The 448,011-nt window shown below is 70.2% G+C and carries 434 protein-coding genes, 3 tRNA genes, 6 pseudogenes and 1 riboswitch (1 of these 444 only partly in view); of the genes and pseudogenes, 249 read left to right on the top strand and 194 right to left on the bottom strand.

Annotated features, from left to right (window positions below; all coding sequences use genetic code 11):
- Positions 1-489 precede the first annotated feature (489 nt).
- The 4 genes from A4R43_RS26855 to A4R43_RS26840 all read left to right on the top strand — a co-directional run bounded on the left by A4R43_RS26855 (position 490) and on the right by A4R43_RS26840 (position 3,483).
- On the top strand, positions 490-1,155 hold the full coding sequence (locus A4R43_RS26855; protein WP_113694849.1) for a C39 family peptidase: 666 nt from the start codon (positions 490-492) through the stop codon (positions 1,153-1,155).
- Between the two features lie 199 nt (positions 1,156-1,354).
- On the top strand, positions 1,355-2,002 hold the full coding sequence (locus A4R43_RS26850) for a C39 family peptidase (protein ID WP_113697901.1): 648 nt from the start codon (positions 1,355-1,357) through the stop codon (positions 2,000-2,002).
- Between the two features lie 128 nt (positions 2,003-2,130).
- A complete protein-coding gene (locus A4R43_RS26845) occupies positions 2,131-3,210 on the top strand; it encodes a WD40/YVTN/BNR-like repeat-containing protein (protein ID WP_113694848.1) in 1,080 nt (359 codons plus the stop codon).
- The gene (locus tag A4R43_RS26840) at positions 3,211-3,483 is read left to right on the top strand and encodes a ubiquitin-like small modifier protein 1 (protein ID WP_236808300.1); all 273 of its coding nucleotides are present in this window, start codon (positions 3,211-3,213) and stop codon (positions 3,481-3,483) included.
- A gap of 45 nt (positions 3,484-3,528) precedes the next feature.
- On the opposite strand, the gene otsB is transcribed toward A4R43_RS26840, so the two are convergent.
- The 3 genes from otsB to A4R43_RS26825 all read right to left on the bottom strand — a co-directional run bounded on the left by otsB (position 3,529) and on the right by A4R43_RS26825 (position 9,158).
- Complete coding sequence (gene otsB / locus A4R43_RS26835; RefSeq protein ID WP_162788607.1) at positions 3,529-6,057, bottom strand: trehalose-phosphatase; 2,529 nt, start codon at positions 6,055-6,057, stop codon at positions 3,529-3,531.
- Positions 6,058-6,102: 45 nt separating this feature from the next.
- Entirely contained in the window at positions 6,103-7,539 is a 1,437-nt protein-coding gene (locus A4R43_RS26830; RefSeq protein WP_113694846.1) for an alpha,alpha-trehalose-phosphate synthase (UDP-forming), read from the bottom strand.
- Positions 7,540-7,634: 95 nt separating this feature from the next.
- Positions 7,635-9,158: a threonine/serine exporter family protein gene (locus A4R43_RS26825; protein ID WP_113694845.1), complete on the bottom strand. Its 1,524-nt coding sequence runs from the start codon at positions 9,156-9,158 to the stop codon at positions 7,635-7,637.
- Between the two features lie 162 nt (positions 9,159-9,320).
- Between A4R43_RS26825 and A4R43_RS26820 the strand changes: the two genes are divergently transcribed.
- Together A4R43_RS26820 and A4R43_RS26815 are read left to right on the top strand one after the other, a co-directional pair.
- Positions 9,321-10,406: a carboxylate-amine ligase gene (locus tag A4R43_RS26820; protein WP_113694844.1), complete on the top strand. Its 1,086-nt coding sequence runs from the start codon at positions 9,321-9,323 to the stop codon at positions 10,404-10,406.
- Positions 10,407-10,429: 23 nt separating this feature from the next.
- A tRNA-Thr gene (locus A4R43_RS26815) sits at positions 10,430-10,502 on the top strand.
- A gap of 250 nt (positions 10,503-10,752) precedes the next feature.
- Here A4R43_RS26815 and A4R43_RS26810 read toward each other — a convergent pair.
- Both A4R43_RS26810 and A4R43_RS26805 read right to left on the bottom strand, forming a co-directional pair.
- The gene (locus A4R43_RS26810) at positions 10,753-11,637 is read right to left on the bottom strand and encodes an arylamine N-acetyltransferase family protein (RefSeq protein WP_335645104.1); all 885 of its coding nucleotides are present in this window, start codon (positions 11,635-11,637) and stop codon (positions 10,753-10,755) included.
- Positions 11,638-11,698: 61 nt separating this feature from the next.
- Positions 11,699-12,517: a PhzF family phenazine biosynthesis protein gene (locus A4R43_RS26805; RefSeq protein ID WP_113694842.1), complete on the bottom strand. Its 819-nt coding sequence runs from the start codon at positions 12,515-12,517 to the stop codon at positions 11,699-11,701.
- A 70-nt stretch (positions 12,518-12,587) separates the two neighbouring features.
- Here A4R43_RS26805 and A4R43_RS26800 point away from each other — a divergent pair, with 70 nt between their 5' ends.
- Genes A4R43_RS26800 through A4R43_RS26785 form a run of 4 tightly spaced genes read left to right on the top strand, consistent with a single transcriptional unit; the run spans position 12,588 to position 16,695 of the window.
- Entirely contained in the window at positions 12,588-13,448 is an 861-nt protein-coding gene (locus A4R43_RS26800; RefSeq protein WP_113694841.1) for a LysR family transcriptional regulator, read from the top strand.
- A gap of 37 nt (positions 13,449-13,485) precedes the next feature.
- Positions 13,486-14,028 (top strand): PadR family transcriptional regulator, encoded by a 543-nt coding sequence (locus tag A4R43_RS26795; protein WP_113694840.1) that lies wholly within the window; start codon positions 13,486-13,488, stop codon positions 14,026-14,028.
- Positions 14,025-16,028 carry an NADPH-dependent 2,4-dienoyl-CoA reductase gene (locus A4R43_RS26790; RefSeq protein ID WP_113694839.1) on the top strand — a complete coding sequence of 668 codons (2,004 nt, stop codon included), beginning with the start codon at positions 14,025-14,027 and terminating at the stop codon, positions 16,026-16,028. The genes A4R43_RS26795 and A4R43_RS26790 overlap by 4 nt, the downstream gene beginning before the upstream one ends.
- Positions 16,029-16,083: 55 nt before the next feature.
- Complete coding sequence (locus A4R43_RS26785; protein WP_113694838.1) at positions 16,084-16,695, top strand: HNH endonuclease family protein; 612 nt, start codon at positions 16,084-16,086, stop codon at positions 16,693-16,695.
- Here the strand turns inward: A4R43_RS26785 and A4R43_RS26780 are convergent.
- Together A4R43_RS26780 and A4R43_RS26775 are read right to left on the bottom strand one after the other, a co-directional pair.
- On the bottom strand, positions 16,646-17,443 hold the full coding sequence (locus tag A4R43_RS26780; RefSeq protein WP_113694837.1) for an EI24 domain-containing protein: 798 nt from the start codon (positions 17,441-17,443) through the stop codon (positions 16,646-16,648). The genes A4R43_RS26785 and A4R43_RS26780 overlap by 50 nt on opposite strands.
- 109 nt (positions 17,444-17,552) lie before the next feature.
- Positions 17,553-18,548: a helix-turn-helix domain-containing protein gene (locus A4R43_RS26775; protein WP_113694836.1), complete on the bottom strand. Its 996-nt coding sequence runs from the start codon at positions 18,546-18,548 to the stop codon at positions 17,553-17,555.
- Between the two features lie 374 nt (positions 18,549-18,922).
- Here A4R43_RS26775 and A4R43_RS26770 point away from each other — a divergent pair, with 374 nt between their 5' ends.
- On the top strand, positions 18,923-19,582 hold the full coding sequence (locus tag A4R43_RS26770) for a response regulator transcription factor (protein ID WP_113694835.1): 660 nt from the start codon (positions 18,923-18,925) through the stop codon (positions 19,580-19,582).
- A gap of 9 nt (positions 19,583-19,591) precedes the next feature.
- Here the strand turns inward: A4R43_RS26770 and A4R43_RS26765 are convergent, their stop codons facing one another.
- On the bottom strand, positions 19,592-20,500 hold the full coding sequence (locus tag A4R43_RS26765; RefSeq protein WP_162788606.1) for an AraC family transcriptional regulator: 909 nt from the start codon (positions 20,498-20,500) through the stop codon (positions 19,592-19,594).
- Positions 20,501-20,720: 220 nt separating this feature from the next.
- On the bottom strand, positions 20,721-21,359 hold the full coding sequence (locus tag A4R43_RS26760) for an HNH endonuclease family protein (protein ID WP_236808299.1): 639 nt from the start codon (positions 21,357-21,359) through the stop codon (positions 20,721-20,723).
- 191 nt (positions 21,360-21,550) lie between these two features.
- Between A4R43_RS26760 and A4R43_RS26755 the strand changes: the two genes are divergently transcribed.
- Complete coding sequence (locus A4R43_RS26755; protein ID WP_236808297.1) at positions 21,551-22,078, top strand: P-loop nucleotide/nucleoside kinase family protein; 528 nt, start codon at positions 21,551-21,553, stop codon at positions 22,076-22,078.
- Positions 22,079-22,134: 56 nt separating this feature from the next.
- Here the strand turns inward: A4R43_RS26755 and A4R43_RS26750 are convergent, their stop codons facing one another.
- The gene (locus A4R43_RS26750; protein ID WP_113694831.1) at positions 22,135-22,689 is read right to left on the bottom strand and encodes a sigma-70 family RNA polymerase sigma factor; all 555 of its coding nucleotides are present in this window, start codon (positions 22,687-22,689) and stop codon (positions 22,135-22,137) included.
- A gap of 90 nt (positions 22,690-22,779) precedes the next feature.
- Between A4R43_RS26750 and A4R43_RS44510 the strand changes: the two genes are divergently transcribed.
- Positions 22,780-23,490, top strand: coding sequence for a zf-HC2 domain-containing protein (locus tag A4R43_RS44510; protein WP_113694830.1), 711 nt, complete (start codon positions 22,780-22,782; stop codon positions 23,488-23,490).
- 11 nt (positions 23,491-23,501) lie between these two features.
- On the opposite strand, the gene A4R43_RS26740 is transcribed toward A4R43_RS44510, so the two are convergent.
- Complete coding sequence (locus A4R43_RS26740) at positions 23,502-23,909, bottom strand: CoA-binding protein (protein ID WP_113694829.1); 408 nt, start codon at positions 23,907-23,909, stop codon at positions 23,502-23,504.
- 159 nt (positions 23,910-24,068) lie between these two features.
- On the opposite strand from A4R43_RS26740, the gene A4R43_RS42925 reads away from it, so the two are divergent.
- On the top strand, positions 24,069-24,239 hold the full coding sequence (locus A4R43_RS42925) for a hypothetical protein (protein ID WP_162788605.1): 171 nt from the start codon (positions 24,069-24,071) through the stop codon (positions 24,237-24,239).
- Here A4R43_RS42925 and A4R43_RS26735 read toward each other — a convergent pair.
- Genes A4R43_RS26735 through paaI form a run of 6 tightly spaced genes read right to left on the bottom strand, consistent with a single transcriptional unit; the run spans position 24,236 to position 29,123 of the window.
- Positions 24,236-24,637, bottom strand: coding sequence for a hypothetical protein (locus A4R43_RS26735; protein ID WP_236808296.1), 402 nt, complete (start codon positions 24,635-24,637; stop codon positions 24,236-24,238). The genes A4R43_RS42925 and A4R43_RS26735 overlap by 4 nt on opposite strands.
- A complete protein-coding gene (locus A4R43_RS26730; RefSeq protein ID WP_113694827.1) occupies positions 24,630-24,995 on the bottom strand; it encodes a hypothetical protein in 366 nt (121 codons plus the stop codon). The genes A4R43_RS26735 and A4R43_RS26730 overlap by 8 nt, the downstream gene beginning before the upstream one ends.
- Before the next feature lie 22 nt (positions 24,996-25,017).
- On the bottom strand, positions 25,018-26,877 hold the full coding sequence (locus A4R43_RS26725) for a Na+/H+ antiporter (RefSeq protein ID WP_113694826.1): 1,860 nt from the start codon (positions 26,875-26,877) through the stop codon (positions 25,018-25,020).
- A gap of 7 nt (positions 26,878-26,884) precedes the next feature.
- Entirely contained in the window at positions 26,885-27,484 is a 600-nt protein-coding gene (locus A4R43_RS26720; RefSeq protein ID WP_113694825.1) for a TetR/AcrR family transcriptional regulator, read from the bottom strand.
- On the bottom strand, positions 27,481-28,743 hold the full coding sequence (gene paaK, locus A4R43_RS26715; protein WP_113694824.1) for a phenylacetate--CoA ligase PaaK: 1,263 nt from the start codon (positions 28,741-28,743) through the stop codon (positions 27,481-27,483). The genes A4R43_RS26720 and paaK overlap by 4 nt, the downstream gene beginning before the upstream one ends.
- Positions 28,740-29,123, bottom strand: a complete 384-nt coding sequence (gene paaI / locus A4R43_RS26710) for a hydroxyphenylacetyl-CoA thioesterase PaaI (RefSeq protein ID WP_113694823.1) — start codon at positions 29,121-29,123, stop codon at positions 28,740-28,742. The genes paaK and paaI overlap by 4 nt, the downstream gene beginning before the upstream one ends.
- Positions 29,124-29,229: 106 nt before the next feature.
- Between paaI and A4R43_RS26705 the strand changes: the two genes are divergently transcribed.
- The 8 genes from A4R43_RS26705 (at position 29,230) to paaE (ending at position 37,048) form a co-directional block, all read left to right on the top strand.
- A complete protein-coding gene (locus A4R43_RS26705) occupies positions 29,230-30,072 on the top strand; it encodes a 3-hydroxyacyl-CoA dehydrogenase family protein (RefSeq protein WP_257791779.1) in 843 nt (280 codons plus the stop codon).
- Between the two features lie 5 nt (positions 30,073-30,077).
- Entirely contained in the window at positions 30,078-31,295 is a 1,218-nt protein-coding gene (locus A4R43_RS26700) for a cytochrome P450 (protein ID WP_205215090.1), read from the top strand.
- A gap of 76 nt (positions 31,296-31,371) precedes the next feature.
- Positions 31,372-33,405, top strand: coding sequence for a phenylacetic acid degradation bifunctional protein PaaZ (paaZ, locus tag A4R43_RS26695; protein WP_113694821.1), 2,034 nt, complete (start codon positions 31,372-31,374; stop codon positions 33,403-33,405).
- Entirely contained in the window at positions 33,402-34,352 is a 951-nt protein-coding gene (gene paaA, locus A4R43_RS26690) for a 1,2-phenylacetyl-CoA epoxidase subunit PaaA (RefSeq protein ID WP_113694820.1), read from the top strand. Before paaZ ends, paaA begins: the two co-directional genes overlap by 4 nt.
- Positions 34,349-34,633 carry a 1,2-phenylacetyl-CoA epoxidase subunit PaaB gene (gene paaB, locus A4R43_RS26685; RefSeq protein WP_113694819.1) on the top strand — a complete coding sequence of 95 codons (285 nt, stop codon included), beginning with the start codon at positions 34,349-34,351 and terminating at the stop codon, positions 34,631-34,633. The genes paaA and paaB overlap by 4 nt, the downstream gene beginning before the upstream one ends.
- A gap of 7 nt (positions 34,634-34,640) precedes the next feature.
- Positions 34,641-35,471, top strand: coding sequence for a 1,2-phenylacetyl-CoA epoxidase subunit PaaC (gene paaC, locus A4R43_RS26680; protein ID WP_113694818.1), 831 nt, complete (start codon positions 34,641-34,643; stop codon positions 35,469-35,471).
- Between the two features lie 5 nt (positions 35,472-35,476).
- The gene (gene paaD / locus A4R43_RS26675; protein WP_113697897.1) at positions 35,477-35,968 is read left to right on the top strand and encodes a 1,2-phenylacetyl-CoA epoxidase subunit PaaD; all 492 of its coding nucleotides are present in this window, start codon (positions 35,477-35,479) and stop codon (positions 35,966-35,968) included.
- Between the two features lie 9 nt (positions 35,969-35,977).
- The gene (paaE, locus tag A4R43_RS26670; protein WP_113697898.1) at positions 35,978-37,048 is read left to right on the top strand and encodes a 1,2-phenylacetyl-CoA epoxidase subunit PaaE; all 1,071 of its coding nucleotides are present in this window, start codon (positions 35,978-35,980) and stop codon (positions 37,046-37,048) included.
- Here the strand turns inward: paaE and A4R43_RS26665 are convergent.
- On the bottom strand, positions 37,025-38,545 hold the full coding sequence (locus tag A4R43_RS26665; protein ID WP_113694817.1) for an MFS transporter: 1,521 nt from the start codon (positions 38,543-38,545) through the stop codon (positions 37,025-37,027). The genes paaE and A4R43_RS26665 overlap by 24 nt on opposite strands.
- A 163-nt stretch (positions 38,546-38,708) precedes the next feature.
- On the opposite strand from A4R43_RS26665, the gene A4R43_RS26660 reads away from it, so the two are divergent.
- The 3 genes from A4R43_RS26660 to A4R43_RS26650 are packed head-to-tail and all read left to right on the top strand — an operon-like array spanning position 38,709 to position 41,199.
- Positions 38,709-39,521 carry a TetR/AcrR family transcriptional regulator gene (locus A4R43_RS26660; protein WP_162788604.1) on the top strand — a complete coding sequence of 271 codons (813 nt, stop codon included), beginning with the start codon at positions 38,709-38,711 and terminating at the stop codon, positions 39,519-39,521.
- 36 nt (positions 39,522-39,557) lie between these two features.
- Positions 39,558-40,475 carry an ROK family protein gene (locus A4R43_RS26655; RefSeq protein WP_113694815.1) on the top strand — a complete coding sequence of 306 codons (918 nt, stop codon included), beginning with the start codon at positions 39,558-39,560 and terminating at the stop codon, positions 40,473-40,475.
- Complete coding sequence (locus A4R43_RS26650) at positions 40,453-41,199, top strand: class II fructose-bisphosphate aldolase (protein ID WP_113694814.1); 747 nt, start codon at positions 40,453-40,455, stop codon at positions 41,197-41,199. Before A4R43_RS26655 ends, A4R43_RS26650 begins: the two co-directional genes overlap by 23 nt.
- A 393-nt stretch (positions 41,200-41,592) precedes the next feature.
- Here A4R43_RS26650 and ilvD (A4R43_RS26640) read toward each other — a convergent pair whose 3' ends face one another.
- On the bottom strand, positions 41,593-43,257 hold the full coding sequence (gene ilvD, locus A4R43_RS26640; RefSeq protein WP_113694813.1) for a dihydroxy-acid dehydratase: 1,665 nt from the start codon (positions 43,255-43,257) through the stop codon (positions 41,593-41,595).
- Positions 43,258-43,441: 184 nt separating this feature from the next.
- Here ilvD (A4R43_RS26640) and A4R43_RS26635 point away from each other — a divergent pair, with 184 nt between their 5' ends.
- The 5 genes from A4R43_RS26635 to A4R43_RS26615 all read left to right on the top strand — a co-directional run bounded on the left by A4R43_RS26635 (position 43,442) and on the right by A4R43_RS26615 (position 46,995).
- Positions 43,442-43,765: an ArsR/SmtB family transcription factor gene (locus tag A4R43_RS26635; RefSeq protein WP_113694812.1), complete on the top strand. Its 324-nt coding sequence runs from the start codon at positions 43,442-43,444 to the stop codon at positions 43,763-43,765.
- Positions 43,762-44,616, top strand: coding sequence for an SRPBCC family protein (locus A4R43_RS26630; protein ID WP_113694811.1), 855 nt, complete (start codon positions 43,762-43,764; stop codon positions 44,614-44,616). The genes A4R43_RS26635 and A4R43_RS26630 overlap by 4 nt, the downstream gene beginning before the upstream one ends.
- A gap of 36 nt (positions 44,617-44,652) precedes the next feature.
- Positions 44,653-45,624 carry an ATP-binding cassette domain-containing protein gene (locus tag A4R43_RS26625; protein ID WP_113694810.1) on the top strand — a complete coding sequence of 324 codons (972 nt, stop codon included), beginning with the start codon at positions 44,653-44,655 and terminating at the stop codon, positions 45,622-45,624.
- On the top strand, positions 45,621-46,466 hold the full coding sequence (locus A4R43_RS26620; RefSeq protein WP_113694809.1) for an ABC transporter permease: 846 nt from the start codon (positions 45,621-45,623) through the stop codon (positions 46,464-46,466). The genes A4R43_RS26625 and A4R43_RS26620 overlap by 4 nt, the downstream gene beginning before the upstream one ends.
- A gap of 91 nt (positions 46,467-46,557) precedes the next feature.
- Positions 46,558-46,995, top strand: a complete 438-nt coding sequence (locus A4R43_RS26615; RefSeq protein WP_113694808.1) for a hypothetical protein — start codon at positions 46,558-46,560, stop codon at positions 46,993-46,995.
- 7 nt (positions 46,996-47,002) lie between these two features.
- On the opposite strand, the gene A4R43_RS26610 is transcribed toward A4R43_RS26615, so the two are convergent.
- Positions 47,003-47,461, bottom strand: a complete 459-nt coding sequence (locus A4R43_RS26610) for a MarR family winged helix-turn-helix transcriptional regulator (protein WP_113694807.1) — start codon at positions 47,459-47,461, stop codon at positions 47,003-47,005.
- A gap of 98 nt (positions 47,462-47,559) precedes the next feature.
- Between A4R43_RS26610 and A4R43_RS26605 the strand changes: the two genes are divergently transcribed.
- The 11 genes and pseudogenes from A4R43_RS26605 to A4R43_RS44820 form a co-directional block, all read left to right on the top strand.
- Positions 47,560-48,525: a ring-cleaving dioxygenase gene (locus A4R43_RS26605; RefSeq protein WP_113694806.1), complete on the top strand. Its 966-nt coding sequence runs from the start codon at positions 47,560-47,562 to the stop codon at positions 48,523-48,525.
- A complete protein-coding gene (locus tag A4R43_RS26600; RefSeq protein ID WP_113694805.1) occupies positions 48,522-49,133 on the top strand; it encodes an alpha/beta hydrolase in 612 nt (203 codons plus the stop codon). Before A4R43_RS26605 ends, A4R43_RS26600 begins: the two co-directional genes overlap by 4 nt.
- Positions 49,134-49,212: 79 nt before the next feature.
- A complete protein-coding gene (locus tag A4R43_RS26595; protein WP_236808295.1) occupies positions 49,213-49,989 on the top strand; it encodes an Abi-alpha family protein in 777 nt (258 codons plus the stop codon).
- 37 nt (positions 49,990-50,026) lie between these two features.
- The gene (locus A4R43_RS26590) at positions 50,027-51,262 is read left to right on the top strand and encodes a DUF445 domain-containing protein (protein WP_113694803.1); all 1,236 of its coding nucleotides are present in this window, start codon (positions 50,027-50,029) and stop codon (positions 51,260-51,262) included.
- Between the two features lie 12 nt (positions 51,263-51,274).
- A complete protein-coding gene (locus A4R43_RS26585) occupies positions 51,275-51,811 on the top strand; it encodes a DinB family protein (RefSeq protein WP_162788603.1) in 537 nt (178 codons plus the stop codon).
- A gap of 280 nt (positions 51,812-52,091) precedes the next feature.
- Complete coding sequence (gene ectA / locus A4R43_RS26580; RefSeq protein ID WP_113694801.1) at positions 52,092-52,592, top strand: diaminobutyrate acetyltransferase; 501 nt, start codon at positions 52,092-52,094, stop codon at positions 52,590-52,592.
- A 54-nt stretch (positions 52,593-52,646) separates the two neighbouring features.
- Positions 52,647-53,900, top strand: coding sequence for a diaminobutyrate--2-oxoglutarate transaminase (gene ectB / locus A4R43_RS26575; RefSeq protein ID WP_113697896.1), 1,254 nt, complete (start codon positions 52,647-52,649; stop codon positions 53,898-53,900).
- Between the two features lie 20 nt (positions 53,901-53,920).
- A complete protein-coding gene (locus A4R43_RS26570; protein WP_113694800.1) occupies positions 53,921-54,313 on the top strand; it encodes an ectoine synthase in 393 nt (130 codons plus the stop codon).
- 43 nt (positions 54,314-54,356) lie between these two features.
- The gene (gene thpD, locus A4R43_RS26565) at positions 54,357-55,253 is read left to right on the top strand and encodes an ectoine hydroxylase (protein ID WP_418190752.1); all 897 of its coding nucleotides are present in this window, start codon (positions 54,357-54,359) and stop codon (positions 55,251-55,253) included.
- 296 nt (positions 55,254-55,549) lie between these two features.
- Positions 55,550-58,351 carry an AfsR/SARP family transcriptional regulator gene (locus A4R43_RS26560; protein ID WP_236808294.1) on the top strand — a complete coding sequence of 934 codons (2,802 nt, stop codon included), beginning with the start codon at positions 55,550-55,552 and terminating at the stop codon, positions 58,349-58,351.
- A 309-nt stretch (positions 58,352-58,660) separates the two neighbouring features.
- Positions 58,661-58,852, top strand: a pseudogene (locus tag A4R43_RS44820) (nSTAND1 domain-containing NTPase); the annotation flags it as partial.
- A gap of 132 nt (positions 58,853-58,984) precedes the next feature.
- On the opposite strand, the gene A4R43_RS26555 reads toward A4R43_RS44820, so the two are convergent.
- The 8 genes from A4R43_RS26555 to A4R43_RS26520 form a co-directional block, all read right to left on the bottom strand.
- The gene (locus A4R43_RS26555; RefSeq protein ID WP_113694797.1) at positions 58,985-59,863 is read right to left on the bottom strand and encodes a hypothetical protein; all 879 of its coding nucleotides are present in this window, start codon (positions 59,861-59,863) and stop codon (positions 58,985-58,987) included.
- A complete protein-coding gene (locus A4R43_RS26550; RefSeq protein ID WP_113694796.1) occupies positions 59,857-60,363 on the bottom strand; it encodes a DUF6932 family protein in 507 nt (168 codons plus the stop codon). Before A4R43_RS26550 ends, A4R43_RS26555 begins: the two co-directional genes overlap by 7 nt.
- Before the next feature lie 27 nt (positions 60,364-60,390).
- On the bottom strand, positions 60,391-60,981 hold the full coding sequence (locus tag A4R43_RS26545; protein WP_113694795.1) for a hypothetical protein: 591 nt from the start codon (positions 60,979-60,981) through the stop codon (positions 60,391-60,393).
- A 12-nt stretch (positions 60,982-60,993) separates the two neighbouring features.
- A complete protein-coding gene (locus A4R43_RS26540; protein ID WP_113694794.1) occupies positions 60,994-61,518 on the bottom strand; it encodes an OmpA family protein in 525 nt (174 codons plus the stop codon).
- 40 nt (positions 61,519-61,558) lie between these two features.
- Entirely contained in the window at positions 61,559-62,275 is a 717-nt protein-coding gene (locus A4R43_RS26535) for an ESX secretion-associated protein EspG (protein WP_113694793.1), read from the bottom strand.
- Positions 62,272-63,531 (bottom strand): PPE domain-containing protein, encoded by a 1,260-nt coding sequence (locus tag A4R43_RS26530; RefSeq protein WP_113694792.1) that lies wholly within the window; start codon positions 63,529-63,531, stop codon positions 62,272-62,274. The genes A4R43_RS26535 and A4R43_RS26530 overlap by 4 nt, the downstream gene beginning before the upstream one ends.
- Positions 63,531-63,938 (bottom strand): hypothetical protein, encoded by a 408-nt coding sequence (locus tag A4R43_RS26525; RefSeq protein WP_113694791.1) that lies wholly within the window; start codon positions 63,936-63,938, stop codon positions 63,531-63,533. The genes A4R43_RS26530 and A4R43_RS26525 overlap by 1 nt, the downstream gene beginning before the upstream one ends.
- A gap of 74 nt (positions 63,939-64,012) precedes the next feature.
- Positions 64,013-64,813 carry an SGNH/GDSL hydrolase family protein gene (locus tag A4R43_RS26520; RefSeq protein WP_113694790.1) on the bottom strand — a complete coding sequence of 267 codons (801 nt, stop codon included), beginning with the start codon at positions 64,811-64,813 and terminating at the stop codon, positions 64,013-64,015.
- A 255-nt stretch (positions 64,814-65,068) separates the two neighbouring features.
- On the opposite strand from A4R43_RS26520, the gene A4R43_RS26515 reads away from it, so the two are divergent.
- Positions 65,069-65,746, top strand: coding sequence for a DUF3159 domain-containing protein (locus tag A4R43_RS26515; RefSeq protein WP_205215089.1), 678 nt, complete (start codon positions 65,069-65,071; stop codon positions 65,744-65,746).
- Positions 65,747-65,835: 89 nt separating this feature from the next.
- Here A4R43_RS26515 and A4R43_RS26510 read toward each other — a convergent pair whose 3' ends face one another.
- Both A4R43_RS26510 and A4R43_RS26505 read right to left on the bottom strand, forming a co-directional pair.
- Complete coding sequence (locus A4R43_RS26510) at positions 65,836-66,825, bottom strand: N-acetylglucosamine kinase (RefSeq protein WP_113694788.1); 990 nt, start codon at positions 66,823-66,825, stop codon at positions 65,836-65,838.
- 160 nt (positions 66,826-66,985) lie between these two features.
- On the bottom strand, positions 66,986-68,035 hold the full coding sequence (locus A4R43_RS26505) for an SIS domain-containing protein (protein ID WP_162788602.1): 1,050 nt from the start codon (positions 68,033-68,035) through the stop codon (positions 66,986-66,988).
- 107 nt (positions 68,036-68,142) lie between these two features.
- Between A4R43_RS26505 and A4R43_RS26500 the strand changes: the two genes are divergently transcribed.
- Both A4R43_RS26500 and A4R43_RS26495 read left to right on the top strand, forming a co-directional pair.
- On the top strand, positions 68,143-68,901 hold the full coding sequence (locus A4R43_RS26500) for a GntR family transcriptional regulator (protein ID WP_113697895.1): 759 nt from the start codon (positions 68,143-68,145) through the stop codon (positions 68,899-68,901).
- 74 nt (positions 68,902-68,975) lie between these two features.
- The gene (locus A4R43_RS26495) at positions 68,976-70,406 is read left to right on the top strand and encodes an MFS transporter (RefSeq protein WP_236809275.1); all 1,431 of its coding nucleotides are present in this window, start codon (positions 68,976-68,978) and stop codon (positions 70,404-70,406) included.
- On the opposite strand, the gene A4R43_RS26490 is transcribed toward A4R43_RS26495, so the two are convergent.
- A complete protein-coding gene (locus tag A4R43_RS26490; protein ID WP_113694786.1) occupies positions 70,392-71,342 on the bottom strand; it encodes a threonine ammonia-lyase in 951 nt (316 codons plus the stop codon). The two genes, A4R43_RS26495 and A4R43_RS26490, sit on opposite strands and share 15 nt — an antisense overlap.
- Positions 71,343-71,496: 154 nt before the next feature.
- Between A4R43_RS26490 and A4R43_RS26485 the strand changes: the two are divergent.
- A pseudogene (locus A4R43_RS26485) lies at positions 71,497-71,716 on the top strand (hypothetical protein); the annotation flags it as partial.
- A 50-nt stretch (positions 71,717-71,766) separates the two neighbouring features.
- Positions 71,767-72,450 (top strand): dihydrolipoyllysine-residue succinyltransferase component of 2-oxoglutarate dehydrogenase complex, encoded by a 684-nt coding sequence (locus A4R43_RS44815; protein ID WP_418190856.1) that lies wholly within the window; start codon positions 71,767-71,769, stop codon positions 72,448-72,450.
- A 78-nt stretch (positions 72,451-72,528) separates the two neighbouring features.
- On the opposite strand, the gene thiE is transcribed toward A4R43_RS44815, so the two are convergent.
- Positions 72,529-73,194, bottom strand: a complete 666-nt coding sequence (gene thiE / locus A4R43_RS26480; protein ID WP_113694785.1) for a thiamine phosphate synthase — start codon at positions 73,192-73,194, stop codon at positions 72,529-72,531.
- Between the two features lie 32 nt (positions 73,195-73,226).
- Positions 73,227-73,332: riboswitch (TPP riboswitch) on the top strand.
- Between thiE and thiO the strand changes: the two genes are divergently transcribed.
- The 4 genes from thiO to A4R43_RS26460 all read left to right on the top strand — a co-directional run bounded on the left by thiO (position 73,326) and on the right by A4R43_RS26460 (position 75,952).
- Positions 73,326-74,414 carry a glycine oxidase ThiO gene (gene thiO, locus A4R43_RS26475; protein ID WP_113694784.1) on the top strand — a complete coding sequence of 363 codons (1,089 nt, stop codon included), beginning with the start codon at positions 73,326-73,328 and terminating at the stop codon, positions 74,412-74,414. Its footprint overlaps the riboswitch before it by 7 nt.
- On the top strand, positions 74,414-74,614 hold the full coding sequence (gene thiS, locus A4R43_RS26470) for a sulfur carrier protein ThiS (RefSeq protein WP_113694783.1): 201 nt from the start codon (positions 74,414-74,416) through the stop codon (positions 74,612-74,614). Before thiO ends, thiS begins: the two co-directional genes overlap by 1 nt.
- Position 74,615: 1 nt before the next feature.
- Positions 74,616-75,380 (top strand): thiazole synthase, encoded by a 765-nt coding sequence (gene thiG, locus A4R43_RS26465; RefSeq protein WP_113694782.1) that lies wholly within the window; start codon positions 74,616-74,618, stop codon positions 75,378-75,380.
- Between the two features lie 134 nt (positions 75,381-75,514).
- Entirely contained in the window at positions 75,515-75,952 is a 438-nt protein-coding gene (locus tag A4R43_RS26460) for a MarR family winged helix-turn-helix transcriptional regulator (protein WP_113694781.1), read from the top strand.
- Here the strand turns inward: A4R43_RS26460 and A4R43_RS26455 are convergent.
- Both A4R43_RS26455 and thiD (A4R43_RS26450) read right to left on the bottom strand, forming a co-directional pair.
- Complete coding sequence (locus A4R43_RS26455; RefSeq protein ID WP_113694780.1) at positions 75,949-76,752, bottom strand: ion transporter; 804 nt, start codon at positions 76,750-76,752, stop codon at positions 75,949-75,951. The two genes, A4R43_RS26460 and A4R43_RS26455, sit on opposite strands and share 4 nt — an antisense overlap.
- Entirely contained in the window at positions 76,749-77,585 is an 837-nt protein-coding gene (thiD, locus tag A4R43_RS26450; RefSeq protein WP_113694779.1) for a bifunctional hydroxymethylpyrimidine kinase/phosphomethylpyrimidine kinase, read from the bottom strand. The genes A4R43_RS26455 and thiD (A4R43_RS26450) overlap by 4 nt, the downstream gene beginning before the upstream one ends.
- A gap of 96 nt (positions 77,586-77,681) precedes the next feature.
- On the opposite strand from thiD (A4R43_RS26450), the gene A4R43_RS42920 reads away from it, so the two are divergent.
- On the top strand, positions 77,682-78,143 hold the full coding sequence (locus tag A4R43_RS42920; protein ID WP_162788601.1) for a MarR family winged helix-turn-helix transcriptional regulator: 462 nt from the start codon (positions 77,682-77,684) through the stop codon (positions 78,141-78,143).
- Between the two features lie 225 nt (positions 78,144-78,368).
- Here the strand turns inward: A4R43_RS42920 and thiD (A4R43_RS26440) are convergent, their stop codons facing one another.
- The 3 genes from thiD (A4R43_RS26440) to A4R43_RS26430 all read right to left on the bottom strand — a co-directional run bounded on the left by thiD (A4R43_RS26440) (position 78,369) and on the right by A4R43_RS26430 (position 81,620).
- Entirely contained in the window at positions 78,369-79,190 is an 822-nt protein-coding gene (thiD, locus tag A4R43_RS26440; RefSeq protein WP_113694777.1) for a bifunctional hydroxymethylpyrimidine kinase/phosphomethylpyrimidine kinase, read from the bottom strand.
- Entirely contained in the window at positions 79,187-80,833 is a 1,647-nt protein-coding gene (gene thiC / locus A4R43_RS26435; protein ID WP_162788600.1) for a phosphomethylpyrimidine synthase ThiC, read from the bottom strand. Before thiC ends, thiD (A4R43_RS26440) begins: the two co-directional genes overlap by 4 nt.
- Positions 80,834-81,008: 175 nt before the next feature.
- On the bottom strand, positions 81,009-81,620 hold the full coding sequence (locus A4R43_RS26430; RefSeq protein WP_113694775.1) for a LysE family translocator: 612 nt from the start codon (positions 81,618-81,620) through the stop codon (positions 81,009-81,011).
- A gap of 136 nt (positions 81,621-81,756) precedes the next feature.
- On the opposite strand from A4R43_RS26430, the gene A4R43_RS26425 reads away from it, so the two are divergent.
- The gene (locus A4R43_RS26425; protein WP_113694774.1) at positions 81,757-83,916 is read left to right on the top strand and encodes a glycoside hydrolase family 15 protein; all 2,160 of its coding nucleotides are present in this window, start codon (positions 81,757-81,759) and stop codon (positions 83,914-83,916) included.
- A 4-nt stretch (positions 83,917-83,920) separates the two neighbouring features.
- Here A4R43_RS26425 and A4R43_RS26420 read toward each other — a convergent pair whose 3' ends face one another.
- Complete coding sequence (locus A4R43_RS26420; protein WP_113694773.1) at positions 83,921-84,490, bottom strand: peptide deformylase; 570 nt, start codon at positions 84,488-84,490, stop codon at positions 83,921-83,923.
- Positions 84,491-84,634: 144 nt separating this feature from the next.
- Between A4R43_RS26420 and A4R43_RS26415 the strand changes: the two genes are divergently transcribed.
- Positions 84,635-84,946, top strand: a complete 312-nt coding sequence (locus A4R43_RS26415; protein ID WP_113697893.1) for a DUF3263 domain-containing protein — start codon at positions 84,635-84,637, stop codon at positions 84,944-84,946.
- Positions 84,943-85,602 (top strand): LytR C-terminal domain-containing protein, encoded by a 660-nt coding sequence (locus A4R43_RS26410; RefSeq protein ID WP_113694772.1) that lies wholly within the window; start codon positions 84,943-84,945, stop codon positions 85,600-85,602. Before A4R43_RS26415 ends, A4R43_RS26410 begins: the two co-directional genes overlap by 4 nt.
- A 348-nt stretch (positions 85,603-85,950) precedes the next feature.
- Here the strand turns inward: A4R43_RS26410 and A4R43_RS26405 are convergent, their stop codons facing one another.
- From A4R43_RS26405 to moeA, 4 genes are all read right to left on the bottom strand, one after another.
- On the bottom strand, positions 85,951-88,227 hold the full coding sequence (locus tag A4R43_RS26405) for an AAA family ATPase (protein ID WP_113694771.1): 2,277 nt from the start codon (positions 88,225-88,227) through the stop codon (positions 85,951-85,953).
- A 31-nt stretch (positions 88,228-88,258) separates the two neighbouring features.
- The gene (pssA, locus tag A4R43_RS26400; RefSeq protein WP_113694770.1) at positions 88,259-89,218 is read right to left on the bottom strand and encodes a CDP-diacylglycerol--serine O-phosphatidyltransferase; all 960 of its coding nucleotides are present in this window, start codon (positions 89,216-89,218) and stop codon (positions 88,259-88,261) included.
- A 9-nt stretch (positions 89,219-89,227) separates the two neighbouring features.
- Positions 89,228-89,929 (bottom strand): phosphatidylserine decarboxylase, encoded by a 702-nt coding sequence (locus A4R43_RS26395; protein WP_113694769.1) that lies wholly within the window; start codon positions 89,927-89,929, stop codon positions 89,228-89,230.
- Positions 89,930-90,149: 220 nt separating this feature from the next.
- Complete coding sequence (gene moeA / locus A4R43_RS26390; RefSeq protein WP_113694768.1) at positions 90,150-91,364, bottom strand: molybdopterin molybdotransferase MoeA; 1,215 nt, start codon at positions 91,362-91,364, stop codon at positions 90,150-90,152.
- Positions 91,365-91,439: 75 nt separating this feature from the next.
- Between moeA and A4R43_RS26385 the strand changes: the two genes are divergently transcribed.
- The 5 genes from A4R43_RS26385 (at position 91,440) to groL (ending at position 96,495) form a co-directional block, all read left to right on the top strand.
- Positions 91,440-92,117 (top strand): TIGR00266 family protein, encoded by a 678-nt coding sequence (locus tag A4R43_RS26385; protein ID WP_113694767.1) that lies wholly within the window; start codon positions 91,440-91,442, stop codon positions 92,115-92,117.
- 12 nt (positions 92,118-92,129) lie between these two features.
- Positions 92,130-92,723, top strand: coding sequence for an AIM24 family protein (locus tag A4R43_RS26380; protein ID WP_113694766.1), 594 nt, complete (start codon positions 92,130-92,132; stop codon positions 92,721-92,723).
- Between the two features lie 105 nt (positions 92,724-92,828).
- Positions 92,829-93,035 (top strand): cold-shock protein, encoded by a 207-nt coding sequence (locus A4R43_RS26375; protein WP_113694765.1) that lies wholly within the window; start codon positions 92,829-92,831, stop codon positions 93,033-93,035.
- A 78-nt stretch (positions 93,036-93,113) separates the two neighbouring features.
- Positions 93,114-94,634 (top strand): serine/threonine-protein kinase, encoded by a 1,521-nt coding sequence (locus A4R43_RS26370; RefSeq protein WP_205215088.1) that lies wholly within the window; start codon positions 93,114-93,116, stop codon positions 94,632-94,634.
- Positions 94,635-94,866: 232 nt separating this feature from the next.
- Positions 94,867-96,495: a chaperonin GroEL gene (groL, locus tag A4R43_RS26365; protein WP_113694763.1), complete on the top strand. Its 1,629-nt coding sequence runs from the start codon at positions 94,867-94,869 to the stop codon at positions 96,493-96,495.
- A 155-nt stretch (positions 96,496-96,650) separates the two neighbouring features.
- On the opposite strand, the gene A4R43_RS26360 is transcribed toward groL, so the two are convergent.
- Entirely contained in the window at positions 96,651-97,478 is an 828-nt protein-coding gene (locus tag A4R43_RS26360) for a transposase family protein (RefSeq protein ID WP_113694762.1), read from the bottom strand.
- 540 nt (positions 97,479-98,018) lie between these two features.
- Positions 98,019-98,237 (bottom strand): PspC domain-containing protein, encoded by a 219-nt coding sequence (locus A4R43_RS26355; RefSeq protein ID WP_113694761.1) that lies wholly within the window; start codon positions 98,235-98,237, stop codon positions 98,019-98,021.
- A 95-nt stretch (positions 98,238-98,332) separates the two neighbouring features.
- Here A4R43_RS26355 and A4R43_RS26350 point away from each other — a divergent pair, with 95 nt between their 5' ends.
- On the top strand, positions 98,333-99,127 hold the full coding sequence (locus A4R43_RS26350; protein ID WP_113694760.1) for a transporter substrate-binding domain-containing protein: 795 nt from the start codon (positions 98,333-98,335) through the stop codon (positions 99,125-99,127).
- On the opposite strand, the gene A4R43_RS26345 is transcribed toward A4R43_RS26350, so the two are convergent.
- On the bottom strand, positions 99,094-100,065 hold the full coding sequence (locus tag A4R43_RS26345; RefSeq protein ID WP_113697892.1) for an o-succinylbenzoate synthase: 972 nt from the start codon (positions 100,063-100,065) through the stop codon (positions 99,094-99,096). The two genes, A4R43_RS26350 and A4R43_RS26345, sit on opposite strands and share 34 nt — an antisense overlap.
- Between A4R43_RS26345 and A4R43_RS26340 the strand changes: the two genes are divergently transcribed.
- Positions 100,064-102,874 carry an AfsR/SARP family transcriptional regulator gene (locus A4R43_RS26340; RefSeq protein WP_236808293.1) on the top strand — a complete coding sequence of 937 codons (2,811 nt, stop codon included), beginning with the start codon at positions 100,064-100,066 and terminating at the stop codon, positions 102,872-102,874. The genes A4R43_RS26345 and A4R43_RS26340 overlap by 2 nt on opposite strands.
- A gap of 147 nt (positions 102,875-103,021) precedes the next feature.
- Positions 103,022-103,993: a zinc-dependent alcohol dehydrogenase gene (locus A4R43_RS26335; RefSeq protein ID WP_113694758.1), complete on the top strand. Its 972-nt coding sequence runs from the start codon at positions 103,022-103,024 to the stop codon at positions 103,991-103,993.
- Here A4R43_RS26335 and A4R43_RS26330 read toward each other — a convergent pair.
- Genes A4R43_RS26330 through A4R43_RS26320 form a run of 3 tightly spaced genes read right to left on the bottom strand, consistent with a single transcriptional unit; the run spans position 103,981 to position 106,808 of the window.
- Complete coding sequence (locus A4R43_RS26330) at positions 103,981-104,256, bottom strand: helix-turn-helix domain-containing protein (protein WP_113694757.1); 276 nt, start codon at positions 104,254-104,256, stop codon at positions 103,981-103,983. The genes A4R43_RS26335 and A4R43_RS26330 overlap by 13 nt on opposite strands.
- Positions 104,257-104,298: 42 nt before the next feature.
- Entirely contained in the window at positions 104,299-105,126 is an 828-nt protein-coding gene (locus A4R43_RS26325; protein ID WP_236808292.1) for a DUF72 domain-containing protein, read from the bottom strand.
- Between the two features lie 35 nt (positions 105,127-105,161).
- The gene (locus A4R43_RS26320) at positions 105,162-106,808 is read right to left on the bottom strand and encodes a DNA repair helicase XPB (RefSeq protein WP_113694756.1); all 1,647 of its coding nucleotides are present in this window, start codon (positions 106,806-106,808) and stop codon (positions 105,162-105,164) included.
- A 70-nt stretch (positions 106,809-106,878) separates the two neighbouring features.
- On the opposite strand from A4R43_RS26320, the gene A4R43_RS26315 reads away from it, so the two are divergent.
- On the top strand, positions 106,879-107,517 hold the full coding sequence (locus A4R43_RS26315) for a TetR/AcrR family transcriptional regulator (RefSeq protein ID WP_113697890.1): 639 nt from the start codon (positions 106,879-106,881) through the stop codon (positions 107,515-107,517).
- Here the strand turns inward: A4R43_RS26315 and A4R43_RS26310 are convergent.
- The gene (locus A4R43_RS26310) at positions 107,514-108,485 is read right to left on the bottom strand and encodes an ABC transporter substrate-binding protein (RefSeq protein WP_113694755.1); all 972 of its coding nucleotides are present in this window, start codon (positions 108,483-108,485) and stop codon (positions 107,514-107,516) included. The two genes, A4R43_RS26315 and A4R43_RS26310, sit on opposite strands and share 4 nt — an antisense overlap.
- A 185-nt stretch (positions 108,486-108,670) precedes the next feature.
- Between A4R43_RS26310 and A4R43_RS26305 the strand changes: the two genes are divergently transcribed.
- Both A4R43_RS26305 and A4R43_RS26300 read left to right on the top strand, forming a co-directional pair.
- On the top strand, positions 108,671-111,739 hold the full coding sequence (locus A4R43_RS26305) for a sensor histidine kinase (RefSeq protein ID WP_113694754.1): 3,069 nt from the start codon (positions 108,671-108,673) through the stop codon (positions 111,737-111,739).
- On the top strand, positions 111,736-112,404 hold the full coding sequence (locus A4R43_RS26300; RefSeq protein ID WP_113694753.1) for a copper homeostasis protein CutC: 669 nt from the start codon (positions 111,736-111,738) through the stop codon (positions 112,402-112,404). Before A4R43_RS26305 ends, A4R43_RS26300 begins: the two co-directional genes overlap by 4 nt.
- On the opposite strand, the gene A4R43_RS26295 is transcribed toward A4R43_RS26300, so the two are convergent.
- The 4 genes from A4R43_RS26295 to A4R43_RS26280 form a co-directional block, all read right to left on the bottom strand.
- Positions 112,390-113,562, bottom strand: a complete 1,173-nt coding sequence (locus tag A4R43_RS26295) for an MFS transporter (protein ID WP_113694752.1) — start codon at positions 113,560-113,562, stop codon at positions 112,390-112,392. The genes A4R43_RS26300 and A4R43_RS26295 overlap by 15 nt on opposite strands.
- Before the next feature lie 243 nt (positions 113,563-113,805).
- Positions 113,806-114,633, bottom strand: coding sequence for an amino acid ABC transporter permease (locus A4R43_RS26290; protein WP_113694751.1), 828 nt, complete (start codon positions 114,631-114,633; stop codon positions 113,806-113,808).
- The gene (locus tag A4R43_RS26285; RefSeq protein WP_113694750.1) at positions 114,630-115,274 is read right to left on the bottom strand and encodes an amino acid ABC transporter permease; all 645 of its coding nucleotides are present in this window, start codon (positions 115,272-115,274) and stop codon (positions 114,630-114,632) included. Before A4R43_RS26285 ends, A4R43_RS26290 begins: the two co-directional genes overlap by 4 nt.
- A gap of 67 nt (positions 115,275-115,341) precedes the next feature.
- Positions 115,342-116,271, bottom strand: a complete 930-nt coding sequence (locus tag A4R43_RS26280) for a glutamate ABC transporter substrate-binding protein (protein WP_113694749.1) — start codon at positions 116,269-116,271, stop codon at positions 115,342-115,344.
- A 757-nt stretch (positions 116,272-117,028) separates the two neighbouring features.
- Between A4R43_RS26280 and A4R43_RS26275 the strand changes: the two genes are divergently transcribed.
- The 6 genes from A4R43_RS26275 to A4R43_RS26250 all read left to right on the top strand — a co-directional run bounded on the left by A4R43_RS26275 (position 117,029) and on the right by A4R43_RS26250 (position 123,229).
- A complete protein-coding gene (locus A4R43_RS26275) occupies positions 117,029-119,989 on the top strand; it encodes a sensor histidine kinase (RefSeq protein ID WP_236808289.1) in 2,961 nt (986 codons plus the stop codon).
- A 2-nt stretch (positions 119,990-119,991) separates the two neighbouring features.
- Positions 119,992-120,471, top strand: coding sequence for a roadblock/LC7 domain-containing protein (locus tag A4R43_RS26270; protein ID WP_162788599.1), 480 nt, complete (start codon positions 119,992-119,994; stop codon positions 120,469-120,471).
- A 33-nt stretch (positions 120,472-120,504) separates the two neighbouring features.
- Positions 120,505-121,296, top strand: coding sequence for a DUF742 domain-containing protein (locus A4R43_RS26265; RefSeq protein ID WP_113694747.1), 792 nt, complete (start codon positions 120,505-120,507; stop codon positions 121,294-121,296).
- A complete protein-coding gene (locus A4R43_RS26260) occupies positions 121,277-121,885 on the top strand; it encodes a GTP-binding protein (protein WP_113694746.1) in 609 nt (202 codons plus the stop codon). Before A4R43_RS26265 ends, A4R43_RS26260 begins: the two co-directional genes overlap by 20 nt.
- Positions 121,886-121,991: 106 nt before the next feature.
- Positions 121,992-122,408: a roadblock/LC7 domain-containing protein gene (locus tag A4R43_RS26255; RefSeq protein ID WP_113694745.1), complete on the top strand. Its 417-nt coding sequence runs from the start codon at positions 121,992-121,994 to the stop codon at positions 122,406-122,408.
- A 41-nt stretch (positions 122,409-122,449) separates the two neighbouring features.
- Positions 122,450-123,229, top strand: coding sequence for a DUF742 domain-containing protein (locus A4R43_RS26250; RefSeq protein WP_236808287.1), 780 nt, complete (start codon positions 122,450-122,452; stop codon positions 123,227-123,229).
- Here A4R43_RS26250 and A4R43_RS26245 read toward each other — a convergent pair.
- Positions 123,226-125,469, bottom strand: coding sequence for a helicase-associated domain-containing protein (locus A4R43_RS26245; RefSeq protein WP_113694743.1), 2,244 nt, complete (start codon positions 125,467-125,469; stop codon positions 123,226-123,228). The genes A4R43_RS26250 and A4R43_RS26245 overlap by 4 nt on opposite strands.
- 71 nt (positions 125,470-125,540) lie before the next feature.
- Between A4R43_RS26245 and A4R43_RS26240 the strand changes: the two genes are divergently transcribed.
- The 5 genes from A4R43_RS26240 to A4R43_RS26220 all read left to right on the top strand — a co-directional run bounded on the left by A4R43_RS26240 (position 125,541) and on the right by A4R43_RS26220 (position 130,120).
- Positions 125,541-125,738 carry a hypothetical protein gene (locus A4R43_RS26240; protein ID WP_113694742.1) on the top strand — a complete coding sequence of 66 codons (198 nt, stop codon included), beginning with the start codon at positions 125,541-125,543 and terminating at the stop codon, positions 125,736-125,738.
- Between the two features lie 99 nt (positions 125,739-125,837).
- Positions 125,838-127,220 carry an NAD-dependent malic enzyme gene (locus A4R43_RS26235; RefSeq protein ID WP_113694741.1) on the top strand — a complete coding sequence of 461 codons (1,383 nt, stop codon included), beginning with the start codon at positions 125,838-125,840 and terminating at the stop codon, positions 127,218-127,220.
- 163 nt (positions 127,221-127,383) lie between these two features.
- Positions 127,384-128,574 carry a DDE-type integrase/transposase/recombinase gene (locus A4R43_RS26230; RefSeq protein ID WP_113691471.1) on the top strand — a complete coding sequence of 397 codons (1,191 nt, stop codon included), beginning with the start codon at positions 127,384-127,386 and terminating at the stop codon, positions 128,572-128,574.
- A gap of 158 nt (positions 128,575-128,732) precedes the next feature.
- Complete coding sequence (gene moaC, locus A4R43_RS26225) at positions 128,733-129,209, top strand: cyclic pyranopterin monophosphate synthase MoaC (protein ID WP_113694740.1); 477 nt, start codon at positions 128,733-128,735, stop codon at positions 129,207-129,209.
- A complete protein-coding gene (locus A4R43_RS26220; protein ID WP_113694739.1) occupies positions 129,206-130,120 on the top strand; it encodes a molybdenum cofactor biosynthesis protein MoaE in 915 nt (304 codons plus the stop codon). Before moaC ends, A4R43_RS26220 begins: the two co-directional genes overlap by 4 nt.
- Positions 130,121-130,437: 317 nt before the next feature.
- Here the strand turns inward: A4R43_RS26220 and A4R43_RS26215 are convergent, their stop codons facing one another.
- The 4 genes from A4R43_RS26215 to moaA form a co-directional block, all read right to left on the bottom strand.
- Positions 130,438-131,085, bottom strand: a complete 648-nt coding sequence (locus tag A4R43_RS26215) for a LysM peptidoglycan-binding domain-containing protein (RefSeq protein WP_113694738.1) — start codon at positions 131,083-131,085, stop codon at positions 130,438-130,440.
- A 378-nt stretch (positions 131,086-131,463) separates the two neighbouring features.
- Complete coding sequence (locus tag A4R43_RS26210; RefSeq protein WP_205215087.1) at positions 131,464-132,294, bottom strand: phosphatidylinositol-specific phospholipase C/glycerophosphodiester phosphodiesterase family protein; 831 nt, start codon at positions 132,292-132,294, stop codon at positions 131,464-131,466.
- Positions 132,295-132,340: 46 nt separating this feature from the next.
- Entirely contained in the window at positions 132,341-132,601 is a 261-nt protein-coding gene (locus A4R43_RS26205; RefSeq protein ID WP_113694737.1) for a MoaD/ThiS family protein, read from the bottom strand.
- Positions 132,601-133,665, bottom strand: a complete 1,065-nt coding sequence (gene moaA / locus A4R43_RS26200) for a GTP 3',8-cyclase MoaA (RefSeq protein WP_113694736.1) — start codon at positions 133,663-133,665, stop codon at positions 132,601-132,603. The genes A4R43_RS26205 and moaA overlap by 1 nt, the downstream gene beginning before the upstream one ends.
- Positions 133,666-133,768: 103 nt before the next feature.
- Here moaA and A4R43_RS26195 point away from each other — a divergent pair, with 103 nt between their 5' ends.
- The 4 genes from A4R43_RS26195 (at position 133,769) to A4R43_RS26180 (ending at position 137,043) form a co-directional block, all read left to right on the top strand.
- On the top strand, positions 133,769-134,167 hold the full coding sequence (locus A4R43_RS26195) for a TOBE domain-containing protein (RefSeq protein WP_113694735.1): 399 nt from the start codon (positions 133,769-133,771) through the stop codon (positions 134,165-134,167).
- A gap of 13 nt (positions 134,168-134,180) precedes the next feature.
- A complete protein-coding gene (locus A4R43_RS26190; RefSeq protein WP_205215086.1) occupies positions 134,181-134,978 on the top strand; it encodes an HAD-IIA family hydrolase in 798 nt (265 codons plus the stop codon).
- Positions 134,979-135,014: 36 nt separating this feature from the next.
- Positions 135,015-135,833 (top strand): metallophosphoesterase, encoded by an 819-nt coding sequence (locus tag A4R43_RS26185; protein ID WP_113694734.1) that lies wholly within the window; start codon positions 135,015-135,017, stop codon positions 135,831-135,833.
- Positions 135,834-136,122: 289 nt separating this feature from the next.
- The gene (locus A4R43_RS26180; protein ID WP_113694733.1) at positions 136,123-137,043 is read left to right on the top strand and encodes a TauD/TfdA dioxygenase family protein; all 921 of its coding nucleotides are present in this window, start codon (positions 136,123-136,125) and stop codon (positions 137,041-137,043) included.
- An 84-nt stretch (positions 137,044-137,127) separates the two neighbouring features.
- Here the strand turns inward: A4R43_RS26180 and A4R43_RS26175 are convergent, their stop codons facing one another.
- Positions 137,128-137,610, bottom strand: a complete 483-nt coding sequence (locus A4R43_RS26175; RefSeq protein WP_113694732.1) for a hypothetical protein — start codon at positions 137,608-137,610, stop codon at positions 137,128-137,130.
- A gap of 148 nt (positions 137,611-137,758) precedes the next feature.
- Here A4R43_RS26175 and A4R43_RS26170 point away from each other — a divergent pair, with 148 nt between their 5' ends.
- Entirely contained in the window at positions 137,759-138,319 is a 561-nt protein-coding gene (locus A4R43_RS26170) for a snapalysin family zinc-dependent metalloprotease (protein ID WP_113694731.1), read from the top strand.
- Positions 138,320-138,348: 29 nt separating this feature from the next.
- Here A4R43_RS26170 and A4R43_RS26165 read toward each other — a convergent pair whose 3' ends face one another.
- Both A4R43_RS26165 and A4R43_RS26160 read right to left on the bottom strand, forming a co-directional pair.
- Entirely contained in the window at positions 138,349-138,723 is a 375-nt protein-coding gene (locus A4R43_RS26165; protein WP_113694730.1) for a YccF domain-containing protein, read from the bottom strand.
- Positions 138,724-138,749: 26 nt separating this feature from the next.
- Complete coding sequence (locus A4R43_RS26160) at positions 138,750-139,511, bottom strand: PhzF family phenazine biosynthesis protein (RefSeq protein WP_113694729.1); 762 nt, start codon at positions 139,509-139,511, stop codon at positions 138,750-138,752.
- Positions 139,512-139,563: 52 nt separating this feature from the next.
- Between A4R43_RS26160 and A4R43_RS26155 the strand changes: the two genes are divergently transcribed.
- Positions 139,564-141,207, top strand: coding sequence for an AMP-binding protein (locus A4R43_RS26155; protein WP_113694728.1), 1,644 nt, complete (start codon positions 139,564-139,566; stop codon positions 141,205-141,207).
- Positions 141,208-141,275: 68 nt separating this feature from the next.
- Here the strand turns inward: A4R43_RS26155 and A4R43_RS26150 are convergent, their stop codons facing one another.
- Both A4R43_RS26150 and A4R43_RS26145 read right to left on the bottom strand, forming a co-directional pair.
- Complete coding sequence (locus A4R43_RS26150; protein ID WP_113694727.1) at positions 141,276-142,238, bottom strand: R2-like ligand-binding oxidase; 963 nt, start codon at positions 142,236-142,238, stop codon at positions 141,276-141,278.
- Positions 142,239-142,250: 12 nt separating this feature from the next.
- Positions 142,251-142,856, bottom strand: a complete 606-nt coding sequence (locus A4R43_RS26145) for a TetR/AcrR family transcriptional regulator (RefSeq protein ID WP_236808285.1) — start codon at positions 142,854-142,856, stop codon at positions 142,251-142,253.
- An 82-nt stretch (positions 142,857-142,938) separates the two neighbouring features.
- Between A4R43_RS26145 and A4R43_RS26140 the strand changes: the two genes are divergently transcribed.
- Positions 142,939-143,553: an HAD family hydrolase gene (locus A4R43_RS26140; RefSeq protein ID WP_113694725.1), complete on the top strand. Its 615-nt coding sequence runs from the start codon at positions 142,939-142,941 to the stop codon at positions 143,551-143,553.
- Here A4R43_RS26140 and A4R43_RS26135 read toward each other — a convergent pair.
- A complete protein-coding gene (locus A4R43_RS26135) occupies positions 143,537-143,764 on the bottom strand; it encodes a hypothetical protein (RefSeq protein WP_113694724.1) in 228 nt (75 codons plus the stop codon). The two genes, A4R43_RS26140 and A4R43_RS26135, sit on opposite strands and share 17 nt — an antisense overlap.
- 166 nt (positions 143,765-143,930) lie before the next feature.
- Between A4R43_RS26135 and A4R43_RS26130 the strand changes: the two genes are divergently transcribed.
- Positions 143,931-144,317, top strand: coding sequence for a cold-shock protein (locus tag A4R43_RS26130; protein WP_113694723.1), 387 nt, complete (start codon positions 143,931-143,933; stop codon positions 144,315-144,317).
- Positions 144,318-144,482: 165 nt separating this feature from the next.
- Here A4R43_RS26130 and A4R43_RS26125 read toward each other — a convergent pair whose 3' ends face one another.
- Genes A4R43_RS26125 through A4R43_RS26115 form a run of 3 tightly spaced genes read right to left on the bottom strand, consistent with a single transcriptional unit; the run spans position 144,483 to position 148,002 of the window.
- Positions 144,483-144,980, bottom strand: a complete 498-nt coding sequence (locus tag A4R43_RS26125; protein WP_113694722.1) for a DUF2771 family protein — start codon at positions 144,978-144,980, stop codon at positions 144,483-144,485.
- Positions 144,981-144,990: 10 nt separating this feature from the next.
- Complete coding sequence (locus A4R43_RS26120) at positions 144,991-147,189, bottom strand: MFS transporter (RefSeq protein WP_236808283.1); 2,199 nt, start codon at positions 147,187-147,189, stop codon at positions 144,991-144,993.
- A gap of 42 nt (positions 147,190-147,231) precedes the next feature.
- Complete coding sequence (locus tag A4R43_RS26115; RefSeq protein WP_418190751.1) at positions 147,232-148,002, bottom strand: glutaminyl-peptide cyclotransferase; 771 nt, start codon at positions 148,000-148,002, stop codon at positions 147,232-147,234.
- 41 nt (positions 148,003-148,043) lie between these two features.
- Here A4R43_RS26115 and A4R43_RS26110 point away from each other — a divergent pair, with 41 nt between their 5' ends.
- Both A4R43_RS26110 and A4R43_RS26105 read left to right on the top strand, forming a co-directional pair.
- Positions 148,044-148,835 carry a DUF3027 domain-containing protein gene (locus tag A4R43_RS26110; RefSeq protein WP_113697884.1) on the top strand — a complete coding sequence of 264 codons (792 nt, stop codon included), beginning with the start codon at positions 148,044-148,046 and terminating at the stop codon, positions 148,833-148,835.
- Positions 148,819-151,581 (top strand): sacsin N-terminal ATP-binding-like domain-containing protein, encoded by a 2,763-nt coding sequence (locus A4R43_RS26105; protein ID WP_113694721.1) that lies wholly within the window; start codon positions 148,819-148,821, stop codon positions 151,579-151,581. The genes A4R43_RS26110 and A4R43_RS26105 overlap by 17 nt, the downstream gene beginning before the upstream one ends.
- Positions 151,582-151,660: 79 nt before the next feature.
- Here A4R43_RS26105 and A4R43_RS26100 read toward each other — a convergent pair whose 3' ends face one another.
- Positions 151,661-152,833 carry an FAD-dependent oxidoreductase gene (locus A4R43_RS26100; protein ID WP_205215085.1) on the bottom strand — a complete coding sequence of 391 codons (1,173 nt, stop codon included), beginning with the start codon at positions 152,831-152,833 and terminating at the stop codon, positions 151,661-151,663.
- Positions 152,834-152,864: 31 nt separating this feature from the next.
- Here A4R43_RS26100 and A4R43_RS26095 point away from each other — a divergent pair, with 31 nt between their 5' ends.
- A complete protein-coding gene (locus tag A4R43_RS26095) occupies positions 152,865-153,902 on the top strand; it encodes a helix-turn-helix transcriptional regulator (RefSeq protein ID WP_113694720.1) in 1,038 nt (345 codons plus the stop codon).
- Here the strand turns inward: A4R43_RS26095 and A4R43_RS26090 are convergent.
- Positions 153,841-154,128 (bottom strand): DUF2530 domain-containing protein, encoded by a 288-nt coding sequence (locus A4R43_RS26090; protein WP_236808281.1) that lies wholly within the window; start codon positions 154,126-154,128, stop codon positions 153,841-153,843. The genes A4R43_RS26095 and A4R43_RS26090 overlap by 62 nt on opposite strands.
- 53 nt (positions 154,129-154,181) lie before the next feature.
- Between A4R43_RS26090 and A4R43_RS26085 the strand changes: the two genes are divergently transcribed.
- The 4 genes from A4R43_RS26085 to A4R43_RS26070 all read left to right on the top strand — a co-directional run bounded on the left by A4R43_RS26085 (position 154,182) and on the right by A4R43_RS26070 (position 158,064).
- Positions 154,182-155,624, top strand: a complete 1,443-nt coding sequence (locus tag A4R43_RS26085; protein ID WP_113694718.1) for an NCS2 family permease — start codon at positions 154,182-154,184, stop codon at positions 155,622-155,624.
- Positions 155,625-155,687: 63 nt separating this feature from the next.
- Entirely contained in the window at positions 155,688-156,119 is a 432-nt protein-coding gene (locus A4R43_RS26080) for a MarR family winged helix-turn-helix transcriptional regulator (protein WP_113694717.1), read from the top strand.
- A 122-nt stretch (positions 156,120-156,241) separates the two neighbouring features.
- Positions 156,242-157,480: an MFS transporter gene (locus tag A4R43_RS26075; RefSeq protein ID WP_236809271.1), complete on the top strand. Its 1,239-nt coding sequence runs from the start codon at positions 156,242-156,244 to the stop codon at positions 157,478-157,480.
- A 56-nt stretch (positions 157,481-157,536) separates the two neighbouring features.
- A complete protein-coding gene (locus A4R43_RS26070) occupies positions 157,537-158,064 on the top strand; it encodes a hypothetical protein (RefSeq protein WP_113694716.1) in 528 nt (175 codons plus the stop codon).
- A 195-nt stretch (positions 158,065-158,259) separates the two neighbouring features.
- On the opposite strand, the gene A4R43_RS26065 is transcribed toward A4R43_RS26070, so the two are convergent.
- The 5 genes from A4R43_RS26065 to A4R43_RS26045 all read right to left on the bottom strand — a co-directional run bounded on the left by A4R43_RS26065 (position 158,260) and on the right by A4R43_RS26045 (position 162,935).
- Positions 158,260-159,009: an arylamine N-acetyltransferase family protein gene (locus A4R43_RS26065; RefSeq protein WP_113694715.1), complete on the bottom strand. Its 750-nt coding sequence runs from the start codon at positions 159,007-159,009 to the stop codon at positions 158,260-158,262.
- 100 nt (positions 159,010-159,109) lie between these two features.
- Positions 159,110-159,733: a superoxide dismutase gene (locus A4R43_RS26060; RefSeq protein WP_113694714.1), complete on the bottom strand. Its 624-nt coding sequence runs from the start codon at positions 159,731-159,733 to the stop codon at positions 159,110-159,112.
- A gap of 183 nt (positions 159,734-159,916) precedes the next feature.
- Positions 159,917-160,588, bottom strand: a complete 672-nt coding sequence (locus A4R43_RS26055) for a biliverdin-producing heme oxygenase (protein WP_113694713.1) — start codon at positions 160,586-160,588, stop codon at positions 159,917-159,919.
- A 72-nt stretch (positions 160,589-160,660) separates the two neighbouring features.
- Entirely contained in the window at positions 160,661-161,263 is a 603-nt protein-coding gene (locus tag A4R43_RS26050) for a TetR/AcrR family transcriptional regulator (protein WP_113694712.1), read from the bottom strand.
- Positions 161,264-161,438: 175 nt separating this feature from the next.
- A complete protein-coding gene (locus tag A4R43_RS26045; RefSeq protein WP_113694711.1) occupies positions 161,439-162,935 on the bottom strand; it encodes a glutamate-cysteine ligase family protein in 1,497 nt (498 codons plus the stop codon).
- A gap of 195 nt (positions 162,936-163,130) precedes the next feature.
- Here A4R43_RS26045 and A4R43_RS26040 point away from each other — a divergent pair, with 195 nt between their 5' ends.
- Positions 163,131-163,958, top strand: a complete 828-nt coding sequence (locus tag A4R43_RS26040) for a TrmH family RNA methyltransferase (protein WP_205215084.1) — start codon at positions 163,131-163,133, stop codon at positions 163,956-163,958.
- Positions 163,959-163,997: 39 nt separating this feature from the next.
- On the top strand, positions 163,998-164,564 hold the full coding sequence (locus tag A4R43_RS26035; RefSeq protein WP_113694709.1) for a DUF2537 domain-containing protein: 567 nt from the start codon (positions 163,998-164,000) through the stop codon (positions 164,562-164,564).
- A gap of 206 nt (positions 164,565-164,770) precedes the next feature.
- On the opposite strand, the gene A4R43_RS44465 is transcribed toward A4R43_RS26035, so the two are convergent.
- The gene (locus A4R43_RS44465; RefSeq protein ID WP_257791778.1) at positions 164,771-164,902 is read right to left on the bottom strand and encodes a hypothetical protein; all 132 of its coding nucleotides are present in this window, start codon (positions 164,900-164,902) and stop codon (positions 164,771-164,773) included.
- A gap of 18 nt (positions 164,903-164,920) precedes the next feature.
- Here A4R43_RS44465 and A4R43_RS26030 point away from each other — a divergent pair, with 18 nt between their 5' ends.
- Entirely contained in the window at positions 164,921-165,256 is a 336-nt protein-coding gene (locus A4R43_RS26030) for an MmcQ/YjbR family DNA-binding protein (protein ID WP_418190750.1), read from the top strand.
- 67 nt (positions 165,257-165,323) lie between these two features.
- Here the strand turns inward: A4R43_RS26030 and sepH are convergent, their stop codons facing one another.
- From sepH to A4R43_RS26015, 3 genes are all read right to left on the bottom strand, one after another.
- The gene (sepH, locus tag A4R43_RS26025; protein WP_113697881.1) at positions 165,324-166,196 is read right to left on the bottom strand and encodes a septation protein SepH; all 873 of its coding nucleotides are present in this window, start codon (positions 166,194-166,196) and stop codon (positions 165,324-165,326) included.
- Between the two features lie 215 nt (positions 166,197-166,411).
- Positions 166,412-167,566 (bottom strand): sensor histidine kinase, encoded by a 1,155-nt coding sequence (locus A4R43_RS26020; protein WP_113694708.1) that lies wholly within the window; start codon positions 167,564-167,566, stop codon positions 166,412-166,414.
- Positions 167,563-168,222, bottom strand: coding sequence for a response regulator transcription factor (locus A4R43_RS26015; RefSeq protein ID WP_113694707.1), 660 nt, complete (start codon positions 168,220-168,222; stop codon positions 167,563-167,565). The genes A4R43_RS26020 and A4R43_RS26015 overlap by 4 nt, the downstream gene beginning before the upstream one ends.
- 172 nt (positions 168,223-168,394) lie before the next feature.
- Between A4R43_RS26015 and A4R43_RS26010 the strand changes: the two genes are divergently transcribed.
- From A4R43_RS26010 to serC, 8 genes are all read left to right on the top strand, one after another.
- On the top strand, positions 168,395-168,928 hold the full coding sequence (locus A4R43_RS26010) for a hypothetical protein (RefSeq protein WP_113694706.1): 534 nt from the start codon (positions 168,395-168,397) through the stop codon (positions 168,926-168,928).
- Between the two features lie 2 nt (positions 168,929-168,930).
- The gene (locus tag A4R43_RS26005; protein WP_418190749.1) at positions 168,931-170,034 is read left to right on the top strand and encodes a peptidoglycan-binding protein; all 1,104 of its coding nucleotides are present in this window, start codon (positions 168,931-168,933) and stop codon (positions 170,032-170,034) included.
- Entirely contained in the window at positions 170,031-170,723 is a 693-nt protein-coding gene (locus tag A4R43_RS26000; RefSeq protein ID WP_113694704.1) for an ABC transporter ATP-binding protein, read from the top strand. Before A4R43_RS26005 ends, A4R43_RS26000 begins: the two co-directional genes overlap by 4 nt.
- 59 nt (positions 170,724-170,782) lie before the next feature.
- Positions 170,783-171,910: an ABC transporter permease gene (locus A4R43_RS25995; protein WP_113697880.1), complete on the top strand. Its 1,128-nt coding sequence runs from the start codon at positions 170,783-170,785 to the stop codon at positions 171,908-171,910.
- Between the two features lie 96 nt (positions 171,911-172,006).
- Positions 172,007-173,491 carry an amidohydrolase family protein gene (locus A4R43_RS25990; RefSeq protein WP_113694703.1) on the top strand — a complete coding sequence of 495 codons (1,485 nt, stop codon included), beginning with the start codon at positions 172,007-172,009 and terminating at the stop codon, positions 173,489-173,491.
- A 24-nt stretch (positions 173,492-173,515) separates the two neighbouring features.
- Positions 173,516-174,682, top strand: coding sequence for a glycosyltransferase 87 family protein (locus tag A4R43_RS25985; RefSeq protein ID WP_236808279.1), 1,167 nt, complete (start codon positions 173,516-173,518; stop codon positions 174,680-174,682).
- A gap of 5 nt (positions 174,683-174,687) precedes the next feature.
- Positions 174,688-176,040 (top strand): serine hydrolase domain-containing protein, encoded by a 1,353-nt coding sequence (locus A4R43_RS25980; protein WP_113697878.1) that lies wholly within the window; start codon positions 174,688-174,690, stop codon positions 176,038-176,040.
- A 12-nt stretch (positions 176,041-176,052) separates the two neighbouring features.
- Complete coding sequence (gene serC, locus A4R43_RS25975; RefSeq protein WP_113694702.1) at positions 176,053-177,180, top strand: phosphoserine transaminase; 1,128 nt, start codon at positions 176,053-176,055, stop codon at positions 177,178-177,180.
- A gap of 4 nt (positions 177,181-177,184) precedes the next feature.
- Here serC and A4R43_RS25970 read toward each other — a convergent pair whose 3' ends face one another.
- The 5 genes from A4R43_RS25970 to A4R43_RS25950 form a co-directional block, all read right to left on the bottom strand.
- Entirely contained in the window at positions 177,185-177,811 is a 627-nt protein-coding gene (locus tag A4R43_RS25970) for a response regulator transcription factor (RefSeq protein ID WP_113694701.1), read from the bottom strand.
- Positions 177,808-179,004 (bottom strand): sensor histidine kinase, encoded by a 1,197-nt coding sequence (locus tag A4R43_RS25965; protein ID WP_236808277.1) that lies wholly within the window; start codon positions 179,002-179,004, stop codon positions 177,808-177,810. The genes A4R43_RS25970 and A4R43_RS25965 overlap by 4 nt, the downstream gene beginning before the upstream one ends.
- A complete protein-coding gene (locus A4R43_RS25960; protein WP_113694700.1) occupies positions 178,965-179,780 on the bottom strand; it encodes an ABC transporter permease in 816 nt (271 codons plus the stop codon). The genes A4R43_RS25965 and A4R43_RS25960 overlap by 40 nt, the downstream gene beginning before the upstream one ends.
- Complete coding sequence (locus tag A4R43_RS25955) at positions 179,777-180,616, bottom strand: ABC transporter ATP-binding protein (protein WP_113694699.1); 840 nt, start codon at positions 180,614-180,616, stop codon at positions 179,777-179,779. Before A4R43_RS25955 ends, A4R43_RS25960 begins: the two co-directional genes overlap by 4 nt.
- 86 nt (positions 180,617-180,702) lie before the next feature.
- Positions 180,703-181,302, bottom strand: a complete 600-nt coding sequence (locus A4R43_RS25950; protein WP_113694698.1) for a TetR/AcrR family transcriptional regulator — start codon at positions 181,300-181,302, stop codon at positions 180,703-180,705.
- A gap of 64 nt (positions 181,303-181,366) precedes the next feature.
- On the opposite strand from A4R43_RS25950, the gene A4R43_RS25945 reads away from it, so the two are divergent.
- From A4R43_RS25945 to A4R43_RS25935, 3 genes are read left to right on the top strand one after another with little or no spacing between them, the layout of a single operon-like run.
- Positions 181,367-182,881: an MFS transporter gene (locus A4R43_RS25945; protein WP_113694697.1), complete on the top strand. Its 1,515-nt coding sequence runs from the start codon at positions 181,367-181,369 to the stop codon at positions 182,879-182,881.
- Positions 182,882-182,910: 29 nt separating this feature from the next.
- Positions 182,911-184,623 (top strand): SDR family oxidoreductase, encoded by a 1,713-nt coding sequence (locus tag A4R43_RS25940; RefSeq protein ID WP_236808276.1) that lies wholly within the window; start codon positions 182,911-182,913, stop codon positions 184,621-184,623.
- A gap of 17 nt (positions 184,624-184,640) precedes the next feature.
- Positions 184,641-185,261: a TetR/AcrR family transcriptional regulator gene (locus tag A4R43_RS25935; protein ID WP_113694695.1), complete on the top strand. Its 621-nt coding sequence runs from the start codon at positions 184,641-184,643 to the stop codon at positions 185,259-185,261.
- Between the two features lie 76 nt (positions 185,262-185,337).
- Here A4R43_RS25935 and A4R43_RS25930 read toward each other — a convergent pair whose 3' ends face one another.
- Positions 185,338-186,486 carry a citrate synthase 2 gene (locus A4R43_RS25930; protein ID WP_113694694.1) on the bottom strand — a complete coding sequence of 383 codons (1,149 nt, stop codon included), beginning with the start codon at positions 186,484-186,486 and terminating at the stop codon, positions 185,338-185,340.
- A gap of 244 nt (positions 186,487-186,730) precedes the next feature.
- Here A4R43_RS25930 and A4R43_RS25925 point away from each other — a divergent pair, with 244 nt between their 5' ends.
- Genes A4R43_RS25925 through A4R43_RS25900 form a run of 6 tightly spaced genes read left to right on the top strand, consistent with a single transcriptional unit; the run spans position 186,731 to position 191,132 of the window.
- Positions 186,731-187,033, top strand: a complete 303-nt coding sequence (locus tag A4R43_RS25925) for an urease subunit gamma (protein ID WP_113694693.1) — start codon at positions 186,731-186,733, stop codon at positions 187,031-187,033.
- Between the two features lie 12 nt (positions 187,034-187,045).
- A complete protein-coding gene (locus tag A4R43_RS25920) occupies positions 187,046-187,339 on the top strand; it encodes an urease subunit beta (protein WP_113694692.1) in 294 nt (97 codons plus the stop codon).
- A gap of 2 nt (positions 187,340-187,341) precedes the next feature.
- Entirely contained in the window at positions 187,342-189,060 is a 1,719-nt protein-coding gene (locus A4R43_RS25915; RefSeq protein WP_113694691.1) for an urease subunit alpha, read from the top strand.
- Complete coding sequence (locus A4R43_RS25910) at positions 189,060-189,725, top strand: urease accessory protein UreF (RefSeq protein WP_113694690.1); 666 nt, start codon at positions 189,060-189,062, stop codon at positions 189,723-189,725. The genes A4R43_RS25915 and A4R43_RS25910 overlap by 1 nt, the downstream gene beginning before the upstream one ends.
- Positions 189,715-190,425, top strand: a complete 711-nt coding sequence (gene ureG / locus A4R43_RS25905) for an urease accessory protein UreG (protein ID WP_113694689.1) — start codon at positions 189,715-189,717, stop codon at positions 190,423-190,425. The genes A4R43_RS25910 and ureG overlap by 11 nt, the downstream gene beginning before the upstream one ends.
- A complete protein-coding gene (locus A4R43_RS25900) occupies positions 190,422-191,132 on the top strand; it encodes an urease accessory protein UreD (RefSeq protein ID WP_113694688.1) in 711 nt (236 codons plus the stop codon). The genes ureG and A4R43_RS25900 overlap by 4 nt, the downstream gene beginning before the upstream one ends.
- On the opposite strand, the gene A4R43_RS25895 is transcribed toward A4R43_RS25900, so the two are convergent.
- Positions 191,119-191,736 (bottom strand): TetR/AcrR family transcriptional regulator, encoded by a 618-nt coding sequence (locus A4R43_RS25895; protein WP_113694687.1) that lies wholly within the window; start codon positions 191,734-191,736, stop codon positions 191,119-191,121. The genes A4R43_RS25900 and A4R43_RS25895 overlap by 14 nt on opposite strands.
- 167 nt (positions 191,737-191,903) lie before the next feature.
- On the opposite strand from A4R43_RS25895, the gene A4R43_RS25890 reads away from it, so the two are divergent.
- Complete coding sequence (locus A4R43_RS25890) at positions 191,904-193,094, top strand: lipase family protein (protein WP_113694686.1); 1,191 nt, start codon at positions 191,904-191,906, stop codon at positions 193,092-193,094.
- Positions 193,095-193,466: 372 nt separating this feature from the next.
- On the opposite strand, the gene A4R43_RS25885 is transcribed toward A4R43_RS25890, so the two are convergent.
- Positions 193,467-195,134, bottom strand: coding sequence for a purine-cytosine permease family protein (locus A4R43_RS25885; RefSeq protein ID WP_113694685.1), 1,668 nt, complete (start codon positions 195,132-195,134; stop codon positions 193,467-193,469).
- A 197-nt stretch (positions 195,135-195,331) separates the two neighbouring features.
- Here A4R43_RS25885 and pdxH point away from each other — a divergent pair, with 197 nt between their 5' ends.
- The 3 genes from pdxH (at position 195,332) to A4R43_RS25870 (ending at position 198,805) form a co-directional block, all read left to right on the top strand.
- Positions 195,332-196,021: a pyridoxamine 5'-phosphate oxidase gene (gene pdxH / locus A4R43_RS25880; RefSeq protein WP_113694684.1), complete on the top strand. Its 690-nt coding sequence runs from the start codon at positions 195,332-195,334 to the stop codon at positions 196,019-196,021.
- Between the two features lie 109 nt (positions 196,022-196,130).
- Positions 196,131-197,357, top strand: a complete 1,227-nt coding sequence (locus tag A4R43_RS25875; protein WP_113694683.1) for an MFS transporter — start codon at positions 196,131-196,133, stop codon at positions 197,355-197,357.
- Positions 197,358-197,416: 59 nt separating this feature from the next.
- Positions 197,417-198,805, top strand: a complete 1,389-nt coding sequence (locus A4R43_RS25870) for an APC family permease (protein ID WP_113694682.1) — start codon at positions 197,417-197,419, stop codon at positions 198,803-198,805.
- A 56-nt stretch (positions 198,806-198,861) separates the two neighbouring features.
- On the opposite strand, the gene A4R43_RS25865 is transcribed toward A4R43_RS25870, so the two are convergent.
- Entirely contained in the window at positions 198,862-199,686 is an 825-nt protein-coding gene (locus A4R43_RS25865) for an MBL fold metallo-hydrolase (protein WP_113694681.1), read from the bottom strand.
- A 55-nt stretch (positions 199,687-199,741) separates the two neighbouring features.
- Between A4R43_RS25865 and A4R43_RS25860 the strand changes: the two genes are divergently transcribed.
- Both A4R43_RS25860 and A4R43_RS25855 read left to right on the top strand, forming a co-directional pair.
- A complete protein-coding gene (locus A4R43_RS25860) occupies positions 199,742-200,647 on the top strand; it encodes an aldose 1-epimerase family protein (RefSeq protein ID WP_113694680.1) in 906 nt (301 codons plus the stop codon).
- Between the two features lie 25 nt (positions 200,648-200,672).
- Positions 200,673-201,887 carry an amidohydrolase gene (locus A4R43_RS25855; RefSeq protein WP_113694679.1) on the top strand — a complete coding sequence of 405 codons (1,215 nt, stop codon included), beginning with the start codon at positions 200,673-200,675 and terminating at the stop codon, positions 201,885-201,887.
- Here the strand turns inward: A4R43_RS25855 and A4R43_RS25850 are convergent.
- Positions 201,872-202,471, bottom strand: a complete 600-nt coding sequence (locus A4R43_RS25850; protein WP_113694678.1) for a Uma2 family endonuclease — start codon at positions 202,469-202,471, stop codon at positions 201,872-201,874. The two genes, A4R43_RS25855 and A4R43_RS25850, sit on opposite strands and share 16 nt — an antisense overlap.
- Before the next feature lie 88 nt (positions 202,472-202,559).
- Complete coding sequence (locus A4R43_RS25845) at positions 202,560-203,708, bottom strand: acyl-CoA dehydrogenase family protein (protein WP_113694677.1); 1,149 nt, start codon at positions 203,706-203,708, stop codon at positions 202,560-202,562.
- A gap of 75 nt (positions 203,709-203,783) precedes the next feature.
- On the opposite strand from A4R43_RS25845, the gene A4R43_RS25840 reads away from it, so the two are divergent.
- The 4 genes from A4R43_RS25840 to A4R43_RS25825 all read left to right on the top strand — a co-directional run bounded on the left by A4R43_RS25840 (position 203,784) and on the right by A4R43_RS25825 (position 208,400).
- On the top strand, positions 203,784-204,386 hold the full coding sequence (locus A4R43_RS25840) for a TetR/AcrR family transcriptional regulator (protein ID WP_113694676.1): 603 nt from the start codon (positions 203,784-203,786) through the stop codon (positions 204,384-204,386).
- 10 nt (positions 204,387-204,396) lie between these two features.
- The gene (locus A4R43_RS25835; RefSeq protein WP_113697876.1) at positions 204,397-205,329 is read left to right on the top strand and encodes a carbohydrate kinase family protein; all 933 of its coding nucleotides are present in this window, start codon (positions 204,397-204,399) and stop codon (positions 205,327-205,329) included.
- 217 nt (positions 205,330-205,546) lie between these two features.
- Complete coding sequence (locus A4R43_RS25830; protein ID WP_113694675.1) at positions 205,547-206,860, top strand: citrate synthase; 1,314 nt, start codon at positions 205,547-205,549, stop codon at positions 206,858-206,860.
- A gap of 181 nt (positions 206,861-207,041) precedes the next feature.
- Complete coding sequence (locus tag A4R43_RS25825) at positions 207,042-208,400, top strand: cryptochrome/photolyase family protein (protein ID WP_113694674.1); 1,359 nt, start codon at positions 207,042-207,044, stop codon at positions 208,398-208,400.
- On the opposite strand, the gene A4R43_RS25820 is transcribed toward A4R43_RS25825, so the two are convergent.
- The 6 genes from A4R43_RS25820 to A4R43_RS25795 all read right to left on the bottom strand — a co-directional run bounded on the left by A4R43_RS25820 (position 208,390) and on the right by A4R43_RS25795 (position 213,980).
- Positions 208,390-209,589 (bottom strand): ABC transporter permease, encoded by a 1,200-nt coding sequence (locus A4R43_RS25820; protein WP_113694673.1) that lies wholly within the window; start codon positions 209,587-209,589, stop codon positions 208,390-208,392. The genes A4R43_RS25825 and A4R43_RS25820 overlap by 11 nt on opposite strands.
- A complete protein-coding gene (locus tag A4R43_RS25815; protein WP_113694672.1) occupies positions 209,586-210,503 on the bottom strand; it encodes an ABC transporter ATP-binding protein in 918 nt (305 codons plus the stop codon). The genes A4R43_RS25820 and A4R43_RS25815 overlap by 4 nt, the downstream gene beginning before the upstream one ends.
- Positions 210,496-211,056 (bottom strand): MFS transporter, encoded by a 561-nt coding sequence (locus tag A4R43_RS25810; protein WP_113694671.1) that lies wholly within the window; start codon positions 211,054-211,056, stop codon positions 210,496-210,498. Before A4R43_RS25810 ends, A4R43_RS25815 begins: the two co-directional genes overlap by 8 nt.
- A complete protein-coding gene (locus A4R43_RS25805) occupies positions 211,053-211,322 on the bottom strand; it encodes a helix-turn-helix transcriptional regulator (RefSeq protein WP_113694670.1) in 270 nt (89 codons plus the stop codon). Before A4R43_RS25805 ends, A4R43_RS25810 begins: the two co-directional genes overlap by 4 nt.
- A 481-nt stretch (positions 211,323-211,803) precedes the next feature.
- Positions 211,804-213,339, bottom strand: a complete 1,536-nt coding sequence (locus tag A4R43_RS25800) for a glycerol-3-phosphate dehydrogenase/oxidase (RefSeq protein WP_113694669.1) — start codon at positions 213,337-213,339, stop codon at positions 211,804-211,806.
- A complete protein-coding gene (locus A4R43_RS25795; RefSeq protein ID WP_113694668.1) occupies positions 213,336-213,980 on the bottom strand; it encodes a TetR/AcrR family transcriptional regulator in 645 nt (214 codons plus the stop codon). The genes A4R43_RS25800 and A4R43_RS25795 overlap by 4 nt, the downstream gene beginning before the upstream one ends.
- A 16-nt stretch (positions 213,981-213,996) precedes the next feature.
- On the opposite strand from A4R43_RS25795, the gene A4R43_RS25790 reads away from it, so the two are divergent.
- Positions 213,997-215,619: an FAD-binding oxidoreductase gene (locus A4R43_RS25790; protein WP_113694667.1), complete on the top strand. Its 1,623-nt coding sequence runs from the start codon at positions 213,997-213,999 to the stop codon at positions 215,617-215,619.
- Between the two features lie 72 nt (positions 215,620-215,691).
- On the opposite strand, the gene A4R43_RS25785 is transcribed toward A4R43_RS25790, so the two are convergent.
- From A4R43_RS25785 to A4R43_RS25755, 7 genes are all read right to left on the bottom strand, one after another.
- Positions 215,692-216,636, bottom strand: coding sequence for a DUF2382 domain-containing protein (locus A4R43_RS25785; protein WP_113694666.1), 945 nt, complete (start codon positions 216,634-216,636; stop codon positions 215,692-215,694).
- A 163-nt stretch (positions 216,637-216,799) separates the two neighbouring features.
- Positions 216,800-217,345, bottom strand: a complete 546-nt coding sequence (locus A4R43_RS25780; protein WP_236808274.1) for a gamma-glutamylcyclotransferase — start codon at positions 217,343-217,345, stop codon at positions 216,800-216,802.
- 68 nt (positions 217,346-217,413) lie between these two features.
- Positions 217,414-218,508 (bottom strand): S-(hydroxymethyl)mycothiol dehydrogenase, encoded by a 1,095-nt coding sequence (locus A4R43_RS25775; protein ID WP_113694664.1) that lies wholly within the window; start codon positions 218,506-218,508, stop codon positions 217,414-217,416.
- Positions 218,509-218,585: 77 nt separating this feature from the next.
- Positions 218,586-219,839 carry a peptidase C39 family protein gene (locus tag A4R43_RS25770; protein WP_113694663.1) on the bottom strand — a complete coding sequence of 418 codons (1,254 nt, stop codon included), beginning with the start codon at positions 219,837-219,839 and terminating at the stop codon, positions 218,586-218,588.
- Positions 219,840-219,931: 92 nt separating this feature from the next.
- On the bottom strand, positions 219,932-220,315 hold the full coding sequence (locus A4R43_RS25765) for a PaaI family thioesterase (RefSeq protein ID WP_236808273.1): 384 nt from the start codon (positions 220,313-220,315) through the stop codon (positions 219,932-219,934).
- 162 nt (positions 220,316-220,477) lie between these two features.
- Positions 220,478-222,202 (bottom strand): TIGR03767 family metallophosphoesterase, encoded by a 1,725-nt coding sequence (locus A4R43_RS25760; protein ID WP_113694662.1) that lies wholly within the window; start codon positions 222,200-222,202, stop codon positions 220,478-220,480.
- Positions 222,203-222,323: 121 nt separating this feature from the next.
- The gene (locus tag A4R43_RS25755) at positions 222,324-223,952 is read right to left on the bottom strand and encodes a long-chain fatty acid--CoA ligase (protein WP_113694661.1); all 1,629 of its coding nucleotides are present in this window, start codon (positions 223,950-223,952) and stop codon (positions 222,324-222,326) included.
- A 510-nt stretch (positions 223,953-224,462) separates the two neighbouring features.
- Here A4R43_RS25755 and mihF point away from each other — a divergent pair.
- Both mihF and A4R43_RS25745 read left to right on the top strand, forming a co-directional pair.
- Positions 224,463-224,774: an integration host factor, actinobacterial type gene (mihF, locus tag A4R43_RS25750; RefSeq protein ID WP_113694660.1), complete on the top strand. Its 312-nt coding sequence runs from the start codon at positions 224,463-224,465 to the stop codon at positions 224,772-224,774.
- Between the two features lie 175 nt (positions 224,775-224,949).
- A complete protein-coding gene (locus A4R43_RS25745) occupies positions 224,950-226,104 on the top strand; it encodes an isochorismate synthase (RefSeq protein WP_113694659.1) in 1,155 nt (384 codons plus the stop codon).
- 513 nt (positions 226,105-226,617) lie between these two features.
- On the opposite strand, the gene A4R43_RS25740 is transcribed toward A4R43_RS25745, so the two are convergent.
- On the bottom strand, positions 226,618-227,511 hold the full coding sequence (locus A4R43_RS25740) for a TetR/AcrR family transcriptional regulator C-terminal domain-containing protein (RefSeq protein WP_113694658.1): 894 nt from the start codon (positions 227,509-227,511) through the stop codon (positions 226,618-226,620).
- A gap of 111 nt (positions 227,512-227,622) precedes the next feature.
- On the opposite strand from A4R43_RS25740, the gene A4R43_RS25735 reads away from it, so the two are divergent.
- Positions 227,623-228,747 carry a C45 family autoproteolytic acyltransferase/hydolase gene (locus A4R43_RS25735; RefSeq protein ID WP_113694657.1) on the top strand — a complete coding sequence of 375 codons (1,125 nt, stop codon included), beginning with the start codon at positions 227,623-227,625 and terminating at the stop codon, positions 228,745-228,747.
- Positions 228,748-228,750: 3 nt separating this feature from the next.
- Here A4R43_RS25735 and A4R43_RS25730 read toward each other — a convergent pair whose 3' ends face one another.
- The 3 genes from A4R43_RS25730 to A4R43_RS25720 all read right to left on the bottom strand — a co-directional run bounded on the left by A4R43_RS25730 (position 228,751) and on the right by A4R43_RS25720 (position 231,285).
- Positions 228,751-229,176 (bottom strand): peptidoglycan-binding domain-containing protein, encoded by a 426-nt coding sequence (locus A4R43_RS25730; protein ID WP_113694656.1) that lies wholly within the window; start codon positions 229,174-229,176, stop codon positions 228,751-228,753.
- Positions 229,177-229,258: 82 nt separating this feature from the next.
- A complete protein-coding gene (locus A4R43_RS25725) occupies positions 229,259-229,945 on the bottom strand; it encodes a 4'-phosphopantetheinyl transferase family protein (protein WP_113694655.1) in 687 nt (228 codons plus the stop codon).
- On the bottom strand, positions 229,942-231,285 hold the full coding sequence (locus A4R43_RS25720) for a cation:dicarboxylate symporter family transporter (protein ID WP_113694654.1): 1,344 nt from the start codon (positions 231,283-231,285) through the stop codon (positions 229,942-229,944). Before A4R43_RS25720 ends, A4R43_RS25725 begins: the two co-directional genes overlap by 4 nt.
- A gap of 128 nt (positions 231,286-231,413) precedes the next feature.
- On the opposite strand from A4R43_RS25720, the gene A4R43_RS25715 reads away from it, so the two are divergent.
- Both A4R43_RS25715 and A4R43_RS25710 read left to right on the top strand, forming a co-directional pair.
- On the top strand, positions 231,414-232,583 hold the full coding sequence (locus A4R43_RS25715; protein ID WP_113694653.1) for an acyl-CoA dehydrogenase family protein: 1,170 nt from the start codon (positions 231,414-231,416) through the stop codon (positions 232,581-232,583).
- Positions 232,580-233,668, top strand: coding sequence for a zinc-binding dehydrogenase (locus A4R43_RS25710; RefSeq protein ID WP_113694652.1), 1,089 nt, complete (start codon positions 232,580-232,582; stop codon positions 233,666-233,668). The genes A4R43_RS25715 and A4R43_RS25710 overlap by 4 nt, the downstream gene beginning before the upstream one ends.
- 23 nt (positions 233,669-233,691) lie before the next feature.
- Here A4R43_RS25710 and A4R43_RS25705 read toward each other — a convergent pair whose 3' ends face one another.
- The 4 genes from A4R43_RS25705 to A4R43_RS25690 are packed head-to-tail and all read right to left on the bottom strand — an operon-like array spanning position 233,692 to position 236,975.
- Positions 233,692-234,015: a hypothetical protein gene (locus tag A4R43_RS25705; protein WP_113694651.1), complete on the bottom strand. Its 324-nt coding sequence runs from the start codon at positions 234,013-234,015 to the stop codon at positions 233,692-233,694.
- Positions 234,008-234,697, bottom strand: coding sequence for a TetR/AcrR family transcriptional regulator (locus A4R43_RS25700; RefSeq protein ID WP_113697874.1), 690 nt, complete (start codon positions 234,695-234,697; stop codon positions 234,008-234,010). Before A4R43_RS25700 ends, A4R43_RS25705 begins: the two co-directional genes overlap by 8 nt.
- Entirely contained in the window at positions 234,694-236,232 is a 1,539-nt protein-coding gene (locus A4R43_RS25695) for an ATP-dependent acyl-CoA ligase (RefSeq protein ID WP_113694650.1), read from the bottom strand. Before A4R43_RS25695 ends, A4R43_RS25700 begins: the two co-directional genes overlap by 4 nt.
- A complete protein-coding gene (locus A4R43_RS25690; protein ID WP_113694649.1) occupies positions 236,229-236,975 on the bottom strand; it encodes an enoyl-CoA hydratase/isomerase family protein in 747 nt (248 codons plus the stop codon). The genes A4R43_RS25695 and A4R43_RS25690 overlap by 4 nt, the downstream gene beginning before the upstream one ends.
- 45 nt (positions 236,976-237,020) lie before the next feature.
- Here A4R43_RS25690 and A4R43_RS25685 point away from each other — a divergent pair, with 45 nt between their 5' ends.
- From A4R43_RS25685 to A4R43_RS25670, 4 genes are all read left to right on the top strand, one after another.
- Positions 237,021-238,607, top strand: a complete 1,587-nt coding sequence (locus A4R43_RS25685; RefSeq protein WP_113694648.1) for an amidohydrolase — start codon at positions 237,021-237,023, stop codon at positions 238,605-238,607.
- Positions 238,607-239,056 carry a GNAT family N-acetyltransferase gene (locus A4R43_RS25680; protein ID WP_113694647.1) on the top strand — a complete coding sequence of 150 codons (450 nt, stop codon included), beginning with the start codon at positions 238,607-238,609 and terminating at the stop codon, positions 239,054-239,056. The genes A4R43_RS25685 and A4R43_RS25680 overlap by 1 nt, the downstream gene beginning before the upstream one ends.
- Positions 239,057-239,066: 10 nt before the next feature.
- Positions 239,067-239,756, top strand: a complete 690-nt coding sequence (locus A4R43_RS25675; RefSeq protein ID WP_113694646.1) for a metal-dependent transcriptional regulator — start codon at positions 239,067-239,069, stop codon at positions 239,754-239,756.
- A gap of 140 nt (positions 239,757-239,896) precedes the next feature.
- On the top strand, positions 239,897-240,235 hold the full coding sequence (locus A4R43_RS25670; RefSeq protein ID WP_113694645.1) for a transcriptional regulator: 339 nt from the start codon (positions 239,897-239,899) through the stop codon (positions 240,233-240,235).
- Here A4R43_RS25670 and A4R43_RS25665 read toward each other — a convergent pair.
- Positions 240,153-241,532, bottom strand: a complete 1,380-nt coding sequence (locus A4R43_RS25665; RefSeq protein ID WP_113694644.1) for an amino acid permease — start codon at positions 241,530-241,532, stop codon at positions 240,153-240,155. The genes A4R43_RS25670 and A4R43_RS25665 overlap by 83 nt on opposite strands.
- An 82-nt stretch (positions 241,533-241,614) precedes the next feature.
- Here A4R43_RS25665 and A4R43_RS25660 point away from each other — a divergent pair, with 82 nt between their 5' ends.
- The gene (locus tag A4R43_RS25660) at positions 241,615-242,655 is read left to right on the top strand and encodes a zinc-dependent alcohol dehydrogenase family protein (RefSeq protein WP_113694643.1); all 1,041 of its coding nucleotides are present in this window, start codon (positions 241,615-241,617) and stop codon (positions 242,653-242,655) included.
- 18 nt (positions 242,656-242,673) lie between these two features.
- On the opposite strand, the gene A4R43_RS43430 is transcribed toward A4R43_RS25660, so the two are convergent.
- Positions 242,674-243,177, bottom strand: a complete 504-nt coding sequence (locus A4R43_RS43430) for a CGNR zinc finger domain-containing protein (RefSeq protein ID WP_113694642.1) — start codon at positions 243,175-243,177, stop codon at positions 242,674-242,676.
- Positions 243,178-243,260: 83 nt separating this feature from the next.
- Here A4R43_RS43430 and A4R43_RS25650 point away from each other — a divergent pair, with 83 nt between their 5' ends.
- Both A4R43_RS25650 and A4R43_RS25645 read left to right on the top strand, forming a co-directional pair.
- Positions 243,261-244,469 carry an MFS transporter gene (locus tag A4R43_RS25650; protein ID WP_113694641.1) on the top strand — a complete coding sequence of 403 codons (1,209 nt, stop codon included), beginning with the start codon at positions 243,261-243,263 and terminating at the stop codon, positions 244,467-244,469.
- Between the two features lie 70 nt (positions 244,470-244,539).
- The gene (locus A4R43_RS25645; RefSeq protein ID WP_205215082.1) at positions 244,540-246,588 is read left to right on the top strand and encodes an MMPL family transporter; all 2,049 of its coding nucleotides are present in this window, start codon (positions 244,540-244,542) and stop codon (positions 246,586-246,588) included.
- Here the strand turns inward: A4R43_RS25645 and A4R43_RS25640 are convergent.
- Both A4R43_RS25640 and A4R43_RS25635 read right to left on the bottom strand, forming a co-directional pair.
- Positions 246,563-247,531 (bottom strand): sensor histidine kinase, encoded by a 969-nt coding sequence (locus tag A4R43_RS25640; protein WP_113694640.1) that lies wholly within the window; start codon positions 247,529-247,531, stop codon positions 246,563-246,565. The two genes, A4R43_RS25645 and A4R43_RS25640, sit on opposite strands and share 26 nt — an antisense overlap.
- The gene (locus A4R43_RS25635; RefSeq protein WP_113694639.1) at positions 247,528-248,193 is read right to left on the bottom strand and encodes a response regulator transcription factor; all 666 of its coding nucleotides are present in this window, start codon (positions 248,191-248,193) and stop codon (positions 247,528-247,530) included. Before A4R43_RS25635 ends, A4R43_RS25640 begins: the two co-directional genes overlap by 4 nt.
- Positions 248,194-248,215: 22 nt before the next feature.
- Between A4R43_RS25635 and A4R43_RS25630 the strand changes: the two genes are divergently transcribed.
- The 3 genes from A4R43_RS25630 (at position 248,216) to A4R43_RS25620 (ending at position 251,394) form a co-directional block, all read left to right on the top strand.
- Positions 248,216-249,223 carry a Gfo/Idh/MocA family protein gene (locus A4R43_RS25630; protein WP_113694638.1) on the top strand — a complete coding sequence of 336 codons (1,008 nt, stop codon included), beginning with the start codon at positions 248,216-248,218 and terminating at the stop codon, positions 249,221-249,223.
- 61 nt (positions 249,224-249,284) lie between these two features.
- Complete coding sequence (locus tag A4R43_RS25625; RefSeq protein ID WP_113694637.1) at positions 249,285-250,019, top strand: DUF2786 domain-containing protein; 735 nt, start codon at positions 249,285-249,287, stop codon at positions 250,017-250,019.
- Between the two features lie 184 nt (positions 250,020-250,203).
- Positions 250,204-251,394 carry a DDE-type integrase/transposase/recombinase gene (locus tag A4R43_RS25620; RefSeq protein WP_113691471.1) on the top strand — a complete coding sequence of 397 codons (1,191 nt, stop codon included), beginning with the start codon at positions 250,204-250,206 and terminating at the stop codon, positions 251,392-251,394.
- Between the two features lie 224 nt (positions 251,395-251,618).
- Here the strand turns inward: A4R43_RS25620 and A4R43_RS25615 are convergent, their stop codons facing one another.
- Entirely contained in the window at positions 251,619-252,380 is a 762-nt protein-coding gene (locus tag A4R43_RS25615) for an SDR family oxidoreductase (RefSeq protein WP_113694636.1), read from the bottom strand.
- On the bottom strand, positions 252,377-253,207 hold the full coding sequence (locus A4R43_RS25610; RefSeq protein ID WP_113694635.1) for an alpha/beta fold hydrolase: 831 nt from the start codon (positions 253,205-253,207) through the stop codon (positions 252,377-252,379). The genes A4R43_RS25615 and A4R43_RS25610 overlap by 4 nt, the downstream gene beginning before the upstream one ends.
- Positions 253,208-253,308: 101 nt before the next feature.
- Between A4R43_RS25610 and A4R43_RS25605 the strand changes: the two genes are divergently transcribed.
- Entirely contained in the window at positions 253,309-254,646 is a 1,338-nt protein-coding gene (locus A4R43_RS25605; RefSeq protein ID WP_113694634.1) for an aminotransferase-like domain-containing protein, read from the top strand.
- 43 nt (positions 254,647-254,689) lie between these two features.
- Positions 254,690-255,667, top strand: coding sequence for an ABC transporter substrate-binding protein (locus A4R43_RS25600; protein WP_113694633.1), 978 nt, complete (start codon positions 254,690-254,692; stop codon positions 255,665-255,667).
- Here the strand turns inward: A4R43_RS25600 and A4R43_RS25595 are convergent.
- Together A4R43_RS25595 and A4R43_RS25590 are read right to left on the bottom strand one after the other, a co-directional pair.
- Positions 255,632-256,171 (bottom strand): DUF4865 family protein, encoded by a 540-nt coding sequence (locus A4R43_RS25595; RefSeq protein WP_113694632.1) that lies wholly within the window; start codon positions 256,169-256,171, stop codon positions 255,632-255,634. The two genes, A4R43_RS25600 and A4R43_RS25595, sit on opposite strands and share 36 nt — an antisense overlap.
- Positions 256,171-256,728, bottom strand: coding sequence for a TetR/AcrR family transcriptional regulator (locus A4R43_RS25590; RefSeq protein WP_113694631.1), 558 nt, complete (start codon positions 256,726-256,728; stop codon positions 256,171-256,173). The genes A4R43_RS25595 and A4R43_RS25590 overlap by 1 nt, the downstream gene beginning before the upstream one ends.
- A gap of 113 nt (positions 256,729-256,841) precedes the next feature.
- Here A4R43_RS25590 and A4R43_RS25585 point away from each other — a divergent pair, with 113 nt between their 5' ends.
- The 4 genes from A4R43_RS25585 (at position 256,842) to A4R43_RS25570 (ending at position 259,522) form a co-directional block, all read left to right on the top strand.
- Positions 256,842-257,438 carry a cysteine hydrolase family protein gene (locus tag A4R43_RS25585; RefSeq protein WP_205215081.1) on the top strand — a complete coding sequence of 199 codons (597 nt, stop codon included), beginning with the start codon at positions 256,842-256,844 and terminating at the stop codon, positions 257,436-257,438.
- Positions 257,435-258,340, top strand: coding sequence for a GlxA family transcriptional regulator (locus A4R43_RS25580; protein ID WP_113694630.1), 906 nt, complete (start codon positions 257,435-257,437; stop codon positions 258,338-258,340). Before A4R43_RS25585 ends, A4R43_RS25580 begins: the two co-directional genes overlap by 4 nt.
- A 77-nt stretch (positions 258,341-258,417) precedes the next feature.
- A complete protein-coding gene (locus A4R43_RS25575) occupies positions 258,418-259,131 on the top strand; it encodes a VOC family protein (RefSeq protein ID WP_113694629.1) in 714 nt (237 codons plus the stop codon).
- Between the two features lie 112 nt (positions 259,132-259,243).
- On the top strand, positions 259,244-259,522 hold the full coding sequence (locus A4R43_RS25570) for an HPr family phosphocarrier protein (protein WP_113694628.1): 279 nt from the start codon (positions 259,244-259,246) through the stop codon (positions 259,520-259,522).
- 17 nt (positions 259,523-259,539) lie between these two features.
- Here A4R43_RS25570 and A4R43_RS25565 read toward each other — a convergent pair whose 3' ends face one another.
- A complete protein-coding gene (locus tag A4R43_RS25565; protein ID WP_236809205.1) occupies positions 259,540-260,997 on the bottom strand; it encodes an NF041680 family putative transposase in 1,458 nt (485 codons plus the stop codon).
- Positions 260,998-261,681: 684 nt separating this feature from the next.
- Complete coding sequence (locus A4R43_RS25560) at positions 261,682-262,566, bottom strand: alpha/beta fold hydrolase (RefSeq protein WP_113694627.1); 885 nt, start codon at positions 262,564-262,566, stop codon at positions 261,682-261,684.
- Positions 262,567-262,694: 128 nt separating this feature from the next.
- On the opposite strand from A4R43_RS25560, the gene A4R43_RS25555 reads away from it, so the two are divergent.
- The gene (locus tag A4R43_RS25555; protein WP_113694626.1) at positions 262,695-263,120 is read left to right on the top strand and encodes a YciI family protein; all 426 of its coding nucleotides are present in this window, start codon (positions 262,695-262,697) and stop codon (positions 263,118-263,120) included.
- Here A4R43_RS25555 and A4R43_RS25550 read toward each other — a convergent pair.
- The 3 genes from A4R43_RS25550 to A4R43_RS44185 all read right to left on the bottom strand — a co-directional run bounded on the left by A4R43_RS25550 (position 263,117) and on the right by A4R43_RS44185 (position 265,315).
- Complete coding sequence (locus A4R43_RS25550) at positions 263,117-264,040, bottom strand: NADP-dependent oxidoreductase (protein ID WP_113694625.1); 924 nt, start codon at positions 264,038-264,040, stop codon at positions 263,117-263,119. The genes A4R43_RS25555 and A4R43_RS25550 overlap by 4 nt on opposite strands.
- 15 nt (positions 264,041-264,055) lie before the next feature.
- Positions 264,056-264,958 carry a zinc-binding dehydrogenase gene (locus A4R43_RS25545; RefSeq protein WP_236808272.1) on the bottom strand — a complete coding sequence of 301 codons (903 nt, stop codon included), beginning with the start codon at positions 264,956-264,958 and terminating at the stop codon, positions 264,056-264,058.
- 81 nt (positions 264,959-265,039) lie between these two features.
- Positions 265,040-265,315, bottom strand: coding sequence for a hypothetical protein (locus A4R43_RS44185; RefSeq protein ID WP_236808270.1), 276 nt, complete (start codon positions 265,313-265,315; stop codon positions 265,040-265,042).
- Between the two features lies 1 nt (position 265,316).
- Here A4R43_RS44185 and A4R43_RS44180 point away from each other — a divergent pair, with 1 nt between their 5' ends.
- Positions 265,317-265,463 (top strand): hypothetical protein, encoded by a 147-nt coding sequence (locus tag A4R43_RS44180; RefSeq protein ID WP_236808269.1) that lies wholly within the window; start codon positions 265,317-265,319, stop codon positions 265,461-265,463.
- A gap of 721 nt (positions 265,464-266,184) precedes the next feature.
- On the opposite strand, the gene A4R43_RS25535 is transcribed toward A4R43_RS44180, so the two are convergent.
- On the bottom strand, positions 266,185-267,342 hold the full coding sequence (locus A4R43_RS25535) for a helix-turn-helix domain-containing protein (protein WP_236808268.1): 1,158 nt from the start codon (positions 267,340-267,342) through the stop codon (positions 266,185-266,187).
- Between the two features lie 184 nt (positions 267,343-267,526).
- Between A4R43_RS25535 and A4R43_RS25530 the strand changes: the two genes are divergently transcribed.
- The 10 genes from A4R43_RS25530 (at position 267,527) to A4R43_RS25490 (ending at position 274,703) form a co-directional block, all read left to right on the top strand.
- Positions 267,527-267,778, top strand: a complete 252-nt coding sequence (locus A4R43_RS25530) for a hypothetical protein (protein WP_236808267.1) — start codon at positions 267,527-267,529, stop codon at positions 267,776-267,778.
- A 33-nt stretch (positions 267,779-267,811) separates the two neighbouring features.
- Complete coding sequence (locus tag A4R43_RS25525; protein ID WP_113694622.1) at positions 267,812-268,282, top strand: hypothetical protein; 471 nt, start codon at positions 267,812-267,814, stop codon at positions 268,280-268,282.
- A 32-nt stretch (positions 268,283-268,314) separates the two neighbouring features.
- Positions 268,315-268,698: a hypothetical protein gene (locus tag A4R43_RS42910; protein ID WP_162788598.1), complete on the top strand. Its 384-nt coding sequence runs from the start codon at positions 268,315-268,317 to the stop codon at positions 268,696-268,698.
- On the top strand, positions 268,695-269,012 hold the full coding sequence (locus A4R43_RS25520) for a helix-turn-helix domain-containing protein (protein ID WP_113694621.1): 318 nt from the start codon (positions 268,695-268,697) through the stop codon (positions 269,010-269,012). Before A4R43_RS42910 ends, A4R43_RS25520 begins: the two co-directional genes overlap by 4 nt.
- Positions 269,009-269,236: a helix-turn-helix domain-containing protein gene (locus tag A4R43_RS44175; RefSeq protein WP_113694620.1), complete on the top strand. Its 228-nt coding sequence runs from the start codon at positions 269,009-269,011 to the stop codon at positions 269,234-269,236. Before A4R43_RS25520 ends, A4R43_RS44175 begins: the two co-directional genes overlap by 4 nt.
- 3 nt (positions 269,237-269,239) lie before the next feature.
- On the top strand, positions 269,240-269,491 hold the full coding sequence (locus A4R43_RS44810) for a helix-turn-helix domain-containing protein (RefSeq protein WP_113694619.1): 252 nt from the start codon (positions 269,240-269,242) through the stop codon (positions 269,489-269,491).
- A gap of 250 nt (positions 269,492-269,741) precedes the next feature.
- Complete coding sequence (locus A4R43_RS25505) at positions 269,742-271,304, top strand: FtsK/SpoIIIE domain-containing protein (protein WP_113694618.1); 1,563 nt, start codon at positions 269,742-269,744, stop codon at positions 271,302-271,304.
- A gap of 32 nt (positions 271,305-271,336) precedes the next feature.
- Positions 271,337-273,085 carry a replication initiator gene (locus A4R43_RS25500; protein ID WP_418190855.1) on the top strand — a complete coding sequence of 583 codons (1,749 nt, stop codon included), beginning with the start codon at positions 271,337-271,339 and terminating at the stop codon, positions 273,083-273,085.
- A 23-nt stretch (positions 273,086-273,108) separates the two neighbouring features.
- A complete protein-coding gene (locus tag A4R43_RS25495; RefSeq protein ID WP_113694617.1) occupies positions 273,109-273,318 on the top strand; it encodes a helix-turn-helix transcriptional regulator in 210 nt (69 codons plus the stop codon).
- A 29-nt stretch (positions 273,319-273,347) separates the two neighbouring features.
- The gene (locus A4R43_RS25490) at positions 273,348-274,703 is read left to right on the top strand and encodes a tyrosine-type recombinase/integrase (RefSeq protein WP_236808265.1); all 1,356 of its coding nucleotides are present in this window, start codon (positions 273,348-273,350) and stop codon (positions 274,701-274,703) included.
- Here A4R43_RS25490 and A4R43_RS25485 read toward each other — a convergent pair.
- Positions 274,660-275,457 (bottom strand): epoxide hydrolase family protein, encoded by a 798-nt coding sequence (locus A4R43_RS25485; RefSeq protein ID WP_113694615.1) that lies wholly within the window; start codon positions 275,455-275,457, stop codon positions 274,660-274,662. The genes A4R43_RS25490 and A4R43_RS25485 overlap by 44 nt on opposite strands.
- Before the next feature lie 91 nt (positions 275,458-275,548).
- On the opposite strand from A4R43_RS25485, the gene A4R43_RS25480 reads away from it, so the two are divergent.
- A complete protein-coding gene (locus A4R43_RS25480) occupies positions 275,549-276,184 on the top strand; it encodes a TetR/AcrR family transcriptional regulator (protein ID WP_113694614.1) in 636 nt (211 codons plus the stop codon).
- Here A4R43_RS25480 and A4R43_RS25475 read toward each other — a convergent pair.
- Positions 276,181-277,476, bottom strand: a complete 1,296-nt coding sequence (locus A4R43_RS25475) for a Fic family protein (RefSeq protein WP_113694613.1) — start codon at positions 277,474-277,476, stop codon at positions 276,181-276,183. The two genes, A4R43_RS25480 and A4R43_RS25475, sit on opposite strands and share 4 nt — an antisense overlap.
- 184 nt (positions 277,477-277,660) lie before the next feature.
- Between A4R43_RS25475 and A4R43_RS25470 the strand changes: the two genes are divergently transcribed.
- Positions 277,661-278,260: an NAD(P)-dependent oxidoreductase gene (locus A4R43_RS25470; protein WP_113694612.1), complete on the top strand. Its 600-nt coding sequence runs from the start codon at positions 277,661-277,663 to the stop codon at positions 278,258-278,260.
- Here A4R43_RS25470 and A4R43_RS25465 read toward each other — a convergent pair.
- Positions 278,254-279,456 carry a sensor histidine kinase gene (locus A4R43_RS25465; protein ID WP_236808264.1) on the bottom strand — a complete coding sequence of 401 codons (1,203 nt, stop codon included), beginning with the start codon at positions 279,454-279,456 and terminating at the stop codon, positions 278,254-278,256. The genes A4R43_RS25470 and A4R43_RS25465 overlap by 7 nt on opposite strands.
- Positions 279,453-280,109: a response regulator transcription factor gene (locus A4R43_RS25460; protein WP_113694610.1), complete on the bottom strand. Its 657-nt coding sequence runs from the start codon at positions 280,107-280,109 to the stop codon at positions 279,453-279,455. The genes A4R43_RS25465 and A4R43_RS25460 overlap by 4 nt, the downstream gene beginning before the upstream one ends.
- A gap of 114 nt (positions 280,110-280,223) precedes the next feature.
- Here A4R43_RS25460 and A4R43_RS25455 point away from each other — a divergent pair, with 114 nt between their 5' ends.
- The 7 genes from A4R43_RS25455 to A4R43_RS44165 all read left to right on the top strand — a co-directional run bounded on the left by A4R43_RS25455 (position 280,224) and on the right by A4R43_RS44165 (position 286,736).
- Positions 280,224-280,730 (top strand): hypothetical protein, encoded by a 507-nt coding sequence (locus tag A4R43_RS25455; RefSeq protein WP_113694609.1) that lies wholly within the window; start codon positions 280,224-280,226, stop codon positions 280,728-280,730.
- Positions 280,730-281,788 carry an efflux RND transporter periplasmic adaptor subunit gene (locus A4R43_RS25450; RefSeq protein ID WP_113694608.1) on the top strand — a complete coding sequence of 353 codons (1,059 nt, stop codon included), beginning with the start codon at positions 280,730-280,732 and terminating at the stop codon, positions 281,786-281,788. Before A4R43_RS25455 ends, A4R43_RS25450 begins: the two co-directional genes overlap by 1 nt.
- A complete protein-coding gene (locus A4R43_RS25445; RefSeq protein ID WP_113694607.1) occupies positions 281,785-282,438 on the top strand; it encodes an ABC transporter ATP-binding protein in 654 nt (217 codons plus the stop codon). Before A4R43_RS25450 ends, A4R43_RS25445 begins: the two co-directional genes overlap by 4 nt.
- Positions 282,438-283,634, top strand: a complete 1,197-nt coding sequence (locus A4R43_RS25440) for an ABC transporter permease (protein ID WP_113694606.1) — start codon at positions 282,438-282,440, stop codon at positions 283,632-283,634. The genes A4R43_RS25445 and A4R43_RS25440 overlap by 1 nt, the downstream gene beginning before the upstream one ends.
- A 270-nt stretch (positions 283,635-283,904) precedes the next feature.
- A complete protein-coding gene (locus tag A4R43_RS25435) occupies positions 283,905-285,026 on the top strand; it encodes a sensor histidine kinase (RefSeq protein WP_113694605.1) in 1,122 nt (373 codons plus the stop codon).
- On the top strand, positions 285,019-286,098 hold the full coding sequence (locus A4R43_RS44170; protein ID WP_113694604.1) for a hypothetical protein: 1,080 nt from the start codon (positions 285,019-285,021) through the stop codon (positions 286,096-286,098). The genes A4R43_RS25435 and A4R43_RS44170 overlap by 8 nt, the downstream gene beginning before the upstream one ends.
- The gene (locus A4R43_RS44165) at positions 286,083-286,736 is read left to right on the top strand and encodes a response regulator transcription factor (RefSeq protein ID WP_236808263.1); all 654 of its coding nucleotides are present in this window, start codon (positions 286,083-286,085) and stop codon (positions 286,734-286,736) included. Before A4R43_RS44170 ends, A4R43_RS44165 begins: the two co-directional genes overlap by 16 nt.
- A 3-nt stretch (positions 286,737-286,739) precedes the next feature.
- Here the strand turns inward: A4R43_RS44165 and A4R43_RS25420 are convergent, their stop codons facing one another.
- The 3 genes from A4R43_RS25420 to A4R43_RS25410 all read right to left on the bottom strand — a co-directional run bounded on the left by A4R43_RS25420 (position 286,740) and on the right by A4R43_RS25410 (position 289,393).
- The gene (locus tag A4R43_RS25420) at positions 286,740-287,045 is read right to left on the bottom strand and encodes a winged helix-turn-helix domain-containing protein (protein ID WP_113694603.1); all 306 of its coding nucleotides are present in this window, start codon (positions 287,043-287,045) and stop codon (positions 286,740-286,742) included.
- Positions 287,042-287,509, bottom strand: a complete 468-nt coding sequence (locus A4R43_RS25415) for a hypothetical protein (RefSeq protein ID WP_113694602.1) — start codon at positions 287,507-287,509, stop codon at positions 287,042-287,044. The genes A4R43_RS25420 and A4R43_RS25415 overlap by 4 nt, the downstream gene beginning before the upstream one ends.
- Positions 287,510-288,256: 747 nt before the next feature.
- Complete coding sequence (locus tag A4R43_RS25410; RefSeq protein WP_113694601.1) at positions 288,257-289,393, bottom strand: epoxide hydrolase family protein; 1,137 nt, start codon at positions 289,391-289,393, stop codon at positions 288,257-288,259.
- Positions 289,394-289,449: 56 nt separating this feature from the next.
- On the opposite strand from A4R43_RS25410, the gene A4R43_RS25405 reads away from it, so the two are divergent.
- The 6 genes from A4R43_RS25405 (at position 289,450) to A4R43_RS25380 (ending at position 297,412) form a co-directional block, all read left to right on the top strand.
- Positions 289,450-290,643, top strand: a complete 1,194-nt coding sequence (locus A4R43_RS25405) for an alpha/beta fold hydrolase (RefSeq protein WP_113694600.1) — start codon at positions 289,450-289,452, stop codon at positions 290,641-290,643.
- Positions 290,640-291,383 (top strand): AraC family transcriptional regulator, encoded by a 744-nt coding sequence (locus tag A4R43_RS25400; protein ID WP_113694599.1) that lies wholly within the window; start codon positions 290,640-290,642, stop codon positions 291,381-291,383. The genes A4R43_RS25405 and A4R43_RS25400 overlap by 4 nt, the downstream gene beginning before the upstream one ends.
- A gap of 112 nt (positions 291,384-291,495) precedes the next feature.
- Positions 291,496-292,086 carry a TIR domain-containing protein gene (locus A4R43_RS25395; RefSeq protein WP_113694598.1) on the top strand — a complete coding sequence of 197 codons (591 nt, stop codon included), beginning with the start codon at positions 291,496-291,498 and terminating at the stop codon, positions 292,084-292,086.
- An 8-nt stretch (positions 292,087-292,094) separates the two neighbouring features.
- A complete protein-coding gene (locus tag A4R43_RS25390; RefSeq protein ID WP_236808262.1) occupies positions 292,095-293,723 on the top strand; it encodes a tyrosine-protein kinase family protein in 1,629 nt (542 codons plus the stop codon).
- Between the two features lie 12 nt (positions 293,724-293,735).
- On the top strand, positions 293,736-294,341 hold the full coding sequence (locus tag A4R43_RS25385) for a hypothetical protein (RefSeq protein WP_113694596.1): 606 nt from the start codon (positions 293,736-293,738) through the stop codon (positions 294,339-294,341).
- A gap of 233 nt (positions 294,342-294,574) precedes the next feature.
- Positions 294,575-297,412, top strand: coding sequence for an ATP-binding protein (locus A4R43_RS25380; protein ID WP_335645102.1), 2,838 nt, complete (start codon positions 294,575-294,577; stop codon positions 297,410-297,412).
- Positions 297,413-297,461: 49 nt separating this feature from the next.
- Here the strand turns inward: A4R43_RS25380 and A4R43_RS25375 are convergent, their stop codons facing one another.
- Positions 297,462-298,358 carry a hypothetical protein gene (locus A4R43_RS25375; protein ID WP_113694594.1) on the bottom strand — a complete coding sequence of 299 codons (897 nt, stop codon included), beginning with the start codon at positions 298,356-298,358 and terminating at the stop codon, positions 297,462-297,464.
- A 242-nt stretch (positions 298,359-298,600) separates the two neighbouring features.
- Here A4R43_RS25375 and A4R43_RS42905 point away from each other — a divergent pair, with 242 nt between their 5' ends.
- Together A4R43_RS42905 and A4R43_RS25370 are read left to right on the top strand one after the other, a co-directional pair.
- Positions 298,601-298,771: a hypothetical protein gene (locus tag A4R43_RS42905; protein ID WP_162788597.1), complete on the top strand. Its 171-nt coding sequence runs from the start codon at positions 298,601-298,603 to the stop codon at positions 298,769-298,771.
- 108 nt (positions 298,772-298,879) lie between these two features.
- Positions 298,880-300,073, top strand: a complete 1,194-nt coding sequence (locus A4R43_RS25370) for a helix-turn-helix domain-containing protein (RefSeq protein WP_113694593.1) — start codon at positions 298,880-298,882, stop codon at positions 300,071-300,073.
- Between the two features lie 2 nt (positions 300,074-300,075).
- Here A4R43_RS25370 and A4R43_RS25365 read toward each other — a convergent pair whose 3' ends face one another.
- Entirely contained in the window at positions 300,076-303,015 is a 2,940-nt protein-coding gene (locus tag A4R43_RS25365; protein WP_113694592.1) for an AfsR/SARP family transcriptional regulator, read from the bottom strand.
- 158 nt (positions 303,016-303,173) lie between these two features.
- Between A4R43_RS25365 and A4R43_RS25360 the strand changes: the two genes are divergently transcribed.
- Positions 303,174-303,824 carry a vWA domain-containing protein gene (locus tag A4R43_RS25360; RefSeq protein ID WP_113694591.1) on the top strand — a complete coding sequence of 217 codons (651 nt, stop codon included), beginning with the start codon at positions 303,174-303,176 and terminating at the stop codon, positions 303,822-303,824.
- Positions 303,821-304,726 carry a hypothetical protein gene (locus A4R43_RS25355; protein ID WP_113694590.1) on the top strand — a complete coding sequence of 302 codons (906 nt, stop codon included), beginning with the start codon at positions 303,821-303,823 and terminating at the stop codon, positions 304,724-304,726. Before A4R43_RS25360 ends, A4R43_RS25355 begins: the two co-directional genes overlap by 4 nt.
- Before the next feature lie 193 nt (positions 304,727-304,919).
- On the opposite strand, the gene A4R43_RS25350 is transcribed toward A4R43_RS25355, so the two are convergent.
- Positions 304,920-304,992 (bottom strand) — tRNA-Arg (locus A4R43_RS25350).
- Between the two features lie 223 nt (positions 304,993-305,215).
- Here A4R43_RS25350 and A4R43_RS25345 point away from each other — a divergent pair.
- The 7 genes from A4R43_RS25345 (at position 305,216) to A4R43_RS25315 (ending at position 311,987) form a co-directional block, all read left to right on the top strand.
- Positions 305,216-305,866: a response regulator gene (locus A4R43_RS25345; protein WP_113694589.1), complete on the top strand. Its 651-nt coding sequence runs from the start codon at positions 305,216-305,218 to the stop codon at positions 305,864-305,866.
- A 4-nt stretch (positions 305,867-305,870) separates the two neighbouring features.
- A complete protein-coding gene (locus tag A4R43_RS25340) occupies positions 305,871-306,491 on the top strand; it encodes a trimeric intracellular cation channel family protein (RefSeq protein ID WP_113694588.1) in 621 nt (206 codons plus the stop codon).
- A gap of 51 nt (positions 306,492-306,542) precedes the next feature.
- Positions 306,543-307,235, top strand: coding sequence for a response regulator transcription factor (locus A4R43_RS25335; RefSeq protein ID WP_113694587.1), 693 nt, complete (start codon positions 306,543-306,545; stop codon positions 307,233-307,235).
- Positions 307,236-307,297: 62 nt separating this feature from the next.
- Positions 307,298-308,662 carry a sensor histidine kinase gene (locus A4R43_RS25330; RefSeq protein ID WP_113694586.1) on the top strand — a complete coding sequence of 455 codons (1,365 nt, stop codon included), beginning with the start codon at positions 307,298-307,300 and terminating at the stop codon, positions 308,660-308,662.
- A gap of 80 nt (positions 308,663-308,742) precedes the next feature.
- Positions 308,743-309,531 (top strand): DeoR/GlpR family DNA-binding transcription regulator, encoded by a 789-nt coding sequence (locus A4R43_RS25325; RefSeq protein WP_113694585.1) that lies wholly within the window; start codon positions 308,743-308,745, stop codon positions 309,529-309,531.
- Positions 309,528-310,613 carry a galactose-1-phosphate uridylyltransferase gene (gene galT, locus A4R43_RS25320; RefSeq protein WP_113694584.1) on the top strand — a complete coding sequence of 362 codons (1,086 nt, stop codon included), beginning with the start codon at positions 309,528-309,530 and terminating at the stop codon, positions 310,611-310,613. Before A4R43_RS25325 ends, galT begins: the two co-directional genes overlap by 4 nt.
- A gap of 66 nt (positions 310,614-310,679) precedes the next feature.
- The gene (locus A4R43_RS25315) at positions 310,680-311,987 is read left to right on the top strand and encodes a S1C family serine protease (protein WP_113694583.1); all 1,308 of its coding nucleotides are present in this window, start codon (positions 310,680-310,682) and stop codon (positions 311,985-311,987) included.
- 72 nt (positions 311,988-312,059) lie between these two features.
- Here the strand turns inward: A4R43_RS25315 and A4R43_RS25310 are convergent, their stop codons facing one another.
- The 6 genes from A4R43_RS25310 to A4R43_RS25285 are packed head-to-tail and all read right to left on the bottom strand — an operon-like array spanning position 312,060 to position 315,627.
- Positions 312,060-312,443: a hypothetical protein gene (locus A4R43_RS25310; RefSeq protein ID WP_113694582.1), complete on the bottom strand. Its 384-nt coding sequence runs from the start codon at positions 312,441-312,443 to the stop codon at positions 312,060-312,062.
- Entirely contained in the window at positions 312,440-313,534 is a 1,095-nt protein-coding gene (locus tag A4R43_RS25305) for a molybdopterin-dependent oxidoreductase (RefSeq protein WP_113694581.1), read from the bottom strand. The genes A4R43_RS25310 and A4R43_RS25305 overlap by 4 nt, the downstream gene beginning before the upstream one ends.
- On the bottom strand, positions 313,531-313,698 hold the full coding sequence (locus A4R43_RS25300) for a hypothetical protein (RefSeq protein ID WP_162788596.1): 168 nt from the start codon (positions 313,696-313,698) through the stop codon (positions 313,531-313,533). The genes A4R43_RS25305 and A4R43_RS25300 overlap by 4 nt, the downstream gene beginning before the upstream one ends.
- 32 nt (positions 313,699-313,730) lie before the next feature.
- Positions 313,731-314,333 carry a methyltransferase domain-containing protein gene (locus A4R43_RS25295; protein WP_113697868.1) on the bottom strand — a complete coding sequence of 201 codons (603 nt, stop codon included), beginning with the start codon at positions 314,331-314,333 and terminating at the stop codon, positions 313,731-313,733.
- The gene (locus A4R43_RS25290; RefSeq protein ID WP_113694579.1) at positions 314,330-314,983 is read right to left on the bottom strand and encodes a TIGR04282 family arsenosugar biosynthesis glycosyltransferase; all 654 of its coding nucleotides are present in this window, start codon (positions 314,981-314,983) and stop codon (positions 314,330-314,332) included. The genes A4R43_RS25295 and A4R43_RS25290 overlap by 4 nt, the downstream gene beginning before the upstream one ends.
- Positions 314,980-315,627, bottom strand: coding sequence for a glycosyltransferase family 2 protein (locus A4R43_RS25285; RefSeq protein ID WP_113697867.1), 648 nt, complete (start codon positions 315,625-315,627; stop codon positions 314,980-314,982). The genes A4R43_RS25290 and A4R43_RS25285 overlap by 4 nt, the downstream gene beginning before the upstream one ends.
- Before the next feature lie 143 nt (positions 315,628-315,770).
- Between A4R43_RS25285 and A4R43_RS25280 the strand changes: the two genes are divergently transcribed.
- Genes A4R43_RS25280 through A4R43_RS25270 form a run of 3 tightly spaced genes read left to right on the top strand, consistent with a single transcriptional unit; the run spans position 315,771 to position 318,834 of the window.
- On the top strand, positions 315,771-317,084 hold the full coding sequence (locus A4R43_RS25280; protein ID WP_113697866.1) for a hypothetical protein: 1,314 nt from the start codon (positions 315,771-315,773) through the stop codon (positions 317,082-317,084).
- 8 nt (positions 317,085-317,092) lie between these two features.
- Positions 317,093-317,800, top strand: coding sequence for a response regulator transcription factor (locus A4R43_RS25275; protein ID WP_113694578.1), 708 nt, complete (start codon positions 317,093-317,095; stop codon positions 317,798-317,800).
- Complete coding sequence (locus A4R43_RS25270) at positions 317,797-318,834, top strand: sensor histidine kinase (RefSeq protein WP_113694577.1); 1,038 nt, start codon at positions 317,797-317,799, stop codon at positions 318,832-318,834. Before A4R43_RS25275 ends, A4R43_RS25270 begins: the two co-directional genes overlap by 4 nt.
- On the opposite strand, the gene A4R43_RS25265 is transcribed toward A4R43_RS25270, so the two are convergent.
- Together A4R43_RS25265 and A4R43_RS25260 are read right to left on the bottom strand one after the other, a co-directional pair.
- Positions 318,831-320,108, bottom strand: a complete 1,278-nt coding sequence (locus A4R43_RS25265; RefSeq protein ID WP_113694576.1) for a cytochrome P450 — start codon at positions 320,106-320,108, stop codon at positions 318,831-318,833. The two genes, A4R43_RS25270 and A4R43_RS25265, sit on opposite strands and share 4 nt — an antisense overlap.
- A gap of 11 nt (positions 320,109-320,119) precedes the next feature.
- Entirely contained in the window at positions 320,120-321,157 is a 1,038-nt protein-coding gene (locus A4R43_RS25260; protein ID WP_162788595.1) for an NAD-dependent epimerase/dehydratase family protein, read from the bottom strand.
- Positions 321,158-321,285: 128 nt separating this feature from the next.
- On the opposite strand from A4R43_RS25260, the gene A4R43_RS25255 reads away from it, so the two are divergent.
- Complete coding sequence (locus A4R43_RS25255) at positions 321,286-321,786, top strand: MogA/MoaB family molybdenum cofactor biosynthesis protein (protein WP_113694574.1); 501 nt, start codon at positions 321,286-321,288, stop codon at positions 321,784-321,786.
- Positions 321,786-321,938 carry a hypothetical protein gene (locus tag A4R43_RS43420; RefSeq protein WP_205215080.1) on the top strand — a complete coding sequence of 51 codons (153 nt, stop codon included), beginning with the start codon at positions 321,786-321,788 and terminating at the stop codon, positions 321,936-321,938. The genes A4R43_RS25255 and A4R43_RS43420 overlap by 1 nt, the downstream gene beginning before the upstream one ends.
- 2,316 nt (positions 321,939-324,254) lie before the next feature.
- Here the strand turns inward: A4R43_RS43420 and mscL are convergent.
- The 4 genes from mscL to A4R43_RS25235 all read right to left on the bottom strand — a co-directional run bounded on the left by mscL (position 324,255) and on the right by A4R43_RS25235 (position 326,513).
- On the bottom strand, positions 324,255-324,683 hold the full coding sequence (mscL, locus tag A4R43_RS25250; RefSeq protein WP_113694573.1) for a large-conductance mechanosensitive channel protein MscL: 429 nt from the start codon (positions 324,681-324,683) through the stop codon (positions 324,255-324,257).
- A gap of 34 nt (positions 324,684-324,717) precedes the next feature.
- The gene (locus A4R43_RS25245) at positions 324,718-325,338 is read right to left on the bottom strand and encodes an SAF domain-containing protein (protein WP_236808260.1); all 621 of its coding nucleotides are present in this window, start codon (positions 325,336-325,338) and stop codon (positions 324,718-324,720) included.
- Positions 325,339-325,472: 134 nt separating this feature from the next.
- On the bottom strand, positions 325,473-325,817 hold the full coding sequence (locus A4R43_RS25240) for an FmdB family zinc ribbon protein (RefSeq protein ID WP_113694572.1): 345 nt from the start codon (positions 325,815-325,817) through the stop codon (positions 325,473-325,475).
- Between the two features lie 90 nt (positions 325,818-325,907).
- On the bottom strand, positions 325,908-326,513 hold the full coding sequence (locus tag A4R43_RS25235) for a 5-formyltetrahydrofolate cyclo-ligase (RefSeq protein WP_113694571.1): 606 nt from the start codon (positions 326,511-326,513) through the stop codon (positions 325,908-325,910).
- Positions 326,514-326,537: 24 nt separating this feature from the next.
- Here A4R43_RS25235 and A4R43_RS25230 point away from each other — a divergent pair, with 24 nt between their 5' ends.
- From A4R43_RS25230 to A4R43_RS25210, 5 genes are all read left to right on the top strand, one after another.
- Positions 326,538-327,443 carry a UTP--glucose-1-phosphate uridylyltransferase gene (locus A4R43_RS25230; protein ID WP_113694570.1) on the top strand — a complete coding sequence of 302 codons (906 nt, stop codon included), beginning with the start codon at positions 326,538-326,540 and terminating at the stop codon, positions 327,441-327,443.
- Positions 327,440-328,747, top strand: coding sequence for a molybdotransferase-like divisome protein Glp (glp, locus tag A4R43_RS25225; RefSeq protein WP_236808259.1), 1,308 nt, complete (start codon positions 327,440-327,442; stop codon positions 328,745-328,747). Before A4R43_RS25230 ends, glp begins: the two co-directional genes overlap by 4 nt.
- A gap of 4 nt (positions 328,748-328,751) precedes the next feature.
- Positions 328,752-329,408 (top strand): GNAT family N-acetyltransferase, encoded by a 657-nt coding sequence (locus tag A4R43_RS25220; protein ID WP_113694569.1) that lies wholly within the window; start codon positions 328,752-328,754, stop codon positions 329,406-329,408.
- Positions 329,409-329,558: 150 nt separating this feature from the next.
- Complete coding sequence (gene sepX, locus A4R43_RS25215) at positions 329,559-330,395, top strand: divisome protein SepX/GlpR (RefSeq protein ID WP_113694568.1); 837 nt, start codon at positions 329,559-329,561, stop codon at positions 330,393-330,395.
- 52 nt (positions 330,396-330,447) lie between these two features.
- Positions 330,448-330,520 (top strand) — tRNA-Ala (locus tag A4R43_RS25210).
- 685 nt (positions 330,521-331,205) lie between these two features.
- On the opposite strand, the pseudogene A4R43_RS44160 reads toward A4R43_RS25210, so the two are convergent.
- The 5 genes and pseudogenes from A4R43_RS44160 to A4R43_RS25190 form a co-directional block, all read right to left on the bottom strand.
- Positions 331,206-332,300, bottom strand: a pseudogene (locus A4R43_RS44160) (recombinase family protein); the annotation flags it as partial.
- The gene (locus A4R43_RS42900; RefSeq protein WP_147263895.1) at positions 332,297-332,557 is read right to left on the bottom strand and encodes a recombinase family protein; all 261 of its coding nucleotides are present in this window, start codon (positions 332,555-332,557) and stop codon (positions 332,297-332,299) included. The pseudogene A4R43_RS44160 and the gene A4R43_RS42900, both read right to left, overlap by 4 nt.
- Positions 332,558-333,206: 649 nt before the next feature.
- The gene (locus tag A4R43_RS25200) at positions 333,207-333,947 is read right to left on the bottom strand and encodes a recombinase family protein (RefSeq protein ID WP_113694567.1); all 741 of its coding nucleotides are present in this window, start codon (positions 333,945-333,947) and stop codon (positions 333,207-333,209) included.
- 25 nt (positions 333,948-333,972) lie between these two features.
- Positions 333,973-334,869 (bottom strand): deazapurine DNA modification protein DpdA family protein, encoded by an 897-nt coding sequence (locus A4R43_RS25195; RefSeq protein ID WP_113643329.1) that lies wholly within the window; start codon positions 334,867-334,869, stop codon positions 333,973-333,975.
- Positions 334,866-335,414: a VUT family protein gene (locus tag A4R43_RS25190; protein WP_113694566.1), complete on the bottom strand. Its 549-nt coding sequence runs from the start codon at positions 335,412-335,414 to the stop codon at positions 334,866-334,868. The genes A4R43_RS25195 and A4R43_RS25190 overlap by 4 nt, the downstream gene beginning before the upstream one ends.
- Positions 335,415-335,515: 101 nt before the next feature.
- Here A4R43_RS25190 and A4R43_RS42895 point away from each other — a divergent pair, with 101 nt between their 5' ends.
- Genes A4R43_RS42895 through A4R43_RS25180 form a run of 3 tightly spaced genes read left to right on the top strand, consistent with a single transcriptional unit; the run spans position 335,516 to position 336,901 of the window.
- Complete coding sequence (locus tag A4R43_RS42895) at positions 335,516-335,848, top strand: hypothetical protein (RefSeq protein WP_162788594.1); 333 nt, start codon at positions 335,516-335,518, stop codon at positions 335,846-335,848.
- Between the two features lie 3 nt (positions 335,849-335,851).
- Positions 335,852-336,631, top strand: coding sequence for a hypothetical protein (locus tag A4R43_RS25185; protein ID WP_162788593.1), 780 nt, complete (start codon positions 335,852-335,854; stop codon positions 336,629-336,631).
- 42 nt (positions 336,632-336,673) lie between these two features.
- On the top strand, positions 336,674-336,901 hold the full coding sequence (locus A4R43_RS25180) for a hypothetical protein (protein WP_113694564.1): 228 nt from the start codon (positions 336,674-336,676) through the stop codon (positions 336,899-336,901).
- Positions 336,902-336,912: 11 nt separating this feature from the next.
- Here A4R43_RS25180 and A4R43_RS25175 read toward each other — a convergent pair whose 3' ends face one another.
- The 7 genes and pseudogenes from A4R43_RS25175 to A4R43_RS25150 all read right to left on the bottom strand — a co-directional run bounded on the left by A4R43_RS25175 (position 336,913) and on the right by A4R43_RS25150 (position 344,513).
- Positions 336,913-339,132 carry a tyrosine-type recombinase/integrase gene (locus tag A4R43_RS25175; protein WP_113694563.1) on the bottom strand — a complete coding sequence of 740 codons (2,220 nt, stop codon included), beginning with the start codon at positions 339,130-339,132 and terminating at the stop codon, positions 336,913-336,915.
- Complete coding sequence (locus A4R43_RS25170; protein WP_236808258.1) at positions 339,126-340,565, bottom strand: tyrosine-type recombinase/integrase; 1,440 nt, start codon at positions 340,563-340,565, stop codon at positions 339,126-339,128. The genes A4R43_RS25175 and A4R43_RS25170 overlap by 7 nt, the downstream gene beginning before the upstream one ends.
- 221 nt (positions 340,566-340,786) lie before the next feature.
- Positions 340,787-341,119, bottom strand: coding sequence for a hypothetical protein (locus A4R43_RS44155; protein ID WP_233520253.1), 333 nt, complete (start codon positions 341,117-341,119; stop codon positions 340,787-340,789).
- Between the two features lie 35 nt (positions 341,120-341,154).
- Positions 341,155-341,520, bottom strand: coding sequence for a hypothetical protein (locus A4R43_RS44150; protein ID WP_210971102.1), 366 nt, complete (start codon positions 341,518-341,520; stop codon positions 341,155-341,157).
- 166 nt (positions 341,521-341,686) lie between these two features.
- A pseudogene (locus A4R43_RS44145) lies at positions 341,687-342,247 on the bottom strand (DNA cytosine methyltransferase); the annotation flags it as partial.
- Positions 342,244-343,440 (bottom strand): TRM11 family SAM-dependent methyltransferase, encoded by a 1,197-nt coding sequence (locus A4R43_RS25155; RefSeq protein ID WP_113694561.1) that lies wholly within the window; start codon positions 343,438-343,440, stop codon positions 342,244-342,246. The gene A4R43_RS25155 and the pseudogene A4R43_RS44145, both read right to left, overlap by 4 nt.
- Positions 343,437-344,513, bottom strand: a complete 1,077-nt coding sequence (locus A4R43_RS25150; RefSeq protein ID WP_113643324.1) for a hypothetical protein — start codon at positions 344,511-344,513, stop codon at positions 343,437-343,439. The genes A4R43_RS25155 and A4R43_RS25150 overlap by 4 nt, the downstream gene beginning before the upstream one ends.
- Positions 344,514-345,063: 550 nt before the next feature.
- On the opposite strand from A4R43_RS25150, the gene A4R43_RS25145 reads away from it, so the two are divergent.
- The 6 genes and pseudogenes from A4R43_RS25145 to A4R43_RS25120 form a co-directional block, all read left to right on the top strand.
- Complete coding sequence (locus tag A4R43_RS25145; RefSeq protein WP_113694560.1) at positions 345,064-346,119, top strand: hypothetical protein; 1,056 nt, start codon at positions 345,064-345,066, stop codon at positions 346,117-346,119.
- 155 nt (positions 346,120-346,274) lie between these two features.
- On the top strand, positions 346,275-346,640 hold the full coding sequence (locus A4R43_RS25140) for a pilin (RefSeq protein ID WP_113694559.1): 366 nt from the start codon (positions 346,275-346,277) through the stop codon (positions 346,638-346,640).
- Between the two features lie 195 nt (positions 346,641-346,835).
- Positions 346,836-348,896: a TrbL/VirB6 family protein gene (locus tag A4R43_RS25135; protein WP_236808256.1), complete on the top strand. Its 2,061-nt coding sequence runs from the start codon at positions 346,836-346,838 to the stop codon at positions 348,894-348,896.
- Positions 348,897-348,928: 32 nt separating this feature from the next.
- Entirely contained in the window at positions 348,929-350,161 is a 1,233-nt protein-coding gene (locus tag A4R43_RS25130; protein WP_418190854.1) for a PrgI family protein, read from the top strand.
- Entirely contained in the window at positions 350,161-352,113 is a 1,953-nt protein-coding gene (locus A4R43_RS25125) for a VirB4 family type IV secretion system protein (RefSeq protein ID WP_113694556.1), read from the top strand. Before A4R43_RS25130 ends, A4R43_RS25125 begins: the two co-directional genes overlap by 1 nt.
- Positions 352,114-352,169: 56 nt before the next feature.
- Positions 352,170-353,756: pseudogene (locus tag A4R43_RS25120) on the top strand (DUF8128 domain-containing protein); the annotation flags it as partial.
- Here A4R43_RS25120 and A4R43_RS25115 read toward each other — a convergent pair.
- From A4R43_RS25115 to A4R43_RS25100, 4 genes are all read right to left on the bottom strand, one after another.
- A complete protein-coding gene (locus A4R43_RS25115; RefSeq protein WP_236809269.1) occupies positions 353,641-354,270 on the bottom strand; it encodes an IS256 family transposase in 630 nt (209 codons plus the stop codon). The pseudogene A4R43_RS25120 and the gene A4R43_RS25115 overlap by 116 nt on opposite strands.
- A 187-nt stretch (positions 354,271-354,457) precedes the next feature.
- Complete coding sequence (locus A4R43_RS25110) at positions 354,458-355,303, bottom strand: hypothetical protein (RefSeq protein ID WP_091679423.1); 846 nt, start codon at positions 355,301-355,303, stop codon at positions 354,458-354,460.
- Positions 355,304-355,783: 480 nt separating this feature from the next.
- On the bottom strand, positions 355,784-356,656 hold the full coding sequence (locus A4R43_RS25105) for a recombinase family protein (RefSeq protein WP_091679426.1): 873 nt from the start codon (positions 356,654-356,656) through the stop codon (positions 355,784-355,786).
- 55 nt (positions 356,657-356,711) lie between these two features.
- Positions 356,712-357,917, bottom strand: a complete 1,206-nt coding sequence (locus A4R43_RS25100; RefSeq protein WP_091679428.1) for an IS110 family RNA-guided transposase — start codon at positions 357,915-357,917, stop codon at positions 356,712-356,714.
- A gap of 448 nt (positions 357,918-358,365) precedes the next feature.
- On the opposite strand from A4R43_RS25100, the gene A4R43_RS25095 reads away from it, so the two are divergent.
- Positions 358,366-359,412 carry a DUF4241 domain-containing protein gene (locus A4R43_RS25095; protein WP_113694554.1) on the top strand — a complete coding sequence of 349 codons (1,047 nt, stop codon included), beginning with the start codon at positions 358,366-358,368 and terminating at the stop codon, positions 359,410-359,412.
- Positions 359,413-359,441: 29 nt separating this feature from the next.
- Here A4R43_RS25095 and A4R43_RS25090 read toward each other — a convergent pair whose 3' ends face one another.
- The 12 genes from A4R43_RS25090 to A4R43_RS25035 all read right to left on the bottom strand — a co-directional run bounded on the left by A4R43_RS25090 (position 359,442) and on the right by A4R43_RS25035 (position 376,200).
- Positions 359,442-362,540: a Tn3 family transposase gene (locus tag A4R43_RS25090; protein ID WP_113694553.1), complete on the bottom strand. Its 3,099-nt coding sequence runs from the start codon at positions 362,538-362,540 to the stop codon at positions 359,442-359,444.
- Positions 362,541-362,695: 155 nt separating this feature from the next.
- Positions 362,696-363,628 (bottom strand): hypothetical protein, encoded by a 933-nt coding sequence (locus tag A4R43_RS42890; RefSeq protein WP_162788592.1) that lies wholly within the window; start codon positions 363,626-363,628, stop codon positions 362,696-362,698.
- A 338-nt stretch (positions 363,629-363,966) separates the two neighbouring features.
- Positions 363,967-364,350, bottom strand: coding sequence for a helix-turn-helix domain-containing protein (locus A4R43_RS25085; RefSeq protein WP_005456801.1), 384 nt, complete (start codon positions 364,348-364,350; stop codon positions 363,967-363,969).
- A 362-nt stretch (positions 364,351-364,712) separates the two neighbouring features.
- Positions 364,713-365,564 carry a phosphoadenosine phosphosulfate reductase domain-containing protein gene (locus tag A4R43_RS25075; protein ID WP_083844754.1) on the bottom strand — a complete coding sequence of 284 codons (852 nt, stop codon included), beginning with the start codon at positions 365,562-365,564 and terminating at the stop codon, positions 364,713-364,715.
- Positions 365,565-365,660: 96 nt separating this feature from the next.
- On the bottom strand, positions 365,661-366,341 hold the full coding sequence (gene bioD, locus A4R43_RS25070) for an ATP-dependent dethiobiotin synthetase BioD (RefSeq protein WP_005456800.1): 681 nt from the start codon (positions 366,339-366,341) through the stop codon (positions 365,661-365,663).
- A gap of 97 nt (positions 366,342-366,438) precedes the next feature.
- Positions 366,439-367,224 (bottom strand): enoyl-ACP reductase FabI, encoded by a 786-nt coding sequence (gene fabI / locus A4R43_RS25065; RefSeq protein WP_005456799.1) that lies wholly within the window; start codon positions 367,222-367,224, stop codon positions 366,439-366,441.
- A 239-nt stretch (positions 367,225-367,463) separates the two neighbouring features.
- Entirely contained in the window at positions 367,464-369,146 is a 1,683-nt protein-coding gene (gene ilvD / locus A4R43_RS25060) for a dihydroxy-acid dehydratase (protein ID WP_005456798.1), read from the bottom strand.
- A 35-nt stretch (positions 369,147-369,181) separates the two neighbouring features.
- Positions 369,182-370,627 carry an NADP-dependent isocitrate dehydrogenase gene (locus tag A4R43_RS25055; RefSeq protein WP_005456797.1) on the bottom strand — a complete coding sequence of 482 codons (1,446 nt, stop codon included), beginning with the start codon at positions 370,625-370,627 and terminating at the stop codon, positions 369,182-369,184.
- 46 nt (positions 370,628-370,673) lie between these two features.
- The gene (locus A4R43_RS25050; protein ID WP_162788591.1) at positions 370,674-371,285 is read right to left on the bottom strand and encodes a hypothetical protein; all 612 of its coding nucleotides are present in this window, start codon (positions 371,283-371,285) and stop codon (positions 370,674-370,676) included.
- Positions 371,286-371,376: 91 nt separating this feature from the next.
- Positions 371,377-374,007, bottom strand: coding sequence for a DUF2309 domain-containing protein (locus tag A4R43_RS25045; RefSeq protein WP_005456785.1), 2,631 nt, complete (start codon positions 374,005-374,007; stop codon positions 371,377-371,379).
- A 154-nt stretch (positions 374,008-374,161) separates the two neighbouring features.
- The gene (locus A4R43_RS25040; protein ID WP_236808254.1) at positions 374,162-375,664 is read right to left on the bottom strand and encodes a proton-conducting transporter transmembrane domain-containing protein; all 1,503 of its coding nucleotides are present in this window, start codon (positions 375,662-375,664) and stop codon (positions 374,162-374,164) included.
- Between the two features lie 77 nt (positions 375,665-375,741).
- On the bottom strand, positions 375,742-376,200 hold the full coding sequence (locus A4R43_RS25035) for a hypothetical protein (RefSeq protein ID WP_005456782.1): 459 nt from the start codon (positions 376,198-376,200) through the stop codon (positions 375,742-375,744).
- Between the two features lie 126 nt (positions 376,201-376,326).
- Here A4R43_RS25035 and A4R43_RS25030 point away from each other — a divergent pair, with 126 nt between their 5' ends.
- From A4R43_RS25030 to A4R43_RS25020, 3 genes are all read left to right on the top strand, one after another.
- Positions 376,327-376,626: a helix-turn-helix transcriptional regulator gene (locus tag A4R43_RS25030; protein ID WP_005456781.1), complete on the top strand. Its 300-nt coding sequence runs from the start codon at positions 376,327-376,329 to the stop codon at positions 376,624-376,626.
- Positions 376,626-377,495, top strand: a complete 870-nt coding sequence (locus A4R43_RS25025) for a DUF6671 family protein (RefSeq protein WP_005456780.1) — start codon at positions 376,626-376,628, stop codon at positions 377,493-377,495. Before A4R43_RS25030 ends, A4R43_RS25025 begins: the two co-directional genes overlap by 1 nt.
- Positions 377,496-377,567: 72 nt before the next feature.
- Positions 377,568-378,956, top strand: coding sequence for a UDP-N-acetylmuramoyl-tripeptide--D-alanyl-D-alanine ligase (locus A4R43_RS25020; RefSeq protein ID WP_005456779.1), 1,389 nt, complete (start codon positions 377,568-377,570; stop codon positions 378,954-378,956).
- Here A4R43_RS25020 and A4R43_RS25015 read toward each other — a convergent pair.
- Positions 378,861-379,994, bottom strand: a complete 1,134-nt coding sequence (locus A4R43_RS25015; RefSeq protein WP_236808252.1) for an L-threonylcarbamoyladenylate synthase — start codon at positions 379,992-379,994, stop codon at positions 378,861-378,863. The two genes, A4R43_RS25020 and A4R43_RS25015, sit on opposite strands and share 96 nt — an antisense overlap.
- A 134-nt stretch (positions 379,995-380,128) precedes the next feature.
- Entirely contained in the window at positions 380,129-381,445 is a 1,317-nt protein-coding gene (locus A4R43_RS25010; protein ID WP_005456777.1) for a bifunctional folylpolyglutamate synthase/dihydrofolate synthase, read from the bottom strand.
- 214 nt (positions 381,446-381,659) lie between these two features.
- Here A4R43_RS25010 and A4R43_RS25005 point away from each other — a divergent pair, with 214 nt between their 5' ends.
- Entirely contained in the window at positions 381,660-382,670 is a 1,011-nt protein-coding gene (locus A4R43_RS25005; RefSeq protein ID WP_225950578.1) for a TerC/Alx family metal homeostasis membrane protein, read from the top strand.
- A 409-nt stretch (positions 382,671-383,079) separates the two neighbouring features.
- Here the strand turns inward: A4R43_RS25005 and A4R43_RS25000 are convergent, their stop codons facing one another.
- Together A4R43_RS25000 and A4R43_RS24995 are read right to left on the bottom strand one after the other, a co-directional pair.
- On the bottom strand, positions 383,080-383,559 hold the full coding sequence (locus tag A4R43_RS25000; RefSeq protein WP_177242873.1) for a helix-turn-helix transcriptional regulator: 480 nt from the start codon (positions 383,557-383,559) through the stop codon (positions 383,080-383,082).
- Positions 383,560-383,647: 88 nt separating this feature from the next.
- Positions 383,648-384,145, bottom strand: coding sequence for a hypothetical protein (locus tag A4R43_RS24995; RefSeq protein ID WP_005456773.1), 498 nt, complete (start codon positions 384,143-384,145; stop codon positions 383,648-383,650).
- A gap of 269 nt (positions 384,146-384,414) precedes the next feature.
- Here A4R43_RS24995 and A4R43_RS24990 point away from each other — a divergent pair, with 269 nt between their 5' ends.
- On the top strand, positions 384,415-385,464 hold the full coding sequence (locus A4R43_RS24990; protein WP_005456772.1) for a TerC family protein: 1,050 nt from the start codon (positions 384,415-384,417) through the stop codon (positions 385,462-385,464).
- 100 nt (positions 385,465-385,564) lie between these two features.
- Complete coding sequence (locus A4R43_RS42885; protein WP_005456771.1) at positions 385,565-385,972, top strand: bacteriophage spanin2 family protein; 408 nt, start codon at positions 385,565-385,567, stop codon at positions 385,970-385,972.
- Between the two features lie 514 nt (positions 385,973-386,486).
- On the opposite strand, the gene A4R43_RS24980 is transcribed toward A4R43_RS42885, so the two are convergent.
- Genes A4R43_RS24980 through A4R43_RS24970 form a run of 3 tightly spaced genes read right to left on the bottom strand, consistent with a single transcriptional unit; the run spans position 386,487 to position 388,652 of the window.
- Complete coding sequence (locus A4R43_RS24980) at positions 386,487-387,002, bottom strand: NUDIX hydrolase (protein ID WP_113694550.1); 516 nt, start codon at positions 387,000-387,002, stop codon at positions 386,487-386,489.
- Positions 386,995-387,369, bottom strand: coding sequence for a hypothetical protein (locus tag A4R43_RS24975; RefSeq protein WP_233520190.1), 375 nt, complete (start codon positions 387,367-387,369; stop codon positions 386,995-386,997). The genes A4R43_RS24980 and A4R43_RS24975 overlap by 8 nt, the downstream gene beginning before the upstream one ends.
- Entirely contained in the window at positions 387,369-388,652 is a 1,284-nt protein-coding gene (locus tag A4R43_RS24970) for a helix-turn-helix domain-containing protein (protein WP_112276300.1), read from the bottom strand. Before A4R43_RS24970 ends, A4R43_RS24975 begins: the two co-directional genes overlap by 1 nt.
- Positions 388,653-389,102: 450 nt before the next feature.
- Between A4R43_RS24970 and A4R43_RS24965 the strand changes: the two genes are divergently transcribed.
- The 6 genes from A4R43_RS24965 (at position 389,103) to A4R43_RS24940 (ending at position 397,710) form a co-directional block, all read left to right on the top strand.
- Positions 389,103-389,288 carry an FxLD family lanthipeptide gene (locus A4R43_RS24965; RefSeq protein WP_009151814.1) on the top strand — a complete coding sequence of 62 codons (186 nt, stop codon included), beginning with the start codon at positions 389,103-389,105 and terminating at the stop codon, positions 389,286-389,288.
- An 81-nt stretch (positions 389,289-389,369) separates the two neighbouring features.
- Positions 389,370-392,483, top strand: a complete 3,114-nt coding sequence (locus A4R43_RS24960; protein ID WP_186361385.1) for a lantibiotic dehydratase — start codon at positions 389,370-389,372, stop codon at positions 392,481-392,483.
- On the top strand, positions 392,480-393,730 hold the full coding sequence (locus A4R43_RS24955; protein ID WP_113694549.1) for a lanthionine synthetase C family protein: 1,251 nt from the start codon (positions 392,480-392,482) through the stop codon (positions 393,728-393,730). The genes A4R43_RS24960 and A4R43_RS24955 overlap by 4 nt, the downstream gene beginning before the upstream one ends.
- 45 nt (positions 393,731-393,775) lie before the next feature.
- Positions 393,776-395,869: a methyltransferase, FxLD system gene (gene fxlM, locus A4R43_RS24950; protein ID WP_113694548.1), complete on the top strand. Its 2,094-nt coding sequence runs from the start codon at positions 393,776-393,778 to the stop codon at positions 395,867-395,869.
- Positions 395,870-395,955: 86 nt separating this feature from the next.
- Positions 395,956-396,999: a hypothetical protein gene (locus tag A4R43_RS24945; RefSeq protein ID WP_236808250.1), complete on the top strand. Its 1,044-nt coding sequence runs from the start codon at positions 395,956-395,958 to the stop codon at positions 396,997-396,999.
- 159 nt (positions 397,000-397,158) lie between these two features.
- A complete protein-coding gene (locus tag A4R43_RS24940; RefSeq protein WP_205215079.1) occupies positions 397,159-397,710 on the top strand; it encodes a methyltransferase domain-containing protein in 552 nt (183 codons plus the stop codon).
- A 134-nt stretch (positions 397,711-397,844) separates the two neighbouring features.
- Here the strand turns inward: A4R43_RS24940 and A4R43_RS24935 are convergent, their stop codons facing one another.
- The 6 genes from A4R43_RS24935 to A4R43_RS24910 form a co-directional block, all read right to left on the bottom strand.
- A complete protein-coding gene (locus A4R43_RS24935; RefSeq protein ID WP_075849313.1) occupies positions 397,845-398,450 on the bottom strand; it encodes a copper resistance CopC family protein in 606 nt (201 codons plus the stop codon).
- Positions 398,447-398,878, bottom strand: a complete 432-nt coding sequence (locus A4R43_RS24930; protein ID WP_112276286.1) for a chromate resistance protein ChrB domain-containing protein — start codon at positions 398,876-398,878, stop codon at positions 398,447-398,449. The genes A4R43_RS24935 and A4R43_RS24930 overlap by 4 nt, the downstream gene beginning before the upstream one ends.
- Complete coding sequence (locus A4R43_RS24925) at positions 398,875-399,333, bottom strand: Chromate resistance protein ChrB (protein WP_091679585.1); 459 nt, start codon at positions 399,331-399,333, stop codon at positions 398,875-398,877. Before A4R43_RS24925 ends, A4R43_RS24930 begins: the two co-directional genes overlap by 4 nt.
- Positions 399,334-399,416: 83 nt before the next feature.
- On the bottom strand, positions 399,417-399,629 hold the full coding sequence (locus A4R43_RS24920) for a DUF378 domain-containing protein (protein WP_091679556.1): 213 nt from the start codon (positions 399,627-399,629) through the stop codon (positions 399,417-399,419).
- A gap of 98 nt (positions 399,630-399,727) precedes the next feature.
- Positions 399,728-400,702 (bottom strand): DUF1259 domain-containing protein, encoded by a 975-nt coding sequence (locus tag A4R43_RS24915; RefSeq protein ID WP_083666521.1) that lies wholly within the window; start codon positions 400,700-400,702, stop codon positions 399,728-399,730.
- Positions 400,703-400,761: 59 nt separating this feature from the next.
- Entirely contained in the window at positions 400,762-401,094 is a 333-nt protein-coding gene (locus A4R43_RS24910; protein ID WP_075849307.1) for a PepSY domain-containing protein, read from the bottom strand.
- Positions 401,095-401,282: 188 nt separating this feature from the next.
- Here A4R43_RS24910 and A4R43_RS24905 point away from each other — a divergent pair, with 188 nt between their 5' ends.
- From A4R43_RS24905 to A4R43_RS24880, 7 genes are all read left to right on the top strand, one after another.
- Positions 401,283-401,981: a response regulator transcription factor gene (locus A4R43_RS24905; RefSeq protein ID WP_205215529.1), complete on the top strand. Its 699-nt coding sequence runs from the start codon at positions 401,283-401,285 to the stop codon at positions 401,979-401,981.
- On the top strand, positions 401,978-403,375 hold the full coding sequence (locus tag A4R43_RS24900) for a sensor histidine kinase (RefSeq protein ID WP_113694547.1): 1,398 nt from the start codon (positions 401,978-401,980) through the stop codon (positions 403,373-403,375). The genes A4R43_RS24905 and A4R43_RS24900 overlap by 4 nt, the downstream gene beginning before the upstream one ends.
- Positions 403,372-404,049: an ABC transporter ATP-binding protein gene (locus A4R43_RS24895; protein WP_075849301.1), complete on the top strand. Its 678-nt coding sequence runs from the start codon at positions 403,372-403,374 to the stop codon at positions 404,047-404,049. Before A4R43_RS24900 ends, A4R43_RS24895 begins: the two co-directional genes overlap by 4 nt.
- Positions 404,049-404,828, top strand: a complete 780-nt coding sequence (locus A4R43_RS24890) for an ABC transporter permease (RefSeq protein WP_112276288.1) — start codon at positions 404,049-404,051, stop codon at positions 404,826-404,828. The genes A4R43_RS24895 and A4R43_RS24890 overlap by 1 nt, the downstream gene beginning before the upstream one ends.
- 117 nt (positions 404,829-404,945) lie before the next feature.
- On the top strand, positions 404,946-406,313 hold the full coding sequence (chrA, locus tag A4R43_RS24885) for a chromate efflux transporter (RefSeq protein ID WP_075849299.1): 1,368 nt from the start codon (positions 404,946-404,948) through the stop codon (positions 406,311-406,313).
- Between the two features lie 91 nt (positions 406,314-406,404).
- Positions 406,405-406,665 carry a hypothetical protein gene (locus A4R43_RS42880; RefSeq protein ID WP_075849297.1) on the top strand — a complete coding sequence of 87 codons (261 nt, stop codon included), beginning with the start codon at positions 406,405-406,407 and terminating at the stop codon, positions 406,663-406,665.
- 222 nt (positions 406,666-406,887) lie between these two features.
- A complete protein-coding gene (locus tag A4R43_RS24880; protein WP_075849295.1) occupies positions 406,888-407,532 on the top strand; it encodes an HAD family hydrolase in 645 nt (214 codons plus the stop codon).
- A 19-nt stretch (positions 407,533-407,551) separates the two neighbouring features.
- On the opposite strand, the gene A4R43_RS24875 is transcribed toward A4R43_RS24880, so the two are convergent.
- The gene (locus A4R43_RS24875) at positions 407,552-408,820 is read right to left on the bottom strand and encodes a helix-turn-helix domain-containing protein (protein ID WP_162788590.1); all 1,269 of its coding nucleotides are present in this window, start codon (positions 408,818-408,820) and stop codon (positions 407,552-407,554) included.
- Positions 408,821-409,262: 442 nt separating this feature from the next.
- Here A4R43_RS24875 and A4R43_RS24870 point away from each other — a divergent pair, with 442 nt between their 5' ends.
- From A4R43_RS24870 to A4R43_RS24850, 5 genes are all read left to right on the top strand, one after another.
- Entirely contained in the window at positions 409,263-409,748 is a 486-nt protein-coding gene (locus A4R43_RS24870) for a 6-carboxytetrahydropterin synthase (RefSeq protein WP_113694545.1), read from the top strand.
- A complete protein-coding gene (locus A4R43_RS24865) occupies positions 409,745-410,287 on the top strand; it encodes an NUDIX hydrolase (RefSeq protein ID WP_113694544.1) in 543 nt (180 codons plus the stop codon). The genes A4R43_RS24870 and A4R43_RS24865 overlap by 4 nt, the downstream gene beginning before the upstream one ends.
- A gap of 73 nt (positions 410,288-410,360) precedes the next feature.
- The gene (locus A4R43_RS24860) at positions 410,361-411,236 is read left to right on the top strand and encodes an inositol monophosphatase family protein (RefSeq protein ID WP_113694543.1); all 876 of its coding nucleotides are present in this window, start codon (positions 410,361-410,363) and stop codon (positions 411,234-411,236) included.
- Between the two features lie 28 nt (positions 411,237-411,264).
- Complete coding sequence (locus A4R43_RS24855) at positions 411,265-411,543, top strand: hypothetical protein (protein WP_113694542.1); 279 nt, start codon at positions 411,265-411,267, stop codon at positions 411,541-411,543.
- Positions 411,540-412,805 (top strand): hypothetical protein, encoded by a 1,266-nt coding sequence (locus tag A4R43_RS24850; RefSeq protein WP_162788588.1) that lies wholly within the window; start codon positions 411,540-411,542, stop codon positions 412,803-412,805. Before A4R43_RS24855 ends, A4R43_RS24850 begins: the two co-directional genes overlap by 4 nt.
- Positions 412,806-412,928: 123 nt before the next feature.
- Here the strand turns inward: A4R43_RS24850 and A4R43_RS24845 are convergent, their stop codons facing one another.
- The 4 genes from A4R43_RS24845 to A4R43_RS24830 all read right to left on the bottom strand — a co-directional run bounded on the left by A4R43_RS24845 (position 412,929) and on the right by A4R43_RS24830 (position 416,591).
- Entirely contained in the window at positions 412,929-413,327 is a 399-nt protein-coding gene (locus A4R43_RS24845) for an RNA polymerase-binding protein RbpA (RefSeq protein ID WP_075848243.1), read from the bottom strand.
- A 67-nt stretch (positions 413,328-413,394) separates the two neighbouring features.
- Positions 413,395-413,616, bottom strand: coding sequence for a helix-turn-helix domain-containing protein (locus A4R43_RS24840; RefSeq protein ID WP_113694540.1), 222 nt, complete (start codon positions 413,614-413,616; stop codon positions 413,395-413,397).
- 21 nt (positions 413,617-413,637) lie between these two features.
- The gene (locus A4R43_RS24835) at positions 413,638-415,758 is read right to left on the bottom strand and encodes a hypothetical protein (protein WP_113694539.1); all 2,121 of its coding nucleotides are present in this window, start codon (positions 415,756-415,758) and stop codon (positions 413,638-413,640) included.
- Entirely contained in the window at positions 415,755-416,591 is an 837-nt protein-coding gene (locus A4R43_RS24830; RefSeq protein ID WP_162788587.1) for an SAM-dependent methyltransferase, read from the bottom strand. The genes A4R43_RS24835 and A4R43_RS24830 overlap by 4 nt, the downstream gene beginning before the upstream one ends.
- A gap of 273 nt (positions 416,592-416,864) precedes the next feature.
- On the opposite strand from A4R43_RS24830, the gene A4R43_RS24825 reads away from it, so the two are divergent.
- The 6 genes from A4R43_RS24825 (at position 416,865) to A4R43_RS24800 (ending at position 424,686) form a co-directional block, all read left to right on the top strand.
- On the top strand, positions 416,865-417,791 hold the full coding sequence (locus tag A4R43_RS24825) for a hypothetical protein (RefSeq protein ID WP_162788586.1): 927 nt from the start codon (positions 416,865-416,867) through the stop codon (positions 417,789-417,791).
- Between the two features lie 17 nt (positions 417,792-417,808).
- Complete coding sequence (locus A4R43_RS24820) at positions 417,809-418,576, top strand: hypothetical protein (protein ID WP_113694536.1); 768 nt, start codon at positions 417,809-417,811, stop codon at positions 418,574-418,576.
- A 236-nt stretch (positions 418,577-418,812) separates the two neighbouring features.
- Entirely contained in the window at positions 418,813-420,333 is a 1,521-nt protein-coding gene (locus A4R43_RS24815) for a tyrosine-type recombinase/integrase (protein WP_113694535.1), read from the top strand.
- Positions 420,334-420,671: 338 nt separating this feature from the next.
- Positions 420,672-422,219: a hypothetical protein gene (locus A4R43_RS24810; RefSeq protein WP_113694534.1), complete on the top strand. Its 1,548-nt coding sequence runs from the start codon at positions 420,672-420,674 to the stop codon at positions 422,217-422,219.
- Complete coding sequence (locus A4R43_RS24805; protein WP_162788585.1) at positions 422,216-424,303, top strand: hypothetical protein; 2,088 nt, start codon at positions 422,216-422,218, stop codon at positions 424,301-424,303. Before A4R43_RS24810 ends, A4R43_RS24805 begins: the two co-directional genes overlap by 4 nt.
- The gene (locus A4R43_RS24800; RefSeq protein ID WP_113694532.1) at positions 424,300-424,686 is read left to right on the top strand and encodes a hypothetical protein; all 387 of its coding nucleotides are present in this window, start codon (positions 424,300-424,302) and stop codon (positions 424,684-424,686) included. The genes A4R43_RS24805 and A4R43_RS24800 overlap by 4 nt, the downstream gene beginning before the upstream one ends.
- 109 nt (positions 424,687-424,795) lie before the next feature.
- On the opposite strand, the gene A4R43_RS24795 is transcribed toward A4R43_RS24800, so the two are convergent.
- Entirely contained in the window at positions 424,796-425,461 is a 666-nt protein-coding gene (locus A4R43_RS24795) for a CBS domain-containing protein (RefSeq protein WP_113694531.1), read from the bottom strand.
- Between the two features lie 227 nt (positions 425,462-425,688).
- Here A4R43_RS24795 and A4R43_RS24790 point away from each other — a divergent pair.
- The 7 genes and pseudogenes from A4R43_RS24790 to A4R43_RS24760 all read left to right on the top strand — a co-directional run.
- Positions 425,689-426,009, top strand: a pseudogene (locus A4R43_RS24790) (ArsR/SmtB family transcription factor); the annotation flags it as partial.
- Positions 426,010-426,186: 177 nt separating this feature from the next.
- Positions 426,187-426,711 (top strand): NADH-quinone oxidoreductase subunit B family protein, encoded by a 525-nt coding sequence (locus A4R43_RS24785; protein ID WP_335645099.1) that lies wholly within the window; start codon positions 426,187-426,189, stop codon positions 426,709-426,711.
- 44 nt (positions 426,712-426,755) lie between these two features.
- Positions 426,756-428,756 carry a proton-conducting transporter transmembrane domain-containing protein gene (locus tag A4R43_RS24780; RefSeq protein ID WP_236808247.1) on the top strand — a complete coding sequence of 667 codons (2,001 nt, stop codon included), beginning with the start codon at positions 426,756-426,758 and terminating at the stop codon, positions 428,754-428,756.
- Positions 428,757-428,758: 2 nt separating this feature from the next.
- Entirely contained in the window at positions 428,759-429,700 is a 942-nt protein-coding gene (locus A4R43_RS24775) for a respiratory chain complex I subunit 1 family protein (RefSeq protein ID WP_236808245.1), read from the top strand.
- 10 nt (positions 429,701-429,710) lie between these two features.
- Positions 429,711-430,373: a hypothetical protein gene (locus A4R43_RS24770; RefSeq protein WP_113694528.1), complete on the top strand. Its 663-nt coding sequence runs from the start codon at positions 429,711-429,713 to the stop codon at positions 430,371-430,373.
- Positions 430,373-431,875, top strand: a complete 1,503-nt coding sequence (locus A4R43_RS24765; protein WP_113694527.1) for a proton-conducting transporter transmembrane domain-containing protein — start codon at positions 430,373-430,375, stop codon at positions 431,873-431,875. The genes A4R43_RS24770 and A4R43_RS24765 overlap by 1 nt, the downstream gene beginning before the upstream one ends.
- Positions 431,876-431,964: 89 nt before the next feature.
- Positions 431,965-433,575, top strand: a complete 1,611-nt coding sequence (locus A4R43_RS24760; protein ID WP_236808243.1) for a hydrogenase large subunit — start codon at positions 431,965-431,967, stop codon at positions 433,573-433,575.
- Positions 433,576-433,649: 74 nt separating this feature from the next.
- On the opposite strand, the gene A4R43_RS24755 is transcribed toward A4R43_RS24760, so the two are convergent.
- Positions 433,650-434,030: a DUF5313 family protein gene (locus A4R43_RS24755; RefSeq protein WP_236808241.1), complete on the bottom strand. Its 381-nt coding sequence runs from the start codon at positions 434,028-434,030 to the stop codon at positions 433,650-433,652.
- 420 nt (positions 434,031-434,450) lie between these two features.
- Here A4R43_RS24755 and A4R43_RS24750 point away from each other — a divergent pair, with 420 nt between their 5' ends.
- The 11 genes from A4R43_RS24750 to A4R43_RS24700 form a co-directional block, all read left to right on the top strand.
- Entirely contained in the window at positions 434,451-434,657 is a 207-nt protein-coding gene (locus A4R43_RS24750; RefSeq protein ID WP_113694525.1) for a hypothetical protein, read from the top strand.
- 11 nt (positions 434,658-434,668) lie between these two features.
- Positions 434,669-435,025, top strand: coding sequence for an ArsR/SmtB family transcription factor (locus tag A4R43_RS24745; protein ID WP_335645098.1), 357 nt, complete (start codon positions 434,669-434,671; stop codon positions 435,023-435,025).
- Entirely contained in the window at positions 435,022-435,918 is an 897-nt protein-coding gene (locus A4R43_RS24740) for a hypothetical protein (RefSeq protein WP_113694523.1), read from the top strand. The genes A4R43_RS24745 and A4R43_RS24740 overlap by 4 nt, the downstream gene beginning before the upstream one ends.
- Before the next feature lie 35 nt (positions 435,919-435,953).
- Positions 435,954-437,813 (top strand): phosphoenolpyruvate carboxykinase (GTP), encoded by a 1,860-nt coding sequence (locus tag A4R43_RS24735; protein ID WP_113697860.1) that lies wholly within the window; start codon positions 435,954-435,956, stop codon positions 437,811-437,813.
- Between the two features lie 117 nt (positions 437,814-437,930).
- A complete protein-coding gene (locus A4R43_RS24730; protein WP_113694522.1) occupies positions 437,931-438,116 on the top strand; it encodes a hypothetical protein in 186 nt (61 codons plus the stop codon).
- A gap of 796 nt (positions 438,117-438,912) precedes the next feature.
- Entirely contained in the window at positions 438,913-439,896 is a 984-nt protein-coding gene (locus tag A4R43_RS42875; protein WP_162788584.1) for a hypothetical protein, read from the top strand.
- Entirely contained in the window at positions 439,881-443,396 is a 3,516-nt protein-coding gene (locus A4R43_RS24720; protein ID WP_113694520.1) for a DEAD/DEAH box helicase, read from the top strand. Before A4R43_RS42875 ends, A4R43_RS24720 begins: the two co-directional genes overlap by 16 nt.
- Positions 443,397-443,698: 302 nt before the next feature.
- Positions 443,699-445,711, top strand: coding sequence for a KAP family P-loop NTPase fold protein (locus A4R43_RS24715; protein WP_113694519.1), 2,013 nt, complete (start codon positions 443,699-443,701; stop codon positions 445,709-445,711).
- 125 nt (positions 445,712-445,836) lie between these two features.
- Positions 445,837-446,448, top strand: a complete 612-nt coding sequence (locus A4R43_RS24710; protein WP_205215076.1) for a hypothetical protein — start codon at positions 445,837-445,839, stop codon at positions 446,446-446,448.
- Positions 446,445-447,815: a Qat anti-phage system QueC-like protein QatC gene (gene qatC, locus A4R43_RS24705; protein WP_113694517.1), complete on the top strand. Its 1,371-nt coding sequence runs from the start codon at positions 446,445-446,447 to the stop codon at positions 447,813-447,815. Before A4R43_RS24710 ends, qatC begins: the two co-directional genes overlap by 4 nt.
- Positions 447,812-448,011, top strand: partial view of a TatD family hydrolase gene (locus A4R43_RS24700; RefSeq protein ID WP_205215075.1) — the start only. The gene runs 556 nt beyond the window's last position; the window shows 200 of its 756 coding nt (coding positions 1-200); its start codon is at positions 447,812-447,814; the stop codon falls past the right edge of the window. The genes qatC and A4R43_RS24700 overlap by 4 nt, the downstream gene beginning before the upstream one ends.

Below are 448,011 nucleotides of genomic sequence, written 5' to 3'. Positions count from 1 at the left end.
CTCGTTGCCCGCTGCTCGTTGCCCGCTGCTCGCTGCCCGCTGCTCGCTGCCCGCGATCGCCGCCCGCAGCCCGCTGCTCGCTGCTCGTCGCCCGCTGCTCGTCGCCCGTCGCCCGTCGCCCGTCGCCCGTTGCTCGTTGCCCGCGATCGCGCCGCTTGTCCTGTGCTCCTGCTCGCGCCCGGGCAGTCCACCTGGTCTGGCGTTTCTGCTCGCCCCGGTGGCGCGGCTTTGGCTCGGCGTTCCTGCTCGCGTCGCGGTGGCCCACTGGGCGCCGCGTTCCGGCCCGCGCGGCTCTCTCGGGGCGCCGCTCGTCTCGCGCGACCGCGGCGCTTGGCTCGGCGCTGCTGCTCGTGCGGCCTCGCGGGTGGTCCCGCGGCACGGGTGTTTCGGTTCTGACTGAAACCCCTTGTGCCGGGTTGCCCGCTTTCTCCAGTATCTCGGCTATTCGACGGAAAATAACCGACGAAGTAACTGGGGAAGGAGTAACCAGTGCAGCGCAGAGGTTTCCTCCGGGCGGTGGCCGGGGTTGCCGCGGCCGGGGCGCTCGTCCTGCCGGGGGCGGCGGTCGCCGCGAGCCCCGCGCCGGTCGCGCCAGCCGGGGTCCAGGCCGCCGAGGCCCAGCCAGCCGGGGTCCAGCCAGCTGGTGCCAAATCGCTCAACATCCAGTACCAGGTTCAGGAAACCGGGTACTGGTGCGGGCCGGCGGCGGCGCGGATCGCGATGTCCGCGCGCACGGGCAACCTGCCGTCGCAGGGTGACCTGGCCGCGCAGATGGGCACCACCGAGAACGGCACCGACCACATCAGCCAGATCGCGAACGCGCTCAACGCCAATCTCGGCACCACCTGGTACGAGGTCAAGGAGATGCCGAACGACCCGCCGACGCAGGCCCAGAAGGACCTGCTCTGGCAGGACATCGTCACCGACATCGACAACGGCTACGCCGTGGTGGCCAACATCGTCGCCCCGCCCGACAACCACCCGCCGGGCTATCCGAACGAGACGATCTACCACTACTTCACCGTGATCGGCTACAACAGCGACAACATGACCGTGCACATCGCGGACTCGGCCAACTTCGGCGGCAACCAGATCTACTGGCTGTCCTTCGACCAGCTGGCCTCACTGATCCCGCCGAAGGGGTACGCGGCCTGATCACCCGCTTCGCGGCGCTCCCGGGAAAAACCTCAAATTCCCCGGGGGCGCCGCGTCCTGCCTCGAACAATTGTCGCCACCGACTTTGGTCGGCGGCCGAACGGGTGAAACCGGCGACAGGAGTCACCATTTTCCGGACTATTTCCCTCGTGTGACGGAAACCAACCGCCAGCGCACTGGGGAAGGAAACTCCGAAATGATGAGACGCCAGCTGCTCGCCGTGTTCGCCGCCGTGGTCGCGGGAATCACCGCCGCGCCCGCGCTCGCCACCGCCGCGCCCGCGGCACCGGCCACCCGTCCGGCCGAAACCGCCGAGATCGACATTTCCGAACTGCCCGCCGTCGTCGAGCTCAACGTGCGCCACGAATGGCAGCAGACCGGCTACTGGTGCGGCCCGGCGGCGACCAGGATGGCGCTGTCCGCGCGCATGGCCAACCCGCCGTCGCAGGCCAGCCTGGCCCAGCAGCTCCCGACGCACACCGGCGGCACCGACCACATCGGCCAGGTCACCAGGGTGCTCAACAACAATCTCGGCACCGGCTGGTACGAGACCAAACAGATGCCGAACGACCCGCCGACCCAGGCGCAGCGCGATCTGCTCTGGCGGGACGTGGTGCTCGACATCAACAACAATTACCCGATCGTGGCGAACATCGTCGCCCCGGCGAACAACCACCCGCCCGGTTACCCCAACTACACCATTTACCACTACTTCACCGTGATCGGCTACAACAGCGACAACATGACGGTGAAGATCGCCGACTCGGCCGGTTTCAGCCAGGGCGTCTATTGGCTCACCTTCAACCAGCTGGCCACTCTCATTCCGCCAAAGGGGTATTCCGCGTAAATCCGTTTCAGCCTCGGCTGAAACAGCTGGACGGGTGCCGCGGTCAGCTGCGCGACCGCGGCGCCCGATTTTGTCGGTGGTGCCGCGTAAGCTCCCGCTGTGATCCGTACCACAGAGGGAGGCATCTGATGGAAGCGCTGCTCGCGATCGGCACGCGCAAGGGGCTCTGGCTGGCGAGAAGTTCGAACGGACGGGCCGACTGGCAGGTCACCGGGCCGCACCTGCCGATGACCGACATCTACGCGCTGGCGATCGACCAGCGCGCCGGCTCGCCGCGCCTGCTCGCGGGCGTGACCAGTGAGCACTGGGGCCCGGGGGTGGCCACCAGCGACGACCTCGGCGTCACCTGGCAGGAGCCGGAGCAGGCGCCCATCTCCTTCCCGGAGGACACCGGCGCCGCGCTGGAGCGGGTCTGGCAGCTCACGCCCGCGCCGGAGCCGGACGTGGTCTACGCCGGGGTGGAGCCGTCGGCGTTGTTCCGCTCGGCCGACGGCGGCCGGTCCTTCGAGCTGGTCCGCGGCCTCTGGGAGCACCCCCATCGTCCACAGTGGACGCCCGGCTTCGGCGGCATGGCGATCCACACCGTGCTGCCGCACCCGACCGAGCCGGAGCACGTCACGGTGGCGATGTCCACCGGCGGCGTCTACGACACCACCGACGGCGGCAAGACCTGGGCGCCGGCCAACCGCGGCATCCACGTCAAGTTCCTGCCGGAGGAGTACCCGGAGTTCGGCCAGTGCGTGCACAAGGTGGCGCGGCACCCGGCGCGGCCGGACACGCTGTACGCGCAGAACCACCACGGCGTGTACCGCAGCGACGACCACGCGAAGAGCTGGCAGTCGATCGCCGACGGCCTGCCGTCCGACTTCGGCTTCCCGATGGTGGTGCACCCGCACAAGCCGGAGGTGATCTACAACTTCCCGCTGCAGGCCGACGAGCACCGCTTCCCGCCGGACGGGCGCTGCCGCGTCTACCGCAGCGAGGACGGCGGCGGCAGCTGGACGGCGTTGTCCGGTGGCCTGCCGGACAACGGCTTCTACTCGGCGGTGCTGCGGGACGCGATGTGCGTGGACGACGCCGACCCGGCCGGGGTGTACTTCGGCTCGCGCTCGGGTGAGGTGTGGGCCAGCGCCGACGAGGGCGAGCACTGGCAGCGCGTGGTCGAGCACCTGCCGGACGTGCTCTGCGTGCGGGCCGCGGTGATCTAGGTGGCGAAGGTCCACCTGCCGTCGATGCTGCGGCCGATCGCCGGCGACCAGACCGTGCTGGAGGTCGAGGGCGCCACCATCGCGGCGGCCCTGGACGAGCTGCGGGACAGGTATCCCGCGCTGGAACGGCGGCTGCGTGACGAGTCGGGCGCGCTGCGGCGGTACGTCAACTTCTACGTCGACGGCGAGGAATGCCGCCGTCTCGCCGGTGCGGACACCCCGCTCGCCGCCCGCACCGAGCTGATGATCATCCCGTCGGTGGCGGGCGGCTGAGGCACGCGTGCCGGGAGGGCGAGCCCTCCCGGCACCTCGGAAGACCTACTTGGCCAGCAGGTTCGCGCAGCGGATGAGGCCGATGTGCGAGTACGCCTGCGGGTGGTTGCCCAGCGAGCGCTCGGCGATCGGGTCGTACTGCTCGGGCAGCAGCCCGGTCGGGCCCGCGGCGTCGACCAACTGCTCGAACAGCTCCTCCGCCTCGGTGCGGCGGCCGGTCATCAGGTAGGCCTCGATCAGCCAGGCCGCGCAGATGTGGAAGCCGCCTTCGCTGCCGGGCAGGCCGTCGTCGCGGTGGTAGCGGTAGACCGTCGAGCCGCTGCGCAGCTCGGCCTCGATGGCGGTCACGGTCGACTGGAACCGCTGGTCGCTCGGGTCGATGAGGCCGGTCAGCCCGACAAAAAGCGAGGCCGCGTCCAGGTCGGTGCCGTCGTAGGCGGTGGTGAACGCCTGCACCTCGTCGTTCCAGCCGTGCTCCAGCACGTCGGCGGCGATGGTGTCGCGCAGCTCCGGCCAGCCAACCGGGATCTCCCGGTCGTAGATCTCGCCCAGCTTGATCGCGCGGTCGATGGTCACCCAGCCCATCACCCGGGAGTACACGCGGTGCCGAGGCACGTGGCGTTCCTCCCAGATGCCGTGGTCCGGCTCGTTCCAGCGCCGCGTGACCGCCTCGGCCATCGCCCGCACCATCTGCCAGTCCTGGTCGCGCAGCTCACCGCGGGCCTCGGCCAGGGTGACCACCAGCTCCACCACCGGCCCGAACACGTCCAGCTGCACCTGGTGGTTCGCCAGGTTGCCGACGCGCACCGGCCGCGAGCCCGCGTACCCCGGCAGCGACTCGATCACCGCTTCGGCGCCGATCACGCTGCCGGACAGGGTGTACAGCGGGTGGAGCCGCTCCGGCCCGGCCAGCGTGGCGAGCACGCCGTGCAACCAGCGCAGGTACCCGTCGGCCTCGTCCAGGGAGCCGAGCGTGACCAGCTCACGCACGGTCATCGCGGCGTCGCGGATCCAGCAGTAGCGGTAGTCCCAGTTCCGGACCCCGCCGATCTCCTCGGGCAGCGAGGTGGTGGCCGCCGCGAGCACCCCGCCGGTGTCGGTGTTGCACAGCCCGCGCAGGGTCAGCGCCGAGCGCGACACCAGTTCCGGCTGCACGGTGGGCACCTTCAGGGTGGCGGCCCAGTCGCTCCAGTACGCCCCCGCCCGCGCGCGGCGGTCCATTTCGGACAGTTCATGCGGGCCGAGATCCGTTGTGCCGCAACGCAGTTCCAGGACCACCGGGCGTTCCGGCTTCGGTTCGACCAGTGCCACCGCGGTGTCGTGCATGCCGTCGGAGTTGATTTCCCAGCGCACACCGGGCGCCCGCAGCACGATCGGCTCCGAGGTGCCCAGCACCCGCAGCCCGTCCTCCTCGGTGACCAGCTTCACCGGCACGCCACCGAATTCGGGGCGCGGCGCGAAAACCACCTGCGCGGCGGCCTCACCGGAAATCACCCGGACGATGTCCGTGCGGTGCGGCGGGCTGTCCGGCTCGAGGTAGTCCGTGACCAGCAGGCGCGACCAGCGCGTCTCCACGGTCATCGTGTTCGGCAGGTAGCGCTGGCCCAGCGGCAGGCCGTTGCGGTGCGGCTTGATCGAGAAGTGCCCGGCACCGGGACCGCCGAGCAGGTCGGCGAACACCGCGGGCGCGTCCGGGCCGGGGTGGCACAGCCAGGTCAGCTTGGCGTCCGGGGTGAGCAGCGCGACCGAGCGCTCGCTGGCCAGCATGGAGATCCGCTCGATCGGCGGGGCCTGCTCGCCGTAGAGCCAGTGGCGCCGCTCCTCGAGCAGGAACGCGAGCACGGTCGCCACGTCGACGGTGTCCGGAACCCGGTACGCGGCAAGGCTTTCCCCGTCGCCGACCTTGACCCCCAGGTCGGGGCCGGACAGCCGCGCGAAGGCCTTCTCGTCGGTGACGTCGTCGCCGAGGAACACCGCGGCGGTGGCGTTCACCTGGTGGCGCAGGGTGTCCAGGGCCCGGCCCTTGTCGGTCTGCACCACGGCCAGCTCGACCACCTCCTTGCCGTCGGTGGTGGTCACCCCCGGCCAGGTGCAAGGTCCATTGTGGACATCGGCGAGCACGCGGCGGCCCGCGTCGTACTCGGCGCGGCGCACGTGCACGGCGATGCTGGCCGGCTTCACTTCTAGGGAAACCCCTGGAACATCGAGCACGAGCTGCTCCAGCTCGGCTTCGAGCCTGCGGTGCAGTTCGCGGGCCTTCGCGTCGAGCGCGTGCACAAAACCGATGTCGAACTCCGAGCCGTGGCTGCCCACCAGGTGGACCTCGGCGGGCAGGCGGGAGAGCGTGGCGAGATCACGCAGCGCGCGGCCGGAGATGACCGCGGTGGTGGTTTCGTGCAGGCCGGCTAACGATCGCAGGGCACCGACCGATTCGGGAAGTGGGCGGGCCTCGTCCGGGTTGGACGTGATCGGAGCCAGCGTGCCGTCGTAGTCGCAGGCGACCAGCAAGCGCGGCGTCCGCGCGATCTGCACGATCGCACGCCGCAGCTCGGCGGGCAGGGCCTCGGCGGTCAACACTCCTCCTAGGAGCAAGTACGTGGGGTATGGGAGTTCGGGTTCTCAGGCGGAGGGCTCGGACCCGAGTGCTTCCAGGAACGAGCGCGCCCAGCGGTCGACGTCGTGGGTGAGGACCTGACGTCGAAGCGCGCGCATTCTCCGTCTTCCCTCGGCCGGGTCGAGCGTAATGGCAGCCGCCAAAGCGCTCTTAACCCCGTCGAGATCATGCGGGTTGACCAGGAAGGCACTGCTCAACTCGGCTGCCGCCCCGGCGAATTCGGAGAGCACCAGCGTGCCCCCGAGGTCGTGGCGGCAGGCCACGTACTCCTTGCAGACCAGGTTCATGCCGTCACGCAACGGGGTCACCACCATCACGTCGGCAGCGGAGAAGAAGGCGGCCAGCTCCGTTCGGTCAACGGACTGGTGCAGGTAGTGCACGACCGGGTGACCCACCCTGGCGAACTCGCCGTTGATCCGGCCGACCATCTGCTCGATCTCACCGCGCATGCGCTGGTAGTGCTCCACGCGCTCCCGGCTGGGCGTGGCGAGCTGGATGAACGCCACGTCCTCCGGCTTGACGCGGTCCTCCTGCAGCAGCTCGTGGAAGGCCTGCAGCCGCAGGTCGATGCCCTTGGTGTAGTCGAGCCGGTCCACCCCGAGCAGCACGGTCTTGGGATTGCCCAGGTCGGCGCGGATCTGCGCGGCCCGCTCGGCCACCTTCTTCGTGCGCGCCAGGTTGTCCAGCCCGGCGGCGTCGATGGAGATCGGGAAGGCGCCAACGCGCACGGTCCGGTCGCCGACCTGGACCACACCGGGCCGCGACCGCACGCCGACCGCGCCCCGGCTGGGCTCGAGGCCGATCAGCTGGCGCGCCAGCCACAGGAAGTTCTGGGCACCACCCGGCCGGTGGAACCCGACCAGGTCGGCGCCGATCAGCCCGCGCACGATCTCCGCGCGCCACGGCAGCTGCATGAACAGCTCCACCGGCGGGAACGGGATGTGCAGGAAGAAGCCGATCCGCAGGTCGGGGCGCAGTTCCCGGAGCATGCTCGGGACCAGCTGCAGCTGGTAGTCCTGCACCCAGACCACCGCGCCCTCGCCGGCCACCTTCGCGCTGGCCTCGGCGAACCGGCGGTTGACCTTGACGTAGCTGTCCCACCACGATCGGTCGAACACCGGACGGGCGACCACGTCGTGGTAGAGCGGCCACAGCGTGGCGTTCGAGAAGCCCTCGTAGTAGTCGGCCACCTCGTCGGAGCTGAGGGTGACCGGGTGCAGCACCAAGCCGTCGTCGGAGAACTCGTCGACCTCGACGTCGGGCACGCCGGGCCAGCCGACCCAGGCGCCCTTGCGGGAGCGGAGGAACGGCTCGAGCGCGGAGACGAGCCCGCCGGGGCTCGCCGTCCAGCGCTGGGTCCCGTCGGCGGAGCGATCGAGGTCCACCGGCAACCGGTTGGCCACCACGACAAAATCGGCGGCCGTGCTGACAGGCTCGGTCATGCCCGCAGACTATCGCGACCGGCGCGGCCCGGACCGGGTGAGAACGTGAGACTTGTCCCGCCCGATCACCCGGCTCGCGGTTCCGGTCGCGCGGGTTACTCCACTCGCCCGGTCTTCGGCCGCAGCGGGCCCGCCATCCGCGGCCCGGCCAGCTTGCGCTCCAGCCTGCCGAGCCCGGTGCGCACCGGCTGCGCGAAGTACTCGCCGAGCACCACGCCCGCGGCCAGCGCCAGCCCGACCGCCACCGCGGTCATCAGCGTGCCCAGCTCACCGCCCGGCGAGACGCCCATCTCGTACAGCCCGCGGTAGGTGGACAGCCCCGGCAGCAGCGGGGTGATCCCGGAGACCGCGATGACCAGCGGCGTTTCCTTCAACCGCCGGGCCAGCACACCACCGGAGAAGCCGACCAGCGTGGCGGCGACCGCGGAGGCGGTGATCTGGTCCGCGCCGAACAGGCCGAGCACACCGAAGCCGACGCTGCCGACCGCACCGGCCGCGGCGGCGATCAGCAGCGAACGCGGCCGGGCGTAGCTGGCCAGCGCGAAGCACAGCGCCGCGCCCGCACCGGCGACCACCATGATCGGCAGGTCGAGCGCGGTGCTGTTGTACACCGCCGGCGGCGGGGTCTTCTGCACGATGGCGAACAGCGGCGCGGTGTTCAGCGCGAGCACCACGCCGGTGATCAGCCCGGCGGACATCATCGCCACCTCGGTGGTGCGCCCGGCGGCGGTGACGTTGTAGCCGGTGATCGCGTCCTGCACCGCGGACACCGTGCTCAGCCCGGACAGCAACACGGTGATCGCCGCGGCCACCACGATCGTGGGTCGCTCGATCGGGAGCCAGTTGGTGTTCACCACCAGCACCGCGGCCAGCGTGGCGATGAACCCGCCGGCCACCTGCTGGAAGAAGAACGGCAGCGCGAACCGGTTGAGCACCCGGCCGACCCGGTCGATCACCGAGCTGATCACGAAGGCGATCAGCGCGGTGGCCCAGTCCCCGCCGATCAGCAGGGAGATGAACGCGGCCATGCCGCCCCAGGCCAGGGTGGAGATCCAGCGCGGGTACGGGTGCGGCCGGTTGGTGATCAGCTCCAGTTCGGTGTAGGCGTCCTCGGCGCTGACGCGGCCGCGGGTGATGCGCTGCACCAGCCGCTCGGTGTCGGTGAGGCGGCTGTAGTCGAGGCCGCGGGCGCGCACCACGCGCAGCGCGGTGACCGGGGAGCGCTCGGAACCGCGGTGGCAGGTCACCGTGATCGAGGTGAAGATGACGTCGACCTCGCAGTGCGGGAGGCCGAGCGCCGAGGTCAGCGCGAGAATGGTGGCGGTGACGTCGGAGGCACCCGCGCCGCTGGCCATCTGCACCTCGCCGATGCGCAGGGCCAGGTCGAGCACGAAGTTGACGGTGGAGTCGTCGGGCAGCGCCGGCCCGATCGCGTTCTCCTGCGCGGCCGCCGGCTGCTCGCCGGTGTCCGCCTCGAGGATCTGCCAGGCGCGGCTGCGCGGCTCCGAACCGCGTTCGCGGCGCCTGCTCGTCTTGCGCGGCCTCTTGTCCGCCGGCGCTTCGAGGATCTGCCAACCGCGCTTGCGATCGGCTGCCCGGCCACGCTGGTTGATCTTCATCTACCCGTCCACCTCCCTGGTCATTCCCGGGGACCATCGACGCTCGAGGTCCGACCGTTGCATGATCGGAACAGTGGCGTCCACCACGTTCTGCCCGTTGGTTACAGATCACCCGATCCGGGTATTCGGCGGCGGGCACGCGAGGGCGTGAAGGAGCGGCGGATGACCCCGGACGACGACGAACTGACCTTCGGCGTCGAAGAGGAGTTCTTCCTGGTGGACGCCGCGGGAGAGCTGGTGCCGCGGGGTCCGGAGGTGGTCGACGGGACCACCGAGCGCGACGGGGAACTGCAGCGCGAACTGATCAGCTCGCAGGTGGAGACGGCGACCCCGGTGTGCCGGACCTCGGCCGCGCTGCTCGACGGCCTGACCAGCCTGCGGGACGACCTGGCGCGCGGCGCGGCCGCACGCGGGCTGCGCCTGCTGGCGAGCGGCACGCCGGTGCTGCCGGGCAGCGGCCACGAGATCACCCGGAAGCCGCGGTACCACCGGATGGCCGAGCAGTTCGGCGCGATCGCGCGGTCGAGCGCCACCTGCGGGTGCCACGTGCACGTCGGGGTGGCCGACCGGGAGACCGCGGTCCGGGTCAGCAACCACACCAGGGCGTGGCTGCCGGTGCTGCTGGCAATCACCGCGAACTCGCCGATCGACGGCGGCACGGTCACCGGGTACCGCAGCTGGCGGCACGTGCTGTGGTCGCGCTGGCCGTCGGCGGGGCCGCCGCCGATGTTCGTGTCGCTGGAGCACTACGAGAACAGCGTGGCCGCGATGCTCCGCAGCGGGGCGATGATGGACCGGGCGATGCTGTACTGGGACGTCCGGCTCTCCGACAAGCAGCCGACGCTCGAGTTCCGGATCGGTGACGTGGCGGCGTCGGCGGAGGAGGCCACGCTCGCCGCGGTGCTGATCCGGGGGCTGGTGAGGCTGGCGCTGCGGGACGTGGCGGCGGATCGCGCGCCGGTCAGCACGCCCGACGAGGTCCTGCGCGCGAACCTGTGGCGGGCCGCGCGGGACGGCCTCGGCGGTTCGTGCCTGCACCCCGAGAGCGGGGAGTTGGTGCCAATTTGGACGGTCGTGGACGAACTGGTGGCGAACCTGCGGGAGCCGCTGGGCGCCAGCGGGGACCTGGACTTCGCTTTGGACGTATTGTCGCGGCTGCGGTCCACCGGCGGCGGAGCGGACCGGCAGCTGGCCGCGTACCGCAGGCGGGAGCGCCTGACCGACGTCGTGGACGAGCAGTGCGTGTGACATCTATATACTCCGGAGCACAGGCCGACATAGCTCAGTTGGTAGAGCAGCTGTCTTGTAAACAGCAGGTCAGGGGTTCGAGTCCCCTTGTCGGCTCGCGTGTTGTCTGCCGCGCCTTCGGCGCGGCGGCGAGGTCGCTTTTGAGCCGATCACTGGGGCTGGGCGACGCCATGCCGCTGGGCGGCCTGACGCCGCCCAGCCCCAGTGACCGGCGCGACCTCGCATGGGGGTGGGGCATGCCGGGGAAGGCGTGAGCTGCTGGTTGCGGCTGGGCTGGGCACGGCGGTTGTCGGGTGGTCTGGGGTCAAGGTGCGCGATTTGCCGCGTGGAGCCGGGTCGAGTCGGGTCAGGGTAGGGCGGCTTGCAGGGTGGTCAGTTCCGCGTCCGTCAGGTCGATGCCCAGTGCGTGCAGGGTGGGCTTCAGCTCGGCCGGGGTGATGGTGCGGGTCGTCTCGGGGGCGGTGGCGTGTTCGGTGGTGAGTTCGGTGCCGACCAGGCGGGTGGTGAGCCGGTCGCCGCGGGCCATGGCGACCAGCTGGCCGCTGAACGGCGACTTCGGGTGCGTCGAGACGTAGTGGTTCGCCACCTCGTAGTCGACGGGGTACTGCGGCAGGTCGTCCGTGGCGTGCACCGGCGTCCAGCCGTCCGCGTCCCGGCGCCAGAGAATCCACAGTGGACCATCGCGGGTGATGCGGTGCGGCCAGCCGTTCTGGTCCTGCTCGTGGCCGTCGACCAGGGGCATCGGCGTGACCAGCCCGGTCCCGAAGCCGACGTCGGCCAGGTGGTCGATGCCGGCCACCCGCACCAGCACGACCATGTGGGTGCGGGCGGACGGCCGGTCGGGCCGCACCCGCGCCATCCGGCGGCGCACCTCGAAGCCGAGCAGTTCCAGCGCCGCGGCGAAGAGCAGACCGTGCTCGAAGCAGTAGCCGCCGCGTCGCCGGTGGACCAGCTTGTCGGCGATCACCTTCAACCCGAGGCCGGGATGCGGCCCGAGGAGCACGTCGATGTTCTCGAACGGGATGGATCGCACGTGGGCCTCGTGCAACGACCGCAACGCCGCCGCCGACGGCGCGACACGGGCGTGCCCGATCCGCGCCAGGTAGGCGTCGAGGTCCAGATCTCCCAACTGCCATTCGCTCATCGCGCTTCTCCTCGCAGTAGCCAGCGGGTAACCGGGACGCGGAACGCACACCCACCACGTGTCGTCCGCGTTCTCGGTGCTGTGCATGGGATCGATGCTGCACCCTCGACCACACTGGAGGTCCAGTCCGCGGCCCGGGCGACCCTCTTCACCGAGCTTCGGGCAGTGGTACGGCGGTGCCGCTGACCGCGATGCCGCCGGTGGCCGGGATGTCCACCAGCAACCGGCTCGGGCGGCCCATGTCTTCCCCTTGGTGGATGGTGATCCGCCCGGTCACGCCCAGCTCCCGCAGGTAGGCCCCGAAAGCCGCCGCGGCGGCGCCGGTGGCTGGGTCCTCGTAGACACCACCCGGCGGGAACGGGTCCCTGGCGTGGAAGCCGTCCGGGCCCTGCCAGACCAGTTGCACGGTGGTCCAGTCCTCCCGCGACATCAGCGCGCCCAGGGCTTCGAAGTCGTAGTCCAGGTCAGCCAGGCGTTCCCGCGAAGACACCGCGAGCACCAGGTGGTGGTTCCCGGCGAAGGCGACGCGCGGCGGCAGTGCCGGGTCCAGGTCGGCCGCAGACCAGCGCAGGGCCGACAGGACCTCGTCGACCAGGGACGGAGCCGCGTCGCGCACCGACGGGGTGACGCTGGTGAGCGTCGCCAGCAGCCGGCCGTCCTCCTTCTTGGTCTGGACCACGACCTCACCCGCCATGGTCTTCAGCGCCAGCGTGCCAGCACCGAACCGGCCGGCGTGCGCGACGGCGGTGGCGATGGTGGCGTGCCCGCAGAACGCGACCTCCGCCAGCGGGCTGAAGTAGCGGATGCGGCTGCCTTCGAAAAGGAACGCAGTCTCCGAGTACCCGAGGTCGGCCGCGATCTTCAGCATCTGCCCGTCGTCCAGGCCGTCGGCGTCCAGCACCACGCCCGCCGGGTTGCCGCCTTCGCCGTCGACGTCGAAGGCCGTGTATCGCTCGATGTTGGTCATACACACAGCTTGGGCCTCGTCTGCCATCATGTCCAACGATGACTTTCGATGTCTGCGATCGGAGATCTCGATGGACACCCGACTCCTGCGCAGCTTTCTCGCGGTGGTCAGGACCGGCAACATCACCACCGCCGCCGGTGAGCTGGCCTTCGCCCAGTCCACGGTCACCGCGCACGTCCAGGCGCTGGAGCGGCTGACCGGCACCCGGCTGCTCGAGCGGCACGCCGCCGGGGTCACGCCGACGCACGCCGGCGGCAGGCTCGCCGAGCACGCCCGGCAACTGCTCGACCTCGAAGACCGCATGCTCGCCGAACTCACCGAACAGCGGCCCGCCGGTCCGGTGCGGTTGTACGCGCCCGAGTCGGTCTGCGCCTACCGGCTGCCGCCCGTGCTGCGTGAGATCACCCGCCGGCTGCCCGAGGTCCGGCTGACGCTCGTGCCCGCGCCGACCCGCACGGCCGTCCGGGCGCTCGGCGAGCGGCAGGCCGATCTCGCGCTCGCGATGGAACCCGTCATCCGCTACTCCACAGTGGACAGTGTGGATCTCGGGCGGCAACGGCTTTCGCTGGTCGCGCCGCCGGACACGCCGTTGCCCCGCACGCGGGCGATCACGCCTGCCGAGCTGACCGAAGCGGGCGTGCTGCTGCTCGAACGCGGCTGCGGTTACAACGACGAACTCGCCGAGATGGTCGCCGACGCCCCGCCGCGTTACGGCGGCGTCGAGGTGGTCAAGCGCTGTGTGGAGGCGGGTCTCGGGCTCGCGCTGCTGCCCACGGTCACCGTCGCGCCGGAACTCGACGCCGGGCGCCTGGTCGAACTGCGGCCGCCACCGATCGCGCGCTACCACCTGTGGCTGCTGCGGCGCCGTGACCAGTGGGCGTCACCGGCCGTCGAGGCGGTGGCCGAGTTGCTCACCTCACTATGCACCTAGTTGCATTGCACCTAGGTGCATATTAGCCTCCGGAACCATGGCGCTCGAGCACGCGATCCTGGTTTCGCTGACCGAGCGGGACGGCTCCGGGTACGAGCTGGCCCGCCGGTTCGACCGGTCCATCGGCTTCTTCTGGGGCGCCACCCACCAGCAGATCTACCGGGTGCTCAAGCGCATGACCGAGGCGGGCTGGCTGTCGAACGAGCTGGTCCCGCAGGACGGCAGGCCGGACAAGAAGGTCTACCGCGTCAGCGAGCAGGGCCGCGCCGAGCTGCGGCGATGGCTTGCCGAGCCGGGTGAGCCCGCCATCCTGCGCGACGAGCTGGCGGTCAAGGTCCGCGGCGCCAGCCTCGGCGACAGCGCGGCCGTGCTGGCCGAAGTGCGCCGCCACCGCGACCGGCACGCCGAGCGCCTCGACGTCTACCGCGAGATCGAGAAACGCGATTTCCCCAACCCGGACGGCCTCACCGGGCAGGACCTCCACCAGTACCTGGTGCTGCGCGGGGGCGTGCGGGCCGAGCAGTCGTTCGTCGAATGGTGCGACGAGGTCGCCGAAGCGCTGGACAGGGAGAACCGATGAGCGAGTACCCGAACCTGCTGTCCCCGCTCGACCTCGGGTTCACCACCCTGCGCAACCGCGTGGTGATGGGCTCGATGCACACCGGGCTCGAAGACCGCGCGCGGGACGCCGGCAAGCTCGCCGAGTACTTCGCCGAGCGCGCCCGCGGCGGCGTCGGCCTGATGATCACCGGTGGTTACGCGCCGAACCGCGAGGGCTGGCTGCTGCCGTTCGCGTCCAAGATGACCACTCACGCCGAGGCACGCCGGCACCGCCGGATCACCGGCGCCGTGCACGAGGCGGGTGGCAAGATCGCGCTGCAGATCCTGCACGCGGGCCGCTACGCCTACCACCCGCTGAGCGTTTCGGCGTCGGCGATCAAGGCGCCGATCAACCCGTTCCGCCCGCGTGCGCTCTCCGATCGCGGGATCCGGCGGCAGATCGACGACTTCGCCCGCTGTGCCGCGCTGGCCCGCGAAGCCGGGTACGACGGCGTCGAGATCATGGGCTCCGAGGGTTACTTCATCAACCAGTTCCTCGCGCCGCGCACGAACAAGCGCACCGACCGCTGGGGCGGCAGCGCGGAGAACCGGCGCCGGATCGCGGTGGAGATCGTGCGCCGCGTGCGAGCCGCCGTCGGGCCCGACTTCATCATCGTCTACCGGCTGTCCATGGCGGAATTCGTCGAGGACGGGCAGACCTGGGACGAGATCGTCGCGCTGGGCAAGGAGGTCGAGGCGGCCGGGGCGACCATCATCAACACCGGCATCGGCTGGCACGAGGCCCGCGTGCCGACCATCGTCACCTCCGTGCCCCGCGCCGCGTTCACCGAGATCACCGCGAAGTTCAAGCCGCACGTGGACATCCCGGTGGTCACCTCGAACCGGATCAACATGCCGCAGGTGGCCGAGGAGGTGCTCGCGCGCGGTGGCGCGGACCTGGTGTCGATGGCGCGCCCGCTGCTCGCCGATCCGGAGTGGGTGCGCAAGGCCGAAGCCGGGCTGAGCGACGAGATCAACACCTGCATCGCCTGCAACCAGGCCTGCCTGGACCACGCGTTCGTGCACAAGAAGGTCTCGTGCATGGTCAATCCTCGGGCCGGGCGGGAGACCGAGCTGGTGCTGTCGCCCGCGCGGCGGAGCAAGCACGTGGCGGTGGTCGGCGCCGGTCCGGCCGGCCTGTCGGCCGCGGTCAACCTGGGGCAGCGCGGGCACCGCGTGGAGCTTTTTGAGGCGGACGACGAGATCGGCGGGCAGTTCGGCATCGCGCGGCGCATTCCCGGCAAGGAGGAGTTCGCCGAGACCATCCGGTACTACCACCGCCAGCTGGAACTGGCCGGGGTCAAGCTGCACCTGGGCACGCGTGCCACCGCCGCCGAGCTGACCGGGTTCGACGAGGTGGTGCTGGCCACCGGGGTGACCCCGCGCATGCCGGCCATTCCCGGTATCGACCACCCGAAGGTACTGTCCTATGTGGACGTCGTACGGCACGGGAAACCGGTGGGGGACAAGGTCGCCGTGATCGGCGCCGGGGGCATCGGGGTGGACGTGAGCGAGTTCCTCACGCACGCCTCCTCACCCGCGCTGGACCTGGCCGAGTGGCGTGCGGAATGGGGTGTCGCCGAGGGCGGCGGCCTCGCCGAAGCACGCCCGGAACCCTCCCCGCGCAAGGTGTACCTGTTGCAGCGCAAGGCCGAACGCATCGGCAAGGGGCTCGGCAAGACCAGCGGCTGGGTGCACCGGGCGGCGTTGAAGGCCAAGGGCGTCGAGCAGCTGCCCGGGGTCAACTACGAGCGGATCGACGACGAGGGGCTGCACATCACCTTCGGCCCCAAGCGCGAGCGGCCGCGGGCGCTCGACGTGGACACCGTGGTGATCTGCGCCGGCCAGGAACCGGTGCGGGAGCTGGCCGGGCAGCTCGACGGCCTCCCGGTGCACCTGATCGGCGGGGCCGACGTGGCCGCCGAGCTGGACGCCAAGCGGGCGATCGAGCAGGGCACCCGGCTCGCCGCGCGGATCTGAGCCCGGCGCGTCGATCCCGCCGTGACGGGGCGTCCGGCCGCATACTCCTGCCGTGATGAGGTCGCGGTGGGTGTTGCTGGTGTTGGTGTTCTTCGTTCCGGCGTGTGCCGCTCCGGTGCGGACCGAGCCGGCGCAGCCGTCCGGTGACGCGGCGCAGCTGCTCGGCCAGCTGGTGGTCGCCGAGCGCGGCAGCATGGCCGGGTACGACCGCGAGCAGTACCCGCACTGGTCGGCGCACGAGAACAACTGCAACACCCGTGAGCTGGTGCTCAAGCGCGACGGCACGGACGTGCGGACGGGCTCCGACTGCGCGCCCAGTTCCGGCACCTGGACCAGCCCGTACGACTGGGAAACCTGGACCAAAGCGTCCGATGTGGACATCGACCACGTGGTACCGCTGGGGCACAGCTGGGTCAGCGGGGCGCGGTCGTGGACGAAGGAGCGGCGCGAGCAGTTCGCCAACGACCTGGAGCGCCCGCAGCTGATCACCGTCACCGACAACGTCAACCAGCAGAAGAGCGACAAGGCGCCCGACGAGTGGAAGCCGCCGCTGGTGTCCTACTGGTGCGCCTACGCCGGGGACTGGATCGAGGTCAAGCACCACTACGGGCTGACGGTCACCGAACGGGAGAAGACGGCGCTGTCGGAGATGCTGAACCGGTGCTGAACTCGCGGGCGCGGTGCGCGAGCAGGGTGCCGCCCGCCATCGCCGCGGGCAGCACCACGATGCCCGCCAGCGGGATCAGGCAGAGCAGGTAGGCGGGCGTCGCGAAGCCGAGCGTCATCGCGCGCCTGCCGGCGAGCGTCCGGCGGCGGACCTTGAGGTTCAGCCCGCGGCGGGTGAACGGGATCGCGGTCAGCTCCAGCGCCAGCAGCCAGGCCCCGACCAGCGCGGCGAGCACCGGTACCACGGTCTGGCCGAGCACCGGGATGAAGCCGGCCACGAACAGCGGGATGCCGAACACCACGGCCAGCAGCACCAGCAGCACGGTGTCGCGCAGGCCGATCCAGGCGGACCGGCCCCAGCCCACCTGCTGCGTGCCGGGCACGCCGCCGAGTTCGCGGTCTTCGACGTGCTCGGCGATCGCCTCGTAGAACGGGCCGCCGATGATCAGCGTCAACCCGGAGAACAGCAGCAGTGAGATCGCCACCGCGGCGACCACGATGGACACCCCGGCGGCCACGCGGAGCACGGTCTGCCAGGTCTGGGACCAGTCGTCGGCGAACGGGGTGGCCCAGGTGATCAGGTCGTCCGCGTTCAGCGCGAGCGCGAGAATGCCGCCGAAGAGCAGGAGGCTGGTCAGCAGTGCCGGTATCGCACCGAGCAGGAACAGCCTGCCGCTGCTGAAGATCAGGCCGAAGCCCCTGGCCAGCAGACCGGCACCGGTCCCGAAGTCACGTAGCGTTTTGCCCACCGGCGCGAGCTTAGTCGTTGCGCCGGGCCCGGTGGCGGGTGTCACGAATGTGGCTTTCGAGACGTTCTGCGTCTCGAAAGCCACATTCGTGACACTCACCAGGCTGGTGCTAGTCGCCCGTGAGCTTGCGGCGGCGGTATTCGCCGGGTGGCAGGCCGGTGGCGTCCCGGAACAGGCGCGTGAAGTGCGCCGCGTTGACGAAGCCGCAGCGGGCGGCGACCTGCGCGATCGGCTCCTCGCGGTGCGCCGGGTCGGCCAGCAGCTCCCGCGCGCGGTCCATCCGCGCCTGCCGGATGAACTCGGCGATGCCGCCGCCCTCGCCGGTGTCCTCGAACAGCTGGTACAGCCGCCGCCGCGAGACCGCGTGCGCGCTGGCGACCGAGGTCACCGACAGCCCCGGGTCGGCCAGGTGCCGCAGGATGAACCGCTCGACCTCCAGCCGCCGGGTGGACCCGCTGCGCGAAGCGCCGGGCCGCCGCGGGCCGACCGAGCGCAGCAGCAGCTCGGCCAGCCCGGTCAGGTAGTGGTCGAACCCGGCCGCGTCGATCTCGTCGTCCGGTTCCTCGGCGGGGTGCTCCGGCAGCGTGTTGACCACCAGCCTGGTGAGCACCTTGCCGATCGGCAGCGGCCGGAACAGCAGCTCGTCGACCAGCCGGTGGGGCAGGTGCACCGCGGCCGCGTCCACCCGGAGCGCCCACCACTCGGACGGTCCATTGTGGACGACCGAGTGGGCGGCCGAGGAGGTGCTCACCATCAGCTGCCCGGCGGGCACGGTCAGCCGCCGCCCGTCCACCAGCACGGTCCGCTCGGCGGTGCGGCACAACGACAGCAGCAGCCACTCGCCGTCCTCGTCGTCCGGGTTGATGTGCCAGATGCAGCGGTCGAGGTCGTAGTCACCGGAGCCGATCGCCGCGCCCAGGCCGGCCCGCACCCTCATCCGAGCCGAACTGGGCTTGAGCCCCCACAGCACCCCCTCCACCTTGGCGCGCCCGATCAGCAGGGACGCGATCCGCTCGACGTCACCCTCCGCCGGTCCCTTGGCGGAGTTGAACTCGAGTGCGTAGACCGCGCTGATCGGGGCACCGTCAGCAGAGGGGTGCGTCATCTCCCACCTCCCTACCCCATGGCCATTATGCGGCCCGCGCCGGCGTAACCGGCCGCTGTGGACGGATGGGCAAACACTTTGTACCCCTGGGCAAAAGGTCCGCTGGACTGCGCAAACCCGCAATAGCGCCGCACAACTGGGCAACGTAATCCGATAACGGCTGTCTACAGTGGCAGGAACTCGCCGGGGAAAATTCTTTCTCCGCGCCGCCGCCGAGGAGGATTCAGATGTCGTACGTCACCGAGAGGCAACCGGCGGACAGAAGCGGGGACCACGGCCACAATGGCGCCCCGGGGGTGCGGCGATCGCTGCAAATACGCCCTTTTCCGGTCTTCGACGAGCGGCAGGCCCCGCGAATTGAGGTGCCAGCGGCGGTGGTGGTCAGCCCCGTTCCGCTGATCCGCGAGGGAATGGCACGGGCGCTGGAGCAGGTTTTCGGCCGGGTTGTTGTGCATTCCGCTACCGATCTGGAAGGCGCCACCCGTTTGGCCCAGCGCGTTGGTGACGGACTGTTCTGGGTGCACGAGAAGGCCTATCCGCACCTGGGCTTCGTGCAGGTCTTCGCCCGGCGCCGGTCCACCCGCGGCATCGTGGTGATGCTCGACCCCGGCGGCGACCGGCCGGTTCCGGTGCGGGTCAGCGAGGCCGTCCGGGCCGGAGCCACGGTGGTGCTGGACAGCGCGAGCCCGGCCGAGGTGCTGGCCACCGGCCTGCGGCGGGCCGTGCACGGCCAGAGTTACCTCTCGCCGCGGCTGCGTCCCGGCTTCACCGCCGCCACTTCGGCGCCCGCCGCGCGCCCGCACGTCAGCCCGCTCACCGTGCGCGAGTCGCAGCTGCTGCGGTTGATGGCGGAGGGATTGGACAACCGCACCATCGGCGAGACGCTGAACATTTCCGTGGAAACCGTGCGCACCCACGTGAAGTCCATCTTGAAGAAGCTCGCCGCGCGAAACCGGTGCGACGCGGTCGGACGCGCATTCCGCCTCGGGATCGTCGAGCCGGACGCGCTGCCGCCGGTGCGGTTCTCCGCGTGATAAGCCCGCTTACCCGGCGCGGAATTCACTCGGCTTCGCGCCGAAGGTCCGGGTGAAGACGCGGCTGAAATGGGCGTGGCTGGTGAATCCGGCCTGCCGGGCGATCGCACCGATGGTTTCGTTCGTCCGGCTCGGGTCGGCCAGCATTTCCTTCGCCAGGACGAGGCGGCGGCGCCGGACGTAACCGGCGACCCCGTCCTCGTCCTCGAAGATCTGGTAGAGCGCGCTGCGGGAGATGTGGTGGGCGGCGGCGATCGAATCCACGTCGAGCCGCGGGTCGTCCAGCCGTTGCTGGATGTACTCGCGGATCTGCTGCTTGCGGGCCTGGCGCGGTTCGGGCGCGGCGGTCATCCCGAGCAGCGAGCGCACCACCAGGTCGGCCAGTCCGGTCAGGTAGTTCTCCGAGCCGAGCACGTCGAGGTCACCGGATTCGGCGAGGCTGTCGGCGGCGGTGGTGAGCAGGGTGCGCAGCGCGGGCGGGAGCGGCGTCGGCCGTCTGCGCAGCCGGTCCAGCTCGCGGCGGGAGACGGTGAGGCGGTCCGCCGCCACCCACATCGCGGTGGCCAGCCCGCGGGCGCGGCTGACCGCGCGCAGCGGGCCGGGCGCGGAGATCAGCAGCTCGCCGGGCGCGTGCATGATCTCCTGGCCGCCGGTGGTGATCCACCACGGCGAGTGCTCCAGCACGTAGAAGCCGACGAAGTCCGCGGACTCCTCGATGGACACCCGCACCGGCGGCAGGTCGGCCTGGGTGATCTTGCTGGTGGGCGAGCTGACCAGGGTGAGCCGCGCGGCGTGGTCGGCCTGGTCCGGCGAAGCGGGCTCGATGGTGGCCAGCCCGGCGGTGAACAACTGCACCGAGGCTTCGAACTCGGCCCAGGCCACGCCCTCGGGTGCCGAGGACAGGCGGCACCGGTGCATCGACTTTCCGTACCACCTGTGCATCCGGCACCTCCACCCGTGCTGCGGGATCAACGAAGTCCCGTGCCAGGCGCGCCCCCGAGCGCGTCTGGTCCGGTACGTTTGGGACGCCCGGACCAGCCGCTCATCACGCGAGTTTCATGTGACGAACATCACAGTAGCTCTGTTTCGGCTCCGCCGAAACGCGGGAGGTCGCTGAGTGGCGACCTCCCGGTATCGCCTACGAGCTGCAGGTGTTCAACATGGACTGGAGCGCGCTCTTTTCCGCGGACTGCGCGCGCAGGCCCCAGTAGTGCTTGGACCGGATCCACATCTTCGCGTAGGTGCAGCGGTACGAGGACACCGAAGGCTGCCACGAAGCCGGGTCCTGGTCGCCCTTGGCCTGGTTGACGTTGTCGGTGACGGCGATCAGCTGCGGCCGCGTGAGGTCGTTCGCGAACTGCTGGCGCTTGCTCGTGGTCCACGAGCTGGCCCCGGAGCGCCACGCCTCGGCCAGCGGCACGATGTGGTCGATGTCCACATCGGCCGCGTTGCTCCAGGTGGCGCCGTCGTACGGGCTGTACCAGCTGCCCGAGACCGCGGCGCAGGACGAGTCCTGGACCACGTTCCGGCCGTCCCGCTTGAGCACCGTTTCCCGCGTGTTGCAGCTGCCGGACACGGTGGACCAGTGCGGGAACAGGTCGCGCGAGTAACCCGAAAGGCTGCCTTCGGCGGCGACGGTCAGCGAGTTCAGCTCCGACTGCGCGGTGGACTTGCTCGGGATGTTCGGCGGGGTGGCACCGGCCGGGGTGGTGATCGTCACGGTGAGGGTGCTGGCGAACAACACGGCCGCGACGGCGGAAACGGTCCAGCGAGGCACAGGAACCTCCAGGTGGGGACGGTAATGGGCCCTGTGACGGTGACCGATCCGCATTGCACCTCGGTCGCCGGTGCGTAACCGGTTCACGACGCTTGGTGGAAACTTTCCGCGTGGACGGAGACGGGCGTACGGAACGATCCGGGCAGGCGGCTCGTTGCCCGCGCATGTGCCGGGCGAAGGTGGAACTGCCGGTGCCGGTTCGCGGGCTGGTGGTGGTCGCCGGCATTCCCGGGGCCGGCAAGAGCACGCTGCTGGCCCGCGCGGAGAACGAGGCGGGGGCCGCGCTGCTCGACTCCGACCAGGTCCGCGCCTGGTTCAGCGCGGTGCTGCCGTCGTGGGTGCGCTACCGCTGGTACCGGCCGCTGGTGCACCTCGGGCACCGCTCGCGGATCTTCCTGTTCGCCCTGCGCCGCGGCCGCGGGGTGGTGGCCCACGAGCCAGCCACCAGGGCGACCACGCGTGCGCTGCTGATCGTGATGGCCGTGCTCGCCGGGCGCAGCCGCCACCTGCTGTGGGTGCACACCACCCCGGGTGAGGCCGCAGCCGGTCAGCGGGCGCGCGGGCGGGTGCTGGCCGAAAGCTCGTTCATCCGGCACGTGCGGCGGGCGGCGAGGGTGGAACGCGGGCTGGCGGACGGGCGCCCGCCGCGTGGCTGGCACACCGTGCAGGTGCTGGAACGGCCGCCGCTGGACACCCCGGTGGTGTTGTGCACACCCTGATCGGGAGTTGTCCACAGGGGTTGTCCACATGTGGGTGAACGCAACATCACCCCGGGTCACCAGCCGGTGGTCGCCGATCGACGGCCGCCGTCACCCTGGGCCAGCGCCGCGGTGAGCTCGTCCCTGGCGCGGAACACCCTGGACCGGATGGTGCCGACCGCGCACTCGCAGATCTCGGCCGCCTCGGCGTAGGACAGCCCGCTGATCTGGGTGAGCACGAACGCCTCGCGCCGGTCCTCGTCCAGCTTGCCGATCAGCTGCTGGAGCACCACCAGCCTGCCGTGGTCCGGCGTGTTCACCGTCTCGGCCGCGGTGTCCTCGAGCGGCGTGGTGCGCGGGCGGCGGCGGTTTCCGCGCAGGTGGTCGGCGGCGACCCGCTTCGCGATGGCCAGCAGCCACATCCGCGCGGGGGAGCGGCCGGCGAACCGCGGCAGCGCGGCGAAGGCACGCAGATAGGTCTCCTGCACCAGGTCCTCGGCCGAGCCGGGATCGGACAGGTAGCTCAGCAGGCGGTGCAGCTGGTGGCGGGTGGCGGCGACGAACTGCTCGGCGGCGCGCCGGTCGCCGCCCGCCGCGCGGAACGCGTGGCGGGTGATCTCGTCGTCATCCACAAGGGATCACCCTATGCGGTGGGGTAACCGTTTTGCCAACACTCGCCGGGATGCGGGAACTTTCCCGGACCGGCCGACGACTGAACAGCCATGGAGTGTTCGACCGTTCGCGAGGGGATTTCGGCGACGCTGGACGGTGAGGACCCTGGCGTGCCGGTGGCCGAGCTGGAGGCGCACGTCGAGGGCTGCGCCGACTGCGCCGCCTGGCAGGAGGCGGCGGCGGGGATCACCAGGCTGGCCCGGCTGGCGCCGGTGGGGGAGCCGCCGGTGGTGCCGGACCGGGTGTACGCCAGGGTGGCCGCGAAACCGGGCGTGGACCGGCTGCGGTGGGCGCTGGTGCTGGTCGCCGTGTGCCAGTTCTCGGTGGTGGTTTCGCAGCTGCTGATGCCGATGCCGGGCATCACCGGCGCCGCGCACGGCGGTCACCTGCAGCACGAGACCGCCGCGTTCAACTTCGCCATCGCGGTCGGGCTGCTGTTCGTGGCCGCGCGGCCGTACCGCGCGCGGACGCAGCTGCCGCTGCTGCTCAGCTTCGCCGGGGTGCTGGTGTTTCTGTCCATTGTGGACGTTCTGGGCGGGCAGGTCGGCTGGTACCGGCTGAGCGGGCACGTGCCGCTGCTGCTCGGCGTGCTGTGCACCATCCTGCTCGGCTTCGGCCGGTGGCGGGCGCCGGAACCGGGCAGCCACGTGCACGAGGACGCCGACACGTTCGTCGCCAGCGCGGACGCCGAGCCGTCCCGCCCGAAGCGCCGCCCCCGCACCGACCGCCACCAGCCACCGGCGGCGAAGCGGGTCGCCTAGCCGGGGCGGCGCTAGTTCTTCCGGGCGCCGGAGAGGGCGCGGACCACGGCCATGCACTGGTCCTCGACGTAGTCCAGCCCGCCCTCTTCGGCGATCCGGCGTGCTTCGGGCGAGACGATGTCCTGCTGCAGCCACAGCGCCTTGGCGCCGACGGCCACCGCCTGCCGGGCGATCTCCGGTGCCTCGGCGGCCGGGCGGAACACGTTCACGATGTCGATCGGCTCGGGGATCTCGGCCAGCTTGCGGTAGGCGGGCTCGCCGAGCAGGGTGTCCGCGCTCGGGTGCACCCCGAGCACGCGGAACCCGGCGGCTTGCATCGCGGCGGGCACCGAATGCGCGGCCTTTTCCGGGTTCGTGCTCAGCCCGACCACGGCGATGGTGCGGTGCTCGGCGAGCAGCCGCTCGGCCAGTTCGATCATGGTTTGCCTCCGGTGGGTTCCTGTCCGGTTCAACCGCCTGGCCGCGCCGCCGATTCCCGGCCCCGAAACGACCGCGCGCGAACGGGCGTCCCGGGCGTAAAATCGGCGCGGCTAAGGAGGCGTCATGAGGACGGTCACCTGGGAAGAGGGACGGCGGTCATGACGGGCGGAGCCCGGCGGTTCGGCCGCCGGTGCCGGCATGACTTCGAGGTCGCGGAAACGCACCACCACGAGGTGGGCCAGCAGCCGCGGCCGCAGCAGAGCACCGCCGAGCAGCCGAGAACCACCGACACCGACCAGCGGAACCCCGGCCGCGAGAACCAGCGCTAGCGGGCGCGGGTCCGGCGGATCCAGAGCAGCCCGAGCACGGGCAGCACCAGCGGGATGAACAGGTAGCCCTTCCCGTAGGCGGACCACACCGTGGCGTGCGGGAAGGCGGCCGGGTCGACCAGGCTGAACGTGCCGATCGCCAGCACCCCGGCCAGCTCGAACAGGCACGACGCGGTGGCCACCCGGCGCCCGCCGCGGTTGCCCCTGGCCAGGCCGAAGGTGGCCAGGATGTACACCACCGCGGCCACCGCCGAAAGCGAGTAGGCCAGCGGGGCCTCGTCGAACCTGGTGGCGATCTGCACGGCCGAGCGCGAGGTCGCGCCGATGGCGAAGATCGCGTACACCGCCACCAGCACCCGGCCGGGCCCGGTGCTGGTGGTGGGCTTGGTCTCAGGCACCACGCAACTCCCAGATCTGCTGCATCCGCACGATCATCACCGGCAGCACCAGGCAGGCCACGAGCAGCACACCGGTGCCCCACCGGGTGCGCTCGGCCATCGACCACAGCACCGCGATCGGCAGGATCACCAGGATGCCGGCCAGATAGGCGATGAACTCCGGGCCGTTGACCGGCCGGTCGGTGTTCGCGAAGTTGACGATCCCGGCGACGGACTGCACCAGCAGTCCCAGTTCGAGCACCGCGAGGGCGCCGTAGAGCGGCCGGTTCGGCGGGCGGTTGCGCAGCACGTGCACCAGCACCCACACCGCACCCACGAGGGTGGCGATGATGAGCGCGGTCGCGAGGCCATTGATCATGATTTCACCGCGTCCAGCCTAGCTAGCCCAGGTTCGCGTCGACGAAGCACCAGCGCCAACTCTCGCCGGGCTCGAAGCTGCGCATGACCGGGTGCCGCGTGTCGTGGAAGTGGGCGCTCGCGTGCTTGCCGGGTGACGAGTCGCAGCAGCCGACGTGACCGCACGCCAGGCACAGGCGCAGGTGCACCCACGAAGAGCCGTCGCGCAGGCACTCGGCGCAGCCGTCCGGGGTTTCCGGCTCGGTGTCCGCGGGTGCCTTCGCCAGGTGCTTGCAGCTGCCCGCGGTGGCGGCGGGGGTGCTCAGCTCGCGCTCGTCGTCGAGGTCGACGTCCTCCGGCTCGGTGAGCATGGACTCCTCGATGTCGAGCGCTTCGAGCACGCGCCGCAGTACATCGTCGTCCACCCGTCCGGACGAGCGCGCTTCGAGCAGCACCCGGCGCTCGGCCTCCAGCATTTCGCGGCGCAGGCGGGTGTAGACGTCACTCGGTGTCTCGGTCAGCTCGCTCTGGCGGCCGAGCTGCTCCCACGCCGAATCCGAGCGGTGGCTCAGCCGGTCGCGCAGCCGCTCGACCACCTCCGGCGGGTCCTCCTCGCGGCGCACCCGGTCCAGCTCGTCGAGCGCGGCGCGGGTCATGTCGTGCAGCAGCGCCGCCTCCTGGAGCGCGTCCTCGGCGGGATCGGGCGGCGGCAGGCCGAGCCACCGGACCAGCCTCGGCAGGGTCATGCCCTGGAGCAGCAGCGTGCCGGCCACCACCACAAACGCGGCGAGCACCAGCACCGGCCGGTGCGGGGTGTCGGCGGGCAGCACGAACGCGGCGGCCAGGGTGACCACACCCCGCATGCCAGCCCAGGAAATCACCGCCGAGTACGACCACGGCCAGGCTTTTCCCCGCAGAAGCCGGCGGATGGTGCCGATGCCGAACATCCAGGCGATCCGGGTCAGCACGGTGGCCGCGAGCACCGCCGCGCACACCCCGGCCAGCGCGCCGATGCCCAGCTCGGAGCGGCCCGCCTCGTCCAGGATGCGCCGCAGTTGCAGCCCGATCAGCAGGAAGACCAGGTTCTCCAGCAGGAACTGCACGGTCCGCCAGTTCAGCCGGTTCGCCAGCCGCGACGAGCCCGACAGCATGCGTGGCTCGTGGTTGCCCATCATCAGCCCGGCGATCACCACGGCCAGCACGCCGGAGCCGTGGACCTCCTCGGCGGCCAGGTACGCGGCGAACGGGACCACCAGCGAGGTCGCGGTGTCCAGCACGGGGTCTTCCATCCGCGCCCGCAGCAGGTAGGCGATCTTCCCGGCGACCAGGCCGACCAGCACGCCACCACCGGCCGCGAGCAGGAAGTCGCCGCCGACCTCGAGCAGGGACACCGAACCGGCGATGGCGGCGATCGCGGTGCGCAGCGCGACCAGCGCCGACGCGTCGTTGAGCAGGCTTTCGCCCTCGAGGATGCGCACGATCCGGCGTGGCATGCCGACCCGGCGCGCGACGGCCGTGGCGGCGACCGCGTCCGGCGGCGCGACCACCGCGCCCAGCGCCAGCCCGGCGGCCAGCGGCAGCCCGGGAATGACCAGCCAGGTGACCAGGCCGACGCCGATCGTGGTGAACGCCACCAGCCCGACCGACAGCAGCCCGATCGGCCCGCGGTTGCGCCGGATGTCGACCAGCGACGTGCGGATCGCGGTGGCGTAGAGCAGCGGGGGCAGCAGCCCGAGCAGCACCACTTCGGGATGCAGTTCGTACTCGGGCACCCCGGGCACGAAGGACGCGCCGACCCCGGCGAGCACCAGGCACAGCGGCTCGGACCAGTCGAACCGGCGCGCGATCGCGGTCACCACGAGCACGGCCACGATGAGCCCGACGAGCTGGGCGGCTATCTCCACCCGGACATCATCCCCGGCGCAGGCCGGAGAAAGCGATCTTGCAGATGGCGTCCGCGAGTTCGTCACCCGACGCGCCACCACGCGGCCGGTACCACTCGATCAGCGAGTTCACCATGCCGAACAGCAGCCTGCTGGTCACCGCCGGATCGACGTCCGGGCGCACGTCACCCTCGGCCTCGGCGGCCTTCACCAGATCGGTGACGATCCGGTCGAACTCGCGGCGGCGGGCCAGCGCGGCGCGCTCCACCTTCGTGTTGCCGCGGACCCGGAGCAGCAGCGTGACGAACGGCAGCCGCTCGACCAGCACCGCGACGCTGCCGCGCACCAGCCGTTCCAACCGGTCGATCGCGGGGCCGTCACCGTCGGCCACCTCGTCGGCGACCGCGAACAGCCCGTCGAGCGCGCGATCCACGGCCAGCCGGAGCATCTCCTCCTTGCTCGGCACGTGGTGGTAGATCGCCGACTTGGTGATGCCCAGCTTCTTGGACAGGTCCTCCATGCTGGTGCCGTCGTAACCGCGCTCGTTGAACAGCTTCACCGCCACGGTGAGCAGCGACTCCAGGTCGTAGCCCGGCCTGCCCCGGCGGCCCGGTTTGGCCGTGGTCATGCCCGCTCTCGCCGGTCGAGCACACGCCGCATCTTGCCCATCGAACGCTCCAGGGTGTCCGGGTCGACCACCGACACGTCGACGGTGACGCCCACGCTGTCCTTCACCTCGCGCACCAGCTCGGCGGCCGCCGCGGCGCGCTGCTCGGCGGTAGCCCCCTCCCGCGCCTCCACGTGCACGGTGAGGTGGTCCATCCGTTCCGGCCGGGTGAGCACCAGCTGGAAGTGCGGGGCCAGCGCCTCGGCACGCAGCACGATCTCCTCGATCTGGGTGGGGAACAGGTTGACCCCGCGCAGGATGATCATGTCATCGGTGCGCCCGGTGACCTTCTCCATCCGCCGGAACTCCGGCCGCGCGGTGCCCGGCAGCAGCCGCGTGAGGTCCCGCGTGCGGTACCGGATGATCGGCAGCGCCTCCTTGGTCAGCGAAGTGAACAGCAGTTCACCGCGTTCGCCCTCACCGAGCACGGTCTCGTCGACCGGGTCGATCACCTCGGGGTAGAAGTGGTCCTCCCAGATGTGCAGCCCGTCCTTGGTCTCCACGCACTCCTGCGCGACGCCGGGGCCCATCACCTCGGACAGCCCGTAGATGTCCACGGCGTCGATGTTCATCCGCTCTTCGATCTCCGCGCGCATCTGCTCGGTCCACGGCTCGGCGCCGAAGATGCCGATCTTGAGCGAGGTGGACCGCGGGTCGACGCCCTGCCGTTCGAACTCGTCGAGCAGGGTGAGCAGGTAGGTCGGGGTGACCATGATGATCTCGGGGCGGAAGTCGGTGATCAGCTGCACCTGGCGCGCGGTCATGCCGCCGGACGCCGGGATCACCGTGCAGCCGAGCTTCTCCGCGCCGTAGTGCGCGCCGAGCCCGCCGGTGAACAGGCCGTAGCCGTAGGCCACGTGCACCTTGTGGCCCGGACGGCCGCCGGCGGCCTCGATCGAGCGCGCCATCACGGTGGCCCAGGTGTCGAGGTCGCGCTCGGTGTAGCCGACCACGGTGGGCTTGCCGGTGGTGCCGCTGGAGGCGTGGATGCGGCGGACCTGGTCCTGCGGCACGGCGAACATGCCGAACGGGTAGTTCTCCCGCAGGTCGTGCTTGGTGGTGCAGGGGAACTTCGCCAGGTCGGCCAGCGATCGGCAGTCCGACGGCTTCACCCCGGCCTCGTCGAACTTCCTGGTGTAGAGCGGCACGTTGCGGTAGGCGTGCTCGAGTGTCCACTGCAGACGTTCCAGCTGGACGGCCTGGAGCTCGGATGCTTTCACGACTTGTCCTTCTGTCCGATCACGCGGCTGCGGCCGCGGAACTCCGCGATCACCGCGCCGTCCGCCCGGCACACGGTCACGTCGTAGATCCCGTTGCGCCCGTAGCGCGTGCGCTCGGTCGCGGTCGCGGTGAGTTCGTCACCGAGCCGGGCCGAGGCCACGAAGTTGATCTCCGCGCCCGCCGCCACGGTCACCGGGCCGTGGCTGTTGCAGGCGCAGGCGAAAGTGGTGTCGGCGAGCAGGAAGAGGTAGCCGCCGTGGGCGATGTCGTGCCCGTTCACCATCGCCGAGGTGACCTTCATCCGCGCGACGGCGGTGCCGCCGGCGGCCTCGACGAGTTCGATGCCCAGCGCCCTGGACGCCTCATCGGCCTCGAACATGCGGTGTGCGGCTGTGGGATCCATCGGCTCCCTACTCTTGCTAACTGACCGAATGGACGGTTAATAATGTTTCCGGCCGGAATCGGTGTCAAGTGCGGAGGTGCGCGTGGAGGCGATCGGGGTCATCGGCGGTGGCCGGATGGGGGCGGGGATCGCGCAGGTCTTCGCCGCGGCCGGGACGCGGGTGCACGTCGTGGAGGGCGACGCGGCGGCGGCCGACGCCGCGTATGAACGCGTGTTCACCGGACTGCGCGGGGCGGCCGAACGCGGCAAGCTCGACGGCACGCCGGAGCGGGTGATGGAGCGGGTGAGCGTCGGCTCGGCGATCTCCGGGCTGCCGTCGGACGCCGCGCTGGTGGTCGAGGCCGTGCCGGAGACGATCAAGCTGAAACTGGACGTGCTGACCGCCGCGGAGCAGGCCGTCGGCCCGGACACCGTGCTCGCCACCAACACCAGCTCGCTGTCCATCACCGAGCTCGCCGCCGCGCTGACCAGGCCGGACCGGTTCATCGGCATGCACTTCTTCAACCCGGTGCCCGCGTCGAAGCTGGTCGAGGTGGTGCTCGGGCCGGAGACCGCCGCCGCCGTGCGCGACCAGGTGCTCAACTGGGTCGGGCTGCTCGGCAAGAACGAGGTGGTCGTGCGCGACTCACCGGGCTTCGCCACCAGCAGGCTCGGCGTGATGCTCGGCCTCGAAGCCATCCGCATGCTGGAGGAGGGCGTGGCCGACGCCGAGTCGATCGACCGCGCGATGGAGCTGGGCTACCGGCACCCGATGGGCCCGCTGCGGTCCACCGACCTGGTCGGCCTGGACGTGCGGCTGGCCATCGCCGAATACTTGGCGAGCACGCTCGGCGACCGCTTCGAGCCGCCGCGGCTTCTGCGGGAAAAAGTCGCCAGGGGCGAACTGGGCCGCAAGACGGGCAAGGGTTTCCACGACTGGAGCTGACGGCCATGCCGGACGTGTTCGATCCGACGGTTTTCGCCGCGGGCCTGCCGCACGAAGCCTTCCGCGAGCTGCGTGACACCGCGCCGGTCGCCTGGCAGGAGGAGCCGGAGGTGCTCGGCTGGCCAGCCGGTCCCGGCTACTGGGCGGTCACCAGGCACGCCGACGTCAAGCACGTGCTGCGCACGCCGGAGGTCTTCTCGTCCTGGCTCGGGGCCACGCAGATCCGCGATCCCGAGCCGGACGACCTGGCGTTCATCCGCCGGATGATCCTGAACATGGACGCGCCGGAGCACAACCGGCTGCGCAAGGTGGTCGCCGCGGTGTTCACCCGCAGGCGGCTCGAACGCTCGGCCGAGCGGATCGCCGAACGCGCGCGGAAGCTGATCGGCGCGGTCGCCGGGAACGGCGAGTGCGACCTGCCGGTCGACGTGACCGACGACTTCCCGCTGCTCAACCTGGCCGACCTGCTCGGCGTGCCCGCCGAGGACCGCGAACTGCTGCTGCACTGGACGAACCGGGTGATCGGCTACCAGGACCCCGAGCACGCCGAGGTGGTGCTCGGCGAGGACGGCAAGCCGCTGAACCCGCGGTCGCCGGCGATGCTGGCGGACATGTTCGCCTACGCGCGGCAGCTCGCCGAGCGCAAGCGCGCCGAACCCGGCGATGACCTGATGACCGCGCTCGTCCGCGCCGATCTCGACGGCGCCGAGCTGGACATGTTCTTCTTCCTGGTGGTCATCGCGGGCAACGACACCGTGCGCAGCGCACTGCCCGGCGGGGTGCTCGCGCTGGTCGAGCACCCCGGGCAGTACGCGCGCCTGCGGGCGCACCCCGAGCTGCTGCCGAGCGCGATCGAGGAGATGCTGCGCTGGCACCCGCCCGTGCTCAGCTTCCGGCGGACCGCCACCCGCGACGTCGAACTCGCCGGTCAGCGCATTCGCGAGGGCGACAAGGTGGTGGTCTACCACGCGTCGGCGCATTTTGACGAACGCGCGTTCACGAACCCGTTCGACTTCGACATCACCCGCGAGCCGAACGACCACCTGGCCTTCGGGCAGGGGCCGCACCTGTGCCTCGGCGCGCACTTCGGCCGCCTGCAGATGAGGATCTTCTTCACCGAGTTCCTGCGTGCGCTGCCGCAGGTCGAACTGGGCGGGGAGGTCCGGCATCTGACGTCGAACTTCATCAACGGGGTGCTCCACCTGCCGCTGCGCTGGGGCTGAGCGCTGGTGTTCACCGGCGCGGCCGGTTACAGTACTTACTGAACGTACGGTTGGTAATTCCGGGAGGTCGGACTCGATGGCAGTGCTCCGCAGCTACGTCTCGGGTGCTTGGCACACGCCGGACGCGGAAGGCGTCCCGCTGCACGACGCGGTCACCGGGGACGAGGTGGCCCGGATTTCCTCCGCCGGGGTGGACATGGGCGCGGCGCTGGAGCACGGGCGCCGGGTCGGCGGCCCCGCCCTGCGTGAGCTGACCTTCCACCAGCGCGCGGCGATCCTGAAGTCGCTCGGCCTGTACCTGCGCGAGCACCGCGACGAGCTGTACGCGTTGTCCGCGCGCACCGGCGCCACGCTCGGCGACTCGAAGTTCGACGTGGACGGCGGCATGGGCGTGCTGCTCAGCTACGCCAGCAAGGCCAAGCGCGAGCTGCCGAACGACACGGTCTACGTGGACGGCGCGGTCGAGCCGCTGAGCAAGGGCGGCACCTTCGTCGCGCAGCACATCGCCACCCCGCTGCGGGGGGTCGCGGTGCAGATCAACGCGTTCAACTTCCCGGTGTGGGGGCCGCTGGAGAAGTTCGCGCCCGCCTTCATCGCCGGGGTGCCGAGCCTGGTCAAGCCGGCCAGCCAGACCGCCTACCTGACCGCGCGGCTGGTCGAGCTGATCGTCGAGTCCGGGCTGCTGCCCGAGGGCGCGCTGCAGTTCGTCGCGGGCAGTGCCGGTGACCTGCTCGACCACGTCACCGGGCAGGACCTGGTGTCGTTCACCGGTTCCGCGTCCACCGCGCAGCACCTGCGCGCGCACCCGGCGGTGGTGCGGAACTCGGTCCGGTTCAACGCCGAGGCCGACTCGCTGAACCTGTCCGTGCTCGGCCCCGACGCCAAGCCGGGCACCACCGAATTCGATCTCTACGTCAAGCAACTGGTCACCGAGATGACGGTCAAGGCGGGGCAGAAGTGCACCGCGATCCGGCGCGCGTTCGTGCCCGCCGAGCTGATCGACGACGTCGCGCAGGCCGCGAGCGAGCGGCTGGCGAAGGTCACCATCGGCAACCCCACCAGCGAAGGCGTGCGGATGGGCGCGCTGGCCAGCCTGGAGCAGCGCGAGGAAGTCCGGCGCTCGCTGAAGTCCCTGCTCGACGCCGGTCGCGTCGTCTTCGGCGACCCCGAGCGCGTTGACGTGGTGGACGCGGACCCCGAGCGCGGCGCGTTCATCTCGCCGGTGCTGCTGCGCGCCGACGACCCGGACCGCGCCGAACCGCACGAGGTCGAGGCGTTCGGCCCGGTGTCCACGCTGATCCCGTTCACCTCGGTGGACCAGCTGGTCGGCCTCGCCGCCCGCGGCCAGGGCAGCCTGGCCGGTTCGGTGGTCACCGGTGACGCGGCCTTCGCCCGCGAGGTGGTCATCGGGGTCGCGCCGTGGCACGGCAGGTTGCTGGTGCTCGACGCCGACGACGCGAAGGAGTCCACCGGGCACGGCTCGCCGATGCCGCAGCTGGTGCACGGCGGCCCGGGTCGCGCGGGTGGCGGCGAGGAGATGGGCGGCATGCGCGGTGTGCTGCACCACATGCAGCGCACCGCCGTGCAGGGCAGCCCGAAGGTGCTGGCCGCGGTGACCGGCCGGTGGGTCGACGGCGCCGACCGGACCACCGCCGAGGTGCACCCGTTCCGGAAGTCCTTGGCGGAGCTGAAGATCGGCGACTCGGTGACCGCCGGCCCGCGCACGGTGACGCTGGCGGACATCGAGCACTTCGCTGAGTTCACCGGCGACACCTTCTACGCGCACATGGACGAGGAAGCCGCGGCGGCCAACCCGTTCTTCGGCGGGCGGGTGGCGCACGGCTACCTGATCGTGTCGTTCGCGGCCGGGCTTTTCGTTTCCCCCGAACCGGGTCCGGTGCTGGCCAACTACGGCCTGGAAAACCTGCGTTTCCTCACCCCGGTGTTCCCCGGTGACGCGCTCACCGTGACGCTGACCGCCAAGCAGATCACCCCACGCGAAAATGCCGAATACGGCGAAGTGCGGTGGGATGCGGAGGTGACCAAACAGGACGGTACGTCGGTCGCCAGGTACGACGTGCTCACGCTGGTGGAGAAGGAGGCGAAATGACCGCCGTCGCCGAACTGTCCGAAGAGGACCTGCAGGCCCACTTCGAGCACACCATCGAGCGCGACCAGCGGATCGAGCCGCGCGACTGGATGCCAGACGGCTACCGGAAGACGATGATCCGCCAGATCGCCCAGCACGCGCACTCCGAGATCATCGGCATGCAGCCGGAGGGCGACTGGATCACGCGCGCGCCCTCGCTGCGGCGCAAGGCGATCCTGCTGGCCAAGGTGCAGGACGAGGCCGGGCACGGGCTGTACCTGTACTCGGCGTCGACCACGCTGGGCGCCGACCGCGCCGAGCTGACCGACAAGCTGATCAACGGCAGGCAGAAGTACTCCTCGATCTTCAACTACCCGACGCTGACCTTCGCCGACGTCGGCGTGATCGGCTGGCTGGTGGACGGCGCGGCGATCTGCAACCAGGTCCCGTTGTGCCGCAGTTCCTACGGCCCGTACGCGCGGGCGATGATCCGGATCTGCAAGGAGGAGTCCTTCCACCAGCGGCAGGGCTACGAACTGCTGATGACCATGATGCGCGGCACCGAGGCGCAGCGCGAAATGGTGCAGGACGCGGTGAACCGCTGGTGGTGGCCGTCGCTGATGATGTTCGGCCCGCCGGACGCCGAGTCGCCGAACACCGCGCAGTCGATGGCGTGGAAGATCAAGCGCCACACCAACGACGAACTGCGGCAGCGGTTCGTGGACATGTCGGTGCCGCAGGCCGAGGCGCTCGGGGTCACCTTCCCGGACCCCGATCTCCAGTGGAACGCCGAGCGCGGGCACTACGACTTCGGCGAGATCGACTGGTCCGAGCTCAAGCGCGTGATCTCGGGTGACGGCCCGTGCAACGCCGAGCGGATCGCGCGCCGCCGCAAGGCGCAGGAGGACGGCGCCTGGGTGCGCGAGGCAGCCGCCGCGCACGCGGCGAAGAAGGGGGCGACGGCATGAAGCACGACTGGCCGCTGTACGAGGTGTTTGTCCGTGGCAAGCGCGGGCTGAACCACGTGCACGTGGGCTCGCTGCACGCCGCGGACGACGAGATGGCCGTGCGGCACGCCCGCGACCTGTACACCCGGCGCAACGAAGGCGTGAGCATCTGGGTGGTCAAGGCCGCCGACATCACCGCGTCCAGCCCGGACGAGAAGGACCCGTTCTTCGCGCCCAGCGGCGACAAGGTGTACCGGCACCCCACCTTTTACGACATCCCCGACAACGTTCCCCACATGTGAGTGCCTGATGTCCTTTGACAACGCCTACGAAGCGCTCACCGAGGGCGCCGACGACTCCCGCTGGGCGTTCGGCACCGGCTTCGACGACCCGCTCGCCGGCATCGACACCACCGTTCCGTCCGATGTGGACGCCGGGGAACTGGCGGCGCGGTGCCTCGCACTCGGTGACGACGCGCTGATCATGTCGCACCGGCTGCAGGAGTGGTGCACCAACGCGCCCGAGCTGGAGGACGAGGTCGCGCTCGCGAACATCGGGCTCGACCTGCTCGGGCAGGCGCGGCTGCTGCTGGCGCGGGCGGGCAAGGCCGACGGCAGCGGTCGCGGTGAGGACGAGCTGGCCTTCCTGCGTGACAGCCACGAATTCCGCAACGTCCGGCTGGTCGAACTGGCCAATGGGGACTTCGCGTTCTCGATCGCCAGGCTGCTGGTGTTCAGCACCTGGCGGCTGGCCCTGTGCCAGCGGCTGACCTCGTCGGCGGACCAGGTGCTCGCGGCGATCGCGGCCAAGGCGGTCAAGGAACTGACCTACCACCGCGACTACGCGGCACAGTGGACGGTCCGGCTCGGGGACGGAACCGAGCTGTCGCACCAGAAGATGCAGTCCGGTTTGGACGCGGTGTGGCCGTACGTGGCGGAGTTGTTCGCCGGTACCGATTCCGGGCTGCGCGGGGAGTTCGACGACGTGCTCGCGCAGGTGCTTTCCGCCGCCACGCTGCGACTTCCGGACAGCCCGGCCGCCGAGGGTGGCGGGCGCGAAGGCTCGCACACCGCGGAACTGGAGTCGCTGCTCGCCGAAATGCAGAGCGTGGCGCGTGCGCACCCCGGAGCGAAGTGGTGATCACCATGCTGGACGCGCGTTCCGTGGCCGAAACCGTCACTGATCCCGAACTGCCGATGGTGACGCTGGCCGAGCTGGGCGTGCTGCGTGAGGTGTCCGAAGAGGACGGACGGGTGACGGTGGCGATCACGCCGACCTACACCGGCTGCCCGGCCATGGACACCATGCGCGACGACCTCGAACACGCCTTGCGCCGCGCCGGATACCGCGAGGTCGAGGTGCGCACCGTGCTGCACCCGGCGTGGACCACCGACTGGATCAGCGAATCCGGGCGTCGCAAGCTCGCCGAAGCGGGCATCGCGCCGCCGGGTGCCGCGCCGAAGCGGACCTCCGGCCCGATCCCGCTCACGCTGAGCGCACCGCGGACGCGGACCGCCTGCCCGCACTGCGGTTCCGCCGACACCGAGCGGCTGTCGGAGTTCAGCGGCACCGCGTGCAAGGCGCTGAACCGCTGCCGCAGCTGTGCCGAGCCCTTCGAGCACTTCAAGGAGATCTGAGTGACGACGATGAAGACCCGCCGGCGCTCGGAGTTCCACTCGCTGCGGGTGGCCGGGGTGGAGCGCCTGTGCGCCGACGCCGTGGCGGTCACCTTCGACGTGCCGGCGGAACTGGCGGCGGACTACGAATTCCGGCCGGGGCAGTCGCTCACGCTGCGGCGGATGGTCGGCGACCGGGAGGAACGGCGGTCGTACTCGATCTGCGCGCCGGCGGGCGCGCGGCCGCGGATCGGCGTGCGCGAGGTGCCGGGCGGGCTGTTCTCCAGCTGGCTGGTGCACGAGGTGGTGCCGGGCGACCGGATCGAGGTGCTGCCGCCGACCGGGAACTTCACCCCCGACCTGGACCAGGCCGCGCACCACGTGCTGATCGCGGCCGGTTCCGGCATCACGCCGATCCTGTCCATCGTGGCCTCGGTGCTGGCGGATCCGAACTCCTCGGCGACCTTGCTCTACGGCAACCGCCGCAGCGACACCGTGATGTTCGCCGACGAGCTGGCCGACCTGAAGGACCGCTACCGCGAGCGGCTGGAACTGGTGCACGTGCTGTCCAGGGAGCCACGCGAAGCGGAGTTGTTCAGCGGACGCCTGGACGGCGAGAAGCTGAGCGCGTTGATCGACCGGCTGATGGACGCCGAGCGGGTGGACCACTGGTGGCTTTGCGGTCCGTACGGCATGGTCACCGACGCGCAGGACGTGCTGGAGCGCCGGGGTGTGCCGCGTGCGCGGGTGCACCAGGAACTGTTCTATGTGGACGATATGCCGCCCGCGCCGGTCCGCCACCCCGACGCGAGCATCGAGGGCCCGAGCAGCGAGGTGACCATCGTGCTGGACGGCCGGGCCACCACCGTGCCGCTGTCCCGCGAGGAGTCCATCCTGGACGGTGCGCAGCGGCTGCGGCCGGACCTGCCGTTCGCCTGCAAGGGCGGGGTGTGCGGCACCTGCCGGGCCAAGGTGACCGACGGGAAGGCCGACATGCGGCGCAACTTCGCCCTCGAAGCGTCCGAAGTGGACGCGGGCTTCGTGCTCACCTGCCAGACCTTCCCGGCGGCCGACGCGTTAACTGTGGACTTCGACTCGTGAGGACAGGTTGACCTGGCGCAGCAGCAGCGCGACCAGCGCGCCGCCGGCCAGCAGGACTCCGGCGCCGATCAGCATGGTCACGGTCATGCCGTCGGTGAACGCTTCGTAGGCACCACGCAGGAAACCGGGCGCCACTTCGGGCGGCAGGTGGGCGGCCACCGCCACCGCGCCGCCGAGCGTGTCGTGCGCGGCCGCGGCGGCCTCGGCCGGCAGCCCGGCCGGAATCTCCACATTGGACCGGTAGACCGCGGCGCCGATGGTGCCGAGCACCGCCATGCCCAGTGCCCCGCCGAATTCGGTGCTGGTCTCCGACAGCGCCGACGCCGCGCCCGCGCGTTCCGGCGGGGCGGTGGCCAGCACCACCTCGGTCGCCAGCACCGTCACGATGCCCATGCCGAGCGTCATCAGCCCGCCACCGGCGAGCAGCAGCGGCAGCCCGCTGTCCGGAGTGGAGAAGCTGAACACGACGTACCCCGAAGCACCGATCGCCAGCCCGCCACCGATCAGCGAGGCCGGGCGGACCTTGGTGGCCAGCGTGCTGCCGAGCGCCAGCCCGATGAACATGCCCACCATCGTCGGCAGTGTCCACAGTGCTGCTTCGAGCGGGCTGAAACCGAGCACCGACTGAAGGTACTGGGTGCTGAAGTAGGCCAGGCCCATCATCGCGAACTGGGTCACCGTGGTGGTGCCGATAGCGGTGCTGAACCGGCGGCCGGCGAACAGCCGGAGGTCGATCATCGGATCGTCCTGGGAGCGTTGCCGCTGCACAAAAACCACGCCGATGACCAGTCCGGCGGCCAGTGACGCGACTGGCTGCCAGCCACCCGTGCCCGCCGCGAGCTCCTTGATGCCGTAGATGATCGGCAGCACCGTGGCCAGCGACAGCGCCGCGCCGAGCAGGTCGAAGCGGCCGGGGCGCGGGTCGGTGAACTCGGGCAGCACCAGCGGCGCGAGCACCAGCAGCAGCACCATCACCGGCACGTTGATCAGGAACACCGAACCCCACCAGAAGTGCTCCAGCAGCAGGCCACCGGCGATCGGGCCGACCATCACGCCACCGGCGAAACCGCCGGTCCAGATGCCGATCGCGGCCCGGCGCTGGTCCGGATCGGTGAACATGTTCCTGATCAGGGCCAAAGTGGACGGTGCCAGGGTGGCACCGGCGACACCGAGCAGGGCACGCGCGGCGATCAGGAGTTCAGGGCTGGGGGCGAAGGCGGCGGCCACCGAGGCCAGGCCGAACAACGCGGCGCCGAACAACAGCAGGCGCCGCCTGCCGATCCGGTCGCCCAGCGAGCCCATCGTGATCAGCAGCCCGGCCAGCAGGAAGCCGTAGATGTCGATGATCCACAGCAGCTGGGTGCTGGTCGGGGTGAGGTCCTCGCTGAGGAACGGGATCGCGTAGAGCAGCACGCTCATGTCCATCGACACGAGCAGGCAGGCGAGCACGAGTACGGCGAGGCCGAACCAGTCCTTGCGGCTGGCTTTGGCGGTCATGGCAGGGTCCCCTCGGGAATACGGTGTACGCGGAGATTCTGCGTACAAGATACGCACGCTCGAATCCGGGCCACAAGGGGCATTTGCGCAGGTCAAAACGTCACGCGGCTGTTTTCGTCACGCCGTGTGGTATCTTTTCGTCACGAGAACGGGGTGTGCGGAAATGAGCTGTGTGGAATGTGGGGCCGCGCTCGAGGTGCCCTCGCGCGGCCGTCGCCCGCGGTACTGCTCGCGGTCCTGCCAGGCCAAGGCGTACCGCGCGCGGGTGGCCGCCGGGGCGACGGTGACCAGGGCCGCGACCGCGGATCCGGAGCGCTCGCTGACGGTGGACGCGATCGTGCAGGCGGCGATCGACGTGGCCGACGCGGAAGGCGCCGGTGCGCTGTCGATGCGCCGGATCGCGGCCGAACTCGGCGCGGGCACGATGTCGCTGTACCGGTACGTGCCCGGCAAGGAAGAACTGCTCGTGCTGATGGTCGAAGAGGTGATCGCCCGGCAGTCGGCGCGCACCCCGGAGCTGACCGGCTGGCGGGAGCGGATGACCGCGGTCGCGCGCAACGACTGGGAGCTGTACCAGAAGTACCCGTGGGTGCTGCCGTTCGTCACCAGCCCGCGAACCGTGTTGCTGCAGAACATGTCCGAAGAGGTGGAGTGGTCCCTGGCCTCCTTCGAGGGGTTCGACCTGACGCCGGTGGAGAAGTTCCAGCTGGTGATGACCGTGACGAACTACACCAGCGGGGTCGGCCTGCTGATGGCGAACGACCGTGAGCAGCGGCTGAATTCGGGTGTCGAACTCGCCGACTGGTGGGAGGGCCCCGGCCGGGAGATCGCGAGCGAGGTGGTGGTCAGCGAACGCCACCCCCAGCTCAGCGCGTTGATGGCGGCGCAGCCCGGGATCGCCGATTTCGACCAGGCCTTCGAATTCGGTCTCGCCAGGGTGCTCGACGGCATCGAGCTCCTGCTCGACGGCCGTTGATCAGGGCGGTCGGCGAGGTCGGGCAGAATCAGCCGCATGGATTCTGCGGTGGTGGCACTGGACATCGGCGGGACGGCGATCAAAGCCGCGCTGCTCGACCGCGAGCTGACCGAGCTGAAGGTGCTGCGGCAGCCGACCGCGCGGGCGCTCGGCGGGCACACCACCGCGGCGGCGGTCGCCGAGCAGGTGGTGGCGCTGACCGGGGAACTGACCGGCGGCGGCAGGCCGGCCGGGGTCGGGGTGGTGGTGCCGGGCATCGTCGACGGCGGGGTGGCGCACTATTCGTCGAACCTGGGCTGGCGGGAGGTGCCGTTCGCGGCGATCCTGGCCGAACGGCTCGGCGTGCCGGTTGCCTTCGACCACGACGTGCGCGCGGGCGGGCTGGCCGAAGCCACCGTCGGTGCCGCGCGCGGGGTGGCCAATTCGGCTTTCCTGCCGGTGGGCACGGGCATCGCGGTGGCGATCATGATCGACGGGAAGCCGTACGCGTCGGGTGGTTACGCCGGGGAGATCGGGCACGCCGACGTCGGGCACGGGCTGCCGTGCCCGTGTGGTGCGGTCGGCTGCCTGGAGGCGGTCGCGTCGGCTTCGGCGATCGGGCGGCGTTATGCCGAACGGACCGGGCGCGCCGACGAGGGCGCGCGGGTGGTGGTCGACGCGGCGCGAGCCGGTGACCCGGACGCGCGCGCGATCTTCGACGAGGCGGTGGACGCGCTCGCACGCGGGCTGCGGTTGCTCACCACGGTGCTCGCGCCGGAGGTGGTGGTGCTCGGCGGCGGGTTGTTCGGCGCGGGGGAGTTCCTGGTCGAACCGGTGCGCCGCGCGCTGGGGGAGTACCTCACTTTCCAGCGGGCGCCCGAACTGCGGATGGCCGAACTCGGGGATCGCGCCGGTTGCCTCGGCGCGGGGCTGCTCGCCTGGCAGGTGACGGATGCCGCTGGTATCGGCGCGTGAAATCCTGCGGCCGGGGCGGGTCGCGTTCGACGTCATCCAGCTGGAGCAGCTGAGCGCGGTGATCGACGGGGCGCAGGCGGTGCGCTCGCCGGTGCTGCTGCAGATCAGCCGGGCCGCGGTGCGGTACCACGGCGCGCTGGCGCCGATCGCGGCCGCCGCGCTGGCCGCGGCGAAGTCGGCGACCGTGCCGGTGGCGCTGCACTTCGACCACGTGGACTCGCTTTCGCGGATGACCGAGGTGGTCGAACTGGGCTTCGGCTCGGTGCTGTTCCGAGTGTCCACTTCGGACTTGCTGGTGACGCGCGAGGTGGTGGACTACTGCCACCGCAACGGGGTCTGGGTGGAAGCCGGGCTGGGCGGCCGGGTGGACCCGGTGAACGCGGGCGAATTCGCCGCGGCCACCGGCGTGGACACGCTCGCCGTCGGCGCGCGGGACGGGCTGCCGGACCTCGGCCTGATCTCGCGGCTGCGCCAGCGGACCGGGGTACCGCTGGCACTGGCCGACTGCCCGGTCGCCACGGACGGCGAGCTGGCCGCCGCCGTCCGCGCGGGCGTCCTGCGCCTGACCTGCACCGACCTGGTGCGGCGGGTGTTCGCGGACGGGGTGATGGAATACCGGCACCGGAACCCGTCGGTGCACGACCCGTGCGCGTACCTGGCGGCGGGCCGGGACCGGCTGGCCGCCGAAGTCAGCCGAATCCTGGAACTCCACGGCGGGTCCTGATGTCACGAATGTGGCTTTCGAGACGTCTGGCGTCTCGAAAGTGGCTTTCGTGACACCGGCGAGAACACGAATGTGGCTTTCGTGTCGCGGGACGGACACGAATGTGGCTTTCGGAGCGGAATCCGCCCCCAAAGCCACATTCGTGTTCTCGAAGCCGAGCCGCCGCGCCGCCGAGCCGCCGAGCCGCCGCGCCGCCGAGCCGCCGAGCCGCCGAGCCGCCGCGCCGCCGCGCCGCCGCGCCACCGCGCCACCGCGCCGCCGCGCCACCGCGCCGCGGTGTCGCCGCTCCGCCCGTTGCCCGCCGACCTGCCGCCGCGGCCTGCCACTGCAATGAATGTGGCTTTCATTGCGCCAGACGCTAAGAAAGCCACATTCATTGCACGCCACCGCGCCCTAGAAGCAGACGGCGCCTTGCGCGGCTGAGCCCACCAGGCGCGCGTACTTCCCCAGCACTCCGGTCCGACGGCTCTCCGGCGGCGTCCAGCCTTCCCGCCGCCGCGCCAGTTCGGCCGGGTCGATCATCACGTCCAGCGTGCGCGTGGTCAGGTCCAGCACGATCGGGTCCCCGTCGGCGACAAAGGCGATCGGTCCGCCGTGCGCGGCCTCCGGCGCCACGTGCCCGACGCACAATCCCGTGGTACCACCGGAAAACCGGCCGTCGGTCAGCAGTAGGACGTCCTTGCCGAGGCCGGCGCCCTTGATCGCGCCGGTCACCGCCAGCATCTCGCGCATGCCCGGCCCGCCACGCGGGCCCTCGTACCGGATCACCACCACGTCACCCGGCTGCAACGACGGCAGCGCGTCCATCGCGGCCTGCTCACCGTCGAAAACCCTTGCCGTGCCTTCGAAACGCGTCGAGTCGAAGCCCGCGCTCTTCACCACCGCACCTTCCGGCGCGAGGCTGCCGTGGAGAATGGTCAGCCCGCCGGTCGGGTGGATCGGGTCGGACAGCTTGCGCACCACCTCGCCGTCCAGCTCCGGCGGCGCCAGCTCGGCCAGGTTCTCCGCCATCGTCTTCCCGGTGACGGTCAGGCAGTCGCCGTGCAGCAGGCCCGCGTCCAGCAGCGCCTTCATCACCACCGGCACGCCACCCACCCGGTCCACCGCGGTCATCACGTGCCGCCCGAACGGTTTCACGTCGGCCAGGTGCGGCACCCGGTCGCCGATGCGGGTGAAGTCGTCCAGTGTCAGCTCGACCTCGGCCTCGTGCGCGGTGGCCAGCAGGTGCAGCACCGCGTTGGTCGACCCGCCGAGCGCCATCACCACGGCGATCGCGTTCTCGAAGGCCTCCTTGGTCAGGATCTGCCGCGCGGTGATGCCCGCGGCGAGCAGACCGACCACGGCTTCGCCGCTTTCGCGCGCGAACCGGTCGCGGCGGCGGTCCACCGACGGCGGGCTGGCCGAACCGGGCAGCGACATGCCCAGCGCTTCCGCCGCGCACGCCATCGTGTTCGCGGTGTACATGCCACCGCACGCGCCTTCGCCGGGGCAGATCGCGCGTTCGATCTTGTCGACTTCTTCCCGCGAAATCAGCCCGCGCGCACACGCGCCGACCGCCTCGAAGGCGTCGATGATGGTGACCTCGCGGCCGTCCACCGTGCCGGGCAGGATCGAGCCCGCGTAGAGGAACACCGCCGCCACGTCGAGCCGCGCGGCGGCCATCAGCATGCCGGGCAGGCTCTTGTCGCACCCGGCCAGCAGCACCGCGCCGTCCAGCCGCTCGGCCTGCATCACCGTCTCCACCGAGTCGGCGATCACCTCGCGCGACACCAGCGAGAAGTGCATTCCCTCGTGCCCCATGGAAATGCCGTCGGACACCGAGATGGTGCCGAACTCCATCGGGAACCCGCCGCCGGCGTGCACGCCCTGCTTGCTCGCCTGCGCCAGCCGTTGCAGCGAGAGGTTGCACGGGGTGATCTCGTTCCACGACGACGCGATGCCGATCTGCGGTTTCGCGAAGTCCTCGTCTCCCATGCCGACGGCGCGCAGCATGCCGCGCGCGGCCGCCCGTTCCATTCCGTCGGTGACGTCCCGGCTGCGTGGTTTCAGATCGGCCATCGGCCCATTCTGTCCGTCGTGGATGCGGTTCGCGAGTCCGTGTGTGCGGAACCGGGCATCGGGTACCCGCTCGCCAGGTTGGGTGTGTGCCCGGGCGCTTACTCGGCCGAGGTCCCGCAGGTTGTGCAGTTCAGCTTGCGGGGCCGCTTGACACCTTAAATGCCTCAGGGGCTATATTGCCGAGGTGGCAACTACGTTCGAAGTGCTGGCGGAACCCCGCCGCCGCGAGATCCTCGACCTGCTCCGCGCCGGCGAACGCCCGGTCGGCGAACTGGTCGACCGGCTGACGCTCACCCAGCCCACGGTGTCGAAGCACCTGAAGGTGCTGCGCGAAGCCGGTCTCGTCGAGGTGCGCCAGGACGCGCAGCGCCGGTGGTACCGGCTGTGCCCGGAGCCGCTGGCCGAAATCGACGCCTGGCTCGCGCCGTACCGCGCGCTGTGGAACGCGCGACTGGACGCGCTCGAACGCCATCTCGACACCATGCCCGACGAGGAGGACCCGTCATGACGCCAGCCGAGCTGAGCACCGTCGATGGCAAGCCGGTACTGCGGTTCGAGCGCACGCTCCGGCATTCGCCCGCAAAAGTCTGGCGGGCGATCACCGAGCCGAAGGAGCTGGCGAACTGGTTCCCGGCGCTGATCTCCGCCGAGCCGAAAGCCGGGGCGAAGATGGAATTCACCTTTCCCGGTGAGGACGAGGTGAGTTACGGCGAGGTCCTCGAATACGACTCACCCAAGGTGTACGCGTTCCGCTGGAACTCCGACGTGCTGCGGTTCGAGCTTTTGCCCGCGGAAGACGGTTGCGTGCTGGTGTTCACGCACACCGTCGACGCGGGCGCGCGCTTCACCGTGGCGCGCAACGCGGCGGGCTGGGACGTCTGCCTCGCCGCGCTCGTGGCGCAGCTCGACGGGCGGACCGAGGAACCGCTCGACCACCGTCCGCTCATGCTGTCCTACCTGCGCGAATACCAGCTGGCCCGCGGCGAGACCACCGAGGACGGGGTGCGTTTCGTGCTCGACGTGGTGTGGCACCCGTTCGAGACCGTGTGGGCCGCGCTCACCGGGGGCAAACCGGTTGAAATCGGGCAGGAGCCGCCGCTACCGTGCACCATCGGCCCGGTGCCGGCCGGGCGGGTCACCGCGGTGGACGCGCCGCGCGGCCTGACCTACCGGTGGACGCACGACGGGGAGCCCGCCGGGCTGGTGCGCTGGCGGCTGGTCCACGACCCGGAACTCGCCACCTACGTGGAGCTGACCCAGACAATTCCGGCGAAATTGTCGGGGGTGCGCGCTACCGTGCTCGGCGCCTGGCAGGAGCGGCTCGAGCAGCTGTTCGCCGACCTGCTGCGTGGAACTTGACGAGCTTTTCCCGAAGACCTACCCGATGGGGGTGCCATGGATTTGGCGATCGAGGCCAGTGGCCTGGTGAAGACGTTCGGCAAAACGAGAGCGGTGGACGGGGTCGACCTGGCCGTACCGGAGGGCCGGGTCTACGGCTTCCTCGGGCCCAACGGCGCGGGCAAAACCACGACCATCCGCATGCTCGCCACGCTGCTCAAGCCGGACGGCGGTTCGGCGCGGGTGTTCGGGCACGACCTGGCCACCGAGGCGGACGCGGTCCGCCAGCGGGTCAGCCTGACCGGCCAGTTCGCCTCGGTCGACGAGGACCTGTCCGGCATGGAGAACCTGGTGCTGCTGGCCAGGCTGCTCGGCTTCTCGCGGCCCGCGGCCAAGCGGCGGGCGACCGAGCTGCTGGAGGCGTTCGGGCTGGAGGAAGCCGCCGAACGCCTGGTGAAGACGTACTCCGGCGGCATGCGGCGGCGGATCGACATCGCCGCGAGCATCGTCATCGCGCCGGACCTGATGTTCCTCGACGAGCCCACCACCGGGCTCGACCCGCGCAGCCGCAACCAGGTCTGGGACATCGTGCGCGCGCTGGTCGCGGGCGGCACCACGGTCCTGCTCACCACGCAGTACCTGGAGGAGGCCGACCAGCTGGCCGACCGGATCGCGGTGATCGACCGCGGCAAGATCATCGCCGAAGGCACTTCCGGCCAGCTCAAGGCCTCGGTCGGCACGGGCGCGCTGCACGTCCGCGTGGCCGAGCCGGAAATGCGCGAGGAAGCGGCCCGGGTGCTCGGGCGCGTGCTCGACGTGCCGGTCGAGCACGATTCCGATCCGGTGGCGCTGACCGTGCGCGTGCCGGAGCCGGACAAGGTGGCCGCGGCGCTGGCCGAGCTGCCAGCCGCCGGGGTCAAGGTGGCCGCCTACTCGCTCGGGCAGCCGAGCCTGGACGAGGTGTTCCTGGCGCTGACCGGGCACACCGCCGAAGAAGCCGAGGAAGAGCTCGAGGGGAGCGTGGCATGACCACCACATCCGCGCAGGCGACGTCCAGTCAGGTGGTCGACGACGGGCTGCTCAAGGCACTGGCGACGCGGGAGCGGCCGCCGAAGCCGAACGCGCTGACCACCTCGTTCACCTTCGGCTGGCGCGCGCTGCTGAAGATCAAGCACGTGCCGGACCAGCTGTTCGACGTGACCGCGTTCCCGATCATGATGACGCTGATGTTCACCTACCTGTTCGGCGGTGCGCTGGCCGGGTCCACCGAGAACTACCTGCAGTTCTTCCTGCCGGGCATCCTGGTGCAGAGCGTCGTGATGATCACCATGTACACCGGGGTCGGCATCAACGAGGACATCTCGAAGGGCATCTTCGACCGGTTCCGCTCGCTGCCGATCTGGCGGCCGTCGGTGATCGTCGGCGCGTTGTTCGGCGACGCCGTGCGGTACCTGCTCGGCGCGACGATCACCATCCTGCTCGGGCTGCTGCTCGGGTTCCGGCCGGACGGCGGGTTCACCGGCGTGGTCGCCGGGGTGGCGATGCTGCTGGTGTTCTCGTTCAGCCTGTCGTGGGTGTGGACGATGTTCGGGCTGAAGCTGTCCACGTCGAAGTCGGTGATGGGCTGGAGCATGATGGTGCTGATGCCGCTGACCTTCGGCAGCAACATCTACGTCGATCCGGCCACCATGCCGTCCTGGCTGCGCGCGGTGGTCGAGGTGAACCCGGTGACGCACCTGGTCAGCTCGGTGCGCGGGCTGATGCACGGCTCGGTCGCCGGTTCGGACCTGCTGTGGGTGTTCGGTTCGTGCGCGGTGCTGATCGCCGTGTTCGGCCCGATCACCATGCGCCTCTACGGTCGTCAGCGCTGATTCCTGGCGGAGGCCCCCGGGCTCTTGTCCGGGGGCCTTTTCCGGCCTACCCTCGGCGCTAGAGCGATCTATCAAATCTGGGGAGGCGGTCATGGACGACCGGCACGAGCGGGGGTTCCGGATTCTGCGGTGGGTGCTGCTGGGCAGCCTGCTCACCACGGGCCTGCACTACGCGCACAACACCATCCGGGCGGAGGACTACCCGCCGGTCGAAGGCCTGAGCCTGCTCGCGACGCGCTTCCTGGTGGGCGGCGGCTGGTTCCTCTTCGCGGCCTTCGCGGTGCTCGCCTTTGTGGCTTATCGACGCCGTCGCTACTGGGCAGCGAACGCGTACCTGCTGGTGTTCTCGCTGTCGGGGCTGGCGAGCCTGGGGCACTTCTTCTTCGGGGTGCCGGCCATTCCCGCGTTCTGGTTCGCCACGATCTTCACGGACGTGCTGTCTTCGCTGGTCATCTGGGCTTTCGTGGGCTGGGTGGCGGCAACCATCCGCACCACGCACGCCGCCCGAGCCGAAGCCCTCGGCGCCTGAGGCGAGGTCAGGAGTTCGCTGAGCGCAGTGTGCGCATGGCGTCGGCCAGGGCGGTGGAGGCTTCCGTGCCGAGCGGCGCCAGCACGATCTTCCGCAGGATCTCGGCGCACGCCCGCCGCGCTTCCAGCGCGACCGAAAGCCCGTGCTCGGTGAGCACCGCGTAGGTGACCCGCCGGTCGTCCGGGGAAGGGACGCGGCAGATCAGGTCCGCGGCCACCAGGCGGTCCGCCACCTTCGTGAAACCACCGCTGGACAGCGCGGCCTCACCGGCCAGGCGCGTCATCGGCATGCGGTTCTCCGGCGACCGCACCAGCCGCAGCAGGATGTCGAACGAGGCGGGCGCCAGGCCGAACCGGTCGGCGATCTCGCCCATCAGCTTGTTCTGCGTGGCCAGGTAGCCCTCGATCACCAGGCCCCACCAGGTCACGATCTCGTCGTCGTCGGTACACGGATCCGGTCGCGTCACGCCGCCAGTGTACCCCAGACCTCTCGCTGGAATATATCTTGCGCGGAAGAGGTTTTCGGGTTAGCTTGAGTTCACCCCCGCTTCCGTCAGGAGTAGCGATGTCCATCAAGACCAGCGGCCTCCACCACGTCACCGCCATCGGCGGCGACCCCCAGCGCAACGCCGACTTCTACCTCCGCACCCTCGGCCTCCGCCTGGTGAAAACCACGGTCAACTTCGACGACCCCGGCACCTACCACCTCTACTACGGCGACCAGTCCGGCAAGCCCGGCACGCTGATGACCTTCTTCCCGTGGCGCGACGCGCCCAGCGGCAGGCACGGCACCGGCCAGGCGACCACCACCTCCTTCTCCGTGCCGGAGAATTCGATCGGCTGGTGGAAGCAGCACCTCGAGGCCACCGGCCTGGACACCGGCCGGGTGACCAACCGGGACAACGAGGACACGCTCACCTTCACCGACCCCGACGGCCTCAAGCTCGCGCTGGTCGCGCACCCGCAGGGCGATCCGCGCGACCCGTGGGACACCCCGCTGGTGCCCGCCGAGCACGCCATCCGCGGCCTGCACTCGGTGACCCTTTCAGTGTCCAAAGAGGACGCGACCGCGGAGATGCTGACCGACGGCATCGGGCTGGACTTCAGCGAGCAGGACGGCAACCGGTTCCGCTTCGCCGCCGGTGACGGTGGGCCCGGCGCGCTGGTCGACGTGCTGGTCACGCCGGACGCGCCACGCGGCCTGGTCGCTTCCGGCACCGTGCACCACGTGGCGTGGCGGGTGCCCGACGAGCAGACCCAGGTCGCCTGGCGCGAGGAACTGGTCGACCGCGGCGTGAACGTCACCTCGATCCTCGACCGCCAGTACTTCCGCTCGATCTACTTCCGCGAGCCCGGCGGCACGCTGCTGGAGATGGCCACCGACGAGCCCGGCTTCGCGATCGACGAGCCGCTGCTGGAACTGGGTCGCTCGCTGAAGCTGCCGCCGTGGCTGGAGCCGACCCGCGAGCAGATCGAAGCCTCGCTGCCGAAGCTCGAACTGCCCGCCGAGAACAACCTGGAGCGGAAATGACCGACCTCCAGTTCGAGCACAAGTTCGTCGAAGGCGATCCGTCGGCCCCCGTGCTGCTCCTGCTGCACGGCACCGGCGGCGGGCCGGACGACCTGGTCGGCCTGGCCGGCGAGCTGAACCCGAAGGCGACGCTGCTCGCCCCGGCCGGACCGGTTTCCGAGCACGGCGCCGCGCGGTGGTTCCGCCGCCTGCGTGAGGGCGTGTTCGACACCCAGGACGTCATCTTCCGCGCGAACCAGCTCGCCGACTTCGTGCTCGAAGCACGGCAGCTGTACGACCTCGGTGACCGGCGGCTGGTCGCGGTCGGCTTCTCGAACGGCGCCAACATCGCCGCCGCGACCACCCTGCTGCGCCCGGACGCGGTGACCGAGGCGATCCTGTTCGCCGCGATGTCGCCGGTGCCGGAGCCGCCGGAGCGCGAGCTGCGGCGCACCCGCGTTTTCCTGTCCAACGGCGAGCGCGACCCGATGGCGCCGCTGGCCTCGACCGAGCAGTACGTGGACTTCCTGCGGGAACGGTCGGCCGAGGTCACCGAGCACCGGCACGCGGGCGGCCACCAGATCACGCTCGAGGGCCTGGCCGCCGCGAAGGCCTGGCTCGTGGTGTGATGGAGGCAACGGACGTCCGTTCGGCCCAGCGAACCTACTGAAAAGTAGTATTCCGGGCGTCAAGGAGGGGAGTGGCGCCGTGGGAGCTCCGGAGAACTTCGCCGAGCGGGCGGGCAAGCTGGCCAGCATCGCCGCCCGCGCGGGTTACTCGCTCGGCAAGCGGCTGCCCGGCGCGGACGCGGCCGAGCGCGGCCTGCGCTCGCTGGAACGGCTCGCGCTGACCGAGCTGCGGCGCCGCCTCGAAGAGGTCGACGACCCGTACCTGGCCGCGCTGAGCGCCGCGTCGGCGATGAACGTCGGCGGCAACGGGCGGCACGTCCAGCCGTTGAACGGCGAGATCCGCGGCACCGTGGTGGTGATGCCGTCCTCGGAGAGCGTCGAGCCGCTGCGCGCGGCGATGGCCGAGCTGCTGAACCGATCCATCGGATTCGGCCGCGAGCGCGCCCGCGAATACCTGTACGCGATCATCCTGCGCCAGCTCACGCCGGACGAAGCACGCATTCTCTCCGCGTTGTCCGACGGGGCGCCGTTCCCGCTGATCGACGTCACCGAGCGCAACGGGCTCGGCGGCGCGGGCCGGGTGGTGTTGCGCAACGCGTCCACCGTGGGCAAGGCGGCCGGGGTGACCCTGCTCGACCAGGTGCCCGCCTACGTCACCCGGCTGATCGGTCTCGGCCTGGCCGAACCGGACGAGGAAGTGCCGGAACTCGAGACCCAGTACGAAATCCTGCTCACCGACGACGCGGTCCGGGCCGCGGAGAACTCGGTCAAACGGGTGAAGTTCGTTCGCCGGACCGTGCACATCTCGCGGTTGGGCAAGGAATTCTGGGCGGCCTGCGACCCCGCGCGAAGCTGATCATTGTCCCAGGTGGACCCCCGTGTGATCATGAGCCATGAGCGGCATCATCGACGACTTCGCGCGGAACTGGCCGCTCTACTGCTCCATCCCGCTGATCGCCGCGCTGATCGGCTACACCACCAAGCTGGTGGCCATCCGGATGATGTTCCAGCCGGTGGAATTCGTTGGCATCAAACCATTCCTGGGCTGGCAGGGGGTGGTGCCGAAGCGGGCCGCGCGGATGGCTGGCATCGCCTGCGACACGATGACCCAGCAGCTGATCAAGCCGGGTGACGTGCTCAACCGGCTCGACCCGGAGCGCATCGCCAAGGAGATCGAGAAGCCGCTGCTGGCCGGGGTCGAGGAGATCGTGCGGGTGGTGGCCGCCGAATACCAGCCCGGGCTGTGGGAATCGCTGCCGACGCGCGTGCAGCGAATGGTGATCACGCGGGTGCAGGCGGAGGCGCCGCGCATGGTCGCCTCGATCATGGACGGGGTCAAGCAGGACGTGGACAGCGTCTTCGACCTCAAGGACATGGTGGTCACCAGCCTGGTCAAGGACAAGCGGCTGCTGAACCGGATCTTCCAGGAGGCGGGCGACAAGGAGTTCAAGTTCATCGCCCGCTCCGGCATCGTCTTCGGCGGGCTGATCGGGGTGATCCAGATGGGCGCCTGGATCCTGTTCAAGGCGCCGCTGATCATGCCGCTGTTCGGCCTGTTCACCGGCTGGTTCACCGACTGGCTGGCGCTGAAGATGATCTTCCGGCCGCAGCAGCCGAAGCGCTACCTCGGGCTGTTCGAGTGGCAGGGCCTGTTCCTCAAGCGCCGCGCCGAGGTGTCCGAGGCCTACGGCGCGCTGATCGCCAAGGAGATCATCACCCCGCACAACGTGATCGAGGCGGTGCTGCGCGGGCCCGCGTCGGACAAGGTGCTCGCGCTGGTCCAGCGCCAGGTGGACGCCGAGCTGGCCAAGCACACCAGCCTGGCCAGGCCGCTGGTGGTGATGGCGGTGGGCAGCAAGCGCTACCAGGCGATGAAGCTGCGGATCTCCGAGCTGATCATGGCGCGGCTGCCGGAGACGATGACCTACGTCGAGGACTACGCCGAAGACGCGATGGACATCCGGAACCTGCTGGTGACCAAGATGAAACAGCTGTCGCCCGCCGAGTTCGAGGGCCTGCTCCGGCCCGCCTTCCAGCAGGACGAATGGATCCTGATCGCCACCGGCGCGCTGCTCGGCTTCGCCGTGGGTGAGGCGCAGGTCCTGCTGCTGGAACACTTCGCCGCCTGATACCTTTTCCGCGTGTCGAACTCGAGTTCGAAGGAAATGGCGGATCCGGTCGAGCGGGCGTGGCCGGAAACCCGGGCCGACGACGAGCTGACCCTGCTCTGGGGCTTCCTCGACTTCCTGCGGGCCACGGCGGTCAACAAGGTGGCCGGGCTGAGCCGGGCCGAGGCCGCGGGCACGCCGTTCCCGGCGTCGCCGGAGATGAACGCGCTCGGGGTGATCCGGCACCTGACCGCGGTCGAGCGGTGGTGGCTGACCATCGTCGGCGGCGGCAGCGAGCTGCCCGATCTCTGGGGCGACACCGGCGACCACGACTTCCTCTTCCGCCTCGGCAAGGAGCACTCGCCGGCCGAGCTGGTGGCGGCCTACCAGGAGGAATGGCGGATCTCGCGTGCCGCCCTGGCCGGGTTGTCGGCCGATGACCCGGTGCGACGGCCGGGCGAGGACAAGACCGTTCGATGGGTGCTCACCCACCTGGTGCAGGAGACCGCGAGGCACGTCGGGCACCTCGACGTGCTGCGTGAGTTCGCCGACGGCCAGGTCGGCGAATAGGTGGCTCCCGCTGGGAAAAGTACCGGAGTACCCAGCGTATGCTTAGGCCAAACGTGCTCTTTGAGTCGCATCTCGTGAGCGTGGCCACTACCGTGTCCGAAGTGAAACCGCTTCGTCACGAAGCGGTGGCGGTCGGCTGCGGCATTGTAGTCCACCGATTGCGGCAAACCTACGTTACTGTTGCCATAGTCACAGGGTTTTCTGTGTCTGCGCTGGTAGGCCAGTTGCACTAGTTCGTCCGGGCTGAGTCGGCTTTGCGATTCTGTTAAGTTCGTTTGACATGTCCGGAAAGCACTTGATCGAATCCCCGACCAAGGCGGATGGCGCCGAACTCTGGCGAATCGCGCGCGATTCCCAGAAGCTCGATCTGAACTCGCCGTACGCCTATCTGCTGTGGTGCCGCGATTTTGCCGACACCTCGGTGGTCGCACGATCCGGTGACGCGGCGGTCGGCTTCGTGATCGGCTACCGCAAGCCGTCCGATCCCGAGACGGCGCTGGTCTGGCAGGTCGCCGTCGACGCCTCACAACGCGGAAAAGGGCTGGCCGGAGCTTTGCTGGACGCCTTGTTCGACCGCTTGGTCGGCCAAGGCGTCCGCTATCTGGAGACCACCATCACCCCGGACAACCAGGCGTCCATCAAGCTCTTCGAGTCCTTCGCGAAGCGCTGGGAAGCCGATCTGGAAAGCGCTGAACTGTTCAGTTCCGACGATTTCCCGGAAGACAACGTTGTGCACGAACCCGAGGATCTCTATCGAATCGGACCGTTGACGCACAGATAATTCGCACACCGCAACGGGATCACTCCACAGGGACGGACGGAACTGGCGATGAACATGGAAATCTTCTCGAAACTCGAATCCGAGGTGCGGAGTTACAGCCGCGGCTGGCCGGTGGTCTTCGACCGCGCGCAGGGCAGCATGCTCTACGACGAGAACGGCAAGGGCTATCTCGACTTCTTCGCCGGCGCGGGCGCGCTGAACTACGGCCACAACAACCCGGCGCTCAAGCAGGCGCTGATCGACTACATCGCGCGCGACGGCGTGACCCACGCGCTGGACATGTTCACCGTGGCCAAGCGCGACTTCCTGGAGACGCTCCAGGAGAAGATCCTCGGGCCGCGCGAGCTGGACTACAAGGTGGTCTTCCCCGGCCCCGGTGGCGCGAACGCCGTCGAAGCCGCGCTCAAGCTGGCGCGCAAGGTGACCGGCAAGGAGTCGGTCATCAACTTCACCAACGCCTTCCACGGCATGACGCTGGGCGCGCTGTCGGTCACCGGCAACTCGATGAAGCGCGGCGGCGCCGGGGTGCCGCTGGTGCACGCCACCCCGATGCCGTACGACAAGTACTTCGACGGCGCCTACCCCGACTTCCTGTACTTCGAGCGGCTGCTCGAGGACTCCGGCAGCGGCCTGAACGAGCCCGCCGCGGTGATCGTCGAGGCGCTGCAGGGCGAAGGCGGCATCAACGCGGCCAGGCTGGAGTGGCTCAAGGGCCTGTCCGACCTGTGCGAACGGCACAACATCCTGCTCATCCTCGACGACGTGCAGATGGGCTGCGGCCGCACCGGCCCGTTCTTCAGCTTCGAGGACGCCGGCATCAAGCCGGACATCGTCTGCCTGTCGAAGTCGATCGGCGGGTACGGCCTGCCGCTGGCGCTCACGCTGATCAAGCCGGAGCTGGACGTGTGGGAGCCGGGCGAGCACAACGGCACCTTCCGCGGCATCAACCCGGCCTTCGTCACCGCCACCGAAGCGCTGCGCGTGTACTGGAGCGACGACAAGCTCGAGCAGTCCACCCGCGCGAAGGGCGAGCGCATCGGCTCGGTGTTCGACGAGATCGTGCAAGCCCACCCCGAGGCGAACCTGGTGGCCAAGGGCCGTGGACTGGCCCGCGGCATCGAGTTCGCCAGCGGCGAGCTGGCCGGCTCGGTGTGCGCGGAGGCCTTCGATCGTGGTCTGCTGATGGAGACCTCCGGGCCCGACGGTGAAGTGATGAAGCTGCTCCCCGCGCTGACCATCAACGACGCCGAGCTGGAGCAGGGCCTGGAGATCATCGGCGAGTCCGTTCGCGCCGTGCTGACCAAGTAGGAAGCTAAGGAGACACGACTTTGATCGTCCGCACCCTCGACGAGATCACCGACACCGACGCCGACATCAAGACCCCGAACTGGCGCAGCAAGCGCATCATCCTGGCGAAGGAGAAGGTCGGCTTCTCGGTGCACGAGACCACGCTCTACGCGGGCACGGTCAACGACTTCTGGTACGCCAACCACATCGAGGCCGTGTTCGTCTACGAGGGCGAGGGCGAGCTGGTCAACAAGGCCACCGGCGAGCGCCACCAGCTCAAGCCCGGTTCGCTGTACCTGCTCAACGACCACGACAAGCACCAGGTGCTGCCGAAGACCGACATGAAGACGGTCTGCGTCTTCAACCCGCCGGTCACCGGACGCGAGGTCCACGACGAGAACGGCGTGTACCCGCTGGTGACCGAAGAGTCCTGAGCGAAAAGAGCACGATCACGAGGAGGCGAGCAGTTTGACTCTGATGGACACCCGGATCGGGGACGCCTACCCGACCCGACTCCCGGCGGCCGACGCCGGGGCGATCGACCGCCTCGACCCCACCGTGTGGGGCGGTGAGGCGGACGGTCCGATCGATGCGGCCACCTTGGCTTCGCACGACGCCAAGGGCTACTCGGTGGTGGAGGGCCTGCTCTCCCCGGCCGAGGTGCAGACCTACTGGCAGGAACTCGTCCGGCTGTCCGGGGACGAGGAACTGAAGGCCGACGAGCGAGTGGTGACCGAGAAGAGCAGCGGCGAGGTCCGCTCGATCTTCGAGGTGCACCGGATCAGCGACCTGATCGCCGAGCTGGTCCGGGATCCGCGCGTGCTCGACCGGGCGCGGCAGATCCTCGGGTCCGAGGTGTACGTCCATCAGAGCCGGGTCAACTACATGCCCGGGTTCCGCGGCAACGGTTTCTACTGGCACTCCGACTTCGAGACCTGGCACGCCGAGGACGGCATGCCGGTGCCGAGGGCGGTCAGCTGCTCCATCGCGCTCACCGACAACTACCCGTTCAACGGCGGGCTGATGGTGATGCCGGGTTCGCAGCGGACGTTCGTGCAGTGCGCCGGGCGGACGCCGGAGGACAACTACAAGTCCTCGCTCAAGGAGCAGAAGATCGGCGTGCCGTCGGAGGACGAGATCGCCAAGCTCGCCGCGGAGCACGGCATCGAGCAGTTCACCGGTGCCGCCGGCTCGGCGCTGTGGTTCGACTCGAACATCATGCACGGCTCCGGCAACAACATCACCCCGTACCCGCGCTCGAACATCTTCCTGGTGTTCAACAGCGTGGACAACGCGGTGGTGGAACCGTTCGCCGCGGAGAAGCGACGGCCGGAGTTCATCGCGGCCCGCGACTTCACCCCGGTCCGGCGATAATCGTTATCAGGCCGCGAAGGGGTGGCTCTTCGCTAACCCTTCGTGGCCTGTTACGTTGTCTCCGTCACGGTCGAAGTGACGCGGCGGTTACTCCTTGCTCGGGGTGAGACCGCCCGCGCGCCGGCCGTGGCAGTCGGCAACACCGCCCTGCACCATCAGATCGGGACTGATGGTGCAGGGCGGTGTTGTGTCCGGGGGTTGTTCCACCGGCGCCGCGCATGCCCAACTCCACACGCCGGTTGCCGGGTTTGCGAGTAACGTCTTCTCCTGCTCGTCCACGACGCAGGGGAGGCGTAGTGAGCGAAGGGGATTTGGGGTCCCACCAGGCCTGGTTCCAGCTGCTCGGCCCGGTCCAGCTGCTGGCGGGCTCGCGGCCGGTGCCGGTCGGCGGGCCGGGGGTGCGGGGGCTGCTGGCGCTGCTGGCCTTGCACGCCAACAAAGTTGTTCCACTGGACGACATCATCGACGCGCTCTGGGGGCACGATCCACCGGCCACCGCGCGCACCATCGTGCACGGCAACGTCTCGCACCTCCGCCGCGTGCTGCGGTCCATCCAGGGCGACAGCGGCGACGGCGCGCAGATCCACACCCGCCCGCCCGGCTACCAGCTGACCGTCGACCCGTCGCAGATCGACGTGCACCGCGCGCGGGCGCTGCTCGAGTACGCCACCGCGGCCGGGGCCGAGCGCCGAGCCGCCGTGCTCGCCGAGGCGCTCGCGTTGTGGAAGGGGCCGGTGCTGTCCGGCGTCCCCGATTCGGTGCACGCGCCGGAACTGGAGGACCTGCGGCTCGCGGTGCACGGCGCCCGCGTGGACGCCGACCTCGAACTCGGCAGGCACGCCGAGCTGATCTCCGAGCTGACCACCATGGTGCGCGAGAACCCGTTGGCGGAGCGCACGATCGGCCAGCTGATGCGTGCGCTCTACCACGCCGGACGCCGCGCCGACGCGCTCGCGGTGTACCGCCGCGCGGCCCGGCACGTGGTCGGCACGCTCGGCATCGATCCCGGCGCCGAACTGCGGGAGCTGCACGACCGCATCCTGCGTGACGACCTCGCCGACCCGTCGTCGCCGAAGGGGCCGCCACCGCGGCTGGTGCGGGTCAACCCGGCGCAGCTGCCCGCCGCGGTGCCCCGCTTCGCCGGGCGCGCCGACGAGCTGGCCTGGCTGGACGGCCTGGTCGAGGAAGCCCGGCAGGGCGCGAGCATGGTCGGCGTGGTCACCGGCGCGCCCGGCGTCGGCAAGAGCGCGCTGGCGATCTCGTGGGCGCACCGGAGAGCGGCGGACTTCCCGGACGGCGTGTTGTTCGCGACGCTGCGCGGGTTCGACCCGGAGCACCCGCCGCTGGCGCCGGGTGAGGTGGTCACCCAGTTCCTGCTCGGGCTCGGCGTGCGGCCCGCCGAACTGCCGGAGAAGCCACACGAGCGCATCGCGTTGTACCGCTCGCTGCTGGCCGACGCCACCGTGCTGGTGGTGCTCGACGACGCGCGCTCGGCCGAGCAGGTCCGCCCGCTGCTGCCGCCCGCGCCGGGCTCGGTCGCCGTGGTGACCAGCCGCGCGCGGCTCGACGGGCTCGTGGTCGCCAGCGCGGCACGCCTCCGGGCGCTGGAATCCATGCCACCGGCCGACGCGGTGCGGTTGATCGAGGAACTGGCCGGGCCGGGGGACTACGGCAAGCTGGCCGAGCTGTGCGCGTACCTGCCGCTCGCGCTGCGCATCGCCGGTGCCCGGCTGGTGGTGAGTCCACAGTGGACCGTCGAGGACCTGGTGGCTGAGCTGGCCGACGAGCGCACCCGGCTGGCCGCGCTCGACGTGGCCGGGGTGGACGTCGCGGAGACCAGCGTGCGGGCCGCGCTGGACGTGTCGCACCGCGGGCTGCCGGAGCCGGTCGGCGCGTTGTTCCGGTTGCTGGGCGCGTTCACCGGGCCGTCGATCGGGCCGCACCTGGCCGCCGCGCTCGGGGGCACCGGGGTCGCCGAGGCCCGCCGCCGACTGCGCACGCTGGCCGCCTACCACCTGCTCACCGAGGTCGGCCGGGACGTGTTCGCACCACACGACCTGGTCCGGCTGTACCTGCGCGGGCTCGCGGAAACCGAGCTGGCCGCCACCGAACGCGAGGCGGTGCTGCGGCGGTCGGTGCGGTACTACCAGGCCGCGGCCGACCGGGCGCGGCGGCGGCTGCTGCGCATCGTGGACTCGCTCGACTTCGCCGCCGCGCTGCCCGAAGCGGAGCTGCCCGAATTCGCCGACTTCGACGACGCGCTCGACTGGTTCGCGCTGGAATGGCCGAACCTGCTCGAAACCTGCGAAGCCGCGTACCGGGCCGGGCGCTACGAGGACGCCTGGCAGCTCGCGCGCGTGGTCCACACCTATCGGGTGGTGCGGCCGTTGCGTGACGAGTGGACGGGGTTGGTCGAGCTGGGCCTGGCCGCGGCGAAGGCGTCCGGGAACCCGCTCGCGCACTGCTGGATGCTCATTTCGCGGTGCGCCATCGCGCTCACCTTCGGCATCGAGGGCGGCGGGCTGACCGACGCCGAGCACGCGCTGGCGTTGGCCGCCGAGGTCGGGGACAAGCGGCTGCTGGTGTCGGCGAACATCCACGTGGGCGCGGCGCTGAGCAGCTCCGGCCGGTACGACGAGGCGATCGACCGGCTGCGGCAGGCGATCGAGGAGACCGAGCGGACCGGCGACCCGGCGTTGCGCGGGCAGGCGCTGAACAACTGCGCGGAGGCGGAGAAGCTGTCCGGCCGGTACGCGGAGGCGATCGAGCACCAGCTCGGCTCGCTCGCGATCGACCGTGAGCTGGGGGACGACAGTTACGCTGTGGTATCGCTGAACAACCTGGCGGAGCTGCACCTCGGAACCGGGGAATTGGGCGAGGCGGAACGATATGCGCGGCAGGCGATAGAGCTGACCACCAGCCGTGGATTCGTCTTGCAGGAGGGCGTTTCGCGGGCCGCGCTGGGGCGGGTGCTGCGGGCTCGCGGGGACCGGGTGCAGGCCCGTGAGCAGCTCGAACTCGCCGAAGAACGGTTCCGGCAGGCGGGCGCGCCGTGGCCGGCGGAACTGGGTGCGGAACTCGCCGCAGTGGCCGAATAGCGGTAAGTCACCAGCCATGTCCATCGAGCGGAAGATTTTGGCGGACAGGTGAAATATCTACTTAGTGAACTCTTAGCAGGGTGGCGGCGCTCACGCGTAGTGTTCAAATCGCGGTGATCGTCCGGCGGCCGGGGAGGGCCGAAAGCCGGGGTCACCGCGGCTTCCGTCCCGCGGTGGGACGCGCGCGGAAGCCACCGCGCCGGACCGGGCCAGGGGGAGGGTCCGGCGCACCACCGGCCGGCCGGCGCGCCGAGGGGGAGCGCCGGCCGGTCGCGCACACCAGTGATCTGCCCGGGCCGGTGAACACGAATGTGGCTTTCGGGGCGCCAGCCGCGACACGAATGTGGCTTTCGGGTTGTGGTGGGCCCGATGACCGAACCCGAACTGCGGGCGGCGATCGTCGAGCCCGCGCGCGGCGCCGGGATGGAGGTCGACGGCGGGCTGGTCGAACTGCTCATCCGCGAGGTAACCCCTGGCACGCCCGGCGAGGCGGGCGCCGCGCACGAACAGGACGCGCTGCCGCTGCTTTCGCACACCCTGCGGGCGACCTTCGACGCCGCCTCGGCGCGGGGCGAAATCCGCCCCATAAGCCCATTCGTGTTCTGGCCGCGGCGCGCGAGCGGAGGGTCCGCGTCAGAAGAGGCTGGTTTCCGGGGTGATCTCGAGCAGTTCGTAGACCGGTCGGCCCCGGCGGCCGTCGATCGTGGTGGTGCGGACCACGCGCAGCCGCGCGGTCACCGGCCGATCCAGGTTCAGCTTGATCTCGTCCAGCAGGTCCGGCGCCACCGCGCCCTGCACCGTGCCGCCCGATTCGCGTTCCAGGTAGAAGATCCGCCGCCGGGTGCGCACGCCGTCGAGCCTGCCCGACACCGTCTCGTACCCGACCTCCTCGCGCGACTCGCGCAAGCTGCTCCGCAGCACCCGCGCCTGCTCGGTGGTCATGCTGCGCAGCACGTCCTCACCGGCCGTGGTGGTCAGCTGCAACCCGATCCCGGCGTTCTTGCTGACCGCCGCCACGATGTCGCTGACCGCGTTCCGCACGGTGTCCCGCTGCAGCAGCACCGCGTCCAGCGCGCCGTCGTCGGAACCGTTGGCCGGCAGGAAGTCGCACAGTTCCTTGACCGCGCGCTCGGACAGCGTCTCGATGCCGTCGTGGATCAGCGCGTCGGCCGGTTCCGGCTCGGGGAAGCCGAAGAACAGCGTGTTGCCCGCCTGCCCGCGCTGGATCAGCGGCGCCTTCTCGCGGTCGGCGGGCTGCACGTAGGTGATCTCGCTCTGCGGGTCGCGGATGATCCGGCCGATCTTCGCCGCCGCGTCCTGCAGGGCGCGGCCGATGTCGGAGAAGGTGTACGCGTCCTGCTGCGACGAGCCGAGCACCGACACCCGCAGCAGCGGTGAGCGCGAGGTCCGCTCGAACTTCGCGTGTGCCGCCATCGCCGACGCGCGCGCCAGGTCGTCCAGCCAGGTACCGCCGGGAATGTCGTCGGCCAGTTCGCGGAACTTGTTCACCACCGCACCTCCGCGTACCCCTTGACCAGCCCCTCGACCGGACCGTACGGCCCGCGCACCGACGACCAGGTCTGCGCCCACACCTCTTCGTGGCCCGGCACGCACAGGTAGCCGTCGAGCAGGCCGTGCACCGGCTGCACCTGGTCCAGGTACATCGCGGGCTGGCCGATGATGGCGCCACGCAGCGTGACCATGCCGTAGAGCGCGGCACGCGCGGCGCCGTCGAGCTTCTTGAGGCTGCCCCACTCGTCCGGGATGAGCACCACGTCGACGGTGCCCGGCGGCTCCTCCGACCACAGCGCGAGCCCGCCGTCGATCCAGGCGCGCCCGGACGGGATGATCCGGCACACCACGCCGAGATAGCTGCTCAGCGCGCCGAACAGGATCTCGCGTTCGTTCTGGTACGGCGCGTCGCAGACCAGGCGCTCGTAGATATCGGCCAGATCCGCCGGATGCGCGCCGGGTGGGAGCACCCCGTCCGCGGTCCAGTGCGGCAGCGGCATCGACCCTCCTCGAATGGACAGCCGAAATTACCAGTTGCGCTGCCGGGGCTGGACAGGCGGCCAGTCCTCGTCGGTCGGCCAGGCCGGTTGGGCGTTCTCCACCGGCCAGTCGATCTGGCCCTCGGTGGGCCGCGGTTCTTCGCCTGGATAGGCGGGATGGCCGTCGTCGTCCGCGGGCAGCTGACCGCCGCGCGGCTCTTCGTCGTAGTCGTCGCGCGGGTAGCCGTCCTCGGGATAGGCGGCGACCGGGTGCAGGTTGCCCGGGTACGACTCGGGGTACGGGTCCTCCGGATAACGCGCGTCGTGGTCCTCGCGCGGGTAGCCGTCGTCGTCGAGGTAGGCGCCGGGCTCGGCGTGGGCGTAGCCGTTGCGGGGACGGTCGTCGTGGGTGAAGCCGTCGTCGTAGTCGTCCTGCGGATAGACCGGCTCGTCCTGCGCGGGAAACGCGGGAGGGGCGGGAGGATCCTCGTAGAACGGTCTCGACGGCATCGCCGCGGCTTCTTCGGCCCTGGCCAGCTCCTTGCGGTGCACCATCGACAGCACCACCCAGGTCAGCAGCACGCCCAGCCCGAAGGCGACCAGCAACCAGACCCAGATCTGGCCGAACAACCACAGCATCGTCGACTCCCCCTACTTGACCGTGATCTCGACCCGGCGGTCGTCCCCACCGCCCGCCTTGGGTCGCGTGTCCCCGTACCCCTTCGCGGTGATCCGCTCGGCGGGCACGCCCTCCCCGGCGATCAGCTTCGCCACCGCCTCCGCGCGCTGCCGTGACAGCTCCAGGCCCGCCTCCTCGTCACCCGGTGTCTTCGCGACGTGCCCGCCCACCTCGAAGGTGGCGTCGGCGGGCGCCTTGGCCAGCACCTCGCGGATCCGGCCGACGGTGCCTTCGCTTTCCCCGGTCAACTCGGCGGTGTCCGGGGTGAAGGTGATCGGCTCGGCTTCGAGCAGCCGGTCGATCTCGGTCTGGAGCGCCTGCTTCGCGTCGCCGCCCTCCGCGGCGATCGCGGGCTGGACCGGGGGCGCCGCGGCGGGCGCGGCCGTCCGCTGCGTCATCTCGGCCTCCAGCCGGGCACCGTCGGTCCAGGTGATGACCAGCGCCATCGCGGCGGTCACCACCAGCGCCAACGGGATCAGCAGCAGGCGGCCGGACATGTTCTGACCATAACTTGGGGGTTCCTCCAGGTGCTAATCCTCAGTACGGCCGGAGGGCGGAATCCGCCGCGCGCAACTGCCGCACCATCGCCTCCGGCGTGCCGGGAACGCAGCTGACCTGCGGTTCGGCGCCCTTCTCCTCGGTGACGAACGTCATCACCCGGCCGCGGCCGGCGAGGTCGAGCACGGTCAGCGGCGAACTGCGCCGCCGGGAGCCGCCGCGGTCGGGCCGGGCGGCGTGCAGCTTGTGCACCCCGGTGCGCCGCGAGCCGGTCACCTCGGTCACCGCGTCCTGCCGGGACTTCGGCACCCGCAGCTCCGGCACCCTGGCGGGCGGCACCCGCGGCAGCGAGTCGACCAGGCAGCGCTCGGGGGCGTCGAACTCGGCGTGGTCCAGCCGCAGGTGCGTGTCGTCGCGGAACACGCGCACCGCGCTGCCGAACTCGTCGGTGGCCACCAGCACCCCGGCGGTGTTGCCGGAGTCGACCAGGCCGACCCAGCCGTAGAACTCGCGGTCGGCCTCGGCGAGCACGGCCAGCACCTCCTTGAAGTGCTTGCTCGGCACGCCGTTGCGGGCCAGTCCCGCGCGGTTGAGCCCGTCGGCGATGCGGTTCTCCAGGTCGCGCTGGGTGTCCGAGTCGGCCCACCGCTCCTCGATGCCGATCACCGGGTGCAGCGGGCCCAGCCGCTGCCACTTCCACGCCTGCCGGAACGCCGCCAGCGGCAGCACGATCGGCCGGGGCAGTCGCACGGTCACTGGCCGATCACCGGCGGGGCCGTCCGCTCGTCGGTGCCGAAGATCGCGTCGGGATCGGCTTCCTCCAGGTAGGAGGCGCGGCGGTGCTCGGCGTCCTCGCCGCCCTGACCACGGCCGCCTCCGCCACCACCGCCACCACCGGAGCCCATGCCGCCACGGGCACCCGCGCCCTGTCCGCCCTGCGCGCCACCAGGCGCGGCGGGACCACCGGCACCGGGCAGGCCGCCCGCGCCGACCCCCGCGCCCGCACCCGGCGCACCCGCGCCACCACCGGAACCGGAACCACCGGCGGAACCGGCCGACGGAATGCCGCCGCCAGGGCCGAAGGCACCCGCGCCGAAGTCACCACCGGCACCGCCACCACGCGGGCCGAAGCCACCGGGATTGCCGGGCCCGAGGCCCGGAATGCCCGGCCACGACGGCTTGTTCAGCCTCGGCGGCTGGTAGCCGGACGGCGTGGTGCCGATCGGGATGCCCGGGGTCGGCGGCGGCACCGGCGGGTGGTGCGGCGGCGGCACGGGCGGCGGGATGTTCGGCGGGGGAGTGGTCGTCGGATGCCCGGTGAATCCGCTGACGCTGGTCGAATCGTCCTTCTTGGGGATCCGGTACTTCCCGTCCTGATCGCCCTTGTCGTCACCGGGATCGCCCGGTTTGCGCGGTTCGACCTCGAAGTCGTTCCCGCTGTACCCCGGCACGTGGCCGTAGTCGGCGACCATCGACGCCTTGTTCTCGTCACTGGTCTGCACGTACACCGAGTACTTCTCGCTGTTCTCGGAGACCTGCTGGTTGCGCTGGTTGATCTGGTCCTCGGTGTCGGTGTCCCACGGGGTCGCGCTGTCCCAGAACCCCTTCTCCGGCGGGTCGTTCGACACCTGGTGCAGGTTGGCCTTGAGCGCCTCGAAGCTGTGCACCTGGTTCTGCACGATCTCCGAGTTGACCTTCAGCGTCTTCGCGGCCGTCTCGGCGACGGTGGCCAGCGGCTGGATGTTGGCGCGCGCGGCGTCCGAGGCGGCGCCGTTCCACGCCGACTCCAGCTTCGCCACCAGCCGCCGCGCGCCGTCCTCCAGCTCACGCTGCTCGTCGTGCTGGTTGAGGCCGAGCTGCCGGGCTTCCTGGAGGCTGGCCGGGCCCGCGCCGTCGCGGATCATCTGCACCAGATCGCCCGGCGGGATGAAGGCCCCGTCCTCTTCCAGCTTCTTCAGGTACTCGTCGAGCCAGGCCCACGACCCGCCCGCTTCCCCGAGGAACCAGCCCATCAGTGCTCGCCGGCCTTCCGTGCCGCGGCGGCCGCGTTCGCGTCGGTCTCCTCGACGTTGCCCAGTGCCTTGTTCAGTTTTCCGATCAGGTCACCCAGGTACTTCGACTGCAGCCGCAGGTGGTTGAGGTAGTTGAAGCCGGTGGCGTTCGCCGCGGCCACGTACCGCTCGCTCGCCGGATCACGCCCCGGCGGCGTGATCCGGCTGAGCGGCTGGGTGCCCATGATCTGCTTGTCGACCAGCACCCGGAGCTGCTTGGCCTCGGTCAGCACGTTGATCATCTCGCTGCGGCTCATCGCGAACCCGCCGGACGGCGGACCCGCCGCCCCCTGCGGCGAGTCCGTGATCACCCACGGCACCTCGTTCAGCCACTTGCCGACATCCGCCGGCTGCTGCCACGTGGACACGACGAAACCGCCTCCCCCAGTCACTCAGGTAGCGGACAATAGTCCACTCCCGACGCCCGTGTCCGGAAAACCGCTCAGGGAGCGGGCTGCGATTCGACCAGCCCGGCCTCCGCGGGACGCAGCGGGTCCAGCCGCGGTCGCTTCGGCCGGAGCCCGTCACCCAGCGACTCCCCGCGCAGCTGGCGGCGGATCCACGGCAGCAGGTGCACCCTGGTCCACTCCAGATCGGACCGCCGCAGCGAGATCCAGGTCGGTTCCGGCGAGGCCGGCCACGGCTCGCGCCAGTCCTGCTCGGTCGGCACGCCCAGCACCTCGGCGGTGCGCAGCGCGATCCGGCGGTGGCCCTCCGGGGTGAAGTGCAGCCGGTCGTCGCTCCACGCGCGCAGGTCGTGCAGCGCGTCCATGGACCACAGGTCGACCACGTGCGCGCCGTGCCGGTCGGCGATCGCGCGCAGGTGGGCGTTGTAGATGGCCACCTTGCCGCGCAGGCGGTTCATCACCGACATGATCTTGGTGTCGGGTCCGGTGAACACCGCCACGGTGATGCCGGCGGACCGCAGCGCGACCACGGCCTCCTCGAAGCGCGCGGCCACCGCGTCCACGTCCACCCCGGGCACCACGATGTCGTTGCCGCCGGCGCACAGCGTCACCAGGTCCGGCTTGAACTCCAGCGCGACCGGGATCTGCTCCTCCACGATCTCGGCGAGCATCTTGCCCCGCAGCGCCGTGTTGGCGTAACGGAAGTCACTCCGGCCCCCAGCCAGAATCTCGGCCAGCCGATCGGCGAAACCCCGGAAACTGCCGTCCGGAAGCTCGTCGTTCAGCCCTTCGGTGAAGCTGTCGCCGACGGCGACGTAGCTGTCAAAGCCAAACACTCTGGGTCTCCCTCCACCCCGTGCCCTGCGAAAACCTCTCCGGTAGCGGGTTCAACACTCGAAGATCGCCCCACAATCCCGATTGCCGCAACCTCTGTTTTGCTCGGACGTCACAGTGTCGTACGTCCACCGTCATCTTGGCACCCGTAATTAGACGCCTTCGCGCGGCCGCCCGGCATCATCCTCGGGAATGATCTAGGCGTTCGCCGGAAGGTAAGGGTGCCCTTCGTCGGTGGTTTGAGGCAGGCTGTAGGGGTGACCGAGCCGCCTGTGACCGAATCGCGCGAGTCCCTGGCCCAGCTGCTGGGCGGGCGCAAGGGCGCGCTGGACGCGAGCGTGCCGCCCGCCGCCTTCGTGGTCGGCTGGCTCGCGGCGGACTCGTCGATCGCCTGGGGCGCCGGGGTGGCCATCGGGGTGGCTGTGCTGCTGGGCGTCTTCCGGCTGGTGACCGGGGACAAGGCCCGCGCGGTGGTGGTCAGCCTGGCCGCGGTGATCGCGGCGGCGCTGATCGCGCTGCACACCGGGCGCGCGGAGGACTTCTTCCTGATCCAGCTGCTGTCCAATGTGGCCAGTGCGCTGCTGTGGGCGGCGAGCATCGTGGTGCGGTGGCCGCTGCTGGGCGTGGTGGTCGGCTTCGCGCTCGGGCAGAAGACCCGCTGGCGCCGCGATCCCGAGCTGCTGCGCGCGTACTCGCGGGCGAGCTGGATCTGGGTGTTCGGCCAGTACACGCTGCGCGTGCTGGTCTACGGCTCGCTGTGGTGGAGCGGCCAGGTGGTGGCACTCGGCATCGCGCGGACGGTGTTGTCGTGGCCGCTGGTGGCGCTGACGCTGGCGGTCAGCGGCTGGGTGCTGTACCGCTCGCTGCCCGACGGGCATCCCGGCCTGCGGCACCCGCGGGTGCCCGGAACCGAACCGGGCACCGAGGGGAAGTAGACGGCCCCCGGCGAGGGGGGAGGGTCCGGGGGCCGGTTACCACCGTACTCGCAGAAGCCGCGGATCGTCGATGTCCGGCTTCGCGCGCTCTACTGGATTTCGAGCACCGGTCGCGGAGCGTTCTCGCCGAAGCCGTCCACCGCCGCCAGCCAGGCGGCGCCGAGTACGCCATCGGTGGCGGACCGGATTTCCAGGCCACGGAGCGTTTCCCGCACCTTCGCGCCGACCGGGCTGTCGCCGACCAGCACGCTGCCGACGAGCACCAGCGGAGTGTCCTCATCGGGCTCGCGTGCTTCGAGTGCGCTGGCCACCAGGAGTTCCGCCGCGTGGTCGGTGATTTTCCGCGCGGTCGCGTCACCTTCGGCGGCGGCCGTGCTGACCAGCGGGGCGAACCGGGCGAGCCGGATCGGCGATTCGAAGTTGCAGGTGGTGATCAACCGGCGCGAGGTGAGCAACCGGTCGGTTTCGGTCTGCGCGCGCAATGCGTCCAAATCGGACAGGTGCAGGGCTTCGCGGAGCACGGCCAGCGGCAGCCCGTCGAACGGCCCGCCGCGGCCGAGCGCGGTCAGCGTGGCGCGCACCGCCTCGCGGCCGATCCAGAACGCCGAGCCCTCGTCGCCGAGCAGCCAGCCGTAGCCGCCGGTGGTGGAGACCAGGCGCCGCTTGCGGATGCGGGCCGAGATGGCGCCGGTGCCCGCCACCAGCACGGTGCCGTCGGGGGCGTCGGTGGCCGAGGCGAAGGCGGCCTCGGCGTCGGCGACCATGCGCACGCCGCTGCCGAGCCCGAGCCCGGTCCAGGCGTCGTCGAACACCTTCGCCATGGCGGGATCGGTCAGCTTGCTGACCCCGGCCATGCCGACCACGCACGCGCGCACCGAAGCGGGATCGGCGTCACGCAACGCGTCACCGATGGCGGCCGCGATGTTCGCCGCGGCCCGCTCGGGCGGGTGCGCGTTCGGATTGGCACCGCCCGCGCGGCCGCTGCCGAGCACGATGCCGTCGGCGTCGACGGCGAGCGCGCGGGTGGACGTTCCGCCCGCGTCGACACCGACGACCCGGGGACGGCTGGGGTCACTCACTGGGGGCCTCCTCGCAACACGATGGTGACTATGCCGTGAATCACGTCACGCGTCATCCATCCCGCCGAGAAGATCAGCGGCTTTGGGTGACTCCCTGGATCGCGGAGCCCGTCGAGCTGGCTTGCCGGACACAGCCCGGTCACCCAGCCCGCTCAGAAGGTCAGCGGGTTTTGGTCACCTTGTTCAGGCCCCGCGGGCGGTCCGGGTCGCCGCCCCTGGCCAGGGACAGGCCCAGTGCCAGGCTCTGCGCCGGCAGCACGTCGAGGATCGGCGCGAGTTCCTCGGCCACCGGCGGCACCTCGATCCGCAGCGCGGCGGGCACGTCGGCGGCGGCCGAGCCGATGGCGAGCACGTCGGCGCCCCGGCCGGAGACCGCGTCGAGCACCTCGCGCATCGCGTCGCCGCCCTTGCCGCGGTTGGTCAGCGCGAGCACGGCGGTCTCGCCGTCGATCGCGGCGACCGGGCCGTGCAGCAGGTCCGCGCCGCTGTACGCGCGCGCGGCCAGGTAGCTGGTCTCGGCGAGCTTGAGCGAAGCCTCCAGCGCGGTGGCGTAGGAGTAACCACGGCCCGCGGTGATCACCCGGTTGACGAAGCGGTACCGGTCCACCGCCCGCTGCACCCCGGCCGCCGAGCGGTCGAGCGCCTGCTGGGCCAGTTCGCCGAGGCCGTCGGCGTCGGCGCCCTTGCCGCCGCGCACGGCGTCCACCAGCAGGTACAGCGCGAGCAGCGTGGCCGTGTAGGTCTTGGTCGCGGCGACCGCCTGCTCCTGCCCGGCGCCGATGTCCACGGCCAGCTCGGCGGCGGCGCTCAGCGGCGACGACGGAGTGTTGCTGACCGCCACGGTGAGTGCGCCCTGCTGCCGTGCCGACTCGGTGAATTCCACCAGATCAGGTGAACCTCCACTTTGGCTGACCGTCACCAGCAGCACGTCGCGCAGGTCCGGCGCGGCACCGTAGAGCGTCACCGTGGACGGCGAAACGAGCCCCGCCGGCAGCCCGAGCAGCACCTCGATCAGGTACTTGGCGTAGAGCGCGGCGTGGTCGCTGGACCCGCGCGCGGCCAGCAAAGCAAAGCGTGGCGGGCGTTTCGCGATGGCTTCGGCCACCTCGGCGATCTCCGGCTGCCGGTCCCGCAGGGCCGCCAGCACGGCGGGCTGCTCGGCGATCTCGGCGGCCATGTGCGCGCCGGGCCGCGCACCCTCTACGGTCATGATGCGTCTCCTCAGATCTGGTCTAGACCAATGCTAGCCGGTCGACCTGTTTCCGTCGAAGAGTACTTTTTCCGTGAGGAGTCGCGCGTGTTGTGAAGGAGCCGCTCATGTTGGAGACATCACCGCCCGGGGAATCCGGCTCGGCCACCGGCACCCGGGGGCAACGCGAGCCGAAGTACTGGGCACTGAAGCAACACCTGCTGGACCTGCTGGACGCACTGCCTGCCGGGTCGTCCATCCCCACCGAACGGGCGCTGGCCGGCGAGTTCGGCGTCTCGCGGACCACCGTCCGCCAGGCGCTGGCCGACCTGACCGTGGAGGGCAGGCTGCACCGCGTGCAGGGCAAGGGCACCTTCGCCGCCGAGCCGAAGTTCGCCCAGCGCCTGCAGCTGTCGTCCTACACCGAGGACATGCGCGCGTCCGGGCGCGAGCCGTCGTCGAAGCTGCTGGAGATCGACGAGCTGCCCGCCGAGGGCGAGCTGGCCAAGCTGCTCGGCATCCGGGCCGGGGCGAAGGTGCTGCGCATGCGCCGCCTGCGCCTGGCCGACGCCGAGCCGATGGCGCTGGAGACCACGCACCTGCCGCTCGGCCGCTTCCGCGGGCTCCGCAAGCACGTCACCGCGGGCGGTTCGCTGTACGCGGTGCTGCGCGAGCAGTTCGGCGTGGAGATGGAACGCGCGGAGGAGACCATCGAGACCGCGCTCGCCGGGCCGCAGGAGGCCGAGCTGCTCGGCGCCGACGTCGGCATGCCGATGCTGCTGCTGTCACGGCACTCGTTCGCCGCCGACGGCAAGCCGGTGGAGTTCGTCCGCTCCATCTACCGCGGCGACCGGTACAAGTTCGTCACCACGCTCAACCGCCCGTGACCGCGCCCGGCGTCGTCCGCTGGGGCACTCCGGCGGCGCGCGGGGTGCTCGCCACCACCATTCTCGGGTCGGGCATGGCCATGCTCGACGGCACCATCGTCAACGTCGCACTGCCGCGGATCGGCGGGGAGCTCGAGGCCTCGGTTTCCGGTCTGCAGTGGATCCTCGACGGGTACCTGCTGGCGCTGGCGTCGCTGATCCTGATCGCCGGCTCGCTCGGCGACCGGTACGGGCGGCGGCGGGTTTTTGTCATCGGGGTGGTGTGGTTCGGCGTCGCGTCGGTGTTGTGCGGGCTCGCGGTGACCACCGAGATGCTGGTGGCCACCCGGGTCCTGCAGGGCATCGGCGGCGCGCTGCTCACGCCCGGCTCGCTGGCGATCCTGCAGTCGGCGTTCCCGCGGGCCGAACGGGCCAGGGCGATCGGCGCCTGGTCCGGGTTGGGCGGCATCGCGGCCGCGATCGGGCCGCTGGTCGGCGGGCTGCTGGTGCAGGTGTGGTCGTGGCGGCTGGCGTTCCTGATCAACCTGCCGCTGGCGGTGGTCTGCGTCTGGCTGGCGCGCAAGTACGTGCCGGAGTCGTGTGACCAGCAGGAGCACACCGGCCGCCCGAATGTGCTGTCCTCGGTGGTCGGCGCGCTCGGGCTGGCCGGGCTCACCGCGGCGCTGGTCGAGCTGCCGGTGCGGGGTGGTGACTGGCTGGTGCTCGGGTCGGGGATCGCCGGGCTGGCCGGGCTGGTGGTTTTTGTGGTGCTGCAACGGCGCTCGGCCGATCCGCTGGTGCCGCCGCGGTTGTTCGCCAGCCGGACGTTCACCGTGGCCAACGCGCTGACGCTGGTGGTCTACGCGGCGCTCGGCGGCGTGATGATGTTGATGGTGCTGCAGCTCCAGGTGTCGCTCGGGTACTCGCCGACGGCGGCGGGGCTGGCCGGGCTGCCGATCACCGTCGTGATGCTCGTGCTGTCCGGGTATTCGGGACGGCTGGCGCAGAAGATCGGGCCGCGGCCGCAGCTGGTGGCCGGGCCGATGCTGGTGGCCGTGGGCATGCTGCTGTTGCTGCGGGTCGAGCCGGGGGCGTCCTACCTGGGCGCGGTGCTGCCCGCGGTGACCGTGTTCGGGCTGGGGCTGGCCACGGTGGTGGCGCCGGTGACGGCCACCGTGCTGGCCGCCGCGCCGGACCAGTACGCCGGGGTGGCCTCCGGCGTGAACAACGCGATCGCCAGGACCGGCGGGCTGCTCGCCATCGCGCTGCTGCCCGCGGTCGCCGGGCTGACCGGGGCGGCCTACGCCGACCCGGTGGCGCTGACCGCGAGCTGGCGCACGGCGCTGCTGGTGTGCGCGGGCCTGGCGGTGGCCGGTGGGCTGGTGGCGCTCGGTGTGCGCAACGACGTGCTCAGTGTGCCCGGCGGGGAGCCGGAACCCGTGCACGACCACCCGGAGCCGGGGGAGTGCCTGCACTGCGGGGTGGACGCGCCGCCGTCGGCCTACGCGCGCTCACGCCCGGAGTAGCTCGGCGAGCAGGGCCGCGTCGATGTTGCCGCCGGAGACGACGGCCACGGTGCGGCCCTCCGGCAGCTCGTCGCGCCGGAACAGGTAGGCGGCGGTGGTCACCGCGCCGCTGGGCTCGGCGACCAGGTTCGCCTTGGTGGCCAGCACCCGCACGGCGGCGCGGATCTCGTCCTCGCTGACCGTGACGATGCCGTCGATCACCCGCTTGAGGTGCGCGAAGGTCAGCTCGGACGGCTGCGCACGCAGGCCGTCGGCGATGGTGCGTGCCCGCCATTCCACCGGCCAGTCGACCCTGGTGCCGGAGAGCAGGCCCTCCGCGGTGTCGGCGGCGAGTTCCGGCTCCACCGCGTACACCCTGGCCGACGGCAGCAGCGACTTGATCGCGGTCCCGATGCCGGAGGCGAGCCCGCCACCGCTGACCGGGACGAGCACCACCTGCGTGCCCGGCAGGTCCTCGGCGATCTCCAGGCCGATGGTGCCCTGCCCGGCGATCACCTCGTGGTGGTCGAACGGCGGGATGAGGTTGAAGCCGTGCTGGTCGGCGAGGGTGTGCGCGGCGAGTTCCCGCTGCGCGATCGGCACCTCGATCACCTTCGCGCCGTGGGCCGCGGTGGCCTCGACCTTGGTTCGCGGGGTGCTGTCCGGGACCACGATCATCGCCGGGACGCCGAACATCTTCGCGGCCGCGGCGACGGCCTGCGCGTGGTTCCCGCTGGAGTAGGCGACTACTCCGCGTTGACGCCGGGGTTCACTCAGCGCGGCGATCGCGTTGTACGCGCCGCGGATCTTGAACGCGCCGATCGGTTGCAGGTTCTCGGCTTTGAGCCAGAGCGGGGCGCCGGTCGCCCAGTGCTGCGGCAGCAGGGGGGTGCGGATCGCGGCGCCGGCGATCCGGCCCGCGGCGGCCCGGATGTGCTCGAGGGAGATCAGCTGCATAACGGTGAGTATGTCAAGGATCGGTGAATCGCGCGTAGTCCAATGTGGACAGACAGCGTGGCGGGGCTCACCATCGGGCAACGCGGGGAGCAACTGGCGCGCCTTATTCGTTGGGGGTTCGGGTAGTCGCAGGGGTGTGGAGAAGAAACGGATCATGTCAGAGGAGAAGGAAAAGAAGTCAGGGGTCAGACCGATTCAGGTGGCCGCGGCCGCACTGGCCGCGGTGACCGCGGCGCTGCTCGGTTCGACGCTCGGCGTCGCGGGCACGGTGCTCGGCGCGGGATTGGCGAGCGTGATCACCACGGTGGGCGGCGAGCTGTACCTGCGCTCGCTGGACCGCACGAAGGAAGCGGCGCTGAAGGCCAAGGTGCTGGCCACGCGCACCCAGGTGCTGGCGTCGGGCCGGGCGGGGGCGACGGCGCCGATGGCCGAACGGATCGGGTCGCCGGCGGCCGAGTCGGGTGACGAGGAGTCCGACGCCCGGGGTTCGGCGCCGGAATCGGCTTCGGCTTCTGGAGCGGCTCCGGGATCGGCTTCTGGGGCGGCTTCGGGCTCCGGCGCGGCTTCTGGGGCGGCTTCTGGGGCGGCTTCGGGCTCTGGAGCGGCTTCGGGGGTGGATTCGGCTTCGGACTCTGGCTCTGGAGCGGCTTCGGGAGGGGCCGCTGAGTCATCCGGGGCGGCCTCGGGGGTGGCTTCGGAATCGGCGGAGCAGCCGGTCAGCCGCCTGCGCAAGCTGCGGTGGCCGTTGGTCATCGGGACCAGCCTGGTCGGCTTTGTGCTGGCGATCCTGCTGATCACCGGGTTCGAGTTCGCCACCGGCGGCAGCATCTCCGGCGACGGCCGGAGCACGATCGGCCACATCGTCGGCGGTGGCGGCGGCGAGCACGAGAAGCCCGCCGAGCACGCCCCCGCCTCGGAAACCCGCGAGGCCCCGGCGAGCACCCCGTCGAAGGCGCCCGCGAGCGAATCCGGCGCGCCCACCACCACGGCACCGGCCGAGCCGTCGGAGCAGCCGACCAGCAGCACCCCGGAGCCATCGGTCACCACCACCACCGAAAACCCGGAACCGAGCGCCCCGCAGCAAAGCGCCCCCGCCGCGGCGCAATAAAAACGCGGTGAAGAACACGAATGTGGCTTTCGGGGCGAAAAGCGCCCCGAAAGCCACATTCGTGTTCGGCGGTCTCCGTTAAACCAGCGCGGATTTCAGGGCACGCGCCGCCGATTCCGGGTCTTCGGCGTCCGTGATGGCGCGGACGACCACGATTCGCGTGGCTCCCGCCTCCAGGACTTCCGGCAGGCGCTCGAGATCGATGCCGCCGATGGCGAACCACGGGCGCCCAGTGCCGAGCGCGGCGGTTTCCCGGACCAGGTCCAGCCCCGGCGCGTCCCGGCCGGGCTTGGTGGGGGTCGGCCAGCAGGGCCCGGTGCAGAAGTAGTCGACGCCCGGCTCGGCGGCGGCCGCGCGGGCCTGCGCGCCCGAGTGCGTGGACCGGCCGATCACCACGTCGTCACCCAGCACGCGCCGCGCGACCGGCACCGGGAGGTCGTCCTGGCCGAGGTGCAGCACGTCGGCGCCGGCCGCCAGCGCGACGTCCGCCCGGTCGTTCACCGACAGCAGCGCACCGTGCTTCGCGCATGCGGCGGCGAACACCTCCAGCGCCGCCAGTTCCTGTTTCGCCTCCAGTGGCGCGCCGCTGGTCTTGTCACGCAGCTGCACGATGTCCACCCCACCGGCCAGCGCCGCGTCGAGGAACTCCGCGAGGTCCCCGCGCGCCGACCGCGCGTCCACGCACAGGTACAGCCGTGCCTCGTCGAGGCGCTTCCTGATCTCGTCACCATCCAGCCCTGGCATGTTCGCGACGGTACTCGTCGGTGTTACGGTGGAAACGTCCGCACGGGAGCCCGAGGCACGGGCTGAGAGGGAGCTGCCGCTCCGACCGTGGAACCTGATCCGGGTCATGCCGGCGCAGGGAGCGTGATCCCATGAAGCGAAAGCACCAGGTCACCGTGGTTGGTGGCGGTGTCGTCGGCCTCGCCGTCGCCTGGCGCGCCCAGGCCCGCGGCCACGAGGTCACCCTCGTCGACCCGCGACCGGCGCGTGGTGCGTCCTGGGTGGCGGGCGGCATGCTCGCCCCGGTCACCGAGGCGTGGCCCGGTGAAGAGGAAGTGCTCACCCTCGGTGAGGAGTCGCTGAGGCGCTGGCCGCAGTTCGCCGAGGACCTCGGTGGCTGCGGACTGTCCGAGAAAGGCACGCTGGTCGCCGCGCTGGACAGTGCCGACCTGGGCGTTCTCGACCAGCTCGCGGCCTATCTGCACAGCGCGGGCCGCGAGGCGGAAAAGCTGACAAGTCGACAATTGAAGCGGCGAGAACCCGGTCTCGCGGGCTCCCTCCGCGGGGGCCTCGCCGTGCCGGGCGACCTGTCCGTGGACAACCGCGCCCTGCTCGACGCCCTCCGGAAACCGCTCGACCCGATCCGCGAAGAGGTCGTCGAGCTGGGCCCGGAGACCGTCCGGACCACCGGCCGGACGCTGCGCGGCGATCTCGTGGTGCTGGCCGCCGGCGCCTGGAGCGCCCGCCTGCACCCGGCGCTGGAGCACGCCGTCCGCCCGCTCAAGGGCGAGATCCTGCGCCTGCGTGCCCGTCGCACCACGCTCGGCCCGCCCGCGCACACCGTCCGCGCGTACGCCGAGGGCCGTCCCATCTATCTCGTGCCGCGCGCGGGCGGCGAGCTGGTGCTCGGCGCGACCCAGTACGAGGCCGGGTTCGACGAGGTGGTCACCGCACGCGGGGTGCGTGAGCTGCTCGAAGGCGCCGAACGGGTGTTCCCGGCGATCGCCGAGTACGAACTGGCCGAAACCGCCGCCGGGCTGCGCGCGGCCAGTGTGGACAACCTGCCCTTCATCGGCAGGCTGCCCGACGGGGTGTTCGCCGCGACCGGGCACCACCGCAACGGCCTGCTGATGGCGCCGATCACCGCCGACGCGGTGCTCGCCGCGCTCGACGGCACCCCGCCGCCGCCCGGGGTGGCCGCCGCCGACCCGGCCCGGCTTCGTGAGAAGGAGAGTGTCTGATGCGGATCGTGGTCAACGGAGACGAGCGGCAGTTCCCCGACGGCACCACCGTGCGGGGTCTGCTCGAAGCCCTCGGCATCGAGGAAAAGGGCGTCGCGGTGGCGGTCGACGCCGACGTGGTCGCCCGCCGCGACTGGGCCGATTTTGTCCCGGCCGACGGCAGCTCGCTCGACATCCTCACCGCCGTCCAAGGAGGCTGACATGACCGAAACCGGCGACCAGCTGCTCATCGGTGAGCACAAGCTGAACTCCCGGCTGATCATCGGCACCGGCGGCGCGAGCAGCCTGGCCGCGCTCGAACGCGCGCTGGTCGCCTCGGGCACCGAGCTGACCACCGTGGCGATGCGGCGGGCCGACGCCGAAGGCGGCTCGGGCGTGCTGGAGTTGTTGCGGCGCTTGGGAATCAAGCTGCTGCCGAACACCGCGGGCTGCCGCAGCGCGGCCGAGGCGGTGCTCACCGCACGACTGGCCCGCGAGGCGCTGGACACCGACCTGATCAAGCTCGAAGTGCACGCCGACGACCGCACGCTGCTGCCCGACCCGCTGGAAACGCTGGACGCCGCCGAGCAGCTGGCCGCTGACGGCTTCACCGTGCTGGTGTACACGAACGACGACCCGGTGCTCGCGTTGCGGCTGGAGGAGGTCGGCTGCGCGGCGGTGATGCCGCTCGGCGCCCCGATCGGCACCGGCCTCGGCATCCGCAACCCGCACAACATCGAGCTGATCGTGTCCAGGGCCCGGGTGCCGGTGGTGCTGGACGCCGGGATCGGCACCGCGTCGGACGCCACGCTGGCGATGGAGCTGGGCTGCGACGCCGTGCTGCTGTCCACCGCGGTCACCCGCGCGCAGGACCCGGAGCGCATGGCGCTGGCGATGCGGTCGGCGGTCACCGCCGGACGGCTGGCGCGTGGCGCCGGCCGGATTCCGCAGCGGTTCTGGGCCCAGGCCAGCTCGCCTCCCCGCTGAGCGGAAGTCGTCCATCACAATCCCGGCGGGTTCACGCGGAACCCCGGGTGGCGGCACGTAAGGTTGACGGCACTTTCGACCACATCGGGGCTGACCCGCGCGCCACACCTTCCGTGCGCGGTAAGGAGCGTGAGGTGACCACGTCGCCGTCTCAGGACGTGTCCGGCCGGCTTTTCCTGGCCGTCGGCAGGCTTTCCCGCTCGCTGCGGCAGGCGGGCGCGCCGGGCCCCGGCCACGGTGCGATCTCCGCGCTGGCCACCCTGGTGAACTACGGGCAGCTGCGGCTCGGTGATCTCGCCGCCAAGGAGGGCGTGGCCGCGGCGACCATGTCGCGGATAGTGGCCGCGCTGGTCGAGGCGGGGTACGTGCGCCGCGAGTCCGATCCGGTCGATCGCCGCGCCTGGCTGGCCACCGCCACCGAGGAGGGCGAGCGCATGGTCTCCGGGGTCCGTTCGACCCGGATCCAGGAGCTGAACCGGCGGATCGAGCGGTTGTCCGAGGAGCAGCGGCGACAGCTGATCGACGCGCTGCCCGCGCTGGAGGCCCTGCTTTCCGACGACGAGAAGTCCTAGTCCCGCTCCCGCGCGCGCAGCTCGGCGATCTCCGCGCGCAGTGCCCGCAGCTCGTCCAGGATCTCCTGGTTCGCGGCGGCCTGCGCGGCCGCCTGCTTGTCCTCCTCTTCGCGGATTTCGTCGCGCAGCTCGTCCTCCATCGCGCTGACCACCACCGCGATGAACAGGTTCAGCACCGCGAAGCTGGAGATCAGGATGTAGACGACGAAGAAGATCCAGGCCGCGGGTGCCTGCGCCATCACGTCGTCGGCGATGTCCGGCCAGGCTTCGCCGGTCATCACCTGGAACAGGGTGAACAGCGACGTGCCGAGATCGCCGAAGTGCTCCGGGGTGATCGTGCCGAACAGCTTGGTGGCCATCACCCCGGCGACGAAGATGATCAACGCCAGCAGCGCGGCGATCGAGGCCATGCCGGGGACCGCGGCGAGCAGCCCGGTGACCACCTTGCGCATCGACGGCACCACCGAGATCAGCCGGAGCACGCGCAGCACCCGCAGGGCACGCAGCACGGCGAACGGCCCGGTCGCGGGCACCAGCGCGATGCCGACCACGGCCAGGTCGAACAGGTTCCACGCGTCCTTGAAGAACGCGCCGCGGAAGGCGTAGAACTTCGCGCTCAGTTCGAGCACGAAGATGCCGAGCGCGAGGTAGTCGAGCGTGTGCAGGAAGGTGCCGTATTCGGCGACCATCCGCGGTGAGGTCTCCAGGCCCAGCGTGATCGCGTTGGCCACGATCACCGCGATGATGAAGTTCTGGAACCGCCTGCTCTCGACAACGGCCCCCACCCGCTGTCGGGTCACGCGCGCTCCTCCGGGGCCAGCCGCCAGAACGCCGAAACCGGGCCGACCTTCGCGCCCATCGGGTACGAGTTCGCCACCGCGTTGCTGACGAACCACTTGCCGAACCTGGCTGCTTCCACCACCGGCATGCCGCGCGCGAGACCGGCGGTGAACGCCGACGCCATCGCGTCACCGGCGCCGTGCGTGTGCGGCGTGGAGAAGCGCGGGCCCGGCAGTTCGACGAAGTCCTCACCGTCGAAGAGCAGGTCGACGCACTCGGGATCGGTGACCAGGTGCCCGCTCTTGACCAGCACGTGCCGCGGCCCGAGCTGGTGCAGCGCCACCGCCGCGTCGCGCATGCCCTGGCGGTCGGTCACGTCGAGGCCGGTGAGCAACCGCACCTCGTCCAGGTTCGGGGTGAGCACGGTGGCGCGGGGGAGCAGCAGGTCACGCAGCGCGGCGAGCCCGGCCGCGTCGAAGAGCGGGTGGCCGTGCATGGAGGCGGCCACCGGGTCCACCACGAACGGGATGCGCCGGTCGCGGCCGATCTCGGCGGCGTCGCAGGCCGCGGCCACCGCCTCGATGATCTCCGCCGACGCGAGCATGCCGGTTTTGGCCGCGCCGACCCGCATGTCCGCGGCGACCGCTTCGATCTGCCCGGCGACGATGTGCGGTGGGATGTCCGTGCGGTCGTGCACCCCGAGCGTGTTCTGCACGGTCACCGCGGTCACCGCGACCAGGCCGTGTACCCCGCAGGTGAGAAAGGTGCGCAGGTCGGCCTGCAGTCCGGCGGCGCCACCGGAGTCGGAGCCGGCGATGGTCAGCGCGGCAGGCGGGCTCGTAGCTTCCGTCATGCCCCCCAGTGTCCCGCCCTGGTCAGGCCTCCGGCGAGCGGGTGAGCCGGAGAACCGGGATCTCCCGCCGCCGACCTCGATCGTGACGCGGTCGGGGTGCTTGGCGATCCAGCCGTCGCCGTCGGGGAAGTAGGCGAGCGGGGTGGTGCGCGGCTCGCCGGACTTGGCGCTTCATCGGGCCTGAGGGAACCTGCACCAGTCCGGCGGCTGCTGGACCAGCGGATCGAGGCGGAGGCGGGTTGCTCACCGTCGGACCACGACCTGCTGACCGCGTTGCGCTGCAGTGAGCGCGGGCAGCTGCAGATGCTCACGCTGGCCGATCGGCTCGGTGTCACGCGTGGCGGGCGGATCATCGACTGGCACGTGGAGCGCGGCCGGGTGCGGCGGGACCGGCCGGAGCACAACCGGCGCGAGGTGTACGCCGTGCTCACCGACGAAGGCGGCGAGGTGCTCGACCGGGCGCGGGAGGTTTATCTGCGCGTGCTGTCCGAGACGCTGGCGGAATCGGGTTGTTGTCCGGGGTTGTCGGGGGTGGCCCACCCCGGGTCTTCAGTGTGACTACGGCGGGGGTTCCGTTGTCAAGGCGGGAAAGATGCCTTGACAACGGAACCCCCGCCGTGTTTTTGGCTGTGGACCGGGATGGGGGGGCCTGGTTGGGCGGGTGGTCACCTTGTGTTGCCGGGTGGCGGTTTTGCAGGTGGGCCTCCGGAGTGTCACGAATGTGGCTTTCGAGACGCCAAACGTCTCGAAAGCCACATTCGTGACACTGCTCGGCTGCCGCCCCTAGGTGTGGTCCAGGCGCCAGAAGGGGGAGACTGGGCCGACGCCCGCGCCCAGTGGGTAAGCCTCCGCCACCGAGCGTTCGATGAACCGCTTGCCCGCCTCGACGGCGTCCGGCATGCCGAGGCCCTTCGCCAGCCCCGCGGTGATCGCCGAGGCCAGGGTGTCGCCGCCGCCGTGGGTGTGCGGGGTGTCGTGCCGCGGCCCGGTCAGCTCGATGAACTGCACGCCGTCCGAGAGCAGGTCGGTGCACTCCGGATCCTCGTACAGGTGCCCGCCCTTGACCAGCACCCACTGCGCGCCGAACTCCAGCAGCGCCCCGGCCGCCTCCCGCTGGCTCTCGCGGTCGGTGACCGCCACGCCGGTGAGCAACCGCACCTCGTCCAGGTTCGGCGTGACCAGGCTGGCGCGCGGGAACAACTCCGTGCGGATGGCCTCGAGCGCCTCCTCGCGCAGCAGCGCGTCACCGTGCATGGAGGCCGCGACGGGGTCCACCACGAACGGGATCTCCGCATGCCGTCCGATGTGGACCTCGTCGAGGGTCTTGGCCACCTCCTGGATGATCTCCGCGGTGGCCAGCATCCCGGTCTTCGCCGCGTCCACGCCCATGTCCCCGGCCACCGCCTTGATCTGCGCGGTGACCACCTCGGCCGGGATCTCGGTGAACCCCTGCACCCCCAAGGAGTTCTGCACGGTGACCGCGGTGATCGCGGTCATGCCGTGCACCCCGTTGGCGAAGAAGGTGCGCAGGTCGGCCTGGATGCCCGCGCCACCGCCGGAGTCGGAGCCGGCGATGGTCAGCGCGGTGCGCGGGGTCGCGGTCACGGCTGCTCGACCACCGGGAGGTAGACCTTGCCGCCGTGCTCGCCGAACTCCGCGGACTTCTCCCGCATCCCGGCCTCGATGGCCTCCACAGTGGACAGTCCGTGTTCCTCGGCGTACTTGCGCACGTCCTGGGTGATCCGCATGGAGCAGAACTTCGGCCCGCACATCGAGCAGAAGTGCGCGGTCTTGGCCGGTTCGGCGGGCAGCGTCTCGTCGTGGAACGCCCGCGCGGTGTCCGGGTCGAGCGCCAGGTTGAACTGGTCGTTCCAGCGGAACTCGAAGCGGGCCTTGGACAGCTCGTCGTCCCACTCCTGCGCGTACGGGTGCCCCTTGGCCAGGTCGGCGGCGTGCGCGGCGATCTTGTAGGTGATCACCCCGGTCTTCACGTCGTCCCGGTTGGGCAGGCCCAGGTGCTCCTTCGGCGTGACGTAACACAGCATCGCCGTGCCGTACCAGCCGATCTGGGCCGCACCGATGGCCGAGGTGATGTGGTCGTACCCTGGCGCGATGTCCGTCGCGAGTGGACCGAGCGTGTAGAACGGCGCCTCGCCGGTGAGCTGTTCCTCCAGCTCCACGTTCTCCTTGATCTTGTGCATCGGCACGTGGCCCGGCCCCTCGATCATCACCTGCACGTCGTGCTCGCGGGCGATGTGGGTCAGCTCGCCGAGGGTTTCCAGCTCGGCGAACTGCGCGCGGTCGTTGGCGTCCGCGATGGAGCCGGGGCGCAGGCCGTCCCCGAGGGAGAAGGTGACGTCGTACTCGCGCAGGATCTCGCACAGCTCGGAGAAATGCGTGTACAGGAAGGATTCCCGGTGGTGCGCCAGGCACCAGGCAGCCATGATCGAGCCACCGCGCGAGACGATGCCGGTGACCCGGCGAGCGGTCAGCGGCACGTACCGCAGCAGCACCCCGGCGTGCACGGTCATGTAGTCCACGCCCTGCTCGCACTGCTCGATCACGGTGTCGCGGTAGACCTCCCACGACAGCTTTTCCGGCTCTCCGTTGACCTTCTCCAGCGCCTGGTAGATCGGCACGGTGCCGACCGGCACCGGCGAGTTGCGCAGGATCCACTCGCGCGTCTCGTGGATCCGCTTGCCGGTGGACAGGTCCATGATGGTGTCGGCACCCCAGCGGGTGGCCCAGACCATCTTGTCCACCTCTTCCTCGACCGAGGACCAGACGGCCGAGTTGCCCATGTTCGCGTTGATCTTCACCAGGAAGTTCTTGCCGATGATCATCGGCTCGCTCTCCGGGTGCCTGCGGTTGACCGGGATCACCGCGCGGCCGCGGGCGACCTCGTCGCGCACGAACTCCGGCGAAACCCGCTCGCGGGCGGCGATGAACTCCATCTCCCTGGTGATCACGCCCGCCTTCGCCCAGCCGAGCTGGGTGTGGTGCTCGCGCCCGTCGGACCAGCCTGCCCGCAGCCGGTGAAGTCCACTGTGGACGTCGATGACCGCGTCGGGATCGGTGTACGGCCCCGAGGTGTCGTAGACGTCGAAGTGGTCCCCATTGGACAGGTCGATCCGCCTGGCCGGGACCCGCAGCCCCGATTCGGTGCGGTGGTAGACCTTGTGCGATCCGGTGATCGGCCCGGTGGTCACGGTGGGCGTGACGGTGGCGTCATTTTCCAGTGTCGTCAACGACATTCACTCCCTACGCCGGCATTACCCGGTCAGGTTCATGCGGTCGGCGGCACCGGGTCCCGACGAAAGGACACCAGCCACCCTCTCAGCCCGCCAAGGCGCGAGCTCCCGCGGTTGCGGTGTTCGGTTGTCCCCCGACCATGCCATGCCGACGGCCGGATGAACAAGGGGGTCAGCGGGTGGTGTCGAACGCGAGCCGGACACCGAGGCCGATCAGCACCACCCCGGTGAGCCGCTCCAGCCGCCGCCTGACCTCGGCCTTGCGCAGCCACTCGGTGAACCGGCTGAGCACGCTCGCGATCAGCGAATACCAGAGGGTGTCGATCACCACGAACAACGCGGCGAGCAGCAGGAGGTCGCGCTGGTGGCCGGGCCCGGCAGGCACGAACTGCGGCAGGAACGAGATCGCGAACACACCCAGCTTCGGGTTGGCCAGGTTGATCAGCAGGCCGGAGCGGTACCCGGAACCGATCGTCGGCGGCTCGGGCGCGGCGGCCGCCGCCCGTGCCCCGCGCAGCGCCTGGAATCCCAGCCACAGCAGCACGCACACCCCGGTGATCCGCAGCACCTGGTAGGCGATTTCGGAGGCCGTCAGCAGCGCCGAGATGCCGAGCGCGGCGGCCACCGCCCAGATCAGCACGCCCGTCTCGATCCCCGCGACGGTGGCGAAGGCCGCGCGCCTGCCGTGCACCGACTGACGCACCAGCAGCGCGGTGGCTGGGCCAGGCACCATCGCGAGCACGAACGAACTGAGCAGGAAGGCGGTGAGGTTTCCCCAGGTCATGACGACAGTGTCCCGCCGATGCCCGAGGGACGCGAGCAGGTTTCACGGTCAGGAACTCACCTGGATGGGCCATGCGCGGACAGAAGTTCCCGAGCAGAATGAGCCCGCTTCTGTAACGGTGCAGATTGGGGCGAGCATGCGAAGGCCGTTGATCCTCGCGTTGACCGGAATGCTGGCAGCCGGGTTGTCACCCGCGGTAGCCATCGCCGGACCCGAAGGCGGGCCCGCGCCCGGGGCGCCGGGTGCGCACCCGCTCTGGCTGCCCGCCGGGAAAACCGGCTTCGGCGGTGCGCGCGACCAGGCCAGCAACGTCTGGTTCACACTCCACAGTGGACAGATGTCCGACGTGTACTACCCGGACCTGTCCACGCCGAGCATCCGCTCGCTCGCGTTCGTGGTCACCGACGGTGAGAGCTTCGCGGCCACCGACGCCGACGCGAAGTTCGAGCAGGTGCGCCGCCAGGACGGCCTGACCTACGAGCAGACGATCACCGACGACCGGAAGCGCTGGAAGCTGCGCAAGACCTACGTGACCGATCCGAAGCGCGCGAGCGTGCTGGTCGACGTGGACTTCACCTCGCTGACCGGCAAGCCGTACCAGCTCTACGCCGTGCTCGACCCGGACCTGGCCAACAACGGCACCGACGACACCGCGAAAACCGAGGGCGACGCCCTGGTCGCCACCGACGGCGAAGTCACCTCGGCGCTCGCCGCGAATCCGGCGTTCACCAAGACCAGCAACGGTTTCTCCGGTACGTCGGACGGCGCCACGCAGCTGCTCGAGTCGTACCAGCTGAAGAGCTACGACAGCGCGGGCAAGGGCAACGTCGTGCAGACCGGGCAACTCGCGGCTGATGGCGTCAAATCCCGGAAAGCCACCCTGTCGCTCGGGTTCGGCGAGAAGGCCGCCGACACCGCGAAAGCCTCGCTGAAAACCGGTTTCGGCCCGGCGCGCAAGGCAAACGAGGCGGGCTGGCGCGACTACCTGCGTGGCCTCAAGAAGACCCCGGCTTCGGTGGCAGGTGACCGCGACCTGTACGAGGCGTCCATGCTGATGCTCGCCGCGAGCGAGGACAAGCAGAACCCCGGCGCGTTCATCGCGTCGCCGAGCATGCCGTGGCAGTTCGGCGACAACGGCCCCGGCTGGCTGCCCTCGGGCACCTACCACCTGGTCTGGCCGCGTGACCTGTACCAGATCGCCACCGGCATGCTGGCCGCCGGCGACGAGGGCGCCGCGCACCGGTCGATCGAGTACATGTTCACCCGGCAGCAGCAGCCCGACGGGCACCTCGCGCAGAACACCGACGTCGACGGCACGCCGTACTGGACCTCGGTCCAGCTCGATGAGACCGCGCTGCCGATCGTGCTCGCGCAGCAGGTCGGCATTCCCGAGGAACTGTGGCCGAACATCCGCCGGGCCGCCGACTTCCTGATCGACTACCGCGGTCCGAACGGGCAGGCGTCACCGTGGTCGCAGCAGGAGCGCTGGGAGGAGCAGGACGGGTACTCGCCGTCCACCATCGCGTCGGTGATCGCCGGGCTGGTCTGCGCGGCCGAGCTGGCGAAGGAACACGGCGACGCGGCGTCCGCCGAGCGCTACCTGGCCAAGGCCGACGAGTTCAAGGGCAAGCTGGCCGGGTGGACGGTGACCACGAACGGCCCGCTCTCCGACGATCCGTACTTCGTGCGCCTGACCAAGGACGGCAACGCCGACAACGGCACCGTCTACAACCTGGGCAACTCCAGCTACGACGCCGACCAGCGCGCGGTCGCCGACGCGGGCTTCCTCGAGCTGGTGCGCCTCGGCATCTACGCGCCGGACGACCCGGTGATCCGGAACAGCCTCGACGTGGTCGACAAAGAGATTTCGTACACCACGCCGACCGGGCAGTTCTGGCACCGCTACACCGGCGACGGCTACGGCGAGAAAGCCGACGGCTCGCAGTGGGAGATGGAGCTGCCGCCGGGCTCGCGGCAGACCTTCGGACGGCTGTGGCCGCTGCTCGCCGGTGAGCGCGGCGAGTACGAGCTGGCCAACGGCGAACCGGCCGCGGCGAAGCGGCGGCTGCGCGACCTCGGCCGGGTCGCCGGGACCGGCGACACCATGCCCGAGCAGGTGTGGGACGAGCACGCGCCGTCCGGGCAGCCCGGCTTCCCGACCGGCAAGGGCAACCAGTCGGCGACACCGCTGGCCTGGACGCACGCGCAGTTCGTCCGGCTGGCGTGGTCGGTGCAGGAGGGGAAGGTGATCGAGCAGCCCGCGGTGGTGCGGTGCCGCTACCTCGGGTCCTGCTGAGGGCTCAGTCTTCCGGGTCGGCTTCGGGGTCGGGCAGCCACGAGTTGCCCGGCACCCCCCACTTGTTGCGCTTGAGCATGCGCTTCGCCTCGCGCGCGTAGCGGCCGACCAGGCGGTCCAGGTAGATGTACCCGTCGAGGTGGTCGGTCTCGTGCTGCAGGCAGCGCGCGAAGTAGCCGGTGCCCTCTACCTCGATCGGGTTGCCTTCGAGGTCCTGCCCGGTGACCTTCGCCCAGCTCGCGCGCCCGGTCGGGAACGACTCGCCGGGGGCCGACAGGCAGCCCTCCCAGTCGTCGTCCGGGTCGGGCATGGTCTCCGGGATCTCGGAGGTCTCCAGCTTCGGGTTGACCACCAGGCCCTTGTGCTGCACGCCCTCGTCGTCGGGGCAGTCGTACACGAAGATCCGCAGGTCCAGGCCGATCTGGTTGGCGGCGAGGCCGACTCCGCGCGCGGCGTACATGGTCTCGAACATGTCGTCGGCCAGCGTGCGCAGCTGCTCGTCGAAGGTGTCGATCTCACGCGTCGGCTGGTGCAGGACGGGCTCGCCGGCGATCACGATGGGGTGGACGGTCACGGTCGGGGAGCTTACCGAGGGCTTCGCCGTGACGCGCCGGGAGTGATGCCGGGACGGACGGCTACGCGCGTGATCTAATGGGCGCCGCGGAAACGACAACCGTGTGATTCGCGCACGCAAGCGAACTTGATTGCGAGGGCCCAGATGGACGCCGCGGAGTCGATGGCTCGCCGTCGCCGCCCGCCGGACGCCGCCGATCAGGCCGGGCTCTCGCCGCGGGAGCAGGAGATCCTTGCTTTCGAGCGGCAGTGGTGGAAGTACGCCGGGGCCAAGGAACAGGCCATCCGCGAGCTGTTTGCCATGTCGTCCACCCGGTACTACCAGGTGCTGAATCAGTTGATCGACAAACATGAGGCGATGCAGGCCGACCCGATGCTGGTCAAGCGCCTGCGCAAGACGCGTGCCGCCCGTCAGCGGACCCGCGCGGCACGACGGTTGGGGATAGATCTGCGATGAGCTGGATCCAGGGGCGGCCGCTGCGGCTGGCGGGCTTGGTGCTGATCGGCCTGGCCTTGGTGGCCGCGGTGGCCGGTGGCGTCACCGCGCTCAGCGGGGGCAACGGCGGGGACACCGCCGCGCCCACCTCGACACCGCCGCCCGGTGACTCGGGCAGTGCGCAGAACCCGCCGCCCCCGACTTCGGAGGTGCCGCCGCCGTCCTCGGCCGCGCCGCCTTCGTCCGCCGCGCCGTCCTCGCCGGCGCCGCCGCCCTCGTCGCCGGCGCCGCCGCCCTCGTCGCCCGCGCCGCCGCCGGGTGAGCCGGTGCCGCCCGCGCCCGGTAGCCCGGAGGAGCACCAGGCGTCGGCGAAGTGGGTCACCGTGCGCGTGTACAACAACAGCACGATCCACGGCCTGGCCGCGCGCGCCGGGGACGACTTCCGGGCGCAGGGGTGGAACGTCGCGGAGACGAGCAACTACTCCGGCGGCATCATCCCGACGACCACCGCGTACTACCGCCCCGGCGTGGCCGACGAGGAAACCGCCGCGCGGGCGCTGGGCGCCGCCTTCGGGATGCGGGTGGAGCCGCGGTTCGAAGGCATCGCGGGCTCGAGCGGCGGTGTCATCGTGATAGTGACCAACGACTACCGAGGCGCCTCGACCAAGGGCAAGTAGGCCCCGTTCCCCGTCGCAACCCCGGACACGAATTCGTGTCATCCGGAACGCCGCTCCGGCGCCGGGCGCGCGGCCGGGCCCGCGATGAGTGGCGGCCGGGATGAGCCGGACTCGCGGCACGGCATGCTGCGTGGGGCCAGGGGCAGCGAGGCAAGTGTCACGAATGTGGCTTTCGGGATGCCCGCCCGTCGCCCACCACCATCCTCAATGGACCGTCGCGCCGGCGCCGCGTGGCGGCGTGCTGCGTGGGTTCAGGCGGCGTGGCTGGCGGGTAGGTGTCACGAATGTGGCTTTCGGGACGCGAAACGTCTCGAAAGCCACATTCGTGACATCTAGCTTCGAACGGAGTCAGTCGGCGCGGTTGGCGGCGTAGGCTTCCAGGTCGGCCAACTGCGCCGGGTCCAGTGACGGGCGGACGGCCCCCCGTGCCTTCTCCAGGTGCGCGGCCGTCACCTCGGTGGCGTCCAGCGACTCGCGCATGGCGGTCAGCGCGGCCTCCCGGATCAGCGCGGCGCAGTCCGCCGCCGAGTAGCGGTCCAAAGTGGACGCGAGCTGGTCCAGGTCCACGTCGGCGGCCAGCGGGGTGTTCTTCGAGGTGGCCCGCAGGATCGCCGCGCGGGCCTCCGCGTCCGGCGGCGGCACGTAGACCAGGCGCTCCAGCCTGCCCGGCCGCAGCAGCGCCGGGTCCACCAGCTCCGGCCGGTTCGTCGCGCCGAGCACCACCACCTCGCGCATCGGCTCCACCCCGTCCAGCTCGGTGAGCAGCGAGGCGACCACCCGGTCCGACACCCCCGAATCGCTCGACTGCCCCCGCCGCGGCGCCAGCGCGTCGATCTCGTCCAGGAACACCAGCGACGGCGCGGCTTCGGCGGCCCGGCGGAACAGCTCCCGCACCGCCCGCTCCGACTCGCCGACCCACTTGTCCATCAGCTCGGCGCCCTTGACCGCGAAAACGTTCAGCGCGCCAGTACCCGCGAGCGCGCGCACCAGGAACGTCTTGCCACCGCCGGGCGGCCCGTACAGCAGCACCCCACGCGGGGGCGCCACGCCCAGCCGCGCGAACGAGTCCGGGTACCGCAGCGGCCACAGCACGGTCTCGGTGAGCGACTGCTTCACTTCGGTCATGTCCCCGACGTCCTCCAGCGTCAGCCCGCCGGTGGCCAGGTTGTCCGAAGTGGACATCGAAATCGGCCGCACGCTGGCGACCGCGTCGAGCAGGTCCCGCCCGCCGATCACCGGCTCGTCCGCGTCACGCTGCCGCAGCGCGGCGCGCAGGGCGGCCTCGCGGCGCAGCGCCAGCAGGTCCGCCGCGACAAAACCGGGCGTGCGCTCGGCGATCGCGCCGAAGTCCACGTCCGCGTCGAGCGGCACGTCCCGCAGCAGGATGCGCAGCAATTCCGTGCGCACCTTCGCGTCCGGCAACGCCAGCGACAGCTCCCGGTCGAGCAGATCACCGGCCCGCAGCCGAGGGTCGACGCCTTCGGGGTGTGCCGTCGTCGCGATCAACGCCACCCCCGACCGGGTCAGCGCGCCGCGCAGCTGCTCCAGCAGCACCGTCGCCACCGGCGGCGGGGACGACGCGGGCAGCAGCGTGTCGATGTCGGTGATCAGCAGGACCGCCGGGGTGGTGCCGCCCGCGGTGCGCTCGATCGCCTCGTTCAGCCGCGACGCGGCCGCGTTCGGCTCCAGCACGGCGAGGTTCGGCGCGGCCAGCGTGACCACGCGGACCTCCTCCGCCTGCCCGACCGAACGCACCAGCGTGGTCTTCCCGACGCCTTCCGGCCCGGAGACCAGCACGCCCAGCCGCGCCGAAGTGCCCAGTTTCGCCAGCAACTCGGGACGGTGGAAGGCGAGTTCGAACCATTCGGACAGCCGGCGCGCGCAGCTCGCCGCCCCGGCGAGGTCGGCGACCGGGACCACCGGCTCGTCCTCGGTCTCCTCCACCACCTCCGCCTCGATGAAGTCGTCCACAGTGGACTTCGGAGCGGCGGCGGTGACGGTGACCGCGGTGCCGGGCCGCGGCGAACCTTCGGGCACGGGCACCGCGTCGCCGGTGCGCGCGCCGTCGCGCCAGGCGACCACAGTGGACGGTCCAACCGCGACCGGGCCGGACGGCTCGGCGGCGGTGACGGTCAGCAGCTCACTGGTCCACGTGCCGCCGATGGCGTTGGACAGCTTGCTGCGCACCGCGCCGACATCCGCCCCCGGCGGCGGCGCGAGGTCCTGGGGGAGCAGGGAAACCGCGTCCCCGACGGTGAGCACCTTGCCGATCAGCGCGAGCCGCACGGTGGCCGGGGTCAGCGAAACGCTGGCCAGCCGCGAACCGGCGACGGTGACCGACCGGGCGGCGGAGACCTCGGCGGGGGCGACGACCACCTCCGCGCCCTCGGTGACCCCGAGGTTCGACATGGTGACGTCGTCGATCAGCACCACACCGGGTGGGCCGTCGCCGTCGGACGGCGCGGCCAGCGCGGCGCTCACCCGCGCGCCGGTCAGGTGCACCGCGTCCCAGGCGTGCAGGCCCAGCGCGTCGAGCACCTCCGGGTGCAGGCGCACGATCCCGCGCCGGGTATCGGTCGCGGACGGGCTGTGGCGGACGGTCAGCGTGATCTGCGGGGCACTCACGCCCAAACCCTATCCGTAAAACGGCCGGAGCTCAGTCGGGACGGTTGCCGCGCTGCCGGATGCCGAGGCTGCGCCAGCTGCGCTTGCGGTCGCGCCGCCCGCTCGGGCCGTGCCCGCCGCCGTCCCCGTTGCGCGGCAGCCGCACCGCGCGCCGGGCGGCACCGGCCACCCGCCGCCGCAGCGGGCGCCGCAGGCCCAGCCGCCGCGCGCCACGCGCCCGGCGGATCGCCCGGCGCTCGCGCGGCGGCACGTCCCAGGCTTCGGGGTGCCGGGCCAGCCAGCGGAAGCGGCGCACCGCGTACGGCAGGTGCACCAGGTACAGCAGCATCGCCACGGCCAGCGCGATCAGCGGGTACAGGATGATCGTGGCGGCCAGCACGCCGACCGCGACCAGCAGCGGGCCGACCGCCTTCGGCGACACCTTGACCGTCTTCAGCGACAGCGTGGGGATCCGGCTGATCGCCAGCGCGGCGATGGCCACCGTCCACACCCACACCACCACCTGCGCGGACCACCAGCCCTCACCGAACTGCAGGGTCAGCGTCAGCGGCAGCAGCACCAGCAGCCCGCCGGCCGGCGCGGGCACGCCGACGAAGAACTCGGCCGCGTACGGCGGCTGCTCGGTGTCGTCCAGCAGCGTGTTGAACCGGGCCAGGCGCAGGATCATGCACACCGCGAAAACCAGCGCGGCCAGCCAGCCGATGCGCTCGCCGTCCGAGTGCCACACGTAGAGCACCAGCGCCGGGGCCACGCCGAAGGAGATGCCGTCGGCCAGCGAGTCCAGCTCGGCGCCCATCTTCGAGGTGGCGTCGAGCAGGCGGGCGATGCGGCCGTCGAGGCTGTCGAGCACCGCGGCGATGCCGATCGAGGCGATCGCCATCGCGTAGTTGCCGGTGAGCGCGAACTGCACGGCGGACAGCCCGGCGCACAGCGCCAGCACGGTGATCGCGTTCGGCAGCAGCCGAACACCCGGATTGGTCCGGACGGTCACGCTGGCCCCCTAGACCGGGAGTTCGGCGATGGGCGTCTCGCCGCCGATCGTGCGCTGCCCCTTGCTCACCAGCACCTTGCTGCCCGGTGGCAGGTAGGTGTCCACGCGCGAACCGAACCGGATCAGGCCGTAGGTGTCACCGGCGCGGACCTTCTCGCCGTCGCCGACCTCGCACAGGATGCGGCGGGCGACCAGGCCGGCGATCTGGACCACGACGATCTCGTGGCCGTCCTCGGTGCGCAGCAGCAGCGAGTTGCGCTCGTTGTCGTCGCTGGCCTTGTCGAGGTCGGCGGACAGGAACTTGCCCGGCCGGTACGCGACCTTCTCCACCACACCGCTGGCGGGCGCGCGCTGGACGTGCACGTCGAACACGGACAGGAACACGCTGACGCGCATCCGCGGCTCGGCCGGCAGGCCCAGCTCCGGCGGCGGCGTGGCCTCCTCGATCAGTGAGACCAGGCCGTCGGCGGCGCCCAGCACCAGGCCGGAGCGGGTGGGCGGCACGCGGGTCGGCTCGCGGAAGAAGGCGGCGGTGGCCACCGTGCCGAGTCCGGCGAGCAGGCCGAGCGGCTTGGAGAACCGGCGCAGCACCAGGGTGGCGGCGAGGCCGCCCAGCACGAACGGGCGCCCGGCGCGGTGCATCGGCGGCACGGTCTCGCGGGCGAGGGTGATCGCGTGCTTGATCGGGTTGGCGGGCGCGTTGGCGCTCATCTCTGCTGCATCCCCGGGGTCGTGGTCGGCGGCCGGCTTGCCAGCCCAGTGGTGGGGCCACGCTACCGCCCGGCGGAGTCCACCGGATTACCGACCGGGTACGTGCACCCCCCGACGAGTGCACGCGCCCGGTACTCGTCCCGGAATACCCGCGGAAGCCGGATTCTATTCCACACAGCGGCAGCTTGACCACTGTTCGTGTGGGGGCAATGACAAGAAGTCACAGCAGGAGAACGTTCACCTCGGCGCCCTGCGGTGCCTCGGTGACCTCCTCCGGCAGCACGATCAGGCAGTTGGCCTGCGCGAACGCGGCCAGCAGGTGCGAACCGGGGCCACCGCGCGGGCCGACCTCACCGGTCACCTCGCCGTCGACGTGCGAGTAGAAACCACGCCGGAACTGCACCTTGCCCGCCGGGGAACGCAGCGCTTCGGTCAGCTTCGCGCGCACCCTCGGGCGGTCCACGATGGAATGCCCCATCGACGCGAGCACCGCGGGCCGGACGAAGACCTCGAAGGAGACCAGGCTGCTCACCGGGTTGCCGGGCAGGGTGAGCACCGGCACGCCGTTCCAGCGGCCGAGCCCCTGCGGCCCGCCCGGCTGCATGGCCACCTTCCGGAACTCCACGCCCGCGCCGGTCAGCGCGTCCTTGACCACCTCGTACGCGCCCGCGCTCACCCCGCCCGAGGTGATCAGCAGGTCCGCGGCGGCCAGCTTCGGCTCGATCACCGCGCGGAACTCGTCCACGTCGTCGACCACGCTGCGCACGGTCTCCACCTCGCAGCCGAGCGCCCGCAGCGCGGCCACCAGCATCACGCTGTTCGACTCGTAGATCTGCCCGTGCTTCAACGGGTTCGGCGCGGTGACCAGTTCGGTACCGGTGGACACCACGAGCACGCGCGGCGGCGTGTACACCACCAGCGAATCCAGCCCGACCGCGGCGGCCAGCCCGACCTGCGCCGGTCCGAGCAGCGTGCCGCGGGTCAGCGCGGTGGTGCCGCGCTGCACGTCCTCACCGGTGCGCCGCAGGTGGTTGCCCGGTGGCACGGCGGCGAACACCCGCACGGTTTCCGTGCCGCCGTCGGTTTTCTCCACCATCACCACGGTGTCCGCGCCCGGCGGCATCGGGGCGCCGGTCATGATCCGGTGCGCGGTGCCGGGCAGCAGCGGCGGCGAATCCACCCGGCCCGCCGGGATGTCCTCGGCGACCGGCAGCTCCACCGGGCTGTCCTCGCTCGCCCCGGCCACGTCGACCGCGCGCACCGCGTAGCCGTCCATCGCGGAGTTGTCGAACGGTGGCAGGGAGACGTCGGCTGTCACGTCCTCGGCGAGGATCAGCCCCGCGCATCCGGCCACCGGCAGCCGCACCGGGGTCCTGGTGCCGAGCAGGGCGGTCGCCTCGGCGCGATGGTGTTCGACGGAGATCACGCGGACCATCCTCCCCGCCACCGCCCGCCGTGCAAGACTCTCCCCGCCGCACGGCGATTCGACATGAAGTCACGGAGGGGTTCCATGCAGGTCAATGTCCGCCAGCAGCCGTCGTTCGCGGTCGCCAGGCTGATGCTCGCACCGGGCGAACCGGCCCAGGTCGAGGCGGGCGCGATGATGGCGACCAGCTACGGGGTGCAGGTCCAGTCCAAGGCGCAGGGCGGGATCATGAAGGGGCTGGGCCGGGCGTTCCTCTCCGGGGAGTCGTTCTTCATCTCGACCTTCACCGCCCCGCAGAACGGCGGCTGGGTGGACGTGGCGGCGAACCTGCCCGGTGACATCCAGGTGATCAATCTCGACGGCCGCACCGGCTGGTGTGTGACCAAGGGCTCATGGCTGGCCTCCTCGCACGCGGTGACCACGGAGACCCGCTGGGGCGGCTTCGGCAACCTCGTCGGCGGCGAAGGCGGCTTCCTCACCCACGCGCACGGCCAGGGCCAGCTGGTGGTGGCCTGCTACGGCGCGCTGGAGACGGTCACGCTGCAGCCGGGGGAAGTGGTCACCATCGACTCCGGGCACGTGGTCGCCTACGCCGACACCGTGCAGACGCAGACCCGCAAGGTGGCCAGCGGCATCATGCAGTCGATCAAGAGCGGGGAGGGCCTGGTGTTCGACTTCGCCGGGCCGGGCCAGGTGCTGACCCAGACCCGCAACCCGTCGGCGCTCGCGGCGTGGGTCGTCGCGCAGGTGCCGCAGCGGTAAGGCGCGCACGGGATGCGGGTGCACACGCGGCACACGCCCGCCTTCGGCGTCGCCAGGGTCGTGCTCGGTCCTGGCGAGGCCGTGCAGGCGGCCGCGGAAGCGTTGCTGGCCAGTAGTTTCGGGGTGGCGCCGAGCGCGCCGGCCCGCAAGGGCGGCCCGGTGGTGTTCACCGCGCCCGCCGAGGGCGGCTGGGTCGACCTGGCGCCGAAGCGGGCCGGTGACGTCTATCCGCTGGAGTTCGACGGCACGCAGGGCTGGTGCGTGGCGAAGGACGCGGTGCTCGGCCGTCCGGCGGGGGTGCGCCGGGACCAGCACTGGCCCGCGCTGCAGTCGCTGTTCGGCGGCGACGCCGGGTTCCTCGACCACTACGGCGGGGTCGGGCCGCTGATCCTGAGCTGCACCGGGCCGGTCGAGGTGTTCAGCCTGGACCCCGGCGAGATCGTCACGGTGATGCCGGGCTTCCTGGTCGCCTACCCGGACAGCGTGCAGGTGCGGTTGCGCGCGATCGACCCGGCGGGGCCGCAGTCGGTGCGCACCGGCGAGGGGCTGGCACTCGATTTCGCCGGGCCGGGACGGGTGCTCGTGCAGGCCCGCAGCACGCGGTAGAACGGCGTGATTTTGCGACGAATTGACCATTGCCGGGCGGGTTCGATCCGGTAGCGTGAATCCACCTCACCCTTCGCTTCGGCGTGCAATACAAGGAGGACGGGCGTGGCGGTCGGCACGGTCAAGTGGTTCAACTCGGAAAAGGGCTACGGCTTCATCGAGTGCTCGGACGGTCCCGATGTGTTCGTGCACTACTCGGCGATCCAGGCCGACGGATTCCGCACCCTGGACGAGGGGGACCGGGTCGAATTCGAGGTCCAGTCGGGCCGGGACGGGCGCAGCCAGGCCGCCGACGTCCGCAAGGTCTCCTGAGGTCCTTTCGCGGAGTGAAAATCGCCGAGACGCCGAACCGGGAGCGGCGCCCGTGGACCGGGCATTAGGCTGCACGGCGTGACAGGCGATGTGTCGGGGGACCTCACCGGTCGCCGGCTGGGCAACTACCGCATTGACGGGGTGCTCGGCAAGGGCGGCATGAGCGTGATGTACCGGGCCACCGACGTGCGACTGGGTCGCAAGGTGGCGTTGAAGGTGATCGGCGAGCACCTGGGCGCCGACGCCGAGTTCCGCGAGCGGTTCGTCGACGAGGCGCGCAGCACCTCGGCGATCGACCACGCCAACGTCGTGCCGTTGTACGACTTCGGTGAGCTCGACGGAATGCTGTACATCGCCATGCGCCTGGTCGACGGCAAGGACCTGGCCGGGCTGATCAACGGCGCGCCGATGGCGCCCGAACGCGCGCTCGGCCTGCTCGAGCAGGTTGCCGACGCACTGGACACGCTGCACGACCGCGGCCTGGTGCACCTCGACGTGAAACCGGCGAACGTGCTGGTCACCAGCCGCGAATCGGCCCGTGAGCACGTCTACGTCGCCGACTTCGGGCTGACCCGCCGCGGGGCCACCGGGCACCGCACGCGCGGCGGTGACTTCCTCGGCTCGCCGACCTACGCCGCGCCCGAGCACCTGCGCGGGGAGCCGCTGGACGGGCGCACCGACCAGTACGCGCTGGCCTGCGTGCTCTACGCCTGCCTGACCGGCAGCCCGCCGTTCAAGGGCGACGTGCCCGCGGTGATCAAGGGACACCTGCAGGCGGAGCCGCCGTCGGTGTCGCGGGTGGTCTCGCTGCCGTCCGCGATCGACGCGGTGGTCCGCAAGGGCATGGCCAAGAGCGCCGCCGACCGGTACGGCAGCTGCGTCGAGCTGATCGCCGCCGCCCGTCGCGCGCTGGAAACCGCGCCGCCGGTCACCGGGCCGCCGTCGCAGCCGCAGCCGGTGCCCACCGGACCGCCGTCGCAACCGCAACCGGTTGCCGTCAGCGCGCCGGCGCAGCAGAGTGCACCTCAACGACCACAGGGTGAGGGGGCCCGGATGCACCCGTACGGACAAGGCGGTCCTCAGCAGCCGCAGCAGCAACCGCCGCCCGGCTACGGGCCGCCGCAGGGCATGCCGCCGCAGCAGCAGGGCATGCCGCAGGGCATGCCACCGCAGGGCCCGCCGCCCGGCTACGGCGGTCCGCCGCCCGGTTACGGCCAGGGCATGCCGCCCCAGGGAATGCCGCCGCAGGGCATGCCTCCCCAGGGACCCCCGCCCGGATACGGCCAGCCTGGCGACCCGATGCGGTTGCGGCCGCCGTCGCCGGCGGGCATGTCCCCGTGGGAGGAGAAGAAGAGCGGCGGCGGCAAGGCGTGGCTGATCTGGCTGATCGTCGGCTTGGTGGTGGTCGCCGGCGGCATCGTGCTGGTGCTCGTGCTCACCAGCGGCGACGACTCCAGCGGCGGCACGCCGACCGATCGCGGCACCAACCAGCCCGCGCCGTCCATCCCGGTCGGTGAGGGCCCGGCGACCGGGCAGCCAGGGGAGACCGGCGGCAACAAGCCGCCGCCCACCTCGATCCCGATCAAGCCGGGCGGCTGACCAGGCTTTCTTGCACTCGACCCCGGAGAGTGCTAAACAGGCATTAGCACTCGGGCTGCCTGAGTGCCAGTCGGGCGGTCAGACCGATCGCCCGCCTGAAAGGTCGGGACGGTGAGGCCGGGCCGGGAAACCGAGCCGGTCGTCCGTCGCGGGCACCGCACCTGGCCGAGGAAGTGTTCCTGCCGCCCCCGTTACGAGGTGGCGGCGCCCAATACCGGAGGACCACACCGCAATGGCCAAACTGATCGCGTTCGACGAGGACGCCCGCCGCGGTCTCGAGCGCGGCCTGAACACCCTCGCCGAAGCCGTCAAGGTGACGCTCGGCCCGCGTGGCCGCAACGTCGTGCTCGAAAAGAAGTGGGGCGCGCCGACGATCACCAACGACGGTGTCTCCATCGCCAAGGAGATCGAGCTCGAGGACCCGTGGGAGAAGATCGGGGCCGAGCTCGTCAAGGAAGTTGCCAAGAAGACCGACGACGTCGCGGGTGACGGCACCACCACCGCCACCGTGCTCGCCCAGGCCCTCGTCCGCGAGGGGCTGCGCAACGTGGCCGCCGGCGCCGACCCGATCAGCCTCAAGCGCGGCATCGAGCAGGCCGTCGAGGCCGTCATCGAGCAGCTGCACAAGGCCGCCAAGGACGTCGAGACCAAGGAGCAGATCGCCGCGACTGCCTCCATCTCGGCTGCCGACCGCACCATCGGTGAGCTGATCGCCGAGGCGCTGGACAAGGTCGGCAAGGAAGGTGTCGTCACCGTCGAGGAGTCGAACACCTTCGGGCTCGAGCTCGAGCTGACCGAGGGTATGCGCTTCGACAAGGGCTACATCTCCGGTTACTTCGTGACCGACGCCGAGCGCCAGGAAGCCGAGCTGGAGGACCCGTACGTCCTGCTGTACGGCTCCAAGATCTCCAACGTCAAGGACGTGCTGCCGCTGCTGGAGAAGGTCATCCAGTCCGGCAAGCCGCTGCTGATCATCGCCGAGGACGTCGAGGGCGAGGCACTGGCCACCCTGGTCGTCAACAAGATCCGCGGCACCTTCAAGTCCGTCGCCGTCAAGGCGCCGGGCTTCGGTGACCGCCGCAAGGCCATCCTGCAGGACATCGCGATCCTGACCGGTGGCCAGGTGATCTCGGAGGACGTCGGCCTCAAGCTGGAGAACGCGGACCTGTCGCTGCTGGGCCGCGCCCGCAAGGCGGTCATCACCAAGGACGAGACGACCATCGTCGAGGGTGCCGGTGACGCCGACCAGATCCAGGGTCGCGTCAACCAGATCCGCGCCGAGATCGAGAACTCGGACTCGGACTACGACCGCGAGAAGCTGCAGGAGCGGCTGGCCAAGCTGGCCGGCGGCGTGGCCGTGATCAAGGCCGGTGCCGCCACCGAGGTCGAGCTGAAGGAGCGCAAGCACCGCATCGAGGACGCGGTGCGCAACGCCAAGGCCGCCGTCGAAGAGGGCATCGTCGCCGGTGGTGGCGTCGCGCTGCTGCAGGCCGCCGAGGCTGCCTTCGCGGGCCTGAAGCTCGAGGGTGACGAGGCGACCGGCGCGAACATCGTCAAGGTCGCCGTCGAGGCTCCGCTCAAGCAGATCGCGATCAACGCCGGCCTCGAGGGCGGCGTTGTGGTGGAGAAGGTCAAGGGCCTGCCGCAGGGCCACGGCCTGAACGCCGCCACGGGTGCCTACGAGGACCTGCTCGCCGCCGGCGTGCCGGACCCGACGAAGGTGACCCGCTCCGCGCTGCAGAACGCCGCCTCGATCGCGGCGCTGTTCCTGACCACCGAGGCTGTCGTCGCGGACAAGCCGGAGAAGGCCTCGGCCGCTCCGGCCGACCCGTCCGGCGGCATGGGTGGCATGGACTTCTGAGTCCAGCGTCAGCTACGCCGGGGAGCCCGGTCCACGTTCGCGTGGACCGGGCTCTTCGCTATCCGGGGGCGGGTGGGTGGCTCGTGCAATGAATGTGGCTTTCATAGCGTGTGGCGCAATGAAAGCCACATTCATTGAAGTGATCTCAGCAAGGTTCATATGTTCTTGCTGTGTTCGTAGTGGGTGAGGGCGAGTGCGGCTTGGACGATGGCGCCGAGTGCGCGGGGGCTTTTGGTGGTGTGGTGCAGGGTGCGCCAGCGTCCGGTGAGCAGGGCGAAGCCGCGTTCGGCCTGGGCGCGCAGTCCGCGGAGCAGGGCGTTGCGGGTGCGGTTGTCCGGGTCGAGGTGGTGGTTTTTGCTGGGGTGTTTGATGGGGGTGTGCACGCCGATTCCGGCGCGGTCGTAGCCGGAGTCGGCGAGGGTGGGCATGCCGTGTGCGGCTGCGGTGTAGAGGGCGGGCAGGGCCTGGTCGGAGGCGATGGTCATGTCGTGGACCGAGCCGGGTTCGACGTCGGAGACCCAGAGGGGGAAGCCGGCGGGGTCGGTGAGGAGTTGGATGTTGCCGCCGAAGGCGCGGGCTTTGCCCGCGTACCACAGGTCGATGGGTTCGCCTTTGACGCTGAGGGTTTTCTCGGCGAGGCGGTCGGTGGGGAACACTTTCCCGTCCAGCATCAGATACGGCAGGTTGCGGGCGCGGGCGTGGTCGAGGGCGTCGTGGATGCCGGGGGCTTGGGTGGCGAGCACGGTGATGACTTCGTCGATGTAGCGGTAGGCCGTGGCGCGGGAGACGCCGTGCTTGTGGCCTAGTGCGGTGATGTCGGTGCGGGTGTGGCGGAACCAGTACAGCCCGAGGGTGGCCTGCCGGTAGCAGGTCAGGGCCCTGCTGTTGCGGCGGGTGCCCAGGGTGTGCCGGTGCGCGGCCAGGAGCCGGGCCACGTACCAGGTCAGCGCGCGGGAGACATCGCGGGTGGCAGGATGGGGCATTGCGCGGGGTCCTCACCGGGATAGGTCTTGTGGTGAGAACGTCCCTACCGGGGACCCCGCGCCTCATGCCAGCACCGCCCACTACGACCGGAATGGGCGTGTCACCCTCCCCTTGCTGAGATCACCTCATTGCACGGCGGGCCCGGTGAGCCCGCGCTCGCCCGGCGGCGCCCCGCGGCCGCCGGGCCCCTGTGCCCGCGGCCCCGTGCCGCGGCGCCCCCGGCACTCGCGCCCGGCCCCAGGCTTCGGCCCGCGTCGCGGCCTCGGGCCGGTGTCACGAATGTGGCTTTCGAGACGTTTGGCGTCTCGAATGTGGCTTTCGTGACATCCGCCGGGCGATGCGCGCGGCTGCCCCCTCGCCACGGTGCCAGCCCCGCGGCCCCAGTGCACCGCGCTCGCCCCTCGTGCCTCCGGCCTCCGCTGCTCGCCTCCATCCCGTGGCCCCCGCCCTCCGGACACGAATGTGGCTTTCGGGGCGAAATCCGCCCCCAAAGCCACATTCGTGTTCTCGCCGAGCCCCCGGTCGCGGGCAACCCGGGCTCAGCTCGCCGTGTCTTCCGGCATGAGGATCCAGCACGCCGCGTAGATGAGCACCGGCGTTCCCACGCCGAAGATCGTGGCGGCGACGAGCAGGATGCGCAGGATCGCGGCGTCCACGCCGAGCATGCGCGCCCAGCCACCGCACACGCCCGCCACCATCTTGTCGCTCGTGCTGCGGCGGAGCTTCTTGGTCTCGGACTGGTACACGTTGTTCGTCATGCCTCCATGGTGCGAAACCGCCGCTCCGCCGACATCAGGGAACAGCCCTGGCCCAACCCGGAATCGGCGACCCTGAGAGTGTGGTTAGCTCGGGTATGACGGTTCGGAAAACGGTGCTCTGGCTGGTCGCGCTCGCCCTGCTCGGCATGGGCACGGCAAGCGCGGCGAGCCCCGCGACCCACTCACGCAGCGAACTCGACCGGATCCTCGCCCGCGGCGAGATCAAGGTGTGCAGCACGGGCGACTACCGCCCCTTCACCTACCGCGACCCGGCCACCGGGCAGTGGACCGGCATCGACATCGACATGGCGGGTGACCTCGCCAACCGCCTCGGTGTGCGGCTCACCATCGTGCCCACCACCTGGAAGACGCTGGTCGACGACCTCGGGCGCAGCTGCGACCTGTCCATGGGCGGCATCTCGATCACCCTCGACCGCGCCAAGCGCGCCTTCTTCACCGAGGCCTACGTCAAGGACGGCAAGACCCCGATCACCCGCTGCGAGAACGCCGAGCGCTTCCAGACGCTGGAGCAGATCGACCAGCCGGGCGTGCGCGCCATCGTCAATCCCGGCGGCACGAACGAGCAGTTCGCCGACGCCAACCTCAAGCAGGCCACCATCGTCCGCCACCCGGACAACAACACCATCTTCACCGAGATCATCGAGGGCCGCGCGGACCTGATGATCACCGACGCGGTGGAGACCCGCTGGCAGGCCAAGCAGCACCCGGAACTGTGCTCGGTGCACCCCGACGAGCCGTTCACCTTCGCCGAGAAGGCCTACCTGCTGCCGCGCGGCGACGTGGTGCTCCAGGAGTGGGTGGACCAGTGGCTGAACCTGGCCCGCAACGACGGCACCTACGACCGGTTCGCCGAAGCCTGGATCGGCTGAACGCGCGCCAGCCGGTCGAGCCACCACGCGGTCCGGGCTTCGTCGGCCCGGACCGCGTCGGCCAGGTCCGGCTCCGGAGCCCGGCGCGGCACCGGCAGGTAACCGTCCACAGGGGACAGTGGAGTCGAGGTGACATCGTTGGCCAGCAGCGCGGCCGTGCCCAGTCCGCAGGCGAACTCCAGTGACGGCAGCGCCCCGGCCAGCGCCAGCCCGGCGGCCAGCCCGACGCTGGTCTCCACCGCCGACGACACCACGCACGGCAGGCCGCACGCCTCGGCCACGCGCAGCGCCCGCCGCACCCCGCCGAGCGGGGCGACCTTGATCACCGCCACGTCGGCGGCCCCGGCGACGGCCACCTTCAGCGGGTCCTCGGCCCGCCGGATCGATTCGTCCGCAGCGATCCGCACGTCGACTCGGCGCCGGACCGCGGCCAGTTCCTCGATGGACGCGCACGGCTGCTCGGCGTACTCCAGCCCACCTGCCGCGCGGTCCAGTTCGCGGATGGCGTGCACCGCCTCGTCGACCGTCCAGGCGGCGTTGGCGTCCACCCGGATCTTCCCGCCGGGGCCGAGCGCCGAGCGCACCGCGGCCACCCGGTCGCAGTCCTCGGCGAGCGTGGTGCCCTGGCCGGCCACCTTGACCTTCGCCGTGCCGCAGCCGGACGCGGCGACGAGGTCGTGCGCGCGTTCCGGGCCGAGCACCGGCACCGTGGCGTTGACCGGGATCCGCTCGCGCACCGGCTCCGGCCAGCCCAGCTCACCCGCTTCCACCGCCGAGGCCAGCCATGGCACGCTCTCCGCGTCGGAGTACTCGGCGAACGGGCAGAACTCGCCCCACCCTGCTTTTCCCCGCAGAAGCACACCTTCCCGGGTGGTGATGCCGCGGAAGCGGTGGCGCATCGGCGCCGCGTAGACCAGGACCGACGACGAGGAGGGCATGGACCACATGGTGGCAAACCCGGGGCCGGCGCTCGAGTTCGGCGTGCTCGGGCCGGTGGAGGTGACCGCGGGCGGCGTGCCGGTGCCGGTCGGCGGCAGCAAGCCGCTGATCGTGCTGGCCGGGCTGCTGCTGCGGGCCAACCGGGTGGTCGGCGTCGAGGAGCTGTCGTGGTGGCTGTGGGACAGCGACGAGTCGCGCTGGTCGAAGGGCGCGCTGCAGACCTACGTGCTGCGCGTGCGGCGCGCGCTCGGTGAGCACGCGCGTCTGCGCACCGAACGCGGTGGCTACCTGCTGGAGGTGGACCCGGAGGCGCTGGACCTCGGGCGGTTCCGCGCCGCGGCCGACCGGGGCAGGCAGGCCGCCGAACGCGGGGAGCTGCGTGACGCCGCGGCCGCGTTCACCGAGGCTCTGGCGCAGTGGCGCGGGCCCGCGCTGTCCAATGTGGAGTCCGACGCGCTGCTCCGCGACGAGGTCGGCCAGCTCGACGACGAGCGGCTCGGGGTGCGCGAGCAGTGGGCCGAGGTGATGCTCGGGCTCGGTGAGCACCACGCCGTCGTGCCGCGGCTGATGGCGCTGGCCAGGGAGAACCCGCTGCGGGAGCGCCTGCACGAGCAGCTCATGCTGGCCCTGCACCGGTCCGGGCGGCAGGCCGACGCGCTCGCCGTGTACCGCTCGATCAGCACCGCGCTGGCCGAGGAACTGGGGCTCGACCCCGGACCGTCGCTGCGGCGCGCGTACCAGGCCGTGCTCGCCGGTGAGCGCGGCACGCACACCCGTCACCGCGGCGAAACGCTCATCCCGCGTCAGCTGCCGGGCGATTTCGCCGGGTTCACCGGTCGCCAGGACGCGCTCGGCAGGCTGCGTGAGCTGGTCCGCACGGAATCCGCGCCGATCGCGTCGATCGAGGGCATGGGCGGCGTCGGCAAGACCACGCTGGCCGTCCACTTCGCCCACGAGGTCGCCGGGCAGTACCCCGGCGGGCAGTTCTACACGGATCTGCGGGGTTACGGCCCCGGCAGCCCGCTCGAACCGCTGGCGGCGCTGGAAATGATGCTGACCGCGCTGGGCGTGCCCGCCGACGACCTGCCGGCCGGGCTGGCCGAGCGCGCCGCGCTGTGGCGCACGCACACCGCCAGCCGCCGCGTGCTGGTGGTGCTGGACAACGCGGGCAGCACCGAGCAGGTGCGGCCGCTGCTGCCCGGTCCGGGCTGCCTGGTGCTGGTGACCAGCCGTTCGCGGCTGCGGTCGATGGCCGCGGTGCACGGCGCCCGGCGCATCCCGCTGGAGGAACTGCCGGTGGCGGACGCGGTCGAGCTGCTGGCCGGCATCGTCGGCAAGGCGGCCGTGCGGGCCGATCCGATCGCCGCCCGCGAGTTCGTCGCGCGCTGCGGGCGGTTGCCGCTGGCCATCCGGATCCTGGCGGTGCGGGCCTCGCAGTTCCCCGAGGTGACGGTCGCCGACTTCGTCGAGGAGTTCGACCGGGAACAGGACAAACTGGGCTCGTTCGACCTCAACGACGGCGAAGAAACCGATCTGCGCGCGGTGTTCGCCCGCTCGTACCACGCGCTGGACGGCGCTTCCGCGCGAATGCTGCGCCTGCTCGGCCTGCCGGAGGAGGAAGCGGACTTCACCGCCGCTTCGGCCGCCGCGCTCGCCGGGGTCGGGCTGCGTGACGCGCGGATGGCGCTGGACCGGCTGTCCTCGGCGCACCTGATCGCCGAGCCGCGGCCGGGGCGGTACCAGTTCCACGACCTGATCCGGGAGTTCGCCGCCGACCTGTGCCGCCGCACGGAAAGCGAGACGGCCCGGCGGGAGGCGCTGGACCGGCTGCTCAGCTGGGCGATCGACAGCACGCTCGAAGCCGCGCGGCGCCTGCGTCCCGGCCGCCGGTACGAGCTGATCCCGCGTCGCGGCCTCGTCCCGCACGAAACCTTCCCGGACCGCACGACCGCGCTGACCTGGCACGACGCCGAAGCGGCCAATCTCGGTGCGCTGGTCCGGCTGGCGAACCGGATCGGCGCGCACGACCGGGCCTGGCAGCTCGCCTGGGTGCTCCAGTCCTACTTCATGGTCCGGACCAGGCTGCACGAGTGGAAGGCGGTGTTCGACGTCGCGCTGTCGTCCGCGGAAGCCTGCGGTGACCGGCGCGGGCAGGCGGGCATTCTCAGCGGGCTCGGGGTGCTGCACGGAGTGGCGCGGGAGGAACCGGAGGCCATCCGCTACCTCGAACGCGTGCTCGCCATCCAGCGCGAGATCGGTGACCGCGAGGGCGAAGCCCGCGTTCAATACAACCTGTCGATGGCCTACCACAACACCGACGAGGCGCACCGCTCGCTGGAACACGGCCGGGAGGCCATCCGGCTGGCGCGCGAACTCGGGGTGTCCACTTTGGAGGCCGACAGCCTGCAGGCGATGGCCGACACCAACACCTACCTCGGCCGCCACGCCACCGCGCTCGGCCTGGTCGACGCGGCGCTGGACATCTGGCAGCGCATCGGGCTGGCCGACAGCCAGCCGTTCCTGGTGCACAGCCGCGGGCGCGCGCTGCTCGGGCTGGGCAGGCGGGAGGAGGGCATCGCGTGCGTGCTGCAGTCGATCGAGATGTTCACCGCGCGCGGCGAGCTGTACGAGGCGGGGGACGTGCTGGCCCAGCTCGGCACCATCCACCTGCACTTCGGCGATCGTGAGCAGGCGCGGGCGTACTGGCTGCGCGCGGTGCACGTGCTGACCGAGACCGGTCACCCGTTCGCCGAGGAGGTACGGGCGAAGCTCGCCGGACTGGTGGGCACGGACCTGCCCACGCGCTGACCCCCAGTAGTGCAGCGCGTGAGCAGTCGCCCGTATGAGTACTCAACCGCACCCCGCTCACTCCTCGCTGACTCCTCGCTGTCATCGGCGGATCATGCTCGTCACCTGCGCTAACATCACGCGTGCGCACTGTGCACAGGAGGTGGGATGAGGGCCGTCGTGCTGACCGGTCCCAGCCGGCTCGAGGCGGTCGAGCTGGATCCGCCGGAGTGCGGTCCGCACGAGGTGCTGCTCGCGATGAGCGCGCTGGGCCTCGGTGACCAGGACGTGGCCGCCTTCCGCGGGCGCCGCCCGGTCGGCCCGGTGCCGTGGCTGCTGGGCAGGCAGGGCGTCGGCGAGATCGCCGCGATCGGCGAGCGGGTCACCCGGCCGTACCGGCTGGGCCAGCAGGTGGTGGTGGAGCCGGACTTCTGTTGCCGCGGCTGCCGTGCCTGCGCCGCCTGGTTCTCCTCCGCGTGCCCCGAACGGGTGTCACTCGGTCTGGACCGGCCCGGCCTGCTCGCCGAGTTCGCCGCGGTCCCGGCGCACTTCACCTGGCCGGCGCCGCGCGCGGTCCCGCTGGAGGACCTGGTCTGCGCCGAACCGCTCGCCGAGGCCGTGGCGGCGGCGCGGCGCGCGGCCGCGCAACCGCGGCAGCGCGCGCTCCTGCTCGGCGCGGACACCCGCGGCCTGTTCCTGTGCCTGGTGCTGCGGGCCCGTGGGCTGGAGGTGACCGTGCGCGAGCCGATCACCGAGCGGCTGGACCTGGCCTGCTCGCTCGGGGCGCAGCCGTGGTCCGACGGTGACGACGAGTTCGACGTGCTCTTCGACAACTCGGGCAAGCGGGGCGCGCTGGCCGAGAGCCTCGACGGCCTGCTGCCCGGCGGCACGGTCGTGCTGCTCACCGGCGCGGCCGCGCCACCGGACGGCGAGGAGTTGTTCCGGCGGCAGCTGATCGTCCGCGGCTCGCACGGCTACGACCACCCCACCGACTTCCCGGCCACGGTGGACGCGCTGGTCAGCGGCGAGTTCGCGCCGGGAAAGCTGGCGCGCCGGCGGTACTCGCTGCAGGGCGCGAACCGGGCCTTCGAGGAGGCCGCGGTGAACGTGGCCAAGCCGTGGCTGAGCTACGACTGGTGATCCGGACGCTCCAAAGTGGACAGCCCGGCCAGGTAGGCGCGGCCGAGTTCCATGGTGCGCGGGGCCAGCCGGAACACGCGCCCGCGCCGGGTCACGTATCCGAGTTCGGTCAGCGTGAGCAGCAGGCGGCGCACGGTGGCCCGGTCGAGCTCGGTGGCCTTGGCCGCCTGGCTCAGGGTCAGCTCGGGTCTGTCCCCGTCGAACGCGCGCAGCACCGCCATGGCTCTGGCGACGGACCGGACAAAATGTCGGCCGTGGGACATGAGTACGCCCTTTTCTGACCAGGTGTGCGTATTGCGAACATCCTACGGGTCGTTGTCCACCCCCAGCAGTTCCGCGAGCTTCTCGGCGTCGCCGGGAGCCTTCACCTTCATGTCGTTGTCGAAGTAGACGTAGACGTCGAGCCCGCGCTCGTGCCAGGCCCGGACCTTCTCGGCCCACTCCTTGAGCGCCTGGTCGGAGTAGCCGCTGGCGTACAGCTCCTCGTCGCCGTGCAGCCGGACGTAGACGAAGTCGGCGGTGACGTCCTCCAGCTGCGGCCAGAGCCCGGCGCTGTCCGCGACGACCAGCCCGATCTTGTGCTTCCTCAGCAGGTCGACGGCCTCCTTGGTGGCGAAGCTCGGATGCCGCACCTCCAGCGCGTGCCGCAGCGATCTGCTTTTCCCCGCAGAAGCATGCGCCTCGCCCTTGAGCTTGTCGTCATGGTGTTTGGCCAGGTCAGCGGCTTTGCCGGTGGTGCGGGGCAGGTGCTCGAAGAAGGTGGTGAGCCGGTCGGCGTCGAAGGCGAGCCGCGGCGGGAGCTGCCACAGGAACGGGCCCAGCTTGTGCTCCAGCGCGAGCACCCCGCTGGCGAAGAAGTTCGCCAGCGGGGTGTGCACGTCACGCAGCTGCTTCATGTGCGTGATGAACCGGCCGCCCTTGACCGCGAACAGGAACCGCTCCGGCGTCTCGGCGAACCAGGTGCGGTACCGCTCCGGCCGCTGCAGCGAGTAGAACGAGCCGTTCAGCTCGGCCGAGTTGAACCGGCGCGAGAGGTACTCCAGCTCCCGCCGCTGGGGCAGGCCCTTCGGATAGAACTTCCCGCGCCACGGGCCGTACCGCCAGCCCGAGGTGCCGATCCTGATGTCCGCCACGAACCAGGCTTACCGCCCGCGCACGGCGGCAAACCTCACCGGCCTTCGCGCAGGTCGTCGGCGTCGCGGATGGTGTAGGCGTAGCCCTGCTCGGCGAGGAAGCGCTGCCGGTGCGCGGCGTACTCGGTGTCGAGGGTGTCCCGCGCGACCACCGAATAGAAGTGCGCCTGGCGCCCGTCGGCCTTCGGCCGCAGAAGCCGCCCGAGCCGCTGCGCCTCCTCCTGCCGCGAGCCGAAGGTGCCGGAGATCTGGATCGCCACCGACGCCTCCGGCAGGTCGATGGAGAAGTTGGCCACCTTCGACACCACCAGCGTGTCCAGCTCGCCGCGGCGGAACCTGTCGAACAGCTCCTCGCGCTCCTTGTTCCTGGTGGAGCCCTGGATCACCGGCGCGTCCAGCTCGGCGCCGAGCATCTCCAGCTGGTCGAGGTAGGCGCCGATGATCAGCGTCGGCTCACCGCGGTGCTTGTCCACAATGGACTTGATCACCGGGGTCTTGGTGGCCGCGGTGGCGGCGATCTTGTACCGCTCCTCCGGCTCCGCGGTGGCGTAGAGCAGCCGCTCGTTGTCGGTCAGGGTGACCCGCACCTCGACGCATTCGGCGGGCGCGATCCAGCCCTGCGCCTCGATGTCGCGCCACGGCACGTCGTACCGCTTGGGGCCGATCAGCGAGAACACGTCGCCCTCGCGGCCGTCCTCGCGGACCAGGGTGGCGGTCAGCCCGAGCCGCCGCCGCGACTGCAGGTCCGCGGTCATCCGGAAGACCGGCGCGGGCAGCAGGTGCACCTCGTCGTAGACCACCAGGCCCCAGTCACGGGTGTCGAACAGCTCCAGGTGCTTGTACTCGCCCTTCGACTTGCGGGTGATCACCTGGTACGTGGCGATGGTGACCGGGCGGACCTCCTTCTTCTCACCCGAGTACTCGCCGATCTCGTCCTCGGTCAGCGAGGTCCGCGCCACCAGCTCGCGCTTCCACTGCCGCCCGGCCACGGTGTTGGTGACCAGGATCAGCGTGGTCGCCTTGGCGTGCGCCATCGCCGCCGCGCCGACCAGCGTCTTGCCCGCGCCGCACGGCAGCACCACCACACCGGAGCCGCCCTTGAAGAAGGCCTGCGCGGCCTGGCGCTGGTACTCGCGCAGTTGCCAGCCGTTCTCGTCGAGCGCGATCGGGTGCGCCTCGCCGTCGACGTACCCGGCGAGGTCCTCGGCGGGCCAGCCGACCTTGAGCAGCATCTGCTTGAGCCGCCCGCGTTCGGACGGGTGCACGACCACGGTGTCCGGGTCGAGCCGGGTGCCCAGCATCGGGCTGATCTTCTTGCTGCGGGACACCTCCTCCAGCACCGCGCGGTCGGTGGTGGTCATCACCAGCCCGTGTGCCGGGTGGTTGGTGATCTGCAGCCTGCCGAAGCGGGCCATCGTGTCCACCACGTCGATCAGCAGCGGCTGCGGCACCGGGAACCGGGAGTAGGTGGTCAGCGCGTCGACCACCTGCTCGGCGTCGTGCCCGGCGGCGCGCGCGTTCCACAGCGCCAGCGGGGTGACCCGGTAGGTGTGCACGTGTTCGGGCGCGCGTTCGAGCTCGGCGAACGGCGCGATCGCGATCCGGGCGTCCTCGGCACGCGGATGGTCGACTTCGAGGAGCACGGTCTTGTCGGACTGCACGATCAACGGGCCATCGGTCACGCCCTCCTTTATACGTTCCCCCCGCTTCCGCTGAGCCGAAGAGGCGGTGAACCGGGTCTACCATGGTGAGGTGGTTGAACAGCTGGGCCTCCGGGAGCGCAAGAAGCAGCTGACGCGCAGGCTCATTTCCGACACCGCGATCGACCTGTTCCTCGCTTCGGGGTTCGACTCGGTCTCGGTGGCCGAGGTGGCCGACGCGGCAGAGGTCTCCAAGCGCACCCTGTTCGCCTACTTCCCGACCAAAGAGGACCTGGTGGTGCACCGCTACGCCCACCACGAAGGGGAGAACGCGGAGGTGGTGCGCCGCCGCACGGCCCGCCAGACACCGCTGATCGCGCTGCGCGCCCACTTCCTCGACGGCCTGCTCCGGCGTGATCCGGTGACCGGGCTGAACGACGACCCGAACCAGATCGCGCTGTACGCGATGGTGACCGCGACGCCGAGCCTGTCCGCGCGGCTGCTGCAGTTCTACGAGGGCAGCGAGCGCGCGCTGGTCCAGGAGCTGGTCACCGGCGACGGCGCGGACGAACTGATCGCGCGGCTGGCCGCCGCGCAGATCGTGGCCACCCAGCGCACCCTGCTGATGGACAACATCCGGCGGCTGACCAACGGCACCCGCGCCGTGGACGCCTACCCGGACGCGGTGGCCGACGCGCGCAAGGCGTTCAAGCTCCTGCGCAGCGGCCTGGCCGAGTTCGGCCTCGGTTAGGGGGCTGGCAGCAGCGCCTGCACGTCGAGGCGCTGCTTCAGCACGCCCGCGCCGTGCATCAGGTCCGCGACCCGCTGCAGCCGCACCCCGCTCAGCGAACTCGGGTAGCTGCCCAGCGACACCAGCGCCGCGGTGTTGGCGCTGATCCCGGCGAACGACGGCAGGGCCTGCCGCACGATGGCCGGATCCGCCGCCTTCTGCTGCGCCTGGCCCAGCAGTGCGCGGAACAACGCCATGGTGCGGGGATTGGCCTGCGCGAACACCGCGTTCGCCGCGTAGGCCGAAACCGGGAACTCCAGGGTGGCGCCGCGGGCGGTGTCGGCGAGCACCTTCGCGCCGAACTCCTGCTGCGCCATGGTGATCTGCGGTTCGACGAGCCACGCCGCGTCGGCTTCGCCGTCCCGCAGGGTGGACATCATCTCGTCGGCGCCACGCTGGGTGAACCTGATGCGGTTGACGTCCACCCCGGCGGTGGCCAGCACCGAGCGGCTGGTCAGCGTGCCGAGCCCGTCCAGCGCGTCCACCGCGATCGTCGGCGAGCGCTTGGCGGTGGGCGTGGAATAGGCCGAATCGGGCAGCGTCACCAGTGCCATGGTGTCCGTGCCCGCGGTGTACGCCTCGCCCTGGAGTTGCAGCGCCACACCGTTTCCGGCGGCCTTGAACAGGTCGACGTCACTGCCGAACGCGACGTCCAGATCGCCGGCGGCGAGCTTGGCGAGGCCGTCGCCGGCGTTGGCCTGCTCGATCAGCTCGACCTTGAGCCCGCCCGCGGTGAACGAGCCGTCGGCCACGGCCATGCGCAAGGGGGCACTCTCGATCGGGTTACCCACACCGACACGGAGAGTGTTCCTTTCCGGCGCGGCCGGGGTGGCCTGCTGGTTCTGGTCGAAGGCGGAGCAACCACTGAGCGCGACCACGAGCGCCACGATCAGCAGCGCCGGGAAAGCTCGCCCCGCTCCGGTGCCCATCTTCGCCTCTCGTGGCCGGGAAATGTCGCATCTGTTTGGAGCTTAAAGGCTTCTGCCCATACCATCGCCGCAAGGGCGGTGCTGGCGGACAGCTACCATCGGACTACTCGAGACTCACGTTACCCTCCAGTAGGTTGCCGGCGGGCAGACCGCGATCGAACGAGCTGGGTGGAAAAGGAAGCCAGGTGAACCGTCGCGGAACCGAGCCCCGAACGGGTTATGCGACGGATTCCCCATCTGCGCAGAGTTTGCCTGGCGACGCCGGCGGCCGGTGGCGGCTGCGCAACTGGCGGCTGCGCACCAAGCTCTTCGCGGTGCTGCTGATCCCCACCGTCGCGGTGATCGCGCTGGTCGGCCTGCGCGTCCGGCTCGACCTCGGCGAGGCGGGCAGGCTCGCCGAAGCGGCCACCCGGGTGCGGGTGGACACCACGCTCGCCGAGCTGACCCACCGGCTGCAGCGCGAACGTGATCTCACCGTCCGTTTTGTCGCCACTGGACGGAAAACCGGCATCGAGGAGTTGCGCGGCCAGCGCGACAAGGTCAACGAATCACTCGGTGCGTTCGAACGCACGCTGGCCGACGCGGAATCGGGGTTGGCGCCGGACGTGGCCGCCGATTTCCGCCAACTCCGCGATCAGCTGGGCGGGCTGACCGGGCTGCGCTATGCCGGGGAGTTCTCCGATTTCCCGCCGGAATCGGTGCTGCGCTCCTACAGCGACCTGATCACCGGCACGCTCACCGTCGGTGATCAGTCCGCGGCCGAGATCACCGATCCGGAACTGGCCAGGCTGCGACTGGCGGTGAACGCGCTGGCCAAGGTGAAGGACACCATGTCGGTCAAGCGCGCGGTGCTCGCCGACGCGCTCGCGCAGGGCTCGCTCAACGTGGACCGCACGCGCGCGCTGCTCGGCGCGGAAGCCGAATACGAGGCCGCGCGCGAGGACTTCCGCCAGTTCGCCACCCCGGACCAGCGCCGCATGTACGACGACACGGTGCTCGGGCTGGTGGTCGACAACGGCAACAACATGGTCGAGTCGGTGCTGCGGCGGTCCGAAGCGGACCAGCCGCTGACCGGGCTCGATCCCATCCAGTGGGACATCGCGTCGACCTACACGATCAACCTGGTGCGCCAGGTCGAGGACGCGCTGCAGCAGAACAGCCAGTCCCGCACCGAAGCGCTCGCCGCCGACGCCAGGGCTTCGGCGATCCGCGACTCGGCGATCGTGCTCGGCGTGGTGCTCATCGGCGGGGTGCTCGCGGTGATCGTGACGCGCTCGCTGCTGCGTTCGCTGCGGATCCTGCGCCGCAGCGCGCTGGAGGTCGCCGAGCACCAGCTGCCCGCGGCCGTCGAAGGCATTCTCACCGATCCGGAGCCGCCGTACCCCGGTTCGTCTTCGGAGCCGCGGATCGCGCCGGTTCCGGTGTTCAGCAAGGAAGAGCTGGGTCAGGTGGCGCGGGCCTTCGACGCGGTGCACGGTGAGGCCGTGCGGCTGGCGGGGGAGCAGGCGCGGCTGCGCGAGAACGTCAACTCGATGTTCGTGAACCTTTCGCGGCGCAGCCAGGAACTGGTCGAGCGGCAGCTGTCGGTACTGGACCGGATGGAGGCCGACGAGCAGGACCCGGAGATCCTCGGCGGGCTGTTCGAACTGGACCACCTCGCCACCCGCATGCGCCGCAACAGCGAGAACCTGCTGGTGCTCTCCGGCACCGACCCGGCGCGCGAGGTGGCGGGTCCGGTCAGCGCGGACGAGATCGTCGGCGCGGCGCTGTCGGAGGTCGAGCACTACCAGCGCATCGAACTGCCCGCGGCGCCGGAGCTGACCGTGCGCGCGGAGGCGGTCAGCGACCTGGTGCACGTGATTTCCGAGCTGCTGGAGAACGCCACCGCGTATTCGCCGCCCGCCACCATGGTTTCGGTGGTCAGCACCCTGCTCGACGACGGTGGCTGGCAGATCGACATCGTCGACCGCGGCAGCGGCATGGCCGAGGCGGAGGTCCGGCGGACGAACGCGCGGCTGGCCGAACCGCCCAAGGTGGACGTCGAGGTGTCCCGGCGGATGGGCCTGTACGTGGTGGCGCGACTGTCCACCCGGCACAACATCAGCGTGCGGCTGGCCAACCGGCGCAGTGGCGGCATGACCGCGACGGTGGTGGTACCACCGGAACTGGTCACCGTTTCGGCGCCGGTTTCGCTGCTGCCGCCGGAACCAGCGCCGGCGCCGCTGCCCGCGTTGCCCGCCACGGAGATCGTGGTGACCCCGCCGGAGCCCTCGCTTGACGTGCCCTACGAGCCGGAATACGACCGGTCGTACGTTCCCGAGCCGCTGCCCGAACCCGAGCCACGCCACGAGCCGGAGCCACACCAAGACCTCGAGCCGCGCTACGAGCCCGAGCCGCACCAGGAACCCGAGCCGCGCTACGAACCCGAGCCGCGCTACGAACCCGAGCCGCGCTACGAGCCGGAGCCGCGCTACGACACCGCCCCGCACTCTGAGGCCGAGCCGCGCTCTGAGGCCGAGCCGGGCTACGAAACCGAGGGGCGCTACGAGACCGAGCCGCGGAATGAATACGACCGGTCGTATGGTTTCGAGGCCGGGTACGAATCCGACCAGCGCCACGCCTACCAGCCCGAGCCCGAGTGGCCAGCCGAGTCCGTCGACGAAACCGACGAGCCTTACGCAACCCACGGGCGCCACGATCCCTACGAGACCCGCGAGCCTTACGGCCCCCGCGAAACCCACGAGCCGTACGGGTCCCACGAGCCTTACGAAACTCACGGGTCCCACGAGCCTTACGAACCCCGCGAAACCCACGCGCCGTACACAACCCACGAGACCCACAAGTCCTACGCGAGCCACGCGTCCTACGAACCGGACTGGCCCGAGGCCGATCCCGAGCCACCCGGTCCTCGCCTCCCGCCGGAGCCTCGGCGGCCGGTGGAGCCGCCTGCCCGGGCGCCGGTCCACGAGTTCGAACCGCCCAGCTGGCCGACCGAGGACGACGTCCACCTCGAAGACGAAGCCGGTCTCGACGGGCCGACCGAGCGCATGCCCGCCTACGAAGCCGTGCTGACGCGCTGGTTCCGCGACGACGAGGCCACCACGCACCCGGCCCGCCACGCGCGCGCCAGCGCGGAGCAGGCCATCCTGACGCTGAGCCCCGATGCCGTGCGCGGCAGGATGTCCAGTCTGCAGAACGGGGTCGAGCGCGGGCGCTACGTGCGTGACCGGCAACGCGAGAAAGGGTACGAGTGAACCGGTTGCTGGAAGTGATCGTGCTCGACGGGCGGGACGCCGAGCAGGCGCAGCTCGGCGGCGCCGATCGGGTGGAGCTGGTCGCCGAGATGGCGCTGGACGGGCTCACCCCGGCCGACGCCGTGATCCGCGAAGTGCTCGCCGCGACCGATCTGCCGGTGCGCGTGATGCTGCGCAAGTCCGGCTCCTTCCTGGCGGCGGACCTCCCCGGCCTCCGCGCCCGCGCCAACGAACTGCTGGCGCTCGGCGCCCGCGAGTTCGTGCTCGGCTTCCTCACCGCCGACGGCCGGGTCGACGAGCCCGCCACCCGCGCGCTGGTGCGCGAGCTCGACGGCGCGAACTGGACGTTCCACCGCGCGGTCGACCACGCCCGCGACGTGCGCGTGGCCTACGCGGCGGCGGCTCGGCTCGGCTGCGACACGATCCTCACCGCCGGGCACGCCGACGGCGTCACCGAGGGCGCGCCCGCGCTGGAACAGCTCGCGCTCCACGAGGAACCACCGGTGCTCATGGCGGGCGGCGGCCTGCGCGCGCACCAGGTGGCGCGGCTGCGCGAGGCCGGGGTGCACGCGTTCCACATCGGCTCCGGGGCGCGGCCGCTGGGCTGGCAGGAGCCGGTCGACGCGGCGGCCGTGCGCCGTTGGGCCGAGCTAGTCCACGGCTGATTTTCGCCGCAGCACCAGCAATCCGGCCGCGGTGAGCGCGGTCAGTGTGCCGCCGAACAGCAGCACGCCGGCGGTCCCGAAGGAATCCACCCACAGCCCGCCGGACAGCGCGCCGACCGAAATGGACACCTGGAACGCGGTGACGAACAGCGAACCGGCGACCTCCCGCCGGTCCGGGACCGCGCTGCCGAGCCAGATCTGCAGGCTGACCGGCACCGCGCCGTACGCCGCGCCCCACACCAGGAGCAACACCACCAGCAACGGCAGCGAACCACCGGCGATCCCGCACAGCAGCAGCGAAATCCCGAGCCCGCCCGCCGCCACGACCAGCGTGCGGCGCGGGTTCCGGTAGGCGGCGGTGCCGCCGAGGAAGTTGCCCGCGAATCCCGCGCCGCCGTAGGCCAGCAGCAGCGCGGTGGCCAGCGCGGGCGGCACTCCGCCGACTTCGCGCAGGATCGGGGTGATGAAGGTGTACGCGCTGAAGTGCCCGATCACCAGCAGGAACACCGCGACGAAGCTGACCCGGATCTCGGGGTGCCGGAACAGCGAAAGCAGATCGCCGAGCTTCGTCGCGCGACCGGCTGGCAGTCGCGGCAGGAGGACCAGCTGCGCCGCGAGCACCGCGAGCGCGACCACGCCGACCACGGCGAAGGCGGTGCGCCAGTCGGTCAGGTCGCCGAGCAGCTTGCCCGCTGGCACGCCCGCGACGGTCGCCGTGGACACCCCGGCGAAGATGGTCGCGGTCGCGCGGCCGACCACCCGCTCCGGCACCAGCCGCACGGCGATCCCGCCCGCGATGGCCCAGAACCCGCCGACGCTCAGCCCGACCAGGATGCGCGCGGCCAGCAGCACGGTGAAGTCGGTGGCGATGGCGCTGACCAGGTTCGCGCCGACCAGCAGCGCGCTGAGCCCGGTGAGCACCAGCCGCCGGTCCAGCCCGCTCGCGGCCACGGTCAGCGCGGGCGCGGCCACGGCGGCGACCAGGCCCGGCACGGTCAGCGTCAGCCCGACCGTGCCCTCGGACACGCCCAGCTCCGCGGCGATCTGCGGCACCAGGCCCACCGGGAGCAGCTGCGAGGTGACGATCGAGAAGGTGCCGACCGCCACCGACAACACGGCGAGCCAGTACTTCAGGGGCGTTCCCAGCTGCACGTCCACCGGCGCAGACTAGGCAGCGCCGCTAAAGCCGCAGCTCAGCGCGGCCGGGATGTCACGAATGTGGCTTTCGGGACGCGAAACGTCTCGAAAGCCACATTCGTGACACCGGCCGGGGCCCCGCGGCTCAAGCCGAACTCAGCCCGGCGCGGCGCCCCCTGAACGCAATGAATGTGGCTTTCATTGCGCCAGACGCTATGAAAGCCACATTCATTGCACGCCGCCGGCGGTCCGGCGGCCCGTGGCTCAGATGATGCCCGGGTCGGCGGGTGCGGCCACGTGGCCGATTCGCCGTTCCCGGCGTTCCAGCCACCGACCCAGCCGCGAAAGCGCGAAGTTGATCACGAAGTAGATCAGCGCGATCACCAGGTACGTCTGGATCAGGTACCGGTTGTACGACGCCAGCTGCTTCCCGATGGTGATCACCTCGGCGAAGCTCAGCACGTACCCGAGCGAGGTGTCCTTCACCGTGCCGACCGACTGGCTGATCAGCGACGGCAGCACGTGCCGCAGCGCCTGCGGCAGGATCACCTGCCACATCGCCTGCCACGGCCGCATCCCGAGCGCGGCCGCCGCCTCGCCCTGGCCGGCGTCCAGCGACAGGATGCCCGCGCGGAACACCCCGGCCAGCTGGGCCGACCGGTTCAGCGTCAGCGGCACCACCAGTTTCCACAGCGTCGGCAGGTCCAGCCCGTACCGCGGCAGCGCGAACAACATCATGAACACCATCAGCAGCGCCGGCACCACCCGGAACACCTCGATGTAGGTGCGCGCCGGCCACCGGATCCAGCGCCGTTCCGACAACCTGCCGAGCGCCAGCAGCAAGCCGAGCGGCATCGCCAGCACCAGCACCAGCCCGGCCGCCAGCAGGGTGCCGCCGAGGCCGTTGAGCAGGTACTTCCACATCGGCCACGTGCCGTACGGCTGCCACTTCCGCGGGTCGAGCTGGCCGTTCACCGCGAACTGGTTCAGCGCCAGCGCCAGCACGGCCGCGCCGAGCACGATCGCCACCACGGTGGCGATCCGGATGCGGCGCCTGCCCCGCGGCCCCGGCTCGTCGAACAGCACGTTCATCGGTGGATCACCAGCTTCTTCTCCAGCCGCGAGGTGACCAGCGAGATCAGCAGCGCGAGCAGGCCGTACACGATGCCCGCGCCGATGTAGACCGGCAGCGGGTCGGAGGTGATCACGTTGACCGCGTTGGCCGCCGCGGTCAGCTCCGGGATCCCGGTGCCCGCGGTGATCGCGGTGTTCATCAGCAGCCCGATGGTGATGTTGCACAGCGGCTGCAGCACCGACCGCAGCGCCTGCGGCAGCACCACGCTGGTCTGCGTGCGCAGGAAGCCGAGCCCGAGCGCCCTGGCGGCTTCGGCCTGTCCCTTCGCCACGGAGTTGATCCCGGACCGCAGCGCTTCGGCGTAGTAGGCCGCCGAATACAAGGAGAGCGCGAGCACCGCGCAGGCGAACAGGTCGAAGTTGATGGCGATTTCGGGCAGCGCGAAGATGATCAGGATCAGCCAGAGCAGCAGCGGGATGTTCTGGAAGACCTCCACATACGCGATGGCGAACGCACGCAGCGGCTTGACCGGGGACACCCGGCACGAGACCACCACCAGCGCGATGAGCATGGCGCCGGCGAAGGAGAGCACGGTCAGCTCGATCGTGGTGAGCACACCGCGGCCGAACTCGGGGAGGTAGTCGAGGAGGACGTTCATCTAGTCAGGCCTGGCGGCGGCGAGCCGGGTTCGGAAAAACTCAGCAGAACCCGGCCCGCCGCGCGGGTCAGGAGCCGGCGACCGAGCCGATGGCGGGCGGCTGCGGGACCTCACCGGGGATCACCGTGCCCAGCGATTCCTGGTAGGCCTGCTGCCACAGCCCCGCGTCCTGGATCTTCTTCAGCCAGCCGTTGACGAACTTCTTGAACGACTCGTCGCCGTGCTTGATGCCGATGCCGTACGGGTCGCTGCCGAAGGTGCCGCTGGCCAGCTGGATCTTGTCGTTCAGCTTGGTCTCGCCGGCGATCACCGGCAGGTCCTTCACCCAGGCGTCACCGCGGCCCTGCTCCAGCGCCTGCACGCACTCGGGATCGGTGTTGAACGCGATCTGCTGCGCCTGCGGGGCCAGTTCCTTGACCACGCCGGCGCCGGTGCTGCCGGTGGCCACCAGCACCTTCTTGCCGTTGAGGTCCTCCGGCCTGCTGATGTCCGGCTTGCCCTTGAGCGTGGCCACAGCCTGCCCGGAGATGAAGTACGGGCCGGCGAAGGACACCTTCTCCGCGCGCTTGGGGGTGATCGAGTAGTTCTGGATGACCGCGTCCACCGTGCTGTTCTGGATCAGCGCCTCGCGGATCTGCGGGGTGGTGGTGATGATCTTGCGCTTGGGCTCGCCGAGGATGTACTTGGCGAGCAGCTTGCCGAGCGTGGCGTCGAAGCCCTCCGCCTCACCGGTGGTGGGGTTCTGCTGGGACATCAGCGGGGTTTCCAGCGAGGCACCGATGAACAGCTCGCCCCGCTGCTTGATCGCCATCGCGGTCGGGCTGGCCGCCAGCTCCGCCTCGGTGGCCACCGGGGCGCGGTCGAGCATGCTCTGGGCGGCGTTGTTCGCCCCCGGAACCGCTTCGGTGCCGCCGGAGCAGGCACCAGCCGTCGCTCCGAAGGTGACGACCGCGCACATCAGCGCGATCCTCCTGCGCGTCGAAGACGCCTTGGCCATGGTTCGTTCGTTCCTTTCCCGGCGAGCACCGACGAGCAGCCGTGCGCCGGATCGAGCGGTGCCACCGCAGAGTGCTACTTCTGGTAGCACGCGACGTCCCGAAGCTCACCCAGTGGTGCGAAGCGAACACACGGCGCTTGGGCCGAAGAATGGTTCAGCCCAACCGGGCGCGTCAAGCAGGGCCGACGCCGGCCGGGAGTGCTCGCCGGACCGAAAAACACTGTTTTCACAGGTCCAGGGCCGCCTCTCAGATAGTGGGAACCGATGATCGGTGCGAAATATTCACCTCAAGATCACCAGAAGAGCGAGAAGATCACCATAGTGCCGGGTGGACGAATTTCGGTCGGCTGACAGTTGCCCCGTTCGCCGGAGTGACGCAGGTCGCCCTGCTTCCGTTTCTCGCTTGTTATCGATACCCTCTAGCCCCAATCGGGTGACCGGCGTCATGTGCCCGGGCTTGGGGGCGGCCTCTTTTCTCGGCGACCCAGCCGGGCGGATCGGGCTGCCCGGGCTCCCGGCGCGTGGGAACCTGGTTGCCACCGGACAGCGGTAACGGAAAACGGGAAGGAAGTCCTCGGTGCCCCAGCTCACGAGCGGGGAGCACGGTCGCAAGGCGGTGTCCTCGGCGCACCCTCGTGTCGCAGAAGGTAATGACGCGGCAACACAGGACGGCCCGAACGGAGTAACCTCGTCGCGGTCCGGCGCCCTCGCCCCGCCTCCCGGGGGCCAGCGCACCCGCGGGCTGCGCAACTGGCGGGTGAGCAACAAGCTCATCGTGGTTTTCCTCCTGCCGACCATCGCCGCGCTCTTCCTCGGCGGGCTGCGCGTCTACGAGGGCTTCGAGGACATCGGCGTCTACGACCGCGCCGAGCAGCGCATCGCGCTCAGCCAGAAGGTCGCCGCCACGGTCGACGAACTGCAGTCCGAGCGCGAGACCATGTCCGCCTGGATCGTCTCCGGCCGCCCGCAGGGCCGCGGTGAGCTGGACGACCAGATCGCCCGCTCCGACCGCGCCGCCACCACGCTCCGGGACGCGCCCGAGGTCGAGGAGATCGACGACCCGCAGACCACCGCGCTGTTCGGCCAGGCGACCGCCCGCCTCGACGGCCTCGGCCAGCTGCGGGTCTCCGCGAACGACGCCTCCTTCGCCGCGCTGGCCGCGCTCGAGTCCTACGCCGGGGTCATCGACGCGCTGCTGGCCGTCTCCGACGAGTTCGGCGCCGACGTCACCGACAAGGGCCTGCAGGACCGGCACGACGCGCTCGCCGCGCTGTCGCACGCCAAGGAGTACTCGGCCCAGCAGAACGCCTTCCTGCGCAACGCGGCGATCCGCGGCAGCTTCGAGCCGGCCGAGCTGTCCAGCATCAACACCGCCGAGGCGAACCTGGTCTCCCAGATCGACGCCTTCACCAACGTGGCCACCCCGCAGGCCCGCCAGGACTACTCGAACACGATCACCGGTGAGCTGGTCTCCCGGCGCTTCCAGTACCAGCAGCTGGCGCTGCTGCGCGCGGAGGCGAAGATCAACGTGGCGATCGACCCCGGTGCGGTCGCCCAGTCCTCGGCGGCCACGCTGAACCTGATCAGCCAGGTGGAGAACCGGCTGCTCGACGAGGCCGGTTCGTACACCGGCGGGCTGGCGGGCAGCGAGCAGCGCACGCTGATCTTCGTCTCGGCCGGCATTCTCGCCGGGCTGCTGGTCGCGCTGACGCTGATGTTCGTGGTGGCCCGCTCGATGCTGGTGCCGCTGCGCAGCCTGCGCACGAACGCGCTCGAGGTCGCCGAACGGCACCTGCCGGAAGCGGTCGAGAAGATCATGTCGGAGTCGGACCCGAAGGCGGCCGCCGAGCGCGCCATCGATCCGGTGCCGGTGCACACCACCGAGGAGATCGGCCAGGTGGCCCGCGCCTTCGACGTGGTCAACGCCCAGGCCGTGCGGCTCGCCGCCGAGCAGGCCATGCTGCGCGAGAACGTCAACGGCATCTTCGTCAACCTGTCCCGGCGGTCGCAGCGGCTGGTGGAGCGCCAGCTCGGCGTGATCGACCGGCTCGAGGCCGACGAGCAGGACCCGGACCACCTCGCCAGCCTGTTCGAGCTGGACCACCTCGCCACCCGGCTGCGCCGCAACGGCGAAAGCCTGCTGGTGCTCTCCGGTGCCGGGCTGGCCAAGTCGGTGCCGCGGCCGGTGCCCGCCGCCGACGTGATCGGCGCCGCGGTCTCGGAGATCGAGCAGTACTCGCGCGTCGAGGTCGGTGTCATCCCGGACGTCGCGGTCCAGGGCCTGACCATTCACGACCTGGTGCACGTGCTGGCCGAGCTGCTGGACAACGCCACCTACTTCTCCGAGCCGGAGACCAAGGTGACCGTGCGCGCGGTGATGACCCGCCGCCGCGCGCTGGCCATCCAGGTCACCGACAAGGGCGTCGGCATGTCCGAGGACCAGATCAACGAGGCCAACCGCCGCCTGGCCGACCCGCCCGACCTGGACGTGTCGGTGACCCGCCGGATGGGCCTGTACGTGGTCGCGCGGCTGGCCCAGCGCCACGGCATCGAGGTCCAGCTGCGGGAGAACGAGGACATCGACGGCGGCATCATCGCCAGGGTGGTGGTCCCGCCGCAGCTGCTGACCAGCGTGCCGGCCAGCGACCGCCCGCGGTCGGAGTCGTCGTTCCCGCAGATGGCGCCGGTGCCGCCGCATCAGCCGCCGAGCGAGCTGGGCGCGGACTCGCTGACCTCGCCGATGACGCTGACCCCGCTGAACCAGGAGACCGCGCCGCCGGAGGAACCGGCGGAGACGAGCCGCCCGCAGCCCGCGGTACCGGCCACCGGGTCCGGTCCGGCCACCGGCGGGCTGGTCGCGCTCGACCAGCCGATCAGTCTCGACGACCTGGTGCACGGCTCGTCCAGCGCGGCGGGCCCGTTCCTCAGCGACGCCCCGGAGCCGCCGAAGGAGCCGGTGGACGAGCAGGGCTTCCCGGTCGCCGAGTTCGACGAGAACGCCTTCCCGACCGTCACCACCCCCGCGGCGGGCACCAACGGCCGCGGGCACGCCGACACCAACGGGCACAGCAGCGAACCGTTCCCGCTGGCCCTGCCCACCCGTGAACCGACCTTCGTCCCGCCGGTCGGCAGGCCCGAGGCCGAGACCTCGGACGAGGACCAGCGCAGCGCGCTCGAAGACGACGTGCCGACTCGCCGGTTGCCGATCTACCAGTCCGTGCTCTCCCGGTGGTTCAGTGAAGCGGAGGACACCGGATCGGATGAAACCGGCTGGCCCGCGGACGCTGAAGGGGCCGCGGCCGCGCCGGAGGGGCGAGAGGGAGCGGGCGTGACCGACGGAGGATGGCAGAGCGCCTCGGACGAAGGCTGGCAGGCGGCGCAGTCGCTGCTCGAGGACAAGAGCGAAGAGATCACCGAGGCCGGCCTGCCCAAGCGGGTGCCCAACGCCTACCTGGTCCCCGGCTCGGTGACCGGGGAACCGGCCGAGCCGAGCGCCTTCGCCGACGATTCCTCCCCGCAACCGCAAGCGGCCCCGTCAATGACTAGGTCGGCTTCGGTGGCGAGAAGCCGTATGGTCAGTTTCCAGCGGGGTTATCAGAGCGGCAGGCATGCCGTCCAGGAGAATCCGGAGGCCGGTACCTCGGTGCCGGGCACGTTCGCGGGCGCCGCGGAGGACGGCGTGGCCGAACGACCTACTGAACCAAGCGCGAAGGAGTGAGAGTGACACGGGCGGGGTCAGTGCAGCCGGGCGGGCAGCCGCAGCCGGGCAAGGCGGTGCAGCAGCCGGGGGCCGGTCAGCAGGGCAGTTTCGCTTGGCTCATCACCGATTTCGTGCACCGGGTGCCCGGTGCCGCGCATGCGGTAGTGGTCTCGGCGGACGGGTTGTTGCTGGCGGCCTCACGAGGGCTGCCGAAGGACCGGGCCGATCAGCTGGCCGCCGTGGCGTCCGGGCTGACCAGCCTGGCCCGCGGCGCGGCGAAGGTGTTCGACGGCGGAGCCGTCGCGCAGACGGTGGTCGAAATGGCCAACGGGTTCATGTTCCTGATGTCGGTTTCGGACGGCTCGTGCCTGGCGGTGCTGGGCGCGCCGGACAGCGACATCGGGCTCGTGGTCTACGAGATGACCCTGCTGGTCGAACGGGTCGGCCAGCAGATGACGCCGGAACTGCGCGCTCAGCTGCAGGGCGCCGCCCGCCGCTAGGGCGGGCAGGCGCGGGACACAGAGGAGATAACCGTGGACTCGGGGCGCTCGAGAGGCGAACGTCGGTTCGACGACGACTTCTCCAGTGCGCGTTGGCCGAATGAGTCGGACAACTCGAACATTTCGGACAGCCGTGGGGGCGAGGTCGCAGGAGAGGACTGGAAGAGTTTCCGGGACCGGATAGACCGCGAGTGGCGGTCGAGGAGAGGCGGTGAGGACCCGGCACCGGAGCCGGCCGCCCCCGATCCGGGTGCCTGGCTGAACCCGGCGGACCAGCCGGTCACGCGCGGGCCCGCCGACTTCAACGTCGACGACTTCCGCGACCGCCTGCTCAGCGGGCCGGTCTCGGAGCTCTACGGCGTCGGCGGCGGCTCGCTGCGGGACGCGGCCGGCGGGTTCACCGCCTTCGGCGGGCCGGAGGAACCGGAACCGGAGCAGTTCATCCCGTCCGCGCGCCCGAGCACACCGCCGGAGGAACCGGTCGAGACCTCCGGCCTGGTCCGGCCGTACTTCCGGACCGGCGGGCGGACCAAGCCCACCTACGACCTGGCCATCGAGGCCTTGATCTCGACCAGTGAACGGGGCAGGCTGATCGATTCGGTACGGGTGCCCGAGCACCGGTCGATCTGCGACCTGTGCCTGGACACCCGGTCGGTCGCCGAGATCGCCGCGCATCTGCGGCTGCCCCTCGGTGTGGTGCGGGTGCTGATTGGTGACGTCGCCGGTCTCGGGCTGGTTCTCGTGCACAGCGGGAACACGGTCGTCGGGGACAGGCCGAGTATCGAGTTCATGGAGAGGGTGCTCAGTGGGCTTCGGAGAATTTAGCTCCGACGCGAACACGTCGGCGGCCGCGGGGCCGACTTCGTCGGCGAAGATCGTGGTGGCGGGCGGGTTCGGGTCGGGAAAGACCACGCTGGTGGGTGCGGTCTCCGAGATCGACCCGCTGACCACCGAGGCCTCGATGACCGAGGCCAGTTCCGGCGTCGACGACGTCTCGGCGACGCCGAACAAGACCACCACCACGGTGGCCATGGACTTCGGCCGGATCACCCTGGACTCGGACATCGTGCTCTACGTGTTCGGCACCCCGGGGCAGCACCGGTTCTGGTTCATGTGGGACGACCTGGCACTCGGCGCGATCGGCGCGGTGGTGCTGGTGGACACGCGGCGGCTGTCCGACGCGTTCCCGTCGATCGACTTCTTCGAGAACCGGAAGCTGCCGTACGTGGTCGCGATCAACTGCTTCGACCGCCTGCTGCACCACCAGATCGAGGACGTCCGGCACGCGCTGACCATCTCGCCGTCGGTGCCGATCATGGCGTGCGACGCGCGGGAGCGGGAGTCGGCGAAGCAGGTGCTGATTTCGGTGGTCCAGCACGCCATCCAGCACGACACCGCGCTGCGGGCGGGCTGAAGTTCCCCCTTTTTGACCGCGGGGCGGGGTCGAACCCCGCCCCGGACGCGAATACCCTGGTTCGAGCACGCGCACCGGGTAGTCGCCGGAGCAAGGAGGGACTGTGATGGCTTCCACCGCGTCCGGTGGGTTCGGCTGGCTGGTCACCGACTTCGTGCGCCGGGTGCCCGGTGCCGCCCACGCGGTGGTGGTGTCGGCGGACGGTCTGCTGCTCGCCAGTTCGGACGGGCTGCCGGTGGAGCGCGCGGAGCAGCTCTCGGCGGTGTCGTCCGGGCTGGTCAGCCTGACACAGGGCGCGGCGCGGTGTTTCGAGGCGGGTGTGGTGAACCAGACGGTGGTGGAGATGGAGCGGGGTTACCTGTTCCTGATGTCCATTTCGGACGGTTCGAGCCTGGCCGTGCTGGCCGCGCCGACCAGTGACATCGGGACGGTGGCCTACGAGATGACCCTGCTGGTGGACCGGGTCGGCCAGCAGCTGACCCCGGAACTGCGTGCGCAACTGCAAGGCGGGGTACGCGGCTGACGATGGGCTTTCCTGGGAACTTCGGACGAGATCCGCAGCCGGTGAGCGCAGATTGGGACGTACTGCACGCGGGCAGCGAACGCGAAGGGCTCGACTCACCGAGCCGGTTCGACATCACGAAGTACACAACGGGCCGGTTCACCGTTCCGGTGACGCCGCCAGCCGCGCCTTCGCGGTCGACGGGGGCATGGCCTGCCGAGCAGCCTTCCTCTGCCGAGCAGCCGTCGTGGCCAGCTGAACAGCCGTCGTGGCGTGCCGAGCAACCGTCGTGGCCAGCTGAGCAGCCGTCGTGGCGTGCCGAGCAACCGTCGTGGCCAGCTGAGCAGCCGTCGTGGCGTGCCGAGCAGCCATCGTGGCCTGGTGAACAGCCGTCGTGGCCTGATGAGCCGGAGCCCGAGCCGGAGCCCGCCCCCCTGCGGGCGATGGCCCCGGTCCGCCCGGCCGCGCGGCCCACCGCGCCGGTGTGGCCTGCCGGGCGCGCGTCACGCTCGCTGGTCCGCCCGTACGCCAGGACCGGCGGCCGCACGCATTCCGCGCACGACCTGGCACTGGAAGCCCTGATCTCCACCACGGACCAGGGCCGCGGCCAGACGGGCTCGCTGCCCACCGAGTACCGCCTGATCTGCGAGCTGTGCCACGACACGCATTCGATCGCCGAGATCGCCGCCTACCTGCGGCTGCCGCTGGGCGTGGTGAAGGTCTTCGTCGGGGACCTGGCGGACGCGGGCCTGGTGCTGATCCACCAGTCGAGCCTGATCCAGGGCGACCCGTCGGCCAGGGAGTTCATGGAGCGCGTGCTCCAGGGCCTGCGCGACCTCTAGTCCTCGACCAGCGCGGCCGAGGTGATGCGGTGCAACGGGTACCGCTCGTTGTCCGTGCTTTCCAGGATCCCGCCGCCCACGCGCGCCGGGGTGACCACCCGTTGCGCGGCCGTGCCGTGCGCGTCGACGAAGCCGATCCACACCTCGCGCTGTTCCCGCGTCGCCTTGGCGAGCAGCGCGAGCGTCATCGACGTGTCGGAACCACCACCGCCGGGGGCACGCACCGCGGTGCCGCGCCGGGTGCCCGCCGCGCGGTCGCCCGCGCGCAGGTTCGCCACGATCGACGCGATCTGGTCACCGCCCGGTGAACTGGGCTCGGCGTGCACCCGCCGCGCGTTGCGTCCCCGCGCCGGGATGCGGCGCCCCCGGTTGCGGTTCAGGTCGACCACCCGGCCGTCCGGACCCTCGGCCGCGGGCGCGAAACCGGCCGCGCGCAGCCCGTCCAGCACCTCCGCCAGCGGGTAGGTGCTGATCAGCACGGTCGGCGCGATCTTGCGCAGGTCCAGTTGCTCGGCCGCCGGATTGCCGAGCACCTCGGCCAGCAGCACCTCGTCGTCGCAGCGCAGGAACGAGCCGGCCACCCCGCCGCGCAGCCGCCCGTGCCGCCGCGCCACGTCGTCGATCAGGTAGGTCAGCGACTGCGGCACCGGCGTCGCCGATCGCTCGCCGAACAACGCGTGCAGCTCGGCCGCCGTCCGCCCGGTGTCCAGCGCGCGCCGCACCGAGGTCTCGGTGACCCGGTAGACGGTGGCGTGCCCGGCGGACTCGATGTCGGCCACCGCGGTGATCTCGGTGGCCAGGTCGGCCTCCAGCGGGCCGGGCGCGACCACCGTGAGATCCGCCTGCACCAGCACGTGGTTCACCGGGTCCGGCAAGGCTTCCGCCATCGCGAGTGTCGCGTTCGGACGGTCGTCTTCGAGCAGCGCGCCGGTGGCCGTGGTGACCGCGCCGAGCGCGACCAGGCCGAGCGCGGTCGCCTCGGACATGGTCCAGCGCACGTTCTCGTCGCGGAACCGCCCACCCCGCCGCGGTGCCTGCCACGCCAGCGCGGCGACCAGCTCCTCGACGCTCTTCACCCCGGTACCCGCGGGCAGTTCGCTGAGCGCGGCGAGCACCCGGCGACGCCCGGCGGGCGCGAGCGGGCGGCGCAGTTCCTCGGACAGCGGCGCCAGCGGCTTGTCCTTCGCGTCGCGCTGCCCGGCGAGGCCGGGGGAGCGCGGCAGGTCCAGCCACGCCTGCGCCAGCATCGCCCAGCGCGCCGCCGGTTCCGAGGCGAGCCAGCTGTCGGCGAGCACGGTCGGCACCCATTCGGGCGTGCCGCTCTGGTCGTCACCGGCCAGCCCGGCCCCGACGGCGACCTCCGCGACCAGGGTGGCGCGCTGGTCGTCCACATCCAGTTCCCGAGCCAGCTTCCGCAGCTCGCGCACGCCGAGCCCGCCGGACTTGAGCACCGGCGGCGGCTGTTCCGACCACAGCGCGATCAGGCGTTCGGTGTGCCGCAGGAACTCCATCGCCTCCCCGGCCGCCGCCTGGTCCACTGTGGACTGCTGGTGCGGGTGGGTGGGCAGCTCCGGCTCGGTCAGCTGCGCGCTGCTGAACGCGTGCCCGCCGCGCAGCAGGATGCCGAGTTCACGCGGCAGCTCGACGGTGGTGTCGTCGCGGCGCAGCAGCAACCCGCGCGCGAGCAGCTTCTGCACCGGTGTGGTCGCCTCGTCAAGCGGGACCATCGCACCGGCGTCGCGGGTGTTGCCGATCGGCGGCCCGGCGGCGAGCTTCTGCAGCAGTGCGCGCTCGGCTTCGGTCACCTCGTCGACCGCGGCGGCCAAGTCGATTCCGGACAGTGCCGGCGACGGGCTGCCGAGCCCGGCGGGGAACGGGCCGAGCGCCTCCCTGGCCGTCGGCGGCACGCGGATCGCGTCGTCTTCGCCCCAGGCGAGCGCGCGGTCGCGCAGCCGCTCCAGCCCGCCCTTCGCGGGCCTGCCGAGCAGCTTGTCGACCTCCCCGATGGTGACGGGCTCGGTGTCCGCGCCCGCGAGCAGCAGCGCGTCGAACACGGCGAGGGTGAAGGTGTCCAGGTCCTCGCAGGCGCGTGAGATCGAGCCGGGCGTGCCCGCGCGCGTGGCCAGCACGGTGCTGTTGGACGGTGGCGGGGTCGCCAGATCGCGCCTGGTCTGCAACAGCGCGGCCAGCGTTCCGTCCGGTCTGGAGCGCAGCCAGTCCGCCAATGAGGTTCCGGGCATCCGGTCCAGAATATCGCCTGTTCGGACCCGTGCCGGGGTCACCTGGCACACTGGACCCGCGAGTTCGAACCATGGAGGACGACGTGGCGAAGGCCAAGACCGGTAAGAAGAACGGCATCGACCCCACCTGGCCGCACGTGGCCGAGGGGGAGCACCCGGTGTCCGAACTGGCCGCGGACCGCCAGGGCGCGCTGTCCCCGTTCGGCGACGTGACCTTCCCGCTGGACTCGGTGCCCTACGTGCACCCGGAGACCAAGATCAACAAATAGCGGTTACCGGCTGGTAAACCGGCAGATCGGCAGTGTCCGCGATCACGGGGCTAGTGTGCTGGGCACAACTGTTCCAGCGCAGATCGCGGGGGTACTCCCATGCCGGTTCCCGGTCCTGGTTATTCGATCACCGTCCGAGTCGAGGCGCCGTCTTCGGCGAGCGCGGCGGGCGATCTGACCAGTGCGGTCGGCCGCGTCGGCGGGGTGCTCACCGCGTTCGACGTGGTCGAGTCGCACCCCACCTCGATCGTGGTGGACATCAGCGCCAACGTGCTCTCGGCCAACCACGCCCAGGACATCACCGAGGCGCTCGACGCGCTGCCCGGTGTGCGGGTGCGGAAGTTCTCCGACCGCACCTTCCTGATCCACCTCGGCGGCAAGATCGAGGTCACCCCCAAGGTCGCGCTCCGCAACCGTGACGACCTCTCCCGCGCGTACACGCCGGGCGTGGCCCGCGTCTGCCAGGCCATCGCGGCCAATCCCGAGGACGCGCGCCGCCTGACCATCAAGCGCAACACCGTCGCCGTGGTCACCGACGGCTCGGCCGTGCTGGGGCTGGGCAACATCGGCCCGGCCGCCGCGCTGCCGGTGATGGAGGGCAAGGCGGCGCTGTTCAAGAAGTTCGCCGACGTGGACGCCTGGCCGGTCTGCCTGGACACCCAGGACACCGAGGAGATCATCCGCACGGTCAAGGCGCTGGCCCCGGTCTACGCGGGCATCAACCTGGAGGACATCGCCGCGCCGCGCTGCTTCGAGATCGAGGCGCGGCTGCGCGACCTGCTGGACATCCCGGTCTTCCACGACGACCAGCACGGCACCGCGATCGTGGTGGTCGCCGCGCTGCGCAACGCGCTGCGGGTGGTCGGCAAGCGCATCGAGGACTGCAAGATCGTGGTCAGCGGGGTGGGCGCGGCCGGGTCGGCGATCATCCGGCTGCTGCTGCGCAAGAAGCCCGCCGACATCGTGGCCGCCGACATCGACGGCATCGTGCACTCGGCGCGCGGCAACCTCGACGACAACCTGACCGAGATCGCCGCCGCGACCAACAAGGACGGCATCTCCGGCACCCTGCACGACGCACTGGTCGGCGCGGACGTATTCATCGGGGTGTCCGCGCCGAACCTGTTCGGCGCCGAGCAGGTGGCCACCATGAACGACGACGCGGTGGTCTTCGCGCTGGCCAACCCGGACCCGGAGATCGACCCGCTGGAGGCGCAGCGGCACGCCGCGGTGGTCGCCACCGGCCGCAGCGACTACCCGAACCAGATCAACAACGTGCTCGCCTTCCCGGGGGTGTTCCGCGGCCTGCTCGACGCGCACGCGCGGCACATCGACGACGAGATGCTGCTGGCGGCGGCCGACGCGATCGCCGACGTGGTGGACGGCGAGCGGCTGAACGCCTCGTTCATCGTGCCCAGCGTCTTCGACTCGGCGGTGGCCCCGGCGGTGGCCGAAGCGGTGAAGAACGCGGCCCGCAACTAGGCCTTCGAGCCACGCCCGCGGACACGAATGTGGCTTTCGGGGCGAAATCGGCCCTGTTCAGTCTCAGCTGATGTGACACAGGTTGTGTCTCTGAGCAAGTGACACACCCTGGGTGGGTGATGCTGCGGGGTCTGTTGCCTGGACGGCGTTGTGGTGGCTGGCCATGGCGCGGAAACGGGCGATGATGCATCTGATGGATGCGGTGGTGGCTGCGGGGGCTGATGTCGGGAACGTGTCGGAGTGGTGCCGGGTCAACGGTGTTGACCGGCGCACGTTTTACCGGCATCGGGAACGGGCCCGGGCCGAGGGACAGTGGAGTCCTCGGTCCCGGCGTCCGGTCACTGTCCCGCACGCCACCGCGGAGCCGGTGGTGGCTCAGATCGTGCGGTTACGCCAGGAACTGGCGCCGGACAACGGCGCGGATTTCATCCATGACCGGCTCGAGGTGCTCGCGGCCGAGCGGGACTGGGCGGGACAGGGCTGGCCGGTGCCGTCGCGGGCCACGATCAACCGCGTCCTGGACCGGAAAGGCCTGCTGGTCAGCAACCCCCGTAAACGGCCGCGGTCGTCCTGGCGGCGGTTCAGCTATGCCCGGCCCCGGGACTGCTACCAGATCGACGCCACCGAGATCGTGCTCGCCGACGGCAGCAAGGCCGTGGTCTTCGATGTGCTCGACGATTGCACCCGCATGCTGCTGGCCTGCCAGGCAGCCCGGTCGGAAACCGCCGCGGCGGCCTGCACCGCGATCAGTGCCGCGTTCACCGAGCACGGCCCACCCGCGATCGTGCTCTCCGACAACGGCCCCGCCTTCACCGCCCATCCCCGGCACCCACACGCCGGCCCCACCCAGTTCGCCCGCACCGTCACCACCACCGGCGCCCGCCTGATCCACTCCAGCCCCTACCACCCGCAAACCTGCGGCAAAGTCGAACGCCACCATCAAACCCTCAAAAAATGGCTGGCTCGCCAACCCCACCCACCAACCACCCTGACCAGCCTGCAAACACTGCTCGACACCTACCGCGACTACTACAACACCCGCCGCGGGCACAGCGCGCTCGGCCGCCACACCCCGCACCACGCCTGGACCCACGCCGAACACCACGGCGGCCCCACCCACCCGCCCGTCCAAACCGACGCCACCATCCACCGGCTCACCGTCAGCAAACTCGGCACCATCTATCTCGGACACCGAAAACGCCTACTCATCGGCCGCGAACACACCGGCAACACCATCACCATCATCCGCGACGGCGACCGGATCACCGCCTACACCAGCCACGGCCACCCCATCGGCCACACCCACCTCGACCACACCAAAGACTGGCAAGGCACCCTCACCCCCGCCGCCTAACATGTGTCACAACAACCGAGACAACACTGCGACAGATCTCCCGAGACACGACAGGGCGAAATCGGCCCCCAAAGCCACATTCGTGTCCAGGGGTGTGCCCGGGCGGGAGGCGCATCGGCCGGCGCCGCCGGGCACGCCCAGGGGGTAGTCTCCGGCGGGTGAGCGAACTTACGCACGTCGACGCGGCGGGCGCGGCTCGCATGGTCGACGTCTCCGCCAAGGATTCGACGGTCCGCGTCGCCTACGCCAGCGGCGTGGTGCGGACCACCGCCGAGGTGGTCGGGCTGCTGTCGTCGAACGGCCTGCCCAAGGGCGACGCGCTGGCCACCGCGCGCATCGCCGGCATCATGGGCGCCAAGCGCACGCCGGAGCTGATCCCCCTGTGCCACCAGCTGGCCCTGTCCGGGGTCGAGGTGGAGTTCACCCTGGGCGAGGCGGAGATCCGGATCCTGGCCACGGTCCGCACGAAGGACCGCACCGGCGTGGAGATGGAGGCGCTGACCGCGGTGGCGGTGGCCGGGCTGACCGTGCACGACATGATCAAGGCGGTGGATCCGGCCGCCTCATTGGACGAGGTGCGGCTGGATCGCAAGGAGGGCGGCAAGACCGGCCTCTGGGAGCGTGGTGAGCGATGAAGCGCGCACGGGTGATCGTGGCCTCCAACCGGGCCGCGGCCGGGGTGTACCCGGACCGCACCGGGCCGGTGATCGCCGACTGGCTGGCCCAGCGTGACTACGAGGTGCCGGACCCGATCGTGGTCGAGGACGGCGAGCCGGTGGCGCGGGCGCTGCGGGCCTGCCTGGCCGAGGACGTGCACGTGGTGATCACCACCGGCGGCACCGGCATCTCCCCGACCGACCGCACGCCGGAGGCGACCACGCCGCTGCTGGACTACCAGCTGCCCGGGGTGGCGGACGCGGTGCGGGCGGCCGGGCTGCCCGCGGTGCCGACGGCGGTGCTTTCGCGGGGTGTCGCCGGGGTGGCCGGGCGGACGCTGGTGGTGAACCTGCCGGGCTCGCGTGGTGGTGTGAAGGACGGGCTCGGCGTGCTGGAGGGCGTGCTGGACCACGCGGTGGAGCAGCTGCACGGTGGCGACCACGTGCCGTCGGCCGGGACGTCCGGGGCGCGGATCGCGCTGGCCGCGGTGACGGACGCGCCGATCTCGGTCGACGAGCACGCCGCCCTGGTCGCCGACGACGCGGCGGGTGCCGTGGTGACCTTCTCCGGGGTGGTCCGCGACCACGACGGCGGCAAGGGCGTGCGGGGCCTGGTATACGAGGGGCACCCGAGCGCCGGGGACGTGTTGGCTCGGGTGGTGTCGGAACTGGCCTCGCGGTTCGACGGCGTGCGGGCGGTGGCGGTCAGCCACCGGATCGGCACGCTGGCCATCGGGGACGTGGCACTGGCCTGCGCGGTGGCGGCGGACCACCGCAAGGAGGCGTTCCTGGCCTGCTCGGACCTGGTGGACGAGGTGAAGGCGCGGCTGCCGGTGTGGAAGCACCAGACCTTCACCGACGGCACCGACGAATGGGTCAACTCCCCCTGACCAGCGGTTGAGCCCTTCGGCTGGGGTGTCACGAATGTGGCTTTCGAGACGTATGGCGTCCCGAAAGCCACATTCGTGACACTCCGGCCTCCCCGGGCGCCCCCTTATTTGCGGGCGGTGTGAGTGGCCAACTCCGTTCAGTGAGCAAAGGCGAAACGCACCGCCCGAAAGACTGGGGTTTTCCCGCGTGCAAAAGGCGCCGCACACGGCGAAAGGGTCCCACCGCCCAGGGGATTGGCGGTGGGACCCTTTCTGCGGATAACGGCGTTACCCAGCCGTGATCACCGGTAGTGCTCGCCCGAATTCGGGGCGGAAGGTCACTTGGTGGCGATCTTCTGGCCGACCACGATGAAGTCGGCGTTCGGGATGAAGTCCTTGTTCAGCTCCTGGAGCTTCGCGAACCCACCCTCGACGTTGTGCGCCTGCGCGATCTTCGACAGGGTGTCACCCGCGACCACGGTGTAGTCGCCGGCCGGGTTGGACTTCGCCACACCGGTGGTGACCGGGGCCGACTTGGGGGCCGGGGCCGACGACTTCGGCGCGGCCTTCTTCGGCGCCGGGGCGCTCTTCTTCACCGAGCCCTGGGTGTTCTTGCCCTTGTAGCTGGCGGACGAGCCGCCCTTCTTGCCGCAGGTCGGCCAGGCGCCGATGCCCTGACCAGCCTTGACGCGCTCGGCCACGGCGATCTGCTCCTCGCGGGAGGCGTTGTGGGCGCTGCCCTTGCCGCCGTAGGCCTTCCAGGTGCTCGGCGAGAACTGCAGGCCACCGGAGTAGCCGTTGCCGGTGTTGATGGACCAGTTGCCGCCGCTCTCGCACTGGGCGATGGCGTCCCAGTTGGTGCCCTCGGCCTGCGCGGGGGTCGCAGCGATGGCGAGCGGGGCGCCGACCGCCATACCGGCGATCGCCACGCGGGCGATGTGCTTGGTAGCGGCGGACATCTTGCGGTGCTTGCCTCGGTAAGCCATTGGTTTACTACTCACTTCCCGCGCCTGCTGAACATCGGGGGGTTCATTGCCGTCCCTGTCCGAGAAGTTTTCTTTCGCTCGGGGTTTGGGCCGGGATTCCGCCGGACAGGGTTCGGCGCTTCGGAATCCCGGTGTTGCTCTGGTCGGTCGGGGCCAACCGAAAAGCGACGGTACGTAACCTTCGGCGTGATCGGAAATTATTCGGGGTGTGACCTACGTCACTGTAACGAGGCGCAACCTTTGGCGATTCCGGTGTTTTCCCAGCTCAGCTGGCCGTTACCGGGCCGTATCCTTCCCGAGATAATTCACTGATCGTGAGGCTTGGGTCACGTGGAAAACGCACCTCTACGCCGTTGGAGCGCATATGCGTTATGTGCGCTAATCCCGGAGGAAGGCCGCCAGGCCCGCCAGGTCGTCGGTGTTGATGTGGTCCACACCCGCGGCCGTCAGCTCGGTCCAGACGGCCTCTCGCGCCGGGCCGGGGGCGTCCGGCGTGGCCCAGAACCGCACCCGCTGCCCGGCCCGGTGCGCGGTCGCCACGATCTCCCGCAGCCGCGCCCGCTCGGCCGCCGGGAACTCGCCCTCACCGGTCCAGGTGAACAGCTTCGTCCAGTTGTCGGAGACCAGCGGCGTCAGGCGGGGGTCGGAACCGGGCCCCAGATCGTCCTGAGCGGCGATACGGCCGTCGTAGAAGGCCAGCCGCTCCCGCTGGGCCGAGAGGACCTCTCGCGGCCGATTGCCGGACAGCACGACCTCCACCGCCTTGTCGCGCACCCAGCCGTCCCGGTAGGCGGTGAAGAGGAACGAGTACCGCGGGGACGCCAGCACCCGCGAGAGCGCCGCGTAGGTGTCCTCGGCGCCGCTCTTGATGTCCACCAGCAGCTGGAACGGCATCCGCCGCGGGTAGACGTGCCCGTGGTTGGCCAGCACGCGCTGCCGCAGCGGCTCCAGGTACAGCGCCTCCAGCGTGCGGTCCGGCCGCACGTCCACCAGGTCGTGCGCCACCAGCAACTGCCCGCCGACCAGGTAGATGTCCGCCTCGACACTGGTGAACCCCTGGTCCAGCGCGTCGTGCAGCGGGCGGGGGTGCTCGTAGTCGTTGTGCGCGTGCGCCCGCGCGAGCGGCTTGACCCAGTGGCCCGCCGAAGCGGGCGCGGCCAGCCCGGCCACGGCAAAAGCGGTCAGCAGGAGCACGAGGAGGCGGCGCATGCGCGCCAGCCTCGGTGAACGCGGCGTCCGGCGGGTGACCGCCGGGTTAACCACCGGCGAAAGGCGGCAGGACGTCCAGCTCGGCGCCGTCGGGCAGGCGGTACGAGGTGTCCCGCACCGCGACGCCGTTCAGCAGGAAGCTGGCCACCTCGAGCACCTTGGGCAGCCGTTCCGGGTGCCGCAGGCGCAGCTGCTCCACCGCCTCCGCCACCGACGCGCCGGACGGCAGCGTCAGCACCTCGCTGTCCACCCCGGTCGCGGCCCGTGCCGAGGCGAAGAACCGCACTTGGACCGTGGTCACCCGCATCAACCGCCGATCGCGCTCATCGGCCGGATCGGCTGCGCGAACCCGGCCTCGTTGATCTCGTGCCCGGCCAGCTTGCCCCACATGGTTTCGCGCCAGGCGTCGGCTATCTCCTCGTCGCGCGCGCCCCCGCGCAGGAGGGCCCGCAGATCGGTCTCGTCGTTGCTGAACAGGCAGGACCGCACGGCACCGTCGGCGGTCAGCCGGGTGCGCTCGCAGGCCGAGCAGAACGGCCTGGTCACCGACGCGATCACACCGACGTCACCGGGACCGCCGTCGACCAGCCAGCGCTCGGCGGGCGCGCCACCACGCGGCGCCTCGCTCGGGGTCAGCTCGAACTCGGCGCCGAGCAGCTCGAGGATGTCCTGCGCGGTGATCATGCCGCCGCGGTCCCAGCCGTGCTGCGCGTCCAGCGGCATCTGCTCGATGAACCGCAGGTGGTAGCCGTTGTCCAGGCAGTACCGCAGCAGCGGCACGGCCTCGTGGTCGTTGACCCCGCGCATCAGCACCGCGTTGACCTTGACCGGCGACAGCCCGGCGTCGCGGGCGGCGGCCAGGCCGTCGAGCACGTGCCGCAGCCGGTCGCGGCGGGTCAGCTCGGTGAAGGTCTCGCGGTCGATGGTGTCCAGCGAGACGTTGATCCGGTCCAGCCCGGCCGCGACCAGTGCCTCGGCGCGTTTGGCCAGGCCGATGCCGTTCGTGGTCATCGACAGCCGCGGTTTGGGCCGCAGCGCGGACACCTCCGCGACGATCCGCTCGAGCCCCTGGCGCAGCATCGGTTCACCGCCGGTGAGCCGGATGTCGGTGACCCCGAGCGACTCGACCGCGATCCGCAGCAGCCGGAGCAGCTCGTCGTCGCTGAGCACCTGGTCGCCAGGAAGCCAGTCGAGGCCCTCCGCCGGCATGCAGTAGGTGCAGCGCAGGTTGCACTTGTCGGTCAGGGACACCCGCAGGTCGGTGGCCACCCGGCCGAACGAGTCGATCAGCCCCGGGTGGTCGGGCCGGGGTTCGGCGGGGTTCTGCCGCTTCCCGGACACCCGGGGAATGCCAAGATCTACCGCCGTCACCCTCCCCAGGGTAGTGCCGATCCGGACGATCAGCGGTCAAGCTTCGGACGAGACGGTGGCGTCTTGATGGCGCATCCGCACCTGCGGAGTTAGCCTGCTGCGCATGCCGCAGTTTCGGTTGGCCGAGGTCGCCCGGTTGCTCGGGGTCAGCGACGACACCGTGCGCCGGTGGGTCCGCGCCGGCCAGCTGACCGCCTTCGACGACACCAGCGGGCGCAAGGTGGTCGACGGTGCCGAGCTGGCCGCCTTCGCCAGGGCGCACGCCGACGAGCCGCCGGACCCGTCGCGGGTCGGCCGGTCCGCGCGCAACCGGTTCGTCGGGCTGGTCACCGAGGTGGTCCAGGACAAGGTGATGGCGCAGGTGGAGATCCAGTGCGGGCCGCACCGGGTGGTCTCGCTGATGAGCAGCGAGGCGGTCGCCGAAATGGGCCTCAAACCGGGCTCGCTGGCGGTCGCCGTGGTCAAGGCAACTCAGGTGATCGTCGAGACCCCCACCGGCTAATAGGGTGGCACCCATGAGCGACGAACCGCGCTGGAGCTATCTCAGCGACATGGACGGGGTGCTGGTCCGCGAAGAGCACCTGGTGCCCGGCGCCGACGAGTTCCTCGCCGAACTGCGCGCCAACGGCATCGGCTTCCTGGTGCTGACCAACAACTCCATCTACACCCCGCGCGACCTGCGGGCGCGGCTGGCCAGGACCGGGCTGGACGTGCCGGAGGAGTCGATCTGGACCTCCGCGCTGGCCACCGCCGAGTTCCTGCACCGCCAGCGCCCGAACGGCTCGGCCTTCGTGATCGGCGAGGCCGGGCTGACCACCGCGCTGCACGAGGTCGGCTACGTGCTGACCGACCGCGACCCCGACTACGTGGTGCTCGGCGAGACCCGCACCTACAGCTTCACCGCGATCACCAAGGCCATCCGGATGGTCGAGGCCGGCGCCAAGTTCATCGCCACCAATCCGGACGCCACCGGCCCCAGCCTGGAGGGCTCGATGCCGGCCACCGGCTCGGTCGCCGCGCTGATCGAGAAGGCCACCGGCCGCCAGCCGTACTTCGTCGGCAAGCCGAACCCGCTGATGATGCGCTCGGCGCTGCGGGCCATCGGCGCGCACTCCGAGCACACGCTGATGATCGGCGACCGGATGGACACCGACGTGCACGCCGGGATCGAGGCCGGGCTGGAGACCATCCTGGTGCTCACCGGGATCTCCACCAGGGAGACCGCCGAGCTCTACCCCTACCGGCCGACGCTGGTGCTCGACTCGGTGGCCGACCTGATCGGGCGGACCAAGGATCCGTTCGCGCAGGGGTGACGAACCTCTCGATCGAGCAGGCCTTATCTTCAGGGGATGAACGATGCCGGTGCGGCGGGACAGCCGACCTATGTGGTGGGTGACGTACACGGGCATCGGGACGGGCTGGCCGAGGCGCTGACCGCGAAGGAGCTGATCGACGAGGACGGCGACTGGGCCGGTGGCAAGAGCCGCGTGTGGTTCCTCGGCGACTTCGTCGACCGCGGCCCCGACGGCGTCGGCGTGATCGACCTGGTGATGCGCCTGCAGGAGCAGGCCGCGGAGGCGGGCGGCGAAGTGCACAGCCTGCTCGGCAACCACGAGATCCTGCTGCTGGGCATGCACCGCTTCGGGGACACCGAGGTGCCGTCGGACTTCGGCCCGCGCAGCTTCGGCCGCAGCTGGGAGATCAACGGCGGGCAGCCGTCGGACCAGGAGAAGCTGACCGACCGCCACATCGAGTGGCTGGTCGAGCGCCCGCTGCTGGCGCACGCCGAGGACTACCTGCTGATGCACTCCGACACGCTGGAGTACCTCGAATGGGGTGCCGACGTCGAGGAGATCAACCGGAACGCGGCCGAGGTGCTCGCGGGCGACGACATCTCCGAGTGGTGGGAGGTGTGGCGCCGGATGACCACGCGGTACGCCTTCCGCGGGCCGAACGGGCCGGAGATCGCGAAGCTGCTGCTGGAGCGGCTCGGCGGCGAGCGGATCGTGCACGGGCACAGCGTGATCGCCGACCAACTCGGCATCCACCCGGCGCAGATCGAGGCGCCGTACCTGTACGCGGGCGGCAAGGTGCTCGGGGTGGACGGCGGCCTGTTCGTCGGCGGGCCGTGCCTGATCGTTCCCCTGCCGTGGGAACCAGAAGACTGAGTCTTCGGCCGCGGCTCCGCCGCGGCGGCGAGGTCGCTTTTGAGCGACCTCGCAAACTTCCAGGTCGTGGGACATCTTGACCATCGTCCGGAACCAGGTCCATAGTTCTGGTATGTCCGAAGCCCAGGGTCACCGTTGTGTTGTCCCGCGGCCGAGGCGGTCTCCTCACCGCCTGGTCGGTACCGGCGTCTGCGCGCTGCTCGTGCGCCGCGGCCGCCTCGGCTCCCCGCCGAGGTAACGCGTTTTTTCCGCGTTCAGTACCGATCCCTTCGCACAGTGAGGAAACGCATTGTCTGTCGACCTGCCGATTCGTGCTGCCCTGCGCCCGGCCCGCGTTCCCGACGGCGGCATCCTGGAGGGGCCGCGGGTGCTCAACCGCCCGGATTCCCGGCCCTACGAACTGTTTTCGCTCACCCCGCTCGGTGCGGTGATCGGCGCCGAGATCGACGGCGTGGACCTCGGCCGCCCGCTGACCCCCGAGCTGCGGGCCGAGCTGAACCGCGCGCTGCTCGAGTGGAAGGTGCTGTTCTTCCGCGACCAGGACATCACTTCCGAGCAGCAGCGGGCCTTCGCGCGCAACTGGGGTCCACTTGAGACGAACCCGTTCATCCCGACCGGCGACAGCGAGCAGGTCACCCGGTTCGCCCGCAGCGCGACCATGCCCGGTTTCGAGAACATCTGGCACACCGACGTCACCTTCCGGCCGGAGCCGGCGCTCGGCTCGGTGCTGCGGCTGATCGAGGTGCCGCCGCTCGGCGGGGACACCATGTGGGCCGACATGGCCGCCGCCTACGACAACCTGCCGGAGGAAGTGCGCACCCGGATCGACGGGCTCAAGGCGGTGCACGACTTCATCCCCGGCTTCGAACGGTTCTCCGACGCGGATTTCCTGGCCGCCAAGCAGGACGAGTTCCCGCCGGTGGAGCACCCGGTGGTGCGCACGCATCCGGAATCGGGCCGCCGCATGCTTTTTGTGAACCAGGCCTTCACCACGCACATCGTGGGCCTGGAACGGGAGGAGAGCGACCGGCTGCTGCGGTTGCTGTTCCAGCAGGCGCACGTGCCCGAGTTCCAGGTGAGGTTCAAATGGCGCCCGAACTCGGTGGCGTTCTGGGACAACCGGGCCACCCAGCACTACGCGGTGAACGACTACTTCCCGCACAACCGGGTGGCCGAACGCGTGGCCATCGCGGGTGACCGCCCGTTCTGACCGCCTTCAAGCCACCGCCCACGGACACGAATGTGGCTTTCGTGTCGCGTGGGCCCCGTGGTCGGTTAGCTGGCCCGTGGTCGGTTAGCTGACCGTGGTGATGGCGGCCACTCCGGCGGGCTTCCACACGATGCAGTTCGGGCCGTAGTTGAAGGTGGCCGGCGTGTAGGTGACCTGACCCTTCGCGGGGAAGCTCACCTGCGCGCTGGCCCCGGTGAAGCGCATCTTCTCGCCGGGCCGCACCTCGGGATTGGTCAGCCCGGGCGCGGTGACCGTGCCGGTGGCCGCGCCGCCGAGCTTGAAACTGCCCCAGCCGCGGTAGGTACCCGCCGGGCTGTGCGTGGTCCAGTCCTTCACGCCGGTGTATTCGATCGTCACCGTGGCGGTCTGGCCCTGGGTGACGGTGGCCGGTGCGGTGATCGTGGTGCGGTACTGGACGTCCCAGGCCACGATCCCGCCACCGGCGGCGCAGTGGTAGTCGACGGTGACCGTGCCCGCGGCCGCGGGGGTGGCGCCGAGCACCATCGTCGCGGCGGCCGCGGTCAGCAGAACGAGGAGTTTGCGCATGGCTCCCACGATCGGCCGTCCGGCGACCGCCGGGCATCCTCTGGCCTGCGCTTTCCCAAAACTGTGAAAACCTCGCCCTTGAGGGTTTCCGGCGGGGGCGGTTCTCTTCGAGACACGGAAGAACCCGTATCCCCGTGAGGAGTTCCAGGTGTCGACGAGGAAAACCTTCAGATCGGTACTGGCCGCGCTCGCCCTGCTGTTCCCGCTCGTGGTCGCGCAACTCGCGACCGCCGCGCCGGCCGGGGCGGCCGAAATCGCCGTGCGCACGGTGTACTACGACTCGAGCGGCGCGGCGGAGTTCAAGAACGCCGTGGACGCCGGCGCCGCGGTGTGGAACAACAGCGTGAAGAACGTCCGGCTGGTGAAGGGATCGCCCGCTTCGCTGGTCATCGTGGCCGACAACGGCTGGCCGCGCGCGCAGACGTATTCGCTCGGGCGCGGCAAGATCTGGTTCGGGCGCCAGGCGGTCAACCAGGGTTATGACGTGACCCGGATCGCCGCGCACGAGATCGGGCACATCTTCGGCCTGCCGGACCGGCGGACCGGGCTGTGCCAGGACCTGATGTCGGGTTCGAGCGCGCCGGTCTCGTGCACCAACGCGTACCCGAACGCCAAGGAGAAGGCCGAGGTCGAGGCCAACTTCGCCGGTTCACGCGCGGCTGCGGAATTCCGGGGCTACTACGACGAGACCCCGGTCGCCGCGTTCTGACGCGCTTTCCCGGTGCCGTGAAGCCACTTTCACGGCACCGGCACGATCTCCTTGCCCAGCGGCACCAGGGAAACCGGGATCAGCTTGAAGTTCGCCACGCCCAGCGGGATGCCGATGATGGTGACGCACAACGCCAGCCCGGTGACCAGATGCCCGATGGCCAGCCACCAACCGGCCACCACGATCCAGATGATGTTGCCGAGGACCGAGGCCGCGCCCGCGCCGCGCCGGTCGACCAGCGTCCGGCCGAACGGCCACAGCGCGTAGTTCGCCATCCGGAACGCGGCGCGGCCGAACGGGATGGTGATGATCAGGACGAAGCAGATGACCCCCGCGATCGCGTAGCCCACCGCCATCCAGAAGCCGCAGAGCACCAGCCAGATGACGTTCAGGATCGTCTTCATGTCCCCATTGTCCCGTGAAGTCCGGGTCAAGCGTGGAGTTCGCCGGAGAACACCGTCACGGCCTGTCCGGACAGGGTGACGCGGTCGCCGTTCAGGTGGACGCGCACCACCCCGCCGCGCGGGGAGGCCTGTTCGCCGACGAGCTCGTCGCGGCCGAGCCGTCCGGCCCAGTAGGGCGCCAGCGTGCAGTGCGCCGAACCGGTCACCGGGTCTTCGTCCACGCCCTTCGCCGGGGCGAAGAACCGGCTGACGAAGTCGATGCCGTCGCGGTCACCGGGTGCGGTGACGGTCAGGCCGCGCACGTCCAACGCCCTGATCGCGTCGAGGTCCGGCCGCAGTTCGCGCACCTGGGCCGCGTTCCCGGCGACCACCAGCAGGTCGAACTTCCCCTTGGCGACGTGCTCGACGGTCACGCCGGGTAACGCGGCCGCCGGATCGATCTCGATCGGTTCGGACCGGTCCGCCGGGAAGTCCATCCGCACCCAGCCGCCGTCCGCAGTGCAGCGCAGCTCCCCGCTCTTCGTGCTGAACACCTGGTCGCCGCCGAGCACGTGGGCGGTGGCCAGCGTGGCGTGCCCGCACAGGGCGACCTCGGCGACCGGCGTGAACCACCGCAACGGCTTCGCGCCCTCGCCGGTGGTGACCACGAAGGCGGTCTCGGAATGCTTCAGCTCCGCGGCCACCGACTGCATCCAGGCTTCCTCGGCGGGCGCGTCGAGCAGCACCACTCCCGCCGGGTTGCCCGCGAAGGCGTGATCGGTGAACGAGTCCACGAGGTACATGCGCATACTCCGATTTAAGCTGGGCACGGAGTCACCGTCGACCAGCAGGAGGACACCCATGCCCGCCGTCCCGAGTTACTCCTCCGGAATCTCCGATGTGCCCCTGCTCGGCGACACCATCGGCGACAACCTGGCGCGCACGGTGGCCGCCTTCGGTGATCGGGACGCGCTGGTCGAACGGCCCACCGGGCGCCGGTGGACCTACCGCGAACTGGCCGCCGACGTGGACGCGCTGGCGATCGGCCTGCTCGGGCTGGGCATCACCAAGGGTGACCGCGTGGGCATCTGGTCACCGAACCGGGCGGAGTGGACGCTGCTCCAGTACGCCACCGCGAAGATCGGCGCGATCCTGGTCAACATCAACCCGGCCTACCGGTCGCACGAGCTGAAGTTCGTGCTGAACCAGGCCGGGGTGCGGCTGCTGGTGGCCGCCGAGTCGTTCAAGACCTCCGACTACGCGGCGATGATCGAGCAGGTCCGGCCGGAGTGCGCCGGGCTGGAGCACGTGGTGCTGCTCGGCACCGAGGCGTGGGATGCCTTGCTGGACAACGAGGTCGACGCGGACCGGCTGGCACGCGTCGGCGAGACGCTCGGCGCCGACGACCCGATCAACATCCAGTACACCTCGGGCACCACCGGTTTTCCCAAGGGCGCGACGCTTTCGCACCACAACATCCTGAACAACGGGTTCTTCGTCGGTGAGCTGTGCGGGTACACCGAGGCCGACCGGATCTGCATCCCGGTGCCGTTCTACCACTGCTTCGGCATGGTGATGGGCAATCTCGCGGCGACCTCGCACGGTTCATGCATGGTGATCCCGTCGCCGTCGTTCGAGCCGAAGGCGGCGCTGGAAGCGGTGCAGGCCGAGCGGTGCACCTCGCTGTACGGGGTGCCGACCATGTTCATCGCGGAACTGTCCGAACCGGACTTCGACGACTACGACCTGGGCAGCCTGCGCACCGGGATCATGGCCGGTTCGCCGTGCCCGGTCGAGGTGATGAAGCAGGTGATCGAGCGGATGGGCATGGCGGAGGTGTCGATCTGCTACGGCATGACGGAGACCTCGCCGGTGTCCACGCAGACGCGGGCGGACGATTCGGTGGAGCGGCGGGTGTCCACCGTGGGCCGGGTCGGGCCGCACCTCGAGGTGAAGGTGGTCGATCCGGAGACCGGGCTGACGGTGCCGCGTGGTGAGCCGGGCGAGCTGTGCACGCGCGGGTATTCGGTGATGCTGGGCTACTGGGAGCAGCCGGAGAAGACCGCCGAGGTGATCGACGCCGCGCGGTGGATGCACACCGGCGACCTCGCCGTGATGGACGACGAGGGCTACGTGAACATCACCGGGCGGATCAAGGACATGGTGATCCGCGGTGGGGAGAACGTGTACCCGCGGGAGATCGAGGAGTTCCTCTACACGCACCCGGACATTCTCGACGCGCAGGTGATCGGCGTGCCGGACGTCAAGTACGGCGAGGAACTGATGGCGTGGGTGCGCCTGCGGGAGGGCGCCGCCCCGCTGACCGCCGAGTCGCTGCGGGAGTTCTGCACGGGGAAGCTGGCGCACTACAAGATCCCGCGGTACGTGCACGTGGTGGACGAGTTCCCGATGACGGTGACCGGGAAGGTGCGGAAGGTCGAAATGCGGGAGCAGGCGGTGACCCTGCTGGGCCTGGAAGCCGCCGCCTCCTCCAAGCACGCCTGAGTGACGCGATGTCACGAATGTGGCTTTCGAGACGCGAAACGTCTCGAAAGCCACATTCGTGACGTCTCTCAGGCCGTGGCGATGACTTCGGCGAAGGCCTTCGCGTCCTCTTCGCCGAAGGTGTCTTCCAGGATCTCCGGCGTGTAGTCGAGGTCGATCTGCTCCACCGGGGTGCCGCGCGCGGACTCGATGGCGCCCAGCCGCCGCTGCGCCCGGTCGGCGGCGTAGGAGATGAACTCCTGCGGGTCGTTGTCGAACGGCCGCGGCTCCTCGAACTGCTCGTTCACCCACTGGATCATGCCCAGCGCGTGCGGCAGCAGTTCACCCATCCGCTCCTGCACCACGTCCCACAGCGAGTCGTCCGCGGCCACGTGCCGCCGGCAGGTGAAGGTGCCCCACGCCATGTGCCGCCGCTCGTCGTCGCCGATGCGGCGCACCAGTTCCTGCATGCCCGGCAGGATGTTCCGCGAGGTGCACACCTTCTGCCACGCGTAGTACCCGGTCAGCGCGAGGCTGCCTTCGACGACGTGGTTGTAGGTGACGCTCGCGCGCACCTGGTTCGCCGGGCTCGGGTCGGACGCCAGCACGCCCAGCGACTGCGGCAGTTCCTCGTAGAACAGCTTGCGGTAGTGCGGGTTCTCGGCCACGTACGGGTGCAGGTCCTCGGTCAGCCCGACGGCGTCCATCCAGCGCCGGAACACCTCGGTGTGCTTGGCCTCTTCGAAGCAGAACTGGCTCAGGTACATCTCGTCGCCGAACCGGCCGGTGGCCGCCATCGCCTTCATGAACGGCTGGATGTCCTCGGTCACCGCCTCCTCGCCGGCGATGAACTGGGCGCACAGGTAGGTCGCCGACCGCCGCTCGTCGTCGGTCAGCGTCTGCCAGTCGGCGCGGTCCTGGCTGAAGTCGATGTCCGCCGGGTTCCAGAACTTGGCGTTGCCCTTGACAAAAAGGCGCAGCGGGAACGAGTCCCAGTTGAGCCCGCCCCGGCGCAGTGAGCTGAAACCGCTGCGCATTTCGGTCGTGGTCATGATGTGAACCTCTCACTCCATTGTGGACGAGGAGTACTTCTCGATCGCCGGGGCGATCACCGCGCACACCTGGTCCGCCGCCTCGGCGGGGGAGTGCGTCGGCAGCACGAGGTGGCTCAGGTTGAGCCGGACCACCGTCTCCGCGAGCAGTTCCGCGTGCTCGTCGGCCAGGCCGGGCACGCGCGAGCGGTAGTGCTCCGCCGCCGCGTCGGCCGCGGCCCGCAGCACGGGTTCGGCGCGGGTGGTCAGCAGCGGCAGCAGGTCCTCCGCCGGTCCGGTGCCGAGCGCGGCCGCGACCAGCGGGTTCTCCCGCGCGTGCTCGATGGTGAAGGCGGTGGCCGAGCGCACGCCGCCGAGCAGGTCGGGCGCCGCTTCGAACCGCTGGTGGATGCCGTCGAGGAACTCCGCGGTGGTGCGCAGCGCGACCGCTTCGGCGAGCGCGGCCTTGGTGCCGAACTCGTTGTAGAGGGTCTGCCTGCTCACCCCGACCCGCGCCGCCACGTCGGCCATGCGCAGCGCGGTGTAGCCCTTCTCGATCAGCAGCGAGGTCGCCGCGACGAGCAGTTCCTCGCGCAGCGAAGCCTTCGCGCGCTGGGTGAAGGAAGTGACCTCGGACACAACTTCAGCTTGACACAGGTCGCCCATATGTCAAGACGGTTGACGTCGAACGGGTGCCTGTCCAGTCGGCTACCGTGCAGGCGTGGGGATCACCGTGGGGTTCGACCTCGACATGACCTTGATCGATCCGCGGCCGGGCATGGTCGCGGCGCTCGACGCGCTCGCCGAGGAATCGGGGCTGCCGCTCGACGGCGAGCACTTCGCCGCCAATCTCGGCCCGCCGCTGGACGCCGTGCTGCGCGGGTTCGAAGCACCCGAGGAACGCATCCCGGCGCTGGTGGACCGGTTCCGCGAGATCTATCCGGAGATCGTCGTGCCGCGCACCGTGGCACTGCCCGGCGCGCACGCCGCGCTGGACGCGGTGCACCGCGGCGGTGGGCGCACGGTGGTGGTCACCGGCAAGTACGCGCCCAACGCCGCGCTGCACATCAAGGCGCTCGGTTTTGAGGTGGACGTGCTGGTCGGCGAGCTGTGGTCGACCGGGAAGGCCGCCGCGCTCACCGAGCACGGGGCCGAGGTCTACGTCGGCGACCACCTCGGCGACATCAACGGCGCGCTGGCCGCCGGGGCGGTGCCGGTCGGCGTGACCACCGGACCCTGCGGCCGCGACGAGCTGGTCGAGGCCGGGGCGCGGGTGGTGTTCGACAGCCTGTCGGAGTTCCCGGGCTGGTTCGAGGGGCTTAGTCCTCGCGGTTAGCCGCTTTGCGGTGTTCGCGGATCAGGGCCCACAGGCCGAGCCCGAGCCCGAGCGGGGTGAGCACGCCGGCGACCGCGCTCAGCCACACCGGCAGGTCCTCCAGACCCGCTGCGAACAGCACAAAAACGGCGAGCACCGCGAGCATGCCGACGGCGAACAGGCCGATCCCGGCACGCATCAGCAGCGGCTTGGTCCTGGGCAGGCTCTCCATGGGCACCAGATTAGAGCGCCACGCAGTGTGTCCGGTATGTGCTTCGCTTCACCGGACGGTGGGGGATACGCTTGTAGGTACGCGCGTCTGGGTACGCCCTGGGCGCGCGTTCGTCGTGCATGGCTGCGCGACGTGGGACACGTGAGTGAAGGAACGGGTGAGGGCAGTGCCGACCGGCAAGGTCAAGTGGTACGACGCGGAGAAGGGTTTCGGTTTCGTCACCCAGGATGGCGGCGCGGACGTCTACATCCGGAAAGCCGCGCTACCGCAGGGCGTAGCGGCGCTCAAGGCCGGTCAGCGGCTGGAGTTCGGCGTGGCCGACGGCCGCCGGGGGCCGCAGGCGCTGTCGGTCCGGCTGCTCGACCCGCCGCCTTCGGTGGCCGAGGCGCGGCGCCGTCCCGCGGAGGAGCTGCACGGCCTGATCGAGGACATGATCAAGCTGCTCGAGGCGAAGGTGCAGCCGGACCTGCGGCGCAACCGCTATCCGGATCGCAAGCACACCAAGCAGATCGCCGAGATCATGCGCGCGGTCGCGCGCGACCTGGACCCCTAAACCGGTTCGCCCTGTGTCGCGGTGGCACGCGCCCGGCCCGCAGCGTCCGGCGCGCGGGTGGCCCGCGGCCTCGGACTCTGAGCCGACTCGATCTGCGGCGTCGAGCGCGCGACTTGGAGCCCTAAGCCGACTCGAGCAGCAGGGCGGGTCTCGCGGCCTCGATCCCTAAGCCGGTTCGACCTGGAGGGTCCAGATGCCGCGCACGACCAGTTGCGGGTTGCCCTGGTCGTCTTCGATGGCCGCGCCGGTGCCGTCGATCGCGGTGGCCGCGCTGATCTGCTGGATCTCCACCACCACCAGCTGGTCGCCGGGACCGGCGGTGGCGGTGTAGGCGTGCTGCTCGCCGGGGGAGAAGAACTCCTGCTTCACCGGCTGCAGGTTGCCCGCGGCGTCCTGGTACTGGACGTTGACCAGCCACGGTGTGTCGACGATCTCACTCGGCAGCGAGATCTGCACGGGCTTGCCGGGGCGCACCTTCAACCGCGCCTCGGCCCCGTCGTGCTGCTCGCAGCTGGACACCACGGCGTCGCAGTGGATGAACGGGCCGGTCCGCACGGTGTTGCCGTCGGCGAAGAAGGTCACCTCGGGCGGCGGCACCGGGGAGCAGCCGGACAGCGCGAAGGCCCCACCGGCGAGAACGGCCAGAACACCGAAACGACGCATGCCCCGAACTCTACGAGCCCGTCGGTCCGCGCGAAGGAGCCGGTCCCCCGCTGCGCACGCCACGCGGCGGGGTGCTGGTCGCGTCCGGCCGAAGTGGACGGTCGCCGCCGAGGCCGGGGATGAGCGAGCTGCCGCGGTGCACCAGCATCGTCTGCACCACCCCGAGCGCCAGCAACACGGAGATCACCAGGAAGCCGATCCAGTAGCTCGGCGGCAGCAGCAGCCCGATCGCGCCACCGAAGCACCAGGCCAGCTGCAGCACGGTCTCCGAGCGGCCGAACGCCGAAGCCCGCGACTCCTCCGGGAGATCGGCCTGGATCACCGCGTCGAGGCTGATCTTCGCCAGTGCGCTGGCCGTGGCGCCGACGAGGCCGACGACGGCCGCGGTGGCCAGCCCGGCCAGTATCGCGGCGAGCACGGTCGACGCGAGCGTCGCCGCCGCGCAGCCGAGCACCACCTGGTCGGGCTTGCCGAAGGTCATCCGCGAGCCCAGCGCGTTGCCGACAAAACCGCCGACGCCCGCCGCGCCACCGATCACGCCGAGCAGCAGCAGCTGCATGAACGGGCTCTGCCCGCTGCCCTCGGTCTGCGCCTTCACCGCGAACGCGGCGAACAGGAACAGGAAGCCGGTGACCAGCCGGATGGAGCCGTTGGCCCACAACGAGACCACGATCTGGCGGCCCATCGGCTGCCGTTTCTTCCGCTGCGGGTGCGCGGCCAGCGACGCGGGCACCTCGCCCTCGGTGACCTCGACCCACGACGGGATGCGCATCGCCTGCACCGCGCCGACCACGCAGATCGCCGCGGTGAACCACAACGCGCCCGACGAGTTGAAGATGCCGTTCACCCCGGCCGCTATCGCGCCGAAGACACCGCCCGCCACCAGGCCGAACACGGTGAGTCTCGCGTTCGTTTTGGACAGCGTGATCTCCGGCGGCAGCACGCGTGGGGTCACCGAGGATTTCAGCACCATGAACGATTTGGACAGCACCATCTTGCCCAGCGCCGCCGGGTACAGGCCCCAGTCGTCGAAGTGCAGCGCCATGATCACGCACATCAGCGCCTGACCGGCCGAGGTGGCGCACATGGCCAGCCTGCGGCCGCGCTGGATGCGGTCGAGCGCCGGTCCGATCACCGGCGCCACCAGCGCGAACGGCGCGATGGTGATGAGCAGGTACAGCGCCACCTTGCCCTTGCTCTCCCCGCTGCTGGCGGCGAAGAACAGCGTGTTCGCCAGCGCGACGGCCATCGCCGCGTCGCTGGCGTAGTTGAGCATGGTGGCGTAGGTGAGCGAGGTCAGCCCGGACTTGTCCGCGCCGTCGGCCTTGGCCGCGCGCTGGAAGGCGTCCACCGCCTGGCCGGTCAGCTGGCGGCTGCGCAGCGCGGCGACGCGCGTCACGGTCAGCTTCTTCGGCAGCCGGGGCAGGCTGCGGCCGCGCTCGTCGGGGGGCGGTTCGAAGCCGTGCGCGGCTTCGGCGTGCTCGGACTCCTCGAAGGAGCGCCGCTGCTGCTCGTTCGCGAAGCCGCCGGTGTCGTAGCGCTCGTGCTCGCCGGAGTGGCCGCGCGGGCGGTTCAGCGGGGGCGGCGGCACCGGCGGGAGGTTCGAGCGGGTGCCCGGCCGCGGTGGCGGCGGGGGTGCCGGGCGCTCGCGGTCGCGGTCGCGGCGGACCGGCTGGGTGAGGAAGTGGTCCGGGTTGGGCGCGTAGGACTGCTGGGGGACCGCGCCGGTGGGCGCGTCGTCCGCGGTCGGCACCCGCCGGGGCGGATAGTCCGCGGGCGGCACCCGATGCCCCGGATAGCTCTGCTCGGCAGGCGGCACGCGGTGGCCGGGGTAGCCCTGGTCCGCGGCGCGATTCGCCGGATAGTCCTGCTCGGCGGGCGGGACCCGATTCGCCGGGTAGCTCTGTTCCGCAGGCGGCACACGGTCGGCGGCGTACCGCTGCTCAGCGGGCGGGACTCGACTACCCGGGTAGCTCTGCTCGGCGGGCGGCACGCGGTGCCCCGAATAGCCCTGCTCGGCGGGTGGCGTCCGCCGCGGCGGGTAGTCGGGCTGGCCCGGGTCGGCGGGCATGACGCGCGTCGGCGGCCGCTCGCGTGGGGGCGGCGGCGGGGGCGGTGACTCGCGCCGGGTGCTACCGGGTTCCGGGGTCCACTTGCGCTTGCCCTTCTTCCCGGCACGACCCTTGCCCGAGGACGAACCGAAACGCATCACACCTGCAATCTTGCCGTATCACCGGAGCCGTTCGCCGGGTCAAGGCGCCGCGGGGACGAACCTGACCCGGAACATCTTGGGCCACAGCTTGCCGGTGAGCAGGAATTCGTCCGTGCCCGGCACGGCGGCGATGCCGTTGAGCACATCCGCGTTCCCCCTCTCCTGCGCGCTGAGCAGGCCGGAGGCATCGACGCGGCCGGTGATCGCCCCGTCCGGCCCGATCCGCAGGATCTCGTCGGTCTGCCAGACGTTCGCGTAGACCGAGTCGCCGACGCACTCCAGTTCGTTGAGTTTATCCCGCCCCACCGACACCGAACCCGTTTCGGCGAAGGTCACCGGATCACGGAAGGTCAGCTCGGCGGAACCGTCGCTCATCACCAGCCGCCCGGAGTCCTGCTGGCAGATGCCCCAGCCTTCGCCCTCGTACGGCACCCGGCGGCGCTCGGTGAGGGTGGCCTTGTCGTATTCGATGGCGAAGCCGTCCTGCCAGGTGAGCTGCCAGACGGAACTGCCGGTGACCGTGATGCCCTCACCGAACAACGGCGACGGCAGCGGGATCTCGGTGACCGGCGGCTGCCCCAGCGGGCCGGCGCGCAGCGCCGACTTGCCCGCCAGGCCGGTGCCCTCGTAGAGCGTGCCGCCGTCCAGTTCGAGGCCCTGGGTGAAGGCGCCGGTGTCGTGCGGCAGGGTCTCGAGCACCTGCACGCGCAGTTCCTCGGTGGCCTGACCACCGGGACTCTCCGTGCCGTTCGCGGCACAGCCGGTCAGCCCGACGACAACGGTGAGAGCCAGAGCAGCTGGAGTGCGCACCGGCCCAGCTTCCCACGAAGCCGTGCGGCATCATGGACACCATGACGCTGTTGCTGACCTTCGACGACGGTTCCGTGCGGGAGTCCCTGGTCGAAGCCGTCGAGCTGGCTCGAGCCGCCGCCGAGCGCGACGCCGGACCAGGGCAGGTGGGCGCGCACGCCGGCGTCGAGCGCGAGGACGCGGTGTCCGTGACGCACCTGTTCGAAGCCGACGTGCCGGGTTATCGCGGCTGGCGCTGGTCGGTCACGGTGGCCACGGCGGGCGCCGGTGAGCCGGTGACGGTGAGCGAGGTCGTGCTGCGGCCCGGTCCCGAGGCGCTGACCGCGCCTTCGTGGATCCCGTGGGAGCGCCGCGTCCGCGCCGGCGACCTCGGTGTCGGGGACATCTTCCCCACCGACGAGAACGATCTCCGGCTCGCGCCGGGTTACCTGGCCTCCGATGATCCGGCGGTGGAGGAGGTCGCCACCGAGCTCGGCCTCGGCCGCGTGCACGTGCTGTCGCGGTACGGCCGCGAGGACGCCGCCGCCCGGTGGCACGACGGCGAGTTCGGCCCGCGCTCGGACATGGCGCGCAGCGCGCCGGGGTCCTGCGGCACCTGCGGGTTCTTCCTGCCGCTGGCCGGCTCGCTGCGGGCGGCCTTCGGTGCCTGCGCCAACGACATCTCCCCGGCGGACGGCCACGTGGTCGACGTCGAGTACGGCTGCGGCGCGCACTCCGAGATCAAGGTCGAGGTGACCTCCTCGGTCCCGGTGGCCGAACTGGTCTACGACGATTCGATGCTGGACACCGCTCCGGCAGAGGAAGAGAATCGCGCGAGTGACACTTCCGAGTGATCCCTTCGGCACCGAGAGCATTCGCACCCCCGTACTGACGGCCTGGCGAGATTCGCCGACGAGGTTCACCGAGGACACCAACACCGAGCGCGACCTGCGGGTCGGCGGCTACCGCGACCGGTTGTTCGTCGAGCTGGCGCAGAACGCCGCCGACGCGGCCAAGCTGGGCGGCGGGCCCGGCACGCTCCGGGTGTCCATTGTGGACGGCGAACTGCGGGTGGCGAACACCGGTGCACCACTGGACGCGGCGGGGGTCGCGTCGCTGGCTTCGCTGCGGGCGTCCGCGAAGGGCGAGGGCCTGGTCGGCCGGTTCGGCGTCGGTTTTGCCGCCGTGCTGGCGGTGACCGACGAACCGCGTGTGGTCTCGACCTCCGGTGGGGTGCGGTTTTCCGCCGCGCGGACCCGCGAGGAGTCCGGGCGCGAGGGCGAGGTGCCGGTGCTCCGGCTGCCGTGGCCGACCGAAGCAGGCGAGCCGCCGCTGCCGTCCGGCTTCGACACCGAGGTCCGCCTGCCCCTGCGGTCCACTGTGGACGGAAAGGCGCTGCTGGCCGAGCTGGACTCCGCCGCCGAGGACCTGCTGCTCGCGCTGCCCTGGCTGAACCGGGTGGATATCGACGGCCGGGTGTGGCTGCGGTCCGAGGTGGCCGGGGCGCTGGTGATCACCGCGCCCGACGGCAAGACCCGCCGCTGGCTCACCCACGGCTCGCTGGACATCGACTGCGTGTGGGCGGTGCAGGTGCTCGCCTCGGGGGAGCCGATCCGGCTGGAGTCGAGCGTGCTGCACGCGCCGACGCCCACCGACGAACGGCTGTCCCTGCCGGCCAGGCTGATCGCGACCATTCCGATCGAGCCGTCGCGGCGCCGGGTGCTGCCCGGCCCCGGCGTGCGGTCCGCGCTGGAAGCCGCGGCCGCCGCGTATCCCGGCCTGGTGCGGAAGCTGCACCCGGAGTACCGGCCCGCGCTGGTGCCTGCCGCCACCTTCCCGCTGTCCGAAGTGGACACAACGCTGCGGGAGCTGATCACCGAGCGGCTGCGGGCGGACGCCTGGCTCCCGGCCGCCGACGGGGACGACCTGACCGGCGGGCGCGGCCGGGTGCTCACCGCCGAGTCGCCGAAGCTGGTCGAGCTGCTGGCGGAGGCGATCCCCGGGCTGATCGCGCTGTCCGGGCCGCGGGTGCAGCGCGACCTCGCGCCGGTCGGCGTGGAGCCGATCACCATCGCGCAGGTGATCGAGCAGATCACCGGCCTGTCGCGCGACCCGTCGTGGTGGCGCGACCTGTACGACCAGCTGCTGCCGTTGCTGGAAGCGCATTCGGTGTCCGCCGACGAACTCGGCGGGCTGCCGGTGCCGCTGGTGGACGGCCGCACGCTGCCGGGTCCGCGCGGCTCGCTGCTCTTCGGCGCCGCCGACGACCTCCTGGAGCTGCTCGCCGAAGCCGGGATCGGCGGCCTGCGGCTGGTCCACCCCGATGCCGCGCACCCGCTGCTGGAACGCTTGGGCGCCAAGCAGGCCGAGGCGCGGGACCTGCTGGAGTCACCCGCGCTGCGCGAGGCCGTCGAACGCGGTGCCGAGGGTTCGGACGTGGTGCCGCTGGCCGGGGCCGTGCTGCGGCTGGCGTACGAGGCGCCGGTCGACTGGCTGGGTTCGCTCGTGCTGCCGACCGAACGCGGCTGGCGGCGTGCCGACGAGCTGGTGCTGCCGACTTCGCCGCTGCTGCGCATCTTCGACCCGGAGGCGATCGGCGAGGACGCGCCGCTGGACGTGCTCGACACCGACTTCGCCGAGGACTGGCCAGCCGACGTGCTCGCCGGCGCCGGGGTGCTCGACACCTTCGTGCTGCAAGAAGACGAAGACGAGCCGGAGGTCCGCGACCTCGACCTGGTCGCCGACGACCGCTGGCCCGACGCGCTGCGCCTGCTCGCCGCGCGCCCGGAAACCTGGCGGGTGCTGTCCGATCCGGACAGCCGGACCGCGCGGTGGCTCGCCGTGCACGCCGAGCTGGCCGGTCGCCCGCCCGCCGACTGGCGGATGCCGGACGCGACCACGCTGGCCGGGCTGTACGACCCGGTGCCGGACGTCGGCCTGCCCGACGAGGTGCTGATCGCCGCCGGGGTGCGCACCTCGCTGGCGGTCAGCGACGCCGACGACGTGGCCGACCTGATGGACCGCCTCGCCGACGATTCGCGCGAGGTCTCGCCGGGGCTCGCGGCGCGGGCGCACACCGTGCTCGCGGACGCCGAATTCACCGAGGACTACGTGCCTTCGCGGGTGCGCGCACTGGACGGTTCGGTGTGCGACGCGGAGGACGCGGTCGTGCTGGACACGCCGTGGCCGCTGGGGGTGCTGCCCGCGTCGCGCGTGGTCGCCGCACTGCCCGGGGCCGAACGCGCGGCCCGGCTGGCCGAGCTGCTCGATCTGCCGCTGGCCGGTGAGCGCGTGGCCGAGGTGCGGGTGGACAGCGAAGGCGAGCTGATCCCGTGGCGCGAGCTGGCCGCGGTGGTGGTGGTCGCCGATCTGCTCGGCTTGGAGCTGCCCGATGGTGGGGTGCACATCCACGAGGAGCTGACCGTGGCTTTCGGCGGCACTTCGGTCGCGGTGCCGTGGTGGTACGACGGTGCCCTGCACGCCGCGGACACTTCGGAAGGGCTGGCGCGGGCGCTCGCCTGGGCCATGGACCGCTGGAACGACCGGCACACCATCACCGCCTTCCTGGACGAGCCCACCGCGGAAAGCCTGCACGCCTAGTTCGCCGCCCCGGGCTGTGTCACGAATGTGGCTTTCGAGACGTTTGGCGTCTCGAAAGCCACATTCGTGACACCCGGGGTCAGGGGGCGGCCAGGATTCGCTGGACGGTGTGCATGCCCAAGGTGAGCACTTCGCTGCCCCGCTGTCGCATGTCGGCCTCGAAGCTGGCCACCGCCTCCGTGAGGCCGGCCGCGCTACCGAGCTGCTCGATCAGCCCCGCCGCGTCGCGGATGGCCGCACCAGCGCCCTGACCAGCCGTGGGCGGCGTCGCGTGCACCGCATCACCGAGGGCGGTGACGCGTCCCGCGGGCCAGGGGGCGAGGTCGGCGGCATCGATCGACGCGGCGTGGAAGCGGAAAGCGGCCACGGTCTCCGGCGCGGACCGTTCGATCACCTCCAGCATGGCCCATCCCCGCTCGCGGAACCGGTCCAGCAGCGCCGCCTGCAGCCGCTCACCGCGTAGGTCCCGCAGTGCCTCGGTTTCCGCGGATTCCGCGAGCATCGCGCCCCAGATGTAGGTGGGCCCGGTGGTCACCGACATCCGCAGCTCGGGCGCGTCGAGCGCGGTGTTGCCGACGGGATCGAGGAAGCCGACGTACAGCGCCGAAGCCCGCGGCCCGATGGCGAAACCCGACCGCGGCCCCCATTGCCCGGCCTCGCTGAGGTCGGCCACGTTCGTGCGGCCGGAGAAGCCGATGATGCCCGCCGGCCGGCTGGTCGGGCCGCCCGCCAGCTGCCGGGCGATCACCGAATGGGCGCCGTCCGCGCCGACCACCAGCTCCGCCGCCGTGGACGTGCCATCGGTGAACAGCACCCGCCCGGGTTCGGCACCGGAAACCGTCCGTCCCAAGTGGAGGTCGTCCCCGACGGCCTCGGCCAGCAGCGTGCGCAGGGTGATGCGGTCGACGTCGATGCTCGCGCTGTCACGCAGGTCCGGACCGTGCCCGAGCACCCGGCCGCGGTGATCCCGGAACACGTCGCGCTCGCGCAGCCGCAGCGCCGACCCGGACGCCAGCAGCCGTCGCATGATCTCCGGCTCCACCAGGCTGCGCAGCGCGGTTTGGGCCCGTTCGTCCAGGGTGATGTGGTATCCGCCGGTCGCGGTCACGTCGGTGTCGCGGTCGTACACCGCGACCTCGCACCCCCGGCGGCGCAACCCCGCCCCCAGCGCGAGCCCGCCGATCCCGCCGCCGACCACCACGACCTTGCCTGTGTTGTGCATGAACGCGACTTTGGCAGCGGTGGTGGACATCGAATGGCCACCACCCGGGCAGGATGGAGCGATGGCGAGCACCTCACACCGGGCGTTGCGGCTGCTGTCCCTGCTCGCGTCGCGAAGGCAGTGGCCGCTGGGGGAACTCGCCGAGCGGCTCGAAGTCAGCACGCGCACCGCCCGCCGTGACATCGAGACCCTGCGCGACCTGGGCTACCGCATCACCACCGTCCACGGTCCCGACGGCGGTTACCGCCTCGGCGCCGGGCACACCCTGCCCCCGCTGCTGTTCGACCACGACCAGGCGCTCGCCGTCGCGGTGGCCCTGCAGACCGCGCCCACCACCACCTTCGGCCTCGACCACGACGCCGCCCGCGCACTGTCCACAGTGCACCAGGTGATGCCCGCCGAGCTGCGGGCCGCGATGGAGGCGCTGCGGCTGACCCGGCTGCGGAACTACTGGGAGTTCCCCGCGCCGCCGATCGACCCGGCCGCGCTCACCGCCGTCGGCACCGCGGCCCGGCACCGGCAGGTCCTCGTCACCGAAACCCTGCGGCCCGACGGCACGCGTCCCGACCCGGGCGACGACGACTTCCGCCGCGCTCGCCTGGAGCCCCACCACCTGGTCGTCTGGGCGGGCCGGTGGTACCTGGTCGCCTACGACCTCACCGACGAGCAATGGCGGGTGCACCGCGTCGACCGCCTGCACCCGCGTCCGGCCGGCCAGCGCTTCACCGCCAGGGACCTGCCCGGCGGCGACCTCGCCCACTTCGTGATGAGCAGCCACGACCGCGGGGACACCCCGGCGGTCTGGGAGTGCCTGGGCAGCGCCCGGCTGGATTTGCCAGCGGAAGTGGTGGCGCGGTTCGCGCCGGGTGGCTCGGTGGTCGAGCACCTCGATGCCGGGCACAGCCGCCTCACGCTCGGTGCCTGGTCGTGGGCTGGCGTCGCCGGGATTCTCGCCACCTTCGACGCCGAACTCACCGAGCTGCGGCCACCCGAGCTGGCGGAGGCCTGTCAGCGGCTCGCGCGACGGCTGACCGGCGCTACGCCGCCCGCTGCGCCGACTTCGAGCCGCGGCGGAAGGCCGCCCGCTGCCAGGTCATGATGCCGAGGCCGATGAAGCCGAGCCCGACTCCGGCCACGCAGGTCCACAACCACACGTCCGAGCCGGTGCCGTTGATCAGCTTGAGCACCAGCAGGACCAGGAACGCCAGCGCCCACAGCCCGGTGCCGACGACCACCACGGGCCAGAGCGCGATCCAGCGCTCCGGCAGCTCCGGAGTGTGCTGAAACTTGCTCTTTACCGCCCCGGAATTGATCGATTCGGCCACGTCAGGCAGGGTACCCCGCGTCGGCATCACAGCGGAGGCAGGGAATCCCTCGGATGAAGCAAAAGATCGACGGCTTCTTCAAGATCAGTGAGCGCGGTTCGACGCCCGGGCGGGAAATCCGCGGCGGCATCGTCACCTTCGTCACGATGGCCTACATCGTGGTGCTGAACCCGCTGATCCTCGGCAGCTTCTCCGCCGACGACGCCGGGGCGCACAAGGACGCCTTCGGCGCCATCCTGCCGGTCGGGCAGGTCGCCGCGGTCACCGCGCTGGTGGCCGGGGTGATGACCATCCTGTTCGGACTGGTCGCCAACTACCCGTTCGCCATCGCCACCGGCCTCGGGGTGAACTCGCTGGTCGCGGTCACCATCGCCCCGCAGATGAGCTGGCCCGCCGCGATGGGCCTGGTGGTGGTCAACGGCATCGTGGTGCTGCTGCTGGTGGTCACCGGCGTGCGCACGATGGTGTTCAACGCGGTGCCCGCCGCGCTCAAGGCCGCGATCGCCGTCGGCATCGGCCTGTTCATCTGCCTGATCGGCCTGGTCGACGCCGGGTTCGTGCGCCGGGTGCCGGACGAGGCGAAGACCACCGTGCCGGTCGGCCTCGGCATCGACGGGTCCATCGCCTCCTGGCCGACCGCGGTGTTTGTGTTCGGGCTGGTGTTCACCGGCATCCTGGTGGCGAAGAAGGTGCGCGGCGCGATCCTGATCGGCGTGCTCACCGCGACCGTGGTGTCGATCGTGCTGGAGGCCATCGTCAACGCCGGGCCGTCACAGGGCACGAACCCGCGCGGCTGGAACCTCGGTTACCCCGGCCTGCCGGAGAACGTGCTCGGCGTCCCGGACCTGTCCCTGCTCGGCGCGTTCAACTTCGACGCCTGGGTGCAGATCCCGGCGATCACCGCCGCGCTGCTGGTGTTCACCCTGGTGCTGACCGACTTCTTCGACACCATCGGCACGATGACCGGGCTGGGCAAGGAAGCCGGGCTGATCGACCAGGACGGCAAACTGCCGGGTGTGGGCAAGGCGTTGTTCGTAGACAGCGCGGCGGCCGTGGCCGGGGGAGCGGCCTCGTCCAGCTCGAACACGGTTTTTGTGGAGTCGGCCGCCGGGATCGCCGAGGGCGCGCGGACCGGGCTGGCGAACGTGGTCACCGGCCTGCTGTTCCTGGCCGCCATGTTCCTCACCCCGCTGTACGAGGTGGTCCCGGTGGAGGCGGCCGCGCCCGCGCTGGTGATCGTCGGCGCGCTGATGATCCGGCAGGTCACCGAGATCGACTTCAGCGACTTCTCCATCGCGCTGCCCGCGTTCCTGACCATCGTGGTGATGCCGTTCACCTACTCGATCGCCAACGGCATCGGCGCCGGGTTCGTCAGCTACGTGCTGATCCAGGTGGCCACCGGGAAGGCCCGCCGGGTGCACCCGCTGATGTGGGTGGTCGCGGTGGCGTTCGTGATCTACTTCGCGATCGGGCCGATCCGGGCGGCCCTGACCTGAGCCGATGCCCTGAGCAGGTGACCTCGGCGGCGTCCACCGCCGATCGTGAGGTATGCTAACTATATGCCCGACAGTGCGCAGGACCGCTCGCTCGCGAGCAGGCTGCGGCTGTCCGTCGTCCGGTTGAACCGGCGGCTGCGGGCGCAGAGCGCGACCGAGACCATCTCGCTCACCCAGATCTCGGCGCTGTCCACGCTGCACAAGTGCGGGGCGCTGACCCCGGGGCAGCTGGCGGCCAAGGAGGGCGTGCAGCCCCCGTCGATGACCAGGGTGATCGCGGCGCTGGAGGAGCTGGGGTACGTCGAACGGCGGCCGCACCCCACCGATGGCAGGCAGGCCATCGTGGAGCTGTCGGCCACCGGGCTGGCCTACATCCGGCAGACCATCTCCGCGCGGGAGGCCTGGCTGGACGCGCAGTTGGCGGAACTGAGCGGCGAGGAGCGCGAAGTGCTCTCCCGAGCCGCCGAGATCATCGACAGGATGGCGGGGAACTAACAGCGGTGCCGAGGAACCTGGGTAGCGAAGCCGAGTCCACTCCGACGACGACAGCTACCCGGGAACCGGTACCCGCTCCCGAAGCGCGCCCACGCCGGGCGGGCACGTTCAGCTCGCTCAAGATCCGCAACTACCGGCTGTTCTTCAGCGGCCAGGTGATCTCCAACATCGGCACCTGGATGCAGCGCATCGCGCAGGACTGGCTGGTGTTCACCCTCAGCGGCAACAACCCGGTGGCCCTCGGCATCGCGGTCGGCCTGCAGTTCCTGCCGATCCTGTTCCTCTCGCTGTGGGCCGGGGTGCTCGCCGACCGCGCGGACAAGCGCAAGCTGCTGATCGGCGTCCAGGTGGTGGCCGGCACGCAGGCGCTGGTGCTCGGGCTGCTGGACATCACCGGTGTGGTCGAGATGTGGCACGTGTTCACGCTGTGCTTCGTGCTCGGCTGCGTGGCCGCGATCGAGGTGCCGACCCGGCAGTCGTTCGTGGCCGAGATGGTCGGCCGTGAGCAGGTGGCGAACGCGGTCGCGCTGAACTCCACGATCTTCAACATGGCGCGGATCGTCGGCCCGGCGATCGCCGGTTTTGTCATCGTCTGGGTGGGCACCGGCTGGCTGTTCCTGGCGAACGCGGTGAGCACGCTGGCCGTGCTGGCCGGGCTGCTGCTGATGAACCCGGACAAGCTGTTCCGCGGGCCGCGCGTGGCGCGGGCGAAGGGGCAGCTGCGCGAGGGCCTGAGCTACGTGCGGCGGCGCGCCGACCTGATGACCGTGATGGTGCTGGTGTTCTTCGTCAGCACCTTCGGCATCACCTTCTTCACGTCGCTGGCGATCGTGGCCGCAAACGTTTTCGGCACCGAAGCCGACGGATACGGCCTGCTGTCCACGCTGCTCGCCGTCGGCACGTTCACCGGGGCGCTGATGTCGGCTCGCCGGGGATCACGCGGGCGCCCGCGCGTGCGGGTGCTGCTGCTGTCCGCGCTCGCGCTCGGCCTGCTGGAGATCGCCACCGGGTACATGCCGACCTATCTCGCCTTCGGCATCGCGCTGATCCCGCTCGGGTACGCCACCATCACCTTCCTGAACACGGCGAACGCGCTGGTGCAGACCGCGGTCAGCCCGCAGATGCGCGGGCGCGTGATGGGGCTGTACGTGCTGGTGCTGGTCGGCGGCAACCCGATCGGGGCGCCGATGACCGGCTGGATGGCCGAGGCCTTTGGCGGGCGGTCACCGTTTGTCATCGGCGGCGCGATCTCGGCGATCGCCGCGCTGGTGTGCGCGGTCATCCTGGTCCGCCGGGGCGGGGTCACCCTGCCGCGACGGCGGTTCCCCGGCCTGCGCGTGCTGGACCGCCGCGGCGCTTAGCGAACGCGTAGCGGCGCGCGGCACGCTCCTCCCGAATCCGTGGACAGGGAGGAAACATGCAGCTCACCAAGTTCGGCCGGGCGGTGGTGGTGGCCGCCACGCTGGCCTTCGCCGGCGCGACCACCGCGGCGACCGGCACGGCGTCGGCGGAGCCGGTGCCCGCCGACCTCTACAGCGAGATCACCGCCGCCGACATCGCCGACCCGAGCGCGGTGCTCGGGCCGGAGGACACCGGCTTCGAAGCCGCGCAGACCGTCAACGGGGCGATCAGCTGGTTCCGCAACCGCAACGGCAGCACCGCCTACCAGGGCTACTGCGAGCGCGCCGTGCGGCTGGCGTGGAACCGCCGCACCCACCACGCCAGCGCGATCGCGCACTGGCGCTCGTCCGACGGCGCCCGGCACACCAGGGGCACCCCGCCGCGGGGCGCCTTCGTCTTCTGGAACATCTCGCAGTATGGACACGTGGGCCTGGCCGACGGCAATGGTGGAGTGTGGGCGACCAGCGTGAACGGCCGCATCGGGCACGCCAAGCAGAGCTACTTCGCCAACTACCTCGGCTGGAAGTACGGCAACAGCAGGTGAGTGAGTTGTGAGCGTGGCTTGCGTGGCGGTGCGGGTGGCGGCCCACAGCAAGCGGCTGCGCCGCTTTTGAACGCCCCTTGCGCGGACGAATCAGGTTAGGCTAACCTCATACACGTCCGCTTCGTGGTGGGAGCGGCAGTCAGTTCGGGAACGGACGAGGCCTCGCAACCGGGCACCCCGGGAGCGGGGCCTCGTTCATGTCCGGGGTACCCGAGCCAGCTCGACGCCGAACCGGGTCCGGTACTCGGCCAGGATGGCGTCGTCGTCCGCCAGTGTCACCTCCGTGCGTTCCCCGTCGACGGTGGTGATCAGCCGATCACCGGAAAGCGTGAACCGCCCGGCGTCCGTGCGCAGCGAGCAGGTCGGCTTCTCGGTGAACGGCGAATCCGGCGCGGTGGTGGTCCACCAGCAGCTCGGCACCAGGTCGGCCAGGCGCAGCGGCAGCGGGTCGATCCGGTAGGCGGGCCTGCCGTCGTGGTGGACGTCGAACTGGCCGGTGGGCAGCTCGGTCACGGTGAACACACCGTCCTCGTCGTGCTGCTCGCCGCGCTCGTCCAGGCGCAGCGGCTCCCGCGCGAACCGGCCGAAGCCCACGTCCACCAGCCAGCGTTCCTCCAGGTCCACGCGCAGCGCCAGGTGCGCCAGCTTCGCGTACCGATCGCCGTTCTCGCGGAAGGTGGCCGCGCCGAGCAGGGTCACGTCGAAGCCGAGGTCGCGCAGCAGCAGGGCGAAGGCGCCGTTCAGCTCGTAGCAGATGCCACCGCGGTGCCGGTGCACGATCTTGTCCACAACGGACTCTTCGGTCAGCGTGACCGGCACGCCGAGGTGGATGTCGAGGTTTTCGAAAGGCACCTTCGCCAGGTGCGTGCGCTGCAGCAGGCGCAGGCCGCCGAGGTCGGCGGCGGGCCGCTCGGTCAGGCCGAGTCGCTCGAGGTAGGCGTCCATGGGGCCAGCCTGCACCTTCGAGTGAGGTGGAGGTCAACGGGCGAACACAAAAACGGGGCCCTCCCGGTGTGGGAGAGCCCCGTTGGGGTCGAGCGTTCGTTCAGCCGAGCAGGAGGCCGTTGCCGCCGGCGACGGCGTTGTCGAACCGCTTGCTGATCTCGGCCCAGTTGAAGATGTTCCACAGCGCCTTGACGTAGTCCGGCTTCACGTTCTTGTAGTCCAGGTAGAACGCGTGCTCCCAGACGTCGACCAGCAGGATCGGCGTGGTCGGCAGGATCAGGTTGTTGTGGTGGTCGCGCAGCTGCTGGGTGATCAGCGTCTTGCCGATCGGGTCCCAGGACAGCGCGCCCCAGCCGTTGCCCTGGATGGTGGTGGACACGGCGGTGAACTGCGCCTTGAACTTGTCGAACGAGCCGAACGCCTCGTCGATCGCGGCGGCCAGCTCGCCGGTCGGCTTGTCGCCGCCTTCCGGCGACAGGATCTTCCACCACACCACGTGGTTGGCGTGCCCGGCCAGGTTGAAGGCCAGCGTGGTCTCGAGCCCGACGATGGAGCCGAAGTCGTTGGCTTCACGGGCGGCTTCGAGCTTGTCCAGCGTGTCGTTCGCGCCCTTGACGTAGGTCGCGTGGTGCTTGCTGTGGTGCAGCTCGTTGATCTCGCCGGAGATGTGCGGGGCGAGGGCGCCGTAGTCGTAGTCGAGGTCGGGAAGCTCGTAGCGGGCCATCGGCCCTCCTTCTTCTGTGTTCGACGCAGGTTTCTTGCACTGTCAAACCTAGTGCCCATCACCAGGTCGGGGCGAGCTGGGGCCGCCCGCTGGGACAATGCCGGTGCGGTGGCGGTACCCGGGGCAACACCTCCGCAAACCCACCGTCCTACCTCCAGCTAGGTGGAGGTCAATGCGGTGTGATCAGGCCGACTCCAGGCCGGTTGCCTCGGCCAGGTCGGTGAGCACCGCGATGTTGAGCTCGAAGGCCAGCAGCGTCTCGTCGATGATCCGCCGCCGCTCGTCCACGCCCCACGGCGCCGCGTCGAGCAGGGCGCGGTAGCGCTTGCGGAAGGCGCTCGGGCTGCCCGCGCTCTCGAAGTCGTAGAACAACGCGCCCGGCCCGGTGACGTCGTAGGTCTTCTTGAGCAGCGCGCGCACCACCTGGCCACCGGCGAGGTCGCCGAGGTAGCGCGTGTAGTGGTGGGCCACGTACCCGCCGGCCCAGTCGGTCATCCGGCCGAGCCGGGTGACGTAGGCGGTGGTGGCGGGGACCGGCTCGATCTTCTCGGCCCAGTCCGGCCCGATCAGGAAGGCCAGGTCGGCTTCGAGCTTGGGCAGGCGGCGCAGCTCGTCGATGACGAAGTCACCGCCGACCGGGTCGCCCGCCATGGCGTCGGTGACCTGCTCCAGCGCGCGGTAGATGAAGTAGTACTGGGCCGCGAGCAGGCCGTAACCCTCCAGCGTGAGGGACCCGCTGAGCAGCGCGTCCATGTAGGTGGAGTGGTGCGCGCGCTCGTGCACGGCCTTGGTCGAGTTGCGGAGGGATTCGGAGAACGGGCGCAGGGCCAGTTCCTCGGTCACCGGTGCAGCCATGGGACGCGCCCTCCTGACGATCTGACAATCTGTCAGAAAGAGCGTAGGTGATATTTCCGGGTTAGGCTACCCTTATTTGCCGGTTTTCACCCCGACCGCGCGCAGGATGAACCGGACGGCCCCGGCGATCGCCGCGTCCAGCTGCTCGGGCGGCACGTCGATGATCTGCCTGCTGGCCAGCGCGGAGGTGATCATCGGGATGAGCAGGTCGGGGTCCTCCTCGGGCAGGCGGCCCGCCGCCATGCCGTCGGTCAGGATGGTGCGCAGGCGCTGGGTGATCGGGTCGGCGTGCGCGGCGATCCGGCGGTAGGAGGCGGGGCCGAGCGTGGTGGCGAGCGCGCTGCCGGGCGGCAGGTGGTACTCGGCCAGCGCGCGCAGCTGCAGCCGGACGAACACGGCCAGCTGGTCCACCGGATCGGCGGCTGCGTCCACCGCCGCCTCCAGCCGCCGCACGTACTGCGCGGCCTCCTCCTCGACGAAGGCGACGAGCAGGCTCTCCTTGTCGGGGAAGTGGTTGTACATCGCGGTGCGGCCCAGCTCGGCCTCGGCGGCCACCCCGGCCAGCGTGATCGCGTCGAAGCCGCGCTCGTAGAGCTGGTTGCGCAGGGCGGTGAAGACCCGCTGGCGCACCTGTTCGCGATGGGCGTTCAGCGAGCCGCCGATGATCTTGGGCATCCGCACCTCCCAGTGGGAGGTGCGATTCTATCCCGCTCCCCAACCCTGGCGAGGCGCCGCGACCGGCCGCCCGCGTGGGCGGGCTCGCGCGGCCCGGTGTCACGAATGTGGCTTTCGAGACGCCAGACGTCTCGAAAGCCACATTCGTGACATGTCGCGGGGGTGCCAGGCGCGTCTAGTCAAGGGGCCAGCTGTGCACGGGTTCGTCGGTCTGCGCCAGTTCGAGGTACCGCGCCAGCATGGCGGCCAGCGCCGAATCGCGGTCGGCGCCGCGCTCCTGCGCCAGCTGCACGGTGTCCCGCTGCCAGCGCGCGCCGGTGCGCCGGGTCAGGCAGCGCTGCTCGATCACGCCGAGGTAGCGCTCTCTGGCCACATCGGACACTTCCGACTGCCGCAACCCGTCGTGCGCGAGCGGGAGCAGGATGCGCAGCACCAGCTCGTCCGGCGGGATCCAGCCGATGCCCGGCCAGTACAGCTGCGCGTCGAAGCCGTTGCGCGCGCCGGCGTAGAGGTTCTCTTCGGCTGCCTGGAAGGACATCTGCGTCCAGATCGGCCGCTCGGCCTCCGCGAGCGCGCGCTGCGCGCCGTAGAAGAACGCCGCGTTGGCCATCGTGTCGAGCACTGTCGGACCGGCGGGCAGTACGCGATTTTCCACCCGCAGGTGCGGTTTCCCGTCCACCACGTCGTACACCGGCCGGTTCCACCGCCAGACCGTGCCGTTGTGCAGCCGCAGTTCGGTCAGCTTCGGCGCCTGCCCGGCCTCCAGCGCCTCAACCGGATCCTCGGCATCCGTTTCCGGGAGCAGGCCGGGAAAGTACCGCACGTTCTCCTCGAACAGGTCGAAGATCGAGGTGATCCACCGCTCGCCGAACCACACCCGCGGCCGCACGCCCTGGTTCTTCAGCTCCTCCGGCCGCGTGTCGGTGGACTGCAGGAACAGCGGGATCCGCGTCTCGTGCCACAGCGCCTTGCCCAGCAGGAACGGGGAATTCGCGCCGAGCGCCACCTGCACGCCGGCCAGACACTGCGCCGCGTTCCAGTGCGGGGCGAACTCCTCCGGCGCCACCTGCAGGTGCAGTTGCACCGAGGTGCACGCGGCTTCGGGCAGGATCGATTCGGCGTAGCTGCGCAGCCGCTCGGCCTGCTGCCCCGGCAGCGCGGCGCCCTCCATCGACAACACGGTCTGCTCGCCGCGCGCGGCGAAGATCTGGTCGTTCAGCAAGGAATAACGCGCGTTCGGGGTGAGCCACTTCTGGTCGAAGTGCTCGTGTCCGAGCGTCGGCAGGATGCCGATCGGCGCCAGGTGCGAGTGCACCTCGCGGGCCTTCGCGGCGGCCCGGCGGAGGTAGGAACGCAGCTCGTCTTCCAGTTCCAGCGCGGAATTCCCGGCGAGCGGGCGGGGCGGCACGTTCAGCTCGATGTTGTGCTGGCCCAGTTCGGTGGTGAACGACGGGTCGTCCAGCGCCTCCAGCACCGCCGCGTTCGTCATCGACGGGCGCATCTTGTCGTCCACCAGGTTCAGCTCGACCTCGAGCCCGATGTGCTTGCGGGGGAAGGAAAAACTCCCGTCCGACAGCATCCGGGCGAGGGTGTCGAGGCAGCGCTGCACTTTTCTTCGGTACCGCCCCCGGTCGCGGGGGTTGAACGGGTCCGCTGACACGTCCTTGCCCATGGCCCATCCCTGTTCGTTCGGCCGAGGCGGCCCCTGCGCGCCTTGGCGATTGCCAGCCCGGCGGACAACCGTTACACAGCCCATGCGGATGAGCTAGGCCCAAACTGGTGCTGTGAGTTACCTTTCCTTAACTATCCGCGATAATCATCCATTTGCACTAGACCACCCGTGGTGTTCGGCCCACCGGGCCCTGCGATGACCGGATGGCAGACTCGCCGGGTGGCCCACACGATTCACCTCCACGACCCGGCTGATCCCCGGTTGGACGACTTCCGAAACCTCTCCACCGCCGATCGGCGGCCGGATCGCCCCGGCGGCCGCGGTTTTGTCATCGCCGAAGGCACGGTGGTGGTACGGCGGCTGCTCGAATCGGCCTACCCCGTGCGGGCGTTGCTGGGTGTGCAGCGCCGGATCGAGGAGCTGACCGCGGAGTTGGCGCCGGTGGACGTGCCCGCCTACGTCACGCCCGCGCAGACCATGGCTGACGTGGTCGGTTTCCATCTCAACCGCGGTGTGCTGGCCGTCGCCGATCGCGCGCCGCAGCCGCACGCGGGTGCACTGATCGCACGGGCGCGGACACTCGCTGTGCTCGAAAGTGTTGGGGATCACGAAAACCTGGGCTCGCTGTTCCGCAACGCCGCCGCGCTCGGCATCGACGGGGTGCTGCTCGGGCCCGGCTGCGCCGATCCGCTGTACCGGCGCAGTGTCCGCGTGTCGATGGGCAACGTGCTGCGCGTGCCGTTCGCGCGGCTGGAACCGTGGCCGGACGGGCTCGGCCTGCTCCGGGAACACGGTTTTCGCGTGGCCGCGCTGACTCCACGTCCCGGCTCGGTTTCGCTCCGCGAGGTGCGTGAGCTGGACAAGGTGGCGTTGTTGGTCGGCTCGGAGGGGCCGGGGCTGACCGAGGAGGCGCTGGCCGCGGCGGACCTCGCGGTGCGGATCCCGATGGCCGACGGTGTCGACTCGCTCAACGTGGCCACCGCCGCGGCCGTCGCGTTCTACGAACTCGGTGGCGCTCGGTAGGTTTGGGCGGCACGGGCAGGACGAGCGGGAGGCTGGCGAGTGGAACTGCGGGTCCGCGGTGAACGCGCGGTGCTCGGTGAGGAGGTCGATCCGCACAACGTGGCGATCGGTGCCGACCTCGCCGACGCGTTGCACGAGTGGGCCAGGGTCGCCGCCGCCGTCCGCCGCGCCAACGGCGACTCGGAAGCCGCCGCCGTGGTGTCGCAGCGCGGTCGCCAGCTGGCGGGCCGGGTCGCCGAGGTGATGGGCACGACGGTCTACTACGTCGACCCGGTGACCGACGCGGGTTCGGTGATAACTCCTCCGGAAGCGCTAGTGCGCCGCCCGGCGCCGCGGCCGGAGGAGCCGACTCCGTGGGCGACGGGCTTGACGGTGGCGGCGTTTGTCGGCGTGGTGGTTTTTGTCGCGATGCTCGCGCTGGCGCGGACACTGGCCGCGGAGACGAGCGGGCTGCTGGCTTTTGTGGCGGCGGTGCTGGTTTCGGCGGGGCTGGCGCCGTCGCTGTGGCTGGGGCGGAAGTTGCCGATCCTGCGGTGGGTCGTGCTGGGGGCTGCGGCGGGGATCGGGTTTTCTTGGATTGGGGTATTGGCGGTCGTTTTCGGTTGAGGTTTTTGGGGGTGGGCCACCCCGGCTTTTTAGTGTGACGACGGCGAAGACCCGCTTGTCAAGGCTGGGAAGAGTACCTTGACAAGCGGGTCTTCGCCGTGTTTTTGGCTGTGGACCGGGGTGGGGAAGGGGGAGTGTGGGTGGTCGTCGCCTCCCGTGCCCGGCTCACGTTTGATGGTGGTGGCTGCGATGGGATGGTGGCGGGCTTACTCGTCCTCGTCGTCGTCTGGAGGGGGTGGCGGGAGTAGGTCTCGGACGCCGCCGGTGTAGCCGCCGCCGACGGGGCCGTCGGTGGCGGGGTCCAAGGGCTCGTCATCGGTGTTGTCCGGTGTGGTCATGCGTCCAATAATCGCCCGGTGACCGAACAAGCGCTCGAGAAGCTCCGCCGGATCTGCCTCGCGCTGCCCGAGACCACCGAGCGGCTCAGCCACGGCGAGCCCACCTGGTTCGTGCGGGGCAAGAAAGTTTTCGTCACCTACTCCGACCACCACCACGACGATCGGGTCGGGTTCTGGTTTGCGGCGCCGCCCGGTGTGCAGGAGGAGCTGGTCGAGACCGAGCCCGAACGGTTCTTCCGGCCACCGTACGTGGGCCACCGCGGCTGGCTCGGCGTCTACCTCGACGTGGAGGTGGACTGGACCGAACTCGCCGCGGTGGTCACAGGACTGGGCTGGCGCGAAGCGCTCCGTTGAGGGTGGTGGTGGGCGACGGGCGGGCATACAAACAGGTCGCGCCCAAGACGCTCGTCGCGCAGCTGCCTTAACCGCGCGAGGAGCGCACCCCGAGCAGGACGTCCTCCCACGCGGGCACCGCTGGGTGGCCCTTTTTCTTCTTCGCCGGGCGGGGGGCGGCCTTGGCGGCCTCCACCTGCTCCTCGACGCCGGGCAGCGCGAGGCCGCCGTCGGCGGTGGCCGCCGCGGGTGCTTCCTCGGGCACCTCGGCGACCGGGGCCTCGACCACGGTCTCCTCTTCGGCGTCCAGCATGGGCTGGTCCTCGACCGGCGCCGGCGCGGACGGCCTGCCGAGCGCGTCCACCGCCCGCAGCGAGCGGTAGGCGTTCGGGTCCATCAGCGCCTGGGCGTTCTCGTCCAGCGCGGTCACGGTGCCGCCGTGCGCACCCGGCGCGAAGCACCAGTGCGCGCGGTTGTCCGAGCGGCCGGTCTGCCAGTTCAGGCCGACCACCCACTTGCCGTCCTCGCCCTTCCACGAGTCCCAGCTGGCGTTGGTGTAGTCCTGGCCGAACACGCCGAACGCGTAGGCCACCACCTCGCCGAGCGTCTGCACGTCGGGCCCGTCCTCGCGCACCGGGTGCGCGGCCTGCGCCATCTCCGCCGTGCGCGAGCGCTCCAGCAGCACCGGGTAGGCGAACCGCTCCACCCGCGCCACCGGGATGCCCCCGCTGTTGGCTACCTGCTCGACGGACTCCCCGGCTCGGATCCTGGCCTGGATCTCGCGTGGACGCATCTGGCTCTCCAGCTCGATTTCGATCTGCCCCAGTCGCGTGATGTCGCCGCGGGCGGCGGCCCGCAGCCGTTCGTCGGCGGGCAGCAGGAAGCGCTCACCGCGGGCCGTGTCTTCGCACACGATGGACCGGCCGTCCTCGTGCAACCCGACCACCCTCAGCGCTCGCATCTTCTTCGCCTCCCCGCTGCTCTCCGCTCCGTCCACCGCCGGCCGATCCGTCAGCCCTGACCCCGCACGAGGAACACTCATGTGGGTGTCCAGGCTAAATCGGCGCGTCGGCTTGACGCGGTAGGCGCGCCGATGCTTGACCCATCCGTTCGACTTCTTTTGCCGATCTTGCCCGACGACCGGCCGCGAACCGTGCCGACACGCGGAGTGACCGATCATCTCGATTCCGGTAACCACACGCCCGTGACCAGGCCACCGGACTCCGCGGGCTGGGCGTACACGCTGCCGTCGTGCGCCTGGGCCACCGACCGGACGATGGACAGGCCCAGCCCGGCACCCGAGGCGCCGCTGGTGCGCTCGTGGTCCAGCCGCCGGAACGGCTCGAACAGCTGGGGAATGGCGTCGGCGGTGATCACCGGGCCGGTGTTCTGCACGGTCAGCGCCGGGTTGCGGCCGACCCGCACGTGCACCGAGCCACCCGGCCGGTTGTAGCGGATGGCGTTCTCCACCAGGTTCGTGACCAGCCGTTCCAGCAGCACCGGATCACCGGCCACGGTCCGCTCGGCCAGGTCGGCGTGCACCTCGACCTCGTGCTCGGCGGCCAGCGGGCCGAGCGCGCGCACCACGTTCGCGGCGACCTCGGCGAGTTGCACCGGCACCCGGCTCGGCAGCCCGCGATCGCTGCGGGCCAGCGTGAGCAGGCCCTCGATCATCCGCTCGCTGCGCTCGTTGGTGTGCAGCAGGTGCTGGCCGAGCCGCCGGACCTGCGGGGTGACCTCCGGATCGGCCAGCGCCACCTCGATCAGCGTGCGCTGCACGGCCAGCGGCGTGCGCAGCTCGTGCGAGGCGTTGGCGACGAACCGCCGCTGGCTGTCGAACGAACCGGCCAGCCGGTCGAGCATGCGGTCGAAGGTGTCGGCCAGTTCCTTCAGCTCGTCCTGCGGGCCGTCCAGGTTGATCCGGCGGTCGAGGTTCTCCGCGCCCAGCTTGCGCGCGGCCGAGGTGACCTCGTGCACCGGCCGCAGCACGCGGCTCGCGGTCAGCCAGCCCAGCAGCACCGCCAGCCCGGCGGCGATGACCAGCGCGACGCCCGACTGCAGCAGCAGGTTGGACAGCGTGGAGCTGCGGTACTCGTCGAGCGAGGTGCTGACCAGTTCGACGGTCGGCGCTGGCGGGTACACCACCGTGGTGTCGGCCGGGCCCGGCTGCGCGCGACCGGCGACGGCCGCGGTGGCGAACGGCTGGGTGGCCGGGAGCGTGGTGCTCACCAGCAGGTAGTTGATCAGCAGCAGGACCACGCCGGCGAGCAGGAACATGCCGCCGTAGAGCGCGGTCAGCTTGGTCCGGACGGACAGCCGCAGCCCGCTCACGAGCCGAACCGGTAGCCGGCGCCGGGCACCGTCTCGATCAGCCCCGGCGCGCCGAGCTTGCGGCGCAGGGTCATCACCGCGACCCGGACCGCGTTGGTGAACGGGTCGGCGTGCTCGTCCCACGCCTTCTCCAGCAGCTCCTCGGCGCTGACCACGGCGCCTTCGGCCCGCATGAGCACTTCGAGCACGGCGAACTCCTTCGGTGACAACGGCAGGAACCGCCCGTCCCTGGCGGCCTGGTGCCGGGGCAGGTCGAGCACCACACCACCGCCTTCGAGCACCGGCGGCAGCGCGGGACGGGCGCGCCGCGACAACGCCTGCACGCGCGCGACCAGCTCGGCGAAGGCGAACGGCTTGGTCAGGTAGTCGTCGGCGCCGAGGCCGAGCCCGGTGACCCTGTCCTCCACCTCGGCGGCGGCGGTCAGCATCAGCACGCGCGCCACCCCGCCACTGCCCAGCACCGCCCGGCACACCTCGTCGCCGTGCACCACCGGCAGGTCGCGGTCGAGCACCACCACGTCGTAGGCGTGCACGCCGATCCGCTCCAGCGCCTGCGCGCCGTCGTAGCAGACGTCCACCGCCATGGACAGCCTGCGCAGCCCCTCGGCGACGGTGTCCGCCAGCAGCCGTTCGTCCTCGACGACGAGCACCCGCACCCAGGCCTCCCTCTCCGGTCCGTCCGCACAGTTTCCGCCAAGGGGGGATAAGGGGGAGATAAACGACTTCGCTTAACGGGCGCAGATCACCGGATCCGTAGAACTCCAGCCACCGGGCGGGGCCGTCGTCGGGGGCGGCCCCGCCCGCGGAAACCACGGAGAAGGGACCACCATGAGGGTGAAGTACGGACTGGTGCTCGTGGCGGCGGCGTTGTCGCTGGCCGCCTGCGGAGGTGAGGACCCCGGCGGGGACGGCGTGGCCAGCCTCAACGGCTCGACCGGCCAGAGCAGCCAGGCGCCGGCTCCCGCGGCCGACGACGAGTTGACCAAGGACGAGCAGCTCGCGTTCGCCCGCTGCATGCGGGACAACGGCGTCGACATGCCGGACCCGGTGGACGGCCGGATCACCATCGAAGCCGGGGGTCCCGGAGACGCGGCCAAGATGGAGAAGGCCAACGAGGCGTGCCGCCACCTGCTGCCCAACGGCGGGGTGCCGAAGCCGCCGACGCCGGAAGAGCTGGACCAGATGCGCAAGACCGCCCAGTGCTTCCGCGACCACGGCATCAACGTGCCGGACCCGGATCCGCAGAACCCCGGCATGACCATGCCCGAGGAGGTCGGCCCGGACGACCCGAGGATGAAGAAGGCACTCGAGGAGTGCGCCGCCGACGGGATGCCGGTCATGCGTGCCGTGCCGGGGAAGTGACCGTGACCGAGATCGAACAGGTGCGCCGGACCCGGCGCACGAGGTGGCTGCTGGCGGCGCTGGCCGGGGTCGCGGTGCTCGGCACCGGGGCGACCGTGGTGGTGGCACGGGTCGCCGCCGGCTCGGACGGCGACGGACCGCCACCGGCCGAGCCGGTGCGGACGGCCGAGGTGACCAGGGCGGACCTGGCCCAGCAGGAGACCATGGACGGCACGCTCGGGTACGGCAGCGAACGCGAGGTGGCCGGGCGCAAGCCGGGCACGATCACCTGGCTGCCCGCGCCCGGTGACGTGGTCGACCGCGGTGCGCCGGTGTACAAAGTGGACGACAAGCCGGTGCCGTTGTTCTACGGCGCGCTCCCGTTCTACCGGGAGCTGGGCGAAGGCGCCGGCCACGGCCCGGACGTGAAGGTGCTGGAGGAGAACCTCCGCGACCTCGGTTTCGGCGGTTTCGGAAAGCCGGACGAGAAGTTCACCGCGGCCACCGCGACGGCCGTGCGCAAGTGGCAGAAGTCCTTGGAGCTGGAGGAAACCGGCCGGGTGGCGCCGGTCGACGTGGTGGTGGACACCGGCGCGCTGCGGGTGGGCACGGTCAGCGCGAAGCTCGGCGGCGAGGGCACCGGCCCGCTGCTCAAGGCCACCGGCACCGAGCGCGTGGTCACCATGGAGGTCGAGGTGGCCAAGCAGGGCCTGCTCAAGGTGGGCGACAAGGTGGACCTGACGATCGCCGGTGGCAAGCAGGCCAAGGGCACGGTTTCGGCGGTGGGCAGTGAGGTCGAGACCGATTCCGGCTCCGGTGAGGAAGCTCCGCCCGGCCAGGAGGAGGAGCCGAAGGTCGCGGTCACGGTGAAGCTGGACGATCCGAACGTCGCGGGTTTCGACTCGGCGCCGGTCGAGGTGGTGGTCACCACCGGGCAGCGCGAAGGCGTGCTGGTGGTGCCCGTTGGCGCGTTGCTGGCGCTGGCCGAGGGCGGTTACGCGGTGGAGGTCGTCGATGGTGCGCAACGGCGGCTGGTGGCGGTCGATCCCGGGTTGTTCGCGGGTGGCCGGGTCGAGGTCACCGGTGAGGGACTGACCGAGGGCACCAAGGTGGTGACGACCTCATGACCCCGGTGCTCGCGGTGCACTCGGCTGGCCGCACCTATCCCGGTGGGGTGCACGCACTCCGCGAAGTCTCACTGTCCATTGAGGACGGGGAGATGGTGGCCATCGCCGGGCCGTCCGGTTCCGGCAAGTCGACCCTGCTGCAGCTGATGGGCACGCTGGACCGGCCGACCACCGGGCGGATCGAGGTGGCCGGGCTGGACGTGGCCGAGCTGTCGGACCGGCAGCTGTCGGCGCTGCGGTCACGCTGGATCGGCTTTGTCTTCCAGCAGTTCTTCCTCAACGATGGAGTGTCCGCTGTGGACAACGTGGCCACCGGCCTGCTGTACGCCGGGGTGCCGAGGCGGCAGCGCCGGGAACGGGCGCTGGCCGCGCTCGACCGCGTCCACCTGGCGCACCGCGCCGGGCACCTGCCGAGCGAGCTGTCCGGCGGGGAACGGCAGCGGGTGGCGATCGCCAGGGCGGTGGTCAACCGCCCGATGATCCTGCTCGCCGACGAACCGACCGGGAACCTGGACACCGAGAACGGCGCTTCGGTGCTGCGGCTGCTCGCGGAACTGAGCGGTGACGGCACCACGGTCGTGCTGATCACGCACGACCGCGACATCGCCGCCGGTGCGCCGCGGCGGATCGAGGTGCTCGACGGCACGGTCCGGCTCGACACCGGCACCCCGGTCGGAGCGCTGCGGTGAAGCCGCCGTCACCCGCCCGGCTCGGCCCGGTGGACCTGCTTTCGCTCGGCTCGCACGGCATGCGCACGCGGCCGTTGCGCGCGGTGCTCTCCGCGCTGGGCATCGCGATCGGCATCGCCGCGATGGTTTCGGTGCTGGCGATCCCGGAGTCCAGCGCCAAGGCACTGCAGGAGCAACTGGCCGCCCTGGGCACCAACCTGCTGCGCGCGGAACCGGGCCAGACCCTGTTCGGCGAGGACGCCGTGCTGCCCGACACCGCCGTGCCGATGGCCGAGCGGATCGGGCCGGTGCTCGGCGCCGCGGCCACCGGCGGCACCGGGGAAACCGTGCGCCGCACGGACAAGGTGGCCGAGTCGGAGACCTCCGGGCTGTCCGTGCAGGCCGCGAACCCGGAGCTGCTGGCACTGCTGGAAGCGAAGATGAAGGCCGGGCAGTTCCTCGGTGCGGCGAACGCCGAATACCCGGTGGTGGTGCTCGGTTCGGTCGCGGCCACCCGGCTCGGCATCGACCGCGTGGACACCCGGCCGCAGGTGTGGATCGGCGACCGGTGGTTCACCGTGATCGGCATTCTCGAACCGACCCCGCTGGCCGCCGAGATCGAGCGGTCGGCGCTGGTCGGCTGGCCGGCCGCGCAACGCTACCTCGGCTTCGACGGGCACCCGAGCACGGTCTACGTCCGCGCCGAGGAGTCGCGTTTGGATAGTGTGCGCCAGGTGCTGGCGGCCACGCTGAACCCGGAGCAGCCGGACGAGGTCAAGGTGAGCAGGCCGTCGGAGGCGATCGAGGCGCAGCGGCTGACCGAGAACACCTACAGCGCGTTGTTCCTCGGGCTCGGCGGGGTCGCGTTGCTGGTCGGCGGGGTCGGCGTGGCCAACACCATGGTCATCTCGGTGCTCGAACGCCGCCGCGAGATCGGGCTGCGCCGGGCGCTGGGCGCCACCCGTGGCCAGGTGCGCGGGCAGTTCCTCACCGAGTCGATGCTGTTGTCCGGCCTCGGCGGCGCCTGCGGGGTGCTGCTCGGGGTGCTGGCGACCGCCGGTTACGCGCTGAGCCAGGACTGGCCCGCCGTGTTGCCGGTGCCCGCGTTGCTCGGCGGGGTCGGCGTGGCGGCGGTGGTCGGCGCGGTGGCCGGGGCCTACCCGGCGATGCGCGCGGCCCGCTTGCCGCCGACCAGGGCGCTGGCTTGATCTTGGCTCGACCTCGGCTCGAACTGTCCGGAAAGGAGGGTCGCCGCCGCCTACCCTGGAGCACACGGGGTTCTTCCGGTGTGACAGGAGTGCGAGATGGCGAGTTCACGGCGGGAGTTCCTGCGCACGGTTTCGGTGGGCGCGGCGAGCCTGGTGCTGCCCGCGGCGCTCGCCGGACCGGCGCGGGCCGGTCGCCTGGAGTGGACCGTGCTGGCCGGGGCCACCGTGATCGACGCGACCGGCGCGCCGGCCAGGCCGGACACCGCGGTGGTGCTCGCCGGGGACACCATCGCCTGGGTCGGCCCGCGTCACCTGGCGCCCCGCGGCCAGGTGGTCGAGCTGGCGGGCAAGTACCTCGTGCCCGGGTTGTGGGACATGCACTCGCACCTTTCGGAGCGTGCCGTCGAGCGGATCGTGCCACCGTCCCATGTGGTCAATGGCGTGACCGGGGTGCGGGAGATGTGGGGCACCGCGGAAACCCACCTGGTGCGCGGGAAGATCGAGCGGGGTGAGCTGCTCGGGCCGCGCATGGTGGTGGGCAGCGGCATCATCGACGGCCCGGTGAGCAGGCTCGGGCCGCCGGTGCGCTCGGTGTCCACTCCGGACGAGGCGCGGGCGGTGGTGCGCGAGGAGCAGGCGCTCGGCGCCGAGTTCGTCAAGACCTACTCCTATCTCGGGGCGCCGGAATTCCGTGCGGTGATGGCCGAAGCGCGGATTCCGGTGACCGGGCACTGGCCGTACCGCGTGCCCTACGGCGAGGTGGTCGAAGCCGGTTACCGCAGCTTCGAGCACCTCTTCGGGTTGCCGATCGCGACCGCTCGTGGTCGTGACGACTTCCAGTCGCGATTGGACGCCATTCCGTTCGACGCGGCCGACCCGAGGGCATTTTTCCTGCGGGCGCAGGAGATCGAGCGGCTGGCGTCGCTCGACCACGACCCGGTGCGCGCGGCGGAACTGTTCGCCGCCAAGAAGGCGCGCGGCTGCTGGATTTCGCCGACGCTGCGGGTGAACCAGGTGATGTCGTCACCCGCCGAAACCTTCGCCGTGGACGAGCGCCTCAAGTACATCTGGCCCGCGGCGCGGGAGGCCTGGAAAACCGCGGTCACCGCGTACGCGCCGGTCACCCCGGAGCAGATCGAGCAGCAGAAGGTGTTCTTCCGCCAGCGACAGGACCTGGTCGCCGCCGCGTACGAGGCCGGGGTCGGCGTGATCACCGGGACCGACTGCGGGAATCCGTACTGCTACCCGGGTTCCGGCGTGCACGACGAACTGGAGCTGCTGGCCGGCGCCGGGCTGTCGCCGATGTCGGTGCTGCAGGTGGCCACCCGCGACGCGACCCGGTTCCTCGGCATCGAGGACCAGGTCGGCACGGTCACCGCGGGCAAGGTGGCGGACCTGCTGGTGCTCGACGCGAACCCGCTCGCCGCGGCCGCCAACTTCCGCCGGATCCACGCGGTGGTGACGCGCGGGCGGTACCTCGGCCCGGCCGACCGGAGCCGGATACTGGCCGAGGTGGAAACCGCGGCGAGCGAGACCGTGCTCAGCTCGGCGCGCCGCGTCGGCTGCGGGTGCTTCACGTGAACGGCCTTCGTGTTGGATGTCCGGGTGACGCGCAGTATCGAACCGGGCAGCCGGAGCCGCCGCCCGCTCGCCGTGCTGGTGGCCGCCGAGCTGGTGCTGCTGGCCGTGGTGCTGGTGTGGAAGCGGCTGGACGGGCTCGACCTGGACGTCTACCGGATCGGCGCGGAGGCCTTCTTCACCAGCGGTGATCCGTACGGGCCGCTGCCGCCGACCCGCAACGGCACCTGGCTGCCGTTCACCTACCCGCCGTTCGCCGCGATCGCCTTCGCGCCGCTGCTGGTGATCCCGCTGGACGTGGCGCTGGTCGCGATCACCGTGGTCGGCGTGCTCGCGCTCGGCGTGGTCATCGCGCTGAGCCTCGCCGACTACCAGCCGAAACTGCTCGCCACCGGGGCCGCCGTGCTGGCCGTGCAGGCGGTCGCACTGGTCAGCGAGCCGGTGCGGGCCACGCTCGGCTTCGGCCAGATCAACCTGGTGCTGATGGTGCTGGTCGCGGTGGACCTGCTGGCCGTCCGCCGCGGTCGCGGGGTGCTGCTCGGGGTGGCGGCCGCGGTCAAGCTGACCCCGGCCGCCTTTGTGCTGTTCTTCCTGCTGGAGAAGGACTTCAAGGCGGCGGGCCGGGCGATGCTGGCCTTCGCGGGCTGCGCGGCGGCGGCCTGGCTGATCTCACCTTCGGCGTCCGCGCACTACTGGACCGAGCTGGTTTTCGCCGGTGAGCGGATCGGTGACCCCGGGTACATCGGCAACCAGTCGCTGCGCGGCATGATCGCGCGCTTCGGACTGGACCCCGGGACGCAGACCGTGGTGTGGGCGCTCGCGGTCGTGGTGGTGCTGGGGCTGACCGCGCTGGTCGTGCGGCGATCGCTGACCGGCGGCAACCGCGTGCTCGCGATGTTCGCCTGCGCGCTCGGCGCGCTGCTGATGTCGCCGGTGTCCTGGACCCACCACTGGGTGTGGAGCGGGCCGGTGGTCGGGCTGCTGGTGCTGCTGGCCCTGCGCGACGGCAACCGGGTGCGGCAGGTGGTGCTGCTGGTGCTGGCCGCGGTGTCGGTGTACGTGTTCGTGGACAGTCCACTGTGGAACCACCGCGAGGTGTGGCCGCTGCGCGAGAGCTACGTGCTGCTCGGCGCGCTGCTGCTGGGCGCGGTGGCGTGGGTCGCTTCAGGTCGCCGGACCGCGCGGGCAGAATGACGGCCATGCTCCCTACGACCGAGTTCGCCCTGCTGCGCCGCATCGCCACCGAGCAGTCCGCCAACCGCGCGCCGTCACTGGTCGCGGCCGTCGTCCGCGACGGCGAGATCGTCTGGTCGGGTGCGCGTGGCACGGTCGGCGGCGACGCGCCGGACGACGACACCCAGTACCGCCTCGGCTCGATCACCAAGTCCATCGTGGCCGCCGAGGTGCTGCGCCTGCGTGACGAGGGCAAGCTCGACCTGAACGACGCGCTGGACAAGCACGTGCCCGGCACCGCGCTCGGCGGCCAGACCGTCGCGCAGCTGCTCTCGCACACCGGCGGGATCACCGCCGAGTCGCCCGGTTCGTGGTGGGAGCGCAGCCCCGGCGGTGACTGGGCCGCGCTCGACGCGAGCCTCGGCGCCGACGAGATCAAGCTGCGGCCCGGCTCGCGGTTCCACTACTCCAACGTCGGTTACGGCGTGCTCGGTGAGCTGATCGCGCGCCTGCGCGGCACGTCGTGGCTGGACGCGCTGCGCACCGGCGTGCTGAACCCGCTCGGCATGACCAGGACCAGCCCGCACCCCGAGGGCAAGCACGCCGAGGGCTGGGCCGTGCACCCGTTCGCCGACGTGTTGCTGCCCGAGCCGTCGCCGGACGCCGGCGCCATGGCGCCCGCCGGGCAGCTCTGGTCCACCGTGCGTGACCTGGCCACCTGGACGGCCTTTGTCGGCGGGCGCACCGGCGAGGTGCTGCGCCCGGAGACCGTCGCCGAGATGCGTGAGATGGCCGCGGTCGACGACGGCGACGCCTGGACCGTCGGCTACGGCCTCGGCTTCCAGGTGCTCCGGCACAACGGGCGGCGGCTGGCCGGGCACACCGGCTCGATGCCCGGCTTCCTGGCCACCACGCTGATCGACCCGGCCACCCAGACGGGCGCGCTGGCGATGACCAACACCACCTCGGGCGTGGCCATCCTGTCGCTGGCGGTGGACCTGCTCACCATCGCCGACGACTACGAGCCGCGGCTGCCTGCCGAATGGCGGCCGTCCGAGGTCGAGCCGGAGTTGCTCGCGCTGACCGGCCTGTGGCACTGGGGCCCGACGCCGTACCACCTGCGGGTGCTGCCCGGCGGCTGGCTGGACCTGAGCCCGGCGAGCGGTTCGGGGCGGGCTTCGCGGTTCCGCCCGCAGCCGGACGGCACCTTCACCGGCCTCGACGGGTACTACACCGGCGAGACGCTGCGTGTGGTCAAGGACACCGACGGTACGGTCACCCATCTCGACCTGGCGACCTTCATCTTCACCCGCACCCCGTACGACCCGGCGGCGCCGGTGCCGGGCGGGGTTGACCCGAAGGGCTGGCGGATCGGGTGAGAGACTGCGCACATGACCGACGTCGCAGCGTTGACCATTCCGGAAGACCTCAAGCCCGCTGACGGCCGCTTCGGCTGCGGACCGTCCAAGGTGCGCGCGGAGCAGCTCGCCCACCTGGCCGCCGAAGGGGCCGGCCTGCTCGGCACCTCCCACCGCCAGAAGCCGGTGAAGTCGCTGGTCGGCCGGGTGCGCGCGGGGTTGTCCGAGTTGTTCTCGCTGCCCGATGGCTACGAGGTGGTGCTGGGCAACGGCGGCACCACGGCGTTCTGGGACGCGGCCGCGTTCGGCCTGGTCCGCGAGCGCGCCCAGCACTTCACCTACGGCGAGTTCTCCTCGAAGTTCGCCACGGTGACCAAGGGCGCGCCGTTCCTGGCCGACCCGATCGTGGTCAAGTCGGACCCGGGCACCGCGCCGGAGATCGCCTACCAGGCCGGGGCGGACCTGGTCGGCTGGGCGCACAACGAGACCTCGACCGGGGTCGCCGTGCCGGTCCGCCGCCCGGAGGGCAGCCAAGGCGCGCTGGTCGCGATCGACGCCACCTCGGGTGCCGGTGGGCTGCCGGTCAAGGCCGAGGACTTCGACGTCTACTACTTCGCGCCGCAGAAGTCCTTCGCCTCGGACGGCGGCCTGTGGCTGGCGCTGATGTCGCCCGCCGCGGTCGAGCGGGTCGGCGAGATCGGCGGCTCGGACCGCTGGATCCCGGAGTTCCTGTCGCTGACCACCGCGCTGGACAACTCGCGCAAGGACCAGACCTACAACACCCCGGCGGTGGCCACGCTGTTCCTGCTGGCCGACCAGATCGAGTGGATGCTGGGCAACGGCGGTCTCGAGTGGACCACCTCGCGCACGGCCGAGTCCTCGACCCGGCTGTACCAGTGGGCGGAGAAGACCTCGTACACCACGCCCTTCGTCGCCGACGCGGCGCTGCGCTCGCAGGTGGTCGGCACGGTCGACTTCACCGACGAGGTGGACGCCGCCGCGGTGGCGAAGGTGCTGCGCGCGAACGGCATCGTGGACGTGGAGCCGTACCGGAAGCTGGGGCGCAACCAGCTGCGGGTCGGCATGTTCCCGGCCATCGACCCGGACGACATCACCAAGCTCACCCAGTCCGTCGAATGGGTTGTCGAGCACCTGTCCTGAGAACTCAGGCGGGTGGCAGCAGGCCCAGCGACATCGCGGTGGTGACCGCCGCCGTGCGGTCGGAGACGTCGAGCTTGCCGAACACCCGCAGCAGGTGCGTTTTCACGGTGGCCTCGCTGATGTGCAGGGCCCGCCCGATCTCACCGTTCGTGTGCCCACGGGCGACCAGGTGCAGCACCTCCACCTCCCGCGGCGAAAGCTGCGGGCCGGTGGGGGTGCGCACCTGCTTGACCAGCCGCCCGGCCACCGACGGCGCCAGCACGGTCTCACCCCGCGCCGCCGCCCGGATGGCCCCGGCGAGCTCGGCGCGTGAAGCGTCCTTGAGCAGGTAACCGGCGGCGCCCGCCTCGACCGCGCGCAGGATGTCGGCGTCGGTTTCGTAGGTGGTCAGCACGACCACGCGGCGCGACGGATCCGCGCGCAGGATCTGCCGGGTGGCGCCGACGCCGTCGAGTCCCGGCATGCGCAGGTCCATCAGCACCACGTCGGGTTCCTTGACCCGGCTCTGCGCCACGGCTTCCTCGCCGGAGCCCGCCTCGCCGACCACGGTCAGGTCCGGCTCGGTGTCGAGCATGCCGCGCAGCCCCTCCCGCACCACGGGATGGTCGTCCACCAGCAGGATCCGGATCACCCCGGCACCTCCACCACCAGCTCGGTCCCGCCCTTTTCTCCACTGTGGACGGTCAGCTCGCCGCCGACCTGACGGGCCCTGGTCCGCATGCCGGTCAGGCCGTACCCGGTACCGGGTGCCGCCGGGTCGAAGCCGACGCCGTCGTCACGCACCGACAGTCGCACGTTGCCGTCCACAATAGACAGGTCGAGGGCCACCGTGGTGGCGTGCGCGTGCCGCCGGACGTTGTGCAGCGCCTCCTGCGTCGCCCGCAGCAGCACCACCTCCGCCGCGGTGGACAGCTTCGGCAGCCCTTCGGCGACCCGGCAGGTGACGGTGAGCGGGGTTTCGGCGTCCAGCCGCTCCGCCTGCCGCCGCACCGCGTCGGCGAGCGAGCCCGCGGCCAGTGCCGACGGCGTCAGCGCGGCCACCATCGAGCGTGCCTCGTCGAGGTTCTCCCGCGCGGTCCGCGCGGTCAGCTCCAGGTGCCGCCGCGCCGCCGCCGGATCGGTGTCCAGTTCGGACTCGATCGCCTGCACCAGCGCCACGATGCTGGTGAAGCCCTGCGCCAGCGTGTCGTGGATCTCCCTGGCCAGCCGCTCGCGCTCGGCCGCCGTGCCCGCCTCGTGCGACAGCCTGGCCACCTCGGACCGGCTGGCCGCCAGCCGTTCGATCAGGACCGCCTGCTCCTCCTTCTGCTGCGCGATGCGGTGGATGAACAACCCGAGCATCAGCGCCAGCGAGCAGAAGATCACCCCGGCCGGGATGGTGGTGGCGAGCTGCTCGGAGAGGTCACCGCCGTCGCTGAGCGAGACCAGGCCCGGCACGAAGCTGATCAGCACCACCGCCACCACCGCCGCGCGCAGCGGCAGCAGCCAGAACACCTGCGAGATCACCGACGGCGTGACCCAGGCGGCGCCCGGCACCAGCAGCAGCGAGCCGAAGAAGCAGGCGAGCACGCCGGCCACCGCCAGCGCGCCCACCTTCGCGGGCACCTCGCCCTCGTACCGCACCAGCGGCCGGTGGCCGAACCACCAGTACCAGGCGAACCCGGCCACCAGCAGCACCGAGGCACCCGCGCGGGCGCCGGGTGACGGGCCGTCCTGCAACTGCAGCGCGACCAGCCCGGCGAGCAGCGCGAACAGGTAGAACAGCTCCCAGTAGCGCAGCAACTTCAGTTCGACCGGTTGCTCCAGCGGAAGGTCAGCAGGCACAGCACCAGCCCCGCCACGCACCACGCGCCCAGCACGCCCGCGGTCAGCCCGAGTTCCCATCGCCCCGCCATTTCGTACGCCGCCATCTCGTCCGGGAGGAACACCGAGCGTATGCCCTGGCAGATCCACTTCACCGGGAACAGCGAGGACACCGTGGTCATCACGGACGGCAGCTCGGAGATCATCACGAACACGCCGGAGGTGAACTGCAGCCCGAGGAACACGATCTGGGTGGCCGCCGACGCGCCGTTGACGCCCTTGGCCGCCGCGCTGAGCGCGATGCCGAGCATGCCGCAGCCGATCACGCCGAGCCCGAACACCCAGGCGAAGGTCACCCAGTCCAGCGGGTCGGACGGCAGCCGGACGTCGAACATCAGCACGCCGACCGCCAGCATCACGATCACCTCGGCCACGCTGGCCACCGCGACCAGGATCAGCTTGCCGATGAAGTAGCTGGTCACCGGCATCGGCGTGCCGCGCAGCCGTTTCAGCGTGCCGTCCTCGCGGTCGAGCGCGACGCCGGTGCCCATGGTGACGAACGAGGTGGAGATGATCCCGGCGCCGACCATGCTGGCGGCGAACACCTGGCTGGAGGTCACCGCCGAGCCCGGCAGCGTCTCACCGAAGATCGAGCCGAGCAGGATCAGCAGGAAGGCGGGCAGGGAGAAGGTGAAGACGACAAATTCCTTCTGCCGGAAGAACTGCCGCAGCTCGGCGGCACCCCTGGCCAGGCCGAGCGACAGGGTGCCGGGCAGGGCCGCGCTGGTGGTGGTCATGAGTGCGGTCCGATCAGCTCGAGATAGGTGTCTTCCAGGGTCGGCCGGGTGACGGTGAGCCCGGCGAGTTCCCCGCCCCCAGCGGAGAGCTCGCGCACCAGCGCGGTCGGTGTCGCCGTGCGGCGTTCCTGCGGTCCGGTGGCGTCCTCCCAGCGCACGGTGGCTTCGGCGCCGGCGCGACCGCCGAGCGTGGCCGGGCTGCCCTCGGCGACGATGGTGCCGTTCGCGATCACCGACACGCGGTCCGCCAGCGCTTCGGCTTCGTCGAGGTAGTGGGTGGTGAGCAGGATCGTGGTGCCGTCGAGGGCGAGCAGCCGGATCAGCTCCCAGAACCGGCGGCGGGCCTCGGGATCGAAGCCGGTGGTCGGCTCGTCGAGGAACAGCAGCTCGGGACGGCCGACGATGCCGAGTGCCACGTCCAGCCGCCGCCGCTGCCCGCCGGAGAGCGACTTCACCCGTGTGTTGGCCTTCTCGGTCAGCCCGACCTGCTTGATCACCTCTTCGGGGTCGCGCGGGCGCGGGTAGTACCGCGCGTAGTGCCGGACGGATTCGGCCACGGTCAGCTCGGCCGCGTCGGTCGCGGTCTGCAGCACCATGCCGAGCTTCGCGCGCCAGGCGCGGCCACCGCGGCCCGGATCGACGCCGAGCACGCTGGCCTCACCGGCGCTGCGGCGGCGGTGGCCCTCCAGGATCTCCACCGTGGTGGTCTTCCCGGCGCCGTTCGGGCCGAGCAGGGCGAAGACCTCGCCCCGGTGGATGTCGAGATCGATGCCGTCGACGGCCGTGTGGCCGGGGTACTCCTTGCGCAGCCCGCGCACTCTCACCGCTACTTCCATGCCGTTCAGCCTCGCCGACCCCGGGGCCGGGCGGAACGGCCGGCGGATGGAACGCGGCTGTCGGCCGATCGATGGACACGGCCGGGTCAGCGGGGGATGAGCAGCTCCCGCAGGGCCAGGTCGAGCGAGCTGAGCAGGCCGGTGTGCACCTCGCCGCCGGGCTCGGCGTGCAGCATGCGGCTGGCGATGCCCTCGGTCAGCGCGATCACCACCTCGGCGAGGCGCTCGGCGGGCAGTTCCGCGCGGAATTCGCCGTTGTCCTGGCCGTACCGGATGAACTGGGTGGTCACGTCCACCGTCCAGGCGTAGTCCTCGCGGAGCTTGTCCACCCATTCCGGCCGGGTCACCGCCTGCGCGGTGAACACCAGCACCACCAGCAACTCCGACCGGCTCGGCTCGTCGAGCGGGAGCGCGGCGTGGATGTGCCGCCGCAGCACGTCGAGAATGGAGCCGGTGGTGTCGAGCTCGCGCCACCGCTCGACCAGCGCCAGCCCGGTCAGGTCGAAGGCCTCGCGCAGCAGTTCTTCCTTGGTGGCGAAGTACTTCTGCACCGCACCGGCCGAGATGCCCGCCTCGGCGGCGACCGTGCGGATGCTCACCGCCTCGATGCCCTCGCGCGCGACGAGGGTGAGCAGCGCGGCGGCTATCTCACGCTTGCGCTCGGCTCGATCGACCACCTTGGGCACGCCGCCACCGTACCTGGACGCCGGGTTTAGGATACAGTCGTATTCTCAAACAGGGGGACGGGTAATGACTTCCGTGGCGAAATCCGCCGAGCGCACCCGCCTGGCGGCCGGGCTGACCAAGGGCCCGGCCGAGGTGCTGGACTTCTTCCTGCCGCTGTGGGCGGGCAGTCACCTGGCCGCGTCGGCGGCCGAGGTCGGCGCGCTGACCGCGCTGGAGACGCTCGTTTCGTTCGCCGTGCGGCCGGTGGCCGGCGCGCTGGCCGACCGGTTCGACCGCGGCAGGCTGGCCGCGGTCGGCGCTGTCCTCTATGGACTGTCCTTTGTGGTGTACGCGGTGACGCCGGTGATGGCGTACGCCTACGTGGCGGCGGTGCTCGGCGGTGCCGGTGGCGCGTTGTTCTGGGTCGCGTTGCGGGCGCGGGCCGGTGAAGGGCTCCGTGACGACGACGGCGCGTTCAGCAAGCTCTTCGCCGCGGAAGGCACGGGTACCTGGATCGCCTTCGTCGCGGCGATGACGCTTGTCGCGCGCATCGACTACCGCGGGGTTTTTGCGCTCGGCGCGGTCGCCTGCCTGGTCGCGGCGGTGGTGCTGGTGGCCTCGCCACGGGGGACACCGGTACCGGATGACGCGCCGAAGTTCCGCGAACTGGGCGGCCGGATGTGGCCGATGCTCGGGCTCGTCGTGGTCACCGCGCTCGCCGAGGCGGGCGTCGCGTTGCTGCTGCTGATGCACCTGCAGCGCGGGCACCAGCTGGAACTCGGCGAGATCGCGGCCGTGTTCCTGCCCGGGTTCATCGTCTACAGCCTGCTGCCGGACCACCTGCACCGCGTGGTGCGGCGGCTCGGGCGGCGGATGGTGCTGTCGCTGGCGATGGTGAGCAGCGCGTTGTTCGCCGCCGCGTTGTCGTTCGCGCCGAACCCGCCGGTGATCGCGGTGCTGTGGGTGTTGTCGGCGGTCGCGTTCGCCGCGGCGGTGCCGGTCGAGCAGGCCATCGTCGCCGAGGCGGCCGGGGTCAGCCTGGGGCGCGGCATGGGGATCTACGAGGGCGCCACCCTGCTCGGCGCGACGATCGGCACGTTCACCGCCGGCCTGCTCTACTCCGCGGGCGACGGCTGGTGGATGGCCTGCCTGGGGGCGGCGGGCCTGCTGCTGGTCACGTCTTTGCTGGTACCGGGCGCGGTGGCGAAGGTGGGTGTGCTCGACCGCCCGGTGGAAGCTGACCGGCTCCGGAACGACGTTCCGGATGACCCGAATGTGGCTTTCGGGGCGGAAAACGCCCCGAAAGCCACATTCGTGTCCAGCGAGGTGGATGAACCCGAAAAACCCGAGGCGCCACCGAAGCGGGGTGCGGGCTGGCGCAACTGGGCCATTCACGCCGCCATCTTCACCATCGCGCAGGTCGTGCTGGCCATCGCCGGGTACAGCTGGCCCGTCGCCGCCCTGGGCAGCGACGATCTCCACTTCATCCTCAACGACAGCGGCCACTGGCTGCTCAACGCGGGCCGCATCTGGTGCCTGATCTTCCTCGTTGACACCGTCTGGACCGGCATCAGCCTCCTCCGCAAGAGGGATGGCTGACTTGCTGACACTCTGTCTAACATGACGAGATGTCTCACAAGTGGGTGACGGCCAGCGACGGCGTGCGGCTCTCGGTGCGGGAGTCCGGTCCCGCGGATGCCCCGGTGGTGCTGGCGGTGCACGGCTATCCGGACAACAGCTCGCTGTGGGACCCGGTCGCCGCCGAGCTGCGCGGGCTCTACCGCGTGGTGGTCTACGACGTCCGTGGCGCGGGTGACTCGGACAAGCCGAAGGCCCGCCGCGCCTACCGCCTCGACCAGCTCGCCGCCGACCTCGCCGCGGTCGCCGACGAGGTCAGCCCGGACGCCCCGGTGCACCTGCTCGCCCACGACTGGGGCTCCATCCAGGCCTGGCACGCGGTGACCGGCGACTGGGCACCCGGCCGGATCGCCTCGTTCACCTCGATCTCCGGCCCCAGCCTCGACCACGCGGGCGCCTGGTTCCGCGCGCAGCTGACCCGCCCCACGCCCAGGCGCCTGCGCAACGCCCTCAACCAGCTGTTGCATTCGCAGTACATCACCGCCTTCCAGCTTCCGGTGCTGCCGGAGTTGTTGTGGCGCACCGGGTTGATGCGCAAGCTGATCGCCAGGATGGAACCGGCCGAGACCGCGCCCGCGGTGTCCGACGGCGTCCACGGGCTCCAGCTCTACCGCGCGAACATGCTGTCGCGCCTCGGCCGCCCGGCGCCGCGGCCGGCGAGCATGCCGGTGCAGGTGCTCGCCCCGACCGGTGACGGCTTTGTCAGCACCCCGCTGCAGACCGAGATCGAGCGCTGGGTGCCGGACCTGCGGGTCCGGCGGATCACCGGCTCCCACTGGGTGGTGCGGTCGAAGCCGAAGCTGATCGCCCGTGCGGCCACCGAACTCATCGAGCACGTCGAAGGCGCGCCGGAACCGCGGTCGCTCGCGCGGGCGCGGGTGCGCACCGACGGACGCGGCCGGTTCGCGCACCAGCTGGTGGTGGTGACCGGCGCGGGCAGCGGGATCGGCCGCGCCACCGCGCTGGCCTTCGCCGGTGAAGGTGCCGAGGTGGTGGTCACCGACGTCAACGCCAAGGCCGCCGCGGAGACCGCGAAACTGGTCCGCGGGCACGAGTACACAGTGGACTCCGCAGACGGGGAAGCGGTGCACGCCTTCGCGAAGGCCGTGCGTGCCGAGCACGGCGTGCCGGACATCGTGGTGAACAACGCGGGCATCGGCATGTCCGGCCCGTTCCTCGACACCGGCGTGGACGACTGGGAACGCGTGCTCGACGTGAACCTGTGGGGCGTGATCCACGGCTGCCGCGCCTTCGCCGAACAGCTGGTGGAACGCGGCGAGGGCGGCCACATCGTGAACCTGGCGTCGATGGCGGCGTACGTGCCGTCGAAGATCCTGCCCGCGTATTCCACCTCGAAGGCCGCCGTGCTGATGCTGAGCGAATGCCTGCGCGCGGAACTGGCGCCGGAACGGATCGCGGTGACCGCCATCTGCCCCGGCATCGTCAACACCGGCATCACCGACCGGACCCGGTTCGTCGGCGTGGACGAGGTCGAGCAGCGCCGACGGCAGCGCAAGAGCAGCAGCCTGTACGCGAAGCGGAGCTTCGGCCCGGAGAAGGTGGCGCGCGATATCCTGCGCGCCGTGGAGAAGAACGCGGCGGTCGCACCGTCCACACCGGAGGCGAAGGCGGCGCTCGCGCTGTCCAGGCTGACCCCGGGCGTGCTGCGGGCCGCGGCCCGGCTGGACCTCACCCCGAGGTGACCCGCAAACCCCGGCGCATGTCGCGCGAAGCGCGTCGCGACGACCTGATCGCCGCGGCGCTCGACCTGTTCAGCACCAGCCCGCCCGAACGCGTCTCGGTGGACGACATCGCGGCGCGCGCCGACGTCTCGCGTCCGCTGTTCTACCGCTACTTCTCCAGCATCCGCGAACTCCAGGTGGCCGCGCTGCGCACGGTCACCGACGGCCTGATCGACCGGCTCGCGGTGGACGCGGAAGGCGAGCCGCTGGACCGGTTGCGCGCGGTGGTGCGCGGCCTGATCGCGGTGGCCGATGAGTACCGCGCCGGTTACATCGCCCTGCTGCGCAGCGGATCCGTGATCGCCACCTCGGAAACCGAGGCGCTGGTGGACCAGGTCCGCAACCGCGCGGTCGAGCTGATCCTCGCCGAGCTGGGGGTGGCCGAGCCGTCACCGCTGCTGCTGGTCACCCTGCGCTGCTGGACGGCGGTGGTCGAAGGCACCCTGCTGAGCTGGCTGCAGGAGGGCGCGCTGCCGCGCGACGAGCTGGACACCTGGCTGGTGGACCAGCTCGTCGCGATGCTGACCGTGACCGCCACTCACGACCCGGCTACTGTGTCTTTTGCCTCGCCTCCGGCGAGGCGGGGAGGTCGCCGTTGAGCCGGTCAACGGAGGAAGACACGCCGTGCCGCTGGGCGGCCCGTCGCGCCTCCCTCCGTTGACCGGCGCGACCTCCCTACCGGTTCAGCGAGGCCCAGCCTTCGACCTCTTCCGGCTGACGCGGGCCGGGGCCGACGTACTTGGCCGACGGGCGCACCAGGCGGCCGGTCTTCTTCTGCTCCAGGATGTGCGCGGCCCAGCCGGCGGTGCGCGCCGAGCTGAACATCGCGGGCATCATGTGCAGCGGGACCTGCGCGAAGTCGAGAATGACCGCGGCCCAGAACTCCACGTTCGTCTCGATCGCGCGGTCGGGGCGGCGTTCACGCAGCTCGGTCAGCGCGGCCTGCTCCAGCGCGGCGGCCACCTCATACCGCTCGGCGCCCAGCTCCTGGCAGGTCCGGCGCAGCACGCGGGCCCGCGGGTCCTCGGCCCGGTAGACCCGGTGCCCGAAGCCCATCAGCCGCTCCTTGCGGTCGAGAATGCCCTTGACCACGGCACGCGCGTCGCCGGTGCGCTCGGCCTCGGCGATCATCGGCAGCACGCGCGCGGGCGCGCCACCGTGCAGCGGCCCGGACATCGCGCCGATCGCGCCCGACATCGCCGCCGCCACGTCCGCGCCGGTCGACGCGATCACGCGGGCGGTGAAGGTGGAGGCGTTCAGCCCGTGCTCGGCGGCCGAAACCCAGTACGCGTCCACGGCCTTGACGTGCGCGGGATCCGGCTCGCCGCGCCAGCGGACCATGAACCGCTCGGTGATCGTGGCAGCCTCGTCGACGCGCGACTGCGGCACCGCGGGCTGCCCGATCCCGCGCGCGGACTGCGCGACGTAGGACAGGGCCATCACCGAGGCGCGGGCCAGCTGGTCACGGGCCTCTTCGTCGGTGATGTCCAGCAGCGGCTGGTAACCCCAGATCGGCGCGAGCATGGCCAGCGCGGCCTGCACGTCGACGCGGACGTCGCCGGTGTGCACCGGGATCGGGAAGGCCTCCGCGGGCGGCAGGCCCTGGCCGAAGCGGCCGTCGACCAGCAGGCCCCAGACGTCGCCGAAGGTGACCTTGCCGGCCAGGTCCTCGATGTCCACCCCGCGGTAGCGCAGGGCGCCGCCGTCACGATCCGGTTCGGCGATTTCGGTCCGGAAGGCGACCACGCCTTCCAGCCCCGGGCGGAAGCCGTCGTCCGTTTCGTCCGCAGGTGCGGGTGCTGGTGATACCGGCGCTGTCGTCACTTGAGTGGAACCTTTCGATGCGCGTTCCCCGAATGATTTGGCGTGCGTGGCGCGTCAGGGGACGGCACTTGCGCCCCAGCGCGCGATGGACAAACCATCCTCCTGTCACGGTCTCGGATCAATCGAAAGAAGTCGTGGTTTCGGTCACGATTACGAGAACGATTCAGACCATCGGGTGTCGGCCGCGTAAATCCTGTGTTTCCAGAACGCGCACGGCCGGGGGACCGGTGATAAACCTCTAGCCATGCACCTCTCGCCGCAGGAACGGGACAAGCTGCTGGTCCACGTGGCCGCGGACGTGGCACGACGGCGGCTGGAGCGCGGGGTGAAGCTGAACTACCCGGAGGCCGTCGCGCTGATCACCGACCACGTGCTCGAAGGCGCCCGGGACGGCCGGACGGTCAGCGAGCTGGTGGCCAGCGGACGGACCGTGCTCAGCCGGGAACAGGTGCAGCCCGGCATTGCGGAAATGGTCGACTCGGTGCAGGTCGAAGCCACTTTTCCGGACGGCACCAAGCTCGTCACCGTGCACGATCCGATCGTCTAAGGAGCGCGGCGCATGCGGCCAGGAGAGATCATCACCGGCGACCAGCCGGTCGAGCTGAACCCCGGGCGCGATCGGGTGACGCTGCGGGTGCGCAACACCGGCGACCGGCCGGTGCAGGTCGGTTCGCACTACCACTTCGCCGAGGTCAACCCGGCACTCGACTTCGACAAAGAGCAGGCGGCCGGCCGTCGTCTCGACATCCCGGCGGGCACCTCGGTGCGCTTCGAACCGGGGGTGGAACGCGAGGTCACGCTGGTACCGATCGCCGGTCGTGGTGTGGTGCCCGGACTTCGCAGGAAGGACTGACCGTGCCCCAGATCGACCGCGAGCGCTACGCCGAGCTGTTCGGGCCGACCGTCGGCGACCGCATCCGGCTGGCCGACACCGACCTGCTGATCGAGGTCACCGAGGACCGCAGCATGGGCGCGGCCTCCGGTGACGAGGTGCTCTTCGGCGGCGGCAAGGTGATCCGCGAGTCGATGGGCCAGGGCATGGCCACCCGCGCCGAGGGCGCGCCCGACCTGGTGATCACCGGCGTGGTGGTGCTCGACCACTGGGGTGTGGTCAAGGCCGACGTCGGGGTGCGCGACGGCCGGATCGTCGGCATCGGCAAGGCCGGGAACCCCGACACCATGGACGGCGTGGACCCGGCGCTGGTCATCGGCCCGGCCACGGAAGTGCTGGCGGGCAACGGGAAGATCCTGACCGCCGGTGGCATCGACTGCCACGTGCACTTCATCTGCCCGCAGCTGGTGGACACCGCGCTGGCCGCCGGGCTGACCACGCTGGTCGGCGGCGGCACCGGCCCGGCGGAGGGCAGCAAGGCCACCACGGTCACGCCCGGCGCCTGGAACCTCGGGCGCATGCTGCGGGCGATGGACCAGTTGCCGATCAACGTTCTGCTGCTGGGCAAGGGGAACACCGTGCGCACCGAGGCGCTGCGTGAGCAGCTCGCCGCCGGGGCGGGCGGGTTCAAGCTGCACGAGGACTGGGGCAGCACCCCGGCCGCCATCGACGCCTGCCTGACCGTGGCGGACGAATCCGGGGTCCAGGTGGCGATCCACACCGACACGCTGAACGAGGCCGGGTTCCTGGAGTCCACTGTGGACGCCATTGGCGGGCGGTCGATCAACGCGTACCACACCGAGGGCGCCGGCGGCGGGCACGCGCCGGACATCATCCAGGTGGCCGGGCTGCCGAACATCCTGCCGTCGTCGACCAACCCGACCCGCCCGCACACCGCCAACACCCTCGACGAGCACCTCGACATGCTGGTGGTCTGCCACCACCTCAACCCGTCGGTGCCCGAGGACCTCGCCTTCGCCGAGAGCCGCATCCGGCCGACCACCATCGCCGCCGAGGACGTGCTGCACGACCTGGGCGCGATTTCCATGATGAGCTCGGATTCCCAGGCGATGGGCCGGATCGGCGAGGTGGTCATCCGGACCTGGCAGACCGCGCACGTGATGAAGCGGCGCCGCGGTGCGCTGCCGGGCGACGGCGCGGCGGACAACCTGCGTGCGCGTCGTTATGTCGCCAAGTACACGATCAATCCGGCGATCGCGCACGGCATGGAAGCCGAGATCGGTTCGGTGGAGGTCGGCAAGCTCGCCGACCTGGTGCTGTGGGAGCCGAAGTTCTTCGGCGTGCGGCCGCACGTGGTGCTCAAGGGCGGGTTCGCGGCCTGGGCGGCGATGGGTGACGCCAACGCGTCCATCCCGACCCCGCAGCCGGTGCTGGCCCGGCCGATGTTCGGTGCGTCACCGGTGGTCGCCGCCGAAACCAGCCTGACTTTTGTGGCGGGAGAAGCGATCGACGCCGGGATCGCGGAGCGGCTGCGGCTGACCAGCGGGGTGGTGCCGGTGGCGAACACCCGTCGTCGTGGCAAGGCGGACATGGTGCTCAACGACGCGTTGCCGGACATCCGGGTGGAGCCGGACAGCTTCGCGGTCTACGTGGACGGTGACCTGATCGAGCCCCAGCCGGTCACCGAACTGCCCATGGCACAACGGTACTTCCTGTTCTGATGGACGTTTCCGCGCTGATCATGGCCGACTCCCGCTTCCCCGGCGGTGGTCACGTGCACTCCGGCGGACTGGAGGAAACCGTGGTGCGCAAACTGGTCCGCACCGAGCGCGACCTGCCTTCGTTCCTCAGTGGACGGTTGCACACCGCGGGCGCGCTGGCCGCCTCGTTCGCCGCGGCGGCGTGCCGCCAGTCGGACTGGGCGCTGCTGGACACCGAACTGGACGCCCGCACTCCGTCCTCCGCACAACGGGAATCCTCGCGCGCGCAGGGTCGTGGCACGGTGCGCGCGGGCAAGGTCGCCTGGCCGTCGCCGGTGCTGGACGAACTCCTGCGCGTCACCCCGCGCCCGCACCACCCGATCGCGGTCGGCGCGCTGACCGGGATCGCCGGCGGCACCCCGCTCGACGCCGCGCTGGCGGTCGCCTATCTCGCGGTCAGCGGACCGGCGAGCGCGGCGGTCCGCCTGCTCGGGCTCGACCCCTTCGTGGTGAACGCCGTGGTGGCCAGGCTGTCCGGGGAACTCCACGCGGTCGCCGAAGCGGCGGCCTCGGTCGCGGGGGAGCACCCCGCCGAACTCCCGGCGCCGGGCGCGCCGGCGCTGGACCTGCTCGCCGAAGCGCATTGGCGCGGACACAAGGAAGAGGTGCGTCTCTTTGCCAGCTGAAGGTCATGGCCACGGGCACGGCCACGTGCACCCGGTCAACTTCGATCCCACCGCCACCGAACCGGACCAGTTCCCGGCCGCGTCGATGGACGGGCGGCCGTACCGGATCGGCATCGGCGGCCCGGTCGGCAGCGGCAAGACCGCGCTGGTCGCCGCGTTGTGCCGGGCGCTCGGCGACGAGCTGAACCTGGCGGTGGTGACCAACGACATCTACACCACCGAGGACGCCGACTTCCTGCGCCGGGCCGGGGTGCTCGACCCGGCGCGGATCGAGGCCGTGCAGACCGGCGCCTGCCCGCACACCGCGATCCGCGACGACATCACCGCGAACCTCGACGCCGCCGAACGGCTGGAGGAGCGTTTCCCCGGGCTCGACCTGATCATCATCGAAAGCGGTGGGGACAACCTGACCGCGGTGTTCAGCCGCGGGCTGGCCGACAGCCAGGTGTTTGTGGTCGACGTCGCCGGGGGTGACAAGGTGCCGCGCAAGGGCGGTCCCGGCGTCACCACGGCGGACCTGCTGGTGATCAACAAGATCGACATCGCGCACCTGGTCGGCGCGGACATGGCGGTGATGACCGCCGACGCGCACCGGATGCGCGGTGAGCTGCCGGTGATCACGCAGTCCCTTGTGGACACTCCGGACGCGCCGGCGGTGGCCGACTGGGTGCGGTCGCTGGTCCCGGCCCGTGCGGGGTGAAGGCCACCGCGCGGCTGGTCGCCGAACGGGACACCACCGGGCGCACGGTGCTGCGGGAGCTGCGGTCGATGGCGCCGCTCACCCTCTTCCCGCGACGGCGGCGTGCCCCGGACGCCTTGGTGCACCTGGTCAATTCGGCGACCTCGCCGCTCGGTGGGGACGAGCTGCGGCTGGAGGTGCGGGTCGGGGCCGGGGCGCGCCTGACCCTGTCCGGGGTGGCGGCGACGCTCGCGCTGCCGGGTCCGCTTGGCGAGGCGAGTTCGTCCATTGTGGAGGTTGAGGTCGAGGCTGGCGGGCGGTTCGTGTACCTGCCGGAGCCGACCGTGGTGACGGCGGGCGCGCGGCACGTCGCCGAACTGCGGGTCTCGCTGGCCGGGGACGCCGAGTTCCGCGCGCGTGAGGTGCTGGTGCTCGGGCGTGAAGGCGAGGCGCCCGGGCGGCTGACCAGCACGCAGCACGTGGTGCGTGCTGGCCGTGCGGTGCTGCGGCAGACGCTCGACATCGGTGATCCCGCGCTGGGCGCCAGCCTCGCCTACCTGGCCGGACGACGGGTACTGGCCACGGAAATCCTGCTGCTGGAAGGAAAACCGGTGGAGCCGGGCGGTGGTGAGTGGTGGTCGGTCAGCCCGCTGGCCGGGGGCGGCGCGCAGGTGACCGCGCTCGCCGACAGCACCGTGGACGCCGAGCGCATGCTCACTGGCGCGTGATCGCGGCGAGCATGACGCCCTTGAGCTCCGCCGCGATGTCCTCGACCGGCAGTGGTGGTTCGTGGGCCTGCCACTCGCGCAGCAGGCCGGTGGCCGCGCCGACCAGCGCGATCGAAGTCAGCCGGTAGTCGCGGGCGGGCGCGAGCCCGTGGCGGGCCGCGCGCTCGGCCTCGGCCGCGATGAACTCGGCCCAGCGGGTGACCCAGTCCTGGTGCTGGCGTTCGAGTTCGGGGCTCACCCCGACGGCCTCCACGTAGTTGAGGCGCGGCAGACGCGGATCGGAGGTCACCGTGGCGACGAAGACGTCCAGCGCGGCGGAGATCCTGGTGACCGCGTCCAGCTCGCCGAGTTCGTCGAGCTTGGCGCTCACGCGCTGGTAGGCGGCCTCGTTGATGCGTGCGTGCAGGGTCAGCAGGACCTGCTCCTTGCTGCTGAACTCCTCGTAGAAGTTGCGGGTGGACACCCCGGCCTCGGCGCACAGCCTGGCGATCTTGGTCTGCGCGTAGCCGTCCGCGGTGAACCGTTCCAGTGCGGCCGTGAGCAGCTTCTCCCGCCGCTCGGCGCGGCGCTGCTCGGGCGCGACGCCGCCGTAGGTCCGAACCACTCGACCCCCTCCAACCGGTGAATTCCGGTAATCGCGATTGCCAAATTATAGCGGGTGCCCTACATTGCGAAAATCCTGGTTTTCGAATCTCGGAGTCCCTCGGAGTCCCACCCGTCAGCCCACCACCACCCTCAACGGAGCCGCTTCGCGGCACGGAGGTGAAATCCATGCGCCGAGCCTTGGCCGCCCTGACCGTCGCGCTGGTGACTTTGACCGCTGGTGCCCTTCCCGCGCAGGCGGCCAGTCCGCCGGTGCCGTCGCAGGACCCCTTCTACACCCCGCCCGACCAGCTCACCGGCTCGCCCGGTGACGTGCTGCGGCAGCGTGCCGTGGACGTGAAGGTCGGCCCGTTCCCGGCGCCGGTGAAGGCGTGGCAGCTGCTGTACCGCTCGACCTCGGCGACCGGTGAGGCGAACGCGGTGTCCGGCACACTGCTCGTGCCGCCGGTGCCGTGGGCGAACGGGCCGCGGCCGCTGCTCACCTACGCGGTGGGCACGCACGGCATCGGGGATTCGTGTGCGCCGTCGTACAAGCTGCGCACCGGCACGGAGAACGAGGTCGCGCTGATCGGGCAGGCCCTGGGCAAGGGGTGGGCGGTCGTGCTGACCGACTACGAAGGCCTCGGCACGCCTGGCACGCACACGTACGCCACGGGTCAGTCCGAGGGGCGCGCGATGTTGGACGCGGCGCGGGCGGCGTTCACGGTCGGTGAGGCGGGCTTGTCGCCGGATGCGCCGGTCGGGGTGTTCGGGTATTCGCAGGGCGGGCAGGCGGCGGCGTTCGCCGGTGAGCTGCACCCGTCGTACGCGCCGGAGTTGAAGGTGGCCGGGGTGGCGGCGGGCGGGGTGCCCGCCGATCTGAACGAGGTCGCGAAGTTCAACGATGGTGGCCCGGCGTTCGGCTTGGTGCTAGGGGCCGCGACGGGCCTGGCGACGGCTTATTCGGACGTGCCGTTCGAGTCGATCCTGAATGATCGGGGCCGGTCGGTGGTTGCGCGGATCCAGGACGCCTGCACGATCGAATTGGGCGCGGCGGCGCCGTTCGGGCGGTTGGCTGATTTTGTCACCGTCGAGGACCCGCTGGGCGACCCGCGCTGGCAGGTGCGGCTGGCGGAGAACCGGGCGGGCGAGCGTGCGCCGACCGCGCCGGTTTTCCTGTACCACGGGACTTTGGACGAGCTGATTCCGTTCCGCGTGGGGAAGGATTTGTTGTCGCGCTATTGCGGGGCGGGGGTAAAGGTGCAGTGGCGGGCGTTTCCGTTGGTGGAGCATATCGGGGGTGTTGCGGTGGGTGGGCCGGTGGCGATGGAATGGCTGGGGTCCCGGTTCGCGGGGAATGTGGCTGGGTCTTCTTGTTGATGCGGGTGGGCCACCCCGGTGTTTCATTGTGACGACGGCGAAGACCCGCTTGTCAAGGCTGGGAAGAGTACCTTGACAAGCGGGTCTTCGCCGTGTTCTTGGCTGTGGACCGGGGCGGGGAAGGGGGAGTGTGGGTGGTCGTCGGCTCCCTTTCCCGGCTTACGGTTTGGATGGCGGCTGGGCACGTTGAGTTTGAATGGTTGGCTGGGCGCGTTGAGTTTGGATGGGGGCTGGGCACGTTTGGTTTGGATGGTCGGCTGGGCACGTTGATTTTCCAGGGGGGCGGGGCTTGGGCAGTGTCACGAATGTGGCTTTCGAGACGTTTGGCGTCTCGAATGTGGCTTTCGTGACATGGGGGTGCGCCCCGGGCGGCTAGGTGGGTGGGTGGAAGGTGGGCATGGGGAGGGAGGTGGGTGACGCGCCTGGCTTCTGGCACTCGTCGTGGCAGGTGGCGTCCAGGGTGCAGCAGAGTGAGCAGATCGCACCCTGTTGGCGTGAGCAGTCCGCGATGTCCGGCAGTTCGTAGGCGTCACCGCAAACCGTGCAGTTGTGCGTGGCCCGCAGCTCGCCGGTCTGGACGGTGTTCGGGCGCGCCAGGTAGTACCGGCCACCGGTCAGCCAGGCCAGCAGCGGCACGCAGACCACCGCGATCACCAGCGCCAGCAACGGGCTGAACGCTGCCAGGAACTCCCCGAAAGCCCCGAAATACGCGGTGATCGACACGGCCGAAGCAAAGACCATCGAGCCGAAGCCGACCGGGTTGACCTTGTGCAGGTAAGCCCGCTTGAACTCGACGTACCGCGGCGACCACCCCAGCGGCTTGACGATCAGCAGGTCCGCGCACACCGCGCCGATCCAAGCGATCGCCACGTTCGAGTAGAAGCCCAGGATCTTGTTCAGCAGAGCGAACGCACCGAATTCCATCAGCGCCAGCGCGATCCCGCAGTTCACCAACACATACCAGACCCGCCCCGGATGCCGGTGCAGCACACGCGAGAAGAAGTTCGCGAAAGACAGTGAACCCGAGTAGGCGTTCGTCGCGTTGATTTTGATTTGCGAGACGACGACGAAGAGTGCGGCGAAAGTCAGCGCAACGGGGCCCAGTGCGGGTTTGACCGCTTCCAGGTACGGCGCGATGGGTTCCAGTGCGTGTGCCTCGCCGACCGCGCCCAGTGCGAGAAACGCCAACAGCGCGCCGCCGATCTGCTTTGCCGCGCCGAGGATCACCCAGCCGGGGCCCGCCGCCAGCACCGCCGCCCACCACGAGCGCTTGTTCTCCGCCGTCTTCTCCGGCATGAACCGCAGGTAGTCCGCCTGTTCGCCGATCTGCCCGATCAACGACAGCGCCACCCCCATGCCGAAGCCGAACCCGATCGCCGAGAACTGCGAGCCGGCGCCTTCGGTGCCGCCGAACGAGGCGAATTCCGCCAGCCTGCCCGGCTCCCGCACCGCCACCACCACGAACGGCAGCACCAAGCCGACGATCCACAGCGGCTGCGTCCAGGTCTGCATCTTCGCCAGCGCACCCATGCCGTACAGCGCGAACGGCAGCACGATCAGCGTGGACAGCAGGTAGCCGACCGGCAGTGGCACGCCCAGCGCCAGGTCGAAGGCCTGCGCCATGATCGACCCCTCGAGCGCGAAGAAGATCACCGTGAAGCTCGCGTAGACCAGCGAGGTCAGCGTCGAGCCGAAGTAGCCGAACCCGGCACCGCGGGTGAGCAGGTCCATGTCCACGCCGTACTTCGCGCAGGCCGCCGCGATCGGCGTGCCGGTGACGAAGATGACCAGCGCGGCGGCCAGGATCGCCAGCACCCCCGAGGTGAAGCCGTAGCTGAACACGATGCTGGCCCCGATGGCGAAGTCGGCCAGGTAGGCGATGCCGCCGAGCGCGGTGGTCGCCACCACGGCCGGGCGCCAGCGGCGGAACGAGTGGGCGGCGAAGCGGAGTGAGTAGTCCTCGCGGTTTTCGTTCGCCGCGAGCTTGGCGTAGCGCCGCTTCGGCGGGGTGGTTTTCCTAGTTGGAACGGTCTCCGTCATGGGTACCTCCAGTCCGGGAAGCAGCCCGAAGGTAGGTACGCGGTTTTGCGCCCGTGTGGCGCGAGGTAAGCGGTGCGTTACGAGTGGGGGACAACGGGGTGGCAGGAGTCACCGTTCTGTGGGTTTCGCCACCGCTTTACAAGCCCTACCGTCGGGTGGACCAGTGACGGCCCTACAGGGCACGGAGGTTGACGAACATGCCGGAGCTCGACAACGCGAACGGTGCGGCTGACGTGGGTGACGTGGCCATCCGGCTGCCCGGCATGCGGGTGGCCTACGAAGGCGAGTCGCTGGACGAGGAGAGCCTCGCCCCGACCTGGACCGAGCAGCTGCAGTCCTGGCTCGACCAGGCGATCTCCGCCGGGGTCGCGGAGGCCAACGCGATGGTGCTCGCCACCGCCGACGGTGACGGCCGCCCGTCCAGCCGGACCGTGCTCTGCAAGGGCCTCGACCAGCGCGGCGTGGTGTTCTACACGAACTACACCTCGAACAAGAGCCACGACCTGACCGTCACCCGGTACGCCTCGGCGACCTTCCCCTGGTACCCGCTGCACCGCCAGGTGCACGTCCGCGGCGAGGTGGAGAAGGTGGACATCACCGAGACCGCCGAGTACTGGGCCTCCCGCCCGCGCGGCTCCCAGCTGGGGGCGTGGGCCAGCCCGCAGTCGCGGGTGGTCGACGGCCGCCGCGCGCTGGACAACGCGCTGCACGCGATCGAGCGCCGGTTCGCCGACGTGGAGCAGGTGCCCTTCCCGCCGCACTGGGGTGGCTGGCGCATTCGCCCGGACGTGGTCGAGTTCTGGCAGGGCCAGCGCGACCGCCTGCACGACCGGCTGCGGTACGTCCGCACCGACGACGGCTGGAAGATCGAGCGCGTCGCCCCGTAGCGAAAATCACGCGACCGCAACAGCTTAGCCCGGCTAAGCTTCTTCGGTGAGCACTGACGCGGGAACCAGGAAACCGAAGGGCGCCCGCAAGGTACTCGGCTCGATCGTGATGGACACGCGTCCGTTGCGGATCCCGGCCTTCCGGCGGCTCTGGCTGACCACCGTGGTCACCGCCATCGGCAGCCAGCTGACCGCGGTCGCGGTGCCCAAGCAGGTGTTCGACCTGACCGGTTCGTCCGGTTACGTCGGCCTGACCGGGGCCGTCGCGCTGGTGCCGCTGCTGGTGTTCGGCCTGTGGGGCGGCGCCATCGCGGACACTGTGGACCGCCGCAAGCTGCTGATGGTCACCAACACCGGCATCGCGGTCACCGCCGCCCTGCTGTGGGCGCAAGCGTTCTTCGCGGTGAACTCGGTCTGGGTGGTGCTCGTGCTGCTCGGCGTGAACCAGGCCTTCTTCGCGATCAACATGCCCACGCGCAGCGCGGTGGTCGCACGGCTGGTGCCCGAGGAGCTGCTGCCGCCGGCGATCGCGCTGCAGAGCACGATGAGCCAGTTCGGCGCGGTGTTCGGCCCGCTGGCCGCCGGTGCGCTGCTGCCGGTGGTCGGTCTGTCCACTTTGTACCTGTTCGACACGGTGGCGCTGGCGCTGACGCTGTGGGCGGTGTGGAAGCTGCCCGCGATGCTGCCGCTGTCCGGCCAGGTCCGCCGCGCCGGCCTGCGTGACGTGCTCGACGGGTTCCGCTACATGGCCACCCAGAAGGTGCTGCTGGCCTCGTTCGTGGTGGACGTGATCGCGATGGTGGCCGGCATGCCGCGCGCGTTGTTCCCCGAGATGGCCGAGCGGACCTTCGGCGACCCGCCGGGCGGCGGCCTCGCGCTCGGCTGGCTGTACACCGCGATCCCGCTCGGCGCGATGCTGATCGGGCTGATGTCCGGCTGGCTGACCAGGATCAGCAGGCACGGCGTGGCGGTGGTGGTCTCCATCGCCGCCTGGGGGCTGTGCGTGTTCGCCTTCGGCCTGGCCGACTCGCTGTGGCTGGCGATCGTCTTCCTGGCGCTGGCCGGCGCGGCCGACATGGTCAGCGCGATCTACCGGATGGCCATTCTCCAGGCCGCCTCCACCGACGAGATGCGCGGCCGGATGCAGGGCGCGCTGACCGTGGTCGTCGCGGGCGGGCCGCGCATCGCCGACCTGTCGCACGGCTGGGCCGCGGCCGGGGTCGGCACGGCCGTCGCGACCAGCGGCGGCGGATTGCTGGTGATCGCCCTACTGGTGGTCGCGGTAATGCTGCTGCCCGCTTTCTGGCGTTACCGGGCCCCCGTCGCCAAGACGTGACGAAGAACAGATCAAGCCGGACTGTCGGTCACGGAAGTGATGCGGCACACTCTTGCCGCATGGCGGACACGACGACAACCGAGCCCGAGACCGGTCCGGCCGGTCAGCCGAGCCTCAAGCGGGTGATGGGCTCCAAGCTGCTGCTGTTCTTCGTGGTCGGGGACATCATCGGAACCGGCGTCTACGCGCTCACCGGGCAGGTGGCCGGCCGGGTCGGCGGGGCGCTGTGGCTGCCGTTCCTGCTCGCGTTCGTGGTCGCGTTCATGACCGCGTTCAGCTACCTGGAACTGGTGGGCAAGTACCCGCAGGCGGCCGGAGCGGCGCTGTACACGCACAAGGCGTTCAAGATCAGGTTCCTCACCTTCATGGTGGCCTTCGCGGTGATGTGCTCGGGGATCACCTCGGCATCGTCGGCGGCGAAGGCCTTCGGTGACACCTATCTCGCGGAGTTCATCACCGCGCCGATGCCACTGGTGGCGATCCTCTTCGTGATCGGCCTGGCGCTGATCAACTTCCGGGGCGTCGCCGAATCGGTGAAGACCAACGTGGTGCTGACCTGCATCGAGATCGGCGGGCTGCTGATCATCATCGGGGTCGGTGTGTGGGCGGTGCTCAACGGCAACGGCGACGCCTCGCGGCTGACCCAGTTCGACACCGAGAACCAGACCATGCTGGTGGCCATCACCTCGGCCACCTCGCTGGCGTTCTTCGCGATGGTCGGCTTCGAGGACTCGGTGAACATGGCCGAGGAGTGCAAGGACCCGATCCGGATCTTCCCGAAGGCGATGCTGTGGGGCATGGTCATCGCCGCGACCATCTACATCCTGGTCTCGGTGACCTCTTCGCTGCTGGTCCCGGCGGACGACCTGGAGGCGGCCAAGAGCAGCGCCCTGCTGAAGGTGCTCGACGTCGGCGCGCCCGGCTTCCCGCGTGAGGTCTTCTCCGCGATCGGGTTGTTCGCGGTGATCAACTCGGCGCTGATCAACATGCTGATGGCCAGCCGCCTGCTCTACGGCATGGCGAACCAGCGGATCATCCCGAAGCAGCTGGGCACGGTGCACCCGTTCCGCCGGAGCCCGTGGGTGGCCATCGTGTTCACCAGCCTGATCGCCATCGGCCTCGTGTCCTTTGTGGACATCGGCGTGCTGGGTGGTACCACGGCGTTGCTGCTGCTGGTGGTTTTCGCCATCGTCAACGTGGCGGTGTTGGTGCTGCGCAAGGAAAAGGCGGCGCACAAGCACTTCAGGGCACCGACGGTGATCCCGGTGCTGGCCGCGATCTTCTGCGTGTACCTGGTCACCCCGCTGTCGGGACGGCCGGCGCGGGACTACACGGTGGCCGCGATCCTGCTCGCGGTCGGCCTGGTGCTGTGGGGCATCAACTGGCTGATCATGCGCGCCACCCACTCCGAAGCCGACCGGCAACCACTGGAACCCCCGGTCGGCTGAGTGTCACGAATGTGGCTTTCGAGACGTTTTTCGTCTCGAAAGCCACATTCGTGACATCAGGGGCGCTGGGCCTGGCGCAGTTCCAGCGGGTCGTGCGCGCAGAAGACGGTCACCTCGTCGCGGTGGCCGATCGCCAGGTCCCGCAGCCTGCCCAGGTTCTCCAGCCGGGCCCGCCGGTTGGTCTGGGTGAAGGTCTGGAACGCGGTGAGCACCGGCGGGCAGTGCGGCTGCCCGGGGTTCAGCTGGCCGTGGAAGAAGTACGCGTCGCCCGCGTGCAGCAGCCAGCCGTTCCCGGTGTCCACCGCGACCCCGGCGTGCCCCATGGTGTGCCCGGCCAGCGGCACCAGCAGGATCTCCGGCGGCAGTCCGGGCAGCTCCCGCACCGCGCGGAAGCCGAACCAGTCCTCGCCCGGCTCGGCGTAGGTCCGCCACTTCGGGCCGTGCTCGAACTGCGCGTGCCGGTACCGCAGCCGCTCGGTGGCGTTGGCCGGCGCGGTCAGCGCCCGGTGCTCGCGCTCGTAGACGTGCACGGTGGCGTGCGGGAAGTCGGCCAGCCCGCCCGCGTGGTCGAAGTCGAGGTGAGTGAGCACGATGTCGCGCACGTCGCCGAGGGCGTACCCCAGGTCGGTGATCTGCTGCGCGGCCGTTTCCTCGCGGCGCGGTGTCGCGCTGAGCAGCCAGCGCGACGGCCCCATCCACGGTCCCGGCTGCTCCAGCGCCTGCAGGCCGAGCCCGGTGTCGACCAGCACCAGCCCGTTCCCGGTTTCGATCAGCAGGCAGTGGCAGACCAGGCGCGCGCGGTGGGCCGCCCCGCCCTGGCCGTCGACCAGCCTGCCGCCGGTGGGCCGGAACGTGCCGCAGTTCAAGTGATGCACCTTCACGCGGACCAAGCTCGCGCACCCGCGCCCGATTGTCCAGCCGGTAGATTGGTGCGCCATGGCCAATCCCACAGGAGCACAGTTCGAGATCACCCGCGGCGGGGCCCGCGCGGTCGTCACCGAGATCGGCGCCGGCCTGCGTGCCTTCGAGGTCGGCGGGGTGCCGTTCCTGGAAACCTTCGGCGAGGACGAGAAGCCGCCGAAGGGCGCGGGGCAGGTGCTGCTGCCGTGGCCCAACCGCACCAAGGCCGGGCAGTGGGTCTACCAGGGGGAGAAGCAGCAGCTCGAGGTCACCGAGGAGAAGCGGGGCAACGCGATCCACGGGCTGACCCGGCGCGAGGAGTGGGAGCTGCTCGAGCACGCCGAATCGTCGATCACGATGGCGGTGGACGTGCCGGAGCAGCCGGGCTGGCCGGTGCCGCTGCGCGCGACGACCACCTACGAGGTCGCGCCGCGCGAGCTGACCGTGACCCACGAGATCCGCAACGAGGGCGAGTCGGCGATCGGCGTCGGCCTCGGCACGCACCCGTACTTCCGGATCGGCGACACGCCGACCGACGACCTGACGCTGACCCTGCCCGCCACCCGCGTGCGGCCGTACGACGCCGACGCGCAGCTGCCGTACAAAGAGGAGCAGGACGTCGAAGGCACCGAGTACGACTTCCGCGAAGGTGTCATTCTCGGCGGTGTGGACCTGGACACCGCGTTCGGCGGCCTGACCACCGAAGCCGACGGCAACCACCACTTCCGGCTCAGCCACGAGGACCGGCAGCTCGACATCTGGGCGGGCCCGGACTTCAAGTGGGTGCAGGTGTTCACGCCCGCGGAACTGGTCGGGCGCGGCCGCGGGGTCGCGATCGAGCCGATGACCTGCCCGGCGGACGCGCTGAACTCCGGTACCGACCTGATCGAGCTGTCCCCTGGCGAATCCTGGACGGGGAGCTGGGGGATCCGCGTGTCCTGAACGGACTTGGTTTAGCGTGTCGGCCATGGTGAGCGCGATTGTTGGTGGCTATGTGGTGCCCGTCGACGGTGACCCGATCGACGGTGGCACGGTCCTGATCGAAGGCGGGAAGATCGCCGCCGTCGGCGCCGAGGCCGATGTGGACGTTCCGGAGGACGCCGAGCTGATCGACGCGTCCGGGAGCTGGGTGCTGCCCGGGTTCATCGACGCGCACGCGCACCTCGGCGTGCACGAGGAGGGCGAGGGCTGGTCGGGCAATGACGTCAACGAGATGACCGACCCGAACGGCGCCCGCTTCCGCGCGCTGGACGGCATCGACCCGACCGAAACCGGCTTCGACGACGCACTGGCCGGTGGGGTGACCAGCGCGGTGATCAAGCCGGGTTCGGGCAACCCGATCGGCGGGCAGACCGTCGGCGTGAAGACCTGGGGCCGGACCGCGCTCGACATGGTTTTCGCCGAGCGCGTCAGCGTGAAGAGCGCACTGGGCGAGAACCCGAAACGCGTGTACGGGGATAAAAGTCAGACGCCCTCGACCAGGCTCGGCGTGGCCGCGGTGCTGCGCGAGGCGTTCACGAAGGCGCGGAACTACGCGGCGCAGCGCGAGCACGCGCGTGCCGAGGGCAAGCCGTTCGAGACCGACCTGACCAAGGAGGTGCTGGCGAAGGTCCTCGACGGGGAGCTGTACTGGGACCAGCACGTGCACCGGGCCGACGACATGGTGACCGCGATCCGGCTGGCCGACGAGTTCGGCTACCGGCTGGTGATCAACCACGGCACCGAGGGGCACCTGATCGCCGACCTGCTCGCCGAGCGGGAGGTGCCGGTGATCCTGGGGCCGCTGTTCACCACGCGGAGCAAGGTGGAGCTGCGGAACCGGACGCTGCGCTCGGCGGGCATCCTGGCGCGGGCCGGGGTGAAGATCGCGATCACCACCGACCACCCGGTGATCCCGATCAACTTCCTGGTCTACCAGGCGGCGCTGGCGGTCAAGGACGGGCTGGACCCGGAGACCGCGCTGCGCTCGCTGACCGTGAACCCGGCGGAAATGCTGGGTCTCGACGACCGGGTCGGCTCGCTGACGCCGGGCCTGGACGCCGACGTGGTGATCTGGTCGGGTGACCCGCTGGACGTGATGAACCGGGCCATGCGCGTGTTCGTCCGGGGGCGGCAGGTCTACCACTTCGACGAGGCGAGCGGTGAAGGCGTGGTCGCCCCGCGCCGCTACCGGGAAAGCTGACCGAGGTCGATCTCGAGCGGGAAGGGTTCCGGCAGGGTGGTCCTGCCGGACACCTCCGGCGCGTTCTGGTAGCCGAAGCCCTCGGCGAGGTGGCAGGCCGTGAGCGAAACCGGCTCGGTGAGGTCGACGATCCAGTAGTGCGGAATGCCCGCGTCGGCGTACTCGCCGTGCTTGATCACGGTGTCCGTACGCCGCGACCCCGGCGACACGATCTCGACCACGATCAGCACGTCCTTGGCGGAGATCAGCCGGCCGCTTTCCTCCGCCCGCCGGATCCCGTCGAGCCCGGCGACGATCAGATCGGGGCGCCGCGAGAACCCGGGCTCGTCCGGCCCGGCCAACTCCAGATCGATGTCGATGTCCTGGAGCGCGCGCCACTCCTCGGAGAGCTGGCTTCTCAATTGGACGTACAGCTCTCCGCAAGCGTGGTTGTGGGCAGGTCTGGGGCTGGGCGACATCACCAGGCGGCCTTCCTGAAGCTCCGTGTAGCCGTGCTCGGTCTCGCCGAGCGCGGCGTACTCCGCAACCGTCAGCAGATGATCCACCTCAAGCGGCTGCGGAATGGGCTCCGGCAGTGCTGTCACGGCATCTCCTCACGTCGCACCACAGGATAGCGGGTGGCATATGCCAGTTGTCGCCTTGGTTGTCGCGCGGTGCTCAGAGTAGTCGCCGTCAGGCCTTTCGCAGTTCTCGGGCGATCACCACGCGCTGGATCTGGTTGGTGCCTTCGAAGATCTGCGGCACCTTCGCCTCCCGCATGTACCGCTCCACCGGGAAGTCCCGCGTGTACCCGGCGCCGCCGAGCACCTGGACGGCGTCGGTGGTCACCTTCATCGCGGCATCCGTGGCGACCAGCTTCGCGATCGACGCCTGCCGCTGGAACGGCAGGCCCCGGTCCCGACGGCGCGCCGCGTCCAGGTACATGGCCCGCGAGGATTCCACCGCGGCGGCCATGTCGGCCAGCAGGAACTCCACGCCCTGGAACTCGATGATCGACCGCCCGAACTGCGTGCGCCCCTTCGCGTACGCCACCGCCTCGTCCAGCGCCGCCTGCGCGAGGCCGACCGCGCAAGCCGCGATCCCCAGCCGTCCCGAGCTGAGCGACGCGAGCGCGATCTTCAGCCCGTGCCCCTCCGGCCCGATCAGCCGCGAAGCGTCCACGCGCGCGTCCTCGAACCGCATCTGCGCGGTGGTCGAGCCGTTCAGTCCCATCTTCCGCTCGGGAGCCGATGCGGACAGGCCCGGCGTGGACCCGTCGACCAGCAGGCACGAGATGCCCGCGCTGCCCGGTTCGTCCGAAGTTCGCACCATCGTGGTGTAGAAGTCCGCTTCGCCACCGTGCGTGATCCAGGCCTTGGTCCCGTTGACCACGTACTCCGAGCCGTCCAGCCGGGCGCGGGTGGAGAGCGCGGCCGCGTCCGAGCCCGCCTGTAGCTCCGAAAGGGCGTATGCGCCGAGCAAGCCACCTTCGAGCATTTCCGGCAGCCAACGGTCACGCTGCGCGTCGGTGCCGTGGTGCGCCAGCGCGAAGCAGGACATCGTGTGCACCGACAGCCCGACGCCCACCGACATCCACGCGCTCGCGATCTCCTCCAGCAGCTGCAGGTAGACCTCGTACGGCACCTCGCCGCCACCCCAGCGCTCCGAGTACGGCAGCCCCAGCAGGCCCGACTTGCCCAGCAGCGCGAACTGCTCGCGCGGGAACCGGGCCGCCTCCTCGTACTCACCGGCCAGCGGCGCCAGCTCGTCGCGGGCGATCTCGCGGGCGAGCGCGACCAGGTCCTCGGCCTCCGTCGTCGGCAGCAGGCGCTCCGCTGGCATTACTGTCCTCCACGATGAGAAAAGATCAGAGTACTGAAAACAGTACTGAGGGACAGCTCAGAGTACTGTATCGGCATGGCTGATGTCGATGCCCGAGCACGGGCACCCCGCAGGCAGCCGACCGCGCGGCAGCGCGCCCTGCTCGCCGACCTGGAGGAGCTCTTCCTGGCCGAGGGCTTCGCCGAGTTCACCCTCGACGACCTGGCCACGCGGATGCGCTGCTCCAAGTCGACGCTGTACGCACTGGCGCCGAGCAAGGAGCAGCTCGCGGTGAAGGTCGTCGGCCGCTTCTTCCGCGGCGCGGCCGAGCGGATCGAGGCGAGCATCGCCGACCTCACCGACGCCAGGGAGCTCATCGGCACCTATCTCGACGGCGCCGCCGAGCACCTCAAGCGCGCCTCGCCGGCGTTCATGCGCGACATCGCCGAGTTCGCCCCGGCGCGCGCGGCCTACGAGCTGAACAGCCGGGCGGCGGCCGAGCGCATCCGCGGCTTCATCAACAAGGGCGTTCGCGACGGGGTTTTCCGCACCGTCCAGGCCACTCTGATCGCCGAGATGGCCGGGTTGATCATCGAGGGCATCCAGACCGGCGTGATCGCCTCGCGGGTCCAGGTCTCCGACGCCGAGGCCTTCACCGCGCTGTCCGAGCTGCTGCTCGGTGGACTTGCCGCGGGGTAGCATCTGCCGCGTGATCGTTGTCGGTGGTGAAGCGCTGGTCGACCTGGTGCCCGGTGAGTCCACTCTGGACGGTGGCCTGCGGCCGCTGCTGCCCCGGCTGGGAGGTGGCCCGTACAACGTGGCGCTCGCCGCGGCGCGGCTGGGCGTGCCCGCCGCGTTCCTGTCGCGGGTGTCCACCGACCGGTTCGGCGCCGCGCTGATCGACCGGCTGCACGCCTCCCAAGTGGACACCTCGCTGGTGCAGCGCGGTGACGAACCGACCACGCTCGCCGTGGTGGCGCTCGACGAGACCGGCTCGGCGCACTACACCTTCTACACCGAGGGCACCGCGGACCGGTTGTTCACCGATCCCGGCCCGCTGCCCGCGGCGGCGACCGTGCTCTCGCTCGGCACCCTCGGCATGGTGCTGGAGCCGGGCGCGTCGGCGTATGAATCCTTGCTGCGGCGGGAATCGGAGCGCGGCCTGCTCACCGCGCTCGACCCGAACATCCGGGCCGACCTGATCGCCGACCCGGACGCCTACCGCGCGCGGTTCGCCTCCTGGCTGCCGCACGTGCGCCTGCTGAAACTTTCGGCGGAGGACGCCGAGTGGCTCGCGGGCGGCGCCGACGCGGCCGCGGCCGCGCGGTCCTGGCTCGACGCGGGCGCCGGCGCGGTGGTGCTCACCCACGGCGCGAAGGGGCTGTCCGCGCACACGCGCGGCGGCGACCTGGCCCACGTCCCGTCCGCACCGGCGCGATTGGTCGATACCATTGGCGCCGGCGACACCGTGCAGGGCGCGCTGCTGGCCTGGCTGGCCAAGCGGGAGGTGCGCGAGCCTGCCCAGCTGGACGCCGCGTCCTGGGCCGAGGCACTGACCTACGCCGCCCGCGCGGCGGCCGTCACCGTCTCGCGCAGCGGAGCCGAACCCCCCACCCAGGCGGAACTGGACGCGCCCGGATAGCGGGAAGTCTCACCGGGCGTGTGAATCTCGTCGCAAACCGTTCGTCACGGATAACACAGTGGCTGCGCGAGGGGGCACCTCTCGACTAGCGTAGAGGAGAATTCATACCCCAGCGGGGCGGTGTGCAGCGAGGCCAACGGCCGCCTCGCGCGTGACATGAGGCAACTGTGCGACCTGCAGGCGCCGCCGGCCCGTGTGAACAGTGAGAGGGACTTTCATGTCGGACGCTACGTCCGCGCCGAGCGGCTCCCAGACCGCGACGCTGCGGCTGCCGAACGGCGAGCACGAGCTGAAAGTGGTTCACGCTGTCGAGGGCGCCCCCGGTATCGAACTGGGCAAGTTGCTGGCTTCCACCGGGTACATCACGCTCGACCCCGGTTTCGTGAACACCGGCGCCGCCTCCTCGTCCATCACCTACATCGACGGTGACGCCGGAATCCTGCGGTATCGCGGTTATCCGATCGAACAGCTCGCCCAGCACTCGAACTTCATCGAGGTCTCGTACCTGCTGATCTACGGTGAGCTGCCCACCCCGGAGCAGCTGGAGTCGTTCACCTCGAAGGTGAACCGCCACACCCTGCTGCACGAGGACCTCAAGCGCTTCTTCGACGGCTTCCCGCGCGACGCGCACCCGATGCCGGTGCTGTCCAGTGCGGTGTCCGCACTGTCCACCTTCTACCAGGACTCGCTGAACCCGTTCGACGAGCCGAACGTGGAGCTGTCCACCATCCGCCTGCTGGCGAAGGTGCCGACGCTGGCCGCGTACGCCTACAAGAAGTCGATCGGGCAGCCGTTCCTCTACCCGGACAACTCCTACGGCCTGGTGGAGAACTTCCTGCGGATGACCTTCGGGCTGCCCGCCGAGCCGTACGAGGTGGACCCCGAGGTCGCCAAGGCGCTCGACCTGCTGTTCATCCTGCACGCCGACCACGAGCAGAACTGCTCCACCTCGACCGTGCGGCTGGTCGGGTCGTCCGAGGCCAACCTGTTCGCCAGCATCTCGGCGGGCATCATGGCGCTGTTCGGCCCGCTGCACGGTGGTGCGAACAGCGCGGTGCTGGACATGCTCGAGGGCATCCAGGCCGACGGCGGCGACGTGGCGAAGTTCGTCGAACGCGTGAAGAACAAGGAAAAGGGTGTCCGCCTGATGGGCTTCGGGCACCGGGTCTACAAGAACTACGACCCGCGCGCGAAGATCATCAAGACCACCGCGGACTCCATCCTGAACAAGCTCGGCGTCAACGACGAGCTGCTCGACATCGCGAAGAAGCTGGAAGAGACCGCGCTCTCGGACGACTACTTCATCGAGCGCAAGCTCTACCCGAACGTCGACTTCTACACCGGACTGATCTACCGGGCGCTGGGCTTCCCGACGCAGTACTTCACCGTGCTGTTCGCGCTCGGCCGCCTGCCCGGCTGGATCGCGCACTGGCGCGAGATGATCAACGACCCGGCCACCAAGATCGGCCGCCCACGGCAGATCTACACCGGCGAAAAGGAACGGGACTACACCCCGATCTCAGATCGATAATTCTGCCGCGCCTCCGGCGCGGCGGCGAGATCGCTTTTGAGCCGGCCACTGGAGCGGACCACGCCATGCCGCTGGGCGGCCTGTCGCGGCCCACTCCAGTGGCCGGCGCGATCTCGCGGAGTGTTCTTGGTGTTGCCCCTGAGCGTGCGAACCGCGTTCGGGGGCAATATCGTTTCCGGGCATGGCCGAGAACGCACCGGCGATCCTGTGGTTCCGCCGGGATCTGCGGCTGGGTGACCACGCGGCGCTGCTCACCGCGGCGAAGTCGGCGAGCCGCGTGCTCGCGCTCTACGTGCTCGACGACGCCCTGCTGAAACCCTCCGGCGCGCCTAGAACGGCGTTCTTGTCCGGCTGCCTGCGTGCGCTCGACGAGCAGCTTTCCGGGCGCCTGCTGGTGGTTCACGGCGATCCGGTCCGGGCGGTGCCCGAGGTGGCCGAGGCGATCGGCGCGGGCAGCGTGCACGTCCACGCCGACACCGCGCCCTACGGCAGGCGGCGCGACCAGGAGGTCGCCGCGGAGCTGGGGCGCCGCGGCGTCGACTGGGTGGAGACGGGATCGTCGTACGCCATCACCCCCGGCCGCGTGACAAAACCGGACGGCGAGCCGTATCGCGTGTTCACCCCGTTCTTCCGCGCCTGGCTGCGGCACGGCTGGCCGTCCCCGGCCGACACCTCGGCGTCCACAGTGGACTGGATCGACCCGGACGGCCTGTCCGGCGTGGACATCCCGGACGCACCCGACCTGGGTTCCATGACACTGCCCGAGCCGGGGGAGCGGGCCGCGCTGGCGGCATGGGATCACTTTCGCGACGAGGCGCTGCCCGACTACGACAACCGGCGCGACCGGCCGGACCTCGACGCCTCCAGCCGGTTGTCGCCCTACCTGCGCTGGGGCTGCGTGCACCCGCGCACGCTGCTCGCCGAACTGGGCGACGAGGACGAGGCGTTCCGCGCCGAACTGGCGTGGCGCGAATTCCACGCGGACGTGCTCTGGCACCGGCCGGAAACCGCGCGCCGCAACTACAACACCAAGTTCGACGCGATGAAGCTGGAGACCGGCCCCGCCGCGCGCTCGGCGTTCGAGGCCTGGTGCCAGGGCCGCACCGGCTATCCCGTAGTGGACGCCGGGATGCGGCAGCTGCTCGCGGAGGGCTGGATGCACAACCGGGTGCGGATGATCGTGGCCAGCTTCCTGGTCAAGGACCTGCACCTGCCGTGGTGGTGGGGTGCGCGCCACTTCATGCGGCACCTGGTCGACGGCGACCTCGCCTCGAACCAGCTCAACTGGCAGTGGGTGGCGGGCAGCGGCACCGACGCCGCGCCCTACTTCCGGATCTTCAACCCGACCACCCAGGGCGAGAAGTTCGACCCGCAGGGCGACTACGTCCGGCGGTATGTGCCCGAACTGGCCGGTCTGTCCGGCAAAACCGTGCACCAGCCGTGGAAAGCGGGCCCGCCGGACGGCTACCCGGCGCCCGTGGTCGAGCACGCCCACGAACGCCGGGTGGCACTGGAACGCTACGGCGAACTCAGCCCTTGAGCGCGTCGGCCAGCTTGACCCGGCTGCCGGTGCGGAGCACGGCGTTGCGGTAGATCTTGCCGCCCAGCCAGGTGAACAGGGCCACCGCGGCGACGGTGAGCACCAGCGCCAGCGCGACCTCCCAGCCGCTGACCACCCCGGCCGCGATCCGGCCCGGCATCAGCACCGGCGAGAGCAGCGGCACCAGCGACAGCCCGGCGGCCAGCCCGCTTTCCGGGTTCTGGATGAGCACGTTGAAGCCGACCAGGAAGCCGATCAGCAGCACCATGGTCACCGGCATCATCGTCGACTGCATGTCCTCCTGCCGTGAAACCAGCGCGCCGGCCGCGGCGAAGATGGTGGCGTAGAGGAAAAAGCCGAGCAGGTACCAGAGCAGGCCCCACAGAATCGTGCCGGTGGCCACGCCGGACAGCGTGATCACCCCGGACACCGTGGTCATCGCCAGCGCGGCCCCGGCCAGGATGAGCAACTGCACCAGGCCGACCAGGCCGAGGCCGATCACCTTGCCGAGCAGCAGCTGCCACGGGCGCACGGTGGACAGCAGGATCTCCACCACTCGGCTGGACTTCTCCTCGACCACGCCCTGCGCGACCATCGTGCCGTAGGTGGTGATGCTCATGTAGAGCAGCACGACCATGGCCAGCCCGATGGCCAGGCGCTGGCCGCGTTCCGGGTCGGGCTGCTCGAGCTGGTCCACCTTGACCGTCTTGCTCTGCACGGTGGCCAGCACCTGGTCGGGATCGGCGCCGGCCTGCGCCAGCTCGCCGACCAGCACCTCGTTCTGCGCGATCTGGTTCAGCATGGCGCCCAGCTGCGGGTCCAGCTCGGTTTTCACCAGGACCTGGAGGTCGCCGGGGCTGCCGGTGAGCAGCGCGTCGAGGTCGTCGTTCTCGATCTGGGCGCGGGCCTCGTCGGGATTGGTGACGGTGACCGTCTCGATCTCCTCGCCGAGCTGCTTTCCCTGCTGCTTCAGGGTTTCCGCGATGCTCCCGGTCTGCCCGGCCAGGCCGACCGTCTGCTTGTCCGCGCCGCTGAACAACGAGGCCTGCAGCAGCACGTAACCGCCGAGGAAGGCCAGGATCAGCACGGTGCCGATGACGAAGGACCTGGTTCGCAGCCGGGTGTTCAGCTCGCGCTGCGCGACCAGCCGGACCGCGGTGAAGCCGCTCGCCGAGTGGTTGGGGTTCATCGGGCCTTCTCCTCGGTCTCCTCGGTGACGACGTTGCGGAACAGCTCGGTCAGCGACGGCACGCGGCGGCTGAACTCGGTGACCGGTCCGGTGGCGAGCGCGGCGCTGAGCACGGCCTGGTCGTCGGCGCCGGCTTCGAGTTCGAGTTCGGTGGTGGCGCCGTCCTCGGTGAGCACGCGGGCGCCGGGCAGCGTGGCCGCCCAGCCCGGTTGCGCCTGGGGCGCGGTGATGCGCAGGCGCACGGCCGCGTCGGCGGTCAGCTGGCCGACCGAGCCGGTGGCCACCATGCGGCCGCCGCGGATGATGCCGACGCGGTCGCACAGCCGCTCCACCAGGTCGAGCTGGTGGCTGGAGAAGACCACCGGCACGCCGGCGGCCGCTTTTTCGCGCAGGACCTCGCTCATCACGTCCACGGCGAGCGGGTCCAGCCCGGAGAACGGCTCGTCCAGCACCAGCACCGACGGGTCGTGCACCAGGGCGGCGGCGAGTTGCACGCGCTGCTGGTTGCCGAGGCTGAGCTTCTCGACCTCCTCGGTGCGGCGCTGCTTGAGGCCGAGGCGGTTGATCCAGTGCTCGGCGCTGGTGTGCGCCTGGTCGGTGCTCATGCCGTGCAGCTTGGCCAGGTAGACCAGCTGGTCGAGCACCTTCATCTTCGGGTACAGGCCGCGTTCCTCCGGCATGTAGCCGATGCGGGTGCGGGTGCGGTGGTCGACCGGGGCGCCGCCGAAGCGCACCTGCCCGCTGTCGGCGGCCAGCACGCCGAGCACGATGCGCATGGTGGTGGTCTTGCCGGCGCCGTTGCTGCCGACAAAGCCGAACAGCTCGCCGCGGACGTCGAAGCTGACCTGGTCGAGGGCGACAAGGTCGCCGAATCGCTTGGAGACGCCGTCGATCTCCAGCCGGTTTTCAGGCATCGGATTCCTCTCCGGTAGCCGGTTCGATGAAGTCTTCCGGGTCGTCGTCGGGCAGGCTCCAGCCGAGGACGAGGGTGGGCACGGACGAGCCGAGGATCATCAGCGCGGCCAGCATCATCGCGCCCCGGTAGGCCGCGTTGGCGGTGTCGTTGATCACCATCAGGTAGGCGAAGGCGATCATGATGACGAAGAACATCGCCTGGTAGCCGACGTAGTTGACGCGGTGGCGCCACTCGCGCTCCCGCTCGTCGAGCAGCGCGGAGAAGGCGGTGCTCATCCGGCCGGTGAGGATGCGCAGCAGGATGAACCCGGTCATCCACACCGCCATCCCGCCGAACCACAGCCCGGCGAACAGCACCCAGTTTTCGCGATGCACGATCGCCGCGGCGCCGATGATGACCAGGTTGCCAGCCAGCATGACCACGGTGAAGCGCCTGCGGTGCGCGCGGGTGCGCCACCCGGGTAGCATCCGCGCGCGCTCGCTTTCCTTGCGTGCCTGGACTTCCAGCTGCTTCTCCCACGACGCGGTCAAGCGCTCGCGTAGTGAGTTCACGGATTCCCCCTTGAATAGACCTGTGTGGACAGTGGCGTGAACGGCTGCCGGTTGAACACCGCCTCGACCGGGAGGCCGAACACGTCGCAGATCCGGAAGGCCAGGTCGAGGCTGGGGTAGTGGTCGCCGCGCTCCAGCGCGCCGATGGTCTGCGGATTCACTTCCACCGCCTCCGCGAGCTGCGCGCGGCTCATCCCGCGCTCGGCCCGCAACACCTGGAGCCGGTTGTGTATCGGCAGCTCTTTGCCACGTCTGACCGGGCTCATGAAACGTACTGTTGCAAAAACCCAACGACGCGTCAAGCTTGCCCAACGATTCTGGCTGACTACGGAGGGCGATTGGCGGAGGTGGGGGAGTTGGGGTGGAGGACACGAATGTGGCTTTGGGGGCGAAATCCGCCCCGAAAGCCACATTCGTGTCCCGCTGGGCAGGTGGCGGAGGCCTCGGCGGTGCGGGAGTGGTGCCCGGTTCGGCTGGGCCCGTGGGGCGCGGACTCGGCGGTGGCCCGTGGGGCGCGGACTCGGTGATGGCGTGGCGGGCCGGGTTCGGACTCGGCGGCAGCGCGGCGGCCGGGCTCAGCGGCGGCGAGGCGAGCCGGGTTCGGCGGTGGCGTGGCGGGTCGGGCTCGGCGGTGGCGCGGCTGGCCCGTGGGGCGGGGCGAGCCGTGTCTCGAAGGTGACTTTCGAGGCGGGGAGCGTGCCCGGTTCGCGCGGGCCGGGGTGGGTCAGGTGGGGGAGGGCGGGTGGGTTAGGTGGGGGTGGGCAGGCCTCGTAGGGAGCGGTCCACCAAATCGGCGACGCGTTCCCGGGCTGCCGCGGCGTCCGCTGGGACCAGGCCCAGGCGGGTCCGCCGCTCCAGGACGTCATCGACGTCGAGGGCGCCTTCGTGGCGGACGGCCCAGACCACCTCGGCGCCGGTGATCTCGCTGCCGTCGAACACCGGCTCCGCAAGTGCCGGGTCCAGTTCGCCGATGGCCGCGATCCGTGGCGCTTCCGTGCCGTACTTCAGGATCAGCCGCCTCGGGGCATCCACAGTGGACAAACGAGCCCGCGGCGCCGCGCCGACCAGGGGCAGCTTGTCCGTGGTGGACGGGCCCGCGGGCAGCCCCGCCGCGTCTACCGCGTCGGCGGCCATGCGGCGATAGGTGGTCAGCTTGCCGCCGACCACGGTGAGCACGCCGTCCGGCGAGCGCAGCACGGCGTGCTTGCGCGAGAGGTCCGCGCTCCGCCCGCCACCCGAAACCAACGGCCGCAGCCCGGCGAACCGGCCGATCACGTCGTCGGTGGTCAGGCGCCGGGCCAGTGCTGACGAGGCCACCTCCAGCAGGAAGTCCACATCGGACTCGGGAACCGTTGGCACGGCGGGGACCGGGCCGTCGACCGGCTCGTCGGTCAGTCCCAAGTAGACATTGCCGTCCGGCTGCGGCAGCAGGAAGACAAACCGGTTGGTCTCCCCGGGCACGCCGATCATCACCGAGCTGACGCTCGTGCCCGCCGCCGCGCCGCGCAGGATCAGGTGCGAACCCCGCGAAGGCCGCAACCGCACCGAGTCGACCAGCTCCCCGGCCCACACCCCGGTCGCGTTGATCACCTGCCGCGCCTGGACCTCCAGCGTCTGCCCGCTCAGCTCGTCGGTCGCCTGCACCCGGTCGGCCAGCAGCTTCGTCGCGCGCACCCTGGTCAGGATCCGCGCGCCGTGCGACGCGGCGGTGCGCGCCAGCGCCACCACCAGGCGCGCGTCGTCGGTGAGTGCGCCGTCGAACGACAGCAGCGCGCCACGCAGGCCGTTGCGGCGCAGCCCGGGGGCCAGCGCGAGCGCTTCGTGCCGGGTGATCGTGCGAGGACGCGGCAGCACACGGCCCGGCGTGCGCGTGACGCGCCGGAGCACGTCGCCTGCCTGGAGCCCGGCCGCGATCACGCCCTGCTGTGCGCGCGAAGTCGTGGTGTGCAACGGAAAGAGCTGCGGCAGCGTACGCGTCAGGTGCGGCGCGGTGACGGTCATCATGATGCCGCGTTCGACCGCGCTCTCGTGCGCCAGCGCGAAATCGCCCTTGGCCAGGTAGCGCAGCCCGCCGTGGACCAGCTTGCTCGACCAGCGCGACGTGCCGAACGCCAGGTCGTCCGCTTCGAGCAGGACCACCGACAGCCCGCGCGCGGCCGCGTCCAGCGCGATGCCCGCGCCGGTCACCCCGCCGCCGACCACCGCGAGGTCGAACCGTTCGCCGCCGGCCACGCGCGCCAGGTCCGCCTCGCGCCGCGCGGCGTTGAGTGAGGCCGGGGTCACGGGCGCAGCGCCGCGTCGAGCAGGTGCCGGAACTCGCCGAGCAGCGCTTCCTCGTCCACATCGGCCGTCGCGGGCCGCAGCGAGAGCACGAAGGACTGGACCACCAGCAGCACCGTGCGCACCTGCGCGACGGTTTCGCCGCGGCGGATGGTGCCGTCGGACCAGCCCGCCGCCAGCAACGCGGTGATCACCTGCTCGGCGAGGCGCTGCGTGCCGCCGAGCCGCTCGACGATGTAGGGCAGCATCAGCTCCGCGTCGAGGTCGAGCACGGTGCGCATCAGCGGGTCGGCGGCCAGCGCGCGCACCGCCTCGACCGCGCTTTCGACCAGCCTGCCGCGCGCGGTCTCCGCGGTGGCGCCGCGTGCGCTCGCGCCCTGGAGCAGCGCGCCGAATTCGCGGGTCATCAAGGCGGCGAGCACGCTGCGGACGTCGGGGAACCGCCGGTACAGCGTCATCCGGCTGACCTTGGCGGTGCGGGCGATCTCGGCGAGCGTGGTGCGGCGCACACCGGCGGCGAGCACGCATTCGCGCGCGGCGTCGAGCAGCACGTCGTCGGAAACCCGGGTGGCGGCCTGCCGGGTGCGGGTGTCGGCCAGTGCCGAGGCACCGCGAGCTGCACTGATGTTACGTTCGACAGGCATATGTCACACTATACCGGTGAGTGAACTAGTTGACCACCGCCTGCGGGGTGCGTGGACGCCCGAAGGCCCGGACGCGGCACACCTCCCGGCAAAGGCGATGCGCTGGCTCACCGAGCGTATCGGGAATCCGGGTTCCCCCGCACCGGTCGTTCCGTCCTCCGGACTGTCCGTGCCGGGATCTTCGCTGGCAGCGGACGCGCGCGCGGCGTTGATCGAGGTCGTCGGCCCGGCGCACGTGCAAACGGAGCGTGCGGACCGACTGGGCGTTTCCGGCGGCCTGTCCTATCTGGACCTGCTGCACCGGCGTCACCCCGGCGAACTGCCGGTGCCGGACGCCGTCGTGCTGCCCGCGGACCCGGACGAGGTGCAGCGGGTGCTCGACGTCTGCGTGCGGTTCGACGTCGCGGTGGTGCCGTTCGGTGGCGGCACCTCGGTGGTCGGCGGGGTGCGGGCGGTACGCGGTGACAAGGCCGCGGTGATCGTGCTCGACCTGGTGCGGCTGGACCGGCTGGTGTCGGTCGACCCGGTGTCGCGGATCGCCGTGCTGCAGGCCGGAGTGCGCGGGCCGCGGGCCGAGGAACTGCTGGCGGAGCACGGGTTCACGCTCGGTCACATCCCGCAGTCCCATGAGCGGGCCACCATCGGCGGTTTTGCCGCCACGCGGTCCGCCGGGCAGGCGTCGAGCGGGTACGGGCGGTTCGAGGACATGGTCACCGGTGTGCGCCTGGCCACCCCGAGCGGTGAGTGGCGCCTCGGCGTCGCCCCGGCTTCGGCGGCCGGGCCGGACCTGCGGCAGCTGGCGGTGGGCAGCGAGGGCGCGCTCGGCGTGCTGACCGAGGTCGGCGTGCGGGTGCGGCCGGTGCCGAAGGTCCGCCGCTACCAGGGCTTTGTGCTGGATGGCTGGGCATCGGCGGCCGCGCTGGTACGGCAGTTGGCGCAGTCGGGTGCGCTGGCCGACGTGACCCGGTTGTCCGACGAGGACGAGACCGAGGTGTCGCTTTCCCTCAGCGGCGGCTGGAAGACCGCGCTGGTGCGGCGATACCTGAAGGCACGCGGGATTTCCTCGCCCTGCCTGCTGATCCTCGGCTGGGAGACGCAGTCCACCAGGGAACTCGCGTTGCGGCGTGCGGAAACCGTGCGCCTGGTCCGGGCGGCGGGCGGCATTTCGCTCGGTGCGGCGGCGGGGGAGTCGTGGCGCAAGGGCCGGTTCAACGGGCCGCGCCAGCGGGACGCGCTGCTCGACCTCGGGGTGTGCGTGGAAACGCTGGAAACCGCGGCGCACTGGTCCTCTTTGGACGAACTGCGGGACGCGGTGCGTTCGGCGCTGCGCGGGGCATTCGATTCCTCGGTGGTGATGTGCCACATTTCGCATGCCTACGAAACGGGCGCTTCGCTCTATTTCACCGTGCTCGCCGCGCGTTCCGACGAGGATCCCGAAGGGCAGTGGCTGCGGGCGAAAAAGGCGGCGTGTGAGGCGATCGCCGGATTGGGCACGATCTCGCACCACCACGCCGTCGGCATGGACCACGCGCCGTACCTGAGCGCCGAAATCGGGGAAATCGGGTTGTCGGTGCTCGCCGCCGCGAAGGCGGCGGTGGATCCGACCGGCATCATGAACCCGGGCAAGCTGCTGCCCTGACCCGGACACGAATGTGGCTTTCGGGGCGCGTGACTTGCCACGAAAGCCACATTCGTGTCCGACGGCGGTGGGTCAGCGGCGGTCGCGCTTGGTGTCGTCGTCGATTTCGATCTGCTCCTTGCGGAGCTCACCGGTCACGGTTTCGGTCTCGGTCACCTTCTCGGTGCCCAGCCGCACCCGCTCCACCGGCACGGCTTCCTTGTGCACCACGGGTTTCTCGGCGTGCAGCACCACGTCCTGCTCGGCCTCGCCGATCTTCGCCTGACCCGGCTGGCCGTCGGTGATCGGCTCGCGCTCGATCCGCACCTCTTCGTGGCTCACCGGCACGGAAACCTGCTGCTCCTCGGTGACCACGTACTTGCGCAGCCGCACGTGCCCGGTCTCGACCTCTTCGGTGCCGACGTTGAACCGCTCCTCGGACCGGATGATCTCCTCGCCACCGCGGTGCTTGGCGTCCTTCTGCTCGTGCTTGCCGCCGGTGGCGGTGTGCTTGTCCGGCGCCATGCCCGCCTTGCCGGACATTCCGGCCTGCTGGCCGGACATGGCGGTTTCGTTGCCGCCGCGGGACCGGTCGTGCTTCCCGGCCATACCCGCGGTGCCCGCCATGCCGGCCGTACCCGCCGCGCCCATCGCGGCCTGCTCCCCGCGGAGGTCACCGCGCTGCTGTTGCTTGTCGGCGTGGTCCTGGCCCGCGCGGTCGCGCTGCATCGGCAACCCGTAGTAGCGGTACAGTTCCCCACTGTCCTCAGGGGACAGATGCCCGTCGGCGTCGATCTGCGGGGCGTCGGTCACCTGCTCCTTGTCGACCCGCACGTGCAGGCCGTCGCTGGCCAGGTCCGCGCCGCTGAGCGGGACGAAGCTCTCGCGATGGCCGAACAGCCCGGTTTTCACCGTCACCCATTCCGGCTGGTGGGTGTCGTCGGACAGGTAGACCGTGCCCACCTTGCCGATCTTGCTTCCGGCCGGGTCGACCACGGGCGAGTCGATCAGGTCCTGCGGGCGCATCGTGCCGGTCATGGCTACCGCTTCCTTTCGTTCCAGGCGATTTCGAAACGGATCTGCCTTTCACGATCATCCCGCCCCACCGGGCCTGCAACCGGCCGACACAAACGAGTGAGGCGGCCCGGTAGAATCACAACGGTGCGATTCACAAAATAGGGTCGAATCGCGATTCGGATGTTTATTCCGTTTCGATGACCGTCACGGAGAGGCCGTGCGTGGTGGCGGTCTCGCCGATCAGGGCCCCGGCCTGCGCCTGCGGCACGTCGGCGACCCGCACCGGGTTCCCGCCGACCAGCAGCGGCAGGCGGATCGCGGACGCCCCTACGTAGGCGAGCACGTCCGGCAGCACGGCACCGTTCGCGAGGGTTACCTCGCCCGTGTGTACCCGCGCGAGATGATAGCGGTGTCCGCGTCCTTCGCACACGTCGAGCACGCGCAACTGCTCCGGCGTGGCCAGCCAGACGGCGTGTTCCTCGACCACGCCCGGCATCGCGGCCAGGGTGGCTGGGCGCTGGTCGTCCACCACGCGCCTGCCCGACGCCCACACCGCGGCGAGCCCGGTGCACTTCGCGTGCAGCACGGTCACCGCGCCGGTGAGCCCCAGCGTCTCCCGCAACCAGGTGATCTTCGACGGGCAGGCGTTCGAACCGTAGGCCAGCACCGGGAGGCGGCCTTCGAGATCGGGCGGGTCCGGCACCTCGTAGCCGGCGCCGTCGAAATGCACGAAGGAGCACCCCGGCCGGGCCCCCGGATAGGGCTCGGCCGGGTACTCCGCGTCGTCGAACAGCTTTCTCAGAAGGTCACCACGCTGCGCAGCACGTCACCGGCGTGCATCCGGGCGAACGCCTGCTCCACGCCGTCGAGCGGGATCTTCTCGGTGACGAACTTGTCCAGCGGCAGCCTGCCCTGCCGGTACAGCTCCACCAGCATCGGGAAGTCCCGCGACGGCAGGCAGTCGCCGTACCAGGAGGACTTGAGCGAGCCGCCGCGTGAGAAGAAGTCGATCAGCGGCATCTCCAGCTTCATCTCCGGCGTCGGCACGCCGACCAGCACCACGGTGCCCGCCAGGTCACGCGCGTAGAACGCCTCGCGCCAGGTCTCCGGGCGGCCGACCGCGTCGATCACCACGTCCGCGCCGAAGCCCCCGGTCAGTTCCCGGACGGCCTCGACGACCTCGTCCTCGCTCTTGCCAGCGGCGTCGAACGTGTGCGTGGCACCGAAGTCCTTCGCCCAGGTGAGCTTGCGCTCGTCGGTGTCCACCGCGATGATCCGGTCCGCCCCGGCCAGCCGGGACCCGGCCACCGCCGCCGCGCCGACGCCACCGCAGCCGATCACCGCGACCGAATCGCCGCGGCCCACCGCGCCGGTGTTGATCGCCGCGCCGATCCCGGCCATCACCCCGCAGCCGAGCAGCCCGGCCACCGCGGGCTCGGCCTCCGGGCTGACCTTCGTGCACTGTCCACTGTGGACGAGCGTCTTCTCGAGGAAGGCGCCGATGCCCAGCGCCGGGCTCAGCGCGGTGCCGTCGGCCAGCGTCATCGGCTGGGCGGCGTTGAACGTGGAGAAGCAGTACCACGGCCGTCCGCGCTTGCAGGCGCGGCAGGTGCCGCAGACCGCGCGCCAGTTCAGGATGACGAAGTCGCCCGGCTCCAGGTCGGTCACGCCGGCGCCGACCTGCTCGACCACGCCGGCGGCCTCGTGGCCCAGCAGGAACGGGAACTCGTCGTTGATCCCGCCCTCGCGGTAGTGCAGGTCGGTGTGGCAGACCCCGCAGGCCTGCACCGAGACCACCGCCTCACCCGGCCCCGGATCGGGCACCAGCACGGTCTCCAGCGAGACCGGCGCGCCCTTCTCCCGCGAGACCACGCCCTGGACTTCGTACGGCATGCGCGACCACCTTCCGCGTCGGGTCAACCACCCGCACTCTGCCACGCGGAATGCGCCTATCGCGACAGCTGAATGAATTACGGGGTGATCAGGTAGACGACCCCGCCCGGCCCGGAGGCGACGCTGCCGCTGGCGGTGTACCGCTTGGTGCGCTGCCAGATCTTCTCGAACTGGTCGCGTTTGTACACGTTGCGCACGGTGTCGTTGCTGTTCGTCGCCGGGTCGTTGACGATCACGTCACCCTCGTCGGTGAACCCGACCACCACGAAGATGTGCCCGGCCGTGCCGTACCCGGCGCCGTCGAGCTCCTCGGCCAGGAACGACTGCGAGGTGATCACCGGGATGCCCTTGGCGATGTAGGTCTCCAGCTCGTTCAGCGAGTGCAACCGGGTGATGTGGCCCTTGAGCCCCAGCGAAGCGGCGTACGCGGTGTTGAACGGCCAGTTCCCGGTGCCCTCGTACGAGTAGTCGTAGGTGAAGCGCGCGCCGTGGGCCACCGTCGGGTCGACGTAGTCCGGGGGCAGCCACGACATGTCCTCGTCGCTCGGGCGCTTGCCCCAGAACTCGGTGACCATCGCGGTCGAGGTCGGGCTGCACCAGCTCTGCCCGCCACCGCCGAACTCCGGGTACTTGCCCTTGTGCAGGTTCTGCGCGTGCCGCGGCACGTCCAGCTCGATGCCGGTCGCCACGCCGGGCTCGGTTTTGGCCACCTCGAACCGGTCCGGCACGTTCGACGCCATCGCGCCGAGCGCGCTGACCTGCGGCGTGGCCGCGCTGCCCGCTTCACGGTAGAGCGTGGCGCGCAGCTGATAGGAACTGAGCGTGACCCCGTCGTTGGTGACCAGCGTGTCCACGCTGACCGAGGCGTGCGCGTCGGACTGGCCCTCCACGGTGGTCCGGTGGATGTCCTGGTCGCCGGACGCCCACTGGCCCAGCACGTACCAGGCGGTGCTCTCGCCGGTGGCCGTGGTGCCCTTGGCCTCGATCTGCAGCCAGGTCTTCGCCGGGGTGAGCGCGTTCCACGACGCGATCAGCTCGGTGGCGTCGAAGCCGTGCCGGTAGTCCGGCGAGGTCCAGCGGGCGTACTCGTAGGTGCGCGTGGTGCCCAGCGCCGGCTCGGTGCGCTCGATCGTGCCGATCGGTCGGCTCAGCCGGAGCCCGTCGTGGCCGATCGACACGCCCTCCAGCTGACCGGCGCGGAAGTCCCTGGTCGAGGCCCATTCGTGGTAGTCGATCGCCTCGTCGTGCACCGGCGGCGCGGCGCTCGCCGGGGCGGCGGTCACGGCCAGCAGGCCGACCGAGAGCAACGACAGCACCAACCGTCCACGCATGCTTTCTCTCCACCCTCCAGTACCGGACGCCCCGGGTGTCAGAGATTTTTACCGCTGGGTCAGCCGCTGTAAACCGCTGGCAGGCGGCAGGTTCATAACACCGCCTGCGTCTGCGTGACCTTGGCGATCAGCTTCTCCGCGGCGTCGCGGAGTTCGGTCTCCACGACGATCACGCGGCGTCCGGTGTGCAGTGGGGTCGACGCCCCCACCACGTGGCCTTCGCGGACCCCGCGCAGGAAGTTGGTCTTCGACTCGATCGTGGTAGTGCCCTGCGCGCCCTCGGGCAGGTTGAGGAAGGCGCAGACCGCGCCGGTGGTGTCGGCCAGCGACATCAGCAGGCCGCCGTGCAGTGAACCGCCGGTGGTGGTGAGGTCCGCCGCCCAATCGACGCGGCCGCGCACCACCTCCGCCGAGGCCTCGGTGATGTCGATGCCGAGGCGCTCGGCGAACGGGATCAGCTTCGCAAAGTCGGTCACCCAGCTCACGTTAGCGGGAGCGGGCCGCCTTGATCACGGCTCTTCGACCCGGGCGCGGCGATGTCACGAATGTGGCTTTCGAGACGTTCTGCGTCTCGAAAGCCACATTCGTGACATGCACGGGGCTTGCGCGAGGGGTGGGGGGCCTGTTGTGCGGGCGGCTCACGCCAGCGGGTTGATCACCAGCAGCTCGGTGTTGCGGTCGCGGGGCTGGCCCAGCCGGATCGGGTCGGCGTGCAGGTCGTTGTAGGACAGCTCGCGGTACAGCGACGCAAGCGCTTGCGCCGAGGTGTCGCCGTAGTCCGCCGCGTAGGGTGCGTCGGCCTCGACCAGGGTGGTGAACAGCGAGAGCGTGCCGTCGCCGTTGTCGGCCACCTCGATGATCCGCGCCTGCTGCGGGAAGTCGATGTGCGACGCGGTGTTGATCTCCCAGAAGCTCTGCGCCGGGGTTTTGCCGGCGTGCGCGACGATGCCGTTGAGATGGGTGTGGCCGTTGACCCAGGCCAGCACGTTGGGGAAGCGGTTGAGCAGGCCGACGAAGGTGTCGCCGTTGAGCCGCGGCTCCAGCGGGTGGCGCGCGTCGGGCAGGACGTTGCCCATCGTGTCGCTGGTGTGGTGGCTGAACAGCACAAAGAGCTCGTCGGTGACCTGCTGGGTGACCTTGTTGCCCCAGAAGTCGTAGTACGTCGAACTGCCGCGCTGCAGCGTCTTCTCCACCCAGAGGTACTGGCCCAGCCCGATCGAGCCGTCGGCGAGCCCGGCCAGCGTGGTGGTGTCCAGGCTGATCCCGGTGATGCCGGGCGCGATCCGGAAGGTGTAGTAGACGTCGCGGCCGTCGGCGTTGTTGCCGGTGAAGCCGTGGCCTTCCGGGCCGGGGCCGGTGTTCGCGGCGTCCAGGTGGGCCTGCACGAACTCGGCGGTGGAGAAGGTGCGGCGGCGCTCGTCCGGGGTGACCTCGCGGACCGTGCCGTTGCCGCCGAACAGCTGCGTCACCGGCGCGCCACCCGTGTTCAACGACGCCGCGAGCTGCTTCGCCTCGCTCTCGTCCTTGCCGATGAGCTTGTACTTGCCGGTGTACCAGTGGTCGATGCCGGGCAGGTTGGCCGGCAGCGTGCCGACCGGGGTGTTGTCGTGGTTGCCGAAGGTGCACAACCACGGGATGTCCAGGCCGGGCGACTCGAACTCGGCGATGGCCGCGTCCAGCAGGCCGGGCAGCTGCGGGAAACCCTTCTGCGTGTACGGGTCATCCAGCGGTTTGCCCGGATTCCAGTACAGCGGCGCGCCGGAGTCCTGCACGCCCTCGTAGCGATCGGGATCACCGGTGTTCGGCCTGACGCGCCCGCCGTTGAGGATGTCCAGGAACCACTTCAGCTCGATCTGCTCGTGGTTGTCGGTGTTGTCCCCGGTGGTCATCATGAAGTCGAACTTCCGGCCGGTGAACGGGCCGCCGGGCAGTCCGTTGACCCGCCGCAGCAGCGACGCGGTGGCCGACGGGCCGAGCGCCTCCTGCGGCCGGTGCGCCGAGCCGACGAACTGGTGCAGGTACTCGAACCGGGCCGGGCTCTGGACGTCGGTGATGTGCATGTCGGTGAACTGCACGAACGAGGCCATGGCGGCCCGGCGGTCGTCGCGGCCGGGCTTCGCCGCGGCGATGTCCTCACGCACCACGAGCGGCCAGCCGGGGCCCGCGGTGAGCCTGCTGTAGGCCGGACCGGGCGTGACCGGCGTGGCGACGGCTTCGAGCGTGGTGCCCGCCGTGCTCACCGCCCGCGCCGCGCTGTAGCCCATCGCGCGGTCGATGGCGGCGGCCGTCGGGGTGCTCAGCAGCAGCCCCGCGCCGGTGGCACCCGCCGCCGTGACGAATCCACGCCTGCTCAGTCCGGTCATGCGCTCAACTCCCCAGGGATCCGGTGGTCACGTGCACGCTGGCGCACGACGTTAACCACCGGATGAACCCTGGGGAAGGCAAACGCGAATACTTGTCACGTTTGGCGCAGTACTTAAGTCGTCACAGCTGCGAGATGTCGAGCTTTCCCTCGGAGTGGAAGGCCCGCAGCCGCTTCTTGTCGAACTTGCCGACGCTGGTCTTGGGCACCTCCTCGATGAAGGTCCAGTTCTCCGGCAGCTGCCACTTGGCCACCTTGTCGGCCAGGAACTCGCGCAGCTCCTCGGCGGTGGCCTGCTGCCCTTCGCGCAGCACCACGGCCACCAGCGGCCGCTCGTCCCACTTCTCGTCCGGCACGCCGATCACCGCGGCCTCGGCCACCGCCGGGTGCGACATCACCGCGTTCTCCAGGTCCACCGAGGAGATCCACTCGCCGCCGGACTTGATCACGTCCTTCGCGCGGTCGGTCAGGGTGAGGAAGCCGTCCGGGGTGATCCGGCCGACGTCACCGGTGCGCAGCCAGCCGTCGTGGAACTTCTCCGGGTCGACCTCGGCGCCACCGTGGTAGGACGCGGCGATCCACGGCCCGGCCACCTCCAGCTCGCCCACCGACTTGTCGTCCCACGGCAGCACCTCGCCGTTGTCGCCGATCAGCCGCGCGCGCACCGAGGCGGGGAACCGGCCCTGCGTGTAGCGGTAGCGCCAGCGCTCGTCGCCGGTGGCCGACTCCGGCGGGCGCGCCACGCTGCCCAGCGGCGAGGTCTCGGTCATGCCCCAGGCGTGCAGGATCGGCACGCCGTAGCGCTCCTCGAAGGCGTGCATCAGCGACGGCGGCGCGGCCGAGCCGCCGACCACCACCTCACGCAGGTGCGAGATGTCCTGCGGCTTGGTGTCCAGGTACTGCAGCAGGCCCTGCCAGATGGTCGGCACGGCGGCGGCGAAGGTGGGCTTCTCGGTGGCCAGCAGCTGCGCGATCGGCTCTGGCTGGAGGAAGCGGTCCGGCATGACCAGCGTGGCGCCGACCATCAGCGCGGCGTAGGGCAGGCCCCACGACATCGCGTGGAACATCGGCACGATCGCCAGCGCGGAGTCGGACTGGGCCAGCCGCATCGAGTCGGACATGCACACCTGCATGGAGTGCAGCCAGATCGAGCGGTGGGAGTAGACCACGCCCTTCGGGTCACCGGTGGTGCCCGAGGTGTAGCACATCGCGGCGGCGGAGCGCTCGTCCACTTCCGGCCAGTCGAACTCGCTCGGCTGCCCGGCGAGCAGTTCGCGGTACGAATGGACCTGGACGCCGTCCGGGGCTTCGAGGGTCGAGGCGTCACCGTTGGCCACGATCACGTGCCGGACGGTGGTCATCTGCGGCAGCTGCTTGGCGAACAGCGGCACCAGCGTGCCGTCCACGATCACCACGTGGTCCTCGGCGTGGTTGGCCACGAAGACCAGCTGCTCGGGGAAGAGCCGGATGTTGAGCGTGTGCAGCACCGCGCCCATCGCGGGCACGGCGAGATAGGCGGCCAGGTGCTCGGCGTTGTTCCACATGAAGGTGCCGACGCGCTGGTCGCCGGTGACACCGAGACCACGGAGCGCGTTCGCCAGCCGCGCGGCGTGCGCGCCGAGTTCCCCGTAGTTCTCGCGGCGGGATTCTGTACCGGTCCAGGTGAGGACTTCGCTCCCGGCGTGCACGGTGGTGCCGTGGCGCAGCAAATTGCCGAGCGAAAGTTGCCCGTCCTGCATCGTGCTCAACATCGATGTCTCCCGATCGGTGCTCCGGCGGACCAAGTTGGGGCCGACTCTAATCCGGGGACGGCCGATCGGGCAGGGTTGTGCGCCCGTTCGGCACCAGGTGTGTCCGAGTTGTGAACGGTCCTTCGGAAGGGTGACGCCGGTGCCGGTGCGCGGTGTGCGCAGTTGTCCGCGGAATTACCGGCATTTCTTTGGTGCCAACAAAATCGACTGTTCCGAATAGCCGGTTACCGGTTCGCTCGGTGATCACCCGGCGAGTGGTCCCAGTGGCCGGAACGCTCCCAACCGGACAGTCCCAGGGGGTGTTTCCGCAGGCCGGGGCCGGGGGATGTGGGGTTGCCCGTACAGCCAAGGACGGGTACTAAGTGCGTGTCGGTTGCACAAGGGTGGGCCTCGTGGCGTTTACTGGGCCGGTGGTACGAGGTGGCCTGGCCAGCGCATGGCTAAAGCTTGCGTCGAGACTTTCGGCCACCGCCGCGACAGCGGACACCTGAGAAGGAAAGGACTAATACGTTGGCTCTGCCTACGTTGACGCCGGAGCAGCGTGCCGAAGCCCTCGCCAAGGCGGCCGAGGCTCGTAAGGCCCGCTCCGAGCTGCTTGCTTCGATCAAGTCCGGCAAGGAGAGCATCGACAAGGTGCTGCTCCGTGCCAAGGAGGACAAGACCATTGGCAAGACCAAGGTCACGCAGCTGCTGAAGGCCGTGCCCGGCCTGGGTGCGGTGAAGGTGGCCGCTCTGCTGGAGCAGGCCAAGATCCCGGAGGACCGGCGCGCCGCCGGGCTGGGTGATGTCCAGCGCCAGGCGCTGATCGACGCGCTGAAGTAGCCTTCGCGCAGTTCACAGGCGTGCGGGGCCGGTGACGGGGGACCGTCACCGGTCTACCCGCACGCGTGCTCGGCGGTGCTCTTGCTCACTTCGAGCCGACCGGCCACGGACAAACTCCGGCGGCGGGCGGAAACTTGAGGTGGACGCGGAGATCCCGCCGAGAGGAAGTGGGCTGATGACGGCGACGGCGCACGAAGGTGCACGGGTCGCGGATCTGCTGGACGGGTACGCGCCGGGTGACTTCTTCTTCGGCACCGACCGGCACACCCTGCTGGGTTCCGGAGTGGACGGTGCACTGTCCGAAGCGGACCCGGTGGTGCTGGCCGAGCGGGTGGCCGACGGGCTGTCGGAGGCCCGGCTGGCGGTCGGGATCCTGCCGTTCGACACCGGCCCGGACGCGACTTCGCCGGGACACGTGCTGTTCCCCCGCGAGGTGCGGACCAGTGGGCCCGCCCATCCTGCCGCCGCCTCGCTGCCGCAGGCGGGCGTCGGCGTCCCGTCCGCGATGCGCCCGGTGCCCGAACCCGCCGCCCATGTGGCCGCGGTGGCCCGCGCGGTGGAAATGCTGCGTGACGAGCGGCTGCGCAAGGTGGTACTGGCGCGGGTGCTCGACCTCGAATTCGACGAACCTCTCCGGCCCGAGGCCATCCTGCGCAATCTGGTGCGCGGCAACCCGTCCGGTTTCACCTTCGCCACCCCCCTTCCGGGTGGTTCGACTTTCCTTGGCGCGACACCGGAACTGCTGCTGTCACGGCACGGTGAGCGCGTGGTTTCGCACCCGCACGCCGGTTCCGCGCCGCGCTCGGCCGACCCGCGCATCGACGCGGAGAACGCCCGGCGGCTCGCCGAGTCCGGAAAGGACCGTCGTGAGCACGCCGTGGTGATCGAGGACATGGTGGAGAACCTGCGGCCGTTCTGCACGCAGTTGCGCGTGGCGCCGACGGAAGTGGTTGGCACGCCGACGATGTGGCACCTCGGCACCACGGTCACCGGCACGCTGGCCGACCGGGACATCACCGCGCTGCGCCTGGCCGCCGCGCTGCACCCGACGCCGGCGATCTGCGGCACCCCGACCGAAACCGCGCGGCGCGTGGTGGGGGAGTTGGAGCCGTTCGACCGGGGCTACTACGCGGGCGCGGTCGGCTGGGTCAACGCCGACGGCGACGGGGAATGGGCGGTCGCGATCCGCTCCGCGGAGGCGGCGGCGCGGACGCTGCGCCTCTACGCCGGCGGCGGCATAGTCGCCGACTCGGACCCGGAAGCCGAACTCGCCGAAACCACCGCGAAATTCGAAACGGTGCTGCGGGCAATGGGCCTGGGTCACCCATAACGGGGACCGTGCCAGTCGGGGGCTGCCGGGTGTCGGGTGCAATGAATGTGGCTTTCATAACGCCAGACGCTATGAAAGCCACATTCATTGCACGGCTGCACGGCTCGGCGGCGCGGCAGGACACGGGTCCGTCCGGCGAGCGGCGAGGCCCAGCCCGCAGCCCGGCACGGCAGCGTGGCCCGGCACGGCACCGGTTCGGTGGGCGGCGAGGCGCGGCCCGGCGGCCAGGCATGGCCCGGCGGCCAGGCGCGGCCCGGCGGCCAGGCATGGCGCGGCGGCCCGGCACCGCGCGGCGGCACCGCTGCGGGCCCGGCAGCAGCGAGGGCGGGCAAGCCGCGGCGCGGCACGGCGGGCACGGCGGTGCGGCTTGGGTTCGGCGGGTGGCACGGGCGCTCGCGGCAGGGCGGCGGGCGGCGAGGGCGGGCCGATGGCGGCGGGCGCGGCCGCAGCCAGGTGGCGGCCGCAGCCAGGTGATCGAGTGGCGGCGGCGACCGGCGGCGGCCGTGACATGGGTCAGCGGGCGGCGAGGCCGTCGAGGTGGCGGGTGAGGGCGTATTCGAACAGGCCGTCCAGGTCCGCGACGACCTCGTGCGGGATGGCTGCCAGTCGTGGGTAGTTGCCGCGGTGCAGGAGGTCGGTGGTCCGGGCTTCCCGTGCCAGCCACCACAGGTCGAAGGTTTCGCCGGTGCTCTGCTCGGCTTCGATCTCGGCGGCCAGCGACAGCGCCGTGGTCATCACCAGCGAAGGCAGGATGACCGCCTCCCGGGCGCGGTCCGCGGGCGAAAGGTCCAAGCCGTCCAGTGCGCGCAGCGTCCATTCCGTGTGCGCCATGGCGTTCGGCAGCAACATCGGCCGGGTGAACGAGATCACCCTCGGCAGCCAAGGGTGCCGCTGCGCCAGGTGCCACAGCAACCGCGCGGCCAGCTCGAGTTTGGCGCGCCAGCCGTCCGGGCCCGGGTCGGGCAACTCGTTGTCGCCGAACACGGTGTCGGCCATTTGCGCGACCAGGTCGTCCTTGCCGGCCACCAGCCGGTACAGCGACATCGGGCCGACGCCCAGCTCGGTCGCGAGCCGTCGCATGGAGACCGCGTCGAGGCCTTCGGCGTCGGCGACGCCGATCGCGGCGCGCACGAGCTGACCCCGGTCCGGCGCCACCGCGCCCTCCCGCCGCCGCGGCCTGCTCGCGCGGGCGCTGACCACCGTGCCCGAACCGACCTTCGTTTCCAGCACACCCGAATCACGCAGGACCGCCATCGCCTTGGTGGCCGTCGCCACCGCCACACCCCAGTCGTCGGCGATCCGCCGGATCGACGGCAGCCGGTCGCCCGCCCGCAGCTCACCGTTGTCGATGCGGGCCTGGATCGAGCTGACGATCCGGCGGTACGGCGGCTCGGCTGGCTTCGGCATGGCCGCGATTGTACTAGTACACTCGCCGCGATACTAGGACACAGTCTGAGGGAAAGCTATGAATACAACGGAAAACGGCCGACGGAAACCCCGAATAGATACGGTGTATTCATGAGCGAGATCGTAGCCGGGGGAACCGGCGAATTCATGACCGTGCGGCACCTGAAGCTGTCCGGAACGCAGGCGGAAATCGGGCGGGCGCTCGCCGAACAGGCGAGGGACGTCCACGGCTGGCAGCCGACGCCCGCCGACCCGACCATCGAGCGGGCGCGGCGGGCCTGGTTCGAGCGCAACTGGCCGCAGCACCACGCGCGCCTGGTCGGTGCCGCCGAGGTGGCTGGCGTGCCACTGGACGAAACCAGTGTCCACCTGGACGCCCTCGCCGGGGTCCCGACGGGCTCGGGCTGCTCGGCCACCTGGTGTGCGACGCCGGACGGTGGCCTGCTCGGCCGCAACTACGACTTCTTCACCGTCGGCTGGGCGCAGATGTTCGCGCTGATGTCGGGCACCGAAGCCCCCGAGCACGAGCCGCCCGTGGCCGCGCGGCCGTACGTCGTGACCACCGTGCCCGACGACGGGCCCGCGGTGACCTTCGTGACGATGAACGAGCTGGACTCCGCCATGGACGGCATCAACGAGCACGGGCTGTCCGTGGTGCTCCTGATCGCCGACGCCGAGAACGCGGGCGCGCCGGTGCCCGCCGGACCGCAGGTCGGGCTCAGCCCGTCCCAGCTGCCCAGGTTCCTGCTGGACACCTGCGAGAACGTCGAGCAGGCCAAGTCGGCACTGCTGGACGCCAAGCAGTACGACCTCGGTGTGCCCCTGCACTACCTGATCGCCGACGCGTCCGGGCGGTCGTTCGTCTGGGAGCACGCTCATGGCGGCGTCGAGCACATCGTCGAGCCGGACGGTGACGCGTTGTGCGTGACGAACCACTTCCTCCACCGCCCCGCGGATGCGTCGAACGACGGCGAGGAAACGATGTTCAGCCACGAACGACTCGACCGGCTGAGCAAGCGCACGGCGTCGGGCCCGATGTCACCGACGCTGCTGCGCGAGGCGCTCGACGAGGTGCGGTTCACCGCGGGCAAGGCGGGGGACTACCCGCTGCGCACGTTGTGGCGCACGGTTTTCGACCTCGGCGCCCGGACCATGTCCGCGCACTTCTACCTCGGCGACACCGCGGACGGTGAACCCCGGTACAGCCCGGAGCTCACCTTCCGGCCGGCGGGCTGAGCGTCAGACGTCCTTGGCGCAGGAGCCGGTGAAGCCGTTCCCGTTGTACGCGGGCCAGCCGAGCACGCCGCGGGTGATCGGGCCGTAGATGCCGTCGTTGTCGACACCGCGCTTTTCCTGTGCGTAGATCAGCGCTTTCAGGGTCTGCTCACCGAAATCGCCGTCGGCGGCGATGTTCGCCTTGTAGTTGCAGAGCTTCAGCGCCTGCTGCAGCGCGGTCACGGCGGAACCCGAGTCGCCGTAGGAGAGCTGGCAGTTCCGGCCCGCGCCGTTGGTGTTCACCGGCTGGCGGATGTAGTTGTTGCCGAGCGAGATCTTCTTGACGCTGTTGCACGTGGCCGCCGCCGCGGAGACGTCGGCCGACGCCGTGGCCGGGGCGAGGCCGAAACCGGCGGTCAGTACCGCGGCCGTGACCAGAATCCGTCGCATGGGTGCTCCCTTCCTTCGGGAGTCATCCTCACCACGCCGCTTTCCCGGCGCTTTCCTGAACCGGAAAGCGCCGGGACGCGGTTCAGGCAGGCCAGACCGATTCGGTCACCTTGATCTCGTCGGTGGTGAGAACGGCGACGGCGGCCCGGTAGCCCTCACCCGGGTTCAGGTCCGCCATCCGCGTGCCTTCGGGCGTCAGCGCGGCGTCGCCGGAGTGGACCAGCCGCGCCGGTTCGCCGAACGGCGACAGGGTCAGCGCCTGCAGCGGGATCTTCAGCCCCCGCCCGGTCGCCTTCATCAGCGCTTCCTTGCGGGTCCAGTAGGTGAAGAACGCCTCGGTCCGCTCGGCCGCCGAAAGTCCTTCCAGCGCCGCGCGTTCCGCGTCGTTCAGCGCGTATTCGATGAGCGAGTCGTCGGCGCGCCGGGTGGCCGTCTCCACGTCGAGGCCCAGTGGCGCGTCCGCGATCGCCAGCCCGATCCAGTCGCCCGAATGCGAGATGGAGAACCGGAAATCGGCACCCGGCACCCGGGGCGGGCCGTGCGGCTTGCCGCAGTCCTCGCAGGTGGCGTCCAGCTCGATCGAGCCGGGCGCGCGGCCCAGCCGTTCACCGGAGACCGTTTTCGCCAGCACGCGCCCGGTCAGGAAGCGCAGCTTGTCCTCGTCCTTGCGGTACGCCCGGTACCGGTCGACCTCTTCGGGGGCCAGCAGCGCCAGCCGGTCCGCGGTGGCGGGCAGCGGCGCCGCCCACCAGACCGTGCAGTCGATCACGAACTCTCCTTGGATGCGACGGGTTTGCTGTCCTCACCATGTTCGTCGAGCAGCGTCGCTTCGTCGAACGGTTGCCGTCCGGCGAGCACCTCGTGCACCTGCTCCCGGTCGATCTGGTTGGTCCAGGTGCCGATCAGCACGGTGGCCACCGCGTTGCCCGCGAAGTTGGTCAGCGCGCGGGCCTCGGACATGAACCGGTCGATGCCGACGATGAAACCGACCCCGTCGACCAGTTCCGGCCGATGGGAGGACAGCCCGCCGGCCAGCGTGGCCAGCCCGGCGCCGGTCACCCCGGCGGCACCCTTCGAGGCGATGATCATGAACACCAGCAGCGAGATCTGCTCGCCGATGGACAGCGGGGCGTTGAGCGCCTCGGCGATGAACAGCGACGCCATGGTCAGGTAGATCGCGGTGCCGTCGAGGTTGAACGAGTAGCCGGTGGGCACGGTGATGCCGACGACCGGCTTGCTCACCCCGAGGTGCTCCATCTTCGCGATCAGCCGCGGCAGCGCCGATTCCGACGACGAGGTGGACAGGATCAGCAGGAACTCGCGGCCGAGGTAGCGCAGCAGCGAGAAGAGGTTGACCTTCGCGATGAACCAGGTCATCAGCGCCAGCACGACAAAAACGAAGACCGCGCAGGTCAGGTAGAAGCCGATCATGATGATGGCCAGGCTGCGCAGCGCCGACCAGCCGGTTTCCCCGACCACCGCGGCGATCGCGCCGAACGCGCCGATCGGCGCCGCCCACATGATCATCGCCAGGATGCGGAAGACCAGCCGCTGGATGTGCTCGATGCCGCGCCGGATCGGCTCGCCCTTCGGCCCGAGCTTCTGCAGCGCGAACCCGGCGAGCAGCGCGACCAGCAGGGTCTGCAGCACCTCGCCCTCGGTGAACGCCGACACCAGCGTGGTCGGGATGATGCCGACCAGGAACTCCGTGGTCGACTCGCTCTCCTTGACCTGGCTCTGCCCGGACTTGGCGATCGACTCGGTCAGGTTCAGCCCGTCGCCGGGGTGCAGGATGTTGCCGACCACCAGGCCGATCACCAGCGCGACGGTGGACATCACCAGGAAGTAGCCGATGGCCAGCCCGCCGACCTTGCCCACGCTGGCGGCCCTGGTCACCGAGCCGACGCCGAGCACGATCGTGCAGAAGATGATCGGCGAGATCATCATCTTGATCAGGTTGACGAACGCGGTGCCGAGCGGCTTGAACTCCTTCGCCAGCTCCGGTGCGGCGAAGCCGAGCACGATGCCGAGCAGCACCGCGACGATCACCGCGATGTACAGGTAGTGCGTCCGGTCGCGACGTCGTGTCTGCGGCGGTTCGGTCGCCATTGGCTCTCCTTGCGCGGACCCCGTGATCAGTTTTCCGGGCGGAAACCTACGGCAACACCCAGTTCTCGTACAGCCGAGTGCTACCGTCGACTAAGCAAGCGCTTAGTTATCTGCTGGGAGGCCCGCCGATGGACTTCACCCTCAGTACCGAAGAACGCGAAGTGCGTGACTGGGTGCGCACCTTCGTCCAGCGTGAGCTGGTTCCGCGCGAGCAGGAGGTGCTGCGCCGCGAGCGTGCCGGGCAGCCCGGCCTGACCGAGGACGAGCTCACCGAACTGCAGCTCAAGGCCAAGGAGTCCGGGTTCTGGGGCGTGCAGACGCCGGAGGACTACGGCGGCATGGGGCTGTCCGCGGTGATGACCGCGCTGCTGGAGGCCGAACTGGGGCGCACCTTCGTGCAGTTCCGCTTCGGCGGTGCGGCGGACAACATCCTGTTCCACGCCAACGAGGAGCAGAAGGAGCGCTACCTGCTCCCGACCATCTCCGGTGAGCGGAAGTCCTGCTTCGCGATCACCGAGCCGGGGGCCGGCTCGGACGCCAAGGCCATTCGCACCACCGCGCGCAAGGTCGGCTCTGACTGGGTGATCAACGGCGAGAAGACCTTCATCACCGGCGGCAACGAAGCCGACTTCACCATGGTCTTCGCGATCACCGACCCGGAGAAGGGCGCCGACGGCGGGGTCACCTGCTTCCTGGTCGACCGCGACATGGGCTGGCGCTCGGAGTACATCGACACGATGGGCGAGTGGGGTCCGGCGGCGCTGGTCTTCGAGGACGTCCGGGTGCCGGAAAGCCAGATCCTCGGTGAGCTGGGCGGCGGGTTCAAGCTCGCCATGCAGTGGATCGGCCGCGGCCGCTACCTGCTGCCCGCCCGCGCGATCGGCTCGTGCGAGCGGCTGCTCACCATGGCCATCGACCACGCGAACACCCGCGAGACCTTCGGCGCGCCGATCGCCGAGCGCCAGGCGATCCAGTGGATGATCGCCGACTCCGGGGTGGAGCTGGAAGCCCTGCGCTGGCTGGTGCTGCACGCGGCGTGGCAGGTGGACCAGGGCCTGGACTCGCGGCACGCGCAGTCCATCGCGAAGCTCTACGGCGGGGTGAAGGCCAACGAGATCGTCGACCGCGTGCTGCAGATCCACGGCGGCATGGGCTACACCCGTGAGCTGCCGATCGAGCGCTGGTACCGCGAACTGCGGCTGCTGCGCATCTACGAGGGCACCGACGAGATCCAGCGGCGGACCATCGCCCGCAACCTGCTCAAGGGGCACGTCAAGGTGGGCGGGGTGCTCGGGTGAGAACCAGAGCGGTGGTGGTGCGCGCGGCGGGGGAACCGGCGCGCGTGGAGCAGATCACCCTCCGCGAGCCCGGCCCGGGTGAGGTGCTGGTGCGGGTGGCGGCGGCCAGCGTGTGCCATTCGGACCTGTCGGTGGCCAACGAAACGCTGGTGCACAACAAGCCCGTGGTGCTCGGGCACGAGACCTCGGGGCTGGTGGCGAAAACCGGGCCGGGGGTGGACGGCTTCGCCGAGGGCGACCCGGTGCTGCTGCTGTGGAATCCGCCGTGCCGCGAGTGCTGGTACTGCACGCAGGGCGAGCCGTACCTGTGCGAGAACATCGAGCGGCACTGGGCCGGTTCGCATGGCGTGGACGACGACGGCAACCCGACCCACCCGTGCCTCGGCGTGGGCGGGTTCGCCGAGTACACCGTGGTTCCGGTGGCCGCCTGCCGCCGCCTGCCCGCGGACATCCCGCTCGACCTGGCCGCGTTGCTGGGCTGCGCGGTGACCACCGGGGTGGGCGCGGTGCTGTCCACCGCGAACGTCCACAGTGGTCAGTCGGTGGTGGTGGTCGGCCTCGGTGGGGTCGGCTTGGCCGCCGTACAAGGCGCGCGGATCGCCGGGGCGGACCCGATCATCGCGGTGGACCGGGTCGAGGAGAAGCTGGCGCTGGCCGCGTCGATGGGCGCCACCGAAACGCTGCTCGCCGGGCCGGAGGTGCGCAAGCGGGTCAAGGCGCTGACCGGCGGACGTGGCGCGGACCACGTGTTCGACTGCGTGGGGCTCGCCGCGACCATCAAGGAGGGCTGGAAGACCGCCCGGCGGGGCGGCACGCTCACCGTGGTCGGCATCGGCGGCCGGACCGAGGTGGTCGAGTTCAGCTCACTGGAGCTCTACCACTTCGCCCGCAGCATCCTGACCTGCGTGAACGGCTCGCTCGACCCGGATCGGGAGCTGCCGGCCTACATCGAGCACGTGCGTGCCGGGCGGCTGGACCTGCCGGCGCTGGTCAGCAAGGAGATCGGCCTGGACGGCGTGCCGGCCGCCCTCGGCGAACTGGCCGAGGGGCGGCTGGCACGCGTCCTGGTGAAGCCGGGAATCTGACGTACTACGGGAACCGCACAGGGCTATTTCGACTGGGCGCGGACGGCGAGCGGAACGCCGGCCAGATCTTCCTCGTTGCAGAGGAGCTTGAGGTCGTAGTACGGCCGGCCTTCCCGCTCGTCGTAGTCCAGGTGCAGGGCCAGTACGTCGATCGGCTCACCGAGCCATTCCTGTGCCTGGCGGAGCCAGGCTGCGCAGCGCTCCAGCGCCGCGGGCAGCTCGTCATCGCGGAATTCGACCGGACGATACGGCACATCCTGTACCTGATCGCGGGGGTTCTCCGGGGTCGGCAGACCGGGAGCGAGACCGGATTCGTCCAGTTCGAGTTGGATCGTGTGCTCAGTCACCCTTCGAGCGTCCCCCAGTAATGCCGTCTGAGCAAGGCGCCGCGTGCGGATTTGGCGTGTTCCACACGTCCGCGACCACCGCACGGCAATATCGGAGATCCGGATCGGGCCCTTTTCCGGCGCTCATCAGCGCCCGCATCGCCAGGCCGGCATATTCGGCGGCGAGCGACTCCAGGGTGAGCGGGCCACGGGGTGAGTACCACCGCGAAACGCCGTTGCACATCTCCAGCAGCGCCAGCCGGGTGATGGACGGCTCACCGGCGGAGAACACCCCGGAGGCGATGCCGTCGGCGATCGCGGTGGCCCACAGCTGCTCGTAGGCGTCACGCAGGCGCACCACCGGTTCCTGCGCGGCGGGGGAGAGCGCGCGCAGTTCGTTGTCCACCACGCGCGTCTCGTCCGGGCGGAGTGCGTGACTCATCACATGCAGCGCGACGAGCCTGCCCAGCCGTTCCCGCGGATCGGTGACCCCTTCGGTCGCTTTTCCGGCCCCTTCGAGCAGCCTTTCCAGGCATTCGCGCATGATGCCCGCGAGCAGTTCCTCCTTGGTCCCCATGTAGTGGTAGAGGCTCGCCGAGGACAGGTTCGCCGCCTGCGCCAGATCGCGGATGCCGGTGCCGTGGAAGCCCTTCTCGGCGAACAACCGGATGGCGGCTCGGCGGACCCGGTCGGCGGAGGTCACGGCAGCCACCGCGACTCCGTTCTGTCGTACACGCCGGCCAGCGGGTCCTCCTTGCGCAGTTCGCCCTTGGCCACCCGCTCGGAGGGGGTGAGCGGCAGCGCGTCGGCGTACACCCAGAACCGCGGCACCTTGAAGTACGCCAGCTTTTCCCCGCAGAAGCTCGCCAGCTCCTCCGGGTCGACCGCGCGCTCGCCGCTGAGCACCACGTAGGCCTTGATCTCCTCACCACGCAGCTCGTCCGGCACCGCGATGACCGCGGCGAGCCGGACCTCCGGATGCAGCAGCAGCGCGCGCTCCACCTCGTCGGCGGAGACGTTCTCGCCGCTGCGCCGGATCATGTCCTTGGTCCGGCCGACGTAGAACACGCGGCCTTCGGTGTCCATGCTGGCCAGGTCGCCGGTGTGGAACCAGCCACCGCGGAACGCGTGCGCGGTGGCCTCGGGATCATCGTGGTAGCCCTGCATAAGGCCGATCCCGCGGATCAGCAGCTCCCCGGTTTCCCCGCGCGGCAACGGCTTGCCGTGCTCGTCGGCGATCATCACCTCGCGGGCGGGGTTCGGGCGGCCGATGCAGCCGGTGCCGACCAGCTCGTCGTGGTCGTGCGCGGAAACCCGGATGTCGCTGCCGGTCTCGGTCATGCCGAAGGCCTCGAACCACGGCACACCCCAGCGTGCTTCCAGCTCGGCGTGCAGCTCGCGCGGGATGGCGGAGGCGAAGATGGCACGCACGTGGTGTTCGCGGTCCTCCGGCGATTCCGGCTGACGCAGCAGCAGGGTGGGCATCAGGCCGAGGCAGTAGAACCAGGTGACGCGGTGCTCACGCACCTTCGCCCAGAACGTGGACGGGTGGAACCGGTCGAGCACCACCAGCTTCGCGCCGGCGGCCAGGCCCAGCGCCACGTTCCACTGTGGATCGATGTAGTGGAACGGCTGCGCGGTGAGCAGCACGTCACCGGAGTAGACCTCCGGATCGTGCAGCACCAGCGACTTCGCCAGTGTGGTCCAGTAGCGGTGCGGCAGCACGCAGCCCTTCGGCGCGCCGGTGGTGCCGGAGGTGTACTGCACGTTGGCCGCGCGCTCACCCGCACCGGTGAATTCGCGCGCGGGTCCCGTTTTGCTCAGCTCGGCGGGCGTGAGCACCTGGCGCACCGAGGTTTCCGGCGCGATGGTGGTCAGCAGTTCCACGAACTCCTCGGCGGCCACCGCGAGCTTGGCACCGGAATGCGCGAGCACGTGCTTGCCGTCGAGCTCGCGGTAGTTCGTGTTGACCGGCACCAGGCTCGCGCCGAGCTTGGCCAGCGCGAGCCACAGCAGCGGGAACTCCGGCTGGTTGCGCAACATCACCGCGACGCGATCACCTTCTCCGACACCGAGTTCGGCCAGCGCGACGGCGAATTCCGTGCTGCGGGCGTCGATGTCGGCGAAGGTGAGGCGTTCGCCGGTGGCGTCGAAGTGCCAGGCTTCCTTGTCCGGCCACTGCGTGGCGGCCCGGGTGACCAGCGTGACCAGGTCGTCTACTTCGGTGAGCGCGGTCATGTGCGGTTCCGGAAGTCGTCGGCCGACTTGGCGAAGTCGGGTGAGGTCTCGGTGATCAGCGCGTGCGCCACTTCCAGTTCCAGCGTGGCTTCGAGCGCCGAGTCGATGCCGTGGTCGATGGCGCGCTTGGCCAGCGTTGCCGCGGCCGCCGGGCGCTCGGCCAGCTTCTCCGCCCAGGTCCGGGCGGTTTCGTGCAGGTCGTCGCTGCCGGTGACCTGGTTCACCAGGCCCATGTCCTTGGCCGCCGTCGCCTCGATCTTCTCGCCGAACAGCAGCAGCTCCCTGGCCTTGAGCGGGCCGACGAGCAGCGGCAGCAGCCGCGAGGCCGCGCCGGTCACGCTCAGGCCCAGCCCGACCTCGGGAAAGGCGAACACCGCGTCCTGGGAGGCCAGGATCAGGTCGCAGCCGAGCGCGAATTCAGCCCCGGCCCCGACCGCGTACCCGTGCACCGCGGCGATCACCGGCTGCGGCAGGCCACGCAGCCGCCGGGTGACCTCCTGGAGTCGCTCGATCCGGGGACGCGAGTCACCCGGCTGGGGGGCTTCCTTGAGGTCGTGGCCCGCGCAGAACGCGCGGCCGCGCCCGGCGAGCACCACGGCCCGCGCGCCGGAGCCCGCCACCGCGTCGAGCGCGGCCAGCAGGTCGTCGACGAGTTCGGCGGAGACAGCGTTGAGCCGGTCCGGCCGGTTCAGCCGGATTTCGGCGACGCCCTTTTCGACGGTGAGTTCCACGGTGCCGGTCATGCCGCCAGCCTAGACGCCCGATCGATCGATCGATAGGGTGAATTCATGCAGGTGGACGCGGTGTACGAGAACGCGAGGGTGTGGACGGGCGAAATCCGCACCGAGGCCGTCGCGGTGCTGCACGGCCGGGTGGTGGCGCTCGGGGAGGACGCGAGCGAGCTGTCCGCACGCCGTCGCGTCGACCTCGGGGGCGCCTTCGTGGTGCCCGGCTTCCACGACGCCCACAACCACATGGCGTGGTTCGGCATGGGGCTCGACGACGTGCCGCTCGGCGCGTGCCGCAGCGTGGCGGAGGTCTACGACGCCATCGCCGCACGTGCGCGTGAGCTGCCGCCGGGTGCCTGGATCATCGGCAGCGGGTACGACCAGAACAAGCTCGACGGCGGCCACCCGACCCGGCACGGCCTGGACCGCGCGGCGCCGGAGCACCTGGTCCGGTTGAAGCACACCTCCGGGCACATGACCGTGGTCAACTCGCGCGTGCTGGACCAGCTGGACCTGGCGAACGTGCCGGTCGGCGGGGACGTGGTGACCGACGAGCACGGCTCACCGACCGGCCTGCTGCGTGAACAGGCCCAGCTGCTGCTGCGCCCGCTGACCTATCCGACTCCGCTGGAGACCGTGGTCCGCGGGCTTGGCCGGGCGTCGGAGCGGTTCCTGGCGGAGGGCATCACCAGCGTGCAGGAGGCGGGCGTCGGCGGCGGGCTGGTCGGCGAGACACCCGCCGAGGTCGCCGCCTACCAGCTGGCCCGCGACCGCGGCCTGCTCGGCGTCCGGGCCACGGTGATGGTCGCCTCCAGCGTGCTGCACGACCTGGAAGACGTCGGTTTTGGCATCGACCTGGGCATTCGGAGCGGTCTCGGTGACGAGTGGCTGCGGATCGGGCCGATGAAGCTGTTCGCCGACGGCTCGCTGATCGGCCGGACCGCCGCGATGCACGACGACTTCGCCAACGACCCCGGCAACCGCGGCTACTTCCAGGTGCCCGAGGACGAGCTGGCCGAGACGATCCTGCGTGCGCACCGCGCGGGCTGGCAGATCGCCACGCACGCGATCGGCGATCGTGCGGTGACGGCCGTGCTCGACGCCTACGAAGCCGCGCTCGCCGCCCACCCGCGTGCCGACCACCGGCACCGCATTGAGCACTGCGGGGTGCTGCGGCCGCAGGAGGTGTCGAAGCTCGCCGGGCTGGGGCTGATCCCGTCCCCGCAGGGGCGGTTCGTCAACGAGATCGGTGACGGCATGCGCGCGGCGCTCGGTCCTGAGCGTGAAGGCTGGTGCTACCGCCTACGCAGCGTGCTCGACGCGGGCTGCGTGCTGCCCGCCAGCTCGGACCGGCCGGTGGTGAACGGCGCGCCGCTGCTCAGCCTCAACGACATGGTGCAACGGCGGACGGCGGGTGGTCACCTGTTCGGGCCGGAGGAGCGGCTGACCCCGGAACAGGCCCTGCGCGCGTACACCTACGGCTCGGCCTACGCGGCCTTCCGGGAACACGAACTCGGCACGCTGTCGCCGGGCAAGCTCGCCGACTTCGTGGTGTTGTCGGCGGATCCGACGGTGGCCGAAAGCCTGCCGGAGGCCAGGGTGCTCGCGACCGCCGTCGCGGGCGAGATCGTCTACGAGGAGGACTGATGCCCGTACGCGACGCGGTCGCCGGTGACATCGAGGAGATCTGCGCGCTGATCGAGGAGCACGCGGTCTACGAAGGCAAGGACGACCTGAAGCTGGACCGGGCCGAGATGGGCGGCTTTCTCTTCGGCCCGTCGCCGAAGGCCTGGGTGCTGATCGCGACGCCGCCGGACTCGGCCGCCGTGGCCGGGTTCGCCTTCTGCTCGTGGAACTTCTCCACCTGGGAGGCGCGGCCGGGGATCTGGCTGGACGACCTGTTCATCCGGCCGGAGCACCGGCGGCACGGCCTCGGCCGTGAGCTGCTCGACGAGCTGGCCCGGCGCACCCCCGGCCGGGTCGAATGGGACATGCAGGCCGGGAACACCAGGGCCGAAGCCTTCTACGCCCAGCTCGGCGCCGAGCCGGTCCCCGGGTGGATCCGCTACCGCTGGCGGCCTGCCCCGAACACGTAGGCTGTTGGGCATGTCTGACCACACCACTCGCCGATCGTCGTCCATCGAGGACTACGTCCGGGCGATCTACGGGCTGGTGGAGCGCGGCGAGGCGGTGTCGAACACCTCACTGGCCGGCCGGCTGGAGGTGAGCCCGTCCTCGGTGTCGGGCATGGTCACCAAGCTGTCGCAGCAGGGCCTGGTCGCGCACGTGCCCTACCGCGGCATCGAGCTGACCGCCGAAGGCAGGCTGCTCGCCCGCGCGGTGCTGCGGCGGCACCGGCTGATCGAGACCTACCTGGTCTCCGAGCTGGGCTTCACCTGGGACGAGGTGCACGCCGAGGCGGACGCGCTCGAGCACGCCGTGTCGGACCGCCTGGTCGAGCGCATCGCGGTGAAGCTCGGCAACCCGGTCCGCGACCCGCACGGCGACCCGATCCCGGCCGCCGACGGCAGCATCGAGGAACTGCAGACGGCCATCCTGGACGAACTGCAGCCGGGCGTGGTCGGCGAGATCGTGCGCGTCTGGGACACCGACCCCGACCTGCTGCGTTACCTCACCGAGCACGCGATCAACCTCGGTCAGCGCATCGAAGTCGTCGAGCGGCAGCCGTTCGGCGGGCCGATCGTGGTGAAGGTGGGTTCCCCGCCGGACGCCGCCACGCACGCGCTCGGCAAGGAGATCGCGCAGGCGCTCAGCGTGGCCGTGCGCGCCCGCTGATCAGTCCACAGTAGACACACGGCGGGGTTGGAGATTCGCTGCCCGCGCCGGGAATTGTTGCGCTTCGGTGGCGGGCCTACCGATCAAGCCGCTGCCCGGCTTACCCTGCTTTGCCCGGGGTGGCCAGGAGTGGAGCCGCGATGAGCGCGCGAACCGAAAGCCGTGAGGTCCGGTCGTTGCTGGAGACCGGGCCGTTCGCGGCCGCGCTGCGCGCCGCGATCCGGGCGCGCGGGCTCGGGCTGGAACGCATCCGCTACCGGCTGCGCGACCGCGGTGTGCCGGTCAGCCTCGCCACGCTGAGCTACTGGCAGTCGGGCCGCTGCCGCCCGGAACGGCCGGAGTCGCTGGCCGCGCTGACCGAGCTGGAGGACGTGCTCGACGTGCCGCCCGGCTCGCTCACCCGCCTGCTGCCGCCGCCGCGGCGGCGGCCTTCAGCCTCGCTTGCTGCACCACGCCCGCCACGACAGCGAACGCGGTGACCAGCAGGGTCAGCAGCATCGAGGTGCGGCTCGACGAGTTGACCAGCATCGCCACCACCACGGCCGCGAGCACCACCACGACCAGCAGCGACAGTGCCGGGAAGGCCCACATCCGCAGCGACAGCGCGGCCTCGCCGCCTTCGCGCCGCACCCGCAGCCTGCCGCGGATCTGGGTGGCGGTGATCCACAGGTAGACGATCAACGCCACCGCGCCGGAGGAGTCGATGAGGAAGTTGAACACCGTTTCGGTGGGCAGGAAGTAGTTGGCCACCACGGTGGCGAAGCCCATCGACGACGAAGCGAGCACCGCGCCGACCGGCACCCCGCGCCGGTTCGTCCGGCCGAACACCGGCGGCGCCTCGCGGCGGCCCGCCATCGAGTAGAGCATGCGCGAGGAGGCGTAGACCCCGGAGTTCAGGCAGGACAGCACCGCGGTCAGCACGATCAGGTCCATCACCACGCCCACCGCCGGGAAGCCGAGCCCGCTGAGCACGGCGGCGTACGGGCTCGCGGTGACCTCGGCGGAGTTCCACGGCAGCAGCGTGACCACCACCAGGATCGAGCCGAGGTAGAACACCAGGATCCGCCACACCACGCTGCGCATGCTCCGGCGCACGGCGTCCTCCGGGTGCTGTGCCTCACCCGCGGCGACGGTGACCATCTCGGTGCCGAAGAAGGACAGGAACACCACGGTCATCGCGGTCAGCACCGCGCCCCAGCCGTTGGGCAGGAAGCCGCCCTGCCCGGTCAGGTTGTCCAGGCCGGGGGCCGGGTGGTCCGGGAAGAGGCCGAGGATCGCGGTGGCGCCGATGGCGATGAACGCGGCGATCGCGCACACCTTGATCATCGCGAACCAGAACTCGAACCGGCCGAACGAGCGCACGCTGACCAGGTTCACCGCGGTCAGCACCGAGGTGAAGAGCAACGCGGCCAGCCAGGACGGCAGCGCGGGCACCAGCTTGACGGTGATCGCGGCGCCGGTGATCGCCTCGAAGCCGATGATCACGCACCACTGGTAGGCGTACAGCCAGCCGATCGTGACGCCCGCCCACGAGCCCAGCTCACGGGTGGCATAGGTGGCGAACGAGCCGGTGTCCGGCGAGGCGACGGCCAGTTCGGCCAGCATGCGCATCACCAGCACCACCACCGCGCCGGCCACCACGTAAGCGATGAGCACGCCGGGACCGGCGGTTTTGATGGCCTTCCCGCTGCCGACGAACAACCCGGCGCCGATCACGCCGCCGATCGCGATCATCGACAGCTGGCGGGTGCTCAGCGCGTGGTTCAGCTCGCTCATGCTGCCCCCTGGTCCGTCGGCGACGATGGGGGCAGAGTTTGATCTCTTCACCGGATCGGGTCAACTCGGAACGAGGAGTGAGATGCGCGCGGTGGTTTTTGACGAGTACGGGGTGCGGCCGGTGCTGCGCGAGGTCCCCGATCCGGTGCCGTCCGAGGACGGTGTGGTGATCGCCGTCGAGGCGACCGGCGTGTGCCGCAGCGACTGGCACTCGCTCCAGGGGCACGACACCAGCGTCACGCTGCCGCACGTGGCCGGGCACGAACTGGCCGGGCGGATCAGCGCGCTGGGGGGCGGGGTGCGTGGCTGGTCGGTCGGTGACCGGGTGACCGTGCCGTTCGTCTGCGCCTGCGGGACGTGCGAGCAGTGCGTGGCCGGGCACGGGCAGATCTGCGACCGGCAGTTCCAGCCGGGTGCCACAAACTGGGGCTCGTTCGCGGAGTTCGTCGCGATCGACCGGGCGGCGGTGAACCTGGTGCGGTTGCCGGACGAGCTGGGGCCGGTCACCGCGGCCGCGCTCGGCTGCCGGTTCGCCACGGCGTTCCGCGCGGTGCTGCGGCAGGGCGAGGTCCGGGCCGGGCAGTGGGTCGCGGTGCACGGCTGCGGTGGGGCGGGGATTTCGGCGGTGATGCTGGCGGTGGCGGCCGGGGCGCGGGTGGTCGCGGTCGATCTGTCGCCGTCGGCGCTGGCGCTGGCTTCTTCCCTGGGTGCCGAAGCGACGGTTTCCGGTGGTGACACGGCCGCGGCGGTCAAGGAGATCACCGGCGGCGGCGCGCACCTGTCGCTGGACTGCGTGGGTTTGCCGTCGACCTGCGCGGCGTCGATTTCTTCCTTGCGCAAACGGGGAATCCACGTGCAGGTCGGGCTGATGCCGCTGGCGCAGGGGGTGCCGCCGATCGCCATGCACGAGGTGATCGCGGGGGAGCTGCGGATCGTCGGCACGCACGGGCTGCCGGCGCACGAGTACCCCGCGATGCTTTCGCTGGTAGCCGCCGCCGGGCTCGACCTGGACCGGCTGATCGGCCGCCGGATCAGCCTCGACGAGGTCCCGGACGCACTGATGGCGATGAACGAACCCGTTGCCGCGCACCAGGGCGTGACCGTGGTGGACCGCCTGACCTAGCTTGAGTCAAAACTCAAGCTAGTGCGGCCGGGCGGCATAGGCTCGCGCCTTCGCCCGGTTTCCGCAGACGCGCATGCTGCACCACCGCCGCGCGCCCCGGGGTGACGAGTCCCAGAAGGCCCAGTAGCAGTTGTCCCCGGGGCAGATGCGCAGCCGTTGCCATTCGCCCGCGGCCTGCGCTCGCGCATACCCGATCACCAGCTGCGTCAGCGCCCGCGTCGCCGGAGCCGTGGCTCGCGGCGCGAATTCCGCGCCGGTCGTCGCGGTGAACGGCAGCCGGTCGAAGCAGCGCACATCCGGTTCCGGCGCCGGAGCGTGGTTCCCCAGTGCCAACGCGCGCAGCGCCGTCCGCAGCTCCAGCGCCAGCCGGAACTCGGCGGCCGTAGCCGAAGCCACGCCCAGCCACGAAGCCAGCGCGGCGGCGTCGGTCAGCTGGTCCGTGCCCTCCTCGACGTCCATCGAGTTGACGAACTCCAGCACCGGCGCCAGGTACTCCGGCAACACCCGCGGTGCGCCAGCCATCGCCACCACCTCCTGCTTGACAACCCCACTCTAACCGATAGAAGCTCATAACCGGTTATGAACCGTAACAGGTTAGGAGAGCCATGTCGGTCCAGGCGCCGCCGCACCTCCGCAACGAGTGGTCGTTGCTGGTCTTCACCGCCACCACCAATCTCGCCGACGCGGTCACCAAGGTCGCCCTGCCGCTGCTCGCCGCCTCGCTGACCCGCTCACCGACGCTGGTCGCGGGCGTCGCCACCATGCTTTCCCTGCCGTGGCTGCTCACCGCGCTGCACGTCGGCGTGCTGGTCGACCGCCTCAACCGCCGCAGCCTGATGCTCGCCGCCGAACTCGCGCGCCTCGCCTCGATCGGCGTCGCCTTCGCCGCGTACCTGACCGGCACGACCAGCCTTCCGCTGATCTTCGGGGTCGCCGGGGTGCTGGGCGTCGCCGAAGTGGTCGCGCTGACCGCGGGCGCGTCGATCATCCCGGCGGCCGTCGCCCCCATCCGGCGGCACAAGGCCACCGCGCGCATCACCGCGGTCGAGTACCTCTGCAACGGTTTTCTCGGCGCACCCGTCGGCGGTTTCCTCGTCGCCGCCGGGGCCGGGCTGGCGCTCGGCGTCACCGGGCTCGTCTACGCGGCGGGCGCGCTGCTCCTGCTCGTGCTCGCCGGGAACTTCGCCGCGAAACCCGCCGAACGCCGATCGGTCCACCTCGAAATCCGCGACGGCCTCAACTTCCTTTGGCAGCACCGGGTTCTGCGCACGATGGCGTTGCTCGTCGCGGTGATGGCGGGAGCGTGGCACGCCTGGCTGGCGATCCTGCCGCTGTACGCCGTCGCGCCCGGCCCGCTCGGTCTCGACGCGCGCGGGTACGGCCTGCTGCTCACCTGCCTCGGCGCGGGCGGGGTGCTCGGCGCGCTGGTGGTCGGCCCGGTCAACCGGCTGATCGGCCGTCGCTGGGCCATGTTCGCCGACCTGGTCGGGTCCTTCCTGCTGGTCGCCGTGCCCGCGGTGTGGCACACCGGCTGGGCGGTCGGCGCGGCCGCGTTCGCCGCCGGGGTCGGCGGCACGATGTGGACGGTCAACGCGCGCCTGCTCGGCCAGGAACTGGTGCCCGACCACTTGCTCGGCCGGTTCAACGCGGCGTACCGGCTGGTCAGCTGGGGTGCCGCGCCGGTGGCCGCGGCGCTGGCGGGCGTGCTCGCCGAACTGGCCGGATTCGGCGTGGCCTTCGGCTTCTTCGCCGCGCTCGGCGCGCTGACGATCATTCCGTTCTTCCGCGTGATGACCGCCGAAGCGCTCCGGTAGGGCGGACCCCACCGCGCGGCCTCCGGCGCACTCCAGTGCCCCGGGGCACTTCGCGCGAAATGCTCGGGCCATGACGGTACGGCGTATCGCGCGCTGGAGCGCGACCCATCCCTGGCAGGCGATCGTGGGGTGGCTCGCCTTTGTCGCGATCGCCTTCGCCGCGGGCACCCTGACGGGCACGAACCAGGCGCGGGGCGAGGACTTCTGGATCGGCGAGGCCGGGCGCGCCGAGCAGATGGCCGCCGAGGGCGGGATTTCCCGGCCACCGGTGGAAAACGTGCTCATCACACCCGCGTCCGAACCGGCCGCCGCCGAGGTGGCGCACCGCGTGCGTGACCTGCCCGGCGTGGCGGACGTCGGCGAGCCGGTGCGGTCGCCGGACGGCGGCAGCCTGCTCGTGGTGATCACCATGGCCGGTGACGACCAGCAGGCGGGCGAGCACGTCGAGCCGGTCATCGAGCAGACCGGCGCGGTGGCCGCCGCGCACCCGGAAATCCGGCTCGTGCAGACCGGCGACGCGTCGCAGGAACGCGGTCTCGGCGCGCAACTCGGCCAGGGCGTGCTGATCACCAAGGCCATCACGCTGCCGGTGACGCTGCTGATCCTGTTCCTGGTGTTCGGTTCGCTGCTGGCGGCGGGCATTCCACTGCTGCTCGCGCTCACCGCGATCCTCGGCTCACTCGGTCTCTATGCGCTCGCGTCGGCGTTCTTCCCGGACGCGGGCGGCGCGGTCACCAGCATCCTGCTGATGATGGGCATGGCCGTCGGCGTCGACTACTCGCTCTTCGCGCTCAAACGCGTTCGTGAGGAACGGGACCGTTCGCGCGGGCAGCTCAGCCACGCGGCGGCGGTCGAAATCGCGGCGGCGACCTCGGGTCGCGCGATCGTGGTCTCCGGGCTGGCCGTGATCGTTTCGCTGGCCGGGCTGTACCTCGCCACCGACGTCATCTTCTCGTCCATCGCCACCGGCACGATCATCGTGGTCGCGGTCGCCGTGCTCAGCGCGGTCACCGTGCTGCCCGCGCTGCTGGCGAAACTGGGCCCGCGCCTGGAAACCACGCGCCGGCCGCGGCCGCCGCGGCTGTGGAACCGCCTGCTGCGCCCGGCCGTCGAGCACCCGGTGCCGACGCTGCTGGTCGGCCTGTTGCTGATCGGCGCGCTGGCGATCCCCGGGTTGAACATGAAGCTGGGTGTGGAAGGCATCAACACCTTTCCGCGGTCGGTTCCCGAGATCGCCGCGTACGACGAGCTGGTCGCGGCGTTCCCGGATCGCGGCGCTTCGCACATGGTGGTCGTCCGCGGGGACAACGCCGCTCAGGTGGCCGCGGACCTGGCCACGCCCGACGCGCGCGTTGTGTCCTCTGTGGACGGTAGGACGCAGCGTGTCGAACTCCCGATCCCGTATTCGGCGGGCACTCCCGAGGCCGACGACTCGCTGGCGCAGCTGCGTGCCCAGCCCGTGCCGCCGGGGGTGGAACTCGCCGTCTCCGGTGAGCCCGCGCGAGGTGTCGACTACTCGGCGCACCAGGCGGAACGGCTGCCGTGGGTGGTCGGGTTCGTGCTGCTGGCCACCTTCGCCATGATGGCGCTGGCCTTCCGGTCGGTGGTGATCGGCGCGCTCGGCCTGGTGCTCAACCTGCTGTCCGTGCTGGCCGCCTGGGGTGCGCTGGTGGTGGTCTTCCAGGGCAACTGGGCCGAGGACCTGCTCGGCTTCACCTCCACCGGGTTCATCGGCTCACGCACGCCGCTGATGCTCTTCGCGATCCTTTTCGGACTGTCGATGGACTACCAGATCTTCGTGGTGAGCCGGATCCGCGAGGCGGTCGCCCGCGGCCTGCCGACCAGGGAGGCGGTGGTGGACGGCATCACCGGCTCGGCGCGCGTGGTGAGCAGTGCCGCGCTGGTGATGGTGTCGGTTTTCCTCGGCTTCATGTTCATCGACCGGATCGAGATGAAGCAGATCGGCCTGGGCCTGGCGCTGGCGGTGCTGCTGGACGCGGTGGTGGTGCGGATCCTGCTGCTGCCCGCGGCGCTGTCGTTGCTGGGCAAGGCGTCCTGGTGGCCGGGCCGGGTGCCGGAGCAGGCCCCGCCGCTCAGGACCCCGGCAGGTCGAGCCTGATCCGGCAGCCGGTGTCGCCGACCACGGCGATCCGGCCGCCGTGCAGTTCGGCGACCCAGCGCGCGATGGCCAGGCCGAGCCCGGTGCCGCCGTTCCCGGCGCGCTCACCGCGGGTGAACCGCTCGAACACGCGCTCGCGGTCGGCGGGGGCGATGCCCGGCCCGTCGTCGGCGACCTCGATGGCGAGGCCGGTGCCGACGGCCGTCGCCCGCACCCGGACCTCTCCGCCGGCCGGTCCGTGGCGGACGGCGTTGTCCAGCAGGTTCGCCACCACCTGGTGCAGGCGTTCCCGGTCGGCGTGCACTCGCGCGCCGGGTGGCTCGACCACCACGGTGAACCGCACGTCGGCCTGGGTTTCCGCGACGGCTTCGCGCAGCAGCGGCTCGATTTCGAAGGTTTCGCGGTGCAGCGGCTCGACCCCGGCGTCGATCCTGGACAGGTCGAGCAGCTCGGTGACCAGCCTGCCGAGCCGCTCGGTCTGGCCGAGCGCGGTTTTCAGCGCGTCCTCGCCGGTCACGCCGTCGACCGCGTTCTCCAGCACCGCCCGCAACGCGGTGATCGGGGTGCGCAGCTCGTGTGAGACGTTCGCGATCAGCTCACGGCGCTGCTGGTCGGCGGCTTCGAGATCGGCGGCCATCCGGTTGAACGCGGCGGCCAGCTCACCCACCTCGTCGCGGGAGGTGGCGCGGACGCGCCGCGAGTAGTCGCCCCCGGCCATCGCGCGGGCCGCCGCGGTCATCTCACGCAGCGGCTTGGTCATGCCGTGGGCCAGCAACTGCGTGGTGACCAGCGCGATGACCAGCGCGGCGATCGCGGTCCGCGGCGGCAGCCAGCCGATCTGGTAGCGGAAGAAGATCAACGCGGCGCCGGTCGCGCCCACCACCAGCAGGCCGAGCTTCAGCTTGATGGACCGCACCGGGTCCAGCGGGCGGGGCAGGCTCATCGCGCCTCCAGTGCGTAACCGACGCCGTGCACCGTCCGGATCAGGTCGGCGCCCAGCTTGCGGCGCAACGCCTTCACGTGGCTGTCCACCGTCCTCGGTGGACCTTCCCAGCCCCAGACCTGGGCCACCAGCTCCTCCCGGGAGACCACCGCGTCCGGCCGTCGCGCGAGATTGGTGAGCAGGTCGAACTCGATCGGGGTCAGGTGCGGTTCGCTGCCCGCGCGGCGGACGCGGCGGCGGACCTGGTCGATCTCCAGGTCACCGACGACGATCCGGTCCTGGTTGGCCGGTGCCGCGCGGTCGGCGCGCCGGAGCAGCGCGTGCACGCGCGCGGCGAGTTCCCGGATGGAGAAGGGCTTGGTCAGGTAGTCGTCGGCGCCGACGGCCAGCCCGACCAGCAGGTCGTTCTCGTCGGCCCGCGCGGTGAGCATCAGCACCGGCACCGGGCGGCGGGCCTGGATGCGGCGGCAGACCTCCAGGCCGTCGTACCCGGGGAGCATGATGTCGAGCACGACCAGGTCGGGAGCGCCCGCTTCGGCGGCGGCGACCCCGGCCGGTCCGTCGTGCGCCAGGTCCACCGCGAAGCCCTCGGCCCGCAACCGGGCGGCGACCGATTCGGCGATCGTCCGCTCGTCCTCCACGATCAGCACTCTGCGCCGCATGCGCCGACTCTAGGGTGGTGGGGTGAACCTTCGCTGGGGCCTGCTCGCGGCCGGGCGTATCGCCGCCGAATTCGCTGACGGGGTGCGGCTTTCGCGCCACGGGGAACTGGCCGCCGTCGCGGCACGGGACGCTTCGCGCGCCGCCGCGTTCGCCCGGCGGTTCGACATACCGCGCCACTACGGCGACTACCAGGCGCTGCTCGACGATCCCGAGGTCGACGTCGTCTACATCTCCACCCCGCACACCGCCCACGCGCACTGGGCGATCCGCGCGGCCGAGGCGGGGAAGCACGTGCTGTGCGAGAAGCCGCTCACCATCAACCACGCGCAGGCCGTCGAGGTGATCGAGGCGGCGAAGCGGCACGACGTCTTCCTGATGGAGGCGTACATGTACCGGCCGCACCCGCAGACCCGGCGGCTGGTGGAGCTGATCGAGAGCGGGGCGCTCGGCGAGGTGCGCGCGGTCGACGTGAGCTTCGGCTACCGCGCGCCCGACAGCGCGCCCGAGCGGCTTGGCACCTGGTCGCTGGGTGGCGGCGGGATCCTGGACATCGGCGGTTACGGCATCTCGATGGCGCGGCTGGTCGCGCGGGCGGCCACCGGTTCCGACGAGCCGGAGGCGGTGACCGGGCTCGCGACCATCGACCCGGAGCTGGGCGTGGACACCAACGCGGTGGCCGCGCTGCGCTTTCCGGGCGGGATTCTGGCGCAAATTTCGTGCGCGACCGGAGTTACGCGCGCGGATTACGTCCGGGTTTACGGCACGGAAGCGCACCTGCTGATCACGCGGCCGCCGTGGGCGCACGGCATGCGAGACCCCGGCGTCTCCACCATCGAACTGACGCCCGGCGGAACCATCGAAGTGCGCGCTGACCAGCACTTGTTCGCCGCTGAGGCAGACTACGTGGCAGAGCACGTGGAGGCCAGGCAGGCACCGGAGATGAGCTGGTCGGACACCCTGGCGAACATGCGCACCCTGGACCGCTGGCGTGCCGCGGTCGGCTTAAGTTACGAAGCGGACAATGCCTGACCCGCACACCTGAGCGAAACGCGGACTCGATTTTGTCGGGCCCGGATGCGAACATGCGTTCGTGTCTGATCAACAACTGCTCACGCGGGTCCGCAAGCTGCTGGCGAAGGCCGAGGACCCGGCGGTCACCGAGGCCGAGGCCGAGGCGTACAACACCAAGGCGGCCGAGCTGATCGCCCGCTACGGCATCGACCGCGCGGTGCTGGCCGCGGCCGGTCGCCACACCGACACCATCACCAGCGTCAAGATCCCGCTGCACAACCCGTACAGCAAGGACAAGGCGCACCTGCTGACCTGCGTGGCCGATCCGCTGCGGTGCCGGGTGGTGCTGCTGTGCCGGGGGCAGGCCGTGCAGGCGGTGACCGTGTTCGGCTTCCGGTCCGATCTGGACCGGGTGGAGCTGCTGTTCACCAGCCTGCTCCTGCAGGCGACGACCCAGCTGGCGAAGGTGCGGCCGGGCTGGGCCGGGCAGGGGCAGACGGTCGCGGCGTACCGGCGCACGTGGCTGGCCGGTTTCGCGTCCGCGGTGCGCCTGCGCCTGAAGGCCGCCGAGTCCCGCGCGGTCGCCGAACACCACGAGCCGGGCGGACGGTCCGCGGAACTCGTGGTGCTGGACCGGAAAAACCTGGTCAACGCCGCCTACGACGCCCAGTACGGCAACCTGCGCCCAGCCGGCCCCCGGCAACTCTCGGGCACCGGCTACACCGACGGCCACTTCGCCGGCCGACGCGCCAACCTGGGCGCCACCCACCTGAAGGGCGGTGGTGCCGCGTTACCCGCACGCACAGCCTCGTGATCCGGGCGGCCCCGTGCCCCGGCGGCCGTACGAACGCGCTGGACACGAATGTGGCTTTCGGGGCGAAATCCGCCCTGTTCAGTCTCAGCTGATGTGACACAGGTTGTGTCTCTGAGCAAGTGACACACCCTGGGTGGGTGATGCTGCGGGGTCTGTTGCCTGGACGGCGTTGTGGTGGCTGGCCATGGCGCGGAAACGGGCGATGATGCATCTGATGGATGCGGTGGTGGCTGCGGGGGCTGATGTCGGGAACGTGTCGGAGTGGTGCCGGGTCAACGGTGTTGACCGGCGCACGTTTTACCGGCATCGGGAACGGGCCCGGGCCGAGGGACAGTGGAGTCCTCGGTCCCGGCGTCCGGTCACTGTCCCGCACGCCACCGCGGAGCCGGTGGTGGCTCAGATCGTGCGGTTACGCCAGGAACTGGCGCCGGACAACGGCGCGGATTTCATCCATGACCGGCTCGAGGTGCTCGCGGCCGAGCGGGACTGGGCGGGACAGGGCTGGCCGGTGCCGTCGCGGGCCACGATCAACCGCGTCCTGGACCGGAAAGGCCTGCTGGTCAGCAACCCCCGTAAACGGCCGCGGTCGTCCTGGCGGCGGTTCAGCTATGCCCGGCCCCGGGACTGCTACCAGATCGACGCCACCGAGATCGTGCTCGCCGACGGCAGCAAGGCCGTGGTCTTCGATGTGCTCGACGATTGCACCCGCATGCTGCTGGCCTGCCAGGCAGCCCGGTCGGAAACCGCCGCGGCGGCCTGCACCGCGATCAGTGCCGCGTTCACCGAGCACGGCCCACCCGCGATCGTGCTCTCCGACAACGGCCCCGCCTTCACCGCCCATCCCCGGCACCCACACGCCGGCCCCACCCAGTTCGCCCGCACCGTCACCACCACCGGCGCCCGCCTGATCCACTCCAGCCCCTACCACCCGCAAACCTGCGGCAAAGTCGAACGCCACCATCAAACCCTCAAAAAATGGCTGGCTCGCCAACCCCACCCACCAACCACCCTGACCAGCCTGCAAACACTGCTCGACACCTACCGCGACTACTACAACACCCGCCGCGGGCACAGCGCGCTCGGCCGCCACACCCCGCACCACGCCTGGACCCACGCCGAACACCACGGCGGCCCCACCCACCCGCCCGTCCAAACCGACGCCACCATCCACCGGCTCACCGTCAGCAAACTCGGCACCATCTATCTCGGACACCGAAAACGCCTACTCATCGGCCGCGAACACACCGGCAACACCATCACCATCATCCGCGACGGCGACCGGATCACCGCCTACACCAGCCACGGCCACCCCATCGGCCACACCCACCTCGACCACACCAAAGACTGGCAAGGCACCCTCACCCCCGCCGCCTAACATGTGTCACAACAACCGAGACAACACTGCGACAGATCTCCCGAGACACGACAGGGCGAAATCCGCCCCGAAAGCCACATTCGTGTCCACGGATAGCCGCCGCCCCCCATCCGGCCGGGAGCCGGGAGCCGGGAGCGGGGCGCTCAACCCGAGCCACCCACACTGCCCCCTCCCGCCCCGGTCACCGTCGTCACAATCGAGTGCCGGGGTGGCTGGCCACCGAGTCAGGCGCGGTGGACCTGGAACGGCGAGAAGCTCTGCGCCACCGGCATCAGCTCCAGCACGTTCACGTTCACGTGCGCCGGCTGCGAGGTCACCCAGTGCACCGACTCGGCGATGTCGTCGGCGCTCAACGGCTGCATGCCCGAGTAGACCTGGTCCGCCCGGTCCTGGTCGCCTTCGAAGCGGACCACCGAGAACTCCGTCCCCCCGACCATGCCGGGTTCCACCGACGTGACCCGCACGCCCGTCCCGTGGAGGTCGCTGCGCAGGTTCAGGGTGAACTGGTGCACAAAAGCCTTCGTCGCCCCGTAGACGTTGCCGCCCGGGTACGGGTAGGTGCCCGCGACCGAACCCAGGTTCACCACGTGCCCCCGCCCGCGCTCGACCATGCCGGGCAGCGCGGCCCGCGTGCAGTGCACCAGGCCCGCGCAGTTCGTGTCGATCATCTGCTGCCAGTCGTCCGGGTCGGCCTGGTGCGCCGGGTTGAGCCCCTTGGCCAGCCCCGCGTTGTTGACCAGCACATCGACCTCGGCGAACTCGGCGGGCAGCCCGGCGAAGGCCGCGTTGACCGCGTCGCGGTCACGCACGTCCAGTTCCAGCGGGTGCACCGCGTCACCGAGGTCGGCGGCGAGTTCGGCCAGCTTGTCCGCGCGCCGGGCGGTGGCGATCACCTTGTCACCCTCGGCGGCGAACCGCCGGGCGATGGCGGCGCCGAAGCCCGCGCTGGCCCCGGTGACGAAGACGGTTTTCTGTCGCGTACTCACGAGCCGAACCGTACTTCCCCGTCCGAGCCGTCCGCGACCGAAGAGAGGAAGGCCTCAAGCTCCCCGTCGAACGCGTCCCGCCGTTCGAGGTTCGGCATGTGCGCGGCCCCCTCGATCACCGCCAGCCGGGATCCGCTGATCCGCCGGTGCATCAGCTCGGCCTCCGCGACCGGCGTGAACTCGTCGTCGGAGCCGACCACGATCAACGTCGGCTCCGCCACCGAGCCCAGCGATTCCACGTAGTCGAGGCGTTCCGCCCGGCCGCGCAACGCGGCGGCCGCGCCTTCCGCCGGCGCGCCGCGCATCATGCCGAGCACGTGCTTGCCGACCTCGGGCAGCGCGTCCAGGTTGTGCGGCGCGACCATCTTCGGCAGCACCTCGTCGGCATACGGGCCGAGCCCCTCGCGCAGCAACCGGTCCGCCGTCTCGTTGCGCAGTCTTTTGCCCGCGGAAGTCTCCCCGACCGGGGAGGTGTCGGCGAGCACCAGCGCACGCACCCGTTCCGGGAACAGCCGGTGGAACTCCATCACGATCTGCCCGCCCATGGACAGCCCGCCGAGCACGATCCGCCCCACCTCGAGCCGGTCGAGCAGTTCGGCGAGGTCACGGGCGAAGGTCTCCAGGTGCGTTTTGCCCGGCACCACGGTGGTCTCGCCGTACCCGCGCAGATCGGGCGCGATCACCCGCCAGTCCGCACCCGCGAACCGGTCCACCTGCGGCTGCCACATGGACCGGTCGAACGGGTGCCCGTGCACCAGCACCAAGGGTGCACCGGTGCCTTCGTCGGTGTAAGCCACCGAAATTGCACCGAGATCAATCCTGGCCATTTTCCCTGCTCTCTCCGTCAATGCTTGACAATCGCAGGCTAATCCCCGGTAGATTGCGGAGGCAATGAAAACAATGATCTCGGTGCAATTCGGGACAATGCATGGATGACTTCCGGCTGATCGCCGACCGCCTCGCCGCCGACATCAGCGAGGGCAGGCTGCGCCCCGGCGACCGCCTGCCGCCGCAGCGCCGGTTCGCCCGTGAACACCGCATCGCCGCCTCGACCGCGACCCGCGTCTACGGCGAGCTGGTCCGGCGCGGCCTGGCGGTCGGCGAGGTCGGGCGCGGCACGTTCATCCGCGCCGCCCGGCCGCCCGCCGATCCCGCGCTCGCCGAACCGGCCGCCGCGCCGATCGATCTCGAGCTGAACTTCCCGCTGCTGCCCGAGCAGGGGGAGCTGCTGGCGAAGAGCCTGGGCGGCCTGATCCGCGCCGACGCGCTCGGGTCCGGCCTCCAGCCGACCACCCCGTCGGGCACCGCGGCGGTGCGCGAAGCCGCGGCCACCGCGCTGCGGCGCGGCGGCTGGACCCCCGATCCCGGCCGGATTCTCTTGGCGGGCAACGGAAGGCAGGCTATTTCGGCGGCGTTCAGCGCGCTGGCCGGGATCGGCGAGCGCATCGGCGTCGAGGCGCTGACCTACCCGGTGGTCAAGGCGATCGCCGCCCGGCTCGGCATCACGCTCGTGCCGATCGAGGTGGACGAGGACGGCATGCGGCCCGACGCCGTGCGCGCGGCACACCGAGCCACCCCGCTGCGCGCGATCTACGTGCAGACGGCCGTGCAGAACCCGCTCGGCATGACCATGCCGGCCGGTCGGCGGCAGGAACTGGCCGACGTGCTGACCGAGTTGGACCTGCCCGCGATCGAGGACGGGGTCAACGGCTTCCTCCGCGCCGACCTGCCGCCGCTGCTCGCGCTCGCGCCGGACCACGTGATGCTGGTGGACAGCCTGTCCAAGCGCCTCGCCCCGGGGATGAGCCTCGGTTTCCTGGTGCCACCGCCGCAGTTCGCCGAGCGGGTGGCCGCCGCGTTGCGGTCGGGCGGGTGGACCGCGCTGCGCTTCGCGATGGAGGTCGCGACGCGGTGCATGGCCGACGGCACGCTCGCCGAGATCGAAGCGGCGAAGCGGCGGGACGCGCGGGCGCGGCAGGAGGTGCGGGCCGACTGCCTGGCGGGGTTCACCGTCCGCGCGGATCCCGGGTCGTACCACTGCTGGTGGGAGTTGCCGGAGCAGTGGCGGGCGGAGACCTTCGTCGCCGCGGCCGCGCGCCGGGGGATCGCGGTGAGCCCGGCCGCCGCCTTCACCGTCGGCGCCGGGCACGCACCGAGCGCGGTGCGGCTCGCGTTGAGCTGTCCGCCGCCGGACCGCCTGCGGGCGGCGCTCGAGCAGCTCGCCGGGCTGGCCCGCGGGACCGCGGAGGAGGCCGGGATCGAGTGAGCCGGCCCCTTGCTCATTCGGTAAGGCAAGGTTACCCTAACCCGTGCTCAAAAGATCGTTTGCGCTGGTCGCGTTGGTGGTGCTGACGCTCGCGGGTTGCTCGTCCGGCCCGGAACCCGCGGCTGGCGGGAACGCCGCGTTCTCGGTGACGCTGCAACACGCCTTCGGCGAGACGACCTTCACCAAGCGGCCGGAGCGCGTGGTGGCGCTCGGTTACAACGACCTCGCCGTCGCCACCGCGATGGGCCTCAACGTCGTCGGCGCGGTCAAGGGTTACGACCCCGGCGTGCCGCAGGCGCCGTACCTGGCGAAGCAGCACGGGCCGGAGGTGCTGGCGCTGGACATGAACGGCATCAGCTTCGAGAAGGTCGCCGCCTACCGGCCGGACGTCATCCTCGCCGTTTCGATGGTCACCCTCGACGCGCCGGGATACGAAAAGCTCAGCCAGATCGCGCCGACGCTGCCGTTCGAGTCCACTTTGTACGGTGGGTCGATGCAGGAGGACGCGCTGCGGATCGGCCGGGCCGTCGGTGACGAGGCCGGTGCGCGGCGGCTGGTCGACCAGGCCGCCGCGGAGATCGCCGAGCTCAAGGCGGACCTGCCGGGCCTGGCGGGCAGGTCGTACCTGTTCGGGCAGGCCCGCGGTGAGGTGATTCCGCTGGTGGTCGGCAAGGACAACCAGTCGACGAAGTTCATGAGCTCGCTCGGGCTCAAGGTCCCGGACGCCTTCGCGAACGTGCCAACCAGCGCCGATCTCGCGCCCGGCACCATCGGGCTGTCCTACGAACAGGCCGAACAACTCGACAGCGCGGACGCGTTGTTCATGACCTATCCGAGCGCGGTCGACAAAACGACCTTCGAGGGCAATTCGCTGGTGCAGCGGCTCAAGGTGATCACCGAAGGGCGGTACCAGGGCGTCAGCTCGGATGCCGCGCAGATGTTGCAGGCGCCGAACGTGGCCGGCGTGAAGTGGCTGCTCGACCAGCTACGCCCCGCGCTGACCCGGATCGGACAGGTGTAGCACGCGGTAGCGGACGCCCTCATCAGCCGATTCGCCGTTGTGCAGGGTGAACCGCGTCAGCTCCCAGCGACGCAGATCGACGGCGAGCACGGTGGCGTACACGGAATCGCCGACGGCCACCTCGCGGGCGCGGGCGACCGCGTCCGCCGGGGCCTCGCCGTCCATAATGGACTCGGTGGTCCTGGTGGCGGCCGTCGCCGTGGGCGCCGGGCCGCGCCGGACCTCGACGCCGAGCCAGTGCGCGATCGGCGGCCTGCCGAAGCTGTCGCAGAGGCCGCGGAAACCGTCGCTCCACAGGAACCGGTTCATCGACTCGCCCGAATCCCACCAGTAGAACGGCGCGTACTGGTTGACCCCGTGCACCTCGCGCTCGCGCACGCAATACGCCTTGAAGCCGAGGCCGTCGAAGGTGTCGAGCGCGTGGCCGCGGGTGGCCACGCGATGCCGGATGATGCCCATGTCGTAGTCGGCGGGCAGCGTGATCTCGTACTGCATTGCCTGCATCACGGCCTCCTGACGAGCAAGTTCAGCACGCCTTCGACGGCGCGTTCGAAGCCTTCGGACGCGCCGGAAGCCCGTGCCAGCACGTAACCGCCCTGCAGCGTGGCGACCACGGTGGCGGCGGTGGCGGCGGGGTCCAGCCCGGTGAACTCGCCGTCCGCCTGCCCTTCGGTGATCACCTCGGCGAGCCGGTTCCGCAGCCAGTCGAAGGTTTCCTCGACCGGGCGGCGCAGTTCGGGGCTGCCCATCACCTCGGGATCCTGGGTGAGCCTGCCGATCTGGCAGCCGCGCAGGATCTCGCGCTCGCGGTGCAGGTATGCGGCGATGCGTTCGGATGCCTTGCCAGGCCCGGAAAGTTCGGCGTCGGCCTGGGTGCGCAGGGCTTCGGCGGTGCGTTCGACCGCGGCCAGCGCGAGTTCGGGCTTGCCCGCGAAGTGGTGGTACATGCTGCCCTGCCCGGCGCCCGCGTGCTGCTGGATGGCCTTCGGGCTGGTGCCGACGTACCCGCGTTCCCACAGCAGTTCGCGCGTGCTCTCGATCAACCTGTCGCGCGTGTCCATGCGCCAACCGTACATACCAGTAGGTACAGACCACAAGCCGGTGACCGGATCGGTCCGCATCGCGCCCTGATCGGGCCTGTCGCCGACCACGGCGCGAAGGCAGGCTGGACGGCATGAGCAGCGCGCTTCTGGTGATCGACGTCCAGGAATCCTTCCGGCAGCGGGACAACTGGCGGCACGTCTCGAACCCGGACATCGTCGAGCGGGTGAACCGGCTGGTCGCCGCCGCCCGCGCCGGTGGTGACCTGGTGGTCTGGGTGCTGCACAACGAGCCGGGCACGGGCGGGGTGTTCGACCCGGCGAGCGGGTTCGTCCGGCTGATGGACGGCCTCGACCCGGCGCCCGGTGAGCCGGTGGTGCACAAAACCGCGCACAACGCCTTCACCACCACCAATCTCCAGCAACTGCTGACCGCGCACGGCATTCGCGAGGTGGTGGTCAGCGGGATCCGGACCGAGCAGTGCTGCGAGACCACCGCACGCGTCGCCTCCGACCTCGGCTACCAGGTCACCTTTGTCACCGAGGCGACCGCGACCACGCCGCTGCCGCACTGGGAGGCGCCCGCCGACCGCACCGCGGACGAGGTGCTCGCCGACCCGCGCACGCTCCAGACCGACGAGATCATCGCGCGGACCGAGTACGCGCTGGCTGGCCGGTTCGCCACCATCCGGAGCATCGGCGAAGTGGCCGGTACGCTGACCGGATCGTGACCACCGTCGCCTTCCTGCTGGTGCCGAAGCTGCACCTGCTCGACCTCGCCGGCCCGGCGCAGGTGTTCTCCACCGCCGGGGACCTCGGCCTGGGCTACCGCCTCCGCTACCTCGCCGAACAGCCGGAAGTGCCGACGGCACAAGGGGTTCCGCTGCGCGCGGAGGTGGACTGGCCGGAGCTGACCCGGGACGACATCCTGCTCGTCCCTGGCTGGCGCGCACCGCGGTTGAAGCACACCGGGCCGATCTCGGACGCGACGCTCGCCCGGATCCGCGCCCACCACGAGTCCGGCGGCCTGGTGGCGAGCGTGTGCGCGGGCGCCGACGCACTCGGCCGCGCCGGGCTCCTCGACGGCCGTCGCTGCACCACCCACCACGGCCTGCAGGACGAGCTGGCCCGCCGGTATCCGCTGGCCACCGTGGTCCGCGACGTGCTGTACGTGACCGACGGCCGGGTGGTCACCTCGGCCGGGATCGCCAGCGGCATCGACCTCTCCCTGCACCTGATCGCGGTGCGTCACGGACCCGGCGCCGCCGCGCGGATCGCGCGCGAAATGGTCGTCTACTCCCGGCGCAACGGTGAGGAACCGCAGGCCAGCGCGATGTTGCGGCATCGCGACCACCTGAACGACGCCGTTCACCACATCCAGGACCTGATCGACGAGCGCTTCGCCGAGCGGCTGCGGCTCGCCGATCTCGCGCGGTCGGCCGGGTGCAGCGAGCGAACGGTCACGCGGTTGTTCGGCCGGGTCACCGGGCTGACCCCGTTGCGCTACCAGCAGGTCCTGCGCCTCGAGCGCGCGGAACACCTGATCGGCCAGGGCATGACCGTGGAGCGTGCGGCCAGGTCGGTCGGCTTCGAGGACGCCCGCATGCTGCGGCGCCTGCGGTCGCGGGCCTGAGCACTCCAGTTTGAGTACCGCGCGTGCTAGGCTCGCGGCTCTGCTCAAATTTGAGTGCTCTCCGGAAGGCGGCCCCCGTGGAGAAGACCATTCCGCTCCTGCCCTGCGTGTCGATCACCGAGACGCTGGACTTCTACTGCTCGCTCGGCTTCGAGATCACCTACCGGCAGAAGGCGCCGAACGTCTACGCGGTGGTGGCGTTCGACGAGATCGAGTTGCACTTCTACGTGCTGAAAGGCTTGGTGCCGCAGGACAACTTCAGCACCTGCTACGTGCTCACCGACCGGGTGGACGTGCTGTACGAGCGGTTCACCGGCGGGCTGCGGGCGGCGCTGGGGAAGCTGCCTTCGCGTGGCCTGCCGCGGGTGAACCCGCTGAAGAACCTGCGTTCGGGCAATCGTCAGTTCATCGTGATCGATCCGTCCGGCAACTACGTGCGCATCGGGCAGCCGTTCGCCGAGCAGACCAACGGGCTCGCGAAGGGGTCGCCCGGCGGGCCGAAGCTGGGCCGGGCGCTGGAGACCGCGACCATGTTCGCCGATTCGCACGACGATCCGGAAGCGGCGGTTCGGGTGCTCGACCGCGCGCTGGCGCTCGACGAGGAAGTGCCCGCGGCGCTGCGGTTCCGCGCGCTGGTGCTGCGTGCCGACCTGGCCGTGCGGCTGGGCGCGGACGACGACGCGCGGCGTCTGCTGTCCGAAGTGGACGGTTTCGGGCCGGTGGCCGACGGTGACGTGACCGACGAGCGGCAGCGCGTCGAGGACCTGCGGTTGCAGCTCACGACCCAGTGAACCACATGTGAAACAACTTCAACGAAGACAAACCAACGCGAAACGCTTGCTAACCCACATCGGTGTGGTTACGCTGAGGAGGCAGCTGGTTCCTGATCGAAAGGACGCAAGCGTGCTCAGCACACGAGTCACCATCGGATCCTCGGTCGGCCTGCACGCCCGCCCGGCTCGCCTGCTCGCCGAAGCCGCCGGCAAGCAGGCCGCCTCCGTCCGGATCGGCCGCTCGGAAGACGCGCTGGTCGACGCCGCCAGCATTCTCGCGGTGATGTCGCTCGGCGTCGGCGGTGGTGAGGACGTGGTGCTGGTGGTCGAGGGCGAAGGCGCGGAGGAGACGCTGCGCGAGCTTTCCGAGCTGCTGGCGCAGGACCTCGACGCCGTGGTGCCCGCCTGATCCGTCTAGCTTGAGTTTTAACCTGTTCGTCGTGGTCGAGGTGTGCTCGTTTTGGTGTTCTTGCTGTGCTTGGGTTTTCGGGTGTTCGTGCTGGTGACGGTGTGGACGTCGTGGCGTGGTGCGGGTCGGTGATTGGGTGTTCCGGCGGAGCGTCCGGGGCCGGGCCGTGAGGGTTTCGGGACACCGGCGGGACAGGTGAGTTGTGGGCGCAGGTTCCGAAACCCTCGGCGGACTCTGGCCGGGGTGAGCCGCTGGGCTGGTCGGGGTTTCTCCCAGGGGCGGCGCAGGTCGGCGGTGAGGTCGCGGGTGAGGCGGAGTTGGGTGTAGGCGGTGATCAGCAGCCAGGTCCAGCGGTCGGCGGCCTCGGGTGAGCGGAGTTTCGGGGTGGTCCAGCCGAGGGTTTGCTTGAGCATGCGGAAGGTGTGCTCGATGTCGAAGCGGCGCAGGAACGCCTGCCAGGCCAGATCGACCTCGGCCTGGTCCAGGCCGGTGCCCGAGTGCCAGAGCCACACAGGTTTCGGGATCGCCCCGGAGGGCAGACGCTGGACCTGCAACCGGATCACGGTGCCCTCGATGATCGGCAGGGCGCCGTTGTGGCCGGCCCAGGCGATGCGGTGGGTCAGCCGTGGATGCAGCCGATCCCAGGCCCGGATCAGCGCGGGACCATAGAGCCGGGTCGTGGTGTCGGTGACGACATCAGGCTCGCCCCAGGTGTTCGGGTCGCCGAAAGCGAACTCGTCACCGTGGCGGCGGGGCCTGCCCATCGTGCCGGGCGGCTGCGGCGGGACCGGGCGATGCAGCACCCGATCGGTGCGCATCCGCACCAGCACGGTGATCGGAAGATCGGCCAGCACATGGGCCAGGCGGGGACCGTCGTAGCCGGCGTCGGCGACCAGCAGGATGTGCGGGTCTCCCGGCCGCCAGTGCCCGGCTGCGGTCAAGCGGTCCACCACGCCCCGGATCTGCCGGGCGGTCACGCTCGCGGCGTTGTCGCCGGGCGCGAGCCGGACCGCGTCCAGCGGCGCGGTCCACGAACTCCGTCCCGCTTCCAGCGCGACGACGACGGAGTAAGGCCAGCCGGGCACCATCATGTGCTGGTCCTTGCCGCGGCCGTAGGTGTGACACAGGACCCGCTGCGGACACGTGTGCGCCTCCGGGCGCAGCCAGCAGGTCACATCCACCGCCAGCACCAGCCGCCCGTCCGCGGCACGCGGCAGCGACACGCTGGTCAGCGCGGTCCGCAGCCGGTTGACCTCGACACGACCCCGCGCCAGCGCGGCATAGCCACTGCCATGACCACGGCGATGCTCACCGGCCAGCGATAACTCCGCGACCGACCGCACCGGCCCGTCAGCGCACAACACCGCGTCGGCCAACTCGAACAACGCGTCCGCCCGCCGGGTCAGGCACCGGTAGAACTCCTGCCGGAACACCGACAGCTCCCCGGACGCACCGGCGTCACGGGCGTGATGCACACTGATCAACTGAAGCCCTTGGTCTCGATCTTCCTCTGTCGCAAGAAGAAGGATCACCCAAGGGCTTCACTCATGATCAACAGGGGTCACCGCCGACCACTCAGGCGTTAAAACTCAAGCTAGGGCGTGTTTCACCAGTCTGTTCGATGGGCTTCGTGATCCAGGTGGTTCCTGGCGGTGCCGGGCGTTCGGCCTCGTACTGGGCGTACTCGGCCGAAGGCCCGGTGCCGCCAGGAACCACCTGGGCGCGAAGAGCGCGAACAAGACTGGTGAAACGCGCCCTAGCCGAAGCACTAGTCGTGCTCGGGCATCGTGGACCGGGTGACGGCACTGAGGGTGGTATTGGCAGGTTCGGAACTGTTCACTGAGGACGGTTGCCCGCTCGAAGTCGATGATCTGGACTCGGCCGGTGAGGTCGAATTCGTCCGGTCCGAAGAACCACCACGAGCGGCGGGATGCGCCGGGTGACCCCCAGCGCCCGGCGCGTCCCGCGTTATCGCCGCCGGGTTCCCGCGGGCGAACACCCGATGTGGATGCCGAAGATCAGGTCGAACCGGCGGACACCGAAATCGGCCTCGGGCAAGGAAACGGTCTCGAAGGCCGCCGACGGGTTCCGCCGCCTCGATCATCTTCGGTGACCGGTCAATCGCCACCGTTGCACTCCACGGCCCACGCCGGTAGCGGTCACCGTCGCGCCTCCTGGTTGGCCAGCGTGTGGGCGGTGACCGCGTCGGTCAGTGGCTGGTGGATGGCCGTGCCCAGGTAGTGGCCCATGCCCGGGATCGTGACCAGCCGCGCGTCCGGCAGCACCTCGGCGAGGTGACGGGCGTGCGGCGGCGGGTGGATCGGGTCGAGCGGGGCCTCGATGACCAGCGCGGGCGTGGTGATGCCCGCCAGATCGCCCGCCCGCGTGGTCCAGTCCTGCCGGATCGAGCCGTGCGGGTGCTCCTCGACGGGTTCCTCGGCCACCGCGTGTGCCCGCGCGCGGGCGAGCCGCTGCCGCAGCTCGGTTTCGTCGAACGGCAGCTCGTCGCCGGAAAGCCGCCGGTAGAAGTCGATCTCCGAAATATCGCTGGGGTTGAAGGCCAGTTCGATGAACCATCGCTTCGGCGTCGGCAGGCCGTCGAGCGTGGGTTCGCCGGTGAGCGCCCGCTCCCAGTTGCCGAAGAAGTCCACGTCCATCGCGCAGCTGCCGAGCAGGGTCATCGCGGTCAGCCGGTCGCGGTGGTCGAGAGCCAGCAGCTGGGTGACCGCCGAGCCCATGCCGAAGCCGAGCGCGTGCGCGCGATCGACCTCCCAGCCGTCGAGCACGGCGACCGCGTCGCGTGCCAGGTCGTCGAAGTTGTAGGGGGCGGCCGCGAAGTCGCGGTGGGTGGACCGCCCGGTGTCGCGGTAGTCGTAGCGGATGACCAGGTGCCCGGCCTCGGCGAGGCGGTGCACCAGCGGTTCCGGCCAGTCCATCGAGGATTGGCAGTCGCCGGCGTTCAGTAGCAGGGCCGGTGACCCCGCGTCGCCGATCGCCTGGGTCCACAGTTCGACGTCGCCGGATCGGGTGAGTCTTTCGCGCATGCGGCCGAAGCTACGCAGGCGGAAACCTCATGCGCACATAGAAATTTGCGCAAGCGAACGCGTGCCGGGGGTTGTGTTCCGTTGGCCACAGGGAAGGCTGGGAGCCGTCAACCTCGAGGGAGAGAAACATGAGATTCATGGTCCTGCTCAAGTCCGACGAGAACGAGGTGGAGACCGGCCGCGCGCCCACCGAAGCCGAGATGACCGAGATGGCGAAGTTCAACGAGGAACTCGTCGGCGCCGGCGTGCTGCTCAGCGGCGAGGGGCTCGCGCCCAGCCGTGAGGGGGCCAAGGTCAAGCTCAGCAAGGACGGCGCCACCGTCACCGACGGGCCGTTCACCGAGGCCAAGGAGCTGATCGCGGGCTTCTGGATCCTCGACGTGCCGTCGCTCGAAGACGCGATCAGCTGGGTCAAGCGCATCCCCGGCCCCGAGCAGGAGGTCGAGATCCGGCGGGTGCTCGAGGCCGAGGACTTCGGCGAGGCCTTCACCCCGGAACTGCAGGAGAAGGAAGCCAAGATGCGCGCGGCGGTCGCCGAACAACGCGGCGACTAGGCCACGCGGAAGACGATCTTTCCGAGCACATGGCCGTCTTCGCTGAGGCGGTGCGCGTCGGCGGCCTGTGCCAGCGGGAAGGTCTTCGCGATCGGCAGGCGCAGCCGCCCGGCCCGCAGCAGCGGCAGCACCTCGGTGAACACCTCCGCCGCGGGCACGGTGTCCTGGCCGCCGCCGGTGAAGTGGACCCCGTGCTCGGCGGCGCCGCCGTCGGCGATGGTCACCACCTTCGCCGGGTCGCCGGTCAGCTTGACCGACTCCGCCAGCACCCCGCGGCCGGAGGCGTCGAGTACCACGTCGACGCCGTCCGGCGCGGCCTCGCGCACGCGGTCCGCCCATCCCTCGCCGTAGGTCACCGGGCGCACGCCCAGCTCACGCAGGAACTCGTGCCGCGCCTGGCTGGCCGTGCCGACCACGGTCAGCCCGCGCGCGATCGCCAGCTGGCTCGCGACCAGGCCGACCGCGCCCGCCGCCGCGTGCACCAGCAACGTCTGTCCTGATTGGACATCCAGGTACCGCAGCGCGCGCACGCTGGTCTCGGCGGCCACCGGCAGTGCGGCGGCCTCTTCGAAACTCAGCCAGTCCGGCTTGTGCACCAGCGCGGTGGCCTCGGCGAGCACGTGCGTGGCGACCGCGCCGGAGCCGACGTTGCCGAACACCTCGTCGCCGGGCGCGACCGTGTCCACGTCCGGTCCCACCGCTTCGACCACCCCGGCCGCCTCGACACCGGTGCCCCGCGGCTTCGCCAGCTGCTGGCCGGGGGTGAACGCGCCGCTGCGGATCTTCCAGTCGATCGGGTTCATCCCGGCGGCGCGGACCGCGATCCGGACCTGGCCGGGCCCGGGTTCGGGCAGCGCGATTTCTTCGAGCTCGAGTACTTCGGGCCCGCCGTATTCGGCGTACCGGATTGCCTGTGCCATTTGTCCTTTTCCCGTTCAGACGAGCAGTAGGGTTTTGCCGAGCACCGTTCGGTTCTCCATTGTGGCGTGTGCTTCGGCCGCGCGCGCGAGCGGAAAGGTCCGCCCGATAACGGGTTTCACCCGGCCCGCCGCGGCTTCGGCCAGTGTCCGCTCGACCAGTGCGCGCATTTCCTCGCGGTTGAACTGGACCTGCTCGATTCCGGTGACCTCGATCCCGCGGCGCTCGGCTTCGGCGGGATCGACCTCGGTGAAGCCCCCGCTCGGCACGCCGTAACCGAAGAACCGGCGGGTGACCGTGCCGAAGGCGGCCTGCCCGATTTCACCGCCGACACCGTCGAAGACCACGTCGGTTTCGATGCCGTCCGCCCAGTTCTCGGTGCTGTAGTCGACCACGGTGTCCGAGCCGAGTTCCGCGGCCAGCTTCAGCTTTTCGGTTCCCCTGGCGGCGGCGGTCACGTGCGCACCGACTGCCTTCGCCAACTGCACCAGCAGGGAGCCGAGCCCACCGGCCGCCGCGGTGACCAGCACCCGGTCGCTGGGCTGGAGCTTCGCCGCGTCGAGCAGGCTCAGCGCGGCCGGGCCGGTCTGGAGCAGGCCCGCGGCTGTCTGCACGTCGAGCCCGGCGGGGATCTCGACCAGGGCTTCGGCCGGGGCGACGGCCTGTTCCGCGTATCCGCCGCCGTCGATCCCGGCGACCACTTCCTTACCCGCCCAGCCCGAATCGACGCCTTCGCCGGTCGACAGCACGCGCCCGGCCACCCCGGTCCCCGGCACGTAGGGCGGGGTCAGGCCGAAGTACTCGGTACCCCAGCCGCTGCGCAGCTGGGTCTCGAGGAACAGGGTGTCCGCGACGGCAACGCCGACCACCACCTGTCCCGGCCCCGCAACCGGGGCCGGGACCTCCTCCACTCGAAGCATTTCGGGTCCCCCGAACCCACTGACCCGAACCGCTCTCATCGTTGTCACGGCTCCAGCCTTCAACCTCCAGTTAGCTGGAGGTCAACCGATCGTGGCGTAGAACTGCCGGATGTCCGCGGCGAGCACCTCGGGTGCCTCGTGCGCGGCGTAGTGGCCGCCGGTGTCGTAGGAGTTCCAGCTGGTGATCCGCTGGTGGTCGCGCTCGGCGAACCGGCGGATCGACTGGAAGTCCCCGGCGAACATGGCCAGCCCGACCGGTGTCGTGGTCGGCTCGGCCGGCTGCTCGCCGGCGTGCGCGTCCTCGTAGTAGAACCGGATCGCCGAGCCGGAGGTGCCGGTCAGCCAGTGGATGGCCACGTTGCCGACGACGAACGCCGGGTCCAGGGTTTCGCTGAACAGCTGCGCGTTCCAGGCGAGCAGGCCGACCGGCGAGTCCGCGAGCGCGAAGGCCAGCGTCTGGGGCTGCTGGCTGTGCAGCTGGTTGAAGGCGAAGTGGTTGTCGTAGAACCACTGCCCGGCCGGAGCGACCTGGGAACGTTGCTACGCGCACCCCCTCTGAGCTGCTGGTTTTTGCTCGTTGGGTCCGGTTGTGTCCGGGACGGTCTTGCCCTGTGACGGCCTGGCGACGGCCTGGCGGGCTCGGGGCAAGGCGCGTGGTGGAGTTGGGTACGGGTGGTCCCTGTGCTGCTCCGTTTCCCTCGTCCCTGCTGTCCCTAGCGGGGAGCTGGCCGTGTCAAGGCACGCTTTCCCGCCTTGATGCGGTCGGTTCGCCGTTAGACGCTGAGAGGCGAGGGATGGTTGGTGAAGCCGCGTTGCGGATAGGTGTGGTGAGCCCTGGTAGCTCCTGTGGGGTGTGGGCTGCCGGGGCATCATGCTGTCTTGGGCTGGGTCGGTGTCCGTCCCCGTCGCCCAGGGCGTTGCCAGCCACGGGAAGTGGTCGGCGGATGCGCTGAGTGTGGACTGTCCGGGTGGCCGTCTGGGCATCTGGGCCGGTGACGGTGGCGCGCGTGCGGGGCCTGCTGTTCGGCGGGGCGCCCGCGACCGGCGGCCAGAGCGGAGCGGAGGCCGTCCGTGTCGCCAGGGCTGGCCCCGCCGGACGCGGGGTGACGGGCGCGCCGACGGCGGCGGCGCCTTGATCCCATAGAGCCAAATTCGGCAGGCTTCGCGAAAAGGTGGGCGCCGTCCACGCGCATCAGTCGGGATGAGCAGCCTCAGAGAGACAGTGGCTATACCCGGCCGTTTACGTTCGCGTAGAACGCCGCGATAACTTCCCTCAAAGCCGTGGCAGCCGGGTCCGTGCGATATTTGGCCTGGGTCTCTTGGTACAGCTCTTCGGCTATCAGCGACAGGCTACGTACTGATTGCCGGTCGGCACTGAACGCTTTCTGCGCCCACTCTACGGCCCCGTCCAGGTCGCCCGCGCGCAGCGAAGTTGTAGCCAGGGTCAGGCGCGCTTCACTTGCGCGCATCGGGCTTCGATCCGTGCCGTCCGGGCGCTCGGACAGCCGGATCACCTCATGGGCATGCTCCGCCGCGCGCTCGTCCTCGCCGACCATCCGGTAGCAGTCCATCTCATAAAAGTCCCATTTCAACGGATCCACCACAAAATGGTTCTCCGGACGGAGCGGGCGTTCATGCCGTTCCAGCAGGTGAGCACCCTTGTCCAGTTCGCGCCTAACCGCGCTCTTATCCCCCATTCGCGCCTGCGCTTTGGCCGCTTGCCCAATCAGTTGAATTGCCACTGAGGCGTTCGATGCCGCCTCAAGCCCGGCCCTGGAATAGTCCGCGATAGACTTAAGGCGCCCTTGCGTGAGCGCGAACCAGGCGCTCATTTCGAAAGCCCAGGCCATGATTTCACCATGGCCTGCTTCCTTTCCTAATTGATAAGCCGCCGCGCGGGCGGCTTCTGCGTCCCTCGCTAAGCCAAGGTCATAATTGACGCAACCTATTAACAAGGATAGCCATCCGGCAATGACAAGCAATTCTCTGTGCTCGGAAAGTGAAGTGGGACCAGCCAGCAACTCTTGAACATATTCGAGCTGCTTGTGGGCATCGAAGCGCAAATCTTCAGCGGACCGCGATACGTACTCGCAACAAAGTTGCTCGGTGATGACGTGGAGTTGATCGATCGTTTCAGACCCTACGTTCGTTTTGTGTATCTTGCGTAGAAGGTCACTGAAGGCCCAGGTGTCCCGCCCTGGTACAACGATCGGCGATGGGTCCTCCTGCTGCTTGAGCAGGGCGGCAACGAGGGTGCCAGAGGTGCCCAGGACGTCATCGAGGCGCTTGGCGCTGTCGGCGTCGATGCCCACCTGACCCGACTCGACGCGGCTGATCCAGCTCTGACTTTGATTGACGGCCGACGCAAGGTCACTCTGAGTCATCTTCGCAGCGGACCGCAGGCGTTTCAGCAGGTCACCGAAGGATTCCACCCGGTCATTCACCTCCCGCATATGCGCATGTCATGCAGCCTCGCTGCATCTCGTGGCCTTCCACCCAGTCTACCGCGTTAAGTGATCAGCAAGGGGCACGAACGTGCCAAACCAGCAGGTAGAGAGAGGGAGAGACATGCCGCTGCGGGTGATCGTCCAGCCGAGGTTCGGCGACTCGGCCCAGGTGTCCACCGACCAGGCCGGGCGCCCGTCCATGGTCATCGAGGTCGGCCAGAACGCCGTGGCCGTCCTGGAGATCGACCAGGAGCCGGGAAGTGCTGAACTGGCTGCCCATTTCGCAAGGGACCTAGCCCGCAACGCAATTCGCTTTTCGCAGATCTGCGATGAGTACATGACGAAGGAAATTGCCCAAGAAGCAAGCAGCTAACCAATACAGGTCTACAGAAGGGCTTCAAATCGTATGGCTATCAATAGGGGTCACCGGTTCACAATTTCGTTCGATGAGGCGTTCCCGCGGGGACTTGTGATGACGGGCGAAGTATCGCCGGACAACGAATTCCAGTCACGAGAGGATAAGGCGCAGAATCGTCCGGTTCGGCAACGCGTAGATGAGGTGACCGGTTTGCGACAGTGGAAGTTCACCGCGACGGACCCGGACGAAGAGAAGGCGAAGCGGGCGTCGTTCGAAGTGACCTTGCTGGCTGATGTGCAGCCGGTACCGACGACAACCGAGCTGATTCCGGGGATTCGGCCGGTGGAGCTGGAGGGGCTGACGGCGGAGCCCCGGGTGATGGGTCAGGGTGAGTTCAAGTACCAGGGCTTCATCTTCCGGGCGACCGGCTTCAAGGCGGTCCGTTCGGGTGCGGGTGGCAAGTCGGCAGGCCGCAGCGCGGACGGGGCCGGTTCGGATGGCGCAAGTAAGGCCGCGTAGCGGTCGGCGTACCAGCGAAGGGAACCGGTGTCGTGGTCCAGCCACAGTGGGTAAGAGTTCGAGAGTGGGAGCGGCTTTACCAGGAGTACCAGTACGCCTCGAATGACATGACGCGGCTGCGGCCAGCTCCGCGTGATGTGGTCGAACGTTATTCGCGAGTGTCGGCCGAGTTGGCGCAGGCGTGGCGGGCAGTGCTGGCAGGCGAACACAAACCGCCGTGGTGGGTGGTGGCGGCGGTGGAGTCGGCCGCGCAGGCGTTTACCGATCAGGCGCAGCGCTGGGCCGCTGTGGCGGCGGGGCAGGTTGGGGAGCTGGGCGACAGCTCCCCGCCTGTCCGGCCTCGCCTGGAAGCGGTGAGTGAGCCGAACGCCTCCCGCCTCGGGCTGCGTGCAGGAAACAGGGAGCGTGCGCGGTGAGCCAGAGGAAAGCGGCCGCACTGGTCAGCGATGACGCGCCCTTTGGAGCCTGGCTGCGGGCTCGTCGCCACGAGGAGGGCAAATCGTTGGAGGTCGCGGGGAGGTTGGCCAAGTTGAGTGTGCGCACCTTGCGCAATATTGAGTGCCGCCTCAGTGCGGAGGCATTCGTTTTCAAGCTGCGTGCGCTTTTTCGTTTGGCTGACGTACTGGATATACCCCGGGAAGAGATGATGTCGCGCCTGGCGCGGGAAGTTGAAGCACTGGAGCCGCAGCAGGCCCGAAAGGAAGTGACAATGTGGGTCGCCAAGCAATGAAGTTTGAAAAGCACTTTCGTGTTACCGGGGAAGCGCGCGCGGAGGTCGGCAAAGAACTCAGGCGCCGTTACGAATCGGGGGCGACGGTTCGTGAACTGGCTGACGAAACCGGGCGCTCGTACGGGGCGGTGCACCAATTGCTGGCTGAGTCCGGCGCGGCGCTGCGGGCGCGTGGGGGCGGGAGCCAGAAGCTAGTGCGCGAAATGCGTTCGGGAAGGAGGTGACCAATGGCCAGGCGGGTGCAGTTTCGGCAACACGAGATTGGGCCGCTGGCTTGGGGTCTGCGTAGGCGCTACCAGGCTGGTGAGTCGATTTCGGAGATGGCGCGCAGCATCGGACAGACGTGCGGGTTTGTCTACGGGATGCTGCGGGGTCAGGGCTTGGAGGTCGAACCGCCGGAGCGGAACTCCGCTGCGTGCGCGTTGTCCGAGGACTGCTCGAAGGCCAAGGAAGGAGTGAGGGACTGCACTGGGTCGTGACATCCACGGCGAACAACTGAACAGAAATTGATCAAGTCGCGTGCAGGGACGTGCCGTATATAAACACGTCCTTGTGCGCAAAAAATGACCCTAAAAAACGCAGAAGCGGCCATCTGGCTACCAACCTTCAACCGCTTCTGCGCCTGTTCACCCGGAGATGAACGTTGCTAACGATAAACGATGACAACAATACGTTGCTAGCCGGGGTCACCCGAATGCCCTGTGATCTTTTCGGGGCGGGTGGTGCCCGATGAATGGATCTTCAATCGGGATGTGGCTGCTCGGTGCGGGCGGCCTGGCCGTGGTGGTGTGGGTGCTGGCCAAGGTCGGCCGGGCCTTCGCTGCGGTGGCCGAAACGCTGGCCGGTCTGGTCGCGGTCAGTGCGGCGCTGTACGCGCTCGGCCGCGCGGCGTGGTGGCTGGGCTCGCAGCTCGTGACGCGCTGGCGGACCACGCTGGCCGTGCTGGCGGTGGCGGCCTGGTGTCACTGGCTGGGCTGGTTCTCGCTGGCCATCACTACCGGGGCGGTGGGCCTGGTGCTCATCGTCGGACGACTGTGGCGGCCGGTGCCGTTCGATCACTGGTGCGGCCGGTTCCTGCGGGCGTGGTGGCTGCGGTGGGCGCTCTACGGGCGCAAGCTGCCGGGCTGGCTGCGTGCGTGCGGGCTGGCCGTGTCGGAGTCGGCGGTACCGGTGCACGTGACGGTGAACCTGGTCGGCCGTCGCAAGCTGTCCTCGGAGTCTGCCACGGGCGGTGGGGTGCGAGTGCCTCGCCTGCTCGGTGTGCGCTCGGGCGCTTCGTGGGATGAGGTGCGTGTTGAGCTGGTGCCGGGGCAAAAGCCCGAGGACTTCGATGACGCGGCGCGGGCGCTGGCTTCGGCCCGGAAGGTCTCGCGCTGTCAGGTGCGCGAGCTGGCACCCAACGTGGTCTCGCTGGATTTCCAGCGGCGGGACCTGCTGGCCCATCCCGTGGCGTGTGCGGACCTGCCTGAGCCGGGCGGACCGGTCGATGGGGTGGACCTGCGGCGGGTGCCTGCTGGGCGCACGGAGTACGGCGGGGTGTGGTCGGTGCCGTTGACCGGCCCCGGTGCGCACACGCTCGTGGTCGGCGCGACCGGCGCGGGGAAGAACTCGGTGATGTGGTCGCCGTTGATCTCGGTGGCAGGCCCCATCCGTACCGGCGTGGTCCGGCTCTCCGGCATCGATCCCAAGGGCATGGAGCTCGCCTACGGACGCGGGATCTACACCCGGTACGCGGTGTCCGGAAAGGACGCTCTCGCGGTCCTGGATGACCTGCTGGGCGTGATGGAGGACCGTAAGCGGGAGTTCGCCGGGCTGCTGCGGTCCGTCCCGATCTCGATCGAGCACCCGCTAGAGGTGCTGGACATCGACGAAATCGGGGCGCTGACGCGGTACGTGGACCGCAAGACCCGCGAGTCCATTGTGGAGAAGGTCGCGATCATCACCACCCAGGGCCGCGCGCTCGGGGTGACCGCACGCGGCTACGTGCAGGAGCCGACGAAAGACACGGTGCCGGTGCGGGAGCTGTTCCCCCGCCGGGTGTGTCTGCGCGTGACCTCGAAGACCCACGTGGGCCTTGCCCTGGGTGAGGGCGCGTGGGAACGCGGGGCGTGGGCGAACCGGATCAGCGAGGACGCCCCCGGTGTCGGGTTCGTCTGGGGTGAGGGCCTGCGGGAACCGGTACGGGTGCGTGCTGGCTGGGTCTCCGACGAACGCATCAAGGCGTTCGAGCGCTACGTCACCAACGAGGGCGCGAACACGCGTGTGGTGCGTGCTGAGGGGGTGCGCCGATGACTGAGCAGGAGGTGTGGGCGCAGGGTCAGGAGATGGGCGCGGCTGCCGGGCCGGCGGAGGCGGACTCGCCAGCATCGGTGACCGGTGCCGGGTCGGTGTCCGCCTCTGCCGTCCAGGTCAGCCCCCAGCCACCGCAGAGCAAGCCGCGGGAAGGTGTGCGCCGCGAGCTAGCGCCGCTCGCCGCTGACGTGGTGCGGGCGACGGCGGAGAAGCACGGGGTGTGCGTCCGGCCGTTCACGATGGAGGTAGGCGACACGGACACCGGAGAACTCCGGTACGTGCCGATGCCGTGTGGCTCGACGGTGGAATCGGTGTGCCTTCCGTGTGCGCGCAAGGCCAAGGCGCTGCGTCAGGCCCAGTGCCGGGAAGGGTGGCACCGCGACACCGAACCTCCGGCCGACGAGGTGCACCCACCGTCGCAGGCACAGACAGAGCTGATGGAGCTGCGGGCGGACCTGGTGGCGCACTACCGCGCCGCGCTCGCCGGAGATGGGAAGGAGGTGACCGACGAAGATCGGGCGCAGGCGGCGGAGCTGCGCGAAGAAATCAGCTCGGTGGACGAAGAACTTCGGCAACTCGGGATGCGCGGGCGCCTGCCCTCGCCTGACCTGCCGACACGGGCGGCGGTGAAGCGGTCCACGCGGCGGCGGCAGGATGCTCCGAACCTGCCTCGGCGCAAGGTCGCCAAGACCACCGTGGGCCGGGAGTTCGCTGGGCGATTCCGGCCGTCGATGTTCGTCACGCTGACCTGCGACACCTACGGCCGTGTCGGCGGCGACGGTGCCCCGGTCAACCCGGCGGAGTACGACTACCGGCGGGCAGCGCGGGACGCGGTGCACTTCTCGGCGCTGATCGACCGGTGGTGGCAGAACCTACGGCGGGTCGTGGGCTGGGACGTGCAGTACTTCGCCACCGTGGAACCGCAGAAACGGGCGGCTCCGCACCTGCACACCGCGCTACGGGGCTCGATCTCCCATGAGGTCATCCGGATGGTCACCGAAGCCACCTACCACCAGGTGTGGTGGCCCAACCATGACCAGATCGTCTACGGCGACCGGATGCCGCTGTGGGACCCGCGCCCGAAGTCCTTTGTAGACCCCGAAACCCGGGAACCCTTGACAGAGTGGGAGGACGCACTAGAAGACCTGACCGAACCGGCGCATGTGGTGCGCTTCGGCCCGCAGGTGCACTCCAAGGGAATCCTTGGCGGCACTGAGGAATCCGGGCGGCACATCGGTTACCTGACGAAGTACCTCACCAAGTCCACAGGGGAGGTTGTGGCGGCCGAGTCCGCCCGCCAGGCCGACCACCATGACCGGCTTCACGCTGAGCTGGCCGTGACTCCGTGTTCGCCTCGGTGCGCGGTGTGGCTGCTTTACGGCATCGTGCCCAAGGGAGCCAGCTCGAAGACGGTTCCCGGTCACTGCCGGGGCCGCGCGCACAGGCGGGCGACTCTGGGCCTGCCTGGGCGTCGAGTGCTCGTCTCGCGCAGGTGGTCGGGCAAGACGGTGGCCGATCACAAGGCGGACCGCCAGAAGTATGTGATGGACATGCTGGCCGGGGTTGGCATCGTCAAGGCCCAGCCGGACCCGGCCCGGTTCGTCTGGCGCAAGGTCGAGTCCTCGGACCCGCACCTGCCCCCGCGTGACCACCTGATCCTGCGAGCCATCGCGGAGCGGATCTCCTGGCGCGCCGAATACGACCGGGCACTACTCGCCGCGCAGGGACCACCAGGCGGAGACGGTCTGGAAACTTCGGCAACACGGCGGGAGGCTGCTTGAGCGCACGCGGGAAGGGGGACCCGATGAGCACACGGACACGGCTTCTCACCGTAGAGGCACTGTGGACTCCGGATGACCTGGCCGAATTCCTGGGCATCCCGGAAAAGACTCTGCGTGAATGGAGAACGAAGAACTACGGGCCGCGCTGGGTCAAGATGGGCAAACATGTCCGCTACCTGCCGGACGCGGTGCAAGCCTGGGTGTCGCAACTCGCGGACTCCGGCATGACGTAAATCAAATCGGAATTGCCCACACGCTTCCCGTGTCTCTGTTCAGTGGCAGAGACACGGGAAGCGTTGAAACTCTGCCTAATGGAAAGGTCAACATGAAAGGCCATGTTCAGGATCGATGGTATAGGCACAAGAAAGACGCCAATAACAAGCTCATGTACACGAGCACCGGTCGCCCTGTTCGAGAGAAGACCGAGCTTTACGGGAAGGGGCTGCGCTATAAGGTTCATTACTACGATGAGGAAAATAACGAGCGTAGCAAGTCCTTCCCGGATAAGGCGAAGGGCAAGGCTGATGACTTTCTGCTCAAGATGCAGCACGATGTTCTATCCGGCGAGTACATCGACCCGAACGCTGGGGATGTGACCTTCCGGAAGTACACTGCGCAATGGCTCAAGGGGCAGTCTTCGGATGCTTCTACTCGACACTCAGTGAACAGCAAGCTTAAGACGGGAATTTTTCCATTCCTGGGCGATAAGTCACTTTCCGTTGTCGAGAAGACGGACACTATCAGGAACTGGCTAGAATGGATGGAGAAGCCGAAATCTGAAGGCGGGAGAGGGCTTCAAGCTTCTTATCGGGCGCTTCTGTTCGGGATCGTATCGGCGATCCTGCAATCTGCGTGCGACGACAGGAAGATTCGGCGGAATCCGTGTAAAGTGAAGAGTATTAAGAAGCCCAAGGGGGAGCAGAAAAAAGTAGTGCCGTGGTCGAATAGTCGCGTGCGTTCGGTTCAGCTCGCGTTGCCGCGGGAGTATTCCGTAATCGTGCCATTGGGGGCGGGTCTAGCTCTTAGGCAGATGGAAATCTTCGGGCTTAGCCCTGACGATATTAACCGCGAAGAGATGATTGTCCGGGTTCAACGGCAAATTAGGTGGGTAGACAATAGGCCCGTATTTGCTCCGCCTAAAGGCGGTAAGACTCGCGAAGTTCCCCTTGGGGAAGGCGTTCTTGGGGAGGTTGATAAGCATTTAGAGCAATTTGATCCCGTTTCGGTCACGTTGCCTTGGCTGGAACCGAATGGCCGTCCCGTGACTGTTAATCTGCTGATTAGGAAAGCGAAGCCGCGCACTAGGTACTTTGGTGAGCGTGTGCCAGACGTTATCGATGGCGCCAATTTCACATATGATGTTTGGAAAGATGCATTCGATGCCGCTGGTCTCGATTACACTCCCTATCGAGACGGAATGCATGCAATGCGCCATTTCTGCGCTTCCGTGTGGCTCGCTAACGGCGTTTCCATTAAGGAGGTCGCGGAGTATCTGGGCCACCATGATCCCGGCTACACCCTGAAGATCTACACGCACCTGGTGCCGTCTAGTCATGCGCGGGCTCGTTCTGCCGTCAACACGGTCTTCGTTCCGAAGCAAAGGTCTGCCGCCGGATGATCCTCGGACGGCCTGGTGACGGCCTGAGAGGGCTCTCAAAGGCAAAGATGCAGGTCAACGGGTATGTGCTAGAGAAGTCGTAGAACCACTGCAGGTGCCTGAGCGCGGCCTGGTCGGCCTCGCTGAGGTCGGCCATTTCGGCGGGATCGCCCGACGGGAACGAGAACAGCTGCGTCACGTGCACGCCGATCACGTGCTCGGGATCGATCCGCGCGATCTCCGGTGAGATCAGCGAACCGCCGTCGTTGCCGACCGCGCCGTAGCGCTGGTAACCGAGGCGGCTCATCAGCTCGGCCCAGGCGCGGGCGGTGCGGTAGCGGTTCCAGCCGGGGGAGCGGGTCGGGCCGGAGAAGCCGAACCCGGGCAGCGACGGGATGACCAGGTGGAACGCCGGGCCGTCGGCCGGCTCGGTCAGCAGCTCGATGACGTCGAGGTATTCGAGGATCGTGCCCGGCCAGCCGTGGCTGAGGACCAGCGGCGTCGCGTCCTCGCGGGACGAGCGGACGTGCAGGAAGTGGATGTCCTCGCCGTCGATCTCGGTGGTGAACTGCGGGTACGCGTTCAGCCGCGCCTCCAGCGCGCGCCAGTCGAACTCCTCGCGCCAGTAGCGCACCAGCTCGCGGACGCGGTCGACCGGCATGCCGTACGCGCTGCCGGTGCCGGGGATCTCGTTCGGCAGGAGGGCGTTTTCGAGGCGGTCGGCGAGGGCGTCGAGCGCGGTCTGCGGGATGTCGATGCGGAAGGGGCGGATCATGGTGTCTCCTCGGAAGAGTGGAACGGAATGCTTTGTTCTGTTCGAACTGTAGCAGAGCGGAACGATCTGTTCCAGTGTTAGTCTGGGTGGCATGTCAACCACGCAGGGCAGCGGGCTGTCGGGACGCCGTCAGCAGGCCGCGCAGAACGACGGCATCATTCTGGACGCGGCGCGCGAGGTGTTCCTGGCCGATCCGAAGGCGCCGGTGTCGGCCGTGGCGAAGCGCGCCGGGGTCGGCATCAGCGCGTTGTACCGGCGGTACCCCGGCAAGGAGGACCTGCTGCGGCACCTGTGCCACGAGGGGTTGCGCCGGTACAACGCCGAAGCCGAAGCCGCGCTGGCGGACCCGGACCCGGCGACGGCGTTCACCGGTTTTGTCGAGCGCGTGGTCGAGGCCGACGTGCACTCGCTGACCGTGCACCTGGCGGGCACCTTCACCCCGACCGAGGAGATGGGCGCGGACGCGATGCGGTCCAACGAACTCGCGGCCACCCTGCTTTCGCGGGCAAAAGACGCGGGCGCGGTGCGCCAGGACGCGGTGGCGCAGGACATCGGGCTCACCCTGGAAGCCTGCTCCGCCATCCGGCTCGACGACCCCGACCGCACCCGCGAACTACGGCGGCGCGTGCTGGCCATGCTGCTGCGCACCCTGACCACCACGAACGACGACCCCCTGCCCGGCCCGGCCCCCAAACCGGGCGAACTGAGCGGCCGGTGGCAGCCCTAACCCTGCGGACGTGCCGGAACAACCCGGCCGGGTTTGACCTTCCGCGTGTCCCACTGCGTGCTGGCCAGTTCGCGTTCGGCGAAGGTCAGCAGGTCGAACACCTCGTTCGCGAGATAGCCGGTGGTGCCACGGTCGACCTGCTTCCGCTTCAGGATCCCGGCCTCCGCGAACTCCTCCAGCGCGGTGCGGGCGGCGGGGAACGACACGCCGAGCGCGCGTTCGGCCGTCCTGGTGGTGAGCACCGGGATTTCCGGGAGTGCGACCAGCAGTTTCGCCGAGGCCGAGTTGGCGCGCGGCTGGCTTCGGACGCCCTGCCCGGAGCGGTACTCGGCCAGGCGGCGCTGCCAGTTCCGGGTGAGGTCTTCGATCGCGTCGGTGAACTTGCCTGCCTGCGTGGTCGCGGCGGCCGCCGCTTCGAGAAAGGTGGCCAGCCAGGCCGAGACGCCGGCTTTGGCTGCCGCCGAGGTCGGCGTGCCCAGATAACGGTAGGCGTTCAGCCCGTCGAGGTAGGCGCGGGAATGGGTCAGGAGGACGAGGCTGATCGGGAGCACCGCCGCCGGGGTGAGGCCGCGGCGCACGAGCACGGTGTGGATGAGTGCCCGGCCCACTCGGCCGTTGCCGTCGGTGTACGGGTGGATGGTTTCGAACTGGGCATGCGCGAGTGCGGCTTGGACGAGCGGGGCGTGTGCGCCACCGTTGAGATAGCCGGCCAGGTCACGCATGAGCGGTTCGACCAGCTCCGGGCTCGGCGGCACGAAGTCCGCACCCACCGGACTCCAGTCGTTCCCGTCGATCCAGTTCTGGACGGTTCGGAGACCCTGGTGCTTTTCGTCCGGCAGGAGCGCGTGGTGCAACGCGTCGATGCCGGGGATGTCGAGCCGCGGCGCGGCCGCGAGCGCCGTGGTCGCCTGCTTGAGGGTGTGGATGTTGTTCGCCACCAGTGCCGCGTTCCCGGTGAAGCCGCGGGTCACCGTCTGATCGGTCTGGGCGAGTTCGGCCAGCGCGACCTGCTGGGCCGAGACCTGCAGGCCCTCGATCCGGGACGACGCCAGCGCCTCCGAGCGAAGCAGGAACCGAGCCAGGCCTTCGAGGCACCTCGAGCGCGGTGAGGTCGCGAGCCGGCGAACGCCTGCTTCGACCTCCTGGGCGCGGAAGCTGAGCGCCGTGTCGATCGACAACGGTCGTTCCGCCAGCTCGTCCGGGCAATAGGTCCGATACCGGCCGCCCTTGCGCGCACTTCGCGTGGGGCCGTCGAACGACGGCTCCCAGTGCTCGTCGTGCAGTTCGGCCACGCGAAGCTCCCTATCCTTGCATCAAGCCCTCGCCAATTAAGGTTTAGGGTATCAAACTTTAATTGGCGGCCCGTGCTGTGCAAGGTAACCGGGAATCCCCTAGAGGTGGGGTTGTCGGGCCCTGCCACAGGCGTGCTCGCGATTAGCGTGGAGCTGAGCCCGACCTCGACACAGGAGTGAAGCGATGGCCAGGATTGTGGTGTTCGGCGCGACCGGGTACGCCGGCGGCAAGATCGCCGCCGAGGCGGAGGGGCGTGGCCACGACGTGGTCAGGGTGGCCCGCAAGCCCGGCGCCGGGATCACCGCCGGGTCCGTGCACGACGAGTCCTTCGTGCTGGACGTGGCCAAGGGCGCGGACGCCGTCGTCGTCGCGGTGCCCGCCGCGCCCGCGGACGGCAAGGGCCTGGCCGACGCGGTTCCGGCGCTGGCCAAGACCGGCGCGCGGATCGGTGTGGTCGGCGGCGCGGGCAGCCTCCAGGTCGCGCCGGGTGGCCCGCAGCTGGTGGACACGCCCGGATTTCCCGCGTTCGCCAAGGGTGAGGCGCAGGCCCACGTCGGGGTGCTCGAAGCCCTGCGCGCCCTCCCGGACGACGTCGACTGGTTCTACGTCAGCCCTGCGCCCGCGTTCGGCTCGTTCAACCCGGGCCAGAAGCTCGGCCGCTACCGCGTCGGCGGCGACCAGATCATCGGCGACAACATCAGCGGTGACGACTACGCGCTCGCCTTCGTCGACGAGCTGGACAAGCCCGCCCACCGCCGCCAACGCTTCTCAGTGGCTCACTGAGGCAGCACGACCGAAACCACCAGACCCCCGCCGTCCCGCGGTCGCGCGGTGGCCTCGCCGCCGTGCGCCCGCGCGACCGAGCGCACGATCGACAACCCCAGCCCGGCGCCCTTCGCGGTGGCCAGGCGGTCGGTGGCCAGCCGCCGGAACGGCTCGAACAGCGCCGGGATCTCGTACTGCGGCACCACCGCGCCGGTGTTGCTCACCTCGATCTCGGCCCGCCCGTCTGCCCGGGTCCGGCTGACCACGTGCACCCAGCCGCCGGTGTTGTGCCGGATGCCGTTCTCCACCAGGTTCTGCACCAACCGCTCCAGGAACAGCGCGTCGCCGGTGGTCATCGCCTCACCGGCGTCGGCGCGCACCTCGATCCCCGCCGCCTCGGCCTCCGCGGCGGTCTGCGCGACCACGTGCGACACCACGTCGGCCAGGTCCACCGGCCGCCGGTCCAGGATCTCGTTCTCCGAACCGGCGAGCAGCAGCAGCCCGTTGATCAGCCGCTCGTGCCGGGTGTTGATCTCCAGCAGCGTCTCGCCGAGCTGCTTGACGTCCGGTGACGCGGTTTTCCGGTGCATCGCCACCTCGACCAGCGAACGGCTCACGGTCAGCGGGGTCCGCAGTTCGTGTGACGCGTTGGCGACGAACCGGCGCTGCCCGTCGAACGACCGGTCGAGCCGCTCGACCATCGTGTTGAACGCCCCGGCCAGGTCCTTCACCTCGTCGTCCGGCCCGCGTAGGGCGATGCGCTCGTGCAGGTTGCGGTCCGCGGCCGGGGCGGTGGCGATCCGCCGCGCGGTGTTGGTGACCTGGTGCAACGGCACCAGCACGCGGCCGGCGACCAGCCACCCGAAACCGGCGGCCAGCCCGCCGACCACCAGCAACGCGATGCCGCCCTGGGTGAACAGCGAGGTCGCCGCCGCGTCGCGGAGCTGCTTCTGCTGGTCGTTCATCCACTGCTCGGCACCCGCGCCGGTCAGCATGTCGCCGTTGCCGGTCATCACCACGAAGTGCTGTTTCCTGGGCTGCGCCGGATCGGGCGGCAGCTGGGTTTTCGCGAGCACCTTCGGCCCGGTCAGCTGCTGGTTGAACAACGCGTACGTGACGCCGAGCAGCACCAGCCCGGCCACCAGGAACAACCCGCCGTAGATCAGCGTGAGCCGGGTTCGCAGCGTGACCCGGCGCGGGCGCAGGCCGGTCACGGGATCCGGTATCCCACACCGGTCACCGTCTCGACCACCGAAGGCTCACCGAGCTTGCGCCGCAGCTTCAGAATGGTCAGCCGGACCACGCCGGTGAACGGATCCACGTGCTCGTCCCAGGCTTTTTCCAGCAGAAGCTCCGCCGAGACCACGGCCCCGTCGGCACGCAGCAATTCGGCCAGCACGGCGAACTCCTTCTTGGACAACGGCACGTAGTGGCCGTCGCGGAACACCTGGTGGCGCGCCGGGTCGAGGCTGATGCCCGCGCGGCTGAGCACCGGCGGCGCGGCGGGCCGGGACCGCCTGCCCAGCGAGTGCACCCTGGCGGCCAGTTCGGGAAAGGCGAACGGCTTGGTCAGGTAGTCGTCGGCACCGAGCCCGAGGCCGTCGACGCGGTCGGTGATCTCGGTGGCGGCGGTCAGCATGAGCACCCGGGCCGAGGCCGCCGAGCCGACCAGTTCGCGGCACACGTCGTCGCCGTGCACCACCGGCAGGTCGCGGTCGAGCACCACCACGTCGTAGGCGTGCACGCCGATCCGCTCGAGCGCCTGACCGCCGTCGTAGGCGATGTCCACCGCGTGTGCCTCGTCCCGCAGCCACTCCGCGATCGCGTCCGCGAGCAGCGGTTCGTCCTCGACCACCAGCACCCTCATCCGCGCATGATCCCCGATCGAGGTGTTTCGTCGCCGTTAGCGAACGTGGAAACCGCCTGGAAACGGGTGCCGGAGTTGCATGCCTCCCGACGATTCAACCGACTGGAGGACCCGATGCGACGGCTCACCCTCGGCGCCTTTGCCGCGCTGACCCTGCTGCTCACCGCGTGCGGTGCCGACGACGGCGGGAACCAGGTGGCCTCGGCGGGGCAGCCGGCCACCGGTGCCCCGGCCAGCGCCGCGCCGGACGCCGACAAAGGCGACCTCGGCGTGAAGTTCGCCCAGTGCATGCGCGAGCACGGCGTGGACATGCCCGACCCCGAACCCGGCAAGGGCGTGCAGCTCAAGGTGGACAAGAACACGCCGAAGGAAGTGGTGGACAAGGCGCAGGAAGCCTGCCGCGAGTTCAGCCCGCAGGCGAACGGCAAGGCGCGCCCGGAAATGCAGGAGAACGCCCGCAAGTTCGCCGAGTGCATGCGTGCCAACGGGGTGGAGGCGTTCGCCGACCCCGACCCCAACCAGCCGGGCATTCGGATCACCCCGGAGATCGGTGAGGACCCGGACTTCGAGAAGGCGCAGGAGGCCTGCAAGGACATCATGGCGCTGCCGGAGGCCAAGTGATGCGGCGGAAGGTCGCGGCCGGGGTGGCCGTGGTCGTGGTGGCCGGGGCGGCCACGGCGGGCATGCTGGTGTTCACCCAGCAGCAGAGTCAGGCCGGTGACACCGCGGCGAGCGAACTGCCGCCCAGCACGGCGAAGGTGTCGAGACAGACGCTCAACGATTCACGCGAAGCCGACGGTGAACTCGGTTACGGCACCACCACGACGATCAGCAACCGGCTGCCGGGCACGCTCACCTTCGTCCCGGACGGCGACGCCAGGATCGCCCGCGGCCAGCCACTGTACAAAGTGGACGACAAGCCGGTGAGCCTGCTGTACGGCTCGATGCCCGCCTACCGCGATCTCGCCGACGGTGTGGAAGGGCCGGATGTGCGTCAGCTGGAGGAAAACCTGCGTGAACTCGGCTACACCGGCTTCACCGTGGACGACGAGTTCACCTCGGCCACCGCGACCGCGGTGACGAACTGGCAGGAGGACCTGGGGCTCGACGAAACGGGCGTGGTCGAACTCGGCCGCGTGGTGTTCGCGGACGGCGAGGTGCGGGTGGACACCGTCGAGGCGAAGCAGGGCGAACCCGCGGCGCCCGGCCAGAAGGTGCTGTCCTACACCGGCGTCGAGAAGGCGATCACGGTCGAGTTGGAGCCCGCGGATCAGCGGTTGGCCAAAAAGGACAGTGAGGTGCGGATAGAACTGCCCGATGGCAAGGAGATCGCCGGCCGGGTGGACGAGGTGTCCACGATCATCCAGCCGGGCGACGGGCAGAACCAGGAGGCCTCGACCAAGGTGGAGGTGATCGTCGGTTTTGACGACCAGCAGGCCGCCGAGTCCTACGCACTCGCCTCGGTCGATGTCACCTTCACCGCGGACAAGCGCGAGAACGTGCTGACCGTGCCCGTGGCCGCGCTGCTCGCGCTGGCCGAAGGCGGCTTCGGCGTGGAGGTGGTCGAGGGCAGCACAACCCGTTACGTGCCGGTGAAAACCGGGCTGTTCGCCGACGGCCGCGTGGAGATCACCGGGGAAGGACTGGCCGAAGGCACCGTGGTGGGGGTGCCGAAGTGATCTCGCTGACCGACGTGAGCAAGCACTACCCGGGCGGGGTCGCCGCGCTGAGCGGGGTTTCGCTGCGGGTGGAGCAGGGGGAACTGGTCGCCATCGTCGGGCCGTCCGGCTCGGGGAAGTCGACCATGCTGAACCTGCTGGGCACCCTGGACCGGCCGACGTCGGGGGACGTGCACATCGACGGCTACGACGTGGCGAGGCTGTCCGACGCCAAGCTGTCCGTGCTGCGGGCGCGCCGGATCGGGTTCGTATTCCAGCAGTTCCACCTGGCCGCCGGAGTGTCCGCTTTGGACAATGTCGCGGACGGCCTGCTGTACACCGGCCTGCGCGCGGGGGAGCGGCGGCGGCGCGCGAGCGCGGCGCTGGAGCGGGTCGGCCTGGCGCACCGCATGGACCACCGCCCGCACGAGCTGTCCGGCGGGGAGCGGCAGCGGGTCGCGGTGGCCAGGGCGGTGGCCGGGGACCCGCCGCTGCTGCTCGCCGACGAGCCGACCGGGGCGCTGGACACCGCGTCGGGGGAGGGCGTGATGCGGTTGATGCGTGAGCTGAACGCGGCGGGCACCACGGTCGTGATCATCACGCACGACCGGGACATCGCCGCGTCGCTGCCGCGTCAGGTGCGGATGCGGGACGGCAGGCTGGTGGACTGATGGCGGACGTGCTGGCACCCGCGCGGATGTGGCCGCGGGACGTGCTGAAGGTGGGCGCGGTCGGGTTGCGGACGCGGCCGATGCGGGCGTTCCTGTCCGCGCTGGGCATCGCGATCGGGATCGCCGCGATGGTCGCCGTGGTGGGGATTTCCTCGTCGTCGCGGGCGGAACTGGACAACACGCTCGACGCGCTGGGCACGAACCTGCTCACCGTCGGGCCGGGGACCACGATGATGGGGGAGCAGGCGCAGCTGCCGCTGGCGTCGGAGGCGATGACGGAGCGGATTTCGCCGGTGGAGTCGCTGTCCGCGGTCGGCCGGGTCGAGGACGCGAAGGTGTACCGCACCGACAAGATCCCGGAGTCGCAGACGAACGGGCTGTCCGCCTACGCGGCCCGCAGCGACCTGCTGCCGACGATCGCGGGGCGCGTGCGGAGCGGGACGTGGCTCAACGACGCGACGGGTTCGTACCGCGCGACGGTGCTGGGCGCGGTCGCGGCCGAGCGTCTCGGCATCACGCAGCCGGACACGCAGGTGCTGATCGGCGGTGAGTGGTTCACCGTGATCGGCATTCTCGAACCGGCCGAGCTGGCCCCGGAACTGGACGCGGCGGCCCTGGTCGGCTGGCCGGCGGCCGAGGCCGCGTTGTCGTTCGACGGCCACCCGACGACCATTTACACGCGCTCGCAGGAAACGCAGGTGGAGGCGGTGCGCGCGGTCCTCGGTGCTACGGCGAACCCGGAGGCGCCGAACGAGGTGGAGGTCTCGCGGCCGTCGGACGCGCTGGCCGCGAAGCAGGCCGCGACGGAGGCGTTCACCGGGCTGCTGCTGGGCGTGGGCGCGGTGGCGTTGCTGGTGGGCGGCGTGGGTGTCGCGAACACCATGGTCATCTCGGTGCTCGAGCGGCGCGCGGAAATCGGCCTGCGCCGGTCACTGGGTGCCACCCGGGGCCGGATCCGAAGCCAGTTCCTGGCCGAGTCGCTGCTGCTGTCCGCTCTTGGTGGTGTCGGCGGCGCGGCCCTCGGCGCCGCCGTCTCGGTCGGCTACGCCTTCTCCCGCGACTGGCCCGCCGTCATCCCACCCTGGTCCCTGGGCGGCGGCATCGCGGCCACCCTGCTGATCGGCGCACTGGCCGGGCTCTACCCAGCCATCCGCGCGTCCCGCCTGTCCCCGACGGAAGCACTGGCCACCCCCTGAAAACGCGGCGGGGCCGCCGGAGCGACGGCCCCGCCGCGACCCCCAGTGCCCGGGTGTATTCGGTGTTGCTGGTGACCGGTTCGCCCGCCGCTGTCCGGCCCCCTCGGCCGGGCAGCGGTTTCGGCTCGGCGGCGTGCTTGCACCCGCCCGCTAGCATGTCTTCGACCTGGGTGCGCAGCGCGACGTCGCGTGCGTCCAGCTGAACCTGGTCCACCGCGTTCCTCCATGGTCGGCTGGAAAACCGAAGCTAGTGCGGGTGATGGAGGCGCGGTGCCGGTCGATCAACCCACATCGGGTGGTCCCGCCGAGCGGGAGGTCGAGCGGGTCGGCCGCCGGTACGCGGTGGTGGTGCGGACGGCCGTGTTGCTCTCGGTCGCCGCGCTGACGTTGCTGACCGTGCCACTCGAACGATCCGCGCCGGTGGTGGTCGCGCTGGCGCTGTGGAGCGCCTTCTACTGGACCCGCGCGTCCAGGGTGCTCGCGCTCGACACCGCGGTCATCGCGCTGGTTTGCCTTGGGGCGCGGTGGATCGACCCGGTCGTCCTGCTGCACGACAGCACGAGCTGGGTGCTGGTCGCGGTGTCCATCACCGCCGTGTGCCACCAGTGGCTGTGCGAACCGATGCCGGGCCTGGTGCTCACGTTCGTGCTGATCGCGGCCTATCTCGCGGGATCGGCGATCGCGGATCCGGCTGGGTGGACCGCGTCGCTGCCGCTCGGGCTGTGGACGCTGGCGGAAGCCGGACTGTCCCGTGGCCTGCGCATCCTGGTGCGTCACGCCGGCCGGGTGGTCGACCGCGGGACGGCGGCGGGGGAGCGCGTGCGCCGCGAGGCCGAGATCGCCGCCGCTCGCCGTGCCGACGAACGCGAGCACCTCGCCACCATGCACGACACCGCCGCCGCGACCCTGCTGGCGGTCGGCACCGGCATGGTCACCGGCCGCGAGCCGTGGCTGGCCGAGCGTGCCGCGCGTGATCTCGAGGCGCTCTCGGGTCGCGCGGAACTGCCGGAAGGCCAGGTGGACCTGGTCGAAATGCTCGACGAAAGCGCACGGCACCGCCCGGTCGAGGTCGAAATCCGGGCCACCGGGCCGATCCGGCTCCCGGCGGCACCGGCCGTCGCGTTGTGCCGTGCGGTGGGTGAGGCGCTGGAGAATGTCGCACGCCACGCGGGTGTCGATTCCGCGGTGATCAGCGTGCGGCATGAGTTGAACGCCGTTTGCGTCGAAGTTTCCGACCGTGGCAAGGGATTCGACCCGGCGTCGGTTCCCGCGCACCGGCACGGGCTGTCAGGGTCCATTGTGGACAGAATGGCCGAAGTCGGTGGCACGGCACGGGTGCGGAGCACGCCCGGCCACGGCACGACGGTCCGGCTGGAGTGGGCGCATGGCTGAACTCACCGTGTCCAAGCTGTTCCGCGGCCTTCGCCTGGCGACGTTGCTGATCACCGCGGTCACCCTGCTCGGCCTGAACCTGCCGCTGCTGCTGGCCAACGCCGAGGTGTACCACTCGTTCGCGGTGGAGGTCGCCGCTTTTGCCGTGCTGAGCGGGATTCTGGCTTTCGCGGGCTGGCGGATCTGGCGCGACCGCCCACTCGGCCGGTCGCGCTGGCCCGCGCTCGCCGCGGTGTTCGCCGCGTCGGCGGCCGCGGTGTTCGCCGTGCCAGCGGAACTCGTGGTCACCGAAGCCGAATGGTCCTACGGCACGATCGGCTGGTTCTGCCTGCTGCTGCTCGCCGACCACCGGTTCGCCGCGGTGTTGCTGGCCTTGGCCGCGCACCAGGTGTTCAGCTTCGGGCAGTTGATCGTCGTGGGGCAGAGCGACCGGCTGACGCTGGCGAGCCTGGCGACCGTGGCGATTCTGGTGCTCGGCTACCAGCTCACCGTGGCCGCGGCGACGGCCGCGCTGAGCCGGATGGCCCGGATGGCCCAGCGAACCGCCGCGCAGGAGGAACGCACCCGCACCGCCGAGGCCGTCGCCGACCAGCTGCACCGCGATCGCCGTGCCCGCTTCGAGGAACTGGCGACCACCACCGTGCCGTTGCTGGCGCGGCTGGCCGCCGGAACCCCGGTGCGCGACCGCGCGTCCTACGCGGTGGAGGCGGCCAGGATGCGCCGCCTGTTCGCCGAAACCGACGATGTCGACGATCCGCTGCTGCACGAGCTGCGTGCCTGTGCGGAGGTGGCCGAACGCAAGGGAGTCACGGTGTTCCTCGGCACCTTGGGCGAACGGCCGGAGCTGCCCGTCCCGGTTCGCCGCGCGCTGACCGAGCCGGTGGTGGCCTGCCTCGCCGCGACCGTGGCCGAGGCCAGGGTGACCGTGCTGGGCGCGCCCGGCACCGCGACCGTCAGCGTGGTGACCGACGCGCCACCGCCCGCGCCGCTCGCGTCGGCGGGGCCGGTCGCCGTCACGCATCGCGAATCCGGCGGCAAGCACTGGGTGGAGGCCGTGTGGACGACGAACTGATCACCGCGGTGGTCATCGACGACCACCCCGCCATCGTCAGCGGCATCGAAGCCTGGTGCGCCGCCGCGACACCGGAGGTGCGGGTGGTCGACTCCGGCCCCACGGTCGCCGTCGCCTGGCTCGATCCCGGCAGCCAGGCCGACGTGATCGTGCTCGACCTGCAACTGGGTGCGCCGACCCCGGCTTACGGTGATCTCCGCAGGCTGGTCGACGCCGGGCGTCAGGTCGTGGTCTACACCATGCGCGACGACAAGGACACCGCGCTGACCTGCCTCGACATCGGCGCGTCGAGTTATCTCACCAAGGCCGAGGGGCCCGCGCACCTGGTCGCCGCGATCCACGCCGCCGCCAGGCACCTGCCGTACACACCGCCCTCGATGGCCAGGGCGATCGGCGTGGACACCCGGCCCGACCGGCCGCGCCTGAGCGCCCGCGAAGTGGACGTGCTGGTCAACTGGTTTGCCTGCGAGTCCAAGGACATGGTCGCCGAAAAGCTCGGGCTCTCGGTGCGCACGGTGAATTCGTACATCGACCGCGTGCGGATCAAGTACGCCAACGCGGGACGTGCCGCGCCGACCAAAGCGGGCCTGGTCGCCCGCGCCATCCAGGACGGGCTGGTGCGCCTCGAAGACCTTTGAGGCTCAGGGCGCGTCGAGGGCGTGGCGCAGCTGGGACAACCAGTCGAGGTGGCCGCGGATCGCGACGTGACCGGTTTTGGTCAGCCGGAACCAGGTCCGCGGCCGACGGCCCACCGAGCCTTTGCGCACCTCGAGATAGCCGGCCTCTTCGAGAGTGCGGCTGTGCTTGGAGATCGCGGAGTCGCTCACGCCCAGCATGTCGCGCGCGGTGGCGAAGTCGACCCACTCGGCGCCCTGCAGCAGCGCGCACAGCGCCAGCCGTGGCCCGGTCTCGAAGATCGGGTCCCGGCCCGTGCCCGGTTCGGTCACAGCCGGACCCGGCCGGCTTCGATGTCCCGGTACATCGCGGACCGGGTCTTGACCTGCGCGACGAACACGACGAGCGCCACGACCGGGAGCACCAGGAACGCGAGCCCGCGCTGCCCGTGCTCGACCAGCGCGTAGATGCCGGCGAACCCGGCCAGCGTGACGCCGATACCGACCAGCCAGCTCGGCCGGGCGCTGGGATACGCGCTGATCCGTTTGGCGAGGTGGACGCCGGAGCGGCGGCGACGGGCCCACGAGTAGATCGCCGACCCGATGCCGATCGCGGCGATCGCCCAGGTCACGTAGGTGCTGTCGGCCGGGCGCAGCCACGTCATCCAGATCGGCAACCCCGCGAGCAGCACCAGCACGACCCCGTAGAACACCCAGTAGGCGACGGGAAACCGGGCGTGGGCCGCAATCCGGCGACGTGCTTCGGCGACTTGGTCCAGCTCAGACCGGTCAGGCATGACCTTCCTCCGTCCCGCAACTTCTTTCCATACGGAAAGCGTACGCGACTCGGAAAGTAGATGCCAATCGTGATCGTTGGGCTGGGCGTTGCCGGTCACGTGCCGGGCCGAGGCGGTGTCGGGCCTGGCAGGCTTTCGCTCACCGGATGCACCCCTCGCGAGGAGCGAGATGCTCCCTTCGCCAGGAGAGGCGGGGCCTTGCCGGATCCCTTCCCTGCTCGATCGCGATCCCCTGGCGAGCCACCGCGATCCCCTGGCGAGCCTGTGCCCGGGTGGCTGGGCCACCGAATCGGCGTCGGCCAGGCTGGCTGACCGCGGCCGAGCAGGGCCGGCTGCTAGGCGGGCCGAACGGGCCTGGGGTGGCCTGGTCGGCGCGGCCGAGCAGGCTGGTTGCCTGACTCGGCGCCAGCCGAACAAGCCGGTCCAGCAGATCAGTCGAACAGACTGGTTCACCGGATCAGTCGAGCAAGCCGATCCAGCGGGTCAGTCGAACTAGCCGGTCCGGCGGGTCAGCCGAGCAAGCCGGTCCGGCGGATCGCCGAGCAAGCTGGTTCACCGGGTCGGTCGAGCAAGCCGGGTTCGGCGGGTCGGTCGAGCAAGCTGGTTCGGCGGGGCAGCCGAGCAAGCCGGTCCGGCGGGGCAGCCGAGCAAGCCGGTCCGGCGGGGCAGCCGAGCAAGCTGGTTCACCGGATCAGCCGAGCTAGCCGGTCCCGTAGATCAGCGGCGCGTCCTGTGGCCGGGCGGTATTCAGTTGTCGAGTTTTCGGAAGAAGGCACGCACCTCCTCCACAAACAGGACCGGCTGCTCGAGCGCGGCGAAGTGGCCACCGCGGTCAGGCTCGTTCCAGTACACGATGTTCGTGTATCGCTTCGCGGCCCAGCGGAGGGAAGGGCGCGGGGTTTCCCGTGGGAACAGCGAGCAGCCCGTGGGCACCTCGACCGCATCGGTGGTGGCCGTGGTGAACCACTCCCGCACCTGGCGGATGCTCTCCCAGTACAGGCGCGCCGACGACGCGCCGGTGCCGGGCAGCCAGTAGAACATCACGCTGTCCAGGAGTTCGTCCTTGCTGAGCACGTTCTCCGGATGACCACCGCAGTCGGTCCACGCGCGGAACTTCTCCACGATCCACGCGCACAGCCCGACCGGCGAGTCGACCAGGGAATAGCCGATCGTCTGCGGTTTGGTGGACTGCTCGGCGGAATAGCCGTCCTCCCATTCGCTCGCGTGCCGTAGCGCGTCGATCGAGGCCTGCTCGGCTTCGGTGAGGTCGTCGAACGTGTCCGGATCGGGCGCGGCGATCGGTGGCATGAGGTGGATGCCGATCAGCCTGTCCGGCGCCTGCTGCGCCATGCTCGTGGTGATGCTGGTGCCCCAGTCGCTGCCCTGCGCGCCGAAGCGCTGGTAGCCGAGTTCGCTCATCAGCCGCAGCCACGCCCCGGCGATCCTTTCAATGCCCCACCCCGGCTCGGCCGGCTTGTCGCTGAAGCCGAAACCCGGGATCGACGGGCACACCACGTGGAACGCGTCGGCGGGATCCGGCGGATCGGTCAGCGGCTCGATCACCTTGAGGAATTCGACGATCGAGCCGGGCCAGCCGCTGGTCAGCACCAGCGGCACGGCGCCGGGATGCGGTGAGCGAACGTGCAGGAAGTGGACGCCCAGCCCGTCGATCTCGGTCTTGAACTGCGGCAGCGCGTTGAGCCGGGCCTCCACGCGCCGCCAGTCGTACCCGGTGGCCCAGTATTCGCACAGCTCACGCAGGTAGGCCAGCGGCACGCCCTGCGACCAGTCGCCGACCGTTTCCGCCTCCGGCCAGCGCGTGCGCAGGAGGCGGTCGCGGAGGTCGAGCAGCTCCGCTTCGGGGATGTCGAGCCGGTAGTGCATCACGTCGGCGACGATAAGCGGGTGCCCCGACAGTTTGGCGTTGGTAGCGTCGGGCGGTGCCTTCGCCCACCTTCGTGGAGCACCGGTTTTTGGTGCCACTGAGCCATAAAGAGCCCGACGGAGAAAAGATCGAGGTCTTCGCGCGCGAGGTGCGCTCCGACCGTGACCGGCCGTGGCTGCTGTACCTGAACGGCGGTCCCGGCTTCCCGGCGCCGCGGGTCAACGGTGACGAAGGCTGGCTGCGCCGGGCACTCGATGACTACCGCGTCCTGCTGCTCGACCAGCGCGGCACGGGCCGGTCCACCCCGCTCAACCGGCACACGCTCACCAGCCTCGGGCCCTACCTGGAGCACTTCCGCGCGGATTCGATCGTGCGGGACGCCGAGCTGATCAGGCACACGCTCGTGGGCGACGAGCCGTGGTCCGTCCTGGGCCAGAGTTTCGGCGGTTACTGCACCGTGACGTACCTTTCCATCGCGCCGGAGGGCCTGCGGGAAGCCATCATCACCGGCGGCCTGCCCGGCGTGCAGGCTGACGCGGATGCGGTGTACCGGCAGTTGTACCCGGTTGTGGCGGCGAAGATCGCCGCGCACTACGAACGCTTCCCGGGTGACTACGACCAGGTCAGAAGGATCGTGCAGTACCTGCGCGGCCGCGAGGTGCGGTTGCCGGGAGGCCGTGTACTGACCGCCGACGCGTTCCGCCTGCTCGGCAATCTGCTGGGCGCCAGCACGGGCAGCAGGCAGTTGCACTACCTCGTGGAGGACCCGTTCTGCGCGCGTCAGCTGTCGGACGCCTTCCTCGTGCAGGTCGAGCGGGAGCTGTCCTGGGCGAGCATGTCGCCGATCTACGCGCTGCTCCACGAAGCGACGTACGCGCAGAACGGCGTGACCGGCTGGTCGGCCGAGCGTGTGCGCGCCGAGTTCCCGGACCTCGATTTCCTCGGCGAGATGATCTATCCGTGGATGTTCGACAACGATCCGTGGCTGCGGCCGTTCCGCGGACTGGCACACGACCTCGCGCAACGGCACTGGCCCGCGCTGTACGACCTCGATCGCCTGCGGGCCAACGAGGTGCCCGTCGCCGCCGCGATCTACGCCGACGACATGTACATCGCGCGCGACCTGTCGCTGTCCACGGCCGAGTTGATCCGCGGCCTGCGACCGTGGCTGACCAGCGACTACGGCCACGACGGGCTCCGGGTGAGCAACGGGGTCGTACTGGATCGGCTGCTTAGACTGCTGGCGTGAGGGACGAGCGGGAGCTGGGGAGCGCCTGGACGAAGTACCAGCGCCACGCCTTTCCGCGCCCGTCGCCGGAGGTGGCGCGTTATGTCGATCGGTACTGGGTCGTGTCGTGGGACTACGAGACGCCGTACCGGCAGCTGATCGTGCCTTATCCGAACGTGCACCTGGTGTTCAACCGCAGTGGTGGTGCCTATGTGACCGGTGTGTCATCCGGGCACGTGATCCGCGTGCTGGAGGGTTCGGACGGCGTATTCGGCGTTGCCTTCCGCCCGGGTTGCTTCCGGCCTTTCCTGGGACGGTCGGTGTCCACGCTCACGGACACGACGGTGGATGTCGCCGAGGTATTCCGCGAGCCGATCCCGAACCCGCTGACGGTGGAAAGCGTCGAACAGTTCCTGCTGGCGCAATTGCCCGACCCGGACCCGCGAGCCGATATCGCCGCGGATGCCGTCAGCATGATCATCGCAAAACCCGAGATCACCAGGGTGTCCTTGCTGGCGGACGCGCTCGGCATGAACGCGCGGACCCTGCAACGCCTCTTCGCCGAACACGTCGGCATCGGGCCGAAGTGGGTGATCCGGCGGTACCGCCTGCACGAGGTGACCGAACGCCTGGCCGCCGGCGCGGAAATCGACTGGGCGGCGCTCGCCGCGGACCTCGGATACGCCGACCAGGCCCACTTCACCCGCGACTTCAAAACCATGTTCGGCGAATCCCCCACCCACTACGCCGAACGTTACTGATCGACGCAACGGGCGCGGCGTCCGATTTCTGGCCATTTTGCTGGCCAGTAGTGGCGGTAATAGCCACTTTTTGGCCGTTTTCCGCAGGGTGCCGCGACCTACCATCGACGACGTGTCCGGCTACAAGTGGGATCTGTTCATCAGCTACAGCCGTCACGGCAGCGTGCAGAAATGGTTGCTGAACCACTTCTACGAGAAGCTGTGCGAGTGCCTCGCTGACGAGTTCGAACCGTTGCGGGTGTACATGGACCGCGAAATGCCGCGTGCCGTGCACTGGCCGTCCAACCTGCAGGACGCCCTGCTGCACAGCAAGATCATGGTCCAGTTGCTCACCCCGCCCTACTTCAAATCGCCATGGTGCCTGGCGGAGATGCAGAGCATGCAAGCTCGGGAGGAGGTGCTGGGCTTGGCGGGGAACGGGATTTCGCAGGGCCTGATCTACCCGATCCTGTACGGGGACTCGGAGAACTTCCCGATCGAGGCCAGACAGCGGTCGTGGCACGACTTCAAGGACGTCGCCTACCCGGACCCGGTGTACCAGCAGAGCACCGATTACAACATCTTCCACCGCAAGGTCAAGGAGCTGGCGAGGGATCTGACGCAACTGGTGCGGCAGGTGCCGGAGTGGCAGCCCGGCTGGCCGATCATCGAAAAGCCCGAACCCGTGCTCATGCCGACACCACCGTTGCCGAGGTTCGTATGACCGGGACCGTGATCACGTTCTATTCGTACAAGGGTGGCGTCGGGCGCAGTTTCACGCTGGCCAATGTGGCCGTGCTGCTGGCGCGCTGGGACTACCGGGTGCTCGTCGTGGACTGGGATCTGGAGGCGCCCGGGCTGCAATACTATTTCGCCGATCAGCTGTCCGAAGAACCAGAGCGCGGAGTAGTCGATCTCGCGTACGAGTTCCTTGCCGGGCAACGGAATCCTGGTTCGCACGCGGTCCGGGTCGAGGTCGAGGGCGGCAGGCTCGATCTGCTGGCCGCCGGACGAGTGGAGAACGGCAAGCTGGACAGTTCCTACTCGGGCCGGATGCAGGCGCTGAACTGGGAAGACCTGTACCAGCAGGGGTTCGCCGCCTTCCTGGAGCGGTGCCGCGCGGAGTGGACCGAGCAGTACGACTTCGTGCTGATCGACAGCCGCACCGGGGTTTCCGACATCGCGAGCATCTGCACCGCGCAGCTCCCGGACCGGCTTGTGGTGGTGTTCACCGCCAACGACCAGAACCTCAACGACGTGGTGGACGTCGCCCGGCGCGCGGACGAGGCCAGGGACCGGCTGCCTTACGACCGGCCGCGGCATTCGGTGCTGCCCGTACTGTCCAGATTGGACAATCGGGTGGAGTACCAGCGGGCGGAGCAGTGGCAGCGCCGGTGCGCCGAGGTGGTCGCGCCGTTCTTCCGCAACTGGCTGGTGAAAACCGTCTCCGCGGAGATGATGATGCGGCACCTCACCGTGCCGTACGTCTCGTACTGGAGTTTCGGCGAGCAGTTGCCCGTGCTGGACGAGATCGTGCCCAAGGCCGACCAGATCTCGTTCGCGCTGGAAACCGTCGCGGCGGTGATCGCGCAGGGTTTCGACCGCACCGACGTGCTGGCCGACAACCGGGACGCCTACGTGGCCGCCGCCCGTGACCGGCGCCGGGAGTTCGAGCTGGACCTGCTGGTGTCCAGTCCACGACGGGCGATGCGGACCGCGACGGAGCTGGTCGAGGAGCTGCGCCTACGTGGCTTGCGGGCCGCCTGGTCGTCCTCCGGCGATCCGGAATTCCTCGACGAGGCCGTCCAGCCCGCCAAGCACCTGTGCCTGATGGTGGACGGCGAGCTGAGCCGCTGGCAGGCGAACGAGGCGGAGGGCTTCCTGCGGCACACCCTGGGGCCGGAAGGCGGTCAACGGCAGCTGTTCTGCGTGCTGGCCAAGGGGACCGATCGCGAGAAGCTGCCGGGTTTCCTGCGGAGCCTGCGGCACCTCGAATTCCTGCCGGGCGCGCCGCCGGTGCGGGTGGCGCGGGAATTGCACGACCTCATCGAGGCGGTCCCGACCGTCGAAGTCGGGCCGGGGCAGGAGGCGCTGGAGAGCGCCGCGTCGGCGTTGCGCGGGCTGCCGCCCACGCTGCCGTACGCCGACCGGTTCGCCTTGGTCCAGGACACCGTGCGCGGCATGTCGGCGGCGCTGGACGAGGGAGACCTGGACCTGCTGCTCGACCGGTCGACGGACCTGGCGCTGCTCGGGAAGGCGCACGCGAACGGTGACGGGGTCGCCGCGCCGGAGGGCCTGCTTGCCGAGGTGGGTGTCCTGCTCGCCCGGATCGATCGACGGATCAACGCGTTCACCGACTGAAAGGCGGGGAGAATGCCGGAGAAGTACTCACCGAGCGCGAGAGCGGCACTGATGGCGCTGTTGCTGGCGGGCCGGGAGGTCCCCAACACCGTGCTGGTGAAGGAGCACAAGGTCAAGCTCGGTCCCAAGGACCGCTGGAAGCTGAACAAGGCCGAGCTGCTCGAGACCGATGAGGATGTTCGGCCGTTCGTGCACCGGATAACGGAAAAGGGCATCGAGTGGTGCATGAACGACCTCGTCGAGGGGGAACTGCCGGCGAGGTCGGGCCCGCAGGCGCGGCTGCAGTTCGACGTGCTGAAACGCCTGGTCCACTTCCTGCGGCAACGCGGGTTGCTCGCCGAGGCGTTGCGCAGCGGGGATCTGGAGTCGCTGATCCGTGAGACCTACCACGCGCTCTCGGAGGGACCGCAGGACTGGATCCGCCTGGCGCGAATCCGGCCGAAGCTCAACGGCGCGGCGAAGTCCGAAGTGGACGAGGTGCTGCTGGAGATGATCAAGACCGGAACGGTGCACCTGGCCCCGGATTCCAACCGCAAGGTCCTGACCGAGGCCGACCATGAGGCGGCCATCCGGGTGGGTGGCGAGGACAACCACCTCATCACGATCGAGGAATCATGACCGAGCACTTACGCGAGGCCTTGGCGGTATTGCGTTTCAACTCCGTCGAAACCCCGGACGATGTTTGGCAGGCGCCTCCGTCCCACATCGAGGGGCTGCACGTCAGGGCTGAACACCGCATCAGGGCAGGCATTGAGGATGCGAGGGCCAGTACCGGGCCGAGCCCGGTAGGCCTGGTGCTGCAAGGGCGGAAAGGAGTCGGGAAGACGCATCTGCTGGGCTCGGTGCGGCGCATGGTGCAACGCAAGGGCGGCTACTTCTTCCTGGTCGAGCTCACCACGGGCGAAGCCTTCTGGGACGACCTCGCCGAGGCGATGCGCAGCGAGTTGCAGCGGACCAACGACGATGGTGATTCCCAGCTTTCCCTGTTGCTGCGGCAGTTGTGCACGGGCGCGGCCGTGCCGGAGGAGGTCGGCCGGGCGATCGCCGGCGAAGCGCCATTGACGCCGGATCATCTGCGCATCCTGCATCAGGGGTTGCGCAAGGTGGACAGCCGGATCGCGGTGGAATGCGGCGACACGATCAGGGCATTGGCGTTGTACGGCTCGGACAACGCGAATGTCGGCCTGGAATATCTCCAGGGCCAGCCAGGGGAGAAGGACGATCGTCGGCACTGGGGCATGCAGCACCGGTCGAAGTCATCCAGGGTGCTCGTGCGGGACATCTCCCGTGTTCTCGCGATGACCGGGCCGTGTGTCATCGGTGTCGACCAGCTCGACACCCTGGTCAACAAGGGCCAGGACGCCATCGAGGACAAGGTGACGAACGCCGAGCTGATCCAGGAGATCGCGCTCATCTCGGACGGGTTGATGGCCCTTCGCCAGTCCACCATGCGGACGCTGACCATCGTGGCGTGCCTGCCCAACACCTGGATGCAGTTGCAGTCCATCGCCAGCGACACGGTGGCCGATCGCTTCACCACGACACCGGTCCTGGGGTCGATCAGCGACCCCGAGCTGGGGCGCAAGCTGGTGGAGAAGTGGCTCGGGGTGATCTACGAGCGCAACGGCATCACCCCGCCCCACTCGACCTGGCCGGTGTCGCCGGAAGCGTTCGGCAAGGCGTGGCAGGCGCACACCCCGCGGCAGTTGCTCAAGCGCATCCACGCGCACGCCGAAGCGTGCCTGTACGGCGAAATCCGGGAACTCGGCTCCTTCGACGAGGAGATCCCCGAGGTGGTGGCCGTGCCGACGGGGCCGGAACCCGCCTACTTCGCCGACTACGACAACCGGTTCAAGCGCATGCGCGAGAAGGCCGACGTCACCGCCGCCGACATCACCAGGGAGAACGAGAACGAGGTGGTGCCACCCCTGCTGCTGGCCGGGGTGAAGTCCTGGATCACCGAGGTGGGCAACGACGATCTGCGGTGGCATCCCGAGCCGTTGCCGGACGACAAACGGTTGCACGCGGGCCTGCGCCGGACCGTGAACGACGCGCTCGACACGCAGGAGCACTGGTCGTTTCGGCTCATTTCGGAAGGCCACGGCACCACGGTGCTCCACCGGATGCGCAACGCGCGTGACGCGGCAGGCGTTCGCTCCGGCACCGACGACCGGCACCTGGTGCTCATCCGCCGGGGTTCCCAGGGCTGGTCGGGGCCGACCACGAAGAAGGAATTCATCGAGCTGGAACGGAAAGGCCTGGTCCGGCGGGTCGACGTGACCGACGACGACATCCGGACGTTCAGCGCGCTCAAGGAGATGCTGTCCGCCCAAACCCATCAGTTGCTCACCTGGCTGGTGGCGCGGAAACCGGCGAGCAGCACCACCTTCCTCCGGGAGATCCTGCCCGGCAACGGCGAAGCCAAGGCCGGGCACCAGGAGACGAGGCCGCCGCCGGAAAAGCCTAAACCCGGGGAGATCGCGCTCGGCATGGACGGGGAGATCCGCATCGAGCTGGAGTCGCTCCGCAAGCACGCCATCGTGTTCGCCGGCTCCGGGAGCGGCAAAACCGTGCTGCTGCGCCGGATCGTCGAGGAATGCGCGTTGCGCGGCGTCTCCGCGATCGTGCTGGATCCGAACAACGACCTGGCCAGGCTCGGTGACGCCTGGCCCGAACCGCCCGCGGACTGGCGGCCGGGGGACGCGGACAGCGCCGCCGACTACCTGGCCAACACCGAAGTGGTGGTGTGGACTCCCGGCCGGGCGAGTGGGCGGCCGCTCAGTTTCCACCCGCTGCCCGATTTCGCAGAAGTGCGCCAGGACGCCGACGAGTTCGCCGCGTCGGTCGAGGCGGCGGTGGCGCGGTTGGTACCGCACGCGCGGGTGGCCAACGGGTCGAAAAGCGCCGTCCGGGGCCGGGCCGTGCTGCGTGAGGCGCTCACCCACTACGCGCGCACCGGAAAGCGGGACCTCACGCAGTTCATCGAGGTGCTCGCCGAACTGCCGGAAGGGGTGAGCAAGCTCAACACCGCCGCGGCGACGGCCGCCGACCTGGCCGAAACGCTGCGGGCCGCCACGGTCAACGACCCGCTGCTCGCCAGCCCGGCCGAAGCGACCGACCCGGCCGCGCTGCTCGCCCCCGCCGACGGCAAACGGGCGCGGATCTCGGTGATCAGCTTCATCGGACTGCCGTCCGAGGAGCAGCGGCAGGGGTTCGTCAGCCAGCTCCAGTGGGAGGTGTTCGCCTGGATCAAGCGCCACCCGGCGGCCGACCGGCCGCTCGGCGGGCTGTTCGTGATGGACGAGGCGCAGACCATCGCCCCGTCCGGGACCTGGACCGCCAGCACGCAGAGCACCATCCTGCTCGCCTCGCAGGCCCGCAAGTACGGGCTCGGCCTGCTGCTCGCCACCCAGGCGCCGAAGGGCGTGCACAACCAGGTGGTCGGCAACGCCACCACCCAGTTCTTCGGCAGGCTGAACAGTCCCGCGCAGATCGCCGCGGCGACCGACATGGCCAGGGCCAAGAACAGCTCCATCGGGAACATCTCCCGGCTGGAGCGGGGGCAGTTCTACGTCACCGGGGAGAACTTCGGCTTCCGGCGGATGCGGGTGCCGCTGTGCCTGAGCCACCACCCGCCCAGCCCGCTGCGCCTGGAAGAGGTGCTGGAACGGGCTCGCGCCGCACGCTGAACACCGCGCCCCTCACCACGGGAGGTGAGGGGCGCGGTGGCGTCCGGGCTCAGCGGACGGTGGCCGTGACCACCGTGTTGATCCGCTGCCACAACGCGGCGAACAGGTCCTCACGGCGATAGGTGCGCGGCTCGCCGGTGCTGCGGCCGAGCACCGAGAAGTCGTGCAGTTCGAGCATCGGTGAACCGGCTTCCGTGCTGTACACCGGGCGCGCCCAGCCGTTGCTGCAGACGCTGCCCGCGTCGTGGCGGCCCACCACGAAGTTGATCGTTTCGTCGCCGCCGATGCCACCGCGCTGGATGTCCAGTGCGTACACCGTGTCCCCGGCCCGCTCGACCCGGACGCTGATCCGTGAGTCGCCGAGGTGCACGGTGCCGACAAAACCCGTTCGCTCCAGGCCCGGCATGGCCGCGGTGAGCTGCTCGCCGAGGTAGCGCATGGTCGCGTTCTGCTCGGCGTACCGGCTGAAGGTGGCGGGAACGGCCGGTGCCGGGGCGGTTTCCCGTGCCGTGGCCACCACTTCGGCGACCGGTGCGCGGTCCGCGCCGGAGGTTTCCGCGGCCTCGACCCGCCCGGCGAGCGCTTCGGTCAGCTGGTCGGCCCGGTGCTCGATGAGGCGCAGGTAGCTCACGTGCGGGTGCAGCAGTTCCGACGGCACGGTGAAATCGCCGACCAGCACCGGGAGCACGTGCTCGTTCCCCTGCTTGACCGCTCGCAGCATCGCCGCGGTGAAGTCGTCCACAGTGGACACGAAGGGCAGGAAGAAGCGCACCCGCGCGTCCGGCAGGTCGCCGCCGTCCTTGTGCGCCCACCACTCGTGCGTCTGGTCGGGCCCGTGCAGCACGGTCAGCCCGCGCTGCCGGCAGGTCTCGACCACCTCGCCGACCGCGGACCGCAGTTCCTCGGCGAAGGACACGGCGACGTCGTAGGTCGCGTTTTCACTCATAACCCAGCCTTCCTGTTCATTCCGGCCACCGGCTCGGCGCCGGTGTGCGCGCAGCATTCACCGCCGGTGTCGACCAGAAGTGGACCAGCGGTGGATCGCCGCCGGTTTCCCGTTTCCCACCACACCGGGAAACGGCAAATATCTGTCGGCGCCGTGCTGCGCTGATGAATCCTCGAAGTGGGTGCCGAACCGGACGGTCAAGCACCCGAAATCACATTTCCCATTCCCGTGGAGGATTCGCCATGCGCAAGAACATGTCCGCTTTTGCCGCCGCCACCGCGTCCGTGCTGGCGATGGGCTGCCTGCTGGTCGCCGGGGCCGGCAGCGGCGCCGCCACCGACGACCCGCCGCCGCCCCCGGTCACCACCACCAACCCGCCGCCGGACCCCGACGGCAACCCGTGGCACGACTGAGGCCGTCCGGCGCACCCGGCCGTTCGCGGTATTCCGCGCCACGGCCGGGTGTTTACCGGGAGCGTTGTGAAGTGGTGTACTCGGAGCAAATCGGAGCAGGAGGCTTTGGTGGCCGGAACATTTGGGGAACTGCTGCGCGAATACCGCACCGCCGCCGGTTTGTCGATGGGCCAGCTGGCCGGGCGCATCCACTACAGCAAGGGTTATCTGAGCAAGATCGAAAACGGGCTCAAGCCACCACACGAAACCATGGCCCGGCTCTGCGACGGCGTGCTGGACGCCGGTGGGGCGCTCGTGGCGGCCGCGCGTTCGGCGCGCGACCAGGCCGTCACGCTCGACCGCCGCCAGGTGCTGGTCGCGGGCACGGTGCTCGGCGTGACGCTGGCCGGTGGCCCGCGGCCGGTGCCGGACGAGCGAGTGCTCACCGGGATCCGCACCTCGTTCGAGCACCTGCGTGAGCTCGGCACGCAGACGAGCCCGGTGGTGGTGCTGGAATCGCTGACCGCACAGGTCCGCACGGTGTACGCGCTGGCCGCCGAAAACCCCGAACCCGCCAGGTCACGACTGCTGCTGCTCGCCGCGCGGATCGCCGAGTACACCGGGTGGATGAGCCAGGAAGCCGGTGACGACCAGCGTGCCCTCCTGTGGACCCGGCGTGCTTCGGAACTCGCGGCCGCGGGCGGTGACCGCGAGATCGCGAGCTACGCGCTCGTCCGGGAGGCCGGGCTCGCGCTCTACCGCCAGGACCCGATCGCCACGATCGACCTGGCCAGGCAAGCGCAGTTGAGCGGCAGGCCCAGCACGCGCACGCTGGCGCTGGCCGCGCGCCGGGAAGCGCAGGGCCACGCGCTGGCCGGTGATCGGGCGGCCTACGAGCGGGCGCTGGACCGGGCCGTCGAACTCCACGGCTCGGCGGCCCAGGACACGCGGGCGTATCCCGTGCTCGGCTCGACCGCGCCCGGTTCGGTGGAACTGGCCAGGGGCTGGTCGCTGTACGACCTGGGACGACCCGCTGAAGCGGCCGCCGTGCTGGACCGCGAGCTGGCCCGGCTGCCCGCGTCGTCCCGTCGTTCCCGGGCCCGGTTCGGCGCGCGCCGGTCGCTGGCCCACGCGTTGTCGGGCGAGGTCGACCAGAGTTGCCTGACCCTGGCCGAAACGCTCGAAGACGCGGCACACGTCGATTCGGCCACCGTGCGGACGGATCTGCGTGAGCTGGCCAGGACCTTCGGCCGGTGGCACAACCACGGTGCGGTCCGCGAGGTGTACCCGGCGCTGCGGCGTGTGCTGCGACAGCAGGGCTGACCTCACCCCGCGGGCGAACAAGCACAGGTCAAGGCCGCGCGTTCCGCTTCGACGTCGTTCGCTTCGGGGAGATCCAGCGCGACGAGTTCGCGCTCGGCCGTTTCCCAGTGCGTGGTCGCGTCCTCGTGCCTGCCCAGTGCGTGCAGTGCCCGCGCGACGCCGTGCTCGGCGTGTGCCCGATGCGTGCGGTTTCCGGTGCTGGTGGCCAGATCCAGCGCCGATCGGTACAGCCGCAGCGCCCCGGCCTGGTCACCTTTGGCGCGAGCGGTCGCGCCGCGGTCGCGGAAGAGCTGGGTCTGCAGGTCGGCGTCGTGCACATCGCGGGCCACCGCGGTGGCCCGCGCCTGGTAGCGCTCGGCCTCGACGAGCTGCCCGGCCGCCCGGTGCACGTTGCCGATGTTCGTCAGCGCGTAGGCCACGACGCAGTTGTCGCCCACCTCACCGGCGAGTTGGTGTGCTTCCCGGTGGTCGGCCAGCGCCTCGGTCAGGAAACCGAGCTTCCGCCGGACCGAGCCCAGGTTGTTGAGCACGTGCGCGAGCGCCTGCACGTGGCCGATCTCGCGCAGGATCGGCGCGGCCGCGCGGTGCTGACGCAACGCGGTGTCCAGCCGCCCGTGCAGTTCGTTGAGGTAGGCGAGATTGCTCAGCGCGTGCGCCTGTCCGCGCAGGTCCCCGACTTCCTCGTACCGCTCCAGCGCCACCTGGAAATGCTTGATCGCTTCGTTGTGCCTGCCGAGTTCCATGGTGGGAATGGCGATCGCGCACAACGTGGCCGCCTCACCGCGCGCGTCACCAAGCCGCGTCCACCGGGTCAGTGCCTGGCCTGCGAGGTCGAGTGCTTCGGTGAGCTTGCCGAGCCGGTTGTGCGCGGTCGCCAGGCGGAGCAGGACGTGTGCCTGGCCGCGGGCGTTGCCCGGATCGGCCGAAACGATCCGCCTGGCGAGTTCCATGGTCTCGATCCAGTCCTCGAACTGGCTGGTGGTGTGGAAGTACCGCCAGATCAGCACGGCCAGCCGCCAGCAGTGCTCCGGCAGTTCGTGCGCGGCGGCGTACCGGATGGCGGCCACCAGGTTGTCGCGTTCGGCGGCGATCCAGGCGATCGCGTCGTCCGCGTTGTCGAAGGTTCGCGCCACCGGGCAGGCCCGGTGCACCTCGGGCAGGCGGCCTCGCTCGAACGGGTAGGCCACGCTCGTCGCGTCGGCGAGGGTGACGAGGTAGAAGTCGAGCAGCCGGCGCACGGCGTCGGCGTGCTCGGACGGCGTGACCGGCGGCTCGGCGGCGGCGAACTCCTTGAGCGGGTCCAGCATCAGGTACCGCTCCGGCGCGAGTTCCTCCAGCAGGCACACCTCGTGGAGTTCGTCGAGCACCAGGCGGGCCTGGCCGAGGGCGCGGTCCGCGAGCGCCGCCGCGCCCGCCACGGTGAGGTGCGGTCCCGGGACGTGGCCGAGGAAACGGAACATCCGCTGCTGGTCTTCGCCGAGCTGCTGGTACGAAACCCGAACCGCGGCGGCGCCCGCCACGTCGTCGGTGTCCGCGTGCCACGGCCCGCTTTCCTCCAACAGGCGGAGCAGGTGGTCCAGCGGCCACCGGTCGTGCCTGCGGAACAACGCGGCCACCAGCCGGATCGGCATCGGCAGGTACCCGCACCGCCGGACCACCGCGAGCACGTCGGCGGCCCGGCCGCGCACCCGCAGCGGACCGGTCAGCGCGCCGAACAACGAGACCGCGTCGTCCGGCGGCAGCGGGGTGAGCCGCAGTTGCTCGCCGGTGTCCGGCTCGCCCACGCGGCGGCTCGTCACGATCGCGAAGCAGCCGGGAGCTTCCGGCAGCAAGGCGAGCACCTGCTCCGCCGAGGCCGCGTTGTCCAGCACGACCATGGTCCGGGTTCCGTACAGTTCCGTCTGGTACAGCGAGACCTTCCGGCCGACCGATGCCGGGATCTGCTCGGCGGGCACGCCGAGTTCCCGCAGGAGCTGGGTGAGCGCGTCGCCCACCGTCATCGGCGGCACGTTCGGCGTGAACCCGTTGAGCCGCACCAGGAACTGGCCGTCGGGAAAGCGAGCCCGCAGCCGGTGCGCGGCTTCGACGGCCAGTCCGGTCTTGCCGACACCCGGCGCGCCGCTCACCCACACGGCGCGGCGTCCGTGGGCGGCGGCCGTCTCGATCGTCTCGAGTTCCGCGGAACGGCCGGTGAATCCGCCCGGCCGGGAGGGCAGGGAACTCGCCGGTTCGCCGCGTTCCGCCCGCGCCGCGATGTTGCGCAGGACGGAACCCGGCTCCATGCCGAGCTCCGCGAGGGCGTGCGCGGTGCTGTTGAAGACCCGGATCGCCTCCACCCGGTCGCCGTTGGCGAGCAGCGCGCGCATCAGCAACTCGGCGAGCCGTTGCCGTGCCGGGTCTTTTCCAACCAGGCGGCGCAACCGGTCGCGCGCCGACCGGTGGTCGCCCGCGGAAAGCTCCAGTTCGGCGAGGTCGCCGACGGTGTCGAAATAGCTGTCGTGCGGGGAAACCACGTCGGTGCCGCCGACCCGGTCGATGTCGATGTCCTCCAGGAAATCGCCTCGCCACAGGTCGACGGCCGCGCGGAACAGCTCGATCGCCCGGCGCTGGTTCCCGTCCCGTTGTGCCTGCTGGGCTTCCGCGCGGAGGCGGTCGAACCGGTGGTGGTCGAGCTGGTCTTCGGAAACGCGCAGCAGGTAGCCGGTCGCCGTGGTCTCGATCTCCACGTCGCCGGCGTCGCGGAACGCCTTGCGCAGCTTGTTGATGTAACCGCGGACGAGGTTCTTGCGCTCGGGGTTGCCCGCCCACACGATCTCGGTCAGCCGCTCGGCGGTGAGCGGCTTGTTCGCGTGCAGCAGGAGCACCACGAGGATGAAGCGCTGCTGTTGGTCTCCCAGCGGCACGAGGGCGTGGTCGTGCCATGCCTCCAGGGGACCCAGCATTCGGAATTCCACTCCGCCTCCCGGTTCGCGAGCTTGATGTCTGTCATTACGTCGCGCAAGCGGCCATCCGTGTGTCGCCGGATCCGCGTTCTTTCGACTTCTGGTCGACACGGGTGCGGCAGTTTCGCGGTGGTACCGGGGTTTTGCGAGGAGGACACATGGGTTTCGACGTGCTGCCGTGTTACGTGGTCTGCGACTTTTCCCGCTCGATGACCGACCACCTGGCGGCGGTGGACGCCGGTTTGCGGGAGTTCCGCGGCACGGCGCACGCGGACCGGGCCGTCGCCGCCAGGGTTCGCGTTTGCGTGATCGGCTTCGCGGACGAGCCGCGGGTGCTGCGGCCGTTGTGCCCGGCGATCGAGCTGACCGGGGTGGCCGGGCCGGTGCTGGATGGTGGCAGCGATTTCGGGGCGGTCTTCGCGTTCCTGCGTGACACCATCGACGGCGACGCGCGCGAGTTGCTGGCGCGCGGGCTGCGGTTGTGCCGTCCGCTGGTCTTCTTCATCTCGGACGGGCGGCCTGCCGACCCGGGCTGGCCGTCGGCGTTCGCGGACCTGACCGACCCGGCGCGGGGCACGCACCCGGAGGTGGTCGCCTTCGGTGTCGGCGCGGCCGACGCGGTCACGCTCGGGCGGATCGGCACGTCGCGGCTGTTCCTCGGCCGGGACGGGGTGCGCGTGGGTGCCGCGCTGACCGCGTCGGTGGTCCGGGCGTCGCAGGGGGCGATCCACGACATGTCCACTTCTGGTCCACTCGCCTCCCGCACGCTTCCCGGCGTACCGGAGAAGGCAGGGGAGGCGAGTCGATGAACACGCACGGGGAGCTGGTCCGCGAACTGAGGTCGCTGCGGAAGGGGCGGGGGGTGCACGCCGGCCGGATCGGTGACCGGATCGGGCCGAACCTGCGCCTGATGTGCGGTATCACCGGTGACGACGGGCCGGTGACCATCCGGGAGAAGCTGGTGTGCCGCCTGTCGGACCTGGCTGAGCAGCTGCCGGACGACCTGCGGGTGTCGACCGTGGCCGCGTTCGGCCTCACCCCCGAGGTGCGGTTGCCGCTCTACCAGGACCGGATCCGCTGGGCGGCGACCAGAATCGACCGCGACGCGCGCACGGTCCGCCGTCGCGTGGATGACGCCATCGATCAGCTGGCGGAACTGGTCGCCACCATTCCGAGCGCACCGGCGGGCGCTTGGCGCACGGTGGAGCTGCACGTGGTGGTGACGCTGGACAGCGCGTACCCGGAAGTCCTGGAGCACCACCGGATCCTGGTCGACCAGGACGGGCTGCACGAGGTCGAGCTGGCGTCCCCGCTGGCGGTGGGGCACGAGGTCGATGTGCTCTACGGCGGGACGCTGCTGCCGAACCGGCTGGCGCTCGCCCTGCCGGAGCCGCTGCCCGCGGGCAGCACGCACGATTTCGCGGTGCGGTTCCGGCTGCCGCGCCGGGAGGCGCTGGGTTCGTATGTGGTGCAGGAGCCGTGTGATCTGTTCGACCTGCGCGTGCGCTTCGGCCGGGACCAGCGGCCACCCCACGTCTGGACCCTGCGCGACGTGCGACAGCACACCGGTCCGGAGCGCGGCAGCCCGCAACCAGTGGACCGCGCCGGGGATGTCCACCTACGCTTCCGGCGCCTACTCCCCGGCCTGCGCTACGGCGCCCGCTGGGATCCGGCCCACGGGAGCAACGAAGGAATGCCCACCGCCAGCTGAGCCGTGGGACCCACTTGCGGCTCGGGCACACAATTGCGCTCGTCCTTGTTCGGCGACGCACTCAACACCAGGCGATTTGCCGGTGGAGTGCGCGCCTAGTGGGTCGTCTGAGCCTATTTGGACGGTCTTTGGACCAACGATCCGCCGAGTTCGAATCCGGGGTGGCGGGGTTCTGCGCTGACCAGCGATGGAGTGCCCCCGGCAGGATTCGAACCTGCGACACCCGCTTTAGGAGAGCGGTGCTCTATCCCCTGAGCTACGAGGGCGGGGACGTGCGCCCTCAGCCTACCCGGCCCGGGAGCGCGACCGCAGGCCAGGGGAAAGATCAGGGATTGATCACGACGCGTCATAGAACCGCCCGCTCGCCGTCACCGTATTGCCGGTGGTCGCCGGGCGGGTGTGGCTCGCTTCGAAACCGACGCTACCCCTAGGTAACCTTCGGCGATGGGAAGCGGGGACCCCGCGTCCCCCGGCAGCCGGAGGCGTCCGTTGATCAAGGTGATGTTTGCCGACGACGAGGAACTGGTCCGCTCGGGCCTGCGCGCGATGCTGTCCGGGGCACCGGACATCGAGATCGTCGGCGAGGCCAGCGACGGCAGATCAGCCGTCGAGACCGCGCGCCGCTTTCACCCGGACGTGGTCCTCCTCGACATCAAGATGCGCGCCGCCGACGACGGCATCCGCGCGCTCAGGGCCATCCAGGCCTTCCCCGAACCACCCACCGTCGCCATGCTGACCACCTTCGACATCGACGAGTACGTCAGCCTCGCCCTGCGGCTCGGCGCCAACGGCTTCCTGCTCAAGGACATCGACCCCGCCGCCCTGCTCAGGGCCATCCGCGACCTCGCGCGCGGCGGCGCCGTACTCGACCCCGGCGTCGCCGCGCGGATGGTGAACGCCCACCGCGACGAGCAGCGCGCCGCGCAACCCGCGCGCAAGCTGCTGGCCTCGCTGTCCGAACGGGAACGCGAGGTCGTCGGCCTGATCGGGCAGGGCCTTTCGAACGCCGAAATCGGCGGCAGGCTGCACCTGTCCGAAGCCACCGTCAAGGGTTACGTCAGCGCCGTGCTGTCCAAGATCGGCGCGGCCAACCGGGTGCAGGCGGCGCTGCTCGCCTACCGCGGCGGCCTGATCGACTGAACCCATGCTCATCGCGCTGGAGATGATCGGGCTGGTCGCGTTCGCCGGCTCCGGCGCACTGGCAGCGGTGCAGGCCAGGCTCGATCTCTTCGGCGTCGTCGTGGTGGGCCTGACCACCGCGCTCGGCGGCGGCATCATCCGCGACGTGCTGCTCGGCATCACCCCGCCGACCACCCTGCGCACCTGGCCCTACCTGGCCGTTTCCGCCGCGACCGCGCTGCTGGTCTTCCTGTTCCACCCGCAGGTCGCGCGGCTGCGGCGGGCGGTGCTGCTGGCCGACGCGCTCGGGCTCGGCGTGTTCGCCACCGCGGGCACCTCGACCGCGCTGCACGCCGGGGCACCGGTCTACACCGCCTGCCTCATTGGCATGACCACCGGTATCGGTGGTGGTGCCGTGCGTGACCTCCTGCTCCGCGAGATCCCGCTGGTGCTGCGCAAGGAGATCTACGCGGTGGCCGCGCTGGCGGGCTGCGTGCTGGTCGGTGTCGGCCACCTGCTGCGGCTCCCGCCGGGGCTGGTCACCACGGTCGCCGCGGTAACCACCGTCACGATCCGGGTGCTGGCGCTGTGGCGCCGCTGGAACGCCCCGGTCGCGAAGGGCACCCCGCCGAGTTCATTCACCTGATTCTGCGCGTGCTCTTAGGACTGTCTCAGACCAGCGGGTAAGACTGTGCCCATGCGCATTCTCGTTGTCGACGACGACCGGGCGGTCCGCGAGTCGCTTCGCCGCTCCCTGGAGTTCAACGGCTACCAGGTCGAACTGGCCAGCGACGGCGCGATGGCCCTCGAGTCGATCATCGCCAACCGGCCCGACGCGATGGTGCTCGACGTGATGATGCCCCGCCTCGACGGCCTCGAGGTGGCCAGACGGCTCCGCAGTACCGGCGACGACCTGCCGATCCTCGTGCTCACCGCCCGCGACACCGTCTCCGACCGGGTGTCCGGGCTGGACGCCGGCGCCGACGACTACCTGCCGAAACCGTTCGCGCTGGAGGAGCTGCTCGCGCGCCTGCGTGCCCTGCTCCGCCGCGCCAGCCCCGACGCGCAGCCCGGCCAGCAGGCCGAGACGCTGTCCTTCGCCGACCTCACCCTGGACCCGGGCACCCGCGAGGTCCGCCGCGGCGACCGCGAGATCAGCCTGACCCGGACCGAGTTCGCGCTGATGGAGCTGTTCCTCTCCTACCCGAAGCACGTGCTCACCCGCGGCCGCATCCTCGAGGAGGTCTGGGGCTACGACTTCCCGACCTCGGGCAACGCGCTCGAGGTCTACGTCGGCTACCTGCGGCGCAAGACCGAGGCTGGCGGCGAGCCCCGGCTCATCCACACCGTGCGCGGGGTCGGCTACGTGCTTCGCGAGACCCCGCCGTGAGCGCAGGCGTGCAAACGGTCGTGGTCGGGGAGGACCCCACCCCCGGCTCGGGCCGTCGCCGCATGTCGCTGGGCTTCCGCGTCACCATGCTCGCCGCGGTCTGCGTGGCGGGCGCGGTGGCGCTGGCGTCGTTCGGCGCCTACTTCACCGTGCGTGACAACCTGTACAGCCAGATCGACGAGAGCCTGAGCGCACGCGCCAGCACCGTGCTCAACGACCGCGACGTGGTGCGCACCGGTGGCGCCGAGATCCCCAGCTACATCTTCAAGCTCGCCGACGTGCAGTTCGACGTCATCTACGCCAACGGCGAGAGCGCGCTGCGTGACCAGATCACCGAGCGTCCCCCGATCGGGGTGCAGGAACGCCAGGTCGCAGCCAGGACCACCGGCCAGTCGATCCGCACCGACGGCCGGACCGATTCGCGCGTGCTCGCGGTGCCGTACGAGGTCGCCGGCGGCACCCCGCTCGCGTTGATCATCGCCCAGCCGCTGGAAGGCACCAAGCGCACGCTCAACGAGCTGTCCGTGGTGCTCCTGCTGATCGGCGGCGCGGGCATCATCGTCGCCGCGCTGGCGGGCACCGTGGTGGCCCGCGGTGGGCTCCGGCCGGTCGAACGGCTCACCCAGGCCACCGAACGGGTGGCGAAAACGGGTGACCTCACGCCCATCCCGGTCAGCGGCGACGACGAGCTGGCCAGGCTGACGCACAGCTTCAACACCATGCTCGGCACGGTCGCCGAGTCGCAGGAACGGCAACGGCAGCTGGTCGCCGACGCCGGCCACGAGCTGCGCACCCCGCTGACCTCGTTGCGCACGAACCTCGAACTGCTGCTCGCGGCGAACCGGGCGGGCGCGCCCAAGCTCGCCGACTCCGACCGGGCGGACATCGAAGCCGACATCGGCGCCCAGCTCGACGAGCTGACCCAGCTGATCGGTGACCTGGTCGAGCTGGCCAGGGCCGACGAGCCGCGTGCCCAGTTCGAGCGCGTGGAGCTGGTCGAGGTGGTCGAGCGCGCGCTGGACCGCGCCCGGCGCCGCGCCGGCGACATCGAGTTCGACGTGGACCTGCGGCCGTGGGTGCTCAGCGGCGACTCCAGCGCGCTCGAGCGGGCGGTGATGAACCTGCTGGACAACGCGGTGAAGTTCTCGCCGCCGGACGGGCACGTGCGGCTGCGGCTGTACCCGCTCGGTGACGGCACGGCGGTGGTCGAGGTTGCCGACTCCGGCCCGGGCATCGCCGAGGAGGACCTGCCGAAGGTGTTCGATCGGTTCTACCGTTCGTCGGAGGCACGCACCCTGCCCGGCTCCGGCCTGGGCCTGGCCATCGTCAAGCAGGCCGCCGAACGGCACGGCGGCACGGTGTACGCGGGCCAGGCGCCCGGCGGTGGTGCGCTGCTGACCATCCGGCTCCCCGGGGTCCCCGGCTGACAAAATCCTGGCGATCGCCATCGGTGTTTGATCGTGTAGGATTTTGTGTAGTTGATGGGGTTCGGGATGGAGTCGACAAAGTGCTGGCGCGGCAGCGACAGGCGGTGATCCTCGAAGAGGCGCGGCGGACCGGTGCGGTCCGGGTCAGCGACCTCGTCGGCAGGCTGGGCGTATCCGACATGACGGTGCGCCGCGACCTCGACGTGCTCGCCAGCCGAGGGCTGGTCGAGAAGGTGTACGGCGGCGCCACCTCGGTGGTCGGCAAGAGCACCGACGAGCCGGGCTTCGAGGCGAAGTCCGTGCGCCAGCGCGCGCAGAAGGAGGCCATCGCCGAGATCGCCGCCGGGCTGGTCAAGCCGGGCACGGCGATCGGCATCTCGGCGGGTACCACCACCTGGACCCTGGCCAGGGCGCTGGACTCGGTGCCCGGCCTGACCATCGTGACGAACTCGATCCAGGTGGCCGACGTGCTGCGCGGGTCCAGCCAGCCCGACCGCACCGTGGTGCTCACCGGCGGGGTGCGGACCCCGTCGGATGCGCTGGTCGGCCCGGTCGCGGTGAACAGCCTGCGCTCGCTGCACCTCGACGTGGTCTTCCTCGGGGTGCACGGCATGGCCGACGGCCCCGGCTTCACCACGCCGAACCTGACCGAGAGCGAGACCGACCGGGCGCTGGTCGAGGCGGGCCGCCGGCTGGTGGTGCTCGCCGACCACACCAAGTGGGAGATCGTCGGCATCTCCACCATCGCCGACCTGGACGAGGCCGATGTCGTGGTCAGCGACGACGGCCTGTCCGAACGTGCCATCGAAATCCTCCGTGAGAAAGCTGGAGAGTTGATCATCGCGAACGTGCCGGGGGACGACGAGTGAGGCGCACGTCGCACAAGCTCGCGGACGGCCGGGAAATCATCTACTTCGACGCCGACGAGCACGCGCCGCCGCGCACCGCGGTGGACACCAGGGACCTGCCGCCGGTCGCGGCGGCCTCGGAGATCCGGCTCGACCCGCTCAGCGGGGAATGGGTGGCGATGGCGGCGCACCGCCAGACGCGCACCTACAAGCCGCCTGCCGATCTCTGCCCGTTGTGCCCGAGCAAGCCGGGGAAACCCAGCGAGATCCCGGAATCCGACTACGAGGTGGCGGTGTTCGAGAACCGCTTCCCGTCCTTCGCGCAGGCCGTCTCCGGCTCGGAATCCACAGTGGACGGACTGCCGATGGTGCCGACGGCGCCGGGCCGCGGCCGCTGCGAGGTGGTCTGCTTCACCAGCGACCACGACCGCTCGTTCGGGCAGCTGAGCCACCGCCAGGTGCGCACGGTGGTCGAGGCGTGGGCCGACCGCACCGCCGAGCTGTCCGCTTTGGACGGTGTGCGCCAGGTTTTCCCGTTCGAGAACCGGGGTGAGGAGATCGGCGTCACCCTGCACCACCCGCACGGGCAGATCTACGCCTATCCGTTCGTCACCCCGAAAACCGCGCGGATGCTGGAAGTCGCGCGTGCCTACCAGGCCGAGCACGGCAGGCACGTGCTCGGTGACGTGCTCGCCGCCGAGCGGGCGTCCGGGGTGCGCGTGGTCGCGCGCGGTGCGCACTGGACCGCCTTCGTGCCGCCCGCCGCGCGCTGGCCGGTGCAGGTGCAGGTGGTGCCGCACCGGCAGGTACCGGACATCCCCGCGCTCACCGACGCCGAACGCGACGACTTCGCGTCCGTCTACTTGGAAGTCCTCGGCCGGTGTGACGCGCTTTACAACCGGCCCTTGCCGTACGTCGCCGGGTGGCACCAGGCCCCGGTCGGGGCGGGGCGCGAGGACTGGTGGCTGCACCTCGAGCTGTTCTCCGTGCTGCGGAGCAAGGACAAGTTGAAGTACCTTGCGGGTTCGGAGTCCGGGATGGCGGTCTGGGTCAACGACACCACCCCGGAGCAGATAGCGGAGAGGCTGCGCGCCGCGCACTGAGTCGTTCTGGTCCAACCCACAGCTTCGGCTCAGGTGCCTCTCAGGACCGGAGCGCATGGTGGAGACATGACCGAGAACGACCCGCACGGCCAGGGGCCGGACGCTCAGGAGAAGCCGGAAAACTCCGCTGGGAACGAGTACACCGCGCCGAATCCGTGGTCGGCGCAGGGTGCGCACTCGGAGCAGCCCCAGCACAACCCGTACGCGACGCCCGGTCAGCAGTACTACCAGCAGTACCAGCCGGCCGGCACCGCCGTGTACCCGCAGCAGCACCCCGGGCAGGGCCAGCAGCGCGGCCAGGGCGCGGGCAAGCTCGTCGCCGGCGTGGCCGTGCTGGCGCTGCTCGTCGGTGGCGGCGCGGGCGCGGTCGGCGGGTACCTGGCTTCCGACGGCGCCACGCCGACGGCCAGCTCGCTCGAGGCGCCGCAGCCAGCGAGGCAGACCGGCAACGCGCCGGCCGGCTCGGTGGAAGCGGTGGCGCAGAAGGTTTCGCCGAGCGTGGTCCAGCTGCAGGTGGCCGGCCGGGGTGGCCAGGCCAACGGCGGCTCGGGTTTCGTCATCGACGGCAACGGCTACATCCTGACCAACAACCACGTGGTGGAGAACGCCGCGAACGGTGGCGGGCAGATCCAGGTGGTGTTCCAGGACGGCCGCAAGGCGCCGGCCACCGTGGTCGGCCGCGACCCCAGCTCCGACGTCGCCGTGGTGAAGGCCGAGGGCGTCAGCGGGCTGACCCCGGTCGAGCTGGGCCGCTCCGACGACCTGAAGGTGGGCCAGGGCGTGGTCGCCATCGGCTCGCCGTTCGAGCTGTCCGGCACGGTCACCTCGGGCATCGTCAGCGCGCTGCACCGGCCGGTGCGGGCGGGCGGTGACCAGGGCAGCCAGGCCACCGTGATGGACGCGGTGCAGACCGACGCGGCGATCAACCCCGGCAACTCGGGTGGTCCGCTGGCGAACATGTCCGGCCAGATCATCGGCATCAACTCGGCCATCTACAGCCCGCCGAGCAGCGGCCAGTCGCAGGGTGGCAACGTCGGCATCGGCTTCGCCATCCCGATCGACCAGGCCCGCCGCACCGCCGACGAGATCATCAAAACCGGTCAGGCCACGCAGACCTTCATCGGCGCCACGGTGACCGACGCGCCGGAGGGCGGCGCGGCGATCCGCGAGATCACCCAGGGCAGCCCCGCCGAGCAGGCCGGGCTGAAGGCGGGCGACGTGGTGACCAAGATCGACGAGCGGGTGGTGGACAGCTCGGACGCGCTGGTCGCGGCCATCCGCACGAAGGCACCCGGCGAGAAGGTGAAGCTGACGCTGGCCTCGGGCAACGTGCTCGAAGTGACCCTCGGCGGCCAGCCGGTGCCGACCAACTAAACGCTCGGTCGCCTGGCGACCGAGACCAACTCCCGGCCTGGCGGGGAACCGGTCGAGATGAACCGCGGGTGATCAGGAAGCCCCCTCCTGGTCCCCGCGGTTCTTTCGGGTCAGCACATGAACGCCGATCCCGAGCCAGACGGCGGCGAGCGTGAGGCCCAGGCCCAGCCAGGGATTGCCGTCGTGCAGGCCGGGGCTGGGCGGGGTGCCGTGGTCGCGCCACAGCAGCGGAATCGCCAGCAGGCACAGCACCCCGGTGAGCGCCCCGCCGACCAGTAGCGGCCCAGATCGGGAGAGGGCGTAACCGGCCAGCGCGACCACCGGCGCGAGCAGCAGGTCGTGCACCAGCGGGCCCGCGACCAGCCAGAGCCCGACCGAAACGTCGGCCAGCGGCACCAGCAGAGCCACGCCGTAGACCAGCGCGGCGATGCCCGGGAGAGCCAGCAGATATCTCATCGGACCTCCAGCCGCCGAACCCATTTGGTCTGCAACACACCTGGCCGGTTCGGGGCGATCACGCGACACGGGTAACCGTGGTCGGGCGCCAGCACTTCGCCGTTGAGCTGGAGCGCGAGCAGCGTCAGCGGGTCGGCGGTGTGCGTGCCCGGCAGCTCGCTCGTGGCGTACAAACCGTTGCGCTCCAGGGAAAGCACGCGCACGTCCGAGCCAGGTTCGGCACCGGCGGCCCGCAACAGGTCGGGGAACGCGACCCCGGTCCACACCGCGGATTGGCTCCAGCCCTCAACGCAGGCGATCGGCAGTTCCGCGGTGGTCTGCGGGAGCGCGACGAGGTCGGTCAGCGAGAACGACCTGGTGCCGGCGGTGGTCGCGATTTCCAGGCGCCAGCCCGGCGGGATTTCGAGCACGCCCGCCGCCGCCGCGGTCCGGTTCACGGGAACTCCTTGCGTGCCCTTGTCCGTCCGCCACGAGAGCCCGGAAACGTGGCGCAGCCAGGGAACCGTCGCGCCCGCGGTGGCGACGACCGCAACGCCCGTGACCAGCCAGGTGGACCGCAGGAAGCCCCGGCGGGACAGCCCCGGCGACGGTTTCTCCGGTTTCTCCGGTTCCTTCGGGCCGCGGATGATCGGGAGCTTGACCGCCACGTGCACCACCACCGAACCGATCGCGATCCACGCGACCGCGTAGTGCAGCGACGGGAAGTAGAAGTCCCACGGGTAGTTCTGCGCCACGTTCAGCAGGCCCGTGGTCACCTCGAAGAACGCCGCGCCGGACAGCACGAGGATCGACAGCCGTTCCAGCGCGTGCGGAATCGAGCGCACGGCGGGCCGTTCGAACAGCTTCGGGTAGACCGTCCACAGTTTCGCCAGCAGCAGCGGAATCGACGCGATCCCGGAAATCACGTGCACGCCCTGCGTGATCCGGTACAGCTGCACCGGGCGGCTCGGCCAGGTGAACCAGCCGGGCGGGTGCTGGATGAGGTGGCTGAGCAGGCCGGTGAGAAAGCACAGCAGGAAGGTGACGCCCAGCGCGGCGCCGATGCGTGAGGTCACCGCCGGGGAGTGCGCGGCGGCGCGGAAGTGGTTCATCGTCGCCTCAGTTCGGCGAACCAGCGGTGGTCGCTGATCGCGGTCCATTCGGTGCGGAAACCGGTGCGGCTGGCGAGTTCCAGCAGCACGGTCCCGTCACTGCCGAGCAGGAGGTGGACGCGGTCGAGCAGCGCCACCGGGCCACCGCCGGTGCGTGAGGTCACCGCGGGGGAGTGTGCGGCGGCGCGGAAGTGGTTCATCGTCGCCTCAGTTCGGCGAACCAGCGGTGGTCGCTGATCGCGGTCCATTCGGTGCGGAAACCGGTGCGGCTGGCGAGTTCCCCGAGCGCGTCGGCGCCCACCCATGCCCACGGGAACCACGAACCGGTGCCGATCCGGACGTCGCTCCGCCGTAGGCCGCGGCCGGGCGGGTCGAGTTCCAGCAGCACGGTCCCGTCGTGACCGAGCAGCCGGTGCACCCGGTCGAGCAGCGCCACCGGGTCACCGCCGATGCCGATGTTGCCGTCGGCGAGCAGGACATGCCGCCAGCGGCCTTCGCCGGGCAGGGGCCGGAAGAGGTCGCGGTGCAGCGCGACCGCGCCGCGGGCCCTGGTCAGGCCGACGGCCACGGCGGAATGGTCGACGCCGAGCGCGGTGATCCCGCGGGCGGTCAGCGCGGCGGTGAGGCGGCCCGGCCCGCAGCCGAGATCGACGGTCGGCCCGGTGCAGCGCCCGAGCAGCAGCTCGTCGCCCGCGCCGGGGCGTTCGCTCCAGCGTTCCGCGGGCAGCCGGACGCGTTCGCCGGTGCCGGATTCCAGCCAGCACGGCCCGCCGAGCAGGCCGGTGTCGAAGGCCGTCATGCCGCCCACCCGAGCACCGCGGTGGCGAAGCGGCCGTGCGCGCGCGAAGCCACCGCGACCGCGTCCGCCATGGTGTCCACATCGGACAGCCGGGTGGCGATGTCGATGCTGAGGCCGGACAACGCCTTCCGGGTGAGCGCGCCGGTGTCCGGCCGGGACATCGGGACTTCGGTGAGGGCCCGCGCCCGCAGCGGATCGCGCAGGCCGAGCGCCCACCAGCCGCCGTCGTCGGCCGGGCCGAGCACGACTTCCCGCTCGTCGAGCCGGGCGGCCGTGGTGGCCAGGAGGTCCGGCGTGACCTGCGGGGTGTCCATGCCGATCTGCAGCACGGGCAGACCGGGGAAGTGCGCGGCGGTGTCGGCGTGCGCGTTGGCCAGCCGTTCGCCGAAACCGTCGCCGCGCTGGGGGAGGACCGTGGTGCGCGCGAGCACTTCGGTGAGTTCGGCGCGGTTCGCGGCCGCGTGCAGGTCGCCGGTGAAGGCGACCACCGGGACCGCGCCGGGCGTGGCGAGCACGGCGTCCAGCGTGTCGAGCAGCGACGCGGCGGCGATCCCGGCGGCTTGTTCGGGGGTCGCGGGCGGGCAGAGGCGGGTTTTGGCGAAGCCGGGCACGGGTGCTTTCGCGACCACGAGCAGGGCGAACCGGTTCATCGGGCGAGCACCCGCCCCATGTCGCGGACCGCGCGCAGCGTGCCGCGCACCGAGCCGGAGACCTTCGACTTCGTGCCCTTGGTGCGTTCGCGATAACTGACTTCGAACTCGTCAATCCGCCAGCCCGCGCGCCCGGCCTTCACCAGCAGTTCCAGCGGATAACCAAAAGCGCGATCAGTGATCTCCAAAGAGAGCAGGTGCTCTCGCCGAGCCACGCGCATCGGCGCGATGTCGCTGACCGCGAGCCCGCGACGGCGCAGCAAGGCCGCAAGCAGCGCGTTGCCCGCCCTCGCGTGCCAGGGCCACGCGTTGCCGCTCGTCGGCATTCGGCGTCCGACGGCCAGGTCGGCGCCGCCCTGGACGGCGGCCACCAGCACAGGCAGCTCGCCGGGATCCAGCGAACCGTCGGCATCCAGGAAGGCGACCAGCTCCGCGTTCGCCGCCTTCAGTCCTCTGTGGACAGCAGCACCATAACCGCGCCGCGGTTCGTGGACCACCTTCGCGCCGAGATCAGCGGCGATCTCCGGCGAGCCGTCACGGGAGCCGTTGTCGACCACGATCGGGCGGTAACCGCCGGGCAGTGCGCCGAGCACCCCGGGCAGCGCGGCCGCTTCGTCGAGGCAGGGGAGTATCACGTCGACCATCACGGTGGGCACGCTAGGTCCGCCGTGGACACCGCAAAACCCTTGCTGTGCTTACCAAACTGTGACAGCGGCGAGGTTCTTACCGGCTGGTGACGAACCACCGCGAACGCTCGACGCGCCGGTGCCGTCGGGCTTACCGTGCGCTGGTGGTCGACGTCCTGCCGCGCAAATCCGTGGCGTCCCGAGGTGATCTGCTGGCCGTCGGCGTGGCCGCGGTACTGGTCGCATTGGGCACCGCGCTCGGCCTCTACTTCAACCGCCCCGGTTCGGGCGTGGTCATTTTTGCGTTCGCGCCACCGCTCTACGGCGACTGGCTGCCACGCGTCGGCCCGGGTTCGCTTTTTGCCGTCCTGATCGCCGCGGCGGTGGTGATGTGGGGTCCGGCGCTGTCCGAACGGCTTTCCTGGCGCCCGCTGCTCGCGCTCGGTTACGGCGTAGCGGTCAGCTGGACGATGGCGCTCGCGTTGATCGACGGGTTCCGCACCGGATTCTCCGGTCGGCTCGAAAGCGAGCACGAATACCTGCGTGAGGTCCCCGGCATCACCGATATCCCGGTGATGCTGCGTGAATTCACCTCCCGCATTCTCGATTTCCAGCCGGATTCGTGGACCACGCACGTGTCCGGGCATCCACCGGGCGCGACCCTGGTTTTTGTCTGGCTCGACCGGCTCGGGCTCGGTGGCGGCACCTGGGCCGCAATCGTTTGCGTCCTGGTCGGTTGCCTGTTCGTGGTGGCCGTGCCGGTGACCGTCGCGGCGCTCGGGCGACCCGAGGCGGCCCGCGCGATGCTGCCGTTCGCCGTGCTCTTCCCGGGTGCGATCTGGGTGGGAGTCTCGGCCGACGGCCTGTTCGCCGGGGTGACCGCCACCGGAATCGCGTTGCTGGCGCTGGCCCGGCAGCGGCCGTTGCTGGCCCTGCCCGCCGGGATCGTGCTCGGCTTCGGGATCTTCCTTTCGTACGGCCTGGTACTGCTCGGGCTGCTCGCCATGGCGGTGGTCCGCAGCTGGCGGACGTTCGCGCTGGCGCTGTCGGGTGCGCTGGCCGTGGTGCTGATCTTCGCGCTGGCCGGGTTCTGGTGGCTGGACGGCTACCACCTGGTGGTCGAGCGGTACTACCAGGGCATCGCCAGCGAACGGCCGTACGGCTACTGGGTGTGGGCGAACCTCGCCTGCCTGGCCATCGCGGCGGGCCCGGCGCTGGTCGCCGGGGCGCGGCGGACGATCGCCGGCCGCTGGTCCGATCCGGTGGTGCTGCTCGGGCTCGCGGCACTGCTGGCGGTCGCGTTCGCGGACCTTTCGGGGCTTTCGAAGGCCGAAACCGAGCGGATCTGGTTACCGTTCGCGGTGTGGCTGCTGCCCGCCGCGGCGCTGCTGCCCGCACCCGGCAGGCGCTGGTGGCTGGCCGCGCAGGCGGTGACCGCGCTCGTGGTGAACCATCTGGTCTTCACCTACTGGTAGGAGCTGGCATGACGCAGGAGAGCGGGCGGGTGCTCGTGGTCGACGACGACGAGACCGTGCGCGACGTGGTGCGCCGGTACCTGGAGGTCGCCGGGTTCGCCGTCGAGGTCGCGGGCACCGGCGAGGAGGGCCTGCGGGTGTTCGCCGAGCGGGCGCCCGACCTGGTGGTGCTCGACGTGATGATGCCGGGGATCAGCGGGCTGGAGGTGTGCCGCCGGCTGCGGCAGATCAGCCAGGTGCCGGTGGTGCTGCTGACCGCGCTCGGCGAGGAGGAGAACCGGATCGCCGGGCTCGAACTAGGCGCCGACGACTACGTGACCAAGCCGTTCAGCCCGCGCGAGCTGGCGCTGCGGGTGATCTCGGTGCTGCGCCGGGCGCGCCTGCCGAGCCGTCCCGCGGCACCCGCCGAGGAACTGCGTGACGGCGACCTGGTGCTGCGGACCAGCGCGCGCGACGCCACGCTCGGCGGGGTCGACCTGCCGCTGACCGCCCGCGAGTTCGACCTGCTGGCCTTCTTCCTCACCCATCCCGGCACCGCGTTCTCGCGCACCGACCTGCTGGAGAAGGTCTGGGGCTGGGACTTCGGCGACCAGTCCACGGTGACCGTCCACGTGCGACGGTTGCGCGAGAAAATCGAGCCGGAGCCAGCGAAACCCGTCCGGGTGGCCACGGTGTGGGGCGTCGGCTACCGCTACGACCCGGTGGCGTCACGATGATCGAACCCGACGAATCCTTCGGTGCCATGCTCACGCACGCGTGGCACATCCTGCCGTTCGCGTTGCTGTTCGCGTTGCCGGCGGTGGTGCTCGGCGGGCTGGTGCTGTACCGGCTGCGGCACGGTTCACTGGCGGCCACGCTGACCGTGCTGGTGCTGATCCCGCTGGTCGCCACGCTGACCGGGGTGCTCGGCGTCAGCGGGTTCATGTTCAACTCGACGCTGACCACGATGGTGTTGGTGTGCCTGCTGGTCGCGGTGGTGGTGGTGCCCTGCGCGATCGTGTTCGGCCGGGCCATCGCGCGGCGCAGCGTTTGGGAACGCGAGGCGCGGGAACGCGAGCGCGCGGCGGAGGCGTCGCGCCGTGAACTCGTCGCCTGGATCAGCCACGACCTGCGCAGCCCGCTGGCCGGCATCCGCGCGATGGCCGAGGCGCTGGCGGACGGGGTGGTCTCCGAACCCGCCGAGGTTGCCGGGTACGCGCAGCGCATCGGCGGCGAGAGCACGCGGCTGTCGGGCATGGTGGACGACCTGTTCGAGCTGTCCAGGATCACCGCGGGCGCGCTGCGGCTGACCATGTCCGCGGTGCAGCTGCGCGACGTCGTCAGCGACACCATCGCCGCGCAAACTCCGGTGGCGCACCGGAAACGCGTGCGCGTCGAGGCGCACGCCCAGGCGTCGCCGGTGGTCAGCGGCAGCGATCCGGAACTGGCGCGGATCGTGCGGAACCTGGTGTCGAACGCGATCCGGCACACCCCGCCGGACGGCACGGTCGCGGTGCAGATCGGCGTGGCCGGCTCGGAGGCGCTGATCGCCGTCGATGACGGCTGCGGTGGCATTCCCGAGGACGAGATCGGACGCGTTTTCGACGTCGCCTTCCGCGGCACCCGCGCCCGCACGCCCGAGCGTGATGGTGCGGGCGGCGGGCTCGGGCTGGCGATCGCGAAGGGCCTGGTGGAGGCGCACCGGGGGCGGATCCTCGTCCGCAACCACGGACCGGGCTGCCGGTTCGAGGTGCACCTGCCGCTGGCTTAGCCGACCTGGCTTGGGCCCACTTCGGCGACCAGCCCGTCCCGGGGTCGCATGGCCGCGAGGCTGGTGGCCCGCATGCGCTGCGGCCGCAGGCGGAGGTCGGCGCGCGCGAGCACGCGGGCCAGCATGACGGCGAGTTCGGTGGTCGCCATGGTCGCGCCGATGCACCGGTGCGGGCCGCCGCCGAACGGCAGGAACTCGTGCGGGCCCGCTTTGCCGTCGCGCCAGCGGTCCGGGCGGAAGGCGAGCGGGTCCTCCCACAGCCCGGGCAGCCGGTGTGTGACGTACGGGCTGTACAGCAGCAGGGTGCCCGGCCGGAAGCGCTTGCCGTGGAACTCGAAGCCCTCGACCACCTTTCGCGCGGAAACCACCGCGGGCGGATAGAGGCGCAGCGTTTCCTGCACGATGCCGGTGAGGAACGGCATGGCCTTGAGGCTTTCGCGATCCGGCGGCCGTTCGCCGAGCACGTCGCGGATTTCGGCGGCCGCGCGCTCGCGGGTGGCGGGGTCGCCGAGCACCGCGTACAGCGCCCAGGCCATCGCCGCGCTGGTGGTCTCGTACCCGGCGGCGATCAGCGACACTACCTGGTCGCGGACCTCCAGGTCGCTGAGTTCGCCGTCGCGCACCAGGGTGGCCAGCGCATGATCGTCCACTTCGGACTCCCCGGCGCGGGCTCTGGCGATCTCGGCGTAGATCCGCTCGTCGACGCGGGCGCGGGCGGCCATCGCCCGCCGCCACAGCGGGGTGCGCAGGCGCCGGTGCAGGTCCACCGCCTGCGGCAGGCGGTCGATCAGGTCGAGCAGCGGCTGCAGCTCGGTGCCGAAGAAGTCCGCCGCGCCGGCCAGCCGCGCGCCGAACAGCGACTGGATGGTGCTGCGCCGGATCGCGGCGCGGAACTCCTGGTAGAGGTCCAGCACCTGGCCGGGGCGCCACGCGTCGATGGTGGCGTCGGCGGTGGCCGCCATGATCCGCAGGTAGTGGTCGATCTGGCGGAGGTGCAGGGCGGGCTGCACCAGCCGCCGCCGTCGCCGGTGGTCGTCGCCGTCGCTGACGATCAGCGCGGTTGTGCCGTCCACCGGGACGAGGAGGTCGAACGCCTCACGCCAGCTGAACAGGTGGGAGTTGGCGAAGACGAACTGGTTGGCCTCGGGGCCGAGCAGGTAGGCGAACTTCGGGCCGACGCGGATCGCCGGGCCGAAGCGGGCGTGCAGGCTGAGCAGGAGTTCGCCGGGTGGGTAACGCACGGTCCGGAGCTGGGTGGTCGTCGCCGCCGTCATGCCGTTCGAGATTACGCGCTTCGGAGCGGCGCGGTCGCGAAGTCGGCGACGCCCTCGGTGAAGCCGACGCGGGCGGTGAAGCCGAGCACCTTCTCGGCCAGCGTGGGGTCGGCGACCACGTGCCGCACGTCGGCCGGTCGCGCCCCGCCGACGATCCGCGGCTCCGGGCCGCCGCACGCGCGGGCCAACTCGGTGGCCAGGTCGCCGACGGTGTGGGGCACGCCGGAGCAGACGTTGACCGCGGTGATCTCCTCGGGCGGATCGGTGTCGAGGGCCCGGACGTTGGCCAGCGCGATGTCGTCCACGTGCACGAAGTCGCGCCGTTGCCGCCCGTCTTCGAGCACGGTCGGGGCCTCGCCGCGTTCGAGTGCCGAGCGGAACAGGGAGGCGACGCCGGCGTACGGGGTGTTCCGCGGCATCCGCGGGCCGTAGACGTTGTGGTAGCGCAGCGCCCAGACCTGGCCGCCGGTCTGGCGGGCCCAGGCGCCGGCGAGGTGCTCCTGGGCGAGCTTGGTGGCGGCGTACGTGCTGCGGGGGTTCAGGGGCGCGTCCTCGGGCACCAGGCGGGATTCGAGTTCCTCGCCGCAGCGGGGACAGCGCGGCTCGAACCTGCCTTCGTCCACATCGGACTGGTGCCGGGGCGAGGGCGGAGTGGTGCCGTGCTCGGCGCAGGCGTAGCGGCCCTCGCCGTAGACGACCATGGAGGAGGCGAGCACCAGCTTGGTGATGCCCGCGCGGTGCATGGCGGCGAGCAGGACGGCGGTGCCGTAGTCGTTGTTCCAGGCGTAGGCGGGCGCGTCGGACGGATCGACCCCGTGGCCGACGATCGCCGCCTGGTGGCAGACGGCGTCGAAGCCGTCGAGTTGTTCGGCGCGCAGATCGGTGACGTCGCCCCGGATGAACTCGTGGTCGCGGGTGTATTCGGGGGTGGTTTGGTGCGCGGTCGGGGTGAGGCTGTCGAGCAGGACGGGCTCGTCGCCGCGGGCGGCCAGCTGATCGGCGATGTGGGACCCGATGAACCCGGCTCCGCCGGTGATGAGTACTCGCACCCGGATCACGCTAGGGCGGCCGGGGGTGCCGGGGGCAGCGCTGCGGGGTGGCCGTCAGGCTTCCGTCACAATTGCCCGCCCGGGCTGCGTGGTGATCGTCCGCGGCGGGTTCGCGCTACGGTGGGCACATGGAACGCAGTGCACAACGGCTGGGCCGTGCCCTTGTGGTGATCGTGGACGACCGTGCCGCCCACGGCGAGGTCGACGACACCGCTGGTCCGCTGGTCACCGAGTTGCTGGAAGAGGCCGGGTTCATCGTGGACGGCACCGTGGTGGTGCACGCCGACACCGTGGCCATCCGGAACGCGCTGAACACGGCCGTGATCGGCGGGGCGGACCTGGTGGTCACCGTCGGCGGGACGGGCGTGTCGCCGCGCGATGTCACCCCGGACGCGACGGCGGGTGTGCTGGACCGCCCGATCCCGGGGATCGGTGAGGCCCTGCGTTCCTCCGGCCTGGCCGCGGGCGCGGTGGACGCCGGGATTTCGCGTGGTCTGGTCGGCGTTTCGGGCAGCACCCTGGTGGTCAACCTGGCGGGCTCGAGGGCCGCCGTCCGCGACGGCATGGCGACGCTTTCGGCGCTGGTGCCCTACGTGATCGACGAGCTGTCCGGGCTGAACGAGTCCTGATGTCTTCGCCTGCTGATCCGGATCGCCGCCGCCTGGAGGAAATCTTCGGCGACGTGCTGCCGGAGACCACCTCGGACGAACGCCCCCAGGAACCCAGCGGCGACCAGGATGCGTGGTACGAGGAAAACCGCCCACCCCACCACGACCGCTGACCGCTTTCTGGACGCCTGCTCCTGTGTGCGTGGAGCAGGCGTCCTTTTTGTCCGCGTTGCCTTCGACGGTCGGGCAGGTAGGTGGCGGCCTGGACAGGGTTTTGGGGCCGGAGCGGTGGCATGCTCTGCCAGGTTCAGGACCAGGCTGGTGCCCTACCAGCCCTATTTGGCCCGGTTGGTCCTATTTGCGTCGATTTGGCCACCGAAGTTGTCTGGCCACCGAAGTTGTCTGGCTGCCGCCGTTGTGGCCTGCCGAGGCCACTAGCTGGCCGAGCCCTGGTTACCCGCGGAACTTGCCGGTCTGGTGAGGCCGCCTGCTGCCCCCTTGTCCGGCGGGTAGTCAGCGCCCGGATCGTCGTATGCCCGCCGCCTGCAGCCAGGCAGCCCGATGCATGTTGGACGCGGAGGCTTGCCGTCGTGGTGGCTTGTCTGTCGGCTCGTCTGGATGAACGGCCTGCCCTACACCGCGGTGCACGACCCGCCCAGCTGGCGTGCCCCCCGTCACCCTGCAACCCCGGCACGTCCGCCGCCGTGGACTGGGCCGCGGCTGCAGTCAGAGCGTCGGTCGCGGGCCGAGGTGCCTGGAAGCTGGACCTCGCCTCCAGCCCTGGCGTGGGGTGCACGCCGGGTGCCGGATGCGGAGGCTCGGTTGGAGCGGCAGGCCGAACCGGTGATGCACCGCTGGCTGCCGAGGTCGCGGAGGCCACGCACCTGTGCGTGTTGCGGGAAACGGCGTGCTGAACTGTTTCTCGGTGTCGCCTGGGCACCCGTTCTAGCTGGCGGGCAGCGGACGGCATTCGGCGTGCATCTCCGTCGGCCGGGCGTTGCTGACCGAGCTCAGCCCGGACGAGCTGCACATCCGCTTCGGCACCGCCGAGCCGGTCTGTGCCGAGCACCCGATCCGCCCGCACAGCATCGCCGAGCTGTGGGTCGCGCTTGGTGTCGCGTTGGTCGAATGCTTGTCGTCTGTCGCGGCCCGTCGTCGGCAGCCTCACGGCGGTTGCAGCCCCGGCCCCGGCTGCAGTCCAGGTGTCCGACGCAGGGTGGGCGTCGGATGTCTGCCGTCGTGGTTGGCAGGCCGGTTGCCTGTCACGCGACTCGTCGTCGGCAGCCTGGGCGGCGGATGCGGCCAGGGTCCGGTTGCGGTCCGGTGGCGGCTGCGGCAGGGCTCGGCTGCAGTCCGGGTGTCGGCTCTGGGCTGGGCGTCGGGTGTCTGCCGTCGTGGGTTGGCAGGTTGGTCGCCTGTCGCGCGACTCGTCGTCGGCAGCCTGGACGTCGGATGCGGCCAGGGTCCGGTTGCGGTCCGGTGTTGGCTGCGGCCAGGGCTCGGCTGCAGTCCGGGTGTCCGACGCCGGGTGGGCGTCGGATGTCTGCCGTCGTGGGTTGGCAGGTTGGTTGCCTGGCGCGTGGCTCGTCGTCGGCAGTCTGGACGGCGGATGCGGCCAGGGTCCGGCTGCGGTCCGGTGTTGGCTCCGGCCAGGCACGGCTGCAGTCCGGGTGTCGGCTCTGGGCTGGGCATCGGGTGTCTGCCGTCGTGGGTTGGCAGGTTGGTCGCCTGTCGCGCGACTCGTCGTCGGCAGCCTGGGCGGCGGATGCGGCCAGGGCCCGGTTGCGGTCCGGTGGCGGCTGCGGCCAGGGCTCGGCTGCAGTCCGGGTGTCGGCTCTGGGCTGGGCATCGGATGCTTGCCCTGGTGGGTGGCCTGTTCGTCGGCTGGCGTGCGGTTGTCGGTTGGTGCCGACTGTCGCAGGCGCCCCACCCGTCGTTGAGGAAGGCGCCTGCCTGGATGTTGGCTGGGTGCGTGCTATTGCTTGCAGGGAGCCTGTCGTGTGTGGGGAGTCCGCGCCGAGTTGCCCGGCTGGGCACACGAACGGCGGTTCTACTTCGATCCCGCCTGGAACCCCGGGCGGCAGGTGCTGATCCACCCGTGCCCCGGCGCCACCTTCCGCATCGACTGGCAGTCGGTCGCGGGATGGCCGTCGCTGGCGGCGGCGCTGGGGCGGCGGCTGGGGTCTGGGTGGGGAGTGGGGACCGGAGAGAGGGGTCAGGGCCGCGGGGTGCGGTCGCGGGTGTCGGTCGACTGCTGTTGCTGGCGCAGCAGGTCGCGGGATGGCCGTCGCTGGCGGCGGCGCTGGGGCGGCGGCTGGGGTCTGGGTGGGGAGTGGGGACCGGAGAGAGGGGTCAGGGCCGCGGGGTGCGGTCGCGGGTGTCGGTCGACTGCTGTTGCTGGCGCAGCAGGTCGCGGGATGGCCGTCGCTGGCGGCGGCGCTGGGGCGGCGGCTGGGGTCTGGGTGGGGAGTGGGGACCGGAGAGAGGGGTCAGGGGCGCGGGGTGCGGTCGCGGGTGTCGGCCGACTGCTGTTGCTGGCGCAGCAGGTCGCGGATTTCCTTCAGCAGCTCGACATCCGTCGGCTCGGCCGGGCCGGTTTCCTTGCCCCGCTTGCGGCGTTCCTGCACCTTCTGCAGCGGCAGCACGAACAGGAAGTAGACCACCGCGGCGACGATCAGGAAGTTGATCGCGGCGTTGATCACGCCGCCGAGGTCCATGAACGTGCCCTGGTTGCCGGAGAAGATGTAGAAACCCAGGCCTTGTGCGGCATCCGACCCGCCGATGGCGTTGATCAACGGCTTGATCAGGCCGGTGGTGAAGGCGGTGACGATCGCGGTGAAGGCCGTGCCGATGACGACCGCAACGGCCAGCTCGACGACGTTGCCGCGCATCAAGAAGTCCTTGAAGCCTTTGAGCACGGGGGTTTCTCCTTTCCAGCAGGGACAAAAAACGCTACCGGAGCGTAACGGTTACCGGCCCGTCGAGCGCGGCGGAAGCGAGGGGCGTGGCGGCCTCCGAAGGCACCGCGACCAGCACGAGCGGGCCTTTCGCCGAATGTGGCCGTGACCTGCTCTCACCCGCCGAGGTGACCACCGTGACCACGGTCACCGCGGAGGCGAGCTGGCGACGATGTTCGTTCGCGGCCACCACGTCCACCCGCGTGCCGGGATGCAGGAGCTCGGCGACGCCCGGATCGGCCAGCCGCAGGGGCACCGTGGACGTGCCGGGCGGACCGTGCGAAGGGGACACCAGGCGCACATCGGTCAGCGGCTCACCCGCCCTGGCGGCCCCGGCCAGCATGCGCTCGGGCCCCTGGCCGGACAGCGCGCCCGCCGGGCGCAGCTCGGCCGGGATGTGGATGACTTTGGTATCAGCCGCGGTCAGCAGGGTGCCCGCGCTCAGGTCACGGGCGGCGACCAGGGTGGGCTCGCCAGACGGGCCGCGCGGTAGCAGCACCGGGGCCAGGGCCAGCGCGATGGCGGTCAGCGCCAGCAGCGCGGCCAGCGCCTTCCGGAGGCGATGGCCGCTGACCAGCGCGTTCAGCCGCGTGAAGAGATCTTCGAAGAGTTGCACGATTCCCCCGTTGCCGGTGGGGGATCGGCTTGGTGATCCCCCGCGGTGGGGACGTTATGGCGCGGGGGTGCGGGGGAGCCAGCGGTTGGCGGGGCGCCTGTGGACAAGTGGGCGCCTGTGGACAACTCGGTGGATCAGGAAGCGGCGGCGGCCTTGGTCGTGGTAGATGAAGAGGAGGACGACGAAGACGACGACGCCGAGGAGGTGGTCGAAGAAGTAGAGCTGGACGAGTCGCTCTTGGCCGAGGTCGCCGAGGTCTCAGCGGGCTTCGAGCCGGACTTGCTCGACGAGGACTTCGAGTCGGAGCGCGAGTCGTTGCGGTAGAAACCGCTGCCCTTGAAGATCACGCCGACCGCACCGTAGAGCTTGCGCAGCGGGCCGGTGCACTGCGGGCACTCGGTCAGGCTGTCGTCGGAAAACGACTGGACCGCCTCGAAGCGGTGGTCGCACTCCTTGCAGGCGTACTGGTACGTGGGCACAGCTGCTCCTTCGGGGCATTGGCACTCGGGACTCAAGAGTGCTAACCCAATTGTGCTTCAGATCATTCCCCGAACGCAAACCAGCCTTCGTCACACCCCTGGCCGCGCGAGCGGAAGGCGGACAAAACCGCGGCCGGGCAGCAGCACGCCGGTCATCAGGGCGTCGTGTGGTTCGGCGGGCAGCCGCGGCACCAGCTCCTCGTCACGCACGATCGCCACCAGGTCAGCGTGCGAAACGGCACCGAGTGAACGGTCGTAGAACCCGGCGCCCCGGCCCAGCCGGACGCCGTGGTGATCGACCGCGAGCGCGGGTACGAGCACCAGCGTGGCCTGCTTGACCGCGGTCGCGCCGAGCCGGGCCCCCACAGGTTCCAGCACGCCGCGGAACCGGCCGGGGGCCAGCGACGCGGAGCCGGTGTACTCGGCCCAGTCCAGCGGCCCCGGCTCGGCTGGAACGACCGGCAGCAGCACCCGTGAACCCGCATTACGCAGCACGTCGAGCAGCGCGAGTGAACCCGGCTCCGACCCGAAGGGCACGTAACCGCACACCGTCTCCGCGGGTGGCAGTCCGGCGACGAAGCGGGCCAGCGCGCTCGCCTCGGCGACCCGGCGCGCGATCGGCACCGCCGACCGCGCCGCCGTCAGCCGTTCGCGCCACTCCGCCTTGCTCAGGTGCTCATTGCCCACTGCTCGCACCAGCTCAGGTTAGGCTTTGCGCCCATGACGGGCGCCGAAACCACGCAGACGTTCCGAACCGCCATCGTGCCTGCCGCCGGGCTGGGCACCCGATTCCTGCCGACCACCAAGGCCGTGCCGAAAGAGCTGCTGCCGGTGGTCAACCGGCCGGGCATCGAGCTGGTCGCCGAAGAGGCCGCCGAAGCGGGCGCGCAGCGCCTGGTGATCGTCACCTCCCCTGGCAAGGAATCGGTGGTCGACTACTTCCGGTCCGCGCCCGAACTCGAAGAAACCCTGTCCGCCAAGGGCAAGACCGAACTGCTGGACAAGATCCGCCGGGCGCCTGCCCTGCTCGACGTCGACGTCGCGATCCAGAAGCAGGCGCTGGGCCTCGGCCACGCCGTCGCGCAGGCCGAGCCGAACCTGAACGACGACGACGAAGCGGTCGCCGTGCTGCTGCCGGACGACCTCGTGCTGCCGACCGGAGTGCTCACCAGGATGGCCGCGGTGCGCGCGAAGGAGGGCGGCAGCGTGCTGTGCGCCTTCGACATCCCGCGCGAGCAGATCTCCCCCTATGGGGTGTTCGACGTGACCGACACGGAGGACCCCGATGTGAAGCGCGTGCACGGCATGGTGGAGAAGCCGAAGCCGGAAGACGCCCCGTCCACCTACGCCGCGGCGGGGCGATACCTGCTGGACAGGGCCATTTTCGACGCGTTGCGCCGGATTACCCCCGGCTCCGGCGGGGAACTCCAGCTGACCGACGCCGTCGCCCTGCTGATCGAGGAGGGTCACCCGGTTCATGTGGTGGTCCACCGCGGTGGCAGGCACGATCTCGGCAACCCCGGCGGTTTCCTGCGGGCAGCCGTCGACTTCGCGCTCGACGACCCCGAGTACGGGCCGTCGCTGCGCACCTGGCTGACCGAACGAATCGAGAACGCGAGCCGATGACCGCCCCAGACGCGCCTGACGTCCCCGACGCGCCGAACCCCGCCGCGCCCGCGGAGGGTGTCGCCGAGGAACTCGCCGAGTTCCGCTCCGTCGACGCCCAGATCGCCCTTGCCCTGGAAGCCGCGGTGCGCCCGCGGCCGGTCCGGGTGGCGATCTCGGAAGCGCAGGGACTGTTGTGTGCCGAGGAGGTCGTCGCCGAGCACGCGCTGCCCGGCTTCGACCAGGCGGCTGTGGACGGGTACGCGGTGCGCAGCGTGGACGTGCGCACCGCCGGGCAGGAGCCGGTGCAACTCCCGGTGGTCGGCGAGATCCCGGCCGGGTCGCGGCAGCCGCGCCGGCTGCAGCCAGGTCAGGCCGTGCGCGTGGCCACCGGCGCGCCGCTGCCCACGCTCGCCGACGCCGTGGTGCCGACCGCCTACACCGACGACCACCACGCCAAGGTGACCGTGCACAAGCCGGTGCCGTCGGCCGGGTACGTGCGGCGGACCGGCGAGGACGTGCAGATCGGCGACGTCGCGGTGCGTCAGGGCGACACCATCGGCTCGGCGCAGGTGGGCCTGCTCGCCGCGGTCGGCAAGGCCAAGGTGCTGGTCTACCCGCGACCGCGGGTGTCCATTGTGTCCGTCGGCGACGAGCTGGTGGACATCGATCGCACGCCGTCGGTCGGGCAGGTCTACGACGTGAACTCGTACGCGCTGGCCGCCGCGGCGCGCGACGCCGGCGCGGAGGTGAGCCGCGTCGGGATCGTGCCGAGCGACCCGAAACGGCTGCGCGAGGTGGTCGAGGGCAGGCTGCTGATGTCCGAAGTGGTCGTGGTGGCCGGTGGCGCGGGCGGCAGCTCGGGTGACGAAGTGCACGCGGCGCTGTCCGAGCTGGGCCGCATCGACCTGACGCGGGTCGCCATGCACCCGGGCTCGGTGCAGGGCTTCGGCAGGCTCGGGCCGGACGCGGTGCCGACCTTCCTGATCCCCGGCAACCCGATGAGCGCGCTGGTGGTCTTCGAGGTGCTGGTGCGCCCGCTGATCCGCGCGGCACGCGGCACGCGGAACCCGCACCGCCGCATGGTCGGCGCGCGGCTGCTGTCGCCGATCACCTCCACCAAGGGGCGGAAGGGTTTCCTGCGCGGGCAGCTGCTGCGCGACGAGGGCAACGGCGAGTACCTGGTGCAGCCGCTCGGCACCTCCGGCGCGCACCTGCTGGCCTCGCTGGCGGAGGCGAACTGCCTGATCAACATCGACGAGGACCTGACCGAGGTGGCCGCTGGCGACGAGGTCAAGGTGACCTTCCTGGCGCAGCGCGGCTGAGCGGGTGTCGCAGCTCTACGGCGTGGAAGGCAGGCACCCCGGCTGGCCTGCGAAGCTCGGCCCGCTGCGGGTGAAGGCCGGCCTGGTCGCCGTGCGGCCGGTGCGGTTGCGCGACGGCGGTGAGTGGAGCCGGGCGCGCCTGCGGGATCGCGCGCACCTGGAGGAGTGGGAGCCGACCGGCACCGGCACCTGGGCGGAGCGGAATTCGACGTGGTCGTGGCCCCCGCAGTGGTCGGCGCTGCGCTCGCTGGCCCGGCGCGGGCAGTGCCTGCCGTTCACGATCACCGTGGACGGCAAGTTCGCCGGGCAGATCACCGTCGGGAATGTGATCAGGGCCTCGCTGCGGTCCGCGTGGGTCGGGTACTGGGTGTCCACTTCGGCCGTTCGGGGCGGCGTGGCCACCGCGGCCGTGGCGCTGGTGGTGGACCACGCGTTCCGCGTCGCCGGGCTGCACCGCATCGAGGCGACGGTGCGGCCGGAGAACACGGCCAGCATCCGGGTGCTGACCAAAGCCGGGTTCCGGCAGGAGGGCCTGCTCCAGCGCTATCTCGACGTGGCTGGCGACTGGCGCGACCACCTGCTCTTCGGGATCACCGCCGAGGAAACCGGCCTCGGGCTCACCGCCCGGCTGATCGCCGCCGGACACGCTGACTACGCGTGACCGCGCGGGTCGCCCGTTACCACATCGGGCTGTTTTCACCTAATTCAGTGACAAGTTCCGGTATTGAACCCGGCGAGCCTTCCGGAGATCTGTTACTCCTGTGACTAACGTGACGAACGTAGGAGTTCACGTCGGGGGAGGTGACGGGAGATGCCAAGCTCGTTGATCATCGTCGCGCTGGCCGCGGCATGGCTCGTCGTCCTCGTTCCCATGATCGCGCGCAAGCGCCAGGAGATCGCGCGCACCGCCGACTCCGCGTTGGCCGCCAGGGTCGTGCGGAGCGGGAGCACACGCCACGAGGGGCGAGAGGAGTTCGCGATGTCCGAGACCGGCAAGCCGCAGGCGCGCGACGACCAGGACGCCGACGACGAGTTCGACGAGGTCGATGTCGAACTCGAAGACGAGGTGGACGATCTCGACGACCTCGACGACGTGGAGCCCGCGCCGGCGGGCCGCGACCTGCCGCCGCTGCCGCAGCCGCGCGAGGGCGGCCGCCAGTACCGGCCGGGCCGGGGTGGCTACGACCCGGAGGCCGCGGAGATCGCGGCCAGGGCGAAGTACGCCTACCGGCAGCGCGTGGTGGTCATCCTGCTCGTGCTGGCCGTGGTCACCGCCGCGCTGGCCGCGTTCCTGACGCCGCTGGTGTGGTGGGCGCACGGCGCGGTCGACCTGGTGCTCGTCGGGTACCTCGCGTACCTGCGCCGCCAGGTCCGGATCGAGAACGAGATCCGGCAGCGCCGGTCGTCGCGGCTGAACGCGGGCACGCGGGTCACCCGGCGCCCGGTACGGGAGGACGAGGACGAGGCGGATGTCCCGGTGGCCGCGCCGCCACGACCGCCGCGGCGGGAGATCCCGGAGCGCAAGCCGTCGCCCACCTCGCGCCTGCGCCGGCACGCCGTCGTGGTCGACCCGGAGGACGAGGACCCGGCCTTCCACGAACTCGACGACCCAGGTCAGCGGTCCTTCCGCCGGGCAGCCGGCGAATAGGACCCCCCGGCTCGGGCAGCGAACAGCCACTGTTATGCTGAACGAGCTTTCAGGGGCTGTAGCGCAGTTGGTAGCGCGTCTCGTTCGCATCGAGAAGGTCAGGGGTTCGATTCCCCTCAGCTCCACCCTAGGGGTCTTACTAGAACACGGCACCGAAACAACGCCACGTAGTAGGACCTGAAGACCGTTGGTAGCCACGGGGCCGCCTCCCTTTTGGGAGGCGGCCCTTTTGGCATTTCGGGGTCGGGTGTCGGTTCGTGGCTCCGGCACGGTCACGTCGGTGGTCTGCCAGTCGCTCTGGACGGCGTGCAGATGTGCGAAGGGCTCTCGGAGGCTGTGGTCGGCGATCTGGTCGTCATCGACGTAGATGCTGTGGAAGATCGCTTGGTTGAGCATGCGGCGTTGCTGTTCGTCGCAGCGGCGGTAGAGCTCTTGGGGGTTCTCCAGCAAGGTGAGCGCGGCTTCGATGAGCCGGGCGCTGTCGGAGAGGTTCTCGGTCGTGGTGGTGAGGCGTTCGCCGAGGCGTCGTCGCTGGCGGGCGATCTCGCGGAGCTTGGTCTTGATCTTGTCCTGCCCGATGGTGGAGTCGGCCGCCAGTTCGATGAGGTTCTCTTCGCGGGTGTCCAGCGCCTGCAACTCGGTGGTGAGTTGTTTGTGGAGCAGTCGCTCGGACGCTTCTTGCTCGTCGATGGTGCGGGCGACTTCGGCGCGGACGGTGGCGACGAACTTGGCGCTGAAGCGGATCGTGGCGTAGTGGTTTTCCACGGCGTCTTCGATAAGGGCGACGTTGATGTGCGGTGCTTCACAGCTGCCGTTCTGCTTGTTGCGGCAGAAGAAGTAGGTGTATTCGCTGCCTCGGGAGTTGACGGTGTGCTGGACGATCAGCCGCTGGGTGATGCCCGCTCGTTTGCAGCGTCCGCAGAACAACGAGCCCTTGAGGTAGTGGGGGTGCTCGCGGCGGCGTTCTCCTGCCGTGGAGCGGGATTCGAGGAGATCCTGGACGCGATCGAACAGGTCCTCGTCGATGAGTGGCTCGTGCCGGCCTTGGACCTCCTCGCCATCGACCTCTACGTATCCGAGGTAGTAGCGGTCTCGCAGCATCATGGAGAGCTTGTTGATCGAGACTTGCTTGGCGGGATGGCGACCGGTGGGCCGGGTGCGCAGGCCGCGATCGTAGAGCTCGTCGGACAGGTCTTCCAACGAGTAGTCACCGGTGACGTAGAGCTCGAAAGCAAGCTGGACAAAGGGCGCGCGTTCGGGGTCGACGGCGATGGTGCGGATTTCGCGGCCGTCGAACCGGTCTCGGACGTTGAGGTAGCCCAGCGGCGCGCGGCCGATCGTGCCGCCATTCTTGGCTTTCTGCTTCATCTTGTACGCGATGTCCGCGCCGGACTCCCGCGACTGATACTCGTTGAAGGTGGCCAGGATGCCGTGCATGAGCTGACCGACCGGCGAGTCGTCGATGGACTCGGTGGCCGACACGAGGGTGACCCCGCGCTTACGGAGATCGGCCATGACGATGGCGTCGTCGAGCCGGTTCCGCGCCATCCGGGACAGCTTGTAGACGATGATGTAGTCGACGTCGCCCGCGTTGCGAACTCGCGTGAGCATCCGCTGGAACTCGACTCGCTTCGACATCTCGGTCGCTGTGCGACCAGGCTCGACGTATTCATCAATGATCGTCAAGCCGAGTTGCTCGGCTTTGCGCTGGCATTTGACGCGCTGGGCGGGTATCGAGATACCTTCGGGGTCGTAGTCGTTCTTGACCTGGCCAGCCGATGACACCCGCAGATAGATCACTGCCCGGCTTCCCGGCTCCACCGCTTCGGCGACCGTCGATAGGACGGCAGGGAGAGCGTCATCCCCGAGCAGTTCGTCGACGAGATCGTCGTATGCACTGGTCATCGCGCGCTCGTCTCGGTCGCCGAGTGCTCGGGCTCGATGAACACGTCAACGAGGTGCAGGCCGAGCTCTTCGATAAGGCGTTGGCACGCCGCGCGCTGCGCGTCCAGGGAGGCAGCCGTGGCCGGGGCGTCTGATGCCATACGCCGGTAGGTGACGACCCGAAGCTTCGGCTCCGCTGCGGTCGAGGCCGCCGATAGCGTTGCGGAGAAAACACCTTTGCACCAGTTTCCGGAAGGTTCTGCGTTCGCGCCCGTCATCCCACGCTCTTCTCGTCTATTTCGGAATGGAGATCGCCACAAAATGGCTGCCGCTCGAAAGTCGGCGTCTCCTTTTTCAATTCAAATATTACCTCGATGTGCCGTGATTCTTTACGCCGCTTCCGAATGGTCGATTTGCTGCTCTTCCGATGCAACGTTTGATTCTTGCGTACCGAACGAGTCGTTTTCGGGCGCGTCTTCGTCTTGCCTTGCTGTTGTTGCGAGACTCACGATGACTTTTGCGAGCTTGCGAATGTCAGGCGGATCGTGACGAATGCCTCGGATCGCAACGCCCCCAGAATTGGCGGGATGGCGTTTTCTCTGCCTTCTCTTTCTCTGCGGAGTCATAGGTCACCCGACCCGGAACGGGAGGCCACGTCGTCGGCCGGGCGCACTCGTTGTCCGCTGGACCGCTGGGGGCTCCGGACGGGGCCATCTCCGGTCGGCAGCGACCGCGTAGGCGAGCCCTCGGCTCGTGGTGACGAGTGGTCAGCCCGGAGCCTGTGGGCCGGGGCTGGCCGGACCGCCACGAACGCCTGCTGGACTGGCGGAACGGGGTAGCCCTCCCGCCGGAGTTCATCGTCGACTTCCCGCTGCAGTGCGGTGATGGCTTCGATCGTCAACCCGTCCGGGTAGTGGTTCGTGGCCATCACGCGGCCCGCCGTTGGTCGGGCGGCAGCGCATTCGCGGAGAAGTCGTTGGCCCCGGCCGAGGCGGGGACACCCCACCAGCGCCGGTCGGCGGCGGCGAACTCCTCGGCGGTCACCAGCGGCGGGTGCACCCACACCTCCGACCAGACCCAGTCAGCTTGCGGAGTCGGCTTTCCGTGGTGGGTGCGCCCCCAGACCTGGCGGCCGAGGTACTTCGGGTTACGCAGGATCGCCCGCACAATCGCCACCGTCCACACGCCTGGCTCGCCTGTCTCGGGGTCCAACGGCGCGGGGTAGCGGGACGCGGCGAGTCGGCGACGGATCTCCGTGGTGGACAAGCGATCCTCGCCCCTCCACACGAAAATCATCCGCACCGTGGACGCTTCGACCGGTTCGATCTGCAGCCGAGTGCGCCAGCGCGCTCGTCGGCCCGCCGGAGTGACCCGGACCCGCCGAGCGCGATAGCCATAAGGCACGTCTCCGGTGTTGAAACCGGCGCGAACCAATTCCTCGGACACGGTGCGGGCCGCAACAAGGTTCGCGGCGTGGTAGTCGCGCAGGACGTGCTGCCGCACGCGCCACGACGGCGTGACCTCACCGGTGTCCGGCTCCGTCGCCGACCCGAACAGCCGGACGCCCATCGCTGTGAGGCGCTGCCCGAAAGTCTGGCGGCCGGCGGTCGCAGCCCAACGCGGAATGCGGTCGCCGGACTCATCCTGCGCGGTGGTGTTCGAAGGCATGGCGGTTCTCCAATTCCGTGAAGGGCTATGAGGCGCGCGAGTTCTGCGTGCGAGCGGCCGTCCGGCCTCCGGCCTGGCGCGGACGCGGCGAGCCAGGGCGGGTGCGTCCGGTTCTCTGGCCGCCTGCTCGCGGTCCCTTGCCGCGCGCGGAAGTCGGCCCGCGGTCGGACTGATGGCCGGGTTCTTCGGCGCGCAAGGAGGTCAGAAGCCTGGTGTGCCAAGCCAGCGCGAAGCGCAGGCAGTTGGATTCGCTGCGGTGGCTGGGCGTGCAGCCGGGCACATACCTGCCCCGGAAACTCCAGGCCGCCGAGTCACTGCTGGAGATCGCGTCGGCATAGCGCCCCAGCCCGAGCACCTTCGCTCCGAAAGCGTGCAAGCGGTACCCGCGAGCCGACAGCGACCGCATGATCTGCTCGACTTCAGCGGTGTGCTGGCGTCGGCACACACTGCCCACCCCGACCAGCGGCAGTGCGGCGAGATCGACGCCGTGTCGTTCGTAGAAGTCCGCGCACCGGTTGTAGTCCGCAATGGACTGGCCTTGCAGTACGGGGATGATCGGCAACTCGGGGGCGAGATCACGCAGCCGCAGGTAGTTCGCGACCGTGCGGTGCTGATGGACGCGCACCGTCGCACCGGTGCGTGCCAAGACATGAGCCTCCGTCATGTGGTCCATTGGCGCGGCCCACGCGAGGTTGCTGATCTCGGTGGCGTAGCGGCGAAGCGCCGCGACGTAGCCGCGTTCGTCGATGCGCCACCTGCCGTGCATCGACAACTCCGTGAAGCCTCCGGAGTCGCACGCCCACGGCGCGCTCGCGCGCGGAAGGCTGCGCCGATCGGCCAGCCTGCGGTGGGAGACCAACAGTGGGACACCGAGATCGCGGGCGAGCCAGGACGGCTGATGGGTCCCAAGGAAGAACCTCATCGTGACACCGCCCGCCGAGCGGTATTCGCGAGCAGCAACACCGCAACGGTGAGCGCGGTCGCGACCGCCTTGCCGAGGATCTGACCGGGCACTGCGGCGAAGGACCCGAACGCCAGCGGCACGAACAGCACGCTGTCGCTCACCAGCCCGACGACGTTCGAGCCGACGACCGCGCCCAGCCGCGACCGGCCCCGAATCCGGCCGTAGATGACCGAGTCGACGCACTCGGACACGGCGAACGCGACAACGCTCGCGACGGCGATCTGCGGTGAGGCCAACGACCAGGACAGCCACGCCCCCACCACGATCGCGGCGAGAACGCCCGACGTGCCCAGGGTCTCGTGCAGCAGGTCTCGCAGCGTCAGCGTCACCCCGGCCCACAGCGTGCCGGCGGGCACGATCAGCGAGCTGACGAGCAGAGCCGACCAGTGCGTGGAGGCCCAGTTCGCCATCACCACCGAGCCGACGTAGGCGGCCGACACCGCCAGACCCGCCCAGACGAGCCCGTGCCCCGCCGTCGCGGGCGAGCGCGGCAGCCCGGTCATGCCGCACGCTCCACAGTGACCGGTGCGCCGGACCGGCACGACCACGGCGAGCAGCCGTCGGGATCGTCCTCCTCCACCGCCTTGGTGGAGACCAGCCGCAGGTGCCGCTTTCCGAGAGCGGGCGGGTCGAGGTCGACTTCGCCGAGTGGTCGACAAGACCGGTGCAAGAAGTACTGCCCGCGCAATTGCTGACCTTGAGTCGTGGCGTGCGGGTAGCCGTCGCGGATGGCTTTGTCGAACTCGACCGCCTCGGCCCAGCCGTCGGGGTCGTTGTCGCGCAGCCAGCGTCAGCCCGCGTTGCCGTGGAATGGGCAAGTTATTGCGAATATCCGGTAACGATGTGCCCGCCTGCTGTGCTGTCGCGCGAGGGTGACGCTGGTTGGGAGTCGATTGGTTCGACCGGGCCGCTGCTGCCGAGACAAGGCGGGCAATGATCCTTGCCTCTGCTCCAGCGACACGAGACTTCGCAGAACGAGGCCCGTTTCCCGCTCTCGGTGGTGCAGGATGACGGTATGGACGGGCGTGGATATCTGGAGAAGCTGATTGCCGACAGTCTGGGAGCGGGCAAGGGACAGCCGGCACTCGGCAGGCAAAATAGCTTCAACCGGTTTGAGATCCGTGGGGTGGCGATCGGGCTGGTGGCCGCGGGGGCACTCCGTCAGGAGGAGGCCGAGCAGATCCTCGCCGACCTGGAGGTGACCCTGCAGCGTTCCGGTTGGCTCACGGTCGTGCGACAGGAGACGTCGGCCACGAGCAGCGGCGAGGCTGTGGCCAGGCGAGTGGGCATTGAGCGACCCGAGTGGCGGCGGGCAATCGAAGATCCGCCCACTCCCGTACTGCGCCACATTGTTCCGTTGGTGGGACGCAGCCTCACGATCGGGGAGGTAACGGCGAATCTGGTGATCCTGGAGGTGTGGTCGACCTTCCTCGCGCTGAATCTCGCGCATGTCGACATCGATGCGCGTCGGATGCGAGAACGGTTCGGACCAGGTGTGCGCTGGCGCGGGTGGGATGATGTCGGAACCCAGTATCGAGGCGGAGGCGGGGGTGGATCGGGGTCGCACGTCTTGTTTGTCGAGAGGTGCACGCTTGAACCAGGCCCACCGGAACAAGCACGCGCTCTCACCCTGGTCGTTGAACATCCCGGCGGGCAGACCACTGTCCCAATCCCGTTGCCCGCTGGCCAGCAGGAGTCCGGCACAGACTCGTCTGGCTGATCCCCAACCTTCAGCCAACCCTGACCAAGGATTGTGCCCATCATGCCCTCTGTAAATCTGGACATCGGCGACGCGGCCGAGCTCGTCGAGCTGTTTCAGTTCGTCCACGACTGGCTTGCCACCGAGGCCGATCACGTCGACGAGTCGCTGAGCAGCTTCGTCGGCAACCGCGCCTACGACACCCGCCAGCTGCGCAACGATCTCAACCGGTTCACGCTTCTGCTCGGTGGCAGTGACGGCGAGGTGTTGTTCGGGCCTGGATCCGAGTAGTGGTGGGGTGTTCATGGTCGTCCTCCGGTGAGGCTGTCCTGAACGGTGGTGAGCGCGACGAACGCGCGATCTGTGCCGAGTTGCTCCGGTGTAGGCCCGGCGGGGGTGGGGACTTTGGCGAGGCGTTCGGCCAGCGTGGCGAGGGCGTCGCGGTCGCCTTCGAGGGCGGCGCGTTCGTCGTCGGTGAGGGTGAGGCGTTCGAGCATCTGGTCGACGCCGTCTTTGACTTCGAGCAAGCGCCCGGCGCTGGATTCCTTGGGCAGGTAGAACGGGCAGCGGGCGCAAGCGAGCCGGTGCGGGCATTTGGCGAAGAAGTCGTAGGTGCAGTACCCGTCCCCGAGGTCGTAGTACTTCCACGGCTGCTCACCATCGGTCGCGCCGCCGGACAGGATGGTCTCCCGGTCGATGAGCACCTGGATGGTGCGCACGTTGCGGGCGAAGTAGTCGGCCTTGCGGTAGGCGGCGGTGAGTCGGCGTTGCAGGATCGCAGCGTAGTGCCGGGTGCTGGAGAAGTGCTTGTGCCCCAACCATTCCTTCAGGTCCGCAATGGACAGTGGCTCAGGTGCGTTGAGTAGTTGGGTGGCGATGGTGGACCGGGCGCGGTGGCTGGTCAGCGCTCCTCGGGAGTCGGATTCGGGGATACCGGCCTTGCGGCAGAGCGCGGGCAGCACGGTGTCGTTGAGGTAGGCCCGGCCGATCTGCTCGCCGCGGACGCAGAACAGGAACTCGCGGTGCTCACCGGTCTTGCGGTCCACGATCTTGGGTTGCGACGGCCGGACGTGCTTCCACGCATCGATGAGCTGGCCGACGATCGGGTCGACCGGCTTGGAGAACGGCCGCGAGGTCTTGTTCTGCGGCACTCGCAGCAGGCAGATCGGGAAGGTCTCCCCGGTCTTGTCGTCGCGGCCCTCGTCCCGGTCGATGCAGTCGACGTCCAGTCGGCGGATCTCGTCGATGCGGCACCCGGCGAACAGCCACACGCCGACCAGGGCGCGGACCATCTCGATCGGGTAGTACAACCGCCGGCCATCGGCGGTGGCCTTGGCCCGCGGGGTGCCGTATTCGTTGAGGTCCTCGCTGTTGAGCGTGAGCCCGGCGGCCATCAGCTTGGCCCAGGAGACCTCGTCGATGATCCGTGGATTCGGGCCGATCTGGGCGCGCACCGACAGCGGTCCGGCCAGGGCCTTGCGCGGGTCGAACCTGGGTTTGATCCACTCCCACTCGATCAAGTCGGAGAAGAACCCGCGCAGGCTGTCGATGCGCTGCACCTTGCCCACGGCGGTCAGCGGCTGGCCGCGCTTGGTGGTGTTGCGGTTGTGCCCGGCCCATTGCCCGTGGACCGCGTGCAGGGTGTCGGCGACGTACTCGGCGGCGATATCGCGGGTCCACAGCTGCGGTTCGAGCGCCTCGGGGTGTTTCTCGGCCGCCCAGCGTCCGGCGATGAGGATCACCGAGAACATCCCGCGGATCGTGCCCGGCTCATGAGTGGACAGGTCTCGCCAGCGCTGCGCCCAGGCCAGCCAGCTCGGTGGCACCGTGGCCAGGGTGTCCGGCCGCGGTCCGCGCTGAGTGTCGTTACCGTGCAGCGCCGTGGCGATGATGCCCTTGTGCGCGAGCACCCGCGAAATCTTGATCAGCCCGCGCCGCCGCGCACCTGCCGGATACCGCTCGGCCAGTTCGCGGATCCGCTGCTCGGTGATGTCCTGCAGGCGCGGCGTGCCGGTCACCAGCAGCAGGTCGCTCAACGCCGCCGGGATCTGGCCGACCACGGTGTGCTGGGACGCGTCCCACGAGCGCAACGTGTCGATCACCTCGGCCAACACCACCTGGAACGCGTCGCGGCCGAACACCAGGTCGGCAACCCTCGATTCCTGAACCTGCACATGGTGGTGCAAGCTGCGGTGCAGGCCCAGCAGGTGCGCCACGGCGATCACCGGCGCGCGCTGCGCGCGGTCGCTGGAGACTCCGGCCTGCTCGGCGAGGTCGATCCAGGTCGCCTCATCCCAGCGCCAGTACGGCCGCTGTTCCTTGTGCACCCGGCCCAGTACGCTGTTGCAGACGCGGGCGGCGTTCTTCTCGCCCCAGTGACCGGTCACCTCGTTGATCGGCTCCAGCAGCCTCCGCAGCACCAGCCTGCGCGCCTGGCTCGACCGAGGGCAGGGCTGGTCGTAGGTCTTGGCGAGCGCCTCCCGCTCGGTGACGGTCAGCTCGCCGTTCCGCGCGGTCACCATGCCTCCACCAGAGCGGCGAGACGGCGCTCGCGGTCAGCCTGCAACGAGCGGGTGGCCTTGTGCAGCTTGGCGGCCAGTTCCCGACCGGACAGATGGATGTACTTCAGCGTCGTGGACAGGTCACGGTGACCGGCGTACTGGGCGATCTCGTCGATGCTCCACCCCGCGCGAGCCAGGTCGGTCAGCCGCAGGTGCCGGAAGGTGTGGGTGGACAGCTGCGGAACCTCGGCCCGTTTCGCGACGCCGGTAACGATCTTCGACCAGCTCGATCGGCCCAGCGGTTCGCCGCGGTTGCGGCGGGACTCGCTGAGGAACAGGCCGCTGTCGACTCGGCCGAACAGCTCGCCGCGCTGGCGCAGGTAGGCCACCAGCAGCTGCGCGGAGGTGGTGCCGAAGGACACCTCGCGGGCGCGTTTGGACTTGGTCGTCTCCGCCCGCAGGTGAATCAACGACCAGGCCGGTTCCAGGTCCCCCGGCTCCAGCGACACCAGCTCCTCGCGGCGCAGCGCGCCGTCGTAGGCGAAGGTCACCATCAGCCGGTTGCGCACCGGCTCGTGCTCACACGCCCGCAGGATGCGGTCCCAGGCATGGTCGTTCGGGATCCACGGCGCCTTCTCCACCCGCCGTACCAAGCCCTGCCTCGCCTGACCTCCTCGGCGGCTGGACTGTCCACGCCGGACCGGGTTGCGTTCCCGGATCCCTTCCTCGACAAGGAAATCGTAGAACGACCGGACACCAATGATCCGTACCTGGATGGTCGAGTTCGCCAGCCCGACGCCGCCGTTCCGGTTCGGCCGCTGATGCATGTCACCGATCCACGCCGCGACGACATCCGGCCGCGCCGCTTCCGGGCTGGTGCCGATCGTCAAGCAGAACGCGAGATGGTCATCCACCGCGCGTCCGTAGGCGTCCACCGTGTTCCAGGCTCGCCCGATGTTCGCTGTGAACTGCAACCATCGACGGCCTTCAGGATGCTGGTCTACCAGGGGATAGCGCTCCCACTGCACTGTGATCATGAACTGGCAACCTAGCCAGCTCAGATTCCACATAAGGCACCCGACGCAGGCGCTTTTCACCGTCTCGCCGAACCCGCGCTCGGCGAGATAGTCGGCGCACCGCGTGCGGTCCCAGCCGAGGTCGATCAGCGGGAAGACGTTGCGCAGGTAGCGCACGCCCGAGTCCTTCGCGCGGGTGAACTCGTCGGTGCTGATGCCGATGGCCTGCTCGACGTACACCCCGCGCGGCACCCGTCGTGGATGCGGGTAGCCGAGCAGTTCGCGTGCCGTCTTCTTCAGCGGCGAAATTTTGTACTCGCTAGTACATTGCCTACGCGCCAAGCCACGGCTGCCGTCGGGGTTGAGGACATGCAGTGGCATCGACACGAACCGGTGGGCCGGGTCGAGCGCGTCGTCGCGGATGTTGCCCGCCGACACCGTGCGCACCGGAATGCCGAACTTCGCCGCGTGCGCACGGAGCCGGGCGAGGTTCGCGTACACCGCGCGTGGTTCCCAGCCGGTGTCAGCAAACAGCGCGACATCGAAGCGCGGGATCACGCCCTCGCAGGCCAGCAGCAGGACGGCGCTGCTCTGGACTCCGGCGCCGAGCGAGAGGCATCGCAAGACCGGACCGGCGTCGTGAACGGAGGCTGGATTGGTCATGCCGCGTTCGCCTCCTCCGCATATCCGGAGGGCTCGGTGGAACCGGCGCCGAGGAGCGCGGCGAGGTCGGCGAGCAGCAACCCGACGGCATACGTGGCCTGCTGCGGAACGACGCCGTTGCCCAACGCACGAAGTTGCGCGGTGCGCGGCAGCGGGAGTCCCGTTACCCAGCCCGGCTCGAGCCCTTGGAGCCATTCGACGAAGGCCGGGGCCAGCACGGGGCGCCCATGGACGCCCGGTTGCGTGGGGAACGGTGCGGGTCGCCCGAGCACCTGTTCCCAGCGCCGCACGGCCGGCGCGTAGTCGCCCCAGTCCACCTCGGGATGCACCGATGCTGGCGAGGCGAGATCCGGGTCGGCGACGGCTACGAGATGCCGCCGTCGGCGTCCGGTGCGAGCAGCCGCATGATCGCCGACGGAAGCATCAGGTCGCCCTTCGACCCCCGCTGCGCCGGGCAGCCCTTCGTCCCGTCGGTCGCCCGAGGCGTCGGCAGGAACGCCTCGGGGTCGACCAGCGGAAGCACCTGCTGCGACAACGGCGGCCGGAAACCCGCACCCGCCCGGCGACCCGCCGTGCCGGTGTCCGACGCCCTCGGCGTCGGCAGCAGCCGCGCCTCGTCGGGCAGCGACGGACCACCACCCTGCGTCCTGTGAGTGCAGTTCTTCGCATCCGAGGCGGTCGGCGTAGGCAGCAGCTTCATCACCGCGTCCACCGCGTCGTGCAGATTCACTTGATGCCCACCAGCTCGACGCCGCACCGGGTCCGCCGGACCTCGGTTGTCGCCGTCGCGGGCCTGCGGGGTCGGCAGCATCCGGGGAGGCAACGGGGCGGGGCCAGGCGAGCAGGAACACCCGTTCTCTGCGGTGTGCCGCGCCGATGTCGGCGGCGCGGACGCTACGCCAGAGCGCGTCATACCCCGCTTCGGCCAAGTCGCCGAGTACACGGTGGAGACCTCCGTTGCGCCAGCGAAGCGCGGCGACGTTCTCCACGACGAGCAGCGCGGGTCGTAGTACGCGAACGCCCGCCACGATGTCTGTCCACAGTCCACTGCGGTGGCCCTTCTCGATACCCACGCGCCGCCCGGCGGCGGAGATGTCCTGACACGGGAACCCGGCCGTGAGCACGTCGACCGGTTCGACGCTTGTCCAGTCGATGGCGCGGACGTCGCCGAGGTTGGGGATGCCCGGCAACCGGGCGGCGAGGATCGCGGAGATGTGCGGGTCGGGGTCGGCGCACCAGGCGAGGCGGCCTCCGCCGAGGGCGGCGAGCACCCCGAGGTCCAGTCCGCCGTAGCCGGTGCAGACCGACCCGACAACCGGTCCCGGAACGTCGGTTTCCCGCCACGTCTGAGAGGTGGCCGCCCGCACCGCCCCCGCCGCCGTCGTGGTGACGGCGACGGGGGCGGGGGCGGAGTCGCGCCCCGACCGAGCTCGGGTGCGGTGTGGCCGGGTGGTCATGCCGCCCAGCTCTCTGACACACCCGACTCGCCCCTCAGGTTCTCGGTGTGTCGTGCTCGGCTGGTGAGGAACTGTCGCGAATCCTGACGGTCCGTCGAGATTCCTGAACCCGCCGAGCGGCGCAGGGCCGTGCGGAAAATCAGCACATCCTCGTGGCTGATGAGGTGCAGCGGCAGCCCGGCTTCGCGCTGTTTGCGGATGAAGTCGCGCTGGAAGAAGCTGCCACGCGCAACGAGGTCGTGCTCGGCGGCCCGCGCCAGCAGCGCAACGCAGCGCTCGACCGGGATCAGACCGGCGTGCAGACCGCACGCCAGGATCTGCGAGGGCAGGTCGATCAGCTCGGCGTGTTCGCGCCAGGGCCGGATGGTGATGGCGATGTGCCCGCCCGGCCGCAGATAGGTGGTGAGTCCGGCGAGGATGCGGGTGAACCCGGCCAGCAACCGGTGGTGCCCGATGTTGGCGAGGTTGCCGCGGTCGAGGGTGTTGCCGTAGAGGTGGTGGTACTTCTGCACCCCCGCGCCCGGCGCGACCGACACCTGCCCGTGCGTGGACGGCCCGTACGGCGGCGAGGTGACCACGAGCGCGGCCTGCCCGACGTACTCCGGCGGTAGCAGCGACGCGATCTGGCGGGCGTCACCGTGGAACACCCGGCCCTCGTGCTGCACCCCAGCGTCGTGGGCGAGCGCGAGGTTGGCGCGGGCGACATCGACCCAGTGCGGCTCGTACTCGATGCCGACCGCGCGGCGCCCAGCGTGCAGTGCCTCGACGAGGGTGGTGCCGATGCCGCACATCGGGTCGAGAACCAGGTCGCCCGGCTCGGTGTAGTGGGCGATCGCGTGCGCGGCCACGGCCGGGAGCATCTTCGCCGGATGCGCGGTCGACTCGGGCGTGTAGCGGCCCTTGCGCTGGGCCGCCGGTGAGGTCTGCGCGGTCGTCCACACCGACACCGCAACGTCTCCCACCGAGTTGTCGGCGACCCGCTCGGACGGCGTACCTGTGGTGCCGTCGAGGCCGTCGATGAGCGCGCGCGGGACGAGCTGAGTCGGCCCGTCCACCGGGCTCTCCGCACGGGCCGGGGCCGGGCTGGGGCCGGTATCGGACAGGGCGCGCGGGAAGCGGTCGTCGGCCACGGTCGTGCCTTCCTGGCGGTGGTCTTCGGGCTGGGCAGGATTCGACATCTGGCCGTGGTTCATCGGATGACTCCGCTCTCGAGCGCCGCGTCCGCCGGGCTCAGACGAGGCGGCTCGTAGTCGTGCGGCTGAGCGAAGACGAGGACGTCGGAGTGGATGCGCCGATGCGGTGCGGGCAGCCCGCGCACGGCCGCGCGGTGTCGAGCGCGCGCCTCGTTCTCGGCCGCCGGGCCGCTGGGCTCGGTGAGGGATTCGGCGGCGAACCGGCCGTGGCGCACCGGGGCGTGCAGGGCGACGATGTGCTGGAGGTAGAGCAGGTCGGCGTTCTGCGCTGAGGCCACGACCGCGCCGGTCGGGTCGATCAGCTCACCAGCGGGCCAGTCACAGTGGGTGAGCACGACGAGGATCCCGCCGACCCGCAGCAGCCGGGCCGCGACCAACGCCACGAGGTCGCTGGACTGGTCGCCGCCGTGCTCGGGGCGCAGGCTCGTGATGATCAGGTCGGTGTCGGCCGGCGCGTCCTCGGCACCGTCGAAGACCCCGTCGCCGAGGTCCGACCGCGCCGGCGAGAAGAACGTCACTGCCGAGCGATCGGAGTCGCCGACAAGGTCGGCCCAAAACGGTCGCGCACCCGGACCGGTGGCGGTCGGGTCCGCCGCGACGCGCTCCACGCGGCCGGTCCGGTTGAGCTCCTCGACGGCGGCGAGCGCGTCGGCCAGCGCGTGGTCGGGCTCGGTTGCCGGGGCGTGGTCGATCACCCCGTCCGCGCCGACCGGTGCGAGCGGCGCACGGCCGTCGGAGGTCGGCCAGGGCAGGAATGCGACCCGTCCGCCGGGCTCGCTGAACGAGCTGACGATCTTGCTGACGATCGGTTCCGGCCAGGCCGTGTCGAGGTCGATCGGCGCCGGGCCAGCCGTCCAGACCGTCGCCGGGGTGGGCGTCGCCGTGGACCCCCGCGACCGGGAGCGGGTGCTCGCGGAACCGGGCTTGGCGGGACTGACCCTGGTGGTGGTCGACGCGGTCGGATAGGGGCGGCGATCCCCGCCGCGGCGGGGATCGGAGCGGGTGCTCGCCGGGCGGGCGCTGTCACCGCGCCGCTTCGGTCCGCGGCTCGCGGAGTGGTCGGACTGGGTCATGGAATCCTCGCAGAACCTTGGGGGGTTGCGCGCCGCGATACGTGGCGCCCTGTGACACCCCCCAACTCCGAAAAACGACCCGCTTTTCCAGGGCTGTTACCGAATCTTTATCGGCAATTTTTTGCTGCCATTCGGGGTCAAAGAATGTGCATGAGGCTCGCGCGCGTGTGCCCGCGTAGGGCTTGTGTCGAGCTATCCGCCGAGCGGGACCACAATTTTCCGGCGATCTCAAGGCGCGAGAGCAGTCCGGGCCGCACCACGGCCCGATCCTCACCCCGTGGGCTATTACCAAAACGCCACCAAAACGCCACCAAACCAGAGTTACCGCAGTTCGGGGTCTATTACCGGCGATCATCAAATGATCTTGTCCGACCTTCGAGACGAGTGCGTATCCAGGGCTTAGATGATCTTGGTGGCGGCCGAAGGTGGCCAGTCAAGATCATCGGTGGCGCTTTGGAGGCCATTTGGTGGCGGTTTCGTGGCGTTTTGGTGGACCTGATTTGGCTTCCTTGCCTGGTCACTGTTTCTCGGACCACGCAAAGGAGCCGACATGGCCCCGAATCGCATATTCCGCCGTACGTCTTTTGAGCGTGACTCGCTTCCGCTGGATTCCGCGCGGACGGCGTTCGAGTGGTTGGTCACCGGGCCGAGCCCGGTCTCGATCGAGGGCTGGCTTTTCCCCGGCCTGCCCCGTCGGCGGGTGCCCCTGGACGAGCTGCGGGACCTGCTGCTCGACGCCAATCTTCCGATGTCCACCGTGGACCCGATCTGGGTCCACCTGGTCACCCGTTCTCGCGACGAGGGCGGCACCTGGACCGTGGCGTGCGTCGGGGTCGCGCTGCCCGCGCTGTTCTCTATTGCCGCCGAGTTGTCCGCGCCGTACGCCGACGACCACCGCGACATCCACGCCGCGATCCTGACCGGCTTCCTGTCCGAGTTGGCCACCATCGACCTCGCCAGGCCGTGGGTCATGTGGCGGCTGCGCTGCGCCGGTTTGCGCGCGGGACACCTGTTCATTCGCGAGGCGCTGGACCGTCCGATGCCCTCGGACGAGGACTTCCACTCCAGCGAGCCGACCCCGCCGTGGGGGCACCCGGACTTCGTCCTCGCCCGTGCCGTGGCCGACGGAGCGATCACCGGCGACGAGGCCGAACTGATCGGCTCCACCCGCCTCGAGGACTACACGCTCACCGCCGCCGCGGCCGACCGCGGCGTCAAGGTCACCGCCCTGCACTGGGTCCGCAGCCAGGCCGAAGCACGCCTGCTCGCCTGGCTCACCGACCAGGCCCCGCACGACGACCCCGCCGACCGCCGCGAGCGCGATGTGGAGATCCGCGCGGTGAACGCGACGGCCATCACCGCCGCCGCGAGTGAGGCCAGCCGTGTCCCGCGCCGACCGACTCGAAAGTCACGCACGGTGACCAGGATCGGCGGAAAGTCGTTGGTAACGGTTCGGTCACGCGCCTGGAAAAAGGGCCCCGAATCCGGAGTCGAGGGCTGCGGGAGGACCCCAGCCGCTCCCGCGCACACCACCTCGCTCGACCGCTCGACCGGAACGCCCCGGCAGCTGTCGAGCACGACTCCGGAGGTGCCGCGATGCGCCTGACCCATTCGCCCGTCCGACGCCGGCCAGACCGTCGTAGCAGCGACCGTCGGCCTCGCCGTGGACCCGTCATTCTCTCGCTTGGAGCGGCTCGCCGAGCCCGCCGGGCTACCTCCTGCGCGTCACGGCCGACCACTCCCACGTCCACCACGCCTCGGATGTCTTCCCTGTCGGCCGGCTGCCGTCGGACCACGCTTCGGCGGAACCTCGCGCTGCTCACCGGCGTGGCCGTCGTCGCGCTGTTCGTGCCTGCCTCGGCCGCGCACGCGGACACCGTGGTGGTCGCCCTGGCCGGATCTGTTGATCAGGTTCTGACCAACATCCGCAACTGGGTGATGGGCATTTTGGCGGGGCTCGCGACCGTCTTTTTGTCCATCGGCGGTGTGCGCCGTGTGATGGGCGGCGGCGATCCCGGCGAGCAGGAGAAGGCCAAGGAGTGCTTCAAGGCCGCCGCGATCGGCTACGGCTTGGCCGCGCTCGCACCCCTGGTCGTCACCGTGCTCCAGGGCATCGTGGGGGCCTGAGCCATGTCCACGACCAGGCCCGCCCGTCGTCGGACATCGGCCGCTCCGACTGTCCGCAGCCTGCGCTCCGACGAGGCCGCACCGGCTCGCGCGGAGGCCACCGGCGCCAGCCGGGAACTGCTCGCGCCCCCGCCCGCGAGCACCACCTGGCGCACCAGTGGCCGGCGCACTGGTCGATGGGTGCGGCGGCTGCGCATGACGCGGAGCCGAGCGCTCGTAATGCTGGCGCTGAGCCTGGTCGTTCTGCTCGGCGGCACACTCGCCGTCAGCGCCGCCGCAACGCCCGGCGGTCCGGCCGCGGCACAGCCCGCGCCGCCTCCACCACTGCCGTTGCCGACCGTTGATCCGTGCACACCGGACTCGTCGTTGCCGGTCTGCCACCTTCCCGCGCCCACGACGACTCCGCCGCTCACCGGCGTCCCGCTGCCGATCCCGGCCGGGCCGACCACGCCGGTGACGTGCTTCCCCGGTTCGCTGCAGTACGAGTGCACGCACCCGTCCACCACTCCGGCTCCTCCACCCTGCACGGGGGAGGGCTGCATCCCGCAACCGCCGACGTCGGCACCGCCCGCCAATCCTGGCACCGGCCAGCCCGGCAACGGCGATGACGGCGAGGCCGACTGCGGGATCACCGACATCGGCGGCTGCATCACCAACGCGATCAACGCGTTCTTCCGGGGCATCGTCACCGCCGCGCTCAACCCGCTGCTGGACTTGCTGTCCAAGACGCTGCTGACCACCCCAACGCCCGACTCGCTCCCGCGGATCGGGGAGCTGTGGACCAACTCCTGGCAGATCCTGCTCGCCTGCTACGGGATGTTGATCCTCATCGCCGGGATCCTGGCAATGAGCTACCAGACACTGCAGACCCGGCACTCCATCAAGGAGATCGCGCCCCGGATCGTGGTCGGGTTCCTCGCCGGAGCCCTGTCGCTGTGGGTGGCGACCAAGGGCATCCAGATTGCCAACGGACTGGCCCAAGCGGTCATGGGTGGCGGCCTGGACGCCAGCTCGGCCGGCGAGACGTTGAAGAACCTCGTCCTCGGGTCGCTCAACGGCGGCATCTTCATCATCTTCCTCGCCATCTTCCTCGCCGGGATGCTCGTCGTTCTGCTGGTCACCTACGTCGTCCGGGTCGCGTTGACGGTGATACTGGTCGCCGGGGCGCCGATCGCGCTGATGTTCCACGCGCTCCCGCAGACCGAGGGCATCGCGCTTTGGTGGTGGAAAGCCTTCGGTGGCTGCCTGGCCATCCAGGTCTGCCAGAGCCTCACGTTGATCACCGCGATGAAGGTGTTCCTCGCGCCCGGCGGGTTCACCCTGTTTGGCCCGACCGTCAGCGGGTTGGTCAACCTGCTCGTCGCGCTCGCGTTGATGTACATCCTGTTCAAGATCCCGTTCTGGGTGCTGTCCTCGGTCAAAGGCAGCGGCGGTCGTTCGATCCTCGGCTCGATCGTGCGCGGCTTCATCGCCTACAAGACCTTCGGCCTGCTCGGTGGCCGAGGCGGCGGTGGCCGCAAGCCTCGCCCGTCCGGGGGCGGTGGTGGTGGTCGCGGAGGCAACGGGGGCGGCGGTCGCGGACCGACGGACCCCTACGCCCACGCTCGCACCACTGCTGACGGCCAGTACGTGCTGCCGCTGGCCGGTGTTCGCCGCAGCCGACCGGCCGCCAAGCCCAAGCCCGCTCCCGGGCCGAAACCGAAGGCCGGGCAGGGCCGCCAGCTGGTGCTGCCGCTCGGGGACGACTGGCCGGAGAACAAGCCAGTCCTCGGGCGCGACGGCCAGTACCGGTTGCCGCTGGACGCCGAGCGGGTCAAGCCGAGAACGCCTCCGGCATCGCCCCATCAGCCGGGTGGTCGGCGTCGGGGCGGGCAGCAGATGGAGCTGCCGTTCGACCCGTACAAGGGCAACCGGCCGACTCGGTCCGGGCAGTACCCGCTGCCACTGGACGGTGTGCGCCGCACACCGCGCCCGCCGAGCCCGCCGCCCCCGCCCGCACCCCCGGCTCGAGCTCGCGGCACTCAGATGGAGCTGCCCTTCGACCCGTACAAGGGCAACCGGGCAACCCGCTCCGGGCAGTACCCGCTCCCGCTGGACGGTGTGCACCGCACACCGCGCCCGTCGACCCCGCCACCGGCGACGCCACCGCCGCGACCGGCCTCGCCCGCCGGGCAGCAGCTCCGGCTCCCGCTGGACCTGCCTAAACCACCGCGGCGCCCCTCGCCGCCACCACCCAAGCCCGGAGGTAAGTCGTGACTTCGCCCGTTCGCATTCCCGCCGACGTCGACATGGCCGACAAAGTGATCGGCCCGTTGACCGCCCGCCAACTGGCGATCCTCGCGGTGACCGGCCTGGTGCTCTACGCCGGTTGGACCACCACTCGCGCGGTCGTGCCGCTGCCGGTGTTCCTCGCGCTGGCCATCCCGATCGGGGTGAGCGCGGCCGTCATCGCGCTCGGCCAGCGCGACGGGATCTCGATGGACCGACTGCTGGTCGCCGCGATCCGGCAACGCATGGGACCGCGCCACCGCGTCGCTGCCCCCGAAGGCGTTCGCCCCGCGCCGGAATGGCTGACCAGCCAGACCGCCGCCACGAGCGCGAGCCGGACCGCAGGCACCGGCAAAGGCCGGTCGGCCAAGGCCAAGAGCAAGGCGGCGGTGCCCGAGCAGATCTCGCCGTCGGCGTTGCGGCTGCCCGCCGAGGCGGTCACCGACACCGGCGTGGTTGACCTGGGCACCGACGGCCTGGCCGTCGTCGCGGTCGCTTCCACGGTGAACTTCGCGCTGCGGACAGCGTCCGAGCAGGAGTCCCTGGTCGCCAGCTTCGGCCGCTACCTGCACAGCCTGACCGCGCCCGTGCAGGTGCTGGTACGCACCGAACGGCTCGACCTGTCCGGCCAGATCGCCGAGCTGCGGGCGCGTGCGGGCGGGTTGCCACACCCGGCGTTGGAGGCCGCCGCCATCGAGCACGCCGACTACTTGGTGCAGCTCGGCGAGCAGACCGACCTGCTGCGCCGTCAGGTGTTGCTGATCCTGCGCGAGCGAATGGGCGCCGCCGGGCCGACCGACGGGCTCGGCGGACCCGGCCCGCTGGCGGTGCTGTCCTCGCTGACCCGCGGTAAACGCCGCGCGAATGCCGAGACCACACAGGCGAGCGCTGGCGCGCGACGGGCGGCGGAGTCACGGCTGGTGCGCCGCCTCAGCGAGGCGATCGAACTGCTCTCGCCCGCCGGGATCGTGGTCACCCCGCTGGACGCCGGGCAGGCCACTGCCGTGCTCGCCTCTGCGTGCAACCCCGACACCCTGCTGCCGCCCTCGGCGGCCCTGGCCGGTGCCGACGAGGTCATCACCACCGCCGGCGGCACCGACCTGGACGACGGCGAACTCGCCGAGGACCGCACGTTCTGGCAGGGCGACGACCGTGCCGCGGTCGACCAGGACGAGTACGGCCCGGACGACGGCGAGGTCGACGACTGGAACTACGAGGACGACGACGACTACCCGGAGAGGGGGCGGTTGTGATGACCACCCGAACGCGGCGCGGCCAGCGCCGTCCCAACACCCGGCCCGCCGCGCACCACCGGGCAGCCGCGTTCACGCCGGACGCCCTGTCCGTCGGCGCACGGCATCTCGAAGTCGGCAACGAGTGGGTGTCCAGCTTCGCCGTGACCGGGTTCCCGCGTGAGGTACACCCCGGCTGGCTCGCGCCCTTGCTGATCTACCCCGGCCGATTGGACGTCGCGCTGCATGTCGGGCCGATCGACCCGGCCACCGCCGCCTCGCGGCTGAAGAAGCAGCTCGCCAAACTCGAGAGCGGCCGGCGGCACACCGCCGAGCACGGCCGCCTCTACGACCCGCAGGTCGAAGCCGCCGCCGAGGACGCCTACGACCTCAGCTCCCGTGTCGCGCGCGGCGAAGGCAAGCTGTTCCGTGTCGGGCTGTACCTCACGATCCACGCCCCGTCCGAGCAGGCGCTGGCCAACGAGGTAGCGGCGCTGCGCTCGCTGGCGGCGAGCCTGCTGCTGGACGCCAAGCACACCACCTACCGGTCACTGCAGGGCTGGGTGTCAACGCTGCCGATGGGCCTCGACCTGATCGGAATGAGGCGCACCTTCGACACGAGTGCGCTCTCGGCCGCGTTCCCGTTCACCTCGCCCGACCTGCCCGCAGCCGACCCGACCTCGGTGGCCGCGCCGTCCGGCGTGCTCTACGGCTACAACGTCGGATCGCAGGGCCTGGTGCACTGGGACCGTTTCGGCGACGGGATGCACAACCACAACTCCGTCATCCTCGGGCGCAGCGGCGCGGGCAAGTCCTACCTGGTCAAGCTCGAACTCCTGCGCAGCCTGTACCGAGGAATCGAGATCGCGGTCGTCGACCCGGAAGACGAGTACGCCCGCCTGGCCGCCGCCGTGGGCGGCACCTACGTCCATCTCGGTGCCCGCGACGTCCGGCTCAACCCGTTCGACCTGCCCATCCACACCCGCGCCGACGGCCGCCGGACCGCACCGAAAGACGCCCTCGTGCGGCGGTCGCTGTTCCTGCACACCGTCATCGCGGTGCTCGTCGGCAGTGAGCTGGAAGCCGCCGAGCGGGCCGCGCTGGACCGGGGCATCGCCGCTACCTACCAGTCGGTGGGGATCACCGCCGACGCCCGCACGTGGACTCGCCCCTCACCCACCTTGCGGACCTTGCGCGACCAGCTGGCCACCGCGGGCCAGGCCGGCGACCGGGCCGCCGCCGAGCTCGCGGCGAGGCTGCACCCGTTCGTCGAGGGCGCGTTCAAGCAGCTGTTCGACGGCCCGACCACCACCAATCCGGAAGGCCATTTGGTGGTGTTCAGTCTGCGGGACCTGCCCGACGAGCTGAAAGCCATCGGCACGCTGCTCACCCTGGACGCGGTGTGGCGGCGGGTGTCCAACCCCGCGATTCGCCGCCCGCGCCTGGTGGTCGTGGACGAGGCGTGGCTGCTGATGAAAGAGAAGTCAGGCGCGGAGTTCCTGTTCCGCATGGCCAAAGCCTCCCGGAAACACTGGGCAGGCTTGACGGTCGCGACCCAAGACACCGCCGATGTTCTCGGTAACGATCTCGGCAAAGCCGTGGTGGCCAACGCGGCGACCCAAGTGCTGCTGCGGCAGGCGTCGCAAGCCATCGACGAGATCACCCAAACCTTCGATCTGTCGGCCGGAGAACGGCAATTCCTGCTGTCGGCTGACCGAGGTCAGGGATTGCTGTCGGCGGGCACCCAGCGCGTCGCGTTCCAAAGTATCGCCTCGCCCACAGAGCACTACCTCGTCACGAGTAATCCGGCCGAACTCGCCGGATACGCCGCCGACGTCGACCCCGGCGAGGCCGACGCCGAGGAGCAGTCCTTCGTGAACCTGGGCTTCGCCAGCGAGCAGGCGTATGCGGCCGGGGGCGATGAGTTCGGCTCGTTCGGTGCTGATGACGACATCGAACTCGACGCCGCCTGACATCGGCCGTCCCTTTTCCGCTTGAGCATTTCTTACTTTCTTGGAAGGACACCGTAATGCTTTCCTGGATACCGGCTGTCCTCAACCACCCCGAGCCGTCCAATGCGCTGGCTGCTCACGGAATCGTGCGGACGGGCCTGACGAATGGGTGGCTCGGGGACTACCTGCGCGACCCCGGCGGTGCACTGCTCACGCTGCTCGGTCACCTGCGGGACTGGGCGATCACCTGGGGGCCGTTTGTCGGCCCAATGCTCGCAGTCGGCATCGCGGGCTTCGTGATCGGCCGGCGCCGGTGGGCGCGGCGCTGTCACGCGAGGATGGTCGCCGACGCCCGCCAGGTCACCGTGCTCGCCCCGCCCACCGTGGATCCCGCGGGCGGCGCGGCCTTGTGGTCCAACCTCGTCGGGCTGCTGCGCCCGGCCTGGCGCCGGTGGTTCACCGGGCAGCCCCATGTGGCCTGCGAGTACACGTTCTCCGAGGCAGGGGTCGGCATCCGGCTGTGGGTGCCCGGCGTGATCCCACCCGGCCTCGTCGAACGCGCCATCGAGGCCGCCTGGCCCGGCTCACACACCCGCGTCGGCACCCCCGACCCGCCCCTGCCATCACCTGGCGACGGGCAGCGGCGGCTGGTCGTCGGCGGCGAACTCCGCCTCGCCCGCTCCGAGGCGCTACCGATCCGCACCGACTTCGACGCCGACCCGCTCCGTGCCCTGATCGGCGCCCCGGTCGGCCTCGGCCGCGACGAGTACGCCTGCGTCCAGATCCTCGCCCGCCCGGTCACCGGCCGCCGCGTCGCGAAGGCGCGCCGCTCCGCGCGGCGAGTACACACCGGCGGTTCCACCCGAGTGGTCGGTCGGCTGCTCGATCTGGTCACTCCCGGCCTGAAGTCCGGTTCCGTCCGGCGCACGGCGAAGTCCGGGGCGCTGCACAGCGATCCACAGACCTCGCTGGAGTACGCGGCGCAGAACCGCGCCATCGTCGCCAAACAGCGCGGCTCGCAGTACGAGACGGTCATCCGCTACGCCGTCGCCACCCTCCTGCCCGCCGACGCCGCTGAGAGCGAGGTCCGCCAGGCGCGGGATGTCGCCCGCGGCCGGGCACACGCGCTGGCCGCGAGCTTCGCCTCCTACACCGAGCACAACCACTACACCCGCCACCGCGTCCGCCACCCCGGCCCCGTCCTGGCCGACCGGCGCCTCGGCAAGGGCGACCTGCTGTCCGTGGCCGAACTGGCGGCCCTGGCGCACTTGCCGACCGACGAGGCGATCCCCGGCGTGCAGCGTGCCGGCGCCCGCGCGATCTCCCCGCCACCCGGCATCGCCACGCCCGGCCCGGAGGCCAAGCCGATCGGCGTCACCGACACCGGACACGAACGACCCGTGGCGCTGCGTGTCCCGGACGCGCGGCACCACCTGCACGTCATCGGCGCGACCGGCTCCGGCAAATCCACCTTGCTGGGCAACATGATCCTGGCCGACGCCGAGGCCGGACGCGGGATCGTGCTCATCGACCCCAAGGGCGACCTCGTCACCGACATGCTCTCCCGCCTGCCTCGCTCGGTAGCGGATCGTGTCGTGATCTTCGACGCCGATTCGAAATCCCGGCCACCATGCCTGAACCCCTTGGATGGCGGGGAAACTGACCCTCGCGGATCTTGATCCAGAGGGCGTCGACGAACAGCACCGCCCAGCTCGAGCCGAGCGGCCGGTTCTGCCACTCGGTGATCTCCTCGGCCACCGCGTCGGTGACTTTGGAGATCAGGTCGGGTGAGACCTCAACCCCGTAGATGTCGGTGAGGTGGGCTTGGATATCGCGCACGGTCATGCCGCGGGCATACAGGGAGATGATCGCGTCGTTGAGCCCGTCCAGACGGCGCTGCCGTTTACGCACGATCGCCGGTTCGAAGGTGCCGTTGCGATCCCGGGGAACGGTGATGTCGACCGGGCCGACATCGGTCAGCACCGTCTTGGCGGTCCGGCCGTTGCGGGAATTGCCCGACCCGACCCCGGCCTTGTCACCAGGTTCGTAGCCGAGGTGATCAGACATCTCGGTATCCAGTGCACGTTCCAGCACCCGCTGGGTCAGCTCCGTGAGCAGCCCGCCGGGTCCAACCAGCTGACGCCCCGAGGAGTCGGCCTGGCGCAGCAACTGCTCCACCACATCCGACTCGGCGCCACCACCATCCACCTCGCGATCATTGCCCTTACTTCCTACATCGGTCACTGCGTCGCGCCCTTCCGGCCAGCGGGGAGATCAACTCCCCGCCAGCCTGTCAGGGCCACGGCTTACACAGTTCGACTGACACACCCACGTGGACACATAGTGGACACACATGGCGCCACGGTTACTCGGGTGCGACGCTTCGTTGTCCCTGGCGAAGGCGGCTGGCGACGTAGCTGGCGCGGTCGCCGCCGTTCTCCCGGTGCCAGGCGCTGGCGGTGGTGTCGGCCACACCGAGCAGGTCGGCGAGCATCTTCCAGTGGACGGAACCAACCAGTGACATCCAGGCGCCGTTGCGGGCGGTGCGGGCGCTGGGGACGCCCAGCTTGCGCAGCCGGGCCTGGAGGGTGGCCGACGTCATCGGCCGGTCGGGGCGCAGCCCTGGGAACAGGTAGGGAGTCGGGCGGTGCCGCAGCGCGCCCGCGAGCGGGCGGCGGTTGTTGACGAGCTGCTGCAGGAGTACGGACAGCCGGGGGCGTAGCCACAAGGGGTCGCGGCCGAGTTGCAGGCCGAGGACGCCGGGCTCGTCCGGGTGGGCGAGGACGTCGTCGGTGGTGAGGTTGACCAGTCGCCAGCAGCTTTGCCCGTATTGCAGGACCAGGCAGCCGGCGGCACGATCGGTCAGCGCCTGGGTGTCGTCGGTCTCCAGCTTGACGGCGAGCAGGACTCGGTCGGTGTCGCTCATGATCTCCCGGTTGCCGGTGTGGGCCGAGGTGCCGATCGCGACGTGGGCGGGGGCGAGGCCGTTGGTTGCGGCCCACAGCAGGAACGGGCGCGCGTAACGCTGGCGGGGCCGGTTGCGGATCAGCCAGCGGTCCATCACGGGTTGGGTGAGGGCGGCCAGGCTGATGCCGCGGGCGCGGAGGTAGCTCAGCAACAGGCGGGCGGCGTCGAGCTTCCGCCGGAGGTGTTCGCGCTGGTAGCGCGTGAAGCCGGAATCCCGCTCGGCGCGCTGGTGGGCCAGGGGCATCAGGTGCCACCGGACGTAGCGAGCCAGGATGGTCTTGTCCTGCTGGACGGTTACTCGGGCCAGCAGGGTCTGGACGTCGCGGGTGAGCTGGGCGAGTTCTTCCTCGCGGGGTTCGAGGATCTCGGCGAGTACCGCGCAGGTGCTGGACCGCGGTGGTCTGCCGGAGCTCGTCGAGTGCCTCGTGCGAGCAAGCCAGTTCGCCGGTGACCATGCGGCGGATGAGTTGTCCGCCGGGCCGGCGCAGATACAGGCACAGCGAGTACGGGTTGTCGTAGCTCTCCAGCAGCTCGGCCAGCGGCGCCAACCAGGCGGCCGGTTGCCCGTCGGGCTGGGTGAACAGCTCGACCAAGTCCCGACGCGCGATGCAGGATACGCAGTGCCCGCGCAGCAGACGGCCCATGGCCCCACAGGTCGGGCAGCGGTAGGAGGGGGACCGCCGGGATACGGGAGAAACCTGCCAAGTAGTCGGGTAGTGCCTGGTCAGGCGTCGTTGTCGGCGAGGGCGCGGTAGAGCGAGGCAACTGAGGGGTGCCGGCCGGCGTTCTTGCCGGTCTTGATGGTCAGCTTCTTGACGATGTCGGGCATCGGGGTGCCCTTGTCGCGCAGGGCGCGGGCGAAGAGCACGTCGTCTTCGTCGATCACCTTGGGTCGGCCGCCGTGGTTGCCGCGTGCGGCGGCGGCCTGCTGGCCTTCGAGGGTCTTTTCGCGGATGTAGTCGCGGTCGAGCTGGGCGGCGACGGCGAGCACGGCGAAGAGCATCGATCCCATACCGTGTGGGTCGTAGATGCCGGTCAGCGGCCCACTCAGCAGCTCCAGCTGCACCCCGCCACCTTGCAGCTGGGCGGACAGCGTCATCAGCTCGGCGGCGTTGCGGGCAAGGCGTTTCATCTCGTGCACGGTCAGGATCACCGGCTGGTCCGGTGCCGCGATCTTGATCTCGTGGGCGAGGGTGAGTGCCTTCTCCAGCTCGGGGCGGATCTTGATGCGGGTGCTGATCTTCTCGGAGAACACCCGCGTGCAGTGCGCGGCCGCGAGCGCGTCGAGCTGGCTTTGCAACTCCTGGGTGGCCGTCGAGCAGCGAGCGTAGCCGATCCGGATCGGCGCCCCGTTCGTCTCAGGCGCCGGCGCGGCGACCTCGGGGCACTGCGTCCACTTCTTGCCGGGCCCGCGATCGGCCGGGACGGGTACGGTGAGTTCGTCGCGTAGCGCGGGCACGAGGATGAAGCGCGCGGTGTGGTACTTCGCGGCGGTCTTCCCGGCGCGGGTGCGGCAGGCGCTGCCGGCGGGGACGTCGCATTGCGGGCAGGGGTGGCGTTCGACCGCGGCCGCTGCGTCGTCGGGTCCGAGTTGCATACCTCCAGTCTCTCAGAACTCTGTCAAAACCGGGGGGGGTGTCCCTATGTGGTTGTCAAGCCGCAGCCGGGGCAGGAGTGGTCTCGGGGTGCCGGTAGTAGGTCTTGTTGCGGAGCATGGCGAACAGGACGTCGCAGCGGCGCCGCGCCAGGCAGATCAGCGCGGCGTTGTGCTTCTTCCCTTCATCGCGTTTTCGCTGGTAATAGGCCCTGCTGGTGGGGTCGGACAAGGCTGCGAACGCGGCGAGGAAGAACGCCCGCTTGAGTTTGCGGTTGCCGGTGCGGGCCGGGTGCTCGCCCTTGATGGAGGAGCCCGAGCTGCGGGTGACCGGGGCGATGCCGGCGTAGGCGGCCAGGTGGCCGGAGGACTTGAACGCCGTGGCGTCGCCGATCTCCAGCAGGATGCGGGCTGCGGTCCTGACCCCGACGCCGGGCATGGAGGTCAGGACCCCGGCAAGAGGGTGCGCATCGAGTATCCCTTCGACCTCGGTGGCGACCTGTTTGCGTTGCTGGAGAACGGTTTTCAGGCTGTCGGCCAGACGGGGCAGGACGGTGTCGGCCGCCGTTGTGCCCGGGACGACGACGGTCTGCTCGTCCAGCGCGGCCAGGATCGCGGTGACGAGTTTGTCGCCCATGCGGGGCGCGTGCGCGGTGGCGATCGCGGTGAGCTTGCGGCGGCCGGCGGCGCGGATGCCGGTCGGGCCGCCGCAGCGGGACAGGATCTCCAGCACCGCCGGGTGACTGATCCTCGGGCCGATCGCGCGTTCCAGGGCGGGGTGGACGCCGGTGAGCAGGCCGCGGATGCGGTTGCCGATCCGGGTGGCCTCACCGGCCAGGTCGTCGTCGAACCCGACCAGCACGTCCAGCTCGGCCAGGGCGTCGTCGCCGACGTCGACCGGGCGCAGCGTGTGCGGCAGCGAGCGGGCGGCGTCGGCGATGACGAACGCGTCCCGGGCGTCGGTTTTCGCGCGGCCGGGGTAGAGGTCGGCGATGCGTCGCATGGCCAGGCCGGGCAGGTAGGCCACCCGGTGGCCGGCCGCGCGGGCCACCGCGACCGGCAGCGCGCCGATCGTCGCCGGTTGATCGACCACCACCAGCAACGGCCCGTGCGCGGCGAGCTTGTCGAACAGCGCCCGCAGCTTCGGTTCGCTGTTGGGCAGCGGCGCGTCGTGAAGCCGCTTGCCCGCCGGGTCCAGGCCGACGGCGTGGTGTTCGCCCTTGCCGACGTCCAGGCCGAGGAACACCTGGTAACCGCTGGTCATCCGTCCTGCCGTTCGTTCGTCGCGGGTGGTCGCCGGTCGGGCATCGACGGCCGGCACCCACGTTACGACGAGACCTGCCCGGCGGGCGGCCGTGTCCCTATCAGCGGTCCCTCGATGCCACCAGGTCCGGTGACACCACCCCCCGGATCATGCGCTCGACTGGGGGCGTCAGTCATGCCGGACCTGGCGACCACGACTCCTTGATCAGGAGCTACGAAAAAGGTAACGGGGGGGGGTTCATTTATGAGAGAAACTACAGGTCCCTTGCCGCGCGAAGCCTGACACCGGTGCCCTTCCAGGTATCCGATCGGATCCGTTAGGACATTTGCCGGTGGACATGGCTAGGCCGGGGAGAAGAGGTGGCTACGATCGCTTCATCAGGTGTCGCCAAGGTGTCATCCGTCTTCGGCGCCGGTGGACAGTGAAGAAACTCGTCGAAGGAGCAGTTATGCCGGTGTCCGCACCCGATTTCGAATGGCTGTTCGCCCCAGGAACGCATCACACACTGTCCCGCGGCGATGTCGCCACCGTCCGGCTGCGGCAGGACGCCTCGCTGTGGCTGCCGTCCGGGCGGGTCGTCGCCGGCGAGCCGGCCATGTTCTTGTCGATGTCCGGCTCCGAGGACAGGTTTGTCCAACAGGTGCCACCGGGCCGGTATCCGGTGGTGCTGGTGCTCGCCGTGTTCGGCGAACCGGACGAGCAGGATGCGCAGGAGTGGGTCGCGGCGGCCCGGCTGATGATCCGGGACGAGCCAGCCGCCTCCTGGGAGATGGCGACGTGCGCGGGCCAGGATGCCGCCGAACTGGGCGACGACGAGTACTTCGGCTATCCGGTCGACGGCGGCGCCGGCGGCTTCGTGGACGCGGCGAACATCGCGGCGCTGCGCGAGAACGACGACTACAGCAACCAGCTGCTATCTAACCTGGACATCCACATCCTCGGCGAGACCGACCGCACCGCGCCCGCCACACTGGCCGACGACGGGGACCGGCCCCTTGCGGTGGCGTTTCCCTCTGGTAGCGGAGACGGGCACTATCCAACCTGGGTTGGGCGCACCGCCGACGGCGAGGTCGCTTGCTTCCTCACCGACTTTTGCATCCTGACCGGGGATGGCGATAGCGAGAATGACGAGCCACCCTCAGGCAACGGTCCGATAAGCGTCCCGGAGGACTCGACCACGCCACCACGCCCGCCATATGCGGCCAGGCCACAGCCACTGTCTCCAGTGCAACGGTCTCCAGTGCGGCCCCCCCCACCGGGATCGCCAGTCCGGCGACTCCGAACATCCGGGCACGCCGCTCCCCGAGCAGCGATGAAACGTGAAACCTCGTCGTGCGGGGTTGGGGCGTCGGATCGCGCCCTAAGTGGCGAGACGCATGCGCGTCGCGCGCGAGGCAGTTTCCCCCAGGGGGCGCTTCCCGGCGATTGGGGTTGCGCGCAGCCCGCGATGGAGTCGTTGTCGCAGTCGATCTCGACCATGACCGGAACGACGTAGCGGACCCAACGGGTGGTCATCAGGATCCCTTACTTCGCGGTGACGCGCGCCCTTGTCCGGCGCGGCGCGGTGGCGTCGCCGGGGAACAGCGCCCCCGGCACCAGGTCCAGCGTAGTGACCGGCACCGCGTCAGGCGGCGACAGATCGAGCACCCAGTCCCCGAAGCGGCGGATGGTGTGGGTGATGTACGGGGAGATCGTGGCCAGATCGTCGGTGTCGATCGGGTGCCCGTCGGAGGCCAGCGCGTTCGCCGCGGCGGTGATGTCGCAGGCGTTGGAGTAGATCACGCAGTTCGCGAGCAGCTCGTTGAACTTGATGATCTTTTCCTGGTAGTCCGGGTCGTTACGCCCGATCGCCTCCCCGCCGAAACGCAGCCACGCGGAGAACCCGTGGAACGCCTCGGCCTTGTTGGTGATCGCGGTGATCTGCTCCCGCAACTGCGCGTCCGCGAGGAACCGCAGCAGCGTGATCGTGCGGATGACCCGGCCCAGCTCCCGGAACGCCCGGTACAGGCGGTTCTTCCGCGAGTTGTTGCCCAGCCGGCGCAGCAGCGTCACCGACGACAACCGGCCCTCGCTGATCGAGATCGCGGTGCGCAGCAGGTCCGTCCAATGCGTCTCGATCAGGCCCCAGTCGATCACGTTGTCGCCGAACAGCGAGTCGATGTGCGCGAACCCGGTGTCCGCGCTGGGCCGGTAGAAGTTCAGATCCGCCCAGTTGCGGATGCGCGGGAGCAGGTCGAAGCCGAGCAGCGCGGCGAGCCCGAAAACAGGCAGGGACTGGCCTTGGGTGTCGGCGTGGATCGTGTCGGGCTGGATCTCCGAGTCGTTGCGCAGCAACCCTTCGATGATATAGACGGCCTCCCACACCCCGCACGGGATGAAGTGGCTGAACAGGGCGATGTAGGTGTCGGAGATGTGCCGGTAGGCGATCCCGCCGTAGCCGCCGTAGCGGATGTGGGACTCGGCGAGGATGTTGTTCTCCCACGTGTCCACCTGCGTGCCGTCCACCGCGACCACCCGGCCGTCGCCCCACATCCCGGCGACGTCGAGCTTCGCGAACTCGTTGATCACGTCGGTGGACGCGGCGTCGATCTTGGCGCAAGTGGTGTGCTTGTTCGCCGCGATCGACAGCTCGTGCGCGCTGACCTGGTCACGCATGTGCCGCGCGACCTGCGCGGGGCCGAGAAGCGTGCCGTTGGCGAACACGGTCAGGACGTAGCGGGCCATCGCGTCGCGGATCTTCGGGTCCGATCCCGACGCCGGCCCGAAGTGCCGCGGCCAGCCGACCAGGTGCGCGGTGCGGGCCAGGATGTCCAGCAGCCCGCGTTCGGGCAGCCGCTGGTGAATCGACTCCTCCAGCGCCAGCGCGGACGGGCGCCGGTCGGCACCCTTGCGGCGCCGCAGGACCGGGCGGCCGTCCTCGAAGGACAGGTCGGTGTTGTGCGGGAACCCGGCGTCCACCACCGCGGCGATATCGGTCAGCGCCGCCCGGTAGTGCGCCGTGAGCTCCTTCGGGTCCGAGGGAATCCCGGCCTGGCCGCAGAACTGCTCGGCCAGCGGGACGCACTCATCCCAGGACATCAGCTGCGCGTGCAGGTTGGCGTAGGAGTCGGCGCCGACCACCGCGATGTCCCCGGAGCGCAGCTCGGAGGCGAGGTAGGAGAACACGCACACCTCCAGGTGACGGCGCACCAGCTTGCCCGGCCGGTCCTTCACCACCAGGATCTTGCGCCACGCCTCAGTGACGAAGTCGATGTCGATCGCCACCGTCACCGCGTCCGCCCCACGCCCGACGGTCACCTTCTCCGGGACGTACTCGCCGGTGCGGCCCCGGATCGCGCGCAGGAACTCCACCGCGTCGGCCACGCTGTGATCCGCGCTGGTCGGCTCCAGGTCGAGGGTGTCGAGCAGGGTGAACAGCGCCGAGCGGTGGCTCTTGTAGAACTTCTCCAGCAACGGCAGGTAGTTGTTGCCGTGGTGCGCCGACACCACCTCATGCGCTGCCGAGAGCTGCTCCACCCCGCCCGCGTCGGCCAGCGTCTTGAGCAGCAGCCGCCCGGCCCGCTCGGCCACCGCGGCCGCGGGTTCCGGCGCGGTCGCGCCGTCGTTGTCTGGTGCGGTGGCCTCCCGGGCGCCGGCCAGGACATCACCGAACACGTCCAGCAGCCGCTCGGACTCGGCGCGGTGCTGCTCATGCAGCTCGACCAGCCGCTCCTTGCCCTTCTTGTGGATCACCGCCATCCGCTTGCAGAACATCGTCGCGACCTCGTCCCGGGCCGTGGTCCGGCACTCGTGGATCAGGCTCGCCAGCAACGTCCACCGCTTCGCCTCGCCGATATCCCGCATGTCGCCGACGTCGGTCACCCGCGCCTCCCCGGCGAAATGCGCGATCTTCGTCGCCGGGATGCCGTCGAGCCACTGCTCGGTCGCGCCGAGCTCGTCCAGCGCTTGCAGGTGGGCCAGGCGAAGCTTGAACTTTCCCACCGACGCCGCCTTCGCCGGCGTCTTCAGCCGGTCAAACTCGCTGCGCCGCGATGTCGGGTCCAGCCACAGCAGCCGCGCGAGCCGCCGCCGGTCCGCCGCGTCCAGCCGGGTCGCGACCAGCCCGAACAACGCGGTGTTCGTCTCGGTGCGGATCGCGGAGACCATCTTGTCCAGCGTGGTGAACCCCGGCAGCTCGCGCCGTGCCCGGACCAGCTCCTCCAGCGCGACGTTGATCAGGTCGGCCGGGTTGTCCTTCGTGGTGACCGCCTTGCGGATCGCTTTCTCGGCGATCGCGCGTGCCTCGGCGGGCTTGTAGACCACATTCAGTCGGTCACGGACGTAGTCACGGTGGCGACACAACGTCCGATCCGACTCGTGCACCGCCAGGACGTCCTCGGCCAGGCCCAGCGCGGCCCGGACATGGTTGATCACCACCACCGGCACGTCAGCCAGCTTCGGGAAATGCCCCAGCCGCTGGTAGCACTTCAGCAGCACCACCAACGCCAGGAAGTTCGGCTCGCCCTGACTCCGCCCCCGAGCCCACTCAATCTCGCCGGCGACCGGCGTGAACGCCTCCGCCAGCTCACGGACCGACACCACCCGCTTGAACCGCGGATAGGCGGTCCGATCGATCGAAGCCACCCAGCACCCCAGGCCCAGCCAGCGGACGTAACCCAGCGCACCCTAACCAACACCCGCCGCACCCACGTCACACGGGCTCTCTAACGATCTCTAGCGCCCTCTACCAGGCACTACCCGACCACTTGGCAGGTTTCTCCCGTATCCCGGCGGTCCCCCTAGGAGAAGGTGACGCCCGCGCAGTCCGGGCACAACGGCCCGGCGGGCTCGCGGCGGAACACCGCGGCTAGTTGGCCGCAGCAGTGGCAGTGCTCGTGTGTGAGCCGTACCGCGTCCACACAGGACAGGCAGACCGGGCCCTCCGGCCAATGTCGTTCGGCGCGGGCGGTGGTTCCGCATCGGGTGCAGGGGACCTGGGCGGCCAGGTAGCACGGCACGCACCTGGCCACACCGTCCGTAGCTGGCACGGACATCGACGGTCGTTGCCCGCAGTCGGTACACGGCGGACCGGGCCGCACCACTTCCCAGCACGCTTTGCACCACGGTCCATTATGGTCACGCGCGCACACCACCTTGTGGACGCCGCAGCCCGAGCACGGTTCGGCCAGCGTCTGGCGGCGGCAGCCGTCGCACCACGGTTCGCCGTCGGCGTCGCGGTAGGCCACCAACCTGGTCCGGCCGCAGTTGTGGCACGGCTGGCGTGGCCCAGCTTGCTGGGCGCAGGCCCGGCAAACTCCCGTGCTCAGAATCCCGACCTTGCGGGTCTTCCCGCAGCGCGGGCACAGCACCTCCGGCGCACGCCGGTTGTCGCACTTCTCGCACAGTGGCCCGTCCTCGATGAGCCGAGCCGCAGGCTTGTCCTCGCCGCAGTCGATGCACCGGCGCAGCGGCCGTTGATGCCCGCGCTGCCAACACCGCCGGCACACCGGCCGTTTCTCGTCGTCGCGGACGGTGACCGGCGCCGTCTGGCCGCATCGTGAGCAGGGCTCGGCCAGATGCGTCCGGCGGCATCGTTCGCACCACGCTCCTTCCTCGGTGTGGGCGGCGGCCAGCACGACCTTGCCGCACATCCAGCAGGGCTCGCGGGGAACGGTCTTGCGGTGGCAGGTGTAGCAGACCTGGCCCTGCGGGCTGTTCTTCGTGGCCTTCATCGTCCGCCCGCATACCGAGCAGGGCAGCGGGACGCGCCGCTCGCGCTGCCAACACCGCGAACACACCGGCTGCCCGTAGCGCCGCGCGGCCACCCGCCCCGACCGACCGCACAGCGAGCACGGTTCGGCCCGGCGCTTTCCGTTGCAGTTCTGGCACCACGCCCCCTCCGCCGTACGTCCAATCGGAACGGTCAGACGGCCACACCCGACACAGCTCTCCTTGTCCCGGCGGGCGTGGTAGCAGGTATGGCACAGCCCGCTAGCGACCAGAGATCGGTCGCATCCACAGCTGGCGCAGACACCTCGCCCTTTCCCCACGTGCGTGACCCGGTGTCCGGTCAGCTCTCGGCGTCGAAGAAGTCCGCGGACAACAACGGCATGTCCGGCACGGCCGGCCGCGGACCCCGGCGAGCCGGCTCCTCGGTGGCCGATTGCGGCTCGACCTCCACCGCCAGGTCCTCGAAGCGGCAGTCGAGGATCTTGCACAAGGCCAGGATCAACTCGATCGGCATCTTCGGCGGACGTTCGGTGCTGACGAGCCGGTAGATCGAGCTGCGGTCGAACTCGAAGCCGTACTTGCGCAACTCCGGGATCAGCTTCGTGGTGGTGTACCAGTTCTTGCGGACCGCCATCAGCTCACGCAGCCGCCACTCGTAGCGCGGCTGCCGGACCTGCACGTCGTCGTTCTGCTCGTCTGGTCCTTGCCGGGACACCGCGTTCATCGCACCCTCCTCCGGCGGCCAGCAGGCTCACCTGACGTGTGATCGCTGAAGTCGTCGTCCATCTCCGCCTCCGTCTCGGCCATCGCGAAGGCGCGTTGCAGCACGGCTTCCTCGGCACCGCGTCCAGGTGCTCGCGGACCTTTAGGTTTTTGAAGTCGCTGCTGACCGCCGTGTAGATCGCCGTGGTCGCCGCGTGGGAATGACCGACCTGGTCAGTGACGAACTGCCCGTCATAGCCGGACTCGATCAGCCTGGTCACGTACGTTCTCCTTCTTCCCGCACTCGGCGTGTGCGGTGGGGTTCGTGTGGCGATTGAGCAGGGACGGCCTTTGTGACTTTGTTCGCCGCGCCAGCGACGGCTCTCAGGCTGCGCGTGGCCTGGTGTCGTGTGCGCGCTTGTTGGTGTGGCTGCTGATGCGGAGTTCGAGCCGCACGGTTTGGTTGTGGCAGCGGTACAAGGCGCGTGGGTCGAGCCAGTCGGCGTCCCGGTTGTCGTCCGGCGCGAGGCCGACGGCGGTGGGTATGCCGAGATCGGCATCGGTGTCGGTGAACAACGTGCCGGCGCCGAGCGTGATCTCCTCGCCGACCGTCGGCGTGACGGGTGCCAGGGACCGCGCTATGTCGCCACAGTGCTCGGAGCGACGTGTCTCGACCACGATGGCGACGAGTCGTCCCGGTTGGCCGACGGGTGCGTTCTCGAACGAGACGTAGTCCTCGGCATCCGGACCGGTGAGCAGGAACACGGTGCCGTAGCGGTCGGACTGGCGTTCGAACCTCGGCCACCACAGTTGGCCCTGGCCGAGCTCGATCGTGGCTGTCTCCTCGGTGTGTCCCGCGGTTGCGGCTTGCTCGGCGGCGGTGATGATCTCGGCCATGGACAGGTCGTTGCGGAACCGGTGCCCGATCTCGGCTTCCAGCTCCGCGTACTCGGCGGCCAGTTCCGGGCGTAGTTGTGCGGCGCGAACCAGATCCGCGCGGCTGGCGAGCACACAGAGGGAGCACGACAGGCGGGTCATGCCCTGGTCGTAGGCCGGGTGGTACGGCACACCTGACGCATGGATGCGTTGCCATACCTGGGTTTCGGTCCAGTCGTGGATCGGAAGCCAGGTGTCGACAGTGCGCCGGCCGCTGCTGGCAGCCTCGCCACGACTCAGGCGAGCCTGCTGGCGCAGAGCAATACCGTTCCGCGTCGAGTTCTCACCTCTCGCGATCACTCATGGTGACTGTCGCTGCCGGGTGAAACTGACCCGGTCTGACCAACCGCTCGGGTCCAGGACGTGGGTAAGCGGGTCAGTGACCGAGGGGCGTGGTCAGGGATTGCGTGCCGAGGGGGGCTCGCCGCTGATGGCGCGCCAGGCCGCGTCGGAATCAACGGTGTCGGCGAGGTCGTGGTTGGTGAGTACGGCGAGCGCGTCGATGGCTGTCAGCCAGTCGCGGCTACGCCGGTGCACCTCGTCGCTGGGGTCGTATCGGTTCAGGACGACTAGCACCTCGTGTCCGGTGAGGGCTCGCGCGGCGAGGCGCACCTGGGACACAACTCCTAGGACAGGCTCGGTGACCAGTAGCACGAGGTCCGGTCTCACCCGCTGCGCCAGTGAGAGGGTGTCGCCGTCATGGGCGATTGGTGAGCACAGCCCGCCTGCGCCCTCGACGAAGCCGATGGCGACGTCTGAGGGCCAGTCGAGTTCGGCGACGAGGTCGTCGAGCAGGATCGGAGCCAGTTGTAGGGTGTCGGCGGCCATCGGTGGCGCGAGGGGTACCGGGTACCACCGGTGTGGCGGGCACACCGTGTCGGCGGGCGTGTCAGTTGCCTCGCCGAGCACGGCGGCGTCGGTCGCGGTATCACCGGGTGTGAACGACTGCGCCGGTTTGCGGGCCGCGACCTCGATGCCAAATGCTCGCAATCGTCGCGACAAGGCGGCGGTCACCCAGGTCTTGCCGACCTCGGTGCCGGTGCCGGTGACCAGGATGAGTCGGCTAGGTCGGGTCATGGAGCGCCCACCGGGTCAACCAGCCGAGATCTTGCCCAGTCTGCGCCAGGGCACCTGCCCTGATCAGTGTGGAGGTGTTGGATGTCCTCGTGGCCCATCATGATCCCTGTTGGCGCAGGGGCGCGGCCATGGCGTGGTAGCCGCCGTCGACGTGGAGGATCTCGCCGGTGATAGCGCGGGCGAGGTCGGAGAACAGGAAGCAGACGGCGTCGGCCACCGGGGTCGAGTCGGCTGGGTCCCACCGCAAGGGCGAACGGGTTGCCCAGGCGTCGAGCAGGGCTTCGAAGCCGGGGATGCCGGTGGCCGCCCGGGTATGGATCGGCCCGGCCGCGACGAGGTTGACCCGGATTCCGGCAGGCCCGAGGTCGCGTGCGAGGTACCGGTTGAGCGACTCCAGTCCGGCTTTGCAGACGCCCATCCAGTTGTAGACCGGCCACGCGGCGCTGGCGTCGAAGTCGAGCCCGACCAGGCTGGCGCCGGAGGGTGGGGCGAGCCGGTTCACCGCCGCGGCGAGCGCGGCGAGGGATACGGTGCTGGTCTGGAACGCCAGTCCGATCCCTTCGGGGCGGGCGTTGAGTAGGGGGCCTTCCAGGGCGTCGGCGGGTGCGAAGGCGATGGCGTGCAGGGCGCCGTCGAGTCTCTCCCACCGCTCAGCGATCGTTGCGGTGAGCCGGGCGGTGTCGTGGGAGGCAGTGGCGTCGAAGGGGATGACGTCGATGTCGCCGGTGAGCTGCGCTGCCGCCGCACGGGCCCGATCGAGATCGCGGGGGAGCCCGGTGAGCAGCACCTCGGCGCCGAGTTGTTGGGCGCGGCGGGCGACGGCGAAGGCGATGCTGTCGGTGGTGACGACCCCGGTCACCAGGATGTGCTTGCCGTCCAACACAGTGCGGCTCCTTCGCGGGGGTTGGTGTGTGCGGCCCGGCAGGCGTGGGTCGTGACCGCTTGGTGGACGTCGATGGCCCGGCGGATGCAGGGTCCGGTCGTGGCGGTGATTCCTTCGACAGGGCGGTCGGCGCTGGCGGCACCGCCGATGCGCCCCGCAGGCCGTGCCGCCGGCACGGCGATGGGAGAAAAGCCGGATCGCTCGCGTGACATGATGGTGTTTGCGTCGGGTGGGGCTGCTCATCGTGGGGTGGCGCCGACGAGCGCCCCCTGCGAGGCGCAGCCGACGAGGCGGCTGTACTTGGCTAGGAAGCCGTTGCCGGTCGGGGCAGGGGGTGGGTGCCAGCGGTGACGGCGTCGTTCGAGTTCGGCAGGGTTGACGTCGAGATCGATGGTGCGTGCCGGGATGTCGATCATGATCGGGTCGCCGTCGGCGACCAGCGCCAGCGGCCCGCCGGCAGCGGCCTCGGGGGCGACGTGGCCGACGCAGAGGCCGGTGGTGGCGCCGGAGAAGCGGCCGTCAGTGACCAGCGCCACCTGGTCACCCAGGCCGGTGCCGCGGACAGCGGCGGTGACGGCGAGCATCTCCGGCATTCCCGGTCCGCCGCGTGGGCCTTCGTACCGGATCACGATCACCTCGCCTGCGGTGAGGCGACCGCCTGAGACGTAGCCCATGGCGGCGTCTTCGTTGTCGAAGACCCGGGCTGTGCCGTGGAAGCGGTCGACGGTCAGGCCGGCCATCTTGACCACCGCGCCGCTGGGGGCGAGTGCCCCGCGGAGGATGGCCAGGCCGCCGTCGGGGCGGAGCGGGTCATCTGGCGTTCGGAGGACCGTACCGTCGGGTTTCGGGGCTGCGAGTTCGGCGAGGTTCTCGGCCAGGGTGGCTCCGGTCACGGTCAGGCAGTCGCCGTGGAGCAGTCCGGCGTCCAGCAGCGCGGCGAGCACTGCGGGCACGCCACCGACCTGGTGCAGGTCGGCCATGACGTGGCGCCCACCGGGACGGAGATCGGCGATGTGGGGGGTGTGTCGGCTGATCCGGTCGAAGTCGTCGAGGGTCAGGCGGACGCCGGCTTCGTGGGCGATGGCGGGTAGGTGCAGCGCGGCGTTGGTCGACCCGCCCAGGGCCATGACCACGGTGATGGCGTTCTCGAAGGCTTCGCGGGTGAGGATGTCGCGTGGGCGGATCCCGGCGCGCAGGGCGGCGACGGCGGCCGCTCCGGTGTCGTGGGCGATGCCGGGGCGTGTGGGGTCGATGGCGGGGGCGGATGCCGAGCCGGGCAGTGCGATACCGAGGGCTTCGGCTTCGGCGGCGATCGTGTTGGCGGTGTACATGCCGGCGCACGATCCGGCTCCTGGGCACGCGGCGCGCTCCAGCTCGTCGAGGTCGTCGGTGCTGAGCAGGCCGCTTGCCTGCGCGCCGACGGCCTCGAACACGTCCTGGATCGTCACCGGCCGACCCTGCCAGCTCCCAGGGAGGGAGGAGCCGCCGTACAAGAACGCCGTGGGTACGTTGAGGCGTGCGGCGGCCATGAGCATCCCGGGAAGGCTCTTGTCGCAGCCGGCGATGGTGACCATCGCGTCGAGTTGTTCGGCCTCCATGACACACTCGACCGAGTCTGCGATGAGGTCCCGGCTGGGAAGGGACGCGCGCATGCCGCGGTGCCCCATGGCGATCCCATCGGACATGGCGATGGTCGAGAACCGCATCGCCACCCCGCCCGCCTTCCTGACCCCGTCGGCCGTCGCGCCTGCCAGGCGGTCCAGGGCGATGTTGCAGGGTGTGAGGTCGTTGGCGGCCGCGGCCACACCGATCTGCGGCCGGGTGAAGTCCTCGTCGGCGAACCCGACTGCCCGCAGCATCGCCCGGGCCGGTGCTCGGGTGACGCCGTCGGTGACGATTCGGCTACGGTGACGCGGGTCCATGTCTTCTCCCGGCTTCGCTTGGTCAGCTCGGCCCTTCATTGGCCCTGGCCTCGGGTGAATGCGGGTTCGCCGTCGAAGGCGTAGAGTCCTTCGGTCTTGATCGGTTCGATGCCGTGCTCGACCATGCGGGCCTGGAGGGCGACGACCTCGGCGGCGGTGGTGGTCCCGCGCGGGTCGAGGAAGCGGCATCGCCAGTGGTCGGTGAGCAGGGTCTCGGGCGCGCCGCCTGGCCAGACCTTCTGTCCCCGGTTGGAGATCATGTCAAGGTGCAGGGGTGCGGCGAACGGACGAAGCTTGGCGGCGAGTTCGTCTGGGGTGGTGTCTGGGCTGTGGACGAACACGTCGACGCCGAGCTGGGTCTTGGCGGCAGCGGATCGGCCCGCGAGCTTGACGGTGATCGGCCTGTGCTGGGCGTAGTGCGTTGCCGGCAGCCGGGTGGGTTCTTGGCCGAGACGGTCGATGACCGATGCCGCGAACGCCGTGGTGCCGACCTTGGAGGTGCTGGTATCGGGCTCGTAGATGTCGTAGGTGTGGATGCCGTCTTCGATGGTCCGCAGCCAGGCGTTGTGGACTCGGCTCGCGACGTCGGCTTGTCCGATGTGGACCAGCATCTGTACCGCGGCCAGCAGCAGCCCTGAAGGATTCGCAACGTCTTGGCCGGCTCGCCGGGGGGCGGATCCGTGGATGGCTTCGAACATGGCGACTCGCTCGCCGATGTTCGCGCTTCCGGCGAGGCCGACAGATCCGGCGATCTGGGCGGCGACGTCGGAGAGGATGTCGCCGTAGAGGTTCGGCAGGACGACGACGTCGAACGCCTCGGGGGTGTCGGCGAGCTTGGCCGCACCGATGTCGACGATCCAATGCTCTGCCTGGATATCGGGGTAGTCGGCGGCGACCTCGTCGAACACCCGGTGGAACAGGCCGTCGGTCATCTTCATGATGTTGTCCTTGGTGAACGCTGTCACCTTGGTTCGCCGATAGGCTGTGGCGTACTCGAAGGCGTAGCGAATTACCCGCTCGCATCCCTGCCGGGAGATGAGCTTGAGGCACTGCACGACCTCGTCGGTCTGGCGGTGCTCGATGCCGGCGTAGAGGTCCTCTTCGTTCTCCCGAACGATGACGACGTCCATGCCAGGGTGCTTGGTGGCGACGAACGGTGCGTAGGCGACGCATGGCCGGACGTTGGCATAGAGACCGAACGTCTTGCGCACGGTGACGTTGAGGCTCTTGAACCCTCCGCCTTGCGGGGTGGTGATGGGCGCCTTGAGGAACACACCCGTGCGGCGGATCGACTCGAGCGCCTCGGGAGTGACGCCGGCGGGGTTGCCAGCCTGATAGACCGACTCTCCGATGGTGATCGTGTCGATGTCAAGGGCCGCGCCTGCGGCGTTGAGCACCGAAAGGGTGGCTTCCATGATTTCCGGACCGATTCCGTCTCCGTGGGCGACGGTGATCGGTGCGGATGTGGAATGCGTGGTCATGCTGCTCCTGAGACCGAGGACGTGACGGGACGGGACGCTGGATGGGCTAGGGGCGAGTCGTGGCGGTGCCGCGTGCGAGCCGGCATCCGGCGCTGGTCGTGCCGCACGGTCCACTGATGCCCTGCTCTGGGTCATCGATGTACCAGTGGGTCGCGACCAGGCGCGGGTAGCGGCTGCCGAGTTCGGTCAGGGTGGCGTGGACGGTGTCGCGGGAGTCGGTGTGCGCGAAGACCGGAAAGAACGCTCCCGGCAGGCTCGCTGCGGGCGCCGCGCCTTGCACCAGGACATCGAGGATCAGGCGCCGTCGCTGGTGGGGGTTGTGTGCCTCGCGCAGGGCGGAACCGTCCAGCCAGCACAGCGACCACAGCCCGGACACCGAGGAGGAGGTCCGGATCCCCACCGGCACTGCTGGCGGGCGCCCTTCGGTGGGGTCCCCGACGGCGCATCCGCAGGTCTGCACATGCTCGCCGCACGGGAACAACGTGGGCAGGTCCGCGTCAAGCTCGCGGCGGATCCAAATCCCGAGCAGGGCGTCACGCAGGGTGTCCCGCTGAGCTGGATCGCCGCCGTAGCGCCGGTGGTGGACCAGGTAGTCGCTCGCCTGCTCGACGGCGACCTCGGCGTGGTCCACACTTGAGATCAGTAGAAGCGCGCTCATCGGGTACCTCTCTTTCCAAGCGGCTCTGTTACGTGGGGAGTTAGGACAGGTCGTTCCGGGTGGGACGCCGCCATCGGGTGGTGTGGAGCGGTCACGGGAGCGCCTGCCGGGATGTCGGTGCTGGCGTGTCGGTGCTGGGGTGCCAGGGCTGCCACCCGGTGGGGGTGTAGCGGTGCCACGGGTCGTCGGGCTGTTCCCGTGCGGCGAGTCCAATCCAGTCGTGGCTGAACATGTGGTGCAGCATTGTGTGGCGGGCGATGAGGGTGTCCAGCCTGGGCAGGGGTGCCTGCACGATGGCGAGCAGGCGTTGCGGTTCATGTCGGGCGTGGTGGCCGTCGGTGAGGGACTGCCAGGGCAGGCCGGGCTGGAGGTCACTGGTGTGGCCGGTCATGACGCCCAGGCCCCCACCGGTGACGTTGTGCAGGGTTTTGCTGCCGGCGCCGAAGGACTGCGGGTCGACGGTGGCGAAGTAGTACTGGCTGTTGATCCAGTGTGCGACGACGAGCGGCGCGGTGAGGATTGTTTCCAGGACGGTGCCGGTCGGGTCGAGGTCGGGATCGTAGTCGTGGAGGAACACGCGGCTGTGCAGGTCGATGCCGCGGGTGAGGGCGCGGGGCGCGATGAGGAAGGCGGCGTTGTCGGCGAGACCCCATTCCGGGAAGACCTGGGCCCAGTCACGGGCCCGGGCGCGGGTGTGGCGCGCCGCGTGCCGCGGGCGGGGCCGGGTGGGTGCGCCCGGCAGGATGGCGCAGCGTTCGGCGGCCAGCCGGGTGCCGGCCGTGCGGAGGTCGGCGGTGAGCCTGTCAGCGTCGCGGCGGTGGGTGGCGGGCAGGAGGTGGGTGTCCAGCAGGCGTACGGTGTCGGTGGTGGTGTCGTGTTCGGCCGGGACGAACCAGGTGTCGTCGGGAACGGTGATGCCGCGGTCGGCCAGGTGAAGGCGGACCTGCGGATCGTTGAGCAGGGCGGCGGCCGTGCGGGCGTTGGGACCTCCGGGATGTCCCCCGCAGGCGCCGCAGTCCAGCGCGGCCTGGTAGGGGTTGTTGTCGGTGTGGGCGCGGTGCCCGCAGAACACGACCAGCCGCGCGAACCCGCGGGTCAGGCCCATCAACGTCAGGATGGTTTCGGCGGTCGCGGCACGCTCCTCGGGGGTGAGCGCCTCGGCGATGGAGATCTCGGTCTGCGGCTCGGGCGTGATGCGGCGGGCCCACCACGCGCCTGTGGCGCCGGCGGCACGGGGAGTGAAGGTCTTGGCCGCGGCCAGCGGCCCGGCCAGCCAGCCGGCGGCTTCGGCGAGGGCGAACGGCGCCAGCAGGTCGTCCTTGGCGGCGTGCAGGGAGTGCTCGGCGGCGGCGAGCACCCTGCGGCCGGCCAGTGACCGCTCGGCCGCGCGCCGCCGACCAGGGGCGGGGTGCTCGGTGAGGGTGTGGCGAGGCGTGATCGGGCCGGGACACTGGGTGCGAGCGGCACCCCCGGCGAGGTCGCGGTAGCGCATGGCGACGGCGAAGAAACCGGCGAAGCCCAGGGTCTGGTAGCTGCCGAGGACCTCCAGGTGGCGGCGCAGTCCTTCGGAGCGGGGATCGATGCAGCACACCACCTGCGCCCGCGGTGGGGCTTCGGGCAGTTCGGGCTGGGGCCGGCCGAGGATGCGCAGCAGCAGCCGGCTCCGGTAGTGGTCCTCGTAGGCGTCCAGCCAGACCAGCGCCCGCTGCTGGATCGGCAGCTGGTCGAGCAGCTCCACCAGCTCGCTCCGTTGGGCGGCATCGGTGTCGGTGACTTCCAGCGCTCCCAACAGGTGGTAGGCCCGGTCGTGCGGGTCGACGGTGGCCTGCCGGGTGTCGAACCGGCTCGCGGAGGCCCAGGACCACGCTGTGCCGGGAGCGTGGGAGCCGGCGAGCGCGGCGGCTTCGACGGCCAACCGCAACGCGAGGTAGTCGACGAGGTCGATGCCGCTGTCGGGCCGCTCGCCGCGCCACCGGACGTGGGCGGCGAAGCCGGGCAAGCAGGCCAGGTGGGCCTGCAGGTAGCGGGTCCGCTGGTCGTCCGGGACACCGAGCGCGGCCAGCGCGTCCAGGATGGTGTGCTCGGCGCGTTCGGGCAGGTGCCGCAGCCGCGCCCGCACCGGCCGCGGCAAGGTTCCGTCATGGGCGGCCAGCGCCCGCCACGCCGAGTAGAAGCCGCGGTCACGACCCGGCATCCGCCAGGTGGACTGGCCTTCGTCCAGGTAGGCCGCGCACCACTGGATCGTGTGGGTGTTGAGCAGGGCGGCCACCTCCGGGGCCAGTGCTTCGGCCGCGGTGCGTGCCTGACGGCGCGGCGGTGGACACGCGATGCCCTGGTGCAGATCGGCCACCAGCAGGTCGACCGGGTCGTAGGCGCGGTTGCCGAGAGTGAGCGGGCCCCGCTGTAGCGCCGTGGGGTGGCGGCGGGCCAGCGCGGCGCGCAGGTCGTCGTCGGTGATCCGGCCGCGCTGCCAGGCGGCACGTAGCCAGGTCTCGTCTGGGGTGACTCGTGCTCCGAGCAGATCCGCGGCGGTGGTGGCCGCGTCGGCGAACGGGCGGTCCAGCAGGCCGGACAACGGGTTGACCGCGATGAAGTCCGCCAATGGCCAGGTCGGAGCCAGGAATCCGGCCGCGTCGGCGATCTCGGCGCGCACTGCCGCCTGCTGTGTGGCGACGTCAGAGACGGCATCGGGGGCGAGGTTGGTGGCGGGGCCGGTGGTCATGAGTGTGAACCCTCCTGCGCGAGCACGACGCGACAAGTGGCGGAACGTGCGACCGTGGAGAACAGGGGAAGCCACGCGTGCGGGACAGCCGGTGACTCACCTGTCATGGCGGCGACCCGCTTGCGCGGGATGCCGTCGAGCGCGTGGGGGCGAGTCACGCCCGAGCTCCTTCCAGTTGGGGAACCGGCCGCGGACGCGGTGTCGGTACCAGCCATGGCGGGTGACCCCAGGCGGCGGTGTACGTGCGCTGCTGCCCGGCGGACAACGCCGCCACGTACAGCCGGTCGCGCCACCGGCCCAGACCGACCGCGGGTGCCAGGTGGAGCAGCAGCGCACCGGCCGCCAGCACCGCCACCACGGTCGCGAGAACCCAGGCCGAGACAGCGGCGGGCCCGCTTGCGGGCAGGCTCGGGGCCAGGAGCTCGGTGACCGCGCCCACCAGGGCCAGGTACCCGATCGCCACGCCCGGCAGCACGATCACCACCGTGACCAGCGCGCCGCCGGTCGGGTGACGACGCAGCCAGCCCCACGCCAGCCGCGCGGCGGTGGCCACGGCGAAGAGCGACAACGCGACGCCACCGGCATGAAGGGGTAGCAACCAGGCCGCCACCCCGACCGCCGCGACGGCGGCGACCCCGGCGAGGACAGCGACCTGCGCTGCGCGGGCAGGAGCCAACCGAGGCGCGGGAGGAGCCGCAGTGTGGCCAGCGTGCCGCTGCACGGCCGACCCCGAGCCGAGGAACAGGGTGGCTTTGAACAGCCCGTGCGCCACCAGGTGCACCACCGTCGCGGCGTAGAGGCCGAGCCCGCAGGTCATGAGCATGAACCCCATCTGCCCGATCGTGGAGTGCACCAGCGCCCCTTTGATGTCGGGGCGGGTCAGCATGATCGCGGTGGCGGCCACGACGCTGGCGGCTCCGATGGCGAACGCCAGGTGTGTCGCCACCGGCGCGGCACCGACGATCGGCGACAGCTTCACCAGCAGCACCCCGCCGGCGTTGACCACGCCGGCGTGCAGCAGAGCCGAAACCGGGGTCGGTGCCGCCAGGGTCGCCGGCAGCCATCGGTGCCAGGGCAGCTGCGCGCACCGCACGGCCGCGGCGACCACCAGCGAACAGGCCACCACCGTGCCCACCGCACCGCCGAGGGCCGCGTCGCCCTGGTGGCGCAGGTCGAGATCCCCCCAGACCGTGACCGCGAGGACAACCCCAGTCCACAACGCGGCGTCCCCGGCGACGACGGCACGGGTGGTGCGCCGTGCGGCATCGACGGCCGAGGGCGCCGGCCGATACATCCCCACCAGACGGCACAAGATCACCCCGGTCAGCGTCCACGCCACCGCCAGGGTGACGAGAGTCGCCGCGGTCACCATCACCGTGGTCGCGGCGGTCAGCGCCCCCGCCGCGACAGCGAAGCGGGCCGCGGCCGGATCGCCGTGCAGGTAGCGGCGGGCGAACGCCTGGACCACGGCGCTGACCGTGCACACCAGCAGCAGAACGATCGCCCCGACGTGGTCGACCACCAGCCCGGTCCAGGCTCGCCCGTCCGGGTTGGCCAGCACCATCGCCACCGGCCCGCCGACTACCACCGTCACGGCCAGCGTCCCCGCCAGCGCGGTGGCCACCAGCGCCGCACCCGCACCCAACGCGGGCGCCAAGCTTCGTAGCCGCCGGATCGACCCGGCCATGGCCGCAACAGCGGGAAGGGCCACCAAAACGAGCAGCGTCACCCCTGTCACGCCGTCGTACCTTCCTGACCCGCGCGCGCCGCCGCGCCGCGCGTCGCCGGGGCTCCGGCGAGGTCGGTGGCGCGCGGCTCAGCACCGGTGCCCGCAGCGGGCTCGGGCGGCGAACCGAGGTGTTCCAGGCAATGCGGAGGCAACGCACGCCCGTCGAAACCCCCGATCCGCACCCGGACGAACTCGTCGTGGACCACGCAGTACAGCGACCGCCCCCGTTCCAGCTCCCGGGCGATGTAGGCACCCACGCTCTGCGCGGCCCCCCGCCGCACGCCCGGCGGGCTGGTGTCGATCACCACGTCCGGCGGCGGCGAGGCCCACCGGTGCGCCCAGCGCCGCGCCACCTCATCGGCCGCGCGCTCGCCGGTCAGTACGCCCGCCATCTCGGCGTCGACCACCGCGCCCACCTCCCGCAGCAGGTTCTCCCACGGGAGCGCCATCTCCTCGTCGCCCATGACACCCACCTCCCAAGCACGCTACCAATGACCTGTGTTCTAATACGCGATATGAATCATACGACATTGATGACGTGCTTTGGCAAGCGTGACATGCGTTACCCCCGACGAGGTACAGTTGCGGCCATGCAGGAGTGGACGTTCTTGACCAATCACGCCCACGTACTGCTGTGCGTGGTGCGGGATCCACAAGTTCGGTTGCGGGATGTGGCCGAGGTGGTGGGCATCACCGAGCGGGCGGCGCAGCGCATCGTGGCCGACCTCGTCGAGGCGGGCTACCTGGAACGCACCAGGGAGGGGCGGCGCAACCGGTACCGGTTGCATCCGGATTTGCCGCTGCGGCACCCGATGGACCGTGACACCGCCATCGGGCAGCTCGTGGCCCTGCTCACCGGCATCGACGCCCGATCCGGCAACCTCGTGTAATGCTCGCCGTGCACCCCTACGCGGGCGCACCGGTCGCGATGGCCACCCGACACGGCAAGCAGCGAGCCCTCGCTGCCGCCCTGGCGCGGATCCCCGGCATGCGGCTTGTGCTCGCCCACGATGTGGACACCGATCAGCTCGGCACCTTCACCGGTGAGATCCCCCGCGCCGGGTCGGCGGCCGAGACCGCGGTCCGCAAGGCGCGCCTCGCGATCGAGTCGACCGGCCTCGGACTCGCCGTGGCCAGCGAAGGCTCCTTCGGCCCGCACCCGGTCGCGCCAATGCTGAGCGCCGGCCAGGAGATCCTCGCCTTCCTCGACACGGTGCGGGACGTCTGCATCCTGGAGCGCCGAACCACACCGACGAACTTCAGCCACACCACGACCCGCCGCCTCGACGAGGAAACCGACGCCTACCTGGCGCGCGTCGGTTTCGGTGCCCACGCGGTCATCGTCCGTCCCCACAGCCCCGCCGACGTGCGGGCTCCAGGCCCCATCTGCAAGGGCATCCAGACCCGTGCCGACCTCGATGCGGCGATCAGCCGGTGCACCGCGCACTCCACCGATGGCCTGGCGCGACTGGAGACCGACATGCGCGCGCACGTCAACCCCACCCGCATGCGGGAGATCAGCGTGCTCGCCCACCAACTCGCCTCGCGTCTGGCCACCCTGTGCCCGGCCTGCGGCACCCCCGGATTCGGCCCGGTGGACCGCGAACCTGGTCTGCCCTGCGGCACGTGTGGCGAGCCCACCCGCCTGACCCTGGCAACGATCCACGGGTGTGCCCGCTGCCCGCACCGCGGCCGCCACCCTCGCGATGACGGCCAACGACGTGCCGATCCCACGTTCTGCGAATGCTGCAACCCGTAACCCCCGGACACCACCCCCGCAGACCCACCCGGCCGGCCCCAGCCACTGCACGTCCGAAGGAGCGTCACCACGATGATCCCCCTGACCGCCGCCGCGATCGCCGCGGCCACCGACGGTCACCTCGTCCCGGGGACCGACCCGTCGCTGCTGGTGACCGCACCCGCCAGCATCGACTCCCGCCAGGTCCACCCCGGCGGCGTGTTCGCCGCCCTCCCCGGCCGGCGCACCGACGGGCACTACCACGCATCAGCGGCCCTCGCTGCGGGAGCCGCCCTGGTGCTGGCCGCACGCCCGGTGCCCGCCCCTGCCGTCCAGGTCACCGACGTGACCCGCGCGCTCGGCGACCTGGCTCGCCACGTGGCAGACCGACTGCCGGCCACCGTGATCGGCATCACCGGGTCGAACGGCAAGACCACGACCAAAGATCTCGCCACCCAGGTCCTGGCACACCACGGCCCGGTCGCCGCCACAGACCGCTCCTTCAACAACGAGCTCGGTTTTCCCCTCACTGTCCTGCGCGCCACCCCCGACACCCGCTACCTCATCCTGGAAATGGGCGCCCGGGGCCGTGGACACCTCAGCTACCTGTGCGGCCTGGTCACCCCCCACGTCGGGGTCGTGCTCAACGTCGGCACCGCCCACCTCGGTCAATACCCCGACGGGCAAACCGGGATCGCCGCGGCCAAAAGCGAACTACTGACCGGGCTCCCCTCTGCAGACCACGGTGGGCTGGCCATCCTCAACGCCGACGATCCGCTCGTCGCCGCGATGGCCCCGCTCACCCCCGCCCGCACCCGCTGGTGGAGCCAGCGCCCCCACCCCAACGGCGTATACGCCCGAGATGTGCACGTCACGCCGCGCGGCCGGGCGTGCTTCACCCTGCACACTCCCGAGGGCACGGCACCCGTCACGCTCCGCCTGACCGGCCGGCACCACGTCGGCAACGCCCTCGCCGTCGCCGCCCTCGCCCTCGGCCTCGGCCTTGACCACCACACCATCGCCGATGCCCTGAGCGCCGCTGAACCCGCCAGCGGCGGGCGCATGCAAACCATCGTGCGGGGCGACGGGGTCACGCTCCTCCACGACGCCTACAACGCCAACCCCGACTCCATGGCCGCCGCGCTGACCACCCTGAGCACCATGTCCGCCCGCCGCCGGATCGCCGTCCTCGGCGAGATGGCCGACCTCGGCGACCACGCCGCTGGCGCCCACCACCACCTCGGCGTGCTCGCCGCACGCGCCGGCCTCGACGTCCTGATCACCATCGGCACCCGGACCGCGCCTCTGATCGCCGACGCGGCCGACACCGAGCACAGCACCCTCGACATCATCGCCGTTCCCGACAGCCAGGCCGCCCACGACGTGCTAAGTCGAATCCTTCGTCCCGACGATCTCGTCCTGATCAAAGCATCCCGCGCCGCCCACCTCGAACACCTCGTCGCCGCGCTCAGCAACCGCTGAGCAGCCCGGAGTCGCGGCCGTCTGGCTGCGCGACCCGGCCGCTCGGCGGAGCCGATCCGCGATCGCCAATCCGAGCCCGTCCGGGGTAGGAACCGAGGCCACCACGACCTCGCACTCATGCCGGTCGAAGTCACGGAGGAACTCGAAAAGCCGCCGCGCGTACCGCGCACCCGAGTCCGGCACCGCGATAACGCGCTGCCCGGCACACGCACCGGCACCGCCCGCGAACTCGGGCGGCAGCAGGACGCCGACGCGCCGGCCCTGCGCTGCCAGGTACTCGGCGTGGCCGATCACCTGGCCCGGCTCGACCAGGACAACCCGTGCCCTCGGCGCGTAGTGCGACGGATGCTGGCCCGGAACGCGTACGGCACTCCTCGCCCGCACCGGCACGGAGCAACCCAGTGCGCGCTCAAGATCCTCTCGTGTCACGCCGCCTGGGCGCAGTATCGCAGGTGCGCCGGTGAGGTCGACGATCGTGGACTCGACACCCACCGCACAGGGGCCGCCGTCCAGCACGTAGTCGACGTCGGCGCCCAACCCGTCGCCAACATGAGCAGCCGCCGTGGGACTGACCGAGCCGAAACGGTTGGCCGATGGCGCCGCCACACCGCCACCGAACGCCGTGAGCAGCGCGCGGGCGACCGGATGGTCGGGCACCCGCAGCGCGACCGTCTCCAGACCGCCGGTGACCGCGCGGGGAACACGGCGGCCCCGACGAAGAACCAGGGTCACCGGGCCAGGCCAGAAACGGTCAGCGACGCGGCGCGCCGCGTCGGGCACCTCCGCGACCCAGTCGGGGAGCTGACGCGCCCCGCTGAGGTGCACGATCAGCGGGTGCGTCGAGGGCCGCCCCTTCACGGCGAAGACACGCTCCACCGCGTCGACGTTCTCCGCGTCCGCGCCGAGCCCGTACACGGTCTCGGTCGGGAACGCGACCAGCCCACCCGCGCGCAGGGTGCCAGCAGCGCGTTCCACATCGAGTCCCACGCGCTCAGGCGCGATGCCTGGTTGATCCGACATCACCCGTTCACCCCTCACCACTGCAGTCTGACACACCACCGGCTCGCGCGATCACCGTTGCCCCCGCGCCGCCGGACCCATTTCGAGACCGGATCTCGTACCCTCTCTTCCCGATCAGCACGCGCGGCGCTCAGCCCGGGCAGCACGGGTGGTCACGTCACCAGCGCTCGCACGACGGGCAGCGCCTCGCCGATCACATAGAGCGACCCGGTAACTACCGTGAGCGTGCTATCATTCGCCGCCGCCGCGCGGCGCACCGCATCACCCACATCCGCCTCGACCGCGACCGATCCTGCGCCCACCGCCCGCGCGGCGGCGGCGAGCCTGGCGAGCGGCACCGCTCGCGGTGTCCGGGGCGAGGTGCAGATCACCCAGTCACCAGCCCCGACCCCCAGGGCACTCAGAAACGCCTCCGGCGCGCGGGTCCCGGTCATACCGACCACCACGGTGCGGGAGACGCCGTCGAACCGCTCCCGCAGCGCCCGTGCCAGCGCGGTGGCCGCTTCCTCGTTGTGGGCGCCGTCCATCAGCACAGGGCCGGGGGTGTGGACAAGCTCAAAGCGGCCCGAAGCCCGCAGCGCCCCGCAGACCGCCCGCACCACCTGGTCGGCCACCGGCCGGGCCAGCCACACCTCGGCGGCGGCCAACGCCGTCGCCGCGTTCGCCGCCTGCCACGGTGCCAGCAGACGCAGGAAAACGTCGTCATAAGTCGCCCCGGGCGTGAACAGCGACACCGTCCGGCCATCCGCGACCGGCGCGTCGGCGGCCACGCCGAAGTCACGATCCACGGTCACCACGCGCGAGGGGCGGCGGCCCAGGAACGGCGGGTGCATGGCCGGGTCCGCTTCGGCTAGCACCACGGTCGCGCCCTCAGGAACCGCGCCAGCCTCAGCCACGGCGTTGTCCCACCGCGTGTCACCGAAGTACTCGACGTGGTCGACGCCCACCGACGTGACCACCACCAGGCCGGCGCCGAGCGCGGCGGTCGCGTCGCCGCTGCCACCCAGACCGGTCTCGACCACCGCGACATCAACACGTTGGTCGGCGAACCAGCCCACCGCGGCCGCGGTCATCAATTCGAACCAACTGGGCCGCCCCAGCTCTGACGCGGTGCGCTCGTCCGCCACCAGCGGGTCGAGCACCGCCGCCAACTCGTCGTCGGTGATCGTGACACCATCGATGGTGATCCGCTCCTGCGGCCGGTGCAGATGAGGACTGGTGTACAACCCGACCCGCAGTCCACTGCCCGCCAGCACCGCGGCCAGGATCCGGGCGGTCGTGCTCTTGCCGTTGGTGCCGGCCACCAGGATCACCGGCACCCGCTGCTCGGGCCGGCCGAGCGTGCGCAGCAGCCGCTCGATGACCACGGTCGTCGGGGCCTGCGACACCACCCCACCAGCAGCGACCCCCACCCCCCGCTCATGGTCGACGTGACCGTCCAGCCACTGCCATACCCCGGCGCGCCTCACGCCACCGATCCTAGATCCACCCCCGATCAACCTTGACAGCCACATTCCGGCCAGTGACACTGCGTGCAGAGGGGAGTACTTCCCTAAGTGTCTGCCTGGTCAATACGGACACCCCATGGTGTCCCCGGGCGACCGCCCTCACCAGGGTGAAGGAGACCTCGAACGTCGTCCGTGCGCGGAGGTCTTCGTGCCCTTTCATCCCGTGGTGTCGTCTCTGTCCGTGGCCGCGCCCGCCGACTCGGTGGGGTCCTCGTCGATCGGGTCGCCCTGGTTGTGGGTCGCCAGCATCGCCGTAATACTCGGCCTCCTCGTCACCGATTTCGCCGTCACCCGCCGTCCCCACGAGGTGTCGATACGGGAAGCGATTGGCTGGTCGGTGTTCTATCTCACGCTGCCCGTCCTGTTCGGGATCTGGCTGTGGGCGGTGTTCGACAGCGGGCCGGCACTGGAGTTCATCACCGGCTTCGTGGTGGAGAAGTCACTGTCGGTGGACAACCTGTTCGTGTTCATGCTGATCCTGGCCGGGTTCGCGGTCCCGTCCCCCATTCAGCAACGGGTGCTGCTGTACGGCATCGCCGGTGCCCTGGTCCTGCGGGGCATCTTCATCGCGGCGGGCGCGGCGCTGCTGCAGGCAGGCACCTGGGCGTTCCTCCTCTTCGGCCTGATCCTGCTCGTGTCCGCGGGCAAGATCCTGCACGAGGTGCACACCGGTTCGGCCTTCGCGGGCCGCGACGTATCCCAGATGCGTATCGTGCGACTGCTCCGCAGGTTCATGCCCGTCACCGACGACTACCGAGGCACCCGGCTGACCGTACGGGAGCACGGACGACGCGCGCTCACGCCGCTTGCGGTGGTGGTCGCCGCGGTGTTCGTGACCGACGTGGTGTTCGCCGTGGACTCGGTCCCCGCGGTCTACGGCATCACCGCGGACCCCTACCTGGTATTCGCCACCAACGCCTTCGCGCTGCTCGGCCTGCGCGCGCTCTACTTCGTGCTCCACGCCACGCTGGCCAAGCTCGTCTATCTCAACCACGGCCTGGCGGTCATTCTCGCGTTCATCGGTCTGAAACTGGTGTTGCACTGGGCCCACGGAATCTGGCCGGCCACCCCGCAGATCCCCACGCCGGTCTCCCTCGCTGTCATCGTGGCCATCCTCGCCGTCGTCATCGCGGCGAGCCTGCGCACCCGCCGCCGAGCCGAGCAGCACGTGATTGAGAAGGACTGACCATGTTCACCATGCTCACCGGATTCCTCATCGACATCGCTGTCACGGCACTCATTCTGCTGGCGTTGGTCATCACCTGCGCAGCGTTGGTGCCGCCCCGCCCGCCACGATGAACACACGCCGTCCCGGGTGGCGTGTCAGTGTGGGGTGCGAAGCGAGAGGGGCGCTGGTCGTCGCGAGGTCCTGTCCGCACACCGCCCGGCCACGCCACGTAGCCCTTGCCAGGGCGTGCTTGGTGGTGCTGGCGTCGGTGGCGTGAGGTTTCCTGGACCCGCGCGGTGGGGCGGCGGGTGCCTGCGCCGGATCCGGGTCGGCCAGATCGTGTTGACGACGCGGGGCTTGGTCGTTGAGGTACTCCCCCTCAACGTCGAGAATGACGAACTGTGGTTCGTTTACCAAGGGTGGCGAGTTATCCGGTGCGGCGACGACGCGGAGGAGTCGAGGCGCCGTCAGCCGAAGCATCACGAGCATCGTCAGGGGTGGCGGGACCGACGGCGGTGATGAGGTCGGCGATGCGGTGGTGGGCTTCCAGCGGGTGGCGCAGATGGCCGTCGGGGTTGATGCGGTAGTGGTTGCGGCGGCCGACTTTGGTGCGCTCGATGTAGCCGCCCTGGATGAGGTCGGTGAGGATGAGCTGGACGGCGCGGGTGGTGATGCCGACCTTCTGGGCGATGACGGGCAGGGTCTGGTGCGGGTCGGCGGCCAGGCAGAGCAGCACGTGGGCGTGGTTGCTCAGGAACATCCACGACCCTGGCGTCTGCGACGCGGCGGCGTCGGCCGGTTCCGCACCAGCATCCACCACGCCAGAATCCACCGTGCCGGAGTCGGTGGGATCCGAGCCCGCTGGGGTGGGGAGGGCGTGGTCGGGTGGGGGTTCGGCAGGCCGCATGGGGCCGACCATAAGGCATTCCTTCCACTCTCGATGCCGCTGTCGGCGCGGGGTCCGGATCGGCGGGGAGCTGCTCGACCGGGTGTGATCAGACCAGCATCGCGTCGGGCAGGGTGTGCTCGTCTGCGCGGCGGATCCGCAGCCGAGGTTGAGTGAGGCCGAGCAGGTACTGGCAGGTCGCAGGCGTGAGGAGCTCGGCGCGAGGATGGGCGGGCAACACGAGCACGTCGGCGTCGTGCACTCGGCACAGTCGCAGCAGGGCGGCGGCCACGCGCCGATGCCGGCCGCCCGGCCCGCGACGGTGATGCCACGCGGTGGTGTGGATCCGCACGCCCCGCTCGGCCAGCCCGGATGACGGGAGCCGTGACAGCGCGGGAGCGAGCGCCGCGGCGGTGACCTGCTCCCGGCGGACCTGCTGCCAGGCGATCAGCCGCGCGTTGAGCGTGAGCCCCGGCGGCGGGTGCAGCACGGCGAGCACGAGGTGGCCGTGGTCGGCGATCAGTTCGACCGCCGCGGGCAGCTCGGCGGCCGGCGCGGGATCGGTGGCGTCGACGACGCAGACGAGGGTTGTGCACTGGGCGGGCATCAGCGGACCTGCTTTCCACGGCACGGATCGAGGAGGCCGCGCGCTGGCCTCATTTCCAGATTGACGAAGTACGGTTCGCCAGTCAAGCCTTGACAGGCGAACCGTATTTCGTCATTCTGGTGGTGCGGAGGGGAGTACCCACCACGTCCGGGATCGTCATTACGGCAGTTCGATGGCTGCCCGGTCCCGGCGCCACCGGACCCAGCGCACGTGCTCTGGCGGTTGGGGAGACCTCCGGTTTCACTCGACGTGACCGGAGGTGCTTGACTGTGGTTGTTCCGTTGTGGGCGTGGGCCGCGGTGCTCGGCGTGATCCTGGTGATGCTCGCGATCGACCTGTTCGCCCACCGCCGCGCACACGTGGTCGGGGTCCGCGAGGCCGCCGCCTGGTCGGCGGTGTGGGTCGCGCTCGGCCTCGGGTTCGGCGCGATCGTGTGGTGGGCGTGGGGCAGCGAGTTCGCCGCCCAGTACTTCGCGGGCTACGTGATCGAGAAGTCCCTCGCGGTGGACAACGTGTTCGTCTTCGCGATCATCTTCGGCTACTTCGCCGTTCCCCGCGAGTACCAGCACCGCGTGCTGTTCTACGGCGTGCTCGGCGCACTGGTGTTCCGGGCGGTGTTCATCGCCGCGGGCTCGGTGCTCATCGCGTCCTTCGCCTGGATCCTGTACGTGTTCGGCGCCTTCCTGGTCGCCACCGGTGTCCGGATGGCCGTGCACCGCAACGAGACCATCGACCCCGACCGCAGCGTCGTGCTGCGCCTGTTCCGCAAGGTCATCCCCACCACCGAGGAGTACCACGGGCAGAAGTTCCTGGTGCGCCAGGCCGGGCGCTGGGTGGCCACCCCTCTGTTGGCGGTGCTGGTGCTGGTCGAGGTCACCGACATCGTCTTCGCCGTCGACTCCATCCCGGCGATCTTCGCCATCACCCAGCAGCCGTTCCTGGTGTTCACCTCCAACGCCTTCGCCATCCTGGGCCTGCGCGCCATGTACTTCCTGCTCGCCGACCTGATGCACCGCTTCATCTACCTCAAGCTAGGCCTCGCCCTGGTGCTGGTGTGGGTCGGCATCAAGATGCTGCTGCTCGACCTCTACAAGATCCCCACCTGGTTCTCGCTGGCCGTGGTCGCCCTCCTGCTCGCCGTCGCCGTCACGGCCAGCTGGATCCGCACCCGCACCACCCCGGCCACCCCAGCGGCTGCCTCTGCCGATTCGCTGGCCGGTGCGGAGCCCGACACGGTCACGACCGAGCCAGCCCAAACCGGGGCGGCCGCAGCCGAGACGGCCCCGTCCTCGCCCACTGGCCTGTCGACGCGCGACTGACGCGCGTCGACCGCCCCGGTGCCGCCCACCGCTCACTCCCCCCACCAGCGGTGGGCGGCACCACCCCACAGACCCAGCCCATCCGGAAAGGAACCCGCTCATGCGCATCTCGACTCGATGGACCTCTGTGCTGCTCGGCGTGGGCGTCGTGGCGGCGATCAGCGGCTGCGGCGCTGTCCAGCAGGCCGGCGACACCGCCGGTTCGGCCGCGGACACCGTGACCGGCGCGGTCGCCGCCGCCGAGGTGTGTAGCGACGCGCTGGCACTGGTCGCCAACCCGCCCGACCTCAGCGCACCGCAGGCCGCACTGGACCAGGCGCACACCACCGCCACCGAGCTCACCGACCTGGCCGCGACCACCAGCGACACCGACATCGGCCGCGCCATCACCGACCTGGCCGCCACCCTGCAGACGGCCACCCTGGACACCCTCACCAGTGCTCCAGCCGCCTGGCTGCAGACCAGGGCCGATCAGGCCGCCGCGCTCACCACCGCCTGCGCGCCCTGACCAAGTAGGGTCACGGGCACGACAGGAAGCAGCCCGTGATGAGCACCGTCGGCGACCCCGCTGAACGTTCGTCGGTCGTCCCTCCCTTCCAGGTGAGCGGCCCACTCGCAGGCGAGGTCAGGTTGTCGAGAGCTCCACCCCAAGCTCCTGGGCGAGGGTTTCCTGGGTGAAGCCGAGAGCCTCGCGCCGTGCTGCGAGAGCATCTCGTCGTATCGCCATAATCACTCCCAGATTCGCTAGCGCACCCACGCTACCCGGCGTTGATCGGACCTGATCAGCGGCCATGTCAACGACGAAACGGCGGACGTTCACGTCCGGACGTGCGACCCAGACCGCCCATGAAAACGCCAGAGCGGGATGGTGCTTGGGACGATCTGTGCATGTCCGCAGGGGCCGCCACCAACTAAAGCTGTCGACGGCGCGTGAAAACTGACCCCGGCGTGGCGCCTAACCCAGGTGCCGCCAGGGGGTCAAGATTCGCCCGCCGTTGACACTAAAGCCCCGCCCGACAGGATCAGCGCGCCTCGACCGCGTGCTCTGCCGCGAGCCTGCGCACATACGCGCGGATTCGGTCGCGATCCTCGGGGAACACGCTCTCCCACGATTCGTCCAGGTCGACCCACTTCGGCGGCTGTCCCTTCTCCCCGCCGAGTGGCGCGTCGCGGTTGATGACGGCTCCGTAGGACAGGCTCAGCGTTGGCGTCCAGTCGGCGCGGAAAGAGCGGACAGCGACGGCCGCCGGCACTGACAGCAGCTCGCCCAGCAGGCCGGTCTCCTCCAAGAGTTCACGGGCTGCTGCGGCTCGAGGCGTCTCGCCTGGCTCGACGGTTCCGCCAGGCGGTACCCAGCCTCGCACCCGGTGCCGCACGAGCAGCACGTGGCGGTGCTCCGGGTCGGTGACCCAGACCTCGGCTGCGAGCGGCTCCAACGCGGTCGAACGTGCGTGTAGCCACGCCTGAGCGTCGTCGTACTCGGTCTCGGCAAGGCGAGCATCGACGGCCGCAGCGTCGATCGTCGCCTGGTCAGGCATCGCGTTCGATGCGCTCGAAGATGTCGATATCCGTCGCCTTCTGCCAGTCCGGCAAATCGTTCCAGTCCGCGACGTACGACGGCTTCGGCTCGGGGAAGTGCTTGAAGATCTGGCCGATCCAGCACAACGCCACAAAGCGGCCTTTCTGGTCTGGGGTCAGTTTGGTGGTGGCGCCGTCGGTGGCCTTGATGAAGGCGACGACCTGGTCGTACACGGCGGTCGCGGCGTCGCGTTCCCAGTCGGGGGTCTGGTCCCACGGGGTGATGTAGCCAGGCTTCGGCTCACCGGGGTAGTGCTTGGTGACTCCGGCGATCCACGCCTCGCGGAACACGCGGCCACGGTCGTTGTGCATTCGGTCGTCCTCCATCACGCGGCGCGGTTGCCGACGAGTTTGGTGATCTCGGCATCGAGTCGCTGGATTTGTTGGTCGTTGAGCAAGGAAGCAAGGTGTGGCTGAAGGACCCGCAGCTTCTGTGCGATGACCCCCGAGCGGGTCTGGCGGGCGGTAGTCAGGACGGTGTCGGCGTAGGTGACGACCTGGTCCGGGTCGCGACGGTGCACGCCGATCATCGCCAGGTCGGTCAGGACGCCTGCTTTCCGGCGGGCGGTCAAGGTGCCCTGCAGGGCGTCGACCAGAGCCGCTTCAGCTAGGTCGTGGCGGCCCAGCGTGACGTAGCAGGTTCCGCGTTCTTCAGCCAAGCGGGAGCCATCAAACCGGAGCCAGCCGCCGTTGTGCACCTGGCCCCGTAGGCGCTGGACCTCAGCAGCGGTGTCGAGGGCATGTTGGCAGGAGTCAAAGTCGCCGAGGCCGGCGAAGGTCTCGGCCTGCACCACGGCGACCCAGTGTCGGGTCGACAGGCTGGGGTCGCCTCGACGTGCGATGGTGGCGGCCACGTCGAGCATCGGCGCGGCATCCGCGAATCGGCGCTCGTACACGGCGACGAAAGCATGCCTGGTCAACGCGCAGGCCCACAGGTCGGAAGCGACGGCCTCCTTGCTCGCTGTTGCCGCAAGCGTGTAGCAGTGAGCGGCGTCGGTGTATCGGTTGCCGTCGAAGAAGATTTCCCCCGCCAACTGGAAGAGGTCGGCGGTCAGCTCGCAGAGCCGTTGTCGGATGGTCGGTGTCTGCGGTCGTCGCAAGGAGTCGCTGAGTACACCGAGTTGGGCTCGGACCAGCGGCAGCACCTGGGCCTTGGTCGGCGACAGTGCGTACACGCGCCACAGGTGGGAGTTGAGCTGGGCGAACTCCGCTGCTCCCGCCGTGTCCACCGTGCCCGCGTGAGCTGTGGCGGCGAGCCGGTCGACGTCGCCGAGTACTGTCTCGCCAGCAGGCAGCGCGAGCAACGCGCCGGTCATGCTGAACAAGCGCAGCAGGTCACGACGGTTCATGTCGTCGGCCTCCGCAGGGTCGGCTGGTTCAGTGGCAACGGTAGAAGCTTGCCGGTTCGGCGTGAGCAACGCATCCAACTGGTCGAGGCTCACATCGAGGGTCTTAGCCAAACACGGTCGACGGTACGGCTGCGGGGTCAGGGTGCCGCGTTCCCAGCGTCCGACCGTGGAGAACTCCACGCCCACCGCCGCGCCGAAGCTCTCCTGGGTGTAGCCCATCTGCTCACGCCGCGCGGCGAAGGCATCTCGTCGGTCACTCATGAACACCACCTCACCCCGTCGGTCACCTGCCACGATAGCCAGCTACGGGTCAAGGCTGATCACCCGCTCGGCGAGCTGTACCCGTTCGGACTACCGCCTCTGAAAAGGCGTTTATGCAGGTCAGAGGTGATGACGCCTCATTGCCGCCTCATCGACGCCGCGTCGGCGCTCTGGCTATCGTTGATCACCAGGGGTTTGACTGATATCGCTGCGGTCCGGGCGAGCTTCCGCTTCGGCGCAGCCCGAGTATCCGGAAGCGTCTTTCACCGGGACGTGCCGTCGAGGGGTGTGTGGTGGTAGGACTGCCCTCCACTTCGATGGAATTCCGCTCGCGGGTGTGCTGGCGGGAGCGCTCGGTACCTCGGTCGAGTTCCGGGCTGGTCCGCCTGGCGGGCGAAGTCACGGCCGACTCGCCGGGACTCGGAGCGTAAAACCCACGAAGGAGGATCTGTGACGGTTCAGATGGAGTGGTCGCCGACCACGGTGGCCACGCCCGCCGCGGAGGTCGAGATGGGCTCGGAGTTCGACCTCGACATCACGCTGGTCGAGGTGGTGGACCCGGCGCATCTGATCAACATGACGGATGACGGCTGCGGGACGACGTGCGAGAAGTCGACCTGCATCAGCGCCGCCTGATTGTCACGAGCGACCGGACGCCCGCCAGGGGCTTCTTGGGCGGGCGTCCGGTTTCCATCCGTCGCTTTGGAGAGGTGTCCCGTGTCCACGGCCTTGCCCGACCGCGTCGGCTTTCGAGCCGCGGGTGGCCTGTTGGTCCGGGCTGTTGCAGAGGGCGAGCTGAAACTTCCGCCGTGGCCGACGCTGACCGCGACCGGGGCCGACGCCGTCACCGCGTGGGTGGACTGGCTGCGCGAAGTGTGGGAGGTCGAAGCCGTCCGTGACGCCATCGGCCTGGCCAGCCCTGTCCTTGCTGACCGCGTCCACAACCTGTGTGGCGCTCAGGTTGCCAGCGAGCGCGAATCCCGGCGCGTGGTGCTGTCCGTTCTGCGGTACCTGGCACGGTTGACCGGCCGTCCGACTCCCAACGGCTTGTTCGCCGGGGTCACCGCCGCGCGGTTCGACGCGGATCCCTCTCAGCGTTGGGGTGATGATCATCGCGCGGACGCTGCGGCCGACGCCGGGTGGCTGGCCGAGGTCATCCGACGGTTGGAAGGTCAGGCCGAGATCCTGGAGCGCTTGGTCCTCGTCGCGAACTCCACGTTGATGGTGCGCGGTGAGCGGCTTGTGGTTCCGTACCAGCCGACCGTCAACCATCGAGGCACCGGCGCAGTCGAAGTCGAACTTCGCTACACCGGCCCGGTGCGCGCGGCCGTGCGAGCTGCGCGGACACCGATTCCTTTCGATGACATGCGCGAGCAGGTACAGGCCGAGTTCCCGAGCACCGCCGGGAGCACGGTGACCGGCTTGCTGGCCACGTTGGTCGCTCGTCGCGTGCTCGTCACCAACCTCCATGCGCCGAGCACGGAGCCCGACGCACTTGGCCACTTGGTGCGCGAGCTGGCCACGGTCGGCGAGGCTGCCACCGAGCGGTGCATGACGCTGAACGACATCCACGACATGTTGCGGCGACATCGGAACAGCCCAGCGGAAGCGCGGCGCAGGCTACGGACCGACGCCGCCGCGTCCATGAGCCGCCTGGCTCCGTCACGGCGGAGCCCAGTCACGGTCGACCTGCGGCTGGACCTGGACGTCGTGCTCCCCAGCGCAGTCGCCCGCGAAGCGGAACGTGCCGCGCTGGTCCTGGCGCGCCTGACCTCCCGCGCCAGCGGTACGGCAGCCTGGGCGGACTTCCACCGACGCTTCTACCAGCGGTTCGGCACCGGCGCACAGGTGCCACTGCTCGAGGTCATTGCCGACAGCGGGATCGGCTGGCCTGACGGCTACCCCGGCACCAGCGGAGTGGTCACACGACCCCAGCAGACGCCTCGGGACGAACGGCTGCTGGCGTTGGCCCAGGCCGCCGCGTTGGACGGTCAGCAAGAGGTCGTCCTCGGCGAGAGGTTGATCGCCGAGCTGGAGCTGGCGCCTGTGCACTCGATGCGGCTGCCCTCGCACCTCGAGTTGTGCGCCCGTGTCGACTCCCCGAGCCTGCAAGCCCTGAAGCAGGGCAACTTCCAGCTCGTCGTTACCTCAGTCTCGCGATCGGCCGGCGTCGTCAGCGGCCGTTTCCTGCACCTGTTCGACGAACACGACCGCCGAATGCTGATCACGCCGCTCGCCCCGCCCGCGTCTGACGGGGTAATCCAGGCCCAGTTGTCATTCCCGCCTCTGGACCCCGCCACCGCACACGTCGCCCGCAGCGCCCAGGTCCTGCCAACCATCGTCAGCCTCGCCGAACACCGCGACACCGCCGCGTCAACGGCGGTCCTCACGGCGGCGGACTTGGCGGTCAGTTGCGACAGCGACCGCCTGTATCTGACCGCACCCGCCCTCGGCGCGAGGGTCGAAGCGTGGGGCTTGCACGCACTCAACCTACGCAAACACACTCCGCCGCTGGCCCGCCTCCTGGTCGAACTGACCCGCGCACACTGCGCGGAGGTCACCGACTTCGACTGGGGCACGGCGGCCACGTTGCCGTTTCTTCCTCGGCTGCGCTTCGGCCGCATCGTGCTGTCCCCGGCCCGGTGGCGGTTGGCCGCAGCCGACCTTCCCGACCGGACCTCCAGCTGGGCGACCTGGGACAGCGCCCTGGCCGAGTGGCGCACCCGCCGCCGCCTCCCGCAGGCGGTGTTCCTGGTCGACGGGGACTGGCGGTTGCCGCTCGATCTCGTCGAGGACGCACACCGGGTCCTGCTGCGCGAGCACCTCGGTACCCACCCCCACGCGGTGCTGGAGGAAGGACCCGCTGAGGACGCCGCCGGATGGCTCGATGGCCGTGCTCACGACGTCGTCGTGCCCATGGCCAGCTGTCAGCCGCAGGCCACGACGCGGCCACCGCGCCCGACGCCCCAGCGGATCGTCCGGCCAGGTGAGCACGGGCTGTCGCCGGGTGGTTCCCCCATGCTGTTCGCCAAGCTCTACGGCGACCCGCAACGTCACAACACCGTGCTCGCCAAGCACCTGCCCGCACTGCTGGCGGAGTGGGGCGATGCCCAACCGCGGTGGTGGTTTCTGCGATTCCGCGAGGGCAACGAGCACTACCTGCGCTTGCGGATCAGTCTCCTCAGCACTGAGCCAGTGGTGTTCGGCGAGGCGGCCGGCCGGGTCAGCGCCTGGGCCGACCGGCTCCGCCGCCTCGGCCTGCTGCGCGACATCGCTTTCGCGACCTCCTACCCGGAGACCGGCCGCTGGGGCTCAGGTGCGGCACTATCAGCCGTCGAGGCGTTCTTCACGGCTGACTCCCGCGCCGTGCTTGCCGAGCTCGCCTGGCCCGCGCGACCGCACGACCATGCTCTGGCCGCGGCGAACTTCGCCGCCATCGCCGTCGCCTTCATGGGAGGGACCGAGGCCGGGATGCGGTGGCTGGTCGACCATGTCCCGGCCAAACCTCCTACCGTCGTGCCCCGGCCGGTGTTCACCGAGGCACAATGCCTCGCCGACCCCTCCGAGAATTTCCGCGCCTTGCGCAGCACGCCGGGTGCGGCTTCGGTCGTCGCGACATGGGCCGAGCGCGCCCAGACCGTAGCTGCCTACCGAGCGCACCTGTCCGGGGCTGAGGCCGAGGGCGTCGACCCGGACGCCGCCTTGGGCTCGTTGCTGCACACGCACTTCCTGCGGGCCTACGGCATCGAGCCCGACGACAAGGCGGTGTGCCTTTACCTGGCCCGGACCGCGGCCCTGACCTTCGCCGCCCGCACCGGAGGACCGCGATGAACGCCGACCTCGCCTCGGATGCCGCGGTCGAGTACGCGACGGGGATCGCCGATCGCCTCGCCCGGCCGGACGCCCCCCACCTGCCCACGGACGAGCCGTGGTGGCACCAATCCCTCGCCCACGGCGCTCCCGGTGTGGCACTGCTGCACATCGAGCTGGCAGCCGCCGGGATACGGCCGTTCGACCGCGCCCACGACTGGCTGACCGCCGTCACCAGCAAGCCGATCACCGCCGGAGCGAGCACCGGCTTGTTCTACGGCGCGCCGGCAGTCGCGCGCGCCCTCGCGGGCGCCGCCACAGTCCGTCCCGGCACGTACCAGTCCGCCCTCACGCCCTTGACCCGGCAGATCGCCGCCGACGCCCACAACCGCGTCGACAAGGCCCACGAGCGCATGGACGTCGTCGGGATGTTGCCGCAGATGGCCGAGTTCGACACGATTCGGGGCCTCGCTGGTCTCGGTGCCCATCTGCTGCACCACGACCCCGACGGCACCGCCCTGCCGGCCGTTCTGGGCGCCCTCGTGCGGCTCACCCAACCGGTGATGGTCGAAGGAGAGGCCCTGCCGGGGTGGTGGACCCTCACCGGTCCCACCGGCCACGCGGACGAGGAGTTCCCCGGAGGCCACGGCAACTTCGGCGTAGCACACGGCATCGGCGGCCCGCTGGCACTGCTGGCCCAGGCCCTGCGCCGGGGCATCGCCGTGGACGGGCAGCGCCAGGCCGTCGCGACGATTTGCGCGTGGCTGGACTCCTGGCGCATAAGCACTCCGAGCGGGCACCGGTGGCCCTACATGGTCACCCGAGACGAGGCGCGTTCGACGCCGATGTACGTGCGGCACAGCGGGGCCAGCCGACGCCCGAGCTGGTGCTACGGAACAGCGGGCATCGCCCGCACCCTGCACCTCGCCGCCCTGGCCCTCGACGACGCCGATCGCCGCCAGATCGCCGAGGAAGCCGTGATCAGTGCGGTGACCGACCCGGAACAGGATGCGTTGATCAGCGACGCTTCGCTGTGCCACGGCTACGCCGGACTCGCCCGGATCACCGCTCACACCGCCATCGACACACCGGAGCCGGCCGCTTCCCGACTCCGCGCGCTGGCCACCGAGATGCTGCACCGCGCCTGCGCCCAGGCCGTTCCCGAAGGCCCCGGCTTCCTCGAAGGTGCTGCCGGGATCGGCCTAGCTGCCCTCGCCGCTGAGATCGAGCCCGCGACAGGCTGGGGCACCGGCCTGCTCATCACCTGATCCGTCCGAACCTGATCCGTCCGACCGAGAGGAGATTCCGCGCTGATGCTGCCGGACAGCTGGCACCACTACCTGGTCGAGTTCGCCGACCCGACCACGGCCGAGCACACCGCCGCGACCCTGCTCGTGCCCGCCCTCGACCAGGCCCAGCAGGACGGCGAACTCGACACGTGGTGGCACCTGCGCAAGACACCCGCCTGGCGGCTGCGTTACCAATCGGTCAACCCCGAGACGAAAGCGGTCGACACGCTGCTGTCCGACCTGCAGGCCGATGGGCATCTCGCGCGCTGGACTCGCGGCATCTACGAACCCGAAACCCTTGCCTTCGGTGGACCCGCCGCGATGGACATCGCGCACTCGCTGTTTCACCACGACAGCCGCCACTGCCTCGCCCGTGCCACGAAACCCGCTGCCTTGGGTCAGAGAGAGACCACCGTCCTGCTGTTCAGCTCGATGCTGCGCGCCGCCGGGCTGGACTGGTTCGAGCAGGGCGACGTCTGGGGCAAGGTGGCTGCGCTCCGGCCCACCGCCCAACCCCACACCAACAACTCTCCGCACACCGAGCGGTTGAGCCAAGCGGTGCGCCGACTGATGACCACCAACACGCACAAGGTCGCCGACGTCGCCCCCGACGTGGTTCCCGAGACCTGGTGGACAGCGTTCGACACGGCCGGCCGCCAACTCGCCGAACTCGCTCGCGCTGGACACCTCGAGCGGGGCCTGCGCGCCGTTCTGGCGCACCACTTCATCTTCCACGCCAACCGCGCCGGTCTCTCCGGCACCGACCAGGCCACCCTCGCCGCGCTGGCCGTCGACACCGTTTTCCACAGCACGCCTACCCGGCAGGCACCAGCCGGGACCACCTCCAACACCGTTAGGGTTCCCGCAATGACAACCACCGTCAGTGACGCTTCCACCGGCTCCGCCGACGAGCTGCGTACCAAGCTCGCCGACCGCCTCGTCAAGGACGGCACCGTCCGCACCGACGCTGTGGAGGCCGCGTTCCGGCAGGTGCCCCGACACCTGTTCCTGCCCGACGTCCCCCTGGTCGAGGCGTACGCCGACGAGCCTGTCTACACCAAACACGAGGGCGACGGCACCCGAATCAGCGCCGCGTCCCAGCCCAAGATCGTCGCCATGATGCTCGAACAGCTCGGCATCCAGCCCGGCGAACGGCTGCTTGAACTCGGCGCGGCCACCGGCTACAACGCCGCCCTGATGGCCACCCTCACCGGTGCCGACGGGCATGTCACCACGATCGACATCGACGAAGACCTCGTCGACGGCGCCCGCGAGCACCTGTCCGCAGCCAACATCGATAACGTCGAGGCGGTCGCCGCCGACGGCGCACTCGGCCACCCAGAAACCGCGCCTTTCGACCGCGTCATCGCCACTGTCGGTGCCCACGAGGTCCCGGCTGCCTGGCTCGACCAGCTCACACCCGGCGGGCGTCTGGTGGCTCCGGTGCGCCTGCGTGGTTGTGCCTCTCGCAGCATCGTCTTCGAACGCGACCAGGACGGCTGGCGCAGCCTGGACAGCGAGATGGCGATCTTCATGCCCCTGCGTGGCCTCGGCGACGACGCTCGCCGCGTTCTGGACCTCACCGGCACCGGGGAGGTGACGCTGCAAATCCACAAGGACAACAACCACGCCACCGATCCGGACACCCTGGCCGGGGTCTTTGACAGCCCTGCCTGCGAAGTGTGGACCGGCGTGCACTTCGTCCCGATGGAATCCTTCGAATGGCTGGACCTCTGGCTGGCTTGCCACCTGCCCAACCCGCTGATGCGCATGGAGGTCGCTCCCGCCGCGAAGGAAAGCGGCCTTGTGCGGCCGATGTTCCCCTCGGTGGCGATGGCCACCACCGCCGCCGACGGCAGCCTCGCATACCTCACCATCCGCGCCGCAGACCCCGATCCGGACGGCCGCCGACGCTACGAGGTCGGCGTCATCGGCCACGGCCCCAACGCGCAGGAACTCGCCGAGCAGGTCTCGGTCGAGATCTCGACGTGGGACCAGAGCTTCCGCTCCAGCACCGTCCGATTCGCCATTCCCGACACCGCGCCCCAGCCGGACACCAACCCCGGCTTCGTGGTCCTGGACCGCGCCACCAAGCCCATGACCGTCACCTGGGAGTGACGCCCGTGGACCCCGCCGGCCAGTTCGCCCGCCGCTTCCCCCTCGTTGCCCGAACCCGCCCGGCCTGCCTCCCGCTGGCTCGGCGGGTGGCCGAGCTGTGCGACCGAGCACGCCAAGTCGAGCACAGCGGCGACCTCGCCGAAGCCGCCGCCGTGCACAACAACGCGGCGCTCATCGCCTCCGACTGCGGCCTGCCCGAACTGGCCCGGCGGTGGTGCCACCAGCAGGTGAACATCTACCTGCGCGCCCGCCCCTTGGGCGCGCAGGTAGCCCGCCTCGCTCTCGAACCGATCACCAACCTCGCCCGCCTCTACATCCGCGAGGGTCAGGGCGAGCGCGCCTTCGCGCTCATGGACACCCTGTTCACCGCGGTCTCCGCCCGAACTGACGCCATCGTCGACGGCATCGAGATCCCGGCCGACCTCACCGACTCCGCCGAGACGCACCAGCACATCCGCAGCTGGCTGTGGGCAGTCCTGCTGGCCACCGGTGGCCGCGCTCTGGCCGCAGCCGGCCGCTGGGCGGAGGCACGCGCCCGGCTCGACGCGTACAAGGGCGTCGGGCGACGGATGCTTGACGGTCGCCAGATCGCGGTCATCGCACACGCCGTATCCGGGGACGCCGACAGCGCCCTCGCTCTCCTCGCCGAGACAACACCAGGAGACCCTTGGGAGAACGCCGTGACCGCCTGCCTGACCATCCAGTGCCACGGCGCCTCGGGCGTCGCCGATCTGCCCACGCTCCTGAACCAGTACCACCGACTCGACACCTCCGCGCCCGGCTTGGCGGTCTTCCACACACGGCTCGGGTTGTCCTTCATCGACGCCATCGGCACCGTTGACGATCCACCCGTGCACCAGATCGCCGTTGATCTGATCGACTACGCCGCCGCGACACGAGACGGATACGTCGCTCGCGATGTACTCGCCCACAATGGTTGCCGCGAGCTGCTCACCGACTCCCAAGCGCGCGAGTTGTCCGATTCGGTCGAAGCGTGCGCGCTCGGCAGCGGCACGCTCCCGGCCACACTGCTGGCAGACCTCACGACAGCACTAGCCTGCGCCGAAGAGGCCATGGCACGCAGCGTGAAGACGATGTCCTGCAACGTCAACGCTCCAGCGAACCCGTAGGGCGGGTCCTAGTGAAGCCGTTGCACCACAACGGGTTTGCTTCCTCGGCCCGAGAAACAGCCCGTGTCGATCACTAACGATGCCCGCCAACCCGACGATCGTTGATACGAAGGAACGATGCACACCACCACTACTTCGCCGGAAGCGCTACGTGCGGCAATGGTCGAGAGGATCCAGAAGGCCGGGCACGCAAAGCACAGCGACGTCGAGCGGGTTTTGCGCGACACACCGCGGCACGAGTTCGTGCCGGACGCCGACCTGGCGGTCGCTTACGACCCGTGGCAGGCGGTGGTCACCCACCGGTTCGAGGACGGCCGGTCGTTGTCCTGCGCGTCGGCACCTTGGCTAGTAGCCGCGATGCTCGACCAACTCGACGTCCAGCCGGGCAACCGCATCCTGGAGATCGGAGTGGGGACCGGTTACAACGCCAGCCTGCTCGCCCAGTTGACCGGCCGCGCGGACCTGGTGACCACCATCGACGTCGACCCGGACGTGACCGCGAAAGCCTCACAAGCGCTGGCCGCCGCCGGCTACGGCGACGTGCACGTGATCACTGGCGACGGCGGGCTCGGCTACCCCGACCACGCCCCGTACGACCGCATGATCGCCACGGTCTCACCGTGGGACATCCCCGCCCAGTGGTGGAAGCAGCTCGCACCTGGAGAACGGCTGGTCGCCCCGTTGCGGTTCCCTGTCAAGTCAGCTTGTTGAGCTTCTCACGGCCAGGCTGGCGGTGAGTCGATGGCTCTGGTGTTGTTGGAATCTGACACCGCATTGGCTTTCGCGCTGGTAGGCCAGGACTACGGGAGCTATGCCGACCGAATGTCTCGTGACTGCGGTTGTCGTCATGTCCGGTCTGGCCGCTGCGCACGTGATGCGCGGACGCGTCGACGGTGACGAATGGTGAGGAGGGTTAGTCCTGCCAGGAGGCTGAGTGCGATCGTGGCGGCCAGCGGCGTGGTGATCGTGGACTGGTTGGTGGCTGGTGGCGCTGTCGGCGGTACTGAGTGGGGGGTGGTGGCTGGTGTGGTGGCAGTGTTTTCGGGGGTCGTGGTGACGCCGGGGGTGATGGTGAAGCTGTGTGATCCGCTGGCCTGGTGGCCGTCGAGGTCGATGACCTGCCAGGTGACGCGGTAGGTGCCCGGCTGGGTGAGTGTGTGCAGTGGCTGGGAGATCATGTCGTGCTTGACGATGGCGTTGTCGCGGGCGACGTCGTGGCCGTTGGGGCCGGTGACCCGGATGCTGAACGTGTTGATCAGTCGGTCGAAGGTCAGGTACACCCAGTCGACCGGTTCGGTGAGGACGGCATTCGCTGGTGGGGTGGCTTCTTCCAGCAAGGGCACCGCTGATGAGGGGGTCGCTGTCGCGGGGTGATCGGTGCCGAGCAGGCTTGCACAGAGCAGGGCGGCCAGGATGCCGAGGGTGGCGCGGCGGATGTTCCCTGCGGTCATGCGGGTTCGCGGCCGAGCATCTGGGCGCGGTGGTAGTACTCGTAGAGGCCGTCGAAGATGGGTTTGGTGATGGTGAGGGTGTGCTGGTCGTCGCCGATCATGGATAGGCCGCGGAGGATGGCGTCGAGGCCGGGGGCTTCGGGGGCGTCGTAGCGTTCGTCGTCGAGGTCGGCTTCGTGGATGATTTCGGCGATGCGCCAGAGCACGGGGTCGGTGAGGTCGTGGCGGCGCAGGATGGTTTCGAAGCTGCAGTCGTCGCCGTGGTGGCCGAGGTCGACGCCGCGCATGTCGAACGGGGTGGCGTCTGGGGGGACGTCGGCGGGGTCGGTGACGAACACGAAGGCGGCGTCCGGGTCGATGCAGCGGCGGATGAGCCAGGCGCAGGCGGCGCGGTCGATGTGGATGTGTTCGCGGGTGGCCCACTTCATGCGGTCTCCTCGGTGTGGTGGTCGGGGTGCAGGGCGTCCACAGCGGCCTGCGCGGTGTCGCGTTCGGGTGGGGGGAAGTAGTCGCGGCGGTGGATACGCCGCAGCTCGGCGCGCAGGGTGCGCAGGGCGCGTCGTCGCTCGGCCTCGCCGAGTGAGCGCGCTTGTTCGGCTTCGGTGAGCACGGCGCGGTACTCGGCGGCGCGGGCGGCGGCCATGGTCTGTGCCAGGCGGCGTTCCTGTGCCAGGCTGGTTGGTTGGGCCAGCCACACGCCGGCGGTGCCGCCGGCGGCGAGGATCTCGTCGGCGATCCAGTCGAGGTGTTCGCGGGTGCGGGCGTCGGCGGGCAGCGCGACCAGCCCGTCGCCGAGTTGGGCGACGCCGAGGCGTTTGAGTTTGCGCCAGACCGTGATCCGCGGGGTGGACGGCTCGCGGGGCATGCGGTAGGACAGCAACACCCACTGCCCTGCCCGCTGCCCTGCCTGCCGCGGCGCTGCCGATCCCGTCGATGGTCGCTCGTGCGCTGGATCGGTGGAGTTGCTCACTGATGTGTTCGGTCTCCGACGACGACGCGGCCGATCCAGTACAGGCCCGCGAGTCCGATCAGCACGAACACGATGTCGTCGAGCGGATCGGCGATGGGTTCCAGTGCCCGATCCAGCACGTTGATGTCGGTGACGAACGCCGCCCAGGCGAACGCGCCGATCAGCAGTAGCACGAAAGCGATCCAGTCCAAAACGGTGCGTGGCCGCATCCTGCGCTCCTTCCCGTTGTCATGCTCGTTGTCATGGTGCTTGTCCGGCCCCGCCGATCGTCACGACGGGGCCGGAAACGCTGTCGGCGTGAGTGGTATCAGCCTGGGGGTTGCAGGTTGGTGGCGTCCAGCGCGGGGCGGAGGGCTTTGGCGAGGGTGACGCCGTCGTCGACGGCCCAGAAGTGCATGTAGAACAGGCGGGGTTGCTCGGTGAGGCTGTGGTTGTGCACTTCGACCAGGTCGATCCCGCCTGTACGCAGCGCCTGGATCACCTTCTGGACCTCGGGTGCGGTCATCACGAAGTCACCGTTGATCGCGGCCCGCCCGCCGCCGAGTGGCTGGAAGTTGATCGCGGTGGTCACCCCGAACGTGGGCGGAAGGACATGCCCGTCGTCGGTGATGGTCTCCTTGCGGGCGATGCTGAACTTGTAGATGCCGCCGTCGGCGGTGCCCTTGCGGCCCAGGGCCTGGTCGATGCCGGCGGTGTCCAGGTCGATCGGCGGCTGCTGACCTGGTGGCGCCGGGGCTGGGATGGCGGTGGCGTCCAGTGCGGCTTGCACGCCTTGGGCGAGCGCTGCGGGGTCGTCGCTCATGGCGTGGATGTGGGTCCACCACACCGGCGGTGTTTGCTGCAGCAGGTGTTTGTGCAGCGCGGTCTGCGCGATGCCGTGGGCTTGGAGTGCGTCGGTGACCTTGGGCAGTTCGGCCTCGGTGACCACCAGGTCGCCCATGAGCATGACGCCGTCGCGGTACTTCGCGAAGGCGGCGTAGCCGCCCAGCGACAGCCCTGGTTTGATCTCGACGCCGCCGGAGGTGACCTGCAGGTCGGTGCGGGGCAGGCCGATGCGGTAGACGGTGTTGTTGTCGCCGAACTTCCCGGTGCGGCCCAGGGTGTCGGTGACCGGCTTCCAGTCCGCCTCGGTGGTGGGGATCGGCTGGTGGCGCCGATGCTCGGCGTCGGCAGCGGTGTCGCTGGCGGGGGTGGTGTCGGTGCCACAGCCGGCGAGCGGGACCAGCAGCAGCGCGGCCAGCGGCAACACCACGCGGGCCGCGCGGGCGGGGGTGAACGGCATGTCCTTGCCCTCCTCGAACTCGATCGTGGTCGGTGTAGATCGTGGTCGGTGGTACGCGGTCAGCCCTCGTCACCGTCGGCGTCGTGGTCCTGGCCGGGAGCCTCGGTGCCCACGACGTGGAAGGTGCTGTCGAGGTGGACCTCGACGGTGGAGCCGTCGGGCTTGGTGACGGTGACGCCGTAGGCGGCGGCGCCCTCGTCGGTCTCGGTCTCGACAGCGCCGGCCTTCCCGCCGGGCACGGACTGCACGGCCGCGGCTCGTGCCTGGTCGGCCGCGGGGCCGCTGACCTCGTCGCCGTCGCCGGACATCGCGGAGGCCAGGCCCACGCCCCCACCAGTGAGGACGAGCACTCCGGCGGCGATCCCGATCCCGATCTTCGTCTTGCGGTTCATGCCTTCTCCATTCTCCACGCTCCTGTAACCGTGGTTGCATGAGGTGGTTGCATGGGTATGGGTAGTCGGTGGAGATGAAGCCGTGATGAAGACACGACGGCGGTCACCCGGATGTGGTGGCACCGTGCCCGTGAAGGGGCGCCTGTGCAGGGTGCTCGGGGGTGGCGCCTGAAGAGAGGTGATGGATGGTGCGGGTACTGGTGGTGGAGGATGAGCCGAAGATGGCGGGCCTGCTGCGCCGTGGCCTGGTCGAGGAGGGCTACGCCGTCGATGTCGCCACAGACGGGGCCGACGGGTTCGGGGCGGCGGTCAGCCGCGACTACGACGCGGTGGTGCTGGACGTGATGCTGCCCCGGCTGTCGGGGTTCGAGATGTGCCGGCGACTGCGCCGCCAGCAGGTGTGGGTGCCGGTGCTGATGCTCACCGCCCGTGACGCGGTGACCGATCGGATCAGCGGCCTGGACGGCGGCGCGGACGACTATCTGACCAAGCCGTTCCACCTGGAGGAGCTGTTCGCTCGGTTGCGGGCATTGACCCGCCGCGGCCCGGTCGCCCGCCCCACCGTGCTCACCGCGGGCGATCTGCGGATCGACCCGGCCAGCCGGCGGTGCTGGCGCGGCGAGACCGAGATCGCGGTGACGGCCAAGGAGTACGCGCTGCTGGAGATGTTCCTGCGCCAGCCCGGCGTGGTGCTCACCCGCGAGCTGCTGCTGGAGCACTGCTGGGACTTCGCCTACGAATCCCGCTCCAACGTCGTCGAGGTGCACATCCGCGCGCTGCGGGACAAGATCGACCGGCCATTCGCGGTGGTCTCGCTGGAGACCGTGCGCGGCGCCGGGTACCGGCTCCGGCCGGATGGTGGACGGCCGCGGGTGGGGGCGCGATGATCCGGCGGTGGCCGCTCCGGATCCGGCTCACCGCCGCGTTCACGGTGATGATGGCGCTGGTCCTGCTCGGAGTCGGGATCGTCACCGTGACGCACACACGCGAATCGCTCGACGCCTCGATCAGCGAATCGTTGGAGCACCGGCTGCGCGACCTCCAACCGATCGCCACCACCGCCGCACCAGTGCTGTCCAGCGGCGGCCGGGACACCGGCGAGCAGGTCCTCGACGACGCAGGCCAGATCATCGCCAGCTCCCCGGACGTGGCCGACCAGCCCCTGCTGACTCCAGCGGAGCTGGCGACCGCGCGGCGCGGCGAGCTCGTGGTCGATCACGCCACCGCCGGACAGCTGGACGGGCCGGTGCGTATCGCCGCCGCCCCCACCGGTGCGGACGGCCGGATCGCCGTGGCCGCGGTGACCCTCGCCGACCGCGACGCCGCGGTGGCCGACCTACGCCAAGAACTGGCGGTCGGCCTGCCGCTGGCGCTGCTCGCCGCCGCGGTCGGGGCCTACCTGCTGGCCGCCGCCGCACTGCGACCGGTGGAACGGATGCGCGCCCGCGCCGCCACCATCACCGCCGCACACCCCACGCAGCGTCTACCCGTGCCGTCGGCTCGCGACGAAATCTCCCGGCTGGGCACCACGTTCAACGATCTACTCGACCGCCTGCACGCCGCTGTCGAGCGGGAACGGCAGTTCGTCGCCGACGCCAGCCACGAGCTCCGCACCCCGCTCAGCCTGCTGACCACCGAACTCGAACTCGCGGCGCGCCGACCCCGCACCACACGGGAACTGACCGCCGCGCTGGGCTCGGCATTGGAGGAAACCGAACGACTATCCCGCCTGGCCCAGGACCTCCTCCTGCTCGCCCGCACCGACCAGGCCGGTCCGCCGGCCCGGCCCGGCGAGCCCACCCCGGTGCGTCCCGTGCTGGAGTCAGTGATCGCCCGCTACCGCAGCACCCTCGACGAGCACCAAGTGATCCTGGACTGCACACCGGAGCTCACGGTGCGCGCCGATCCCGGCGATCTCGACCGGGCGGTGAGCAACCTGATCGACAACGCCGCCCGGCACGGGCAGCCACCCATCATCATCACGGCCAGCCCGCCCGACACCGAGCTTGGGGTGAGCATCCGGGTGCGTGACCACGGCTCCGGCATCGCCCCCGAGTTCCTGCCGCACGCGTTCGACCGCTTCACCCGCGCCGACGACGCCCGCACCGGCGGCGGCACCGGACTGGGCCTGGCCCTGGTCGCCGCGCTGGCCCGCCGCAACGGCGGTGCCGCGACTGCCGCCAACCATCCCGACGGCGGCACCACCGTCATCCTCACCCTCCCCGCCGCCAACCATCCCGACGCCACCATTCCGGACGCCCCGGCCGCCGCACCCGGATGAGCACCGTGCCCGGTTTTCTTCTGGACCGGGTCACGGTGACCCGCGGCCCAACCCGACTGCTCGACGGAGTCTGCGCCCGTCTCCCGGCCGGAGCGTGCACGGCGGTGGTCGGTCCCAGCGGCGCCGGCAAGTCCACCCTGCTGCGCCTGCTCAACCGGCTGGAGGACCCCAGTACCGGCCAGATCCTGCTCAACAGCACCCCGCTCGCCGAGCTCGAAGTGCTGGCACTGCGGCGCCGGGTCGGCCTGGTCGCGCAACAGCCGGTGCTGCTCACCAACCACGTGGCCGAGGAGCTGCGTGTCGGACGCGCGGAGCTGACCGAGCACCGCATCCAGCACCTGCTCGATCTCGTGGGCCTGCCCGCACGCTTCGCGCAACGCCGCACCAGCGGCCTGTCCGGCGGCGAAGCGCAGCGGGTGTGCCTGGCCCGGACGCTGGCCGTCGAACCCGAGGTCCTGCTGCTGGACGAGCCCACCGCCGCGCTGGACGCCGTGACCACAGCGGTGATCACCGAGGCCGCCCGCAACCACACCGCCGCGGGCGGGACCGTGATCCTGGTCAGCCACGACCTCCCCCTCGTTCGCGGCATCGCCGAGCACGTGCTGGTCCTGCACCACGGGCGCCTGGTCGCCCACGGGCACCCCGACCACATCGACTACCTGGAGGCCGGGTGATGACCGGACTGTCCGTGCCCAGCTGGGGCGGCGTCGCCGCCTCCCTGCTGTTGATCGCCCTCACCGCCGCGGTGGCCTACCGGCAGCGGCTGCACCTGACCCGCGAGCTGATCACCGCATCGCTGCGCGCCGGGGCACAGCTGGCCGCGGTCGGCGTCCTGCTGCTGGTGATCTTCGCCCACACCGGCCTTCCCGGCGCGTTCGGCTGGGTGACGATCATGATCCTCCTCGCCGGACAGGTCGCCGGCCGCCGCGGCACCGGCCTGCCCCGAGCCCGGTGGGCAGCCACCCTCGGGGTCGCCGTCGGCAGCCTCGTCACCCTCGCCACGCTGCTGGGCCTCGGGATCATCTCCACCCAAGCGCGGGTCGTCGTCCCGATCGGCGGCATGATCGTCTCCGGAGCCATGCAGGCCGCCGGGGTCGCCCTGCGCCGCCTGCGCGAAGACGCCCAGCAGGCCCGCCCAGCCATCGAAGCCCGGCTCTGCCTCGGGCTCCCCGCCCGCGACGCGTTCCTGCCCCACCAACGCTCCGCGCTGCGCACCGCGCTGCTGCCCGCGATCGACTCCACCAAGGTCGTCGGCCTGATCAGCCTGCCCGGAGCCATGACCGGACTCATCCTCGCCGGCGTCGACCCCCTCACCGCCATCCGCTACCAGATCGTGGTCATGTACATGCTGCTCGCCGCCACCGCACTCGCCGCTCTCACCGCAGCCCGGCTCGTCGAACACGCCCTGTTCGACCACGCCCACCGCCTCATCCCACTCCCCGAACCCCACTAACCGACCACTCCCACCGCCTCGGCCAGCCCGCATCCCGCCACCTGGACACCCCTCCACCGCACTAGTGCAACCATGGTTACATTGCGCGTGGAGTTGAACGAGGAGGGACGCTCACCCATGTCCGAAACCGCGAACCGGGACGTCATCCCACTGCGTACCGCGACCTGGGCGTGGTTTCTGATCTCGCTGCAGACGTTCGGAGGCCCGGCCGGGCAGATCGCGGTCATGCAACGCACCCTGGTCGAGGAGAAACGCTGGATCGGCCAACAACGCTTCCTGCACGCGCTGAACTACTGCATGCTGCTGCCCGGCCCCGAAGCCCAGCAGCTGGCCATCTACGTGGGATGGCTACTCAACGGCCGCCGCGGCGGGATCATCGCCGGGACCCTGTTCGTGCTGCCCGGCATGGTTGCCCTGCTCGCGCTGTCGGCCATCTACGTGACGTTCGGCGACACCACCCTGGTGACCGCGATCTTCGCCGGGCTCGCACCCGCGGTGGTCGCGATCATCGCCCAAGCCGTACCCAGGGTCGGCAAACGCGTCCTGCACCACCCCGCGCTCATCGGGATCGCCGCCGCCGGCTTTGTGGCGCTGGCGGTGTTCGCGGTCCCGTTCCCGATCGTCATCGCCGCAGCAGCGGCCATCGGCTGGGCACTCGGCCGGTTCGCACCCCGCACGATCAAACCCCCGCCCACCAACGGCGCCGCCGACGGACCAGCACCGTTGATCCCCGACGACGCCCTGCACCACGAAGCCCCCTCTACACGGCGGAGCCTGACCGTGCTCGGTGTCGGTCTGCTGCTCTGGGCCGCCCCGATCGCCGCGGTGGCGGTGTTCACCGGCGTGGGCAGCACGCTCACCACGCAGGGGCTGTTCTTCTCCGGCACCGCCGTGGTCACCTTCGGCGGCGCCTACGCCGTGCTCGCCTTCGTCGCCCAGCGCGCCGTCGAGGTCTACGGCTGGCTCTCCGCCCAAGACATGGTGCGGGGCCTCGCTCTGGCCGAGTCCACCCCCGGCCCGCTGATCATGGTCGTGCAGTTCGTGGCCTTCCTCGGCGCCTACCACCACCCCGGTAGCCTCGACCCATGGGTCGCCGGGGTGCTCGGGGCGCTGCTGACCACCTGGGTCACCTTCGTGCCCTGCTTCCTGTTCATCCTGCTCGGCGCCCCCTACGTCGAACGCCTCCGCCACAACCGCGGCATCTCCACCGCACTGACCGGCATCACCGCCGCTGTCGTCGGTGTGATCGCCAACCTCGCCCTGTACTTCGCCCTGCACACCCTCTTCACCACCAGCGATGTCCACCGATTCGGGCCGGTGCAGGTGAACCTGCCCGAACTAGCCAGCTTCCGACCCGTGGCCGCCGCGATCACCGCCATCGCCCTCGTCCTGGTGTTCGCGCTGCGCTGGCCGATGCTGCGCACCCTGGCCGTCTGCGCCGGTCTCGGCGCCACCGCCGCACTTTTCGGGCTTCCCCTCACCTGATCGAGCCCACATGCCCCATCGATCGTCGAAGCGCTCAAGGTCCGCGCCGACGTCCACCCAGGTATGCAACCCGGCACCGGACTGGTGGCGTATGGCGCTGGCCGAGGGCAACACGCTGGTCTCCCTCACCGCCCGCAGACTGGAATCCGGCGACGAGGTGCACTGGGAGTTGGGCGCGATCGGTCACGGGCCAGCCGCCGCCGAGCTGACCCAGTACCTCTGCGACGAGATCCGATCCTGGGCGCCCGAGCGGAACCAGCACACGCCATCGCTCATCGTCTATCCGGCTGATACCCCGGACAGCGAACTGGCGGGCCCGCCATCGACAAGACACACAGCAGGTTTGTCCTAACCTACGGCGACCTGACTAGGTGACCTAGCCGCTAGTCTCCTTGCCGCTGTGCTGCTGCGGACGTCAGGCCGAGGCTCGGGCTGACCGTTTGTTCGAACTGCGTCGACCAAGGCTGCCGGGAAGCGGACGCCGGGCGGGTGCCAGGACCCGAATCTCAGTGGGTTGGGCGGCCGAAGGGCCTCGCTGTCGCGCGGTGGCTGTACGTGACGTAGGAGTAAGAGCATGGTGACCGCGGTGGTGTTCGACGTGGGCGAGACGTTGCTGGACGACTCGCGGGAGTGGGGTGCGTGGGCCGACTGGATCGGCGTTTCCCGTCATACCTTCTCGACTGTGCTGGGTGCGGTCACCGCCGCTGGCCGGGACAATGCCGAGACGTTCCAGTACTTCAAGCCGGGCTTCGACGTCGCACGGGAACGGCGGCTGCGCGAGGAGGCTGGCCTGGGTGAGCGCATCGAGGACAGCGACCTCTACAGCGATGTGCGGCCCGGCCTGGCTGCGCTGCGAGAACGCGGCTTGTGGGTCGGGGTAGCTGGGAACCAGACCGCTCGCGCGGCCGAGCTGTTGCGTGCGCTGGAGCTGCCGGTGGACCGGATCGCGACCTCGGGGGAATGGGGTGCCGCCAAGCCGTCGTCCGAGTTCTTCGCCCGCGTGGCAGAGATGGTGCCCGACGGGCCGGGCGAGACGGTGTACGTGGGTGACCACCGGGACAACGACGTGGTTGCCGCGAAGGCAGCGGGCTTCTGCACGGCGTTGATCCGGCGGGGCCCGTGGGGTTACCTGTGGGCTGATGACCCGCTGGTGCGTCGCGACGCGGATTGGGTGATCGACTCCCTTTACGACCTGCCGGATCTGTTGTCCCTGCGCTGAGCGGCTGGTGACAGGCGGATCAGCGAGCGCGGGCCCAAGCGGCGAGGTCGAGCAAGCCGGCGCTGGGCGTGCTGTGGGTGCGCAGGAGGGACGAGAGGGATTGGCGGACCTGCGGGTGGGTGCGGGTGTGCTCGGGCGCGGCCTGGCGTGCAGCCTGAAGGCACAGGTGAGCGTCTTCGTGGCGACCGAGGGTGAGCTGGGCGCGGGCCAGATCGATGAAGTAGTGGGAGCGACGCTCGGCGGGCAGTTCGTGGGGCGGGTGCCAGTACGCGGCGCGTTCGATACCCAATGGATCTCGAAGTTCGACGGCGACCGCGAGTTCGTGGATGCGCAGCGAGGCCGGGCCGAACGCGGTGCCCACGTAGATGCCCTCGGGCACACTGCCCGCGGCGCGGCGGGCCTCACGCAGGTGGTCGGCCGCGAGGTCAGCTTTGCCCGCCCGGCCGGCCACCACCGCGGCGCGCATGTGCAGGGCGCCGAACGCGGCCAAGGAGGAGGTCGTGTCGAGATCGGGCACGTGGTCAGCGGCGAGTTCGAGAGCGCGAGCGGCGGTGTCCAGGTCGCCGGTGGCGAAGAAGGTTTCGGTGCGCACGTATGCCACGGCGGCCAGCAGCAGCGGGTCCTCGGCGATCTGGGCGGCCGAGCGCATCAGGTCGATCAGGCGGGCGGACAGATCCAGGTATCCGAACTTGAACGCCACGCCGTCAGCAGCCCGCAACGCCAAGGTCAGTAGGGCGGCGGCGTGGCGCTGGCCTGCCGCGTCGCCCAGCTGACCGGCGCGGGCGAGTTCGGCGATGAGGTCGGGCAGGCGGCGGGCGAGGTTGCCGTAGCGGGACTGCAGCCGGTCGTCGCTGGCGCGGATGATCTCGCCGTGCAGATCGTCCGGAGACCTGGTTGGTCCGTCGTCAGGCAGATCCAGCCGGTCAAGCGCGCGGCGCAGGCGCGGGATGGCGGCGTGGATGACGTCGGCCTCGGGCTCCGGTCCGTCCTGGTGAACGATTTGCTCGACGGGGGTCGTTACCAGGCTCGACGAAGGTGAGACCAGGACCGTCGTGATGTTGGCAGCAGGTCGCCGAAGGGTACGTCGCAGCAGGTCGTCGAGTACGTCGAGCGAGACCTGCAGGGCGGTGGCGAGGCCGCGCCGCTGCCAAGGCTGAGGTGACTGGACCCCACGTTCCCAACGTCCGATGGTGGTCCGTTCGACCTTCAGGGTGACGGCGAGGGCTTCCTGGGTATAACCAGCGGCCTCGCGGGCAACGGCGAGCGGGGTGAGAGGCCGTGCTGCCATCGTCGTTGTCCCTCCTTCCAGACCCTCCATAGCGCACAGTACTCGCCGGTTTTCGCAGCGTAGGGAGGGTGTCGCCTCATCGCTGCCTCATGGCCGCTCCGTTCTCGACCACGGCTGACGACCCGACTGATCGCCAATCGCAGTTGCATGCCCATCTGGGTGAAGCCCCTCGCTCCAGCAGACCAACAGCGCGCTGGTCAGCGCCTGGGTCGCCCCGTTGACGCCTCGTTCTCGCCGCACGGCCGCTCTGGTGATCGGCAAGGGCGGCGTCGTTGACTGGGATTCGGCCTGCGGTGGGCGACCCCCGACCGCCCACCGCAGGCCATACCGGTCTCAGCCATCCTTCCGCTACGGAAAGTGAGCTTGTTTCAGTGGATATGCGCGAGGTGCAACCAGCACGCTCACCCGCGCCGGTTGACCAGTCGAACCTGGTGCCCCGCTGATGTCGCACAAGATCACCATCGAGCACTCCTTCGAGTCCGGGCATCGCTTACCGCACCTGGGCGGCAAATGCGTAAACCTGCACGGCCACTCCTGGTCGGTTGCCGTGACGGTGAGCGCAGCAGAGCTGAGCCCCGAGGTGACCGTCGTGGAGTTCGGCGCTTTGAAGGTCGGGGTGCGGCGCTGGATCGACGAGCACCTCGACCACGCCACGATGCTCGGTGTCCGTGATCGGCTGATCGCCCCGCTGGTCGCCGATGGCAACCGAGTGTTCCGTTTTGGAGCCGAGCGCCCGGCCGACGACGCCGAAAAATTCGGATACGGGCTGCCGTGGCCAACGGTGGAAGCCGTGGCGGTACTGCTAGGCCGAGTCGCGGAGAGCGCGCTGGCCGAACTTGCCCGCGCCGACGGTGCGCGGGTCGAGCGGGTCCTGGTCCGCGAGACCCGGCTGAACACCGCCGTCTACGAACCCCCGGTGACGCGATGAGCACCAAGAACTGCACGCGGCCTACAAGTCCTTGCTCACTTCGAGGCGTCGCCTCGATCGTCCTGTCCGTCGATCGTGAGAGCACCATGATGACCTCCTCCACCACTCCCGCTCTCGGTCCGCTTGTCGCGGTATACGGCCTCGTCGGGCACGACGAGCGCCTTCTACTCGTACGAGACCGGGACGCCAGCGCCTTCCGGCTACCCGGCGGTCGAGTACGGCCCGGTGAATCCGTTGAGGACGCCCTGCGGCGCACCCTGCGGGAACAGACCAACGTCGACATCGCCTACCTCGACTTCTGCGCGACGGTGGAACTGCGCGACCACAACTCACCAGACGGGCCTGCGCTCTATGAGCTCGCGCTGCTGTTCGACGTGACTCTCGCCGGCCCCGAAGCCGCCTGGGCCAGCGAACACGAACTGCGGTGGCTCGCCGAGGCGGACCTCCACCAAATCGAGCTGCGCCCCGCGGTCATCGCGAAACGACTGCGAAGCGACGCGCTGACCGTCGAACGCCCGTGGTGGCCGCACCACTCCTGACCCTCACAGTCCACGGCCCGGACCATTCGGCGCTGCTGCGCGAGCCGGGTGTGTCCGAAGAACCGAAGGAACCATGCTGTCGGCACCCGACTTCACCACTGCCCTGACCGCGGCACAGGCCGCGATCGATCTTGCCGTCGAGCATGTCCTCAGCCACCGTCCTCGCTCGATCCGATACAAGGGCGACCGCGACCCTGTATCCGAAGTGGACGAGGACGTCGAACACGTTGTCCGCCAACGGTTGATTGCCGACGGGCACACCGAGATCGGGTTCCTCGGAGAGGAAACCGGCGCGGTTGGTAGCCAGGAGACCTACTGGGTTCTCGATCCCATCGACGGCACGATCAACCACCACCACGGCAGTCCCTTGTGCGCGATCGCCCTCGGGCTCGTGCACAACCACCGGCCCATCCTCGGCGTCACCGCGCTTCCCTTTCTCGGACACCGCTACTGGGCGACCGACGGGCAAGGCGCCTACCGCGACGGAGAGCCGATCGCCGTCTCGGTCACCGAGTCGCTCGATCGAGCCCTGATCGGGTTCAGCGACTATGGCAGCGGCCAGGACACCGCCCTGCGAGACGTGCTTTGCTCCACTGTGGACCGGGAACTCACTGCACGGGCACAAGGGCTTCGCCGCTATGGCTCTTCCGCGCTTGACCTCGTCTGGGTCGCCGACGGCACCCTTGACGCCTGCGTCCTGCTCGGCAATCGGACGTGGGATACCGCGGCCGGGGCTGTCATCGCCCGCGAGGCGGGAGCCCTCGTCTTGGATGCTGACGCCAGCCCTCACACCACCCGTTCCCGGTGCGCGATCGCCACCACGCCGGGACTTCGCGACGAGTTGCTGCCCTTCCTGCGGGTCTTGCGTGGTACCCGTTTTTGGCCCGATGACGACCGACCCGAACCCGTCATGAGTCCGACCGGCTTGCCGCAGAGCGGTGAACCGTAGTGCGGAGCCGGACACGAAGGCGGACGCGATGGTGATCGTGCCGAGTCCTCGCTGCTCGCCGGAAACCCCCGGACTGTCGTTCGATGCTGTCCACGGTAAGGCCGCGCGCCGCCATGCCGACAACGGACCACTCACCGAGTACCTCCCCAGCCTTGGACAACTGCCCGCCACGGGGCCGTCCGCGCTTCCGCTGGACCTCGACGAGGAACGGGCCGCCGCGCGTCGGGCCGCGCTGGAGGGACCGCGGCCCGACGACGAGCATCTGGCGCTTCTCGACCGCGTGCTGCAAGCACTGCGCCGCCTGTGACCAGCGCCGCCGCGACCTTGGCTGGAGTCCGTTTCATGCACCCGGCAACCGATGGCCTCACGATTCCCGACCCGATCCCGGACGCTTCGATCTTCCAACCGGCGCCGTGGGTCGCTCCGTCTTCCGAGCAGCTTCCCTTCCTCCGCCGGCGGCTTCACGAGCACTACACCACCATCGCGGCCGAGGGCGCCCAGCAAGGACGAACAGGCCAGGTCGCGCGAGCCGCCGCGGTGGAGAGCGAGGATCGGGAAGTACGCCGATACGCCCGCGATGAAGCCGGCCGCCTCAAGAACGCGAGCCTGACGTGGGTCGACCACGAGGCGATCGAGATGGCCGTGACCTACTCGTCCACCCCGTCCACCGAACCCGCCAGCCCGGACCGAATGCCCAGCATGACCGGCTTCATGCTGTTCGAGAGCTGCATCGGCGGCGCCCTCTATGACGCCGCGCGTGCGCAAGACCTGCCAGGCTCAGGATGGACACCAGCCCCCTGGCTCTACGACGTCTCCGGTTACGTCGAGGCCCCAATCGTCGCCATCAGCTGGTCACGCCTGCCACCGCCGCACGAGGACCGGGTCCAACTGTCGTTCTACACCCCAAATCGGCCGCCCCACTGGGACGGCCTGCCCCCGGACACGTTCGTCGCCCAGTGGGCAGCGACAAAGACCCGATACAGCGCGGGCTACTTCGCCGACCATGTCCGCACTGTCTCGGCCCGGATGAGCCCGATGCCGGTACTCGCTACCTTCACCGCGACCCTCCAGTTCGGTGAACTGCTCCCCGAACCCGACGCGAACCACTGCGCCGGGTGGGTCCAGACCGTCTACGGCCTATGGCAATTGCTCGACCACAAAGTCAAGAAACCGCTGACCCACACCGATGTGATCGCAGCTCCGCGATCAGTGACCCGAGGCGACGCCCGAGCCGGCATCATCGCGACGATCGACGTGAACATCGTCCGGGTACACCCGCGGTTCAGGACCAAAGACCTGCCTCCCGACGACGGAGAGGACAACGCCGACCACGACACGTCGGACAACAGCCGCCGCTCGCCTCACTATCGCCACCGGTACTGGCGCGGCCCGTATCGAGCAAACATGTGTATGAACACCTGGGGGCATAGCGAAGGAAACTGTGAACACAAAGAGGTGCCCGTGGGTCGGCATTTGCGCGGGCCGGTCGGCGCACCATTCCGCGAGCGCGTCACGGAACTGCGCGGCTCACCGGCTCGTAACTCCGGCACCGGCCAGCCCAAACCGTAGACCGCGACCTGCACGTCGATGATGAGGCGAGGCGCCCTCGGGCTCGATACCTCGCATGCTCCGAGGTAGTCGGCTCGAAAACATCAGAGCCAGCCTGCCTGTTACGCCTTCTCGGGCCGGCAATCATGGCTCGAACCGGAAACCGTAGGTTCGGTCGCCGATGGGCACGCGACCGTAAGGTGATCGGCGCTGCAGGAGGATGCCCGCCAGCGCCTGGTCGACGAGGACTTCAAGATCGGCGATGCTGCGTCGTTCCAAGAGCATGACGTAGTGCGTGCGTGGAGGCTTTCCCTTGGGCGGTTGCCAGGCGGAGTCTTCATTGATGCGGAGGCAATGTTCGACGCCGTGTCGTGGGCATCTCCAGACGGCGGGTATCTCGGCGTCTGTCGAGAATGGCACGGTGAACTCGTGTCCTCTTCGGCACGCGAAGCGGACTTGAATCCGCGGCGCCGGCCGCGCATCGCAATCCGGTTCGCCAGTGTGCGTTCCCAGGCGGTAGCCCCGCAAGACCCGTCTGGGCATCATGATCTCCGCTCGCGTATCGGATGGGCTGGTGTCGCGAGCCGTTCTCGTGCCCGCTGTCGCTGGGCTATGAGGCTTTGGGCTTGGTCCGGGTAGCGCCGCCGCGTCCACGCAGCACCACACCGAACTCCGACAGGATTCGGTGCACGAAGCCGTACGAGCGGTCGGTGGCCTCGGCCAGCGCACGGATGCTGGCGCCCTTTTCGTACTTCTTCTTCAGGTCAGCGGCCATCTTGATGCGGGCCTCGCCGGTGATCCGGCGTCCCTTGGCCGTGGTGTGTGCTGCCATGCCGTTCGCTCCTCTTCGCGTTCAGGCGGTCGGTTGGTCGGAGTCGAGGGCGTCGCGCCGGGCGATGACGGTGGCCTTGCTCTTGTCGGCGCCGGGGCCGGCGGCGGTGTAGTAGTCGATGGCCTGGCCGTAGCGGCGGTGGGCCTCGGCGGTGTCGCCGAGCGCGGCGTGGACCTCGCCGAGCACGGTGCATAGGTCGGCCAAGTAGCCGACCGAGCCGTAGTCGCGCACGGCCTGCTCGATCGCGGCGAGCTCCGACACTGCCTCGGCGGCTTGCCCGTTCAGGGTCAGGGCCCGTGCCAGGTGCAGGACGGTGCGGGCGTGGCCGATGTCATCGCCGATGCCGGTGAACATGCTCGCCGCCAGCCGCAGGTGGTGGAGTGCGAGCGGGGCGTCGGCGACCTTGGGGTGCAGGGCAGTTTCGCCGAGGCGGCGGTGCCGCAGCGCGATGCTGCGGGCGTCGCTCATCCCCTCGGCGATTTCCAGGGCATGTTCGAGGTCAGGGAGGGCGGCGTGCGGGTCGTCGGCCTTGAGGTGGGCGCGGGCGCGGGTGGACAGCGCGCCGGAGTGCAGCCACGGGTCGCCGACTTCGGCGGCGCGCTCTACGGCAATCGTGCAGATGGCGACGGCGGCCTCGTGGTGACCGAGGTTGGTCTCGCCGAAGCCCTGGCGGGTGCGGCAGACGACCTCCAGGATGTGCCCGGCGTCGGCCGCGGCATTGGCCCCGAGGAACTGCGAGCTCACCAACTCACCGGCGGTGTAGTTGGGGCGCAGCGGGTTCCACAGGACCTCGCCGAACTGATACACCAGCTCCGTCCAGCCCTGGTCGGCGGCGACCTGTTGAGCGGCGAGAAGGTTGGCGCGTTCGGTCTCGGCCCATTCCAGGGCAGCCTTCGCTGCGAACACGCCGGTGTCCAGACCGGTGTAGACGGGGCTGAACCGGCGAGGGAAAGGATTGATGATCTTGTCGGCCGCCGCCGCGCGCCGCAGGTACCACTCGATCATCCGGCGGCGCACCGCAAGCCGCTTGGCCTGGTCATCCTGGCCTGCCAGGGTTTGCACGTGCTCTCGCAGGACGTCGTGCAGCCGGTAACGCTCGTCTCCAGTCTCGGTGACGAGGTTCGCCTCCACCAGCCGCCCGAGCCCGCGGCCGACCTCGGCGACCGGCACGTCGAGCCCGGCCGCGAGCGGCTCGGCGGTGAACTCGACGCCGGGATGCTCGGCCAGGCCGCGGTAGAGCCGGGCGGTGGTGGCGTCGAGGTCCTCGTAGCTCATCTGCAGCACTCCTTCAACGGACAGCTCGTGCGGGTCCAAAGCGCCAGTGGACGCCTCGGCGAGGTGGGTCAGGCGGGTGATCAGGCGCGCCGGGTCGCGCCAGGGGTAGGCGGCGAGATGGGCCCCGGCGATGGTTAAGACCAACGGGTGCCCGTGACAGCGGGTGGCCAGCGCATGCAGCAGCTCCTCGCCGATGGGCTGTCGCTCCTCGTCGAGGAGGCCGGTCAGGAGCGCGGCGCCGGTGGCGGCCGGGAAGCAGTCGAGGTCGAGGTGGCGGAAGCCCGCGATGGCCAGCTCGGCGAGCCGATTGCGGCTGGTGACCAGGATCGTGCCGCGCGCCGTGGCAGGTACCAGGGCCTGCACCTGCTCGGCGGAGCGGGCGTTGTCGACCAGCATGGCCACCGCCTTGTCCGAGGTGACCGTCCGGTACAGCGCGACCAGCTCGGCCACCTCGCCCGGCAGGTCGTCGGCGGCGACGCCGAGCGCGCGGAGCCATCCGGCGAGGACCTGCGCGGTGGCCGGTGGCGGGTGGCCGCTCCAGCCGTTGAGGTCGACGTGCAGCACGCCGTCGGGGTGGCGCTCGTGGTGTCCGTCGAGCCAGCGCACCGCCAAGCCGGTCTTGCCGACCCCACCCAGGCCGGTCACCACCACGCGGGTCGGGCCCGCCGTGGTGAGCAGACGGTCCAACCGCTCCAATTCATCTGTTCGGTCGACCCAGGTGTGCGCGGGCGGCGGAAGCTGCCGGGGCACCGGCACTCGGTGCTCGGGAGCGTGCAGGACGATGGTGTCGGCGGTGACCGTGCGGGCTTGCAGCACCTGGCCGTGGACCGATCCGGATACGGTGTTGATGTGCTCGGCCTCGTTCATGCTCGCTCCGCGGGCTCGGGACGGCGGTCGGCGAGCACGGCGTTGCCCCACAGGCACTCGCGTACGGGCAGGGTGAGCCCGTCCGGTCGCCACAAGCCGATCGGCGCCACGCCGTCCGGGTGTGGTTGCCACGGTCCCAGCAGGTCGGCGAACTGCCGCCGGCTTCGATGGACGAGCGTGATCCCGGCCCTGGCGAGACAGTCCTCGACCGCAGCGGCCGACTCCAGCCCGAGGACGATGCCGTCGGCGTGTGAAGCGGCCAACAGCGAGCCGGGTGCCAGCCGCTCGTGGTACCTGGCCAATGCGGCGGCCGGATCCTCGGCGTCGGGCAGGCAATGCAACACCGACCCGGCCACCACGCCCACCGGGCGAGTCAGATCGAGCAGCCGAGTGGTCACTGCATGGTCGAGCACCTCGTCAACGTGCCGCAGGTCGGCCTCGATCACCCCGGTGCTCTGATCGTCCGCATGGACGATCAGACCGAGACCGGCGATGGCTATGGGGTCGCGATCGACGTAGACGACGCGGACGTCGGGACGTTCAGCCTGGGCGAGATGATGCACGGGGTGGGCGCTGAACATGCCCGCACCCAGGTCGAGGAACTGCTCGATTCCGGCCGTGAGCATGTGAAGGACTGCGCGGCGGACGAAGGTGCGGCTCTTGCGGACGAATACGTCATACCCAGGCACCAGGGTGGTGATCTTGTCGGCCACGGCACGGTCGGCCGCGAAGTTGTGCCCACCGCCGAGCAGGTAGTCGTAGATCCGGGACAGCGACGGCGCGTCGGGGTCTACCTGTTGCTCAAGACCTGACGCGCTCTCATGCGTCGCCATCACCGTGACGTTCTCCCCACCCCGTCTCGCCATCACGAGCCGACTCACCGTGCGTCTGGTCGACCCACCTGTCGTGACGTGCGGCGCACCAGCACCAGTCGAACCGGCCGGGTCGATTCGTGTGGGCGATTAGACGGCTGTATCAAGATCTGAACCAGAGCGGCGGCGAGGCGCTGGTGAGGCGCCAATGAGGCGACACCACACGTGAGCTCGATAGCAGCGGCGGCATGGTTCACCCGGTTGAGTGCGAGGGTGGATAGGTAGGCTTCGAACGTGCTGGCCCTGACGGGACCGCTTCGACGAATTGGCGCTTGGAGGGGCCTGCTCATGGGCGAGCTAGGTGCGATCCGCAGTTACGCCTACTGGTCGGATCGCCGTATCCGGGACATCGCGTCGGCAAACGGCATCGCCCTCGAACGGCGCGTGAGTTGGAAGGCCAAGACGGCGTCGATTCCCTTGATCGGTGGGCTCGAATTTGCTCAGGAGGCGCGCACGCTAGACCGTGCTGAGGTGGCGCGTCGAATCGAAACGGCGATCGGCGACCTTGCAGTCGAGGACTTCGTCACCCCGCCGCCGGCGGTGTTCGCCAAGGGCGTCGGCCGTGTCGAGTTCGCCCAGTTCACGGGCGGCATTGAGAAGCGACAGGGCGTCGTGATGTACGCCAGCACTCGCAGCAGCACTGGCGTCCGCGTCGATGTGTGCATGTTCGGCAGCCTTGAGAACACCGCCGACTACGTCGGCGGCTCCGACAAGCCACCGGAAGGATGGTCGTCCTCCGCGGCTCGGGCGATTGCTCTGTACATCCGGAGCCGAGGAACGATCAACAATTCACAGTGGGACGACCCGGAGTCCCTCGCGGTCGAGGCCCTGAAGATCGCGACCGAGCAGGGCGTGACCGGAACCTGGGACGAACACGAGGACAAGCCCTGGACACGAGGCTTCACGCTCGGCCACGCGACTGAATCCGAGTGGTTCGCACAGATCTACAGCGACGTCGTGCTCGACAAAGACCGGTGGACCTTTGACCGCGACGGCGGCATCAGCCCAGACGTCGAACGTATCCTCATCGGCGCTCCACTGTGGGTACGGACTCCCGGCGCACACGCCGTCACCCGCTACCGGGACCTACGCCGAGGGAGCGACGGGGAACATGACGGTCGGCTCCTGCCTGGACTGGATGGCCAACGCCTACGTCGTTGACGGGACACAATGATCGAGTGAGCGATGACTGGGAGCTGCGCTGGGCATCGGGAGCCCGGCGGTTCTACGTCGCCGAGATCGTGCGGCAGGCGAGTTACGCCTTGGCCGCGGTGCAACAGGCTCTCAGTCTCAGCCGGGATCCGCAGCGGCGTTCCGAGGCGTGGCCAGCGGTCCAGTCGTTCCTCACCGCGTCCGCCATCATCAGCAAGCTGTTGTGGCCCGTCAGGGCCGATGGAGCCGATCTCAAGTCCCGTTGGCGTCGCTTCCGCGCCGATCGACTGCGAACAGAGTTGATGGTCAGCGAAACCTCGGCCCTCCGGGACAGAAAAGTCCGGGACTCCGCCGATCACTTCGACGAACGCATCGACGACCTTGTCCGCAGCCAGCGCCTCCCGAAGTCGTGGACAGACCTGGCCGAGGAGGAGTTCATTCGGCAGCCGGCCCCGTTCCGCGCAATCGATCCTGACACGGGTGAGGTGCTCGCAGGTCATGACCGGATGGCACTGACGCCCATCGTCACGGAGTTGAACGCGGTTTTGCGCCGGTGCGAAACCATCGAGCCCGGATCAACCAGCGACCCCCACGTCGTCATGCTGCTGGCTACGTTGAGGTGGCCGCCGCTGCCGTCCTTGTTCGAGCCCACCGAGCGCCCGGACGAACCGGTCACCGCAGGGGCCAGTATCACCGCGACCGGCCCTCAGAGTCTGGAAGAGCTGATCATGCTGGTTGTCGGCCAGCTCTCCGAGCGCCCGGACTCGAACCGACCCCCCGACGCCGAGGGATAAGCGAACGACGTGCTGCGATCGAGCGCGAATGCCCGGTGAGACAGCCGCCAGGCGGTCCCCTACGTCGCTCGAACGTATGTGCGAACGAGTGGTACCTTGCTGGTCATGGACCTGCAGCTACTCCGAACTTCTCAACCGGACGGCAAGCTGGCATACGGCCGCGACAGCACCGGTAGACCTGTGGCCCTCCTCCCAGCTTGTGCATAACCGGTCTCTGACCGGAACATGTCGCCTCAATGATCACGATGCGTTGGCATGTCCGATTCACCCGCTCCGAGTTGCCGTCATTGACCGCTCCGCTGCCGTTCGTCGCCGATCTTCCGAACGACTGGCACGAGTGGCTCCAGCGGGCGGATGTGGTTCCGGGTACGCCGTTTCTGTTGTCGCCGTCCTATGAGTACGACGTCGTGCTGAACGACTTCTTCCAGAGTGTGAAGATGGTGGCCAGTGCCACGACCACGCAGTCGGGCTACGCGCGGGATCTCGCGGCGTTCCTGACGTTCCTGTGGTCGGCGCGGGAGCAACGCTCGTGGCGGGACGCGACAGAGGCCGATCACCGGGCCTATTTGCACTGGCGGCGCCGCGACCCGGCTGGGCCGAGGGTGGCGGGTGCCGCGTGGGATCGGGAGGTCGCTGCGGTCAACAGGTTCTACCGGTGGGCGCTGGGCTGCGGGCACGTGCAGGTCAACCCGATCCCACAGACATCGCGACGCCCTGTTCCGGTGGAGGCTGGGTGGGCCAATCGTTCCACTTTGGACGAGCAGCGGCCGGCGACGTACTCGCACGATGCGGTCCGGGAACGGGTGGAGTGGCTGCCACCGCAGGAGTATCGGCGATGGCGGGATGTGGGCGTTCGGGGATTCACCGGTGCGGGTCTGCCCGACGAGCGGTTCCGAGGTCGGTGGGCGGCGCGGAACGCGGCGTTCTGCGACTTGATGGTGCGCACCGGGCTTCGGCTGTCCGAACAAGCCGCGCTGAGCGTGTTCGAGGTTCCGCTGGATCAAGGCCTGGGCGGCTATCGGCGGTTCTGGCTGCCAGCGTCGATCGCCAAGGGAGGCTCAGCCCGGTGGATCTATGTTCCGGCGTCGGTGCTCGCTGATCTGGCTGCTTATGTGGCGATCGATCGCCCTGAGGTGGTCGCGGCGTCTCAACACCGGTACCGGCGGATGCGCCGACCGCTGGTGGTGCAGGATCCGTCTCAGCCGATCGCCACTCAGGTGACGGGGGTTGGGGTCCGGCGACGGGTCAAGGTGGCCCAACTCGACGCCGCCGAGCGTCGGCTGCTGCTGATCGAGGGACCGGGTGGACTGGAACCGGCGCTGTTCTGGCTCGGCGAGCACGGCTGGCCGTTGTCGGTGCACCGGTGGAAGAAGATGTTCGACGAAGCCAACGCCCGGTGCGGGAAGGCTGGTGTTGGGCTGGCCGCGCACGCCCACCTGCTGCGCCACACCTTCGCAGTGGTGACGTTGGAGCAGCTGCAGCGCGGGCACATCGCCGCGCTGGCCGAGCTGACCGAGGAGCAGCGCGGCCACTACGCGCGGATCTTCGGTGACCCGCTGGACTGGGTTCGCCGACGGTTGGGCCACAGCTCGGTGGTGACGACTCAGATCTACCTGCACGCCTTGTCCGAGCTGGAGATGCAGACCCGCATGGCGCTGGTCCCCGACGGTTGGGAAGACCCGCGTGCCATCCCGGTGGACGCGCTGCCGGTCGACGATGACGCCGAGCACGACCCGGCCGCCGGTCGTAACCGATGACGCGGGACGGACAGAGACGTGGCGAGCAGAGACGTGACGGACGGGGCAGCACCCACGCCGGACGCCCGGCCATCGTTCCCGAGCAGGTCTACGACCCACCGCTGGAGGTTGCCGACTCCGACCACGGGCGGGTGGTGGAGTTCGTCGGCGAGGACGGCCGCAACGGGCGCTTCTCGGTTGGTGAGTTGCCGCTACCGGGATGGCATGCCGTGCTCGCGGCGGCGTTCGCCGCTATGGTCGGCCCGGCAGGCACTCGCCGCACCCTCGCGTCGGCGACGACAGCCTGGGGAACGCTGGGGCGGTTTGTTCGGTTCCTGGCGCGCTTACCGATCCCGCCAGTGGTTCCGCAGCAGCTGACCGCCACCCAGGTGGATACCTTCCTATTGCACCGCATCGACGCCATCGGCGCCCCGGCAGCCTGGATGGAGATGGGCGTGCTGCGGCGGATCGTCCAACGACCCCCGCTGCGTGACCTGGTGTCGACCGCAGTGCTGAACTACCTGGCACGGCGCGGCGAGAAGACCAAGAAACCCGGCGCACCGGGCTACTCCGACGGCGAGTGGACGCGGCTGGTCACCGCGGCTCGCGCCGACGTGGCCGCGATCCGCGACCACATCGACGCCGGTGAGCGCCTGTTGGCAGCCTGGTCCGCCGATCCACCCTCCCTCAGCCACGCCGACCAGGTGGTGGCCGAGCAGTTGACACGGATCGCCGCGACCGGCGTGGTTCCCCGGCTCCGGGCCGAGATCGGTCTGGAGCGTCGGGCGCGCACCGCGGTGGCGCAGCGGCTGTTCGTCACCCAGGCCGATCGGGAACCGCTGCTGGTGCTGCTCGGCGCGGTAACCGGCCGCAACCCGGAGACACTCAAGGAACTGCCCGCGGCGCACCGCATCCTCGACGACCGCGCGGTCGAGCTGCGGGTCACCAAGCGGCGCCACGGGCCACAGCGCTGGTTCGACACGGTCACCTGGGAGATCGGCCCACCCCACCGCGCGCTGCATACCCCCGGCGGCCTCTACTTGCTGCTGCACCGGTTGATGGCCCGTGGCCGCGCGTTCCACGCCGCGGAGACCGCCTCGCAGTCGGTGTCGATCTGGTCGGTCTGGCGCAACGCCCGCACCGGCGGCCTGGCCGGAACCCACGAGCATCAGGATCCCTACGCCGCAAGCCTGTCCACCTCGATCAACTTCACCCAGTGGGCGCGCCGACACGACTTGCGCGCCGACCCGGCCGACGAGCAGGCCGCCAGCCAGGACACGCCGCCGCTGCTGGAGGTACGGCTGCCGCGCGTGCGCACCAGCGTCGAGGTCCGCCGCACCCGCGCGGTCGGCGGGCACCTGCCCTCGGCGGCCCGCTCGAACACCGTCGGCGTGTTGTTCGCCAACTACCTGCGCGGCGACCCGACCGCCCGCGACTGGGCCGAGGACGTCCTCGGCCACGCGGTCATCGACGCCGAACAAGCCGCACTCGCGGCACATCACCGTGCCCTGCAGGAGTCCGGACGCACCGCGCTTCGGATCGAGCCCGCCCCCACCACCGCCGACCACGCGCACGAGGGTGCCTGGACCGCCTGCAGCGACCCCGACCAGCACCCCAACACCGGCCAGCCCTGCCGCCGGATGTCCTTTCTGGACTGCTTCCACTGCGGGAACTGCCTGATCACCCGCTCACACCTGCCGGCGATCCTCGCGCTCCTTGACGACCTCGCCAACCGACGCGACCAGCTCGGTGAGACCGACTGGTGGACCCGCTACGGACCGGCCTGGGCCGCGATCCGCAGCGACGTGCTCCCGAAGTTCACCCCAGCCGAGCTCACCGCAGCCCGCGAGGCCACACCAGCCGAAGCGCTGCTGGAGCTGGCCGAAGACCCCTGGGAGCACCCGTGACCTCGACCTTTACATCGACCATGCCCGAACTGCACGACGCACCCGGCGGAGACCAGCGGGTGCTGGCGGGCCGACCTCTGCGGCCCGGTGTCGTGCTGGCCCAGACCTCCCGGTTCGCCGACGATGTCTGGCGACTGGAACACGGTCTGCTGCAGCAGCACGTCAAAACTCTGGCGCTGGACTTTGCGACAGTTCCTGAGCGCTATCGGTTGCACGCCAAGCAGTTGTGCTACGCGATGCTCGCCGGCCCGCTGCCACCGGGCGAGAAGCGCCAGAGCCTGCTCAGCATCCGCAGCGTGTTCAGCGAGCTGCGCCGGTTCCTGCACTGGCTAGACACCCGACCACCCGCGACCGAACAACCCGACCTCGCGACCCTGACCGGAGGCGACCTCACCGACTACCACCGGCACCTGCTGGCGCTGCCCAACGTCAGCGCCCGTGAGCACGCCCGTCGCGCCGTTCGCCTGTTCTGGCGCTACCGCACCGGCCTGACCGACCCGCTACTGATCGACCCCCATCACGTCGACAGCTGGTCACACAGCAAACGCCCCAAGGAGAACACGACCGACCGCGTCCCCGAACCCGTCCTCGGGCCACTGATCACCTGGGCGCTGCGATTCGTCGACGAGTTCGCCCCCGACGTCCTCGATGCCGACCAACGCTGGCGGGACTACCGATCCCGGTTCCGTAACGGCAAACGCGGCCACAACGCCGGGGTGGCCACCAATCTCCAGTCCTATATAGACGATCATGTCCGAAGTGGACTTCCGCTGCCCGGCTATGAGGGACGACCGAACCTGCAGTTTATCGCTGCCGAGATCGGTATGAGCATCACCGGCCTGCTGCGCCGGCACCGCAACACGGTGTTGGACGCTGCCGCGCTCGTCGGCGTGACCGAGCACACCTGGCTGGGCACGCCAATCTGCGGGCGGCTGGACAACACGCCTTGGATCAACGACATCGCCCTGACCCATCCCACGCAGTCCATCCGCAAGCTGGCCCGGCTGCTGCAGGTCTCCTGCTATGTCGTGATCGCGTTCCTGTCCGGGATCCGCGACAGCGAGGTCAAGCATCTGCGCCGGGGGTGCGTCAGCGTTCAGCGCGGCAGCGACGGCAGAGCCTACCGCTGGAAGCTGACCGGCCGCGCCTTCAAAGGTGAACCCGACGCCACCGGCACCGAGGCTACCTGGATAATCGGTCACCCGGCCGCCCGCGCGGTCGCCGTCCTGGAGAAGCTGCAACCCGCCGACCGCCCCCTGCTGTTCTCCCATCTCGCGCACAGCAACGCCGCCGGATCCTCCAAGACCAGCGCCGACCAGGCACAAAGCACCGGCGTCACCAACGCCCAGCTCGGCGAACTCGTCCGCTGGATCAACGACTATTGCGCCCGGCACGGCCGCACCGACAGCATCCCGCTGATCAACGGGCAACGCTGGCGGCTGTCGACCCGCCAGTTCCGGCGGACCCTGGCGTGGTTCATCGCCCGCCGTCCCGGTGGCTCGATCGCCGGCGCCATCCAGTACCGGCATCTGAGCGTCCAGATGTTCGAGGGCTATGCCGGCACCTCCGACTCCGGCTTCCGCGCCGAGGTCGAAAGCGAACAAGCCCTCGCGCGCGGTGAACACCTGCTCGCGATGATCGACGGCCACGAGCACACCACCCTGGCCGGGCCAGCTGCCGAGGAAGCCCGGCGCCGGCTGGACGGTTTCGCCGGCCAGGCCCGGTTCACAGGCACCGTGCTCACCGACCCGCACCGGCTCGCGCGGCTGCTGCGGCGCGCGGACCCGGCGGTCTATCCGGGCACGTTCGCCACCTGCGTGTTCAACCGCGACAAGGCACTCTGCCACCAGCACCGCGACAGTCACGGCACCACCCAGCCCGGTCTGGGCGACTGCCGGCCGCTGGAGTGCGCCAACGTCGCGCTCACCGCAGACAACACCGCCGCCCTCGGCGCCGAACGCGACCGTGTCGACCACGAACTCGCCGCCAGGCCCAGCCTGCCGCCGCTGCTCCAGCACCGCATCCGCAGCCGCCGTGACCAGATTAGCCACTTCCTCGACCGCCACGTCCCGGAGACCGGGTGACCCGCCGCGTCGCCCTGCCCAGCCTCGACGAGGTCCGGGCCGCGATCGGGCACCTCGCTGAAGCCGCCGGCAAGCCCCCGACGGTCGTGGCCCTGGCGCGTCATCTCGGGCTGGCCAACACCACGTTCCGCCGCAACTTCCCCGACATCACCACCGACCTGCACCCACTCCGGTCCCCGTCCTCACCCGAGGGCCCTATCGGTGTCAGCCAGTTCGAGCAGCTGAAACGGGACAACGACAAGCTCCGCCGGAACAATCACGATCTCACCGAACACTTGGAGATCGCCGTCGCGAACATCCAGCGGCTCACTCTCGATAACGACAAGCTCCAGCGGCAGCTGGAAGCCGCCGCCGACGTGACCCGGATCAACACGCGCTACTAGGCCGGCGGCACCGACTCGCCTTCCCTGCGCCCAGACCGGTCAACGGTCAGATCTGTATCTGGCAGAGGGTGATGGCGGGGTGTGGGTGTCACATCGGGGCCCGACCGGGTCACATTCCGGTGATCATGAGGTCGTCCACGGTGTAGCGGAGGTTGTTGTGGACGGCGATGACGCCGGGCACGTGGTGGGTGTGGTGGTAGAGGGTTTCGGCGGTGCTGTGGAGGGTGAGGGTGCCCTCCAGGGTGACAATTCCGTGGGTGACGTGGACGGTGAGGTGGCGGGCTTCGGCGGCGCGGACGGGGGTGAGGATGTCGCGTTCGATGTCGGCTTGGATGGCGTGGTCGCTGCGGAGGAAGAGCCTCAGTGTGTCGTGGCGGGTGAGCACGCCGACGAGCCGGTGGGTGTGGTCGGTGACGTAGACGCTGCGCGCGATACCCAGCAGGTGCACGGCTTCGGTGAGCGGGGCGTGTTCGCTGATGGTGGTCGCGGGTGTGGTCATGAGGTCGGCGGCGGTCGCGCCGGAGGATTTGCGCCACCGGGCACGACAGTGGGCACCGGCGAGCAGGGGCGGGCTGTCGGTGCCGTTGTGGAATTCCAGTTTGGCGTGCACGTCGGCGTCGGTGACCACACCCAAGGGTCGGCCGGTGAGGTCGATGACGGGCAGGGCGTCGAGGTCGTGGGCGATCATGGTGCCGACCAGTTCTCGGAACGGGGTGTCGAGGGCGGCGGTGATCACCCGGGGGTTCGTGAAGACAGCGACAGTTGGCTCGTGCATCTGATGCACCTCCACTTTCGCCCCGCTGGCCGTGTGGGGTAGCCCACCATCGCGGCAACAGTCTTAAGACTTGCTAAGGTTAGCAACTGTTGAACCGTGCGAGTAGGTGTTTCTATCGCCGCTGCGGGCGGTGACCAGGAAGGATCGACGGCTATGACGACGGTTATGGCGGCGATCGACGATCGGGCCGCCGGTGGCGTGCCGGGCGCTGGCGAGGTGGGGTGCCGGTGAGCAGGCCTCTGTACCAGTTGAAGGCGGAGTTCTTCAAAACCTTGGGGCATCCGGCGCGGATCCGGGTGCTGGAGCTGTTGAGTCAGCGGGAGCACGCGGTGTCGGAGATGCTGCCGGAGGTGGGGATCGAGCCGGCGAACCTGTCCCAGCAGTTGGCGGTGCTGCGCCGCGCGGGTCTGGTGACCACCCGCAAGGAAGGCTCGACGGTGTTCTACTCGTTGACCAGCCCGCACGTGGCGGAGTTACTCGCGGTCGCGCGGTCGATCCTGACCGGGGTGTTGTCCGGACAGATCGAACTGCTGGAAGACCTGCGCACTCCAGCGGCCACGGCAGCGTCTTCAGGGGCGTCTGTGAGGGACGGGTCGGATACGGGTGGGGGTAGATCGGGTTCCGTGCCGCCGAGTGGTTGAGCTTGCGGTCATCCCGCTCGATCCCTGGCTTGTCGCCCGGCGGGATGGCCGCATCCCACGGCCCCTCTTTCTCTCTGTCTTTCTGTGAACGTGTTAGTCGGAATCTCATGCGGGAGTACTGCTGTGCTGGGTTTGTGGCGCAAGATCCGCCGGACGGGGCGGGTGGCTGAGCCCGCTCCGCCGTTGGCGGGCGGTGAGGTGCCGCCGATAACAGCCGAACTGGGTGGGTCGGTGCAGGTCCGGCATGTGGACGCAGGTTCATGCAACGGGTGTGAGGTGGAGATCGGGTCGGTGTTCGGGCCGGTGTATGACGCCGAGCGGTACGGCGCGCGGCTGGTGGCCTCGCCGCGGCACGCGGACGCGTTGCTGGTGACCGGGCCGGTGACCCGGAACATGGCCGCACCGTTGCGGCGCACCTACGAGGCGGTGGCGGGCCCGAAGGCGGTGGTCGCGGTCGGGGATTGCGCCCGCAACTGTGGGGTGTTCGCCGGGGCGTACGGGGTGGCCGGGGCGGTACGCGATGTGGTCCCGGTGGATGTGGAGATCGCCGGGTGTCCACCGCGGCCGGAGGCGATCGTGGAGGGTCTGCGGAAGCTGACCGGCCGATGAGCCTCGCGGCGACAGCGCTAGCCGCCGCATGTGCGATCGGCGTAGTGGCGGCGGTGGCCGCCGTGGCGGTGCCGGTGCGGGCACGGTCGACGGTGGCCGGGCTGGGGACCGCGTTCGCCGGGGCGGCGGGAGTGGTGGCTGGGATCGCCGCCACGACCGGCGGAGTGTTTTCGGTGCGTCTGTCGGGTGTGTTGCCGCTGTTCGGGGTGTCGCTGACGCTGGATGCGTTGGGTGGGGTGTTCGTCGCGGTGACCAGCGGGGTTGCCGTCGCCGCCGGGATCTACGGGATCTCCTACACCCGCTCCCACGGTCTGGACGCGCGCCCGGTGCAGGCGGTGTTCCCGTTGTTCGTGGTGGCGATGCTGCTGGTGCCGGCCGCGGGGAGCGTGAGCAGCTTCCTGGTGTGCTGGGAGCTGATGGCGCTGTTCTCGCTGTTGCTGGTGGTGGCCGAGCACCGGCGGCGCCCGGAGGTGGCGTCGGCGGGCCGCTGGTATGCGGTGATGACCCATCTCGGGTTCGTGGCGGTGCTGATCGGGCTGGTGGTGTTCGCCGGCCACGCCACCGACGACTCGTTCACCGCGCTACGCGCCGCCGCCCGGGACTTGTCCCCAGGGGTGGCCGGGGTGGTGTTCGTGGTGACGTTGGCGGGGTTCGCGTCGAAGGCGGGCATCGTGCCGCTGCACGCGTGGTTACCGAGGGCGCATCCGGAGGCACCGAGTCATGTGTCGGCGTTGATGTCGGCGGCGATGGTGAACCTCGGGGTGTACGGGATGGTGCGGGTCGGGTTCGACCTGCTCGGCGGTGCTTCAGCCGGTGGCCCGACCTGGTGGTGGCTGCTCGTGCTCACGCTCGGGGCGCTCTCGGCGGTGTACGGGATTCTGCAGGCCGCGATGAGCACCGACCTCAAACGCCTGCTGGGGCACTCGACCACCGAGAACATGGGCCTGGTGCTTATCGCGCTGGGCGCGGCCGGACTGTTCACCTCCTCCGGGAACCGGGTCCTGGCGGGTGTCGCGCTGGCCGCGGCGCTGTTGCATGTGATCAACCACGCGGCGTTCAAGACGCTGCTGTTCCTGGCCGCCGGGTCCGTGTTGCACGCCACCGGTAGCCGGGACTTGGACGCGCTCGGTGGTCTGCGGTCGGGGATGCCGCAGACCACCGCAGCGTTCGGCCTGGGCGCGCTGGCCGCGTCAGCGCTGCCGCCGGGAACCGCGTTCGTGTCCGAGTGGCTGCTGTTGCAGGCGCTCATCCATGGCCTGCCGTCCGGGTCAGGCGATCCCGGGACGGCGTTGGCGGTCGCGATGCCGGTGGCGGTCGCGGCGGTCGCGTTGACCGCCGGGCTGGCGGTGGCCACCTTCGTCAAGGCATTCGGCGTCGGGTTCCTCGCCAAACCCCGCAGCGAATCCGCTGCCACCGCCCGCGAAAGCCCGGCCACGATGCGCGCCGCCATGGGACTCGCTGCGGTGGCGTGTGTGGTGTTGGCGGTGCTGCCCGGCGTGGTGCTGCCGGGCGTGGCCAGTGCGTCGGGTGTGGTGTTGGGTGCCGGGGAGCCGGCGGTGGCCGCGGCGGTGACGCTGCGGCTGACCGGGGTCACCGGGGCACTGTCGCCCCTGATCATCACCGTCGCGTTGCTGGCCGCGTTCGTGCTGGCCGCAGGTGTGCTCCGCGCGGTCACCGCCCGGCGAGCTGCGCGGCGGGAAGCGCGGTTGTGGGACTGCGGCGCCGGGCCGATGTCGGCGCGGATGGAGTACACCGCGACCTCGTTCGCCGAGCCGTTGCAGCGGGTGTTCGACAACGTGGTACAGCCCGAGACCGACGTGGACGTCACCCATCACGAGGAGTCCCGGTATCTGGTGGCCGCCGTGGAATACCGGCGGAAGGTGCCCGACCGGATCGAACGCCGCCTCTACCAACCCGTCCTGAACCTGGTGGCCGCGTGGGGCCGGGTCGGGCGGCGGCTGGCGACGGGCAGTGTGCACCGGTATCTGGGCTACGGCTTCTACACCGTGTGCGGGCTGCTGCTCCTGCTGGCGGTGACCCGATGAGCATGGCTGGGATTGTCGGTGCGGTGGTGCAGCCGGTGTTGATCGTGACCGGGGCACCGGTGCTGGTCGGGATGATGCGGCAGGTGCGGGCCCGGCTGGAAGGCCGCGCCGGCGCAGGGGTTATGCAGCCGTGGCGGGACCTGCGGAAACTGTTCGGCAAGGAACGCATCACTCCGCGCGGCACCAGCGAGGTGTTCCGGGTCGCCCCGCTGGTGCTGGTGGCCACCACTCTGGTGGTCACCGTGGTCGCGCCGTTCGTCACCACCGACTCGGCGGTAGATCCGGCGGCGGACTTGTTCGCGGTGGTCGCGCTGCTCGCGTTGGGTGCGGTAGCGCTGGCGCTGGCCGGGTTGGACACGGGGACCGCGTTCGGTGGGATGGGTGCCAGCCGGGAGATGACGATCCTCGCGCTGGTGGAGCCAACGCTTTTGGTGGCGATCTTCGCGTTGTCGGTGCGGGTCGGGTCGACCAACCTCGCCGCGATCGTCTCGGCCACGGTGCACGACCCCGGGCGGGTGATCTCCCCGGCCAGCCTGCTCGCCGCGGTCGCCCTGATCGTGGTGATCATCGCCGAGACCGGGCGGTTGCCGGTGGACAACCCATCCACCCATCTGGAGCTAACGATGGTGCACGAGGCGATGATCCTCGAGTACGCCGGCCCCGACCTCGCCCTGGTCGAGCTGGCGTCGGCGATGCGGCTGTCGGTGTTCCTCGGGTTGCTGGCGAACTTGTTCCTGCCCTGGGGTGTCGCTACCACCGCGGCGCCGCTCGCCCTGTTGGTCGGGGTGGTGGCGCTGGTGGTCAAGATCGGCGTGCTCGGGGCGCTGCTGGCGGCGGGCGAGGTGTTCCTGGCCAAGCTGCGGTTGTTCCGGGTGCCCGAACTGCTGGCCGGGTCGTTCCTGCTCGCGCTGCTGGCCGTCGGCGCGTCATTCTTCCTGGCCTGAAAGAGAACCGATGAGCGAGACACTGTTCGTCCAGCTCCTGGACCTCGCCTGCGGGGCCTTGTTGTTGACCGCGGTGTTGGTGCTGTGGCGCCGCGAACTGGCCGTGATCATCCGGGTGTTCGCGCTGCAGGGGGTCGCGCTCGCCGCGCTGGTCGCGGTGCTGGCCGCACGCGAGGGCTCCGGGGAGTTGTGGGCGGTCGCGGCCGGGGTGCTGGCGCTGCGCGCAGGGATGCTCCCTTACCTGCTGCGGCGGGCGCTGGCCAGCGCTGGTGAGACGCAGCGGGAAACCCGCCCCGTAGTGAACGTCGCTTCCTCGCTGCTGGCCGCCGCCGTGCTCACCCTGTTGGCGTACGCGGCGTCCCGGCCGCTAGTGGAGCTGGCCCCGTCGCCGGTGACCGCCGCGATCCCGGTCGGCGTGACCGTGGTGCTGATCGGGTTCTTCGTACTGGTCACCCGCCGCCGCGCCCTGTCCCAACTGGTCGGGTTCCTGCTGATGGACAACGGGATCACCGCAATCGGGTTCCTCACCACCTCCGGCGTCGGCCTGATCGTCGAACTCGGCGTGTCGCTGGACGTACTGCTCGCGGTGCTGGTGCTGCAGATCCTCACCACTCGGATGCGGGAGACCTTCGGCGACACCGACCTGGACGAACTGCGGGAGCTACACGACTGATGACCACCCTGTTCCTGCTCGCCCCGCTCGCCGTTCCCGCCCTCGGCGCGCTGATCTACGCCGTGCTGGGGTGGCGCCCGGCCACCGCGTGGGTCAGCGCGGCCAGCGCCGCGCTGATGTTGGCGTCCGCGATCACCGTGGCGGTCTCCGTGGTCGGTTCCGGGCCACACACCGCGGTCGGGGGTTTGTTGCGGGTGGACGCGGTGTCGGCGTTCATGCTCATCGTGATCGGCGCGGTCGCCCTGCTCGCCACCACCGCCACCCCCGCCTACCTGACCGCCGAGATCGCCGCCGGGCGGGCCACCGCGCGGACCGCGCGGTGGCACAGTGTGCTGGTCCAGCTGTTCCTGGCCGCCATGGCCTTGGCGGTGCTCGCGGCGAACCTGGGGGTGGTGTGGGTCGCGATCGAGGCCACGACCATCGTGACCGCGTTCCTCGTCGGCCAACGCCGCACCCGCGCCGCCGTGGAAGCGGCGTGGAAGTACGTGGTGATCTGCTCGGCCGGGATCGCGCTCGCGCTGCTGGGCGCCATCCTGCTCAACTACGCCTCCCAGCAGGCACCCGGCACGGGCGGCCTCGATCTCGCGGCACTCGCGGCGAACGCGCACCACCTGGACCCCGCAGTCACTCGGATCGCGGTCGCGTTGCTGATCCTCGGGTTCGGCACCAAAGCCGGGCTCGCACCCCTGCACGCCTGGCTACCGGATGCCCACTCCCAAGCCCCCGCCCCGGTCTCCGCGCTCATGTCCGGGGTGCTGCTGTCGGTCGCGTTCTACGCCATCCTGCGCGTCAAAGTGATCGCCGACGCCGCCCTCGGCCCCGAGTTCGCCCGCACCGTGCTGATCGTGATGGCCATCGCGTCCCTGCTCCTCGCGGCCACACTCCTGGTGGCACAACGGGACTACAAGCGGATGCTGGCCTACTCCAGCATCGAACACCTCGGTCTGGTCGCCCTCGGCGCCGCGATCGGCAGCCCGCTCGCCCTGGCCGCCATCCTTCTCCATATCCTCGGGCACGGCCTGGCCAAAGCCGTGCTGTTCCTCGGCGCAGGCCGCATCCTCCAGGCCACCGGCACCAGCCGCATCGACAAGGTCCGCGGACTCGCCGCCGGCCACCCGGTGCTCGCCGGGAGTGTCGGCCTCGGTGTCCTCGCCCTGCTCGGACTGCCCCCGTTCAGCCTGTTCGCCAGCGAACTCGGGATAGCCCGCGCCGGGTTCGCCGCCGGGCTGGGCTGGGTGACCACCACCGCGATGGTCCTCGCCGTCGTGTTGGTGCTGGTGATCGCCGCCGCCCTGGTCGGCCACACCAGCCGCATGCTCCTCGGCACCCCACCAGAACCAACTGAAGGGCCGGGTGCGGCCATCGCACCACGCCGGCTCCCTGCTTCCACCGCCCTCGCGCTCGGGGCCGGGTTGGCGGTCTGCGCGGTGCTGGGCATCACCGCCGGGCCACTGTCCTCCCTGCTGCACGCCGCCGCCGACACCCTGCTGGGACCGCAATGACCCCCAACACACCCCAGGACACACCATCCCAGGACCCGACATCCCCGGACGGTGCCGACAGCCGGTCCGAACCTCGGTCGGAGGAGGACGTGCCGGTGCCGGGCGAGCCGGTTGGGGACCGCCGGACCGCGCTGCCCCTGACCGCGGACGAGTTGCCCGGGCGGGCGGAGTCGTTGCTGGCACAGGGATACCGGGTCGCCCTCGTCGCCGGCCACCACGACATCGACGGGGCAGCCAACGTCAACGTCGACACGGGCGCTGATCGTGGCGGTGGCCGGCTGCGGGCGGTGTACCTGTTCACCGCCCCCGCCACCGGCGGTGCCACCGGCGCCATCCCGGATCGTCGGGTCGAACTCCATGTCCCCCTCGACGCCTCGGACCCGCGGGTGCCGAGCCTGGCCGCCCTGTCCTTCCCCGCCGGGCGCTTCGAACGGGAGATGCACGACCTGTTCGGCATCACCCCGACCGACCACCCATTACCGCAGCGGCTGGTGCGCCACTTCCACTGGCCCACCGGCTGGCACCCGATGCTCGCTGACGCGGGTGACCCGCCCCCCTTCGGTGACGTCGACGGCCCATACCCGTTCCGTACCGTCGAGGGACCGGGTGTGTATGAGATCCCGGTCGGACCGGTGCACGCCGGCATGATCGAACCCGGCCACTTTCGGTTCTCTGTGGTCGGCGAAACCATCCTCAACCTCAAAGCCCGCCTCTGGTTCGTCCACAAAGGAATCGAGAAGCTGTTCCATGGTCGCCGCCCCGACCAGGGCATCGAACTGGCCGAACGCATCAGCGGTGACACCACCGTCGGACACACCCTCGCCTTCTGCCACGCCATCGAAGACGCCCTGGGCCTCACCATCCCGGCGGACACCCACCGGATCCGTGGGATCCTGCTGGAACTGGAACGGCTTTACAACCACATCACCGACATCGGCGCGCTGTGCAACGACGTCGGCTATGGCATCCTCAACACCCACGCTCAGCGCGTACGCGAACAGCTGTTGCGGATCAACGACGAGGTCACCGGCCATCGCTTGCTGCGCGGCGCGATCCAGCCCGGCGGCGCCCGCCTCACCGCGCTGCTCGACCTCGACCGGCTCGCCGCGATCGGCGAGGACATCGCCGAGATCGTCACCCTGGCCCTGACCAATACCGTCGTCGCCGACCGGTTCACCGGCACCGCCGTCCTCACCCGCCAGCAGGCCAGCGACCTGGGCACCCTCGGCTATGTCGCCCGCGCCAGCGGCCTGGCCCTCGACGCCCGCCACGACCACCCCACCCTGACCGAGGATCATCCGCGCGCCGAGCACACCCGCACCGACGGGGACGTGCTGTCCCGGTTCCTGGTCCGCGCCGAGGAAATCTCCCACTCCCTCAACCGGATCACCCACCTCGCGGAAACGCTCGACGGCTCGCTCGGCGACGAGCGCGCGACGGCACCGGGCGCACCAACGACCGGCTCCGTCACCGGGCGATTGGGGGGCCGTTCAGGGGTTGGCATCGTGGAGGGCTGGCGAGGCACGATCGTGCACCGCGTCGAACTCGCCTCCGACGGCACCCTGTCCCGCGTCAAGATCGTCGACCCCAGCTTCTTCAACTGGCCCGCATTGCCCGTCGCCCTCGCCGACACGATCGTCCCCGACTTCCCGCTGACCAACAAAAGCTTCAACCTCTCCTACGCCGGCAACGACCTGTAACCGGTGTGCGGTCAAAGCCCATGTCCGGGGGGCGAGCGGGCGACGCGGTGCAGGCGATACGGCCAGAAGGACCGTCAGCGCCTGGTGTCGCGTTCCTGTTCCGCCTGGGCGCGTATCGCGGTGCCGTAGCCGGCGGGATAGCCGTAGCGGGTCAACCGGGAATCGGTGCTGTCCTGGGCGAGCGTCAGCACAAAACGCAGGTAGACCAGCACGCCGAGCAGGAGCGAGCCGAGCACGAGGGCCCACGGCCCGCCCAGCACGGCACGCAGGAACAACGCAAGCCCGGCCATGACCGGCGCCAGGTGCACCAGCGCGCACAGCACGACCCGCAGCAACCAGGTGCGGCAGGCGCTGTCATGCAGCACCCACGCCCGGTAGGCGTTCGACAGCCTCCCACCGTACTGGTAGTACAGCCACAGGAACGGATTCGGTCGTCGCCTCCTGATACTGCCCACCGTTCAGGCGCGGACTGGGCGGAATCGACGTTTCTCGATCAATCTGCGCGACCCTGCGGCGAACTCGATGATCATCCTCATCCCTCCGCAGTACGACGCCCGGCGCATCCGAGCCTATCGGCTCCACGACCGTTGACGGCCGCACGAGCACCAGTCCCATCACGGCCCGGCGCCCACTCTCCCAACCCCAGACATCAACCCCCAGACATCACCGTCGACGTACCCCACTCGGACTTCCGCTGCTGACAGTCCGACTCGCGCGGTGATCGGCCCCCTTGTGTCGCCCAGGGCCGTGAACCGCCTCACATCCCGGTGTGTCTTGCGCGATACAGCAGTTGCAGAACTCTTTAAGTGCGAAGATGATGGAGTTGTTGACGGTGCGTGGGTGTGCCGTCGCGGTAGTTGAGGAAGGTGGGGACGATGAAGGTTTTCGAGACCACCCTGCGCAGTCAGGTCAGCGACGTCCAGCAGAAGCTGGCGGCCGCCCAGCGAGCCGGGCTTGAGTACGAGTCCCACCTGCACGGCGCACGGATCCAGGACCTGCTGGACCTGGGCGCGCGGCACGGCATCGACACCGGCACCTGGGTCGACCCGACCCTGCTGGACTCCGTGTCCCTCGCCAGCTGACATTGGTGAACGTGAGCCCCGGAGGCCTGGGCATGGACGTGCCGTTGTACCAGGCGAAATCCGAGCTGTTCCGCGCGCTGGGCCACCCAGTCCGCATTCGGGTGCTCGAACTGCTGGACGACGGCCCCCAGACGGTGCGCCAACTGCTGGACGCGCTCGCGGTCGAGGCTTCGGGGCTGTCCCGGCACCTGACCGTGTTGCGCGGCACCGGCCTGGTTATCGCCCGGCGCGACGGCAACACCGTCGAGTACACGCTCGCCGCCGGCGAGGTGACCGGACTGCTGGCCACCGCGCGTCAGATCCTGACCCACCTGTCCCTCGGCCAGCGGCAGCTGCTGGCCGAACTGCGCACGGAGCGTGCCTCATGACCACCCAGCACCTGCCCGACCACGACACGACCACGACCTCCGGCACCGACGCTGGCACCGACCGGACCGAGCAGCGCGGCACCGGCCGGGTCGTCGCGGTCGTCGGCGACCCCACCACCGCGGCGCAGGCCCACCGGTACGCGGCACTGATCCACGACCTGGCCGGTCTGCCGAGCCAGGTGATCCTGCTCGATCAGAACCAGCGGCTGGACCAGCCGGAGCATGTCCCGTTGCCGGCCGAGGCCGGTGCGGTCGTCCTCACCGGCGCGCGCACCGCGGACACACTCCACCTGGGAGACCCGGCCGATCCGACGCCGGTGCTCGCCGAGCGGGACATCGCCGCGATCGCGGTCACCGCGGCGCTGCTGACCAGCCTGCCCCGCCGCGGTCGGGCCCCCCGAGCCAGCCGGGTCGTGATCGCCGGCGCGGACACCCTGCCGATGCTGTGCCGGTTGCTGGTGGCCGCCGGGATCGGCGACATCACCACCTGGAAACACCAGGACGCGGTCGCGTTCCCGCTGCGCCGGGTCGCCGAAGGCGTCGACGCGGTGATCGACCTGCTCGGCGTATGGCCCACCCACGAGCACACGACAGCCGACCTCGGCGAGCCAGCGGTGATCGCGCCTGACGCCGAGCGTGACCCGCTGCTCGCGCTCCCCGGCCTGGTCCGCGCGATCATCCAGGCCCCCGACGCGGCGCGCACCATCGCCCTGGACGTCGAGGTTCATCTGGCCTGCGCGTTGGCGCTGGTGATGGCCACCCCCTCGCACCAGCAACTACCCCAGGTGCCCAACCGGGACCTCGCCGACCGGGTCGCCGACGCCGCGACCCAGGCCCTGGATGCGCGCGTCCCGCACCCACGCACCTCCCGTTCCGGCCGATCCGCCCGCTAACGCCCGGCCACCCGCAAGGAGACCCGATGACCCTCATGACCCCGACAAGCGCGGGCACCATCCCCGGCCTGGACCAGGCGCCGACCACCCATCAGCCACTGCTGGACTGGGTCCGCGAGACCGCCGCGCTGACCACCCCCGAACGGGTGGTGTGGTGCGACGGCTCCCGTGAGGAGTGGCAGACGCTTACCGACCAGTTGGTCGAGGCCGGCACCTTCGTCCGGCTGTCGCAGAAACCCAACTCGTTCTGGTGCGTCTCCGACCCCGACGACGTCGCGCGGGTCGAGGACCGCAGCTTCATCTGCTCCAAGAACGAGGCCGACGCGGGACCCACCAACAACTGGATGGACCCGCTCGACATGACGATCGTCATGACCGAGCACTACCGCGGTTGTATGGCCGGCCGCACCTTGTATGTGATCCCGTTCTGCATGGGCCCGCTCACCGCCGAGAATCCCCAACTCGGGGTGCAGCTCACCGACTCGCCCTACGTGGTCGTCTCCATGCACATCATGACCCGCATGGGCAGCAAAGCCCTCACGTTGTTCGGGGACGGCACCGACACCGCAGCGGAGTTCGTGCGGTGCCTGCACTCGGTCGGCGCACCGCTCAAACCCGGCCAGGAAGACGTGCCCTGGCCCTGCGCCACCACCAAGTACATCACCCACTTCCCCGAGGACCGGATGATCTGGAGCTACGGCTCCGGCTACGGCGGCAACGCGCTGCTGGGCAAGAAGTGCTACGCGCTGCGCATCGCGTCGGTCATCGCCCGCGACGAGGGCTGGCTGGCCGAGCACATGCTCATCCTCAAACTCACCTCACCGGCGGGCAAGGTCCACTACATCGCCGCCGCGTTCCCCAGCTCCTGCGGCAAAACCAACCTCGCCATGCTCGAACCATCGATCCCCGGCTGGAAGGCCGAAACCCTGGGCGATGACATCGCCTGGATGCGGTTCGGTGACGACGGTCGCCTCTACGCGACCAACCCCGAAGCCGGGTTCTTCGGCGTCGCCCCCGGCACCGGCTGGAAAACCAACCCCAACGCGATGCGCACCCTCTACCGCGGCAACTCCATCTACACCAACGTCGCGCTCACCGACGACGGCGACGTGTGGTGGGAGGGCTACTCCGACGCCCCACCCGACCACCTCACCACCTGGACCCGCGACGACTGGACCCTCACCACCGACTACGCCCGCGGCCGGCTCGCCGCCCACCCCAACTCTCGCTACTGCACCCCGATCGCGCAATGCCCCATCGCCGCACCCGAATGGAACGACCCCCAGGGTGTGCCGATCTCGGCGATCTTCTTCGGCGGCCGCCGCGCCACCACCATCCCGCTCGTGGTCGAGTCCCGCGACTGGCAGCACGGCGTGTTCCTCGGCGCCACCCTCTCCTCCGAGACCACCGCCGCCGCCACCGGGCAGGTCGGGGTGGTACGCCGCGACCCGATGGCCATGCTGCCGTTCGTCGGCTACCACGTTGGCGACTACCTCCAGCACTGGCTCGACACCGGCGACCATGCCCACGCCACCCAGCTGCCGAAAATCTTCTACGTCAACTGGTTCCGCCGCGCCGGAAACAACGGTGGAGACGGCCGGTTCCTATGGCCCGGATTCAGCGAGAACTCCCGCGTCCTGAAATGGGCCATCGACCGCCTCGACGGCACCGCCACCGCCACCGAAACCCCCATCGGCCTCGTCCCCACACCCGAAGCCCTCGACCTCAACGGCCTCGACACCCCACCGGACGACGTCCAGGCAGCGCTCACCGTCGACCCCGACGAATGGCGCGCCGAGATCCCCCTGATCGAGCAGTGGCTCGCCACCATCGGCGACAAACTCCCTCACGCCCTGCTCGACGAACTCGAAGACCTCCAACACCGCCTCGCCTAACCACAAGCCAGCCCGGTGGTGGCGCGACCTCCCCCCGCCTAGTCCCACCACCACCGGGCATCCCCACACACCGCGACCCACCCGAAGCCCAAGGCGAACATCGGGAGGTGTCAACACATGACACTGCCGGTCATCTACCTGCGCATCATGGTCCTCGACACTGACGACGACCTCTGGTGCGAGATCTGCCAGGCAGCGTGCGCGACCGTCATCACCTACCTGGTCGAAGAGGATGGCGCCGTGCCTACCGCCATCCACCAGCTCACCTGGTGCAACACCTGCGACCACCACGCCACCCGCTAACACACGGGACTACACGCCGCCACCGGCCGCCCGGCGGATCGCGGCCACGATCTGTCCCAAGCGGATGCATGCCTGACGATCGGTCAATGGTCAGCTTTAACCCTCTCTACAAGCCGGCCAGGTGCAAGCTGGGCTTGCACACGCTCGTCCCATCCGAGTTCCGGGCAGTCGTGCAGGACGGCGAGGTCCACATCAGCTGCCCAGCCTGTGCCGCCGCTGGCGCTGACCACTGCTGGCGACTGACCACGAGTCGCCCCACACCCGACCGGGCCGAGCTGGACGAGGAGACCTATCGCGACCTCGTCCTCCATCGGGCTCGGACAACACCGTCCTTGGCGGGTGGCCAAGGTGATCAATAGCCCGTTCACCACCTGTGAGGGCGACACCCTCCACGGCCGACCCCCTTCACGGCCGAAGGCCGGTGCTCACCAGCGTCTGGGTGCGCCTGGACGACCTCCTCGCTCGTCCACCTGGTGCTCCCCCGACACGCATCGCGACCGGCTTGGACATGGCCGGTCGAGTTCAAAGTCGACTCCACGGCCGTTTTCCCACCGTCGACGGCGGCTGGCTCGGTGTCGTCAACTATGAGATCCCGTTTGCAGACGGCCGAGGCAATAAGCTGCAGCTGGTTGACCAGCTCGTTCCGTTCACCGCACTGCGGAAATGCGAGTAGGCAAGGGCGACACCAGGTGCCGGCGCTCTACCGACGAGCCTCTACAGGTCCGGCTAGGCCGTTTGGGGGCGCTGTCGGCGAGCTTCTCCAGGTCAGAGGTGACATCGGCGTAGGGTCCACCGGGTGGAGAGCGTCGTCGGGAGCGCGTCCGAGGAGGACGGTTCAGAAGGTGACCACCCCGATGTGACCATCGCACCGTCGACGAGCCCAGCCGAGGCTGCTCGACTGGCAGCTCAGCACGACAACCAGGTCAGCCGCCTCTTGGCAAGCGAGTCAAGAGGTCAGCATGCACCCGGAAAATGCGCATGGGATCTCGTGGCAATGGTCGACTTCCCTGCCGACCGCCGCAGCGCAGTCGCGTGGATCATCGCAGAGGCGATCATGAAGTTTCGATGCGGAAACTCACGAGCGTTCGCTTGTTGGCGCACAGCGGCCTTGTCCGCGAATGCTGTAGCAGAAGACGATCGAGAGCTTGTTCTATCGTTTCTCATCTCCGTCTTTGGTCGACCTGGCGCTGTTGAACCCGGCGACACTAAGGCTAAGCAGGGTAAAAGCAATCACCTAGAGGGATTCGTTGCCGAGTGGCTGTGGCATCTCATCATGAAAGAACAGCAAGCCGCGCATCGCGAGCGTAAATACCTCAGCGAACCGAGCTACTCTGTAACAGAGCAAGGCGAAGATGGGTTTGCCGTCTATGCACCACCAGGCACGAACGTCTCACTCTTTTTCAGGCTGTGGGAAATAAAGAAGCACAACACAGAAAGTTCTGTAGTCACCGCGACTGTGCAGCGTGCGTCTGACCAACTCAACACCAGGGGCCTGCAGTATCTGGCCAAGCTCACCAGTGCTCATCGCCAGACAGACGGTGATCTCGGAATTCTCTTTGCCGAGCTGGGTGATCTATGGATCAACGCAGACCCACGAGCAGGAGCCGGAGTCGGTGTTGCCACCAGCACTGTGAGCCCTCCCGAGGCGTGCTTCTCCCCACTGGAAAGCACCCTCGGCCAGTTCACCAACGCAGGGCAACTGGAAGGGCTGCTCTGCGTGATCGAAAACTTCACTGAGTTCGCCGTCGAAGTCAGGAGGATGGTATGGAGCGCGCTCTGAACCTGCCAGACCTCGTCGAGGCGCTTGGTGTCCACCAACCGGGCGTCCTGCCCTCACCACAAGAGTTGGCGAGCCTGATCGCTGACGTCGAAATACGGGCCTTCCGCGGAGACTTCGCCGTTGACGAAACCCTCGAACGTGCCGCGTGGTACCTCCACGCCGTCGCATCGGCCTCCGAAGCCGCAGAGTTGTACACACCAGCACGACAGCGTCGGGCTTTCGCGGTAAGCGCTCACGTCTTCGACTTGACCTTGGCGGACCCCCGCCATGATGCACGTCAACGCCTGAACCTCGCTTTCGGTGCGCAAGTCGGCTACCGACGGGCTGATCTTGATCCGAACGCGACAGCCGTATATCGCCGTGTCTCGGATCTATTGGTCGACAACACCCCACTTGTCGACCACGCTGAAACCTTGGCAGTCGAGGCTGGCGTCGCCTTCCTCGGTCTCGACACGAGGTTCCTGTTCCCTCTACTTCGCAGTTGGCGACGCCAGCTCACCGAACTTGCCGCGACGGTCGAACTCGATGATCTCCAGTCGACGATGTTCGGTCCAGCGCAACAGATAGTACGCGCCGTGTGGTCGCTGCTTCGCTTCTTGGCGTTCGGTACCGGTCGTCAGCTGCCAGTAGCCCGAGCCGCTTTGCTGTCCGTTCTGGACGGTACCGCGGGAACTGGAGACCTCGACGCTCGCTGGGTAGCCGCGCACTTGTTGGCGATCGCCGATGGCCTCGAATCCGGCAGCCTCTACTCGATCCTTCCCCCTGGAACTCCGAACGCCGTGGCACAGGCGTTCTGTCTGGCTGACCCGCCAGTCCTAACCCTGTGGCCACCCCAAAGAGAACTGCTTGCGCGGCCAGGAATGAACCCTTTGGATCCAGCGACGCGCCGCTTGCTCTTGTCAGTACCCACCAGCGCCGGGAAAACTTTGCTCGCGCAGCTGATCATCTGCACACACGTCGCGACACAGCCTGGTGGAGTCTGTTACGTCACCCCCTTGCGCAGTCTTGGACGAGAGATGCGGAAGGCGCTGTCGGGGCGACTCCGCGTGCTCAACCGTGAGTTGAGTGAAGACAGCGACCTCTTCGACATACTGTCCTTCTCGCAAGACTCCACTGACGTTGAGGTCACGACACCCGAACGACTGATGCACCTGCTGCGTCACGACGCCGACGCTGTGATGCAACGCTTCTCCTTATTCGTCATCGACGAAGCACACCTACTGGCGCAACCGGGCCGAGGATTCACCGTCGAAGGACTGCTTGCCTACCTCATGGCGGCGGCCGACAACCCGCGGATCGTGCTTCTCTCCGGTGTACTCGGGAATGCTGCCTCGCTCGCGTCCTGGCTCGACGCGGAGCGCCCGGAAGTACTGTTCACGTCCGCTTGGCGGGGGCCGCGCCGTCTCCATGCCCTACTCAACACTCAGCCGGTCTGGGAAGCCGCAGTGCGGAGTCCTCGCAAGTCGGCTCAGTGGCCAACGCGAGTTACCGTGCCGCAGGTGGCACAGTTGCGACTACGTCCCGCCGAGGCGGGGCCAGTTACAAAACTGACAACGCGTCCAGAAGAGCCACTCGGAAATTTGGTCCTTAAGGAAGATTCCGGCGGCAAACTCACCAAGGACAGCGGAGGCACGCCAGCGTACAAGATCTTCGCCGCCGCAGCGTCGATATTGACGCATGCGGGCAGTCTGCTGATGATCGTCTCGTCGCGGACTATGGCCCGTGACGCCGCCAAAGCATTGGCAGGCTACCTACCGCCACGCGAACCCACGCGTGAGCTTGTCGAGTTCCTTCGTGAGCGGCTGGGTGACCAGCATCCGCTCATTGCCTGCGCCGAGCACGGCGTCGCGTACCACCATGCCGGCCTGCCTGTAGACGTCCTCGACGCGATCGAGGAAGCAGTCCGGACTGAGATCGTGCTGGCGATCGTTTCTACAAGCACGCTGACCGACGGGGTAAACCTGCCGGTTCGAACGGTCGTGATCGCCGAAACTCGATTCGAAGGTCAGCACCCTGGAGCCCAACTCGGAGCCGCACGGCTCATGAACGCCATCGGGCGAGCTGGACGAGCCGGCCGTGAGTCCGAAGGCTGGATCGTGCTTGCGCTGCAAAAGCAGTCCGAGCTGAAGGACTTCGACGAGCTCCGCCCGAATGACGAGGCGCTCGAAGCCCGTTCCACTCTCTTGGCAGAGGAGTCGCTGACAGCTCTGGCTGACGCCGAAGAGCTCATCGCCACTACGGCTGACGCCGTATTTCAGCTTGCGCCAGACACGGTCGTGTCTGACTTCGTGTCGTATACGTGGTTTGTCCTGACGACGCTGCAGCCATTGTGGACGCTCTTCGACGACCCCATACAGATGGACATCGTCCTCGGTAAACTACTGGCATTTCAGCAGATGGATCCGGCGCTTCGGCAACGTTGGCTGCGGCTGGCCGAGCAGGTTCGAGCCACCTACGAACGTACAAGCCCGGCACAGCGGCGGCGTTGGACAGCTGCCGGGACTTCGCTCGGTACAGCGGCACGGCTAGATGCGATTGCCGGTCAGGTAGTTGATGCCGTTGTCACGCGGGAAGGCGAGCTTCGCCAACTAGGTTTGGCTATCCCTGATGACGCTTGGTACTGGCCGCTCAACGACACCATTCTTCTTCTGGCGGAACAACAAGTACTCGCGCGACTGCTGGCGCAACCGGAGGCCGACAACTGCTGGAAGTTCTGGTCGACGAGAGCTAAGGGAGACAAGAACCTAATCGATGTGTCCATTGTGGATGGATTGACAGGGTGGATAAACGGCCTTGACGTTCCCGCTCTTGCCGAACGGATTCTTCCCGGCCTGGCCGTCGAGTGGCAGTTGGAGCAGACTGTTGACGCCATCAGCTCAACATTCGAACATTACCTGGCTTGGACTGTGGGGGTGCTCATTGAGCAGGCCAACGCTAGCCTTGAGGAGGCCGGCCTCGTAAGTCGCCTTCGACCAGACACTGCGTGGTGTATCCGACACGGCGTCAACACGCCGCATGCCCTGGCGTTGCTCAATGAAGGAGTCCGTTCTCGTCGACTGGCACATGTCATTGGGAGCGAGGCGCAGCGCCAAGGTGTCGAGGTGGAAGATGTCCGGTCCTGGCTCGCAGGCATGCACATCCGAGGCTGGCGGAGCACATTTGACGCCGTGGCGCGCGAGGTGCTCGATCTCTTGCAGTTCATCCGAGTTCGCCGAAACAATGTGCTGCGATCTCTGCTGGAGACAGGACGCGCCCAGGTGAGGCTTCGCAGTGAGCTTACAATTTCCCACCAGACACCAGAGATCGTCTACATTTCGACAACGACTGACGCGCCTTCCGAACTACAGATTGTCAGCGAGTCTGGCCTAGCTGTCGCAGTTGTCGATGTCGATCTACATGCAGATGTCGACGCTGTCCTGGCGAGCGGGCTCGACATCGTCATAACCATGCAAGGCCACGACCTAAACTTTATGGCTCCTGAGATCGTCGCACCCGACTAGCGGGTGAGGAGGCCGATCGTTGAACTCTATAGAAACGTAGCGACGGACCAGTGGGCCTGAGGGGTCTCGTTCAGCGGTCTGCAACGGCGCGAAGACACCGCCTGGACACTGCTGCCAGCTGCGCCGTGATCGCAACATACTGATCACGCCTCGGTAACTGACCGTAACAGTACGTGGTCTGCGGCGACACTTCTGTCAAATGACCATCGACGCTGATCGCCGATCTATCCTCGATGTTCGCCTTCGGCCAGCGGCCACCGAGGAGCGGATGCCTCAAGTTGCCGCGTCGGACGGAGCGGGCGATGTGGGCGGATAACGAAACCGAGGTTGATCTTCTCGGCTTCGACTTCCTGGTGGACACCCTGTTCGTGGCGCTCACCGAGCCGCGACTGCTCCCACTGACGGTGGGCCTGCTCGGGGACTGGGGCTCCGGGAAGAGCAGCCTGATGCGGATCACCCGGCAGGAGCTGCTGAAGATCCGGGACGACGACGAGTCACCGTCACGGTACGTGTGCGTCGAGTTCAGCCCCTGGCAGTACGAGGACTACGACGACGTCAAGGTCGCGCTGATGACGACCGTGCTCGACGCGATCGGCGCACGAGCCGGTCGTGATCAGCAGGAACAGGTGACCAGGCTCCGCAGGTTCGCCCAGGGCCTCGGCCGGTGGGGGCGCAGGGGCGGACGGGTCGCGGTGTCTACCGCCCAGGCCGCGGCACCTCTCGCGCTTCTGGCGATTGATCCCAGCATGGCTCCGCAGGTCCTGGACGTGACGAAGGCGGGGGTGAATGCGGCTGCGAGCGAGGCGAACAAGCTGCTGGAAGACCCCAAGGCCAAGCAGGCCGTCTCGGGCAACGGCACGGCTGAGGCAATCACGGACGCGGGACGGTTCCGGGCGGAGTTCGCGAAGGTCGTCTCGATGTTGGAAGCCGTAGACGCCGTGGTGGTGTTCATCGACGACCTCGACCGGTGCCTGCCCGAGACCGTGGTGGACACCTTCGAGGCGATCCGGCTGTTCCTCAACACGCCCAAGACCGCCTACGTCCTGGCAGCCAACCAGGCGGTCGTGGAGTCCGCGATCGACTCGCGCTACCCGCAGCTGCAGCGGCCAGACGGCGCCGGGATCGGGGCCGACTATCTGGAGAAGATGCTGCAGCTCAAGGTGGCCATCCCGCCGCTGTCCGCGCCGGAGGCCGACACCTACGTCAACCTGCTGCTGGCCGAACTACGCCTCGACGACGAGCAGTTCGCCAAGGTCCTCGCCGAGACTCGCCGTCGCCGCGAAGCCGGCAACCTGCAGGTGGCGTTCAACGTCGGCATGGCCGGAGCGATCCTCGGCGACGTGCCGCCCGATCTGGTGCGCGACCTGAACTGGGCGGCGAGCATCGCCGAGGTACTCGGGGGCGGCCTGCGCGGGAATCCGAGGCAGCTCAAGCGGTTCCTCAACAACCTGTTGCTTAAGCACCGCAGCGCGCAGCGTCGGAGGATCGCCCTTGACCTACCTGTGCTGGCCAAGCTCATGGTCCTGGAGGAACAGCACTTCAGCGACTTTCAGCGGCTGTTCGACTGGCAACTCACCTCACCCGGACCGATCCCGGAGCTCGCGGCTGCGGAGTCCATCGCGCGGGCCGGATCAACCACCTCTGAACCGGACGACGAAGGGGACACGTCGCGCCCAGACGAGGGCGAGACCGCCGACGAGTCTTCGGGCGCCCGCCGGGCATCCGCCGCCAAGCGGGGGCGGAGGGTCGCCCAACAGCCGCAGGTCGCCGAAGAGGTGCGGACGTGGGCGGACAAAACGCACGTGCGTGCGTGGCTGCGGCTGGAGCCTCCGCTCGGCGAGCTAGATCTGGGGCCGTACTTCACCTACTCCCGCGACAAGCTCGCCTTCGGCGTCGCCGTCACGCGGTTGCTTCCGCACCTGCAGGAGCTGCTCGCCAGGGTGCAGACCGAGGTCGCCGGTGTGCGGCGGCTCGCTTGTGATGAGATCGGAAAGCTGCCTGACGACGAGCGTGTCCAGCTCGTGGAGGCGTTGGTGGAGGTGCTGACGCGGCGACCGGGCGGCCCGGCCTTCCTCGCCGCGATTGAACTCGCCGAGCGGGCGCCCGACACCCTGTCGGCCATCTGCGACGCCTTGATGAGGATTCCACCCGAGGCGGTCCCACGCGGGCAGGCCGGGAACGCCGTCCTCCGCCTCCCAGTTGAGAACCCGATGGTGTCCGCCCTGCTGGACCGGTGGGAAAACAGCGACGCCCCTGGTCTGAAGGGCGTGATCGGCGCCGCGCGTCAAGCTCAACGACGCGGCGGCCGGCGCTGATGGGCACCTCGGCTGATCGAACCGCGGGCAGCGGCGGAGCGTGGACTCCGCTTAAACACGCGACCGCGTCCTATGTGCGCGGGCTTACTTCCGGATCTCCGAGCACCCGCACGTACGCCCAGCGGGTGCTCGCTCGCCACGTTCCCGTGTTAGGGGGAGCTGGCGGTGCTGCAGCCGGCGCCCGTGCCGGACGCAGCGGCGTCCAGCGCCTCGGCGCCTTGCTCGCTGGAGTCGGTGGAACCGGGCTTGAAAACACGCTGACCTCGCTGGGACTGGCCACTCTCGTTGGCCGGACCCGGTTCGACGTGCTGGACGAACTGATCACCTTCATCGCCGGTGACGGCGATGATCTGGACTCCCAAGCCGCCCGCGACGCCGCGTGCGACGTGCTGGACGAGGTCTTCGGCGACGCCGATACCTGGACCGAGTTGACCGACACCGTCGAGATGACCGTCTCGCGCGAGAACCTGCTCACCATGCTGGAAACGTTCCTCGCCCAGTACGTCTACAACCGGGTTCCCGTCATCGCCGAACGTCTCAGCCGTATCACCGACCTGCACGCCGTGCGCCAAGCCGACGAGGAAATGCGCCAGATCATCCAGGTCCTGGTCTCGTTACGCATCCCCGACGACCCCTTCATAGTCGACTGGGCCGGCCCGGAGGGACGCCAGATCGCCGAGGACACCGTCCGCATGACCTACGAGGCCCTGCAGGGGCTGGACGGAGACGCACAGTGACCACCTACCTGGTGCGCACGGATCTCACCGCCCCGGTGACCGAACCCGACGACGTCCGGCTGCTGGATTGGGCTCCTGGGCGGGTTGCGGCCACGATCCAAACTGGCGACGCTGGTCCCGAGTTCTTCACGGGCTGGCGACCACCGCGTGCCGCCGCCGACCTCCTGCTGCTGGGCGCGGCCGTGTACTGCGCCGACAAGACGACCCGACGACGCGGCACGCCGGACTCCTGGACCAGGGACATCACCCTCAAGCTCCCCGTCGAGGCCACTGCCGCCTGGCGAAACGCCGATTTCGACGCCGCCCTGCGATTTCTGACCGGCGATCACTGGGAGATCCAGCCCTACGACGCCAGCCGGCATCCTCTCGCCGGTGTGGCCGGCGTCCCCCTTGCCGAGCGGCCGATCGGACTCGGCGTCGACGGCGTGTGCCTGTTCTCCGGCGGCCTCGACTCACTGTGCGGCGTCATCGATCTCCTCGAAGAGGACCCCGAACGACGGCTGTGCCTGCTGTCCCACAACGAAGGCGGACAAGCATCCACCGCGCAACAACTTCTGCTCGACGAACTCAACGAATACTACGGCGCTGAACGCATTCGCTCCCGGCGCCTCTACCTGCGCCCCGCACCTCCGAACAACCACCAGGCCCGGCCTCTGCCCCGGCCACGCGAGAACACCACCCGGTCCCGATCCCTGCTCTTCCTGTCCGCTGCCTTGGCCCTCGCCGCCGCCGAAGGACCGGCCGTGCCGGTATATGTGCCCGAAAACGGCTTCATCGGGATCAACGTGCCGCTCACCCGAGCTCGTGTCGGCAGCGCGAGCACCCGCACGACACACCCACACTTCATGTACCTACTCGCTACGGCCAGCGCCGCAATCGGCGTATCGAACCGCGTGATCAACCCGTATCGCCTGCGCACCAAGGGTGAGATGCTCGCCGAATCCCGCAACGCCGCTCTCCTGCGGCGCCTAGCCCCGCTGAGCGTTTCCTGCTCCCACCCCGAGACCGCCCGCTACGTCGGTCGCAAGCAAGGCAACTGCGGATACTGCTTCCCCTGCCTGATCCGCCGCGCCTCGCTGGCACACGTTGGATGGGACGACGACGAGTACGCCTACAACGTGTTCGCCGAGGACGACTCCACGATCCTCCTCAACCGCCGCAGCCGCCGCGGAGCCGACCTGCGAGCCGTAATCGTCGGAGCGTTCGCGGATCGACCGGATCGCGACGTCCTACGCAACGGCCCGCTCCGACAAGGCGAACGCGCCGCCTTCACGGGGGTCTGGCGACGTGGACTCGCCGAGCTCCGTACCTGGCTCGCCAGCGGAGCCCGCGGCGCACTGGCTGAGCTGGTGGAGTCTCGATCGTGACCACTGCGGTGCTGACCGACACCCACTGCCATATCGACGCCTACGACAACCCGCTCGCCGTACTGGATGACGCCCGCGCTGCAGGCGTACACGTGATCGCGGTGACCGAGGACCCTGGCAAGTACCGCCTGCTGCGCACCCGCCTCGGCCGACGCGACGGCGTCGATGTCGCACTAGGCTTTCACCCGCTTCGCGC

Origin of the sequence: Amycolatopsis albispora, from assembly GCF_003312875.1 — a bacterium.
Classification (GTDB): Bacteria; Actinomycetota; Actinomycetes; order Mycobacteriales; family Pseudonocardiaceae; genus Amycolatopsis; species Amycolatopsis albispora.
Note: the sequence above shows the minus strand (reverse complement) of the source record. Positions and strands in the feature narration are given on the sequence as shown.

Bases quoted from the DNA above. Each gene is read 5' to 3' on its own strand.
- A4R43_RS26850 (WP_113697901.1), top strand. From the start codon at position 1,355: ATGAGACGCCAGCTGCTCGCCGTGTTCGCCGCCGTGGTCGCGGGAATC.
- A4R43_RS26845 (WP_113694848.1), top strand. From the start codon at position 2,131: ATGGAAGCGCTGCTCGCGATCGGCACGCGCAAGGGGCTCTGGCTGGCG.
- A4R43_RS26830 (WP_113694846.1), bottom strand. From the start codon at position 7,539: ATGACCGAGCCTGTCAGCACGGCCGCCGATTTTGTCGTGGTGGCCAAC.
- A4R43_RS26825 (WP_113694845.1), bottom strand. From the start codon at position 9,158: ATGAAGATCAACCAGCGTGGCCGGGCAGCCGATCGCAAGCGCGGTTGG.
- A4R43_RS26820 (WP_113694844.1), top strand. From the start codon at position 9,321: ATGACCCCGGACGACGACGAACTGACCTTCGGCGTCGAAGAGGAGTTC.
- A4R43_RS26810 (WP_335645104.1), bottom strand. From the start codon at position 11,637: ATGCACAGCACCGAGAACGCGGACGACACGTGGTGGGTGTGCGTTCCG.
- A4R43_RS26805 (WP_113694842.1), bottom strand. From the start codon at position 12,517: ATGACCAACATCGAGCGATACACGGCCTTCGACGTCGACGGCGAAGGC.
- A4R43_RS26800 (WP_113694841.1), top strand. From the start codon at position 12,588: ATGGACACCCGACTCCTGCGCAGCTTTCTCGCGGTGGTCAGGACCGGC.
- A4R43_RS26795 (WP_113694840.1), top strand. From the start codon at position 13,486: ATGGCGCTCGAGCACGCGATCCTGGTTTCGCTGACCGAGCGGGACGGC.
- A4R43_RS26790 (WP_113694839.1), top strand. From the start codon at position 14,025: ATGAGCGAGTACCCGAACCTGCTGTCCCCGCTCGACCTCGGGTTCACC.
- A4R43_RS26785 (WP_113694838.1), top strand. From the start codon at position 16,084: ATGAGGTCGCGGTGGGTGTTGCTGGTGTTGGTGTTCTTCGTTCCGGCG.
- A4R43_RS26775 (WP_113694836.1), bottom strand. From the start codon at position 18,548: ATGACGCACCCCTCTGCTGACGGTGCCCCGATCAGCGCGGTCTACGCA.
- A4R43_RS26765 (WP_162788606.1), bottom strand. From the start codon at position 20,500: ATGCACCGGTGCCGCCTGTCCTCGGCACCCGAGGGCGTGGCCTGGGCC.
- A4R43_RS44510 (WP_113694830.1), top strand. From the start codon at position 22,780: ATGGAGTGTTCGACCGTTCGCGAGGGGATTTCGGCGACGCTGGACGGT.
- A4R43_RS26740 (WP_113694829.1), bottom strand. From the start codon at position 23,909: ATGATCGAACTGGCCGAGCGGCTGCTCGCCGAGCACCGCACCATCGCC.
- A4R43_RS42925 (WP_162788605.1), top strand. From the start codon at position 24,069: ATGACGGGCGGAGCCCGGCGGTTCGGCCGCCGGTGCCGGCATGACTTC.
- A4R43_RS26730 (WP_113694827.1), bottom strand. From the start codon at position 24,995: ATGATCAATGGCCTCGCGACCGCGCTCATCATCGCCACCCTCGTGGGT.
- A4R43_RS26720 (WP_113694825.1), bottom strand. From the start codon at position 27,484: ATGACCACGGCCAAACCGGGCCGCCGGGGCAGGCCGGGCTACGACCTG.
- paaI (WP_113694823.1), bottom strand. From the start codon at position 29,123: ATGTTCGAGGCCGATGAGGCGTCCAGGGCGCTGGGCATCGAACTCGTC.
- A4R43_RS26700 (WP_205215090.1), top strand. From the start codon at position 30,078: ATGCCGGACGTGTTCGATCCGACGGTTTTCGCCGCGGGCCTGCCGCAC.
- paaZ (WP_113694821.1), top strand. From the start codon at position 31,372: ATGGCAGTGCTCCGCAGCTACGTCTCGGGTGCTTGGCACACGCCGGAC.
- paaA (WP_113694820.1), top strand. From the start codon at position 33,402: ATGACCGCCGTCGCCGAACTGTCCGAAGAGGACCTGCAGGCCCACTTC.
- paaB (WP_113694819.1), top strand. From the start codon at position 34,349: ATGAAGCACGACTGGCCGCTGTACGAGGTGTTTGTCCGTGGCAAGCGC.
- paaC (WP_113694818.1), top strand. From the start codon at position 34,641: ATGTCCTTTGACAACGCCTACGAAGCGCTCACCGAGGGCGCCGACGAC.
- paaD (WP_113697897.1), top strand. From the start codon at position 35,477: ATGCTGGACGCGCGTTCCGTGGCCGAAACCGTCACTGATCCCGAACTG.
- paaE (WP_113697898.1), top strand. From the start codon at position 35,978: ATGAAGACCCGCCGGCGCTCGGAGTTCCACTCGCTGCGGGTGGCCGGG.
- A4R43_RS26665 (WP_113694817.1), bottom strand. From the start codon at position 38,545: ATGACCGCCAAAGCCAGCCGCAAGGACTGGTTCGGCCTCGCCGTACTC.
- A4R43_RS26660 (WP_162788604.1), top strand. From the start codon at position 38,709: ATGAGCTGTGTGGAATGTGGGGCCGCGCTCGAGGTGCCCTCGCGCGGC.
- A4R43_RS26655 (WP_113694815.1), top strand. From the start codon at position 39,558: ATGGATTCTGCGGTGGTGGCACTGGACATCGGCGGGACGGCGATCAAA.
- A4R43_RS26650 (WP_113694814.1), top strand. From the start codon at position 40,453: ATGCCGCTGGTATCGGCGCGTGAAATCCTGCGGCCGGGGCGGGTCGCG.
- ilvD (WP_113694813.1), bottom strand. From the start codon at position 43,257: ATGGCCGATCTGAAACCACGCAGCCGGGACGTCACCGACGGAATGGAA.
- A4R43_RS26630 (WP_113694811.1), top strand. From the start codon at position 43,762: ATGACGCCAGCCGAGCTGAGCACCGTCGATGGCAAGCCGGTACTGCGG.
- A4R43_RS26625 (WP_113694810.1), top strand. From the start codon at position 44,653: ATGGATTTGGCGATCGAGGCCAGTGGCCTGGTGAAGACGTTCGGCAAA.
- A4R43_RS26620 (WP_113694809.1), top strand. From the start codon at position 45,621: ATGACCACCACATCCGCGCAGGCGACGTCCAGTCAGGTGGTCGACGAC.
- A4R43_RS26615 (WP_113694808.1), top strand. From the start codon at position 46,558: ATGGACGACCGGCACGAGCGGGGGTTCCGGATTCTGCGGTGGGTGCTG.
- A4R43_RS26605 (WP_113694806.1), top strand. From the start codon at position 47,560: ATGTCCATCAAGACCAGCGGCCTCCACCACGTCACCGCCATCGGCGGC.
- A4R43_RS26600 (WP_113694805.1), top strand. From the start codon at position 48,522: ATGACCGACCTCCAGTTCGAGCACAAGTTCGTCGAAGGCGATCCGTCG.
- A4R43_RS26590 (WP_113694803.1), top strand. From the start codon at position 50,027: ATGAGCGGCATCATCGACGACTTCGCGCGGAACTGGCCGCTCTACTGC.
- ectA (WP_113694801.1), top strand. From the start codon at position 52,092: ATGTCCGGAAAGCACTTGATCGAATCCCCGACCAAGGCGGATGGCGCC.
- ectB (WP_113697896.1), top strand. From the start codon at position 52,647: ATGGAAATCTTCTCGAAACTCGAATCCGAGGTGCGGAGTTACAGCCGC.
- thpD (WP_418190752.1), top strand. From the start codon at position 54,357: ATGGACACCCGGATCGGGGACGCCTACCCGACCCGACTCCCGGCGGCC.
- A4R43_RS26550 (WP_113694796.1), bottom strand. From the start codon at position 60,363: ATGCCGCTGCCGCACTGGACCGCGGACGGGGTGCTCCCACCCGGCGCG.
- A4R43_RS26545 (WP_113694795.1), bottom strand. From the start codon at position 60,981: ATGCTGTGGTTGTTCGGCCAGATCTGGGTCTGGTTGCTGGTCGCCTTC.
- A4R43_RS26540 (WP_113694794.1), bottom strand. From the start codon at position 61,518: ATGTCCGGCCGCCTGCTGCTGATCCCGTTGGCGCTGGTGGTGACCGCC.
- A4R43_RS26530 (WP_113694792.1), bottom strand. From the start codon at position 63,531: ATGGGCTGGTTCCTCGGGGAAGCGGGCGGGTCGTGGGCCTGGCTCGAC.
- A4R43_RS26505 (WP_162788602.1), bottom strand. From the start codon at position 68,035: ATGACCGTAGAGGGTGCGCGGCCCGGCGCGCACATGGCCGCCGAGATC.
- A4R43_RS26500 (WP_113697895.1), top strand. From the start codon at position 68,143: ATGTTGGAGACATCACCGCCCGGGGAATCCGGCTCGGCCACCGGCACC.
- A4R43_RS26495 (WP_236809275.1), top strand. From the start codon at position 68,976: ATGGCCATGCTCGACGGCACCATCGTCAACGTCGCACTGCCGCGGATC.
- A4R43_RS26490 (WP_113694786.1), bottom strand. From the start codon at position 71,342: ATGCAGCTGATCTCCCTCGAGCACATCCGGGCCGCCGCGGGCCGGATC.
- A4R43_RS44815 (WP_418190856.1), top strand. From the start codon at position 71,767: ATGGCCGAACGGATCGGGTCGCCGGCGGCCGAGTCGGGTGACGAGGAG.
- thiE (WP_113694785.1), bottom strand. From the start codon at position 73,194: ATGCCAGGGCTGGATGGTGACGAGATCAGGAAGCGCCTCGACGAGGCA.
- thiO (WP_113694784.1), top strand. From the start codon at position 73,326: ATGAAGCGAAAGCACCAGGTCACCGTGGTTGGTGGCGGTGTCGTCGGC.
- thiS (WP_113694783.1), top strand. From the start codon at position 74,414: ATGCGGATCGTGGTCAACGGAGACGAGCGGCAGTTCCCCGACGGCACC.
- thiG (WP_113694782.1), top strand. From the start codon at position 74,616: ATGACCGAAACCGGCGACCAGCTGCTCATCGGTGAGCACAAGCTGAAC.
- thiD (WP_113694779.1), bottom strand. From the start codon at position 77,585: ATGACGGAAGCTACGAGCCCGCCTGCCGCGCTGACCATCGCCGGCTCC.
- A4R43_RS26430 (WP_113694775.1), bottom strand. From the start codon at position 81,620: ATGACCTGGGGAAACCTCACCGCCTTCCTGCTCAGTTCGTTCGTGCTC.
- A4R43_RS26425 (WP_113694774.1), top strand. From the start codon at position 81,757: ATGCGAAGGCCGTTGATCCTCGCGTTGACCGGAATGCTGGCAGCCGGG.
- A4R43_RS26415 (WP_113697893.1), top strand. From the start codon at position 84,635: ATGGACGCCGCGGAGTCGATGGCTCGCCGTCGCCGCCCGCCGGACGCC.
- A4R43_RS26410 (WP_113694772.1), top strand. From the start codon at position 84,943: ATGAGCTGGATCCAGGGGCGGCCGCTGCGGCTGGCGGGCTTGGTGCTG.
- A4R43_RS26395 (WP_113694769.1), bottom strand. From the start codon at position 89,929: ATGAGCGCCAACGCGCCCGCCAACCCGATCAAGCACGCGATCACCCTC.
- moeA (WP_113694768.1), bottom strand. From the start codon at position 91,364: ATGGTCCGCGTGATCTCCGTCGAACACCATCGCGCCGAGGCGACCGCC.
- A4R43_RS26385 (WP_113694767.1), top strand. From the start codon at position 91,440: ATGCAGGTCAATGTCCGCCAGCAGCCGTCGTTCGCGGTCGCCAGGCTG.
- A4R43_RS26380 (WP_113694766.1), top strand. From the start codon at position 92,130: ATGCGGGTGCACACGCGGCACACGCCCGCCTTCGGCGTCGCCAGGGTC.
- groL (WP_113694763.1), top strand. From the start codon at position 94,867: ATGGCCAAACTGATCGCGTTCGACGAGGACGCCCGCCGCGGTCTCGAG.
- A4R43_RS26360 (WP_113694762.1), bottom strand. From the start codon at position 97,478: ATGCCCCATCCTGCCACCCGCGATGTCTCCCGCGCGCTGACCTGGTAC.
- A4R43_RS26355 (WP_113694761.1), bottom strand. From the start codon at position 98,237: ATGACGAACAACGTGTACCAGTCCGAGACCAAGAAGCTCCGCCGCAGC.
- A4R43_RS26350 (WP_113694760.1), top strand. From the start codon at position 98,333: ATGACGGTTCGGAAAACGGTGCTCTGGCTGGTCGCGCTCGCCCTGCTC.
- A4R43_RS26340 (WP_236808293.1), top strand. From the start codon at position 100,064: ATGGACCACATGGTGGCAAACCCGGGGCCGGCGCTCGAGTTCGGCGTG.
- A4R43_RS26345 (WP_113697892.1), bottom strand. From the start codon at position 100,065: ATGCCCTCCTCGTCGTCGGTCCTGGTCTACGCGGCGCCGATGCGCCAC.
- A4R43_RS26335 (WP_113694758.1), top strand. From the start codon at position 103,022: ATGAGGGCCGTCGTGCTGACCGGTCCCAGCCGGCTCGAGGCGGTCGAG.
- A4R43_RS26330 (WP_113694757.1), bottom strand. From the start codon at position 104,256: ATGTCCCACGGCCGACATTTTGTCCGGTCCGTCGCCAGAGCCATGGCG.
- A4R43_RS26310 (WP_113694755.1), bottom strand. From the start codon at position 108,485: ATGGGCACCGGAGCGGGGCGAGCTTTCCCGGCGCTGCTGATCGTGGCG.
- A4R43_RS26290 (WP_113694751.1), bottom strand. From the start codon at position 114,633: ATGAACGTGCTGTTCGACGAGCCGGGGCCGCGGGGCAGGCGCCGCATC.
- A4R43_RS26285 (WP_113694750.1), bottom strand. From the start codon at position 115,274: ATGAACGTCCTCCTCGACTACCTCCCCGAGTTCGGCCGCGGTGTGCTC.
- A4R43_RS26280 (WP_113694749.1), bottom strand. From the start codon at position 116,271: ATGGCCAAGGCGTCTTCGACGCGCAGGAGGATCGCGCTGATGTGCGCG.
- A4R43_RS26255 (WP_113694745.1), top strand. From the start codon at position 121,992: ATGGCTTCCACCGCGTCCGGTGGGTTCGGCTGGCTGGTCACCGACTTC.
- A4R43_RS26245 (WP_113694743.1), bottom strand. From the start codon at position 125,469: ATGCCCGGAACCTCATTGGCGGACTGGCTGCGCTCCAGACCGGACGGA.
- A4R43_RS26240 (WP_113694742.1), top strand. From the start codon at position 125,541: ATGGAGGACGACGTGGCGAAGGCCAAGACCGGTAAGAAGAACGGCATC.
- A4R43_RS26235 (WP_113694741.1), top strand. From the start codon at position 125,838: ATGCCGGTTCCCGGTCCTGGTTATTCGATCACCGTCCGAGTCGAGGCG.
- A4R43_RS26230 (WP_113691471.1), top strand. From the start codon at position 127,384: ATGGCGCGGAAACGGGCGATGATGCATCTGATGGATGCGGTGGTGGCT.
- A4R43_RS26220 (WP_113694739.1), top strand. From the start codon at position 129,206: ATGAAGCGCGCACGGGTGATCGTGGCCTCCAACCGGGCCGCGGCCGGG.
- A4R43_RS26215 (WP_113694738.1), bottom strand. From the start codon at position 131,085: ATGGCTTACCGAGGCAAGCACCGCAAGATGTCCGCCGCTACCAAGCAC.
- A4R43_RS26210 (WP_205215087.1), bottom strand. From the start codon at position 132,294: ATGCGCCGCCTCCTCGTGCTCCTGCTGACCGCTTTTGCCGTGGCCGGG.
- A4R43_RS26205 (WP_113694737.1), bottom strand. From the start codon at position 132,601: ATGCGGGTGACCACGGTCCAAGTGCGGTTCTTCGCCTCGGCACGGGCC.
- A4R43_RS26195 (WP_113694735.1), top strand. From the start codon at position 133,769: ATGCCGCAGTTTCGGTTGGCCGAGGTCGCCCGGTTGCTCGGGGTCAGC.
- A4R43_RS26190 (WP_205215086.1), top strand. From the start codon at position 134,181: ATGAGCGACGAACCGCGCTGGAGCTATCTCAGCGACATGGACGGGGTG.
- A4R43_RS26185 (WP_113694734.1), top strand. From the start codon at position 135,015: ATGAACGATGCCGGTGCGGCGGGACAGCCGACCTATGTGGTGGGTGAC.
- A4R43_RS26175 (WP_113694732.1), bottom strand. From the start codon at position 137,610: ATGCGCAAACTCCTCGTTCTGCTGACCGCGGCCGCCGCGACGATGGTG.
- A4R43_RS26165 (WP_113694730.1), bottom strand. From the start codon at position 138,723: ATGAAGACGATCCTGAACGTCATCTGGCTGGTGCTCTGCGGCTTCTGG.
- A4R43_RS26160 (WP_113694729.1), bottom strand. From the start codon at position 139,511: ATGCGCATGTACCTCGTGGACTCGTTCACCGATCACGCCTTCGCGGGC.
- A4R43_RS26155 (WP_113694728.1), top strand. From the start codon at position 139,564: ATGCCCGCCGTCCCGAGTTACTCCTCCGGAATCTCCGATGTGCCCCTG.
- A4R43_RS26150 (WP_113694727.1), bottom strand. From the start codon at position 142,238: ATGACCACGACCGAAATGCGCAGCGGTTTCAGCTCACTGCGCCGGGGC.
- A4R43_RS26135 (WP_113694724.1), bottom strand. From the start codon at position 143,764: ATGGAGAGCCTGCCCAGGACCAAGCCGCTGCTGATGCGTGCCGGGATC.
- A4R43_RS26125 (WP_113694722.1), bottom strand. From the start codon at position 144,980: ATGCGTCGTTTCGGTGTTCTGGCCGTTCTCGCCGGTGGGGCCTTCGCG.
- A4R43_RS26120 (WP_236808283.1), bottom strand. From the start codon at position 147,189: ATGCGTTTCGGTTCGTCCTCGGGCAAGGGTCGTGCCGGGAAGAAGGGC.
- A4R43_RS26110 (WP_113697884.1), top strand. From the start codon at position 148,044: ATGACGCTGTTGCTGACCTTCGACGACGGTTCCGTGCGGGAGTCCCTG.
- A4R43_RS26100 (WP_205215085.1), bottom strand. From the start codon at position 152,833: ATGTCCACCACCGCTGCCAAAGTCGCGTTCATGCACAACACAGGCAAG.
- A4R43_RS26095 (WP_113694720.1), top strand. From the start codon at position 152,865: ATGGCGAGCACCTCACACCGGGCGTTGCGGCTGCTGTCCCTGCTCGCG.
- A4R43_RS26085 (WP_113694718.1), top strand. From the start codon at position 154,182: ATGAAGCAAAAGATCGACGGCTTCTTCAAGATCAGTGAGCGCGGTTCG.
- A4R43_RS26080 (WP_113694717.1), top strand. From the start codon at position 155,688: ATGCCCGACAGTGCGCAGGACCGCTCGCTCGCGAGCAGGCTGCGGCTG.
- A4R43_RS26070 (WP_113694716.1), top strand. From the start codon at position 157,537: ATGCAGCTCACCAAGTTCGGCCGGGCGGTGGTGGTGGCCGCCACGCTG.
- A4R43_RS26065 (WP_113694715.1), bottom strand. From the start codon at position 159,009: ATGGACGCCTACCTCGAGCGACTCGGCCTGACCGAGCGGCCCGCCGCC.
- A4R43_RS26060 (WP_113694714.1), bottom strand. From the start codon at position 159,733: ATGGCCCGCTACGAGCTTCCCGACCTCGACTACGACTACGGCGCCCTC.
- A4R43_RS26055 (WP_113694713.1), bottom strand. From the start codon at position 160,588: ATGGCTGCACCGGTGACCGAGGAACTGGCCCTGCGCCCGTTCTCCGAA.
- A4R43_RS26050 (WP_113694712.1), bottom strand. From the start codon at position 161,263: ATGCCCAAGATCATCGGCGGCTCGCTGAACGCCCATCGCGAACAGGTG.
- A4R43_RS26045 (WP_113694711.1), bottom strand. From the start codon at position 162,935: ATGGGCAAGGACGTGTCAGCGGACCCGTTCAACCCCCGCGACCGGGGG.
- A4R43_RS26040 (WP_205215084.1), top strand. From the start codon at position 163,131: ATGACCGGATGGCAGACTCGCCGGGTGGCCCACACGATTCACCTCCAC.
- A4R43_RS44465 (WP_257791778.1), bottom strand. From the start codon at position 164,902: ATGACCACACCGGACAACACCGATGACGAGCCCTTGGACCCCGCCACC.
- sepH (WP_113697881.1), bottom strand. From the start codon at position 166,196: ATGCGAGCGCTGAGGGTGGTCGGGTTGCACGAGGACGGCCGGTCCATC.
- A4R43_RS26010 (WP_113694706.1), top strand. From the start codon at position 168,395: ATGAGGGTGAAGTACGGACTGGTGCTCGTGGCGGCGGCGTTGTCGCTG.
- A4R43_RS26000 (WP_113694704.1), top strand. From the start codon at position 170,031: ATGACCCCGGTGCTCGCGGTGCACTCGGCTGGCCGCACCTATCCCGGT.
- A4R43_RS25995 (WP_113697880.1), top strand. From the start codon at position 170,783: ATGCGCACGCGGCCGTTGCGCGCGGTGCTCTCCGCGCTGGGCATCGCG.
- A4R43_RS25990 (WP_113694703.1), top strand. From the start codon at position 172,007: ATGGCGAGTTCACGGCGGGAGTTCCTGCGCACGGTTTCGGTGGGCGCG.
- A4R43_RS25980 (WP_113697878.1), top strand. From the start codon at position 174,688: ATGCTCCCTACGACCGAGTTCGCCCTGCTGCGCCGCATCGCCACCGAG.
- serC (WP_113694702.1), top strand. From the start codon at position 176,053: ATGACCGACGTCGCAGCGTTGACCATTCCGGAAGACCTCAAGCCCGCT.
- A4R43_RS25960 (WP_113694700.1), bottom strand. From the start codon at position 179,780: ATGACCACCACCAGCGCGGCCCTGCCCGGCACCCTGTCGCTCGGCCTG.
- A4R43_RS25955 (WP_113694699.1), bottom strand. From the start codon at position 180,616: ATGGAAGTAGCGGTGAGAGTGCGCGGGCTGCGCAAGGAGTACCCCGGC.
- A4R43_RS25945 (WP_113694697.1), top strand. From the start codon at position 181,367: ATGACTTCCGTGGCGAAATCCGCCGAGCGCACCCGCCTGGCGGCCGGG.
- A4R43_RS25940 (WP_236808276.1), top strand. From the start codon at position 182,911: ATGTCTCACAAGTGGGTGACGGCCAGCGACGGCGTGCGGCTCTCGGTG.
- A4R43_RS25935 (WP_113694695.1), top strand. From the start codon at position 184,641: ATGTCGCGCGAAGCGCGTCGCGACGACCTGATCGCCGCGGCGCTCGAC.
- A4R43_RS25925 (WP_113694693.1), top strand. From the start codon at position 186,731: ATGCACCTCTCGCCGCAGGAACGGGACAAGCTGCTGGTCCACGTGGCC.
- A4R43_RS25920 (WP_113694692.1), top strand. From the start codon at position 187,046: ATGCGGCCAGGAGAGATCATCACCGGCGACCAGCCGGTCGAGCTGAAC.
- A4R43_RS25910 (WP_113694690.1), top strand. From the start codon at position 189,060: ATGGACGTTTCCGCGCTGATCATGGCCGACTCCCGCTTCCCCGGCGGT.
- A4R43_RS25890 (WP_113694686.1), top strand. From the start codon at position 191,904: ATGCGCCGAGCCTTGGCCGCCCTGACCGTCGCGCTGGTGACTTTGACC.
- A4R43_RS25885 (WP_113694685.1), bottom strand. From the start codon at position 195,134: ATGACGGAGACCGTTCCAACTAGGAAAACCACCCCGCCGAAGCGGCGC.
- pdxH (WP_113694684.1), top strand. From the start codon at position 195,332: ATGCCGGAGCTCGACAACGCGAACGGTGCGGCTGACGTGGGTGACGTG.
- A4R43_RS25875 (WP_113694683.1), top strand. From the start codon at position 196,131: ATGGACACGCGTCCGTTGCGGATCCCGGCCTTCCGGCGGCTCTGGCTG.
- A4R43_RS25870 (WP_113694682.1), top strand. From the start codon at position 197,417: ATGGCGGACACGACGACAACCGAGCCCGAGACCGGTCCGGCCGGTCAG.
- A4R43_RS25860 (WP_113694680.1), top strand. From the start codon at position 199,742: ATGGCCAATCCCACAGGAGCACAGTTCGAGATCACCCGCGGCGGGGCC.
- A4R43_RS25855 (WP_113694679.1), top strand. From the start codon at position 200,673: ATGGTGAGCGCGATTGTTGGTGGCTATGTGGTGCCCGTCGACGGTGAC.
- A4R43_RS25845 (WP_113694677.1), bottom strand. From the start codon at position 203,708: ATGCCAGCGGAGCGCCTGCTGCCGACGACGGAGGCCGAGGACCTGGTC.
- A4R43_RS25840 (WP_113694676.1), top strand. From the start codon at position 203,784: ATGGCTGATGTCGATGCCCGAGCACGGGCACCCCGCAGGCAGCCGACC.
- A4R43_RS25830 (WP_113694675.1), top strand. From the start codon at position 205,547: ATGTCGGACGCTACGTCCGCGCCGAGCGGCTCCCAGACCGCGACGCTG.
- A4R43_RS25825 (WP_113694674.1), top strand. From the start codon at position 207,042: ATGGCCGAGAACGCACCGGCGATCCTGTGGTTCCGCCGGGATCTGCGG.
- A4R43_RS25820 (WP_113694673.1), bottom strand. From the start codon at position 209,589: ATGAACCCCAACCACTCGGCGAGCGGCTTCACCGCGGTCCGGCTGGTC.
- A4R43_RS25815 (WP_113694672.1), bottom strand. From the start codon at position 210,503: ATGCCTGAAAACCGGCTGGAGATCGACGGCGTCTCCAAGCGATTCGGC.
- A4R43_RS25805 (WP_113694670.1), bottom strand. From the start codon at position 211,322: ATGAGCCCGGTCAGACGTGGCAAAGAGCTGCCGATACACAACCGGCTC.
- A4R43_RS25795 (WP_113694668.1), bottom strand. From the start codon at position 213,980: ATGCCTGTCGAACGTAACATCAGTGCAGCTCGCGGTGCCTCGGCACTG.
- A4R43_RS25785 (WP_113694666.1), bottom strand. From the start codon at position 216,636: ATGACCGGCACGATGCGCCCGCAGGACCTGATCGACTCGCCCGTGGTC.
- A4R43_RS25775 (WP_113694664.1), bottom strand. From the start codon at position 218,508: ATGCCGTACGAAGTCCAGGGCGTGGTCTCGCGGGAGAAGGGCGCGCCG.
- A4R43_RS25770 (WP_113694663.1), bottom strand. From the start codon at position 219,839: ATGCGTGGACGGTTGGTGCTGTCGTTGCTCTCGGTCGGCCTGCTGGCC.
- A4R43_RS25760 (WP_113694662.1), bottom strand. From the start codon at position 222,202: ATGACCGGACTGAGCAGGCGTGGATTCGTCACGGCGGCGGGTGCCACC.
- A4R43_RS25755 (WP_113694661.1), bottom strand. From the start codon at position 223,952: ATGTTGAGCACGATGCAGGACGGGCAACTTTCGCTCGGCAATTTGCTG.
- A4R43_RS25745 (WP_113694659.1), top strand. From the start codon at position 224,950: ATGACGGCGACGGCGCACGAAGGTGCACGGGTCGCGGATCTGCTGGAC.
- A4R43_RS25740 (WP_113694658.1), bottom strand. From the start codon at position 227,511: ATGCCGAAGCCAGCCGAGCCGCCGTACCGCCGGATCGTCAGCTCGATC.
- A4R43_RS25735 (WP_113694657.1), top strand. From the start codon at position 227,623: ATGAGCGAGATCGTAGCCGGGGGAACCGGCGAATTCATGACCGTGCGG.
- A4R43_RS25730 (WP_113694656.1), bottom strand. From the start codon at position 229,176: ATGCGACGGATTCTGGTCACGGCCGCGGTACTGACCGCCGGTTTCGGC.
- A4R43_RS25720 (WP_113694654.1), bottom strand. From the start codon at position 231,285: ATGGCGACCGAACCGCCGCAGACACGACGTCGCGACCGGACGCACTAC.
- A4R43_RS25715 (WP_113694653.1), top strand. From the start codon at position 231,414: ATGGACTTCACCCTCAGTACCGAAGAACGCGAAGTGCGTGACTGGGTG.
- A4R43_RS25695 (WP_113694650.1), bottom strand. From the start codon at position 236,232: ATGACCGCGCTCACCGAAGTAGACGACCTGGTCACGCTGGTCACCCGG.
- A4R43_RS25690 (WP_113694649.1), bottom strand. From the start codon at position 236,975: ATGACCGGCACCGTGGAACTCACCGTCGAAAAGGGCGTCGCCGAAATC.
- A4R43_RS25685 (WP_113694648.1), top strand. From the start codon at position 237,021: ATGCAGGTGGACGCGGTGTACGAGAACGCGAGGGTGTGGACGGGCGAA.
- A4R43_RS25680 (WP_113694647.1), top strand. From the start codon at position 238,607: ATGCCCGTACGCGACGCGGTCGCCGGTGACATCGAGGAGATCTGCGCG.
- A4R43_RS25675 (WP_113694646.1), top strand. From the start codon at position 239,067: ATGTCTGACCACACCACTCGCCGATCGTCGTCCATCGAGGACTACGTC.
- A4R43_RS25670 (WP_113694645.1), top strand. From the start codon at position 239,897: ATGAGCGCGCGAACCGAAAGCCGTGAGGTCCGGTCGTTGCTGGAGACC.
- A4R43_RS25665 (WP_113694644.1), bottom strand. From the start codon at position 241,532: ATGAGCGAGCTGAACCACGCGCTGAGCACCCGCCAGCTGTCGATGATC.
- A4R43_RS25660 (WP_113694643.1), top strand. From the start codon at position 241,615: ATGCGCGCGGTGGTTTTTGACGAGTACGGGGTGCGGCCGGTGCTGCGC.
- A4R43_RS43430 (WP_113694642.1), bottom strand. From the start codon at position 243,177: ATGGCTGGCGCACCGCGGGTGTTGCCGGAGTACCTGGCGCCGGTGCTG.
- A4R43_RS25650 (WP_113694641.1), top strand. From the start codon at position 243,261: ATGTCGGTCCAGGCGCCGCCGCACCTCCGCAACGAGTGGTCGTTGCTG.
- A4R43_RS25645 (WP_205215082.1), top strand. From the start codon at position 244,540: ATGACGGTACGGCGTATCGCGCGCTGGAGCGCGACCCATCCCTGGCAG.
- A4R43_RS25640 (WP_113694640.1), bottom strand. From the start codon at position 247,531: ATGAGCCTGCCCCGCCCGCTGGACCCGGTGCGGTCCATCAAGCTGAAG.
- A4R43_RS25635 (WP_113694639.1), bottom strand. From the start codon at position 248,193: ATGCGGCGCAGAGTGCTGATCGTGGAGGACGAGCGGACGATCGCCGAA.
- A4R43_RS25620 (WP_113691471.1), top strand. From the start codon at position 250,204: ATGGCGCGGAAACGGGCGATGATGCATCTGATGGATGCGGTGGTGGCT.
- A4R43_RS25610 (WP_113694635.1), bottom strand. From the start codon at position 253,207: ATGGCCAGGATTGATCTCGGTGCAATTTCGGTGGCTTACACCGACGAA.
- A4R43_RS25605 (WP_113694634.1), top strand. From the start codon at position 253,309: ATGGATGACTTCCGGCTGATCGCCGACCGCCTCGCCGCCGACATCAGC.
- A4R43_RS25595 (WP_113694632.1), bottom strand. From the start codon at position 256,171: ATGCAGGCAATGCAGTACGAGATCACGCTGCCCGCCGACTACGACATG.
- A4R43_RS25590 (WP_113694631.1), bottom strand. From the start codon at position 256,728: ATGGACACGCGCGACAGGTTGATCGAGAGCACGCGCGAACTGCTGTGG.
- A4R43_RS25585 (WP_205215081.1), top strand. From the start codon at position 256,842: ATGAGCAGCGCGCTTCTGGTGATCGACGTCCAGGAATCCTTCCGGCAG.
- A4R43_RS25560 (WP_113694627.1), bottom strand. From the start codon at position 262,566: ATGCGCGAAAGACTCACCCGATCCGGCGACGTCGAACTGTGGACCCAG.
- A4R43_RS25555 (WP_113694626.1), top strand. From the start codon at position 262,695: ATGAGATTCATGGTCCTGCTCAAGTCCGACGAGAACGAGGTGGAGACC.
- A4R43_RS25550 (WP_113694625.1), bottom strand. From the start codon at position 264,040: ATGGCACAGGCAATCCGGTACGCCGAATACGGCGGGCCCGAAGTACTC.
- A4R43_RS25545 (WP_236808272.1), bottom strand. From the start codon at position 264,958: ATGCTTCGAGTGGAGGAGGTCCCGGCCCCGGTTGCGGGGCCGGGACAG.
- A4R43_RS25535 (WP_236808268.1), bottom strand. From the start codon at position 267,342: ATGACTCAGAGTGACCTTGCGTCGGCCGTCAATCAAAGTCAGAGCTGG.
- A4R43_RS25530 (WP_236808267.1), top strand. From the start codon at position 267,527: ATGCCGCTGCGGGTGATCGTCCAGCCGAGGTTCGGCGACTCGGCCCAG.
- A4R43_RS25525 (WP_113694622.1), top strand. From the start codon at position 267,812: ATGGCTATCAATAGGGGTCACCGGTTCACAATTTCGTTCGATGAGGCG.
- A4R43_RS44175 (WP_113694620.1), top strand. From the start codon at position 269,009: ATGAAGTTTGAAAAGCACTTTCGTGTTACCGGGGAAGCGCGCGCGGAG.
- A4R43_RS44810 (WP_113694619.1), top strand. From the start codon at position 269,240: ATGGCCAGGCGGGTGCAGTTTCGGCAACACGAGATTGGGCCGCTGGCT.
- A4R43_RS25505 (WP_113694618.1), top strand. From the start codon at position 269,742: ATGAATGGATCTTCAATCGGGATGTGGCTGCTCGGTGCGGGCGGCCTG.
- A4R43_RS25500 (WP_418190855.1), top strand. From the start codon at position 271,337: ATGGGCGCGGCTGCCGGGCCGGCGGAGGCGGACTCGCCAGCATCGGTG.
- A4R43_RS25495 (WP_113694617.1), top strand. From the start codon at position 273,109: ATGAGCACACGGACACGGCTTCTCACCGTAGAGGCACTGTGGACTCCG.
- A4R43_RS25485 (WP_113694615.1), bottom strand. From the start codon at position 275,457: ATGATCCGCCCCTTCCGCATCGACATCCCGCAGACCGCGCTCGACGCC.
- A4R43_RS25480 (WP_113694614.1), top strand. From the start codon at position 275,549: ATGTCAACCACGCAGGGCAGCGGGCTGTCGGGACGCCGTCAGCAGGCC.
- A4R43_RS25470 (WP_113694612.1), top strand. From the start codon at position 277,661: ATGGCCAGGATTGTGGTGTTCGGCGCGACCGGGTACGCCGGCGGCAAG.
- A4R43_RS25460 (WP_113694610.1), bottom strand. From the start codon at position 280,109: ATGAGGGTGCTGGTGGTCGAGGACGAACCGCTGCTCGCGGACGCGATC.
- A4R43_RS25455 (WP_113694609.1), top strand. From the start codon at position 280,224: ATGCGACGGCTCACCCTCGGCGCCTTTGCCGCGCTGACCCTGCTGCTC.
- A4R43_RS25450 (WP_113694608.1), top strand. From the start codon at position 280,730: ATGCGGCGGAAGGTCGCGGCCGGGGTGGCCGTGGTCGTGGTGGCCGGG.
- A4R43_RS25440 (WP_113694606.1), top strand. From the start codon at position 282,438: ATGGCGGACGTGCTGGCACCCGCGCGGATGTGGCCGCGGGACGTGCTG.
- A4R43_RS44170 (WP_113694604.1), top strand. From the start codon at position 285,019: ATGGCTGAACTCACCGTGTCCAAGCTGTTCCGCGGCCTTCGCCTGGCG.
- A4R43_RS25415 (WP_113694602.1), bottom strand. From the start codon at position 287,509: ATGCCTGACCGGTCTGAGCTGGACCAAGTCGCCGAAGCACGTCGCCGG.
- A4R43_RS25410 (WP_113694601.1), bottom strand. From the start codon at position 289,393: ATGCACTACCGGCTCGACATCCCCGAAGCGGAGCTGCTCGACCTCCGC.
- A4R43_RS25385 (WP_113694596.1), top strand. From the start codon at position 293,736: ATGCCGGAGAAGTACTCACCGAGCGCGAGAGCGGCACTGATGGCGCTG.
- A4R43_RS25380 (WP_335645102.1), top strand. From the start codon at position 294,575: ATGGTGCAACGCAAGGGCGGCTACTTCTTCCTGGTCGAGCTCACCACG.
- A4R43_RS25375 (WP_113694594.1), bottom strand. From the start codon at position 298,358: ATGAGTGAAAACGCGACCTACGACGTCGCCGTGTCCTTCGCCGAGGAA.
- A4R43_RS42905 (WP_162788597.1), top strand. From the start codon at position 298,601: ATGCGCAAGAACATGTCCGCTTTTGCCGCCGCCACCGCGTCCGTGCTG.
- A4R43_RS25365 (WP_113694592.1), bottom strand. From the start codon at position 303,015: ATGCTGGGTCCCCTGGAGGCATGGCACGACCACGCCCTCGTGCCGCTG.
- A4R43_RS25360 (WP_113694591.1), top strand. From the start codon at position 303,174: ATGGGTTTCGACGTGCTGCCGTGTTACGTGGTCTGCGACTTTTCCCGC.
- A4R43_RS25355 (WP_113694590.1), top strand. From the start codon at position 303,821: ATGAACACGCACGGGGAGCTGGTCCGCGAACTGAGGTCGCTGCGGAAG.
- A4R43_RS25340 (WP_113694588.1), top strand. From the start codon at position 305,871: ATGCTCATCGCGCTGGAGATGATCGGGCTGGTCGCGTTCGCCGGCTCC.
- A4R43_RS25335 (WP_113694587.1), top strand. From the start codon at position 306,543: ATGCGCATTCTCGTTGTCGACGACGACCGGGCGGTCCGCGAGTCGCTT.
- A4R43_RS25330 (WP_113694586.1), top strand. From the start codon at position 307,298: ATGTCGCTGGGCTTCCGCGTCACCATGCTCGCCGCGGTCTGCGTGGCG.
- A4R43_RS25315 (WP_113694583.1), top strand. From the start codon at position 310,680: ATGACCGAGAACGACCCGCACGGCCAGGGGCCGGACGCTCAGGAGAAG.
- A4R43_RS25310 (WP_113694582.1), bottom strand. From the start codon at position 312,443: ATGAGATATCTGCTGGCTCTCCCGGGCATCGCCGCGCTGGTCTACGGC.
- A4R43_RS25305 (WP_113694581.1), bottom strand. From the start codon at position 313,534: ATGAACCACTTCCGCGCCGCCGCGCACTCCCCGGCGGTGACCTCACGC.
- A4R43_RS25295 (WP_113697868.1), bottom strand. From the start codon at position 314,333: ATGACGGCCTTCGACACCGGCCTGCTCGGCGGGCCGTGCTGGCTGGAA.
- A4R43_RS25290 (WP_113694579.1), bottom strand. From the start codon at position 314,983: ATGAACCGGTTCGCCCTGCTCGTGGTCGCGAAAGCACCCGTGCCCGGC.
- A4R43_RS25285 (WP_113697867.1), bottom strand. From the start codon at position 315,627: ATGGTCGACGTGATACTCCCCTGCCTCGACGAAGCGGCCGCGCTGCCC.
- A4R43_RS25275 (WP_113694578.1), top strand. From the start codon at position 317,093: ATGACGCAGGAGAGCGGGCGGGTGCTCGTGGTCGACGACGACGAGACC.
- A4R43_RS25270 (WP_113694577.1), top strand. From the start codon at position 317,797: ATGATCGAACCCGACGAATCCTTCGGTGCCATGCTCACGCACGCGTGG.
- A4R43_RS25265 (WP_113694576.1), bottom strand. From the start codon at position 320,108: ATGACGGCGGCGACGACCACCCAGCTCCGGACCGTGCGTTACCCACCC.
- A4R43_RS25255 (WP_113694574.1), top strand. From the start codon at position 321,286: ATGGAACGCAGTGCACAACGGCTGGGCCGTGCCCTTGTGGTGATCGTG.
- A4R43_RS43420 (WP_205215080.1), top strand. From the start codon at position 321,786: ATGTCTTCGCCTGCTGATCCGGATCGCCGCCGCCTGGAGGAAATCTTC.
- A4R43_RS25230 (WP_113694570.1), top strand. From the start codon at position 326,538: ATGACGGGCGCCGAAACCACGCAGACGTTCCGAACCGCCATCGTGCCT.
- glp (WP_236808259.1), top strand. From the start codon at position 327,440: ATGACCGCCCCAGACGCGCCTGACGTCCCCGACGCGCCGAACCCCGCC.
- sepX (WP_113694568.1), top strand. From the start codon at position 329,559: ATGCCAAGCTCGTTGATCATCGTCGCGCTGGCCGCGGCATGGCTCGTC.
- A4R43_RS42900 (WP_147263895.1), bottom strand. From the start codon at position 332,557: ATGACGGGCGCGAACGCAGAACCTTCCGGAAACTGGTGCAAAGGTGTT.
- A4R43_RS25200 (WP_113694567.1), bottom strand. From the start codon at position 333,947: ATGCCTTCGAACACCACCGCGCAGGATGAGTCCGGCGACCGCATTCCG.
- A4R43_RS25195 (WP_113643329.1), bottom strand. From the start codon at position 334,869: ATGAGGTTCTTCCTTGGGACCCATCAGCCGTCCTGGCTCGCCCGCGAT.
- A4R43_RS25190 (WP_113694566.1), bottom strand. From the start codon at position 335,414: ATGACCGGGCTGCCGCGCTCGCCCGCGACGGCGGGGCACGGGCTCGTC.
- A4R43_RS25180 (WP_113694564.1), top strand. From the start codon at position 336,674: ATGCCCTCTGTAAATCTGGACATCGGCGACGCGGCCGAGCTCGTCGAG.
- A4R43_RS25175 (WP_113694563.1), bottom strand. From the start codon at position 339,132: ATGGTGACCGCGCGGAACGGCGAGCTGACCGTCACCGAGCGGGAGGCG.
- A4R43_RS25155 (WP_113694561.1), bottom strand. From the start codon at position 343,440: ATGAACCACGGCCAGATGTCGAATCCTGCCCAGCCCGAAGACCACCGC.
- A4R43_RS25150 (WP_113643324.1), bottom strand. From the start codon at position 344,513: ATGACCCAGTCCGACCACTCCGCGAGCCGCGGACCGAAGCGGCGCGGT.
- A4R43_RS25145 (WP_113694560.1), top strand. From the start codon at position 345,064: ATGGCCCCGAATCGCATATTCCGCCGTACGTCTTTTGAGCGTGACTCG.
- A4R43_RS25140 (WP_113694559.1), top strand. From the start codon at position 346,275: ATGTCTTCCCTGTCGGCCGGCTGCCGTCGGACCACGCTTCGGCGGAAC.
- A4R43_RS25135 (WP_236808256.1), top strand. From the start codon at position 346,836: ATGACGCGGAGCCGAGCGCTCGTAATGCTGGCGCTGAGCCTGGTCGTT.
- A4R43_RS25130 (WP_418190854.1), top strand. From the start codon at position 348,929: ATGGCCGACAAAGTGATCGGCCCGTTGACCGCCCGCCAACTGGCGATC.
- A4R43_RS25125 (WP_113694556.1), top strand. From the start codon at position 350,161: ATGACCACCCGAACGCGGCGCGGCCAGCGCCGTCCCAACACCCGGCCC.
- A4R43_RS25110 (WP_091679423.1), bottom strand. From the start codon at position 355,303: ATGCCCCTGGCCCACCAGCGCGCCGAGCGGGATTCCGGCTTCACGCGC.
- A4R43_RS25105 (WP_091679426.1), bottom strand. From the start codon at position 356,656: ATGCAACTCGGACCCGACGACGCAGCGGCCGCGGTCGAACGCCACCCC.
- A4R43_RS25100 (WP_091679428.1), bottom strand. From the start codon at position 357,917: ATGACCAGCGGTTACCAGGTGTTCCTCGGCCTGGACGTCGGCAAGGGC.
- A4R43_RS25095 (WP_113694554.1), top strand. From the start codon at position 358,366: ATGCCGGTGTCCGCACCCGATTTCGAATGGCTGTTCGCCCCAGGAACG.
- A4R43_RS42890 (WP_162788592.1), bottom strand. From the start codon at position 363,628: ATGAAGGCCACGAAGAACAGCCCGCAGGGCCAGGTCTGCTACACCTGC.
- A4R43_RS25085 (WP_005456801.1), bottom strand. From the start codon at position 364,350: ATGAACGCGGTGTCCCGGCAAGGACCAGACGAGCAGAACGACGACGTG.
- bioD (WP_005456800.1), bottom strand. From the start codon at position 366,341: ATGACCCGACCTAGCCGACTCATCCTGGTCACCGGCACCGGCACCGAG.
- ilvD (WP_005456798.1), bottom strand. From the start codon at position 369,146: ATGGACCCGCGTCACCGTAGCCGAATCGTCACCGACGGCGTCACCCGA.
- A4R43_RS25055 (WP_005456797.1), bottom strand. From the start codon at position 370,627: ATGACCACGCATTCCACATCCGCACCGATCACCGTCGCCCACGGAGAC.
- A4R43_RS25050 (WP_162788591.1), bottom strand. From the start codon at position 371,285: ATGAGCGCGCTTCTACTGATCTCAAGTGTGGACCACGCCGAGGTCGCC.
- A4R43_RS25045 (WP_005456785.1), bottom strand. From the start codon at position 374,007: ATGACCACCGGCCCCGCCACCAACCTCGCCCCCGATGCCGTCTCTGAC.
- A4R43_RS25035 (WP_005456782.1), bottom strand. From the start codon at position 376,200: ATGGGCGACGAGGAGATGGCGCTCCCGTGGGAGAACCTGCTGCGGGAG.
- A4R43_RS25030 (WP_005456781.1), top strand. From the start codon at position 376,327: ATGCAGGAGTGGACGTTCTTGACCAATCACGCCCACGTACTGCTGTGC.
- A4R43_RS25025 (WP_005456780.1), top strand. From the start codon at position 376,626: ATGCTCGCCGTGCACCCCTACGCGGGCGCACCGGTCGCGATGGCCACC.
- A4R43_RS25020 (WP_005456779.1), top strand. From the start codon at position 377,568: ATGATCCCCCTGACCGCCGCCGCGATCGCCGCGGCCACCGACGGTCAC.
- A4R43_RS25000 (WP_177242873.1), bottom strand. From the start codon at position 383,559: ATGCGGCCTGCCGAACCCCCACCCGACCACGCCCTCCCCACCCCAGCG.
- A4R43_RS24995 (WP_005456773.1), bottom strand. From the start codon at position 384,145: ATGCCCGCCCAGTGCACAACCCTCGTCTGCGTCGTCGACGCCACCGAT.
- A4R43_RS42885 (WP_005456771.1), top strand. From the start codon at position 385,565: ATGCGCATCTCGACTCGATGGACCTCTGTGCTGCTCGGCGTGGGCGTC.
- A4R43_RS24980 (WP_113694550.1), bottom strand. From the start codon at position 387,002: ATGCCTGACCAGGCGACGATCGACGCTGCGGCCGTCGATGCTCGCCTT.
- A4R43_RS24975 (WP_233520190.1), bottom strand. From the start codon at position 387,369: ATGGAGGACGACCGAATGCACAACGACCGTGGCCGCGTGTTCCGCGAG.
- A4R43_RS24970 (WP_112276300.1), bottom strand. From the start codon at position 388,652: ATGAGTGACCGACGAGATGCCTTCGCCGCGCGGCGTGAGCAGATGGGC.
- A4R43_RS24955 (WP_113694549.1), top strand. From the start codon at position 392,480: ATGAACGCCGACCTCGCCTCGGATGCCGCGGTCGAGTACGCGACGGGG.
- fxlM (WP_113694548.1), top strand. From the start codon at position 393,776: ATGCTGCCGGACAGCTGGCACCACTACCTGGTCGAGTTCGCCGACCCG.
- A4R43_RS24940 (WP_205215079.1), top strand. From the start codon at position 397,159: ATGGTCGAGAGGATCCAGAAGGCCGGGCACGCAAAGCACAGCGACGTC.
- A4R43_RS24935 (WP_075849313.1), bottom strand. From the start codon at position 398,450: ATGACCGCAGGGAACATCCGCCGCGCCACCCTCGGCATCCTGGCCGCC.
- A4R43_RS24930 (WP_112276286.1), bottom strand. From the start codon at position 398,878: ATGAAGTGGGCCACCCGCGAACACATCCACATCGACCGCGCCGCCTGC.
- A4R43_RS24920 (WP_091679556.1), bottom strand. From the start codon at position 399,629: ATGCGGCCACGCACCGTTTTGGACTGGATCGCTTTCGTGCTACTGCTG.
- A4R43_RS24915 (WP_083666521.1), bottom strand. From the start codon at position 400,702: ATGCCGTTCACCCCCGCCCGCGCGGCCCGCGTGGTGTTGCCGCTGGCC.
- A4R43_RS24910 (WP_075849307.1), bottom strand. From the start codon at position 401,094: ATGAACCGCAAGACGAAGATCGGGATCGGGATCGCCGCCGGAGTGCTC.
- A4R43_RS24900 (WP_113694547.1), top strand. From the start codon at position 401,978: ATGATCCGGCGGTGGCCGCTCCGGATCCGGCTCACCGCCGCGTTCACG.
- A4R43_RS24895 (WP_075849301.1), top strand. From the start codon at position 403,372: ATGAGCACCGTGCCCGGTTTTCTTCTGGACCGGGTCACGGTGACCCGC.
- A4R43_RS24890 (WP_112276288.1), top strand. From the start codon at position 404,049: ATGACCGGACTGTCCGTGCCCAGCTGGGGCGGCGTCGCCGCCTCCCTG.
- chrA (WP_075849299.1), top strand. From the start codon at position 404,946: ATGTCCGAAACCGCGAACCGGGACGTCATCCCACTGCGTACCGCGACC.
- A4R43_RS42880 (WP_075849297.1), top strand. From the start codon at position 406,405: ATGGCGCTGGCCGAGGGCAACACGCTGGTCTCCCTCACCGCCCGCAGA.
- A4R43_RS24880 (WP_075849295.1), top strand. From the start codon at position 406,888: ATGGTGACCGCGGTGGTGTTCGACGTGGGCGAGACGTTGCTGGACGAC.
- A4R43_RS24875 (WP_162788590.1), bottom strand. From the start codon at position 408,820: ATGGCAGCACGGCCTCTCACCCCGCTCGCCGTTGCCCGCGAGGCCGCT.
- A4R43_RS24870 (WP_113694545.1), top strand. From the start codon at position 409,263: ATGTCGCACAAGATCACCATCGAGCACTCCTTCGAGTCCGGGCATCGC.
- A4R43_RS24865 (WP_113694544.1), top strand. From the start codon at position 409,745: ATGAGCACCAAGAACTGCACGCGGCCTACAAGTCCTTGCTCACTTCGA.
- A4R43_RS24860 (WP_113694543.1), top strand. From the start codon at position 410,361: ATGCTGTCGGCACCCGACTTCACCACTGCCCTGACCGCGGCACAGGCC.
- A4R43_RS24855 (WP_113694542.1), top strand. From the start codon at position 411,265: ATGGTGATCGTGCCGAGTCCTCGCTGCTCGCCGGAAACCCCCGGACTG.
- A4R43_RS24845 (WP_075848243.1), bottom strand. From the start codon at position 413,327: ATGCCCAGACGGGTCTTGCGGGGCTACCGCCTGGGAACGCACACTGGC.
- A4R43_RS24840 (WP_113694540.1), bottom strand. From the start codon at position 413,616: ATGGCAGCACACACCACGGCCAAGGGACGCCGGATCACCGGCGAGGCC.
- A4R43_RS24835 (WP_113694539.1), bottom strand. From the start codon at position 415,758: ATGAACGAGGCCGAGCACATCAACACCGTATCCGGATCGGTCCACGGC.
- A4R43_RS24830 (WP_162788587.1), bottom strand. From the start codon at position 416,591: ATGGCGACGCATGAGAGCGCGTCAGGTCTTGAGCAACAGGTAGACCCC.
- A4R43_RS24815 (WP_113694535.1), top strand. From the start codon at position 418,813: ATGATCACGATGCGTTGGCATGTCCGATTCACCCGCTCCGAGTTGCCG.
- A4R43_RS24795 (WP_113694531.1), bottom strand. From the start codon at position 425,461: ATGCACGAGCCAACTGTCGCTGTCTTCACGAACCCCCGGGTGATCACC.
- A4R43_RS24775 (WP_236808245.1), top strand. From the start codon at position 428,759: ATGGCTGGGATTGTCGGTGCGGTGGTGCAGCCGGTGTTGATCGTGACC.
- A4R43_RS24770 (WP_113694528.1), top strand. From the start codon at position 429,711: ATGAGCGAGACACTGTTCGTCCAGCTCCTGGACCTCGCCTGCGGGGCC.
- A4R43_RS24765 (WP_113694527.1), top strand. From the start codon at position 430,373: ATGACCACCCTGTTCCTGCTCGCCCCGCTCGCCGTTCCCGCCCTCGGC.
- A4R43_RS24750 (WP_113694525.1), top strand. From the start codon at position 434,451: ATGAAGGTTTTCGAGACCACCCTGCGCAGTCAGGTCAGCGACGTCCAG.
- A4R43_RS24740 (WP_113694523.1), top strand. From the start codon at position 435,022: ATGACCACCCAGCACCTGCCCGACCACGACACGACCACGACCTCCGGC.
- A4R43_RS24735 (WP_113697860.1), top strand. From the start codon at position 435,954: ATGACCCCGACAAGCGCGGGCACCATCCCCGGCCTGGACCAGGCGCCG.
- A4R43_RS24730 (WP_113694522.1), top strand. From the start codon at position 437,931: ATGACACTGCCGGTCATCTACCTGCGCATCATGGTCCTCGACACTGAC.
- A4R43_RS24720 (WP_113694520.1), top strand. From the start codon at position 439,881: ATGGAGCGCGCTCTGAACCTGCCAGACCTCGTCGAGGCGCTTGGTGTC.
- A4R43_RS24715 (WP_113694519.1), top strand. From the start codon at position 443,699: ATGTGGGCGGATAACGAAACCGAGGTTGATCTTCTCGGCTTCGACTTC.